This window comes from Gaetbulibacter jejuensis, assembly GCF_039524015.1.
GTDB lineage: Bacteria > Bacteroidota > Bacteroidia > Flavobacteriales > Flavobacteriaceae > Gaetbulibacter_B > Gaetbulibacter_B jejuensis.
Genome location: NZ_BAAAGF010000004.1, coordinates 1 through 452,852 on the forward strand (window position 1 = coordinate 1; position 452,852 = coordinate 452,852).

Below are 452,852 nucleotides of genomic sequence, written 5' to 3' on the forward strand. Positions count from 1 at the left end.
ACCTCTTACCTTTCCGAACAGAGAAGTTAAGCCCGTTAGCGCCGATGGTACTGCAACAGTGGGAGAGTAGGTCATCGCCTTTTTTAGAAAAGCATTCATAATTTTATGAATGCTTTTTTTTTGTTTTATAGAGCTTTCTTAATGGATTAATAGTGGTTCTTTATCTAATTAACAATTAAACTAAATAAAGTTTGAGTGCCTCTTTATAGTTAAAGTTTTATTTATAAAATTGTTTTTATTTAAGCAATTCATCAAACTTTAAATTATTTATAGATTCCCAAACGGATTCTCTATTCATATTATAAGCTTTAATGTTTACACCAAACCGATCATTATATAAAAAGGAAATGTCAGAATATTGTCTGTTCTTATCATAGGCTTCAATACCTTCCATACCTCTTTTATTAAATGATTTTTCAATTTTGTAATCATTTTCGTTATCTACAGACATATTTTTATAAAACGAGTATTGACTTAAAAGCAAAACTCCTTTCTCACCTGAGCAATCATATAATGTGATTTTTATTTTTTCTTTATTATTTCCATCATAATCGGCAATTGCTCCATTAATACCATGTGTTGACATTGGGGCATTACTAGTTGTAGTTTTTTGTAAACTCATTAATTGCTTAGGGAACCAATCTTGTAATGCCTCATTTGTAATTGGTGTTATTTCTAATAAACTTTCAGTTTTACTAATAGTTTTTATGGTGTTTTTTACAGTTTTAATTTTGGTAGAAGTGTTGCCTTGTTTTGAATTTTCACTGCAAGAACTTATAACAGCTATAGTAATATTAACTAGTATTAGTCTTTTTAAAAGTATTGTTTTCATATTTGAATTTTATAAACTTAGTTTTTTTTCATCCTTGCACCTGAAAATAAATCCATAGTTTTGTAATTAGCTTTTTTTATAGATGTCTTTTGTTGGTTTAATGCTTTAGCAATAATGTTTACGTTGTTTTTAGATTTCTTTTTATCAATGATATCCATTTCTAAAATTAAACCATTAGAGAATTGATCTAACACCCTCGAGTCCATATCAGGAAAATCTGATGGTTTTTGAGAACCAAAATTCAAAAAGTTTGTAAGTTTTATTTTTGCATCTAATGTGTGGTACATTTTCATTATATACCTATCATCTTCAAATTGTAGCCCTTCGCAGGTATAACCAATAATGGTTTTAGCTGGTAACTTTTTTATGTTATAATTATCTAAACTCTCTTTAGAGGTTTTAACTTCTGGTATAGGATACATTTGTAAAAAACTAGTGCCTTGAGCATCCATAAACATAACCATTGTGCTTAAGTCCATGTCAAACAGCATAGTTGTAGTTCCTGTATTTTTGTTATTTCCCATAGTCATTTTTGTAGCTTGATACGATGCGCTTTCATTAATTAAAAACACCATCATTATGGTCTCTTTCTTTCTTGTGTTTAAGGTCATTTCTGTTTCAAGTTGCCAATTAAAGTCATAGCTTTCAGGTAAATCATTAACTGTTACTTTATGATTTTTTATTGATCTTCTTGCCGATTTTACACTTCCTTTATTATTACTGCTATCATAATCATCGTCATCTATGTTGGTGTTTTCGGTATTTCCTCCTTTAACAATGTTTTCCATAACGCCTCCCATAAGTCCCTCTCCAACGGTTTTGACTTCTCTAGCTTGAGGCAGTTTGACTTCTACAGGTTTGTAATCATATACCATTAAACTTTCACCGGCTTGTCCTTGTGAACCAAAGCCATCAATAAGTTCAGCTTCTTCTGATGTTTTAGTGTAGATTTCAACTAATCTGTCTTGGTCATCAAAAAGAACGTAACTACCTTCATAACCAGGTTCGTTTAAATACTCAAACTTAGTAAACGTTTTACCTCTTAACGTTTGGGTAGTTTCATTAAAATCATCATACCTAAAATCATCTGGCTTATATATGAATGCAAACTCTACAATTCCATTGAAAGGGTTAGCAGTCACACCTAAATCTTGCTGTTTTTCAAATTGAGCCATAAAGGGCTCAGGTGGTAGTTTATAGGCTTCAATCATCATAGTAGGAGCCATCAAACCTTGACTTTGAAGTGCTACAATTCCTGTTTTTTGGTATTCGCCTTCGCTGTATACATACATATAACCTTCACTATCAATGAAACCAGGTTTAGGTTGTTTTGGATCTTCCATTCTAACAGCTACTTCATTGGCATCAAAAAACTGAGTTTGGTTTAAGTTTCCATTTTCGTGCATTTTTATGATAATATCTTCTTTGAAAAATGCTTTTTTAGCTTCAGTATTTTTAGTTAAAGCTGTGTTTGATGCTTCGAGTTCGCTAGTATCTTCATCTTCTTTTTTATCAGATTTTTCTTTTTTTGAAGTTGCATCATCAATAGTTTTTTCAGTTTTTTTAGATACTACTTCATCTGTTTTATTAAGGATGGTACGTTCTGCTGCTTGTTCAGCTCTTTTTTTTAGTTTTTTTAAAAGCTGTGCTTCGGCATTTATTCCGCAAAGTAAAAATGCGCATGTTATAAAAATGAGTTTTGTTTTCATGATGTTTTTTTATTGATTCTTATAGATTTAACAACTTTATCGTTTAGCATTATATTTATGATATAGTTACCATGTTTTAAATGGTCTATGCTTATATAAATATTCTGGTCGTTATTAGCTTCGTCTAATAGTTTTTCTTTTAGCATTACTACAGTGCTTAGTTAGACGCTATTAATTGAGAGGTCAACAAAATGTATTAAAGGGATACATTGTTTGTTTTGTAAAGTTATGATGAGAATAAAAAGTTTGATGTCAATTATGTAACAAACTATATCAACTATGTAACATATGTCGTAAAGTTGTTGGTATTTATTGATTTGAAGTGAATTCTGAAGGTGTAGACTTATAAACGTCTTTAAAGCATTTTATAAAATAGGAAGGTGTATTGAAACCGACTTGATATGCGATTTCAGAAATGTTTAAGTCAGAGTCTTTTAAAAGGTTAACCGCTAGCTTTAAGCGTTCGTTACGGATGAACTCGGTTGTTGAAAATCCTGTTATAGCTTTTAGTTTTCTGTGTAGTTGCATTCTACTCATAGCCATTTTTTTAGATAAAACATTAGAGTTAAATGACGAGTCGATAATATAATCGTTGAGTATAGTTTTTAGTTTAGTTAAAAATTGCTGATCAACAGGAGTTGTACTTATACTGCTGAGTTCAAAATGAGCGCTATATCTTGACTGTAGTTTTTGTCTTAGCTCTATAAGCTTTTCAACACGTATTTTAAGTTTGTTACTGTTAAAAGGCTTTACAATATAATCGTCTGCTCCAGTTTCTAATCCTTTTATTTCATTTTCGTCACCACTTTTAGCTGTGAGTAGAATTATAGGAATATGACTTGTTTTTTCGTCTTTTTTTAAAGTATTACAAAGTTCAATACCATCAATTTTAGGCATCATTATATCGCTAATGATAATATCAGGAATGTATTTTATGGCCTTTTTAATGCCACTTTCACCATTAGGAGCTTCTTTAATGTCATAGTCATTTTTAAAAATTGAACTTATAAATTCTCTTATATCTTTATCGTCTTCAACTATTAATAAAATTGGTTTGTCCTTAGAATTATTAATAGCTTGTTCTTCAGAAGTTTCTGGAGTTTCTATGACTGTATCAAGCTCATCATTTACAGTTTTAGTGTCTTCGTTTATTTCAGAAATATTATAAAAAGAACGCTCAATAGGTAAAGTCACCGTAAACTGAATATCATCTGTATTCATGGTGTGCGCTACAATGTTTCCATGTGATAAAATAGCTAGTTCTTTCACTAACGAAAGTCCAATGCCTACACCATCAGCATTTTTGTTGTTTTGGTAATACCTTTGAAATAGCTTGCTTAACTCTTTACTAGAAATGGTATTTCCGTTATTAATAATTGTGATAATAATTTGACCGTTTTTTTCGATTGCAGCAAAGTAAATTTGACCGTTTACTGGAGCATATTTTACTGCGTTAGAAAGTAAATTGGTGGTGATTTTTTCGATAACATCTTTATCAAACCAAGCTTCAGGAATTGATTGAATTTTATGTGAAAAATGTATGTTTTTGTCTTTAGCTTTATATTCAAAAGAAGCTGCTATTTGTTTGAGGAATGCTGTAATATTTCCTTTAGAAACAGAGAGTTTTAAGTTTCCTGATTCTAACTTAGATAGGTCTAGTAATTGGTTGACTAGGTTTAACAATCGTTTAGAGTTGTTTTGAACTAAAGAGAGTTCTTTCTTATCATCTTCTGTTAGGTTAGACTTAGATAATTGTTTTTCGATTGGACCAGAAATAAGTGTTAATGGTGTTCGAAACTCATGAGATATATTGGTGTAAATCCTGGTTTTAAATTCATCTAATTTTTTTAAGCGCTCGGTTTCATTATGTTCAAATTGTAATTGCATTTTCATGTGCCAACGCCATTTAAAATACCTGTATAACAAATACATGCTAATTAAAAAGAGTAGTGCATAACAAACAATAGCTAGCTTGCTTAAATACCAAGGTTGTAGTATTGTGAAAGTAAATGTAGCAGGTGTAGTATTCCATACACCATCATAGTTACTTGATATTACTTTAAATGTATAATCGTTAGGAGGTAGGTTGGTGTAATGTGCTGAATTATTGTTTTCTGAGTTAATCCAATTTTCATCATGATTTACGAGTTGATATTTATAAAGGTTACGTTCAGGTTGTGAGAAATGTAAACTAGAAAATGTAAAGGTTACAGTATTTTGATTGAATTTAAAGGTTGAGTTTTGTTTTAAAGGATAACCTTCAGTAAAAATCTCAAACTTAGAAATAATGGTTTTTGGTTTAATTGGGTTAAATGTAAGTTGGTTAGGGTTAAACCAGTTGAGACCTTCAAGACCTCCAAAATATAAGTTTTCGTTTTCGTCTTTATAGTAAGCTCCAGTGTTAAATTCTAAAGCCTGTAAACCATCATAGTTGCTGTAGTTTTCAAAAATAGTATCCTTAATGTTTAATTTACTTATACCATAATTAGTGCTCAACCATAAGTTGTTTTCTTTATCTGGTAGTATACCGTAAATCACATTGTTTGGTAAACCATCAACTTTGTTGTAAACATCTAATGATCCGTTTATAGTATTATACTTTTTTAAACCTTTACCATTTGTGCCAATCCATAAGATTTCATTGTCATAATGCAGTGATTTTATTTTGTCATTTAAGGATTTGATATTGGTTATTTCATTAGTCTTTAAATTTAAATTATACAACCCTTTATCATCAGTACCAATCCAAAGTGTGTGCTCATTGCCTTTTATAGCTGTTTTAATGTCATTTGTTGATAGGGTAGAATTATCAGTATTGAATTGCTTAACAATACCTTTATCTATATCGAATAAAATAATACCATTACGTTCGGTACACAACCAACTTTGATTATCGTTCTCTTTTATAATTCTCCAGATTGTAAGATTTGAAATTTCAGGGAATGAGTGATAGTCTCCAGAATCGGTTCTGATATTTAAACCAAATCCTTGGTGACCTATCCACAATTTATTGTTGTTGTAGAGTAAACTTATTATTCTATCGCTAGCAATTGAAGAGTTGTTAATGGTATATGTTTTATATTCATTATTATTAAAGTTGATATGTGTAAGCCCTTTACCAGATGTACCTATCCATAAATTATTATTTACATCAGTACTTATGCTTCTAACCACATCTACATTTACATTTTTAGGGACTTGATTATTTGTGAGCACATTGAATTTTATGAGGTGAGCATCATAATAGCTCGCTCCAGTTCCGTCAGAACCTAGCCAAATCACTCCTGTAGCGTCTTCGTATAAACATAAGATGTCATTATAATGTATGGCAAAAGGGTTGTTTTTGTCTGCTTTAAAGTTTGTAACAGTATTATTTTCAAGATTAAGAAGGTAAGCACCATTGCCATAAGTGGCAATCCATAATCTGTTTTTACTGTCTATAAGTAAGTCTTCAATGTTAAGGTCATTTGGTAATTGCGAATGTTGGTATTTTATAAAAGACACTTTGTTGTTTTCTTTTAAGTAAAGTCCTTGTCCAAAAGTTCCTAGCCATATATTGTCGTCTTTATCTTTTGTAAGCGCACTAAAGTTTGCGTTAGTGTGCGATTCAACATTAATCTCATTGTATGTGTTGTTGTTAATTTGAAATACAGCTCCTGAAGCTGCAGCTATTATAGCAGTATCAGTTTCTATAAACTCATAAATGGTTTTGAGTTTGTCATGGTCGTTTAAAACTTGTAGCGTGTCTTTAGTTGTAGTATCAATTTTGAAGAGTCCTTTACCGTAGGTTCCTATATAGTTGTGAAGTGCTTTATCCTGAAAGATTGAACTAACATTATTAAAACGTTCTAAATGCTTAAAAGTATCGGTTTTTGGATTGTAAAGTTCTAGATTTCCTGAGTTAGTAATAATCCATAATCGATTTTGCTTATCTATATATATTTTACCAAGCTTGCTAAAATTTGGTCTTGTAATGTCTTCAAATTGCTTGTCGTAGTGTTTAAAGCTTTTACCGTTATATTTATTTAAACCATCTTGTGTAGCTAACCACAAATAACCTATGCTATCTTGGGCAATACTTATAACACTGTTTTGCGATAAACCATCATTAATGGTTAATGTGTTGAAAGAAAATGGTTTTTCGGTTATAGTTTCTTGACCGCTACAAAAAAGTGTGTATAACACTGTTAGAAAAATAACAATGAAATTGTCAACGGTTTTGTATCTCCATAACGTCATAAACTACTGTATAGATTAATTTTTTTAGGGGAGATTTTATGCTATTAACTCTACTAATATAATGAAATTTGCTTGGTTTTAGATATTTATATTATTCTATAAAAGCCCATCAACTTTTGATTGGTTTTTATGGGTTGTAAGTTTTTTATTTTTTTACAATCAATTTCTTTGTTGTGTTTCCTGTTTTTGATTTAATGTTTAACAGATATATCCCTTCAGAAAGGTCTTGAACATAAAACGAATTTTCATTTAACAATTCTATGTTAAACTTTTGTCCTAGGGGGTTGGTTAATTCAATTGAAATAACATCTATAGTTTTAATATTTTTTATTGTAACTAAACTGTTACTTGGGTTTGGAAATATTTGAATAGTTTCAATTGGGTTGCCAGCATTTCCTAGATTCAATACAGCTGAATCTGCAAATGCCCATAATGAAAAAGCATTAATATTTGTTAAAGAATGATATGATTCTCCAGCTGTTCCGCCTTCATTAGTAAATGTATTACCATTGTCTGTGCTTCTAAAAGCCGCTAAATTTGATCTTTCTAGTCCATTAAGGTCTACATCCAATAAATAGAAATAAACATCTAACTCTAAATTAGTATTGACTGTAGGATTAATTTCATAATATCGGTTTACAGCAGTATTGCTATCAATATTTATACTACCATACCTTCTAAAAATTTCAGTGGTTCCCATAGACTCTGTTCCATTAAAAACCTCTAAGCCAATATTCCCAAATGTGTTGGTTTCTCCTGCAGTATGATTTCTTGTTGTTGTAATATAAGTATCGTTTTCGCCAGTAATAGTGTTTGAGTTAGATTCTCCTATTATTTTAGCATTTGAAGAAAGTGTTATATGGCTATCAGTATTAAGATGAAAGTTTGCCATATCATTAAATTTAAGCTCGCTGTTTACAATTAATGTTCCCGAAAGGGAAAAAGTTGACGTACCATATAACTCTAAATTATTAATTGTATTTGGGGTGTTGAACTCTAAACTGTAAGAGTTGCCATCTAAACCTTGCATTAATATTGAACCTCCATTTAAAACTACATTGTTGTCATTAACAAAGCTTCCATTTTTAATAGTAATACTAGTATTATCATTAAAAAGATAAGCTCCTGAGTTAACATAAAGACCTTTCTGCCCTAACGCATTTAGATATATTGATGATAGTAATATGGTTAGTAATATCTTCATTTTTTTGCTTTGAATATTTTTGAAATAATAAGCTATAATGAGTCAACTAAAAAGCCCCTAATTTTTACATTTATTGAAAAGTCTGAAGATGTTTCATTTGATATTCTCAATACTTCTCCACCTCTAACAACCATCAATATACCATAAGGGTCTTGGTAAATTCTGCTTTTAGGTTCTCCATTGAGCCGTATTGCACTATATTGACTTATAAATCCACCAGGAGCTCTTCCTATTGTTGCTTCGAACTTTCCAGAAGCATTCAAACCATTAGGCTCAATTACTATTGAAGTTACTAATAAGAACTTATCATTTGGAATAGAAGTTAAACTTGAAAGATCATCAAACCTTTCAATAGATATAAGTTGGTTAAATGACCCAGGGGAAATAGCAAAACTATATCCATAAACAGCAGTCCCTTGGTTTGGGAAAATATTATTTTCAGATGTTGTTAGGCTTGTCCAGCCATTAGCAGTATAACCTTCAAAGTCACCAGTTGCACTATAACGAACAGTACCTTCGGTAGGAGTTGTACCGTCATTTCCAATCTTTATTTTTCCATTTACATCCAAAGCTTGATTTGGAGTGTCAGTATTAATACCTACTTGAGCTAATGAAAAAAACGAAATAAGCAATGTATAAATAGTTAATTGTGTTTTCATAAATAATTAGTGTTTTGTTTATACGGCATAAAATTATATATGCTTGACACTAAATGATATAACTATTGTAACACAATATGCAATATATGTAACATAAAGTAGTTTTACTTGTATTGTTAAATATTGGAAGCTAAAAAAATAGTAGGTAGCTTACTAAGTTTTTTCTTTGTAAGAAAAAGGAAGAATCGCAGGTGAAATAATAAAAACAAAAAAGACTGTCTTTTCAAACAGCCTTTTCTAAAATATATATTATAAATAATTTATCCTTTTATAACACCTCTCGAAATTACAATTTTTTGAATTTCAGAAGTACCTTCATATATCTGAGTAATTTTAGCATCACGCATTAATCGTTCAACATGGTATTCTTTTACAAAACCATTTCCACCATGAATTTGAACCGCTTCAACAGTTTGTTCCATTGCAACTTTACTAGCATACAATTTTGCCATTGCACTAGACATGTCGTAGTTATTGCCTTGGTCTTTATCCCAAGCAGCTTTCATTACAAGCATTCTAGCAGCTTCAATTTCGGTAGCCATATCTGCTAATTTAAAAGCAATGGCTTGGTGGTTGCAAATTTCAGTGCCAAACGCTTTACGTTCTTTAGAGTATTTAAGTGCTAACTCATAAGCTCCAGAAGCAATACCTAAAGCTTGAGACGCAATACCTATTCTACCACCAGATAATGTTTTCATAGCGAATTTAAAACCAAACCCGTCTTCACCAATTCTATTTTCTTTAGGCACTTTTACATCATTAAACTGTAATGTATGTGTGTCACTTCCTCTAATACCTAATTTATCTTCTTTAGGACCTACATCAAAACCAGGCATACCTTTTTCAACTATAAAAGCATTAATACCTCTATGTCCTTTATCTTTATCAGTTTGTGCAATCACTAAATAAACATCACTACGACCTCCATTTGTTATCCAGTTTTTAGTACCATTCAATAAGTAATGGTCTCCCATGTCTATAGCAGTTGTTCTTTGAGAAGTTGCATCACTACCAGCTTCAGGTTCACTTAAGCAAAATGCACCAATAAATTCTCCAGTGGCAAGTTTAGTAAGGTACTTTTGTTTTTGTTCTTCGCTACCATAAGCTTCAAGTCCATAACACACCAATGAGTTATTTACAGAAACCATAACCGAAGCAGAAGCATCAATTTTTGATAACTCTTCCATTATAAGCACATAAGATATGGCATCCATTCCGCTTCCACCATATTTAGGGTCAACCATAATTCCCATAAAACCAAGATCTCCCATTTTTCTAACAAGTTCTTGTGGAAATTGTTGTTTCTCATCACGTTCAATTACTCCTGGTAATAATTCGGTTTGAGCAAAATCGCGAGCAGCATCGCGAATCATTAGATGTTCTTCTGTAAGATTAAAATCCATATGTAGTGATAAAATTATTGATTTGTTAAAAAATGATGTCAAAGATAAGTTTTTGTTAGCATTTTTTCAATAATGATTGTTATTTTTACCATATATGATAAAAGAAACATTCAAAGTTATAGGTGTAATGTCTGGTACATCATTAGATGGTATCGATTTAATATATGTACAGTTCAATTTTGATGAAAAATGGACTTATACTATTTATACTACCGAAACTGTTTCTTACACTCAGTATTGGGAAAATACTTTGAAACATTTGGTTTCAAACTCTAAGCAAGAATTAAAAGACATCGATGATGGTTACACTGTATATTTAGCAGAGGTCATTAATTCGTTTATTAAAAAACATCATATTGAAACTGTAGATGCTATATGCTCTCATGGTCATACAGCACTGCATCAACCTCAAAGCGGTATGACTTACCAAATTGGGAACTTACCAAAAATTTCAAAACTTTTACAGCATACTGTTGTATGCGATTTTAGAATGCAAGATGTTGAACTTGGAGGCCAAGGAGCGCCTTTGGTACCTATTGGAGATAAGTTGCTGTTTTCTGATTATGACTTTTGCTTAAACCTTGGTGGATTCGCTAATATTTCAACTGAAATTGATGATACAAGAATTGCCTACGATATTTGTCCTGTAAATATTGTGCTTAATCACTATGTTAAGCCATTAGGCTTTAATTATGATAATGAAGGTCAAATTGCTAAATCAGGAAAATTACATACAGAGTTGTTAAACCAACTGAATGATTTAGATTTTTACTCAAAGAGTCACCCAAAGTCTTTGGGGTTAGAATGGGTTAAACAACTTATTTTCCCTATGATTGATGCGTATAATCTTTCAATAGAAACAATTTTAAGAACATTTACTGAGCATGTAGCTATTCAAATTTCGAAAGAAATCAATACCAAGCACAATGCAAAAGTATTAGTAAGTGGTGGAGGTGCATACAATAAATTTCTTCTCGACTTAATTGTATCCAAAACTAAAAACAGTATAGAATTGCCTTCAAAAGAGATTATTGAGTTTAAAGAAGCTTTAATTTTTGGATTGTTAGGAGTTTTAAAACTCAAAGGAGCAGTTAATTGTTTAAAAAGTGTAACAGGAGCCAAAAAAGATCATTCTTCAGGTAGGATTTATTATCCATAAAATTATTATAAAATTAATATTTAAGGATTTTTAGTTTTTTATATTTGTTGAAGAATAACTAACTACATGAAAGATTTACTTCAAAAGTACGAAGACAAAGACCCTGAAATTATTTTTAATTGGAAAGACCCAGAAACCGAAGCTGAAGGCTGGACAGTAATAAACTCCTTAAGAGGAGGTGCTGCTGGTGGAGGAACGCGTATGCGAAAAGGACTCGATATGAACGAAGTGCTGTCGCTTGCAAAAACTATGGAAGTTAAGTTTACTGTTTCTGGACCAGCAATTGGAGGTGCTAAGTCAGGTATTAATTTTGACCCACAAGACCCAAGAAAAAAAGGCGTTTTAGAACGTTGGTATAAAGCCGTTTCACCATTACTAAAAAGTTATTATGGTACAGGAGGAGACCTAAATGTTGATGAAATACATGAGGTTATCCCTATCACTGAAGAAAGTGGTGTATGGCATCCTCAAGAAGGTGTTTTTGAAGGTCATTTTAGACCAACACAAGCCGATAAAATTAATAGAATAGGACAGTTAAGACATGGTGTTATTAAGGTTATTGAAAACCCAAAATACTCACCTAATGTAACAAGAAAATATACTGTGGCTGATATGATTACTGGTTATGGTGTTGCTGAGGCTGTTCGTCATTTTTATGATATCCACCAAGATTCAGTTGTTGGTAAGCGTGCCATTGTTCAAGGTTTTGGTAACGTTGGTGCTGCTGCAGCTTTTTATTTAGCGCAAATGGGAGCAAAAGTAGTAGGGATTATTGACAGAGTAGGTGGATTAATAAAAGAAGAAGGTTTTAGTTTTGATGAAATTACTCAGCTATATTCTAATAAGTCTGGAAATACTTTAGTGAGCGATCATTTAATTCCTTTTGATGAAATGAATGAAAAGATTTGGGCTTTAGAAACCGAGATTTTTGCACCATGTGCTGCCTCTCGATTAATTACTAAAGAGCAAATAGATAATATGATTAATACAGGCCTTGAAGTAATTTCTTGTGGCGCAAATGTACCATTTGCTGATAAGGAGATATTTTTTGGACCAATTATGGAATATACAGATAATAAAGTAAGTCTTATTCCAGATTTTATTTCAAATTGCGGTATGGCAAGAGTTTTTGCTTATTTTATGGAGCGCAAAGTTCAAATGACTGACGAAGCCATTTTTAATGATACCTCAAACCGCATAAAACAAGCATTAGAAAACGTACATAAAAACAACAAATCAAAAACTGGTATAAGCGCAACAGCTTTTGAGATTGCTTTAAGTCAACTTATATAACATAACACTTAATATGGAAACACTAATTGTATTAGTATTTGTAGTAGGTTATTTAGCTATTACACTAGAACACAATTTAAAAATCGATAAACTTATTCCTGCTTTGGTCATGATGGCCATAAGTTGGGCTTTGATAGCTTTAGGTATCGATAATTTCACACAATGGTTCGACTCAGGAAAACACGCTCTTCTAGATAATTTTGGATTATTAGAGCACGAAGACAAAATGCACATGATGGAAGAAACGCTCTTACATCATTTAGGTAAAACAGCCGAAATTCTTGTGTTCTTACTAGGTGCAATGACTATTGTTGAAATCATTGATTATTTTGATGGATTTTCAACTATCAAAGGATTTATAAAAACAAAAAGTAAAAAACGATTGCTTTGGATTTTTGCGTTTTTAGCATTTTTCCTTTCAGCAATTATAGATAACTTAACTGCTACAATTGTATTAATATCTATACTTCAAAAACTTATTCAAGATAAAGATGTTAGGATATGGTATGCTGGTTTAATAATAATCGCCGCAAACGCTGGAGGAGCTTGGTCTCCAATTGGAGATGTAACCACAACAATGTTATGGATTGCTAAGAAAGTGTCTACTGGTCACTTATTTGTATATCTTTTTGTACCATCTCTACTTTGTATGTTGGTACCAACATTTATTGCTTCGTTTTTACCTGCTTTTAAAGGAAATTTAGAAAATGAAGACGAAAAAGAAGACAAGCCTAAAAGCAAATTTAGTTCAACAATGTTGTATTTAGGTTTAGGAGGTATTGTATCAGTGCCAATTTTTAAAACGGTAACACACTTGCCTCCATATGTAGGTATGATGTTAGCTTTAGGTGTTGTTGCTATTTTTGCTGAGATTTATAGTAACTCAAAATTTGCATTATCTCATGCAGATGCTGAAGGAGCAGATTATCAAGGACACCACAGTCCAGTACATCATTCATTATCTAGAATTGAGATGCCAAGTATCTTATTTTTCTTAGGAATATTAATGGCTGTTGCAGCATTAGAATCTTTAGGTATCCTATTTGGTTTTGCAACTACACTACAAGACAAAATGCCTATGATGGGAACTGAGTTACACCATGAAGGCGTTTCCGATTTAGTAGTTTTATTATTAGGAGTTGGATCTGCAATTATTGATAACGTGCCGCTTGTTGCTGCAAGTTTGGGTATGTTCTCTGAGCCTATCGATAACGAATTATGGCACTTTATTGCTTATTCGGCAGGAACAGGAGGAAGTATGTTAATTATTGGTTCGGCTGCTGGTGTAGTAGCAATGGGAATGGAAAAAATTGACTTTTTCTGGTACTTAAAGAAAATATCTTGGTTAGCGCTTGTTGGGTTTTTAGTAGGTGCAATTGCGTTTATGTTTACAAGAACTATATTTTAATTTATACTTTAGGTAGAAAATTAACGTTATAAAAAAAATTAACACTTTATGCTAAATATGTTATTACAAACTACTCCTGAAGAAGCTGAGGTTTTAACTGATGGAGAATCTGTTGAAAAAACGCTTTCTATCATTGAATTGATTTTTAGTGGTGGTACAGCAGGAATGCTAATTATAGGTATATTATTTGTACTCTTAGTTGTTGCTATTTATATTTATTTTGAAAGACTTTTTGCTATCAAAGCAGCTTCAAAAATAGATTCCAATTTTATGAATCAAATTAAAGACCATGTTTCTAATGGTAAAATTGATTCGGCACAAATGCTTTGTGCTCAAGTAAACTCTCCAGTTTCTAGATTAATTAATAAAGGAATTACCAGAATTGGAAAACCATTGGAAGATATTAATACAGCTATTGAAAATGCAGGACGTTTAGAGGTTTATAACCTAGAAAAAAACGTAAGTATTTTGGCTACAATTTCAGGTGCTGCTCCCATGATTGGATTTCTTGGTACAGTAATTGGGATGATATTATCAATATTTGAAATTGCTAATTCAGGAGGTCAAATTGATATTAAACTTCTAGCTGATGGATTATATACAGCAATGACTACAACAGTTGCAGGACTTATTGTAGGTATTGTTGGTTACATCGCTTACAACCATTTAGTGGTAAGAACTGATAAAGTTGTTTACCAAATGGAAGCCAATTCGCTAGAGTTTTTAGACCACTTAAACGAGCCTATTTAATGAATATTAGAGGAAGAAATAAAGTTACACCAGAATTCAACATGTCTTCAATGACAGATATCGTATTTCTGTTATTGATATTCTTTATGTTGGCCTCTACTTTAGTGACTACAAATGCTATTGATATCCTATTGCCTAAGGCTAGTGGAAAAACCGAGAATAAAAAATCGGTTGCTGTTAGTATCACTAAAGACTTAAGATATTATATAGACCAAAAATTAGTTGGAGAAAGTGTATTGGAAAATCAATTACTATCAGCACTTTCAGGACAAGATCAACCTACCATTGTGCTTAGAGCAGAAAAATCTGTTCCTGTAGATAATGTGGTAAAGGTAATGGATATAGCTAATAGAAATAAGTTTAAAGTAATTTTGGCAGTCAAACCTAATTAATGAAATATTTTGAAACCATACACGAACGTAATTCGGCAAAAATCACAACTTTAATTGTAGTGATTTTGATTTTGCTGCTGTTTGTTGTTGGTCATTCATATATGGATCCACCAGAAGAATATGGTGTAGCTGTTAATTTTGGAAATTCAGAAGTTGGTAGCGGAAATATCCAGCCAACTGAACCTGTAAAATCGCAACCAAGAGAAGTTGTTGAACAACCAAAGGTAGAAGAAACGCAACCGCAAGAAACAAATCCGTCTTCTGCTAAAACAGAAGATGTACTTACCCAAGAGTCTCCAGAAGCTATTGCAATAAGAAAGCAAAAAGAAGCTGAAGCAAAAGCTAAGGCAGAAGCCGAACGTGTTGAGCGTGAGAAACGACAAGCTGAAGAAAAAAAGAGACTTGAAGAAGAGAAAAAGAAAAAGGAGCTTGATGCTTTAATAGGTGGTGTAAGTAACTCCGAAGGCACTCAAACAGGTGGCGAAGGACCAGATAATAGCGGAGGAGATAAAGGACAGCTAGATGGTAACCCTTATGCACCTAGCTATTTTGGAGACCCAGGAAGTGGTAATGGAGGAAAAGGATACGGTTTAAATGGTAGAGGTTCGGCGACGTATAATAAAGTGATTCCAGATTGTCAAGAAGAAGGAAGAGTTGTGGTCGAAATTCATGTTGACCGTTCAGGTAAAGTAATTAAAGCTATTCCAGGAAAAAGAGGAACAACAGGCGATGCTTGTTTGTATCAAGCTGCTAAAGAAACTGCATTGTCTCATAGATGGAAAGCAGATTCTAAAGCACCAGCTACACAAATAGGCTGGGTTAAAATTGATTTTAGTTTAGGTCAATAAGAATATGAACTACCAGGATACTATCAACTGGATGTTTTCGCAACTTCCAATGTATCAACGACAAGGTAAGTCGGCTTATAAAGCAGATTTACATAATACTCAGGTTTTAGCAGAACATCTTAATCATCCCGAATTCAAATTTAAAACTGTTCATGTTGGTGGTACCAATGGAAAAGGATCAACAAGTCATATGTTGGCTTCTGTGCTTCAAGAAGCAGGATATAAAGTTGGGTTATATACTTCACCACATTTAAAAGATTTTAGAGAGCGTATTAAGATTAACGGAAAAGAAGTCAGTAAACAGTTTGTTATAAGTTTTATTAAAAAGCACAAACCGTTTTTTGAGCAACATACACTTTCTTTTTTTGAAATGACTGTTGGGATGGCTTTTGACTATTTTTCAAAGAAAAAAGTTGATATAGCTATTATTGAAGTAGGGCTTGGTGGTCGTTTAGATTCAACAAATATAATCTCACCACTCGTTTCTGTGATTACTAATATTGGTTTAGACCACACGCAGTTTTTAGGAGATACATTAAAAAAAATAGCAGTCGAAAAAGCAGGAATCATTAAACCTAATATTCCTGTTGTTATTGGAGAAACACAAATTGAAACCAAAAGTGTTTTTACTGAAACAGCTAAAAACAATAATTCAGAAATTTATTTTGCAGACCAAAATATAACTTCAATTTTAGATAGTGACTTAAAAGGAAGTTATCAGCAAAAAAATATAAAAACCGTTTTACAAACTTTACAGATCCTAAAGCAAAACAATTTTAATATCTCTCAAAAGAATATTGCTTTAGGACTTAATTCAGTTGTTTCTAATACAGGTTTAAAAGGAAGATGGCAGATTTTACAAGAATCTCCAAAAGTAATTTGTGATACAGCTCATAATAAAGAAGGGTTAACATATGTGGTTAATCAATTAAAAACTGAGGTCTATAATAAGCTTCATATCGTTTTTGGGGTTGTAAGTGACAAAGATTTATCAACCATAATTGCAATTTTGCCTAAAAAAGCTACATATTATTTTTGCAGACCAAATATTTCAAGAGGATTAGATGAAAATAATCTTAAACACACATTTAAAGTTCATGGCTTTGCGGGTAAGTCGTATTCTAGTGTAAATGAAGCATTAAGCAACGCGAAAAAAAGTGCAAAACCAGAAGATTTAATTTATGTTGGAGGAAGTACTTTTGTTGTTGCAGAAATAATTTAAATTTTTTTCAAAAAAGCTTTTGGGATATCAAAAACTAATTTATATTTGCAATCCAATTACAGAGGGCGCGTAGCTCAGTTGGTTCAGAGCACTTGGTTTACACCCAAGGGGTCAGGGGTTCGAATCCCTTCGCGCCCACAGAAATTAAACCCTAGAGAATTTACTCTAGGGTTTTTTTATACCTCAAAGTTTAGCCCTATTTACATTATCTTTCTTATTTTTATAATCCAAATAATTAACAATAGCTAATCTTCTTCTTAAAGTTTTATGATATTAGGAAATATTAAAAGCCTCTACAAAGATATTTTTAAGTCTTACGATAGTCCAACTTTAGAAAAGCACATTGAAAAGATTGTTGAACTTGATGTTTACTTACCACATAGTTCTACGTTTTTCTGTATTACAAATACACAGGAATTAGGATTTGAATACATTAGTAAGAATATGTTTTCTTGTTTGCATATTGACCCTTTAAAGCTGAAACAAGAAGCTATGCGTTATTATTGGAGTAGAATACACCCAGAAGACGTTGAATATTGGTTACAAGCTTTAAATGCATTAATGGAGTACACTCTTGATGAAATTTCAGAAGATGAAAGACATAAAATGAGTTACACCTGGAACTATAGGTTTAAAAACGGAAGAGATGAGTATGTAAACATTATTCAAAATACTACACCTTTAGAGTTCGATTCATTTAAGAAGCCTATAATAGGTTTGGCTCATTATACTGTTGTAGATTCAAGAGTAAAGCTTGGTGTGACAGCTACGGCTAAATATTTAAATGAAAATGATGAGTACGAAACCAAGTATTTCAATAACTTTTCTCAGAAACTATTAACTAACGATATTACAAATAGAGAGCGTGATATTATACGTTTATTAGTTTTGAATTACTCTAGCAAGGAAATTGGAATAAAACTAAATATAAGCCCTAATACTGTAGATACACATAGACGGAACATCCTAAAAAAACTAAATATTACGTCAACAGGAGAACTTATTGGGATGTTAAAAATGAATAAAACCCTATTTTAATTAAAAACTACTCAAATTGAGTATTGTATAGCTTTGAAAAAAATAAGAATTTTACATCGCTATTAGTTAATTACAAAGGGAAAAATAGTGTCTATAATATTTATATAATATCAATAGGCACTTTTTTTATTTTATTAAGTCTAATATTCGCTCTAAAGCCATACCTCTAGATCCTTTTATAAGCATGAGCTTATCTTTAAAAGTTAGAGTGTCAAAGTGGATAGCTAAATCATTAAAATTTCTGAACTTTTTTATAAACCCATCAGTGTTTTTTAATTGTGTGCTGTAAAAATTCTCGCCAATTAAATATGTGTTAGCATTGAAATTATCTTCAATGAAGTTTACAATGTTTTGATGTTCATTATGCGCATTTGACCCTAACTCAAACATATCTCCTAAAAACAATACTTTGTTATCCCTCTTGTATTGTAAAAAGTTCTCTAAAGCAGCCATCATACTTGTTGGGTTTGCATTGTAAGCGTCTAAGATAATTTCGTTTGAACCAACATTAATTACTTGAGATCTGTTGTTTTTAGGGAAATAATTTTCAATAGCTTTCTTAATGTTTTTGTTCTCAATTTTGAAGTAAGTTCCAATAGCAATTGCATAGGCAATATTACTGAAGTTATATTTTCCTGTTAAGTTGCTGGCAATTCTTATGTCTTTTAATTTTACTTCAACATTAGGTTGAGCACCTATAAATTCAATTTTTAGAATATCGCTTGTAGTTCCAAACTTTATGGTATTGGTATAACTCTCTATTTGGTTCACTTGTTTTACATCATCTTCATTCACAAAAATTGTTTTGTTATGCTGTTTTAAATGATCGTACAATTCAGATTTTGCTTTAACAACACCTTCAATACTTCCAAAACCTTCAAGATGAGCTTTACCAAAGTTAGTGATAAGCCCATAATCAGGTAATGCTATACTGCTTAAAAAAGCTATTTCTTTAGGATGATTAGCTCCCATTTCAACAATGCCAATTTCAGTTTGATTATTCATTGACAGTAATGTTAGTGGAACACCTATATGGTTATTTAAATTTCCTAATGTGGCTGTAGTGTTATATTGCTGACTTAAAACAGCATTAATAAGTTCTTTTGTGGTTGTTTTTCCGTTGCTGCCAGTTAATGCAATAATTGGGATGCCTAGTTGGGTTCTGTGATATGTTGCGAGTTCTTGCAGTGTTTTTAATACATCATCTACAAGAATGATATTATCATTTATAGCGTATTTTTTTTCGTCTACTATGGCATATTTTGAACCTTGTTCAATAGCCTCAAATGCAAACGTATTGCCATTAAAATTTTCACCTTTTAAGGAGAAAAACATTGAGTTTTTTGTGATTTTTCGAGTATCAGTAGTGACTGATTTACACTCAAGAAAGCAATTGTAAATTTGTGTGATATTCATAAATTAAATGTAATAAAAAAGTCCTAACATTACTGCTAGGACTTTGTATTTTTAAATTAATCTAGAATTAATTTTTAGTCTTGTTTTTTCCTTTAGATTTTGAACCTACTCTAGACATAGCGCATCTAAACCCGATGTAATCTGTTGCCATATCTTGAGGGAAGAATCTACGTTGAGCTGGATCTAACCAGTAGTCTCTATCTTTCCAAGAACCACCTTTGTATACTCTTACTTTATCATTGATTAAAGAGGTTCTGTCGTTTGACTTGTCGTACTCTTTAATTAAGTTACCTGAAGAGTCTCTCTCAATATTATGTTTTGGAGAGTTATACATTTTTCTAGTATTAGCAGTTTCTTCTTCGTCAAAACTTTCGTTATAGTAGCGAGAAGATCTAGCATCACCATCTCTGTAGTTTCTGTTGTCACTAGTATCAAAATTTGTTCTTAAGTAAGTTTCGTTTTCGTCAACTGGAACTTGTAAAATTTCACCAGGTAAGTTTCTTGCAACAAGTTTACCATTACTTAAAGTATCATATACTACTTCTTCAGGAGTTACAATTTTAACTGTACCATCATCATTAATTGCGTTTTTAGTATAAACGTTACCACGATAGTAGTTAAAGTCATTAAATTCATCATCTACAATTGGTCTGTATACGTCGGCAACCCATTCTGCAACGTTACCAGCCATATCATATAAACCATAATCGTTAGCTTCGTAAGACATAACTTGCGCAGTGATATCAGCACCATCGTCAGACCATCCTGCAATTCCACCGTAATCACCTTTTCCTTGCTTGAAGTTAGCTAATTGATCACCTCTAGACTTTCTTTTTCCAGAACGTGTGTATTGACCATTCCAAGGGTATTTTTTTCTACCTCTGTAAGTGTTGTAGTTTCTTAATTCACTCATCCCAAGAGCAGCATATTCCCACTCTGCTTCAGATGGTAAACGGTATTTTGGAGAAATTACTCCAGTTTCTCTACTAGCGTAAACATTTATTTCGTTACCCTCAGCATCTGTTCTAGCTTTTCTTTTACCTCCTTTAAGTACTTCTTCGTTACCTCCAAAAGTTTCAGTTGGAGCAGTAATATAAGTGTCAGTGTTAAAGTTGCTATCAGCAGATGTATCAGTTAAGTGAGAATCTCTTTTTAAATAACCAGCATCTTGTAAGTACATTTCATTTACTCGATCTGTTCTCCAGTTAGCAAATTCAACGGCTTGAATCCAACTAACACCTACAACAGGGTATTCAGCATAACCAGGATGACGTAAATAGTTTTCAGTCATCATTTCAGCATATCCAAGACGGTTTCTCCAAACTAATGTATCAGGAAGAGCTCCATCATAAATAAGTCTAAAGTTAGGATCGTCTGGTGGGTAAACTCTTTTAATCCAATCAAGATACTCTAAGTACATCATGTTGGTTACCTCAGTTTCATCCATGTAAAAAGATTGTACATGTTGTTGGTTTGGGCTATTATTCCAATCATGCATAACATCATCTTGTACTTTACCCATGGTAAATGTACCTCCTTCTATAAAAACTAATCCAGGAGCAGTTTCTTGTTCTTTAAAGTTAGTATTGTACTGAAAACCTCCATTTTTGTCGTTGATGTTCCAGCCTGTGGCTCTAGAACTGTTCTTTGACGAAGAAGATTTCTTACAACTAAACATGGCTAAAGATAGCATTAGGGCTAAAATTATCCGTAGGTTAAATACATTTTTCATATACATACTTTTAAGTAAGCTAGTTTATTTTAGTGACGCAATATAGTAATTAAAGAAAAAATAACAACGTTTTTTTGTAATTTATATCAAAAAAAAAGTGCATTTCATCCTTTTTTTTGTACACGATATCGGATTTTTGCTCTTTTTATCGATGTAAATTGTTACCAATTAACGAACAAATAAATTAAATATTGTTGTAATTTTGAATAAAAAATTGAAAAGCTATAATAACATATCTGTACTAACGTTTATTATACTATGAAAAAACACTTACTCTTACTTTTTGTATTACTGCCTTTTATAGGGTTTTCTCAACAAAAAACATTTCAAATTAATTGGGAAGGAGAAAAAACATTAAGAGCTGATTCTTCAATTGTTACTGTTCCATATTTTAATAAAGACAACTTTAATTTTAGTAATACTGATGGGTTGAAGTTTTTTGCACATTGGAAAACCAACAACTATATCAATGAAAGCTCTGTTCAATTAGCTAATGTTTCATACTCAACTATTAGTTCAACAGATTTAAAAGGAGTTCCAGTTAATACCATTTCTAATTCACCTGAATTAAAACTATCAAATGCAATAGCAAGAGATGATGTGTCTGCTTATTTAGAGTTGAAACCTATTGTTAAACAAAATGGTGTGTATAAAAAAATTACTTCATTTACTGTAAGCTACAGCACAACTAATAGTTCTAGTGCTTTAGGAAGATCTTCTAGCTCTATGTTGCAAACAAATGCAGTTACAAACTCTGTGTTGGCTTCTGGGAGTTGGTATAGGTTTTATGTAGATACTACAGGTGTTTTTAGACTAACTAAAAGTTTTTTAAATCAGTTAGGTGTTAATACAAACTCGGTGGATCCTAGAAATATTAAAGTCTATGGAAATGGAGGCGCAATGTTGCCTAAAGAAAACTCAGTTTTTTATCCAATTGACTTAACCGAGAATGCTATTAAGTTTGTTGGTGAAGAAGATGGTGATTTTGATAATGACGATTATATATTGTTTTATGCAGAAGGGCCAAGAGGCTATAATGAAGAGAGTAATACGAATATAAACGCATATACAGATAAATCTTATTACTATATTAATATTAGTAGTGGAATGGGAAAAAGAATCCCGGAAGCTACTCAGCCAAACGATGATGCAGATTTTGAAGTAAACACATTTCAGGATTATCAATTTCATGAAATAGACCAATATAATTTGGTGAAAGTAGGTAGGCGTTGGTTTGGAGATAGGTTTGATATCGAAAATGAAAAAGAGTTTGCTTTTACATTTCCAAACTTAGTGACTTCTGAACCTGCTAGAGTGAGGGTTTATGCTGCTGCAGTTTCTGAAATTGGAACATCAATGGAAGTAAAGCTTAATGGAAATACAATCTCAAATTTTACTTTTGCAGCAATTGATAGTCCTACCCTAGCTTCTGGAGGTTTTTTTAATAGTGATTTAATGCTTAACTCTCCTGATGTTGTATTTAACTTAAAGTATAATAACAATAATAATCCTGCTTCTTTAGGGTACTTAGATTATATTTCTGTAGAAGCTACCAGAGAGTTGAGTTTTGAAGGAGGTCAGTTTACTTTTAAAAATGCTAATGTGGCAACCTCTGCTGGAATAGCTCAATACAATTTGGCTAATGCAGCTAACGTTTCAGAGGTATGGGATATAACAGATAAGTATAATGTAGTAGGCTATACAAATTTTGATGAAAGTTCAAACTTTAGTTTTAAAACTACAGCAGGTACTTCAAAAATATATTTGGCAGTTTCGCCTTCAGATTATTTTCAGCCACTAAGAGAAAGTGTTACTACAATTGCGAACCAAAATATAAAAGGAACAATATTTAAGAATAGTTCAGGAGAGTTTGAAGATATAGACTATTTAATAATTTCACCAAATGCACTAGCGTCACAAGCTGAAAGACTAGCACAAATCAATAGAGATCAATATGGGTTAACTGTTAAAGTTGTGACCTTAAATGAAATTTATAACGAATTTAGTTCAGGTAATGTTGATGTTACTGCAATAAGAAATCTTGTTAGATATGTGTATCATAATGCAAGTGCTCCAGATAAAAGACTCAAGTATTTATGCTTATTTGGTGATGCATCTTATGACCACAAAGAACGTATAGCGCCTAAAACAGATGTAGTTCCATCATGGCATTCTTATGCCAGCTTTAGTTTGACCGATTCTTTTGTGTCTGATGATTACTATGGGTTGATGGACGAAAATGAAGGTAATATGGCTGCCAATAACTTATTAGATATCGCAGTAGGAAGAATTTTAGCTCAAGATCTACAAAGTGCGACTGAGTTAGTAGATAAAATTGATTCCTATTATAAAACAGCGTCTTTTGGTAGTTGGAGAAATAATTACATCTTTATTTCAGATGATGTCGATGAAGCTTGGGAAAGAACTTTACAAGAAACAACAGATGATATAGCAGATTTAATTACTGAAGAAAAACCATTTATTAACGCTATAAAAATTCATTCAGATTCTTATCAACAAGAATCTACATCAAGTGGTGATAGTAATCCATCTGTTAATAGAGCTATTAGAGACGCAATAGATGTAGGAGCTTTAGTTGTGAATTACTTTGGTCATGGAGGAGAAGATGGTTTGTCAGGAGAAAGGATTTTTGATAAAAATGACTCGCAAGAAGTTAATAATACTTGTAAATATAATTGTTTTGTAACTGTTACATGTGAATATACAAGATTTGATGATCCTTTAAGACCTACAGCAGGAGAGTATACTTACTGGAATAAAGAAGGTGGAGCTATAGCTTTAATAACTACTACTAGGCAAATTTTTGTGAGTGTGGGTGTATCGTTTAATATAAAGTTAACAGAAAAGATGTTTGCGTTTGATTCTAATGAATATACTTCAATTGCAGAAGCATTACGATTAACAAAAACCGATCCTGCAATTTCAGGAATATCACAAAAACGATTGGTGTTTTTTATAGGAGACCCAGCAATGAAATTAGCATTACCAAAATCAGATATTAGATTAACTGCAGTTAATGATGTTTCAATTGATCAAGAAACAGACGTTTTAAAAGCGTTGGGTAAAGTTAAATTATCAGGAGAAGTAGTTGATGAATCAGGTAACCTTATTCCAAATTATAATGGAGTATTAACAGCAACAGTTTTTGATAAAAACATAGAAAGACAAACATTAGGTAATGATGGTACTACTGAAAACGGTCAACTCATTATCATGGATTTTGAAACATTAGGAGAAATTATTTTTAAAGGACAAGCAACTGTAGAAAACGGTCAATTTGACTTTGAGTTTGTGGTGCCTAGAGATATTAGTATTCCTGTAGGTAATGGTAAGGTTAGTTTTTATGCTCAAACTGAAAATCCTGCACAAGACCAAACAGGAGCAAGTTTTGATATTCAAGTTGGAGGTATTAATGAAAATGCTGAAGAAGATAATATTGGACCAGTTATAAACCTTTATATGAATGATGAAAACTTTGTTTCAGGAGGAATAACTAACGAAGCTCCAACACTTTTAGCAAAACTTCAAGATGATAATGGTATTAATACATCTAGTGGAGTAGGACATGATATTGTTGCTATTATTGATGGAGATGAAGCAAACCCTTATATTTTAAACGATTATTATCAAGCTAACGTTGATGATTACCAAAATGGAGAGGTGACTTATCCATTTAGAGATTTAGAACCAGGTTTGCATACATTAACCTTAAAAGCTTGGGATGTTTACAACAATTCATCAACTTCTGAAATACAGTTTGTAGTTCATGATAAAGATGAAAAACTAGTTATTACTAACGTACTTAACTATCCAAATCCGTTTGTAAACTACACTGAATTTTGGTTCAATCACAATAGTTCAGATAATTTAGACGTTTCTATACAGATATTTACGGTTTCAGGGAAACTGGTAAGAACTTTAAACGGTCAAACCAATTCCGAAGGATGCTGTAATAATGGGACATCTTCGTTGTCTAGAAGCATTGTTTGGGATGGAAGAGACGATTTTGGAGATAAAATAGGAAAAGGGGTTTATATTTATAAGCTAAAAGTACGATCAAACCAATTAAACAAACAGGTAGAAAAAATTCAAAAACTTGTAATACTATAATAAAGATTTATATTTGCTAAATATTTTAGTGGTTTATAATCACTAAGTTGAATACTTAATAACACATGAAAAAATACACAATTGCCCTAATTACTTTATTAGTTTTTAATATTTCAAATGCACAGGAAGAAACTGTTGTTTTTGATAATCAATCATCAGTAATTACAACAGGCGTTCCTTTTTTACTTATAGCGTCTGATGCTCGTGCAGCAGGTATGGGAGATATGGGAGTAGCAACATCAGCCGATGCGTATTCACAACAATGGAATCCAGCTAAATATGCATTTTCTGAAACCAAATCAGGTATTGGAGTAAGTTATACTCCATACTTAAGTAAACTTGTAAATGACATCTTTTTAGGGAATATTACGTATTTCAACCGAATTAACGAAGGAAGTGCTTTCGCTGCAAGTTTTAAATACTTTAGCCTTGGTGAAATTGAAATTGTGCAAGATGAATTTTCTGAAGCTTTAATAGAAAAACCAAACGAACTTACTGTAGATGTATCTTATTCTTTACGTTTAGCAGATCAGTTTTCAATGGCAGTGGCTTTAAGATATTTGCGTTCAGATTTAAGAATTCAAGCAGTTGATGCTAATGCAAGTGCTGCAAGCTCAATAGGAGTTGATATTGCAGGATATTATCAAAGTGAAGAAGAAGCCTATAACGATTTTAACGGTCGTTGGAGAGCAGGATTTGCAATTCAAAACCTTGGTCCAAAAATTAAATATGACGATGCTGGAAGAGAAAACTTTATTCCTACCAACCTAAAACTTGGTGGTGGATTCGATTTTATTTTTGACGATTATAATAAACTGTCAGTTACTGCAGAAGTTAACAAGTTATTAGTACCAACACCTCCAGTCTTAGGTTTTGTTGATACTGTTCAAGAAGGAGATACAGAGCCTAATGGGCAGCAAGATGCTAATGAACCAACAATAATTGTTGAAGGTAAAGATAACGACGTAAGTTTTGTAAAAGGTATTTTTCAATCTTTTAGTGATGCACCAGGTGGATTTAGCGAAGAGTTAAAAGAGTTTACTTGGGCTTTAGGAGCTGAGTATAAATACCAAGACTCATTTGCGTTTAGAGCAGGTTACTTTAATGAAAGCGAAGATAAAGGAGCAAGAAAGTTTTTTGCTTTAGGAGCAGGATTTAAATACTCTGCAATAGATATTGACATGTCATATCTGTTTTCAGCATCAAAAGTACAAAGTCCGTTAGAGAACACGTTGCGTTTCTCATTAACGTTTAACTTTGGAGATGGTGAATATGATGAATATTAGACATTCATTTTTAATAAACAAACTAAAAACTATTGTTAAAAGCAATAGTTTTTTTGTCTAAAATAGTTTTATACCTTTATTAAGTAAAATATAAAAGTGAAAGAAGTAAAGATAGAATCCGTTTTGACGGTTTACGATAATATAGAAGAGCTTTCCAAAGATGTGATAAGCTTAATGGAAAAAGCTATGGAAGCACGACAAAATGCTTACGCTCCTTATTCAAAGTTCAATGTTGGTGCTGCTTTACTTCTAGATAATGGAGAAGTTGTTACAGGCAGTAACCAAGAAAACGCATCTTATCCTTCTGGGCTTTGTGCAGAGCGAACAGCTATTTATTATGCAGGCGCAAAATATCCCAAAGCTAAAATTGTTCAAATGGCAATAATAGCAGGTTCTACAATAAAACAAACAATGTCTCCAATTCCGCCTTGTGGAGCGTGTAGACAGGCAATAGCTGAGTATGAAGTAAAACAAGATGCACCTATTGAAATCTATTTTATGGGAGAAACAGGAAAGGTTGTAAAGTCAAATTCATTGGCAAATCTTCTGCCTTTAGTTTTTGATAAATCATTTCTATAACGTTTTCGGTAAAAATTTACGAATTACTGTTTTTTCATTAATATGTAAAGTGTTACTTTTGTTATTCGCTTGTGTCAATTTTATTAGGACACGCATTGTTTTTCTTTTATAAATTAAGTTAAATGCAAAAAGTAACAAAAGAAGTTTACCTTAAATGGTATGAAGACATGTTATTCTGGAGAAAGTTTGAAGATAAACTAGCTGCAGTTTATATCCAACAAAAAGTAAGAGGATTTCTTCACTTGTACAATGGTCAAGAAGCTGTGTTAGCAGGAGCGCTACACGCTATGGATTTGACTAAAGATAAAATGATAACCGCATATCGTAACCACGTACAACCAATTGGTATGGGTGTAGACCCAAAACGTGTTATGGCAGAATTATATGGTAAAGCAACAGGTACCTCTCAAGGTCTTGGTGGTTCAATGCATATTTTTTCTAAAGAACACCGTTTTTATGGTGGTCATGGTATTGTAGGTGGTCAAATTCCTCTAGGTGCTGGTATTGCATTTGGTGATAAATATCATGGTAGCGATGCTGTAACGCTTTGTTGCTTTGGTGATGGTGCAGCAAGACAAGGTTCACTTCACGAAACGTTCAACTTGGCAATGTTATGGAAATTACCAGTAGTTTTTGTTTGTGAAAACAACGGTTATGCTATGGGAACATCTGTAGAACGAACTGCAAACCATACAGATATCTGGAAACTAGGTTTAGGGTACGAAATGCCTTCTGGACCTGTTGATGGAATGAATCCTGTAAAAGTTGCTGAAGCCTTTGATGAAGCAATTCAAAGAGCTAGACGTGGTGATGGACCAACATTTTTAGAATTAAAAACATACCGTTACAGAGGACACTCAATGTCTGATGCACAACACTACAGAACAAAAGAAGAAGTTGAAGAGTACAAGAAAATAGATCCTATTACACAAGTAAAAGATATTATCTTGGAAAACAAATATGCAACTGAAGCTGATATAAAAGTTATTGACAAGCGCGTAAAAGATTTAGTAAGCGAATGCGAAAAATTTGCTGAAGAATCTCCATTCCCAGAAAAGAATGTTATGTACGATGCGGTTTACGAGCAACAAGATTATCCATTTATACAACACAAACTATAATAAGATATGGCAGAAGTAATAAACATGCCTCGTTTGAGCGACACTATGGAAGAAGGTACTGTCGCAACTTGGTTGAAAAAAGTTGGTGATAAAGTAGAAGAAGGAGATATCCTAGCCGAAATAGAAACAGACAAGGCAACTATGGAGTTTGAGTCTTTCTATGAAGGTACACTATTACATATAGGTGTTCAAGAGGGTGAAACTACAAAAGTAGATGAGCTTTTAGCTATTATAGGAGAAGAAGGAGAAGATATTTCTGGTTTATTAAATGGAAGTGCTACTCAAGATTCAAAAGAAGAAGAGGCACCAAAAGAAGAAGAAAAAGAAGAAGCAACTAACGAGCCAGCAACAGAAACTGTAAATATTCCTGAAGGTGTTACAGTGGTAACAATGCCACGTTTAAGTGATACTATGGAAGAAGGAACTGTTGCAACATGGTTGAAAAAAGTTGGCGATGAGGTTGAAGAAGGTGATATTTTAGCCGAAATTGAAACAGACAAAGCGACTATGGAGTTTGAGTCTTTTCAATCAGGTACATTATTACACGTAGGATTGCAAGAAGGAGAATCTGCAAAAGTAGATGCACTTTTAGCTATTTTAGGTCCTAAAGGAACTGATGTTGAAAATATTGCAAAGAATTTCAAAGCATCATCAGGAGAAAAAGCAGAAGCTCCAAAAGAAGAAGCACCAAAAGCAGCCTCTAAACCAGAGCCAAAAGCAGAAGCTCCTAAAAAAGAAACGCCTAAAGTTTCTGCTCCAGCATCAACATCATCTTCAGATAGAGTATTTGTATCACCATTAGCTAAAAAAATGGCTGATGAAAAAGGTATTAATTTAACTCAAGTAACAGGTTCAGGTGAGAATGGTCGTATTATAAAACGCGATATAGAAAACTTCACACCAGGAACATCTGCGGCTGCAGTAGGTAAATTTGTACCAACAGGTCAAGAAGATTTTGAAGAAGTAAACAATTCGCAAATGCGTAAAGTGATCGCAAAGCGTTTAGCAGAATCTAAATTTACAGCACCTCATTATTACTTAAATGTAGAGTTTGATATGGAAAATGCTATAGCTTTCCGTGCACAGTTTAACTCTATTCCAGATACTAAAATATCATACAATGATATGATTGTTAAAGCATGCGCTTTAGCGTTAAAACAACATCCGCAAGTAAATTCACAGTGGTTTGCAGATAAAATGCGTTTAAATCACCATGTGCATATTGGTGTAGCTGTTGCAGTTCCTGACGGATTGGTAGTTCCTGTAGTGCGTTTTGCTAATGAGCAATCATTACCGCAAATAGGTGCTGAAGTTAAAGAACTTGCAGGTAAAGCTAGAAACAAGAAATTAACCCCTCAAGAAATGGAAGGTAGTACGTTTACTGTATCTAATTTAGGAATGTTTGGTATAGATAGTTTTACATCTATCATCAACCAACCTAACTCTGCAATTCTTTCAGTAGGAAATATTGTTGAAAAACCTGTAGTTAAAAATGGTCAAATTGTAGTAGGACATACCATGAAGTTATGTTTAGCTTGTGACCACAGAACTGTAGATGGTGCAACTGGAGCTCAATTCCTTCAAACATTAAAAGGATATATTGAAAACCCAGTTACAATGTTAGTATAGAAACTTCTGCACAAGCAGAACATACATTATAATATAATCCTGATTTGATTTTTTCCAATCAGGATTTTTTTATCTTTAAGCTTTAATACAATCAATCAAAAATTATGAAAAAACTATTAGCACTTATCATTGTTGTTTTAGCGTTTAGCTGTAAAAATGAACCTAAAGTAGAAGTAGGACCTAAAATTACTATTACAAGTGATGAGTTAAAAGAAGCTGTGACTTATTTGTCTTCAGATGAACTATTAGGTCGAGATACTGGTACGCAAGGTATAGATGATGCAGCAACATATATTGAAAAACAATTTGAAAGCTATGGTGTAAAACCTTATTTTGAAACTTTTAGGGATAATTTTAAGCTTGATAGTTTAGATGCTTTTAATGTGGTTGGAGTTATTGAAGGTGTGGATGAAACGTTAAAAAATGAATATATAGTTATAGGTGCTCATTATGACCACATAGGTTATGGAAAACCTGTTGAAAATGACTCAATTGCTAATGGAGCTAATGACAATGCTACTGGAACAGCTGGTGTAATGGCAATGGCTAAATATTTTGCAACTAGAAAAAACAATAAGCGTAGCATTTTATTTGCACTTTTTACTGCTGAAGAAAGAGGGTTGTTAGGTTCAAAGCATCTTGCTGAACGTTTAAAGAGTGATAGCTTAAATGTATATACAATGGTTAATCTTGAAATGATAGGTGTACCTTTTAAGGATAGAGATTATCAAGCGTTTTTAACAGGCTATGAGTTATCTAATATGGCTGAGAAAATGAATGCTTACGCAGGAAGTAAACTGATAGGTTTTTCTGAAGTTTCTAAAAAGTACAGACTTTTTATGCGTTCAGATAATTACCCGTTTTACGATCAGTTTAAGACACCTTGTCAAACATTATCAAGCTGTGATTTAACTAATTTTGATTTTTATCATCATGTTGATGATGAAATTGAACTTATGGACTTTAATTTCATGGCAAACCTTATCAACTCTACAATTCCTGTTATTGAAACTATGAGTAATACGCCAACTAAAGAGATTGTAATGCATGAAGCAGAGTAAAAATATTATTATTACAGGAACCAGTAGAGGTATTGGTTTTGAGCTGGTTCATCTTTTTGCTAATCAAGGACACAATGTGTTGGCACTATCAAGAAATGCACAACCAGTAAATAACCTTCATTTTGATAATATTACATCCTTTTCTTTTGATTTATGTAATGATGATGACTATCAAAAAGTAGAGCAATTCATAAAAAATGAATGGAACCATGTTGATGTTTTAATCAACAACGCTGGATCATTACTTAACAAGCCTTTTTCAGAAACCACAATGGATGATTTTGAGCATGTTTATAAAACTAATGTTTTTGGTGTAGCTGAAATGACTAGAGTGGTTTTACCATTTATGAAAAGCGATGGACACGTTGTAACCATAAGCTCTATGGGAGGGATTCAAGGAAGTATGAAATTTCCAGGACTAGCTGCATATAGTTCTAGCAAAGGAGCAGTTATTACATTAACCGAATTGTTGGCTGAAGAATACAAAAATTCTGGTCCGCAATTCAACGTGTTAGCTTTAGGAGCAGTACAAACCGAAATGCTTGCCGAAGCTTTTCCAGGTTATGAGGCTCCAACTACAGCATTGCAAATGGCTGAGTATATTGCAGACTTTTCGCTTAACGGAAATAAATATTACAACGGAAAAGCATTGCAAGTATCTAATTCTACTCCTTAATAATGTCTAGATACAAGTGTATTATTTTTGACTGTGATGGTGTGTTGGTCGATAGCGAGCCAATTGGTAATCAGGTGTTGGTTGATATGGCTAACAGTTGTGGAGCTGATATAGATTTAGATTATGCGTTTAAGCATTTTAAAGGAGGTTCAATATATACTTGTAGAGATAAAATTCAAGCGTTGGTAAATCAACCACTATCTCAAGATTTTATAGCAGAATATAGAAGACGAAGTTACAATGCGTTTAAGGAACAAATTCAACCTGTAGAAGGTGTAAAAGAGGTGATTGAGTCATTGTCTATTCCTTTTTGTGTGGCTTCAAGTGGACCAACTGAAAAAATACGCCTTAACCTAGAACTTACTGGTTTGCTGCCTTACTTTGAAGACAACATCTTTAGTTGTTACACTATCGAAAAGTGGAAGCCAGAACCTGATGTGTTTATTTGGGCTGCAAAAACTATGGGTTTTAAACCTGAAGACTGCGTAGTGATTGAAGATAGCCTAACAGGAATACAAGCTGCTAAAGCAGGTGGTTTTGATGTTTTTGGATTTACTGCTCATGATTATAATAACGAGTTAGTAGCCGAAGCAACTACTACTTTTAATTCAATGGAAAAACTATTGGAATTAATCTAATAGTTTTTTTCGAACTTTACTTTTGTAGTCATAAGTTCAGCGTTGTCAATAGTTGTTTTTTCTGAACGTATAATTGCAGTTATTGAATCTTTTTGTGAACCTCTATCAGTAATAATATCAAAAGCAAGGTGTAGTTTAGAAACAGAATCAGAAAGTGTTTCGGTATTCACTTTAGTTACGTTTTCAATATGTACTTGTCTTGTAGTGTTGGGTAAGCTAACAGCGTTGTTAGAAAGGTTTTCAATTTGCTTAGTGATGTCCACTTCAAATTCAGGATGATGTTTTAATAGTAAAGACAAATCATAAAGCTCTTGAAGTTTTTGAGAAGCCACAGTTTGATATTCAAAGTCTTCTTGAGTGCTCAAATAATTATCAAGATCATCAATTACTGATTCAGCAGCGACATTGTTCTCATTAAAAGTTTTTGTTTCATTAGCGCATGAAACAAAAAGTAATACCCAAAAGCCTATTAATATCTTTTTCATTTTACAATAAATTTAAGCATTACAATTTTACCATTAACCAGTCGCTTGTCTAGAATTTCAATAGATTTCAAGCTGCTAGTAGGTATGGTTAATGTTCTTATAAACTTGTCTTTGGTATAAAGCTCTACACCAATGTTGTTAGCAAACAATTGGTAAATTTTTGCATTGTCAGCTATTAAATTATTAAGCTGTGTTTTATGTGTAGTCCAATCTTTAATATTACCATTGGTATAGTAGTGGAGCATTAACGCATAATCATCAGGAGCTAATTTGACAGTTTGGTTTTTGTTTGAGTCAATTGACCTTACTATGGTATCAGTTTTATGATAAGGAGATTGTACAACAAAAGTGATGGTTTTTTCTTTAGTGGTAAATTCAAAACACCCAAGACTATCGGTTTTAAAATGTAAAGGAGATTCTCCGTTTTGTAGAACTTTAATATCCAAAGGTATTTTAGTGATGGCTTCATTTTTAATCTCATCAACAAAACAAAAGTGGAATTCATTTTTCAAACTCTTACTATAAAAAATAAGCATAATTATAGGCAGTGCTGTAAGCCAATATAACGGCTTTTTGTTTTTCTTTTTTGTTGAACTTGAAAATAGATGTGCTTCTTTAAAAGCATGCCAATTGTTAAAACCAACATACTGACTTAAGAGATTAAGCATGTCAATTCGAGGTAGTTTTTCAGGTTCGTTTTTAAAATAGGTATAAAACCATTTTTCGCTAACCTTTGCTTTTACCTTGCTAAATAAATCTTCTTGAAAGGTAACAATGTCTTCTCCTTTCCATTCTTCAATAGCATTAGGCGCACTATAATGCTGCAAAAAAGTAGTTGCAACAGTCTGTTTTAAAAGATTAAAATGATATGAATGTTCAGGATTCAAATAGTGTAAACTGCTGTTTTTTAGTGTCTTTTTTAATTGTAAAATAGTTTACAAAAGCTTTTCTACAGCTTTACAATATAAAAATGGTATTGCTTAATAGGTTTGCTATGTAAATTTTAAAAATATAAAATTATGAACGCAAATCCATTAAAATCAGTATTTAAAATTATAACTATAAGTTTATTTGTTATGCTGCTTTCAGCATGTCAAAATGAAAGTTATAAAGAAAATGTATCAGTAGCAGATACTGCTGTGTCTGAAGAGTATGAGGCAGTAACTTCAAAAACCGAACCATCAACAAGTACAATTCCTAACAACCTAAAAATTATTAAGTCGGCAAATGCCAGATATAAGGTAAAGCATGTAAAGGCTGCAACGAAGAAAATAAAGCAAATTGCTTTAAACTTTGACGCTTATATTTCCGACTTAAGATTTCAAAACGATTTATACAGAATCGAAAACAGGTTTACTGTAAAAGTGCCTCAGCAGCATTTTGATGCTATGATGGACTCCATAAGTGCAATTGTTGAATTTGTAGAGTATGAGAATATTACCACACAAGATGTCACCGAAGAGTACATTGATATTGAAACCAGATTAAAAACTAAACTAGAAGTAAAACAGAGGTATGAAACCATATTACGACAAAAAGCCAAAACAGTTGAAGAAATTTTAGCAACCGAAGAAAAACTTCGTGTGATACAAGAAGAGATTGAAAGCGAACAAGGACGACTTAAATACCTAACCAATAAAGTAGCTTACAGTACCATACAAATAGATTTATATGAAACGGTTGATTACAAAGAAGAGCCAACGAGTTATAAAAAATCATTTTGGAGCAAAACTAAAGAAGGCTTAGTTTTTGGTTGGAATTTTATAGAAACCATTGTGTTAGGAATCATTCATATTTGGCCGTTTATTATTTTAGGTAGTTTATTATTCTTTATGATTAAAAAAAGAATAAAAAAATAAAAAGGTAAGTCCTCTAGAAAATACCTAGAGGACTTTTCTATACTTTTAAACAACCACGAAATCCTCTTGCTGCATAATAAGATTGTGCTCCATTGTGATAAACAAAAACAGTATCATAACGAAAATCAGCAAAAAGAGCACCTCCAAGTTTTCTAATGTTTTCAGGAGTTTGTATCCAACTAGATGTTTTGGTGTCAAAATTTCCTAACTCTTGTAAAGCTCTATATTGTGTTTCGGTTAATAATTCAATTCCCATTGCTTTGGCTACATCAATGGCATTGTTTTCTGGTTTAAATTTTTTACGAGATTCTTGAGCTTCAAAGTCGTAACAATAGCTTCTACGTCCATTAGGGCTTTCAGATGAGCAGTCAAAAAACAAATATTCATTCGTTTTAGAGTCAAAATCTACAACATCAGGTTCGCCACCTGTTTGTTCCATTTGCTGTATGGACCATAGTTTTTCAGGGTTTTTTTCAAGTCGTTTTTGTACACTGCCCCATTCAATACTATTGTGTCTGTGCATATTTTTTTCAAAACGTAGTTTGAGAATTTTAAGTAGTTGCTCGCTGTCGTTCGTTGTCAATTGTTTTTTCATGTAAAAGCAGCTTTTAAATCAGAACAAGAAAATTAATGGTTTTATCAGATAATGACGAATTTATGTCTTTATTTTTTTAAAAAACTAAATACAAAACCTTTATTTTTGTTGCGATGCAAAATACACTTCAAAATTATATTCCAGAAAGTGCACTCCCAAAAGTTTTAGAGCTTTTAGACCATGACCATTTAACTGTAAAGGTGAAAAATGAACGTAAAACCAGACATGGAGATTATAAACGTTTACCAAATGGAGCACATCAAATTACTGTAAACTCTAACTTGAATAGGTTTAGGTTTTTAATTACACTTATTCATGAAATAGCACATTTTGAAGCATACAAAGAATTTGGACGCTTTATAAAACCTCATGGAGTAGAGTGGAAGCACACCTTTCAGCAATTGATGTTACCGTTTTTAAATCCTAACGTTTTCCCAAATGAGCTTTTACCTCTATTAGCAAAACACTTTAAAAACCCAAAAGCATCTAGCGATACAGATGCACCATTGGCCTTAGCATTAAAGCAATTTGACGAACCTAATGATAAAACATTTGTTTTTGAAGTACCTTTGGGTAAAACATTTAAGCTTTACAATGGCAGGATGTTTTTAAAAGGAGAAAAGCGCAGAAAGCGTTTTGAGTGTGTTGAGGTAAAATCAGGAAAAGTATATCTTTTTAATCCAAACGCAGAAGTAGAATTACTAAACTAATAACAATGAATAAGAATTATTATGCAATATTAATGGCTGGTGGAGTTGGTTCCAGATTTTGGCCTGTAAGTACTCAAGAGTATCCAAAACAATTTCATGATATGTTAGGTACAGGTGATACGCTTATACAAAAAACATTTAATAGATTGTCTGAGCTTATTCCAAAAGAAAATATTTTTATTCTTACCAATGAGCGTTACAACGATTTGGTATTTCAGCAGTTGCCAGATGTTACAAAACGACAAGTAGTTTTAGAACCTGCAATGCGAAATACAGCACCTTGTATTTTATATGCGTCTTTAAAAATTCAAAAGGAAAATCCTGATGCAGTAATGATTGTTGCACCAAGTGACCATTGGATAGAAGACGAAAACGCATTTACACAAAATGTAAAGCAGACCTTTGAGTTTTGTGAGCAAAACGATGCCCTAATGACCTTAGGTATTCAACCTACTTTTCCAAATACAGGATATGGTTATATAGAGTTTGATAAATTGTCTAATCAAGATATAAAACCAGTAAATCAGTTTAGAGAAAAACCAGACTATGAAACTGCCAAATCATTCATAGCACAAGGAAATTTCCTATGGAATGCAGGTATTTTTATGTGGAGTGCAAAAAGTGTGATTAAAGCCTTTAAAAGCAATCAACCAGAATTGTATAGTTTGTTTGAAACAGGAATTGAGGCTTATAATACCGATTTGGAAGATGGCTTTATTCAAGAAAATTATGCCAAGGCAGAGAATATTTCAGTGGATTATGCCATAATGGAAAAAAGCGAAAATGTTTTTGTGCTACCAGCTACTTTTGATTGGAACGACCTTGGTACTTGGGGAAGTCTTTATGATAAACTAGATAAAGATTCTAATAATAATGCAGTTGTGAATGCTAAAACTTTGACTGAAGATGCTACAGGAAATATGATTAGAAGTAAAAAAGATAAAATTGTAGTTGTTGATGGTTTAAAAGATTATATAATTGTTGATAAAGACGAAGTTTTGCTTATCTTCCCTAAAGCAAAAGAACAAGACATCAAAAAGGTACTTCAAAATGTGAAAGAAAAATTTGGAGAATCTTATGGTTAACTGTTCATAAAGTAATTATTTTAGATCAAATTATTACAAGGTTGGAATTTTAAAGATATGAGCAACGAAAGTAAATTTAACTTCTCTGAAGACGAGCAAATACAAAAAGATAAAGACAAAGCTGTAGAAGAGAAAAAAGAAGCTGTTAGAAAAGATGCAAAAGGACTTTTTGCTAGTATATCTAACTTTTTAAGTGAGCTTCTAGACTTTAGAGATGATACAGATAGAGACGCAACTATTGCTGCTATAAAAGCCGATATTCCTTTTAAAGGCGCAACGGCTTGGATTTTGGTGTGCTCAATAATGGTAGCTTCAGTAGGACTAAATGCTGATTCTCCTGCTGTTGTTATTGGTGCCATGTTAATTTCTCCATTAATGGGTCCTATTTTAGGTATTGGTATGTCTATTGCGCTCAACGATATTGATACACTTAAGAAATCATTGATAAACTTAGCGATAATGATTGTGTTAAGTTTACTCACAGCCTTTTTGTTTTTTAAATTCTTTCCAACAGCTGATATACAAACCAATGAGATTTTTGGACGTACCAAACCAGATATTAGAGATGTGTTAATCGCTTTTTTTGGGGGAGCAGCTTTAATTATAGCTAGGACTAAAAAAGGAACAATAGCATCAGTTATTTTTGGTGTTGCTATTGCAACAGCTTTAATGCCTCCTTTATGTACAGCAGGTTATGGACTAGCACATAACTGGGAGTTTTTCTTAGGAGCAATGAACCTGTTTACCATAAATACTATATTTATTGCTCTTGCCACTTTTATAGTATTAAAAGTGTTGCGTTTTCCTATGCTTAGATATGCAAACTCTAAAAAGAGAAAACGTATTGCTCAGTTAGCGTCGTTAATTGCTATAGTAGTAATGATTTGGCCAACATTAAGTTTTATAGATTTTATTACAGAGACAAGGTTAAAAGGAGATTATGAGAGTTTTATTGAAAATGAGGTAAAATCTAATAACGACCTTTGGTATCAAAAAGGAATACCTCATTATACTGATAAAAAAATAACACTATACTTTAATGGTGAAATTTCTGAAGCTACTGAAACTGACTTAAGAAACGAGTTAAAACAATACAATAACATTAGTGATTTTACACTTGAGTTCTTTGGAAACAAAAACAGAAGCTTTGATAAATTATCTGATGCTTACGATAGAGCTATTAATGAACTAGATAGAAAAGACATGATTATTTCTGGTCTAGAACAAGAGATAAGAGAATTACAACAAACCATTTCTGGGTTAAATGGTCAGTTAGAAACTAATAACACTTCAAATGCGGTTGCATTTTCTAGTTTAGCTAAAGATGCTAAAATTAAGTTTTCTGATTTAGACTATTTTGGATATTCAAAAAGACTAGAGTCTAAAGACTTTATAAAAGTAGATACAGTAACAATTGCTAATATTAAATGGAAAACCAACGTTAGTGATAGTATTGCTTTAGTAAAAGAAGGGGAGTTGCTAGCTTGGTTAAAGCAAACCCTTAAAACTGAAAAAATAAGTGTAAAGAGAGAATAGTTTTTTTAGCTATTCTCTTCTAAGTACATTCTTCGTACTTTTTTAAATAATTCAGAAGAATATACAAAGTTTGTTACTGCTTCGTTGTCAGTTTTAAAAATAGTGTCTTTAGAGCCTTCCCATTCTTTTAGTCCGTTTTTAAGAAACACAATTTTTTCACCTATTTCCATCACTGAGTTCATATCATGGGAGTTTATTACAGTAGTAATGTTATACTCGTCAGTAATTTCTTGTATCAAGTTGTCAATAACAATTGCAGTTTTAGGATCTAAACCAGAGTTAGGTTCGTCGCAAAATAAATATTTAGGATTGTTTACAATAGCACGAGCAATGGCAACACGCTTTTGCATTCCACCACTAGCTTCACTTGGCATTTTATTGTGAGCATCGTCAAGATTAACACGCTTAAGCACAAAATCTACACGATCTTGCATTTCACTTTTACTTTGTTTAGTAAACATACGTAATGGGAACATTACATTTTCGGCAATCGTCATAGAGTCAAAAAGTGCACTCCCTTGAAATACCATGCCTATTTCGGCTCTTAAATTTCGTTTTTCATCAGGACTTAGCTTGCTAAATATTTTTCCTTCGTAAGCAATAGAGCCTTCTTCATAATCAAATAAACCCAACAAACATTTTAAAAAAACTGTTTTACCAGAACCACTTTGCCCAATAATAAGATTGGTTTTGCCTTTTTCAAAAGAGGTTGTAATTCCTTTTAAAATATGAGCTTCTCCAAACGATTTATGTAAATTTTTAACTTCTATCATTAGCCTAATAACAAACTGGTTAGTAAAAAGTTTAAGAGAATAATTACAACACTGGTCCAAACAAATGAGGTTGTACTAGCTTTACCTACTTCAAGAGCTCCACCTTTCATATAATATCCATAAAATGAAGGTATGGTTGCTAAAATAAAAGCAAAAACAATGGTTTTTATAAACGCATATGTAATATGGAAAGGGATAAAATCTGTTTGAATACCTATAACGTAATCTTCCAATGTACCATAACCACCATACACACATGCAGCCATACCACCAAGAACGCCTAAAAACATTGCAATGGAAATCACAAAAGGATAAAGCATAAGCGAAATGAATTTAGGGAAAACAAGATAGTTTAACGAGTTGATTCCCATAACTTCTAGAGCATCAATTTGCTCGGTTACTCGCATAGTTCCTATGCTTGAGGTAATAAAAGAACCCACTTTACCAGCCATAATAATAGAGATAAACGTTGGAGCAAATTCTAGCACTATCGATTGTCGAGTTGCAAAACCAACAAGGTATTTTGGTATTAAAGGGTTGTTGATGTTTAATGACGTTTGTATTGCAACAACGCCTCCAACAAAAAAGGCTATAAATGCAACAATGCCTAAAGAGCCAATAACTAAATCGTCAATGTCTTTTAATATCAACTGCTTCATTACGCTCCACTTCGTAGGCTTGCGGAACATTTCAGCAATCATCAAAAAATATTTACCAATATTATGAAGGTACGTCATAGTATAATTTGTTACTGCTAAAGTAAAAAAAACTTACAGGTATTTAACCTTAATTTTAAATTATGATGTTTTAAAATCTGTATTTTTGGGCTTCGTTTACAAATCACAACAATGAAAAGACATTTAACACTATTAGTATTATTAGTAATTACTCTATCATGTAAAGCCCAACATGAAATTACAGAGATAGAAACTCAGTATGAGCATGATTTAACTTCAAGACCAAAATTGGTTGTAGGTATTGTAGTTGACCAAATGAGATACGATTACTTAACACGTTTTTATAATCGTTTTGGAGAAGGTGGATTTAAACGAATGATTAACGAAGGGTTTAACTGTAAGAACAACCATTTCAATTACATTCCAACAAAAACAGGACCAGGACATGCATCGGTTTATACAGGAACTACACCAAAATATCATGGCATAATTGCTAATGATTGGTATGATAAAGACGCTAAACAAATGGTGTACTGTGCAGGAGATGACACGGTGGAATCAGTAGGGACAACAAGTTCTTCAGGAAAAATGTCACCACAACGCATGTTAACTACCAGTTTTGCTGATGAAAATAGATTGTTTACTCAAATGCGAGGAAAGACTATTGGTATTTCTATGAAAGATAGAGGAGCAATTTTACCTGCAGGACATACTGCTAATGGAGCATATTGGTTTCATGGTAAAAATGAAGGAAAATGGATATCGAGTACTTTTTACATGAATGATCTTCCGCAATGGGTTAAGGATTTTAATAATTCAAATGTTGCGCAATCTTATTTTAAAGTTTGGAATACCTTATACGATATTAATACTTATGTTGAAAGCGGTAGCGATTTAAACAATTTTGAAGGAGGATTTAAAGGTAAGGAAACAGCAACTTTTCCTTATGACTTGGCTGCTTTAAAAGACTCTAATGGAGGTTTTGATATTCTTAAAGCAACTGCTTATGGAAACGACCTTACTACAGATTTTGCTTTAGCTGCAATTGATGGAGAGCAATTGGGTAAAGATAATATCACTGATGTTTTGGTTTTAAGTTACTCAAGTACTGATTATGTTGGGCACAATTTTGGTGTGAATTCTAAAGAAGTTCAAGATACATACCTTAGACTAGATAAAGACTTAGAGCGATTATTTAATCATTTAGATGCAACAGTTGGTAAAGGAGAATATACTGTGTTTTTAACAGCAGATCATGGAGCTGTTGATGTGCCTTCATATTTACAATCGGTTAAAATTCCTGCTGGGTATTTAAATAACTCAAAAACTAAAGCTGATTTTAATGAGTTTATGACTGCTACGTTTGGAGCGTCTGATTTAGTTGAAAATGTAAGCAACGACCAAATATTTTTAAATAGAGAGAAACTAAAAACTCTAGATTTAGACTTAGATGATGTACAAGAAGCTATTGTTGATGAGTTAATTACTTATGAAAATGTATATAAAGTGTATTCATCTAAAACAATGAGTACAATGTCTTTTGACTCAGGAGTAGAGCAATTACTTCAAAAAGGGTATAATCAAAGACGTTCTGGAGATATTTTGGTAGTGCCAAATCCAGCACATATTTCATACAGTAAAACAGGTTCAACTCATGGCAGTGGGTTAAATTATGATACACATGTGCCTTTATTATTCTTCGGAAAAGGAATTAAGCATGGAGAAACATTTCAAAAAACCGTAATACCTGATATTGCACCAACAATTTCGGCATTTTTAGGTATTAGTTTTCCTAATGGTGCAACAGGACAACCTTTAGGGTTTGTTTTAGATTAGTTTTTGTGTGTCTTAACATCTATAAAAAAGCTGATTAGATTGTCTAATCAGCTTTTTTAGTAACTATGCTAAAGGTTGTATTATTTTAATAATATATTTTTATGTTGAGATGTTCCGTTTTCTAGTGTAACCTTCATTATGTAATATCCTCTAGGTAATCGGTTTACATCAATTTGCTGTGAAAGTGAATTTACAGAGTTATGAATTTGAGTTGGTTTTCCATGGATGTTGTAAATTTCAATTGCAGCTATCTTTGAGTTTTCACTTGAAACAGATAGCTTATTGGTAGCTGGATTAGGGAAAACATTTATACTGTCTTGAGCTTTTCTTGATAATGCTGAGCAACTTCCATTAAGAAATTCAAAATGATCATCAACCCATTTAAGGGTACACCATGGTGTTTCAGAGCCACAGTTTGATATGATTTTAAAAGATAGGCATTCTTTATATTTTCCAATCAAATTTTTCAGGTCAAAATAGTTGTAAGAGGTAACATGAGTATTAACACCATTCTCTGAAGGGTCATAATCAATATCACACTTAGGGTTTTCGGTAAAAAGTATGGTGTATTGTTCAGCTTCTTCCTCAGGATCCCATATTAAAAGAAGTCCATCTTCTTCTAGTTTAACTTCTTTTATTTCATTACACTCAATTGGGCATGGTTCAAATGATATGCCTTCAATAGTTTTTAAAACCTCATACATATTGCCATTGAAATCTTGATATGATGTCGTAATTCTAAAGTTATAATTCCCTACAAGACCATTTATAAAATATGAATCTAAGATTTCGAAACAAAAGTTACCATTGATAATAGATGGATTTCCTGGAAGACTATAAATAACTTGATTGTTATTGTCTATATCTATAATGTCAAGTTCCATATTAAACAAGTAAGGACCAGTTACATCATCATAACAATATGTCCCACATATTTCAAAGCTAAAACCATTAATAAGATCTAAATCATCACATTTAGGTATTTCAGAAGAAACCTGTATTGGATTTTCATCACATGGATTTGGTGCTTCGCATGCATCAAAAGAAAGCTTATAAGCAGTATAGCTTAATTCGCAAATTCCATTACTAGTTGTTAAATTAGCATTAATTCGAAAAGCATAATTTCCACTATTGTTGGCGTTAGCCATTATTTGCCAATCAATAACATAGTTAATATAGAGTATTCCGTTTTGAAATAGACCACTGTCAATAGCAGAAGTGGGAAGGGTCGCGAAAATTTGGTTATTATCTAAGTCAATAATATCTAAACTAAAATTGTTACTGTAATAATCTGCATTTGCTTGGTTTAAATCATAGCCTGCAGGTGTAATAATTTTAGTGTTTAAATTAAAATACCAAAATTCCTCTAAACTTTCACAATTAGGGATTTTATTTTCTATAGTAATACTTGTGCCTTCACATGGGTCTGTGTCACAGTTATTCGTATTGTTCTGAATTTGGACCTGTTGAGGTAGTTTTCTAGTAACTCTTCCTAAATCGATTTGGTTTGATTGATAGTTGCAACCAAGTCCAAGGGTGTTTGGAGAATTAATAACATCTAATTTCGTTCCGCTCTTAGGAACATAAATTTTATTGTCAATACCACGTACTAGGGTAGGTGAATTAGATAAACCATTTCCACCTTGAAAAGAATTTAATATAATTCCTGATAAGTAAGGTGAAGATGTTTGTAGGTTCATTTGTCCTATATTATAGGAGTTATTAGTTTCATCAGCAAGTATTGAGTATAGTACTTGACTGTTTTGCGAAAATTCAAAAGCTTGAAAAGGTTCATAAGGACTAGGGTTTGGATTGCTAGGATTAACATAACTAGAATTTCCTTTTTCATAAGTAAATGTTCCTGTTGAGTTGTCAAAAGTAAATACATATGCTCTATTTACTCTTGTAAAGCCATATGGTGGAGGGTCGTTGTCAATCAGTACTTTGGCATAAGCTATACGCTGCATATTAGGTGAAATACTGATTCCAGATGTGCCTTTAAAACCAAAATGGTATTCTGAAAATTGATCTTCTGGTGTTATTACAGGTGTGTTTGAAATACCATTAGAGGTTATTAATATAGAGAGCAATTCATCAAAAGGGTTTAATATCAACCAATATGATTCTCCATCGGCATGAGTTGCTACAGTCATATGATTTTCTCTACGGATTTCATCCTTTTCTGCAATCGGCAATAAATTTAAATTAGTGTTGAGGTTAGTAATTGTATTGTTCTCTATATCTACAATTGAATAAAAATAGTCGTCTCCTATGGTTGGATGATCAATTAATATTGTAAATACATAATATTTATTGCAATCCCCTGGCATTGGTACAATTGAAACAGTTCTTGATCCTCCGTTTAATCCAGAACCAATAACTTGGTGGTTACCGTTCCACACAGTACTGCCATCTGTATAAAATAATAGGTTGCCGTCATCATCACTTACTGTTGCTGACTGATAATGAAGGTTAGTAGTTTGTCCATCAAAAATAGGAGTAGCAGCACCATTAAAATTAAGACCAGCTCCATTTCCAAAATACCAATTAGCATTTTCTTGTTGCCCAAAACTAATCATGTTAAAACACAAAAAGATAAGGAGAGTTAATTTGTAAAAGTTTAGTTTCATAAAATTTGAATTTAATTAAACAATTGATTGTATAATCTTGTTCAATAGTTTCAAATTTGTTACCCGATTTTTTTTGTTTTTTTTCTACGAAACATAAAAACTCCAAAGCAAAGAGTGATAAAAGCACCAATATAATAGTAAATATTAGAAGAGGTACTACTAAGCTTCACAGTGTTAGTATCACCTAAAATATAGAAGCTACCCCAATAATAGGGATGAGAAGTGAAAACATTTGTAGTATTTAAATAGTCAATCTTAGCTTGCTGAAGTGCTTTGCTTTTAGTTATTCCTTTTTTTAAGTTTTTATAAAAAAGCTTCATTATTTCTGGAGTGGTTTCATCTGATATTTTCCATCTACTTAGCATTAGGCTTTTAGCTCCTGCATATTGAAAAGCATTGCCTAAGCTTAAAATACCTTCTCCTTTATTTATTTTGCCTACTCCAGTATTACAAGCGCTTAACACAACTAAGTCAGCAGGAATATTAACAGTGTATAATTCATGACCATAAAGTATGTTATCTTCTTTGTTGTTTTTTAAAGATTCTGAAAAATGTATTTTAATGATTTCGGGATTTAAGCTATCTATTTCAGCATGTAATGCAAGGTGAATTAATTTGTATTTGTTAACGTAGGTTTTAAAATTTGTCTCATTGGCATCGTCATCAAAAAAGTATTTGCCTTTAAACACTTGAGAGAGTTCCGTGATTTCCTTTCTAGAACCTGGTAAATCAATTTCGTTGTTATTTAATATCGAATCATTAATGGTATATGAAAAAGCCATACATTCATTAAGTATATCTTTAGAACTATGTTTTAAGTTACTTTCATAGAGCATGCTTGCTGAATTAGCATAACTAATCGCATAGTCGTAGAGTAAATAGTTTGGCTTATGGTTTGGTCTTGTATAGTCAGAATTAATTAGAAGGTCAAATTGCAAATGCCATAGAGACTCATCTGGGACTATAATTAATTTATTGCCTTTAAAGTTTTCTTTGATAGGTTTTATTAATTGTTGATATAAATCTGATGCGGTTTTTGTAAAAGCATTTTCGTCTTTATTTATGATATTAGTATTAAAAACTTGAATGGTCTCATCTAAGTTTTTAACATCAAGGGTTTTAATGTCAATAGTACTTTTAGTAATTATGTAAACCGTAATGTGTGTTTGTGATTTAAAAAACTCAATAAACGTTGTTTCTTCATCTAAATGGCTTTGAATTTCTGAAATACTTACTATTGGTTTTTCGTATTTCAAACCATAATATTTGGGAAAATCTTTTTCAATTCTCTGTTCTAGAGAGTCTTTGCTTTTGTTGATGTCAAACAATCTACCTTCTAAGGTGTATATTTTTGTAGTATCGATAACTTTATTAGAAATCTCTTTAATAATTTGAGAGGTTAGTTTAGAAATTTCATTGTTTAAGTAGTTTTCTAACGTTATAATTTCAGTATTCACATTTGAAACTTCTTTTACTTTTGAGTTTTTGGCAAGCTCTCTTAATACATTAGCTCTGCTTTTTTCTGAGTAATAGAAAATACTATCTTTTGATACAATATTTTCGTCTAGACTATGCATTAATAGTCCAGTTTCTATGATTTTTCCATAGATAGTTTTTGTTGTGCTCGAAAATTTGATTTTGTCATTGTAGTTTCTTTTAGTGTTGCGTAGCCAATTAATTAAAGACTCTGCCTTTTTATAAAATTTATTGCTCTCTATTAAGTACTCTTTATTATCAGAAACTAGATATAACTCTAGTAATATGTCAGCTTTGGTTTTTGTAGCGTCAAGTTGTAGCTTATTGCTTAAGTAGCTAATTGATTGAAAGAACTCAGGTTTGTTTTGTTGATTAAGACTCCCCAAATAATTAGCTCTAATAGCTTCATTATTATAGTCTAGTGCTTTTTCGTAATCATTGAGTTTTAGATAAACTTTTGCTATGTTGTTTAGAGACTCAATAGTGTTGATGTTATTTTTGCCAAAATATTTTATCCTAATTTTTAGAGATTCTTGAATGTTCTCTAGTGCTTTTGAATAGTCTTCAATATCATAATAAACCGAAGCTAGGTGAGCATATGAAAACGAAGCTATTATTTTACTTCTTTGATTATTAGCTTTGTTGAGGAGTGTTATTGCTTTTTCAATATATGGAATACCGCGTTCATCACCATAAATTCTTCCTAATTGACTGTATGGAAAGTGAAGTGTAAAATGGTCTTTTCCGTACATTTTAGTAGCCATTTCAAGCGCTTTTTTAGTGTGAAATAAGCTCTCTTCTTTAAAACCTCTGTCTAAGTAAGACATACCAAGATTGAAATGAATCCTCAATTGGCTTTGATGTGTGTCTAATCCATAGTGTAAAACACTTAAGCTTAAAGCTTTTTGAAAATACTTTTCACCTTCATTAAACTCTTTATTTTGATTGTAGATAAGCCCTAATTGGTTATATATTTCTATAAAGTATGGATGATTAGTTTCGTCATGGTATGCTTCTTTTGAAAACTCATAAGTGTTTTTAAAATTTACAAAAGCTGCTTCAAAATCTCCTTGATCATAGTTAATTTGTCCAAAGGTTTCACTTATTTTAGCTTTTAAAGCTTTATCCTTAGGGGATTCATTTTGTAAAGAATTTAAAGCTAAGTTTAAATGTTCTATCGCGTCTTTATAATTACCACTTCTGTGATATGTTCTTGCTAAATTATAATAGCAGTATGAGAGGTTGTAGCTGTTGTCTTTTATAAACTCTAGGCTAATGCTTAAAGCCATTTTGAGGTCTTTTTTTGATTGATCAAAATTACCCTTAACGCGCTCAATAGTTCCAATGCTGTTTAGAGCAATTACTTCTTCCAATTTAGCTTTAATGTTATTTTGTCTACTAATGTTTAGAGCCTTTGTGGCAGTAACTAAAGCTTCTTCAGTATTATTTTTTGAGATGTATGCTCGAGAAAGTAAATTATAAGATTCAGCTGTTTTTAAGTGTTTTTTTGAAGCCTTAAAGGCTTTTAGTGCTAGTTTTAAATGAGTAATTGCTTTGTCGTTTTTTGCATAGAATAATGCATTTTTTCCTTTTTCTAAATTTAAAATGGCTAAACTGTCATTTTGTTGTGCAGAAGAGTCAATTATACCAAAGACAAAACATAAAAAAATACATAAAACACGATGATGAAAAGATAAGATCATAGAAGGTTAGTTTAGTTGGTAGATCTTTTACAAATTATATTAAAAAACTTTAATCTCCTAAAGTTATTTAGATGTAGAAGTTTTCAGCTTGACATTACAGTTTAGACTTTAAAAAACTTTTCCGCTCATAGTTTATAAAAGTTTATTTTTGTTACCATAACTTAATAAAGGCGTGATAAGTAATTCCCAGTATTTAGAGGCTCTATTAAAAAACGATACTAAAATTATTTTAGCTATCTATAAAAATAATTTTTATAAAGTAAAATCTTTTGTTTTAAATAACAAAGGGCAAGAGGTTGATGCAGAAGATGTTTTTCAAAAAGCTTTACTTCAATTGGCTGTGAGATACAAAAAAGAAAAGTTTGTCATAAACTCAAGTTTTGATATTTATTTTTTTACAGTTTGTAAAAATTTATGGCGTAGAGAATTAAATAAATCAAAAATTAAGGTAACAAAAGATGGAGTAATGGAACTAAGAGATGAAAATGAAGATATTGCTATGGCAATTTTAGAACAAAAGCGTTGGGAATTGTTTTCTGAAAGCCTAAAACTTTTATCTGAAAACTGTAGACTTGTTTTAAAACTATACTTTTCTAAATCATCTTATAGTGATATTGTGGAAAAGCTAAAGTATAATTCAGAAACAGTTGCGAGACAGCGCGTTTTTAAATGTAAAACTAAATTAAAAGAGATAATTAAAAAAGATAAGCGTTTTAAGGCTTTGCATAAGTTATGAAAGAAGAAGATTTTATTTTAATTGAAAACTACCTTAAAGGTACTTTGTCAAAAGAAGAGGAAGATTCTTTTTTAGAACGGTTAGATTCTGATGCTCAATTTGAAGCTGAATTTAAGTTAGAGCAGCAAGCTTTTAATACATTAAGTGAAGGTCAATGGAGTTATATAGATAATTCTTCTTCAGAGGTGCAAGAGTATAAAGAAGCATTGCAGGATAATGACATACAAGAGTTGAAACTTACTATTGATAGGCTATATTCTAATCAAAAACAAGCACATAAGGGAATCAATAAAAATCTGTATTACTATATAGTAGCGGCTTCGGTAGTGGTTTTTTTAGGGTTTCAATTTTTCTTCAGTCAAAATGTTTCTAATCAAGAATTGTACAATAGCTATATTGGTTATGATAGCTTGCCTTCCTTTGTTACTAGAGGTTCTACAAATGAAACTGAACATCAGCTTGTGCAAGCTCAGCATTTATTTGATAAGGGAGAGTATGAAGCTTCATTAGCTATTTTTAAACCTTTTTTAGAGTCTGAAACCAATAATACATTATTGTATATTTATATTGGGATAGCACAAACAGAATTAGGTTTGTATCAAGAGGCAAAGTTAACTTTTGATCAACTCAAAAATAATGAATCTACTTATGACAGTATAAGCTATTGGTATACTGCTTTACTGTATCTCAAACAAGAGAGAATAGATGAGGTTAAAGAGGTTTTGAATACCATTATTTCTAATTCATATTACAATCACGAAAAAGCACAGGACTTGTTAAACGAAATAGAATGAATAAAAAAATAGTTTCTTCTGTAATTGCAATAATCATCATTTTTGGAGTTTTAGGCTACGAACACTTTTTAAAAGAACAAGAAGTAGCCGAAATAGTATCTGAAGGAGAAACTGTAAAAACAGATACTAACGAATACTTTTTGCCAACAAGCACAACAGGACAAATAGTACATCATGAAGGTTACTCGCTATCTTACAGTGAACCTCACGAGCAAGCTGAATGGGTAGCTTATGAGTTGAAAAAATCGCATTTATCAAATACTAATTTTAAACGACCATATTTTGAAATTGATAAAGCTGTAAAAACTGGAGCAGCACATTGGCGCAATTATAAAAAGTCAGGTTATGATCGAGGGCATTTATGTCCTGCAGGAGATAGAAAATACAGTAAATATGCTCATGATGAAACATTTTTAACCAGTAATATTAGTCCGCAAGAACATGCGTTTAATTCTGGTATTTGGAATACTTTAGAGCAAAAAGTGCGTTATTGGGCTAGTAAGTATGATGGCGTATATGTGGTTTCTGGAGGTTTGCTAAAAGGCAATTTAAAAACTATAGGAGAAGAGCGCGTAGCGGTTCCTAATCAGTTTTACAAAGTACTTATTGATAATAATACTGGTAATACAAAAATGATAGCGTTTTTGATGCCTCATGAAAACTCTAATAAACCATTGTATGAGTTTGTGGTTTCGGTAGATTCTTTAGAAGCGTTAACAGGAATTGATTTTTTTCCAGAACTAGATGATGCTATTGAAAATAGGTTAGAGGCTTCAAGTAGTTACAAAGCGTGGAGTTTTGATTGAAAATTGTCTTTTGTATTGTTGTAATACCTACTTTTTCTAAGTTTATTGTTTGAGTTTGCCTATTATTCCTTTCCAACGAAGTTGTCGTATAAATTTCCCTTCATCTTTAGAAACTAAGAACGCTTTACGTTCTTTTTTGGCTTTAAAATAGCCTACTAAGTAATTTTTAAATAGAGCAAAACTTCTTTTTTTATAAGATAGTTTTAATGCCGAAATTAATGTAATTACAAAACCATAACGCATTTTATACATGGCTTTACCTTGTAAGTGTTTAGAGGCTTTATTGTAACTATTCCCTGTAGGTTTTAAATGCTTTACACAAAGCGACTCGTCTACAACCACTTTCCAATTATGGTATTTAGCGAGTAAAGTATCTACCGTGTCCCAACCAATGGATGGTTTTAAACCACCAATAGCTTTAAAGCAAGCTTTTCGGTAAGCTTTAAATGGACCTCGAACATGCGTTTTGTTGGCAATGTTTTCATAAACCCATTCATGGTCTTTTTTTATATAGGCTAAACCTCCAGCAATTCCAACAGATTTATCACTTTCAAAAACCATTTTTATACGCTCTAAATAATTGGTAGGAAGAATAATATCTGCATCAAACTTACAAATTACATCGTAGTTATCGTCTAGCGTGTTGTAGCCTTGGTAAAAGGCGTTTATTACTTTTGAACCCGGAAGATGAGTGTTAGAAGATTTGTAATTTACAAGGGTTATCCAGGAGTGTTTTGAGCAAAAAGAAGAGACTATAGCTTCAGTCTTGTCTGTAGAGTTATCGTTAACTACAAGCACTTTTTTAGGTAAAACCGATTGATTTACTAACGACTCCAAAGTTTGCGCTATGCAATCTTCTTCATTATGAGCTGGTATGACGATATAAAAGTTCAAAAATTTGAAATATTAAGTATTCAAAGTTAAACTCTTTCAGCATAAACAATGTAATATCTTGGCGTAAACCAACGTAATATGGGTCTAATACCTATCTTTTTTGTTGGATTGGTCCATTTTTTAGAGTCTATAATTTTCCAACCTGTTTTTTCTAATAACCAATCAAACTGCCAATCTTCAAACTCATGGTAATGACGATCTCTCATATCGGTTTTACTTCTGTAAGCAGAAGCAAACCATAATTTTAAAGGAATGCTAGCTACTAATTTATCTGATTTTATAGACTTTAAAACAGTATAAGGTGAAAGCAAATGTTCAAAAATTTCAAAAGCAGTTACCACATCAGTATTGGTGTTTTCAATTTCAGAAGTGTCTTCGTCTAAATCAATACCAGAAGTGTTTTCAACAGAAAACCCATTTGCTTTCATAATTTCTGTAAATGGGTTTTCTACACCTAAATCTAAAACAGAAGCAGGTGTTTTAATATGCTTTTTTAAGAACTCTAAAGTTATTTTATATCTCTTGTGTGGAAATTTTCCTTCGTACATAGCTTCTTTCCACAACAGTGGAAGTATTATTAATATTTGTAAACAATAGCGTTAATGTGCATTCCTGCACCAACACTTGCAAACATAATAATATCTCCTTTTGTAAGACTATGATTTTCTAATTTATTGTTCTTTACCAAGTCAAAAAGTGTAGGTACAGTTGCAACAGAACTATTACCTAATTTTTGAATGTTCATAGGCATAATGCCTTCAGGGATATCGGTTTTGTAGAGTCTGTAAAAGCGTTTTAATATAGCTTCGTCCATTTTTTCATTAGCTTGATGGATGAATATTTTTTTCACCTCTTTAATGTCTATTCCGCTTTTATCTAAGCAGGCTTTCATTGCACTTGGAACATTGCTTAAAGCAAATTCGTAAATTTTACGACCATCCATTTTAATGTAACGTGTGTCTCTACAAAGGTCTTGATTGTTTGAGTTTCCGAAGAATAAATAGTAAGCTTCATCATAAGTAAAACTAGCACTTTCGTGTGCTAAAATTCCGCCTTCATCATTAGTAGCTTCTATAATTGTTGCGCCAGCTCCATCACTATAAATCATAGAGTCTCTATCGTGCTTATCAACCACTCTCGATAAAGTTTCAGCTCCTATAACTAAGCAACGTTTTGCAATACCAGCCTTAATAAATGCATTAGCTTGTATAACACCTTCTACCCAACCAGGACAACCAAAAAGAATGTCGTAGGCAACGCATTTTGGGTTTTTAATACGCAAGCTGTGTTTTATTCGTGCTGCTAAACATGGTAAAATATCACTTTGAATGGTGTTGTGTTTAACATCACCAAAATTGTGTGATACTATGATATAATCTAGAGTTTCTGGGTCTATGTTTGCGTTAGCAATAGCTTTTTCGGCAGCAAAGAACCCAAGGTCAGACGCTGTTAAATGGTGTTTTGCATATCTACGTTCAGCAATACCAGTTATGGCTTTAAATTTATCAACAATAACTTCGTTAGGATGATTAATTTCTGAGCCATCAGTGTTTAAAAACTGGTGTTGGTGAAAGTTTTCATTTTTTTCAATGGTATCAGGGATATAGCTTCCAGTACCTGTAATTTTTATATTCATAAAAGAAAAAAGCCTTTAATTTTTACTAATATAACAAATATACTAGCTGTAAATTAAAGGCGTCTTTATTATCTGATTATTTTACGATGTTCAACATCGTATTATGCATCCATATATTCTTCAATTGGAGCGCAAGTGCATATTAAATTACGGTCTCCATAAGCATCGTCAACACGTCTTACAGAAGGCCAAAATTTATTGTCTTTTACATAGTCCAAAGGAAAAGCAGCTTTCTCTCTAGAGTAAGGTAGTAACCACTCGTCTGAGGTAACTAACTCTAAAGTGTGAGGTGCATTTTTTAAGACATTATTGTCGTCTTCTTTAGAAACTTCGCTAATTTCTTTTCTAATAGAAATCATAGCGTCACAAAAGCGGTCCATTTCAGCTTTACTTTCACTTTCAGTAGGTTCAATCATCATTGTTCCTGCCACAGGAAAAGATACTGTTGGTGCATGGAACCCATAATCCATTAAACGTTTTGCAATGTCAACCACTTCAATTCCGTTGGCTTTAAATGCTCTACAGTCTACAATCATTTCATGAGCTGCTCTACCACGTTCCCCAGAATACAGTGTATCAAAACTTCCTTGTAAACGGTGTTTGATATAATTGGCATTCAAAATGGCAATTTTGGTAGCTTGAGTTAAACCTTCTGCACCAAGCATTTTAATATATCCATAAGAAATTAAGCATGCTAACGCAGAACCAAAAGGTGCAGCCGAAATAGCTGTAATAGCTTTTTTACCACCAGTTTTTACTATTGGATTTCCTGGTAAGAAAGGTACAAGTTGTTTAGCAACACAAATTGGTCCAACTCCAGGACCTCCACCACCATGAGGAATAGCAAACGTTTTATGAAGGTTAAGGTGACATACATCTGCACCAATATTTCCAGGGTTTGTTAACCCTACTTGGGCGTTCATGTTTGCCCCATCCATATAAACTTGTCCGCCATTATCATGGATGATTTTAGTAATTTCTTTTATCGCAGATTCGTAAACACCATGTGTTGAAGGGTAAGTAACCATTAAACAAGACAAATTGTCTTTGTGTAATTCGGCTTTTTCACGTAAATCATCAACATCAATATTACCTTCGTCAGTAGACTTAGTAACTACAACTTTCATTCCTGCCATTACTGCACTTGCAGGATTGGTGCCATGTGCAGACGACGGAATTAAACAAATGTTTCTGTGATGATCTCCACGAGATTCGTGATATGCTTTTATAACCATAAGTCCAGCAAACTCACCTTGAGCACCAGAGTTTGGTTGTAAGGAAGTGGCTGCAAAACCAGTGATTTCTGTAAGTTGATCTTCTAGTTCTTTTAAAACCGTAAGATAACCTTCAGCTTGTTTTTTAGGAACAAAAGGATGAATGTTTGCCCATTTAAAAATACTTAAAGGCAACATTTCAGCAGCTGCATTAAGTTTCATGGTACAAGAACCTAAAGAAATCATCGAGTGGTTTAATGATAAATCTTTACGCTCTAAAGATTTTATATAACGCATCAACTCGGTTTCTGAGTGATAAGTGTTAAAAACATCTAACGTTAAAAAGTCTGACTGTCTTTGTAAATCTTCAGCAATATTAACGTCTTCAGTAATTGAAGAAATTTCGAAAGCCTCTTTTTTAGCCGCTTTTGCAAAAACAGCTATAATATAATTTAAATCTCTTACTGATGTTGTTTCGTTTAACGCAATAGTTACTGTGTTATCATCAGGATAGAAGAAATTTACTTTTTTCTCTTTGGCAATCTTTCTAAGTTTTTTAGCATCAGTTTTTATTTGAAGCGTATCAAAGTAAGAAGTGTTAGCTTGCTTATAACCTAATTTTTTTAATGCCTTTTCTAGTGTTGAAGCTGAATTGTGAACTTTGTTAGCAATAAATTTAAGCCCTTTAGGACCATGATATACTGCATACATTCCTGCCATAACAGCTAATAATACTTGAGCAGTGCAAATGTTTGATGTTGCCTTGTCACGCTTAATGTGTTGCTCACGTGTTTGTAACGCCATACGTAAAGCTCTGTTGCCATTAGTGTCTTTTGTTACACCAATAATACGACCAGGAATATCACGTTTGTAGGCTTCTTTAGTTGCAAAAAAAGCTGCGTGTGGTCCACCATAACCCATTGGGATTCCAAAACGTTGGGTAGTACCTACAACAACATCAGCTCCAAATTGCCCTGGAGCTTCCAGTTTAACTAAACTTAAAATATCAGCAGCTACAGCTACTTTAATTTGGTTTTCGTTAGCTTTCGAAATGAAAGATTTTATGTCAGTAACCTCTCCGTTTTTTCCAGGATATTGAAGGATAGCGCCAAAAAACTCTGAAGAAAAATCAAACTCATCTTCATTGCCTACTACAATTTCTACACCAATAGGAGTGGATCTTGTTTCTAGTAAAGATAGCGTTTGTGGTAATATGTTTTCAGAAACAAAAAACTTGTTAACACCTTGTTTCTTTTGGTCGCGTTCTCTTACTGCAAATAACAAACTCATAGCTTCAGCAGCAGCAGTACTTTCGTCAAGTAAAGATGCATTTGCTATTTCCATACCTGTAAGGTCTGTAACCATAGTTTGGAAATTTAATAAAGCCTCTAGACGACCTTGAGCAATTTCGGCTTGGTAAGGTGTGTAAGCTGTATACCAACCTGGATTTTCTAAAATATTACGCTGAATAACTGCAGGTAAAATAGTTGGATGGTATCCTAAACCTATGTATGTTTTATAAACCTTATTCTTTTTTGATAATTCGTGAATATGAATATTGTATTCATGTTCAGTCATTGGTTCATCTAGATTCAATTCTTTTTTTAAGCGAATATCATCAGGAATGGTTTCGTAAATTAGTTGTTCTAAAGAGTCAACACCAAGGGTTTTTAGCATCTCTTTTTGGTCGTCTTCTCTAGGACCAATATGACGAAGTGCGAAAGCATTTGTATTCATTAAAATTATGTTGTGTTTTGAAGCGCAAAATTACGGAATTATTCATGTTTTTTTGTTAATGAAAATGAAAGTTTTTAACCAAATACAACTGTTATTAACACTTTGACTATTTTTGTTATATGAAGGTTTTGAAGCGTATTTTTGATTTTTATATCAATAGCAGTATTCATGTGGCTTTATCAGTGTTTTCATTAGCGTGGATTACACTTTTAGAGTTTGAATTGCCTTATGATAAAAATGTCCTTTTTTTCATCTTCTTTGCTTCAATTACAGGATATAATTTTGTGAAGTTTTTTGGCTTAGCAAAGTTTCATCATAGAAGTTTGGCAACGTGGTTGAAATATATTCAATTATTCTCGTTGGTTTGTTTTTTATTGATGTGTTATTATGTCTTGCAGCTGGAGCAAACAACATTAGTCTATATTTCTGTTTTTGGAGTTGTTACATTTTTATATGCAATCCCATTTTTACCCAAAAAGATTTTTCTTGATGAGAAACAAAATTTAAGAAGTTTAAGTGGTCTTAAGGTATATGTGATAGCTTTAGTTTGGTGTGGTGTTACTGTGTTTTTACCGCTTGCGAATGCAGATTTTTTAATGAATTGGGATGTGAGTATTACAGCAATTCAGCGTTTTGTATTTGTCCTCGTGTTGATGTTACCATTTGAAATAAGAGATTTACAATATGATAGTGTAAAGCTAGCAACAATTCCGCAGCAAATAGGAGTTAAAAAAACTAAATTGATAGGTGTGTTGTTACTTATGGTGTTCTTCTTTTTGGACTATTTAAAAGATGATATGCAGTTAATGAATCTACTGGTTTTATTGGTAATTACTGCTATTACTTTGCTAAGTGTTGTGTTGGCTAAAAAAGAACAATCAAAATATTACAGTGCCTTTTTTGTAGAAGGCATTCCTGTTTTGTGGTTGCTATTAATTTTGGTTTTTCAACTGCTGACTTAATTGATCTTTAAGTGCTTGACGTTCTTCTTTTTTTAAGCATTCCACATCCGAAAACTTTATGGTTTTTGTAAGCGATTTATTTCGTTTTGTATAAGCTCTTGTTACTCTACACCAAGATAAGCGTATTGTAAGCTTTATTCTTTCCCAAAAAGTAGCATCTCCATATTGTGATTTATCACAAATTTGTTTTGCTTCTTCGCACGATATAAACAGTACACTTTTTTTCATTTGTTGTTATTATAACCAATTTTCTTCTAAACATTCAGCCATAGCATTTCTGGCTCTATGGATAATTACCCAAAGGTTAGACGCAGTAATGTTTAATTCATTACAAATAGTTTCAGTATCTAATCCTTCTATGGTTTTCATTTTAAAAACATTAGCTTGTTTTTCAGGAAGTTTGCCTAAACAGTTGTAAATAGCATCGCCTAACTCCTCGTTTTCAAGTTTGTCTTCCGCTGTTTTATCAAATGGATCCGAAACACGTTCTTCAAGCCAATCGCCTTCAGCTTCATCGGAGTTGTAAGACATACGCACTTCAGCTTGTCCTTTTTTAGAGTTTATCTTGCGGTAATGGTCAATGATTTTTCGCTTTAAAATAGCAATAAGCCATGTGCGTTCGTTGGCATCGCCTTTAAAGTTTTTCATTGATTTTAATGCGGCAAAAAAAGTGTCTTGAACCAAATCCTTAGCCATTTCACGGTCGTTTACACGCGATATGGTATAGTTAAAAAGATAATCGGAATAGTTGTCAATCCAATTATCAGGATTTAGTGTATGGTTAGGCATGTTTCTTTTTCAAGTATTTAGTCAAAAATAGCTAAATAATATTAATTAATATAAATTAGTTAGTCAATAAGTCGTGTATAGCATTCTCGATTTTTAGGTGTTTAAACTTAAAACCATTATCGATTAACCGTTTTGGAATAACATTCCTGCTTTTTAAGACAAGCTCGGTCTCAGTACCAATTAATTTTGCTCCAAATTCCAATATGGGTTTTGGATGTGATAATCCAAAAGGTACTTTTAATATTTTCCTTAAAGATTTCATTAAAATAGAGTTTGTTGTAGGATGAGGTACGCTTAAGTTGAATTTGCCTTGTAGAGTTTCAGTGTTTAATATAAATTCAACTGCACTAGCAAAATCAAATTCATGTATCCAACTTACTTTTTGGTTTCCATTACCTTGTTTACCTCCTAAACCAAATTTTGTTAAACGTTTTAGAGGAACTAAAGCCCCTCCATTTTTTCCTAATACAATTGATGTACGCAATGCTATTTTTCTTGTGTTTGGGTTGATAACTGAAAAGAATGTCTTTTCCCAAGACTTTGCAATGTTCATTGAAAAGTCATTACCAATTTCTCCATTTTCTTCTGTCATTTCTTTATGCAATGAATGCTTGTAGATTGTAGCTGTAGAAGAATTTATCCATACTTTTGGAGGGTTTTTGCATAAGTTTATTGCTAAGCCTAAAACATGAGTTGAGTCTATTCTAGAGTCGTAAATTAGTTTCTTGTTTTTTTCTGTATATCTACAATCAACTGATTTTCCTGTAAGATTGATTAGTGCATCAGCATGTTCTAAAACGTCTACCCATTTTCCAATATCTTTTGCATTCCAGTAAATGTCATTTTCTTTTTTTGGTTTTCGAGTCAGTATTTTAACAGAATACCCTTTTTGGACGAAGTAATCTTCAAGCACTTTGCCTAGAAACCCACTTCCACCTGCTATTATTATTGTTTTCATTTTAACTCGTTTTTTGTTGTGTTGATGGTTTTGTAGGTTGTTTAGAAATCCTTCTTCCTCTAAAAAAAAGAAACAGATTCAAGAATAAAATAATCCCTAAATAAATGGTAAAGCCCCCTATTTTTTTGCTTAAAATCTCTATTAGATTTTGACTAGTGATTGGGCTATTATTGTAATAGTGAATTTCCATAATATATAGAGCAAAACCAATGTTGGTGAGATAAAAACCAATTTCAAAGAGTTTGTTTGTAGCTAATGCGATGTCTTCTTTTCCTTTGAAGATATCTATCATAAAAAGTTTACCATTTTTAAATAACATTTTAGATACATAGATTGTTAGTATTATAACAATAGGTAGGTATACAATGTAACCGATAATAATTTTTGAATTTTCCATAATGATTTATTGTTTTAAAGTTTTTGATTTTACTAAGTATGTTAAACATAAAATATTGTTATAGTGCAATATTGCTAGACCAATAATAATTATACCTAAATGACAACTGATAGAATTGACTGCTTCAGAAAAAGAATTTACCTTTTCCCAATACGAGATTGTTACAATAGCGTAGCCTAGATTTAATAGATAATAACCTGTTAGTAGGAGATTATTAATGTTTTTTACAATTGATTTTTTTTGATGAAATAAGTGTAATAGATAGACTTCACCATAACTGTAAAATAACCAACCAACTCTAATCATAATGAAGAATATAATTGGAATATATATACAGTATGTTATGATGTTATAATTCATTTTAATATTTTTAAACTTTCAATAAATTTTGAAAGTACGTTTTAAATTTTTTTATTTAAAGAGTTTAAGTAACGACTTTGTTAACCAATTTTGTTGCTGGTTTACCACTTTGTTTATCATAGTATCCATTGTGTCGGTTAGCTCATGTAATGCTTTAGTTTGTTTTATAAGTTCTTTAGTTTTTTCAGTGCCATCATCTTTTATAGATGATACATCTTTTAGTATTTTAACGACTGGTTTAATTTCACGTCTGCTTCGTTCTTTGGCGACAATTCGTGCTAATTCTTGTACATTTTTTTCGGTAGTGAAATATTCTTTACGCTCACCAGGAATAATTTCTTTGGTTACAATTCCCCAATCCATTAATTGTCTTAAGTTCATGCTAGTGTTGCCTCTAGAAATCTTAAGTTCTTCCATAATGTCTTCCATAGACAAGGGTTTTGTGGAAATAAAAAGCAGTGCTTGAATTTGCGCCATGGCTTTATTTATTCCCCAAAGCGAACCTAAACTTCCCCAAGTGCTAATAAATTTTTCTTTTGCTTCTTGATATTCCATAGAGCAAATATATAAAATATTTTAAACTTTCAAAAATTATTGAAAGTTATTTTATTTGCAAATGAATATGATCATCATGTCTTACGGCTTGACACCCATGAAATCGGATTTTTGAATAATTCTGCAACTGCAATTGTTGCTTCAAATATGGCTCAATGAAGATTTTTTGAGTATTGGAGTTGTTAACGAATTCTAACACTAGAGTCCTAGTGCTTTTTTCATCTAGAGTTAATTCATTTATTTTTCCAAAGGATAAGTATTTTGGAAAGTCGTATTGCCAATAGCCTTTATATTTGCATTTTTCTGATGTTTGGTTTGTTGAATTGACATAAACTCCATATCCTGAAATAGAAGGTTTTTTATTGGTAGGCATTCCTTTATTATCTAAATATTGAAATGAAATATCAATTTTTTTACCATCATTATGACTTAAATGTGGTAGCAACGGAAAACCATTAAAAAAAGGAAAGTTAGCATCTAGATAAGTAATTGAAATGTTGCTGGGTTTTAAATCTGCAGCTGAAGTTATTAACAGATTACTTAATTCAGGAGTTACATAATTTCTAAAAAGTAAAGGGTATGCTATATTTCTTGGTTTAAGTTCTGAACTGAAAATAGGTAACTTTTCACGACCAAATATTTTAGCAATTGGCGGAACAACTAAAAGGTTAAAGACTAAATATAAAAGTGGAAATGTATAGCGCTTTTTAGTTTTCATCTTTTTTGAAACAAAAACAGATAAAAGCCATACAATTCCACCAACTTGTGTAATTACAGTTAGAGATAGAATAACGCAGATATGTACTAAAAGCTTTAAAAACTTCATAAAACAACAACGTTATTTAATCATAATTATTTCTCAATCAAACCAGCACGTTTTAGTAGTGCTTCTGGTTGAGGTTCTTTTCCTCTAAATCGTTTGTAAAGCGTCATAGGGTCTTCAGTTCCTCCTTGTGAAAGCACATTGTCCTTAAACTTCTGTGCAACATTTTTACTAAAAATGCCTTCTTCTTTAAAAAACTCAAATGCATCAGCATCTAATACTTCAGCCCATTTGTAGCTGTAATAACCAGATGAATATCCACCTTGGAAAATGTGGGAAAACGAGGTGCTCATACAATTTTCAGCAACATCAGGATAAAGTTTCGTGTTCTCAAATGCTTTTTGTTCGTGTGCTTTTACTGAATTTATTGTTTCTGGTGCTTCGTTAGCATGCCAACTCATATCCAGTAACCCAAAACTTAACTGACGCAAAGTTTGCATACCTTCATGAAACGTAGCTGAAGCTTTTATTTTTTCAATTAAATCCATTGGGATTACTTCTCCAGTTTCATAATGTGTTGCAAATAGCTCTAAAGCTTCTTTCTCGTAACACCAGTTTTCCAACACCTGACTTGGTAATTCTACAAAGTCCCAAAACACACTTGTACCAGATATGCTTGGGTAGGTAGTGTTGGCTAACATACCATGTAAAGCGTGACCAAACTCGTGAAAAAGTGTGGTAACTTCATTAAAGGTTAGAAGTGAAGGTTTGGTTTTTGTAGGTTTGGTAAAGTTGCAAACTATAGAAATGTGAGGTCTGCTATTTTCGCCATTTTTCACATATTGTGGTTTGTACACAGTCATCCACGCACCATTACGTTTTCCTGCTCTTGGGAAAAAGTCAGCGTAAAAAACCGAAATATAATTACCGTCACTATCAGCCACTTTGTAAGTAAGCACATCGTCGTGGTATTTATCAATCGTGTTGATTTCTTCAAACTGTAAACCGTATAGTTTTTCGGCAATGGTAAACACGCCATTAATAACGTTTTCAAGTTGAAAATATGGTTTTAGCTTTTCGTCATCTAAATCGAATAGCTTTTGTTTTAATTTTTCAGAATAATAACCACCATCCCATTTTTGTAATTGCTCAATACCATCTAGTTCTTTAGCAAAATCGCTTAATGTTTTAAACTCACGTTCGGCAGCTGGTTTAGCCTTTTCTAATAAATTGTTTAAAAAGGTGTTTACAGTTTCAGGATTTTTTGCCATACGCTCTTCTAAAACAAAATGCGCATGCGTTTTGTATCCTAATAAGTTAGCACGTTGATGACGTAGTTTGGCAATTTTTAAAACAATGTCTTGATTGTCTAATGTATCATTGTTAAACCCTTTTGCTCCAAAAGCTAAAGCTAGTTTTTTACGCAGCTCACGATTTTTAGCATAGGTCATAAACGGTATGTAGCTTGGATATTGTAAGGTAATCATCCAACCGTCTTTACCTTTTTGTTCGGCAGTTTGTTTGGCTTCTTCTTTGGCACTTTCTGGTAAACCATCTAAATCGGCTTCATTAGTAATGTGAAGTTCATATTTGTTGGTTTCGGCCAATACGTTTTCGCCAAATTTTAGTTTTAGTTTACTTAATTCTTTATCAATGTCACGAAGCTGTTGCTTTTTGTCTTCAGGCAAGTTGGCTCCATTTCTAGAAAACCCTTTATATTTTTTATTAAGAAGTGTTAACTGTTCGGTTGTTAAATCTAAACTGTCTTTGGCATCGTAAACGGCTTTAACACGTTTAAATAACGTTTCGTTTAAAGTAATATCATTACTGAATTCAGATAATAAAGGTGAAACCTCTTGAGCAATCTTTTGGATTTCGTCGTTGGTTTCAGCAGAATTTAAATTGAAGAATATACTTGAGATTCTATCTAACTGTTCACCTGAAAAATCTAAAGCTTCAATAGTATTTTGAAATGTTGGTGCTTCCGTATTGTTGGTTATGGCATCAATTTCTGCTTTTGCATCTTCAATTCCTTTTTTAATTGCAGGAAGAAAATCCTCGTTCTTTATTTTTGAAAACGGAGCAGTATGAAATTGAGTGTCAAAGGGTTTGTTTAAAATATTCATTTTAAGTGCTATTAATTGTTAAAGTCAGTGTGATATTTTTCCTACTAAGAAATTGAAATACTGAATATTAACTTTTTTTTTAGGTTTTTATTTAAAATATAATTTTATCTTTGCGGCAGATTTTTCATAAGAGTTTTAAAGAGAGCTCTTTAAAGAAATAATTGATTAATAGCGTTAAAAACCTCGGCTTTCTGTCGAGGTTTTTTTGTTATAAATCTTTAGCAGATTCTATTACCTTGGCTTTCAGACCTTCTTTGTAAACCATTATTTTATCTAGAACACATTGGTCAGAGCTACCAATAATTTGAGCAGCTAAAATTCCTGCATTTTTTGCACCATTTAAAGCCACAGTTGCAACAGGAACACCACCAGGCATTTGAAGAATAGATAAAACAGAATCCCAACCATCAATAGAGTTGCTGCTTTTTACAGGAACACCAATAACAGGTAGTGGAGATAAAGAAGCTACCATACCAGGTAAGTGTGCTGCACCACCAGCTCCAGCAATAATTACTGAGATGCCTCTTGTATGTGCGTTTTTACCGTAATCGAACAGTTTTTCAGGTGTACGATGAGCCGAAACAATATCAACTTCTATATCTATATCAAATCCTTTTAGTATATCAATAGCGTCTTGCATAACAGGCAAATCGCTTTTACTTCCCATAATGATTCCTACTTTGCTCATAGTTTATTTGCTTATAACTTTAATGGTTTTCTTTACTTGTTCAGCTACACGTCTTGCTTCGTTTATATCTTCATTTACAATGGTTACATGTCCCATTTTTCTAAACGGACGTGTTTGTTTTTTTCCGTATATATGAGGTGTAACACCTTCTAGTTTCATTATTTCAGCAATGTTTTCATAAACAACATCTCCTGTATGACCTTCGGCTCCTACCAAATTTACCATAATTCCACCAACTTTACTATCGGTTTGCCCTAATGGTAAATTAAGAATAGCACGTAAGTGTTGTTCAAACTGTGAAGTGTAACTCGCTTCAATAGTTTGATGCCCCGAATTGTGAGGTCTTGGAGCCACTTCATTAACTAAAATCTCATCGTTTTTAGTCTGAAACATTTCAACCGCTAAAAGTCCAACATGGTTAAATGCTTTAGAAACATTTAAAGCCACTTCACGAGCTTTTTGCGCAACAGTGTCATCAATTCGTGCAGGACAAATAACATATTCGACTTGGTTGGCTTCAGGATGAAATTCCATTTCAACTACTGGATACGTTTTTATATCACCATCAACATTTCTAGCCACAATAACTGCGAGTTCATTTTTAAACGGAATCATGTCTTCTGCAATACACTCAACATTTGGCAAACCTTCTAAATCCTCTATAGTTCTTACAACTTTTACACCATTACCATCATAACCAAACTGTGCGCTTTTCCATACAAAAGGGAGTTGTAAGCCTCCATTGTGAATAGCTTCTTTAATTTCAGAAGTGTAAGCGAATCGAGTAAAATCGGCTGTAGGGATGTTATGGTCTTTATAAAACAGTTTTTGTGTTGCTTTATTTTGAATGGTTCTCAAAGTTTTTGAAGAAGGATATACTTTTACGCCTTCTTTTTCTAGAGCTTCAAGTGCATTTGTGTTTACGTTTTCAATCTCAAAGGTTAAAACGTCAACCTGTTTTCCAAAATTGTAAACCGCATCAAAATCCATTAAATCACCAAGTTGAAACTCGTCGCATGCAATTTTACAAGGTGCTTCGTTGCTAGCATCCAGTACTTTAGTGTGGATGTCAAATTTTCTGGTATTGTAAAGCATCATTTTACCAAGTTGTCCACCACCAAGAATACCTAGCTTAAATTCTGAAGAGAAAAAATTCATTGTGTTGATTTTCCACAAAAGTACAAATCAAAACCCTCTGAAAAAACTAAAATCTTAACAATCTAAACGAGAATTCGCAAAACGTTAATCAAATGATTATCTTTGCATTTCTAAAATTAAAAACAAGTGATAAAGCTTCACGATTTACATTTTAAACCGTTTATTTCTGAAGACGAAATTCAAGCGACTGTAGAGCACATGGTTACTGCCATAGCAAACGACTTGCAAGATGAAGTGCCAGTGTTTGTTGGGATCTTAAATGGGTCGTTTATGTTTGTAAGCGATTTTGTAAAGAAATACCCAAAACCTTGTGAAGTTACTTTTATAAAACTAGCGTCTTATGAAGGTTTAAAATCTACTGACGATATTCAGCGTCTAGTAGGTTTAACACAAGATTTAACAGGCAGAACTGTTGTAATTTTAGAAGACATTATCGACTCTGGTAAAACACTGGCTGAAGTTCATAGAATTTTCAAAAACGAAAATGTAAAAGAACTTAAAATAGCGACCTTGTTTTATAAACCAGAAGCCTATAAGAAAGATTTTAAACTACATTATGTTGGTATGGAAATTCCTAATAAATTCATAGTTGGTTACGGACTTGACTATGATGGATTGGGTAGAGATTTGCCAGCTATATATCAATTAAAAACCACACAACACATGACTAATTTTGTCCTATTTGGACCTCCAGGAGCAGGAAAAGGCACACAAGCCGAATTTTTAAAAGAAAAATACAGTTTAGTACACATTTCTACAGGAGATGTGTTTAGATTCAATATTAAAAATGAAACCGCTCTTGGCATGTTAGCAAAATCATACATGGACAAAGGAGAGTTGGTTCCTGACCAAGTAACTATTGATATGCTTAATGCTGAAGTAGAAAAAAATGCTGATGCTAAAGGGTTCATTTTTGATGGTTTTCCACGTACCAATGCACAGGCTGAAGCATTAGATAAATTAATGGATCAAAAGGACTCTCAAATTAATGCTATGATTGCTCTTGAAGTTGATGATGAAGTTTTAGTGCAACGTTTATTAGAGCGTGGTAAAACTAGTGGTAGAGCTGATGATGCTGATGAAAACATTATTAGAAACCGAATTAAAGAATACTACAAAAAAACAGCCATACTTAAAGATTACTATTCTGCACAAGACAAATATTATGGTGTAGATGGTGTTGGTAGTATTGAAGATATTACTGAGCGATTAAGTGCTGTTATAGATTCGTTATAATTTTATTTGGGTTTAAAAATTTATAACTTTTAAACTTTCAACTTTTAAACTCATACAATGACTGAAGGTAATTTTGTCGATTACGTAAAACTACACGTTGCTTCCGGAAATGGAGGCAAAGGTTCTGCGCATTTACATCGTGAAAAATATATAGAAAAAGGAGGTCCAGATGGTGGTGATGGTGGACGAGGAGGTCACGTTATTATTCGTGGTAATGCTAACCTATGGACATTGTATACCTATAAATTTAAAAGGCACTTTAGAGCTGAACATGGTGAGCATGGAGGTAAGAGTAGAAGCACAGGAGCCGATGGAGCAGATGTGTACATGGATGTGCCACTAGGGACTGTAATTAGAGATAAAGAAACTAACGAAATCCTTTTTGAAATTACCGAAAATGGCGAGGAAAAAATCATTGCCAAAGGTGGTATGGGAGGACGTGGAAACTGGCATTTTAAAAGTTCTACTAACCAAACACCACGATATGCGCAACCTGGAATTCCCGGAGAAGATCGTGACATTATTCTTGAGCTTAAAATTTTAGCTGATGTTGGTTTAGTGGGTTTCCCTAATGCAGGAAAATCTACACTACTTTCAGTGGTTACAGCTGCTAAACCTAAAATTGCCGATTACGAGTTTACTACCTTAAAACCTAACCTAGGTATTGTAGAGTATAGAGATCATCAATCATTTGTAATTGCTGACATTCCTGGAATTATCGAAGGTGCTGCAGAAGGAAAAGGACTTGGACATTATTTCCTTCGTCATATTGAGCGTAACTCAGTATTGTTGTTTTTAATTCCTGCGGATGCTGATGATATTAAAAAACAGTATGATATTTTACTAGATGAATTAAAGCGCTACAATCCTGAAATTTTAGATAAAGAACGTTTTATAGCTATCTCTAAAAGTGATATGCTAGATGACGAGTTAAAAGCAGAGCTTAAAGAAGAATTAGATAATGAACTCCCAGTAGATTATATGTTTATGTCTTCAGTAGCGCAACAAGGTCTTCAAGAACTTAAAGATAAACTTTGGCAAATGCTTAACGCAAAACCTGCTGATGAGTAATTAATTTCGTAACTTTAAATAAAAAAGTTATGAGATATTTATCATTAATAGTTGTGCTGTTTTTGGTGTCTTGCGCTCCAATTAGAGTGAATTACGACTACGAAACTGCAACCGACTTTACAACTTATAAAACCTATAATTATTACGCCAATATCCAATCAGGGTTAAACGAACTGGATACTAACCGTTTAATGAACGCTTTAGACGAAGAGCTTCAAAGTAAAGGGCTCACTTTGTCTGAAACACCAGACTTCTTTATAGATATTAAAAGCGATGAGTTTCAAGAAGCAAACCGAAGTTCGGTTGGTGTTGGTCTAGGTGGAGGAGGACGTAATGTAGGAGGAGGCGTTTCTATTGGAATTCCTGTTGGACAATCAAATCTCAATCGTCAAATTATTATCGATTTTGTTGATGAAAACGGTGTTGGTTTGTTTTGGCAAGCCGTAAGTGAAGACAGTTTTAATCCAAATGCTAAACCAGATAAACGCGAAGCTAAGTTCAAAGCTATTGTGGTAAAGATTTTAGAAAATTATCCACCAAAAAAATAATTTATATATGTTACAAAATAAAGTTGCACTCATTACAGGAGGCACAAAAGGTATTGGCTATGGCATTGCTAAATGTTTAATGGATCAAGGTGTTCATGTTGCCATAACTAGTAGAAGTAGTGCAAGGTCACATGAAATTGCAGGTAAATTAAACGCGTCAAGTAAATCAGGCGCAAAAGCTATTGGACTCAAAGCCGATGTTACTGATTTTAAAAGCCAACAAGACGCTGTAAAAGACGTGGTCTCCCAATTTGGACAGTTGGATGTTGTAATTGCTAATGCAGGTGTTGGTCATTTTGCAAGTATTGAAGATATTACGTTACAGCAATGGCAAGATACTATTGATACTAACCTTACAGGAGCATTTTATACTATTAAGGCAAGTGTTGATGCTTTAAAAAATAGTCAAGGCTATTATATTTCTATTTCCAGTCTAGCAGGAACCAATTTCTTTGCGAATGGTTCTGCTTATAATGCCAGTAAGTTTGGTGTTACAGGTTTTACACAAGCGGTTATGTTAGATTTGCGTAAGTATGGTATTAAAGTAAGTACTATTATGCCAGGATCAGTATCTACACATTTTAATGGTAATGAACCAAGTGATAAAGATGCTTGGAAAATTCAAAGTGAAGATATTGGTGAATTGGTTGTTGATTTATTAAAAATGAATCCAAGAACCTTACCTAGTAAAATAGAGGTTAGGCCAACAACGCCACCAAGTAAATAATAAAAAGGCTTCAAATTTTTGAAGCCTTTTTTATTTAATTATTAACTGAAATTCTCACGCCTTCACTATGGCTACTAAACTCTGGTGCATACATACTTTGAATGGTTGTGATGCCATTACTCATATCTCCAGAATTGTTTACACGTAAGTCGTATTCAAACACATAAATTCCTTTTGGTAAGTAATCAAAGAAGAAATTTGTACTTGCATCTTTGGTCGCTTCATAATAGCCTAATCCATCTTGCCATTTGTATTGCGACATTACATTAACAGGTTCTAGTCCTGCTGCTCGCATATCTTTCATGTGGACAAATTCCATAGCGCGATCACTACGTAATTCTATACGTACACGAACCAAATCGCCAACTTCTAAATAAGTTTCAGAAGTAATTTCTGTAAGCTCTTCACCAGTATCAGTATTATTCTTTTTAAATAATTTCTTCTGAAGTTTTAAAGGTGTTTCAGCAGAAGTTATATTATCTAAATCTTCAAAATATTGCCAATATAAACTTCCCCAAGCAATGCCATTTCCTTTTTTGGTGAGTTTTACTTCTGCCATTTCAGGTTTAATTTCGCTAGTATTCCAAGATGTTTTATAATAACCAGTTCCTGCTTCAACTTTTACAGCTTCTAATTTTGAAGGTTCAACAGGTTTATTACCTAAAACAACATCAACCATTTCGGTAACGCTTAACCAATCGCTGCCTTGTAATAGCAATGCGTAAACTGCTTCGGTAGTTGCTTTTGTGGTTTTCCACTGATTGGTTTGCTTGTTTTTAAGTAACCATATTTTTAGGTTGTCTACAGTTTTGGTGTCATTTTCAATTTCTGAAAACGCTTCAATCAGCAACGCTTGCGTTTCAATAGGTGCTTGATACCAATACCAAGAGCTTGTGTTTTCTTTCCAGTACATACCTAATTCTTCTGAAGTAATACTGTTTTCTTTCAATGACTTTAAGATTTTAGAAGCTGTTTTGTCATCTTCCATTCTGTGTGTAATTAAAGCCATTAATCCTTTAGCATACAACGAACGTGATAACCAATATTTTTCTATTTGTGTGTGGTAATATTTGGTAATGTCTTCAACTTCTTTTGATGTTTTAATTTCAGGGAAAAAGCTTCGCATGTACAAATAATGCAATTGTGTATAGCTCAAATGGTCTTTGTCTAAATCTACTTTGCTATTGTATTTTTTAAGGTCTTTATATTCTTTTACAAATTCAGCATCTAGATATTCCATAGCATGTTCTATCATATACTGCTCTTCAAAACCAGAGGTTACATTTAAGTGTTTTAAATGCCCAAAACCAGTAATAATATGTTGTGTAATGTAACGGTTTTCGCGTCCACCTTTAAACCAAGACCAAGCACCATTGCTCATTTGGTTTTGTTGTAACTTACGTAATGCAGATTGTAATTCTTTGTTCATTTTATTCATGTCAAACAACAAAGCGATACGTTTCTTTTGTTCGGTTTCACTTTGTGCATCGCGTAACCATGGCGTTTCTTGAATAAGAATAGATTTTAATTCTTCATTTTTTTCAAGATTATTGATTAATGCATCTTGAGATGCCCATTGATTGAAAACCTCTTGTATTCTAGGATTGCTGTTTGCGATATGACTTGCCAACGCATTTGCATAGTAACGACTAAAGGTTTGCTCATTACAATCATACGGATATTCCATAAGGTAAGGCAATGCTTGAACAGCATACCACGCAGGATTAGAGGTCATCTCTAAAGTAAGCTTATGATGTTTTAAGGTTGTAGATGCGTTGTTTTTAAGCTTGTCTAGAGTAAACGTTCTGGTTTCGTTACTTTTTATCCACATCGGTAATGTTTCGGTGACTAACATTCTGTTAGTTAGCACAGGTAATGCACTTTGTTCACCATCACTAAAATCACCAGATTTTGCTATAATTTTATATTGAATAGCACTCACATTATCAGGAATGTTTAGCGTCCATGACACTTGAGTATTACCTTTTGCATCTACAGAAAAGGTTTCAACTATGTTGGAACTGATAAGATCTTGATTAATATCCTTTCCTGAAATAGCATCTGTTAACTCTAATTTAGCTTGTCCTGAAAGCGCTCCTTCAGTAAGATTAGCAATTTTGGTGCTAATGGTAATAACATCACCTTGACGTAAAAAACGAGGTGTATTTGGTAATACCATTAACTCTTTTTGAGTTACGGTTTCAAAACTGCTTACAGCACTATGAAGCGTTTTGGTATGTGCTAAAAGTTGCAATTTCCATTTGGTTAAGGCTTCTGGTGTTGTGAAATTAAAACTCACGTTTCCGTTTTCATCGGTTTGTAACTGCGGAAAGAAAAATGCGGTTTCTTGAAGGTTTTTTCTAATTACTACATTGTCAAATTTAGTAATCTCACTTAATAACATATTTGTTCCACCTATTTCGACTTTTTTATTAGGAACAACTTTGGCTTTTTTCATTAGAAAATAAGCTTCAGAATTTTCTAGGTCCTCTGAGGAACTGAATTTTCCATCTCTTACAAAATAAACAGTGTCAGCTGATGGAGATGCAACAATTTCATCTAATTCCATCTCTTCAGCAGCAGAAAAAGTTCTCATGGATTCTTCTCGTAACTCTAAACCAGCAACTCGTCCTCGTAACATGTGATAGTTACTTCCAAAAGACAACCCAAACCAATTAAGTTGGTCGTACTGTTGCTGCTCAAAACGTTTAGGGATTAGTGAAGGATTAAACACTCTAAAACCTTGAGCGCCAAAACTGCGAGACCCATTTCGGTTATGGTTGGAGTAATAGGTTGGTTGTTGTATTGGGTTAAACGTCCAGTTGTGAGCTTTAAATTGGTCTAAAGAGGCATCGTACATGCTTGCCAACAACTCAGAACTTACTTTTTCACCTTTAGAACCTTTAATTTTAAAACTCCAAGTTTCATCAGCTCCAGGTTGTAGCTTATCTCTAAAGGTTAGGGTTTCTATCTCTAAATCGGTTTTAGGATATGGTACAGTAATAGGCAATGTTGAACTGACAAAACTGTTGTAAGCCGCAAAACTATAATGAATAGCAAAACCACCAATATCATCACTAGTTACAGGAATAGTAATGGTTTTTTTAGTGTTGCTTAACGGAATAATAAATGTCTTGATGATGTCTTGGTCTTTCTCAACTTCAAGCGTTACAATAATATCTTCAGCAGCTGAACCTAAAGTGACCAATACACTTTGATTGGCACTATAAGTTGACTTGTCTGTTGTAATACTGAATAGTTGATTGTCTGCCAAAGTTTTGTCTTTGTCACTAAATAGTGTAGTTTTAGCTTGGTCTTTTACCAATTGACCAAACTTGTCTTCACTTTCTAAAACAATAATGTATTGACCAGATTCCCATCTTTTAATGGTACCTAGTTTAACCTCTTTTGAGGTTTCGGTATCAAAAGATTTGGTTAATACCAATGCGCCTTTTTCCCAATTGTCTGGATTATGTTCGTTACTATAAGCTTCATGAGGAAACTTGCTTGTAAATTCTTCTTTAGAAATAACTTGATAATCTGGAGCATCCCATGTACGCTGTCTTAAAACTCTGTCAGGAGCATTTAATTTATATACTTTAAGCGTTCCTTTAGCAGCAACAAATTCACCATTAAGGTTTTTGGTATTAATACTAATAGTGTGGTCTTTTTTGTTTTTGTCTAATGTGTTGTTAACCGAAATAGAAGCCATTAATGCATGGTAACCTACATTAACAATAGCTGTGGCACTGCGTGTTTCACCATTTAAGTCGGTAACATCAGCAGTAATTTCATAATTGAAAACAGGCAAACTGCTTTTATCAACACTTTCATCAGGAAGCGCTTTAAAGGTGATTTCAAATTCACCTTTGCTGTTGGTTATGCTTTCACCATGTGTTATTTCTTGAGGTTCGCTATTAAACCAAGGACGATACCAATAGTACCAATCAGGATATTGCACTTTTCGATGTACACGATAAACCACTTTAGCATCAGTAATGTTGCTTCCTGCATAAGCTAAAGCAGTTCCTTTTACAGTTACCGAGTCGTTAACTTTGTAGGTTTCGGTAACAGGATTAAACTTGGTTTCAAACTTAGGACGTTTGTATTCTTCAACCGAAATTGAACTTGAAGCATGAATATCGTTGCTGCTAGCTTTTAAATCAAGTGTGTAATTACCAGTAAGTCCGTTGCTAGGTAGTATAAACTCTCCTGAAATAGAACCAAACTCATTGGTTTTTAGGTGTAATTCCTTTACAACTTCATAGTTGGTGTCATACAGTACAACGCTTAATTTTTCATTTGTTAAAACCTCAGATTTTCCATCTTTGGCTTTCATGGCTATACTCTTAAAATAAACGGTTTGTCCTGGTCTGTAAATGCTTCTATCAGTAAATAAAAATGCTCGATAAGTGGTTATGATATCATCTCTCCAACCATAATTTCTTAAATAGAATCCGTTAAAAAAAGCGATTTCGCCTTTGCGTTCAGCATAAATACTAAGGTCGTAAAAGAAATCATTTTTATGCTTTTTTAGTTTGAATTCACCATTTTGATTTGTGGTTAATTCTTCGGTAATGTAGCTGCGATTATAGTCTTTTTTATAAGAAATTTTTACGTCCAAACCAGCAATTGGTTGTCCATTTTCCCTTTCAATAATTTGGTAAATATGATGGGTTTTGTCTGATTTTTCAACAACTGCCATATCAGTGACCTGAAGGATTTGGGTTGCAAATGTCTTGTCTTCATTATCAACACTTGCCATTATGATATACTGACCATTGTTTAATTTTGGTAAAATCACTTCGGTAGTGTGCAATTGGTAATCATTTTCATTTTTCAATTCTACTTGCCATTGCTCAGTAACTTTTAGTTTGTTGATGTAGTTCAGGCGTTCTTCAGCATCATATAATTTGTTATAAGCTGTAGCTTCTGAACTAGTTACTTTATAAGCTTTAAAATGCAATTGGTTAATGTTTTTATACTTTACCAAAGCTTTGCCATACTGCTGAATTTGTAAAAAGCGTTCAGTAGTAATTTGAAGGTTGCTTTGCAAAATCATGCCTTTAAGAACTTCACATTTTTCAGCACCTCTACTTTCAGGAAATTTTTGTATTACTGCGTTACAAAGTTCTAAGGCTTCTTTAGTTTTCCATCTCACATCAGCATTTGTTCTAGGTACATACTTATTACCTTGTTGATAAAGCGTCCAAGCAATGTGGTAACTATATAAAGCTGAGGTTTCATGTGTGTTCCAAAGCTCTTGTGAAGCTTTTAAGGTATCTAGAAGAAGACTTTCGGTATTATCTAAAATGCTTTTTTGAGATACAAACAGTAAACGGTCAATATCAGCATCAACTAATGCATAAGGTTCTTTATCTTTTACGTGAAATTGTATCAGGTCTTGATAAATTTTGAGCGCATGTAGTTGTAACGAAGTAGAATCTTTTGATGTAATGTTTAGGTTAGCAAATGTTTTGGCATCACTTAAATAGTTTGCATTGTCAATTTCAAATTGATAAGCAGGTTTGGTAATGCTGTTTTCGTCGGTTTTATAAAACGCTAATGCATTGTGATTTAAAAGGTCAAAAAGTGTTGGTCTATAACGTTTAGATTCAGTTGCTTTAAGTAAAATATCATCATAGTTTACCATAGGTGTTTGCTGAAGTATGAGTCCGTTTTTTAAAGAATTTTGATAATGCAAATGAATGTCGTTAAACAAGGTTTGTAAATCCCAAGTTCTAAAATCGGTACTATCCACTTTGGTTTCAGTATGCGTACGGTTGTAGAAAAGGTATCTGTTTTGTTGAAAATATTGCCAATACATTGTGGCAAGCATATTTTCCAATACATTTTTAACAGGTGTTTCGCTAGTGCTAATTTCAGCTTTAAACTCATTAATAATATTGAGTTGCGCATCTTCTTCTAGCGTTAAAGCATATTTACTTTTGTAGATAAGTGTTTTAATGTTTTGTGGAGCATTGTTGTCTTTTTTGGCAAGTGTTCTTATTTGCTCCACAACTTCTAAAGCCGATTTTGGTAAACCGTCAGTTTCAAACTGACTGACCTTTTTCCAGAGATCGTCATAATTATTGGACTGAGCATGTGTGTGGTTTGCAAAAAGAATTATCATCAAAAGTGCTATAAGTTGTTTCATAAATATGCGTTTTCTTCAAAACTAACTTCAAAATGTATTCCAAAAAACGATGAATTAGTAAAGTATAGTATTGGTTGAGTTAAAGTAGCCATTTTTTAAGAGACTAAGAAACAGAATTAGGTTATAAAAACAATAACATTTGAATTTGAAAGTTTAGATTTGTAATAGTAATTAAAGACGTATGAAATTATTTTTTGCTTTTCTTTTATTTCCATTGGTACTGATTGGACAGTCAAAAACTGTAGAGCAGATTCATACGCTTTTAGACAATAATCAACTTGAACAAGCAAAAACCTTAGCGCTTAAATATCATAAAGAAAATCCAAACAATCTCGAAGCTATTGAAGTTTTGGGTGATGTTTATGGTTACCAAAAAGATTGGGACAACGCTATAGAGAACTATGAAAAATTGGTTGAAGCTAAACCCAATGTGGCTAATTACCATTACAAGTATGGAGGAGCTCTTGGTATGAAAGCTAAATCGGTTAGTAAGTTTAGAGCGTTAGGCTTAATTGGAGATGTTGAAGACGCATTTTTAACAGCAGCAAATTTAGACGCTAACCACATTGATACTCGTTGGGCTTTGGTACATTATTATCTTGAGGTTCCAGGAATTATAGGTGGAAGCTCAAAAAAAGCAATGAAGTATGCCAAGGAACTCTTTGCCATTTCTCCAGTTGATGGATATTTGGCAATGGGTCATGTGCATGAAGACGAAAAAGAATATGGACCAGCTGAAAGCAATTATAAAAATGCAGTGAGAGTAGGAGGTTCTATTAAGTGCTACACGCATTTAATCGATTTGTATGAAAAGCGAGAGAATTATGAGTTGGCAATAAAAACTATTGACGAAGCCTATGCGAGTCTTAAAGATGAAAGTTTGTTAACTCGTAAAGCTAAACTTGAAAGCAAGCGACCTTAACCCAAGCTTGAAAAAGATAGAAAAACTTGTGACTTCAAACTTCGGTCTTCCAGCATCAATTAGTATATTTACTTTTTAATTTAATCCTGTGTTAACAGGAATTTCTCGAAGTAACATTTCGAATTATTTTTTACTATGAACGTACATTTTATAGCTATAGGTGGTGCAGCTATGCACAATTTGGCCATTGCATTACATAACAAAGGTTATCAAGTAACAGGAAGCGACGATACTATTTTTGATCCTTCAAAAACTCGCTTAGAAAACAAGGGTTTGTTACCAGAAGCTTTTGGTTGGTTTCCTGAAAAAATTACAGCAGATTTAGATGCAGTCGTTTTAGGTATGCATGCCAAAGCTGATAATCCAGAGTTGCTTAAAGCTCAAGAATTAGGCTTAAAAATTTATAGTTATCCAGAGTTTTTGTACGAACAGTCAAAAGAAAAAACACGTGTTGTTATTGGTGGAAGCCATGGTAAAACCACTATTACGTCTATGATTTTGCACGTGATGCATTATCACGATCGTGATGTCGACTATATGGTTGGTGCGCAACTTGAAGGGTTTGATGTTATGGTAAAACTCACAGATGACAACGATTTTATCGTGTTAGAAGGTGATGAATATTTAAGTTCACCAATAGACAGACGACCAAAGTTTCACTTGTACAAACCTAACATTGCCTTGTTAAGTGGTATTGCTTGGGATCATATTAATGTATTTCCAACCTATGAAAACTATGTAGAGCAATTCAGCATTTTTGTTGATAGTATTGTTCGCGGTGGAAGTGTGACATATAATGCTGAAGATGCTGAAGTTGCTAGAGTAGTAGAAGCTAGTGAAAATACCATACGTAAGCTACCATATTACACACCAGAATATACGGTTGAAGATGGCGAAACCCTATTAGAAACTCCAGAAGGTCCTTTACCTATTGAAGTATTTGGTAAGCATAATTTAAATAATCTTGCAGGAGCTAAATGGATTTGCCAACACATGGGAATTGACGAAGACGATTTTTATGAAGCTATTGCAACCTTTAAAGGCGCTAGTAAACGTTTGGAGAAAATAGCTGAAAGCGCAACCAGTGTTGCTTACAAAGATTTTGCGCACTCACCAAGTAAGGTAGAAGCCACAACAAAAGCGGTTAAAGAGCAGTATAAAAACAGAACGCTAGTTGCGTGTTTAGAACTGCATACCTATTCTAGTTTAAATGCTGAATTTTTAAAAGAATACAAAGGTGCTTTAGATGCTGCTGATGTTGCAGTGGTATTTTATAGTCCGCATGCTGTGGAAATAAAAAAGCTAGATGCAGTAACGCACGAGCAAATTGCCAAAGCGTTTGAGCGTGATGATTTAATTATTTATACCAATCCTGACGATTTTAAAAACTACTTATTCTCTCAAGATTTTAAAGACAAAGCCTTGTTGTTAATGAGTTCTGGGAATTATGGCGGATTGGATTTTGATGCCATTAAAGGATTGATTGGGTAGTTTGTCATTCCGTACTTCGATGCGGAATCTTCTTTGTTTCTTTGGGTTTTACATCAAATAACATAATAATCCCAACCCCTTTTCGTTAAGGAGTATATCAACCAACAATACTTTTTTATAAAATAGAACTACGTTATTAATCGACTAATTTTTTCAAAAATGAAACGTAGTATTTTCTTTCTAGCTTTTTTAACATTGATTTTCTCTTGCAATTCAGGTGATAGTTCACAACCTCAGTCTGAAAGCGAAAACAATTTTTACGCCTTAACTGTAGGTAATTTATGGGAGTATAGATGGTATGGCATCGATAATGAGGGGAATGAAAACCCAATGGATTTACATGAAACAATTTCAATTGTAGGAATGGAGGAAATCAATGACAATTTATATTATAAATTCAGTCGAACAATAACTGGGAATTTTAATGGAAATTATGGTTTTGTGCCAGAAAACGGAGAGCATTTTGAATATTATAGAGATTCCCTAGGGTATTTAGTTAATAGTGAAGGAGGAATTAAATTTTCTAACAATATTAATGACTCTTTTATAATATATCCTTCTTATGAAGAGAATTCGGGAATAGTAAATAGTATTGCAGAAACTCAAGCTGAAATCGTTATGTATGATACCGAAGCAGGTACTTTTGATTGCCTTGAGTTAATAGTATCTTTTGTAAGGGATGATGGCTTTATTTATCCTGCTAAAAATCGCGTTTATTATTCTGATGGAATTGGGTTGGTTAAAGATGATCATGTTTTTCTTTCAGCAGAAACTGCTGGTTACTACAGGAAATTACAAAGTTATTCTTTTCAGTAACTGAGAAATCAAAATATATTATCCAAAAAAGTTTTAATGTTATTCTGGTTTTGTTTAATCAGTTCGTCTTTAGCCAATTCAAAATCTTTTTTATTTCGGTTTTGGGAGAGTTTAAACTTGCCTTCCCAAGCAGTAATTGTAATTTTAAAACCCTTTACATAAGGCAGGTATGCATCCATTTTAGGGTTGTCAGGTTCTAGTACATACGTGTTATCAGGTTCAAGAAACTCGGTCATTGCAATCATGCTTTGCTTTATGGCTTCAGGATTATCAATTTCGGCAACCGTTCCTTTAAGATGTACTTTTACATAATTCCATGTTGGGAGTTGTTCGGTACTGTAAATACTTGGCGATATGTAACATTCAGGTCCAGAAAAAATAACCGTTACAGCTTGGTTGTTGTTAAGTAGTTCGACTTGCGGATTAAACATATCTAAATGGCCAATAAGGGCTTCGTTTTTGTAAATCAAAGGTAAATGCGTTACTAAAGGTTCATTGTTTTTCACCGAAATAAGCGTCGCCAAAGGATACTGTTGCATCACAGCAATCATGTGAGCTTTATTGTCATCCTGATGTATTTTTGGAGGATAGTTCATTACACCCCAAATTGTTTTAAATGATGGTCAAGATGCTTATACTGCATTTGTCCCCATTGTTCTGAATTAAACTTACCAAACATAGGATGTTCAGGCCACTGGGTTTGCGTTTTTTTAGCGTGAAACTTATCAATTTCAGTGAGTAACTTTGATTTTTCAGGATCAAATTCAGTATCAGTCGTAACTACAAATTCTTTAGCTGTTGGTAATCCTTGTTTCCAAGGTTTATCGTTGTATAATGAGGATTTAAACATTGAAAACAACGCACGTTTAAAGGCATTTGGTCTTTCAAGTTTTAACTCGCCTACAGCAACCTGTAACGGAAATTGGCAGTGTGTTAACATTTGAGAGACATTCATTTTTCCCCATTGTGGTTTGTGAGTTGGAGATAGTTGTTCTAAACGAGATTTTATTTCTGTAACTGCGTCTTCTGAAAACAATGATTTCATAATAAGTTTTTAAAAGGTTGAATGGATAAAAAATTGCTTCTGAAAGTTACAATATTTATCTTTATGCTATGCAGGAGAAACCCACTTCATTTTCTATAAAGCATTGGAGTCAAGATGACCAACCTAGAGAAAAGCTTCGCGATAAAGGTAAAGCAACGTTAAGTGATGCCGAATTAGTAGCTATATTGATAGGTTCAGGAAATAAAGAAGAAAGTGCTGTAGAGTTGTCTAAACGTATTTTGGCAAGCGTGGGCAATAACTTAAACGAACTTGGAAAACTATCACTCAAACAGTTGATGGATTTTAAAGGTATTGGCGAAGCTAAAGCCATTACTATTGCAGCTGCTATGGAATTGGGACGACGACGTAGAGGAGAAGAAGCACTGGAAAGAAAGAAAATTACCTCAAGTATTTCGGTATTTGAATTGATGCAACCTGTTATTGGTGAGTTGCCACATGAGGAGTTTTGGATTGTGTATTTAAACAATTCTAATAAAGTGATTCAAAAGCAACAATTAAGTAAAGGAGGCATTACAGGAACTCTAGTAGATGTACGTTTGGTGATGAAAAATGCATTAGAGCTTGGTGCTACAGGACTTATTTTAGCACACAATCATCCTTCAGGAACATTAAAACCTAGTGAAGCCGACAAGCAACTTACCCAAAAACTGAAATATGCAGGAGAGAGTTTGGATATAAAAGTGCTAGACCACTTAATTATTACCGAAAAAGCATACTTTAGCTTTGCAGATGAAAATATCTTATAAGTGCTATTAGTTTTTACCCATAAAATAACACCAAGGTTAAGCTATGCTTTTAAGCATATATGCACAAGAATTTTAGGTGTTCCAGTAAGTTTTACCACAACTATTGAAGAGTTTATAGCTCATGAAAGCTTAAAGATTTCGTATGCTAAACAACCGTTGAGTAATGAGATTTTTATAAGAAGTCATGAGTTGTTGTTTGAACAAGGACTCAACGATGTAGAAATACACGTGCACGATTGGGACACTACTAAAGCATTTTTTAGCACTTCAGAAAAGAGTAGTTTGCCTTATGATATTTTTGCAGCTACTTTTTATCTGTTAAGTCGCTATGAAGAATATTTGCCGCATGTAAAAGATGAGTACGGACGCTTTTTAGCAAAAGAAAGTTTAGCCTTTAAAAACGGATTTTTACACCAACCTGTAATTGATATTTGGGCATATAAATTTAAAAGTGTGTTACAAGCTCAATTTCCAGATTTTGAATTTCCAAAGAAGTCGTATTCCATTCAGCCAGTTATTGATGTTCCAATGGCATACTACTTTAGGCAAAAAGGATTGCTACGTACCATTGGCGGAACTTTAGGCGATTTGTTCAGGTTTAGATTCAGGCAGTTTTACCAACGCTATTTGGTGCTTTTTGGATTTCAAAGAGACCCTTATGATACGTTTAAATGGATTATCACTAAGCAAAAACAAACCAAGTTTAAGTTTGTTGTCTTTTTCTTGATAGGCGATTATTCAACCTATGACAAGAACATTAATGTTAATAGAAAGCAGTTTGTATCGTTGATAAAATCGGTTTCTGATTATTGCAAAGTAGGACTCAAAGCTTCTTATTTTGCATTGGAAGATATTGAAGTGTTGAAAAAGGAAAAGAAAAAAATGGAGTCTATTGTCAATTATGGTTTAGAGGCTTCAAGGCATTCGTTTTCTAAATTGAACTTACCAGAATCTTACAGAAACCTTATAGAGCTTGAGGTAAAACAGGATTTCACAATGGGTTATATTAACGAACTGGGTTTTAGAGCAGGAACTTGTACACCTTTTCAGTTTTACGATTTAGACTACGAGGTGCAAACACCTTTGCAAATCAATGCATTTCATTGTATAGATTATGCGTTGCTAAAAAGGCAGTCTTTTTTAGATAAAAAACAAGAACTAGAACGCTTAATACAACAGGTAAAGCAAGTAAATGGAACCTTTACACCTGTATTTCATAATTATACCTTTGGCGATGATGTACGTTGGAAAGGATTTAGAGATTTATTTGGTGTAATTTTAGATTCAGTAGATGAAGAATAGTATACGACATGTATTTTTTGACCTAGACCATACACTTTGGGATTTTGATAAAAACTCAGCATTGACTTTTGAAAAAATTTTTAAAATACACAATGTTGAGGTTGAAATTGACCGTTTTTTAAAAGTGTATGAGCCTATTAATTTAAGCTATTGGAAGCTTTACCGTGAAGAACGAATAGATAAGGAAAACCTAAGGTATAAAAGACTAAAGGATAGTTTTGATAGTATTGAACATACTATTGAAGACGAAGTTATCAATAAACTATCAGTGGATTATATTGAATACTTAACTTCTTTCAACCACTTGTTTCATGATACTTTAGATATTTTAAACTATTTGAAACCAAGGTATAAATTACATATTATAACTAACGGATTTCAAGAAGCTCAAGAAAAAAAGATGAAAGCATCTAATATTCTTCATTATTTTGAAACCGTTACCAACTCTGAAATGGTAGGTGTAAAAAAACCAAACCCATTAATTTTCAATTTTGCTTTGGATCAAGCTAAGGCAAAACCAAATGAAAGTATTATGATAGGAGATAACTATGAAGCCGATATTCTTGGTGCTTTAGATGTTGGGTTAGAAGCCATTTTATATAACATCCACAAACTAAAACCTGAGGCAAACATTAAAGAAGTTGATACATTATTACAATTAAAAAACTATCTTTAACTATTGTATATAAATATTGAAAACCATTACGTAAGAATGAAATTTTACAAGTCTATACTACTGTTGTTGGCAATAGTGTGTTTGCCATCACAACTTTTTTCGCAAGAGTCTATTAATAGCTATAAGTATATAATTATACCTTCAGAATATAGTTTCTTAAAAGAGAAAGATCAATACCAATTGAACTCGCTTACCAAGTTTTTGTTTAATAAATACGGTTATACAGCATTTTTTTATGAAGACCAATTTCCTGATGATTTACAGTCTAACAGGTGTTTAGCAATGTATGCTGATGTGTCAAATGAAAAAGGACTTTTTAAGACTAAGATTAAGATAGACTTAAAAGACTGTAATGGAAGAATTGTATATGAATCTAAAGTTGGTGAAACTAGAGAAAAAGAGTTTGATAAAGCTTACAATTTAGCATTAAGAGATGCTTTTGAAACGTATCAACACCTTGATTATAAGTATGAACCTAATGCTAAAATTACATCAATTTCAACTCAAACACAATCTGCTGATGTTGTTGCTGTTGAGGAAGTACAACAGTCAAAAGCTGAAATTGCACGTTTGCAAAAAGAAATTGACGATTTAAAAGAAGCCAAAGAAAAGGCGGCAAAAGAACCAAAAGTTAAAGCGCAACCAGTGGTTGAAGCTGTTAAACACACTGAACCTACAATTTCAGAACTTACTGAAGTTGATGCACTATATGCACAACCAATAGCTAATGGGTTTCAGGTTGTTGATATGAAACCTAGTGTTGTTATGGTGCTTTTAGAAACCAAAAAGCTAAATGTATTTATTGTAAAAGACCAAAATGCAATTGTGTATAAAGAAGATGGGTTTTGGTATTATTCAAGCAATGATGGAAAAACAGTTTCAATTAAAACATTAAATATTAAGTTTTAATAATCGTATTTGTCTTTCCAACGCGATTTTAAAAATTCACGTTGCGCATTTTCTCTACTATTATTACCTGGTTGATATAAAGTAGTGTTTTTTATCTCTTCAGGTAAAAACTCATGAGCAGTAAAATTATTTTCGTAGTTATGTGCATATTGGTAATTATCACCATAACCTAACTCTTTCATAAGTTTAGTAGGTGCGTTTCTTATAGATAATGGCACTGATAGATCTCCAGTTTGTTTTACCAATTGTTGCGCATCGTTGATAGCTTGATATGCAGCATTACTTTTAGGAGAAGAGGCTAAATAAGTAGCACATTGGCTTAAGATAATTCGAGATTCAGGATTTCCAATTACTGAAACCGCTTGAAATGTATTGTTGGCGATTACCAAAGCAGTTGGGTTTGCGTTTCCAATATCTTCACTAGCAAGGATAAGTAATCGTCTCGCAATAAATTTTACATCTTCGCCACCTTCAATCATACGTGCCAACCAGTACACAGCAGCATTTGGGTCGCTACCTCTAATAGATTTTATAAAAGCCGAAATAATGTCGTAATGTTGCTCACCAGTTTTGTCATATCTGGCAGTATTGTTTTGTACTTTTTGTTGCACTAAATCATTAGTGATAATTAGCTTTTTATCTGCATCAAAGGCATTTACAATCAGTTCAAAAATATTAAGCAGTTTTCGAGCGTCACCACCAGAAAGGTGTATCAAAGCTTCAGTTTCTTTAAGCTCTATATTGCGTTTTAAGAGTTGTTCGTCTTCAGTAATTGCACGATTTAAAAGTGCTTCTAAATCGTCTTTACTAAACGAGTTTAACACATACACTTGGCAGCGAGATAGGAGAGCAGGTATTACTTCAAAGCTTGGATTTTCAGTAGTTGCTCCTACAAGCGTAACCCAACCTTTTTCAACCGCTTGCAATAATGAATCTTGCTGCGATTTACTAAACCTATGAATCTCATCAATAAACAAAATAGGGTTCTTGGTAGTAAATAATCCACCACTTTGTTTCGCTTTATCAATAACCTCTCTAATGTCTTTAACACCAGAATTTATAGCACTTAGCGTGTAAAACGGTCTGTCAGATTCATTAGCAATAATGTTAGCAAGTGTAGTTTTTCCTATTCCTGGAGGTCCCCAAAATATCATGGAAGGGATTATACCTTGCTTTATTTGCAGTGAAAGTGCTCCGTTTTTTCCAACTAAATGCGTTTGACTAAGGTAGTCTTTTAAGTGTTTTGGTCGTAGACGTTCTGCTAAAGGTTCATTCATAAAGTAAAATTACAAAATTGTAGGTGACAATATTTCATAAAACCTATAAATGGTCAATATTTTGAATATAAAATTTTAAATTTAGTCTATGAGCAATCAGCAACAGTTTAAGTATTCTACAGGAGTGATAGCATATCCTGTCTTTTTTGTTATGTTGCTATGGCTTGTGTTTTGGATGCAAGTGCGTTTTTTTCCTAGTATAAAAAGCTTAGGCGTGTATCCATTAACATTAAAAGGACTAAAAGGAATTGTACTAAGTCCCTTTATTCATTCAGATATTGAACACTTATACAATAATTCCATTCCGTTGTTTTTACTTTCAATGGCTTTGTTTTATTTCTACCGAAAAATTTCTTGGAAAGTGATTTTGTACGGTATTTTACTGTCAGGATTAATCACTTGGTGTATTGGTAGACCAGCAAACCACATTGGAGCCAGTGGTTTAATTTATGTGCTTGTAAGTTTTATATTTTTTAAAGGCGTTTTTGCAAGACATTTTAGGCTTGTAGCATTATCACTACTAATCATATTTTTATACGGAAGTATGATATGGTATGTATTTCCTGTTGAAAAAGGCATTTCTTGGGAAGGTCACTTAGCAGGATTAATTACTGGTTTTGTATTTGCTTTAATCTTTAGAAAAGCTATTGCTAAACCAGAAAAGTATGTTTGGCAGCAACCAGAGTACAACGAAGAAGACGATCCTTTTTTAAGGCATTTTGATGAAAATGGTAATTTTATTGAACATATAGAATCTGAGATTGAACCTGAAACAAATGTGGATTCAGAGCAAAGGTCAATAAAGGTTGTGTATGACTTTAGGAAGAAAGAAGAAGGTGACGATTAAAGACGACGTTGCCTAACAGCTTCATATAAAAAAGCACCACAAGCTACTGAAACGTTTAAAGATTCAATTTCTCCAAGAATAGGAAGTTTTGCTTTTTCATCAGCTACTTTCAATACCGAAGGGTTAATGCCTTTACCTTCTGATCCCATGATGATAGCACAAGGTTCGTTAAACGAAACATCATAAATCGTATTATCAGTTTTTTCTGTGGCTGCAATAACTTTAATTCCTGATGCTTGCATATGAAAAACAGCATCTTTTATATGATCAACTTTACAAATTGGGATTTTAAAAATAGCTCCAGCACTTGTTTTTACAGTGTCTCCATTTACAGGAGCTCCGCCTTTTTTCTGGATAATAATTCCTGAAACACCAGTACATTCAGCAGTTCTAATAATGGCACCAAAATTTCTAACATCACTAAGTTGGTCTAACAATAAGAATAATGGTGTTTTACCAGACTCTATAACATTTAGAACCAAATCTTCAATATCATAAAATGAAATTGGAGCTATTTGAGCTACAGCTCCTTGATGGTTCTTTTTGCTTAATCGGTTTAATTTCTCAAAAGGAACATAAGACGCATTCAATCGTTCTTGTCTTATAAGTTGTTCCAATTCTGTAAATAAATCTCCTTTTAAACCTTTTTGAAGAAATATTTTATCAATATTCTCACCAGATTTAATAGCTTCTATGATAGCTCTTATGCCGAAAATTGTGGTCTCTTTTTCCATTGGGTCAAAGGTATAAAAAACCAACCTTTAAAAGTAAAAGAGTTAATGGTATTTAAAGAATTATTGCTTTATGACTTTTTTTGTGGTTAGTTTACCATTATCTGTAATATTTAAAAAGTATACTCCAGACTTTAAGTTGTTCAAATCAATACCATTGGTGTTTTTGTTTTGAGCTACTCTCATACCCATGACGTCATATACTTCAATACTATCAATAGTTCCTTGGGTTTTAATATTGATTCTGTTTGTTGTTGGGTTAGGATATACGCTAACAGAGTTTTGCTTAACTTCAGATAAACTAAGAGCTTCACATCCTGATAAATTAGGGTTCAATTCTATAGGATCTCCAGGTGTTAAATCTCTTCCAGTAAATGCAGAATAACTTGGAGAGTATCTGGTGGCTCTAAATACTATATTTGGGTTTTCATTTGGATTATCACCTTGTGATAAAATTCCATTAGAGCTTGAAGGGTTTATGTATTCCCAAACAGTATTTTCGTTTGAATCTATCTCAAAAAAGTACCCTGAATCTCCATCGCAAATTAAAATGTTTCCGTTAGGAAGCATTTGAGCTCCAGATAAAATTCTTGAAAAGAATTCCGTTTCATTATTAGGGTCAGTATATGTGTAATCAGTAGAAGTAGGACCAAATGCTACATTTTGAGAATATGAATAAACACCAGGACTAGTAGTTGGTGGAGTAATTATAAATACTTCAGAAAAACTAGGAACTCTACCAAATCCATTATTGAATAATATTAATTTTCCAGCATATGGTAATCCCTCAGGAATCCAATGTGGGTAATGCTGACCAAAAAGTTTTCTATCGCTTTCAGTACCATGGTCGTAAGCCTGTGGGTTTCCCCATCGGTAAAGAAAATCACCACCTTTTCCATAAACTCCTCCTGTACTTGAGGCTGCTTGAGCTGTGGTTGTTGAGTGATCTATGATGTAAATTTCATTCATATGTCTAGACGATAATACAATTTGGTCTAAATTCTTATTATACTGAATAGAGTTTATGTGTAACCAGTTTTCGTTTCCGCTTAAACCACCTAGATAGTTAATGTCAAGTTTATTTGGGTTTTCAGAAATTACTCCGTAATTGTCTTTAGTACTATCAAAATCTTGAACAAGGTGGTCTTTAATATTCCATTCCCAGACAATAGTAGCTGAGTTTGTTCCAGATGGTTCAATTTCAACAACTTGCTCGTTTAATAATCTTCCGTTATCTAATTTACTTGGGTCTCTACCAGCTTCAATAGCTTCTTCGCTAGTCATTTCAGTAGCGGCTAAAACCAGTATATTTCCATTATCCATTGGGAAAATATCATGATGCTGTAACATAGTGGTATTAGAATAATCAAATTCCCAAGTTAGATTTCCATCCCAATCAAATTTTTCAATTCTACCACCAGTACCGCCAAATTGTATATGCGTATTACCTACATTGCAGGCTCTTAATAAAGAACCGTCTTCTAATAGATATACAGAGTTACCAGGAGGGTACTGACTAGTCCATTGGTTTACAACTTCACCACAGTTGTTTATTAAATAAGTTTCAGTTTGAGCTGTAAAAAGTGTATATCCACCAAATGAGTCTTCAGTATTTAATATAGTACCAACTGTATTTTGAGCTTTGGTAATGATGGATAATAGAAGACATATCAATAAAATTGAGTAGTGTTTTTTCAATAGCATTTTTCTTTTTTTAACAATTTTCACAAAAATAAGGGTTGAAAAATGATTAAATCTTAAAAAAGCGTGCTAAAAACGTTAAAATATGTTAAATTAAGGAGGTGGTTGTTGTAATGAAAAAGCCCGAAAAGTTTAAACTTTTCGGGCTTTTTAGTTGTTTAATATAATGGTTTACAATTACATTGTATCCCAAAATACTTTAGTGGTTTGATCATCACCACCTATAGCAGCAGAAGCTGCTTCGTAATTAACTTGGTTAAGGTTTTGTTCGTTTACTGGATAAGTGTATCTAGTAGGTACAGGTAACTCAGAAATTGCAGCAATATTTAATGCAGGAGCATCATATTTTCTCCATGCTGTCCAAGCTTCAAAGCCTCTGTTATACATTGCTAACCACATTTGGGTACCAATTTTTTGTCTCCAGTCTCCAGCAGCAGTTGTATAAGCAACATCAGGATTGGCTAAATAACCAGTGATGTCCGCTCCCCAATAATCAAAAGAAGCAGTAATAGCTTGGTTGTAGTACATCTCAGCGTCTGCAGGAGTTCCTACAATTGAGCGCTCAGCAGCTTCAGCTAAGTAAAAGGAAACTTCAGCATAATCTAATAAGACTCCTGGAGTAGTAGGTTCGTGCATTGCAGCTCCTACATGAGTGTAATTAGGGAAACTATTGTTCTCGCCATAAGGACCACCAACATAAACACCTGCTCCTAAGTTTTGATCAAAGTAAACTTCTCTTCTAGGATCGCTTAAGTCATTCATAATATCTACTAAAGTGTTAGCAGCAATAAAGTCAGAACGTCCTGATTGAACTAAATCAACCCAAAGAGGGTTAGTGTTAGGTGTTGCACCTTCATACTGTAATAGTGCATTATCAGCATTTGAAGTAAATACACCAGCGCTTACCGCAGAAGTAATTGTTGACTGAGCTAATCCTGGGTTAACATCGGTTAAACGAATACCAAGCCTTAACTTTAAAGAGTTAGCGAACTTACTCCAAGCAGCAGCATCTCCACCGTAAATTTTATCAGCATCAGAAAAACCAGAAGCAGAAATATCTGGGATAGCAGCGTTAATTCTTTCAATTAAATTTTCATAAATCATCGTGTCATCATCATATGTTGGTAATGTCACATCGCTTAAAGCATCAGTATAAGGGATGTCTCCAAATGTGTCCACAAGTTGTTGCCAAGTGTATATCATTAAGATTTCAGCTTGAGCAGTTCTTGCTGTTTTTTCAGCATCTGTCAATTCAGTATCACTAGCAACTATTTCTTTAGTAGTTTTTAAATCTAGTAATACATCTCTATACATTTCAGACCAATGATTTTGAGGAATATTTCTCGTTGTAAAATCATAGTTTGCCTCATCAGTATAGGTGGTTTCTGTCCAATGTTGACCTAAAAGTCTAAATATGTTAGTGTTAACATTTGTGCTAGTCATTTGGTCAAACAAACTTTTTACAGCTGCGTTATAAGTAAACTCAGCAGCTACTTGAGTTGGATTTTTTGGGTCTCTATTGTAATCTTCATATTGGTCATCGGTTTTACAAGACACCAATACTACAAGTGATAGAGCTGTTAAAAATATTTTTTTCATAATTCTTCTTTTTTAAAATTGTAATTTAAGACTTGCTCCTATTTCTCTCATAGTTGGGTAAGAACCAGATTGATATCCTTGGATATTACCAGAACTTAAACCAGCTTCAGGGTCAGCATAAGGAACATCTTTATCAATTATCCATAAATTTCTACCAATAATTGAAACCGAAGCGCTTGTAAAAGGAAGTCTGTCTAAAATTTTAGAATCTAAATTATAAGTTAAACTTGCTTCACGTAGTTTAATAAATCCTGCATCATAAACGTGTTGCTTATTAGCAGCTCTTGCATAACCCCAAGGGTTTGCATAAATATTTGCGTTAGCTCTTACTTCGTTAGGAGAACCGTCTGGAGCAACACCAGGTAGTATTATACCACCACTGTCGGCACCATAATTTCCAGGAGTACCAGTAACAGCATCTCTAATAGGGTTTCCTAATTCGTTGTTTCCAGCTGAGAAATCATATAATCCTGTTGCATACCCATACCATGTATCAAGAGAGAAAACGTCTCCACCTTTTTGCATGTCTATTAAGAAGCTTAAATTGAAGTTTTTGTAAGTGAAGCTGTTGAATAAACCAGCAGTCCATTCAGGGTTGATATCACCAATAACTTCGTTGTTTGTGTCAGATACCATGTAAGTACCAATTCTTGAAGCAGAACCAGTTTGGTTAACAATTGGTTGACCGTTTTCATGGTATACTAAATCTGTACCTCTGATAGTACCGTAAGGTTGTCCAGGAGTAGCGTTAATTGATACACCACCTTGGAAAGAACCAAGTACTAAGTTATCAATACCATCAGCTAAACTTTCAACTAAACTAGTGTTTTTCGCCCAGTTTAAGTTTACATCCCATCTAAAGTCTTCAGTCTTTAAAGGAGTACCATTTAATTGTACTTCCCATCCTTTGTTTGATATAGTACCAGCATTAAGTAAGACAGAAGTATACCCAGTTGAGTTAGATACTGGAACAGCTGTAATTTGATCAACGTTTAATGCATCGTAATAGGTTACGTCAAATCCTAAACGTCTGTCTAAGAACTGCATTTCTAAACCTATTTCCCAGTTTTTTTGCTCTTCTGGTCTAAGGTTTGCGTTATTTAGTGAGCCTTGGTTAGATGCTATACCAGTACCTCCAAATGGAGTTCCAATTCCGTAAGTATTAAATACTCTGTAAGGAATAGTTCCGTTTGAAACAATACCATAGTTAGCACGTAACTTACCAAAGTTTAACCAATCTGCTTTTAAGTAGCGAGTAAAAATCATACTACCTGTTATTGACCAATAATCGTATGTGTTATCAGCTTTTGGTAAGCTTGAGTTACGGTCAATTCTATATGTACCTTCAACAAATGCAAAATCGTCATAACCTAAACCTGCACGCGCATAAATACCGTCTACCATTTGTACAGCTTCGTATTCGTCAGGAGCATTAATTGGGCTTACACTGTTAGATAATGAATAAAGGCCAGCTAAGTTTAAACCTCCATTTGTAGAAGCATAAATACTGCTGTTTTCATTTCTTCTTAAGTTAGCACCTAAGTTACCATCTAAGTCTAATTTATCATTTAGGTCTTTGTTAAAACTTAAGATGAAATCATAGTTGTATTCGGCTACATTATTATTGTATCTGCTATATTTAGAAACATTAGCACTTCCTACGTTTGTTCTTTCTTCTTGAATCTCACTGTAGGTGTCAAATGTAAATCGTCCTAAAATACTCAACCAGTCATTAATTTCGTAGTTTAAAGCAACATTACCGAAATATCTGTTACGCTCATCTGTTTGATAGTTTTCGTAGAACGTCCAATAAGGGTTGTCAGAATAAATTGGAGTTAAATCAGTAGCAGAGTTAGTGTTCCAAGTGATATTCTCACGAGTTGCGAAGTAAGCTTGTTGTTGTTCTCTAACATCAACATTTACTTGCCACCATTGTCTAAATTGTTGCATTACGTTGTTAGCGTCATAACCTGTACCATATCTACCTTTACCATTTGTTTTGGTATAGGTCATTGTTGCAGATGCAGTTAATTTATCTGATAACTCATGAGAACCAGAAAAATTAATAGTATTTCTTTTAATATTACTGTTAGGTAAACCACCTTCTTGCAGCATGTTGGTAAACCCTAATCTAAAAGCAGATTTGTCTGTACCTCCATCAATTGATACTGAATTAACAGCTGTTGATGCTGTTTTCCATACATAGTTAGGGTCATTAGCTCCTGCAACCCAAGGAGACGCTTGTTGGTAAGTGTCTAACTGTGGAAAGATTGAATTCCATTGAAAAATCATTAAGTTAGGGTCAAATTCAGCTCCATAAGAAGCATCTTCAGTAAATACTGTAGTAAGGTCATCTATTCCATCTCCATCAATATCTGCTAAACCAAAATAACCAGTAGGGTCATCATAATATGGTCCATAACCAGCTCCATATCTTTTTTGGTATACAGGTAATGTTTCTTTATCAACATTTCCTAAAGTTAAACTTGAGCTTATCGTAATTCCTAAACCTTTCTTTTTAGCGCCTTTTTTGGTTGTAATCATAATCACACCATTTGCAGCTCTAGAACCGTATAGGGCAGATGCAGCAGCACCTTTTAAAACGTTGATAGATTCAATGTCGTCAGGGTTAATGTCTGATGCGGCATTACCATAATCGTAACCACCACGACCTGTTATTTGATCGCTTGAGTTAGTGTTTCCGTTGTCAATAGGAATACCATCAACAACAAACAATGCTTGGTTGTTACCAGCGATAGAACTGTTACCTCTAATAACAACGTTAGTTGATCCACCTAAAGTACCAGAAGATTTAATATCTAAACCAGCAACTTTACCTGATAGTGAATTAACAAAGTTTGAACTTTTAATTTTAGATACAGCATCCCCTTTAACTTCTTGGGTTGCATAACCTAAAGATTTCTTTTCTCTTTCAATACCTAATGCTGTTACTACTACTTCATCAAGTACTGCAGCGTCTTCTAACATAGTTACATTAACTGTGTCAGATGATCCAACTGTAATTTCTTGGGTTTTTAATCCTACATATGTAAAAGTTAACACGTCACCCGCATTGGCATTGATGGAGTATTTACCATCAAAGTCAGTTTGAGTCCCGTTTGTAGTTCCTTTTACAATGATATTAACGCCAGGGAGAGGTAAGCCAGATTCGTCTGACACAGTCCCTGAGACTGTTTTTTCTTGTGCAAAAGTTAATTGCACGACAAACGCTAGTAATAGCGTTAGAATTCCACTAAACTTTGTTTTCATATTTAAATTAATTTGAATTAGCCTAAGCCAAAAGTCTTAATAAAAAGTTAATAAAACAATAATATTGTATTAAAATTTTGAAAATAAATTATGGTTTTCCCTAAAAGTTTGCGGATAAGCTAATGTGAAGTTTTGAGTTAGAAAACTTAAACTTTTGATTTTCGGTTTTACCAACTGAATAGTTTAGTTTGAATAAACCAGAATTTGTAAGTAGTCCGAAGCCAAACCCAAAACCAAAAAGTTTTTCTTTTATTAAGTTGAAATTGTCTTCAAAATATGCAGCGTCAATAACACTGTTTACGTAGAGAGTGTTGTTTAGTTGGTAGCGATATTCTGTATTTAAAACAGTGTATAGGTTTGCTGTAAGACTGTTTTCTTCAAATCCTCTAATTGAATTTATTCCACCAAATCGAAATAATTCGTTTTCTAAGTAGGTGTTAGAGTCTAAATAGGCAAAATTTAACCGTGAATAAAAGCTGTTTTTTTCATTTAAATTGAAAATTTTAAAGGTGTTTAACTCTACTTTGGTTTGCCTTTCATCTTCACCTTCAGAATTTCTATTTCCCAAACCTAATGTAATGTCGAAGAGAGAATTTGTAGGAAATAATATGTTGTAGTTTTGTGGCCTTGTGTGGATGTAGTTGGCAGTGTAATAATCTGATTTAAAATCAGTAATGGTTGTAACGTTTGAGTTAAGTAAGTTTTCAGATTTTATAGAATTAATTCCTAATGATACTTGATTGTTTGGATTTAACTGATAAAAAAGCTTCGCCTTTTGTGATACATTAATAAATGAAGAATCTCGTTTAAATATATTTAGATTTAAATCTACGCCTAAAGGAGTTCTAAACATATAAGGAAACGTGGTGTTAATGTCAAAAGTTTTTTGCTCGTTTTCATCACTTTTGTAAAGTAGTTTTAAAGACTCTCCATAATTTAAGTTGTTTGTAAGATTTAAATTTAAGTAACCGTCAAATTCAATTTTATTGGTTTCAGTGTTTGTGCCAAAGCCCAAAAAACCATCAAAATTGTTACTTTTTACTTTTTCGATGTATACATATAATATGGTAGAGTCTTTTGTGAATAAAACCTCAGGATCTTTAATTTGATTCGCAAACCTCAAATCGTTAATTACTGAAGATTTATTTTTTATGTCTGAAAGATTAAAAGTCTGTCCTTTTTTAATATTAAGGTAGTGTCGTAAATAAGACTTCGGAAACTTTTCGTAACCTTTTACAATAATCTTGTCAATAAATCTTTGACTTTTACTTGATAGTACTAAGTTTGCTGATAGTGTAGAAGTGTCTTTTTTAGAAATCTCATCTAACTGTAAAAAAGAAAACGGATCACCTTGATTAGAAATTTCAGTATTTAGAATGTTTAATGACGCTTCTAAATTGCTGATGTTAACTTCAAAATAATCATCAGTTACAGAGTTAGATATTAAAGATAATAGTTTTTTGTCGATGACATCTTTGTAATATATATGTATGTAATCGTATTTATTGTTTAAAGAAAACTGAGCAGTGTAGGTTGAGTCATTAGACTTGTTAAAACTCTTGAGTTCACTTTCAACATATCCAATAGTGTTTAACCTAGCTTTTAATGTGTCTACTTCCTGTAATAAACTTTGGTAATCATTAAATGTTTTCCTGTATAATAATGAATCGATAACAGCGGTTTCATTTTCATTATCACCAATCGCTGATAAATATAACGACTGCGAAAAAAGGTTGGCTGTAAAAAGCAACCAAATCGCAAATTGTAGCAGCAATTTTTTTTCAGGCATAAATAAAAAGATTACCCAAAGCTAACGGATTTTTATCACTAAAAATATGTTTAGCTAAAAATAAATAGGCAACTAATTTAAAATTAATTGATTTACGTTTGAAAAATTAATATTTATTTCTACCTTTGCAGCCCTTTAAACAAGGGTTTAATAAAAATTATATAGTAATATATGCCAACAATTTCACAATTAGTACGAAAAGGAAGAGCCAAAATAACCAAGAAGAGTAAATCGGCTGCTTTAGATTCGTGTCCACAAAGACGTGGTGTGTGTACTCGTGTTTACACGACAACTCCTAAGAAACCTAACTCAGCAATGCGTAAGGTGGCAAGGGTTCGTTTAACAAACGGAAACGAGGTTAATGCATACATCGGTGGTGAAGGTCACAATTTACAAGAGCACTCGATAGTATTGGTTAGAGGTGGAAGGGTAAAAGATTTACCAGGTGTTAGATATCACATCGTTCGTGGTGCTTTAGACACAGCAGGTGTTTCAGGTAGAACGCAACGTAGATCTAAGTATGGTGCAAAACGCCCTAAGAAGTAATTAAAAAACTTTAAGAAGAAGACATGAGAAAAAGACAAGCGAAAAAAAGACCGCTTTTACCAGATCCACGTTTTAACGATCAGTTAGTAACTCGTTTCGTTAACATGATGATGTGGGACGGTAAAAAGTCAGTAGCTTTTAAAGTATTCTATGATGCAATTGATATTGTAGAATCGAAAAAAACAGATGAAGAAAAAACAGCTTTAGAAACTTGGAAAGATGCATTATCTAACGTTATGCCTCACGTAGAAGTACGTAGTCGTCGTGTTGGTGGAGCTACATTCCAAATTCCAATGCAAATACGTCCAGATCGTAAAGTTTCAACAGCAATGAAATGGCTTATAGGTTATGCTCGTAAGAGAAATGAAAAATCTATGTCACAAAAATTAGCTGCTGAAATTTTAGCTGCTGCTAAAGAAGAAGGAGCTGCTGTTAAGAAAAGAGTTGATACTCATAAAATGGCAGAAGCAAACAAAGCATTCTCACACTTTAGATTTTAATTAAAATGGCAAGAGATTTAAAATATACTAGAAACATAGGAATTGCTGCGCATATTGACGCAGGAAAAACAACAACTACAGAGCGTATCCTTTATTACACTGGTGTATCTCACAAAATTGGTGAAGTACATGATGGTGCTGCTACTATGGACTGGATGGAGCAAGAGCAAGAGAGAGGTATTACAATTACTTCTGCTGCTACAACTTGTACATGGCAGTTTCCATTAGAAAACGCACAACCAACTCCAGAAACTAAAGGTTATCACTTTAATATTATTGACACTCCAGGTCACGTTGATTTTACGGTTGAGGTAAACCGTTCTTTACGTGTACTTGATGGGTTGGTATTCTTATTTAGTGCGGTTGATGGTGTTGAGCCGCAATCTGAAACTAACTGGAGACTTGCTGATAACTATAAAGTGCCTCGTATTGGTTTCGTTAACAAAATGGACCGTCAAGGATCTAACTTTATGGCTGTTTGCCAACAGGTTAAAGATATGTTGAAGTCTAACGCTGTGCCAATTGTATTAAACATTGGTGATGAGGCAGACTTTAAAGGTATTGTTGATTTAGTAAAAAACAGAGCTATTGTTTGGCATGAAGAAACTCAAGGAGCAACATTTGATGTAATTGAAATTCCAGATGATTTAAAAGAAGAAGCTCGTAAATATAGAGCACTTCTTATTGAAGAAGTAGCTACTTACGATGAGAACTTATTAGAAAAATTCATGGAAGATGAAGATTCTATTACAGAAGAAGAAGTGCACGCTGCACTTAGAGCTGCTGTAATGGATATGGCTATCATTCCAATGATTTGTGGTTCTTCATTTAAAAACAAGGGTGTGCAGTTCTTATTAGACGCTGTATGTCGTTACTTGCCATCTCCATTAGATAGAGATAATATTGTAGGAACAAATCCTGATACAGGTGCTGATGAAGTACGTAAACCAGATGCAAAAGAGCCTTTTTCTGCTTTAGCATTTAAAATCGCTACTGATCCTTTCGTAGGTCGTTTAGCATTCTTTAGAGCATATTCAGGTCGTTTAGATGCAGGTTCTTATATCTTGAACAACCGTTCAGGTAAAAAAGAGCGTATCTCTCGTATCTACCAAATGCACTCTAATAAACAAAATGCTATTGAATATATCGAAGCAGGAGATATTGGAGCAGCAGTAGGATTTAAAGATATCAAGACTGGTGATACTATGTCTGATGAAAAACACCCAATTGTATTAGAATCTATGGATTTCCCAGATCCAGTAATTGGTATAGCAGTTGAGCCAAAAACTAAAGCTGATGTTGATAAATTAGGTTTAGCATTAGGTAAACTTGCTGAGGAAGATCCTACGTTTACAGTAAGAACTGACGAAGCTTCAGGACAGACTATTATTTCTGGAATGGGTGAGCTTCACTTAGATATTATTGTTGACCGTCTTAAACGCGAGTTTAAGGTAGAGGTTAGCCAAGGTCAGCCACAAGTAGAGTACAAAGAAGCTATTACTCAACGTGCAGAACACAGAGAAGTTTATAAGAAACAATCTGGTGGACGTGGTAAATTCGCAGATATTGTATTTACTCTTGAGCCAGCTGAAGAAGGTAAGGAAGGTTTAGAATTTATCTCTGAAATTAAAGGTGGTAACGTTCCTAAGGAATTTATCCCTTCAATTGAGAAAGGATTCACAATGGCAATGCAAAACGGTCCTTTAGCAGGATATGAAGTTGATGCTATGAAAGTAACTTTAACTGATGGTTCTTACCACGATGTAGATTCTGATCAGCTATCATTCGAATTAGCTGCTAAATTAGGATTCAAAGCTGCTGCAAAAGCTGCAAAAGCTGTGATTATGGAGCCTATGATGAAATTAGAAGTTATCACTCCAGAAGAAAACATGGGTGATATCGTAGGTGACCTTAACCGTCGTAGAGGACAAGTAAGTGATATGGGAGACAGAGCAGGAGCTAAAACAGTAAAAGCTGTTGTGCCTTTATCAGAAATGTTTGGATATGTAACAACATTAAGAACATTGTCTTCAGGACGTGCGACATCAACAATGGAATTTTCACACTATGCTGAAACTCCTTCAAACATTTCAGAAGAAGTAATCAAAGCAGCTAAAGGCGTAGAAGCTTAAAACTAAAAGAAAATGAGTCAGAAAATTAGAATAAAATTAAAGTCTTACGATCACAATTTAGTTGACAAGTCTGCTGATAAGATTGTAAAAACAGTAAAAAGTACTGGAGCTGTTGTAACAGGACCAATTCCGTTACCAACACATAAAAAGATTTTCACTGTGTTACGTTCACCACACGTAAACAAGAAGTCAAGAGAACAATTCCAATTAAGTTCTTACAAGAGATTATTGGATATTTACTCTTCATCTTCAAAAACAATTGATGCTTTAATGAAGCTTGAATTACCAAGTGGAGTTGAAGTTGAGATAAAAGTGTAAGTGAACACAAACATGTCCTGAGCTGCGAGCGAGGGAAAAACGGTTAAAAATACAATTCAAGGCTGAAACGTATTTTTCAGCCTTGAGTTTTAATAAATAGAATAGTAATAATTAATAATTAATAAATATGTCTGGGTTAATAGGAAAAAAAATCGGTATGACCAGCATCTTTGATGAAAACGGGAAAAACATTCCTTGTACAGTAATTGAAGTAGGTCCATGTATCGTTACCCAAGTCAGAACCGAAGAGGTTGACGGGTACAATGCCCTTCAACTTGGTTTCGATGACAAGACAGATAAAAGTGCTACTAAAGCTGAATTAGGTCATGCTAAGAAAGCTGGTACTTCTGTTAAAACTAAAGTCGTAGAATTCCAAGGATTTGAAGGAGATTACAAATTAGGTGATGCAATTACTGTAGAGCACTTCATTGAAGGTGAGTTTGTAGATATTGCTGGTACATCTAAAGGAAAAGGATTCCAAGGTGTTGTAAAACGTCATGGTTTTGGTGGAGTTGGTCAAGCAACGCATGGTCAGCACAACCGTTTAAGAGCTCCAGGTTCTATTGGTGCAGCTTCTTATCCTGCGAGAGTATTCAAAGGAATGAAGATGGCCGGAAGAATGGGTGGCGAAAAAGTGAAAGTTGAAAATTTAAGAGTGTATAAAGTAGTTCCTGAAAAGAACTTACTAGTTGTAAAAGGATGTGTTCCTGGACACAAAAACTCTTATGTAATCATTGAGAAATAATGAAAGTAGCAGTTTTAGATATAAACGGAAAAGACACAGGTAGAAAAGCAGAGCTTTCTAAAGATGTGTTCGCTATTGAGCCTAACAATCATGCTGTTTACTTAGACGTTAAGCAATATCTTGCTAACCAACGTCAAGGAACGCACAAGGCTAAAGAAAGAGCAGAAATTGCAGGAAGTACACGTAAGATTAAAAAACAAAAAGGTACTGGTACTGCAAGAGCAGGTAGTATCAAGTCTGGTGTATTTAAAGGTGGTGGACGTATGTTCGGACCAAGACCAAGAAACTACAGCTTCAAATTAAATAAAAACTTGAAGCGTTTAGCAAGAAAATCTGCTTTAACAATGAAAGCTAATGATAAAGATATCGTTGTTTTGGAAGACTTCAATTTTGATGCTCCAAAGACGAAAAACTTTACAGCAGTACTGAAAGCATTAGACATACAAGACAAAAAATCGTTGTTTGTGTTGGGTGCTTCAAATAATAATGTATATTTGTCATCACGAAATTTTAAAGGGTCTGAAGTTGTAACTAACTCAGAATTAAACACTTATAAAATTTTAAACGCAAATAAATTAGTTCTTTTAGAGAGTTCTCTAGAAGAAATTGAGTCGAATTTAAGTAAATAAGAAAACCATGAGTATCTTAATTAAACCTATTATCACTGAAAAAGCGACAACTAATAGTGAGTTAAACAACTGCTTTAGTTTCCAAGTGAATACAAAGGCGAACAAGGTAGAAATCAAAAAAGCAGTTGAAGCTGCTTATGGAGTTTCTGTTGAAAAAGTTCGTACTATAAATGTCCGTCCAGATAGAAGAACCCGTTACACAAAAACAGGTATTCAACATGGTAAAACAAATGCAATTAAAAAAGCAATTGTACAACTGGCGGAAGGTGAGACTATTGATTTATACAGTAACATGTAATTAGACGAAAATGTCAGTAAGAAAATTAAAACCGATCACATCAGCTCAGCGTTTTAGAGTAGTAAATGGATTTGACGCCATCACTACTGATAAGCCGGAGAAAAGTTTACTTGCTCCGAACAAAAGATCTGGTGGTAGAAACAGTCAAGGAAAAATGACCATGCGCCATATTGGTGGAGGTCATAAGAAGAAGTATCGTATCATTGATTTTAAACGTAACAAAACTGGAATTCCAGCTGAAGTTAAAACAATTGAATACGATCCAAACAGAACAGCTTTTATCGCGTTATTGAACTACCAAGACGGAGAAAAAAGATACATCATTGCTCAAAACGGTCTACAAGTTGGACAAAACATTGTTTCGGGTAAAGAAGGTATCGCTCCTGAAATTGGTAATGCAATGCCTTTAAGCCAAATTCCACTTGGTACTATTATCTCTTGTATAGAGTTACGTCCAGGTCAAGGAGCAGTTATGGCAAGAAGTGCAGGAGCGTTTGCTCAATTAATGGCAAGAGACGGAAAATTTGCAACTATTAAATTACCATCAGGTGAAACACGTTTAGTACTTGCAGATTGTATGGCAACAATAGGTGTTATATCAAACTCTGACCACCAGTTGTTAGTATCTGGTAAAGCAGGTAGAACACGTTGGTTAGGAAGAAGACCTAGAGTAAGACCAGTAGTAATGAACCCAGTTGATCACCCAATGGGTGGTGGAGAAGGACGTTCGTCTGGTGGACACCCAAGATCTAGAAATGGTATTCCAGCTAAAGGTTATAGAACACGTTCTAAAACCAAAGCGAGTAACAAGTATATTGTAGAACGTAGAAAGAAATAATTGAGATAATATGGCACGTTCATTAAAAAAAGGACCTTACATCCATTATAAATTAGAAAAGAAAGTTGCAGAAAACGTAGCTTCAAATAAAAAGACTGTTATTAAAACTTGGTCTAGAGCATCAATGATTTCACCAGATTTCGTTGGGCAGACTATAGCTGTACACAACGGTCGTCAATTTGTACCAGTTTATGTAACTGAAAATATGGTAGGTCATAAATTAGGAGAATTTTCACCAACACGTTCGTTTAGAGGACATGCAGGTGCAAAAAATAAAGGTAAAAAATAAGTAGAGCTATGGGAAGTCGTAAAAAACAAATGGCAGATGCTATAAAGGAAGACAGAAAACAAGTTGCTTTTGCAAAGTTGAACAACTGTCCAACCTCACCAAGAAAAATGCGTTTAGTTGCAGACTTGGTTAGAGGTCAAAAAGCTGAGAAAGCTCTTCAAATTTTAAGGTTTAGTTCAAAAGAAGCCTCTCGTCGCTTAGAGAAGTTATTGTTATCTGCAATAGCTAATTGGCAAGCAAAAAACGAAGATGCAAGTATTGAGGACGCAAACCTATTTGTAAAAGAGATCAGAGTTGATGGTGGATCTATGTTAAAAAGATTACGTCCAGCACCTCAAGGTCGTGCACACAGAATTAGAAAACGTTCAAATCACGTAACAGTTGTGATTGGAGCATTAAATAACACACAAAGCTAAGATAGAGGTATGGGACAAAAAACAAATCCAATCGGAAATCGCTTAGGAATCATCAGAGGATGGGAATCTAACTGGTATGGTGGAAACGATTATGGAGATAAACTTGCTGAAGACGACAAAATCAGAAAGTACATTCATGCACGTTTATCAAAAGCTAGTGTGTCTAGAGTAATTATTGAGCGTACACTTAAACTTGTAACCGTTACTATCACTACTGCAAGACCTGGTATTATTATCGGGAAAGGTGGTCAAGAGGTAGACAAGTTAAAAGAAGAGCTTAAGAAAATTACAGATAAGGAAGTTCAATTGAACATCTTCGAAATTAAGAGACCTGAATTAGATGCATTCTTAGTAGGATCAAGCATTGCACGTCAAATTGAAAATCGTATTTCTTACCGTCGTGCAATAAAAATGGCTATTGCTGCTGCTATGCGTATGAATGCTGAAGGAATCAAGATTCAAATTAGTGGTCGTTTAAACGGAGCTGAAATGGCACGTAGCGAGCATTACAAAGAAGGTAGAATTCCATTATCAACATTTAGAGCCGATATTGACTATGCTTTAGTTGAAGCTCATACTACTTACGGTAGATTGGGAATTAAAGTATGGATCATGAAAGGTGAAGTATATGGTAAAAGAGAACTTTCTCCACTTGTAGGGTTGTCTAAAAAACAAGGTAAGTCTGGTGGAGGACGTGGTGGGAACAATAAATCTCGTCGCAGAAAGTAATTTTTAAAGTAAAAGAAAATGTTACAACCGAAAAAAACAAAATTTCGTAAAGTCCAAAAAGGACGTATGAAAGGAAATTCCGGAAGAGGACACCAGTTATCTAATGGAATGTTTGGTATAAAATCACTCGATTCGAATTTCTTAACATCACGTCAAATAGAAGCAGCTCGTATTGCCGCAACACGTTACATGAAAAGAGAAGGGCAACTTTGGATTAAAATATTTCCAGACAAGCCTATAACAAAGAAACCTCTTGAAGTACGTATGGGTAAAGGTAAAGGTTCTGTAGAATATTGGGTAGCTGTGGTAAAACCAGGAAGAGTTTTATTTGAAGTTGGAGGTGTGCCTTTAGAAACTGCTAAAGAAGCATTACGTTTAGCAGCTCAAAAGTTACCAGTTAAAACAAAGTTTATAATAGCTCGAGATTACGAGGCTTAATAGTAGTATTATGAAGCAATCAGAAATTAAACAGCTATCAACGGCTGAGTTACAAGAAAAACTTGGTGAGACACAAAAGAGTTATGCTGACCTAAAAATGGCTCACGCAGTATCTCCTTTAGAGAATCCAATCCAGTTACGAAACGTAAGACGTTCAGTAGCTAGAATCGCAACTGAATTAACTAAAAGAGAAATACAATAATTGTATTCCGCTGAAAGATGGAAAAAAGAAACTTAAGAAAAGAACGTATAGGAGTTGTTACAAGTAACAAAATGCAGAAATCAATTGTGGTATCTGAGGTTAAAAAAGTAAAACATCCTATGTATGGAAAATTCGTGTTAAAAACGAAAAAATACGTTGCACACGATGAGACAAACGACTGTAACATTGGAGATACAGTAAAGATCATGGAAACAAGACCTTTAAGTAAATCTAAATGTTGGAGATTAGTAGAAATAATTGAAAGAGCGAAGTAATTATGGTACAACAAGAATCAAGATTAAAAGTAGCTGATAACACTGGAGCAAAAGAAGTATTAACAATACGTGTTCTAGGTGGAACCAAAAGAAGATATGCTTCTATTGGTGACAAAATAGTAGTTTCAGTAAAAGACGCAACTCCTAACGGAAACATTAAAAAAGGAGCAGTATCAACAGCTGTTGTTGTGCGTACAGTAAAAGAAGTAAGACGTCCAGACGGATCTTATATCAGATTTGACGATAACGCTTGTGTACTTTTAAATCCGCAAGGAGAAATGAGAGGAACACGTGTTTTTGGACCTGTTGCTAGAGAACTTCGTGATAAACAATTCATGAAAATTGTATCATTAGCACCAGAAGTGCTTTAATTGATAAACAAGATGACAAAGCTTAAAATAAAATCAGGAGATACAGTACAAGTAATCGCTGGAGATCACAAAGGATCTGAAGGGAAAGTACTTAAAGTATTTATCGATAAAAACAAGGCCATCGTAGAAGGTGTAAACATGGTAAAGAAACACACTAAACCAAGTGCACAAAACCCTCAAGGTGGTATCGTAGAAAAAGAAGCACCAATTCATATCTCTAACTTGTCACTTTTAACAAGTAAAGGTGAACCAACAAGAGTAGGATATAAAATGGAAGGTGATAAGAAAGTAAGATTTTCTACAAAATCTAATGAAGTAATATAATTATGGCTTACATTCCAAGATTAAAACAAGAGTACAAGGACAAAATAGTTTCTGCTCTTACAGAAGAATTCGGTTATAAAAATGTAATGCAAGTTCCAAAACTTAAAAAGATTGTAATCTCTAAAGGTGTTGGAGCAGCAGTAGCAGATAAAAAATTAATTGATCACGCTGTTGAAGAATTAACAAAAATATCTGGTCAAAAAGCTGTTGCAACTTTATCTAAAAAAGACGTTGCATCATTCAAATTACGTAAAGGAATGCCAATAGGTGCTAAAGTTACACTTAGAGGTGAGCAAATGTATGAGTTTTTAGACCGTTTGATTACTTCAGCTTTACCACGAGTTAGAGACTTTGATGGTATTAAAGCTACAGGATTTGATGGTAGAGGTAACTACAACTTAGGAGTTACTGAGCAAATCATTTTCCCTGAGATTGATATTGACAAGATCAACAGAATTTCTGGTATGGATATTACTTTCGTAACATCTGCAGACACAGATAAAGAAGCACAATCGTTATTAACTGAATTAGGATTACCTTTTCAAAAGAACTAAGATATGGCTAAAGAATCAATGAAAGCCCGTGAGGTGAAAAGAGCAAAAACGGTAGCAAAATATGCTGAAAAACGTAAAGCTTTAAAAGAAGCTGGAGACTACGAAGCATTACAAAAGTTACCAAGAAATGCATCACCTGTACGTATGCACAACCGTTGTAAATTAACAGGAAGACCAAAAGGATACGTACGTACATTTGGAATTTCTCGTGTAATGTTACGCGAAATGGCTAACAAAGGCTTAATACCAGGAGTTAAAAAAGCAAGTTGGTAAACAAAGAATTATAAATTGGTTTGAAGTTCGAAAACTAACTTTCGAAAACCAAAACCGCAAATTAATATAAATGTATACAGATCCAATCGCAGATTATCTAACGAGAGTTAGAAATGCAGTAAAAGCTAACCACAGAGTGGTTGAGATACCTGCATCTAATCTAAAAAAAGAAATTACTAAAATATTATTCGATCAAGGATATATTTTAAGTTACAAGTTTGATGACTCTACAGTACAAGGAACTATTAAAATAGCTCTTAAGTACAATAAAGAGACTAAGGAACCTGTAATTAAGAAAATTCAAAGAATAAGTAAACCAGGTTTACGTAAATACGCAAGTGCTAACGAAATGCCAAGAATCCTTAACGGTCTTGGAATTGCAATTGTTTCAACATCTCATGGTGTATTAACAGGAAAACAAGCGCAAAGAGAAAACGTTGGTGGAGAATTATTGTGTTACGTTTACTAATTTAAAACAGAAAGAACATGTCAAGAATAGGTAATAACCCAGTAACTATCCCACAAGGAGTTACAGTAGAAGTTAAAGACAATGTAATTACTGTAAAAGGTAAATTAGGTGAATTAACTCAAGAATTTTCAGACGTAGATATAGCTGTTGAAGAAGGAAGCGTACAAGTAACGCGTTCAACAGATAAAAAAGACCAAAGAGCAAAGCATGGTCTTTACAGAGCTTTAATCAACAACATGATTAAAGGTGTATCTGAAGGATGGACAAAAGAACTAGAATTGGTAGGTGTAGGTTATAGAGCATCTAACCAAGGACAAAAATTGGATTTAGCTTTAGGATTTTCTCACAACATTATTTTGGATTTAGCTCCAGAAGTAAAAGTAGAGACAATCTCTGAAAAAGGAAAAAACCCAATCGTAAAATTAACATCTCACGACAAACAATTGGTAGGACAAGTAGCAGCGAAAATTCGTGCATTTAGAAAACCAGAACCTTACAAAGGAAAAGGAATTAAGTTTGTAGGAGAAGTATTAAGAAGAAAAGCAGGTAAATCAGCTTAATAGTTTAGTTATGGCATTAACAAAGAATCAAAAAAGATTAAGAATAAAAAGCAGAATTCGTAAGGTAGTTTCAGGAACTGAATCTAGACCACGTTTAGCTGTATTTAGAAGTAATAAAGAAATTTATGCTCAAGTTGTGGATGATGTAACAGGTAAAACTATCAGTGCTGCATCTTCAAGAGACAAAGACATTAGTTCTGCAAAAGGTACTAAAACAGAAATTGCAGCCTTAGTTGGTAAAGCAGTAGCTGAAAAAGCATTAAAAGCAGGTGTAGAAACTATCTCTTTTGACAGAGGTGGATATCAATATCACGGAAGAGTAAAATCGTTAGCAGAAGGTGCTAGAGAAGGCGGACTAAAATTTTAAGACATTATGTATCAAAAATATAAAAACGCAGAATTAGTAAAACCAGGTGGATTAGATCTTAAAGATCGTTTAGTTGGTGTACAAAGAGTTACAAAAGTAACTAAAGGTGGTAGAGCATTTGGTTTTTCAGCTATCGTAGTAGTAGGTGATGAAGCAGGTGTAGTAGGACATGGTTTAGGAAAATCTAAAGATGTTGCTACCGCAATTGCAAAAGCAGTTGAAGACGCAAAGAAAAACTTGGTTAGAATACCAATCATCAAAAAAACTTTGCCACACGAGCAAAAAGGTAAATTTGGTGGAGCTAGAGTAAACATCATTCCTGCTGCTCCTGGTACAGGAGTAATTGCTGGTGGAGCTGTAAGAACAGTTCTTGAAGCAGTAGGTGTACATGATGTATTATCTAAATCTCAAGGATCTTCTAACCCTCACAACGTTGTAAAAGCTACTTTTGATGCTTTATTACAATTAAGAAGTGCTGACACAGTTGCTAAGGATAGAGGAATATCATTAGAAAAAGTATTTAACGGTTAATCTTAAGGAAGATGGCAAAGATCAAAGTAACAAAAGTAAAAAGTACAATCAATCGTACTCAAACCCAAAAGAGAACTTTAGAGGCTTTAGGTTTAAAAAGAATCGGTCAGGTTGTAGAACATGATGCCACTCCAAATATCGTTGGTATGGTTAATAAAGTTAAACATTTAGTTTCTGTTGAAGAAACAAAATAATAAGACATAAAAATGGACTTAAGTAATTTAAAACCAGCTGAAGGCTCAGTTAAAAATCAAGGAAAAAGAGTAGGTAGAGGACAAGGTTCTGGAAAAGGTGGTACTGCAACACGTGGTCACAAAGGAGCAAAGTCTCGTTCTGGATATTCTAAAAAACTTGGTTTTGAAGGTGGACAAATGCCACTTCAAAGACGTGTGCCTAAATTCGGATTTACTAACATCAACCGTGTAGAATACCAAGGTGTAAATCTTGATACATTACAACAATTGGTTGACGATAAGAAGATAAAAGATACTATAGATTTTGAAACGCTAGTACAATTACGTTTGGCTGGTAAAAACGATTTAGTAAAAATATTAGGTCGTGGAGAATTAAAATCTAAATTAAAAGTATCTGCTCATAAATTTACTGCTTCAGCAAAAGCTGCTATTGAAGCTGCAGGAGGAGAAGCTGTAACTTTATAAGATTATTATAAGTATGAAATTTATAGACACTATAAAAAATGTTTGGAAAATAACGGAACTAAAAGACCGAATCATGTTAACACTTGGTTTGCTTTTAGTTTACCGTTTTGGTGCACAAATTGTGCTTCCAGGTATTGACTTTACTAAATTATCAGGATTACAAGGAGATGCTGCCGAAGGTGGATTAATTTGGTTAATCAATGCGTTTACTGGTGGAGGTTTTTCTAACGCATCAGTATTTGCCCTAGGTATTATGCCTTATATCTCTGCTTCTATTGTAGTGCAGTTAATGGGAATAGCAATTCCTTATTTACAAAAACTTCAAAAAGAAGGAGCAAGTGGTCAAAAGAAAATCACTCAAATAACCCGTTGGTTAACAATAGGTATATGTTTGGTTCAAGCACCAGGATATTTAGCAAGCTTACCATCATTAACAGGAGTTAACTCAACAAGTGCACTTTTAGTTAATGGTTTTTCTCCAACTACATTTATGATTTCTTCAGTAATAATATTAGTTACTGGATGTATTTTTGCAATGTGGTTAGGTGAAAAAATTACTGATAAAGGTATTGGTAATGGTATTTCATTATTAATTATGGTAGGTATTATAGCTACTTTACCACAATCATTTTTACAAGAGTATGCTGCTAGAGTAACACAATCTAATGGAGGTTTAATTATGATTTTAATTGAGCTTGTTATTTGGTTGTTAATTATACTAGGTTCAGTAATGCTAGTTATGGCAGTACGTAAAATCGCAGTGCAATATGCAAGACGTACAGCTACAGGTGGATACGAAAAAAATGCATTTGGCTCTAGACAGTTTTTACCATTAAAGTTAAACGCTTCAGGAGTTATGCCAATCATCTTTGCCCAAGCTATCATGTTTGTGCCAAGTTTAATTGGTAAATCATTTGGATCAGGAGAAGTAGGTACATGGATGCAAACACAGTTTTCTGATATTTTCGGATTTTGGTACAACCTAGTATTTGCACTCTTAATTATAGTGTTTACATATTTTTATACAGCTATTACAGTACCAACAAACAAAATGGCTGACGACTTAAAACGAAGCGGTGGTTTTATTCCAGGTATTAGACCAGGAACTGAAACTTCTGAGTATTTAGATAAAATAATGTCTCAAATAACTTTACCAGGATCATTATTCTTAGCATTAATAGCTGTGTTCCCAGCAATTATTGTAAAGCTTATGGACGTACAAGCTGGTTGGGCATTGTTTTTTGGAGGAACGTCATTATTGATTATGGTAGGAGTTGCAATTGATACCATGCAACAAGTAAATTCTTACTTGTTGAATAAACACTATGATGGCTTGATGAAAACAGGTAAAAATAGAAAAGCAGTAGCTTAAAACTATATACTATGGCAAAACAAGCAGCAATAGAGCAAGACGGAACAATCATAGAAGCATTATCTAATGCGATGTTTCGTGTTGAATTAGAAAATGGTCATATTGTGACTGCACATATATCTGGTAAAATGCGTATGCATTATATTAAGTTGTTACCAGGAGACAAAGTAAAATTAGAAATGAGTCCTTACGATTTAACAAAGGCTCGTATAACCTATAGATACTAATACGATGAAAGTAAGAGCATCAGTTAAAAAAAGAAGCGCTGATTGTAAATTAGTGCGTAGAAAAGGTAGACTTTACGTAATTAACAAAAAGAATCCTAGATTCAAACAAAGACAAGGATAATTATGGCAAGAATTGCAGGTGTAGACATACCAAAACAGAAAAGAGGAGTAATCTCTTTAACTTATATCTACGGAGTAGGTAAAAGTAGAGCAAAAGAAATTTTGGCAACGGCTAAAGTTGATGAAAGCACAAAAGTACAAGATTGGACAGATGATCAAATTGGAGCAATCCGTGACGCTGTTGGAACTTATACTATCGAAGGTGAATTGCGTTCTGAAACTCAATTAAACATTAAGCGATTAATGGATATTGGATGTTACAGAGGTATTCGTCACAGATCTGGGCTTCCATTAAGAGGTCAACGTACAAAGAACAACTCTAGAACTAGAAAAGGTAGAAGAAAAACCGTTGCTAACAAGAAGAAAGCAACTAAATAATAACAAGACAGTAGTCATTAGTAATTAGACGTTAGATGAATCTGTTCGAAATCGAAAGGTTTAGGATTCTAACAACTAAAAGCTAACAACTAGAAACTAAAAAATATGGCAAAGTCAAGTACTAAAAAACGTAAAGTAATAGTAGATGCAATTGGAGAAGCGCACATTGCAGCATCTTTCAATAACATCATTATCTCTTTAACAAACAAAAAAGGTGACGTAATTTCATGGTCATCTGCAGGTAAAATGGGATTCAGAGGTTCTAAAAAGAACACTCCTTACGCTGCACAATTAGCTGCTGAAGATGCTGCAGGAGTAGCAAAAGAAGCTGGATTAAAGAAAGTGAAAGTGTTTGTTAAAGGTCCTGGAAATGGTAGAGAATCTGCAATTAGATCTATTCACAACTCTGGTATTGAAGTATCAGAAATCGTAGATGTTACTCCATTACCACATAATGGATGTCGTCCACCAAAACGTAGAAGAGTTTAATTTATATTTTGAAGAATTAATATCAACTGTTTTTTATAGTTGATATTAATTTTTTATATGTAAATTTGCAAACTGAAAAATTTTAAACAAGTATCAACGAGAGATTCACGTTTATCGAAGGATAAGATTAAGACCTTAATTCATAAACACTCTCATAATTTAATTTAAAAATGGCAAGATATACTGGTCCTAAAACTAAAATAGCTCGTAAATTTGGTGAAGCTATTTTTGGAGATGATAAAGCTTTTGAAAAAAGAAATTATCCTCCAGGTCAACATGGTGCAAACAAGCGTCGTGGAAAAAAATCTGAATACGCTGTCCAATTAATGGAGAAGCAAAAAGCTAAATACACTTACGGTATTTTAGAAAAGCAATTCAGAAACATGTTCAAAAAAGCAACTGCTGCTCCAGGAATTACTGGTGAGGTGTTGTTACAACTTTGTGAGTCTCGTTTAGACAACGTAGTTTACAGAATGGGAATGTCTCCTTCACGTAGTGGAGCTAGACAATTAGTATCTCACAGACACATTACTGTTAACGGAAATATCGTAAACATTCCTTCTTACCAATTAAAAGCAGGAGATGTTGTAGCAGTAAGAGAAAAATCAAAATCTTTAGAAGCAATCCAAAATTCATTAACAAACTCTAGTCATGTTTATGAGTGGATTACATGGAATAACGATACTAAACAAGGAACATTTGTATCTGTTCCTGCAAGAGTTCAAATTCCTGAGAACATCAACGAGCAATTCATCGTCGAATTATATTCTAAATAATAAATTAAACATATTGGTATTTAGCCAAAGGATTTATTAGACGTCTTCAAGCTTTTAAATCGCGCAACTAAATAACAATTAAAACGAAGAACACTATGGCAATATTAAATTTTCAAAAGCCTGACAAAGTAATCATGATCGATTCTACTGATTTTGAAGGCAAATTCGAATTCAGACCACTAGAACCAGGTTATGGACTAACAGTAGGAAACGCTTTAAGAAGAGTTTTATTATCTTCTTTAGAAGGTTTCGCAATCACATCTGTAAGAATAGAAGGTGTAGATCATGAGTTTTCTACAATTGCAGGTGTAGTTGAAGATGTAACAGAAATGATTTTGAACTTAAAGCAAGTAAACTTTAAGCGTCAAATAGATGAAATCGATAACGAGTCTGTTTCAATCTCAATTTCTGGTCAAGAGCAAATAACAGCTGGAGATTTCCAAAAGTTTATTTCAGGTTTCCAAGTACTAAACAAAGACTTAGTGATTTGTAACTTAGATCCTAAAGTAAGCATCAATATGGAAATCACTATTGAAAAAGGTAGAGGATACGTTCCTGCTGAAGAAAACAAAAAAGCTTCTGCACCTATTGGAACTATCTTTACTGACTCAATCTATACGCCAATAAAAAACGTGAAGTACAGTATAGAAAACTTCCGTGTTGAGCAAAAAACCGATTACGAAAAATTAGTTTTTGAAATTATCACAGACGGTTCTATTCATCCTAAAGATGCTTTAACTGAAGCGGCTAAGATATTAATTCACCACTTCATGTTATTCTCTGATGAGCGTATAACTCTTGAGGCTGACGAAATTGCTCAAACTGAAACTTATGATGAAGAATCACTTCACATGAGACAGTTATTAAAAACTAAATTAGTTGATATGGATCTTTCTGTACGTGCCTTAAACTGTTTAAAAGCAGCAGAGGTTGATACATTAGGAGATTTAGTATCATTCAACAAAAATGATTTAATGAAGTTCCGTAACTTCGGTAAAAAATCTTTAACAGAGCTAGAAGAATTAGTAAATGTTAAAGGTCTTAACTTCGGAATGGACTTAAGCAAATACAAATTAGATAAAGATTAATCATATTTTGCTCTCCAGAGGTTTACTCTTTGGATTTGGTAGCAAGATGATAAAACAAAAGTCATGAGACACGGAAAGAAATTTAATCATTTAGGTAGAAAAACTGCCCACAGAAAAGCGATGTTAGCTAATATGGCATGTTCTTTAATAGAGCACAAGCGTATTAACACTACAGTAGCTAAAGCTAAAGCGTTAAAACAATTTGTTGAGCCTTTAGTAACAAAATCTAAAGAAGATACTACTCACAACAGACGTATTGTATTTTCTAGATTAAGACAAAAAGAGGCTGTGGCAGAATTATTTAGAGATGTTGCTGCTAAGGTAGGTGATCGTCCAGGAGGATATACAAGAATTATTAAGCTTGGTAACCGTCTTGGTGATAACGCTGATATGGCAATGATAGAATTAGTTGACTACAATGAAATCTACAATGCTGATAAGCCTAAGAAAAAATCTACTCGTAGAAGTAGAAGAGGTGGTAGCAAAGCAGCTGCAGCTCCTGTTGCAGAAACTAAGGCAACTAACGAAGAAGAATAAATGTTAATAAGCATTTGAAATATTAAAGGATAAACATTTTAGTTTATCCTTTTTTTTATGCAATTTTGCGAAACTTTTAGAATCTATGAAGTATAATAAAAGAGAAAAAGCACTAATATTACTAGCAGACGGAACCATATTCTATGGAAAATCAATAGGAAAAAAAGGTACTGCATTTGGAGAGGTTTGCTTTAACACTGGTACTACAGGCTACCAAGAAATATTTACCGATCCATCTTATTTCGGACAATTAATGGTGACTACCAATGCGCACATTGGTAATTATGGAACACTTTCTGAAGAAGTGGAGTCTAATTCCATTAAAATATCAGGTCTAATTTGTAAAAATTTCAGTTTTAATTATTCAAGACCAGCAGCAGATGATTCACTCGAAAATTTCTTTGAGAAGAATAATGTATTGGCTATATCTGATGTAGATACAAGAGCTCTTGTAAGCTATATCAGAGATAATGGAGCTATGAATGCTGTAATTTCTACTGAGGTTGATAATATTGAAGACCTTAAAAAACAACTAGCAGATGTGCCAAATATGAATGGTTTAGAGTTGGCTTCTAAAGTATCTACTAAAGAACCATATTATTTTGGTAACGAAAATGCTACGTATAAAATAGCAGCTTTAGATATTGGAATTAAAACTAATATCCTTAGAAATTTAGCTAAAAGAGATGCCTACATTAAGGTGTTTCCTTACAATTCGACTTTTGAAGAGTTAGAAGCATTTAAACCAGATGGCTATTTCTTATCTAATGGACCAGGAGATCCTGAACCTTTGGTTGAAGCACAAAATTTGGCTAAAGAAATCATTAAACGTAACCTTCCGCTATTTGGTATTTGTTTAGGACACCAAGTAATCGCGTTAGCAAACGGAATTTCTACTTATAAAATGCACCATGGACATAGAGGTATTAATCATCCTGTAAAGAACCTTATTACAGGTAAAGGAGAGATTACTTCACAAAATCATGGTTTTGCTATCAATAGAGAAGAAACTGAAAATCATCCAGATATTGAGATTACTCATTTGCATTTAAATGATGATACTGTAGCAGGCATTAAAATGAAGAGTAAGAACTGTTTTTCAGTTCAATATCATCCAGAAGCAAGTCCTGGACCTCACGATTCGTCGTATCTATTTGACCAATTTATAGAAAACATTAAAAATAAATAATGAACAAACCTCAAAGAAAATCGATTTTCATTGAGGTTTTTTATTTACGAAAACATTTTAGTAAAATTAAAATGTAATAATGAATAGGTAAATACCTTTTAGATTAACAATTTTGTAAATTTGACATACAATTAAACAACATTAAATAGAAACATATGAGCATTATAATTAATATTCATGCAAGACAAATTTTAGATTCACGTGGTAATCCAACTGTAGAGGTTGATGTTACTACAGAAAATGGAGTTGTAGGTAGAGCTGCAGTACCATCAGGAGCATCAACAGGAGAACATGAAGCAGTTGAACTTAGAGATGGTGGAAATGCCTATATGGGAAAAGGAGTTACAAAAGCTGTAGAAAATGTCAATACTATAATTGCTCAAGAGTTGTTAGGTGTTTCAGTGTTTGAACAAAATGCTATCGATCAATTAATGATTGAATTAGATGGTACACCAAATAAATCAAAATTAGGAGCTAATGCTATTTTAGGAGTGTCTTTAGCTGCTGCTAAAGCTGCTGCAAACGAATTAGGAATGCCATTATACAGATATGTTGGAGGTGTTTCAGCAAACACGTTACCAGTACCAATGATGAATATCATTAATGGAGGTTCTCATAGTGATGCGCCAATAGCATTTCAAGAGTTTATGGTAATGCCTGTAAAAGCAAAAAACTTTACTCATGCTATGCAAATGGGTACAGAAATTTTCCACAACCTTAAAAAAGTATTACACGATAGAGGTCTTAGTACTGCTGTAGGTGATGAAGGAGGTTTTGCTCCAACATTAGATGGTACAGAGGATGCACTTGATACAATTGCCAAAGCTGTTGAAAAAGCAGGTTATAAATTAGGTGATGAAGTAATGATTGCTTTAGATTGTGCTTCGGCCGAATTTTATGTAGATGGAAAATATGACTATACTAAGTTTGAAGGAGACAAAGGTCAAGTAAGAACTAGTCAAGAGCAAGCAGACTACTTAGCTGAATTAGCAGCTAAATATCCTATTATTTCTATTGAAGATGGAATGGATGAAAACGATTGGGAAGGTTGGAAATACTTAACCGAAAAAGTTGGAGATAAAGTACAACTAGTAGGTGACGATTTATTTGTAACCAATGTAGAGCGTTTATCAAGAGGTATTGAAAACGGTATTGCTAACTCAATTTTAATTAAAGTAAACCAAATTGGTACTTTAACCGAGACTATTGCAGCTGTTAATATGGCTCATAATGCAGGTTATACGTCAGTGATGTCTCATCGTTCTGGTGAAACTGAAGATAATACTATTGCTGATTTAGCAGTAGCATTAAACACTGGTCAAATTAAAACAGGTTCTGCATCTCGTAGTGATAGAATGGCAAAGTACAATCAGTTATTAAGAATCGAAGAAGAATTAAATGATGTTGCTTACTATCCTCAAGAAAAGGCTTTTAAAGTAAAGTAACATTTAAAATATGGTATTAAAAAAGGCTTCTGTTTAATTACAGAAGCCTTTTTTACTTTTAACGACTAATTAATGTGTATTAGTTTTTTAAGTAAATTTATTTTAAGTAATTTATACTTCATTATTAAAACTCAGTACTTAATGTCAAATTTCCTTTTTGTTTCTGCTGAAAACGATGCCATCAAAAAATGTAAAGCTGGTGGTATGGGAGATGTTGTTAGAGACGTTCCTAGGCAAATAGCAGCTTTAGGTGATAGAGTTAGTGTTATAACTCCTGCTTATGGACGATTGCACATAGGGCAAAAAAAGATTAAGGAGGTTGAGTTTTCTTATAGAGGAGAAACTGCCAAAGCAATTATCTATCAAGTAGCTCCAAAGAAAGAAATTGAAAACATTACACATTATGTTATTCATCATCCTGATATAAAGTCAGGTAATATTGCCCATATTTATTTTAATGACCCAGAACAACCATTTTATACTGATGCTTGTATGTTCTCCTTATTCTGTAGTGCAGTAGCAGAGAGTATAACACAAAATAGTTTTGGGAAATTAGATGTTGTACACTTACACGATTGGCATACTAGTTTACTGTTGTTTTTAAAAGAATATCATCCTTCTTATAAAGTATTGCAAAATATAAGGTTTGTATATTCAATTCATAATTTAGCTATTCAAGGTATTAGACCATTTAATGATAATTACTCTTCGTTACATGCTTTTTACCCTGAGTTAGATATAGATTATGAGAATTTAAAAGATCCAAGATATCAAGATTGTATAAACCTTATGGCTGTAGGAATTAAACTAGCCGATGTTGTGCACACAGTGTCTCCTTCCTATAAAGAAGATATAATGAAATCTAGCAATTTTCCAGATTTTATTGGTGGAGAAGGTTTAGAAAACTATTTAAAAGAAGCTAATAAAGAAAACCGCTTAGTAGGAATTTTAAACGGTTGTAATTATCAAAACATAAACTTAGTGCAACATGGAGCATTTTATGTTAATGCTATTCAAGCGATTTTTGAGTGGTTGCAAGAACCCGAAAAAGAATATAAAGCTGATTTTTTAATTCATACAGGAGAAAAAATTGTAAGACTCATAAAAGAACCAGCAAAATTTGTTTGTGCCAGTGTTGCAAGACTAACAGAGCAGAAGTTTTTCTTTTTTAAAAATTCACCTGAATTATTAAAATCAATTTTAGAAAAACTAAAAGCTGTAAATGGTATTTATGTAGTACTTGGAACTGGAGCACCAGAGTATGAGCAGCTATTACAAAACATAAGCTATGAATATGACAACTTTGTGTTTTTTAATGGACAGTCCGAAGAGGTTATTGATTCGATTTATACCGAATCTAATCTATACTTAATGCCCAGTCTTTTTGAGCCATGCGGAATAAGTCAAATGCTAGCAATGCGAAATGCGCAACCATGTCTAGTACACCATACAGGTGGATTGAAAGATACTGTCGAACATTTAAAAACAGGATTTTCATTCAACGGAAAGACAATTGATGAAAAGAATGCTAACTTTTTGGCGGTATTTTCTCAAGCATTAAAAATCTTTTTTGAAGACAAAAGTCAATGGGATACTATTTGCCTCAATGCTAAATCACAAAAGTTTACTTGGCAATCTTCAGTAAGAGAATATTACAAGAAATTGTATAAAATAAATGTCAAATAATGCTGCAGTTTATGTGCGTTTGCATTTTCAATTATGAGTTACATCCAAGCATCAATTTTCGTAATATCACAATAGATAAATCCTTTATGGAGAAGCTTTAAAAATCCTAAGATATTTCGTATTTTCGTACAATCTTTTTAACAATAAAACTTTAAAAAAATATAAACATAAAAATGTCAGATAAAGCTACATTAGAAATTAACGGTCAAAAACATGAATTTCCTTTAATTACAGGAACCGAAAATGAGGTTGCAATAGATATTAAGGCCTTAAGAAGTGTAACAGGAGGCGTTACTACAATTGATCCAGGTTATAAAAATACAGGATCTTGTGTAAGTGCCATTACATTTCTAGATGGAGAAAAAGGAATATTGAGGTATAGAGGATATTCAATTGAAGAACTAGCTGAAAAAGCAGATTTCCTAGAAGTAGCTTATCTTTTGATTTTTGGAGAATTGCCAACACAAGAGCAATTAGATAAATTTCACTCCGACATAAAAAAGCATTCTGTTGTTGACGACGATATAAAGAAAATTTTAGATGCTTTCCCTAAGTCAGCGCATCCAATGGGAGTTTTATCTTCACTTACAAGTGCATTAACAGCGTTTAATCCTTCGTCAGTAAATGTAGATTCTGAAGAAGAAATGTACAATGCTATTGTTAGAATTTTAGGTAAGTTCCCAATCTTAGTAGCATGGACAATGCGTAAGAAAATGGGGTTACCATTAGATTATGGAAGCTCATCATTAGGTTATGTTGAGAACATTTTACAAATGATGTTTAAAAGACCAGATGAAAACTATGAGCAAAACCCAATTTTAGTAAATGCTTTAGACAAGCTTTTAATTTTACATGCTGATCATGAGCAAAACTGTTCAACTTCTACAGTAAGAATAGTAGGTTCTTCGCATGCAGGTTTATTTGCTTCTTTATCTGCAGGTATTTCTGCACTTTGGGGACCTTTACATGGTGGAGCAAACCAAGCAGTTTTAGAAATGCTTGAAGCTATCAAAGAAGATGGAGGAGATACTAAAAAATATATGGGTAAAGCAAAAGACAAAGAAGATCCTTTCCGTTTAATGGGATTCGGACATCGTGTATACAAGAACTTTGACCCAAGAGCTAGAATAATCAAAAAAGCAGCCGATGACGTTTTAGGTGATTTAGGTGTTGAAGATCCTATTTTAGATATTGCTAAAGGATTAGAAAAAGAAGCTTTAGAAGATGATTACTTCGTAAAAAGAAAACTATATCCTAACGTAGATTTCTACTCAGGAATTATTTATAGATCAATGAATATTCCTGTTGAAATGTTTACAGTAATGTTTGCACTAGGGCGTTTACCTGGTTGGATTGCTCAATGGAGAGAAATGCGCTTAAATAAAGAGCCAATAGGTCGTCCAAGACAAGTATATACAGGTGAAACATTAAGATCGTTTAAAGGAATTAACGAGCGTTAAGCTTAGGCTTATTACATCATATAAGCTTCATTATTTATTTTAATGAAGCTTTTTTTATAATTTATATTATGCTGAAATTGAATGTTAAAAATGAAACTTCTCGTCTTAGAGCAGTGGTTTTAGGAACAGCTAAAAGTAATGGTCCAACTCCTAAAATAGAGGATGCATACGACCCAAAATCTCTTGAGCACATAAAAGCAGGAACATATCCGTTAGAAGCCGATATGGTTAATGAAATGGAAGCAGTAGCTAAAGTTTTTGAAAAGTATGATGTAAAAGTGTACAGACCTAATATTATTGAGGACTGTAATCAAATTTTTGCCAGAGATATAGCTTTTGTAATTGACGATGTGTTTGTAAAAGCCAATATATTACCAGATCGAGAAGAAGAGCTTGAAGCCATTCAATATGTTATTGACCAAATTGACCCTAAAAAAGTAATTAGACCTCCTGAAGAAGCTCATATTGAAGGAGGAGATGTGATCGTATGGAATGACCATATCTTTATTGGAACTTACCGAGGAGCTGATTATTCTGATTATATAGTGGCTCGTACAAACCAATTAGGTGTAGATTACATTACTGAAAAATTTCCGCATAAAACCATAAAAAGTTTCGACCTTAGAAAATCTCAAGTAAACCCTAGAGACAACGCTTTACATTTAGATTGCTGCTTTCAGCCAATAGGAACAAATAAAGCAATCTTACATAAAGAAGGGTTTTTAGTTGAAGAAGAGTATGAGTGGTTGCTTAATTTCTTTGGAGAAGAAAATTGTTTTGTCATTACAAAAGACGAAATGTATGATATGAACAGTAATATTTTTTCAATATCTGAAGACGTGATTATCTCAGAAAAAAACTTTACAAGATTAAATACTTGGTTAAGAAAAAATGGATTTACTGTTGAAGAAGTGCCTTATGCAGAAATAGCTAAACAAGAAGGTTTACTACGTTGCTCTACAATGCCTTTGATAAGGGATTAACTTATTTTCGGTATAAAAAATAATTGTTTACCAAATCAATATAAATACGTTTAGCTTCATCTGGCGAAACATCTTTAACCTGAAATAATGCATTTGTTTTAAACGCGTTAATTATAGGCTTTCGGCTACTTGGTCTACCATAGTTGTTTGTAGCCTTTTTGTAGTAAGCATAAAGGCGAAGTAAAAAATCAGCCGGAAAAGGTTCGGTATGATTGTTTATACGCTCTACAGCGTCTCTAAACTCTATGTCTAGTTCTTCAGGTGTCATTTTAAATTTCAGCAATAATACTTTCGCCTCCTTTTACAACTTGGTTCAAGGTTACTTTAACGTCTGCATCTAAAGGTAAAAATAAATCTACTCTCGACCCAAATTTTATAAACCCAGCATCAGCGCCTTGTATTGCTTTGTCATCAACCTTAGCATAGTTAACAATACGTTTTGCTAGTGCTCCAGCAATTTGTCTATATAGTATTTTTCCAAACGAGTTGTTTTCTACAACAATAGTCGTGCGCTCGTTTTCTTCACTGGCTTTTGGATGCCATGCAACTAAATATTTCCCAGGATGGTATTTGCTGTACAATACATTTCCACTTATAGGATAACGTGTTACATGAACATTAATTGGCGACATAAAAACAGATACCTGTATGCGCTTGTCGTTAAAATATTCTTTTTCAAAAACTTCTTCAATAACTACAACCTTGCCATCAACAGGCGAAACGGCTTGTTTTTCATTTAAAATGGTGTTTCGTTTAGGGTTTCTAAAAAATTGAAGAATTAAAACCAAGAACACTACAAAAAGTAGCATTAGTGAAGTTCTTAGCCAAGGTAGTTGTATAAAATAATCAATGATCAAAACAGCTCCAACTACTATAACTAGCGAAATAAATATAATTTTATGGCCTTCTTTATGAAACATAAGTTACTATTCTTAAAAATAAATAAATAAAAGGAGCAGCAAATATTATACTATCTAGTCTGTCTAATAAGCCACCATGACCAGGCATGATTACACCACTATCCTTTACTTTAGCTTGTCGTTTAAATTTAGATTCTATCAAATCTCCAAGTGTACCAAAAACACTAACTATAATTGCTAAAATTAACCAATAAGTAGAATCTAACGTATTTGTAAATTTAGCAATAAAATAACTAGCAACACACGAAAAAAACAAACCACCTAAAAATCCTTCAACTGTTTTTTTAGGCGAAATACTAGGAAACAGCTTTTGTTTTCCAAAGTTTTTTCCAACTAAGTACGCAAATGTGTCATTGATCCATATTAGAATAAAAGTACCTAAAAGCAACAATGGTGTAAACTGATGCTTAAAGTTTGCTATTAAAATTAAAAACACAAACGCACTACTTAAATAAAAAGTAGTGATTAGATATCTTTTAGAGCTGAAAAGCGGTATGGTTTTCTCAGAAAATAAATCTTTAATTAAAAACAACTGAACAAAAATTGTAATTACATGAAGTATTTGAATAGCCTCATCAAAACCATGTGTAGTGGTTATAATAGTAGACCAATATCCAAACACAAAATATAAAATCGTGAAAATTATAAACGGATAAAAATCTTTTAAGTTGATAAGTTTTTTAAACTCAGCTAGACAAATAATACCAAACACAAAAAATAATGCAGCCAATGCATGTTGCCAATACAGTGACAAGATTAGTAATGTGATGTATATTGCTCCGGATAATGCTCTGGTAACGGCTTCTTTCATCTATAGGTCTTCTAGAAGAAGCAAATATAGGTTTTTTGAGCTACTTCCATAAGTTAGAAAATCTTTATCCTCAACAGTTTTAAAATGCTTTATCGTAGTAATATTAGTTGGGATTTTTTCTCTGTTTTTACCTTTAATACCTCTAAGGCCTTCACCTATATTTTCAACAAACTGACTTGTTGTTGCATATATTATAAAATTGGTAGGCAGCTCTTTTAGTTTCTTCTCAGCAATTTGATTTGAAGAAATTAATAGCGAACCATCATCTGAAATAAGGTATTCACAAGTGGATAAAAAATACGTGCTTTCTGAAACTTTTTTAGTTGGATTTAAATGAAAATCTTTAAATAATTCAGAAAGTCTATCATCAAAGAGTAAAGCGTTTTTGTCTTCCCATTCATTTTCACTAAGAATTTGCGATAAATTATCCTTGACTTCGTTTAAATTTTCGCAATACAAAAACTTTCCGCCATTGGCTTTAAAATTTATGGTAAATCTCTCGTCAGCGGGCAATTTAATTTCAGGCATATATTTGCCTCTCTCTTCGCTTTTTATGTTATCTTCTTCACTATCAGATTTTAGACCGAAGATTTTACGAAATAGACTCATGTATGGGTTGCTATTACCTAGGTTTTAATTTGCGTATTATTTCAAATATAAAAAAACTTAAATTAACACGTGATTAATTTAAGCTTTTTATAATAATATTATGTTTTTGGCTTTTATTCTTCCTCGTCTTTTCCAAAAGGACGCTTACCAAAAATCTTCTCTAAATTATCTTTAAAAATAACTTCTTTTTCCAATAAAACTTCTGCAAGTTCAGTAAGTTTATCTTTATTTTCTTCAAGAAGTGCCACAGCTCTTTTGTACTGCGTTTCGATAATATTAGAAATTTCTTTATCAATCAACTCAGCAGTTTCTTCGCTGTAAGGCTTTGTGAACCCATACTCAGACTGACCTGAAGAGTCGTAGTAGGTTAAGTTTCCTACTTTATCACTCAATCCATAGATTGTAACCATGGCACGAGCTTGTTTGGTTACTTTTTCTAAATCACTTAAAGCACCAGTTGATATTTTATTGAAAATAACTTTTTCAGCAGCTCTACCACCTAATGCAGCACACATCTCGTCTAGCATTTGCTCTGGTCTAACAATTAAGCGTTCTTCTGGTAAATACCAAGCAGCTCCTAACGATTGTCCTCGAGGAACAATAGTTACTTTTACTAATGGAGCAGCGTGCTCTAGCATCCAGCTTACAGTTGCGTGTCCAGCTTCGTGGAAAGCAATGGCACGTTTTTCTTCTGGAGTAATGATTTTGTTTTTCTTTTCTAATCCACCAACAATTCTATCAACAGCATCAAGGAAATCTTGTTTTGTTACTGCTTTTTTACCTTGTCTAGCAGCAATAAGTGCAGCTTCATTACATACATTAGCAATATCAGCACCAGAGAAACCAGGTGTTTGTTTTGAAAGAAAATCGATATCTAAATCCTCTGCTTTTTTGATAGGTCTTAGGTGAACTTCAAAAATCTCTTTACGCTCTCTTACATCTGGTAAGTCAACAAAAATTTGACGATCAAAACGTCCAGCACGCATAAGAGCTTTATCTAATACGTCGGCTCTGTTTGTAGCAGCTAATACAATAACATTGGTGTTAGTGCCAAAACCATCCATTTCAGTTAATAATTGGTTTAAGGTATTTTCACGTTCGTCATTAGATCCTGAAAAATTGTTTTTTCCTCTAGCTCTACCAATTGCATCAATTTCGTCAATAAATATAATAGAAGGCGATTTTTCTTTTGCTTGTTTAAATAAATCTCGTACTCTCGATGCTCCAACACCTACAAACATTTCTACAAAGTCAGAACCAGATAGTGAAAAGAAAGGTACTTGTGCTTCACCAGCAACAGCTTTTGCTAATAAGGTTTTTCCTGTTCCAGGTTGTCCTACCAGTAAAGCTCCTTTAGGTATTTTTCCACCAAGTGAAGTGTATTTTTCAGGGTTTTTAAGGAAGTCTACAATTTCTTGAACCTCTTCTTTTGCACCTTCTAAACCTGCTACATCTTTGAATGAAGTTTTAATGTCAGTCTTTTCATCAAAAAGTTTTGCTTTAGATTTTCCGATGTTAAAAATTTGTCCTCCAGCGCCTCCACCAGCACCTGATGACATACGTCTCATTATAAAAATCCAAACACCTATGATTAGGATAAACGGTAATAAGGAGATTAAAAAGTTACCCCAAAGATTTTCTTCGGTTTTATACTTTAGCTCAGTATTTAAGTTGTTATCCTCAAGGGTTTTGTTGATGTCTTTTTCAAAGTTTTGCAAATCACCAAACTCAAACGAATAGTTTGGAGCAGGAGTCATTGCAGGGAAAATACTACTAGGTTTGGTCTTTTTATGTATTTCTTTATTTTGTGCTTCTTCGGTAAGATAAACTTTTGCTTCTCTTCGGTTTATGATTTCAATTTTTGAAACATCACCATTTTTTAAATATTCTAAAAATTGAGAAGGGGTTGTGGTCGCCACATTTTGCGATCCAAATCCACCTGAAAATAACTGAAAAGCGATAATAGCAAAAATTGCTATTCCATAAATCCAATATGGATTCAGTTTTGGTTTCTTATTTGTATTTTTATTTTCGTTTGCCATTAATTCTTTTTTAGTAACTAGTTTCTATAACAGTTGTTTTTGCATCTCCCCAAAGACTTTCAATGTCGTAGTATTGTCTAATGTGTTTTTGAAAAACATGTACAACAATATTAACATAATCTATCAAAACCCATTCGGCATTATCAACACCTTCAACATGCCAAGGGTTGTCTTTAAGTTCTTTGCTAACCTTTTTTTGAATTGAATTTACTATGGCGTTTACTTGCGTATTTGAAGTACCTTCGCAAACAATAAAATAATCACAAACTGTGTTTTCAATTTCTCTTAAATCAAGGATTGTTATTTCTTTCCCTTTTACATCTTCAATACCAGCTAATATGGTAGTTATTAATTGGTCGACATTACTATTTTTTTTCGCCATTAAATTGATTTAGTTTTGTGCAAAGTTATTATTTTTTTAGTTCTTTTGAACTTTAATTCTTCTTAAGAAAATTATAAATTAACATTTGCTGCTTTTATGCATATAATCAAACTTAATGCCATTGACTCAACTAATACTTATTTAAGACAATTAAGTGCTAGTAAGGCTATTGAGGATTTTACGGTTGTTGTTGCTAAACATCAAACAAAAGGCAGAGGACAAATGGGGACCCAATGGAACGTTCAAGATGCTAAAAATCTTACTATGAGCGTGTTTAAAGACATTACAGGTGTTGATGTAGAACGTAATTTTTATATTAGTATAGCTGTGTCTTTAGCGGTTTTTGAAGCTTTAAAAAGCCTTAACGTTGAAAAGCTAAGCATTAAATGGCCTAACGACATTTTGTCAGAAAATAAAAAAATAGCTGGAATTTTAATTGAAAATGTCATAAAGCAAAATAGATTACAGGCTTCAATAATAGGCATTGGTATTAACGTAAATCAAATAGAATTTGAAAATTTACCTAAAGCTTCGTCTTTACAATTAATGTCTGGACGCTTTTTTGAATTGGATGAGGTAATGATTACTGTATTGCAGAAGCTTGAATATTTTTTCGAATTACTACAAAAGAATAGCTTTTCTACACTTAAAGCTCAGTATGAAGAGCATCTTTTTAGAAAAAATAAACCTTCCACATTTAAAGATATGGAAGGTAATATGTTTTCAGGTTATATAAAAGGTGTGTCAAATTCTGGTAATCTTCAAGTGTTGCTTGAAGATGAAATCATTAAAGAATTTGATTTAAAAGAAATAACTCTGTTGTACTAAACAGCAGTAGTCATGTTTGTTGCTAGAGTTTCAATAAACTTGCTGATTGGGCCTTTAATCATCATAGCCATCATAGCATTAAACTCTCCTTCAAAAGTTAATTGGACTTCGCTAGTATTAGCATCTACTTCAGTGATGTTTCCAGTAAGTGAAAAGTCTAGTTTTCCACCAGCAGCACCAAGTACAATTTTATTAGGAGGTGTAGCTTCTTTTTTCTTAAGCACTATTTCAGGCATTCCTTTTAAAGCGAACAAAAATTTGTCGTTTTCTAAAACTTCAAATTTGCTGATGTTTTCAGGCATTAAAGCTTCAAAATTTTTCACATCAGATAAAAAATCAAAAGTCTCTTGAGCTGATTTGTTAAGGGTTACCTTTGGCGATTCTAAATTCATGTATATAAGTTTTTTTCTAAAGGTGTATCAATTAGCGTTCCATTCGCTTGGGTTAGCGTTCCATTGTGCCAAAAGGTCCTGTTGTTTTTTAGTGATATAGTTAGTTTCTAGTGCTTGGTCTAATAAGCTTTCATAGTTACTTAAAGTATGTAAAGTAAGGTCTTCAGCTTCAAAACTGTCTTTAGAAACATTGAAACCGTAAGTAAAAATGGCAATCATTCCTTTTACATTGGCACCAGCTTCTTTAAGAGCAGCTACAGCATTTAAACTACTTTTTCCAGTACTTATTAAGTCTTCAACAACTACCACATTTTGTCCATGTTCTAGATGACCTTCAATTTGGTTTTTGCGACCATGCGATTTTGCTTCAGGTCTTACATAAACAAACGGAAGTCCTAAATACTCAGCAACTAAAATCCCAATACCAATAGCTCCTGTAGCAACACCAGCAATAACATCAGGCTTGCCATATTGTTTTTCAATTTGCTTAGCCATGGTTTCTCTAATGTAGTTGCGAATTTGCGGATAAGATAACACAATTCTGTTATCACAATATATTGGCGATTTCCAGCCAGAAGCCCAAGTAAAAGGCTCTTCAGGGCTAAGTTTTATCGCATTTACTTGCAATAAAACTTCAGCAGTTTTTTTAGCGGTATGTTTGTTAAAAATCATAGCGCAAAACTACACAATTTTGTTAAATTTAAATTTCAAAACTTAAAATAAAATTAATTTTTGAAAATGGTAATATGTGCTTAAAAGTTATATTTTTACCATTGAAAACCTATTTGCCCAAATATTATGTATAAAGTTTTTGTAGGTGACAAACCAATTATATTAACGACTATTGTTAGTGAAGAAACTAACTTTAAAAACTATTTATTAGATACAGTTAATATTGGTAAAGTTATAAAAGAACTTAATTCTACCAGTTTGGAAGAGGTGAGATTAATACACAAAAACCCAGATAAACTCCTTAAAAAATTTTTAAAGAAATTACCAAATGTAGTTGCAGGAGGAGGTAAGGTTATTAATGAAAAAGGAGAAACACTTTTTATCTACCGAAATAAAAAATGGGACTTACCAAAAGGAAAAGCTGAAGCTAAAGAATCGATAGAAGAAACCTCAATTAGAGAAGTGGAAGAGGAGACAGGTGTTAAAGGTCTTGAAATTGTAAAACCGCTTGATACTACCTATCACATTTTTAAGCGAAATGGTAAGCACAAAATAAAAGTAACTTACTGGTTTGAGATGAAAACAACTTACTCAGGTAAACTTGAACCAGAAGAGAAAGAAGGTATTACCAAGGTAGAATGGCTCAACGAAACGCAACGTCAAGAAGCTATGACAAACTCTTATGCTAATATTAAAATTTTGGTTTAGTGCAATCTGTACACAGGATATTGCAAGTGTGCTTTTTCGTAATAGTCACTTTGTTTATGTAACCAGTCTAATTGCGCATACCAGTTATTGTTAAAATTAGTATCTGTTTGTTTTTTCTGTTCAAATTCTGTTTTTAAATCAGGGTTTTTATCTAATAATTCTTTAGCAATATCTTCCCATACATAAGGTGAAAAACCTTCTTTTTGTTGCAGAATTGTATCAAAAAAGTTCCAGTTAAAGAATGAGTCTGGTGCTTCAGGTTCTAATGTTTCCATTAAATACCTGAACGCATTTTGATGTGTATTAATAATATAATCGCCTTTTAAGAATTTTACTTGTTGTTCTGTTTTAGTAACTTTAGTGTTGTAATGCTGATAATGGCCTTCATAAGGCATTTTTCTGCTCTCATAACTTTCAATCTCATAGGATTCTACTGTTATTGTAGTGTCCTTTTTAAACTGGCGCATTTCTACTTGATTGAGCTTTAAAAGCTCTATTACTTTCCACCAACCTTGTGGAATAATGTAAGCACTTGGTATAGTTACTTCAATGCTTGGTTCAAAATAGTTGTTGTAAACCACATCTTTTGTAAATGGTTTTGTGCGATCGTATTTTAAGCGTTGCGCTCCAGTAACCTCGCTTGGTATTCTATTGCCTTCATATCCTTTAAAACTTAATGTAGAGGTTTTGCTAGTATCGATTTTCCAATCTAGGGTATAGGTCTCAGTATAATCACGAATATGTTCTTCTGTGCTTATTTGTTTCCATTGTATTTTTTGATAATCTTCTTCAATAATATCAATCATACTTTTCATAAGTTCATAAGTGCCTTCAACACGTTGTTTGTAGGGTTTTAGCATGTGAGTTTCAACCATCATACCTAAAGTGTTAAATAGTGTTGTGTAACCAGTAGAGTATCTTGGGTAGTCCATAAACTGATTAAAACCAGTTTCTGGAGTTCTGTTAAACACATTGACATAAGGTGTAATATCCCAATTTTTTGCGCCTAGTTTTTCTTCTAGTTTAGGCATCATTTCGGTATGGATATAATTGCCTAAATCGCCTCCTAATTTATTGTGTTGTGTGAATAAATGAGTGAGCGTATATTGGTAGTCTGCACCATTGCTTACATGATTATCAATAAATACATCAGGGTTTATTAAATGGTAAATCTCAGTAAAAGCACGAGCGTTTTTGGTGTCGCATTTTATAAAATCTCTGTTGAGGTCATAGTTTTGAGCATTTCCTCTAAAACCATACGATACAGGTCCATTCTGGTTTGTTCTTGTTGTAGAATTTCTATTTAAGCTACCTCCAATGTTATATATTGGTATGGTTGCTAAAACAGTGTGTTTAGGCATTTCAATAGTGCCTTGAGCAATATCTCTGTAAAGCAGCATTGTGGCATCTATACCATCGCTTTCACCAGGATGAATACCATTGTTGATAAGGAGTATGCGCTTATTGTTGGCTCTTATTTGCGAAAAATCAAAAACTTTGTCAGGGTTTAATGTTACAAGATGAAGTGGTTTGCCAGAATCTGTCTTACCAATTGAGTCTATCGAAATTTCAGGGTAAGCTTGGGCTAAGTTTTTATAATACAGTATGGTTTCTTCATAAGTGGCAGTTTCCTTGCCTTCACTTTTTTCAAAAACAGTAGTGAAATCATAAGTTTTTTTGGGGTTGTTTTGGGAGCAAGAACACAGTATTATAAAAAGTAGCGCAAATTTTTTCATGTGTATGATTTTTGATATTTCAAACTTACTTAAAATAGTAATTGATTTTAAGATTGTTATCGTTTTATGTTAGAATATCCTGGATTTATTTTGTCAAAACCTTAGCAAAATCAAGGATTTTTTTTATTTTTAACTATCCCTTATTAACTAAAATAATATGCAAGAAAGAGAGCTTTCTCACAAATTGTCATTTGGCACTATTATTATTCTCAATGAGCATTTAGCTGAGGTAATTATTGACGAAGGTGTTGAAATGGACAAAAAACTAATGGAAGAATATCATAATTTTTTACTCGAAAATTTAACGCCTCCATTTTCACTTTTAGTAAACAAACTTCATTCTTACTCTTATACTTTTGATGTTCAACGTAAGATTTCAAAATTGAAAGAAGTTTTTGCTGTAGCAGTTGTTGTGAACTCAATTGGTAGTAAAATGGCTACTAAAACAATATTGAGTTTGAATAATGATGAAAACTGGACAATGAAAATGTTTTATCTAAGAGAAGAAGCTTTGATATGGCTTAATGAAGAGAAAAATAAAAGAATTTCAATGTAAATTTTAACACATACTTCATTGATGTCTTTAGAGAAAAATACATTTTAAAGTAGTAATTTTGCAGCAGAATTTTTACCAATAATGCAACAGATTACGAATACTATTTTAATGATTCGTCCTATAAACTTTAGGATGAACGAACAGACAGCTGTCAACAATTATTTTCAAGAAACTATAGATGTTAAAAATGCTGAGATTAATGCCAAAGCTCAAGAAGAGTTTGACGCTTTTGTTGCAAAGTTAAGGCAAGTTGGCATTAATGTAATTGTTGAGCAAGATGATGTGTTAGCAGATACTCCAGACTCAATTTTTCCTAATAACTGGGTGAGTTTTCATGAAAATGGTGATGTTGCAATTTATCCAATGTTTGCCGAAAACAGAAGAAAAGAAAGACGCGAAGAGATATTTATTAGGCTTGAAAACGAAGGCTTCAAAATTGAAAATATTATTGACTATACAAGTGCAGAAGATGAAGGTATTTTTCTTGAAGGAACAGGAAGTTTATTGTTAGATAGAGCTAATGGTAAAGCCTATTGTGCGTTATCACCTAGAGCAGACGAAGAGTTGTTTATTGAGTTTTGTGAAGATTTCGACTATTTTCCTGTAGTATTTACCGCTAACCAAACTGTAGATGGTAAGCGGTTACCAATTTACCATACTAATGTAATGATGTGTTTAGCTGAAAACTTTGCTGTGATTTGCTTGGATACTATTGATGATAAAAAAGAACGCAAAAATGTTATTCAGCATCTAAAATCGGATGGTAAAGAAATTATAGAAATTACTGAGTCTCAAATGCATCAGTTTGCTGGTAACATGCTTCAATTAAAAGGAGCAAACAATACACCTTATTTGATAATGAGTAAAGCTGCTCATGATAGTTTGACAGCATCGCAAATCTCAAAAATTGAAAAGCATTGTGAGATAATTTCTAGCTCTTTAGAAACTATAGAAACTTGTGGAGGCGGAAGTGCTCGTTGTATGATGGCTGAGGTGTTTTTACCAAAAAACTAATCTAGCTTATTAAAGATATAACCGCCTTTTTCGGCTCCCCAAATATGTTCTCCTTTATCGTCAAATCCTCTATCCCATGAGATGATTTTGTCTTGGAAAATTTCAACTTCGCTAGTTGCGTATGAAGCTCCATATAGAGTGCTTTCGCATGTTTTTTCTCCTGTTTCACCTTTAAAATGATTAGAGTCTAAACGTTTAAGGAGTACTTCACATCCTTCTTTTTTAGAAACTTGTTGTATTGATAGCGAGTCAAAAGCTTGAGGTGTTTTCCATTTTCCTATCCATAACGAGTCGTTTTCAATTGTGTAAATAGCAGAACTATAAACACTATCATTTAATTTAGTTACTTCGTATATACGTTGTCTGTAAGGATTGTTTTGTCTTGCGTTTAAAGCTTGCTCTACATAAAGGTAATTACCTTTGTCTTTCCAAATAGGGTACATGTGAAGCGAAATATTAAAATAAGTTGAGTCAACTTTTGCTTGAGCTTCAGAATTGTATGAACCTTGCATTATTGTAAATAACTCTTCAAGGTGATTAGGAGCTTCTGTGCTTTCAGCTGTTTTTTGAGAATCTTTACAACTATAAAATGCTATTAGTGTAGCAAGTGAAAGTATAAATTGTTTCATCTTAGTGTTATGGCTTTTGCGCTAAGATAAACAAAAATGTTATTTAAGAAGAAGACTTTGTTTTTGGGAGTTCAACAAAAAATTTAGTTCCCACATTTTGAACACTTTCAACCCAAATTCTACCATCATTAAGTTCAACTAGTTCTTTGCAAATAGTTAATCCTAATCCTGTACCTTTTTCGTTTTTGGTACCTATTGTAGTAAATGTATTGTTTTTAAATAGCTTGTTTAGATTCTCTGGAGAAATACCAACTCCAGTATCTTCTACGCATATTAAGGATTTACCATTTTGGTCTCTGTTTGAAACAGTTATAGCATCACCAATTCTACTAAACTTAACAGCATTTGTAAGTAGATTTTGAATTACAATTTCTATCATGCTTTTATCGGCATAAACAAAATCTCTTTGCGACTCGTCAATTAAAACAATTCGTTTTTGTTCAACCTTTTGTTCTATTAATCCCATTTTATTGTGGAATACATCTTGGATGTTGAATAACTCAGGGTTAGACTCTAAGTTTTGCATTTGGGATTTAGACCAGTTTAATAGGTTAAAAAGTAATAAAGAAGCATTGTCAGCATTCTCACTTAATTCAGGGATAAGCTCATAAAATTCTTCTTTGGTAAGACTGTCTTCGCGAAGCAAATCAATAAATCCTTTAATGGACGAAATCGAATCTTTTAAATCGTGAGATACTATAGAAAACAAACGATCTTTTACTTTGTTAACCTCTTCTAAATGGTGTGTTTGCTCTAATATAGCTTCGTTTTGTAACTCTATCTGTTTGTTTTTTTCTTCAAGTTCTCTAGCGTATTCTAAGCGTTTTCTATGTTTTAGGTGAGAAATAACTAAAACAAGTAAGGATACTAAAACAGCAAAAGCTAAGACGTAACTTAGCAGTTTTAATCGTTTAATAGATTTTTCATTCTCTTTATTTATTGCTTCATTTTCAATACTCACCTCGTTAGTAAACGCTTCGTCAATATTGGTTTCAGTAACAGGAGTAGTAATTACAGGTATTTTGGGTTGACTCTCTTTATCAAGTTCAGTTTTTAAGTCATAATATTTTCCTTGCCAGAAAAATGCATTTTGATATTGCTTTTGTATGGAGTCTAGCTCTTTGTGGAGTTTGTAGTTTTTTAAAAGCTCATGTTTGTTAACTCCATTTTTTGCAATACTGTAGGCTTCGTCTAATTGTGCTTGGGCAAGTTTTAACTTGTTTTGTTTTAAATTGAGATGACCTATGGAGTTTAATGACCTAAGTAATCCATCTTCATTTTGTGTGTTTCTGTTGTATTTTAATCCTTCAAGTAAATACTCTGCAGCTTTTTCATATTCTCTAAACTGCAAATATTCTTCACCAATTCGAGGTAAAATTTCTCCTCTTAAGTCATTATCATTTTCAGTATCTAAAAGATTTAAAACTTTCTCAAAATACTCAATAGCTTTTCTGTGTTCTTTTCTTTCAGAATAAAGTAAAGCAATGTTTTTGGTTGAGTTTTTAATTCCAGCATTGTCTTGTAGTTGGGTTCTAACGTTTAAAGCTTTATAATTAAACTCAAGCGCTTTATCTATTTGGTTTGTATTGTAGTAAGCTTCGGCTAAACTATTGTAGGCTAAACTAAGTTCTTCTCTTAAGTTCATGCGTTCAAAAACCTGAATAGCTAATAAAGCATTTTCAAGACCTTCAGCATAGTTTCCACGTTTAATTTCAATAAGACCAATACCATTACTAACTCTGGCATAACCTAGTGTGTCGTCAAGTTCTTTAAATAGTCTCTTGGACTTATTGTAACTATCAATTGCGTTGTAGTAATCATTTTTTGTTGAATAAATAAGGGCTTTAAAATATTTGGCTTCGGCAATTGCTCTTTTATATTTTAAAGTTTCAGATAACCTTTCAGTTTGGTCAATAAACAATAACGCTTTTTTGTAGTCTTTTACAGTGTATAGCTTTTCAATTAATAAAAGGGAAGTTTCAACCTTTGCAGAATCCTGAGGTTGGTAAGCTAATTGAATAGTTAGGTGTTCAATCTCTGATTGAATAAAAAGACTATCCTTCTCTATTTTTTGAGCAAAAGTAGAGAGCACAGAAAAAAAAGCAGCTAAAGTTATTAACTGTTTCATCTTCTACAATTAGTGTTATAAATTGCAATGCTGCTTTGACGCCAACTTGCCTTGAGGGATAGGAAAAGTAAAAACACAAAACACAATAACAATCCTGTTAAAGGTTGAAAAATAGGTATCATCAACGATTGGGACTTTGATTAATAGCTTTCCAAAAATCTTTAAAAGGGTTATAAAAAGCTAATTTCTAGGTTTTACTACCAAAAAATTAGATAAAAGGAATATTATTTAATTTTAAAAATTTTCCTACTCGATGAACGGTAAAAAATCATAGAAAAACTACACTTTTATCGACGAAATGCACGTTAATTAAAGTTATTAACAAATTTTTGTTTAAAATATTGATTGTCAGAATTTTAGTATTAAAAATAAATTTTGAAGTAATTTGATAACGCTACGCTATAACTTCACAAAACTTAATTAATTTACCATTCTTAATTTAAGACTGTTATTTTTTTCAAACAAGAGTATATTTTAAAAAGCAGACTTCAATGGCAAATTGTCAATCGCTTTTTTTACATTCCATATAAACTTAGATTTCTGTATTGTGCTTTAAGATTAAGTATTTAAGCGGCATTGGGTCTTAAAATTTTAATAAAAATGCTATCTTTGCACACTTAAAAATTAACTACAAATGAGTCTTCAAGATATATTGACAAAACACGTACAAGAAGCTATAACTTCATTGTATAACGCTAATTTAGAATCGGTTGAATTCCAAGCTACTCGTAAGGAATTTGCTGGAGATATAACAATTGTTGTTTTTCCTATGTTGCGTGTTGTAAAAGGTAATCCTGTGCAAATAGGAGAAGCTGTAGGTCAATATCTTGTTGAAAAGGTTGATGAGGTAAAAGCATTTAATGTAGTTAAAGGTTTTTTGAATGTTGAAATTAATGATGCCTACTACCTTAATTTCTTTAACGAAATTTCTAATCAAGCCACTTATGGGTTGGTAACACCAAAAGAAGGCGACAATGCAATAATGGTAGAGTATTCTTCACCAAATACTAATAAACCATTACACCTTGGTCATATTAGAAATAACTTGTTAGGATATAGCGTTGCTGAAATTTTAAAAGCATCTGGGAAAAAGGTATATAAGACTCAAATTATAAACGATAGAGGTATTCATATTTGTAAAAGTATGTTGGCTTGGAAACGTTACGGTAATGGTGAAACTCCTGAAAGCACAGGCTTAAAAGGCGATAAGCTGGTAGGTAATTATTATGTGAAGTTTGACCAAGAGTATAAAAACGAAATTCAGCAATTAGTAGAAGAAGGAAAGACTGAAGAAGATGCAAAAAAACAAGCTCCTATTTTGGTGGAAGCTCAGCAAATGCTTCAAAAATGGGAATCTGGAGATCCTGAAACAGTTGCACTTTGGGAAAAAATGAACGGTTGGGTTTATGAGGGTTTTGATGTTACATATAAAAACTTAGGTGTTGATTTTGACAAACTGTATTACGAAAGTCAAACCTATTTATTAGGGAAAGAATTTGTTGCCGAAGGATTGAAAACAGGAGTTTTCTTTAAAAAAGAAGATGGCTCTGTTTGGTGCGACCTTACCGATGAAGGGCTTGATGAAAAAATTGTGCTTCGTAGCGATGGTACAGCAGTATATATGACACAAGATATTGGTACAGCTATTCAACGTATTAAAGATTTTCCTGATGTTGGCGGAATGGTTTACACTGTAGGTAACGAGCAAGATTATCATTTTAAAGTACTGTTTTTAATCCTCAAAAAATTAGGTTTTGATTGGGCTAAAAACTTATACCATTTAAGCTATGGTATGGTCGATTTGCCTTCAGGAAAAATGAAAAGTAGAGAAGGTACTGTTGTAGACGCTGACGATTTAGTAGAAGACATGGCCAAAACTGCCGAAGAGATTTCTGAAGAACTCGGTAAGTTAGACGGTTATACCCAAGAAGAAAAACAAGAACTGTACAAAACCATTGGTCTTGGTGCTTTAAAATATTACATCCTTAAAGTAGATCCAAAAAAGCGAATTCTTTTCGACCCTAAAGAATCTATCGATTTTCAAGGAAATACAGGACCATTTATTCAATATACGTATGCAAGAATTCAGTCTATTTTAAGAAAGTCTGATGTGGATACGTCTGCAAAAGTTACAGTTGATTTACATGAAAAGGAAAAAGAATTGCTAAAGCAAATTCAACTGTTTCCTGAAGTGGTTCAAAATGCAGCAGAACAACACAGTCCTGCATTAATTGCTAATTACACTTATGACTTAGTGAAAGAGTTCAATTCATTTTATCAAAATGTATCTATACTTGGTGCTGATAATGACAACGAAAAACAGTTTAGAGTACAGTTATCTAAGGTAGTTGGTAACACCATTAAAAATGCGTTTGGGCTATTAGGAATTAATGTTCCTGAACGTATGTAATAATATTGTATTTTTAATAGCAATTAAAACCCAAAACACTACCTAATAACTATTAAAATTTTGTAAATTTGCCTGCGTTTAAAAGCGCAACATGACAACAAACACAAAATACATCTTTGTAACTGGAGGCGTAAGTTCTTCCTTAGGAAAAGGAATTATAGCTGCTTCATTGGCAAAATTACTACAGGCTCAAGGTTACAGAACCACAATCCAAAAATTAGACCCTTACATTAACGTTGACCCAGGAACTCTTAATCCTTACGAACATGGTGAATGTTATGTTACCGATGATGGTGCAGAAACCGATTTAGATTTGGGTCACTATGAGCGTTTTTTAAACGTGCCTACAAGTCAGTCAAACAACGTTACTACTGGAAGAATTTATCAAAGTGTTATTGAAAAGGAACGTAGAGGTGAGTTTTTAGGTAAAACGGTTCAGGTTATTCCTCATATTACTGACGAAATTAAAGAACGTATTCAAATCTTAGGAAAATCAGGAGATTACGATATTGTTATTACAGAAATTGGAGGAACCGTTGGTGATATTGAATCCTTGCCTTACATTGAAGCTGTGCGTCAATTGCGTTGGGATTTAGGTCAAGACAACGCTATCGTTATTCACTTAACATTAATTCCATTTTTATCTGCAGCTGGTGAGTTAAAGACAAAACCTACTCAGCATAGTGTAAAAACCCTAATGGAAAGTGGAGTTCAAGCAGATATTTTGGTTTGCAGAACAGAACATGAATTACCTGAAGATTTAAGACGAAAACTAGCTTTATTCTGTAATGTTCGTGAAGAAGCTGTTATTCAATCTATAGATGCATCAACAATTTACGATGTGCCTAACTTAATGTTAGAACAAGGTTTGGATAAAGTAGTGCTTAAAAAATTAAATTTAGAAAGTGATACTCCAGATTTAACGCAATGGAATCAGTTTTTAAACCGACATAAAAACCCAAAAGGAGAAGTTACTATTGGGCTTATCGGAAAATATGTTGAACTCCAAGATTCATACAAATCAATACTTGAAGCTTTTATTCATGCAGGAGCAGAAAATGAAGTGAAAGTAAATGTAGAATCTGTTCATTCAGAATTTTTAACACCAAAAAATGCTGCTGGTAAACTTCAACATTTAGATGGAGTATTAGTTGCTCCTGGTTTTGGAGAGCGTGGTATAGAAGGAAAAATTGAAGCGGTTAGATATGTGAGAGAGCATAATATTCCGTTTCTAGGGATTTGCTTAGGTATGCAAATGGCAGTTATTGAATATTCTAGAAATGTACTTGGATTAAAAGATGCCAATTCAACCGAAATGGATGAGCATACGCAATATCCTGTTATTGACCTTATGGAATCTCAAAAAGATATTACTGATAAAGGTGGGACTATGCGTTTAGGTGCTTGGGATTGCGAACTAATAAATGGTAGTATTGTACAACAAGTGTATGGTTCAAATGCTGTAAAAGAGCGTCATAGACATCGTTATGAGTTTAATAACGCATTTAAAACGCAAATTGAAGACGCAGGTATGAAAGCTACAGGGTTTAATCCTGAAACTGGTTTGGTTGAAATTGTTGAAATTCCTTCACATAGCTGGTTTGTTGGTGTGCAGTACCATCCTGAATATAAGAGTACTGTTGCAAATCCGCATCCTTTATTTGTAGCATTTGTAAAAGCTGCTTTAAACTTTAAAAAAGACGAGAAAAGTGTCAGTATGACACAAAAATAATATTGGACAGTTTTTTGATACACCAAAAGACATCCACTCCTAACTTTAATTGGGGAAACTAAATACTTATGGAAGAAAAAAAATTAGACGTTAATTCCGTTATTGGGTTTATACTTATTTTCGGAATATTATTATTCATGCTTTGGCAAAACCAACCAACAGAAGAGGAATTAGCCGAACAAGAAAAAGCAAAACAAGAGCAAATTGAAGCTGAGAAAAAGCAACAAGCACAAGAGGCAACATTAACTACAACTGCTCAAGACTACTCAAACAGTTCAGTAAAAGACTCTACACAATTAGAGGCATTAAAATTAAAATTAGGCGCTTTTGCTTATGCAGCAACGTTGCCTTCAGCAACTGATGGAGAAACTGCTGTTGAGACTGATGTGTTTTCTTTAAAGTTTAGTAATAAAGGTGGATACTTGTCAGAAGTTAAGCTGAAAAACTTTGTCGATTACGATTCTGTTCCTATTCATTTAATAAAAAAGAATAATGTTGATTTTAATATCAATTTTGGAACAACAGATAATAGAACCCTAAATACTAAAGAGCTTTATTTTCAACCATCGGTTACTAAAAATGGTGAAAACACTATAGTTTCTATGAAATTAAAAGTGTCAGAAACTAAGTTTTTAGAATATCGTTATGAGCTAAAACCTGATGATTATATGATTGGGTTTACAGTTAAATCTCAAGGTTTAAATGATGTTATCAATGGTTCTCAAAATATAGATTTAAACTGGCAACTTGATGGATACAGACATGATAGAAGTATTCAATATGAAAACCGTTACACAAGATTAACCTATCAGCATGATGGTAAAAAAATAGACAAGTTGGCGCAAACTGGTGATGACGAAGAAGATGTTGAAGGTGTAAGCTGGTTATCATACAGACAGCACTTTTTCAGTTCTATTTTAGTATCTGATGCACCTTTTAAAACAGTAAAGTTAACGTCTAAGAATTTAGTTGAAGATGAAGATGTAGATACGTTGTTTACAAAATCATTTGCTTCAAAGTTACCGTTACAAGTAAAAGGTGGAGAGCTTAATGAAAACATGAGTTTTTATTATGGACCAACTGATAGTAAAGTATTAAAGACTTACGACCAAAATCTTGAAGAAAGTATTCCTTTTGGATGGGGAATTTTTGGATGGATCAACAAGTCGGTATTTATTCCTCTATTTGGATTTTTAAGTAGCTTTTTACCTTATGGTATTGCTATTATTGTGATGACTATTTTGGTTAAAATTTTATTATCATTTGTACAATACAAGCAGTTTTTGTCACAAGCAAAAATGAAAATTCTTAAGCCAGAATTAGACGCAATAAGAGAAAAGTACAAAGACAATAAATTAAAAGCACAACAAGAAACTATGAGCTTGCAAACAAGAGCAGGAGCAAGCCCATTGAGTGGCTGTTTACCTGGTTTAATGCAAATTCCTGTGTTTTATGCATTGTTTATGTTTTTCCCAACAGCTTTTGATTTGCGTCAGAAAAAATTCCTTTGGGTTGATGATTTATCGTCTTATGATATCATTGCTGAACTTCCTTTTAATATCCCATTATATGGTGATCACGTAAGTTTGTTCCCAATATTGGCAGCTATTGCAATTTTCTTCTACATGCGTATGACTACAGGTCAGCAAGTAGCAGCTCAACCTACTCAAGAAGGTATGCCTGATATGCAAAAGATGATGAAATACATGATTTATTTTTCACCATTATTAATGCTTATATTTTTTAACCAATACGCTTCAGGATTGAGTTTGTATTACTTTATTTCAAACTTAATTAGTATAGGTATTATGTTAGTGATTAAGAACTTTATCATTGATGAAGATAAAGTGTTGGCTAAAATTCAAGAGAAAAAGAAACAACCTAAAAAGGAAAGTCGTTTTCAACGAAAAATGAAAGAAATGATGGAGCAAGCTGAACAACAAAAACGCCAACAACAAGGAAGAAAATAAATTAAGATTATCTAATTAATAACTAAAAAAGCCTTTAAACATTTTTGTTTAAAGGCTTTTTGGCTAACTAAAACTAATCAATTAATACAATCACTATTAATTATAGAGGAGGTAATATTACTTTATCTATGGCATGAATTACTCCATTTGTTGCTTGAACATCTACAGCAATAATGTTGCTAACTCTATCATTCATATCAGTTAATGTCGCTCCACCAGTAACATTTGCTGTAATATCTCCACCTAATGTGCTAACTGTCATGTCGTCCATTAAATCTGTTGATCTTACATTTGCTCCAGCTACTGCATGGTGATCTAATGTTGCTTTTAAAGTTGGTTCATCTATATCTGATAAGCTATTTAATGATAGTTCGGCTAATAAGTCACCAAAGGCGTCGTTTGTTGGTGCAAACACAGTAAAAGGAGCAGGAGCTGTTCCGTTAGCTGTTGATAATGTTGTAACGTAGTCAAATGTTAAATCATCTCTTGTTAAAGCAGTAACTAAAGTTGAAAAATTTGGATCTGCTGTTGCAAAAGTAACTACATCTGGTAGTCCTATAACAGCATCAACAATATGTACTGTTCCGTTTGAAGCGTCAATATCTGGAGTTGTAACTGTAGATATACCATTAAATGTTACACCACTAGAAGTGTTGAAATATAAACTAAGCTTGTTGCCTCCAACACCATCTGCATTTGTTGAAGTGTAACCAGAACCCATAGTAGTTAGGTCTGTAGAAGTCACATTTGCAGAAATAACATGATTCAATAAAATTTGTGATAAAACATCAGTAGGTACTTCGTCTAAGCTTGCAAAACCATTATCTGATAAAAAGGTTGCAAAAGCATCGTTTGTTGGAGCAAGTACTGTATATGGTCCATTACCAGAAAGTACTACATCTAGGTTACCATCAGCAGCTTGTAATGCAGCAACAAGACTACTTAAGTTTGGTGCTGTTAACGCAGTTTCAACAATGTTTAACTCTTCAGGAGTTCCTCCATCATTGTTATCGTCATCACTACTGCAAGATTGAAATGCAAATACTACAGAAAGTATTAGGGCAAATTTTGAAATGTTTGAAATAATTTTCATTTTTTTGAGTTTTAATGTTCAACATATACAAACGTCAGTTTGTTTAACAAATTTACTAAATGTTTAAACAAAATATTATAACAGTTATAATTTTAACATTTTTTTATGCAAATTTATCTGCGCAAAATTCTATAAATCAATACGATAATAACGGGAAACGTCATGGTGTTTGGAAAAAGAACTTTGACAAAACCAATGAGCCTCGTTATGAAGGACAGTTTGAGCATGGAAAGGAAGTAGGTGTTTTTAAATACTATACGCTTAAACAAAAAAAGAGTGTATTGAGTGCTACCAAAACATTTAACCCTAACAACAATATTGCTGAGGTTAAATTTTTTGCTTCAACAGGTAAACTTATTAGTGAAGGCAAAATGAACGGAAAACTCTTTATAGGTAAGTGGGTGTTTTACCATAATAAAAGTGATGCTGTCATGTCTATTGAATATTATAATGATAAAGGCGAGTTACATGGCGAAAAGCAAGTACTATATGATAATGGACAAATAGCAGAAAAAACAAACTACGTCAACGGGAAAATAGAAGGTATTTCAACTTGGTATTCTGAAAAAGGGATTGTAGTAAAAGAATTTAGTTATGAAAATGATGAATTACACGGCTTGTCTAAATACTATAATGCAGATGGACAGTTATTAGCTCAAGGGGAATACAAGCGTGGTAAAAAACATGGTATTTGGAAGTATTATACCAATGGGAAACTGACTGAGGAAAAGAATTTTACAAAAACGAGTAACAACCCTAAACAACAATAGTTATAAACTATAAACAGCATAATTTTTTATAATGGTAACTTTGTGGAGTTGCCATTTTTTATTTTGTAATTTTGCAAAATCAAATTTTAAAGGAAAATCGTGAAACGAGTTATAGTTGGACTTTCAGGTGGTGTTGATTCTAGCGTTGCGGCTTATTTATTAAAGGAGCAAGGTTATGAGGTTATTGGCTTGTTTATGAAAAACTGGCATGATGATTCAGTAACTATTTCTGATGAATGTCCTTGGCTAGATGATAGTAATGACGCTATGTTGGTAGCAGATAAATTAGGTATACCTTTTCAAACAGTAGATTTAAGTGAGCAATATAATGAGCGTATTGTAGACTATATGTTTGATGAATACCAAAAAGGACGCACGCCAAATCCTGACGTACTCTGCAACCGAGAGATAAAATTTGATGTCTTCATGAAAATTGCTCTCGATTTAGGAGCAGATTATGTGGCAACTGGTCATTATTGCAGAAAAGGAACGCTTCAAAAAGATGGTAAAGAAGTTTATCAGTTATTAGCTGGTGTTGATGGTAATAAAGACCAATCTTATTTCTTATGTCAGTTGTCGCAAGAACAGCTGTCAAAAGCATTATTCCCTATAGGTGAATTAACAAAACCACAAGTTAGAGAAATAGCAACAAAACTCGATTTGGTAACAGCTGAGAAAAAAGATTCTCAAGGATTATGTTTTATTGGTAAAGTAAGACTGCCTGAGTTTCTTCAGCAAAAATTAAAACCGAAAGAAGGTGTTATTGTTGAGATACCACAAGCTATTGATGTGTATAAGCAAGAAACTCCTGAGTTTAATTCTGAAGAAGAAAAACTACAATATTTATCACGAAAAATTGAGTATTCTATTACTGATGGAAAAGTTGTAGGGAAGCATCAAGGAGCACATTATTTTACTAAAGGTCAACGAAAAGGATTAGCTGTTGGTGGTACTGCTGAACCATTATTTGTAATTGAGACAGATGTTGATGACAATATCATATACACAGGTCAAGGAAAATCGCATCCTGGTTTATTAAAAAAAGCACTTTTTGTCAATAACGATGAATTGCATTGGATTCGTGAAGATTTAGCTTTAAATGTTGATGAAACAATGAAGGTGAAAGCGCGTATTAGATACCGTCAACCTTTACAGGAAGCAATTTTACATAAAGTTGATGGTGGGCTTTACGTTGAGTTCGAAGCTGCACAATCTGCAATTACCGAAGGTCAATTTGTAGCATGGTATTTAAATGATGAATTAGTTGGTTCAGGAGTAATTTCTTAAATTGCAGTTGCAATACTCCCAAATGCCAACGCATGAAACACAAAATACTTTTACTTCTTTTTACAGTTTTTGCCTTTCAGTTATATGCGCAAGATGAAGATGCTTGGGTGTATTTGGAAGAAAAGGAAAATGTTGAAACTGCAATAAGTAATCCGTTAACGATTCTTGCACAAAGAGCAATAGACCGAAAGAATGCTCATGGTGTTACTATAGATGCCAGAGATGTTCCTGTAAATGAAAACCATATTACTACATTAAAAGCACAACCAGGAATTACGGTCATGGCAAAGTCTAAATGGCTTAATGCTGTTCATGTTAGAGGAACGGTTGAAAACATCAATATGCTTTTAGGTTTAGAGTTTGTAGTTAATATCGATTTTGCTGATAAAAGCTTGAATGCTGAAGCTGGAAGATTTTCAGAAAATGAAGATAAATTTGAAATAGAAGAAACACTAACCGATTTCACCTACGGAAATACCCAAAACCAAGTACAAATGATAAGTGCAGATGATTTGCATTTAGATGATTTTACTGGTGAAGGTATGCTAGTTGCGGTTTTAGATGCAGGCTTTACAAATGTTAATACCATGTCAGCTTTTCAGCGCTTGAGAGATAATGGCGATTTATTGGATGGTTATGATTTTGTGGATAGAACAGAAAATGTATATGCCTATACAGCAAATACTCATGGTACAAGAGTGTTGAGTACAATGGCAGCTTATTTACAAGACGAGTATGTTGGTACTGCTCCAGATGCATCGTATTATTTATTTAGAACTGAAGATGCTGGAAGCGAAAACCCTGTTGAAGAAAGTTATTGGGTTGAAGCTGCTGAACGTGCAGACAGTTTAGGTGTTGATGTGATTAACACTTCTTTAGGATATACAACTTATGATAATCCTAATTACAGCTATACTAACGAAGATATGGATGGTCAAACCGCATTTATTACAAGAGGAGCAACTATTGCTTCAGAAAAAGGAATGTTGGTAATTACATCGGCTGGAAATTCTGGAGGTAATGCTTGGGTAATTGTTGGTGCACCTGCCGATTCTCCAAACGTATTATCCATTGGAGCAGTTGATAGCAACGAAGATTATGCGTTTTTTAGCTCTCAAGGAAGTGCTATCCAACCCACACAAAAACCTGATGTTGCAGCTCAAGGTTTAGGAGCTTATGTGGTTAATGAAAATGATGAAATTATTACTAATAATGGCACGTCATTAAGTTCGCCAATTCTAGCTGGAGGAGCTGTATGTTTGTGGCAAGCATTACCTAATGCTTCAAATATCGAAATTATGCAGTACATAAGGATGTCTGCTTCACAATATACCACACCAGACAATTTTTTAGGCTACGGAATTCCAGATTTAGCCTTAGCTTATAACATAGCATTGTCAATGCAAGAACAGGAAATTGTTGAATTTAAACTTTTTCCAAACCCAGTAAATGACCTTTTAAATATCCATATTCCTAGTCAATTTGAATCTACTAATTTTTTAATGTATGATATGGTTGGGAATATAATTTTGGAACAGACACTAACAAACTCAGTAGAACAAATGGATTGTTCTGAAATTGCTTCAGGTGTGTATGTGTTAGTACTTCAATCTGGAGACTCATCAAAAACGTTTAAACTTATTAAATCATAAATGACAAACAGAATTACCAAACTGTTCAATATTCAATATCCTATTGTTCAGGCAGGAATGATTTGGAATAGTGGTTGGAGGTTAGCTTCAGCTGCTAGTAACTCAGGTATTTTAGGGCTTTTAGGAGCAGGTTCAATGTATCCTGAAGTATTACGTGAGCATATTCAAAAATGTAAAAAAGCAACTGATAAACCATTTGGTGTTAATGTGCCAATGTTGTATCCAAATATTGAAGAGATTATGGATATTATTGTTGAAGAAGGTGTAAAGATTGTATTCACTTCAGCAGGAAATCCAAAAACTTGGACCTCTTGGTTACAAGAAAGAGGGATAACTGTTGTGCATGTGGTGAGTAGTGTAAAATTTGCTTTAAAGGCACAAGATGCAGGAGTAGATGCAATTGTAGCAGAAGGATTTGAGGCTGGAGGCCACAATGGAAGAGATGAAACAACTACACTTACTTTAATACCTATGGTAAAAGAGCAATTGCAAATTCCATTAATAGCAGCAGGTGGTATTGCCACAGGAAAAGCAATGCTTGCGGCTATGGTTTTAGGTGCAGATGGTGTTCAAATAGGAACACGATTTGTGGCTAGTGAAGAATCATCGGCACATGCTGCCTTTAAAAATGTTGTTGTTGATGCTAAAGAAGGTGATACGCAATTAACCTTAAAAGAGTTGGCTCCTGTACGATTAGTGAAAAATAAGTTTTATAACGATGTTCAGGAATTATACAAAAAAGGACCAACTGTTGAAGAGTTGAAAACCTTATTAGGTAGAGCAAGAGCAAAAAAAGGTATGTTTGAAGGTGACCTTATTGAAGGAGAACTTGAAATTGGACAAATTTCAGGCTTAATTCATGATATAAAACCTGTAGCTGAAATTGTATCTGATATTGTTGAAGAATATAGAGAAGCCAAAGAGAGTATAAAAAACGAAATGTTTTAAGTTATTTCTCGATAAGGTTTGTAATAGAGATTTTATACAATCTACTTAAACCATTTTCATAGCTGTAAAAAGTGGTTTTTAAATCTTCAATACTTTGTTTTTCTTTAAAGCTAGTCGTTTTTAATCGTTTGCTTGTAAAGTATAAAATGCCATTTTGAGTGTCAACAAATGGGCAATATTCCATTTTGTTGGAGTTGACTTTTTGTCCCATGTTTTTAGAAATACTCCATTCGCCATTTTCCTGCTTGTAGCTTACATATAAATCACCACTACCATAACCATCATCACGATTATAGCAAGTATAGATTATAAAAGATTCATCAGGAGCTATAAAAGCATTAAACTCATAACCTTCAGAATTAATGGAGTCACTTAAAGGTTTAGGTTGTGTATATGCTCCATTTTTAAATTCGCTAATGTATATATCGTCTTTTCTTTTAAGAGAAGGATTATCTAATGTAAAATATAGGTTGTTTGAATTTGTAACCACAGGATAAAACTCGTCCATTTCAGTATTTACAGGAGCGCCTAAATTAATAGGAGCAGACCAAGAAGCTTCAGTAGAAGAGCGTTCAACATACCAAATATCAAAATCTTTTACAGTTGTAGATGTGTTGTTCATGGGTCTGTTCGATGCAAAAAATAACTTAAGACCATCACTTGAGAAAAAAGGTTCGATGTCAAAATACTGTCCAGAAAATGAAATAACTTCAGGGTTACTCCATTTCGTGTCAGTTTTACTAACAATCATTAATGCAGAAATGTCTCCCATAAAACTTTGTGCAGAAAATACTGCTTCTTTTCCGTTGGGAGAAATGGCTAAATCTCTAACATTAGGAAACTGAGATACGATGTCTTCTAAAAAAGGCTCTATAACATCTTCAGTTGATGATTGAGAAAACGAAAATAAGCTGTAAAGAAAAATGATACTAAGGGTAATTTGTTTCATTGTTTGTGCTTTTAAGCAATTTACAAAACCTTAGCATTGGCAGATTTTAAAAATATGTTAATTTATAACAAGGCTAAAGCCATAAAAAAAGAGGGTAGAAATACCCTCTTTTTATTGAAACGTTTTTTAACGTCATTAATTTTTTAAATCCCTCTAAAATAATAGCTAAAAAAGTTTCTTTATTTTCAATATATACCAAGTAAACACTGAAATTTATATTGAAAATAACTTTGATAAAAATATTGCTTTTAACTGATTTATAGAAATTATACTAAAGTAACTTATTAACAATCTGATTATATAATTGCTTGATATTCAATATTCATAAAGGTTTTTTGAAAAATATTCAGTTGAAAATTCTTATATAGTTTTCTATGGCATACCTTTGAAACCTCAAAAAAGCATAAGTGGTTTTATCAAATTATACTAAAGAATTCAAATACAACTGGAAACTTGCTGCTCCTGTAATGTTGGGCATGTTAGGACATACTTTTGTAAGTTTTATTGATAACATTATGGTTGGCCAATTAGGAACTGCTGAGTTGGCTGCAGTTTCACTTGGTAATAGCTTTATGTTTATTGCTATGTCTTTAGGTATTGGGTTTTCAACAGCCATTACACCTCTTGTGGCTGAAGCTGATGCAGCCAATGATTTTAAAAATGGAAAATCGGCTTTTAAACATGGATTGTTTCTATGTACAATACTAGGTATTTCATTGTTTTTAATGGTGTTTTTCGCAAAACCGCTTTTGTATTTAATGAAGCAACCTATTGAGGTCGTTGAGTTGGCAATTCCATATCTAGATTTGGTTGCTTTTTCTTTAATTCCGTTAGTGGTTTTTCAAGCATTTAAGCAGTTTAGCGATGGTTTGTCAATGACAAGATACCCAATGTATGCTACATTGATAGCTAATATTGTAAATGTTGTTTTTAACTATTTGCTCATTTTTGGGAAATTTGGTTTTCCTGAGTTGGGTATTGTAGGAGCTGCTTATGGAACATTGATTTCGCGATTTGTAATGGTGGCGTTTATTTGGATATTATTGAGTAAAAAAGAAAAATCTAAAGCTTTTGTAACAAATATCAAGTTTTTTGTTTTAGATAAACTAATGCTTAACAAACTGATTAATTTAGGAACACCTAGCGCTATGCAAATGTTTTTTGAAGTAGCCATTTTTACAGCAGCTATATGGTTGAGTGGTTTACTAGGTAAAAACCCACAAGCGGCAAACCAAATTGCACTTAACTTATCGTCAATGACATTTATGGTAGCAATGGGACTTAGTGTTGCTGCAATGGTGAGAGTAGGAAACCAAAAAGGCTTGAATAACTTTTTAGAACTACGTAGAATCGCTATTTCTATATTTTTATTGGCAACAATACTTGCTATTTGCTTTGGTATTTGTTTCTTTTTGTTTCACAACCACCTACCAAAATTGTATGTAGATTATGACGATGCTGTTAACCTTGTTGATAATACCGAAGTGGTTAGTATCGCGTCAACGCTTTTAATTGCAGCAGCAATTTTTCAAATAAGTGATAGTGTTCAAGTTGTTGTTTTAGGTGCTTTAAGAGGTTTGCAAGATGTAAAAATACCAACTATAATTACCTTTATTTCGTATTGGGTTATTGGATTTCCTATAAGCTATTTTTTAGGGAAAGAAGAAGTCTATGGGAGTTTTGGTATTTGGCTAGGTCTTTTAGCAGGTTTAACAACTGCAGCAATTTTATTGTATATTCGATTTAATTATTTAACTAACAAACTCATTAAAACAGCATAATTATGGAACTGCCTAAATTTATACTTGGAGACAATACCCAATTTCCTAATGCTATATATATTATTCATACCGATTTTCCTAGGTTTATTATTAATTTAGAAAATGATGAGGTGGAATGGTTAGAAGAATTTGATGAACACGATCAAAGAGAATTAGAGTCTGAAATTGAAAATTTAATTCAGGCAGCTACCGATTTTTATGATAGCGAAATAGAACAATACAACGATTAGATGATAGACCAATTAATAGAATACGATAAAGAATTATTCCTGTTTTTAAACAATTTAGGCGTTGAGTCTTGGGATGGATTTTGGATGTTTTACACCACAAAATTTTACTGGATTCCACTTTATGCCATTTTACTATACTTAATGTTTAAAAACCACGATCGAAAAACGTTTTTAATAACTGTTTTGGTTGTAGCACTTATGGTGTCTTTTACTGACCAAGTTACCAACTTATTTAAATATGGCTTTGAACGTTTTAGACCTTGCCATGACGAGACCGTAAATTCATTAATGCGATTGGTAAAACCTTCTTGTGGTGGTAGATATGGTTTTTTCTCAGGTCATGCCTCTAACTCAATGGCTGTAGCTGTATTTACAGGTTTAATGTTAAAACATAAATACAAGTATCTTATCTTTTTAATGCTATTTTGGGCAGCAGCAATGGCTTACAGTAGAGTGTATATAGGAGTGCATTTTCCGTTGGATATTTTCTGCGGAATGATTTTTGGCGCGCTATCAGGTTTTGGGTTTTATAAACTCAATAAGTACTTAGCTAAACGCTTTACTTCTTAGTAAGAATATAATAGGTGTTTACCAATCGTCCTCTATAACTTTTACTGTCTTTAGCTGAAGTGTTGAGGTCATAAGTAGCAACTTTTTCAATGTGGTATTTAGAGAGTAAGAGTTCTTGATGTTCAGGGCTTATACCATTAGCAAGCATCCCAAACACTGGTTCGTCAGGAAAATTTATTGTACCATCTTCTTGAGTTATATTTGGAATTTTATCACCAAACTGCCAAATCATTTCAGGTGAGATATAATTAAAACCATACACGTTTATAGCTTCTTTTTTAGTGTCTTCTTTTAAGTTTGAAATAGGTTTGTAATTATTGTTTATTAAAGCTGTTGAAAGCGGTAAACCAGATATTAATAATGCAGCAAAAAAGAAAATAGTAAGATAAAACACCTTTTCCATGTTTTTTAGTTTCAACTGAACAAAAATCAGTACACCCAATAAAACTAAGGTTATGGAAGCTATGGCATAAGGAAACTTATAACCCGAAAGCTTTTCGCCTAAAAATAAATAACCTACAATAGGAAACGCTAAACCAATTAAGGCGATAAGTCCAAAATTAAAATACACAGGTATAGTTTCGCGCTTGTCCTTTAAATCTTTAAAGCATCTTATGAGATATTCAATATAAAAACCAGTGTTAATAGCTAAAGGAATTAAAACAGGCATTAGGTATCTTGATTTTTTCTCAGGAATTAATGAAAGCAAAATAACAGCAGCAATGGTCCAAATAAAACTAAACCTATAGGCTTTAGTATTACTCACTCTTCGCTTTAAATAGGGATATATTAAGCTAATAAAAGCAGGAATAGTCCAAATTCCGCTTTGCGTAAAAAAGCTCCAGTAATAGTAAAAAGGTCTTATATTGTAACTAGACCAATTTCCTGTTTCTCGTTCAGCAATCGCAGTAAAGGTTGCAGGATCGTTAACTCTTACATACAAATACCACCAACCACCAACTATAAGTCCAATAATTAAAAAAGCGAGTAATGGTAATATCTGTTTTTTTATAGCAGTGAATTTAAAAACCACTCCATATGCAATTAAAAAAGGCAGTAATAAGGCATAAAAAGAAACTGGACCTTTACAAAGTATTGAGCATCCTAAAAACAAACCAGCTATAAGAATTGCTTTGAAATTGTTTGGAGTGCCTTGTAAGTATTGAAATAAAAAATAAATAGCCATTAACATAAACCCATGAGTAAAAATATCCCATGGAGCTTCAATACTAATTCCAATAACATAAAAGGAAGTCACTACAATTAAAGCATTAATTAAACTATGGTTTTTATTATTTAAAAGTTTATTAGAAAGTAAGTAGGTAAAAACACCTGTGATTGCTATAAATATAATAGCAGGAAAGCGAATAGCTAGTAGGTTTTTTATTCCAAAAATCATCCCAAAAAACGCAGCTAACCATGTTGGTAAAGGAGGCTTTTCATATCTAGCTTCACCATTCATGGTTGTAAGGAGCCAATTACCATCTGTTAGCATTTCTCTGGCAGTAATAAAATTACGTGCTTCCATAATACTTACTGAAAGGTATTGTACGCCAAAAGTGAGCATTAAAAGCACTAGTACTGTTATGGTAAGTATAGGGTTATGCTGTAGTTTCTTTAGCATTTGATTTTTTTATTAAGAATAAATTTCTGGCATAGATCATTAAACCAAGACCATGACCTATAAATAACACAGGATCTCTTCTGTAAACGGCATAAATAAGAATTAGCAAAGAACCTATTAAGCTCAACATCCAAAATCCAAAAGGAAGAGACGATTGCTTTTTGCGTTCAGAATAAATCCATTGGTAAATAAACCTAAACGTGAAAATAATTTGAGATACAATACCTAAGGTTAACAACCAGGTTGGAATAGCTTCATTTTTGAATAAAACATCTCTATCAATAACATTGTTGTTAAAGTAATATATGGCAATTAGAGTAGGAGCACCTAGTAAAATGTATTGCATTATTCTTGGGAATTTCTCCCATTCGCCTTGTAATTGCAAATTGCGTATATAAATAAAATAGGTTAACCCTTGTCCAAGCATAATGGCAAAATCATCTCTAAGGTAGCCATATATAAATAGTAAGAAAGAGGCAATTAAGCTTAAGGTCCAAAATAAGGTTGGAGTTATTACTTTTTGGTGTTTCTCAGAAGTTATCCATTGTATTATTAAGCGCGAAGAGAATAAAATCTGAGCGATAAAACCTATGCAATATATCAACCAATCGTTCATTAACCTTGTTTAGAAACTGTATAGTTGATGTACTTTTTTTTCATCCATAAGTAAGCAAAACAATCCATAAGTGGTCCAAGTAATCGGTTCCATAAACCAAATTTTGCAGTACCAGCAATTCTTGGAAAATGACGTACAGGAATTTGGGTAACTTTACCATTTTGCAATAATATCATTGCTGGTAAAAAACGATGTAAACCCTTAAACATAGGAATACGCTTAGCATATTCGGTTTTAATAACTTTTAAAGGACAACCAGTATCGTCCATTCCGTCTTTGGTAAAAGCTCTTCTAATACCATTAGCAATTTTAGACGACATGTTTTTTACAAAACTATCTTTTCGGTCTGCTCTTACACCAGTTACTAAATCGTAAGTGTCAATATGTTTTAAAAGTAAATTAAAATCTTCAGGAGCAGTTTGTAAATCAGAATCTATATAACCTACAAGTTCAGTGTCAGCATAATCAAACCCAGCTTTTATAGCAGCACTTAAACCTCTATTAGCTTCAAACAAAATGTAGTTGAAAGCAGTGTTTCTATTGCAAATATCTTCAATAAGTTGCTGACTGCTATCTTTTGAGCCATCATTTACAAATAAAATTTTTGTAGGTAAGGAAGCGATTTTCGTGTAAGCTAGTAGTTCCTTTTCAACTCTTTCTAAATTATCTTCTTCATTATAAACAGGAACTATGATAGTGAATTTGTAATTCATCTGTTAAAAGTTAGTTGCTACAAAAGTATTGTTTTTTAACTAAACTGAAATTATTCTTTTTAATGGAATAATTGTTAATTTGCAATCTCTAAACTAATAAAATGAAAATACTTGTTACAGGAGCTGTCGGTTTTATTGGCTCTCACACAGCTGAAAGACTTAAAGCTTTAGGGCATGATGTTTTAGGAATTGATAATTTTAATGATTATTACAGTCTGGAATTAAAGCAATTAAATGCTGATGCTTTAACCCAAAAAGGCATTTCAATCTTGAAAAAAGATTTAAGAGATTCTGACCTTGCTGAAGTGTTACCTAAAGACATCGACTATATTTTTCACTATGCTGCTCAACCAGGTATTTCATCAACTTCTACGTTTGAAGACTATTTTAGCAATAATATAATAGCAACTAAAAATTTAATGGATTACGCTTTACAGTGTAGCAATCTTAAATTATTTGTAAATATTGGAACCTCTTCAATTTATGGTTTAGAAGCGACTTTCCCTGAAAGTATTGCGCCAAAACCAGCATCTCACTATGGTGTTACTAAATTAGCTGCTGAGCAGTTAGTGCTTCAAAAAAGTAGAGAAAAGCAATTAAAATCATGCTCATTAAGGTTGTATTCTGTTATTGGCCCAAGAGAGCGTCCTGAAAAAATGTACACAAAACTCATAGATTTAGGGTTGAAGGACGAAGCGTTTCCGTTGTATGAAGGCAGCGATAAACACCTTAGAAGTTTTACTTACGTAGGCGACATTGTAGATGGTGTAGTGAGTGTAATTGGTAATGAAGATAAGGTCAATGGTGAAATCATTAATCTAGGAACTGAGGTAGAACACACCACTCAAGAAGGTATTGAAGCTGTTGAAGCTGTTTTAGGAAAGTCTATAAAAATTAATGTTATTCCAAAGCGTCCTGGAGACCAATTGCGTACTAAAGCAAATATCGATAAAGCAAGAAAGTTGTTAAACTACAATCCGCAAACTACATTGTTAGAAGCTGTGAAAGCTCAAGTAGAATGGTTTAAAGCCAATTTTTCATAAACTCAATATATATTCTGCAGCAGCAAATGGAGTGGTTTTACCATTTTCTATAAGTTCAAGCTGAGATTTGAGTGCTTCTTTTATTTTTGAATCTCCAAAGAAATCAGATTTTAAACGGTCTTCAATTGTTTGTAGTAGCCAAAATTTATTTTGTTCGTTTCTATGATGTTCAAAATAATTGTTCTTTTGGGTTGCTTCAACATAGTCATTTATAATATCCCAAATAGCGTCAATACCTTCTTGTTGTAAAGCACTACATAGTGTAACTTTAGGTTGCCAACCAGAAGCTTTAGCAGGATATAAATGCAATGCTCTATTAAATTCTACTTTGGCAAGTTTAGCAGCTTTTAGGTTGTCTCCATCTGCTTTATTAATAACAATGGTATCTGCCATTTCAATAATACCACGTTTAATACCTTGAAGTTCATCACCAGCTCCTGCAAGTTTTAAAAGTAGAAAAAAGTCTACCATACTATGAACAGCAGTTTCACTTTGACCAACACCAACCGTTTCAATAATAATGGTGTCAAAACCTGCTGCTTCACATAAAATAATAGTTTCTCTAGTTTTTCTGGCAACACCACCTAACGAGGAGCCAGAAGGAGAAGGTCGTATAAAAGCATTTGGGTCTTTTACCAAATCTTCCATTCGAGTTTTGTCTCCCAAAATGCTGCCTTTGGTTAAGCTACTACTTGGGTCAACTGCCAAAACAGCTACTTTTTTACCATTTGTTGTGAGTTGCGAACCAAAAGCTTCAATAAATGTGCTTTTGCCAACTCCAGGAACTCCTGTTATACCTATTCTTACCGATTTGTTAGCATAAGGCAAACAGTGTTTTATAATGGTATTGGCTTTTTCTAAATGTAAAGGGTTAGAACTCTCTACCAAAGTTATGGCTCTGCTTAAATATGTAATGTCACCTTTTATAATACCTTGAGCCAATACTTCGGCAGAAGGTTTATGACGTCTTCGGTTTTTTATGGTTTCAATAGAATCCTTGTTTGTAATTTCAGACTCTGAAACTCCTTTCTTTTCGTGTAAAGCAGACGATGATTTAGTGTTTTTAGCCAAGTTATAATGTCTTACCTTTATTCAATTGAATCTTTGATTACAGTTAAAGGTACGGCAATTTTTGTTTTATCCCAAGCCATTGTAAGGTGAAGGTCACCTGTAGTATTATCAAAACCAATGGTAAATTGTTCAACAGTAGTATTGAGTTCTTCAGTAGGAACTTCAATTTCAAGTATATCGTGTTGAGGTTCTCTCATTGGCTTCATTTGCTCATCAACTCCCCAAGGATATAGTTTTTTATTAAAAATGACTTGCCAAGAGCTGTCTTTTGGTACTGTCCAAAGCGTGTAGATGCCTTTAGGTATAGCAATTCCTTTTACATAAAGCGATTTGTTGGTTTCAAAAGTTGTCGCTTCATTGGCTCCTGTTCGCCATACTTGATTGTAAGGAACAAGTCCGCCAAAAATTTCCCTTCCTTTTTTTGAAGGTCTATTGTAAAACACTTCAACTTGTAAATCGTTGAGTTTGTATTCTACATTATCTTTTGGGCTCAAGCGTTTAGAAAAAATATTTTCAACAAAATAAGAGTATAAAAATAGTCCTACAGCGACTAAAGTTAAAACAATAAGGATTCGTTTTAAAAACGTGTTCATACCTAAAAATTCGAATTTTAAAATTAAGTGCTAAAGATATATCAAAAACACCTAAAGACTATCTATTTAACGTTCATTTATAATAATTTGGTATCATTTTAAAAAAAAGAGGTAAATTTTGCAACACTGTATGTTTTGTATCGTCTTTATAGAGAACTAAACCAATAACCAAAAGATCAACTAACGCATGTTTCAAGTTGAAATTATTGAAAAATGCAAGCAAAATAATCGTGCTGCACAACTACAAATTTACAACCAGTATTGTGATGGTATGTATGCTGTGGCAATGCGATTTGTAAAGGATTCTATGGAAGCTGAAGATATCGTTCAGGAAGCCTTTATAAAAGCTTTTGCTAAACTACACCAATACAAAGCAGAGGTTACTTTTGGAGCTTGGTTAAAACGTATTGTTATCAATAAAAGTATCGATTTACTTAAATCCAAAAAGCAACATTTGTTGCAGTTGGAAGAGGTGCACCTAAAAGTAGTTGATGATAATGATGACAACTGGTTTGTTGAAGATACAATAACACTAGACGAAGTCAAAGAAGCTATAAAAAAGTTGCCAGAAAAGTATAAATACGTAGTTATGCTGTATTTGGTTGAAGGGTATGACCACCAGGAAATATCTGAAATTTTAAGTATTAGCGAAGTCGCTTCTCGAACGCAACTGTCTAGGGGAAAAGTAAAATTAAAAGAACTGTTAACACTTACAAGTAATGGCACAACAAGATATTAGAGAACTCTTTAAAGACGAACCAAAGGTTTCCAATCAAAAAATGCCTAAAGGACATGAAGCCCGTTTTTTAAAGAAGCTAGATAACGCACAACCGCAAAGAACAATCAAAAAACGTTTCAGTATAATGCAAATAGCGGCAAGTGTTGTTATTCTTATTGGGATGGGTTTTGGAGCATATAAATTTTACAATGTGCCTCCAATTGAGCCTTCAAACGGTAAGGAAGAAGTGGTATCCAATTTAAAGTCGCTTGGTGATATTTCACCCGATTTAAAAAAGGTTGAAGACTACTATCTGGCTAATATTAACTTAGAATTATCCAACGTAAAGCTCACTTCAGAAAATAAAGAATTGTTTGATAGTTACGTGCTACGTCTTGAAGAACTCAATAAAGAGTACGATAGACTTTCGGTTGAACTAACCGAAAATGGACCAAACGAGCTTACTGTAAGTGCCTTAATAGATAACTTAAAATTAAGACTTAATTTATTGTATCGCTTAAAAGAACAATTAAAAGATTTAAACGACTCAGAAATGAGTCAGGATAATGCTTAAAGCAATAAAAACGAACAAATGAAAACAATACAATTAATGTTGTTTATGTTGTGTGCTACCATTAGTGTTACTGCACAGCAACGGTTAAATAAAATATCTCAATCTATAAAAGTAGATAAAGACGTTACCATAGATTTAAACACAAGCTATGTGCAAATTGAAATCGATACATGGAATAAAGATCTTGTTGAGGTTGAAGCATATATAGAAAGCGATAAACTTTCAAAGGAAGAGCTTAAAAAAGCACTTGAAAACTGGAATATAAGCGTTGAAGGTTCAGGAAAAAATGTAAGTATAAGCTCTAAAGGAAGCCGAAATGTATGGGGAAACTTTAACATGGAAGGGTTTGAATTTGAGTTTGACAACAATTTCGAATTTGATGCCTTACGAGAGCTTGAATTTGAATTGGCTGAATTACCTGAAATGCCAGAGTTACCCGAAATGCCTGAGCTACCTGAAATGCCAGAAATGGAATTGCCAAAACTTCCTAAGCTTCCAAAATTACCTGAATTACCAAAAGGGATTCATTCAGTACATTTTGATACCGAAGCCTACAAAAAAGATGGTGAAAAATACCTTGAAAAATGGAGCAAAGAGTATGAAGAAAAGTATGGAAAAGAGTACAAGGATAAAATGAAAGCTTGGGCAAAAGAATTTTCTAAAGTTGATTTTGATAACTACGAAAAGGAAATGCAAAAATGGGGAGAAGAGTATGGTAAGCAGTTTGGTGAAGATTATGAAGTAAAGCTAAAAGAGTGGAGCAAGAAGTTTGATAAGCAATGGGGAAAAGAGTATGCTAAACGTATGGAAGAATGGGAAGCAAAACACGGTAAGCAAATGGAAGAACGCGCTAAACAAATGGAAGAGCGTAGTGCAGAAATTGCAAAACGTTTTGAAGAGCGCCAAAAAGCTCACGCTGAAAGACAAGCTCATTTAGCTGAACGTCTTGAAGAGCGTATAGAACGCAACGAAAAGCGTCGTGCTGAACTGTCTAGAACACTTGAGGCTAGAAGTGGTAAAGTAAAAAAGACCATTAAAATAAAAATGCCTAAAGATGCTAAACTAAACCTAAATGTAAGACATGGTGAGTTGAAGTTTACTTCGGTTATTAAAAACTTAAGAGCAGATATTTCACACTCTACATTAGTAGCAAATCACATTGATGGAAGCGAGACTTCCATCAATGTATCTTATTCACCTGTGTTAATTGACACTTGGAGTCAAGGTGAGTTAAAACTAAATTATGTGGATAAAGCACATGTAAAGCAAGTAAACAGAATTGTATTAAATTCTAACTCATCAAACATTAGTCTCGACAATTTAAATGGCAATGCAATTATTGATGGTAGTTTTGGAGATTTAACCATTTCAAAAATCAACGATTCGTTTAATAATATCAATTTGGTGTTAGAAAATAGCGATGCACTTATAAGTTTGCCAAAAACAGCATTCAACTTGCAATATAAAGGAGATAGAACGCGTTTTACCCATCCAGAAAAACAAGATGCTAAAAACACATCGTCGTTTTCTACTAATAGCCCAAATAGTAATAAAACAATTGTGGTTAATGCTAAATTTAGCCATGTTATAATGCAATAATCAAGCTTCTTGTATGAACAGAAATCTTACAGTTGTATAAAGGCTATACGTTTCAAAAAAGTGTATTTTTATAGAAATATTTTTTTGAAATGCCCTCAAACACATTCCACGATTTTTTAGAACGCATTAGTACAAAACCACTTCGAGTACTAGATGCTTCAATTTCAAATTCACAGTACATTTCTTTAGATCTTTCTAAGCACAATACCTTACTGCAATCGGTTGATGTATCTTCATCTTCAAAGCTTGAAGCATTTGTAAATGCGCATATAAACAAGCATAATGGGTTGGTTGCCTTTGGTGGTTATAACGAAGTGCGAAACATTTACCAACGTAGTACACATTTTAACGAACAAAATCCACTAACCGAACGTAACATTCATTTAGGAATTGACCTTTGGGTTGCTGCTGATACAGAAATTCTTTCGCCTTTAGATGGAGTAGTGCATAGTTTTAAAAACAATACCAATTTTGGAGACTATGGACCAACTATAATTTTAAAGCACACCATAAAAGAGGTGAGTTTTTACACCTTATATGGACATTTAAGTACTGCGTCTATTGAGCATTTAAGCGTAGGACAACAGTTTAAACAAGGAGAAGAATTAGCAACACTTGGTGATCCTACTGTAAACGGCGATTATCCTCCACACTTGCATTTTCAAATTATAAAAGATATTGGTGAGTATGTAGGTGATTATCCAGGAGTAAGCTCAAAACAAGATTTAGACTATTATTTAAGCAATTGTCCAAACCCAAATGTGTTGTTGAAACTGGAGTAATTTTTTGAAGGGTTCGTTTAAGGGTCTCGGCTATGAGTAGTTGCGAGGGTTAACACTTAACTTCGTAAGTAGGCGAGAACAAGCAATAGATTATATACGGTGTTACCCAACGTTTTTTTCTTCAAGTTTTTTACTAATAAATCTAAAAATCAATAATGATGGAATTAAAATTCCATATAAAATTAGTGCACCATTCCAATCAATATCTTTTTTCATTCCGATATATGAAATCAGCATAAGAGTTGCTACAAAAGAAGCAAGCAAAGTAACGCCATAGAAATATTTAAAGCCTTTAGAAAGAAGTGATTTTAATTCAGGATTCATTTTTTATCCTGTATTTTCTTTTTCGGTCATATTTTATTTTCCAAGTATGGTATTTTAATTTGCCTATAAATTTATTCCATTCGTGTCTAATTCCACCTAACTCCCAATTAACGTCAAATTTTCGTTCTGGTTTGTTTGAGTTTAGTGATTCTGTCACATAGAAAGGTCTTGAAACTTTGCAATGTAACATTGGTTCGTTATCCTTTATTGTTGGATAAAATTCTTCTATATGTGAAGTTTTAAGAAAATACCGAATTTCAATTATGGTTTTATTCCGCAACGATTTATAAATGTATAGGTTTATGTCATAAAGATTTTCATAAATCGTAGATAGTTCCGCTACAATTCTGTTCAACGTTTTTGGTGCTTTTTTGTCATTAATCCTTTTTCTAATTTTCGCATGTTCAAAAAAGTTTTTTCCGATACTTTCATCAATTTCCGACATAATATATAAGCAATTTCTTGATATTTTATTCCAACAAATATCGGTTGCTATATCAATCAAACTTGATGTTGCTTCTTGGATTTTATTTTCGAGCTCTACTTTTTTCAAATGTTTGGTAACTTTATAAAGATATAAATTCTTTCAATAACGAATATCAATAACAAAAAAGCTCAACTGTTTTTATAAAAAAGTCAAGCTTTTGATAGTTTATATGTTTAATGAATAGCCTTTAAGCTTTACATCTCATCAATAATTTTTTCAATAAGTTCAGTAGTTATTTGATAGTTTTCTCCACTTGATTTAGCAATGTCAATAGATTCCTTTGCCATTTTTAAAGCTTTGGTGTAATTTCCAGTTTTGTATAACAACGCAGCGTATGTATCAGTATTATGGGAATTTCGGTCTAGTTCAATTGAACGCTCTACAGCTTTAATAGCTTTTAATAGAATTTTGATGTCACTATAATTTTCGTAGGCATTCCAAGCTAAACTGTTTAAGCTGTTAGAGGAGTTCCAATATTTGTCAATATTGGATTGACTAAAGTCGTCAAGATCAATAGTGTTTGATGAACTAGAAGCAACAGCGCCACCCATATGTTTTAGAATCAAGTCTTCCATTTCAGCTTTACTCATTGCGCCTTCAACAACTTCTAAATTAGAGCTGTTTTTAAGGAAAAAATACGTAGGCATTGCTGTAACATTTAACGCATCATCTACTTTGTTTTTATCAACATCAACTTTATAAAAGTCAACTTTATCTTTATATTTTGCTTCTAACTCTTTAATGATAGGTTCCATACGCTTACATGGTCCACACCAAGTAGCATAAAAGTCTAGTACAATTAATCTGTCGTTATTAACAAGAAGCTTTGCTTCAGCGTCATCATCAGTAAGTTCTGTTTGAGCAAATGACATCGTGATGCTTAATAGCATCATTAAAATAGAGGCAGTTTTTTTCATGGTTTTGATTTGGTTAGAGTTATTGTCTTTAAAAAAAAATGATTATTTAGCGGAACGAATATCGTTTATTTTTTTTAAAAAACAAATTATCAAAGAGTTACTCTTTGTAAAAATGTCCTTTTACACCTTTTACTCCAGGAACAGCCTTAAATATTGAACCAGCTAATGGAAACTGTTTTAGTTGTTCAGTACCCATATCTTTGGTTGCTGTGGTAATGTAAAGCGTGTCTAGGTTTTTACCACCAAAGGCACAAGATGTTACATTAAGCGCAGGAACTTCAATTTTTGTAATCAAATTACCAGTTTTAGGGTTAAAGCACCCAACAGCGCTTCCATTCCATAAACCAACCCAAAGGTTATCGTGTTCATCAATGGTCATTCCGTCAGGATAACCAAGCGTATCACTCACTTTTACTGCAACACGTTCGTTTGATATAGCTCCTGTAGGATCATTATAATCGTAAGCCTTTATTTCGCTTGTTGGCGTATCGATATAATACATAGTGGTTTTGTCTCTGGTCCAAACAATTCCGTTGGATATAGTAACACTATCTTTTTTTAAAATGGCATTTTGGTTGTTGTCCAACATATACAGTTTTGCAGCGTGTGGAGTTTCATCAAAGGCAATAGAGCCTACCCAAAAACGACCACTTGGGTCACACTTTCCATCATTAAAACGATTGGTAGTTATAGCTTGTTCTACAGCTGAAAGTAGTTGTAAATCTCCTGTGTTCGTGTCAATACTGTAAATCCCATCTTGTAAAGCTATAATGGCTTTGTTGCTTTGAGTTGAAGGAACTACAGTGCCAATCATAGAAGGCACAACTAAACTTTTATTGCTTTTGGTTTTAGGGTTGTAAATATGTAATGTTTTTCCTTGAATATCTACCCAATAGAGTTCTTGGGTGTTGTAGTTCCAAAACGAGCCTTCTCCTAATTTTGATTGTATTTGGTATTCTAAAACAGCTTTGTGTTTTAATGTGTTACTAGTGTTTAAAGCTGTTGTTGTAGCTTCTTTACAACTGATTATTGATAAGGCGATACAAAAGAGTAGGTAAGTTGTTATGGTTTTAATCTGCATTTTCAAGTTTTATTTGGTGGTAAAAATACTCAAAAACCGTGGTTTTGATTACTAGTAAATGCGCAATCCCTTGTACTATATTTATACAAATAAAAAGTCCTGACACAAGAATGCATCAGGACTATGATAAACTATTTATAAGGTTTTACTCTTCAATCAAAACCCATTCACCTTTAGCAATTAAGGGTTCTGCTTGTTTGTATTTTACAGTTTTGTTTTCACCACTCATAACGTGTTTTATGGTGACTTTATCGTTTCGACCAATTTTTGGTTTATCACGAACAATAGTTTCTATAACTTCTGGTTGACGTTGTGTGTTACCTGCAGCTCTGTTTTGCGCAGAACGTTCATCCATATTTGGAATTTCTTCTTTAGAAGTTTCAAGATTTTCTTTTCTTCTAGCTCTAGCTTCCTGAATGGTGTTTTGCGTTTCTGTAGGTAATTCACCTTTAAACAAGAATGAAATCACATCCTTATTAACTTGGTCTAGCATTTGCTTAAACAATTCAAAAGCTTCAAACTTATAGATTAATAAAGGATCTTTTTGCTCATGAACAGCTAATTGTACAGACTGTTTAAGCTCATCCATTTTACGTAAGTGCGTTTTCCAAGAATCATCAACAATAGCTAGAGTAATATTCTTTTCAAAATCGTTGATAAGTTGCTTACCGTTGGTTTCGTAAGCTTTTTCTAAATCGGTAACTACTTGTAAGTTCTTTACACCATCAGTAAAAGGAACAACGATACGCTTAAATTTATCACGTTGGTTTTCGTATACATTTTTAATTACAGGGAATGCAATTTCTGCATTACGCTCCATTTTTTCACGATAATGTTCAAAAGCAGCTTTATAGATTTTTCCTGCAATGTCTTGAGTTGAAAGTTTAGAAAACTCTGCTTCAGTAATTGGCGAACTCATTGAGAAGTATCTAATAAGCTCAAACTCGAAGTTTTTAAAGTCGTTGGCGTCTTTGTTGGTTTGTGCAATACCTTCAGAAGTATCGTAAATCATGTTTGCCAAATCCACTCTTAAGCGCTCACCAAATAATGCGTGGTGACGACGTTTGTAAACCACTTCACGTTGTGCATTCATAACGTCATCATATTCTAATAAACGTTTACGAACACCAAAGTTGTTTTCTTCTACTTTTTTCTGAGCACGCTCAATAGATTTTGAAATCATAGAATGCTGAATTACTTCACCTTCTTGTAATCCCATTCTATCCATCATTTTTGCAATACGCTCACTACCAAATAAGCGCATTAAGTTGTCTTCAAGAGACACGTAAAATTGCGAACTTCCTGGATCTCCTTGTCGACCTGCACGACCACGTAACTGTCTGTCTACACGACGCGAGTCATGACGCTCAGTACCAACAATAGCTAATCCTCCAGCAGCTTTTACGTCTTCGCTTAACTTAATGTCAGTTCCACGACCAGCCATATTGGTGGCAATGGTTACTTGTCCTGCTTTACCAGCTTCAGCAACAATATCAGCTTCCTTTTTATGCAACTTTGCATTCAGGACATTGTGAGGTACTTTTCTAATGGATAACATTTTTCCTAAAAGCTCACTAATTTCTACTGATGTGGTACCAATTAGAACTGGACGACCAGCTTGCGATAAGGCAGTAACTTCATCAATTACAGCATTGTATTTTTCACGTTTGGTTTTGTAAACCAAATCTTCTCTATCATCTCTTGCAATAGGTTTGTTGGTTGGGATTTCAACCACATCCAATTTATAGATTTCCCAAAACTCACCAGCTTCGGTAACAGCAGTACCTGTCATACCAGAAAGTTTGCGATACATTCTAAAGTAATTTTGAAGCGTAATCGTTGCAAAAGTTTGAGTAGCATCTTCAATTTTTACATTTTCTTTGGCTTCAATAGCTTGGTGAAGTCCGTCGCTATAACGACGACCATCCATAATACGACCTGTTTGCTCATCAACAATCATTACTTTGTTGTCCATAACAACATATTGAATGTCTTTTTCAAACAAAGCGTACGCTTTAAGTAATTGGTTAAGGGTGTGGATACGTTCAGATTTTACACCAAAATCTCTAAATAGATCTTCTTTAGCTTCAGCTTCTTCTTCTTTTGAAAGACCTTGGGCTTCAATTTTAGCAATTTCAACACCTATTTCAGGCATCACGAAAAAGTTTGGATCATCTTCACCTGAGAGGAATTCAACACCTTTATCAGTTAATTCAACCTGATTGTTTTTTTCATCGATAACATAGTAAAGCTCAGCATCAATTTTTGGCATTTCTCTATTGTTATCTTGCATGTAGTAGTTTTCAGTTTTTTGAAGGAGTTGTTTAATACCTTCTTCACTTAAAAACTTAATTAATGCTTTGTTTTTTGGCATACCTCTGTACACTCTCAACAATAAAAAGCCACCTTCTTTAGTGTCGCCTTCAGCAATTAATTTTTTTGCTTCGGCAAGCACACCAGTTAACATTTTACGTTGTACACCAGCAATATTATCAACTTTTGGTTTTAACTCAGTAAACTCATGTCTGTCTCCTTGCGGAATTGGACCCGAAATAATTAAAGGTGTACGCGCATCATCAACTAATACCGAATCCACCTCATCCACAATAGCGTAGTGATGCGGACGTTGTACCAAGTCGTCAGGTGAGTGTGCCATATTATCTCTTAGGTAATCAAAACCAAACTCGTTGTTTGTACCATAAGTAATGTCTGCCATGTAAGCTTTTTTACGAGCAGCTGAGTTAGGTTGGTGATAGTCTATACAGTCAACACTTAAACCATGGAACTCAAAAATTGGAGCCATCCACGCGCTATCACGTTTTGCTAGATAGTCGTTTACAGTAACTAAATGAACACCTTTTCCTGCTAATGCGTTAAGGTAAACAGGTAGGGTTGCAACAAGAGTTTTACCTTCACCAGTTTGCATTTCTGCAATTTTACCTTGGTGCATTGCTACACCACCAATAAGCTGTACATCGTAATGTACCATATCCCAAGTGATCGCTTTACCAGCAGCATCCCAAGAGTTTGACCAAACCGCTTTATCGTCTTCTAAAGTGATGTAATCTTTACTTCCTGAAAGTTCTCTGTCAAACGTACTTGCAGTTACTGTAATTTCAGTATTACTTACAAAACGCTTAGCGGTTTCCTTAACTACAGCAAAGGCTTCAGGTAGTATGTCGTTAAGTACATCTTCAGTAACTTGGTAGATGTCGTCTTCTATTTTATCGGCTTCAACGTAGATGTCTTCTCTCTCGTCAATATCTTCAGTGGTTTCGGCTTGTTTAAGGAGTTGTTCCTTTTTTTCTAGAAGTGGTTGTCTCGCTTCTGCTATTTTAGCTTTAAAAGCATCGGTTTTGGCTCTTAATTCATCGTGTGATAATTGTTCAAGAGCACTTGCAAAGGTTTTAATCTTATCAACAATAGGTGTAATGGATTTTACATCTTGTTTAGATTTATCACCTACAAATACTTTTAAAACTGAATCTAAAAAACTCATATGTAGTCTATTTTTTATGAGACCGAAGTAATACGGTCTTAAGTTGTTATTGTAATCTTTGGTTTGCTTTAGTAAGGCTTACAAAGATAGGGTTTGTGTTATGTTTTTTAAAAGGATAGTCCACAAAAAAAGTCTCATTATGAGACTTTTTAACTATTCTTTTTGATTTTGTTTAATATTCGTCCTCGTTCCAGAGGTAGTCCTCATCCGTAGGATAGTCTGACCAGATTTCTTCAATAGAATCATAAGAATCACCTTCATCCTCAATAGCCTGCAAGTTTTCAACTACTTCCAGAGGCGCTCCTGTACGGATGGCGTAATCTATTAATTCGTCTTTAGTTGCTGGCCAAGGTGCATCACTTAAATAAGATGCTAGTTCTAGTGTCCAATACATTTCTTATGCGTTTTAATTTTTTGCAAAAATAAATTTTTAGTTCAAAAAGTCAAGAAAAAAATGAATTATTTAATGTTTTGTTTAAACTGAGTACGTTACAAAGTGTTTTGTAGTGCTTTTTTTACAGTTTAAATAGCACATTGTCATTAATCAAAGAGCGTATAACTATTTGCTAATTCTTGAACTTGATAGTATCAATAAAGCAAAGTTTTTTAAATACCCAAAAAATGTTACGATTCTTTTTTCGGAATCCATTTTACTTCTTCGGCTTGCAAGTCATAAGTCAACTTTCGTGCCAACACAAAAAGGTAGTCAGATAAGCGGTTTAAATACATTAAAGTTTCCGATTGAAAAGGTTCTAAGTCATTAAGTGCAGACGCTAAACGTTCGGCTCTACGGCACACACAGCGTGCAATGTGACAGAATGACACGGTTTGATGACCTCCTGGTAATACAAAGTGTGTCATTTGTGGTAACGCAGCATCCATGGTGTCCATTTCTTGCTCTAGAGTAGTAATATCTTCTTCAGAAATTTTAGGAATATTTAATCGAGACTTTCCGTTTTTTAAAATGGCCTTCTCAGGGTCGGTAGCCAAAATAGCGCCAACAGTAAATAAGCGGTCTTGTATTTGTATTAATACGTTTTTGTAGTGGGTATTGATGTCTTGGTCTCTAAGCAGGCCAATATAGGAGTTTAATTCATCAACAGTGCCATAGCTTTCAATTCTTATATGGTGTTTTGGTACTCGTGTACCACCAAACAAAGCTGTTGTGCCTTTGTCTCCGGTTTTTGTGTATACTTTCATATTTTAAACTTTCAGGGTTTACTGAATTACAAGAGGTAGGTGTGCTAAACCGAATCTTGGAATTTGCAAATGCAAGGTAAGATTTAAAAGTTCTATTGGAAAATTGTAAAGGATGTTTTAACGTCTAAATCGACGTTTATTAAACATAGTGTCTTTATTACGACGTTCCCTTAAGCGTTGATTGTTTGTGAAAATAGTTTTAACAAGAATAAAAGCACCAACTAAAATTAAAAGTATCCAAAGCATGACAATTAGTTTCTAGTATCACTTTCAATGATACCATCACGTAAACGAATAACGCGTTTTGCATGAGCAGCAATATCTTCTTCGTGAGTAACCATTATAACGGTGTTTCCTGCTTTGTGTATCTCATCAAAAAGATTCATGATTTCGTATCCGGTTTTAGAATCTAGATTACCTGTTGGCTCATCGGCAAGTATAATAGAAGGCTTGTTAACCAAAGCTCTACCTACAGCAACACGTTGACGTTGACCACCAGAAAGCTGATTAGGTCTGTGGTCCATTCGGTCAGCAAGACCTACGTCGTTTAGTACCTCTTCAGCTCTTGCAACACGTTCTTTTTTAGAAGCACCAGCATACACCATAGGTAATGCTACATTGTCTAATGCTGTGGTACGTGGTAAGAGGTTAAAAGTTTGAAAGACAAAACCAATTTCTTTGTTTCTAATATCAGCAAGTTCGTCATCACTCATTTTGCTTACATCTTTTCCGTTAAGGTTGTAAGAACCTGATGTTGGTGTGTCTAAACAGCCTAATAAGTTCATAAGCGTGGATTTTCCTGATCCAGAAGGTCCCATTATAGCGACATAATCTCCGCGTTCAATGTCTAGGTCAATGCCTTTAAGAACATGTACGGTTTCTTGGCCTAATTGAAAATCTCTAACAATATCACGTATTTCTATAACGTTACCCATTATCACTTTTTTAGTTGAACTATAGTTGCTATGCAAGATACATATTTGCGATTAATATGACGCTAAAACAACAATCTTGTTACAATCTTATGGTAAAATGTTCTTTGGCTTGCTCTTTTCTAAAAAACACAAAGCCCCAAAAAAAGGTGTCAATAGTTACTGTGACTTTAGGATGTTGCTTTATAGTTTCCCAAGCTTCAGTCATGCCTTTAGACCAATAGATATCATCAAAAATAAAGACAGTATCGTTTGTGGCTTTAGGTAGTAAGGCTTCAAAATAGTGCAATGTTGCATCTTTAGTATGGTTGCCGTCAAAGAAAATACAATCGTAGTTTGAAGTTTTTAAAAGCGGAATCTGCTCGTCAAATGCTCCAGTAATGATAGTAATATTTGGTTGGTTGGTAAATCTTGTTTTTGAAAGTAGTGCTAGATTAGGGCAGCCTTCAATACTTGTAAGTATTGTATTAGGATTTCCAAGATGTAATGCATGAGTTGCTATGCCAACCGAAGTTCCAAGTTCGAGTATAGACTTAAATTTAAAATAATGTGATAATCTATAAAGTAGTTTAGCACGTTTGTAAGTAGTGCCAGATGTTCTTGCAATGGCACATATTTGTCGAGTATTAGATGTTGTGCGTTTAGATCCAGAACCTAAATCGGTTACAGAAACTAAACTGTCATTTCTCAGTAGACTTTGTCTGTAGGATTTAAGCTTGTCGTAGTCAGGGTAGTTAGTAGTGTCGTAAAAACATTTAGTAACCAAATCAAATACAAAAGGCGAGTGTACACCATGTTGGTTGGTGGATTTAAATAAGAATCTTATATATTGAATCACTTGATGCATACGTGTCTTGCGTCTTAGGATTCTAGTTTTTCTGAGAGTTCAAACCACCTGCTTTCTTTGGTTGCGATCTCATCAATAATGTCTTGAAGTGATTGCGATAACGCGTTGATTTTATCTTGAGATAAGCTTGTGTCGTTAAACTTAGCTTCAAGTGCTTTTTTGTCAAGTTCTAAAGAACGAATCTTACTTTCAAGGTTTTTGAGTTCTTTTTGCTCGTTGTATGAGAGTTTTTGTGCTTCGTTTTGCTTTTGGCTTTCTGTAACTTTAGTAGTTTCCTTAGGCGAAGTTTCAGGAGGAGTAGAGCTTTCATAAACCCTATAATCGGTATAATTTCCTGGAAAATCAGTAATGGTGCCATCGCCATTAAACACAAAAAGGTGGTCTACAATTTTATCCATAAAGTAACGGTCGTGAGAAACCACAATTAAACATCCTGGAAAGTCAAGCAAAAAGTCTTCCAGCACATTTAAAGTCACAATATCCAAGTCGTTAGTTGGCTCATCTAGAATTAAAAAATTAGGGTTTTGAATAAGTACAGTACATAAGTACAGACGCTTTTGTTCGCCACCACTAAGTTTTTCAACAAAGTCGTATTGCTTCTTTCTATCAAATAGAAAACGCTCCAAGAGTTGCTGTGCACTAATTTGACGCCCTTTTTTTAATGGGATGTACTCACCAAATTCCCTAATAACATCAATGACTTTTTGTTCAGGTTTTATTTTAATTCCTGATTGCGTGTAATACCCAAACTTTACGGTGTCACCAATAACAACTTTACCTGAGTCGGGAGCTATGGTTTTGGTTAGCATGTTAAGGAATGTGGATTTTCCGGTACCATTTTTTCCAATAATACCTACACGTTCGCCTTTTTTAAAGACATAGTCAAAGCCGTTTAGAATAGTTTTGTTTTCATAGGCTTTTGAGACTTTGTGTAGTTCCACAATCTTACTTCCAAGACGTTCCATGTTGAGTTCCAACTGTACTTGGTGGTCTTTTCGGCGTTGGTGTGCTTTAGACTTTATATCGAAGAAGTCGTCAATTCTAGATTTTGATTTCGTCGTACGCGCTTTAGGTTGTCTGCGCATCCATTCCAATTCCTTTTTGTACTGTTGTTTGGCTTTTCCTGTTTCAACGTCTTCAGAAGCAATTCGAGCTTCTTTTTGTTCTAAATAGTAGGAGTAGTTGCCTTTGTAGGTGTAGAGTTTGCCATGATCTAGTTCAATAATTTCATTACAAACGCGCTCCAAAAAGTAGCGGTCGTGTGTGACCATAAATAGTGTCATTTGCGCTTTTGCAAAATACTGCTCTAGCCACTCAATCATTTCAAGGTCTAAGTGGTTGGTTGGCTCATCTAGAATAAGTAAATCAGGTGTGTTGATAAGTACTTTTGCTAGTGCTAAACGCTTTTTTTGACCACCAGATAGTGTACTGATGCTTTGATGGATATCTTCTAGCTTTAACTGAAACAGAATTTGCTTGTACTGCACATCAAACTCCCAAGCATTATGGATGTCCATTTGTTCAAAGGCTTTTTGGTAGGCTTCAGTGTCCTCAGGGTTTTGTAAGGCCTTTTCATAATTGGATATGATGTTGAGTATGGGTAGGTCTGCATTAAAAATGGCCTCTTCAATAGTTTTGCTGTCCCCAAAGTTTGGGGTTTGCGACAAGAAGGAAACCCGTAACCCATTACGCATAATCACCTGACCCGAATCAGGACTGTCTGCCCCTGAGATGATATTAAGGATAGAGGTTTTTCCGCTACCATTTTTAGCGACGAAAGCTATTTTTTGATCTTTATGGATGCTAAAAGAAATGTCACTGAAGAGCTCCAGTACACCATAAGATTTTGAGATATGTTCAACGGTTAAGTAATTCAAAAGTCATTTTTTTGCAAATAACGGGATAATCCTTAAAAAAAGAAGGAATAGTTTTGATATTCCTGTTGATGGATTATATTTGTGAGGCAACAAGTTACGCAACTATGAATAGATGTTTACTGCTAGTGTTACTCATGGCAATTGGTTTTACCTCTTGTATTCCACATAAAGACACACTGTATTTACAAAATAAAGAGCAAGCTGTAGATTCTTTACAGCTTATGACTGAGCAGCATAAGCCTTATAGGGTACAAATCAATGATATATTAAGTATTCGGGTTAAGGCCTTAGACCAAGAGTCGGTTTCTATATTAAATCCTGCTGGAGATGAGAATCTAAACGCGAGTAGTTCTGAACGCGCTTATTTTGATGGGTTTACTGTTGATGACCATGGTAATATTAATATACCATCGCTTGGAGAAATTAATGTTTTAGGCTATACCACAAAAGAGATACAAGATATTGTAGAAACCAAACTCCTTGAAGAGCAATTTAAGGAAACTGCAAACTTGTTTGTTACCGTAAAACTAGCGGGTTTACGATACACCACTATGGGGGAAATAGGTGGTCCAGGAACTAAAACGTTATTTCAAGAGCGAGTGAATATTTTTGAAGCCATTGCCAATAGTGGGGAAATTCCTGTGACTGGAAATAAAAAAGACGTCTTGGTTATTAGGCAATATCCACAAGGCCAACAAATTCATCATGTAGATCTTACTGATATTAATGTGATGCAGTCCCCTTATTATTATGTTCAACCCAATGATATAATTTATATTAAGCCATTGAAGCAAAAATCATGGGGAACAGGAACGACCTTAAGAGAAAACTTAACATCTGTGGTAACAGTTTTATCAATTGTTACAACTACTCTTTTATTAATTAATCGTATTTAAAGGTATGAACCAAGACCAATTTGATATTGATTCATCTGAACCAAGAGGGAGTACCTTTGATTTTAAAGGCTTTTTGTTTAAAGCCTTAAACTTGTGGAAGCTAGTATTGTTGAGTATTGGTGTGGCTTTAGTAGTGGCTTATTTAATTAATGTTAGAAAGGAAAATGTCTATCAACTAGGATCTTTGATTTCAGTTGAGAGTGATCAGAACCCTTTTTTTACTGCCAATACTAGTATTTCCTTTAACTGGGGAGGTGTTTCTGGGAAGGTTGGTAAAATTATGACGTCAATTAATACCCGACGCCATAATGAATTGGTTGTAGATTCACTTCAATACTACATGCGGTATTTGGTAGAGGGTAAGTATCGTAAGGTAGATGTCTACACTGCTGCGCCTTTTAAATTTTCTATTGATAAAACCCAAGGGCAAATATTAAGTCAACCCATAGGTATTCGTTTTTTAGATAACGAACAGTTTGAAGTATTTGCTGATTTTACTTCTGAACGAAAATCCGTTCAGCGATATGCCGATAAAACCAAGTACAATGTCACAGTGCCTTTAGGTGCTTTTTCTCAAACGTTTAGATTGGGCGATTCTATAAAACTGCCTTTTTTAAATGGAGTTATTACTCCTAGGGCAGGGAAACGTATTATTCCTAATACCGAGTTTTTTGTTCAATTCCTTAATTTTGATGCTGTTGTATATAGTTACCAACGTGCTGTAAAAATCAATCCGTATTCTAGGTCTTCTTCGGTGTTAAGCTTAACAATGGCAGGAACCAATAAAGCTAAGATTGTTGATTACTTAAATGCCACTACAGCCATACTAAGCAAGACAGAATTGGAGCGCAAAAACCTTTACGCCACTAATACCATTAAGTTTATTGACAGTAGTTTGAATGCTGTTAATGATAATCTTAAGGATGTTACTGATGAGATGAATGCGTTCAGAAAACAAAACAAGGTGTTTGACGTCAATGAGGAAATGACTGAAATATCAGGAAAATTGCGTCAGCTTGATGTTCAAAAAGAGACTGAGCAGTCTAAGTTAGATTACCTTAATTCTTTAGAAACTTATTTACGAACCAAAACAGACTATACCAATATTGCAGCACCTACTTCAGTAGGGATACAAGAAGGTAATATATTAAGCAGTGTTGGTAAGATTACAGCATTGGCTATAGAGCGTCAGAGCTTAGAGTACACTACTAAAGAAGGTAATATTCTATTTAAGGATTTAGATCGTCAAATCAATGCAGAGAAGAATGTGTTACTTGAAACTATTGACGCCACCCGAACCACTATAGGTATTTATTTATCTTCAATAAATAACAAGATTGCTAAGTTTGAAGCTGAACTCAGTGAATTGCCAGAAGAGCAACAGGAGTACCTTAAGATAGAGCGTAAGATGAATATAAGTCAGGAAGCCTACGACGTCTATCTTGATAAACGCAGTGAAGCGGCTATTGTAAAAGCTGCCAATGTTTCGGATATTTCTGTTATTGATGAGGCTAAGGATATTGGTAACCCTCCAATAGGACCTAATAAGTCCCTTAATTATATGATGGCGCTGATGATTGGTTTTTTTACGCCAATGTTTTTAATCTTCATCATTTACTTATTAGATCATACCATACACGGTTCGGATGAGGTAGAACAATTGTCTAATATTCCTATACTTGGATTGGTTGGGAAGTATAATTACAAAAACAATTTAGTAGTTTATGAAAAGCCTAAGTCGGCAGTAGCGGAGTCCTTTAGAGCTATACGGTCTAGTTTGCAATTTATCTATAAAAAACAAGGTGTTTCAGATAAAGGTCGCACCTTAATGATCACGTCTTCTGTTAGTGGTGAAGGAAAAACCTTTTGTTCTATTAACATGGCAACGGTTTATGCATTATCTGGTAAGAAAACGATTCTTCTTGGACTAGACTTACGTAAACCAAAGATATTTGGAGACTTTAATATCACTAATGATAAAGGTGTTGTCAATTATTTAATAGAGGAAAGCACTTTGGAGGAGGTGAAATTCACTACACATATAGAAAACCTTGATATTATACCTTCTGGTCCAGTGCCACCAAACCCTTCTGAATTGTTGATGAGTGATTCTATGCGTTCATTAATTTCGCAGTTACGAGAAACTTATGATATTATCGTACTAGATACTCCGCCTTTGGGATTGGTTACTGATGCTTTGGAGTTGGCGCAGTTTGCTGACGCGTCTATTTTTATGGTGCGTTTAGATTATACTAAAAAAGGAATGCTTTCTTTAATAAATGCCAAGTACAAAGCTGGTGAAGTAAAGAATATTAGTTTTGTGCTTAACTTCTACAAGCATAAAACCAATCATAATTATGGTTATGGCTACGGTTATGGCTATGGTTATGGCTACGGTTATGGTGTTTATGGTAATGCATACCATGAAAACGATAAACAATCTATGTGGAAGCGTTTCAGACAATTCCTAAAACGTATTTAGCCTTTTGCTTAGCACTCAACAACTAGCTGTAAAACGAAGTTTTGATTTGGCGCTTAGCCTTTTATTGCTCCCTGTATTGTTGTTGCCTATTCTGTTGCTGATAATTTTAGCGACTATTGATACCAAACAATGGGGATTGTTTTCTCAAGAGCGTGTTGGTCAACACGGACGGTTGTTTAAAATTTATAAACTACGTACACTAAAACAAGGAGCGCACCAGTTGGGTCAGTTTGATGTATATGCTTCTTCTCTTGGTAAACTATTACGGCGAACAAAAGTAGATGAATTGCCACAGCTATTTAATGTTATTTTAGGGCAAATGAGTTTTGTGGGTCCGCGACCAGATGTTGTTGGATATGCTGATTGTCTTGAAGGTGATGATCGTATTGTTTTAAGTGTAAAACCTGGAATTACTGGTCCAGCAACCTTAAAATATAAAGCCGAAGATGTTTTGTTGAGTCAACAAGCAGACCCTCAATATTATAATGATAGTGTCATTTGGCCTGATAAAGTGAAAATCAACAAAAAATATGTGGAGAATTGGAGTTTTTGTTTAGATTTGACAATGATATTAAAATCGATAGCCAACTGATAATGAATACACAAGACAAGATTGCCGTTATAGGGTTAGGGTATGTAGGATTACCACTAGCAGTAGAATTTGCAAAACGATATCCAGTAATAGGATTCGATATTAATCCAAAACGAGTAAAAGAATTACAAGGGGCTGTTGACCGTACTTTAGAGGTTGAAGGTGATGAGTTGAAAGCGGTATTATCAGATGATTTAACTAAAGGTGTTGGACTTTGTGTAACTGACGATACCTCAATTCTTGAGACTGCTAATGTATATATTGTGACTGTGCCAACGCCTACAGATGAGCTCAATAAACCTATTTTTACACCGCTTGTTAAAGCCAGTGAGACCGTAGGGAAAGTATTAAAACCTAAGGATGTTGTTATTTATGAGTCTACTGTGTATCCTGGTGTTACTGAGGATATTTGTGTGCCTATATTAGAACGAGAGTCTGGACTAACCTTTAATAAAGATTTCTTTGCGGGCTATTCTCCTGAACGAATTAATCCTGGTGATAAACTACATACTGTTACTAAAATACTTAAAGTGACTTCGGGTTCTACAGCAGAGACTGCTAAATATGTGGATGACCTTTATAAGAGTATTATTACTGCAGGGACTCATATGGCGCCTTCTATTAAAGTGGCAGAAGCAGCTAAGGTTATTGAGAATTCTCAACGTGACATTAATATTGCTTTTGTAAATGAGCTGTCTAAGATTTTTAGACTATTAGATATTGACACGAAAGCGGTACTAGAGGCTGCTGGAACAAAATGGAACTTTATTAATTTCACGCCTGGTTTAGTTGGAGGTCATTGTATAGGTGTTGATCCATATTACTTAGCACAAAAAGCTATTGAGACTGGATATAACCCAGAAATTATATTAGCAGGACGAAAGATGAATGACAGTATGGGTAGCTATGTAGCCCAAGAAACTGTAAAGATGATGATTAAAAAGGGAGCGCGTATTAAAGATGCTAACGTATTAGTGCTGGGTATTACCTTTAAAGAAAATTGCCCAGATATTAGAAACTCTCGAGTTATTGATATTATAAGAGAATTTGAAACTTATGATGTAGCCGTAGATGTGTATGACCCTTGGGCTTCTGCTGAGGAAGTGCATGAAGAGTACGGACTCAATTTGCTTTGTGATGCTTCGTTACTCAAACAGCAGTATGATGGTATTGTGCTTGCTGTATCTCACAAAGACTTTTTAGGGCTGGATGTTAAGTCTATGAAATCTGATCACTGTGTGGTGTTTGATGTAAAATCTTTACTGCCAAGAGACTTGGTTGATGCAAGGTTGTAAGGGAGAGGAGAGTAGTGAGGAGTGAGGAGAGAGACGCTTGAAGGATCTTCGACAGGCTCAGACTGACAATAAGCATAGAACATAACAATTCAGTAAACAATAAAACAACATGTACGAAAACGCATATCATACCCAAGATTTATCGCAACTCTCTTTTTTAGTTACAGGAGGTGCAGGCTTTATAGGCTCTAATCTTGTGGAATATTTATTAAAATACAATGCTAAAACCGTTAGGGTACTAGATAATTTTTCTAATGGGTATAGGGAGAACTTAAGTGCTTTTCAGTCGCATCCTAATTTTGAACTTATAGAGGGAGATATTAGGGACTTGCAAACTTGTAAGGACGCGATGAAAGACATTGACTATGTTAGTCATCAGGCGGCTTTAGGTTCGGTGCCACGATCAATTAATGATCCTGCTACTACCAATGCGGTTAATATTAGCGGTTTTTTAAACATGATGATTGCGTTAAAAGAAAGTACTACTGTTAAGCGCATGGTGTACGCTGCTTCGAGTTCAACTTATGGCGATAGTAAGAACTTGCCAAAGGTAGAAGCTGTTATTGGCAATCCGCTATCGCCTTATGCGGTTACTAAGTATGTGAACGAGTTATATGCTACTGTGTTTGGAGCTACTTATGGTACTGATGTTATTGGGTTACGCTATTTTAATGTGTTTGGGCCTAAGCAGAGTCCTAATGGTGCTTATGCAGCAGTAATTCCATTGTTTATGCAGGCTTTAAAGGATGGTGTACCGCCTAAGATTAATGGTGATGGGGAGCAAACGCGTGATTTTACGTATGTAGACAATGCTGTTCAAGCTAATGTTAAAGGCTTTTTTGCTTCAGAAGCGGCAAAGAATGAGGTGTTTAATGTGGCTTGTGGCGAACGTATTAGTGTTAATTATCTTTGGACTACTTTAAAGGAAGCTGCTCATTCTACAGTTGAAGCGGTTTATGGTCCTGAGCGCCAAGGGGATGTTAGGGATTCTTTAGCTGATATTTCTAAGGCTGAGCAATTGTTGGGTTACCGTCCTCATTATACGGTTAGGGAAGGGTTGAAACTTACTTGGGATTGGTTTAAAGGATGATTTTCTCAATTAGAGTTTGTGTGTATATGCCCTTTCTAAATTTAATTGGATTCTAGCTTTAAGTCCTTGAGTTTCTGAAATGAATTGTTATCTTAGCCTTTAAACTTAAAGGATTAAGATTTTTGATTGCATTAACTGAACCTCTTTGGTTAACTACTAGCTATCTTTATCAACTGCTATCTTCTAATTTAAATGTTATGGCATGTTGGATAACTTCATTGTTTTTTAATTTTTCTTCAGAACAACACTTAGTAAGAGATTTTTGTTGCGTTCCTAGTTTTACTTTTTTAAGCTCAATGAATTTTAAGAATGATTTTTATAATTCGTTTTTTAAAAGCTGTAGTGTCTTATGAAACGGTTGCAATTAATACAAGAGTTATTTAAATTAACAGCATTTGATACCTATTTGGAAATTGGTTGTTATAGAGGCAGGACTTTTTTCCCAGTAGAGGCCAAAAGAAAAATAGCAGTAGACCCTTTTTTTCATCTTTTATTTAAAAAGGATGCTGTGATATGGGTTTTTAAATCTTTTAAGAATATAAGAAACCGATATTTTGAATTGGAGAGTGATCGTTTTTTTAAAGAAAAGCAGTCGTTTTTAAATTCGATTAGTCCAATTGACGTAGCTTTAATAGATGGGTTGCATACTTTTGAGACATCATTAAATGATGTATTAAATACTTTAAGTTATTTGAATAGAAAAGGTGTTATTGTTATGCATGACTGTTATCCTCCTAATAAAGCTGCTGCTTTAGCAACAAAGCACTTTCCAACAAAAGCAGAACAAGAAGCTGTTGGAGGTTGGACTGGAGCTTGGTGTGGGGATGTATGGAAAACTATAGTGTATTTAAGGCGTGCACATTCTGATTTACTGAGTACGTGTGTTATTGATACAGATAATGGTTTGGGAATTGTAAGGTTTAAAACTAATATAACAGGTAACACGTTACTATTAAACACCGATCTGTATGCTGAGATTGATAGTATGACTTATGATGATTTGATATCAGATTTAAAAGGATTACTTGATTTACAGCCTAAGTCCTATGCATTTGATTTAATTAAAGAGGTTATAAGTGGAGTTAATGCAAATGAGTAAGTGTAATTAAAGGGGTGTTGATAAAATGAATTTAGAAGAAGCACGTGTTTACATAGACTCATCGAGTGATTTATTATACTCCTCATACTACATACAGGGGCTCTATTCTGTTTTTGGAAGGCAGCGTGTACATTATAGTTCTCGTTACTTTAAAGGCTTTAGGCATAGTAATCACTTTTTTGCTTTTGTAGTTGTTAATAAAGGTGAGGAAAGAAAGGTGGTTGTAGATTTTACCGATTCTAAACTTATAGATGACAAAGCGTTAGGGTGGTGCGATGTTTATGGGAAAATTAATTTAGTTTTTAATTCAGTTTCAAGTGATAAGATTGTAGCTATAGGACCCAGTTTTGGGGTTAAGATTTATAATTTGTTTGAAACTTTGTGGTATTGCGGTTTAAACTTGATAAAAGCATACAATCGTATACCAAATAAACGAAAGTTTATGTCGGATTATAAGGCTCAGTTTAAACGCCCTAAGCTAGAATCATATTCTCCTGAGCCATCACATGAGCGAGACGTTTTTTTTATGGCCTCTATATGGAAGCAAGAGCAAGCGACAAATAGGTATCGTGCTAATTTTATAAAAAGCTGCCGTTCTTATCCTTTAATTGATTTTGAAGGTGGTTTTGCACCACGACGTCATAACGACGTTTCAGGTTTTGAAGCTTTAACTACTGCTAGTCGTGTAGACATGTCTGTTTATTTAGAACGCATAAAACAATCGGCAGTTGTTTTTAATACACCTGCGGTAAAGGATTGTCATGGATGGAAGCTTGCTGAGTATTTATGTTTGGGTAAAGCTATAATAAGCACTCCTTTATTACGTGTAATGCCCAAACCCTTAATAGATGGAGTTCATTTTTTAATTACAGATGGAAGTGTTAGTGGTATTGAGAACGCTTTGAATACGCTATTTGGTTCTAAAGCTTTAAGACGTTCATTGGAAGCTTCGTCTTTAGAGTATTTTAATAAGGAGCTAGCTCCAGAACGTGTAATCAAACGCTTATTAAACTTTAATTAAATATAATGTGTTTGAGACGATTAAATATTTTATGAATTATTATATTCGCAGTATATCCTAATTTATGGCTTTAGAGACAAGAGTTTATCAAAAAGAACGTACTATAAAAATAGGAGCGCTTTTAAAAGCGAGTTTAAAAGATATTTATTCGTCTCGATTTTTAGCACGACAATTGGCAGAACGTGATATTAAAGCGCAATACCGACAGTCTTATTTAGGCATTATTTGGGCGTTTGTAACACCATTGGCTACTGCTTTTGTTTGGATTATTTTAAACAGTAGTGGTACGGTGCGATTATCGGATACCGGTATTCCTTATCCAGTCTATGCATTTTCGGGTACTTTGATATGGTCTATAATTGTTGCATCTATTAACTCGCCAATGCAAAGTACTAATGCTGCACGTGGTATTTTAACTAAAATCAATTTTCCTAAAGAAGCTTTATTGGTTTCAGGTATTTATAAGCTATTGTTTGATAGTTTTATAAAGCTGATTTTACTAGTAGTGTTTATTTTTTTGTATGGTGTGGGGTTTCACTGGAGTTTGTTGTTGTTCCCTTTAGCTGTACTTGGTGCTATTCTTTTTGGAACAACGTTAGGTTTGTTTATAACGCCTATGGGGTTGCTTTATAGGGATATAAGTAAAATTATTTCTTTTGGGATGCAGTTTTTAATGTATGCTACTCCTGTAGTGTATGCTATACCTAAAGAAGGGTTTATGAAAACGATTATGTTACTTAACCCTATTACTCCTATTGTGTTGACAGCAAGGGATTTGGTTGTGGGGCTTATGCCGCATTATCTAACCTATTTTTTAATTGTTTTAGCATGCTGTTTTCCGTTATTGTTTTTAGGTTTGGTGATGTATCGTATTGCTATTCCTATTGTGGTGGAGCGGTTGAGTGCGTAGTTTGACGTGAGAAGTGAGTAGTGAGAAGTGAGACGTGAGAAGTGAGAAGTGAGAAGTGAGAAGTGAGAAGTGAGTAGTGAAACGACTATCCGATTCACGATAAAATATTAAAGAAAATAAAGATATGAATCATAAGGATTTAGATGTATGGAAGAAGAGCATGGACCTAGTGGTTGAGGTTTATGACTGGACGACATTATTTCCTGATGAAGAAAAATATGGTTTGATTTCGCAAATGCGTAGAGCTGCTGTTTCTATTCCTTCCAATATTGCTGAAGGGAGTGCTAGAAAAGGAGATAAGGAGTTGTTGCAATTTATAAATATTGCTTTAGGTTCTGTTGCTGAATTGGAAACACAGTATTTAATTGTATTGCGTTTGAAGTTTTCAGAGCCTAATACTATTTTAAATAATTTGTTGATTGAAGTGAAACAACTATTGTTGGGATATAGGAATTATGTGAGACGTAAGACGTAAGACGTAAGAAGTGAGTAGTGAGTAGTGAGGAGTGAAAAGTGAGTAGTGAAACGACTATCCGATTCACGATTCACGACTATCCGATTCACGATTCACGAGAAAACGATTCACGACTAAACGATTTTAAATTAAATAACTAATGAGTAACATACAACATAATAACGAGGTTCTTGTTAAGGTTGAGGGTTTGAGCAAAAAGTTTTGCAAAGACCTTAAAACCAGTTTGTGGTATGGTGTTAAGGATTTGGTTACTGGTATTCGCGGTGGTAGTAAAGACCAAAGTTTACGTGCTAAAGAGTTTTGGGCGGTTAAGGATATTAATTTTGAACTACGACGTGGCGAGTGTTTGGGCTTAATTGGGCATAATGGTGCTGGTAAAAGTACCTTGCTAAAAATATTAAACGGACTCATAAACCCAGATGAAGGAAAAGTCACTATTAAAGGACGTGTAGGGGCTTTGATAGAGTTGGGTGCTGGGTTTAACCCAATATTGAGTGGACGCGAAAACATCTATAACAATGGTGCTATCTTAGGCTTTAGCCGAAAGGAGATTGATAGTAAACTTGAAACCATTATTGCCTTTGCAGAACTTGAGGAGTTTATAGATATGCCAGTACAACATTACAGTAGTGGTATGAAAGTGCGTTTGGGCTTTGCTGTGGCTGCACAGATGGAACCCGATGTATTGATTATAGATGAGGTGTTGGCGGTGGGTGATTTGGGCTTTGTGCTTAAATGCTTTAAGACTATTGATAACATACTGCCTCATACCGCAATTATTTTTGTGTCGCATAGTATGCCTATGGTGTCTCGAATGTGTAATCAAATTGTCTTAATGGATAAAGGAAAAGCTAAATTTCAAGGACAAGATGTAAGTAAAGCTATAGACTTGTATTATAATGAGTTTACATCCAATAATAGTTCGGATGTTGTTTTTACAGATAATACAGTTGAGTTGGTTGAGGCCTCAATAGAAGGTAAATCAAAAACTAACAATGTATATAAAGTTAAATGGGGTGAAAGCATTATTTTAAAGTTTAAAATTAAAGTAGCTAACTTATCTAGCATACCTTTCGTGACTCTAGCTGTATATGATAAAGAGCAAAGAGGAGTAGCAGAAATGTTTCCATCAGGTCAAAATTCTGATTTAAGTATTGTTTCAAATGAAATTACTTATGCTATTGAATTAAAAAACTTATACTTGTCCAAAGGTTTTTATAACATAACATTTACCGCTTCTGAGCAATTTGGTTCAAATGCATATTTTAAAATTCATAAAGCATTAACGATCCAAATTGACCATGAAAAACAAATATGGACAGCATTTTTATTAGATTCAAAGGTAATTGGATTAAACAATTAAAAATGAAAAAAAGAATAAAACATATAATAAAAAAAATAGGTTATACATTAGTGAAAAATGAAAGTTTCGACAAGCTAACCAATCATAAAAGCATTAATGCTAAAGGTGAGCTGTTGGATAGTTTTTTTTCCTTATTGAAAAGCCTGAATTTTTATCCTGAAGCTATCTATGATATTGGGGCAAACAAGGGTAATTGGACTTTTGAATGCTTAAAATATTTTCCTAATGCTACATATTACTTATTTGAACCTCAGCAGAGTCTTGAAAGTGATATAAAAAATCTTGTCGGACATTATAAAAATGTCCATTTGTATTCTGTAGGTGTAGGTGATGTTAATGATGATTTGAATTTTACAATACATAAAAGGGATGATAGTTGTTCGTATAATTATACCGAGGATGAAGCCAAAGTAAAAGGCTTTAAACAAATTAAATTGCCAATCGTAAGGTTGGATTCTTTTGTTGTTGATAATAATTTAAAGCCACCTAATCTTTTAAAGATTGATGCTGAGGGTCTTGATCTTAAGGTTTTAGAAGGTGGTTTAGCTTTACTATCGAGTGTAGAGGTTATTATGGTAGAAGTGGCAATTGTCAATCCTAGAATGGAAAATACCGTATTAAATGTTTTAAATTATTTAGACGATAAAGGGTTTAAATTATTTGATATTACAGATATTAATAGACCTTTTTCTAATAATGTTTTATGGTTGAGTGAATTTGTTTTTATAAAAAAGGAAGGTATGTTGGATCAAGACTATAATAAAATTTAAGGATGATCAACGTCACTAAAACGTTTTTACCTCCGCAAGATGAGTATCAAGCTCTATTAAAACAAGCTTGGGATACGGGTTGGATGACTAACCGAGGGGTTTTGGTAAAGGCTTTAGAAGCTCGATTGCAATCTTATTTGGATGTGCCTAGAGTTTTGACTATGACCAATGGTACTTTGCCTTTACAGATTGCTATTAAAGGCTTAGGACTAAGCGGCGAAATTATTACCACACCTTTTAGTTATGTGGCTACGACGAGTAGTATTGTGTGGGAAGGTTGCACGCCTGTATTTGTAGATATTCATCCAGACTATTTGACTATTGACGAGACCCAAATTGAAGCTGCTATAACCGAGCGTACTACTGCTATTTTAGCGACCCATGTTTTTGGTAACCCTTGTGATGTGGAAGCTATTGAAACTATTGCAAAAAAGCACCACTTAAAAGTGATTTATGATGCGGCCCATTCTTTTGGGGTGCGGTACAAAGGGCAGTCTGTTTTTAATTATGGTGATGTGAGTACCTGTAGTTTTCATGCTACCAAGTTATTCCATACCGGAGAAGGTGGTGCGTTGTTTTGTCAACCTGAGTATTATGATGTGTTGTTTTACCATCATAATTTTGGACATCAAGGCAATGAAGCTTTTCAAGGGTTGGGGATTAATGCTAAGATGAGTGAGCCACAAGCTGCTATGGGATTAGCAGTATTGCCTTATATGACGGAGATTTTAAACGAACGACAGCTTATATGTGAGCAGTATAGTGCTGCATTTGAATTGACACCGTTGGAAGAGTTGCCTATAAGACCTGATACCGATTGGAATTATAGTTATTACCCTGTGCTGTTTGAGAGTGAAGCTCAATTGCTAAAGGTTAAAGCTGCTTTAGAATTGCATTCGATTTTTCCGAGGCGTTATTTTTACCCTAGCTTGAATACATTACCTTATTTAGAGATTACACCTATGCCTATTTCGGAATCTATTTCTAAGCGCGTGATGTGTTTGCCACTTTATGTAGGTTTGAAAGCGAACGATTTTGAAACTGTAAACCAAATAATTAGAATTATTAAAACTAATATATGAAGATTTTAGTGATTGGGCAGTGTACTTTACACTGGGGAAGAATGGAGTTTGGAAATATTGGAAACTATTATATTATAGAGCCTTTTTTTAGACAGTTGCACCGTGTTTTTCCTGATGCTCAAATTAGTACTACGTTTCAAATGTCGGAAGCGTTTTGTTTAAAAGAGTCTGTGGAAGTATTACCAATGCATTTATATTACTCTTGGGATAATGACTTAGTACAGGCAAAAGACGAATTAGTCATAGCAAACCGTTATATAGAGAATGGAATGTTAGAACGTACTACACCTTATATTGATGTAGTAAAGGATATGGACTTGGTAATTGACTTTAGTGGCGATATATGGGGCGATAATGCAGATTTTTTAGGAGAGGATCGTTTTATGGTTGGACTCTTAAAAGATAGGGTAGCACAATTATTAGCAAAGAAAACCGTAATGCTTGCAGGGTCTCCAGGTCCGTTTAATTCCAAAAAGAATATTGATTTTGCGAAAGAAGTGTATGCCAATTTTGACCTTGTAACAAATAGAGAATCTATTAGTATACAATTGCTAGAAGAGAATGGGTTTGATACTAGTAAAACCAAAAGCCTTACTTGTCCTGCTTTTTTGTTTGAACCTACAGACCTAAAAAACCTCTTAAAATTTGATGCTTTGGAGGCTATTGTTGCTAAAGACCGTAAAAGTGTTGGCTTTTTAATATGTGGTTGGAATTTTACTACAGGCCCATTTGATAAATGGCCAAGGCATGATAGTGAATATTTGGTTTTTGCTGAGGCTATTGAAGCATTCACCGATAACTATGACGTTGATGTTTATTTAATGTCGCACTCAAATGGATTTCCTGTTCCACCAAAACAGTTTGAATTACAACATGGAAGAGACTATCCAATTATAAAGCAATTACAAAAGGTGTTATTGGAGCGTGCTAATTGTAGAAATGTTTATGCTCTTGATGGTGTTTATTCTGCATGGGAAACCAAAAGAATACTAGGTGCTTTTGATATGGTGGTAAGTGGGCGAGTTCATGCTGCTGTTGCTGCAATGAGTCAATGTGTGCCTACTGTTGTTATAGATTATGGGCATGAACCTAAAGCCCATAAGTTAAGAGGTTTTGCTCAAGTAGCTGGACAAGACGCTTATGTTGCCCATCCTGATGAAAAAGATAGTTTACAGACTAAAATGAATACCGTTTGGGATAATAGGGAAAGTATACATAACGATTTGGTAGAAAAAATTCCTAAAGTAAAAGCCTTAGGTAAAACACATTTTGACCTACTAAAACAAATTTGTTTATGATGCCTAAGAAAGTAGCTATTATGCAACCTTATTTTTTGCCTTATTTAGGTTACTTTCAATTACTGAAATTAGTGGATGAGTTTGTTATTTATGACAATATACAATTTTCTAAAAGTGGCTGGTTTCATAGAAATAGGATTTTAGAGCATAATAGTATTAAATACATCACTTTACCACTTCAAAAGGATTCGGATTTTTTGAATGTGAATGAAAGGTGTCTAGCTACTAACTTTGATATTCAAAGAGTTAAATTGTTAAGTAGGGTGAAGAATGCCTATCATAAAGCACCTTATTTTGATACTGTTTATCCTTTAATTGAAGCTATACTATTTTTTGATAGCCATAACCTTTTTGATTTTACGCTTAACTCCATACAAAAACTGTGTGACTATTTGGCTATAGATTATACTATTACTGTTTCGTCTCAGGTAGCGGTTAATCATGATTTAAGAGGGCAAGACAAAGTTTTAGCGATTTGTAAAGCAGTTAATGGTACTGTATATGTCAATCCTGAAGGTGGTATTGATTTATATAGTCAATCAGAGTTTGCCTCAAATGGTATAAGTTTACAGTTTTTAACCTTTAAACCTCAAAAGTATTCTCAGTTTTCAAGCTCATTTCAATCTCATTTGTCTATTTTAGATGTGATGATGCATAATTCAGTTCAGACCATACAAACTTTTTTAAGTGAGGATTATGAGCTTAAGTAAAGTTGAAATTAATACTAGTTCTTTTAAGGACATTGTAGCGCATTTGGTAAGATGTAATAGTTCTTTTAAGCCTGAACTATCAACTTATGTAGATATACCAGAGTACTCTAAAAAGCTCACAGAATATTCAGAAAGGTATGAAGTATGGGATAATGATAAACTAATCGCTTTATTGGCTTTTTATCATAAAGAGTCTACAATTTATATTAGTAATTTGAGTGTTGAAAAAGATTATCAAGGCGCAGGTATAGCGAGTACTTTATTGAATACGCTTAAAAATACTCTTTTGAATGATGAGATGGACTCCATTGAGTTAGAGGTTTATAAGGAGAATATTATAGCTAAAGCATTTTATGAAAGACATGGGTTTGAGGTAGTGTCTTCATTAAATAATAAATTAACTTTAATACTTAAAACAAATGTCTAAACCTAAAGTTACAGTTTGCTGTATTACCTATAACCATGAAAAGTATATAGCTGAATGTCTTGATGGTTTTTTACTACAACAAACGAACTTTGATGTTGAGTTTTTAATACATGACGATGCCTCAACAGATGGGACGCAAAATGTTATTCTTTCCAAGGTGGGTAATGATAGTAGGTTTCAGCTCATCTTACGAAAAGAGAATATTAAGTCTACAGGTGTGCCAGTGTTTCCTATTTTATATAAGCAAGCAAAAGGAGACTATATAGCACTTTGCGAAGGCGATGATTATTGGACAGACCCTTTGAAACTGCAGAAGCAGGTTGATTTTTTGGAAGCGAATGACGACTATGTGATTTGTTTTCATAAAGTGAAAATTTTAAAATCTAATGGTCAAATCGTTGATGACTTCATAACAAAAATTCCGGAGCACTATGAGACCATTGAAACTCTGGCTAAATATGGAAACTATATACATACGCCTTCAGTAGTTTTCAAGAATATAATTAAAGAATACCCTGTGGAGTTTAATGAGGTGCCATTTGGTGACTATTTTTTATATATGTTATTAGCACAGCATGGTTATATTAAGTATTTAAATGAGGCTATGAGTGTATATAGGGTAGGGGTTGGAGTTATTTCTAAAATGACAGGGTTGGATATAGCGAATAATAATGTGAAATTATATTCATGTATGGTCTCAGTTTTGGATGATCATAAACTAAAAAAGATAATCTATAAAAAGCAATTAGATGTTGTAACAAGCCATTATTTAGAGATAGAAGAAAAATTGAAGTTAATGGAAGAAAAATATAATTCTTTAAAATTAGTTCAATCCAATTATTTTGTGTCTAATCATACTTTTTTTAGACTTCTTAAAAAAATGATAACTAAATGTAAAACTTTTAAAAGAAAGTTACGTCAGTTAATTAAACTTAGGTAGTTAAATGATTTCGATACTAGTATCCACATATCGAGAAAAATTATTTAAGGCGCTGTGTTTGAATATAAAGCAAACTATAGGAGCTGTAGATTATGAGATTTTAAAAATTCATAACGAAGGAACTTATAGTATCACTAAAGTATATAATGACTTAGCCAAAACCGCACAATATGATTTGTTGCTTTTTTTGCATGAAGATGTTAGCTTTATTACAAATGAATGGGGTGTTTTGTTATTGAAAGCTTACAAAAATACAGCATTAGGTGTTGTAGGTTTAGCAGGTTGTTCAAAGCGATTTAAATTGCCTACAGGTGTTGATTTAGGCATAAAAGCTTACAGGAGCATTACTGTATTACATGATAATGATGAAGAAAGTAAGCGTGTTGAAGCTCCTTTCGCTGTTAAAAGTGTTGATGGTGTTTTTATGGCTGTACCAAAAGACGTTTGGGAGCATGTAAAGTTTGACGAAACAATTAAAGGTTTTCATGGATATGATTTAGATTTCTCATTAAGAGTTTCAAAAACCTATCAAAATATAGTTTTACCGAGTATACAGCTTTTACATTTTTCAAAAGGTAATTTTGGAACTGAATGGGTTAACTCTATTTTAAAATTATATACTAATCCTAGTTATTGTTTTGATATACCAACAAAAGATGAGCTTAATTTTGTGAGGCGATATTGGTATTCAAGATTGAGTGATGAAGCTATTAGTTTTAGTACTAAGCTTAGGTATTTGTTTGCTATGGGAGTAAGTGTTGGCTCTTTTAAGAAAGCTATTGTATTTTTATTTAAAACTAAAGGTCGTTAAATTGAAGAATCAACCACTAGTATCTATCTGTATACCCACTTATAATGGTGCCGATTATATTGTGCAAGCGATGGACTCTGCATTAGCGCAAACCTACCCAAATTTAGAGATTGTGGTGTCTGATGATGCCTCCATAGATGCTACTCTAGAGCTTATAGCCTCTTATAAGACCAAGACTTCAATCCCTATTTACATACATCATCATACACCCAATGGTATTGGAGCTAACTGGAATCATTGTGTAAGAAAGGCTAACGGGGAATATATTAAGTTTTTATTTCAGGATGATGTGCTGCTGCCTGAATGTGTTGCTCTTATGGTGGCTGTTTTAGAGCAGCACCAAACTATTGCTTTAGTAGCTTCAAAAAGAGAGTTTATTGTAGAAAGTTCTTATTTGAATGATACGTCAAAGGCTTGGATTGACACTTACAATGATTTACAGTGTACTTTAGACTATCCGGTTAAAAATGCTATTCAAGTATTGAATAGAAGTTTGTTTAAGCATCAATCTTATTTTGATTCTCCTAGAAATAAAGTAGGAGAGCCATCGACGCTATTGTTTAGAACCTCGTTACTAGATACTGTTGGTTATTTTAGAGAAGATTTAAAGCAAATTTTGGATTATGAGTTTTATAATAGGGTGTTGAAGCGTTACTCTATTGCTATTATGCAAGAACCACTTGTGAAGTTTAGGTTACATGGTCAACAAGCCACAGTTTTAAACAAGAACAATGACCAAACTGATTATGTTATATATGATAGGCTTATGTATGATGATTATTTATGGAGTTTAAATAAGGATATGAGGCTTTATTTTTTGAAAAAGTACAATCCATTTGTACGTTTAGTTTTTAAAGGTTTAAAAAGGTTAAAACGATTACAATGGAAGTAGCTGTAGTTATAGTATCGTATAATGGAGCACGTTGGTTATTTGACTGCTTAACGCATGTGTTTGGTAGTACAATAGCGTTGAAAGTTATAGTAGTAGATAATCATAGTACAGATGCGAGCTGTGAAATTATAAAAGGATTTACTGATGTAGAACTTATATTATTAGATGAGAATTATGGTTTTGGAAAAGCTAATAATATTGGTATATCATATGCACTAAGTAAAAATGCAGACTATGTGTTTTTGTTAAATCAAGATGCTTACTTGGAAACTCAGACTATAGAACAGTTAATAGAAGTGCATCAAAAGACTTTAGGCTATGGTGTATTGAGTCCTATTCATTTAAATGGGAAAGGTTTGGGTCTTGATATTAATTTTTCTAATTATATTCAAAAGAATACATCTCTTGTTTATGATGCTTTAAAAGGGCATTACACAGCGTTAGTTTATGATGTTCCTTTTGTTAATGCTGCTGGTTGGTTAGTACCTAAGGAAACATTTAAAAGTATAGGAGGTTTTGATCCTATTTTTTACCATTATGGAGAAGATGTTAATTATTGTCAACGATTATTGTTTCATGGGTACAAGATAGGTGTTGTGCCTAACGTGTTTTTGTTACATGATAGAGAACAACGCATTACAAAAGAGCCTCAAACAGATGCAGAAAAGCTTCAATTAGTAGAGCGAAAGTTAAAGACTCACTGGGCTGATATAAATATAGAGGTTGAAACCTTAATAACTCGGTATAAACATTCTATTAAGAAAACCATTGTAAAACAAATTTTGCAATTAAAGTTTAAGAGGGTTTTTTACTATAAGAAAGAGTTAAAGTTGATAGATTCGTTGTTGCTAGAGGTGCAGAAGAGTAGGCGGTTGAACCGAGAAGAGCATCCACATTATTTAAATAGTCACACTACAAAAAGGGTATGAGTTGTTTGGTAACTATAATTATTCCTGTGTTTAATCGCGCGCATATGATAGGTACAGCTATAGCTTCCTTACAAGCTCAAAGTTATACGCATTGGGAGTGTGTAGTGGTTGATGATGGTTCGAGTGATGGTACTGTAAAGGTGTTGGCTGATTATGTGGCAGAAGATGCACGGATACGGTATTACACACGAGAGCGGTTACCTAAAGGTGCACCAACGTGTAGAAATATAGGGTTACAGCATGCTAAGGGTAATTATGTTATTTACTTAGATTCTGACGATTATTTGTTGCCTTTTTGTTTGGAGCAGCGTGTTGCTGCTTTTAAAAAGAATCCTACCGCTCATTTTTTAGTTTTTCCGATGGGTGTACAAAAGGAAGATGTTGTTGTAAAGCAAGAAATACCTGAACATACTGATTATTTGATTCGTTTTTTGTCAGCTGATTTACCTTGGCAAACTATGTGCCCTATTTGGGACAGGAATTTTTTAAAGGCTTTAAATGGGTTTGCTGAAGGGTATCCACGTTTTAATGACCCTGAGTTAATGATACGTGCCTTATTGCAAGACCATCTAGACTATAAGGTGTTTGCTGATTATGACTACGATAGCGTTTTTATACCTAGTGTTAAAGCCCAAGCGGTGTTTACTACTAAGGTTTATAAAAGTTTACAGTTGTTTGTGCCTGATATTGCTAAACTGCTAGATGTTAAAGAGAAAACACATTTAAAACCCTATTTGTTGTTATATTTACATTTATGGTTTAAGTATTTTTACGTGCCATTAGCAAAGAGAGGTTTAAAACCCTCAATGCGCTTATTACAATTGTATAGGCAACATGATATTTTAGGGTTTAAGCAGTATATGAGCTTGCTTGCTCGATTGCTAGTGTATGCTGTAAGTGTAAAGGTATTGCCTAAGGCTATTGATAAACTCACTGAACAACGACTTTATAGACCCAATGACAAAGATTTATAAACGTATACAGCAGTCATTAAAGACCCGATGGTTACTGTTTAAAGATGAGCTAGAGGTTAGGTTAGGCAAGCGACACCCTTTGTTGCCCCCTAGGCGGTATAACTACATAAACTCTGGTGTTAATTCTGAAATAAACCAAGAGTTTTTTAACTATTTTAAAGATTTGTGTGGCTTACAGCCAACGGATTCGGTTTTAGAAGTTGGTAGTGGATTTGGGCGAATGGCTATTCCATTAACAGAATACCTTAGTACAGAAGGGCGTTATGAAGGTCTTGAGATAATACAAGATGGTGTTAATTGGTGTACTTCAAAATTTACAACTAGATATCCAAATTTCAAGTTTCAGTATATAGATGTTTATAATGAGCGTTATAACCCTAAAGGTAGGCAAGAAGCTTCAAACTTTTTATTTCCTTATAACAATGAAACTTTTGATTTTGTTTATCTCACTTCTGTTTTTACACATATGTTTTATGATGATGTTGCGCATTATTTATCAGAGATTAATAGAGTGTTAACACCAGGAGGAGTATGTTTAATAACTTATTTTATACTAGATGATATTTCACTAATGCAAATAAGGCATAAGCGAGGTGTGTTTAGTTTTAGGCATGATAAAGATGGAGCATTTATAGAAGATATGCAGCAGCCTGAATATGCAGTAGCTTATACCTTAGACACTATAAGGTCGCTTTATAAAACACATAAACTAGAGATACAGTCCCCAATACGCTATGGTAACTGGAGTGGTAGAGAGCCTTATTTAAGTTTTCAGGATATTGTTATTGCTAGAAAATTATAAAGGTTAAAAAGAAAATCTAATTAATCTATTAATAAATTGAGCTAATAATGAAAAAACTATTTAAGTGTGTTATACATTATTTTCAAAGCCCTCATCTAGCTCAAGTTTATGATGGTTTTGAAAAATTAAAAAAACAAGGTTTGGTGGATTTATCCTATATAAAGGTTGATGGTGATGAAGCAAAACCAATCTTAAAAGTTGTTTTGGATGATAAATATACCGTAATATATGATTTAATAGATGGGCTTCACTGGTATGGAAGTACTAAAGAAGAAAAACTTAATCATTTTAAAACTACTACAGAAGCTGACTATTATTTTAAAAGAAGTTATACTGACCAACTTAAACAGTTTTCCCCAGAACATTGTAGTGTTTACCCTTTAGGTTTAAATTATCCTTTAAACACAGAAGGTAAGTATAAATTCTTAAAGGGACTAGTAGTGAATTCCTATTTATTCAAGTACTTAAAACCTAATTACAGAAGGTACCCAAGTGAGTTGTTTGAATCAGCTCCTAAGTTACATAAGAATAACTATATTGTTTTTTTTGCTCAACTTTGGAATCCTGATGATGTAGAAAATGAAATATCAAAAAAAGAAAGGGAACAGATTAACCAAGTAAGGATAGCTATCATAAGAGCATGTAAAAGTGAGTTTGGAGATTTATTTAGAGGAGGCATAATGACAACAAGTTTTTCTAAAACACAATGCCCTGATATTTTGGCTTCAAAGGAAGAAACAGATAAACTAAATTATTTAAGGGTAGTAAAAGAATCAAATATTTGTATTAGTACAACAGGTTTACACGGTTCTATTGGATGGCAGATGGGAGAATATGTAGCTGCTTCAAAAGTAATTGTAAGTATGCCTTTAAATTATGATTTGCCTGGAGATTTTATTAAAGGAAAGAATTATTTAGAATTTAGAGATATAGAAGAACTTATTAGTCAAATAAAATTATTGCTAAATAATAAGGAATTACAATTTAATATGATGAATGAAAACTTTAAGTATTATAATACTTATTTGAAGCCAGATGTCTTGGTGTTGAATACGCTTATGAAAGTTTATAATGGAAAAAAATAAAATAAAATACATACATACTGAAGAAATACACAATTTATCAGCTCCAATGGAAATTGTGCCTAAAATAATTGAGATAATTAAACCAAATAATGTCGTCGATGTTGGATGTGGTGTAGGTACTTTTTTATATTGTTTTAAGCAAGAAGGAGTTAAAGAAGTACTTGGAATAGATGGTGAATGGGTAGATAGAGAACTTTTGAAAAAGTATCTCGATGAGAACGAATTTTTAATTAGAAATCTTGAAGAGGAGTTTGAGCTGGAAAAGAAATATGACTTGGTAGTGAGTTTAGAAGTGGCTGAGCATATATCTGAAAAGGCTGCAGATAACTTTATTAAAAATCTAATTAACGCAGGAGAAATCATACTTTTTAGTGCCGCAATACCTTATCAAGGAGGACAAAATCATATTAATGAACAATGGCTTAGTTATTGGGAAAATAAATTTATTGAACATGACTACGTGATTCATGATATACTTAGACCATTATTTTGGAATAATGCTGAAATACCTGTATGGTATAAGCAAAATATGGTTGTGGCAACTCCAAAAAAATTTCAATTTGATAGTGAAACAGTTTATAATCCATTAAGAGATGTAGTACATTACTCTTTATTTAGTTATAGGAATATTAGGTTGAATAAAATTATTGAAGAAAAAAATAAAAAGCTAAATGAGATTTATGGAGGAGAGTTAAAAAAGAGTGTGTATTTAAAATTTTTTTTAAAATCTATAATAGGTAAAAGGTGTGTTGAAAGTATAAAGTCTTTATTAAATTTAAAACGAAAAGTATAGAGTTTTTATGATGGCTATTAAAATCTGTTTTGTCACTAGAGAGTATGCCCATGATGCTATGGGTAAAACAGGTGGTATTGGTGTGTTTGTAAAACAGTTTACAAGCGTTTTAAAAGCCCATGATTTTACTATTACTGTGTTTTCGTTTGGTGCTACTGCCAAACGCTTTAATGATGAAGGCGTACGTGTGGTAAGAATTAAAGACCTTACCACCATTAATGAGACTATAAAATCTCCTATGCGACGCTATAGGTTGCCTGGGTATCTTACCGTAAAGCGTGTGCTGGAATTTTTTAACAGGTTATATGTGTCGCTGTATTTAACTGTATTTGTAAAGCGTAACGGATTTGACCTAGTAGAGTTTCATGATTACGGTGGAGATGCTCCATTTTTTATAAGCCGAATTCCTAAGGTTGTACGTTGTCATGGGTCGGCAATGACCTTGCACCAGTTTATGGGTTATTTTAAGCGTCAACCCGATGCTTATTATGAAGGGTTGTTTTTTAAGCGTTTTCAAAAGCATGTATTGGCAGTGTCGCAGTATTCGGCAAACACTACTGCGAGTGCTTTTAAGCTAAAGAACGTACCCAAGGTAATCTACAATGGTGTTACTTTGCCTAAAGTAGCGCGTTGTGATGATTACTTGAGTGCGCCAACAGTGCCTTTTTCAATATTTTATTTTGGGTCTATTAGAGAGCGAAAAGGGATTGCAATAGCATGTAGCGTGTTTGATGCGGTTGCTAAGGTATATCCTGAAGCTAGTTTTCATGTTATGGGAAATAATAATAATGACTACTGGAATACTCATGCAGTTAAGCTTTTATCGAAGTCTGCTCTTGAGCGTACCCATTATTATGGTGCAATTCCGCATAAAGCCGTTGCTTCTTATCTGCAAACAGCTCATATTGTGCTTTTTCCTTCGTATGGTGAAAATTTTTCGATAGGTTTGTTGGAAGTAATGGCTTTGGAAAAAATTGTAGTGGTGTCAGCAATAGATTCGTTTAGGGAGGTGATAGTGGATAAAGACAATGGGTTTATGTGTGATACTATACCTGATTATATAGATACTGTTCAGTCTATTTTTGAAGGACATTATGATGTGTTGCAAATTGCAAAAAATGCTAGACGTACTGTTGCGCAAAATTTTGATCAAGAAAAAGTGATACAAGAAACCATCACTTATTACAAAATGTTATTAGAAAAGGAAACCTAACAAATGAAAGATAAACCATTAGTATCCGTAATATTGCCTACCTATAATGGGGCTGAGTGTATTGCAGAAGCGATACAAAGTGTACTAGACCAAACCTATCCTAATATTGAGTTGATAGTTGTTGATGATGGTAGTACTGATGGTACTAAAGCTATTGTTGAGTCTTTTAGTGATAAAGGTGTGCAGTTTGTGGCTAAGCCTAAAAACTCAGGGATAGCCGATAGCTTAAATGTTGGTATATTACAGGCTAAAGGACAGTACTTTGCGAGAATGGATGATGATGATGTGTGTATGCCAGAACGACTGATGGCTCAGGTGGAATTTTTGGAGCAGCATCCTGACGTAGTAGTTTGTGCTACAAATGACCAAAATAAAGGAGGAGATCGACCTTATTTAACCGATACTGAACTAAAAATAGGGCTTTTGTTTAGGAATGTTATTATTCATGCAAGTGTAATGATGCCAATGGAGGTGATTAAAAAGTATATGTATACTGTGGATATGGTACCGTCTGAAGATTATGATTTGTGGTCCAGACTTTTAAATGAGGGTAAGTTTTATAAGCTTGAAGCACCATTAATGTTTATTAGGTATTCTGCTGATGGGCAAACCGCTACAAGACGCCATGAACAATTACATTTAAATGTTGGTATTTTTAAGCGTATTGCACGATGCTACGGTTTTAATTGGGATGAAGCCTATGAGTCGGCTGTTTTTAAGTATATTGGTCATGACTATAGTATGCCTGCATATACGTTATTAAAGCTTATAGAATGGTTTGAACAACTGTTAACACAAAATAATATTAAAGGAATGTTTCCTAAATCAACTTTTGAAAATGAATTGCGGTATCAAGAAAACACCTTTGTAACTAAGTATTTTTATAACCGAACATTAAAGGATAAAATAATGCCTTTTATTAAGTTGCCACTTAGACTTAAGCTACAAGTTGTAAAATTCTATTTAAATAAGCATAATGCTTAAGTATTGTAAATATCTCAAGAGTTGTTGTTATGAATTATACCAGTAAATTATCAGAAACTATAGATATTGTAATTGTTAGTCCTGTATATAACGATTGGGAGAGTTTTAGGTGTTTGTTAAAGGCTTTAAAAGAAATGGCATTGACAGCACCTTATACGATTAAGCATATTGTGGCGGTAAATGATGGTTCGGTTGATGTGATAGACTATAATTTTGATTCAAACTTTAATATTACTGTAGTTGAATTAAACTGTAATATGGGACATCAACGTGCTATATCGGTTGGATTGTCTTATGTTAATGATCATTTAAAAGATTTTGATAATGTAGTTGTAATGGATTGTGATGGAGAGGACAGACCAGAGGATATTGCTAAGTTAGTTGTGAGGCAGGACAGTATTGTGTTTGCTAAACGCGAAAAGCGCAATGAAGGTTTTGTGTTTAGGTTTTTTTATAAGATTTACAAACGTATATTTTCAATGCTTACCACCAAGCATATCGATTTTGGGAACTTTAGTTCCATACCTCATGCTTTACTTGGTAAGGTGGTGGCTATTCCTGAGTTGTGGAACCATTATTCGGGAGCAATCATTAAGTCTAAAGTGCCTTATGTTTCAATCTCTACAGATAGAGGTAGTCGTTATCAAGGAGAGTCGAAAATGAATTTTCAAAGTTTAGTATTGCACGGTTTGAGCTCAATATCTATATATTTAGATGTGGTGTCTGTACGATTGCTTTTTCTTTCTTTTTTTTGTTCAGCAATTGTTGGTTTAGGTTTAATAGGTCTGTTGCTTTTAAGCGTGTTTACAAAAGTGTCTTTTTTAGATTGGCCTTCAATAATAGGTTTGGTTTTAATTAACATACTAGCAATTGTGATACTTATTACTTTTTTAATATTGTTATTTCAGCTTAACCAGAAGAGCATTGTTAAATATCCTCCTAAGTCGTTTTACACTTCTTTTATATTATCAACGCATCATTTAAACTAATACTCATTTCTTAACTACATGAATAACTTTATTTTGAAAATAAGTGATTATCTATTGGCTTTTAACATGGTTAAGCGCTTAGAACGCATTAACAAGATGTTGTTTGTTTTTGTGCTATTAGGGTTAAGTTTTTTGACTTTCAAATTAACTGAAAACGAAGAGCAGTATATGCTCTATGCTAAACAGTTTATGAATAGGGATTGGATTATTGCTGATTCATTAAATGAGTTTGCAGGAACACGAATACTATACCAGATCATTATTGGTTGGTTGCTTAGTTTTATAAGTTTTGAATGGGTGTTGTTTTTTTCGAGATTAGTTCTATGTGTATTTTTTTCACATGTATTATCAAAAATTTATAAAGAATTAAAAATAAGTAATGTACAGGTGTTGCTTCATTTGCCTATATTGTTTTTGACCAAACAATCGTTATTTGCAGGTTCGTGGATGCTTATTTCTGTTGAACCAAAAGGCTTTGCTTGGCTTTTAGTGTTATACGCACTCTATTATTTTATAAAGAAGAATTATAAATATATGGTAGTGTTTTTAGTATTTGGAACCTATATACATATTCTAGTAGGAGGGTATTCTTTTTTATGTTTTATGATGGTTTTATTTTTATTTGATAAGTCAAAGCCAACATTTTACTATATCAAATTGGCTATAGCTTATTGTTTTTTGATTATACCATTTATTATTTATCTAAAAACAGCTGTAGACTCAACAGTTGAATATACTCCAAGTGTTGACTGGATTTATTCGTATTATAGACACCCACATCACATTGGGTTGTTTAAAGATTTAAGTTATTTTTATTCTAAGCATTTTATAGGTGTTATATTAAGCGGCATTGCTTTAATTTTTTCAATACTGTTTTTTAGAATTCAAACAACAGAACGCTTAGAAAGACTTAATCAATTTGTTTTAGTATCCTTGTTTGGAGTGTTGATTGCTGTATTAATAGCGTTTTTTGATAAAGAAGGTGCTATTATAAAATACTATCCATTTCGTATAAATACATTAACAGTGTTTGTTTTAACATTAATACTGTCTTCGCTAGTATTTATAAGCGTAAAAAAAGAGTATAAAAGTGCTTATAGCATACTTATTGTATTTTTATCAACCATTTTTTTATTGCAATTAGCGCAACCTAATTTTAAAAATATTTATAGTTTTTTAACGAAAACCGATACACGAATGGAGCGGTTAAGTGTTTATATAAAAACGGAAACAGAAAGGGATGCAGTTGTATTGAATGCTACAGGCGAACTCTCGCTTACTAGGCATATTGAAAGAGATCCATTTGTAGAGTATAAATTTATTCCAGCAATTATGAGTGAAATACCGGGTTGGTATGAGCGTGTGTTGTTTAAAAACTCTTTACTGCAAGATATACAAGTGCTAAAGCATAAAGAACACTCCTATACAATAGATTTTATACTAACTAAACGCTCTATTGATGTTGAGTTTTTAGAGCTGGTTTACGCCGATGTTGGTTATTATTTATATAAAGTGGACCTTGAGAAAAATAATGAATACAGGTAATTTTTTTATTGTATCTCAGTATTGTATTTGAGTTTAAAGTTGAAAAGGCAAAAGGTATAAGTTGCTTCTCGATACTATTTGTTATCTCTATCGAGATACCAAATCACTCGAAGTGACATTGGGTTTTTGCTTTGGTTTTTAGTTGGTGCTTGGTGTGTAGTGTTTGGGTGTTGCTGACAGCAAGTGTGTTATTTTAGTATTAAGTGCTGTGTGAATGGTGATTAGTAATTCAATTTATTTATATTAGTCCTGTTGTTATATGACCATCAAAACCGCTATTATACCCACAGAACAGACTTTTGCCAAAGTGCATGCTGATAGGCAATTGCATTTAGAGGCCTTATGTGTTTTTGCTGCTATAGGTTTCTTTTTGGATACTGATACGTATTGGAAGGATGAGGTTGTTTTAAAGCCTGCGCATACGCATCGCTTAGACGATGATGGGTATTTGCTAGACTCTAAGCCATGGTTTGAGTGGTTTTATGACCCTAAGCCCATGACTTTTGATGCTGCTGTAGATGGGTATGCCAGTTTGTTTGAGGAGGTCCTTAAGGAGCAGACCCATGGACAGCGTGTTATTTTACCGCTTTCGGGTGGTTTGGACAGTAGAACCCAAGCCGCAGGATTGTATCGCATAGGCGCTGAGGTGTCTTCTTATAGTTATTCCTTTGCACAGGGTTATCCTGAGAGTGCTATTGCTAGTGCTATTGCTAAAGTTTGTGAGTTTGATTTTGAGGCCTTTACTATTAACTCAGGCTATTTGTGGAGGGTTATTGATGATTTGGCCAAATTGAATGGTTGTTACAGCGAGTTTACGAGTCCGCGTCAAATGGCGGTCATTGACCAATTAGGCGCTAAAGGCGATGTGTTTTCGTTAGGACATTGGGGTGATGTGTTGTTTGATTCTATGGGATTGCCACAGTTGTCAGACGCTGAGCTTGTGGATTTACTTAGTAAGAAGTTGTTGAAGCGTGGTGGTTTAGCACTTGCTAGTAAACTATGGACAACTTGGGGGCTTGATGGTGATTTTTTATCGTACTTTAAAGGACGATTAGCCACTTTGTTGGATGGTATTGCTATACCTGATTCCAATGCTAAGTTGCGTGCCTTTAAGAGTTTGTATTGGGCGCCTCGGTGGACCTCGGTTAACCATTCGGTATTTGCTTCGGTACAACCTATTACATTGCCTTATTACGATGAGCGACTGTGCAGATTTATCTGTACTGTGCCGGAAACCTATTTAAACGGTAGGCAGTTACAGATTGCCTATATACAACGTTATGCTCCTGAGTTAGCTTCAATTACTTGGCAAGACCAACGTCCGTTTCATTTAAACAATTATCATAAGAACCGGTTTCCGTATGCTACTCCATATCGAGTAGCTAATAAAGTAAAACGCACATTTAATAGTATTTTAGGTAAGCCTTATGTACAACGCAACTGGGAGTTGCAGTTTTTAGGCGCTAGCAATCAAGCCCATCTTAGTGCACATTTGTTTGAAAGCGGATTAGAGGACTGGATTCCTGAAGCTCTAGTGCGTGATTATGTTGCGGACTTTTATAACCAAGACGCTTTAAAGAATGCGCATGCTATCAATATGTTGTTAGTTTTTGCTAAGTTTAACCAATTAAATGCTTTGACCTTTTAGTTAGATACTTCGACAAGCTCAGTATGACAAAACGCATCAAAATTTTATTTACCATTCCTAATTTTGACACTGCAGGTAGTGGTCGTGTGGTGTATGATTTGATAGCAGGTTTAGACCGTACTCGATTTGCACCTGAGATTTGTTGTTTTCATGGTAAAGGCGCCTATTTTGAAACTATTAAGAGCTTGGGAGTGCCTATTCATTTTTTTGAGTTTACTGCGCCTTATCGTCCGTTTTTAAGTTTGCCCTTTAGGGTTTGGCGTATTGCACGGTTTTTTAAACAACATCAGTTTGATGTGATCCACTCGTGGCATTGGAGTAGTGATTTTACTGAACCTTTGGCTGCTCGATTAGCTGGAGTGCCTTTTGTGTACACGAAGAAGGCTATGGGTTGGGGTAATCGTGCCTGGAGATGGCGTAGCCAATTGAGCCGAAAGATTATTGCTATTAATACTGATATGCAGCCACAGTTTTTTAGTGCTATGGCTGAAAAGGTGTGTTATATTCCTTTAGGTGTTGCTGTTGATTATTTTAAACCATTGCCTAAGCGCTATACCACTCCTGAGGGGTTAGTATTTAGCGATACAGATTTTGTAGTGGTGACAGTTGCCAATTTGGTACCCGTAAAAGGGATAGAAGTTTTGCTAGAGGCTGTGGGTATGCTTGATGATGCTCGTGTAAAGGTATTGGTGGTAGGTAGTACTGAAAGTGCTTATGCAAGAGCGTTGCAAGACCAGTATGCTTCTGAACAGGTGCATTTTGTAGGTAAACAGCTTGATGTACGCCCTTATCTTGCGGTAGCTGATGTGTTTGTATTGCCTACCTTATCAATTGGAGAAGGTTTACCTGTTGCTTTACTTGAGGCTATGTCGTCAAAACGGATTGCTATTGGTTCTAAAGTTTCAGGAATAAAGGACGTTTTGAGACTAAGAACGGATTTGTTATTTGAAGCAGGTCAAGTTTCTGATCTGTCTTCTAAAATAAAAAGGATACTAGAAATGAGTCATAAAGAAAGAGGAGTTTTGCAAAAACAGATGAGGTTAATAACTTTAGAAGACTTCAAAATAGAGTCATTTGTGGAGAATCATGAAAAATTATATACATTGATTAGTAAATGAAATTATTTATTAAACGATTTTTATTATTTGTAATTGTAATTTTGCCAATTTGTGTTGCTTTAGATTTTTTAATCTCTAATGGATTAAAATCTTCAGATTATTACGCTCAAGGTGAAACTTTTATATGGAATGAGATTGTAGAAGGTCGTATTTCTGAAGATATATACATTTATGGCTCATCAAGAGCATGGGTGCATTTTGATCCTGAAATTATAAAAGATAGCTTAAGTATGAGTGCTTATAATTTTGGTATTGATGGACACAATTTCTGGTTTCAACACCTTAGGCATAAATTACTGATAGAAAATAATCCAAAGCCAAAACTTATAGTGCTTTCAGTAGATATGTTTGGATTTACAAAGTACAAAGGTTTTTATAATTCACGTCAATTCTTGCCTTTTATTTATAATAAAGATATTCGTAAATATACTTCTGAATATCCTGGGTTTAATTGTTTGGATTATTATTTACCTTTATTTAGATACTATGGTCGAACAAAAGATATAGGAGAGGCTTTTAGAAGTAAGGATAATACCTATAAAGATTCTGTTTTTAGGCGTAAAGGGTATAGGGCAGAACATAGAACATGGACAGCAGATTTTAATAAAGCAAAGTCTAAAATGGCTTACTATGAAGTAAATACATATGAGCCTTATAAGGATTTAATGCATCAGTTTTTAGAAGAGTGTAAAAAGCTAGATATTAAGGTAGTTATGGTTTATGCTCCAGAGTATATTGAAGGTCAGGAGTTTGTTAGAAATAGAAGTGAGTTGATTAGTACTTATGAAAGTATAGCTGAAATACATCAAATCACTTTTTTAGATTATTCAAATGATGAGTTATGTTATAACAAAAGCTTATTTTATAATAGTCAACATTTGAATGCTAAAGGATCTCGATTATTTAGTGAAGAATTTGCAAGTAATTTAAAGAAAATGAAACTATTTGAAACCAACTAAAAACCATTAACCTTATGCTTTTTAATTCTTTAGACTTTGCTGTTTTTTTGCCCATTGTGTTTGTGCTGTATTGGTGTGTTGCCCAGCGCCATTTGCGTGTTCAAAATGCCTTGGTAGTTGTTGCCAGTTATGTGTTTTACGGTTGGTGGGATTATCGATTTTTGACCTTAATAGCTTTTAGTACCTTAGTGGATTATACCATAGGGCTACAATTGGAACAGCAGCATCACCCTAAACATCGGTTGGCACTCTTATGGGTTAGTGTTTTTGTAAATATAGGGTTGTTAGGCTTTTTTAAGTACTATAATTTTTTTGTAGATGCCTTTGTAGATGCCTTTTCTCTTTTTGGGCTGTCTATACAGCCAAATACGCTGAACATTATATTACCTGTAGGGATTAGTTTTTATACTTTTCAAACCATGAGCTATACCATAGATGTGTATCGCGGTAAACTAAAACCTACACGTGATTTTATTTCGTTTGCAGCTTTTGTGAGCTTTTTTCCGCAGTTGGTTGCAGGCCCAATAGAGCGTGCTACCCATTTATTGCCACAGTTTTACAAAAAACGTTCTTTTGAGTATTCTAAAGCAGTGGATGGTTTACGACAAATCTTGTGGGGCTTGTTTAAAAAGATTGTTATAGCCGATAATTGTGCTGAGTTTGTGACCATTATCTTTGATGGTTACGGTTCGTACTCCGGAAGCACTTTGCTGTTAGGTGCTGTGTTGTTTGCGTTTCAAATTTACGGTGACTTTTCAGGGTATAGTGATATTGCTATAGGTACCGCACGCTTGTTTGGTTTTGATTTGCGACAGAATTTTGCCTTTCCTTATTTTTCAAGAGATATTGCTGAGTTTTGGCGACGTTGGCATATATCGTTATCCACTTGGTTTCGAGATTATGTGTATATCCCACTAGGTGGTTCGCGAGTTAGTCAATGGAAGGTGCTACGCAACGTGTTTGTGATTTTTATTGTAAGTGGCTTTTGGCATGGTGCCAACTGGACCTTTATGGTTTGGGGTGCTTTAAACGCGCTTTATTTTGTGCCTTTATTAGTGCTAAAACGGAATAGAGTGCATACTGGTGTGGTGGCTGAAACTAGGTTGCTTCCTAATTTTAGGGAGTTTGTGGGTATTGGGAGTACATTCTTTTTAACAGTTATTGCTTGGGTGTTTTTTAGGGCTGCTAGTATGCAAGAGGCCTTTAGTTATTTGCAGGGTGTTTTTAGTAGGTCGCTATTTTCGATGCCAGAGGTTAGACCTAGATTTTTGTTTGTATTATTGTTGCTGTTTATTGTGGTAGAATGGTTTGGTCGTCGTGAGCAATATGCCATTGAGCGGTTATGGTTAGGTTATCCTAGAGCTGTGCGTTGGGGGATTTATTATGTGATTGCTATGCTGATTTTTTTGTATGGCGGTAAAGAACAAGAGTTTATTTATTTTCAGTTTTGATGAAGAGATTTTTAATACATACTCTAGCGTTTTTGACTATAGTTTTACTTAGTTGTCTTTATGTATTTATGCAAGCTGATGGACATACAGATGCTTTTTACGTAAAGTTTACCACTCCAAAACAGCAATCACTTATTGTTGGATCATCTAGAGCAGCTCAAGGGTTGCAACCACAATATATTGATAGTTTACTAGGAGACAGTAGTCTTTATAATTATGCATTTTCAAGAGTGCATACGCCTTATGGGGCGCCTTACCTAGAAAGCATAAAAAAGAAACTGGATACCACAACCGCTAATGGAGTGTTTATTTTAGAGGTTAATCCTTGGACAGTTTGTAATAAAATTGAAAACAAAACTACTACTACAGAGTTTTGGGAAGAATCTTCTTTTTTAGGAACCGTAGAACAGGTAACGATACATCCAAATTTTTATTATTTGTTGAATTTTTATGATGGGCGGAATGTTGAGATTTTTACAAAGAAAGGGGGGAATTTTTATGGAGAAGATTTATATGTTCATGATAATGGTTGGTATCAGGTACGTTTAGTTGATAATGAAAGTAGAAAGCAAAAGCGTATAAAGAGTTCTCTGAATAGCTATAAAAGGATTAAAGAAGAGTATGTAGGACTGTCTAAAGCACGAATGGAGTATTTACGAAAAACTATAGAATATTTACAAAATTTTGGAACAGTCTATTTGGTTAGGTTGCCAATACAAGAAGAGATGCTAATGATTGAAGACGATTTATTACCTAACTTTGATGTTGTTATTGAAACATTGTCAAACGAAATGGATGTTCTTTACATTAATGGTACAAAGCAGAATTTAGATTATGATTACATTGATGGGCATCATCTAGACATAGCATCAGGAAAAGCGTATTCAATTGTTCTAGCTAATGAAATTAAAAAGCATAATAAAAGATAATACTTTTGAGAATAGGTATCGTACTTTCACAAATTCCACAATATTCCGAGACTTTTTTTAGACTTAAAATAAAGGTGTTGCAAGAGTTAGGATATGAGGTTATTCTGTTTACTCAGAATAGAGATCCTTATTTCAAAGCTTGTGAAGTAAAATCTGTATTAAGTTTAAGTCAATATCCTCTTTGGGTTAGATTTTTTAAGGTGAGTACAACATTATTTTTATTGAGTCTGTTTCATCCAATACGTTTTTTTAAGTTTATTGCTTTGGAGAGACAATCAAAAAGAAGTTGGACACAAATAATAAAAAACCTTTATAATAATTCTCACATACTTCGCTTCAAGACACTTAATTGGGTACACTTTGGTTTTGCAACGATAGCGCTACAAAGCGAAAGTGTAGCAGAGGCTATAGGCGCAAAAATGGCTGTAAGTTTTAGAGGATATGATATAGATGTTTATGCTGAATTACATCCTAATTGTTATGATTTGTTATGGGCTAAAGTTGATAAAATACATTCAATATCAAACTATCTTTTACAAAAAGCTTATACCTTAGGTTTAGATAAGAGTACACCTTCAATGGTTATTACACCTGCTGTAGATATAAAACTGTTTTCTAATGAGTGGCATAAATTTAGAACAAGTAATGAAAAAACCACTATTACAACTGTAGGACGCTTACACCCTATCAAAGGACTTAAATTCTCGATTGAAGCTGCGGTATTTTTAAAACAGGCAGGGTTAAATTTTGAATATTTAATTATAGGAGATGGACCTGAATATTCTCTTTTACAGAAGCAGATAGACTTTTTAAAATTAAAAGATTATGTTTTTTTAAAAGGAAGAATGTCTCAGGAAGCATTGAAACAAATATTGCAAGTTACAGATGTATATGTTCAATATAGTATTTCAGAAGGGTTTTGCAATTCAGTGTTAGAGTCACAGGCCATGGGATTATTAACAATAGTATCAGATGGAGGGGCTTTGCCTGAAAATGTTATTGATGAGCAAACAGGATGGGTTGTGCCTAAAAAAAATGCTAAACTGTTAGCAGAAGCTATACTTAATATTATACATTTACCCGAATCGACTAAAGCAGAAGTTAGAGCAGCCTCGAGACAGCGAGTACTTGATCTGTTTTCAATAGACAAACACCAAAAGTTATTTATGGCTTTTTATGAAAATGATTAATGTAAGTTCAGATGAATTTTAAAAAATTAATACTTAATCCTGAGCTTTATGCTAATATAGCTTATAAGCGGATTAGAAATAGGGTAAGAGTTCTATGTTATAGAGGGGATATAGTTGTTTGTGAAATTTGTAATTGGCGAGGAAAAAAGTTTTTTAAAGGGTGTTGTCCTAAATGTAACTCATTACCAAGGACACGACTAATTCCTTTTTCATTAGCATATTTTAAGCTCTTAAATGACACTCCTAAACTATTGCATGTAGCTCCTAATGTAAATGAATTCAATTATATTAAGGATAAAGTTACTCCTTTAGATAGTTATGACCGCTTAAACATTAGACCAGTAAAGCACATAAACATAGTTCAAGACCTTACAAATACTAGTTTAAAAGAGTTTAGTTATGATTTGGCTATTGCGTGGCATGTGCTTGAGCATATACCAAAAGATCAACAAGCTATAGCTGAGGTGTATAGACTATTGAAAAAAGGAGGTCATTTTTTAGTGAGTGTACCAATATATCCTTTAGAAAATATGACGACTTTTGAAGATGTTAATTTACCCTATGAGGATTATGAGAGAATTCATGGGCATTATGACCACTGTAGAAGTTGTGGCTTAGATTACTATAAACGTTTTGAAGCTATTGGCTTTAAAGTTAGTCAGTTGTTGGTTAAAGATTTAGAAACTGAGTTTGTAGATCGTTTTGGGTTAAGGACAGATCATGTTGTATGGTGTTTTACTAAATAATAGATATGCTTTTTGAGTTTTTAAAGTATTTGCAGCCTACACATTATTTTTCATTACTTAAACGTAATGGTGAAAGTGTGTTTCCTGTTTTTAAAGCGTTACCAGAAGCACTACAAACACAGTTGGAACCTGATGGGCATTACACTAGTGCTTTGGCTCGAGACTACGATTTGTCGTGGCAAGCTTTACATAAAGGCTATATAGGAGACACAGCCACTATAGTACAGATTGCATCTTTACCTGTTGTGGATAATTATGTTTTTATGAGAAAATATTTTAGTCCATTTTGGGTGTTGTATGTGTTGCTGTATCGCTTACTTAGTTTTAAGTCTCCGCTACGGGAACTCAGCGCTTATTTTAAGACTAGAGGGGTTCAACGAAGTGCTTATTGGAATACGCCTTTTAAGTATCCGGAATGGGATACTTTTGAATCTACACTTGTGGCCAGTGCACCTAAAGTGAGTGTTATAATTCCTACGTTAAACCGCTATGCCTACCTAAAAGATGTGTTGCGTGACTTGGAACAGCAAGATTATACCCATTTTGAAGTGTTGGTGGTTGATCAATCCACACCGTTTCAAGCAGCGTTTTATGAGGGCTATGACTTAGAATTAGATGTTGTATACCAAGAAGAACAGGCCTTATGGTTGGCAAGAAATACAGCCATACGTAGAAGTACAGGAGACTATTTACTGTTATTTGATGACGATAGTCGTGTTTCGAGTGACTGGATTCGAAATCACTTGAAGTGTATTGATTTTTTTAAGGCCTCTTTGTCTTCTGGGGTGTCCATTTCTAAAGTTGGCGCGAAAGTACCAGAGCATTATGCTTTTTTTAGAGTGAGTGACCAATTAGATACAGGAAACGTACTTATTAAAAGGTCTGTTTTTAAAACACTAGGTTTATTTGATAGACAGTTTGAACAACAACGTATGGGTGATGGGGAGTATGGATTGCGTGCGTATTTACACGGGTTTTTAAATGTGTCTAACCCTTATGCAAAGCGTTTGCATTTAAAAGTTAACTCTGGAGGTCTAAGAACTATGGGGAGTTGGGATGCTTTTAGAACCAAACATTGGCTGTCACCACGACCCATCCCTAGTGTGTTGTATCTGTTTAGAGGCTATTATGGTAATGCTGCCGCTAAACGCGCTTTATGGCGTACCATACCACTATCCATAATGCCTTATCAATTTAAAACCCATAAAGGCTTGCAGATTATAGGGGTTTTTGTTTCTTTGTTTTTTATTCCTTTGGTGTTGTATCAGGTAGTTAAGTCTTGGCGATTGGCTAGTGAGAAATTGAAAATAGGCGCTAGGATTGAGAATTTGAGTGACTGAAGATGGAAGTGCGAAGTATAATTGTTTGGTATGTAGTGCTTGGTTGAAAGTTTAAAAAGGCATGAGACATAAGTGAGAAGATAGAAGGTGAAAGTAAGGCGTTTGATGGTGTGTCTTTGTAGGATTGTTTGAATAAAGTATAACTTAAGGTATTATAAATAAACCATTTATTGCAGCGTAAACGTGTACTGATATTGACTTCAGAGTTTCCTCCACAACCGGGAGGTATTGGTACTCATGCCTATCAATTAGCACACCATTTACAAGAGGCGTCGCATACTGTTACGGTTATTGCCGATGAGCGTTCTGATTCTGGAGTTGAAGAAGCTAAATTTGATAACACTTTGATTTTTAAGGTTCAGCGAATTGTAAAGCGTCGGTTAAGAGTACTGATGTACTTTAAGCGTTTATGTTTACTTTTTAAGTATTTGCCTTCCAATGAGATTGTTATTGCTTCAGGTAAGTTTCCGTTGTGGGTGGTCGCTTTTGCGAGTTTGTTTTATAAGCGTCAGTATATGGCAGTGCTGCATGGTAGTGAAGTGAATTTTACCCAGTCGTTGTTAAACCGTTCTATAAGGGTTTCGCTTCAGCGCTTTACAACCCTTGTTGCAGTCTCCCATTTTACCAAATCCCTTGTGCAAGATCATCATGATGCCGTAGTTGTCATACCCAATGGGATACCTGTTCGTCAATTTGAGGCTCAAGCTATTTTACCAAAGGATTTAAAAGGCTATCCAAAACTGATTACCGTAGGGAATGTTACCGAACGTAAAGGACAGTTGAATGTTATACGACAATTACCAGAGCTTATAAAAGCTTATCCAGAATTGCATTATCACTGTGTGGGATTGCCTACTCAACGTGATGCGTTTGAGGCAGAAGCGTCTTTGTTAGGCGTACTGGAGCATGTTAGTTTTCATGGACGGGTTTCAGATATGGAGCTACGTTCTTTTTTAAATGAAAGTGATATTTTTGTGATGTTAAGTAGTCCGACTTCAACAGGTGATGTAGAAGGTTTTGGAATTGCGATATTAGAAGCTAATGCCATGGGATTGCCAGCAATAGGGGCTTTAGGTTGTGGGATTGAAGATGCTATTGAAGACTTTAAATCTGGGCGATTGATTGCCTATGATGATTTAGTTGCTTTTAAAACAAGTATTGAGGAGTTGATTACCCAAAATGCACGTTACAAAGAAAATGCACGATCTTGGGCTTTGAAGCATGATTGGGCTGTAATTGTAAACCGTTATATAGCAGTATTTGAGAAGTGACTTTAGTAATAATATCCCATACCGAACATTATAAGACTGACGATGGTACCCTTGTGGGTTGGGGACCTACCATTAGTGAGATTAACCACCTGGTAGTCCATTTTGATAAGATTATTCATGTGGCGATGTTGCATGACGGTAAAGCGCCTCCTAGTGCCTTACCTTATACCTCTGAACGCATTACATTTGTTTCCATACCAGCATTAGGAGGTCGTGGGATAGGTAGTAAGCTAAAAAGTATGGTATACGCTCCAAAAGTAATACGTAGTGTTGCTAAAGTATTACGAGAGGCTACTGTATTTCAATTGCGAACACCCACAGGAATAGGCGTGTATTTAATTCCATATCTTACATTTTTTAACAAGACTAAAGGTTGGTACAAGTATGCAGGCAATTGGAATCAAACACATCCACCTTTAGGCTATCGTTTACAACGCTGGATGCTTAAGCACCAATCGCGAAGCGTTACTATTAATGGACGTTGGGAAGGACAGCCTAAGCATTGTTTGACTTTTGAAAATCCTTGTTTAACAGAAGCAGAGGTTGCGCTAGGTGCTACCTATAGTACCTCTCGTGAATGGCCAACCGTATGGAATTTTTGTTATGTAGGACGTTTAGAGTCAGAAAAAGGCGTTGGTCGTATTTTGGAGGCGTTTAAGGCACTTTCAGTTGATGAAAAGGCTAAAATAGGAACTTTGCATTTGGTAGGCGATGGCCCTGAACGGTCACAGTTTGAAGCTATTTCTAAGGAGGTAGGTGTTACGGTAGTGTTTCATGGTTTTTTGCCAAGAACCGAGGTGTTTGCTATTTATAAGCAGTGTCACGGGTTTATTATGCCAACCACGGCTTCGGAAGGATTTCCCAAAGTTATTGCTGAGGCTATGAACTTTGGTTGTATTCCTTTAGTGTCTAATATTTCAGCCATAGGGCATTATATTCATGCTAAAAATGGATTTCTAATTTCACCTATAAATACTAACACCATAGTTAAAACTATACTAGCGTTAGTCGAAATTGATGAAAGTGAATATGACTCATTAATTAAAAACTCAAGTAGCATAGTGGAAATGTTTACTTTTGAATATTATAATAAAAGAATACTTAAAGTAATTAAAAGTTAATTGACGTTATCTTGAAAGAGGAAAAAAAGTATATATCGTTAATTCTAATCCATATTGTATTAGGTTTTGCTTTGTTTGTTATAGAACCAATTGCAAAACTATATTTTATAATAGCTTTAGTGTATTTTACGCTTCAAATTATTTTAGTACCCAAGAAAGAGAAAGTGCAGGCTGTGTTATATGCTTCGGCTTATTTTGTAGGTGCTGAGGTATTATTTAGGATGACTAAAGGAGGGTTGGCTTATGAGGCGTCTAAGTATTTAGTGATTGTTTTTGTGATTATGGGTATGTTTTATAAGGGCTTGTCCGGAAAAGGATATCCTTATTTTATATACCTGATACTTCTGGTGCCTGCAATAGTTGTTGCGTCTGTTACTTTGACGCTAGATGCCAATTTTAGAACCAATATTGCTTTTGTATTAAGTGGACCAGTGTGTTTAGGAGCAGCAGCCTTGTTTTGTTACGATAGGAAGGTAAGCTATCAACAAATTCATAACGTATTAATTTATATGATGTTGCCATTGATTAGCACTACCGTTTATTTGTTTTTGTATAACCCAAGCATTAAAGATACCTTATCAGGGACTGCATCGAATGCAGCCACTTCAGGAGGTTTTGGTCCTAATCAGGTTTCGACTATTTTAGGGCTTGGGATGTTTATTATGGTAGTGCGCTTGTTTTTAAAGTCTCCAAATTTGGCTTTAAAGTTACTTAACCTTACTATTTTAGGTGCAATGACCTTTAGAGCTATTGTAACTTTTAGCCGAGGAGGTATTTTTGCAGCTGTTATTGTGGTGGCTGCGTTTTTATGGAGTTTGTTTTTTAAGTCTTCTTTGCGGCAAAAAAATCAAATTATAGGCTCTTTATTTTTATTAATTATTGCGATATCGGTAACCTGGGTGATCAGTTCTAATCAAACTATGGGGTTAATTGATAAACGTTATGCCAATGAAGATGCTTTAGGTAGAGAAAAAGGTGATATTACAACAGGTCGCGTTACACTTTTTGTAGAAGAAATAGAAGGGTTTTTGAATAGTCCGTTTTTAGGTATTGGAGCCAGTAGAGTTAAAAATGCTAGGGTGGAAAAAGGTGTTGGTCATTTACCCTCACATAATGAAGTAGGCCGTTTATTGTCTGAACATGGTTTTTTTGGGGTGATTATTTTACTCATCCTAATTATTGCTCCCTTGGCTTATAGGGGTAGAAATAAAAAGAATATATTTTTTTATGCCTTTTTATGTTTTTGGTTTGCGACCATTAACCATTCAGGGTTGCGTATTGCTGCCCCTTCATTTATTTATGGATTAAGTTTATTACACGTTACTAATGAAACACGTTCTGTACATAGGCAACAACTTACAAAATAACCGTAGTAATGTGTCTTCCATTCAAAACCTAGGCGCCTTACTACAGCGCGAAGGGTATAGCATGTATTATGCATCGAGCAAGAGCAATAAGGTGTTAAGGTTATTAGATATGGTGTTTGCTTTTTTTAGGCTTCAACATCGTGTGAATACTGTAGTTATTGATACCTATAGTACCCATAATTTTTATTTTGCACTTGTTATTAGCCAATTGTGTCGCGTTTTTAGGGTGGAGTATATTCCTAGCTTAAATGGTGGAAATTTGCCTGCGCGTTTGCATAAGCACCCTATTATGTGCCGTATGATTTTTAAATACTCCAAAGTAAACGTTTCTCCTTCATTATACTTAAAGCAGGCTTTTGCGTCTTATGGCTATGACAACGTATCCTATATTCCAAATACAATAGAAATTGAGAAGTATCCATTTCAAACCAAAGACTATACTACAATACGGCTGTTATGGGTACGTTCATTTTCGGTGCTTTATAACCCAGAACTAGCGGTTAAGGTCTTAAAAACACTATTGGATAAAGGTTATAAAGCATCCCTTTGTATGGTGGGACCCGATAGTGATGGTACTTTAGCCAATGTAAAAGCCTTGGCTTCTACCTTAGGGGTTGAAGTGACCTTTACTGGAAAGTTGAGTAAAGCGGCATGGACTCAACTTTCTCAAGACTACAATTGTTTTATTAACACCACTAATTTTGACAACACTCCAGTAAGTGTGATTGAGGCTATGGCTTTAGGTTTGCCTATAGTGTCTACCAATGTGGGTGGAATGCCTTATTTAATACAACATCAACAAGAAGGATTGCTTGTAGCTCCTGAATCGGTAGAGGCTATGGTAGAGGCTATCCTTTATCTGTTTGAACACGCTACTGAACGCGAACACATGATAGCTAATGCTAGAGCAGTTGCCGAGTCTTTTGACTGGAATTGTGTTAAACAACTATGGAAAGATGTATTGTAACCAAAAAACTTGCTTCATTATTTGATATGTTAAACTTCTTGTTATATTTATACCCAAATCAGAGGCTTAGATGAGTAAACTCAAGACTGACATCCATTTTGAGATTTCCGAACGAAAGGTGTTGCTGCGTATACTGGATATTGTAATGGTGTTTTTGGGACTGTATCTTCTTGAGCAGTTTTTTGATTTTAATTACCTTACACTTCATCAAGAACATGGAGTCGCTTTAGTGGTTTTAGTCTTTTATCTTACTATTTTAGGGACCGTTTTTGAAATTTATGATTTACAAAAGTCCAGTACCCTAGATGTTACGTTTAGGAATGTAGTGCTTACTGCCTCAACAGTTGTATTGATATACATGTTAACTCCTTTCTTTACGCCTTTTTTACCTGATAAACGTATTGAAATAGTATACTTCTATTCGTCAATTATTGTTATGGTGTTTTTGTGGCGTGTGGTATATGTGACGTTTATTACTAAGCCTAGGTTTTATAAAAAAGTACTGCTGGTAGGCGAGATTTCAAATATTGAAAGCATTATTAAACCTTTAAAACAAGCCGATCCTAATTACAAAATAGTTGGATTTATTAACTGTGAACAAGAGCACGAAGCACCTATTAAGTTTAGAGGGCTTAAAGAGTTTCAGCCTCACGAGTTATTGTCAGTTATTAATGAGCAGAATATTTCGGAGATTCTAGTGGCAGCTTATAACTCTGAGACTATTACTAATGAGATATATGGAAGCCTTATGATGCTTTTAGAAAGTGGTTTTACCATTCGTGAATACACTCAAGTTTATGAAGAGATTACCCATAGAGTGCCAATTCAATTTGTAGGTAAGGATTTTTATAAATACTTCCCGTTTAGTAGAAGTCACCAAAATAAACTCTATCAACTTTTTCATCGTTCATTTGATCTTATTTTTTCTACTGTAGGATTGCTTTTTGGAGTAGCTATGCTGCCTATCATTCTTATAGGGAATTTTATTGCAAACAGAGGGCCTTTGTTTTATGTTCAAGAACGTGTTGGGAAAAATGGTGCTGTTTTTAACATTGTGAAGCTTAGAAGTATGATTGTTAATGCAGAATCGTCAGGAGAGGCCAAATGGGCTCAAAAAAATGACAGTAGAGTGACTCCGTTTGGACGTTTTTTAAGACGTTCGAGAATTGATGAAATTCCGCAGTTTGTTAATGTGCTTAAAGGCGAAATGAGTGTGATAGGACCTCGACCAGAGCGTCCTTATTTTGTTAACGAGCTGTCTCAGATTATTCCTTTTTATGAAATGCGTCACGTGATAAAGCCTGGACTAACAGGTTGGGCACAAATAAAGTCGAGGTATGGGAGTTCGGTTGATGATAGTTTAACGAAGTTGCAATACGACCTTTACTACATTAAGCATTGTAGCTTTTTTATGGACGTTAATATCCTAGTGAAAACCTTGAGTGCTGTGTTGTATTATAGAGGGCAGTAAGTAGTGGGTTTAGTTTGTTGTGCTGTTTTTAAAGTAACGTAACAAGAATATATACCTTATCGCTAAGGCGATTAGTAAAGGTGTTAAGGTGATGGCGAATACTTGTACTCCTGTTAGCCAATGAAATACCAATAGGCAGAGCATAATTATTAAAAAAGAGAGGTATCTTAAAAACCATTTAGAAGGTGTTTGTTTTAGTACTTGTTGTATTACAAATACGTTAAGGGCAAATGCCCATAACAGATTATAGTTGTTTGCTGTGGCACTATGGTCGGTAGCAAACCAAAGGAGTAAAAGTACTATTCCAATACAGCCTGTAACAGAAAAGATAATACCGTCTAGCAACTTGGTGCGTTTCTTTTTCTTATAATCTTTGTAAGTGATTAGTATAATAAGTAATGCTAAAATACTAAGTATAAACAAAGGACTTAACAGAAAGCTAGAAGATTCTAGTTGTTCTTTTTTTGTATAGAGTACTTGAGATTGTTTGACTAGAGGTTGTCCGTTTTGTAATGTAGCAGTACTAAAAAACCTATAGATATTTTCAGGAAGAAAAAGTTGTTCGTTAGGTGTTGCTGTTTTATCTATAACAGATCCTAAGGCAATATCAATTCCTAAACTTCCCCAACTGTTTTTGTTGAGGTTGTTTTGAATGAGCGTTCTAAAGGTTTGCTCTTGGTAATCTTCAGGTGTGTTGTAAGTAATATTTTGGTTTAAAGCAGTGTTGGCTACATCTCTTATTCTAGTCGCGCAATTGTCATAAAAGAAATCGTAAAGGTAGGCTCTGTTTTCTGGTTTGTAATTGTTCTGTAAATAATTGAAAAGTGCTTGTTGTTCTTCTGTAGTGATATTTAAAACCTGTTCTTTTACGGTTCTGTTGTAATACACATAGGCTCTGTAAAAGTCTTCAAAATTATGTTTGCTAATAAGGTAGTTGAGTTTTCCTTGTGCGAATTTTAAATAGAAATTAGGCGCATCAAAATCGTATTGTCCGTAGCCATAGACTACATCTAAGCCTTGTGTTCTATCTTTGATTCTAAATCCGCTATGTCCAAAAGCATCGTTTAAAGACGCTCCTGGTCCTATTGTAAGAACACTTATTTCGGCATTAGGTGATAGTACCTGTTGTGCGCTTGCTGTGTTTATTGCTAATAATAAAACAATAAGGCTAAAAAGACATCTCATAAGTAGCTATTATTTATCTAAAGATACTAAAATCGAGTTTTAGGGAAAACACGTTAGAGTATAAGGCAGCACTTTGGTCTCCTATGTCGGTAAACGCATAGTCAAGCTGAATGCCTTTGTATTTGAAGCCTACGCCAAAATTAGGCTGAAAGGTTAAATCTTCAGAATCATCAAACTGTAATTCGTTTTGGAAATTCCCAGCGCCTAAACGTAAAAACACCAAGTCGGTATACCCAAACTCAAAACCAAGTGCAGGATTGACACTGGCAAAAGAGGTAGAGATGATGTCGTTGTTTTGTTCAAAACGCACATTAAGGTCTAAAGCAGCTAAGAGTGAATAGTCATAGTGAAATATCCATTGCTTAGACATCCCTATTTGTAGCTTAGGGATCGTGATTTCTGAACTCTCAGGAAGTTCCTGGTTTTGTCCTTCAACCGCACCACTTATTTGTTCAAACTTTTCTTCGTCTATAGACCACGCATTAAACGTTGTGGTAATATCTCTTGCCATAATCCCAAATTTCCAGTCGTTTTCCGATTGAAATTGTACACCTAGGTCTAAACCAAATCCCCAAGAAGAGGCAAAATCACCAATAATCCTTCTAATAACTTTAGCATTAACACCATAACTTAGTCCAGGAACAGGTAGGTCTCTAGCATAGGAAAAGGTAAGGCCATAATCGGCAGTTGAAAAGAGTTTAATTCTGTCGTAATTAATGTTTCCTTGGTCGTCAATAAGCTGAGTGGTGTCTAAAATATCATCGACTCCAAAACGTATTAACGAGATACCTACTGCACTTCTGTCGTCTAAAGGCATTGCAAAAGCAGCATAGTTGTAGTTGGCAATATTAGCAAAATAGCTAGAGTGCATTAGTGCCAATTGGTTGTCTTCGAGTGCTATTAAACCAGCAGGATTCCAGTAACCCGAATTGACATCGCTTGTGTGCGACACTACTGCGTTGCTCATCCCTAATGCAGCAGCATCCACACCAATATTCATAAATTCGTTAGAGTACTTTCGGGTGGTTTGCGCGTTACTTAACAATGAAACTAAGGTAAGCGTAAGGAGTATGTACTTTTTCAATAGCAAAAATTTTTACAAATATGCACAATATTTTTCATCTATTAAACTAGAAATTAGAGGAGATATTGTATAGGAAGTGCAAGTTGCCTCACTATTTTCAAAATAGTTTTCTATTTTTACACAAAACTAATTGACAACTTTTGAAACGACACATTCCTAACCTTGTTACGCTTCTGAATTTATTTTGTGGCGCTGTTGCTGTGATTTTTGCAGTGCATAACAATTTTGTAACTGCTGCAGTATTTGTTTTCTTAGGAATTTTCTTTGACTTTTTTGATGGGCTTTTAGCCCGAAAACTCAATGTGCAAAGTGAAATAGGACTTCAGCTAGACTCTTTGGCTGATATGGTAACTAGCGGATTGGTACCTGGAATTATCATGTTTAAACTATTGGCTTTAAGTATGAGCGGTTCTGGTTTTTATGAGCCTACAAGAGATTGGACTTCTGCAATGCATTGGTATGGCTTAAACGTGTCGCCTTTTGCGTTTTTTGGGTTGTTGATTACTTTGGCTTCAGGGTATCGCTTGGCGAAATTTAATGTAGATGAAGACCAACAAACCTATTTTAAAGGTTTACCAACGCCTGCCAATGCCTTATTGATTATTTCACTGCCATTAATAATGGAGTTTCAAAATCATTCGTTTTTAAACGCTGTGATTCTTAATTCTTGGTTTTTATTGGTGCTGACAGTTGTAAGTAGCTACTTGCTTGTGTGTAATCTAAAACTTTTTGCGCTAAAATTTAAGGATTGGAGTTTTAAAAATAATAGTGTACGCTATGTCTTTATTATTTTAAGCGCTGTGTTGTTAATTGTTTTGCAGTTTGCAGCAATACCACTGATTATAGCTTTATATATTTTAGTTTCTCTATTCACTAAATAACCTCATTTACTATGCTTGAAAATATTTTTACCCTTTTAATGCTTGTGATGTTGCAAGCTGTACTTGGATTTGATAATCTTTTATACATTTCGTTAGAGTCTAAAAAAGCACCAGAACAAGATAGAAAGCGCGTAAGAAAAGTAGGGATTTTAATAGCTATAGGGTTACGTATTGTGCTGTTGTTTTTGTTGGTGTCGCTTATTGATTATTTTCAAGAACCATTTTCGTTTTTAACAGGAGACTTTAAAGATGTTGCAGAGTTTGCATTTAATGGTCATAGTTTAATTGTCTTAATAGGAGGTGGGTTTATTATTTATACTGCTATTAAAGAAATATGGCATATGATTTCTAAACACGATTTAACACAAGATGTTGAAGCTGCTAATTCTAAGCGTAGTAAATCTGCTAATGCTGCCATAGTGAGTATTGTGTTAATGAACTTAGTGTTTTCTTTTGATTCTATTTTAGCTGCTATTGGTTTAACCAGTGATATTGAAAATCCTACCACAGCCTTTATTATTATGGCTATTGCTATAGTGATAAGCGGATTGCTAATGCTTATTTTAGCGGATAAGATTTCGGCGTTTTTGGCAAAAAACAGAATGTACGAAGTACTTGGATTGTTCATACTATTTATAGTTGGTATCATGCTAGTTACCGAAGGCGGTCATTTGGCACACATTAAATTGTTTGGAAACGAAATAGTGCCAATGAGTAAAACAACTTTCTATTTTGTATTGGCTGTTTTGGTTATTGTAGATGTGGTTCAAGGTCGTTATCAAAAGAAGTTATTAGCAGAAAGCCAACATGCTAAAATGAAACAAGGTGAAGGATCGCATTAACATTAAGTACTTTGTTAAGCTATTTTTAATTGTAGTTTTAGCAGTGGTTGTTATACAAGTCCTTCACTTATTAACATCTAATAGTAGTACTCTAGCAGAAAGTTTTATAAATACTCTCTTGGGTTATCTTGTTGCACTAACGAGTTTGCCATTGAGCTTGATGGATAGAAGCTACCCGTTTTATGCAATGGGAAGTATATGGAAGGTTTTATTGCTAGTGTTTATCAACCTACTATTGCAAACTGCGCTTTTGTATGTGTTATTAAAGACAGTGTTTAAGAAAGGGAAATAATTAAAACTCCAATCGTTTTTTACGAAGCTCAAAGTTTTGCCCTAGATACACTTTACGTACCATTTCGTCTGCAGCTAAATCTTCAGGGATACCAGCTTTAAGAATACTACCTTCAAACATTAAATAGGTTCTATCAGTAATCGCTAAAGTTTCTTGTACGTTATGGTCGGTAATAAGGATACCAATATTTTTTTTGGTTAATTGAGCTACAATACGTTGTATGTCCTCAACCGCAACAGGGTCAACACCTGCAAAAGGTTCATCTAATAAAATGAAATTTGGGTCGGTTGCCAAGGCTCTTGCAATTTCGGTTCTACGACGCTCACCACCAGACAGTAAGTCGCCTCGGTTTTTTCTAATATGTCCTAAACCAAACTCTTCAATTAAGGATTCCATTTTAAGATGCTGCTCTTTTTTGCTAAGCTTTGTGAGTTGTAACACGCTTAAAATATTATCTTCAATACTCAATTTTCTAAATACTGAAGCTTCTTGTGCTAGATATCCAATTCCGTTTTGAGCCCTTTTGTACATTGGGTATTTGGTGATGTCAGTGTTTTCTAAATAAATAGTTCCACCATTAGGTTTTATCAACCCAACAATCATATAAAAGGATGTGGTTTTACCAGCTCCATTAGGTCCTAAAAGACCTACGATTTCACCTTGATTAACTTCAAGGGACACATCTTTTACCACGCGACGTCCATTATAGGACTTCATTAAATTTTCAGCTCTTAATTTCACAGGCTTAACATTTTGAACACTGTTTACTATGACGGCAAACTTACGATTTTTAATTTGATTAGTACACGTTGTACTAAACTCCAAAAGTTACCAAAACGTATTTGACGGTTTGATTTTAACTCAATTTTAGGGTCTATTGCAAAATCAGAAGGTGTAAATGTATTGGTTTCAGGATGCTGTAGTTTTTCAGCATTTGAAATGTTTTCTTGATGCACCAGTTGAATCCAAAGGCGCTTAGTATTGATTTGAATAGATGGTACCTCACTCCACAAATTATGACGCCTGCTTAATACCGTTTTAAAATTAGCTTTAGTTTCAATTAGACTTATAAAAGCATTACCTACATAATGCATCTTTCGAAGGGTAGGTTTTTTATTTTGCTTTAAGATAAGTTGATAACCCTCAGTGCAGTCGATAGTTAACTGTTTTTTAGGTTTAAAATGTGATTGAATAGTATCTACAAAGGTGTTATGGATCGCATCATCATTATCTAAACGTGTTGTGATAAGGTGTGTGTCCGTTTCAAGTAACGACTGATTTATAGTGTTAGAGATAGTTTCAGAAAATTGTTCTTGACCATCAATGTAGAGCAGCTGAATATTACTATATGTATTAGCAATAGCCTCAATCTTTTGCTTATAAACTTCAGGTGTTTTTGTATCAAAACACAGTAACCAAACAAAGTTTTGATTGGTTTGCTGTTGTACAGAAGGTAAGCAATAGGTTTCAAAAAGCTGAAATCGATTAGCTAACCAAGTTTCAGAAAGCACATCATCACCATGTTTTGTTACAGACCATTCTTTAAGTCTTAAATTAAAACGTGTGATGATAAAGTGCTTAAACATTGGTCGCTAATTAGTTTTGTGCTTCTAAAGCATCCCAAAATTCATATGCTCTTCGCAAATGAGGAATAACAATAGTGCCACCAACCAGCGTAGAAATGCTTAAAGCTTCAACTACTTCAGCTTTGCTTAAACCAGCTTCGTGACAGGATTGTAAATGGTATTTGATGCAATCGTCACAACGTAATACAGTAGAGGCTACCAAGCCCAAAAGCTCTTTGGTTTTTACATCCAAAGCACCTTCAGAAAAGGCATTGGTATCTAGGTTAAAAATACGTTTTATGATTTTGTTGTTGTCAGCAAGTATGGCATCGTTCATTCTAGAACGATAGTCATTAAATTCTTTAATTATATTAGACATGTTTTGCTTTTTTATTTTGTTTTCTTACCACAAATTTTGAAATGTATATACTTACTTGGTACAGTATTAATATAGGAATAGCCACAATTACCTGACTTGTAATATCAGGAGGTGTTATGATTGCCGAAAGGATTAATACAATAACTAAGGCAAACTTGCGGTATTTTTTAAGGAACTCAGGTGTAACCAACCCTATTTTTGTTAGGAAATAAATAAGAATAGGTAATTCAAAAATAAAACCAGACGCCAAAGAGGATGAGCGTACCAAAGAGATGTAAGAACTAATATCTATCTCGTTTGAAATTTGCTGGCTTACTGTATAGGTTCCTAAAAAGTTAATAGATAAAGGCGTTACAATATAATATCCAAAAAGGACACCAATAAAGAATAGTAAGGATGCAATAATTATAAACCCTCTAGAATGTTTGCGTTCGTTTTCATGAAGTCCAGGACTTATAAATTTCCAGAATTGATAGATTACAAACGGAAATGCAATAACCAAACCAGCATAAATAGATGTCCAAATGTGAGCAGAGAATTGTCCGCCCATGGTTCTGTTTTGAATAATAAACGGAAACTCATCAGCACAAAACGTGGTGTCAACACCTACAAAGGTTGAAATGTCACAAAGTATTCTATAGGTAGGAAAGCTCATTTGTTTAGGACCAAAAATGATGGTTTCAAAAATGAATCCTTTAAAAATAAAAGCCACCACACCAGCAATTAATATTGCTACTATAGCTCTAATTATATGCCATCTTAAATCTTCAAGATGATCAAGAAATGACATTTCATTGATGTTCTTTTTTGCCATTAGATAATTCCTTCTTTGATGAGGTCGTGTAGATGTACAACTCCAGCATATTTACCTTTATGTTCTACTAAAAGTTGAGAAATACCGTGTTCTTCCATAACTTCCATAGCATCAACAGCCATTGCGTTTTCATCAATACGTTTTGGATTGCTGCTCATAATATCTTTTGCGGTTAACCCAGAAAACGAATCGGTTTTGGTAAGCATACGTCTTAAGTCACCATCAGTAATAATACCTACAATTTTGTGGTCTTCTACCACAGCAGTTACACCAAGCATTTTTTCAGAAATTTCAACAATAACTTCTTTTACATTAGTATTGAGTGTTACTTGAGGTTTTTGATTAACCGAAGATAAATCGCTTACTCTTAAGTACAGTCGTTTACCAAGAGCTCCTCCAGGATGGTATTTTGCAAAATCTTTACTCGAGAAGCCTCGTAATTCCAGTAGACAAATCGCTAAGGCATCACCAATAACTAATTGCGCAGTGGTACTGGTTGTAGGTGCTAGGTTATTTGGGCAAGCTTCTTGCTCTACATAAGCATTTAAAATGTAATCGGCTTGTTGTGCTAAAAATGAGGTGTTATTACCAGTAATGGCAATCATTTTATTTTTTGCATTCTTAATAAGTGGTACCAACACCTTAATTTCTGGTGTGTTTCCACTTTTAGAAATACAAATTACTACATCGTCTTCAAGAATTAAACCTAAATCACCATGAATAGCATCGGCAGCATGCATAAAAACTGCAGGAGTTCCTGTAGAGTTTAAAGTGGCTACAATTTTATTAGCGATAATGGCACTTTTACCAATACCTGTAATAATTACACGTCCTTTGGAGTTATATATAAGTTCAACTGCATTTGCAAAGTCATCGTCAAGTAAATTACTTAAATTAGCGATAGCATTTTGCTCAATAGCGATTGTTTTTTTTGCAGTATTAAGGATAGAATCTTTAATGTTCAAAATTTATTAATTTTTGGGTTTGATGCGTCTAAAGAAATTGTTATCTTTATTGTTATGCAAATGTATATAAAATACTAATAGGGATTAATGAGTATAAAAGAAATTGACTTACATTCAGCACTCAAACAATACTTTGGTTTTTCAAAATTTAAAGGGCTTCAAGAGCCTGTAATAAAAAGTATAGTTCAAGACAACGATACTTTTGTGATTATGCCTACAGGTGGCGGAAAATCACTGTGTTATCAGTTGCCAGCACTTATTAAAGACGGAACAGCAATTATTGTTTCGCCTTTAATTGCCTTAATGAAAAACCAAGTAGATGCCATAAGAGGTGTGTCGAACGAAGAAGGAATTGCACATGTTTTAAATTCTTCTCTCAATAAAACAGAAGTTAGAAAAGTAAAAGAAGATATTGTAAATGGAGTTACAAAATTGCTTTATGTAGCGCCAGAATCTTTAACTAAAGAAGAACATGTTGAGTTTTTAAGGTCTGTACAAATATCATTTATGGCTGTTGATGAAGCCCATTGTATTAGTGAATGGGGACACGATTTTAGACCAGAATACCGAAATTTAAGACACATTATAAAACGAATTGGTGATAACATACCTATTATTGGATTAACAGCAACTGCTACACCTAAGGTACAAGAAGACATCTTAAAGAGTTTAGATATCACCAAAGCCAATACCTTTAAAGCATCCTTTAATAGACCGAATCTTTTTTACGAAGTACGTCCTAAAACTAAAAGCGTCGATGCTGATATTATTCGATTTATAAAGCAAAACGAAGGAAAATCGGGTATTGTATATTGTTTAAGTAGAAAGCGAGTTGAAGAATTAGCACAAGTGCTTCAGGTTAATGGCATAAACGCTGTACCTTATCATGCAGGATTAGACCCAAAAACCAGAGTTAAACATCAAGATATGTTTTTGATGGAAGATGCAGATGTGGTTGTAGCTACTATTGCTTTTGGTATGGGAATTGACAAACCTGATGTACGTTTTGTTATTCACCATGATATGCCAAAAAGTATTGAGAGTTATTATCAAGAAACTGGTAGAGCTGGTCGTGATGGTGGTGAAGGACATTGTTTGGCATTTTATGCTTACAAGGATATTGAGAAACTCGAAAAATTCATGTCAGGTAAACCTGTTGCTGAACAAGAAATTGGGCAAGCCTTATTACAAGAAGTTGTTGCTTTTGCAGAAAGTTCGGTATCCCGACGAAAATTTATACTGCATTATTTTGGTGAAGAGTTTGACAACGAAACTGGAGAAGGAGGCGATATGGATGATAATGTGCGTAATCCTAAAAAGCAGCACGAAGCCAAAGAAGATGTTGCAGTGCTTTTAGAGACTGTTGCAAAAACTAACGAGAAGTACAAGTCTAAGGATTTGGTACATGTACTTACAGGAAAATCCAACGCATTAATTGCTTCGCATAAAACTGATGCACAAGACTTTTTTGGTGTTGGAAGTCATCATGATAAACGCTATTGGATGGCATTGATACGCCAAGTTTTGGTGGCTGGTTACCTTAAAAAAGATATTGAAACCTATGGTGTTTTAAGATTGTCAAATGAAGGTAAGGACTTTATAAATTCTCCTGAGTCTTTTATGATGACTGAAGACCATGTGTTTGATGAAACTACCGATGATAGTATTATTACAGCCTCAAAAGGAGGAGGAGCAGTAGCCGATGAACAGCTAATGGGTTTACTTAAGGATTTAAGAAAACGCAATGCTAAAAAACTTGGAGTACCACCTTTTGTGATTTTTCAAGACCCTTCTTTAGAAGACATGGCTTTAAAATATCCTATTACCTTAGACGAATTGAGTAATGTGCATGGTGTTGGAGATGGTAAAGCTAAAAAATACGGAAAGGATTTTATAGAATTAATCTCAAACTATGTTGAAGAACACGATATCATAAGACCAGATGATATGGTGGTTAAAAGTACTGGTACTAACTCTGCTATAAAACTTTACATCATTCAAAACGTGGACAGAAAATTACCTTTAGATGATATTGCTTCAGCAAAAGGTATGGATATGCCAGATTTTATAAAGGAAATGGAAGCGATTGTGTATTCAGGGACAAAATTGAATATCAATTATTGGATTGATGAAATTTTAGATGAAGACCAGCAAGAAGAAATCCATGAGTACTTTATGGAGTCTGAAACCGATAAAATTTCTGATGCTATAGAAGAGTTTGATGGTGATTATGATGATGAAGAATTACGCCTTTATCGAATTAAATTTATTAGTGAAGTTGCTAATTAGTTTATAGTTTATAGTTTTTTGTTTGTAGCAATTAATTCTTTGTTTTAGAATAGATTAACATTTGCTTTAATCTTCTCACTTCTTGCTTCGTACTTCGCACATACTTTTTTATCTTTGCACCTCATTTAAAATAAAATAGCATGCAAGACGGTTTATACGCAAAATTTAATACCTCAAAAGGCGAGATAGTAGTCGCATTAGAATATCAAAAAACACCAGGAACAGTTGGTAATTTTGTAGCATTAGCTGAAGGAAACTTAGAAAACTCAGTAAAACCACAAGGTACACCTTATTATAACGGATTAAAATTTCATAGAGTGATTCCAGATTTTATGATTCAAGGTGGTTGCCCACAAGGTACAGGTTCAGGAAATCCTGGATACCAGTTTGACGACGAGTTTCACCCAGATTTAAAGCACGATGGACCAGGAGTATTGTCTATGGCAAACGCAGGACCAGGAACAAACGGAAGTCAGTTTTTTATCACTCATGTTGAAACACCTTGGTTAGATAACAACCACACTGTGTTTGGTAAAGTGGTAGAAGGACAAGATGTAGTAGATGCTATTGCACAAGGTGACGAAATTAATACTTTAGAGATTGTAAGAGTTGGAGCTGATGCTGAAAACTTTAATGCTGTTGAAGCGTTTAGAACATTTGAAGGTGCAAGAGAAAAACGTTTAGCTGCTGAACGTGAAGCTGCAAAAGCTGAGCTAGATAAATTAGCTGCTGGTTTTGATGAAACTAAAAGCGGTTTAAGATATCAAATCATTCAAAAAGGAAACGGAAAAGCTGCTGAAGCTGGTAAAATGGTATCAGTACATTATAAAGGTCAGTTAGCCGATGGTACTGTGTTTGATTCTTCATACAAGCGTAACCAACCGTTAGATTTTCAGGTAGGAGTAGGACAAGTTATTCCTGGTTGGGATGAAGGTATTTGCTTATTAAACGTTGGTGATAAAGCACGTTTAGTAATACCTAGCGATCTTGGTTATGGTAGTAGAGGAGCAGGTGGAGTTATACCTCCAAACGCTACTTTAGTGTTTGATGTAGAATTGATGGATGTAAAGTAGATTGCCACTTTTTACAGTAAACACGTAACAATACATTAAAAAAATCGTCTCATTTATAAATGAGACTTTTTTTTGCTCTGGTCTCAACTAATAACCAATCCAACCAACTATTATGAAACGTAATACACTATTTCTTTTACTTACAGTAATTCTTCTAAGTGCGTGTTCTAAAAACGTCAAATTTTCTCCAGAATTTAAAGCGCAAACTACAGGACGTTATTTGTATCATGATAATGATGTAATTGACGTCTTCTATAAAGATAATACCATATATTTTAATTGGCGTGAAGGTGTTATAAAGCCTGTCGTAATGGATAGCAATGAGTTTTTTGTAAGTGATTTGTATGCTAAGTTGAGGTTTGTAAAACACCCAGAAACCGAGGTGTTTTACCTATCTGAAATTTCAAAGGACAATGAAGATTTAATTACTTATGATTTTATAAAGGTTGCAGATGACTACAAAACACCACGTATGCACTTAAAAGATAAAGAGTACAAGCAAGCGGTTGAAGGTTTTCTTGCAATAAAGAAAAAAGATTCCACTATAGATGTGGTTAACGAAGGTGAAATTAATCAACTTGGTTATCGCTTAATTAACGATAAAAAATACGACGATGCTATAGAAGTTTTAAAAATGAATGTGGCTATGTTTCCTGAAAGCTCAAATGTGTATGATAGTTTGGGTGAAGCATATTTAAGTGCAGGTGATAGTGCGCAAGCCTATAAAAACTACAAAATTGCGTTTGAAATGAATCCTCGCAACACGAGAGCACAAAACATTGCCGAAACACTTATTAAGTATCAAGATTCTTTACAAACTAAGGACTAAAACTACTTTTTATCAAGGTTTTGTAAAACTTTGTTTTGGTCTTATCTATTTAAAATACAATAGATTAACTTGTTTTTGATTCATTACGTCGAAAAACTATTATATGCTTTTTATAGTATTCGTTTTATTACTAATTTCAATCTATGATAAGTGTAAAACATACGCCTTTATACGAACAAGTATTGAAAGAATTCAATTATGAATTTGGAGATGTTTTTGTGTTTAAAGGGTATTTGATTTCTGAAATTTCTGAAGGTATTAATTTTACTTGGGAAGATCATGGTAATCGAATTGTAGAAGACGTTTCAAAATTCATTGGAGGCAATGGTGCAGATATTGTATATCTATCACACCGAATACATTCTTATTCTGTAAAACCTAATGGTTGGGTGAAATTCTTTAAAGGAAATTATGCGCTAAAAGGTTATGGAGTAGTTGGCTATTCTAGTAAAAGCTTTCTTAATACCTTAATTGAAAGCTTATTCTTCACACAAAAAATAAGACGTTTTAACGATTTAGATGCTGCAGTACAATGGGCTACTCATGATATATTGACTAACGCAGACTCATAAAAAAAAGCACTTTGGTAAAAGTGCTTTTAATACTCTATAATTAAGAAGTTACTTTCGTTTTGCCACAAAGGTTCCGTTAGGTTGTATTGCTTTCAGTTCAATTATTTTACCATCTTCAGCTTCAACAAATTCTACTTTAAAACCTTCAAGGGTTTTAAAAGAGAACTTATGTCTATCAGTAGCCATGAGTTCATATTCTGGTTGACCAGGAACAAAAAGATACAGTGTTTCTTCTTTAACATACACCTTTAAAGTGGTGCCAGCTAATTCATATTCACCAGAATATTGCTCAAGCGTTTTTAAGTCTATGTCAATAGTACTTGGAGTACGTTTAAATTCAATAGCATTAACCATTGGATCTAACTTTAGTTTTGCTCCTGAAATGTCTCCAGCATCATTAGTTTGAAAGTTTATCTTAAGCGCTTTACCATACTGCGTGGTGTCAACTTTATTGTCAGTAACATCAATCATTTCAAAAACATCATAATGAAAATGATTAAAATAAATTTTTTCTCCATTAGCTTCAGAAAATAACGAGTCGTTTTCTACATAAATTTTAAAATCGCCATAACCTTTGTTGGAGTAAGTTCCTGTATAGTCAAGAGTAATATGTGAAGGTTTTGTGTTTTTTACGTTTGAAATTGAAGACTCTTCTTTTGCTTCGGCTTGTGCTTGTTTACTTTTTTCAAGATTTTCTTTATGGCGTTCTGCCCAATCAGTTTGTTCTGCACCAATCATTCTATCAGCAATTGTATTTCTAACCAATGATGGAACCGCTGAACCATTTTGGTTGGCAAGTACAACAATTCCAATTTTATCGGTAGGGAAAAACGCTACGTTAGCCGAAAATCCATCAATATTGCCTCCATGTTCCACTCTATAATGTCCTTTATAAGATTGTAAGAACCAGCCGTAACCATAGTTGTTTAAATAAATATCAGGAAATTCTTTGTCAGGAATATTACTGCTAATAACCATTTGAGACCCTATAGCTTCAGTGATGTAGCTTTCAGGTATAATCTCTTTATCATTAAATTTTCCATTGTTTATCCATGTAATCAGCCATTTAGTCATATCATACACACTGCTGTTTATTGCTCCTGCAGGAGACATACCAGCAATATCATAGTATTTCATTTTACTAATGGTGTTGTCTTCTTTTAACAAATAGCCATAAGCAGCATTTGAGGCTGATTTCATTTCAGAAATAGATGCATTGGAACGATTCATACCAAGAGGTTCAAAAAACAACTCTTTAATATTGTCTTCCCAAGTTTTACCAGTAATTTTTTCAGCGATTACACCTTGAGCTAAAAAGCCAAAATTATTGTAATACCATTGTTGTCTTATACCTGTAAAAGGTTCTTGATATTTTACTCTTGCCAATAAGCTGTCTTTGTCATGCGTTGGGAAAAAATACCATGAACCATCGTGCCTTGGAAGACCTGTGCTGTGTCTCATAAGATCTTTAATAATGATATTGTTGTTCATATCATTATTATAAAACTCTAATTCAGGTATGTGAAGTCTAGGGTTATCATCAAAAGAGAGTTTTTCGTCAGCTCTTAATATTCCTAAAATGGCAGAAGTAAATGCTTTTGAGGAAGACCCAATTGCAAAAAGGGTGTTGATATCTACAGGTGTTTTGTTCTCGTAGTCTCTGTATCCAAATCCTTTGGCATAAACTACTTTGTCGCCTTCAACAACAGCAACTGCAAAACCAGGTGCATTAGTTACTTCGAGTATTTTATTGAGTTCCTTTTCTATGCCTCTAAGCCGTTTGTCTTGGGCATTAAAGGTTATTGAAAACAAGATACTGAACAGGAATAAAACTGACTTTTTCATTGTGTTGGTTTTTAGATAAGTAATAGCTACTTCATTAGTAGTAAATGTAGGCTTTTAGTTACTCATTTTCTCAATTTTTTACAATTCGTCATAAAAAACATACAATTCGGTGACATTGAATTTCAGTATTAATAGGTCTGTTGCAGTTTTGTGGCATCAATCAAAAAACGAACAGTTTAAATCAACTATTACAATGAAACAAATTATTACGTATTTAGTATTGCTTTTTACAACACTTACTATAGCTCAAACAACAGTTAGTGGTAAGGTAACCAATACTTCTGGTGAGCCAGTTTTTGGAGCAAATGTGTATCTAGATGGTACTTACGATGGTGCTACGACTGATGAACAAGGTAATTTTAGCTTTACTACAGAAGAAACAGGACAACAAACTTTAATAGTGTCCTTCTTATCTTATGAAACAAAATCAATTACCAATGAGGTAACAACATTTACTGATGTTCAAATTAAGTTAAGAGAAGACGTTAGTGTATTGGATGCTGTAGTTATTTCAGCAGGAACTTTTGAAGCTAATGACAACAGTAAAGTTTCGGTACTTAAACCTTTAGATGTGGTAACTACTGCAAGTGCTTTAGGTGACTTTGTTGGTGCTTTACAAACATTACCAGGAACATCAACAGTTGCTGAGGATGGTAGACTTTTTGTAAGAGGTGGTGATGCTGCTGAAACTCAAATTTTTATTGATGGTATTAGAGTATTTACACCTTATAGTCCAACACCTAACAATATGCCAACAAGAGGCCGATACTCTCCATTTTTATTTGACGGAATTACATTTTCTACAGGTGGATATTCAGCAGAATACGGACAAGCGCTTTCTAGTGTGTTGCTGTTGAACACTATTGACGAACCAGACCAAGAAAAAACAGATATTAGTATAATGACTGTTGGTGGAGGATTGGGTCACACCGAAAAATGGAACAATTCCTCATTGAGTGTTAATGCGTCTTATATAAATTTAGCACCTTATATTGCTTTGTTTCCTGATAGAAATGATTGGGAAAAGCCATATAGAGGTGCTCAAGGAGAAGCTGTTTTTAGACAAAAATTCGACTCAGGTTTATTAAAGTTTTATGCTGCTTTTGATACTTCTAATTTAGAATTGAATCAAGAAGATATTAATTATGAAGAGGGAATTGATTTTAAATTAAAAAACAACAATTTCTACACAAACGCGAGCTACAGTGGTGTGTTAAACAATAACTGGTCTATAAAATCAGGTTTAAGTTATACAGTTGCCAATACTGATGTAGGTATTATTGATAGTGATATTGATAATAAAGAACATTCTGCTCATTTTAAATTAAAACTTAAAAAACGATTCAGTAGTCGTTTTAAACTAAGCTTTGGTGCAGAACAATTTTTAACCGATTTTAATGAAACGTATACTGACGAGAGCATTAGTGCTAGCTATGGCTTTAATAACAATATATCTGCAGTTTTTGCTGAAACTGATATTATATTCAGTAAAAAACTAGCGTTAAAAGCTGGTTTACGAGGTGATTATTACAGCACTACTAAGCGTTTTGATGTTGCACCTAGAGCATCTTTAGCTTACAAGACTTCAAAAAACGGTCAGGTATCATTAGCTTATGGTAACTTTTTTCAAACTGTTTCAGGAGATTATTTAAAGTTTGACAACGATCTAAAAACACAAAACACACAGCATTATATTTTAAACTATCAGCATGTAAGTGATGGCAGATTGTTTAGAGCTGAAGCTTATAGAAAAGCGTATGACAACTTGGTATTGTTTGATACTGATATGGCGAGTTTTGATAGCGACTATACTAATGAAGGCTCTGGATATGCTCAAGGATTAGATGTTTTTTGGAGAGATAATAAGAGTTTAAAAAATATAGATTACTGGTTAAGTTATTCTTATTTAGATACCGAAAGACAATACCTTAATTACCCAGAAAAAGCGCAGCCAAGTTTTGCGAATACACATAATTTTTCAGCAGTAGTAAAGTATTGGGTAGATGATTGGAAAAGTCAACTTGGGTTAAGTTACAGCTACGCTTCAGGACGACCATATACTAACCCAAACAGAAACGGTTTTTTAAATGAAACCACTAAAAGCTATAACAGTTTAAGTTTTAACTGGGCCTATTTATTAAGCCAACAAAAGATACTTTACTTTTCAGTAAATAACGTCTTAGGGTTTAATAATATTAATGGGTATCAATATTCTAATACGGCAAATGCTAACGGTAATTTTAACAGACAAGCCATTTTACCAGCAGCAGATCAATTCTTCTTTGTTGGATTTTTCTGGACTATTAGCGACGATGGAAAGGATAATCAGTTAGATAATTTATAAAAATCACAATTCAGTAACCAAAATTTACAGTTCAGTACTATAGATTTTCAAACGGTTACCATACTTAAGATATTTGAATCAAATTAAAAACACAAACACTAAATCAATACAAAAATGAAACATTTAATTATCATCGCAACACTAATGGTTTCAGGAACTATACATTCGCAAACCAATTTTGAAAAAGGAATGCAAAAAGCATTTAGCCTTTGGGAAGCTAACAAATGGGACGAAGCCGAAAATATGTTTGAACGCATTGCAAACGCTGAGTCAGACCAATGGTTACCACATTATTACATTGCTCAAATGAATAGCTTAAAAAGCTGGAGCGAAAAAGATGCTAACGTTCTTAAAGCACAGTTAGACAAAGCTCAGGAACACTTAAACACTGCTATGTCAATTAGTAAAGACAATCCTGAATTATTGGTAATGCAAGCACATGTATTAACAAACTGGGTTGCTTTTGATGGGATGACCTACGGAATGAAATACTCAGGGAAAATTAGTGAATTGTACAGTAAAGCCTTAAAAATTGCTCCAGATAATCCAAGAGTAGTATCAGGAAAAGCCGAATGGGATATGGGAAGTGCTAAATACTTTGGACAAGATACAGCACCATTTTGTAAAGATCTAGAAAGAGCATTAGAACTTTTTGCTAACTTTAAACCAGAATCACCATTTCACCCTAATTGGGGAAAAGAGCGAGTAGAACAAACAGTTGCTGCTTGTAAAGAATAATTATAATAAACAAAAAACTAAAGTATCATGATCAAATCCTTCAAAAATGCAGCGCTTACGTTCTTTATTGGCTGTGCAGTTTTTATAGTAGGTAATTTATTTTATGATGGGTTTGATTTTGATAACTTCAACGACTTTTTGATAAGCTTTTGCTTTTATCAAATGTATAGTTTCTTGCTTGGGTATTCTAACTACTACTATTTTGCGTTCCTTGAAAAATTCAACTGGACCAAAAAGCAGCGTTTTCAAAGAATACTTATAGGTCTTGTTGGTTCGGTTGCTATTACCATGTTAGGCTTGTTTATTATGAATGCCTTTCAGTACATCGTTTATCGTGGTGTGTCATGGGAAGATTTTATAGCCTTACAAAGCTGGAACCAATATAGTTTTGGATTGTGGATTACAATGACCATTGTTGTTATTTTTCATCTAGTCTATTTCTATAATCGCTATCAACAGAATAAAGTAAAGGAGCAAAAAGTAATTGCAGGAACAGCAACAGCAAGGTTTGACGCGTTAAAAAATCAATTAGACCCACATTTTTTGTTCAATAGTTTAAATGTATTAACCAGTTTAATTGAAGAAAACCCAGACAGTGCACAACGGTTTACAACATCTCTTTCAAAAGTATATAGATATGTACTTGAGCAAAAAAATAAGGATTTAGTAACCGTTGACGAAGAATTGGATTTTGCTCGAACCTATATGCTGCTTTTAAAGATGAGGTTTGAAGATAGCTTAACGTTTGATATTCCTGAAAAGGCATCAAACCCTGAAAGTAAAGTGGTACCATTATCGTTACAGTTACTGTTAGAAAATGCTGTAAAGCATAATATGGTAACATCTACCAAGCCTTTGCATATTAAAATATATGAAGATGCAAATGAAAACCTGGTTGTTGAAAATAATCTGCAACCCAAACAAATAGTAAAAAAGAGTAGTGGAGTAGGTCTCGAAAACATTAAACAACGTTATCAGCTCCTTACCACTAAAAAAGTATACATCAATCAACAAGCAAACCGTTTTGCAGTTGCAATACCAATGCTTACAAAACAAATATCAATCATGAGAAAGTCTGAATTACCATCGCAATTTGACGACAGTTACATACGTGCAAGAAAGCATGTAGATAACCTAAAAGAGTTTTACTACGGTTTAATTTCGTACTGTTTAGTCATTCCTTTTTTAATTTTCATCAATTACAAAACGTATTGGGGATTTCAATGGTTTTGGTTTCCAATGTTAGGTTGGGGAATGGGAATAGGTTTCCATGCTTACAAAGTATTTGTTAACGATGGCGTTTTAGGTAGAACCTGGGAAAAGCGTAAGATTGAGCAATTTATGAAAGAAGAAGAACAGAAAAAATGGAACTAAAAGCTATGGAACAGTTTAATTACAATCCCGAGAATAATCAACTCGAAGATAAAATACGTCATGAAGAAGCGTATTTAAGAGCTAAGAAAAAAGTAGAAAAAATAGTAGGCTTCTACTGGCATTTGGCATCATACATTATTATAAATATTGTTGTTATTTTTATTATAGTGTATAGTGGTGGCAGTTTAAAAAGCTTTGCTACCTATTCAACAGCCTTTTTTTGGGGAATAGGACTGCTTTTTCACGGATTAGGCGTTTTTGGACCAGACTTTTTATTTGGAAAGCAGTGGGAAGCCAAAAAAATAAAAGAATTTATGGATAAAGATAAACAAGATTGGCAATGAGAATTATCATTATTGAAGACGAAAAACCATCAGCACGTAGGTTACATAGAATGATTGAAAGGTTAGACCTTACTGTAGAAACCATGTTACACTCGGTTGAAGAAGCCTTGGATTGGTTTCAAAATAACCAACATCCTGATTTAATTTTTTTAGACATACAATTAAGCGATGGTTTATCGTTTGAAATTTTTGAACACATTGATATAAAGTCTGCTGTTATCTTTACAACAGCTTACGATGAGTATGCGTTACAAGCCTTTAAATTAAATAGTATTGACTATTTATTAAAGCCTATTGACGAAGACGATCTTGCTAAAGCAGTAAGCAAATACAAAGAGCGTTTACCACAGCAACAAGCCGTAACGTTAGATTTTAACGATATTAAAAAACTGTTGGTAAACCCAATAGAGCGAGAGTATAAAAAACGATTTTCGGTAAAAGTTGGTCAACACCTTAAGCTTATTAATATTGATGAGATTGAATGTTTTTACAGCGAAAACAAAGGCACTTATGCCTATACTGTCGAAGGTAGAAACTACTTGTTAGATTTAACCTTAGAGCAGTTGGAAGACGAACTAGAACCACAAACCTTTTTTAGAATAAGCCGAAAGTTCTTTGTCAACATTAACGCTATAAAAGACATGATTAGCTATACCAACTCCAGACTTCAGGTAAAGTTAAATAACTATAATGAACAAGAGGTTATTGTAGCTAGAGAGCGCGTAAAGGATTTTAAATTGTGGTTGGAGTAGTGTCAATTAATATATTGTTAGCTACTAGCTTTTATTCTATATGATACCATTTATATTCTTTTCCATTCCAAAATATAATTCCGCCACCATGAGATTCCTCAATACTTAAATAGATTCCGTTTCCAATTAGTTTAAAATTCTGTTTTTTGTCTTGTTCTATTATATCTCCTGTTTCTTCATCTACTATAGTTGGTGAAATGACTTGTCCTTTTGGTATAGTTTTGATACCTTCAATCCAATCAAGGTTTTTCATCCCATTTATTTCCTTTCCTGCTCCAAAAATTGAATAATCGGTTTTTTTGTTATTGTGAATAACTAATACCCCAAAATAACCGTTTTCCAAGTTTATTAATGTTGAAGCAAAATCTTCTTTTTCATCTCCATTAAAATCTCCAAATATTATTTCATCATAGACTATTTTTAAACTATCAGGAATTTTAGCATTATTAACAAATTTTGGTAAATTCTTTTGAATTTCTAATTCTGTAGGCACATAATTTGCTACTTCAGAATTTGAACTATTTTCATTCATAATACTATCAACTTTTTCTGCTTTCTGAAATTCTAATTTTTCAACTTCAGTTTTTTCTGTTTTTAATTCAAAATTTGATTTGTTTTTACACGAAATAAAAGTTAAAATCAGAAGTAAAATGTTCAATGTGTGTTTCATAAATTATTGACAGATATACAATTACAACATTTTTTAATCCTCTTCAATACGGTTGTCATCAAAAGCCGATGGTAACAATTTAGGAATAAATTTTATAAAAATAGGTAGTAAAAGCATACCACCTGGTAACATAAAAATGGCTAAGCTAGGTATGGATTTAAAAATATCTAGTAATTGGTCTTGTACTTTTTTTTGTTCGTCGTCACTAAGTGGTCTTGTGGTTGATTTGGTAAGCAATATCATGAGCTCTTTACTTTCTTTAAGCTCTTTGAGTAAGCGTTTGCTATTGCGTTTTATGAGTTTTCGTACCATTTTACTGGAGTTGTCATAAAAACTCTGAACCATGTTTTTAGAGTTCAGCAATGCAATTTTATCTTTATTGGTTTCATAAAACACATTAATGTGCTCAATGGAAGCCTCAATAATATCTTGTTTTACATCAAGGTCTTTACCTAGTTTTTTTAAAAACTGTTTCTCTTCAAGGTCAATGGTTTTATCACTCCAAAACGCCATACATACAATATCAGTAATGTAGTATTTGCTGAGCCGTCCGTTTATAAAAGTGATCACTTCGTTATAGCTATGCGTTCTATTGTCTTGGTATCTCAATGATGCTTCAATGAGTTTAATAAGGCTTTTGTCGTATTTGGTTTTTTCCGATTTGTTTTCAAAAACATCAATAATAATGGTTTCAATAGCTGCTTCAAGATTTTTTAAGTAGGTCTCAGAAACTACATCTGTTCTAAGGTACTTTTGATACGCAATAACATCAACAAAAAGCAGTGCATTGGTGATAAAGTAATTAAAGTTTTTTGTGAGGATATTGTCATCAATATGCACACGTTTATTCACCATAGCTTCCAAAAGCTCAGAGGATTTTTTTTCACCTAAAAGCTCTTCAAAAAAAGAAGATTTGTAAACATCGATAGTGTTGTAAAAGTTAATAACGCTTTCAACAAAATCTGCTTTGCCACCTTCCTTGTTGTGGATGTAATAAAAAGAGGCCAAAAGGTTTACTTTGGTCAACTCTTCATGAAGAAACTCCCTGTTTTCAATGCAATTATCTACAATAGAAATATTACTTCCGTAGATAAATCCACTTTGCTTTAAGGCTACATAAAAGTCGTCCAATTTTAGTTGACAAAAAGAGGTGTTGGCACTGAGCTCCTTGAGTAATTTTTTTATCCAGCCATTGGCAGAAGGATTCATGGGCTTAAGATTATAGAGTAAAGATAGTTTTAAATTTTAAAAGCGCTATAATTTTTTTGTTAACAAAAATTTAACAAAACCGCACTTTAGATTTTTCCGTAGGTAGAGCAGAGACAAAACAATTAATTAACAAAAATCTCATTATTATGAAAAAATCAAAAATCTTTTTAGGGATCGCAATTGTTGCAGTTGCAGGTTTCATTGCTATTGCAGCAGACCACATTGATGCGCCAGCGGTTCAAGGTGGTACGAACGATATTACTGACTTTTATGCTTTTCAGGGAGAAGACACAAACAATCTGGTATTTGTAGCAAATACACAAGGTCTTTTGAGTCCTTCAGCCACTGGAAGTGCTTCGTTTGATGAAAATACTCTTATAGAGTTTAACATTGACACTACAGGAGATAATGTTGAAGACTTGGTAATTCAAGCTACTGCAAGAGATGGTAAAATGTACTTTTTTGGACCAGCAGCACCTAGCTCAACAGGGTTAAGCAGTTCTATTTTAACAGCTTCCCAACAAGGAGTTGTAGACATTACAAGCTATGGTTCTCCTGCTACTATTTCAACAAATGGCGGAATGCGCTTTTTTGCAGGACCACGAGACGACCCTTTCTTTATGGACTTTGCTCAGTATAGCGCAATTGTTGGCGGAACAGCTACAGCGTTTAACAATCCAGGTGACGACACATTTGCTGGAACCAATGTAATGTCTGTTGTTGTTGAAGTTCCAAAATCAATGATTGGCGGAACAGGAACAATAATTACTTGGGTTGAAACTAAAAGAAAACAATAAACTTTAAACACATTAATATTATGAAACTAAATACTATAAAACTTTATGCTATTGCAGCACTTATTGCTTTAACAGCATATAACTGTAATAATGACGATGATAGTAATACCGAACCAATTGGACCTGATTTTTCGGGTACATATATACAAGAAGACCAAATGGGTAGACCAGCTGTAAACACAGTGTTTGTGTCTTCATCTAGTAAAGACGATTTTAATACTACAATACCTTCAAATCAAGGAGCAGCGTTTCAAACTATGTTTCAAACTAACTTGGAAGCCTTAAGTCCTGCTTATGCAAATCCTGGAGATACTAATGCACTAGGCTTAGACTCTGCAACATTTACAGGTCTTTTAGCTACTGATGTGTTGAATGTATCATTAGATGGAACAACTACATTTTATGATGGTACCAATGTGCTTACTGGTAGAGCACTAGCTGATGATGTTATTACAGTAGAACTGCTATTGATTTTTGGAGGAGAAGATTTTTCTGAAAACCCAACTTTAAGCAATGATAACGTTGACGCAAATGATAAGGAATTCCTTACCTCATTTCCATACTTGGCTTCGCCATGGTAATACAATTTTAAATAACCTTGAAATATTTAGTTAGTCGTATTTCAAGGTTATTTAACAACTAACAAATAACTCTCAATACTCATGAACTCTCTATATAAAATAGTGTTGTGCTGTGCAATTATTGTATCTAGTTGCACAACACCACCAAAAAAAATTACTGATACTAATGATTATAATATTTACCTTGAATTAGCCCAGAATAAGGCGTTGCAAGCTGCTAAGAACGATAATGAATTTTGGAAACAAAAGTTAGAAACTACACCTAATCAGTTTCCATATTTAGGAAAACTTGCAACGTCATATTCTAATTTATTTGAAATTACAGGCAAAATTTCATACCTAAAACAAGCTGAAAACTACTTGATACAAGTCAATAAGGCAACCGAACAACAAGATGCTGGTTACTTAAGAGCATTAGCTTCAAACTATATTTCTCAACACAGATTTAAAGAAGCTTTACAACAGCTTACCAAGGCTGAGTTAATAGGAGAAAATCTTGAGGCAACCCAAAAAATGCTTTTTGATGCACATTTAGAATTGGGTAACTATAAGTTAGCACAAGGCTATCTGGAGATGTTTAAAGATTTTAGTGATTTTGATTATCTCATTCGTTTATCAAAATGGAGCGATCATAAAGGAAATCTGGATGCTGCTATTAAATACATGGAAAAAGCAAAATCTATTGCTGAATCTTCTAATCTTGACGGAATTAAACAATGGTCTTACACCAATCTTGCCGATTTTTATGGTCATGCAGGAAAAATCGAAGCTTCGTATACTCATTATTTAAAAGCATTAGAATTAAATCCAAACGATGCTTATGCTAAAAAAGGAATAGCTTGGATCGTTTATTCTTATGAGAACAATCCTGATGAAGCTTTACGAATTTTAAAAACAGTTACGACCACTTTTTTTGCTCCAGATTATTACCTGCTTAAAGCTGAAATTGCCGAATATAAACAAGACATAGCTTTAAAAAACGAGCAACTAAAACTGTATAAAGAAGCTGTAAAAGATACTTCGTATGGTGATATGTATAACAAATTCAATGTGTTGCTTTATGCTTGTGAAAAAGAAAATAGGGATGAAGCTATAATGATTGCTAAAACTGAAGTAGATAACAGACCAACACCACAATCTTATGATTTGTTGGCTTGGGCTGAATTTAAAAACGGAAATCTAAATGGAGCCTTAAATATTGTTGAAAACCATATAGCTGATAAAACTTTTGAACCTGAAACACTATACCATATAGCTGAAATTTACAAGGCTTTTGGTAAGTATGAAAAAGTGAAACCTTTAAAAGAAGAACTCTTAGGAAGTCTGTATGAACTGGGACCAACCATGAAAGAAAAGATAGAGCAACTTTAATCACTCAACATTATGAAAACAAAACATACAATATTGGTATTACTAATGTTAATAGTGAGTTCTACTGCTTTTTCACAGCATTTAAAAGGTAAGGTTTTAAATACTTTTAGTCAACCTTTGGAATCTGCTTATGTATTTAACGTTACTACAAAAAGTCATGCACATTCATCTGAAAATGGTCTGTTCACTATTGATAATACAAGTGTAGGAGACAGTCTAAAAATAGGATTATTGGGTTATGAAACAAAGTTTGTTGTTGTAAGCTCTTCAAGTTTTGAAGCAACACTACCTATTACGCTTCAGGAAAAGGCGTTTCAATTAGATGAAATGATAATTACTGAAGAATTAAATACAGCAAGTACTATAACTAGGTTGGATATGAATACCAATCCGTTGAATTCATCGCAAGAAGCACTGCGTAAAGTACCTGGGTTAATTATTGGACAGCATGCTGGAGGAGGAAAAGCAGAACAAATTTTTCTTAGAGGTTTTGATATAGATCATGGTACTGATGTATCAATAAATGTAGATGGTATGCCAGTAAACATGGTGTCTCATGCGCATGGACAAGGTTATAGCGATTTACATTTTTTAATACCAGAAACGGTTAATAAAATAGATTTTGGTAAAGGTCCTTATTATGGCGATAAAGGCGATTTTACTACAGCAGGTTTTGTAGATTTTTCTACAAAAGATTATCTAAAAGAAAGTGCGATAACATTTTCAATGGGAGATTTTAATACCTTAAGAACTCTTGGGATGTTTAATCTTCTAGAAAAGTCAAAACATCAAAATGCATATATAGCTACTGAATATTTAGCAACCGATGGACCTTTTGAGTCGCCTCAAAATTTTAATCGAATTAATGTATTTGGAAAGTATGTTGCTTTTTCATCAGATAATTCAAAATTGTCATTAACTGCTTCTCACTTTACAAGCAGATGGGATGCTTCTGGTCAAATTCCGCAACGCGAAGTTGATAATGGAAATATTACACGTTTTGGAGCTATTGATGATACAGAAGGAGGAGAAACCCAACGCACAAATTTTAACGTTGAATTCAATAAGTATATCACAGATAACACACGCTTAAAAACCAATGCGTTTTATTCGCATTATGCTTTTGAATTGTATTCTAACTTCACATTTTTTTTAGAAGATCCAGTTAATGGAGATCAAATCAAACAGCAAGAGGATAGACATATTTTTGGTGTTAATGCAAGTGTTGTTAAAGAAACTAGTTTAGGGTCAACTCCTGTAACTATTAGTTCTGGTTTAGGTCTTAGACACGATATTGTAAATGATATTGAACTGTCGCATACACTTAACAGAAAAACCACTTTAGAGCAAATACAATTGGGTGATTTAAATCAAACAAATGTAGATGCTTTTGTAAATGCAGAATTTGAGTTTGGAAAGCTTAAAGTAGCTCCTGCATTGCGCTTAGACTATTTTAAGTTTTTATACAACGATAAGTTACAAGTTAATTACACTACGCAGTCTGAAACTAAAACAATTTTAAGTCCGAAACTTAATTTTTATTACGATGCGGCTAGTAACCTTCAACTGTTTTTAAAATCAGGAATTGGTTTTCACTCTAATGATACAAGAGTTGTTGTAAGCAATCAAGGAGAAGATATTTTACCAAGAGCTTATGGATTGGATTTTGGTAAAGTATGGAAGCCATTTCCAAAACTAGTGCTTAATTCGGCATTGTGGTATTTGTTTTTAGAACAAGAGTTTGTGTATGTAGGAGATGCTGGAATTGTAGAACCTAGCGGAAAAACTGAACGTTATGGTTTTGATTTAGGCTTAAGGTATCAATTTAATGATTGGTTGTTTTTTGATACTGATGCAACAATTACGCATGCTAGAAGTACAGAAGATCCTGATGGACAAAACTATATTCCGTTAGCTCCTGATTTTACATTGGCTGGAGGATTATCGGTTAATGATTTGAATGGATTTTCTGGAGGAATTAGGTATAGATATATTGATGATAGACCAGCAAATGAAGACAATAGTATTGTAGCAGAAGGCTATTTTGTAACCGATTTTAATGCTAACTATAGTTTTGATAATATCACTTTAGGGTTTGTAATAGAAAACCTTTTTGATACCGAATGGAATGAAACACAGTTTGCTACAGAGTCTCGTTTGCAAAACGAAGCACAGTCTGTTGAAGAAATACATTTTACACCTGGAACACCTTTTTTTATTAAAGGAACTATTGCATACAGGTTTTAAATAGAAGATGTAATTTGACTATTAATTTGAGGGAAATAATGGTTGACAACAACTAGCAAAAAATAAATTGATATAGGTTGAATTAGTGGTAAACCATACTAGTTATGGTTGTTTTTAGAGTTTTTTTGTTAGTGGAAAGTGTCTGTTTATCTTGTGTAAGCAGGCATTTTCTTTTTTTAAATTAAAAAAGCATTAAACAACAGTTTAATGCTTTTTGTTATTTTCTAAAAGAGATTTTTTAAGGGGTAGATGGCGTAACAACACCAAGTGTATAAAGTTGTTCCATTGTTGGAGATTCGCTTCCGCCTTCAGGTTCTAATGTAATACCAAACGCTTGACTTTCAAAAGTGTTGGCTATAGCAAATATCTTGTTGTCATCAGTATTAAAATCATCAATAGTACCTAAACTAGTTGGTGTTAATGGGTTTAGGGTTAACGACCATACTTGCCAAACTTTACCTTCAGGTGCATTAGGTAATCCTTGAGCATCTAAGTAAATGCTGTTGTCTGCTTTATTCCAGTATACTTTAGCATAAGCATTTTCAAACTCACCTTGTCCACCAAGAGGTACAGCAATGATGTCTTTATCACGTAATACATTTAAAAGGTTTTTTGTTGCTGCAAGATCATTTTTAGCAGCTTCAATTTGCTCTTCTAAATAGGCATTTTCAATATCAGCTGTAGTAATATCGGCTTCTAATTGCTTGTTTTGGTTTAGTGTCCACAGTAAACCAGCTCCTACAATAAGAGCAGCTGCCCAACCAGTATAAGTAAACCAATTATACTTAGGTTTATTTATTGAAACAACCTTAACCTCGTTATCACCAAGTTTTAGTTTTTCTTTTATTATGTTGAAAATATGAGAGCTAGATTTTGGCGATACAGCACTTGTAAGCTTTATAACAGAAGCTTCAATTTCTAATACTTCCTGTAAAATTTCAGGATGCTTTAGCATAAGTTCATACACTTCTTTACTTTCTTTTTCAGAAAGTGATCCTGCAACGTAAAGTTCCAAAATTCCAGATTCTATGTATGCTTTAATATCCATTTACTTTATTAACATTTCTCTTAATTCCTTAATGCAATTTCTGTTTCTTGTTTTTATGGTACCTATAGGCATTTCAAGTGTTTCAGAAGCTTCTTTTTGAGTGTAACCTTTAAAATAAAGTAGCTCAATAACTTTAATACACTTTTTGGCAAGTTTCTTTACATATTTTGAAATACCAATGGCATCAGTTTTGTCATTAAGGTTTTCATTGTTTTCCAAGATATCTACGAAAAATTCCGCATCAAGGTTTTTCTTTGAGTTCTTAAATGCTTTTGACCTTGTTTTATCTATGGCTGCGTTTCTTGCAATGTTTAAAATCCAAGTAAAAAAGCGACCTTTTTCAGGTGAGTAGCTGCTAGAATTATGCCATACTTTTATAAAAACATCTTGCATAATTTCTCCAGCTATATCGTTGTCTCTAACAATGTTGTAGATAACTCCATGCATGCTTTCGCTATACATATTGTATAACGATTCAAATGCTTTTTCGTCTTTTTGTTGAAACTGAGATATAAGAGTTTCTAGTTGCATTGTTTGGTTTTAAGAATACCGAAAATAGTGAATTTAAACCAAAGAAAAAAGCTACACGAGGTAGCTTTAAATCTTTATTGAGTATTTAATTTTGTTATTCAATAATTCCTCCACAGCTTACTCTACTGCCTGCAGCTCCAGATGGTTGAGAGGTAAAGTCGTCTGTCCCTTGGTGAACAATGACAGCTTTTCCTAAAATGTCTTTAGTGTCATCGCCACAGCCAATACACCATTGGTCAGTACTAAAAGTAACGGTTCCTTTTCCGTTTGCGTTAGCACTAAAGTTTCCAATGTCTCCTTTGTGGTATCCTTTGTCGTCTCCCCATTTTCCATGAGGTTGAGCAGTTGGGTTCCAGTGACCACCTGTTGAGGTTCCATCTGATGATGAACAATCGGCTTTTTCATGAAGGTGAATAGCGTGAGAACCTTCAGTTAAACCATCAAAAACAGCAATCATAGTAACAACACCTTTTTCTTCTTTAAAAAGAGCATTACCAGTAACATTACTTTCGCTTTTAGCTTCAAGTTTTACAGTTACTTTTTTTACTACATCAGTTGGAACGTAAGGCTCTGAGGTTGTTTTTTTTGTTTCGGTAGCTGTAGGAGTTTCGGTTTCTACATTGTCTGTTGCTGTTTCAGTTTCTTTTTTATCGCTTTTACAAGAAATATTGAAACTTAATACTAATGCAACTATAATAAGAAGTGTTTTTTTCATTTTGTATTTAGGTTTTTAAATGAATAGTGAAGGTAAGCATTATTTCAAATAAATTAAAACAATAGCTAACTTTTATATGATAAATGTCATAGTATAACTGTTGTTGTGCGTCTACCTTTGAAGTATAAAATTACACAAATGAATCATAACGAATTAATACGCAAGTACAACATACCAGGACCAAGATATACAAGCTATCCAACAGTGCCATTTTGGGATATGGATACATTTTCTCTTAAGCAATGGAAAGCCTCAACACAGCAATCGTTTGTTGAGAGTAATAACAACGAAGGGATTAGTCTTTATATTCATTTGCCTTTTTGTGAAAGTTTATGCACATTTTGTGGTTGCAATAAACGAATCACCAAACGTCATGAAGTAGAATCTCCTTATATAACTGCACTTTTAAAAGAATGGCAATTGTACTGCAATTTGTTTGAGAGTAAACCTGTAATTAAAGAATTGCATTTAGGTGGAGGCACACCAACTTTTTTTTCGTCTCAAAACTTAAAGCGTTTAATTGAAGGAATTACCCGAAAAGCAGTTTTGGCAGACCATTATGAGTTTAGTTTTGAAGGACATCCAAACAATACTACAAGAGAGCATTTACAAACACTTTTTAACCTAGGATTTAGACGAGTGAGTTTTGGAGTTCAGGATTATAATGAAACAGTTCAAAAAGCAATACATAGAATTCAGCCATTCGAAAATGTAAAATATGTGACTGAAACCGCAAGAGAAATAGGATATACAAGCATAGGACACGATATTATTTTTGGGCTTCCGTTTCAAACAGTTGAGCATATTAAAGAAACCATTGAAAAAACAAAACAGCTAATGCCAGATCGAATAGCATTTTATAGCTATGCGCATACGCCATGGATAAAAGGTAATGGTCAAAGAGGATTTAAAGATACCGACTTACCAAAAGCCGAAGACAAGCGATTACAATATGAAATAGGTAAAGATATGCTTAATGTGGCAGGATATTCTGAAATAGGAATGGATCACTTTGCATTACCAACAGACACCTTATATGAAGCTATGACAACACAAGAACTACATAGAAATTTTATGGGTTATACAGCTTCAAAAACTCAAATGATGATAGGACTAGGTGTGTCGTCAATTAGCGACAGTTGGTATGGTTTTGCTCAAAATGTAAAAGGTATTGAAGAGTATTATCATTTAATTGAAGAAGGAATTATTCCTGTATTTAAAGGACATATATTAAATGAAGAAGATTTAGTTATTAGACAACATATTCTTAATTTAATGTGTCACTATAAAACCTCATGGAAATGTGAGTCGTTAAAGCTTAATGATTTAGAATCAATTAAAGCTAAATTATCTGAAATGATAAAAGATGAGTTACTAATACTAGAAAATGAAGGTTTAAAGGTTACTAAAAAGGGAAAGCCTTTTGTTCGCAATATTTGTATGGCATTTGATGTATTATTACAAAGAAAACAACCTGAAAAACAATTGTTTTCTATGACAATTTAATAACCTTAAAAACTTGTGAAACACATAAAAAAGTTGTAAATTAATACTTACAAAAAACACAAAATTTAACCTTTAAAAACACCCTAAAAATGAAAAAAATAATAGTTCCAATAGACTTTTCTGAACACTCTGAATATGCTTTAGAAGCTGCTGCTGTAATGGCAAAACAAAATCATGGAGAGGTTTTGGCGTTACACATGTTGGAGCTTTCTGATGCAGTTTTAACCAAAGGAAGTCTAGAACAAGGAGAAGAAGCTATTTTTTATTTAAAACTAGCTGAAAAACGATTTGAAGAATTTTTAGATAAAGACTATCTAAAAGGTGTGACTGTAACTCCAATTGTTAAACACTTTAAGGTGTTTAGTGAAGTGAGTCAAGTAGCACAAGACCATAGTGCAGATTTAATAGTAATGGGATCGCATGGTACTAGTGGCTTATCCGAAATATTTGTAGGTTCAAATACAGAGAAGGTGGTAAGACATTCTGAAATTCCTGTTTTGGTTTTAAAAAACAAGTTAGAGTCTACTGCTTTTAAAAATGTATTGTTTGCAACAGATTTCTCTAAAGAATCTATAGATGTTTATAAAACAGCAATTAATAAATTTGAAGGTATGGGAGCAAAAGTACACTTGGTTTATGTAAATACTCCTGGTAAGTTTTTGAATTCTACCGAAATGAGACAAAAGGTGTCTGGTTTTTTAACAGCTGCAGCAGGCAATACAGATGCAATGTCGCAAACAACTTTTGTATCAGATTATACAGTTGAATCTGGTATTTTAAATCATGCTAATGCTATTAATGCCGATTTAATTGCTGTAGCAACACATGGTAGAAAAGGGATTACACATTTCTTTGAAGGAAGTATTTCTGAAGATATTGCAAACCACGCAATACTGCCAGTAATGACATTTAAAATCTAATATAGTTATATATTACTTTGGTATTAATTATGAACAATCAGTAAGGGCAAGTTTAAGCTCTTACTGATTTTTGTTGTTGAAGACTCAGAAATTAAACGCTTTAAGAAGCTTTCCTTTTCAATTATTAGTCCAACTAAATCAATTTCATTTAACTGCTGGTATGTCATTACAGCATCAGGTAGAGCAACATTTTTAATAATATTATAAGTGTAGTTTACTGCCTTTTCTTCAAGATGAAGTTTATCACTTTCGGCTAAAGTATCATCATTGTCAATTCTTAGCACTTGAATATTTGTGTGTTTTAAATCTATAAACTTTAGTAATCTGTCAAACTCGCTAGTATTTAACTTATCAGACTCATCTAATGGAATTAAAACATTTTTAATATTTTGATAGTGAAACTCCTCAGGAACAATTAAAGTAGGGTGTTCAATATTTCTGATAATTTTAAGCGTATTAGAACCAAAAACAGTTTCCATTAAGCTTGTAGCTCCATCATAACCAGCAACTATTAAATCAATAGTATTTAATTCGATAGATTGAGATATGGCACTCAATAAATCGTCATAATCTATAATGGTTGAAAATTGATGCTGCTTGTATTCATCTGTAAGTTTAGATTTATAATGTTCTAACTCTTGTTTTTCGTCTTTTATAATAGCATCAAAAACAGTATCGTTACTGCTAGTCATTAAATCGTCCATTATAAAGTTTCCAGACTTATACACATACATCAAGAAAAAGTGACAAGGACTGGAGTTAAAGTGAGACAACGCATAGCTAATAGCATTATCTGCACTTTTAGAAAAATCGGTAAGAAGAAGAATGTTTTTCATAGTATACTACCTCGTTTAACAAAGATACAGTTTTATAGTTCAATGTGTTTGTTATGAGGGTTTTAATTGTTTTAGTGACAGTTGATGTTCCCTGAAACCATTTCCACAACAGGAGTAGGAGATATGTAAGGAATTCCTAATCCTAAACCTCTTAAAATAAATAACATACCAATAATAACTACAAAAACAGGAATCGCTTTTTGGATTCGTTGTTTAATAGTTGTGTTTAAAAATTTTCCTAAATAAATAGCACTTGTCATTAAAGGAACTGTCCCTAGACCAAAAAGAGCCATATACATAGCACCTTGTGTAATGGTGCTGCTTACTAAACTCCCAAAAACAGCCATATAAACTAATCCACAAGGTAAAAACCCATTTAAAAATCCAATAGTTAAAAAAGTGTCTGCAGTTTTCTTTTTTAAGGCACTACCTAGTTCACTTTTTACTTTTGAAATTATTTTGTGTAACGGTTTTGATAAGTTGTATTTGCTAAACGTTTTGTAGGGTAATAAAACCACAACAATCATTAATACACCAATGCATATTGAAAGTTGTTGCTGTAAACCAAAGATGTAAAGGTTTTTACCAATAAGCCCAAAAATTAGCCCTATTGTACTGTATGCTAACAGTCTTCCAATGTGGTAGGTTGTAATTTGACTTATTTTTTTTACGGAATTACTTCTGTCAACAGGTAACATAAAGGCAATAGGACCACACATACCAACACAGTGAAAGCTACCTAATAGACCTAATATGAATGCAGACCAAAGCATTTAGTAAACAATTTCTTTTTTAAAACGATAAGGAATTTCGTTATATTCCCAATCAATAGTAATGTTCCAACGACCACCTAACAAACGGTTGTCAGGTACGAGCAAATTGTGGTTTGATAAAGAAATTGGTGTTTCAAAATCAAATTGCTTGTTAGATGGTCTATATAGGAACACTTTTCCGGTTATTTTTGATGCATCAAGATCTTCCGGAAAGCTTATTAATAAACCTGTATCAGTTTTTTTGCAGGTAATATTATGTTTTAGCTGAGCTGCGTTTTTTTCTTTGTTTATGTTTTTCTGAAGTTCTAATTCTTGTTTATAATAATCTTCAGTAACTAAATCATGATCGTACTTATCATTTGTACTCATGGTAACAACAAAGTACATGATAAAACCAATGAAGCCAATAAATGCAAGTACAATTCCAGTTCCCCAATTAAATTTCATAACACTATTTTTTAATGATAACTTCTTGGTCCCAAAAAGTTAACTGTTGTAGTTTCTATAAATTTGTCGTGACTATACACATCTATTATAAGCTTGTTTTTATCACCTTTTAAATGGCTTTTATTTATTTCAATAAATAATGTGCCTTCTGCTAAACCTTGTTCAGGAACCATAAAATCTTTAGTTGTTGAAACAAGCTTTATCTCACCCTCAAAATTTCTAAGTTTAAAACTTACATTATCAATTTCTTGAGTGGTTTTGTTTATAATTTTATAAGTAAACACATTGCTTATAATGTTGTTGTCTTTTTTCTCGTAAAGTTGTCCTGGTAGTCTAAGAATTCTAGCTTCAACATCATTTCTTAATAATAGCATACCTATTAAAACTCCTGTTAAAATAGTTAGGACAGCTATGTAGCCTTTCATTCGGCTAGTAAGCTTAAAGGTTTCTTTTTTCTCAATTTCATCTTCACTTGCATAACGAATTAAGCCTTTTGGTAAATTAATGCTTTCCATGATATGGTCGCATTCGTCAATACAAGCAGTACAGTTTACACATTCTAGTTGTGTGCCATTTCTAATATCAATTCCTGTAGGGCAAACATGTACACATTGTAGGCAATCAATACAGTCTCCATGTCCTAAAGCAGTCCTATCTTCATTTTTTCTGAATTTTTTACGACCATTTTCACCTTCACCTCGCTTATGGTCGTAAGCAACAACTACCGATTTATTGTCTAATAATACACCTTGTAGTCTTCCGTAAGGGCAAGCAATAATACACACTTGCTCTCTAAACCATGCAAAAACAAAGTAGAATACAGCCGTAAAAATGAGTAATGGAAATAATGTTCCTAAATGCTCTTGAGGACCATCGATAATGTATCTTAAAAGTTTATCGCTACCAATAAGGTACGCAAGAAAGATATTAGCTATTAAAAACGAGATGATCAAAAAGACAAACCACTTTAAAAGACGTTTTCTTATTTTTTCGGCATCCCACTTTTGTTTGTCTAGTTTACGTTGTTTGTTTCTGTCGCCATCAATCCAATACTCAATACGTCTAAAAACCATTTCCATAAAAATGGTTTGAGGGCAAATCCATCCACAAAATATACGTCCAAAACCAACTGTGAAAAGTGTAACGAAAACGACACCAATAATCATTGAAATAACAAATAGGTGAAAGTCTTGAGGCCAAAACGGAAACCCAAAAATGTTAAAGCGTCTTTCTAACACATTAAACATTAAAAACTGATTGCCATTTACTTTAATAAATGGAGCAGAGAACAAAAAGGCAAGCAAAAAGTAGCTAACTATTTTACGTCTTTCATAAAATTTACCGCTTGGTTTTTTTGGATAAATCCAAGCGCGCTTGCCTTCATCGGTAATAGTACCAATAGAGTCTCTAAAGTTTTCGTTATTTTGTGTTTGTTGGCTCATTAAGCAACGTTTAATTCACAGTTGTTGAATCAGTTTCAGTAGAAATTTCTTCTGTTAAGCTGGTTTCTGCATTTTCAGTTTTAGAACCTTCAGGTATCCAAAGTTCGCCTTCAGGGTCTTTTGGTTCAGCAGGTGTTGTACCTTGAAATGTGAGTACGTAACTTGCTACTTGGGCAATTTCTGATGGACGAAGCCCTTTTTTGGACCATGGTTCCATTCCCTTTCCAGTTCTTCCACCTTCTGATACTGTTTTAAATACATTTTTAATACCACCACCTAAAATCCAATATTCATCGGTTAGGTTGGGACCAATACCACCACCACCATCAATTTTGTGGCATGCAACGCAGTTGGTGTCAAAAATTTTCTTACCGTTGCTTAAGTCTGAAGCTTCAGTAAGTAATTCAACAGTATTAAAATCAACCAAGTCTTTAGCCGTTTTTTTGTATTCTTCGATAGCTATTTTTGCTTCGGCATATTCTTGTGCTAATTCATCATATTGACTGTCACCATTAAATACATGGTATTTTAATAAGTACACAGCAGCAAAAGCAATTGAGATGTAAAAACTATAAATCCACCAAGGCGGAAGAGAGTTGTCTAACTCTTTAATACCATCATAATTATGGTCTAAAATAATTTCGTGCTCTTCTTCGATAGGTTTTGCGCCTAATAGTTTTTTATAGGTGTTTTGAATCCACTTAATGAATTTTGGTGTTCTTGTACGTTGTGCGTCGTATCTCGCTTTTGCTTCGTCATCTAAACTTTGATAAAGTACATTATCCATAGAACTTACTATACCTTCAGTAGCAATAAGAATAAGTAGTACTAATACCAAAAACAGTGATAGCAATGGGTACTCAATAAATGCTGGTTTATCACCTGAGTCAATCATATATTCAGCAAAAAAAGCAATAGCGAAAAATACGATTGGAACTCTAAGCCATGATGGAATAAATTGTCTCATAATTTTAATTGTTTTTTTTGTCTAATGGCAAATTGCTCACAGTAGTTATGTACTCTTTTTTAGCTGTTATAACCCACCAAAATAGTGCAACAAAAAAGAGGAAGAATATCATTAAGGATATTAAAGGATATATCTCTATACCAGTAATACTTTCCATGTGGTTTTTTACAAATTTCAACATGACTTATTGGTTTTGTGTTGTTAATTGTGCTTCTAATTCTTGAACTTTTATGTCAGTTCCAAGACGTTGTAAATAAGCGATTAAAGCTGTAATTTCTCTATTTCTCATTTCAATAAATTCGCTTCCAGCTGCTTTTTTATCAGCTTCGTAGCTTTCAGCAAAATCAGGATCTGTATAAAGGTTTTTCTCAATTTGAGTACCTTGTTCTGTCATGCTTTGTTGTGCATTGGCAATATCCTCTTCGGTATAAGGAACTCCTAATTTTACCATAGCTTTCATTTTAGCTTCAGTCATAGACTTATCAAGTTCATCACGAATCAACCATTGATAAGCAGGCATAATAGAACCTGATGAGGTACTTTGTGGGTCGTACATATGGTTAAGGTGCCAGTTGTCAGAATATTTTCCGCCTACACGATGCAAATCTGGTCCTGTACGTTTACTTCCCCAAAGGAAAGGATGGTCGTATACATATTCTCCGGCTTTACTGTATTCTCCATAGCGTTCTACTTCACTTCTAAAAGGACGTACCATTTGTGAGTGACAGCTTACACAACCTTCACGTATATAAATGTCTCTACCTTCAAGTTCTAAAGGTGTGTATGGTTTAACACTTGAAATAGTTGGGATATTAGACTCTACCATTATTGTTGGTATAATTTGAATAATACCACCAATTAAAATAGTAATAGTAGCTAGTATAGTTAGTTGCACTGGTTTACGCTCTAACCAAGTATGGAAGGTTTCTCCAGCAATTCGTCTTTTTGAAACACGTTGTAGAGCAGGAGCCTCAGCAAGTTCATCGCTTACCTTGCTACCTTTTTTAATAGTAACAATTATGTTGTAAGCTAAGACAAACATTCCAATAATGTATAACGATCCTCCAATAGCACGCATCCAGTACATTGGGATGATTTCAGAAACAGTTTCTAAAAAGTTACCGTAAACTAATGTTCCGTCAGGATTGAATTGTTTCCACATACTTGCTTGAGTAAATCCAGCAACATACATAGGTAATGCATATATAATAATTCCTAAAGTTCCAATCCAAAAGTGGAAGTTTGCCAATTTTGTTGAGTGTAGCTTGGTGTTGAATAATCTTGGAATCAACCAATAAATCATACCAAAAGCTAAGAAGCCATTCCAAGCTAAAGCACCAACATGTACGTGAGCAATAACCCAATCGGTAAAGTGTGCAATAGCATTTACGTTTTTAAGTGAAAGCATTGGGCCTTCAAAGGTTGCCATACCATAACCAGTAATTGCAACAACCATAAACTTTAACACAGGGTCAACACGTACTTTATCCCAAGCGCCTCTTAATGTTAATAGACCATTTATCATTCCTCCCCAAGAAGGCATTAATAACATTACCGAAAATGCTACACCTAAATTTTGAGCCCACTCTGGTAAAGCAGTATATAATAAGTGATGTGGTCCTGCCCAGATATAAATAAATATTAATGACCAAAAGTGTACTATTGACAATCTATAAGAGTAAATAGGTCTATCTGCCGCTTTTGGAACAAAATAGTACATTAATCCTAAGAATGGAGTTGTTAAGAAGAATGCTACTGCATTGTGTCCATACCACCATTGTACTAAGGCATCTTGAACACCTGCATAAACTGAATAACTTTTTAATCCGCTGATAGGTAATTCTAAACTGTTAAAAATATGAAGAACAGCAACTGTAACAAATGTGCCTAAATAAAACCAAATGGCAACATACATGTGACGTTGACGACGTTTTAAAATTGTTCCTATTAAGTTCCAACCAAATACGACCCATACAATAGTAATAGCTATATCAAAAGGCCATTCTAATTCGGCATATTCTTTACTAGTTGTATAACCTAAGGGAAGTGTAATTGCTGCTCCAACAATTATAAGTTGCCAACCCCAAAAGTTGATATTACTCAAAGCATCACTAAACATTCTCGCTTTCAGTAAACGTTGAGAAGAGTAATACACACCTGCAAAAATGGCGTTACCTACAAAGGCAAAAATAACAGCATTTGTGTGCAAAGGTCTCAATCGACCAAAGCTTAACCACGAAATACCGTCGGTTAGGTTAGGGAACAAGAACATAAAGGCTAGTAGTAAACCTACAAGCATACCCACAACACCCCAAAGCATGGTAGCGAGTAAGAATTTTTTAACAATCTTGTTGTCGTAATAAAATTGTTGTACTTCCATAATAATTAGTTAGACTTTTGATTTTTAATGGATTTATTGGTTTTGTTTTTAACCAGTTCGTCTTCAAACAGCATGCGTACAGATGGTGTATAGTCATCATCGTACTGTCCTGATTTTACGGCTTTTATAAATCCAATAAAAAAGACAATAGCAATGATAATGCTGATAGCTAGTAATACATAAATAACACTCATACCTACTTGAAGTTATAGTTCAAAATTACGTTGGCATCTCTTTTTAAAAGATGATATTTGTCATGTTTCATTAATTTTTTCATTTTAATTTTCGACCTAAAAGGTTTGTTGCAATTGTGGTAAATACAACAATACTTATGGAGCTTAAAGGCATTAAAATAGCTGCAATCACAGGCATAAGTTGACCCGTAATGGCAAAGTATAAACCAATAGCATTGTAGAAAAAGGAGAACACAAAACTCCATTTTATAATTTTAATAGCTCCTTTTGAAGCTTTTATATAGTTGTATAATTGATTGAATTTTGAAGCATCTAAAATGGCATCGCAAGCAGGCGAGAACACATTGATATTTTCTGAAATAGCAATGCCAACATTACTCTGTGCTAAAGCACCAGCATCGTTTAAACCATCACCAACCATGAGTACTTGAGCGCCATTGTTTTGATGATGCTTAATGTATTCTAGCTTATCGTTTGGTTTTTGATTGAAAATAAGTTTGGTTTTGCTTGGGAGTAATTTTTTTAGGTTATTTAATTCACTTGCATTGTCACCCGAAAGTATCGCTAAATCGTAGTCTTTTTTTAGTTTGTTAAACAGTTTTGAAATGCCTTTTCGGTATGCATTGTAAAAGGTAAACTTTCCTTTGTATGTGTTATTGGTGCTAATATGAACAGCTGTACTTAATTCGGTTTCTGGTTGAAGTTGTCCAACATATTTTGCAGAACCTATTTTAACCGATTGATTATTGCTTTCGCCATAAATACCTTCACCTAAATGTTCTTCAAAATGGCTTAAGGTTATAATGTTGTTTTGCTTAAGCAAGTTGTATAACGATCGACTCAATGGATGGTTAGAATGTCTAAGTGTACTACTTAAAATAACTGTTTCCTCTTCTGTAAGCGTTTCACCTTTATAGGCTGTTTTACTTTTTTGGTTGGAAGTTATGGTACCTGTTTTGTCAAAAATAAAGGTGTCTATTTTTGCCAACTGCTCAATTACCGAAGCATTTTTTAAATAGAATTTTAACTTCCCAAAAATGCGTAACAAATTCCCTAAAGTAAAAGGAGCAGAAAGCGCAATAGCACAAGGGCAAGCAATAATTAACACAGCAGTAAATACGTTAAGTGCTTTACTTGAGTCGGCAAACAGCCAGTATGTTGTAGCTAAAAAAGCAATGCTCAACACAGCAATAGTAAAGCGTTTGCTTATAGTATTGGTTAGTGTTGTAAAGCTATCTTCTTTGTTTTTATTAAACACATCGTTGCTCCAAAGTTGAGTAAGGTAACTTTGTTCAACTGCATTTAAAGCTTCCATTTCAATACTGCCAGAGGTTTGTTTGCCACCTGCAAAAAGTTTATCACCAGACGATTTTTTTACGGCTTCAGATTCTCCTGTAACAAAACTGTAATCTATATTAGCGTTTCCGTTAATTAAAATGCCATCAACAGGAATTAATTCTTCGTTTCTAATTAATAATCGGTCGCCTTTTTTTATGTCATAAACCTGAATTGGTGTTTCAATGCCGTTTAAAATTTTAGTCACAGCAATAGGGAAGTACGATTTGTAGTCGCGCTCAAACGATAAGAAATTGTAGGTGCGTTGCTGAAAATATTTCCCAAGTAATAAGAAGAACACCAAACCTGTTAAGCTATCGAAAAAGCCTGTGCCTAGGTCTAGAATAATTTCGGCTGTACTTCGTATAAACAACACTAAAATACCAAGCGCAATAGGAATATCGATATTTAAAAGTTTTGATTTTAAACCTTTGTAAGCCGAAACAAAATAATCTTGAGCCGCATAAAAAACTACTGGTAGCGAAAATGTAAACATGAGCCAACGAAACACAGGTTTGTACTGCTCTAGCCAGAACTCATTGACTTCAAAATACTCTGGAAACGATAAAAACATCACATTACCAAAAGCAAAACCAGCAACACCAAGTTTGTAAATTAAACTACGGTTCACTTTGTTTTTTCCTGTATTGAAATCTTCAAGAGAAATGTAAGGTTCGTAACCAATTTTACTTAATAGAAGTACCGCTTCTTTTAATGAAAAGGCTTCGGTTTTATAAGTTATTCTTACGGTCTTTTTTCCAAAATTTACCTGTGAAGCAGTAATATTTGCATTGAGTTTGTTGAGGTTTTCTAAAATCCAGATGCAAGAACTACAATGAATATGCGGAATGGTTAAGGTTGCAATTTGGTGTTTATCATCATTAAATTCGGTAAGCTTTTCAATTATAGCGTCATCCGACAGGAAATCATATTTACCTTGAATTTCTTTTGGTGTAGCTCCAGGAGCTTGTTGTAAATCGTAATAACAGGTTAAATCGTTTTCAGAAAAAATCTCGTAAACGGTTTTGCAACCATTACAACAAAAGTCTTTTTCGTTGTAAACAATATGGTCAACTGTACAATTATCACCACAATGAAAACATGTAGCTTGTTTCATAATATTTGCTCATTTATACCTATTGCAAAGGTTGAAAGCAAAGGCTAAAAAAAATATGATATTTATCAGGTTTTAGTTATTTTTACAGAACACTTCAAAATAAGGTATGAGCAAGTGCGAACAATGTATTATCAGGCAGTTTAATGCTTTAAGAGCGTTACAAAAGGACGACCTTATTCGACTTTCTGGATGTAAAACAACACACACTATTAAAAAAGGGGAAGTTATCTTTGAAGAAGGTGATAATGTTAATGGTGTTTACTGTATAAAGGATGGTGTTTGTAAGTTGTCTAAATTAAGTGCAAACGGAAAAGACCAAATTGTAAAATTAGTTGTTAGAGGAGATTTGTTAGGGCAACGTTCTTTAATTTCTGATGAGGCTGCTAACCTAAGTGCTGTAGCTGTAAATGATATGCAAGTGTGTTTTATTCCAAAGCACGAAATAATACACGACTTAACCCATAACATCAATTTTTCGGTGGATATGCTAAAAGATATGGCTGAGGAACTAAAACTTGCTGATAACGTTATTGTTGATATGGCCCAAAAATCGGTGAAGCAACGTTTAGCTGAAACGCTTTTGTATTTGCAAACCAATTTTGGAGAAGATGATAATGGATTTTTAAATATAGTACTTACTAGAGATGACTATGCTAATATTGTTGGTACTGCTACAGAATCTGCAATACGAATATTGTCTCAATTTAAAAAAGAAGGATTAATTTCTACAGAAGGCAAACAAATAAAGATAGAAGATAGTAAAGCATTAAAGCTTATAGATTAAAAAACGGCTAAACTAAGTTTAGCCGTTTTTGTTTTGTTTATTCGGTTTTTGGATCTATTTCCGTTTTGGGAGTTTCACCATCTAAAGGTGCATTTTCTTTTTTAAGATGTTCATCTAAGAATTTTAAAATTCTGCTGTAAGCTTCAATTTGGTTTTCCTTTTTTATAAATCCATGACCTTCGTCCTCAAATAAAACATATTCAACAGGAACGCCATTTTTTCTTACTCCAGCAACAATTTCATCAGATTCAACCTGTAATACTCTAGGGTCTTTAGCTCCTTGTAAAACAATTAAAGGTTTGGTTACCTTATCAGTATGGAAAAGAGGAGAAATTTGTTTTAAACGTGTTGAATCAGCAGAATAAGGGTCGCCCAACTCTAAGTATAATGATTCTCTAAACGATTCCCAATAAGGCGGAATGCTTTTTAATGTACGCATCCAGTTGGTAACACCATATATATTAACACCAACATCAAACTCTTCTGGAGTGTAAGTTAATGCTGCCATAGTCATATATCCACCATAAGAGCCACCAATGATTCCTATTTTTTCAGAATTAATTTCAGCTTGCTCAGCTAACCAATTTTTTCCTTCAACACAGTCTTGTAAATCTTTTTCGCCATGGTTTTTATCATCCATTTTAAAAAACGTTTTACCATAACCACTGCTTCCACGATTATTCACAGCTAAAACAGCATATCCATGATTAACCATATACTGAATTAAAGAGCTGAAATTTTGACGTGTTTGACCTCCAGGACCACCATGAACCCAAACCATTGCAGGCACTTTATTATCTGCAGATGCTTGATGTGGTAAATAATATATGGCAGGAATTGTTGTACCATCAAAAGACTTAAAACGAACAACTTTAGCAGTAACTAAATCGTCAGGATTAATCTCTTTGTTTAAAACATTGGTGAGTTTGTGCTGTTCTTTGGTTTCCAAGTTGTAAGTGTATAAATCAGAAGGCGAATTGGAACCACCAACATACAGGCGCATCCATGTTTCATCCTTTGAAAAACTTACACTGGTAATGCTTTTATTATCAAAATTAGGTAGTGTTATTGGTTGTAATGTGTTGCTATCTAAAACTTCAATAGCATTTTTACCATCTTCATTTACATAAACTACTAAGTAAGTCCCTTTATCAGTAAAACCAGCTCCACTAACATCCCAAGATTTTTGAACAATTTTAGTTTTTGTTTTAGACGCTAAATCATATTTCATTAAGTATGAAAACTCTTCGCCATCATCAGTAGTGTAATAAAATGCACTACTATCAACTGCAAAATCTTCAGATGCATTTGCACTTAGGTTGTCATTGATTTTTGTTTTTTCGTTAGAACTTCTGTCGAATAAATACAAGTTGCTATCATTAGTGTTGACAGATTCAACTAAAGCAATATAATTTTCGTCATTAGAAATTCCACTGAAATTTAAACCATCATTATTTTTGTAAATTAATTCAGAAGAAAAATCAGCGATACTCATTTTGTACACATCAAAATAGCGAGCGTCTCTTTTGTTTGACCCAAAATAAAAACTGTTTTTATCAGCAGACCAACCGTAAAATGAAGATTTTGCTCCTTGTTCAGGGGTTAAATCTTTAATCTCACCATTTGTGTCTCTCATATAAATATGGTCTATTTCGTCACCATTCCCATCGGCAGAAAGTAGCATACGCTCATCATTAGGGAAGTAAGAAACAGCAAAGTATGAAATGCTATCTGATGCTGTAATTTGTGTGTATTCACCACCTGTTGTAGGTACTGTGTACGCATTGAAAATACCAGAGCGATTACTTGAGATTAAAAGCTTGGAGTTGTCAGGAGAAAAACTTCCTCCACTTACAGCTTCGTTGTTCATGAACTGTTCAATGCTGTACTGTTCAATACTTTTAGCTTGGGCTTCATTCTTGCTCTCAGTGTCTTTTTTACAAGACAGCATAGTAGCAAAAAACACTAATATTAAAATGTTTTTCATAATTAATTGAGTTTAAAGGTTGATATGTCTTTAAACGGATTAGTTTGTAACTGTTCCATTTTTGTTTGATACGATTTCCAGTCTTCATTAAAGAAGGTGTTGGTTTTTTCAAGCGCACTATTTAAAGCGTCTTTAAAGTTTTTAATTAACGTAGTTTCGGTAGTTGTGATACCGTTTTGACTATCTTGAACATAACCTCTTGCAAGACTAAGTCTTGTGTTGATGGTAACTTCTGGGTTTCTGGTAATACCTTGTCTTTCGTCAACTTTTCCTAAATAAATATCAATAATTTCATCTATTTTTTTGACGATGTCTTTAGATGATTTTATATCGTCTTTATATTTTTCTTTATCTAGTTTTTTAAGTTCAGACTGAAATTTCTCAGCTATTTCTTTGCTTTCAACAAGTTGTTTTACAGCATTAGCCATAGTTTCTTGAGCGCTTTCTAAATCTTTTAAAGTATTGTAAACTTCATTGATATTTGCTGTAGAAATATTTAATCTTGGGTCATACATTACTGTAATTTGTTTTTCTGAAGACTGGTCTCCAAAACTTAAAACAGCTTTGTAAGTGCCTGGTTTAACACTAACACCTCCAGGTTCACTGTTTCTGGTTCTATTTCGTCTAGAAGCTCTTTCAACACCAGCTTCATCCATATACCAAGTCCATTTATGAATACCTGTTTCTTTAGGCGCTTTTTGTTTTAATGTTCTTATTAAACGCTCTCCATCATAAATTTTTAATGTTAATGAATCCCATTTTGCGTCATTAGTTTTTTCAGAAGAAGTTTCTTCGTCTTCATTTGAAGCTTCCTCTTTTGCGTCTTCTTTTTGAGTATCAATATTTACATAATATGACAATTGAGCACCATAGCTTCTGTTTTCTCCATTGTATAAAGCATCAGCTCCAAAGCGACTTCCTGTTGGTTGTTGGTATGCAGCTTGAATAGCTGTAGGAGGTTGAAATAACTCTACTTTTTGTTGTAATACTTGTTTGTTTTTAGCCAGAGCGCGTAAAGGTCTTATGTCATCTAAAACCCAAGCAGCTCTACCAAAAGTACCTATTACTAAATCGTGCTCTCTTGGATGAATTACTAAATCTTTTACAGATGTAGTAGGGAAGCCTTCTGTCCATTTAGTCCAACTTTCTCCTGCGTTTAAGGAAATGTATAAACCGTCGTCAGTTCCTAAAAATAATAGGTTTGGTTCTTCAATATCTTCAACAATTGAGAGTGTATAGCTTTTTACATCATTTTCATCTACAATACGTGTCCATGTTTTACCATAGTCTTTGGTTCTGTATGCATAAGGTGTGTAATTAAAACGTCTGTAATCATTAGCTATGAGCAATGCTTCTCCTTTGTTTTTGTTTGATGCTTTTATTTGAGGAATCCAACTGCCTTTAGGTAATCCTTTTATGTTTTTGGTCACATCAGTATAGGTTTGTCCACCATTTTGAGTAACGTGAACACGACCATCATCAGTTCCTATCCACAACATGTTTTTTTCAACAGGAGAAGGTTCAATAACCAAAATAGTACAGTGGTTTTCAGCACCTGTAGCATCCATTGTTAATCCGCCACTTTCTGATTGTTTTAGTTTTTCTGGGTCGTTAGTGGTTAAATCCTCTGAAATGACTGTCCAAGTTTCACCTTTATCAGTTGATTTATGAACAAACTGACTTCCAAAATACAGTGTGCTATTATTAAAAGGATCAATATTAATTGCAGAATTCCAGTTAAAACGTAATTCTACATTTGGGTCAGGATGTGTTGGTCTTACTAAAAGGTTATTACCTGTTTCCCAATCGTATCTGCTTACATAACCTTGTTGACTCATTGACCAGCCATAACGAGAGTCGTCTTTATCAGGAACGACATCAAAACCATCACCAAAACTTATTTCTTGCCAGTAGCTATTACGAATACCTTGTGTTTTCCAAACGTAAGCAGGACCTCTCCAAGAACCATTGTCTTGCATGCCTCCATATACATTGTAAGGGTAGTCGTTATCGACATTGATGTGATAAAATTGAGCTACAGGTATATTGCCAATAAATCGCCATGTTTTTCCACCATCTTTAGTGATATTTAATCCACCATCGTTACCATCTATCATAAAATTACCATTGTTAGGATGAATCCACCATGCGTGATGGTCTGGATGCACACCATTATCTACACCATAAGCAGGCATAAGTTGGTCAAAGCTTTTTCCGCCATCTTCAGATACATTTACGTAGGTGAAAATGGTATACACACGATTTTCATTATCAGGAGCTACATATATTTCGGCATAGTAAAAGGGTCTGTTTCCTATTTCGTTTAAGTTGTCATTTACTTTTTTCCAAGTAAAACCTCCATCTTCACTTTTGTAAAACCCATTTTTCTTAGCTTCTATTAATGCATATACAATATTAGGTTTGTTTGGTGCTATTGCAAGACCAATTCTTCCTAATTCTCCTTTTGGCAATCCGTCTTCATCAGTTATTTTTTTCCATGTTTTTCCGCCATCATGTGTAATGTGTAAGCCAGAACCTTCACCACCAGATTTGAAAAACCAAGGGTCGCGTTTGTGTTCCCATAGAGCAGCAATTAATTTGTTTGGGTTTGTTGGATCCATGATTAATTCTGCAGCACCAGTTTTATTATTGGCAAACAAGATTTTTTCCCATGTTTCTCCTCCGTTTGTGGTTTTAAAAATACCTCTTTCAGGATGTTCTCCCCAAGGAGAGCCAATTGCAGCAACATAAACTACGTTAGGATTAGTTGGGTCAATAATTACTCTATGAATGTGTCTTGTGTTTTCAAGTCCCATGAGCATCCACGATTTACCTCCATCAAGCGATTTGTATATGCCATAACCACCATTAAGACTATTTCTCGGGTTTCCTTCTCCTGTACCAACCCATATTACACTTGGGTTTGATTGTTGTATAGCAACAGCTCCTATTGAAGCAGTAGCTTCGTTGTCAAAAATAGGTTCCCATTTTATACCTCCAGAGGTTGACTTCCATAAACCACCAGATGCTGTACCAACGTACATAATATCAGGATTGTTTGTAACTACATCAATGGCTGTAACACGACCAGACATTCCACCAGGACCTATATTTCGTGGTTTCATGTTTTTTACTAAATCCATTGAAAACTCTTGGGCAAAAAGTAATGAGGCACTTAAGAAGAGAATGATTGAGAAGACGTTTTTCATGTGTTTATTATTATTGAGTTTTAAATTTACGTAAAAAAACAATCAAGCGTTTATATTCTAGTCTTTTAAACGTTTGATTTGTTTGGGTTTAAGCCATAACCAAAATCCGCTAAACGATAACAACATCAACCCTAAGGATGTGATAGTTGAATAGAAAAGTTTAAATGGTGTGGATTGGTTTTTAAATAGAAAGTCCATTATTGAACCATCATGAATCATTTCAATAATATCAGCAGTTCTTTGTTTTACTGATAGGACTTCACCTGTGTAACAGTCTATTTGAATTTCGGTAAAGTGATTTTCAAACCTCACTTTAGTGACACCTTTATTTGGTCTGTAATCTATTCGGTTGATTTCAGGTGAAAGGTTTAAAGACTCTATATGTTTTATTGCATTGTCTCTAATTATATCTAATGATATTAGAGATAATGTGTTTGAGGACGAAGCATGCGTTTTGGGTTTAAATTGAAATTGTTCTTTCCAAGTTAGAAGTAAGCCTGTAGCTCCTAAAAGAAACATAAAAAACACTAAAGGAATTGCAACATAACGATGAAGTTTTCTGTATGTTCTAGAGGTTTTAGCGAGTTGTTTTCGTTTTTGTTTCAAGCTTAAGATTTACAAAAAAGTTAAGAAACACTAAAAATATATAATATTCCTTAAAAATATCTTAAACTCTTGTTAATGCGAGTTTACTCTTTTAAGATTAAAGTTGGAACACTTGCTTTGTTTTTATCTTCTTCATTATTGTTTATAATCCACTGCGTTCCATATACATCTTCATAGGTGATTTCGTAAGAAATATTTTTTGTTTCTAAAACCTTTAAAAATGTTTCAATGTTATATTTTCCATTAATTTCAATTAAGCTAATATGTTCATTTGCTGGAAGTACAAAACCACTCACCAATGCACTAGTTACTTTTGGTATTGTGTCAATCTCTTTAGAGGAATTGAAGATTTCATTAAATAAATCGTCAGAGTTATTAAATGTTTTAGAGTTGTTTAAAGTTAGTTTTACTTTTTTAATAAAAGCAGGACCAACACCTTTATTACCAAGTATAAGCTGGAAGTGATTATTGTAATTACTCTGCCATTGGTTTAGATACGGTAAGACACTTGCACTTTGCTGTTTTTGAGTAAGTTTATTGTCTTCTCTCGCTAAATAAGATTGATAAATTAATGCAATTAAAGAAATGACACTGATAAAAAGAGCAGAGGTGCTCATTACTTTTTCAGAGGTCCAGTTAACCTTCCATTTCCTTTTTTTGGGTTGGGTAGTTTCTTCAGACATGGTTAATTGATAAATAGCTAGAGTTAAAGTTACTAAAATATTACCTACTACTTCTTGATTTTATGTTTTTACTACACAATTCAATAATTTCAGAGATTCGTTTTATTCTTGTAGCTTCTCGTTTAGCTTGATTGAGCCAATACAAATATCCTTTTTTGTATGATGGAGCAAAGTTTTGGTAGTTGGTAAATGCTGTTTTGTTTGCATTGAAAGCAATTTGTAAATCTTCAGGGATAATACCATTTTCAACATCATCGAGTACAGACCAACTTCCGTTTTCTTTTGCTATTTCAATAGTTTTATGACCTGCATCATGCATTAAATTTTCAGTAATTAGATCAACTATATAACGCTTGTTTAAAGCGCTCCAAACACTTTTAGGGTTACGAGGTGAAAAATATTGTCTGCGTTTTCCGTTACCAAGACTTTTAACTGTAGAATCTATCCAACCATAACAAAGGGCTACTTTTACAGCTTCTTCCCATCGCATACTTTCATTTTCGTGTTCTACTTTGTAGAAAATAAGATAAATGCCTTTGGATAGTGAATGGTTTTTATGAAGCCATGTTCTCCATTCTTTGTCGGTCTTGAAATAATGTTCTTCTATTTCTTTAATTGGTTTTTAGATTTAAGTGTTGTTATTATTTTGTGAATTTACGCAACAAAGTTCTTACTTCATCAGTATCTTTAACATAATATCTGGCTTTGGTTTTTTTGAAACCTACTTTTACAGTATATGCTGATTCTGGAAGTTCTTCAAACATGTATTCGTCTGTCCAGTCATCACCTATTGAAAATATAAAATCATAAGACTTCTCGTTAAGCAATCTTAGTGCTGCTCTGCCTTTGTTAACGTTACTGCTTTTTATTTCAATAACCTTGTTGCCTTTGAGAACTGTTAAGTTATCGTTGGAAATTAAACTGGTTAATACAGTATTTAGTTCTATAGTTCTTATTTGAGCTAATTCAGGATCTGCTTTACGATAATGCCATGCAAGAGAATATTTTTTCTTTTCAATAAATGTACCTGGAGTTCTATCGACAAAAGTTTCTAATATAGGTTGAATATTTGCCATCCAATCATTCTTTAAATGCTCGAGCGCTTCCCAATTGGTATGTTGTTTTTTTAACCAAACACCATGATCGGTAATTAATGTATAACTTTTTTTACTGAACCATTCGTTAAATGTATCTTGGTCTCTACCACTAATAATTACTACATCAGTGTTTTCTTGTTGATCGATGGTATCTAGGAGTTCAAAAAGCTCAGCATCAGGTTTAGCATCTTTTGGGTCGTTTTTAAAACCAGCTAATGTACCATCGTAATCTAAGAGTAGTAGTTTGCTAGAAGCGGAATTGTAATCAGATAACATTTTCTTTTGAAGCGCATCGTCCAGTCGTGTAGAAACCATTACTGTATCCTTGATTTTTGTAGCGTTTAATGATTTCATAAACTCATCTGCCCATTTTTCAACTGTATAACGTTTTAATCGCTTTTGTAGAATTTTCATACGCTTACTTTGTTCTTCGGTAGGCATTTCAATAGCTTGCTTTAAAGTGTCGGCTATTTCTTCAAAATTATTAGGATTGATAAGTAAAGCCTCATTCATTTCTTTTGAAGCTCCAGCCATTTCACTTAAAATAAGCACACCATCTTCATTTGTTCTTGTAGCAACATACTCTTTAGCTACTAAATTCATCCCATCTCTTACAGGTGTAATTAATGCAATATCTGAAGAGGTGTAAAGATCTATAAGGTTTTCAAAAGGCATTGAGCGGTAAAAATACCAAATAGGAGTCCAGCTTACTGTGGCAAACTCACCATTAATTCTACCAACAAGTTCATCAGTATCACGTTTTAGTTTTTGATATTGAGGAACATTGGAACGCGAAGGAACTGCAAGCATTATGAGGCGTACTTTTTCTTTAAATTGAGGGTATTTGTTTAAAAAGTACTCAAAAGCTCTTAGCCTGTTTGGGATACCTTTGGTGTAATCCAACCTATCAATTGAGAGTACCATTTTAGCATTAGAAGTAGACTGAATGTGGTTGTCTAGTCTTCGTTGTAATTCCGATTTTTCTTTGGGATTTTGATTGGTATGCGTTAATGCAGCATCATGAAATTTGTTGTAATCAATTCCCATAGGAAACGAATCTACTGTTACAACTCTGTCATGATAATTTATTTTATTGAACTTTACATCTAGCCTTAATATTCGTTTTACCGAACTTAAAAAATGACGTTCATAGTCATAAGTATGGAATCCAAGCAAATCCGCACCTAACATACCTTCAAGCAATTGTTCTCTCCATGGGAAAGTTCTAAAAATTTCATACGATGGGTAAGGTATGTGTAAAAAGAAACCTATAGTCGTATTAGGCTTTTTGTCTTTAATAAGTTTTGGTAATAGTAAAAGTTGATAATCATGCACCCAAACATTGTCACCATCTTCAATATGCTCTAAAACTACGTCAGCAAATTTTTGATTCACCTCTTGGTAAGATTCCCATTGGTCTTTTTCAAATTCGGTGTATTCCATAAAATAATGAAACAAAGGCCAAAGTGTTTTGTTACTAAACCCAAAATAGAAGTTTTCTACATCTTGTTCGTTTAATGAAACGGCGACGCATTTTTCTTTTTTTACAGCTTCGTCAACCTTTTTTTTAGTGGAGCTATCTATCTCTTCTTCAGTGAGTCCAGACCAGCCAACCCAAATTCCATTGCCTTCAGCATGTACCGATTTCATTCCTGTGGCTAATCCGCCAACACTAGGTGTGATTTTTAAAGAATTGTCGTTTTCAAGTTTAATTTGAAGTGGTAATCTATTGGAAACAATTATTGTTTTACTCATAATTATGGTTAAGATAATAGGTTTTAAAGTGTATTTTGTTAATTTAATGAAAAATTAAGTGTTAACCATACCTAAAGCAGTATTTAATGGATAATTTAGATTACGGTATTATTGGAAATTGTAGAAGTGCAGCATTAATTTCAAAAAAAGGAGCTATAGAATGGTGTTGTTTGCCAGAGTTTGATTCGTCTTCGGTTTTTGCAAAAATTCTGGATGAAAAAATAGGAGGAAGCTTTGATATTTTAGTAGATGAGAGTTTTTCTATAACTCAGGATTATATTGAAAACACTACTATTTTAGTTACTAAATTCAGTAACGGAATTGACACTTTTGAGGTGCACGATTTTATGCCTCGATACTACAAGCCTAATGGTGATTACCAATCTCCACCAGAAATTATTAGGTATTTTAAGCATATTTCAGGGAAACCAACATTTAAGGTTAATTACAACCCTAAACTAGAGTATGCTAAAGGAAAGACTGAAATGTATGTGAAAGACCATTTTATAGTAAGCCTAACCTATGGTGAAAAGTTTGATACTTTATTTTTATATACCAATTTTGATAAACAAAAAGTGGTTAATGGTGGTGAAATTGAATTAACTGCTGATGGATATTTTCTCTTAGGTTATAACGAAAAAGTGTTTGAGACTACTGTGGATAGTATCTTTTTGGAACACCAACGTACTAAAGTGTATTGGTTAAACTGGATGGATAGAACACCAACCTACAAGCTATACCAAAAGCAAATAGCTAGAAGCGCTATGACTTTAAAGTTGCTCACATATGATAAAACTGGAGCAGTTTTAGCTGCAGCTACAACCTCATTGCCTGAAACTATTGGAGAAGTTAGAAATTGGGATTACCGTTTTTGCTGGATTCGAGATGCATCAATGGTAATTAAAGTGGTTTCAAAATTAGGACATAAAAATATAGCTAAACGCTACTTAAAATTCATAATCGATTTAATACCTGATAAAGATGAAAAACTTCAGATTATGTATGGTATTAATAAAGAGAAAAAACTTACCGAATTTTCATTAGACCATTTAAGCGGTTATAAAAACTCAAGTCCTGTAAGGGTAGGTAATGCAGCTTACAAACAAAAGCAGAATGACATTTATGGTATTTTGATGGATGTAATTCACCAACAGTTTGTAAACTTTTCAATGGATATTGAAAATACCGAAGAGTTATGGACAATTACTAAAGGTATTGTTTGGGTTGTTAACAAGCACTGGCGAGAAGCTGATAAAGGTATTTGGGAATTTAGAGCAGAAGATAGACATTTCACATTTTCAAAAGTACTGTGTTGGGTAGCAGTTGATAAAGCAATTAAAGTTGCTAAGTTACTTAACAAGACTAATAAAATTATGAAGTGGAAGCTTATAGAATCTGAAATACGAGAAGATATAATGCAAAACGCTTGGAATAACGATGTAAAAGCCTTTACGCAATCTTATGGTTCGTCAGATTTGGATGCATCTGTATTGCTAATGGAACCTTATGGATTTATTGATGCTAGAGATCCTAAATATGTAAGTACAGTAAATGCTATTGAAAGAGAGTTGAGTAATGATGGTTTATTATATCGATATAAAAACAAAGACGATTTTGGGTTGCCATCGTCGTCATTTACAATATGTACGTTTTGGTTTATAAATAGTTTATACAAAATAGGAGAGGTGCAAAAAGCCAAAAAACTATTTGATAAACTATTGTCTTATAGTAATCATCTAGGGTTGTTTAGCGAAGATATAGACTTTAAAACCAAACGACTTTTAGGTAATTTTCCACAAGCGTATTCGCATTTAGCGTTAATTGAAACAGCAATTAACCTATCTAACATCACAGAGCAGGAACGTGTTATGGATACAATACTTAAATAAAATTACTTTTTATAGTTGAATTTTACGACTTCTATTGAACCATCTTTTTGGTGAATGTCAACATAAACATTCATTTCATTGTCAGAGATGCGTTCAAAGGTCATGCCTTCAAAAATCACTTTGTTTGGTGTGATCTCTTTTAGAGGGAAATCTACAGTTTCATCCTTGGTTTCCCAACCTCGTAATTGGCTATCAAAATGTTTAAGCTGAAGGATTAAGCTGTTTTCAACCTCTCTAATAATTTCAATTTCGTAAAACGAAACTTTGTTGTCGTTAATTAATTTAAACGTCGCCATCATTGAGCCACCTGATGGTTTGCTCCAGTTTTCTTCTGTAATTCCACCAAACGCTTCCCCTTTCCAATTGCCAGCTATCCAAGCACAATTTTCTAATTTTGGCTCGAGCTTTGTTTCAGTGTTTACAGGAATTTCTGCTTGAGTAGTTTCAGCAGCAATTAATAATTTGGTAGCTTCAGGATTGGTTGTTAGTCTTGTAATAGTTGTAATTCCGTAGGAAGATAAATCAGTTACGGTCTTCCAATTGTTGTCTTTGTTTAATGTGAATTTTTGTAAACTACTTCCTTTACCTGAAAGAATAGTTATATGATTAAGCCAACAAATGTCCTCAACACCCTCAATGGTGTTTGCAATGGTTTTTATAGCTCCTGTTTTTGGGTTTAAAGATTTAATTTTCCATTGGGTTTCATCCTCTTTTGAAATAAAGCTTACTAAGTTTGAATCTGGAATTTTATGAAACGAACGACCAACATTTGTTGCGTATTTTTTTGAAATACCTTTATTAACGTCAGTAACATAAAGGTTTAATTCGGTGTCTTCAATAACAGCAGATACAATTGTGTTTTCATCATACCATGTGTAATAAGCAACTACAAGGTCTTTGATTATTTCAGTAGATTCTGAAGTTTTTAAGCTGTACGCATATAAACGCTGTTTGCCATCAGGATCTAATCTTACTGCTGAAACTGCATCTTTATTCGGAATTTTTAAAGGTGTGTACTCTCCACCTTCTGTAAAGTTTAACCACGTTTTGGAACCATAGTTTGTATGATATTTTATAATGTCTGTTTGACCATTTCTGTTTGAAGAAAATAAAATATAGTCATTGTTCATAAAAGAAGGTTGGTTGTCATAACCTTCATTATTAGAAATGTTTTTTCCTGATGTTACACTAATATTAGAACTTGGAGATTCAATGTTGAATAAAAATATTTCGGTGTCTTGTTGAGGAAAAGCAAAAGCAGATAGCAAAAAAGTAACACTTAATAAGACAATTTTTTTCATGGATTCAGTAATTGATTTTTAAAGGTAATAAAAAAGTCGGCTATAATTAGCCGACTTTTCAACATTTGAACTAGCCTATTGTTTTAAAAACAATATTTATTTTCTGCTTTTACTTTTTCAGCAATTGTATTTCTTAGCTCAACTACATTAGGGTAGTTTGCGTATTTTGTAAAACGTTTTAAGCCCATAAGCATTGCTTTTTGCTCGTCACCGTCAGCAAAGGATACAATACCTTCTAAACCATTTTTCTTAACAAGTTCAACAGCATTGAACAAATACAATTTAGCCATTGCTATTTGTTCTTTTTGCTTGTCTTCACCAAAACGTTTAACGTTTTTCTCAGTTCTTAAAATTGTTGACTCTGCCATATATATTTCAATTAAAATATTAGAAGCAGCCATCATTAATTGTTGATGCTTTTCTAAGTCTGGTCCATATTTTTGAACTGCAGCACCAGCAACCATTAAGAATACTTTTTTAAGTTTAGCAATCATTTCTTTTTCTTCTGAAAATAACACAGAATAATCTGGCATATCAAAAGAAGGAATACCCATTAATTCATCTTTTACAGCCATTGCAGGACCTAATAAGTCGACATGACCTTTCATAGCTTTTTTAACTAACATTCCTACTGAAAGCATACGGTTAATTTCGTTTGTACCTTCGTAAATACGAGCAATACGAGCATCTCTCCAAGCAGCTTCCATAGGTGTTTCTTCAGAGAATCCCATACCACCAAAAATTTGGATACCTTCATCTGCACAACTTTGTACGTCTTCAGAAACAGCAACTTTTAAGATAGAACACTCAATAGCATATTCCTCAACACCTTTAAGTTCTGCTTCTTGATGACTATTGCCTTGAGACATTCTTATAGCTATACGGTCTTCAATATTTTTTGCAGCTCTGTAACACGCAGATTCACCAGTATAGGCATTAGTAGCCATTTCAGCTAATTTAGATTTTATGGCTCCAAATTCAGCTATAGGTGTTTTAAATTGCTTACGTTCAGTTGCATATTGCACACCACTTGTGGTTATACGTCGTTGTGAATCTAAACAAGCAGCAGCTAATTTAATACGACCTACGTTTAAGGCATTCATAGCAATTTTAAAACCGTTACCACGCTCTGACAACATGTTTTCTACTGGTACTTTTGTGTCGTTAAAAAATACTTGACGAGTAGAACTTGCACGAATACCAAGCTTGTGCTCTTCTTCACCTAAAGTAATACCATTTTCAGGGTTGTTTTCAACAATAAATCCTGTAATGTATTTATCGTCCTCAATACGAGCAAACACAATGAAAAGGTCACAGAATCCAGCATTTGAAATCCACATTTTTTGACCATTGATGATATAATGTTTACCATCATCGGACAATTTAGCGGTAGTTTTACCAGAGTTAGCATCACTTCCGGCACCTGGTTCGGTTAAGCAGTATGCTCCGAACCATTCACCAGAAGCCAACTTTGGCACATATTTTTGTTTTTGTTCTTCAGTTCCATAAAGAGTAATAGGCATGGTTCCAATTCCAGTATGCGCACCAAAAGCAGTACTAAAAGATCCTGTGCCACTAGAAATGTAATCGCATACTAGCATAGTAGAAACAAATCCCATTCCCATTCCGCCATATTCTTCAGGAACAGCAACGCTTAAAAATCCCATTTCACCAGCTTTTCTCATACATTCTTCAGTTAAAGCATAGTCTTTAGCTTCAAATCGAGCTTTGTTAGGGATAATTTCTCGGTCGTTAAATTCAATTACCGATTCCTTCATCATTTGTTGTTCTTCTGAAAAATCTTCAGGAGTAAAAATGTCTTCACAGCTAGTTTCTTTAACTAAGAATTGACCACCTCGTAAAATATCTTTTTCTGTTGCTTCCATTACAGTATATTGTTTAAATAAGTTTAGTTTAAAAATTCAAAAATTCCGCAAGCACCTTGTCCTGTACCAACACACATGGTTACAGCTCCATATTTACCTGCCATATTGCGTTTGCGCATTTCATCAAACAGTTGAACTGAAAGTTTAGTTCCAGTACAACCTAATGGATGACCGAGTGCAATAGCACCACCATTAACATTAACAAGGTCTGGGTTTAACCCAAGTTCGCGAATAACAGCAATAGATTGCGATGCGAAAGCTTCGTTAAGCTCAATAAGTTCTAAATCGTTTTGTTTCAAATTTGCTTGAGCTAATGCCTTTGGAATAGCTTTTACTGGACCAATTCCCATAATACGAGGTTCAACACCAGCAGCAGCATAACTTACTAATCGTGCAATAGGCTTTAAACCTAATTCGTTAACCATGTCTTCGCTCATTACCATTACAAAAGCAGCACCATCACTCATTTGCGATGAGTTTCCAGCGGTTACGCTTCCGCCTTGAGCGAAAACAGGACGAAGTTTAGCTAAAGCCTCTAGGTTTGTACCTTTTCTTGGGCCTTCATCTTTATTTACTGTATAAGTTTTGGTTGCTTTTTTACCGTTTTCGTCAATGTATGTTTGCTCTACATTAATAGGAACAATTTGATCTTGAAAACGGTCTTCAGCTTGCGCTTTTAAGGCTTTCATGTGAGAATTGTATGCAAACTCATCTTGATCTTCACGAGAGACTTTAAACTGGTTTGCAACAGCCTCTGCAGTATTTCCCATTCCCCAATAATAATCTTCATGACCAGCTTTTACGGTGTCGTAATTTAATTCTGGTTTGAAACCTGTCATAGGTACTGCACTCATACTTTCAGCTCCACCTGCAATAATACAATCGGCCATTCCTGCTTGTATTTTGGCAGTAGCCATACCAATGGTTTCTATTCCTGAAGAACAAAAACGGTTTACGGTAACACCAGGAACATCTACAATATCTAATCCCATTAATGAAATTAAACGTGCCATGTTTAGTCCTTGTGCACCTTCAGGCATAGCGTTACCAACGATAACATCGTCAATACGTTTTGGGTCAAGGTTGGGCAGTTCTTTCATCATGTATTTGATGGTTTCTGCTGCCAGTTCATCGGTTCTTTTAAAGCGGAACAGTCCTTTTGGTGCCTTGCCAACGGCTGTTCTATATGCTTTTACTATATATGCTGTTTTCATGTTTTCTTAGTTTCTTAAAGGTTTCCCTGTTTTTAGCATGTGCTGAATACGCTCAAGTGTTTTACGTTCGGTACAAAGACTTAAAAATGCTTCACGTTCTAGGTCTAATAAATACTGCTCGCTTACAGCTGTAGGTTCACTTAAATCACCACCAGCCATTACGTAAGCTAACTTATTAGCGATTTTTTGGTCGTGTTCACTTATGTAGTTACTTGCCTCCATAGAGTCAGTACCTACTAAGAACATACCTAGCGCTTGTTTACCTAACACCTTAACGTCTTTACGTTTTATAGGTTGTGTGTAACCTTGTTCTGCCATTAATTTAGCATAGGCTTTTGCAGTTGCTATTTGTCGATCTTTATTCACAACAACAACATCTTTTCCTTTTTGAAGTATGCCTAAATCAAAAGCTTCGTAAGCTGAAGTTGATACTTTAGCCATACCAATTGTTAAGAAATATTCTTGAAGTACGTTAAGTTTTACATCGCCTTTGTGGAATAAATCAGATGCTCTTAAAGCCATTTCTTTAGAGCCTCCACCACCAGGAATTACACCTACACCAAACTCTACAAGTCCAATGTAAGTTTCAGCTGCAGCCACAACTTTATCAGCGTGAAGCGATAATTCGCAACCACCACCAAGTGTCATACCATGAGGTGCAGCAACGGTTGGAATAGCCGAGTAGCGCATACGCATCATGGTGTCTTGGAAGTATTTGATAGCCATGTTCAACTCGTCATATTCTTGTTCTACAGCCATCATGAAAATCATACCAATATTGGCACCAACTGAAAAATTTGCAGCTTGATTACCAATAACTAATCCTTGGAAATCTTTTTCAGCTAAATCAACTGCTTTGTTCAATCCTGCAAGTACGTCACCACCAATGGTGTTCATCTTACTTTGGAATTCGCAGTTTAATATACCATCTCCTAAATCTTCAATAACAACACCAGTATTTTTGAATACTTCTTTAGATTTTCTGATGTTATCTAAAATGATAAATGCATCTTGACCAGGTATTTTGGTTTGTGTTTTTGAAGGAATATCATAGAAATACGAAGCTCCATCTTTTACTGTATAGAACGATTTACTACCAGAAGCCAACATGTCGTTTACCCATGAAGCTGGTTCTAAACCTTCAGCCTTCATAATTTCCAAACCTTTTTCTACACCAATAGCATCCCAAATTTGAAATGGACCATGTTCCCAACCAAAACCAGCTTTCATAGCATCATCAATCTTGTAGAGTTCATCGGTAATTTCAGGAATTCTATTAGAAACGTAGGCAAACATAGCAGCGAAATTTTTACGATAAAAATCACCTGCTTTATCTTTTCCGTCAACTAGAATTGGAAAGCGGTCTATAACTTTATCTACTGTTTTGGTAAGTTCTAAAGTGGCAAATTTTGCTGATTTTTTCGATCTGTATTCAAGTGTATCAAGATCTAATGATAAAATTTCGCTTTTACCATTATCGTCTTTTACTTTTTTATAAAACCCTTGACCTGTTTTGCTTCCTAACCATTTGTTTTCCATCATGGTGCTGATGAAATCTGGTAATTTAAACAGTTCATGAGCTTCATCGTTAGGACAATTGTCATAAATACCGTTTGCAACATGTACCAAAGTATCTAATCCAACCACATCAACAGTACGGAAAGTAGCCGATTTTGGTCTTCCAATAACAGGACCAGTTAATTTATCAACTTCTTCAATAGTTAAACCCAAATCTTTTACTTGATGGAATAACGATTGTATACCAAAAATACCAATACGGTTTCCAATAAAAGCAGGTGTATCTTTCGCTACCACTGAAGTTTTACCTAAGTATTGTTCGCCATAACCATTTAAGAAATCAAGAACATCTTGCGATGTTTTTGGTCCTGGAATAATTTCGAATAATTTTAAGTAACGTGCTGGATTAAAAAAGTGCGTTCCGCAGAAATGTGCTTGAAAATCATCGCTTCTGCCTTCACTCATAAACTTAATAGGAATACCAGACGTGTTGGAAGTAATCAAAGTTCCTGGTTTACGATGTTTGTCAAGCGTTTCAAACACTTTCTTTTTAATATCTAAGCGCTCTACAACCACCTCAATAATCCAATCTACATCAGCAACTTTTGCAATATCATCTTCTAAATTACCAGTAGTAATTCTGCTTGCAAAATTTTGATGATAAATAGGAGAGGGTTTTGATTTTAAAGCGGTTTGTAACGAGGTGTTTACCAAACGGTTTCTAACCACTTTGTCTTCTAGTGTTAAACCTTTAGCTTTTTCGGCATCGGTAAGTTCTCTAGGAACGATGTCTAACAGTAGTACTTCCACACCAATATTGGCAAAGTGGCAAGCAATACCACTACCCATTATTCCGGATCCGATAACTGCTACTTTATTAATAATTCGTTTACTCATTATTATATATTGTTATTTGTCTTGTTTGTATATTTTTTTGTTTGAAATCATATCGTTAATCAACTCAGCAACTTCATAAAAGTGATTGATTTTTTCTTGTGTGATATTTTCTCTAATAGCTTCGTTAAAGGTTAGTACCTTTTCGCGAGAGTAGGCTCTTTTTTCTCTACCAAACTCTGTGAGATGAATTAATACACCACGACCATCTTCTGGGTTTGGTTTGCGCTCAATTAAACCACGAGTTTCCATAGTTTTTAATATTCTGGATAATGAAGTAGCTTCCATTCCCATTTTTGGGCCTAATGAGGTTGAAGGCGTTCCTTTTTCAGGGTCAATGCTTAATAGGGTAAAACCTGTAGCCATTGTGCTTTCAAACTTAGAGGCTTCTTCGTTATACATTTTGTTTACTGCTAACCATGTGGTTCGCAATACGTAATCGATGGTTTTGTCTTTCATTCAAAAATTTTAAACTTTTCAAATATAATAAAATTTATTATGCATGCATAATAAATAATGATAATTTAACATAAAAAAACACCTTGTATTAAGGTGTTTGTAATTTTAAGGCTTATTAATTGTAGATTTTATCGTAAAGATCCTTATGAATGTTTTTGATGACATCTCGTTTCATTTTCATAGTAGGAGTGAGATGACCACTATCAATTGACCAAATAACTGGTGTTAATTCAAAACGTTTTATCTGTTCCCATTTACCAAAATGCTTGTTGCAATTGTCAACTTCTTTTTGAATTCTATTTATAACTTCTTCTGAAGCACAAATAGCTTCGGGAGAATTTTCTATATTTTTCTTTTTACGTTCTATCCATTCAGAAACAAACTCAAAGTTAGGTTGAATAAATGCAGCTGGCATTTTTTCGCCTTCACCTATAACCATTGCTTGTTCAATAAAACGGGATTGTTTTAAGTACCCTTCTAAAAGAGGTGGAATAATATATTTACCACCTGAGGTTTTAAACATTTCTTTTTTGCGACCAGTAATTTTAAGGAAGCCTTCAGGGTCTATTTCACCTTTGTCTCCTGTATGAAAATAGTCGTCAGTCATTACACTAGCTGTTTTTTCTGGATCTTTATAGTAACCCATCATAACGTTGGGTCCTTTTATTAAAACTTCTCCATCATCAGCAATTTTAACTTCAACGTTATCTATTGGTATGCCTACACTACCAACTTTAAACATATTATCTGCGTATTTACCAACCGACACAACTGGCGAAGTTTCAGTAAGTCCGTAACCTTCCATGACTTGCATTCCTGCGGCACAAAAAATTCTTGTTAACCTAGGTTGAAGTGGAGCACTACCAGACACCATTGTGCTTAAAGTTCCGCCAAGAGCTTCTTGCCATTTGCTGAAAATTAATTTGCGAGCAATACTTAATTTAAATTCATACCAAAAGCCATTTTGTTTATAAGGTTTCCATTGCTCGCCAAGTTCAACAGCCCAATAAAATAGTTTTTGCTTGATGCCTGAAAGATCTTCGGCTTTAGCCATAATTTTATCGTATACTTTTTCAAGTAAACGCGGAACAACACTCATAAGGTGAGGTTTTATTTCTTTAGCATTATCACCAATTTTATCTAAACCTTCGGCAAAGTAAATGGAGGTTCCAGCATATTGATAAATGTATATGAGTACGCGCTCAAAAATATGGCAAATAGGTAGGAAACTTAAAATTCTAGTTTCTCCTTTTATGATGGGTAATCTTTTAGAGGAGTCTAATGCATTACTAGTAATATTCCAATGAGACAGCATAACTCCTTTAGGTCTTCCTGTAGTACCAGAGGTGTATATAATAGTTGCTAAGTCTTCAGGTTTTACTGAGTTTTTTCTGGCTTCAACTTCTTCTTGATTACTTGTGTCTTTACCTAGCTCTAATAATTCAGAATAATGCTTGCAACCTTTAATGTGATTAAAAGAATATACGTCTTTTAGCTTAGTGTTTCCTATTACTTTATTTACTTTTTCTAAAACTTCTTCGTCTGATACAAAGCAATAAATAGACTCACTATGGTTTAATACATATTCATAATCCTCAGCAGAAATTGTTGGGTAAATAGGAATATTTTGCGCACCTAATTGTAGTACTCCAATATCAACAATGTTCCATTCCGTTCGGTTGGTTGAAGATATTACAGCTATTTTATCGTTTTTTTGTATACCAAGTTTTAAAAGTGCTCTACTTAGTGCATTGGCTTTGTCAATATATTCTTGAGTAGATGTTGCAATCCATTCACCATCATATTTTGTCACCAAAGCTTTTTCAAGGCTATTGTTTTCCAATTGATAGTATGGAAAGTCGAAGAGTCTAGTAATTTCTGTCATTGGGTTTCAGTACTATTGAAGACTCGCAAATTATGAAATTACAAATGATTTTCAAATATGTTGTTAAAAAAAAGGGTGTTATTTTAAGATTTTGATGTTTTATAGTCTTATAAATTAAGGATATATTAAGAGTGCTAGTTTAGAAAAAGAAAAAAGGCCAAGTTTAAAAACTTGACCTAATGCATGATTAATAGCTATATTATTCCCTAAATAATTAACTTTAAACTTCAAAATTACTTGTTTAGAGCTAAGGTTTTATGTAAAAAATCGTCAAAATGAAAGTTTAATATCTTATCTTCTTGTAGAGCATGTCCCTGAGTATTGGGTGTTTAGTGCCAAAAAGTTGTTTAGGTGTTTTGCCGCTAAACTGCTTTACATCTCTTGAGAAATGGGAGTAATCATAATATTTAAATTCTTCAATAGCGCTAAGCATATCTATATTATTTGCTTCTAAATGTCTAACAATGTAATTGAACCTAATTAGTCTTAAAAATTTATTGACAGTCACGCCTGTTGCGGTTTTAAAATAACGATTTAACGATGAGTGTGAAATATGAAATTCATCAATTATATTAGTTACATTAAGCAAACCATTATTGATGAAGATGTAATCGATAATATCTGAAATCTTACTTTTTTTAATCCACTCAGCATAAAAAGGTTTTAAATGCTTGTCAATTATTAAAATGTAATCGTTGTGCGCTGCTGTTTCAATTTCACGATGTAAGTCATCAACTACTTTTTGAGAAACGATATGACTTATTTTAGAAATAGCACCTTGAGTATTTACGTTGGTTTTAGAGATTTGATAGAATCGATCAGTATTCATCCTAATAACAACAAACCAGCTGTTTTTTTTCGCAACAATATTGAAATTAGGCATTATTGAATTTATAAAAGCCTTAGGAAGAGTATAGTTTTCTTTTTTGTTGTTAATTGAAATATCACCATAAACCAATACTAAATAACTATAGCCTGTTGAGGTAATGATGGTTTCAAAGTCTTGCTCGTATTCAAGTTTAACCATATTTGAAAACAAAGGATGGTTTTTAATTTCTTTGGATAGAGATAATTTAGGCAAAGTTGATGCAGTTTTTAATGTATGTAATTAATACACTGGTGCTTGATGATATAGTAAATGTATTAAAATTAAAAGATTTAAAAAAGGCCAAAACAATTTATAGTCTTGACCTTTTTTAAGTTGATTAATAGCATCGTTTAATTTTTACTGCTTAATAATTTTAAAGCTTTCAGTTTTATTATTGCTTGCTAGCTTTAGTATATATATTCCTGTTGGTAATGATGTTACATCTATAATTGATGTTTTAACGCTATTTGATTTTAGAACTTCTTGGCCTTGTACATTGTATATACTGTAGTCAAACTGCTGACTCTCTGTTTTTATGTTTAGTATATTACTTACTGGGTTAGGGTAGATTTTAAAATCTGTAGTTGAAACATCACTAATATTTAAAGTCGATTGAAGTTCATAAGCGCCAATATCTATAGTGCCGTCAAATAGCCTTGGATTACCTGCTAAATCTAGATTAATATCTGGTATAGTGGCATTTGTTCCTGCGTTGACTAGAGGAGAAGATGTTGTTAATGCGTAATCACCGTTTAAATTAGGAGCTGTGTTGGCTAGTATAGGATTAACAAATGCTGGATTTGTAGTCATCATCAAGTTTCCAACTCCAGTATTGTTAAAGTCTCCGTTTAATGAGTAACTTATATCGCAGCTTGTACATTGTCCCATATTAGGAAAAGCAAACCCAGCATCATTTCCACTTACTACTGAATTTGTCATAGTAAAGGACTCTCCTATATTTCCACTAGTAGGCACGTAAGCAAATACTCCACCATTGTAATTGTCTGCATAATTTCCTGAAACAGTAATGTTTGTAACAGTAGTAGTTGATGTAAATAAATACATGCCACCACCTTGACTTATTGCTTTGTTACCAGAGAATAGAGCGTTTTCTATGGTTGTGTTTGCAAAGCGAGTTTCAAGAGCACCACCTGTTGCAGCAGAATTGTTTTGAAATGTTGTGTTAAAAATTACTAATTCACTCATTGTGATATCTGCTAGTACTTCGCCTGATTGAGGTTGTACTCCGTGGAATGCAATAGCTCCTCCAATACTAGCTGTGTTACTAGTAAATTTACAATTAGAAATAATCATGTTTGCTTCAGAAGCATATATTGCACCACCAGATGTTTGTTCAAGACCACCAGTTGTTGGAACATTTCCGTTTTGAAAATGAATGCCATCTATAATAGTACCTAAACTTTGAATATTGAAGATTCTAGAATTATTATTGCTACTAATTATTGTGTTTTCTATACCGTTTCCAAAGAATGTAAGTGGTTTGTCTATAAATATTTCACCTGAAGTTAAAATAATGCTACTTCCATTAAGTGCTGGATCAAAAGAGATTGTTGTGCCATCGCAAGCATTTTCAATAACATGACGTAAAGACCCTGGACCACTATCTGCAGTAGATGTAACCATAACAGAATTTTCGCAAGCTATGAAAAATTCATAAGCTCCTAAATCTACAGTTGAATTGTATATTCTTGGGTTTCCATCTAAATCTTCAGTTAAGTCTATAAAATTGTTGTCGCCAGCATCTATGGCAGGAGAGCTATCGGTTAATTTGTAACCATCAACATATATAGGGTCTGTGTTTTCTATGTTATTTCCTCCATCATTTACATTTGGAGGAATGCTACCATTGTTTCCAGAAGTAATATTAAAGAATAAACAATGTGATACAATAGGTGAGTTTGCTCCTCCATTATTTATATTTCCGTTGCTACCACTGTTATTAGTGAATATACTATTTGTGGCCGTAACGTTGCCAGCAAATATATGAATACCTCCACCGTGAGAGGCAATATTGTTTGCTATAGTACAATTTATTGTTGCAAGACTTCCACTTTCGGCTGAAATTGCGCCACCACCAGCAGTTGCAATGTTGTCAAAGAACAAGCTATTGGAAATAGTAGTTGTAGTTGAACTGTTACCGAAGTTTATTATAGCACCACCAACACCATTATTAATTCCGTTTCCGTAGGCGGTATTGTTTTTAAAGATGCAGTTGTTTATGTTTATGTTTTCAGCATTTCTAATATAAATACCAGCTCCAGCACGACCAATGGCTACTTGCGAGTTATCAGAATCATCATCGGCATAACCATTTTCAATAATAAATCCATCTAATGTAACATTGTTTTCGTTTAAGGTTATAATAGTATGTGAATCTCCAGAATTTGACGTGTTGTCATTGTTTAAATCTCCTGAAAGAATAGTTAGATTTTCTGACCAGTTACGTTCACTTGCTGTAGTTTCGGTGCCATTAAAGCCTCCAAGAACGGTTATATTGTTAGGAATGATAAAACTGTCGGTTTCAAGTAAACCTGGTTTGTATGTGCCAGATGCTACCCATATTTCATTAGCGCATATGGCATTGTTGATAGCATCTTGTAGGCTCGTGAATGCGTTGTTCCAATTGCTTCCATCATTTGCGCCAGTTGCACTAGCATTTACATAAAGAACATTAGGTGAGCCAATACAAGAATCAAATTCATAAGCTCCTCTGTCAATATTAGAGCCAATGATACGCTCATTACCATCTAAATCAAATGTTGAATTGTTATGTGTTGAAAGGCCCGAATCTATTGCACTTGAGGTTTCCGAAACTCTAAAGTTTTTATTTAAAGCATCAACAAACAAAGGGTCGTTTGATGAATTTGAGTTGGTATTGTAAATGTTGTTTATAATACAATGGGTTATGTTTGAATTAGGAGCGTAAATTTGAGTGTTAATTTGTGTGTTGTTTGGGTCATTTGCTCTTGTGTTGTCCCAAAGAATTGAATTGTGAATGTTTACAGTTGCTGTAGTTCCGTTCCAAACTCTAATGCCAGCTCCAGCTTCAGAATCGCCATCATTTTCTGTTAATGTGCAGTTAACAATATTATAGGTTGTTACACCATTATCTAATATGCTTATTCCGCCACCTGTTCCTACATTACCATAAAATAAACTATTTGTGATGTTTACAACACCATCGTCATTAGCGTTTTGTCTTGACCAAATAGCACCTCCATTTAGATTTGCTGAGTTGTCATTAAAGATGCAGTTTTCAATATTTACATTTAAAGTGGCTTCACCAGAGAATGTATTTATAGTTATCGCTCCGCCACTACCATTATTGCCACTAGAAGTGCCTGTTGAGATGTTGTCTTTAAATGTGCAGTATTCAAGGTTTATACCTACAGTGCTTCCTGTAACACCATCTAAAAACAATGCTCCAGCAGAGGTTAATGATTGGTTGTTTTTAAATATACAGTTTTTTACAGTTGGAGTAGAGGTATCACTACCTGATGTGGTTCTGTTTAACCAAGCACCACCTCTTTGGCCATATGTTTCTATTTTTACAGCATTTCCTTTTTCAATGGTAAACCCATCTAATAGCATATTGTTGCCTACGTTTGTTGTTTTAATGATATTATAACTGTTGTCATTAATTTGATTTGGAGCGTTAATGTCTCCACTTAAAACAGTTATATTATTTTCCCAATCTCTTTGATTAGAGTTGGTTTCAGTACCGCTAAAGCCGCCAAGTATTATTATGTCTTCAGGAAGATGAAATGATTCATCACGATTACCTGCTATTTGGTTGTTACCATCATCTGGATAATAGGTTCCTTGAGCTACCCAAACTTCTTGTAATGTAATTCCACAACTTGAGTTGTACATATCCAAAGCGTTTTGTAATGACGAAAATGCATAAGCCCAAGAGCTGCCATCTTGATAAGTGCTTGTATTGTTTGCGTTGACATATATTACATTATTGTTGAATGTTGGACATTCAGACGAGCCATTTTCGTATGGTCCTAAATCTATGTTACTACCATTTAATCTTAAATTATTGTCTAAATCCCTTAAACTGTTATTGTAAGAGTTATTTCCTGCTCCAATTGCGGGAGATGTATTTTGTAATCTGTAATCTTGATTAGGAGCATCCTCAAAAAGCGGATTAGAATCTAAAATATTTGTTCCGTTACTATAACCACCTTGTATAATATTTGTGTCTGCAATACCATTAAAGCTTTGAATATTGGTTGTGTTATTCCAGATAATAGAATTGTATAAAGTATTTCCATTGGTAGCATTTAAGCGTAAGGCAGTGCTATTGTTTGAAAATGAAGAATTGGAAATATTAATTATTCCATTTCCATTACTTAAAGCAATAGAAGCATTGTCGTTAAAAAGCGTGTTTGTTATTGTTAGTGTTTTATTATCGTTTAAATTTATAATATAAGGTATGCTATTGTTAGAGAATTGACACTTGTCAATAAGGATGTTACCATATGGATTAATTACAGAACCTAAACTGTGTACAGATGAATTACCAGAAAAAGTACTTTTTGATATTGTTGCGTCTGTACCATTGAAATAAATAGCAGAACCACTTATACCATTATTTGCTGTATGTGAATTGTTAGTAAAAGAGCAATTTTCTATAACAGGTGGTAAACTACTGCTTCCACTAGTATAAATAGCTCCACCACCCGAGCCTGAAGAGTTACCATCAAAAATTGAATTTTTAATAACTGTGCCTTCTGTTGTCCCCATATAAAAAGCGCCTCCTCTACTTGCTGTATTTGATGAAAACGTACAATTATCAATAATAGGACCTCCATAGTCCCAGTTTAAGGTGTTGTTATAAATAGCACCACCTTCGTTTGCCATGTTTGTTTCAAAAGTACAGTCTCTTATTATTAAGCTTCCTGGTTCAATTTCTACAATATATATAGCACCACCTTTGGCGTTGTAAGAAGTAGTATTTATTGCTTTATTGTTTATGAACTTGCAATTTGAAATAACGGTAGCGTTTGCTCCTCGTGCAAACATGCCTCCGCCCTCATTACTTCCATAACCACCTGAATTATCAGCGTTGCTATTTGTAATTGTAAAACCGTCTATAACATTGTAGTCGCCAGATGTTCTAAAAATGGTATAGACAAAGTTTTGGTCATTATTGTTTTGTTGTATATCACCATTTAGAATTGTTGGGTAGAGTTCTGGGTTTCTAGAGTTATTACTTGCGTTATAACCACCTAAAAGAGTAATGTAGTTTTTGTTCAACAAAAAATAACTAGAACGATCGTTGTCGGTTTGTGAAGCACCTAAATCAGGATAGTAATTTCCTTGGGCAACATGTATTTCATCATAACTACTGGCTGCATTTAAAGCGTCTGTTAAGTGTTGATATGCATTTGCCCAAGATGTGCCATCGTTGTTTCCACCAGAAACATTAACATTAACATAAATAGTGTTTTGAGCTATAGGTGTTAATGAAAAGAATAGAAATAGTAATTGTAGTAGTTTTTTCATAACTATATAGGTTGTTGATTCGATATGCTAAATTATACGAGTGTAGAACTTTATTCAATACGTAGGTCTACGTAGTGTAATTTGAATTAAAAAGAAAGAGGCCAAACGTTTTAAATTTTGACCTCTCAAAGAATTGATTAATAGCTTCGTTTAATTTTGTTCTGCAGGCTTATAAGTACCACAAAGGCAAGGGTAGTTTAGCCCATTTATAACTTCTTGTTCTACATTAAAGAATCGAGGTATTGTTAAACCTCCACCGTTTCCTATACTTGTGTAGTTAAAAGTAATGGTACCTCTAACTCCTCTAGATTCATCTGCAGCGTTTTCTGAAAAGTTTTGTGAATTATTAAAACCAGAATCATTAAAAGAATCTCCTTTAGTAACAGAAGAGGTGATAACCCAAAAAGGAACGTTGTCATAATTTGAATTAGATGAATAATTACCAATAACAATAGCTTGTGTTATTTGTTCGGCAGTAAATGCTCTTGCATACGGTTCTTCAGGATAGCTATCCTTGCACATTTCATTTGCTGCTTGCCAACCAGTTTTACCATTATAACTAAACTTTCCGTCATCAGATGGGTAGCTTCTACCTAAAATATAAGGTTCCATTAGGACAGGATTGGTTACTGTAGATGCTGTCTTAGCATGTAGCGCATATGGAACACTTAATAACTGACTTGTAGCAATAATAGTATAGTTTGTGCCTCCATCGGGATCTGTTTCGGTTTTGATAAAATAAGTGTTAGATGACCAATCAATAGTACTTAAGTCTCCAGATATTACTGATCCACTACCTATTTCTATGCTTATCAATCCGTTTTGGTTTGTTACTGGTGCATGTGTTTCTGTATAAACCGCTGTACCTGTAGAGTTTCCTTGTAAAATGCTTATTTGCATACCAACGCTAGCATTGCTAACAAGTTCGTTAGATGCATTTCTTATAACTGCTTGATAGCTCATTTTTTCAGGGCTTTGCGCATGTGACAAAAAATAGCAAAACACACATGCGATAAGGTATAGTTTTCTCATAATATTAGTTTTTAATGATTTTGAATGCTTTTATAAGATTAGATTGATGATATATGTTTAAAAAGTAGGTGGCCGAAGGTTTCTGTTTCATATTAATAATTGTGCTATTAGAGACTATTTTCTCTATGCTTATTGTTTCACCTAAGAGGTTGACAAGTCTATAAGATAAATCTGGATTATCGTTTTCTAACTTAAGTTGTAATGTATTGGTTGTAGGATTTGGAAAAGCAACTATTTTTAATGATATAGCACTTTCTTGTGTTCCTAATGTTTCTGAAATTGAATACGACTGTTGTACACCTTGCTCAATACTTCCACTTGAAGACGTGTTACTGGTGTAGGCAATCTGTCCTATAGTATAACTTACGCTACCTTGAGAGCTATTTGCTGTGTTACCACTGCTTATTGTAACAGTTTGTGCAACTATTTTTGTATTAAAAAGCAAGACTATAACTATTAAAATAAGTTTTTTCATAACTATATAGGTTGTTGATTTTATATGCTAAATTATATTAGTGTAGAGCTCTATTCAATACGTAGGTCTACGTAGTGTAATTAGGATATTTTGATACTGAATAAAAGAAAGTCCAACGCTACGTTTAAACAGGTTTTCAATGTTTTTGGTATCGCATTGATAGCGTTTAGAAAGTTGTTTTAGTGATGTGTTTTCGTTTAAAAAGTGTAGGTGAAAAATAATACTATCTAATATTGAAGGTGTAAGATCTTTAAGTTTAGGTGTATTTAGTTGTGCTAAAAATTCATCAGAATTGGTAGCCTCTATAGTTATATTATTCTGAGTAAGATGATCTATATATGTTGGTCTGCATTTGACTATAAATTGAGAATGTTTTAATTGTAAAGGGGTTACAAGTGGCTTGTGATAGGTAGTGTTGTTTTCTTTAGAATATAAAATATAACTATATCCATCGGGTTGTAATAGATGATAGTCTTTATTGCTTATACTCACATAAAAGATATCTACAACCCAATAATTAATAGGTAAATAATATTTGTGCTTAGTGATAATAGTATGTTACAATTTTATAAGTTTCAAAATTATAACATGTTGTTTGGTAGTAAAATACGTAGGCTTACGTATTAAAAAGGTCTGGGTTTTGTTTTAACCAGACAAAAAGTGCATTTTGGTTGGTGGTATCTATCTCTAGCTTTTTTATAATGTTACTTCGGTGTTTTTCAACAGTACGTTTAGAGATAAATAGCTCTTCGGCAATCTGTGTACTGTTGAGGTTTTTTTCTAAGTATTTTAATATCTTTAATTCGGTAGCAGTTAAAGTTTCAATAGATGCATTAGTGCTGCTATCAAAATGAACTGTGCTTTTCAGTTTCTTTCCTATGTACGTGTTGTTATTGTTAATACTATCCAAGCATAGCTCTAACTCTTCTAAAGCACTATCTTTTGTAATGTATCCATGTATAGTTTTTCCCACTTCGTTTAGTAACGATTCTTGCTTATGAAGTGTTAAAATAATAACCTTAGTATTTACCTGATTGCGTTGAATTTCTTGTGCGACTTCGAGCCCATTTAGTTTAGGCATGTCAAAATCCAGTATAGCAATATCAGGAACTTGTTTTGAAATTTTGTTATACGCAGTATTACCGTCGGTTGCAGTATCAATAACTTTAAACCATTTTTTTTCTAAAAATTCTTTTGTTCCATTAAGTAGTAATGGATGGTCATCTGCAAGAATGATAGTTGTAGGCATTGTTTAATGTTTAGGAACTTTTATTTGTATCGTTGTGCCTTTTCCTTTAATAGAATCAATACTCAACTGAGCACCGATTATTTGGGCACGCTCTTTTAGAGTTTTTAATCCAAGGCTATCTATAATTTGACTGTTTTCAGACACATCAAACCCAATACCATTATCTTTTATTTGAAATAATACAGAATCGTTGAGGTTTTCAACCATGATGTTACAAGCTTTAGCTTTAGAGTGTTTTTCAACATTGTTTAAGCATTCTTGTAGCATTCTAAAAACAAAAATTTCTTTGTCTTTAGAAATTTCTAACGGTTCGATTTCAATAACTTCTGAATAGAAGATGTCAGAGTTTTTCTGAAAATTCTCAACCGTATTTTTAATTGAAGCTAATAAACCTAATTTTTCAAACTGAAAAGGATGAAGACTTTGAGATATATGTCTCACTTCATCAATAGTGTCGTCTATAATTTTGGTGTCTTGGTTTTGCGTATCGTTGAGCAAAACTTTATTTTTAATAAGTAACAGACTTTGGCCCACACTATCGTGAAGTTCGCTAGAAATGCGTTTGCGTTCGGTTTCTACATTTCTAATTAAATCTTGAGCAAAGGTTTTTTGTAGTTGTGCTTTTTTTTGTGAAAATCTTCGAGAACGCCATAAAACGATAATACTAAACAGTGCTATTAATGATAAAATGCTAAACCATAAGGTTTGTTTTTTGCGTTTGTTTTGTTCATCCAGAAGTGCAATTTCACTATTTTGTTCTTCTATCTTTTTGTCTCGTTTTGCAGTTTCATAAAGCGTTTGGTAATAGGCTAGAGCTTTGGTTTTTTGTACCGACTGTATCGAGTCTTCAATTTTTTTTGAAGCTTTATAAAACGAAAGTGCTTCATTAGGTCTGTTTAATTTTTCGTAGACTTCAGATAAGAATTTCTGAGCCTTTCTTTTTCCTTTAATGTCGTTACTTGTAGAGACAATGTTTAAGTGCTCTATACCAAGTGTCTTTGCCTTTTCGTAGTCTTTTTCAGCAAAAGCTAGTTTTTTTATGGCTTTATAATATCTGGCTTTATGGATGCCTTCTGTGTTTTGTTGGTCTTTTTCAACTTCTTTTAAATAGAATTTTGCCATTTCTAAACTATCATTTTCGGCATAAGCAATAGTGAGCGCATTCAATAAAATAGGGTTGAAGTAATTGAAATGATTCGATTTTTTACAAACCACCATAGCTTTGTGAAGATTCTCAATGCGTTGGGTTTCTAAACCTAGTTTTTTTAAATCGTTTGCTTCGTTAACATACAGTGAAATAAGCTGTCCGTAACTTTTAGTTTCGGTGGCTAATTTTATAGTTTCTTTGCGTTCTTTTTGAGCTTCTTCTATAAAACCATTAGCACTATACAATATGGCTAAGGAGTTTTTAGCAGCTATAATATTGAAAGTGTCTTCTTCTTGGGTGAAAATTTCTGAAGCTTGTTTTAGAGTTTGCGAAGCCAGCGCAAATTTTCCTTCATCAGAATAGGCATAACCTTTATACAGAATAGCAAATCCTTTAACCCGATTATCATTAGCTTTTTCGGCATAAGTAATGGCTTTGTCGTAGTGAGACATTGCAGAGTCTACTTGCTTGGTAAAGTAATAACTATCGCCAGAGTCTATATATAAACCTGCTAAATTTCTAGCACTAATATTATTTTTTAAGGCTTTAAAATAAGTATTGAAAATAGCAATACCTGTTTTAGGTTTTCCTAAAAAATTATTGTGAAAATTAATAAGGTTTGTAGTATTGTAAGCCGCAATATTAAAAGAGTCTAGCTTTATAGCGAGATCTATAGTAGAACGTGCAATAGAGTCGTAAGGAAAATTGGATTTATCTCTAACGACAGACGTTAAGCTATCTAAAAGAAATAACTTTTTGGCATCGTCCTTTTCAGATTGTATTTCAGTTTTTAGTTGATCTACGAGTGGTTTTAAATCTGAATCTTGAGCATTTACAGATAAAAAAAATAGTAGAGAAAATACGAGTGAAAGTTGTTTCATTTGGGGTAATTTCTCTACTAAATTAATTAAAAAAATAATTAGTTGTTCTCAATCCACTTTTTAGCATTTACAAAAGCTTCTAACCAAGGCGAAACTTCATCTTGTCGTCCGTCAGGATAGTTTGCCCAGTTCCATTGAAATGTAGAACGCTCAATGTGTGGCATAGTCACCAAATGCCTTCCAGTTTTATCAGTCATCATAGCTGTATTAAAATCTGAACCATTTGGGTTATGAGGATATTCAGCATAACCATACTTTGCTACAATATTGTATTGATCTTCAGCATAAGGAAGGTTGAATTTTCCTTCACCATGAGAAATCCAAACACCTAGTGTGCTACCTGCTAACGTTGAAAGCATGATAGAGTTATTCTCTTGAATTTTTACAGACGTAAATGAGCTCTCGTGTTTATGAGAATCATTATGCACCATTTTACCATGCTGCTCATGCTCTGGATTAATAAGGTCTAGTTCCATCATTAATTGGCAACCGTTACAAATACCAACAGAAAGCGTGTCTTCTCTTTCAAAGAAATTTTTAATCACTTCGTTGGCTTTGTCATTGTATTTAATAGCACCAGCCCAACCTTTAGCAGAGCCTAAAACATCAGAGTTTGAGAAACCACCAACAGCACCAAGGAACTGAATGTCTTCTAATGTCTCACGACCAGAAATTAAATCGGTCATGTGTACATCTTTAACATCAAAACCTGCTAAGTACATAGCATTTGCCATTTCACGCTCAGAGTTACTTCCTTTTTCACGTAAGATAGCAGCTTTCGGTCTCGGTTTGCTACTGTCAATACTAGGCAGTTTACCTGTAAAATGACTTGGGAATGTATATTGAAGTGGTTGTTGTTTGTAGTTGTTGTAACGTGCTTCAGCCAAACCACTAGCAGTTTGTTTCTGGTCGAGTAGGAAAGAGGTTTTGTACCACATATCTCGTAATCTCGAAACCGTCATGGTAAATACTTCGCTTCCGTTGATGATACTTAATACATCAGCATCAGTTACTTTTCCAATGTTATGGAAGGTAATCTCAGCTTCAGACAATGTGTTTTCTATGCTATTATCTGTAGATTGAATAACGATACCTGCGTTTTCAGCAAATAAAACTTTGAATGAATCTTTTTCAGTCAATTTAGTAATGTCTAATTCTGCACCAAGATTGTTATCTGCAAAACATAATTCTAGTAAAGTTGTAATCAATCCGCCTGAAGCCACATCATGACCAGCAACAATTTTATTGTCTTTTATTAATTGCTGAATCGTGTTAAATACAGTTTTAGTATAAGCTGCACTTTTTACACTTGGTGTGCTGTTTCCTACTTTATTATTGATTTGTGCAAACGAGCTACCACCAAGTTTAAAGTCGTCTTGAGATATATTGATATAATAAATATCGCCTTTATCCTTTTTGAAAACAGGTTCTACAACCTTAGAAATATCGTTACAATTTGCTGCAGCAGAAATGATAACTGTACCAGGAGAAATAACATCACCATCAGGATATTTTTGTTTCATGGATAAAGAATCCTTTCCTGTTGGAACATTGATACCTAAATCTATTGCAAATTCTGAAACCGCTTTTACAGCTTCATACAAGCGTGCATCTTCACCTTCATTTTTACAAGGCCACATCCAGTTTGCAGAAAGCGAAACACTTTGCAAACCATCTTTTAATGGTGCCCAAATAATATTTGTTAAGGCTTCGGTAATAGAATTGCGACTACCAGCCACAGGATTTATTAATCCTGAAATAGGTGAGTGGCCAATACTTGTTGCAATACCTTCTTTTCCTTTATAATCTAAAGCCATTACACCTACATTATTTAATGGAAGTTGTAATGGACCAGCACACTGCTGTTTGGCTACTTTACCACCAACACAACGGTCTACTTTGTTAGTTAACCAATCTTTACAAGCTACAGCTTCGAGTTGTAATAGTTGGTCTAAGTAATCGTAAAAATTATCTGAATTATAGGATAGATCACTGTAGTTTTTGTCAACCGTATGATCTGTCATTATAGTTTTTGGAGAGCTACCAAACATGTCTTCTAAAGCTAAATCCATTGGTTTGTCACCATTGGTTTTAGATTCAAAAGTAAAACGATGCTTTCCTGTAACTTCACCAACATCGTAAATTGGTGAACGTTCTCTGTCTGCAATTTTATGTAATGTGTCTAAGTGTTTTTCTGAAATGACTAATCCCATACGCTCTTGAGACTCGTTACCAATAATTTCTTTGGCAGAAAGGGTAGGATCACCCACTGGTAATTTATCTAAATCAATGTGTCCACCTGTGTCTTCAACCAATTCTGATAAACAGTTAAGATGTCCACCAGCACCATGATCGTGAATAGAAACAATTGAATTTTCATCACTCTCTACCATACCACGAACCGCATTGGCAGCACGTTTTTGCATTTCTGGGTTAGAACGCTGTACGGCATTTAACTCAATACCACTGTCAAATTCACCTGTGTCAGCAGACGATACAGCAGCACCTCCCATACCAATTCGGTAATTATCACCACCTAAAATTACGATTTTATCACCTTCTTTTGGTGTGTCTTTTATGGCTTGATCTGCTTTTCCGTAACCAATACCACCAGCTTGCATAATCACTTTGTCATAACCGATTTTATCGCTGCCTTCTTGGTGCTCAAAAGTTAAAACAGAACCACAAATAAGAGGTTGCCCAAATTTGTTTCCAAAATCAGACGCTCCATTACTAGCTTTAATTAAGATATCCATTGGAGTTTGGTACAACCATTTGCGCTCAGGAAACGCCTTTTCCCAAGGACGCTCTTCTTCTAAACGCGAATACGATGTCATATAAACTGCTGTTCCGGCTAAAGGAATAGAACCTTTACCACCAGCAAGTCTATCTCTAATCTCTCCTCCAGAACCTGTTGCAGCACCATTAAAAGGCTCTACAGTTGTTGGGAAATTGTGTGTTTCTGCTTTTAATGAAATTACAGATTCAAAATCTTTAGTTTGGTAATATTCAGGAACATCAGCACGTTTTGGAGCAAATTGTTCTACAACAGGTCCTTTTATAAACGCTACGTTATCTTTGTATGCAGAAACAATATCGTTTGGATTTTGTTTCGAAGTTTCCTTAATCATCTTGAATAACGATGTTGGTTTCTCTTCACCATCAATAACAAAAGTTCCGTTGAAAATTTTATGACGACAGTGTTCTGAGTTCACTTGTGAGAATCCAAATACTTCAGAGTCTGTTAATGGGCGACCAATCTTTTTTGAAACACCTTCAAGATATTCAATTTCTTCGTCGCTAAGTGCTAAACCTTCTTGTTGGTTATATGCTGAAATATCTTCAATATTCTGAATCGCTTCAGGTTGAATGTTTATGGTGAAGATGTCTTGATTTAAGCTTGAAAACTTTTCAGAAATCATTGGGTCGTACCCTTTAAAATCTTCAGATGTAGAAATGAATTCTTCAATTCTAATGATGCCAGAAATTCCCATGTTTTGAGTAATTTCTACAGCATTTGTACTCCAAGGTGTTATCATTGCTGCTCTTGGACCAACAAAAAAAGCATCGAGAGATGCTTGTTCTATTTTTGGCTGGTCGCCAAATAACCATACTAATTTAGATATGGTTTCTGTTGATAATTCTTTTGTGGCTTGAACAGCAAATACTTTGCTGTTTTGGTTTCCGAAGAAATGAATCATTATGCGTATGTTATAGTTGTGTTTTGAAAGTGCAAAAATACACTTTTTTTCGTGTAATGATGATTATTTCAATTATTGATTGTAGGATTTATTCACGAGGTTTTGAACAAAAAAAAGCGACTCTTACAAGTCGCTTTTTTAAGTTTAGTTTTTTATGAGCTTTTTGCTTAAGGTAGAATTACCTTGTTTAATTCTTAAAATATAAACTCCTGTTGAAAGTTGTTCTGTGTTTATTGTACTAGAATTGGTAATTACTTTTGATAAAACATGCTTACCTAAAACATTAAATATGTCGATTTGAGTTTCGATTTGACTGTTAAGTTTAATGTTTAAGCTGTTTTTTACTGGGTTTGGATAAATTGAAATAGCTTCTATACTATTTTCAGGTAAACTTAAACTTGAATAGCATGTCCAAGATAAATTATCTATTCCTACTCTGGCATCACCTGAGTTATTATCTTCAATTACCACAGTTACATTTCCATCAACATTAATATCAGTAATAGTTGTAGTTTGTATAGTGTCGCTATAAGGGATTGTACCTGCAAGATTTCCATTTACCATTACATTTAAGGTTCCATCTGAACCAGAAAAGATACGTTGAGTAGTAATCGTAAAACTTCCAATACCACCACCAAGAGTAGGTGAGGTTAAAGATGCGCCATCAGTAGTGCCTCTATAATCGATTAATATAGCTCTACTGCCTTCTATGGTTTGGTCTGTTCTAGCTTCGGTAGCGTTCCAAGTACCACTATCTCCTGTCCAGGTTCTATCAGTATATTGCGAACTGTTTGCTGGTATGTCTTCAAAATCTTCTGAGGCACACTCATCACCATTAGCTCCAGCTTCAGTTGTGGTGCCATTTACTGAATTACTTTGAGAAGATTCGTTTCCTGCAGCATCTTTTGCAATTACATAAAACGAATATGTAGTTTCTGGAGTTAAATTAACTACAGTTGCTGAATTTGTAGTAACCGTCATATTATATACACTATCTACATAAACATCATAAGCAGTAACACCTATGTTGTCAGTTGAAGCAGTCCAATCTAAAGAAATTGTAGTTGAACCTTCGTTAGTAACCATAAGATTGGTTGGAGTAGAAGGTGCTTCGGTGTCAGGAGTTACGTTCCAAATCATTTCAACGTACTCAGGATGGTCAACAAATGGGTTTCTGTTACTCTGATGGTTATAATAGATATTGTTATTTCTATCTATTTCTTTTTGAGAAACAGGGTCCATTTGGTGCCATGTTAGAAGTATGCTTAAAAAAGGATCGTCTAATACTTTGTCTGAACTTCCGTCAAACATAGCATAGCTTCCCCAACTACTAATTTGATCTTCGTATCGCGTTGCAAAATAAAAGTAGATACGAGCAATGTCGCCTTTAAATTCATCAATAGGTTCAAAAACTGTATTGGTATAACCAGCAGAGTAACCACTATTGAGGTTGCCTCCAAGTTTAGAGCCATTTTGAGTTGGATTAGAAATATTACTTTGACTAACTAATTGACTGTTATCAACAACTCCGAAAGGGTAACTACTTCTAAAACCATTAACTCTACCATCTGTAGGTAGGAGATGGTGCGCATCGCTTCTCATTGGAGTATTTTGGCTGAAAACAGATTGAGGGATAACATGCTCTTTGTTATAGCAATCGCCTTCTACACTGTAATTTCCGCATTCGTCACTAACCGGAGAGAAGGTGTAAGGGTCTGATCCTGATGGATTTTCTGAATAAGGGTCTAAAATCGTATTACTTCCTGTTTCATAGTAGTTGTCTAAATCATAAGAAGCAATAAAACCATCCATAGCATCATAACCTTGATCGTTATGGTTGTCTATAATGTTGTGTAGTTGCGTTTTTAAAGTGTAGCCAGTTCCTGTTGCGCTATCATAATAACCTGCAGGTATTTGTGCAAAAGCTGCAGTTGAAAAAATTAAAGTAGCTATTAATGTGTAGAATTGTTTCATCTATTTAGGTTTATTTTTTCTTTTCAAGTAATGCCATGTAAAACCCATCAAAACCTGATTTATGGGCTAAAATCTTTTTGTCTTTTACAAAGGTAAAGTCTTTTCCAGATTCCGATGTTAAAAATTTGTCAACTTGTTTTTGGTTTTCAGAAGGTAAAACCGAACATGTAGCATACACTAGTTTGCCACCAGGTTTTACCATTTTAGAGTATTGTTGTAATACCTCTTGTTGTGTTACTCTTATGCTGTCTAGAAATTCAGGTTCTAATTTCCATTTTGCATCAGGATTTCTACGTAAAACACCTAATCCAGAACAAGGAGCGTCAATTAAAACTCTATCGGCTTTGTCATAAAGTTTTTTGATAGGTTTTGTAGAGTCAATAACACGCATGTCAAAATTATGAACACCATTACGCTTGGCTCTGGTTTTTAGCTTTTTTAACTTACTTTCATAAATATCCATTGCAATCACCTGACCTTTGTTTTGCATCAAAGCAGCGATGTGTAATGTTTTACCACCAGCTCCAGCACAAGTGTCTACAACTTTCATTCCTGGTTGCACATCTAAAAAGTCGGCTACTAATTGAGACGATGCATCTTGTACTTCGAACCAACCATCTTTAAAAGCTTCGGTTTTAAATACATTAGCGCGTTCTTTTAATTTTAGAGCGTAAGGATAGTTGTTTAAAAACTCGGTTTCAATATCTTCAGACTGAAGTTTTAACTGTAAGTCTTTTTTGTTGGTTTTTAAAGTGTTTACACGTAAGATAACTTCGGCTTGCTCATTTTGCATAGCAATTTCTTTAGTCCATGTATCTTCACCTAATTCTGCAATTCCAACTTCATCAATCCAATCAGGAATAGATTCGCGGAATTTTCTAATTTTTGATAATTCATCAAAACGACCTTTAATTTTACGTGTTGGCGTATTTACAAAATACTTCCAATCAGGTAAACGAATACCTTTTAAAGTTGCCCAAACAGCAAACATTCTCCAAAGGTTGTCTCTGTCGTAAGGTGCTTTAACTTCAGCTATTTCAGCATATAAACGTTTCCAACGTACAATATCGTAAGTGGTTTCGGCAACAAACGATCTGTCTCTACTTCCCCAACGTTTATCACGCTTTAAAAGAGATTGAATTACCTTGTCGGCATATTCACCTTCGTTAAATATCTTGTGTAAGCCGTCAATAACGGCAAAACATAAATTTCTATGTAATCGCATTGTAAAAAATTCAGCATGCAAATTTACGGTTAATTCCTAAGATTTTTCCTTAATTTACTACCGAAAATATAATATTTGGAAGAAAAGGAGTTTATACAAGCATTAAAGAGTAGAGATTCTTTAGCTTATAGTAAGTTAATTGATGATTTTCAAGACAAGGTTTTTGGGACCTGTATGTCATTTGTGCCAAATAAAGAAGATGCTGAAGATATTGCTCAAGAGGTGTTTTTAGAGGTGTTCAATTCAATAGATAAGTTTAAAGGTAAATCAAAACTTACTACATGGATTTATAGAATAACCACTAATAAATGTTTAGAATTTATTAGAAAAAGAAATACTAAAAAACGATTTGCTTTTTTGCAGTCAATAACTGGAAATGTTTTACCTCTGGACAAAACAACTTATTTTACTGAAATAAACCATCCAGGAATACAACTAGAAAATAAAGAATTAAATGAAACTTTGTTTAAAGCTATAAATTCACTTCCAGAAAGTCAAAGTGTTGTGTTTACATTACACAAAATTGACGGAAAGAGTTATGATGAAATAGCTGAAATAACTAATAAGAGTTTATCTTCAGTTGAATCAACAATGTTTAGAGCGAAGAAGAATTTAAAGAGTATACTAGAAAATTACTATAAGAATGAATACTAGTACAAGTTTTTTTGAGTATTTGCATCTAAATATAAAAGAGACTAAAAATATTAATATGAATAAAAAAGTGCAAGAGGTATTAGATTCTGCTGAATCAATTGGAAGCGTAAAAGCATCTCCTTTTTTTAAAGAAGGTGTCATGCGTCAAATTCACAATGTATCAAATGAAAAGGAATTGGTGTTGTGGTCTTGGTTTACGCCTAAATTGCAACTAGTAACCTTGACTTGTGTTATTGTTTTGAATATTGTAGCATATACTAAACTTAAAGAGATTACTTACAATGAAAATGTAAATAGCTTTGCAGAATCATATGGTTTATTAGAAAATAATGAATCTTCAATATTAAATTAAGCATGAAAAAAAACACAATTATATATTCGTTACTTGTTTTTTTAGTAATCATGAACATGTTTTTCTTGTATAATTATATGTTTAAACCTACTAATATAAATGAGCGACGTCAGCAGAATAATAAAGATTTTATAGTTAGTGAGCTAGGGTTTAGCGAAGAACAAAAAGCCGAATTTAGAAAAAAAAGTATCAGTCATCACGAAGCTATGAGACGTCTAAATGATGAAATAAAAATCCTTAAGGATGAATTGTTTGGTAAATTATCTGACGATATAGTTAATGATGGTGTTATTGACTCTATTACTTCATTGATAGGTGAAAAAGAAAAATCTAAGGAACAAGAGGTTTTTCGTCATTTTAAAATGATTCAAGAATTATCCAACGATAAGCAGAAAGAAAAATTTAAAATGATAATTATGGATGCTTTAAGACGAAACGATAGAGGTGCTAATAGAATTCCACCTCCTCCAAGGGAAGAGAATAATCGTATTAGGCCACCAAGAAATTAAAAATCACAAAAAAAAGACTCCAATAAAGGAGTCTTTTTTTTGTGATTTTTTTAACACCATTAAGCACAAGTATAAAATGAAAACCACATCTAAAAATATGTAACAACAATAAGAAATATGAAAACAAAAACATTAATTACTGCCATTTTTATCTTAACAAGTATAAATCTTTTTGCTCAAGGACCAGGAGGTAGAGGAGGAAGAGGTAATGGAAATCAACAAAGAGGTGAGAAACCTAGTGCATCTAAAATTTTAGAAATGTTAGATGTTAATAATGATAAAGTTATAGATAAAGACGAGGCCTCTAATGATAGACGAGGCAAGATATCTGAAGATTTTGCTGAAATAGATACCAATGAAGATGGAGTGATAGATTTAGATGAGCTAGAAGCATCATTAGAATCTATGGATAAACCTAGAGAAGTTTCTGCAGAAGAGGTTTTAAAAGAGGTAGACGATAATGAAGATGGATTGTTAAATGAACTAGAAGTAGCCGCAAAAGATAGAAGAGAGCTCATCAATAATTTTAAAATTATTGATACCGATGAGGATGGTCAACTTAATCTTGAAGAATTAAAAACATTTTACTCAAGTATGAAAAAGAAGAAGAGATAGAAAGTAAATTAAGTATGATGATGCTAAAAGAGTTTGGTTTTAAATTGTTGTTTTGGTTATAGCCTAAGCTAATAAAGGTATAAAAAACACAAGTTTTAATTAAAAGTAGCATCTAAATAAATATAACCAAAAAACAAATTATAAATGAAAAGACAATTTTATCATGTAGTAGCTGTAATAGGAGTTTTATGTTTTATGAGTTGCAAATCTTCTGAAAACACAGCAGAAACAAAGAGTAATGAGCAAAGAGAATCAGGTGGAGTACCAAATGTTACCGAGTTGATTAAAGAAATGGATGCTAATGGAGATGGGAAGTTATCTAAAGAAGAAGTAAAAGGACCATTAGCTGAAGATTTTTCTAAAATAGATACTAATGAAGATGGATTTTTAAGTCTAGAAGAGTTAAAGAATGCTCCTAAACCTAGTAGAGATGAACGAGGAGGTAGACCTCAAAGAGGAAGAAACTAAATAATAAATAAATCAAGATTTAAATTATGAAAATAACATATTATAACATATTAATTGTTTTAGGATTAGTCGTTGTATCTTTTATTGCTTGTTCTAGTGGAGACGATTCAACAGCATCAAATGAAGAAGAAGTTGTATCTGAACTTCACCCAGCTTTTTCAGAATTTAATAGTGATGCAGTAACAATTTTTTTAGAGGGTTCTAATGTGGTTATTGAAACTACAGGTTTGCCAAACCATGAAACAGTATATTGGGGAGTTGGTCACGAGCTTTATATGGAAGAACCAGATGTTGCATTAACACCAAGCATTATGAATAGCAATAATAATGCAACAACAATTGTAGTAGATGCAACACCTAATTTAACAGGAAATACTGTTGCCACAACTTTTGATACTATAGGTATAGCAGTTAGTGGAGCATCAATATTTAATGATCAAGAAGGAGGAGGACCTCTTGATGCTGCAGCAGCTAGTTTAGACTGGACAGGAGCTCATATTGGTCCAGGAGTATACCACTATCATTTAGAACCAAAGGCTTTCAGTAATGATGATGATAATTTAGTAGGTATTTTATTAGATGGCGTTTTTCTTTATGGACGTAGAGATTACCCTTCAAATGAATACCCAACAGATTTAGATGAATCAGGAGGCCATTTTGGACCTACACCACATAATCCAGATGGTGAATATCATTACCACATTATAAATGAAGTGTATTCAACAACAGGCTCGTATTTAGCATTTGCAGGACCATATCAAGGATATTAATTAATCGTTTTTATTATGAAACCCACATTGTTAATGATTGTTATGGTAGTTCTTTTAGGTTGTGGTAATTCTCCTGATAAAACTGCAAACGTAAATGTATTATTGTCTGCTGATACTGATGCTATAGCCATTGCTAATGTTGAAGTCTTAAAATCAGAGTTGGTTTTAAATCAAATAGAAGGAGTTTGGTATTATAATAATCAACCTTATAATGGTTACAGTTTAAAGTTTCATAAAAATGATTTGCTTAAGGAAAAACTAGGTTTTTTTAAAGGTAAACGACAAGGGCAAGCAAAAACTTGGTCAGAACGTGGAGTATTACGTACAGTCTCATTTTATAACCAAAATAAATTAACAGGAGTTTATAAAAGTTACTGGGAAAACGGAAATTTAGCTTTGCAAGTTCATTACAAAGACGGGAAGAAACAAGGTGAAGAAAAGCAATGGTACCCAAATGGAACGTTGGCTAAACAACGATGGTTAGAAGATGGTAAAGAAAAAGGAATGCAAAAAGCATGGTTGTCTAACGGAAAGCTATATGTTAATTATGAAGTGAAAAACGGAAGAGTTTTTGGGCTAATGCGCTCCAATTCATGTTATAAATTAGAGAATGAAAAAGTTACTAAAAAGATATAATATAGACGTCGTTTCGGTTTGTATTGCATTAATAGTATTAAGCTGTAATAACGCTGTAAAGCCTAAAACGCCTAAAGCTTTAGAGACTAGTAGAGTTAATTATTTGCCTTACTATAATGAAGCTTCTTTTACACCTAATTGGATAACTCCAGGAACAGAGGAAGAAGCGCAATTTCATAAAATACCAGACTTTAAACTCGTTAACCAATTAGGAGACACACTAACTCAAAAGACTTTTGATAATAAAATATATATTACCGATTTCTTTTTTGCAAGTTGTCCAGGAATTTGCCCTCAAATGACTAGTAATATGTTTAAAGTACAAGAAGCGTTTTTAAATGATGATGAAGTATTGTTTTTATCGCATTCTGTTACACCAAATAGAGATTCTGTTCCTGTTTTAAAAAAATATGCAGAAAAACATGGTGTAATTGAAAATAAATGGCATTTAGTAACAGGAAACAAATTAGATATATACAACTTAGGTAGAGAGCATTATTTTGTTGAAAATGATTTAGGCGAACCAAAAAACATTGAAGATTTTTTACATACTGAAAATTTCTTATTAATAGATAAAAATAAACACATAAGAGGAATCTATAATGGGTTAAATAGAGCTTCAATACAACAATTAATAATAGATATTAAAGCACTTAAAGACGAAAGCTAGATTGGTAACCTAGTTTTTTTTTGATTGATTGATGAGTGAAAAGCTTTGTGGTATATCGCAAAGCTTTTCTATTTTTAAGAAAAATATATTTGAAATGAGAATATTAGTTTTTGCTGTATTGCTAGTTATATTAAGTTCATGTAATGATAAGGAAGCTAAAAGAAGCAATAGTTTTACAAGTGTTGATATTGAAACTATTATTACAGAAGATTCATTATTAGATGTTAGAGCAATTAAAATTGCGAATGGCAAAGTTTGGTTTGCTGGTTCTAATGGTAATTTTGGTTTTGAATCAATTGATGAAATGAATAAAGAGAATTCAAATGTATTTGGTTCTTCAGATTTTGGTGAAAGATTGTCCTATTGGTCAAGACTTTTTAAATCAGATACTTCAGCGCTAGCCATTAGATCAATAGATAAGATTGAAGATGCATTATTTGTGTTGTCAATAGCTTCACCAGCCATGTTATATAAATTTGAAGACAATGAAATTAAACTTGTTTACCAAGAAAACCATCCAAAAGCATTTTACGATTCTATGGATTTTTGGAACGACCAAGAAGGTATTGCTATTGGTGATCCAACTGATGATTGTATGAGTGTAATAATTACAAGAGATGGTGGAGAAACATGGACTAAATTGTCTTGTAAAGATTTACCTAAAACTATAAATGGCGAAGCAGCTTTTGCAGCAAGCGATACTAATATCGCTATAGTTGACAACCATACTTGGGTTGCTACAGGAGGAAAAACGAGCAGAATTTTATATTCACCAGATAAAGGGGCAACTTGGGAAGTTTATGATACTCCAATTATTCAAGGAAAAGAAACTACAGGAATGTACTCTTTGGATTTTTATGATGCACAACATGGTTTTGCAATAGGAGGAGATTATACCCAACCTAATGATACTTTAAACAATAAAATGCGAACAGAAGATGGAGGAAAAACATGGAGTGTGGTTGCTAACGGAAAAGGACCAGGTTATAGAAGTTGTGTGCAATATGTACCAAATAGTAATGCCAAAGAATTAGTTGCTGTAGGCTTTAAAGGAATTGACTACACTAATGATGCAGGAGATTCATGGAAACATCTTAGTGATGAAGGGTTTTATACCATAAGGTTTTTAAACGATTCAGTAGCTTATGCAGCAGGAAAAGGACGAATTTCTAAGCTTACTTTTAAGAACTAAAAAAAGAGCCTGAATAGGCTCTTTAATTATTTAGGGATTGTTTTTTCGTTCTTGTCGACGTTTTTTAAACTCTTCAAACATTTTTCGTTTAAAGTTTTCTTCGGCAGTTTTAAGCTGCAGGATTTTTTTTGAACTAATCACTTTTCTTAAACTGTCAAAAAAGTCAGTTCTTAAATTGTGTTTTTCGTTTTCTAGTTTTATAAGATCATCTAAAATAGCTTTAGCTTCAGCTTCAGAGATATCATTATTTATTTTTCGCTTCTTTTCTCTAGATAGTTCGCGTAGCATGTCTTCTTCCAGCTCATAAGCATTATATATAGGCCAAAACTTTTGTGCTTCACTTTCGGTAAGGTTTAAATGTTCTGTTATAAATGCTATTTTTAGTGCGTTAATGCGTTCTTTTTTTTCTTCATGAGATTGAGAAAAAGCAGTTGCAAAAAGGCAAATAAAACAAAGGGATACTATTAATTTTTTCATTATTAATCAGTAATTAAATCTTCAACAGTTGTGTTTTCAATAATATAATTTTCAAGGGTGTTCTCGGTTATTGATAGTTCCGAAAAGTCGTAAATGCTAATGTCGTCATTGGTAACTAAAGAAGCAAAGTCCTCATTGGTAAAATCTTCTTCACTAATGTAGCTTTCAATAGATGTTAGCTCTAGGTCATCAAAACTTATTTGGTCTTCAGAACCAAAAAACAAATTAAAAGCTAAAACCATACATGCTGCTATTGCTGCAACTGATGCTGCTTTTTTCCAATTAAACAACTTTATAACTTTGGTTTCTGGTTGCGTTTTCACAGCATCCAATACCTTTGTGTCTAAATTTTCAAAATAAGACTCAGGCACTTTAAATCCATTAGTGTCTATTTTTGAAGATAGCTTAGCTTGATTTAGTATAGAATCGTCTAAACCTTCAAAATAGTTTTTTGGAGTTTTAAAGCCAGTTGTTTTAATATGTTCTAATTTTTTGTTTTTCATTTGTTTATTTGACTAAAATATACTCAAAAGGTTTAATTTGAGGTTAGGTAGTCTTCTATTTTTTTTACTGCAATATGGTAGGATGCTTTTAATGCTCCTTCGCTTGTATCTAGTATTTCAGCCATGTCTTTGTATTTTATATCATCAAAATATTTCATGTTGAATACAATTTGTTGCTTTTGAGGCAACGTTGCAATGGCTTGCTGTAATTTTAATTGTATATCGTCTCCTTCAAAGTATACATCAGCTTTTAAATTGGAAATTGAGTTTTGCTGAAGCTCTTCATTACTAATTTGAAGGTGTTTCGCATTTTTGTTTAAATGAGTTATAGATTCGTTGGTAGCGATACGATACATCCATGAAAACAATTTACTATCTCCTTTAAAATTATGAATGTTCTTATACACTTTTATAAATGTATTTTGAAGTACATCATCAGCATCATCGTGTGAAATCACAATTTTTCGAATATGCCAATATAAGCGTTCCTTGTAAAGCGATAGTAATTCTTTAAAGGCTTGTTCTTTGGTGTTTTCGGTTCTTAATCTAAGTAATAGCTCTTTTTCGTCAGTCACTTATAAGTTTATTATTTAGACTTTTGAAAATATGAAAAGTTTAATTAAAAAGAGTGGTTTTTTATTTTAAAATTTAAAATACTGATTTGCAATATGTTAATATAATTTTTATCGATTAAGTGTAATTTTATTACGACGAAATGCATTTTTTTCTTGCTTTGTAAGAATTTTTGTTTTATGTTTACATCACCTAACCTACTAGCTTATTGCCAGTGTCCCCAAATCTGGTAATATAAAGAAAGGGATACATCCTAAATAGATGTATCCCTTTTATATTTACTTATTTATTTTAAGTGAAATAGTAGCTTATTCAAAACTTTGCATGTCTACAAGTTTTTTGTAAACACCATTTAAAGCAATAAGTTCGTTGTGTTTGCCTTGTTCGGCAATTTCACCTTTTTGCATAACTATAATTTCATCGGCATTTTGAATGGTAGACAGCCTATGCGCTATAACAATTGATGTTCTGTTTTTCATCATGTTTTCTAGTGCAACTTGTACTAAGCGTTCGCTTTCTGTGTCAAGGGCAGAAGTTGCTTCGTCTAAAATCATGATAGGAGGATTTTTTAAGACTGCTCTTGCAATGCTTAAACGTTGTTTTTGACCACCAGATAATTTTCCTCCAGAGTCGCCAATGTTGGTGTCTATTCCGTTAGGTAAATCTTTAACAAACTCCCAAGCATTAGCTACCTTTAAGGCTTCAATAATTTCTTCATCAGTAGCGTCTTTTTTACCAAGAAGAATATTGTTTTTTACAGACTCGTTGAATAATATTGAATCTTGAGTAACCAATCCCATAAGGTTTCTCAACGATTTTTTAGTAAGGTCTTTAATGTTATCACCATCAATTTCAATACTGCCTTTAGTAACATCATAAAAACGAGTTACAAGATTAGCAATTGTAGATTTTCCGCTACCTGATTGCCCAACTAAAGCAATAGTTTTACCTTTAGGTACTTTAATGGAAAAGTTTTTAAGTACTAGATCGTCTTCATATTTAAAAGACACATCGTTTATCGCTATTTCAGAATTAAAATCCGATTTGTTTTTGGCGTTAGGTTTATCTTCAAGTGGAGAAGGTGTGTTTAGAATTTCCAGTACTCGTTCGGCAGCAGCATTTCCTTTTTTTACACTATAGCTTGCTTTGCTTATAGCTTTTGCAGGTGTTAAAATATTGTATGCTAATCCCATATAAACAATAAATAAACCAGCCTCTAAGCTGCCATCAATTAAAACCATTTGACCTCCATACCATAGTAGAATGGAAATAACCAAAATACCTAAAAACTCACTAGTTGGCGATGCTAAATTTTGACGGTTAAGTAGGTTGTTTGAAAACTTGTTGAATCGTGTTGTAGATTCTTTAAACTTTTCGCCAAATACCTTTTGAGAGTTAAAACCTTTAATCACTTTAAGTCCACCAAGAGTTTCTTCAATGATAGATAGTAGTTGACCTTGCTCACTTTGAACTCTGTCAGAGCGCTTTTTTAAACTTTTTCCAATTCTGGAAATAATAAAACCAGAAACAGGAATAAAAATAAAAACAAACAACGTGAGTTTAGCACTAATGAGAAACATGGTAATGATTGTAAACAGTATCATTAACGGTTCTCTAACAATAAGTTCTAGTATCGACAAGAATGAAGTTTGTATTTCTTGAACATCAGTTGTTATTCTTGCAATAGTATCTCCTTTTCGTTTTTCAGAAAAGTAAGCGATAGGTAAATCTACCACTTTGTCATACAATTCATTTCTAATGTCTTTTAAAACACCGTTTCTTAAAAAGGTGATAAAGTACATTGCTAAATAGCTAAATAGGTTTTTTAGTAAAAACATACTTACTACCAAAACTACCATAAAAATAAGGACATCGTCATGTCCTTCATTAGCTTTTTGAGTAACAAAGTAATTTAAATAGCTTTCTAAATAATCTTTAATTTTAGAAATGCCTTCCCAAGTTGGCTTAGTGTTTATTTGTTTGGTTTTATCAAATAACACATTAAGCATTGGAAATAGTGAAACCATAGCTAAAGTACCAAACAATGCATAAAAAACATTGCTTATTATATTAAGTACAGCATAACTTTTATAAGGTTTCGCAAAGCGAAGTATTTGCTTAAAGTAATTCATTAATTTATTTTCATGTCGTCAACAATGGCGTCAATTTTCGATTCCAATTTTTGTTCCACTGTTTTAAAGTCTGACACATTGTCTAATGTAGTGTTTACGCTGATGTAAAACTTAATTTTTGGTTCGGTACCACTTGGTCTAAGTGCTATTTTACTACCATCTTCGGTATAGTAAATCAATACGTTAGATTTTGGAATATCAATGGCTTCTTCAGTATTGTTTTTTACATCTTTTGCAATAGATAATTGGTAGTCTTCAATTCTAACTACTTTTGAGTCATTAACTTCTTTTAACGGATTTTCTCTAGCATCAATCATCATTTGCTTAATTTCTTGAGCGCCTTCAATTCCTTTTTTGGTTAATGATATTAAACGCTCTTTATACAATCCGTGTTCAGCGTATAAATCAATTAATGCTTCATATAGTGTTTTTCCTTCAGCTTTAGCTTGAGCAGCAATTTCACAAGCTAAAAGGGTAGAGGTTACAGCATCTTTGTCTCTTACGAAATCACCAACCATAAATCCAAAACTTTCTTCACCACCACCAATAAAATCCATATTAGGGAAGTCTTTAATCATTTTAGCAATCCATTTAAAACCAGTTAAACCAATTTTGCATTCTACATCATAAGCATTTGCTAAAACCGACATCATAGGTGTAGATACAATTGTAGAGCCTACAAATTGATTACCATTGATTTTACCAGAGTTTTTCCATTGTTTTAATAAGAAATCAGTCATTAAAATCATGGTTTGGTTACCATTTAAAATCACCAATTCATTATCTAGGTTTCTTACAGCAACACCCAAGCGGTCACAATCAGGATCAGTGCCAATTACAATATCTCCATTTACTTTTTCAGCAAGTTCCATAGCCATTTTTAAAGCTTCAGGTTCTTCAGGATTTGGTGATGCCACAGTAGGGAAATCGCCATTAGGTTGACGCTGTTCTTCTACTATGTTTACATTGGTATAGCCAGCTCTTTCTAGAGTTTCAGGAATAGCAGTAATTGAGGTTCCGTGTAAAGAGGTAAATACAATATTTAAGTTTTCTTTGGCTTCTGCTGAGGTGTTAAAACTTCCGTTTTTTACTGAGTTATCAATAAACACATTATCAATAGCTTCACCTATGTATTCGATTAAATCTGTATTTGCTTCAAACTTAATTTCAGAATAATCCAACTTGTTTATTTCAGCAATAATTTCGGCATCTTGTGGTGGTACTAATTGTCCGCCATCTTGCCAATATACTTTGTATCCATTGTATTCTGGTGGATTGTGTGAAGCAGTAAGTACAATTCCGCAGTGACAACCTAAATGTTTTAGCGTAAATGAAAGTTCAGGAGTAGCTCTTAAATCTTCAAATAAATACACTTGAATTCCGTTTGCCGAAAATACATCTGCTACAACTTTACCAAAAGTGTTACTGTTGTGTCTACAATCATAAGCAATGGCAACTTTTATAGTTTCTCCAGAAAATACTTGTTTTAAGTAATTGCTTAGTCCTTGTGTGTTTTTTCCCAGCGTGTATTTGTTAATTCGGTTAGTGCCAAGTCCCATAATACCTCTCATTCCTCCAGTACCAAACTCAAGGTCTTTGTAAAAGCATTCTTTAAGCTCTTTTGGGTTGGTTGCAATTAAATGTTTTATCTGTTGTTGAGTGTTATCGTCAAAAGTTGGTGTTAACCAAGTGTTCACTCTCTCTAATAATTCTGGTTCAATATAAATCATAAGTTATCTGAAATTGTATATAACAAAAATACACAATTAGGTAAATGTTAAAGTTTAATTAGGCGTTAATTTATAAGAAAAGGATTATAAATTTAGTTCATCCTTAACCAAATAGCGTTTTTTATCCTGCTTACTTCTTAAAATAATCTCACCTAAAAACCCAGCAACAAAAAACTGTGTTCCAATAATCATTGTGGCTAGTGAGATGTAAAATTGTGGTCGTTGGGTTATGAGTCGACCTGTTGGGTTTAAAAAGAGTTTATCTATTCCTAAGTATAACGCAAACCCAAAACCAATGGCAAACATAATCACTCCAAGAGCGCCAAAAAGATGCATAGGACGTTTACCAAAACGCGATAAAAACCAAATGGTGATAAGGTCTAGAAAACCATTAATAAAACGTTCCATTCCAAATTTGGTTTCGCCATATTTTCTGGCTTGATGTTGCACCACTTTTTCACCAATTTTAGTAAAACCAGCATTTTTGGCAAGCACAGGAATGTATCTGTGCATTTCGCCATTAACATCAATATTTTTTACAACTTTATTATTGTATGATTTTAAACCGCAATTAAAATCGTGCAGTTTTACGCCTGATGTTTTTCGTGCAGCCCAATTAAAAAGTTTGGAAGGTAGATTTTTAGAAATAACCGAATCGAAGCGTTTCTTTTTCCAGCCAGAAACCAAATCGTAACCCTCTTTAACAATCATATTGTAAAGCTCAGGGATTTCGTCAGGATTGTCTTGCAAATCGGCATCCATAGTAATTACTACGTCGCCTTTTGCTTTTTCAAAACCAGCGTGTAGTGCTTGCGATTTCCCAAAGTTTTTAAGAAACCTAATGCCTTTTACGTTTGGATTTTTATTAGATAACGATGTAATGGTCTCCCAAGAGCCATCAGTACTACCATCGTCAATAAATAGAATTTCATAAGAAAAATGATTGGATTGCATAACATTTGCAATCCAATCATGTAATTCTGTTAAAGAGTCGCTCTCGTTAAGTAGTGGTATGACTACTGATATGTTCATGTAAATGATTTCTATATTCTATCGTTCAAAAATAAAGAAATTATTTAAGCTACGTTAGGATCTTTCTTTTTCATTGACAATGCAACAATTAATCCAATTACTGCGTAGAAAATTAATTGAAAAGCAACCGATTTTAGCTGATTTCCTATAGCAAATTGATTTTGGTCAGCCATTTCTGCAATAGCTTTGTCAATCTCAGATTGAGGAGCTCCAAAATTTTCCATCATTTGTCGAGAAGCTTCAATGACATTTTCTTTTAAAATTTCAGCAGCTTCAGGATCAATAACATTAAATAATAAAACACTCACTGCTGTACTTAAAATAAAGCCTATTGCTATTGTAATGAAATACGAGGAAAATGCTTGTTTAAAAGAAATAAATCCTCCTAAAAGGCTTTTAGATTTTGCTGTAGATACAATTCCAAAAATTAAGATGACCAAGAATAATATGATACCTAACCACCATTTAGTCAACATTTCTAGGTTAACAGCATAAAATAAAACTGTTATTGTAGAAAGAAATAAACCAAGGTATAAGCCATAGTTTATTGATGAAGATTTAATCGATTTTTCCATAAGTTTTAGTTGATTTATTAGTTTATATATCTAATATGTATTCAAAGATAACAAAACGTTACATGAATTTTAAGAAATAAAAAACAATAAAAAGATTGTACAATAATAAAATTTGCTTAAATTTGCACCTCGAAAAAAACGAAACGATAATAAAGCATTAGAGATGAAAAAAGGTATACATCCAGAAAATTATAGACTTGTAGCATTCAAAGATATGTCTAATGATGATGTATTTTTAACGAAGTCAACTGCAGATACTACAGAAACTTTAGAAGTAGATGGTGTAGAGTATCCGTTAGTAAAATTAGAGATTTCTAGAACATCTCACCCATACTACACTGGTAAATCTAAATTAGTTGATACAGCAGGACGTATTGACAAGTTTAAAAACAAATACGCGAAATTCAAGAAATAAATTTCTCGAAAATATATTTATTAAAGCCTTTCAACTACTGAAAGGCTTTTTTATTTTAGGCAATTAAGTTACTTTTGGATAAATGAAAGTTTAGGTTTTAAAAAGACAACTCTAAACTTTAAACTTTAAACTTTTATTATGAATTATATTCTTTTTGATGGTCCTTGTCGTAACAGTCTGTTGCCATTTACCTATACAAGACCAGTAGCCGATATACGTGTAGGGATTTTAACCATTAGAGAAAAATGGGAAATGTACCTTGGTTATACTACCACAACTTTAACCGAAGATTACTTATCCAATAAATATCCAATGGTTGAAATGGATGAGAATGTAATGATTAATGCATCGTACGTGCCAAATTTTGAGCTTGCAGAAATGGTTAAAAGCCTTGAGGAAAATCAGGCGATTTTTAAGGATGAAGACGTTATCGCATTTTTTACTAAAGACACGCAAGATGATGTGGATTTTGAAGCCTATGAAGCGATTGAATTTAATGCTGAAGTTATAAAGATTGAACACACTTGGGATATTTTCTCTAAAAATGGTAATGCTATAGCTGAAGATTTTGAGCTTTTAACCAAAGGTCGAAAATCGCAACCAATACCTGCAAGTAACAATACCATTGAAGCAAGCAACATTTTTATAGAAGAAGGTGCAAAACTAGAGTTTGTAACTTTAAATGCTACCAATGGTCCAATTTACATAGGTAAAGATGCCGAAATAATGGAAGGTAGTATTATAAGAGGCCCTTTTGCGTTATGTGATTATGCTACTGTAAAATTAGGAGCCAAAATTTATGGTCCTACAACGGTTGGTCCACATAGTAAGGTTGGAGGAGAGGTAAATAACTCGGTGATTTTTGGATATTCAAACAAAGGACACGATGGGTTTTTAGGGAATTCAGTTTTAGGAGAATGGTGTAATCTTGGTGCAGACACCAATAATTCCAACCTTAAAAATAATTATGCTGAAGTAAGACTGTGGAGTTATGAAACCGAAGGTTTTGCAAGAACAGGCTTGCAGTTTTGTGGCTTAATGATGGGAGATCATAGCAAATGTGGTATTAACACTATGTTTAATACAGGAACAGTAGTTGGTGTGAGTTCAAATATTTTTGGTAGTGGATTTCCAAGAAATTTTGTGCCAAGTTTTAGCTGGGGAGGAAATAGCGGATTTACAACATATCTAACTAAAAAAGCATTTGAGGTTGCAAAGGTAGTTATGCAACGTAGGTCAATTGAATTTACTCAACAAGATGCTGATATTTTAGAGCATGTGTTTGAAATCACCCAAAAATATAGAACTAAATAAATTAAATATATATGTTAGGAATAGTACTCATCTACTTTATAGGTCGTTACTTTTATAGGTTAGCAGAAGAATACAATAAAAACAAATGGTTGTTTGCCATTATTGGTGTGTTAAGTTATTATGTTGGAACCTTTGTTGGTGGAATAATTTTAGGTGTTTTAGATGGGATTTTCAACATTGGAATGGATTGGGACAATAGTTTAATACTTGGTCTTTTGGCTTTACCATTTGGAGTGGCAATGGTGTATTTATTTCACTTTTTGTTAAAACGACACTGGGAAAAAACTACCATCAAGCCAGTTGATGAGATTGAAACTATAGGAAAATCTATTGAAGAGTAGTTTTTCTCACCTTTTTTAATTCCAATAAATTAATAGGGTTAATCCCTAGTCCGTTTACATTTTTCCTTGTAAAACGAACGACTTCATCGTAAAACATAACCACGACAGGAGCGTCTTGCATGATTAAACTATCCATTTTGGTGTAAAGTGCTTCACGTGTTTTAGTATTGGTTTCAGTAAAAGCTTGTTCGTACCAAGTGTCAAATAATTCATTTTTAAAATGTGTGTAGTTTGGACCATTAGGTGCAAAATTTTTACTGTAGTAAAGGGATAGGTAGTTTTCAGCATCAGGATAATCGGCAACCCAACTTGCACGAAACATATCTAATTTACCATTTGCTTTAGCGTCTTTTAAAGTAGCAGCAGGAATAACATCAACATTCACTTGAAGACCAACTTTTTGAAGCTCACGTTGTATATATTCGCAAAAACTCAAATAATTACTAGTTGTTGTAATGGTAATGCTTGGTTGAGTAATTCCTGTTTCAGCTTTAAAATCATCAATAAGTTGTTTGGCTTTTTCAGGTTGATAACTGTAACCTGTCTGTTCGTTGTAACCAGGTAATCCCTTTGGGATAAATCCACCATTGGCAGGAATACCAATACCATTTCGCAAGTAAGTCATCATTTTATGTCTGTCGAATCCATAATTTACTGCTTGTCGTAATAGTTTGGATTGAATTTCGCTAACTTCAGAATCTAAATAAAACGCTAAATATTCAGTATTTAGATAAGGACCTCTAATGATGTCAACGTCTGTTTTGTATTGATCTCTAAGTTCTCCTTTTGAGGTTAAAATTTCATCTTTATAAGAAGCATCTAAACCAGATACATAATCGATATTTCCTTGTGCAAATTGTAAAAATTCACTTTGTTTGTCTGGTAAAAACGTAATAGCAACTGCTTCTAAGTATGGAAGTTGATTTCCGTTTGTATCCTTTTCAAAATACAAATTATTTTTCCTGAATACGAGTTTAATGTTTTCTTCCCAACGTTTAAATTTAAAAGGACCAGTTCCAATAGGATTACTTCTAAAATCAGAACCATAATGCGCTACAATTTCTTTAGGTACTACCGAACAATATTTCATAGTCAGTAACCCTAAAAAAGCAGGAAAAGGTTGTTTTAGCTGTATTTGAAAAACAGTATCGTTAACCGCTTTAAAATTGACAACTTTGTTTAATACCCAACTTCCTGGAGAGGCAACTTGTTTGTCTTGTAGTCGGTTTAAGCTGTACTCAAAATCTTGAGCAGTAACAGTTCTTGTAGAGTCTTTTCCAAACAACTCGTGCTTGTGAAAATAAACGTCATTTCGTAAGTTAAATGTGTAGGTTGTTGCGCTGTCTGTAACAGTCCAGTTTTTAGCAATACATGGTATTACGTTAAGGCTGTCATCCATTTGTACCAAACCGTTAAACAATTGGTTGGTTGCCCAAATATCGGCATTGTCTTTTGAAAACGCAGGGTCTAAAGAACCAATGTTTTTATGTTCATTGTATCTAAAAACTAAATTTGAATCACTTTGATTGTTGCAATCACATGAGATTAGAATAAAAATTGCACAACATATTGATATGTAGTGTGGTAGTTTTGAGCTACTAAGAAAAAAGCGTTTTACCATTTTATTTATTAGTTGTAAATTTGCAACTTGGTAAAAGTACAAGAATGAACGGAAGAAAAAAAGTAGCATTTTACACTTTGGGTTGTAAGCTTAATTTTTCTGAAACTTCTACTATAGCAAGAGGTTTTAAGGATGAAGGCTTTGATCGTGTTGATTTTTTTGAAACAGCAGATATATATGTTATCAATACATGTTCTGTTACCGAAAATGCTGATAAACGATTTAAAACTATAGTTAAACAAGCTCAAAAATCTAATCCAGAAGCTTTTGTTGCAGCAGTAGGTTGTTATGCGCAATTAAAGCCTCAGGAGCTGGCAGATGTTGATGGTGTTGATCTTGTGCTAGGTGCTACCGAAAAATTCAAAATTACCGACTACATTAACGACCTGAGCAAAAATGACTTTGGAGAAGTGCATTCTTGTGATATCGACGATGCCGATTTTTATGTTGGTTCCTATTCTATAGGTGATAGAACAAGAGCATTTTTAAAAGTACAAGATGGCTGCGACTATAAATGTACTTACTGTACAATACCATTAGCTAGAGGTATTTCGCGGAGCGATACCATGGATAATGTTATTAAAAATGCCAAAGAAATCTCTGAAAAAGACATTAAAGAAATTGTACTTACTGGTGTTAACATTGGCGATTATGGTAAGGGAGAATTTGGTAACAAGCGTCATGAACATACGTTTTTAGATTTAGTAACCGAACTTGATAAGGTAGAAGGTATTGAGCGTTTACGTATTTCTTCAATAGAACCTAACCTTTTAAAGAATGAAACTATTGAGTTGGTTTCGCAGTCTAGAGCCTTCGTACCTCATTTTCATATTCCATTACAAAGTGGAAGTAACGATATTCTAAAAAAAATGAAGCGTCGTTATATGCGAGAACTTTATGTGGATAGAGTTGCCAAAATACGAGAAATAATGCCCAATGCTTGTATAGGTGTTGATGTTATTGTTGGTTTTCCTGGTGAAACTGATGAGCGTTTTTTAGAAACGTATAATTTTCTGTCCGATTTAGATATCTCTTATCTTCATGTATTTACCTATTCTGAAAGAGATAATACCGAAGCTGCAAAAATGGATGGTGTTGTTCCTAAAAACGTAAGGTCAAAGCGTAGTAAAATGTTACGTGGTTTATCGGTTAAAAAACGTAGAGCATTTTATGAAAGCCAAATTGGAACACAACGACAAGTACTATTTGAAAGCGAAAATAAAGAAGGTTACATTCACGGATTTACCGAAAACTATGTAAAAGTAAAATCACCTTGGAATCCACATTTGGTAAATACGATTCACGATGTGGAGCTTACCAAGATTGATGACGATGGTATTGTGCGATTTGATTTGATAAATCAGGAAGCGGTTTAAATACTGTTAATCTTATATTTTTAGCGTTTCATCTAAATTATAACTACTAACTTCTTAGAGGTTATATATTTACTGCAAATTAATTGGTCCCAAATGAAAAACCTACTCTCACTTGCAGTACTTTGCATTTCGTTTACTACACTATTTTCTTGTTCTAAAGACAGCAATAACGATTCAAATCTTGTTGGTATATGGAAATTAACTAACTATGATATTGGTATTTCTACTGATGTGGATAAAGATGGAGTAGAACACAAAAACATTTTAAATGAAATAGTTTGTAGTGTCAATGAAACATTAGAGTTTGAAACTAATAAGTCCATGACTTCTAGCGATTCTTTTCATCATGAAGTAAAAGTATCTAAGGTTGATAATTCCTATTTAGTAAATGTTGAATGTAGAGATGGTTATATAAGCTCTATAAATGTACTTACTGAAGAAGAGTTTACCGAGTACGAATCGTATATTGAAGGTAACCAGCTAACCTTAGTCTATGCAAATGCAGTTAAAGTTTATAACGAAGACTTCACAGAAGTGGTTGAAACCAAAGATTTAATAAAAGTTTACACTAAGTAACAACTTGAGAAATATAAAAAAAACCGAAGTAAAAGCTTCGGTTTTTTTATAGTATTAATATTAAAAGTGTGTTAATCAAATTGTTTTGCTGATTTTCGTGTTCTATATTTCAAGTGAAATTAAAAACTATAGATTATGAAAAAAATTATTTTATGTATTTTGACTTTAGGAGTACTGACCTTAACATCATGCTCAAGTGATGATGATGGAAGTATTAACATTGAAAATGCTAGTATATCAATTGATAATACCTTAATGGATTTTGATGTTGCAGTACAAAACATACAATCTTTTCGTGTAATGTCATTTTCAAATTCATCTGATGATTCTAAATATTTTATTATAACATTAGAGAGAGATGAAGTAGGAAATGAAGCTGTTGCAAGTGTTAGCTATCTTACTGTTGATGGTACTTATCGTTATGATAAATATACAGTCGATAATCCTGCGACAATTTCAAGTGATATTGAAATTAATACTTCAAATGCATTCAAAGGAACATTATCTGGTGTTTTGTCAAAGTATATAGAAGGAGTTGGTTACGAAACGATTACTATAGAGAGTGGTAATTTTGATGTGACTTTTTAGATGCTTAAAATCATATAATAAAAAAACCGAAGTGAAAGCTTCGGTTTTTTTGTGAGTTATATTCTAATGCCAACTGGTAGCATTTTTTTGTAGCGTCTATTTCTTCTGATAAATTTTGCAATTTCAGGACTTGTAGGAACTACACTTATATTTCTTTCTTGTATGTTTTCAAAAACAAGTTTTAAAAAATCCTCTTCAAACCCTTCAGAGTTAATACATTCTGGAATTATTAGTTTTGTTAAAAAAATCTTTCGATCTTGGAGTGAATATTCAATTTTTGCTAATTGGTCATCAATTTTTAGCTCAAATTGACGTAAAAAGTCATTGTCTATTAGTTCAGCTGCATCAATCATAATAAATTAATTTTAATCTAAGGTCGGTAAGGATAAAAACTACAATTTGTATAGTTTTGCAATGCAAATTTATAAAAAATATCGCACATATTAAAGTATAGTGATGGTTAAATGCTTATGGAATAATCTATTAAGATTTTTAAAACTACAATAGCTCTAAAATGAAACAAGATATCATACATGTTTACTTTATGCCTGGTATGGCAGCTAACCCATCAATTTTTGAGTATATTAAGCTCCCTGAAGACCAATTTGAAATGCACTGGTTAGAGTGGGTGTTACCTTTAGATAATGAAACTTTGGAAGGCTATGCGAAACGTATGGTAAAAAAGATTGAGCATAAAAATATTGTGCTTCTTGGAGTGTCTTTTGGAGGTATTTTGGTTCAAGAAATGAGCAAATTTATAGACTGTAAAAAAGTAATAGTAGTTTCAAGTGTAAAGTCTAAACACGAGTTGCCTAAGCGAATGAAAGTAGCAAAGTTTACTAAGGCTTATAAACTGTTGCCTACACAACTAATGAGTAATGTAGAGCTGTTAGCAAAATACGCTCTTGGTAATACAGTAAAGAAAAGAGTGGAACTGTATAAAAAATACCTTTCAGTAAATGATAAAAAGTACTTGGATTGGGCAATTGAGCAAGTGATTACCTGGAAACAAGAAAAACCACATCCAAACGCTATTTATATTCATGGAAATAAAGACATGGTTTTTAACCATTCGTGCTCTGGAGACTGTATAGTTATTGAAGGAGGAACGCATATCATGATTATAAATAAGTATAAATGGTTTAACGAAAATTTACCAAATCTTATATTAAACTAATTTTGAAAGCATTGTAGATTTCTCTACATTTATAAAAACAAATTTGTGAAATATTCATTGTGTCAAAGCGTTGTAAATGCTGAAAAAAATGAACTTTTCACCATAAAAACGTCAAACAAATAAGTGTTACTTATGAAAACTTTAAAAAATATATTAGCTGCTGTAGGTTTAATAGCGTTGTCTGGGCTTTTTATTTTTGCAGCCCAAAAATCACCTTCTGATAATACAATACAAGAAGAACAGAAAAAATTAATCAACGATTATAATGTGTATGCTTTAGCAGTTCCAGATCATCTAGAGTTTGCAGGTGAAGCTGTTCCGTTAGAAGATCCAGATGTTTTAGAGCGTATGGATAGAGAGCTTTTAGTAAATACGTATTGGCAATCTAACGGATTGTTAATGTTTAAGAGAGCTGAAAAATACTTTCCTGTAATTGAGCCTATTTTGGAAAAACATGGTGTTCCTGACGATTTTAAGTATTTAGCAGTTATTGAAAGCGGATTAACTAACGCTGTGTCTCCAGCTGGAGCAAGAGGTGTTTGGCAAATTATGAAAGCAACAGGAAGAGAAAATGGACTTGAGGTAAATGATAATGTTGATGAACGTTATAATTTGGAAAAGGCTACTGAGGTTGCTTGTAAATACCTTTTAGACTCTAAAGAACGACTAGGGTCTTGGACATTGGCTGCTGCTGCTTACAATGCAGGAAACGCTGGTGTTTCTAGAAGATTAAAAGAGCAAGGTGTAACGGATTACTACGATTTACTTTTAGGTGAAGAAACAGGACGTTACCTATTTAGAATTGTGGCACTTAAAGAAATCTTAAGCAACCCTAAAAAATACGGATTCAATTTTAAAGAAAATGATTTGTATAAAAATATACCAACCTATAAAGTGTCAGTAGATACTGTGGTGACTGATTTTTCAAGATTTGCAAAACAGTTTGGTATCAATTACAAAATATTGAAAATCCATAATCCTTGGTTGCGCGAAGATCATCTTAACAATGCTTCTAGAAAGCAGTATTTTATTGAAATACCTAAAGAAGGATACTATCCTACAACGCCTTAATGATTGATTTTGTTAAGCACAATTTTTGGAACATTTTAATTGTTCTTAATTATGTTGTGGCAATTTCTGCTGCAATAACAATTCTTCTAAAAAACATTAACCCAACCAAAACCATTTCTTATATAATGGTTTTGGTTTTTTTTCCTTTTTTAGGGTTGTTAGTTTACTATTTCTTTGGACAAGAATATCGAAAGAACAAAATATTCAACCGAAAACATATTTTAAATAAAAGAGTTGTAAAAAACATCAATAAAGAGTTACAACTTAATAACAAAGAAAAGAGAGAAATTAAGCAAACTCTTGACGAAAAAGTAAAGCTTGTAAAGTTGCTTTACAATAGCGAACAGTCGCCTTTAACACTCAATAACAAAGTTAAACTGATTAAAAACGGAGAAGAAAAATTTAAACTATTACTTAAAGACTTAGAGCAAGCCCAATCTCACATCCACATGGAATACTATATCCTAAAGGATGATAAAATAGGTACTCAAGTTTTGGATGTATTATGTGAGAAAGCTATAGAAGGAGTGAATGTAAGATTAACTTTTGACGATGTAGGAAGCAAACTTTCAAAAGCAATAAAAAAGAAACTTAAAGAAAGTGGAGTAGAGTTTGCGCCTTTTATGCCTGTGTTGTTTCCAAAATTCACGGGAAAGATGAACTACAGAAACCATAGAAAAATTGTGGTTATTGATGGACGTATTGGTTATTTAGGAGGTATAAACATTTCTGATACTTATGTAAACTACGAAACTGATAACTCATATTGGAGAGATACACACCTTAGAATTGAAGGTGAAGCAGTAAAGCCATTGCAGATAAACTTTTTAACCACTTGGAATTTTGTATCTAATACTGATTTGCCAATTTCTAAAACCTTTTTTCCTGAAATAGAAGTTACTGAAGAAGTGCCAGTGCAAATCGCAGCCAGTGGTCCAGATACTGATTGGGCGAATATTATGGAGACTATTTTTACAGCTATAGTTACTGCCCAAAAATATGTGTACATAACCACGCCTTATTTTATTCCTAATGATGAAGTTATTACTGCAATGCAAGTAGCTGCAAAAAGTGGTGTAGAGGTGAAATTATTAATTCCAAAACATTCTGACTCTTGGACTGCTGAACACGCTACAAACTCTTATTTGGAGTCATTATTAGAAGCAGGAGTGGAAATTTATCGATACAAAAAAGGATTTGTTCATGCTAAAACATTAGTTGTTGATGACATTTTTTGTACTGTAGGAACTTCTAATATGGATTATAGAAGCTTTAATATTAATTTTGAAATAAATGCTTTAATCTATGAAGAAACACAAAGTAAGGCGCTTAAAAAGTTTTTTAATGATGATCTTAAAGATAGCGAGCAATTAACTTTACAAAGCTGGCAAAAAAGACCTAGATTAAGTAGGCTTAAAGAATCTTTTTGTAGGCTTTGGGCTCCTTTATTGTAAAAGTTATCTTCTGCTACGTCTGTTTTGTCTAGCCGAAGTAGGTTGACCATACTGCTGTTTAGGAATAGCAGTTTTTTTCATTTGTTGCTTAAACATTTTAATTTGGTCGGTCAACATTCCTCTTTTATCAAGAGTTTCAGCCTCTTTTAATAAGATTTGAGCCTCTTGTTTTCTACGTTTAGAAAAAGCAATTCCTGCTAAGTTTAATTTAGCCATTGCCAAATCATGATCCATAGATAAACCTAGGCTAATCGCTTTTTTAAAGTATTTTTCAGCTTCGTTCATATTAGTTTGAGAAACCATGATACCATGTAAGTAGTTATAGTAGCCTTCTTGTTTTTTTACTAAAGCAGCTGAAGGGTTTTTAATTTTATCAAGCCATTTTTTTGCACCATCAAAATCTTGCTTACGAAGCTTTAAAAAGGCTAGAAGAATAAATTCGTTTTTAAAATAAAGGAATACAAAAATAAGTGAAAGTAAAATCAACATAATACCATTACCAATGTAGCCTTCGGTAAATTGATAAACGGCATAACCAATAATTAAAACAGCAATTACTAACTTTATATTTTTATTGTACATATTTTCTATTAAATTTTTGAGTGTGCAAAGTTAGTAAAAACAATTGGAAATATTTTTAACTTTTGATTTGTCAAAGTAAAAAGTCTTTGTATATTTGCAGCCAATTTTGAAACAAACTTCAAAAGTAATTAACGGAAACTAAGATTATTTTTTTAAAGATATAAGACAATGAGTAAAAGAACGTTTCAACCGTCAAAAAGAAAGAGAAGAAACAAACACGGTTTTAGAGAAAGAATGGCTACTGCTAACGGTAGAAAAGTACTTGCTCGTAGAAGAGCTAAGGGAAGAAAGAAATTGTCTGTGTCTTCAGAATCAAGACATAAGAAATAATGATTAACAATTGTTAATATTTTGAGGTGTTACTTAGGTGTAGCACCTTTTTTTGTACCCAATAGATACCTATTTTTGTAAACCAAAAAACACAACACAATGCCAAAGAATAAAAACATAAGCTCTGTATTAATTATTGGATCAGGACCTATCATTATTGGTCAAGCATGCGAGTTTGACTACTCAGGATCTCAAGCACTACGATCGTTAAGAGAAGAAGGAATCGAAACCATTTTAATTAATTCTAATCCTGCAACAATCATGACTGACCCAAAAATGGCAGATCATGTGTATTTGTTGCCACTTAATACAAAATCTATTGTTAAAATATTAAAAGAGCATCCGCAAATTGATGCTGTTTTACCAACAATGGGAGGACAAACTGCTTTAAACCTTTGTATTGAAGCAGATGAAAAAGGGATTTGGGAAGACTTTGGTGTAAAAATTATTGGTGTAAATATTGATGCAATTAACATTACCGAAGACAGAGAGAAGTTTAGAGAGTTAATGTTAAAAATTGGAGTTGGAATGGCACCACAAGCTACAGCAACTTCGTTTTTAAAAGGTAAAGAAATAGCTCAAGAGTTTGGTTTTCCATTATGTATTAGAGCGTCGTTTACCTTGGGTGGAGCTGGAGCTTCAATTGTTTACAATGAAGAAGAGTTTGATGAAGCCTTGACTAGAGGTTTAGAAATCTCACCAATTCATGAGGTGATGATTGATAAAGCGATGATGGGTTGGAAAGAGTATGAGTTAGAGTTATTACGTGATAAGAATGATAACGTAGTTATTATTTGTACTATTGAAAATATGGATCCAATGGGAATTCATACTGGAGACTCTATTACTGTGGCGCCTGCAATGACACTTTCTGATAGTACATTCCAGAAAATGCGTGATATGGCTATACTTATGATGCGTAGTATAGGTGATTTTGCAGGAGGATGTAACGTACAGTTTGCGGTAAGTCCAGATGAAGAAGAAGAAATTATCGCTATTGAAATTAACCCTCGTGTATCGCGTTCTTCAGCATTAGCGAGTAAAGCAACAGGTTATCCTATTGCAAAAATTGCTGCTAAGTTGGCTATTGGGTATCATTTAGATGAATTAGAAAATCAAATTACCAAGTCTACTTCGGCATTGTTTGAGCCAACTTTAGACTACGTAATCGTAAAAATACCTCGTTGGAACTTTGATAAGTTTGAAGGTTCTGATAGAACATTAGGACTTCAAATGAAAGCTGTTGGAGAAGTGATGGCAATTGGTCGTTCATTCCAAGAAGCACTTCATAAAGCAACACAATCATTGGAAATAAAACGAAATGGTCTTGGTGCAGATGGTAAAGGGTATAAAGATTATGACCAAATAATCGAGAAACTTACTTATGCAAGTTGGGATCGTGTATTTGTGATTTATGATGCTATTCAAATGGGAATTCCATTAAGCAGAATTCATGAAATCACAAAAATAGATATGTGGTTCTTAAAGCAATACGAAGAATTGTATATGTTGGAAAAAGAAATTTCAACATTCACTATAGATACTATAGACAGAGACTTATTGCTAGAAGCTAAACAAAAAGGGTATGGAGATCGTCAAATTGCGCACATGCTAAACTGTTTAGAAAGTGAAGTCTATAACAAACGTGATGAGTTAAAAATTAATCGTGTTTATAAACTTGTAGATACATGTGCTGCTGAGTTTAAAGCACAAACACCATATTACTATTCTACATTTGAAAACGAATTAGAAACAGCTGATGGTAAACTATATTCAGCTAATGAAAGTGTAGTTTCAGATAAGAAAAAAATAATTGTTTTAGGTTCTGGACCAAACAGAATTGGACAAGGAATTGAATTTGATTATTGCTGTGTTCATGGTGTGTTGGCGAGTTCAGAATGTGGTTACGAAACAATTATGATTAATTGTAATCCTGAAACCGTTTCAACCGATTTTGACATCGCTGATAAACTGTACTTTGAACCAGTATTCTGGGAACATATTTACGACATCATTCGTCATGAAAAACCAGAAGGTGTCATCGTTCAACTTGGCGGTCAAACAGCACTTAAACTTGCTGAAAAATTAGACCGTTACGGAATAAAAATTATCGGAACTACATACCAATCTTTAGATTTAGCTGAAGATAGAGGAAGCTTCTCTACCTTACTTAAAGAGAATAACATTCCTTATCCAGAGTTTGATACTGCCGAAACTGCTGATGAAGCCTTAGCTGTAGCTGATAAGTTAGATTTCCCAATCTTGGTAAGACCATCTTATGTATTAGGAGGTCAAGGCATGAAAATTGTAATTAACAAGAAGGAACTAGAAGAGCATGTTGTTGACTTACTTCGTAAAATACCAAATAACAAACTCTTATTAGACCATTATTTAGATGGTGCTATTGAAGCAGAAGCAGATGCTATTTGTGATGGTGAAAACGTTTACATTATTGGTATAATGGAGCATATTGAACCTTGCGGAATCCACTCAGGTGATAGTAATGCAACATTACCTCCTTTTAACCTTGGAGATTTAGTATTAGAACAAATAAAAGATCACACCAAAAAGATTGCATTAGCTTTAAATACAGTTGGATTAATCAATATTCAGTTTGCTATTAAAGATGATAAAGTTTACATAATAGAAGCTAACCCTAGAGCGTCTCGTACTGTACCTTTCATAGCAAAAGCGTATGGCGAACCTTATGTAAACTATGCTACTAAAATCATGTTAGGCGATAAAAAAGTAACCGATTTTGACTTTAAGCCTAAGCTTGAAGGTTATGCAATAAAGCAACCAGTATTCTCATTTAATAAGTTTCCAAACGTAAATAAAAAGTTAGGACCAGAAATGAAGAGTACAGGAGAAAGTATCTTGTTTATTGATAGCCTAAAAGACGATGAATTTTACAACTTGTACTCAAGACGTAAAATGTATTTGAGCAAATAGCAGTAAAAATCGATAAACGGTTAATACAATCTCCTAAAAATTACTACTTTAGCCTTGTGTAACTCAAGTAGTATAGAATGAAGCTAAAAGGCTTTTTGTTAATAGTGAGTGTATTAGTATCAGGTTTTGCTTTTTCCCAGCAAAATATTTTTGATGCAGCACGTTTTGGTACAATTGATGATGTAAAAGAATTAATTGCTAAAAACCCAGACACTATTAATGTGGTTGATGCTTCAGGATATTCTCCATTAACATTGGCATGCTACAGAGGAAATGATGAGGTCGCTATATTTTTAGCATCAAAAGTTGAGGATATTGATGGCGAAAGTAAATACGGAACACCATTAATGGCTGCAGTTTATAAAAACAGAGAAGCAGTTGTTAAAGTACTTTTAGAGCATGGTGCAGACCCAAATTTAGCCGATGCTAATGGAACCTCTCCTTTACATTATGCTATTATTATGCGAAACAAAACCATAATTAAACAATTGGTTGAGGCGAATGCAGACACGAGTACTAAAGATAATAGAGGAAATACAGCAATAGATTACGCGAATATGACTCAAGATGAGGAAATTATTAATCTTATTGTAAAATAATATAAATATGAAAAAAACTACTTTGGCTTTAATAGCTTTTTTAAGTTTAACAACATATACGTTTAGTCAAAGCTATTCTACAGGTATGATGGAATTGTCTACAACACCTGGATTAGAATACTCAGCGCAGATTGATGTCACATCAGATGAAGTAACATTAACGCTAATTGGACCAAGTGACAGATGGCTTGGTTTAGGTTTTGACGCAACAAGCATGACCTCAGGAAGGGATGTTGTTATTTTTGATGGTACTGACCTTACTGATAGACATTTTGGGTATCCTGGTCAGCCTAATGATCAACCTGCTACAGGTTTTACGCCAACTTTAGATGAAAGACAAGATTGGACAATTATGTCTAATAATGTTACTTCAGGAGTAAGAACATTAGTTGCAACAAGAGATAGAGATACCGGAAATGTTAATGATTATGTGTTTACAACGTCTGCGTCATCTATAAATTTGGTTTGGGCAAGAGGGTTTGAATCAAGTTTTGTTTTAGACTATCATGGATTTTCTAATAGAGGAATCACAATGCAATCTTTTACATTAAGTAATGAAGAGGTTGTTGCAACAGAGTTTTCAATAATTCCAAATCCAGCTAAATCAAGATTTAATATATCTGTACCTAGAATAGATGGTGTTGTAAAAATGGAAGTGTTTGATGTATTAGGTAAAAAAATATACACTAAAGAGCTTAATCAATTATCGACTACTATTGATATTTCAAAATGGAATAGTGGTGTGTATTTAGTGAGGTTAGCTACACAAAATAATATCTCTACTAAGCGCTTTGTGAAGCAGTAGGCTGATAGTCAGTTAAATAAATTTAAGCCATTGATTTTTGTCAATGGCTTTTTTGATTAAATAAAAACTTATCAATCAATCACATAATTTATTATATTAGCTGTAAATAAACCTATTTATGAATAAAATTACGCTTTTTTTAGTTGCATTTTTAATGACATCATTAGCTTTCTGTCAAACCTATTCTACTGGAGAGATTGTGTTATTAGATGATGGTGAGTTGTATTATTCTGCACAAATTGATGTTACCTCAACGTTAGTGACTTTAACTTTAGACGGACCAGATAATCGTTTTTTAGGTTTAGGATTTGGAACATCAAGTATGATTGCTGGTGATGATGTTGTTATATATGACGGAACTTCTATTTCTGATAGATATTTTGGTTTTCCTGGGCAACCAGATGGTTCTGATGCTAGTGGAATTGAACCTTCTGTCGATGCGAACCAAAACTGGACAATAACATCTAACACATTAGATGGAGAACAAAGAACAATAGTAGCTACTAGAGCTTTAGATACGGGAGAAACAAATGATTATGTGTTTTCTACATCTGATACTTCTATTGAGTTAGTTTGGTCTTTTGGGTTTAGCTATACTATAGGTTATCATGGAGAAAATAAAGGAATTACTATGCAATCGTTCACATTAGGGGATGAAGAGGTTTCTCAAGCAAGTCAAGAATTCACAATCTCACCTAATCCAGCTACGACTAAGTTAAATATTCGTTTGCCACAAGGACAACAAAATGCTGTTGTAAATGTGTATGATGTACTAGGAAAAAGGGTGTATTCTAAGGAACTTAACTCACTAACAGCTTCAATTGATGTTTCTAAATGGAATACAGGTGTTTATTTAGTAAAAGTATCTGCTAATAACTTCACACAAACCAGACGATTTGTAAAGCAGTAATACTATTAGCTTTCAGGTAATTCTATCTTAATCTTGTAGCCTTTTAAGTCTTCAATGTAATTATCAAGAGCAAAGGAATCACTACTAAACTCTTGTTGACGATGTATTTTAGTGTCTTTACGTTTTATGGCTTTTAAAAACCGTTTTACTTCGGTTTTATCGTTTAAAATTAAACCAGGAACATCAACAGTTTTTCCATTATCGTCTTTAGCAACCATAGTAAAGTAAGACGAATTACAATGCTTTACAGTTCCGGTTTGAATGTTTTCAGATTCCACACGAATACCAACAACCATGGATGTACGACCAACATAATTTACCGAGGCTTTCATGGTAACCAACTCACCAATTTCAATAGGGTTTAAAAAATCAACCGTATCAACCGATGCTGTTACACAATAAGCTTCAGAATGTTTTGAGGCGCAAGCAAAAGCAATCTGATCCATTAAACTTAAAATATAACCACCATGAATTTTTCCACCAAAATTGGAGTGCGAAGGTTGCATAAGTTGAGAGATAGAAACTCTAGAAGAATCAACGGGTTTAAAATTGTGTTTACTCATCGTCATCGTTTATAGCGCGTTTTAAAATTGGTTCTGGTAGTGATTTTTTTGCTTTGGCACCCATTTTTTTAAGTTTTTCTACACGACCAATAATGTTTCCTTTGCCTTCAACTAGTTTATTCATCGCTGCTGAATAGTCACTTTTGGCAGCATCTATTTTTTTGCCAACACCTGTTAAATCAGAAACTAAACCTTCAAATTTATCATAAAGTGCACCAGCTTGTTTTGCGATTTCCAAGGCATTACGCTGTTGCTTTTCGTTGCTCCACATTGTGTCAACAGTGCGCAATGTAGCTAAAAGAGTAGAAGGCGTAACGATTACTATATTCTTCTCAAAAGCTTTGTTATAAAGCGTATTGTCTTCGTTTATAGCAATGGCAAAAGCAGGTTCAATAGGAATAAACATCAATACAAAATCTGGAGATTCCATATCGTATAAATCCTCGTATTTCTTTTCTGAAAGCTGATTAACGTGTTTGTTTATAGAGTTAACGTGCGCTTTTAAATGCATTGCTTTTTCGTCATCTTCAGCATTTGCAAAACGTTCGTAATCGGTAAGTGATACTTTACTATCTATAATCATGCGTTTACCGTCTGGTAAATGTAGTACAACATCAGGCATAACACGCGAACCATCTTCACGATTAAAGTTTTGTTGAACAAAATATTCGCGGTCTTTTTCCAATCCAGATTTTTCTAATACACGCTCCAAAACCAATTCGCCCCAATTACCTTGCATTTTGCTGTCGCCTTTTAAAGCTTTGGTTAGGTTATTGGCTTCTATGGTCATTTTTTGATTAAGATCTTTAAGTCCTAAAAGTTGCTCTTTTAAAGCCGAATGCATGCTGATACTTTCCTTTTGAGAATCTTCAACTTTCTTTTCAAACGTCTGGATTTTTTCTTGAAGCGGATTCAGAATTTGTTTAATGTTTTCTTTATTCTGAATGGTGAATTTTTCACTTTTTTCATCAAGAATTTTACTTGCCATTAACTCAAAATCTTTACGCAGTTGCTCTTGTTGTTTAGCAAGCTCTTCGTCACGTTTAAGGTTTTGTTCTTGAAGGTTTTCAAGCTCTGTATTTCTTCTGGAAAGTTCGGTATTTAAAAGGTCTTTTTCTTTTCTAATGGTTTCGCGTTCTGTTTCAATTTTAGAAATAGTGTCTTTTAAATCTTGTAATTGCTGATTAAAAAGTGCGTTTTGTTTTTGGTTTTCAGATTCGGTATTTAATTTTAAATCTTCAAGCTGTTTGCTTAAGTTGGTATTGCGTTCTTCAAGCGTGCTCGTATTTCCTTTGCTTTTTAATTGAGCAAATTTTAAGCCCAAAAAAGCACCAATTCCAGCAGAAAAAATAATAGCGATAAATAAAATGAGTGTTTCGGTCATACAGTGAAATGAATTTTATCAAAGATAAATGATTTAGTCTGAAATTGAAATCGAATTTGAAACAGAAACCTAAATTACGGTTTTAAATTTGTTTCATTTTCAAAGCATTACTTTTTCACTCTAAAACTTCCAGTTTTCTCATCAAAAGCGATCATGTCTTCTGGAAACAATTCATTAAAAACACCTTTTGAAATTAAGTTACAAGGCGTGTCTGAAATTACTTGTGAATGTGTCATCACTATCATTTTATCACACAGTTGAATGGCTAAATCAATTTCGTGAGAAGAAAACAAAATGGTTTTGTTGGTGTCTTTTGCCAAGGTTTTTAAAAGCTTTAAAATATAGGCTTTATGGTACATGTCTAGATGGGTTGTAGGTTCATCTAGAATAATTAAATGCGTGTCTTGAGCCAACGCTCGTGCAATCATGACTTTTTGTAGTTGACCATCGCTTAATTCAAAGCACTTTTTGTCTTTTAATTGTTGAATATTGGTTTGTAATAACGCGTTTTCAATAATAGACATATCGTTTTCTGAAAGATTACCAACCCAATTGGTGTAAGGTTGTCTGCCTAAAGCAACGAGTTCAAAAACGGTCAAATTTTTTGATGCAGGTTGTTCGGTAAGTACTACGCTCAAGCTCTTGGAAAGCTCTAAATGCGAGGAGTTTTCAAGTAATTTATCGTTAATAAAAACAGAGCCATTAAGTGGTGGTTGTACTTTAGTAAGTGTTCGTAACAAGGTGGATTTTCCAATGCCATTAGCACCAACCAAACCGACCAATTCACCTTGTTGTAGCGCAATGTTTACATCATCAGCAACAACGGTTTGATGCTTTTTTTGTGTGTAACCTATGGTTAGACTTTTAGTTTTTAGAATAGTATGTGGTTGCGTTTTTGTCACAAATATTTTGTTTTGTCATTCTGCGCTACGACGCAGAATCTATTTTTTTGGATTCCGCATCAAGTGTGGAATGACAGTCTTGGTTCATTTATCTTGATTCTTATTTCTCATTCAAAACAACATTTTACGTTTACGTACCAATAACCAAATCACAACAGGCGCACCAATTAATGAGGTTATGGCGTTAATAGGTAAAGTGTAATCGCTTGTTGGTAATTGCGCAATGCTATCACAAATAAGCATGACTATGGCACCAAACAAAAACACAGCAGGTAATAACACTTTGTGGTTGGCTGTTGTAAAAACTTGACGTACCATATGCGGAATTGCTAATCCTATGAAAGCAATTGGTCCAGCAAAAGCTGTAATAGTTCCTGCTAATAAACTTGTTGCAATTATAATGATAAACCGACTTTGATTAATGTTCAACCCAAGACTTTTAGCGTAATTTTCACCCAATAAAAGTGTATTCAAGGCTTTGATTGAGATGATACTCATAAATAATCCTAGGAGATAAATGCAGAAGAAAATAAACAACTCGTTCCAAGATAGGTTTCCTAAACTACCAAATCCCCAAAAAATGTATTGTTGTAGTTGTTCGGCTGAACTAAAGTAGGAGAGTACGCTGACAACCGCAGAAGTAATGCTACCAAACATTAACCCAATGATTAAAATAGCCATGGTATCTCTTACTTTTAAAGACACAGCTAAAACAGATAATAACACTAAAAAACTACCTAAACTAGCCGCAATAACCACGCTCCATTTTGAAAGTAAAAGTGTAGCAAGACTGCCACCAAAAATTCCTGCACCAAGAATTATAATAGCGACTCCTAAACTAGCTCCAGAGCTAATACCTAACACAAACGGACCAGCCAATGGGTTTCTAAACAAGGTTTGCATTAATAATCCGGAAATGCCCAATCCAGAACCTACTAAAACTGCTGTAAATGCTTTTGGTAATCTATAGTTGTGAATAATGTAATGCCAAGAATCGTTGTCAATGGATGTTAATAAACTTTTAAATACGGATGTTACAGGAATAGATACCGAACCTAGGCTGATATTACCTAAAAAACATACAATAAGTGTTATTGTAAGTATTACAAAAGGATATTTGACTTTGGTTTTCAATAAAGTGAATTTATTATTTATTCATCAGAATATATAGTATGCAAAAGGCAAAGTTCTAAAATTTAGCCGAAAATAAGGACTTTAGTTTCAATATAAATTTTTCATAAAATTTCAAATAAACGTAACCAGTTACAATAAATTTAATACATTTGCGTAACTGGTTACGTAAAAACATATGATTAATGGATTTTTTAATAGAAATAGGATTAGCAGGAATTAATAGTAGGATTAAACGTTTAAGTGATGATCTTTTATACAGTACAAGAGATTATTACAAATCGGTAAACCTAGACATAGAACCTAATTGGCATCTTATTTTTTTAATATTAGAAAAACATGAATCATTAACTATCACAGAGATTTCTCAAGAGTTAAGAATGTCGCATCCTGCATGTATTAAGATTGTGAATAAGATGAAAAAGAAGGATTATATAAATACAAAAGTTGATAAAACAGACTCAAGAAAACAGCTTTTAGAATTATCTGAAAAAGCAAAAGAGAAACTTCCTGATTTTCATAAACATTGGGATGCTTGTATAAAAACCACTAAAGAACTATTAGAAGAAAGTCCAAATTTTATAAAGGATTTAACCGCTTTTGAGAATTTAGTAACTGAAAAAAACTACATGGAAAGAACGTTAACACATTTAAAAAATAATGAATTGGATAGCTGAAATTTTAGGGTATTTGGCCATTGCAACAGGTTTTTTTGCAATTACCAAAAAAGATATGGGAACATTTCGTTTATGGCATCTCATCTCTAGTTTTTTCTATATTATTTATGGTTTGTTTTTAAAATCAAGTCCGTTAGTAATAGCAGGAGTTATATTTTGCATCATACACATTTATCATTTAAGAAAACTAAAAAAGAATCGTAATAATAAAACACAAGCATTATGATAAAAGTATTTATAGCAGGCGGAACAGGTTGGGCTGGATCTGCATTAAGTAAGGGAGTTTTTAACAATGCCAATATGCAACTTATGGGTGCATTATCAAGACGACATAAAGGAGAGAATTTAGCCGAAGTATTAAATATAGATTCAGAAGCAATTCCAATTTACGATAATATTGAAACAGCATTAAAAGAAACCGATTTTGATGTTTTAGTTGAATATACAAAGCCAGATGTAGCAAAAACAAATATTATTTCAGCATTAAAACATGGTAAAAAAGTGGTAATAGGAACTTCAGGATTAACAGAAGCAGATTATGAAACAATAGCACATGAAGCAAGTAAAAATGACACTTCTGTTTTAGCTGTTGGAAATTTTGCCATAACAGTGGTTTTGCTTCAAAAGTTTTCAGAAATGGCAGCAAAATACATTCCCAATTTTGAAATTATAGATTATACACACGAGGATAAAATTGATGCACCAAGCGGAACAGCCAGAGAACTAGCATATCGACTTTCAAAAGTTCAAAAGCCAAATAAGTTTGTAACAGAAGATGAACTTATTGGAGAAAAATCAAGTCGAGGTGCTTCATTAAACGAAGTCCAAGTGCATTCGGTTAGGTTACCAGGCCATGTTATTGCTATAGAATCTATTTTTGGTTTAAAAGATGAAAAACTCTCTATCAGACACGATTCTGGAGCAAGCGCAGAACCTTATGTAAAAGGTGGACTTTTAGCTATTGAAAAAGTAGGAACTTTTAAAGGACTTAAACGTGGACTCGATAGTGTTATGGATTTTTAAAATTAAACTTATTTCAAAGGTTTAAAAAAATGAGTTTCGTATTCTGGTAATAATTCTGAGTGACACACTTTTATAATGTCTTTTAAAACTAAATCAGGTCTTGCAGTGCCTTCTTCATAATAGGTAACGCCACCAGTTGCTCCTGTAACATTTACAAATGAATATACTGTTTTGTTTTTAAAAGCATCAAATTCGGTGTAGTGTTCGTTAGCGTTTTTTAAAGCTTCTAATGAATTATAATACGACGGACTTAACCAAATATCAGCCGATTTTCCTTTGGTAAAAACAGCTTCAAAACTTAATGCTAAACTGCCTTCACCAGCCACATCTTGCCAAAGGTAATTTACGTTGGCGTCTTTTAAAAGTTGTGCTTCAGGGCTTGTGCCACTTGGTAAATACCAAACATCTTTATGAAGCGCACCACTTAAAATAGTTGGTGTTTTTCTAACTTTTGAGGCTAGTAGTTTTGCATCGTTGTACTCTTTTTCAATACTGTTGAAAATAGAATCAGCTTCAGCAGTTTTGTTGTAAAGAGCTCCAAAAAATTTAATCCATTCGGCTTTTGCAAGTGGTGATTTTTCAACCCAATCGCCATTGTACATGACTGGAATACCAGATTTTTTAATGGTTTCAAAGGTTTTATTATTGCCATCAATACCAAAACCTACAACAACTTCAGGTTGTAACTCTAGCAAAACTTCGGTATTGATACCTTCATTCTTTCCTAATTCTCTAATGCTTTCAGCGTTTATTAAAGCTCTGGTTTTTTCAGATGAAATATAGTCAGTACCAGGAAAACCTACTAAAGTATGCTCGACACCTAATAATTCTAAAGCAGGAATATGTGTTGTAGATGTCACGACTGTTTTTTCAACAGGTATTTCAAATATATCATCAAAACGAACTTTTTCTGTTGACCAAAAATTTGCGTCATAACCATCTTTAAGTAAAGCAAACTTATATCCTTTTTCAGCTTTAGGCCAAGGATTATTAATGGTTAATATTAAGTAGGTTTCGTAGTCCTTAATATTAAACCCTTTGGCATATTTCAAGTGTACTTCTTTACCTTGTATTTTTTCTAGTAATAACTTTTCTTTTTCTGTCTTACACGCAAAACAGATAATTAAAAGTAGAATTGGAAATAGTTTTCTCACTGTGTATTTATTTTCATTCAAAAGTAATATTATTTAACCTTATAGGTAAAACATTAAACAAAATGTTTAATTTTGCGGCGAATTTTGGTTCGAGATTGTTGTTTTAATCTCGATTAAAAGGGAATCTGGTGAGAGTATTATTTTCAAGTCCAGAACTGTTCCCGCAACTGTAAGCTAACAAGCTTCGTGTTATACTTCTAAAGTCACTGAAGTAAGATTGCCACATCTCGCCAATTGCGCGATTCGCAATGACAACTTTGGGAAGACCAGCACGGAGACGCAAGTCAGGAGACCTGCCAATTTCAAAAAAATAATAAGTCGAACTTTCGGGATAAAGGTTTGAGTATGCATTACCATACTTTCTCGAACAATTAATTTTAAAATGAACAAAAAAACATTGTTTTTTGGTGTGTTTTGTGCTACTTCAATTTTTGGATTTGCACAACAGCAAACTGATTCTACGCAAGTAGAACAACTAGATGAGGTCGTTATTACCGACTCAAAATTCAACTTAAAACGTGAAAATTCTGGTAAAGTAATTACCAAAATCACCCAAGAAGAACTTCAGCATTTACAAGGAAAAACCATAGCTGAAATTATCAATGCTACAGCAGGAATTGAAATTAACGGAACAAAAAGTAACGCTGGACAAAATTTAGCATATTACGTTCGAGGTGGGAGAAACCGTCAGGTTTTGGTATTGATAGATGGTATTGCATTAACCGATCCTTCGCAAATAGCTAACGATTACGATTTACGTTTGTTAAATCCAGATCAAGTAGAGAGTATTGAGATTTTAAAAGGTGCGTCTAGTACATTATATGGTACTGGAGCTGCAACCGCAGTAATCAATATTAAACTTAAAAAAGCTTCAAAAGATGCTGTTTCAGCTAACTTTAGAAGTGTTTTTGGTACTAACCAATCACATGATGATAGTAATTATGCTATCGAAGATTTTAGAAATAGCGTGTCAGTAAATGGAACCATTGGTGAGTTTAATTACTTAGCTAGTTTTGGTAATCAGTTTACTGATGGTTTATCTGCAATGGAGGCTGGAACCGAATCTGATGCTTACAATGCTATAAATGGTAATGTGAAATTAGGATACACATTTTCCAAGCAATTTAAACTGAATGCTTATGCAAGTTTTGATAAGTTTAAAGCCGATTTTGATGACGCTTCAACGTTTTCAGATGCAAACAACCATTCTACAAGTAAGCAGTATCGTATTGGGATTGCGCCAGAGTTTAGTTATAACAAAGGAAGCATTACTTTAAACGCTGCGTATAATGATGTTGAACGTATTGTGGAGTCGAGTTATCCTGCTGAATACTATGCTACAAGTTTGGTGGCAGACCTTTTTAATAGATATAATTTTAATGATAAATTCTATACTATTTTAGGTGTGAATTTTCAGGAGAATGATATGGAAAGTTTTGCAATTCCATTTGGATCAACCAATTTAGAACAAAGCATTGATCCAGAAACAGCAACATTCAACATTGTTGATCCTTATGCTAATGTGGTGTATGTTTCTGATTTTGGTTTAAATGTAAATGCTGGAGCACGTTTAAACAACCATAGCGAATATGGAAGTCATTTGGTTTACAGTTTAAATCCTTCCTATAGAAAAAGCTTCAATTTTGGATATTTAAAAGGAATGGCTAGTTACAGTACAGCATATATTACACCTTCATTGTATCAATTATTTGAACCTGCTTATGGAAATGCCGATTTAAAACCTGAAGAAAATGAAACTATAGAAGTTGGTATTGAAGCAGGAATTAAAGATAAAGCTACGTTCAGTTTAGTGTATTTTACTAGAAACGAAACTAATTTTATCGATTTTGTGGACATGGGTAATTTTGTGTACCAATACGATAATGTAGATGAGGATTTTACAGCAAGTGGTTTAGAATTTACAGCTGATTATAGTATTACAAACGCGCTAAAATTAAACGCTAATGTTACCTATACAAAGGTAGAAGATGATTTGAATTTAAGAATTCCTGAATTGAAAGGAAATGCACGATTGGATTATAAACTATCTGATGCTACATTTTTAAGTTTAGCGTACCAATATAATGATGATAGAAATGATGCCTATTTTAACAATACTACTTTTACAACAGAAGACGTTACTTTAAAAAGTTATAGCTTATTAGACTTTTACGTAAGCCATACTATTTTGGAGAACAAGTTAAAGTTGTTTGCTAACGTTAACAATATCCTTAATGAAGATTACCAAGAATTATTTGGGTATTCAACACGAGGAAGAAACGTTAATATAGGTTTTAACCTAAGTTTATAAAACAAAAAATCCGCTCATTTCGAGCGGATTTTTTTATTGATTAAATTCTTTTTTAATAATGGATATAAACTCATTATCTATATACATTTCATCTTCAAAAGGTTTTAGATTTATATCTTTTTTTACAGGAGTTAATTGAGGTGTATTTCTTATACTTTGGTCAATGCTATATCTTCCTAAGCTACTTTCAATATCAGCTAAAGCAGCAGCAAGTAAAGGCTCGTTTTCATCACCTAAAATCCCGAAATTTAATACGCTTTCGTTGATTTCAAAACCAACATCAGGAACTAAACCACTAGAAGGAACCACACCATCATTAGCATTTACCGAAATAGCGACTAAAAATCAAGTAAGAATTAGTTTTTATTTTTTCTAATTAATCACAATCCATAAAAATCCATTCATTTTCTACATTAAAAATTTTATCAATAGCGATATAATCTTCTGGAAAAAATCCATTAGTATTCCAACTTGTATTTGCATATTGATACATTACAGAGTAAGCATTTTGAGTTGTACCTTGTATATTAGAAGGACTATTATCTGAATGTCTAAAACCTAAAGAGTGTCCAATTTCATGAACCATATTTGTTGTTGCAACTTGTAAGCTTCTATTTGAATATGAAGCATTAATTCTAATATACGAACCAACAGAATGTACATATAGGTTTGATTGAGTGCCACCAATATCCCAATATTTTCCCATATTAGCCGCGGCTATTGGTGCTGGATTAGATGCGAATTCAGATGGAGGGTCTATTCTTATGGTTATATTGCCATAATCGTTAATGTTTTCTTGACTAGCAATTCTGAAATATATGTTAGGTGTATCCGAGTTAAATATAGAATTTTGAGAGTTATTAGGATTTAAATTAATTGCATTATTCCATGCCTGTATAGCATTTTGTGTTGCATTAATCCAGTTAGTATTTACTGAGGAGTCAAAAATGACATTAATATATTTATTTGGGTGATAGGCTTCCAAACAATGTACATCACCTATAAGGTTAACTACTTTTATAGCATCAGGATCATTTTCACCACTAATATATTGATCTCCTATATGGGTTATAAAACTTCTTTGTTCAAATATAGTATCTTGATTGTACTCGTTATTAAAATTTAAAAGAACTTTTTCTTCTTTGTTGTCTGAGTTCGGGGGATAGCATAGAATCTCACTTCTTAAAACAGGTTTTTGTGAGCTATTAATAACAAGCTTTTTGATATCGTCAAAAGATAAAGAATCAGTTAATCTTTGGATAGATTTATCATTTCCAAAAAGAGTTAAAACTTTTGGTTCTATTGTTATTTGATCATCATTATTTGAACAATTAAGAATCAATAGAAAAAAAGGGATGAATAAAAGAATAGTGTTAGTTTTCATAATAGTAAAAGTTTAAAGGTTTATTTATGTACATATTTTTTGAAAAAGGTATAAAGTCATTACTGTCTTTAAAAAAGTTTATGGCATTTTGAGTTGAATTTCCAATCCTACCAATACCTTGTATGTCTAAAATAGCAGCAGCTAAAAGAGGCTCGTTTATGTCTCCTAGAACACCTAAATTACCTAAATTTTCATTTAATTGAATTTGAGGTACGAATCCAGCATCATAATCTGTAAAGCCTTCAGAGTTAATTGATTTAAATATCAAAGGTTGTAGAGCATATGTGTGGTTAGGATTAGCATTTTGTCGTCCTAAATCTGGAGAGTCGTAAATAGTTGTCGATGCTTGGTATTTACCAGTTGTTGTGGCCCCAATTTGTACCACATCAATATATGGGTTTAATCCATTAATAATAAGTTCACTTGCTGAAGCAGTGCTTCTTGTTGTTAGAATATAAACTTTATTTAAATTTAAATGATTTATGTTTTCTTGAAAAACAATGTCTCCATTACTATTATACTTGATCATTTCATCTACAAAGGGATTTAATAAACTCTCAGGATTACTAGAATTAATTTGAGCTTGAATTTCATTATTCCATTCTTCTCTTATGAAGAGATCGCCAGTAAACTGTCCAGTAATCATTGAAGATAACCAAATTGCTGTATTAACGGAGCCTCCACCATTATATCTTAAATCTAAAACCAAATCAGTAATGTTAGCAGATTGAAATTCCCCAAAAACTGAGTTTAATTCAGAATCAAATTGATTGGTACTCGTAAATGAGTTGTACATTAAATACCCAACATTATTTCCGTCAACGTTTAGAATATTATGTGTTAGTATTGGGTTTTCAGTATAAGGTGTTTTTATTAATTCTATTGTTTCAGTTGTTTGGTCAACTGAATCATCATTTACTTCAGGTGTTCCATTGTCATTATATACTCCAATATTTATTGAATAACTATTTGTAGATGAACCTAATAAGTTATTTGCATTCTCAATTGTTAGTTGTGTTCCATCAACACCATAGAAAATATCACCCCGTTTTATACCTTGTGATTCTGCTGAGGTATTTGGCATTACATATCTAACATAGCCATAAATCTCACTACTAGTTTCAGTAAAACGAAAAAGTCCAAACTCCATACCGTTACTAACAGTTGTTCCACTTAATGCTTGCTCAAAAGCAATATAATCATCAACTATAATACTAAACCTGTCAACTGTTTGTCTTTGATAAATTAAACTTTCAAAGAGTTCTTCGGGTGAAGAAAAGCTATTTAAGTAATTACCATATTCTTCATTACTTGTAAATCTGTCATTCGCCAAATCGGGTATTTCAGCTTTATACAAATACACAGCATTCATACCTTTCCATACAAAATCATGTATACTGCTTGATAAAATAACATTGTCATCTCTATCTTCAAAGCAACTTGTGGTTAGACTACCAAAGATGATGGCAATTAGTAGGGTTCTCATAATTTTCATAATAATTCTTTTTTCAAAACATACATACTATATATGTCTATTAAACTCTAAATTTACTTACAATATTGTAAATTAAAAATTAATTGTAACAAAATTGAAAGTGTATCGTCGTAATGATAGAACGGGATAAAAACCGTCTAACTAACCAAACAAAATGACACAAACTGATTTTATAAAATTAGTAATGCCTTTTAAGGATAAGGTTTACAGGCTAGCAAAACGCTTGTTGGTATCTAGTGAGGAAGCTGAAGACGCTACTCAAGAGATCTTACTAAAGTTATGGAAAAACAAAGTAAAAATTTCTGAGTATAAAAATGTAGAAGCTTTTTCCATGACCATGACAAAGAATTTTTGCCTTGACCGATTAAAATCCAAACAGGCACAAAATTTAAAGATAGTACACAGTAACTATCAAGATAATAATGTGTCGTTGCAAAAACAGGTAGAGCTTAATGATAGTGTAGACTGGGTGTCTAAAATAATGGAAGAGCTACCAGAACAACAAAAAATAATTTTGCAACTGAGAGATATAGAAGAGTATGAGTTTGAAGACATAGCAAAAGTGTTGGATATGAATGAAACTGCCATACGAGTAGCACTCTCAAGAGCAAGAAAAACAATAAGAGAAAAATTAACTAATACACATAGTTATGGTATTAAATAACATAGAAAAATTACTTGAAAAGTACGAAAACGGAGAAACTACTTTAAAAGAAGAGCAACACTTAAAACACTATTTTGCACAAGAGGAAGTCGCTCCACATTTAGAGTCTTACAAAGCCATGTTTAATTACTTTCAGGTAACAAAACAAGAGCAGTTTACCAAAGACGTTCCATTAAAATCTAGAAACAAAAATTTGTATAAATGGATTTCTGTCGCAGCAGTAGCAGTTCTTATGGTGTCGGTTTTTACCTTCACCAATAAAGAGGAAGGATTGGGAAGCCTTAATGAAGAACAATTGTTGGCCTACAATCAAACCAAAGAAGCGCTAAGTCTTTTATCATCTAAGTTTAATGATGGAGCAAGTAGCTTAAATGCTTTAACACTTGCGTCTCAAAATTTAGAAAAAGGCGTAGACCACATGAGCTTAATTAATGAGTTCAACACATCGACAAACAAAATTTTTAAAACAAACTAGAAAAACAGAAAAAAATGAAAAAATTAGTTGTAATTGCAGTTTTGGCTTTGATGCCAATAGTATCTTTCGGACAAAGCATTTTTGATAAATACGAAGATCAAGAAGGAGTAACTTCGGTTATAGTAAACCAAAAAATGTTTAGCATGCTTGCTGGTATTAACATAGACTTAGATGACCCAGAAGCACAACAATTTTTAGAAATGGCTAAAAAGATAACAGGATTAAAAGTATTTACTACAGGAGATGAAGCCGTTTCAAAAGATATGAATGCAACAGTAACATCTTACCTAAAAGGTTCTAGCTTACAAGAATTAATGAGAATAAAAGATGGAGACCAAACAGTAAAATTCTATGTAAAAGAAGGTAAAGATGAAAACCATGTTAAGGAGCTATTAATGTTCATTAATGGGTTAAAAGAAGTAACAAAAGGTGCTGACATTGAAATAAACGGAAAGAAAAGAGAAATTGAAACCGTTTTATTATCGTTAACAGGTGATATAGATTTACGTCAAATATCTAAGTTAACAAGCAATATGAATGTACCTGGTGGAGAGCACTTAAAGAAAGCTAACAAAAACTAATCAACCAATGATAACATCAATCAAAAAATCAATTATGTTGATGGCTTTGGTTACAACTATAGTAAGTTGTAACCAAGGTCCAACATTACAAACCTATTTTGTAGACAATGAGTTAAATCCAGGATTTATCTCGGGAGATGTGCCTGCAAGTATTATTAATATTGAAGAAATTGAGAATCTTACTGACGATCAAAAAGAAGCTTACGAATCTATTGATAAGCTTAATATTTTAGCATACCAAATTAATGAGACTAATAAAGAGGATTATGAGGTGGAGCTTAAAAAAGTAAAAGAGATTCTTAAAAATGAGAAGTATGAAGAATTGATGAGAGGCGGAAATACTTCAGACGGAAAGTTTGTAATAAAATTTATTGGTGAATCTGAAACAAGTATTGATGAGCTTATTTTATTTGGTGATGCTAAAGATAAAGGATTTGTTGTTGCCAGAGTTTTAGGTGATGATATGAATGCTGGAAAACTAATGAAACTATCTGGTGTTTTGGAACAAGCAGATTTAGACAATGACCAATTAGAAAGTTTTAAAAACTTTTTTAAATAAACTGATAGTTATTTAAAATGTTAATAGAAAATCACCTTGTATTATTCAGGGTGATTTTTGTTTTCTATATCTTTTAAAAAGTGAATCACCAAATACACCGTAAAAAGTGCAAACCCTATAAATAATAAGGTTTTAATCATAAAATTATCTAGTACATTAAAAATGCCAGCCACAAAAAAACATAAAGTTAATACTGAGGCATATATTAAAGCTAGTGTATCTTTACTCATACGATAAGTTCAGTAACTTACTTGCTAAATTAAATTCCAGTATAGTTACTTGGTGTAATTTGTTTTAGTTCTTCTTTTATAGAATTAGGAACCTCTAAGGTATCAATAAAATTTGAAATAGAGTCTTGAGTTATTTTTTCGTTAGTTCTTGTTAATCCTTTTAAAGCTTCATAAGGATTAGGATAAGCTTCTCTTCTTAAAATAGTTTGAATTGCCTCAGCTACAACAGCCCAATTGTTTTCTAGGTCTTCAGCAAATTTGGCTTCATTCAATAACAATTTGTTTAACCCTTTCAACGTACTTTTAAGACCAATTATTGTATGCGAAAAAGGAACACCAACATTACGTAAAACAGTACTATCAGTTAAATCTCTTTGTAGCCTAGATAAAGGCAGTTTTGCAGCTAAATGCTCAAAAACTGCATTAGCAATACCAAGGTTACCTTCACTGTTTTCAAAATCTATTGGGTTTACCTTATGAGGCATTGCACTACTTCCAACTTCACCCTTTTTGATTTTTTGTTTAAAATAGTCCATCGAAACGTAGGTCCAAATATCTCTGTCTAAATCAATGATAATCGTGTTTATACGCTTTAAACAATCAAACAAAGCAGCCATGTGGTCATAATGTTCAATTTGAGTAGTAGGGAAAGAGTGTTGTAACCCTAACTTTTCTTGCACAAACTTACTTCCAAAAGCTTTCCAGTCAATAGTAGGATAAGCTACTTTATGAGCGTTGAAATTTCCTGTTGCTCCACCAAACTTTGCAGCACTTGGTATATCGTTCAATAAATTAAATTGCTCTTCTAATCTTACAACAAACACTTCAATTTCTTTGCCTAAACGCGTAGGTGAAGCAGGTTGACCATGAGTTCTTGCTAGCATTGATACCGCTTTCCACTCATTAGAAAGTGATTTTAATTCATTAAGTACTTTAAAGTATTCAGGCACATAAACATCATTCATCGCTTCTTTAATACTCAACGGAATTGCAGTGTTGTTTATGTCTTGAGAGGTTAATCCAAAGTGGATAAACTCTTTGTATTCCGAAATATTTAAAGCATCAAATTGTTCTTTAATGAAATATTCAACCGCTTTTACATCATGGTTTGTAACACTTTCAATAGTTTTTATTTTAAGTGCATCATCAGCAGTAAAGTTTTTGTAAATAGCTCTTAAATCATCAAATAAATTAGCGTCAAAACGTTCTAATTGTGGTAAAGGAATTTCGCATAAAGCGATAAAATATTCAATCTCAACTAGTACGCGATACTTTATTAAAGCTTCTTCTGAAAAATAGTTTGATAAGGCTTCAACTTTACTTCTGTAACGACCATCAATTGGAGAGATGGCATTTAATGATGATAACTGCATGAGTGTGTTGTTTTTTGAAGTTGCAAAGATACTTTTTTTCGTTGGAAGACCGAAGCTTGAAGCTTTAGTTTTTCTACCTAGTTTTTTATCTTTTTTAAAATATGTCTAGCTCTTGCTTTAAAACCAGAACTCTGCATTTGAAAATCACGTTCTAAAATAAGCGCCAACTCAGGATGTATCCAATTATAATCAGTTCCTAATAAAAATAAGGTATTCATAGCATAGGCTTTTGGTGCAATTTTTTCGTCATTTATCATATAATCAAAACACACTTCAATAATTCGTTCTTTATATTCGGGAGTTAAAGCTGCTTTAATTTTAGTTTCATGCTTAGAGTAGTAAGCTTTTGTTAAGTATTCACAAATTTTAGCTACAGGTCTTACTGCTGGGTCAAGATGTACTTTGTGCATATTTTTGGTAAACGCATCAAGATGAGGTATTATGGCTTCTAGTTGCTCGCCACACATAAATTCTAAAACCCAAGCTGCACGACAGGAAACTTTATCGTCTACCATAAATAAAATATCTAATAACTTAGGAATCAAATTAGGGTTGTCAATCACCAAATTAGCATACTTCAAACGCTTTTCGCGAGAGTGATTAACATAATTTAACTCGTTGTATAGGTGTTCTGTAGTCAAGTTTTTGTTATTTTTAAGTTTCTAAATTAAACTAAAAATGAAAATACTTAAAAAACTTCTGTTAGTTTTATTGCTGATTTTTGTTGTAGCACAATTTTTTGGTCCAGAAAAAAATGAAGGCGATTTAGTATCCTTAAATGCTTTTTATGAAGAAACCAACCCTTCTGATAATGTGAAGTTGATATTAAAAGAAGCGTGTTTGGATTGCCACAGTAATGTAACTCGTTATCCTTGGTATAGTAAAATTACACCTGTTAATTATTGGATGGCAGAGCATGTTAACAATGGTAAAAGACACTTTAATGTTTCAAATTGGGATACCCTTTCCGTTAAACGAAAAGACCATAAATTTGAAGAGCTTATTGAAATGGTTGAGGACAAAGAAATGCCTTTAGAATCTTATACTTGGGGACATCCTGAAGCTAAATTAACTGACACGCAAATTAAAGATTTAATAGGTTGGGCTAAACAAGTAAGACAAAGTTATGCCGTTGAATCTCATTAAAAATGATTTGAGATAGTATGAAAGTATTAATAATTGGGTTTGTATGGCCTGAACCCAAAAGTTCTGCAGCTGGAAGCAGAATGATGCAACTTATTCAAATTTTTTTAGCTGAAAATTATACAGTCACTTTTGCGACATCAACATCAAAAACTGAAAACGCATTTAATTTAAAAAGCTTAGGAATAGACGAGCGCACTATTGAATTGAATAGCTCAACGTTTGATGATTTTATTTCTCAGTTACAGCCTGATATAGTGTTGTTTGATAGGTTTTTAACCGAAGAACAGTTTGGTTGGCGAGTTGCACAACAATGCCCAAAGGCAATACGAATTTTAGATACCGAAGATGTACACGGTTTGCGTAAAGGACGTGAATTAGCTTTAAAAGACAATACACCATTTAATGTTGAATATTTACATAACGATACCTCAAAACGTGAAATAGCTAGTATTTATCGTTGTGATGTAAGTTTGATAATTTCTGAAGCTGAAATGGAACTCTTAACCCAAGAGTTTGGTGTTCCTACTGAGTTGTTACATTACATGCCTTTTTTGATAGAGCCTATTGCTGAGGAAAGCAAACAAAAATTACCAGCGTTTGAAGACCGAAATCACTTTATAACCATTGGTAATTTTTTACATCCACCAAATTTAGATTCGGTAAAGTTTTTATACCAATCTATTTGGTCGAAAATTAAAACTAAACTTCCAAAAGCTGAAATGCACATTTATGGAGCCTATCAAAATAACAAAGCGCAACAGTTTAAAACCAATGATAAGGGATTTGTAATTAAAGGCTTTGCCGAAGATGTAAATGATGTTATGCAACAAGCAAAAGTGTGTTTGTCACCTTTGCGGTTTGGAGCAGGATTGAAAGGCAAGTTTTTTGATGCTATGCTTAACGGTACACCTTTTGTAACCACATCAATAGGAGCTGAAGGTATTTTAGAATCTAGTTATATGAATACCCTTAATTCAGAAGATGTAGATGCTATAGTAGAGTATGCAATTAGGATGTATAGTGATAAAGCAATTTGGCAAGAGCAGCAAAATTTAGGTTTTAATGTACTCAAAAAGCGGTTCGATAAGCAATATCATATTGAAACATTTAAGAAGAAACTTCAGTATGTAATTGAACACTTAAAAGAGTGTCGTCAAAATAATTTCACTGGTCAAATGCTCATGCACCATACTTTACAAAGCACAAAGTATATGAGTAAATGGATTGAAGAAAAAAACAAAAAAGACTAAAACTAATTGAATTTAGAGGAGTTTTTCAGATTATTATACTAAAATATCACTAAAAGAGATATGTTTTCCTACATTTACAAATCACAAACTTTCCATTGCTAACTAATGTCTAAAAAAATTTCAGTTCTAATCATTTTTTGTGTTCAAGCTATTTTAACATATGGTCAAGCCAATGTTCCACCAACAATTGTAGCTGATGGTAACCAAATGTATTGTCCGTTGAGCCAAATAAATGTGGTCACAAATTTTGACATTATCGATCCTGATGATACAGAAATTGAAGCTGTTTACATACAAATATCTACAGGTTATGATGTAGGTAATGACCTATTATCTTTAACAGGAACACATCCAAACATTGTAACCAATTGGGATGCTAATCAAGGTAAATTGACATTAAGTGGAGTAGGAGGAGTAAATGTAAGTTATACTGATCTTATTGCGGCTGTATTAGATGTGGTTTATGAAAGTGTATCTGATACTGTGTCAGGTGAAAAGTACTTTTCGTTCACCATTGGTGATGCCAATTATTTACCCTCTACAGGTCACTATTATCAATATGTAGCCGATTTAGGAATTACCTGGACTGATGCAAGACAAGCTGCTGAAAATAGCACCTATTTTGGTTTGCAAGGGTATTTGGCTACAATCACATCTACAGAAGAAGCTCAATTAACTGGTGAACAGGCTGCTGGAGCAGGATGGATAGGAGGAACAGATTTTGAAACCGAAGGTGTTTGGAAATGGGCAACAGGACCAGAAGAAGGAACTGTATTTTGGAATGGAGGGATAAATGGTTCAACACCAAATTTTGCTTTTTGGAATACGAACGAACCAAATAATCAAGGAAATGAAGATTATGCGCATGTAACAGCGCCTAATGTGGGTATTGCAGGTTCGTGGAATGATTTACCAAATGGAGGTAGTGATGGTGATTATGAGCCTAAAGGTTATATCGTAGAATATGGTGGAATGCCTGGAGACCCAATGCTTGATATTTCAGCAAGTACAATGATTACTATTCCAGAAATTGTAAGCACTACTGATGATTCTAATTGTGGTTCAGGAACAGTTACGTTAGAAGCTACAGCATCATCAGGGGCAGTAATTTGGTTTGATGCTGATACAGGAGCTCAGTTATCAGTTGGAGATACTTTTGAGACTCCAGTTTTAAATGAAACAACAACTTATTTAGCAATGGCTTCTGTAGATGGATGTTTAGAAGGGAATAAAGTACCTGTTGTAGCAACTATTTATAGTTTGCCTACTGTACAAAGTCCAGTAACATTAAAAAATTGTGATGAAGATGGTGTTATTGATGGGTTTACAGATTTTAACTTAAACGAACTTGATGACTTAGTGACCAACAATAATAGTTCAGGTTTTGATATTACCTATCACTTGACGCAAAACGATGCTGAGTTTAACATCAATCAACAAGCTGCTTTTCCGTTTAATAATGCACAATCTGCAACAGTCTACGTTCGTATTGAAGGAGGTAATGGTTGTTATGAAGTAGCAGCTGCCAATTTAGAAGTGTCTACAACGTCTTTTCAAGATGGGTTTTTGCATACAATTGAGCAATGTGATGATGATGTAGCAGATGGGTTTATTTCATTTAATTTATCTGAAGCATCTCAAGTTTTTCTAGATCAGTTTCCTTCAGGACAAAATTTAAGTGTGCATTACTACAGTAGTTTAAATGACGCTCAACTAGAGCAAAATGAAATACTTCCACAAACTAATTATACAAATCAAACAGCATTTTCAGAAACCATATATGTAAGAGTTGAAAGCGATGATAATGGAGATTGTTTTGGTATTGGACCACATTTAAGATTGATTGTACATCCTATTCCTGAGTTTGAAATTGAAGGAGAAACAGTGTATTGTTCTAATGGAGATCCAGTAGTATTAGAAATTGTGAATCCAAATGGGAATTATCAATATGAATGGACTGACCAAAGCGGAACAGTAATAAGCAACTTAACTTCAGTTGAGGTGACTTCAGGAGGAGTGTATTCAGCAACAGCTAGTTCAGGATTTAACTGTAGCTCACCTCCTGTTACATTTTTGGTTTTAGAATCTTCAGTGGCTGATTTAGATATGGATGATATTACAATTACTGATTTTACAAGTAACAATACAATTACTATCGATCCTTCAGGATTAGGTGTTGGAGATTATGAATATGGGTTAAACACTAGTGTATATTATCAAGATGAACCTTATTTCGACCAAGTTGCTCCAGGTGAACATATTTTATTTGTTAGAGATAAAAATGGCTGTGGAGTAGCCGCTTTAGAAATTTATGTTTTAGGGTTTCCTAAGTTTTTTAGTCCTAACGACGATTTATATAACCAAACCTGGAATATAAAAGGGTTTAGTGAAAGTTACAGCTCACGTTCTTTAGTACATATTTTTGACCGCTATGGAAAGCATATTACAAGTATAAAACCAAGTGGAATAGGTTGGGACGGAACTTTTAAAGGTAAACAATTACCAAAAACCGATTATTGGTTTATCGCAGAAATGATAAAACTTAATGGTGAGGTTAGAACCTTGAAGGGACATTTTAGCTTACTTCGATAATAATTCAATCCATTTTTTAATACCTGTTGTAGCTGGTTCTGAAATGACAGTAACTTGTTTTGAAGAATCTAAATTTGGTTTTGGATCAATATAGTATGTAGGTGTATTAGGTGTTACGTAATGCATTAAGCTTGCTGCAGGATATACTTGCATTGAAGTACCGATAATTAATAAAATATCAGCAGTTTCACAAATAGCAATTGCTTTTTCAATCATCGGAACTGCTTCACCAAACCACACAATGTGAGGTCGCATTTGGTGTCCTTTGTTGCACAAATCTCCAAGGATAAGGTCTGTTTTCCACTCAACCACATCATTTTCATCAAAAGTGCTACGAGCTTTTAATAATTCACCATGTAAATGAACTACGGTTGAACTGCCTGCACGTTCGTGTAAATCGTCCACATTTTGTGTTATTATAGTCACTTTGTATTCAGATTCTAAATCTGCCAAAGCTTTATGAGCAGCATTGGGTTTTACTTCAAACAATTGTCTGCGTCTTTGGTTGTAGAACTCTAAAACCAGTTCCGGATTTGCCTCAAAGCCTTGTGGTGACGCAACTTCCATTACATCGTGTCCTTCCCATAAACCGTCGGCATCTCTAAAGGTTTTAATACCACTTTCGGCACTCATTCCTGCTCCTGTAAGTACAACTATATGCTTCATAGCTGCAAATTACTATTTTAAAATTATATTTGAACTTATGATTGATATTAAACTTTTAGACTATTTAGAGTCCTACTTAACCGAAAACCGAAGAACACGTTTTAATAAAGTACTGTCACAGCGAACTAAACATTTTACGGTTGCAACTGAAGATGTGTATCAACTTCACAACACAAGTGCAGTTATACGAAGTTGCGATGTGTTTGGGATACAAGAAGTAAACATTGTTGAGGAAATTAACTCTAAACGAATAGATAGAGAAATTGCTATGGGAGCGCAAAAATGGGTAGATTTAAACCGATTCCATACAGTGAAAGATTGTATTAAAGATTTGAAATCTAAAGGCTATCAAATTGTGGCGACCACACCACATACTAACGATTGCTTACTGCATGAGTTTGATGTTACTAAAAAATCATGCTTTTTCTTCGGAAGGGAAACCGAAGGGTTATCGCAAGAAGTAATAGACAATGCAGACTGCTACTTAAAAATTCCAATGAGTGGTTTTACTGAAAGTTTAAACATTTCAGTGTCAGCAGCAATTATCCTTCAGCATGTTACTACAAAGTTAAAACAGACAGAAATTAATTGGCAATTAACAGAAACTGAAAGGCTCGAAAAACGTTTGGACTGGATTAAGAAAACTATAAAAAGCTACGATAAGATTGTAGAAAGGTATTACTCAAAGCAATAATTTTTGTAACTTTAAAAGAACTAACTAAACTAAAAAAGATGATAATAGCACTTTACGTTATTCTAGGTATAATTGCCTTGATAATTATTTTAGCATTAATTGCACCAAAAGCTTATGATGTTAACCGAAGCATTCTTATAAATGCGCCAAAAGACGAAGTTTTTAAGTATTTGACCTTTATAAAAAACCAAAACGATTGGTCGCCTTGGAAAAAGAAGGACCCAAACATGAAACAAGAATTTATAGGAACTGATGGTGAGGTTGGTTTTATTTCTAAATGGGAAGGTAATAAAGATGTTGGAACAGGTGAGCAGGAGCTTATCAGTATTCAAAAGGAAAATGACAAAATAGAAGTTCAGTTGCGTTTTTTTAAACCATGGAAATCACAATCTGTAGGCTATTACACAGTTGAAGAACTTAATCCTAATGAAACTAAAGTAGTTTGGGGATTTCAAGGGAAAAACCCAATTCCGTTTAATGTGTTTATGCTGTTTTTCAATTTTGAAAAGGCAGTAGGAAAGGATTTTGATGAAGGCTTAATAAGTCTAAAACACATATTAGAAAGTAAATAGTTTTGGTATGAAACATAATATGGTAGGTTGGTTCGAAATTCCAGTAAATGATATGGATAGAGCCAAAGCGTTTTATGAAGCTGTTTTCAAGGTTGATATTCAAATTGTTGATTTTGGAGGTATGTTGATGGGGTGGTTTCCTTATGAAGAAGGAAAAGAAGGAGCAGCAGGTACTTTAATAAAACAAGATACATACATTCCTAGTCAAGAGGGAACGTTGGTTTATTTTATTTGTGAGGATGTACAAAACGAACTCGACAGAATTGAAGCAGCTGGTGGAAAACTATATCAACCAAAAACCCAAATTTCTCCTGAACATGGTTTTATGGCAGCGTTTATTGATACTGAAGGCAACAGAGTTGCGCTACATTCAAGAAGATAAAAGTGGAATTAAAACCTGCTAGGTCTGTTTCTGTTTAAGACCTTGTATTCTTCATAGCATTCGCTAATAGCATCCAAGATTTGAAGGTCGTTTGCTGTTTCAATAAAATCTTTGGAATAATTACAATGGCTGACAATTTCGTCAAGATCGTGTTTGTCAACCTGTAGCAATACGGTTAGCATTTCTCTATCAAAACGACTAGCTAAGTTATTTCTAATTTCGTCATCTTCTTTCATTTGCCTTAACTTTCTAAGTTCTTTAGGCTTTTTTCCGAAGATATTGTATAAGAAATCAGCAGGATTAAAAATAGCACCTAACACCTTGTTTACAGCGTTAGGTGAATTATTTCCTGCTTCATAACCTTTATTTGGTAAACCTGAAATGCTATATCTATAATTGGTTTTTATAGGCATTTGTTTAATGTCAACTTCTAGATATCCAGTAAGTTGTAATTGATTAACTACAACCTCTTCAAGCGCTAATGCCAATTCGGTTAACTCAATTTGAGTGTCTCCAAATTTTATCCAGTCGTTAGTAACACGTACTTTAATAGACTTGTAACCTAAGTATGACAAGTGTAGTGTGTCATTGGCTTCGGCTTTAATTTCAAAACGACCTTTGTCATCGGTTGAGGTACCAACAACTTGGTTGAGGTTAACAATATTTACACTTTCTAAAATACCACCAGTACTAGAACTTACAACAGTTCCTTTAACTGTAGTAGGGTCTTGCGAAAATCCTAGAGTTGTAAATAAAAAGAGTAAAATAGTGATATAATAATACCTCATAGCAATCATTTATGATATAAAAGTACTAAACAAAAAACATTTATAAGATTATACTTAAAAATTTTGACTAAAAATTAACAAGAAGGTTTAAAACCATTAACGTCTTGATCGTCTTGGACGTGATGACATTTTGCCGCTTCCTGAACTCTCTGAACGTCTTGATTTCCCTTCAGATTTTCTTCTGCTACTTCTGTTTCCTGAATCGTTATTAAAACCTGAGCGTCTTTCTGATCTTGGTTTGTCGCTACGTCTGCTTTTTCCACCACCATCACGACGTCTTTTGCGTCTGCTAGTGCCTCGTCCTTTGTCTTCAGATACTTCAACATTTACAAAACGTCCGTTGTATTTAAAGTCGGTAAAAAATGATAATACTTTCTCTTGTAATGCTTTTTCAGTATTAAAAAATGAAAAACTGTCTTTTACATCTACTTTAAAGACATCGTCTCTACCAAGTTCTAAAACTTCTTTTAAGAAATCTTTTAAACTCATCCAGTCATAGCCATCTTTTTTACCTACGTTTATAAAGTAACGTGTAGAGTTGCCATCATTACTACTATCGCGTTCGCTACTATGTTGAGCAGAAACATTAAGGTCGCTGGCTTTTTGATAGTAATTAAAGAAACGTGTAAACTCTACTGAAAAGAATTTTTTAATCAGTTCGTCTTTGGTAGTGTCTTCAAACAATTGATTGATGTTTTCAAGGTATTCATCAATTTCATGATTGATTTCAGTATTGTGGACTTTATTGGCTAGCGACATTAATTGTACTTCGCAAATTTCCATTCCGCTAGGAATTTCTTTTTGCTCAAAGTTCTTTTTAATGATGCGTTCAATGCTTTTTATTTTTCTTAATTCACTTTTAGAAACAATTACCATTGATACTCCAGTTTTTCCTGCACGACCTGTACGACCACTTCTGTGTGTGTAGGTCTCAATTTCGTCAGGTAACTGGTAGTTGATAACGTGTGTAATGTCGTCAACGTCAATACCACGAGCAGCTACATCAGTAGCGACAAGCATTTGTATTTGATTGTTTCTAAACGATTTCATAACCAAGTCACGTTGGTTTTGGCTTAAATCACCATGAAGTGCTCCAGCATTATAACCATCTTCAATAAGTTTTTCAGCAACTTTTTGAGTGTCGCGCTTTGTTCTACAAAATACTACCGAGAAAATGTCAGGATTAGCATCAGCTAGTCTTTTTAAGGCAGCGTATCTATCTCTTGAATTCACTAAATAGTATTCGTGAGATACTTGGTCACTACCAACGTTTTTGCTTCCTACGGTAATTTCTATAGGACTATGCATAAACTTTTTAGCAATAGTAGCTACTTCTTTTGGCATTGTAGCCGAAAACAACCAAGTGCTTTTATCTTTTGGTGTGTGCGATAAAATGTCAGTGATATCTTCATAGAATCCCATATTTAACATCTCATCAGCTTCATCTAAAACTGAATATTCAATTTTAGAAATATCAACCATATTTCGGCTAATCATGTCTTTCATACGACCAGGAGTTGCTACAATAATTTGTGCTCCTTTTTTTACCGATTTAGCTTGGTCAGTAATGCTTGCTCCTCCATAAATGGCAACAACATTTAATCCTTTACAGTATTTACCATATAGGTTTAATTCGTTTGCAATTTGTAAACAAAGTTCGCGAGTAGGAGAAAGTATTAACCCTTGAGTGGTTCTACTTTCAATATCAATTTTTTGTAACATAGGAAAACCAAATGCTGCGGTTTTACCTGTTCCTGTTTGTGCTAGTGCTACTAAATCACGTTCTTCTTGTAATAAAATAGGGATTGCTTGTGCTTGTACATCACTAGGGGTTTTAAAACCCATATCAGTAATAGCTTGTAATAGGTCGTCATTAAGACCTAAATCTTGGAATGTGCTCATTCGTTTTTTGTAAGTATTCGATTATGTTATGTAGTGTTACAACAGAAGCGAATCGACATACTTAACCTGAAACTTCTTGGTAACACATCCTCACCTTGAGGAATTTACAACGCATCTTTTTGCGTTTCAAGCGGCAAAGATACACTAATATTCCAATAAACAATATAACCTAAGTTAATGTGTTGTTGAACATTAAGTTTAAAAAATAAATCATTAACGTCTTTTATGACTATTGGTTTTGTTATATTCGGTTCTTTAAACTATAACTATGAAGAAATTATGTATTGTATTTGCCATGTTATTTATGGCATTTAATGTTCAAGCTCAAGAAACAACGATGTCTGATACAGACCAAGAGAAGATGACTCGAATGATGGAGTTAATGAGCCAAACTATTGAAATGGATGTGAATACCGAATTATTTAGTAAGGTAAGCACAAACGCCTATGTCTCTGAAGATCCAAAAGCTGTTATCATGGCTATGCTAACACCTGAAGATTATGAGACTTCAAAAGAAAAAATGAAAAATGATGTAGGTGACAAAATGGATATTAAAGATAAAGGTGAAACTGAAATTAATGGTGTAAAGGTTTTATACATGAAAGGAACTACTGAAGCAGAAGGCTCTGATCTTAATGTTGAAATGTACTGCATGGGAATTGATGATGAAACCTCTTTAATGTTTATTGGAATGGTTGATAAAACTGCAGATGCAAAATATGCTGAAGCTATAGAGAAAGCAAAAAACTCAGTAATTAAATAATCAAACCGAATTATAGGTAAAAAAAAATCCAGCGTTGGCTGGATTTTTTTAGTATATAGACGTTTAAAACGGTTGTCTTTTATTGGTGATAAGCACTGTTGTGAGCTAAAGCATTACCACAGTTACTACAGCTTCCAGCTGCACCAGCTCCTCCAGCACAACCATTATTACAAGTGTAATGCCATACACCATTTGCATTTTGACTTGGTTCGGTTTTTTGTGTTGTTGTAGGTGTGGTTATAGGTAAAGTTGTAGCAGGAGTATTGGTGTTAGGAGTGTTATGTGTTGTTGAATTATTCGTGTTATTGTGATAAGCTTGATTATGCTCTAACACGCTTCCGCAGTTACTGCAATTTCCAGCAACAGCAGCTCCATTAATACAACCACTACTACAGATGTAGTGGAAAAAATTAGCAGCAGTAATTTTCTTTTTTTCAGGTGCTTCTGATGTTTTTGTGGTTGCTTCAGTGTCTTGAGAAGTGGTAGGTTTAGCTTTGTCTTTACAAGAACTCAAAGTAATCATTGAGATACATAATATTGAAGCGATAATTTTAAAATAGTTCATAATCTTATTTTTTGGCTTGGACTAGTATACGCAATTTTTCTATTCTTTTCTAAAGAAGTCTAAATTTTATGATTTTTTAAAACTAGCACTAGATAGCGTTTTAGTGGTTGTTTAAAAAAGAAATCAATTGGGAAACAGCTTTTCCTCTATGTCCAATACTGTTTTTTTCTTCCAGAGTTATTTCGGCAAAGGTCTTGTCATAACCGTTAGCTTTAAAAATAGGATCGTAACCAAAACCAGAATCACCATATTTGGTTTCGGTAATGCAACCTTCACAAATACCAGTAAAGGTGTTTAGAGTCCCATTTAATACTAAAGCAATAACGGTTTTAAAATGAGCGTTTTTGTTAGGCTTGTCTTTTAAGTTCAGTAGTAACTTATCCATATTGTCGTTTGCATCACGTTGTGGCCCTGCATAACGTGCCGAAAATACTCCAGGAGCACCTTGTAAAGCTTCAACTTCTAAACCAGTATCGTCAGCAAAACAATCATAACCATAATGTTGCTTAACGTATTCGGCTTTTTGTATCGCATTGCCTTCAATGGTGTCTTGAGTTTCAGGAATGTCTTCAAAACAACCTATATCTTTTAAACTTAATAATTGTATAGTATCAGGAATAAGCTTTTGTACTTCGTTGAGTTTGTTAAGGTTGTTGGTGGCAAATACAAGTTGCATTTCTTAGTGTTTAATTTCAACCAAAAGTACAATTATATACGTTGAAACAAAAACAGAATACCTGTATGGATTTTTAACAGTAAATAATAGTTTTTGAATGTTATCTTTGTTGAAACAATAACACATTTTTTATGAAAAAACTAGTTTACTCATTTTCACTAATATTACTTATGAGTTGTTCCGATAAAGAAGAAAAACCACAAAAAGAACTATCAGCCGATAATCCATTTAATGTAGAATTAAATCAACCGTTTGATTTTGCAAATGTAACAGGAGCTGCTATTGAAGAGTATGTAGATGTTACTATTGACAACTCTGTACAAGTTATTGAAGAGATTAAAAAAGGAAGCACTCCTACATTAGCTAATACATTTGAAGCTTACGATGGTGTTAGCAATGAATTGTCCAAAGCGTATAGTAATGCGTTTTTGATGTACTGGACTTCAACCGATTCAATAACAAGAGCAAAAGGTTTAGCATCTTCACAAAAGATAGACTCATTAATGACTGTGTTAGGAGCAGACAAAGCGTTGTTTGCACAGTTAAAGAAGTTTAAGGATTCTGATGCCTACACACAATTAGAAAAGCGTAAAAAGCGATTTGTTGATGGTGTGATTGAAAATTTTGAGCAATCTGGTGTTAATCTTGACGAAGCAAAACTTGAAAGATATAAAGCTTTACGATCTGAAATTACTGATTTGACATCTCAGTATTCTACAAACATGAATACTGCAGATTTGGTATTAAAGCTAGATGAAAAAGGAGCTAAAGGTTTACCTGAAAGTTTTAAAGCAACGTATAAAACCGAAGCAGGTTACGAAATTCCAGTAATGTCTTCAACTAGAGGTCCTGTTATGGATAATGCAGTTGAAGAATCTACTAGAAAAGAATTTGATAAACTTTATGCAAATAGAGGAGCAGATAAAAACCTTGATGTGTTAGAGCAGTTGGTTAAAAAGCGTTATGAATTAGGACAGCTAATGGGTTATAACTCATTTGCCGAATATAACTTAGTAAATAAAATGGCTAAAAACCCTGAAAATGTTTGGGAGTTTGTTAACGGTTTAGTAGCGGAATCTAAAGAGAAAGCAATTAACGATATAGAGGTTTTAAAAGCACAACGAGCTAAAGCTTTTGGAATTGATGAGAGCTTGCCTATTAATTCTTGGGATTTAAGTTTTTATAAAAACGAAATATTAAAAAACAACTATAAAGTAGACAACGAAAAAATACGCGAATATTTACCAATGGATGCGTGTTTAGGTGGATTGTTTGATATTTATCAAGAGCTATTAGGTCTTGAGTTTAAAAAAGATGAAACTGCTACAGTATGGCATGAAGACGTTGAAGCTTATAAAGTGTATGAAGGAGATAAATTGAAAGGACGCTTTTATTTAGATTTATATCCAAGACCAAATAAAGAGTCGTGGTTTTACTGTGTACCTCTTTCATCAGGAAAACAAACAGCTGAAGGTTATGAAGTTCCTGTAGCGATGTTATTAGGAAACTTTACAAAACCAACCGAAACAATGCCTTCATTGTTAAGTCATAATGAATTAAATACTTTGTTTCACGAGTTTGGACATATAATGGATTCTATGTCTTACGAAGGTGAATATAGCTTACAAGAAGGTACAAAGTCTGATTTTGTTGAAGCTATGTCTCAAATTTTTGAAAACTGGACTTGGGATTACGACATCTTAAGTTCGTTTGCAAAACATTATAAAACTGGAGAGGTTTTTCCTAAAGAGTTGTTTGATAATATGGTAAACGCAAAAAATGTATCTTCAGGTCTTTCAGCACAAGGATCATTAAGACGTTGTATTTATGATATGAATTTATACGATAAATATGATCCAAATCAACCATTAGATACAGACCAGTTATGGAAAGATATTGATGCTGAAATGAATGTAATGGATTGGTATGTTGAAGGAACACATCCTCAAGCAAGCTGGATTCACATTAATACACACCCAACTTACTATTATGGTTACTTGTGGTCTGAAGTGTATGCGCAAGATATGTTTACAGTTTTTGAGGAAAACGGATTGAGAGATCAAGAAACTGGAGTTAAATACAGAAAATTAATACTTAGCAACGGAAGTCAAAGACCTGTTAATGAGGTTGTAGAAGAGTTTTTAGGTCGACCATCAAACAATAAAGCATACATTAAAAGTTTGGGCTTAGAGTAGTCTTTGTAACATTTTGTTGTTTTTGACGTCCTATAAGTATGAGAAAAATAATACTTATAAACGCAATTGTTTGGGCAGCTTTAATACTTGTTAATTCATTTTTGTTTAAAGATCATGATAATTGGAAATATATGTTTTTGTTCCTTATATCAGGTTTTACAATAGTAAACTCTCTATTATTAACTAAGCATAAAAGAAAAACAACTTGTAAATAAAGCAAGAACAGATAAAAAAAGATGCCATTTGGCATCTTTTTTTATCTATGGTGGTAAGGTTCGTTTCTTAAAATAGTAAAACCTCTATAGAGTTGTTCAACTATAAATAATCGCACCATTTGATGCGAAAAAGTCATTTTAGATAAAGACAGTTTGCCTGCTGCTTTGCTGTAAACTTCTTCTGAAAATCCATAAGGTCCACCAATTACAAATACAAGCTGCTTAATGCCTGAGTTCATGTGTTTTTGTAAGTAATTGGCAAAAGCAACAGAATCTAGTTGTTTTCCTTTTTCGTCAAGTAAAATTAATACATCTGTTGGGTTAAGTTTGTTTAAAATAAGTTCGCCTTCTTTTTGCTTTTGCTGTGTTTCGCTTAGGTTTTTTGAGTTTTTGATATCTGGTATAATTTCAAGCTCAAACTTAATATAGAACCCAAGGCGCTTTGTGTACTCGTCAATTAATGATTGAAGCGCTTTACTATCTGTTTTGCCTATGGCTAATAGTTTTATGGTCATTAGAAACAGTGGTCTTTGTGGTAATAAACGTTATGTTTTTCAAATATTCCAAACCCATTAATAATATACTTATCTATGGTTGTTTGCAAATCGTTTTTGTAAATACTCCAATCATCATTAGTAATTAACTCCTTTATACTTTTATCACTAAGATGACCACCACTTAAAAGATATTCTCCATTTGGTTTTAATATTAGTAAGTTAAACTGTGAGACGTTAGTGAGGAATTTAAGTTTTAAGATGCCTTTGTTTTGTATTAAATCTATATCCTTATACTTTTCAGCAAGATTTTGGTCAAGATTATACATGTAATTGATGTTTACTGGGTGTTTCTTTTCAAATTTCTTTTTACATTTTTTAGACTTTTTTATACTTTTTTTTATAGTCTTATTATGAGATGTTTCAGTAAGCTTGAATTGGCTTGTTCGATAACGATTTTTCAATAAATCTTGCACAGAGTCGGGTAGTCTTACGTGACTGTCATGCAATTTTTTTTGGGTTTCAAAACTATAAAGTTTATCAATGTATTTTACAATGATAATTTGGTTACTTTTTGTAGTGTCTTTTATTAATAGTTTATAAACTTGTTCATACTCTTCAGGTTCTATTTTACCAAAGTCATATTTAAGGGTAACTTTATATATATCTAGAGTATCTGTTGATTGTCTTAGGCATTTATAGGCTAGTCTATTGCATTTTTTGTAAAACTCTAAGGATTCAATTTCTTTAGAATTTTCATCATAGAATTTACTCTCTTGCGAGAAACATAAGCTAATGTTAAGTGTAAAGAATAGACAAATAAATAAATTGAACTTCATTTGAGATTTATTGATTAAATATTACCATAAAAATAGCATTTATATTTGTTGTTTTTTTTAGAACTGTTCAATGAGTTTATTCTTAAATTTTTTAAAAACCCTTTAGGTGTTTTTGTGTTTTTAGTTTTAGCATTTTCAAGTGCTTCAATATAGGGAGTCCAATCATTAGTGTCAAGAAGTTCTAAAATAAATTTCTGATTGATTTCAGTAAAATAAAAATAATGACCATTTGGTTTTAATATAAGCATACTGTCTTGATTGTTGTAGAAGAAAAGCTTGTTAAGTAGCTGAGATATTTGCTTCCAATTAAAAGTTTCAGTGTCGTAAAAATAACCAGCAAAGCTTCTGTAAAAATAGAGTCGAACTCTGTTGTTTGACGTAGCTTTTTCTATACATTTTTTTTGATCAGAAATATATTCTTTTGCCTTTATGTGATAATTGTCTTTTGTGATTTGATGGTTTGGGTGCATTTGTCTATAGTGTAAATGATTCAGAAGGTTATCTCTGTAAGTGATAATTAGTGTTTTGTCATCTAATTCTAAAATTTCAGAATCACGTTTTAGTACTCCTAAAACTTGTTGGTAATCTTTGGTATTAAGTTTTCCAAATTTATAATTTTCAAAAACTAAATATCCTGTCATGGAATCATTCTTAATGGTTTGGCAATTAAATAAGAATGAATCGCATTTTTTGTTGTAGGTTGCTTTATCAATTAACCCTAAATTTTCATCTAAATAAATTTTGGTTTGAGAAAATGAAGAAGGCAGACTAAAAAACGCAGCAAAAATTAAAACTATTTTTTTTAAAGACATTAGAATATTTCTATTAAAAATACTATATTTTCGTATAGTTCAAAATAACAAAAAAATGATAAGCGAAGCTCAATTCCATAAAGAAATAGAAATAATTATTACCAATGCCATAAGAGAAGATGTTGGTGATGGTGACCATAGCTCACTAGCATGTATTCCACTTACAGCTAAAGGAAAAGCTAAACTACTGGTTAAAGATAATGGGATAATAGCTGGTGTAGAGTTTGCGAAACTTATATTTAAGCATGTAGATAAAAACTTAAAAGTGCAAACATTTATCAACGATGGACGTAATGTAAAAAAGGGAGACATTGTGTTTTATGTTGAAGGGTCTTCGCAATCTATTTTAAAGGCAGAACGACTTGTGCTTAACTCTATGCAACGTATGAGTGCTATTGCAACCAAAACAAAACAGTTTGTAGACTTACTTGAAGGTACAGGAACCAAAATTTTAGATACTCGAAAAACAACACCAGGAATTAGAGCTCTTGAAAAATGGGCTGTAAAAATTGGTGGAGGTGAAAACCATAGGTTTGCTCTTTATGACATGATTATGCTTAAGGATAACCATATTGATTTTGCAGGAGGAATTACTAAAGCTATAGAAAAAACCAAGCAATATTTAGAAGACACAGGAAGAGATTTAAAAATAATTGTTGAAGCTAGAAATCTTGATGAAATTAAAGAAATCTTGCAAAGTGATGGTGTTTACCGAATTTTGATTGACAACTTTAATTTTGAAGACACTAAAAAAGCTGTAAAGCTAATAGGAGATAAATGTTTAACAGAATCTTCTGGTGGTATCAACGAAAAAACTGTTAGGCAATATGCACTTTGTGGTGTTAATTATATTTCATCAGGCGCATTGACGCACTCAGTTTATAACATGGATTTAAGTTTAAAAGCAGTAGAGTAAGATAATAATCTTAAATAGCAAAACGTGACCAAACCCATTGAAGATAAACTTGAAAAGTTACCAGTAATCAACCTGCTTGTTAGGTTTTTAAAACAGATAAAATTGCCAGGTCTTGAAGGCTTATCTGTTTATGATTTGATGGAGCTTTACTTTATGGGAATTGTTAAAGGCGCTCTAACAACAAGAGCAAGTGCAATTGCTTTTAGTTTTTTTACTGCTATTTTCCCGTTTTTACTGTTTGTCATTATTGTAATTCCATACATTCCTATTGACGATTTTCAAATTAAGTTTGAGCAGTTTCTAAATTCGTTTTTACCTCCTCAAACATCAGATTTTTTCTTCTCAAATATTTTTGAAAACATTAGCGGAAGTGGAGGAGCAGGTTTGTTATCATCGGTTTTTTTATTGTCTATGTTACTAATGGCAAATGGCGTAAATGCAGTGTTTTCTGGTTTTGAAAATTCTTATCATGAACAACTCACAAGAAATGTGTTTCAGCAATACCTCTACGCACTAGGGATTGCTTTAATCTTAGCATTTTTAGTACTGCTAACCGTTGCGGTGTTTGGATACTTTCAAATTTATGTGATACAACCCATATACCAAGGCATTACAGGTAAAGATGTCTTAGAGAGTGACTCAGGTTTGGGATGGATTGTGTTTGCAAAATACATGTTTTTTGTTTTAATGGTGTATTTAGCAACAGCTACTTTGTACTATTTTGGAACTAAAGAAGGTAGAAAATCTCGTTTCTTCTCGATAGGCGCATTATTAACCACTTTATTAATAATATCAACGTCTTACCTTTTTGGTATTTACATAAATAACTTTTCGCAATACAATGAACTCTATGGTTCTATTGGAGCTTTGTTAATACTGTTATTGTATTTATGGTTAAATTCTAATATTTTATTATTGGGTTATGAACTTAATGCTTCCCTACATGTGTTGAGAAAGTACAACATTAAAAATGATTAACTAAAGTGTTTTAAAAATAAGTGTTTATTTTCAGTAAACAGTTTACCTTTGGCTTATGCCAAATTTTATAGACGTCATACTTCCAATTCCTTTAGAAAAACTATTTACGTATAGTATTACTGAAGCCGAAGCCAATTTTTTAAAGCCTGGTATGCGTGTGTCTGTGCCTTTTGGTAAATCTAAAATTTACACAGCTATAGTGCATAGTGTTCACAATATTGCTCCAGTGGTTTATGAGGCTAAAGACATTCATCAAATACTCGATGAAACACCTGTAGTTATGCAAACTCAATTACAACATTGGCATTGGATTTCTAGATATTATATGTGTTCGGTAGGTGAAGTTATGCGTGCAGCATTACCAAGTGCATTTTTGTTGGAAAGTGAAACTATAATCACAAAAAATAAAGATAGGGTTGTTAATGATGAAGACTTAAAAGACGATGAGTTTTTGGTTTATGAGGCTTTACATCATCAGTCATCATTAAAGATTCAGGATTTGATGTCTATTTTAGATAAAAAAAATGTACTTCCTGTTATAAAGCGTTTACTCGAAAAAAATGCAATTACTGTTGAAGAAGAAATTTATGAAAAGTACAAGCCTAAACTAGTTCGTTATGTAAAATTACATTCTAGTTTTTCTTCAGAAAAAGCACTTCAAAATTTGCTAGAAGAATTAGGAAGAGCGCGCAAACAAAAAGAAGTTGTGTTAGCCTTGTTTTCAATTTCTGCACAAACCAAAAAGCCAGTTAAAGTTTCAGATTTAACCAATCAAAGTGGCGCGTCTTCAACTATTGTAAAAGCTTTAATAGATAAAGATATTCTCGAAGAGTATTTTATTCAAACCGATAGAGTACAATATGAAGGTGAAGAAAATGAAAGCTCAAAACAATTAAACGAACACCAGGAAAAAGCGTTAGAACAAATAGAACAGTCTTTTCAAAGCCAAAATATAACACTGTTGCATGGTGTAACTTCTTCAGGTAAAACTGAAATTTATGTCAAGCTCATTGAAGAGGTTTTAAAACAAAACAAACAAGTATTGTATTTGTTGCCAGAAATTGCTTTAACAACCCAACTGGTAAATAGGCTGCAAAACTATTTTGGCGAACAAGTATCGGTATTTCACTCCAAGTATTCGGTTAACGAGCGTGTTGAGGTGTGGAATAATATGTTAGACAATTCACCAAAAGCACAAGTAATTTTAGGAGCTCGGTCTTCGGTATTGCTACCATTTCATAATCTAGGATTAATTATCGTAGATGAAGAACACGAGCAATCCTATAAACAATTTGATCCTGCGCCAAGGTATCATGCAAGAGATACAGCTATTGTTTTGGCAAACATGTTTAAAGCAAAAACACTTCTAGGTTCAGCAACACCAAGTCTGGAGAGCTATTACAATGCAATGCAAAATAAGTATGGTTTTGTAGAGCTGAATCAGCGTTACAATAATGTGATGATGCCAGATGTTGAGCTAATCGATATTAAAGATAAGCACAAAAGAAAGCGTATGAATGGTCATTTTAGTGATAGAATGATTGAAGAAATGACCGAAACGCTTGAAGAAGGTCATCAAATTATATTGTTTCAAAACCGAAGAGGGTTTTCTCCAATTGTTGAGTGTAATACCTGTGGGCATTCACCACAATGTCCAAACTGTGACGTGAGTTTAACCTTTCACCAATATAAAAATGAATTACGTTGTCATTACTGTGGCTATCACATGGCAATGCAGCAGCAATGTCAAGCTTGTGGAAGTGTAGAAATTGATAGTAAAGGATTTGGCACTGAGCAAGTAGAAGAAGAGGTGAAAGCGTTGTTTCCTAACCATAAAGTAGCTCGTATGGATTTGGATACAACCAGAGGAAAATATGGTTATGAAAAAATAATTACAGCTTTAGAGCAACAGGAAATAGATATTTTGGTAGGAACACAAATGCTTACCAAAGGATTGGATTTTAGAAATGTAAAGCTTGTAGGAATCATGAATGCTGATAATATGCTTAATTTTCCTGATTTTAGAGCGCATGAGCGCAGTTTTCAATTAATGTTACAAGTTGCAGGTAGAGCAGGAAGAACCGATAAGCGAGGAAAAGTACTCATTCAAACTTATAATCCTTATCATCGTATTTTACAGCAAGTCTCTACCAATAATTATGTGGAGATGTTTAATGAGCAAATGAATGATAGACATAATTATAAATATCCACCATTGTATAGGCTTATTAAAATTACACTGAAGCATAGAGATTTTAATAAAGTCAATTTTGCAGCCGACTGGTATACAAAATCATTACGACAAGTTTTTAGGGATAATGTGTTAGGGCCTGAGTTTCCTCCTGTGTCTAGGATTAGAAATTTATATCATAAAAACATTTTGGTGAAAATACCACCAAAACAGTCACTATCAAAAACTAAAGAAGCTATTATTAAAATTAATAATAGCTTCCAAAGTGTTAAAGATTTTAGACCTGTAAGAGTAGTTTTAAATGTCGATAATTATTAAAGTTTAAATGTTGTTTAACGCATCAACAAGTTGTGTCTTTTTATTTCTACTTAAAGGAATTTCATAAGCTCCAACTTCAACATTCTTACTGTTAAATCGGTCTACTTTGTCAAGATTTACGATATACGATTTATGAATTCTTAAAAACTTACCTTCAGGTAGTTCTTTTTCAAAAGCTTTCATTGTAGATAATACTACTAAGCTATTTTCTTCGGTTACTAATTTTACATAGTCACCAAGAGCTTCAATCCATTTTATATCTTTAATGTATACCTTACGTTTTTTAAGGTTACTTTTAACAAAGATGTGCTCGCCATCAGTTTCATTAAAATCTAGCTTTAATTTATGCTGTTCTAATGCTTTTTCAACAGAAGTGTTAAAACGTTCTCTAGTGATTGGTTTTTGCAGATAATCAGTAGCATCATAATTGAAAGCCTTAAATGCGTATTCTGTTTTTCCTGTAACGAAAATAATTTGGGGTTTGTTGTTAAGTACGTCTAAAAGTTCAAAACCATTTAAAACAGGCATTTCAATATCTAAAAAGATAAGGTCTACCTTATGAGTATTTAATCCGTTTTTTGTTTCTAAAGCACTACTATATTCTGCAATAAGGTTAAGTGAGGAGTGGTTCTCAATTAACTTTACAATAGATAATCGTTGGATTGCAGAATCATCAACTACTACACAATTTAAAGTCATAACATTATTATATTTTAGGTTAAGATATCGACAATAGTACGAAAAATTCGGATAAAAACCAAAAAACATCGGTAAAGTGTTTCTTTTAACAAAATTTTAACACTATTACGATAACTGCATTTTTCCTTTCAAAAATGTTGCCAGAATTAGAAATAATAGTTATTTTTGCACCCATTTTTAATTATAAAATTATATTTATATGAACCATTATGAAACTGTTTTCATCTTAAATCCCGTTTTATCTGAGACTCAGATAAAGGAAACAGTACAGAAATACGAAGATTTTCTTGTTTCTAAAGGAGCGAAGATGATAGCCAAAGAAGATTGGGGCTTAAAAAAATTAGCTTACCCAATTCAAAACAAAAAAAGTGGATTTTACCACTTATTTGAGTACACTGTAGATGGCGAAGTAATTTCTCCGTTAGAATTAGAATTTAGACGTGATGAGCGTTTTATGCGTTATTTAACAGTGAAATTAGACAAGCATGCTATTGCTTGGGCTGAAAAGAGAAGAACTAGAAACAAACAAAAAGCGTAAATTATGTCTTCAATTGAACAACAAGCAAAAGGAAAAAAAGATGGAGAAATTAGATATTTAACTCCATTAAATATAGATACCTCTAAAACGAAAAAATATTGTCGTTTTAAAAAGTCTGGAATCAAATACATCGATTATAAAGACCCAGATTTCTTATTAAGTTTTGTAAACGAGCAAGGTAAGTTATTACCAAGACGTTTAACAGGAACTTCTTTAAAATACCAAAGAAAAGTATCTGTAGCAGTAAAAAGAGCGCGTCACCTTGCGTTGATGCCTTATGTAGCAGATTTATTAAAATAAAATAACATAACTATGGAACTTATATTAAAACAAGACGTTGAAAATTTAGGATTTAAAGACGATATTGTAACAGTTAAGAACGGTTATGGTAGAAACTTTTTGATTCCTCAAGGACATGCTGTTATGGCAACAGCTTCAGCTAAAAAAGTATTAGCTGAAACTTTAAAGCAAAGAGCTTTCAAAGAAAAGTCAATTATTGAAGAAGCTAACAAAACTGCAGAGTTACTTAAAGGATTAGAAATTAAAATCGCTGCTAAAGCTGGTGCTGGTGCAACTGCTGGTGATAAATTATTTGGTTCTATTACTAATATAGACCTTGCTAATGCTTTAAATAACCAAGGACATGCTATTGAAAAGAAATACATTTCTATCAATGGTGGTAACATCAAGCGTTTAGGTCAATACGAAGCTGTAATCAGACTTCACAGAGACGTAACTGTAGATTTACCGTTTGAAGTTGTAGCAGAAGCTTAATATTCAAAAATAATATCTTTAAAAGCCTCAACTATGTTGGGGCTTTTTAATTACAAAAAACATTAGCAATGAAATACGCTAGACTTACTAAAGAACAATTTGAAGAACTCCATAAAGAGTTTATAAACTTTTTAGCAACCCAATCTATCACTGCAGATGAATGGGCAGACATAAAGGTTAATAAACCTGAAGTAGCCGAACAAGAGTTAGATGTGTTTAGTGATTTGGTTTGGGAAGGTGTGTTGACTAAAGTTAATTACCTAGAGCATATATCGCCTCAGCAAATGCATTTGTTTCATCTTAAAGAGAACGAAATGGAACTAATTGCTATTAAAATTAAAAATGAGACTACTGACTTAACAACAAGCGAAGGTTTTGACTGGTTTAGAAACAACCTCTTGTCTGATGATGTTGAGTTACTCACTGCAAAAAAGACTTATACTGAAGACAAAGCCTTAGATAAATTTAAATTAATACAACAAGGAGGCGTAATTACTAAAGGTGATTTATATAGGTATTTCGAGAACCTAATAAAGAAGTAAATAGATTTCTTTATTTTTCAGCTAACAGCTAACAGCTAACAGCTAACAGCTAACAGCTAACAGCTAACAGTTAAAAATTATTCATACCTCAAAGACTCTACAGGATCCAGTTTTGCTGCTTTAACAGCTGGTAGTAATCCTGAAACTATAGCTACAACAAATGCAATAGTGAATGCACTAAACATCGCTAACCAAGGTATAGCAAATTGAAATTTAGCTACTGTTGCTACTATCAACCCAATACACGTACCTAGAATAATACCTAAAATACCACCTAGTTGTCCAATGATAATGGCTTCCATAAAAAATTGAAACGCTATTGTTTTTCGTTTAGCACCTAAAGCTTTTCTAACTCCAATTTCACGAGTACGCTCAGAAACCGAAACAAATAAAATATTCATTAGTGCTATTGATGACCCAAAAATGGTAACAATACTTATTATCCAAGCAGCCAAGTAAAGGTATTTGGTCATTTCACCAATACGATTAATAAGGTCATCGCTACGTTCTATTCCAAAGTTATTCTCTTCAATAGGATTAAGACCTCTAATGTTTCTAAACAATAAGATGGCTTCGTCTTGTGCACCTTGTAAGAAATCTTTTTTGTCAACTTTAACGCTTAAACCGTAATTAATATTAGGGCTAGTAAATATACTTCTTGCTTTTTGTAACGGAATGAGCATTCGTAAGTCTTGGTTGTTTCCAAATGTAGACCCTTTAGATTTTAGCACACCTATCACTTTAAATTTTGCACCTCTAACACTTATGGTTTTGTTAATAGGGTTAACATCGCTTAATAGTGCTTTTTCTAAATCGCTACCAATAACACATACGTTGTTATTGTTGTGTACATCAAAATAATTTAAAGCTCTTCCTTTTTCTATTTCAAGACCCGAATTTTGGATGTAATGCTCATTAACACCTAAAACCGCTACTTCAGGATCTGTTTTTAAGTTTTCGTGTTTTGCTTCTGCAGTTGAAGTGCCAAAAAATGAAATAGACGTTCTGGTGTAAGGAAAATCATAAGCGTCTTCAAACGCCTTTACATCTCTATAACTAATAATAGGGTTTATTTTTTGACGTTCGCCACCACTTTGTCGTTGTGCGTTAAACTCGTAACGCTGCAAGTTAAATGTGTTGGCTCCCATTGAAGAAAAATCACTAGAAATAGTATTCTCTAAAGCCGATACACTACTTAAAATACCTACCAAAGCCATAATACCAATACCAATAATAAGTATAGTTAAAATAGTACGTAGTAACTGGGTTCTTATAGAGTCAAAAGCAATTTTTATATTCTCTTTAGCGAGTGAAAACATAAATTAAGATATCATGTAAAGGGTTATGTTATAGTATAAGACTACAAAAGCACAATAAAGTTACTATAAATTTGAAATAACTTGGCATTGCCTATAAAAATATAATATTTTTGTGCTGAATGAAATGAATTTACATGGATTTCATCTGTCACACTGAGCCTGTCGAAGAGTTTGTTTACGCAAGCAGACACTAAATTATAAGGTAGAATTAGATGATTGTGCTCTAAATGACAATAATAATTATAAAGTTTCACTAAAAAAGATTTCTGCTTTCGCAGAAAGTTAACATGGCACAAAAACCTAGTATACCAAAAGGCACAAGAGATTTTAACCCAATAGAGGTAGCAAAACGCAATTATATTTTTGACACTATAAAAGCACAGTTTCAGCACTTCGGGTTTCAACCTATTGAAACACCAAGTTTTGAAAACTCTGACACCTTAATGGGTAAATATGGTGATGAAGGCGACCGATTGATTTTTAAGATTTTGAATTCTGGGGATTATTTGTCAAAGGTTGATAATAAATATTATTTAGATAAAGATTCTAATAAACTTACACCTTATATCTCCGAAAAAGCCCTTCGTTATGACCTTACAGTGCCATTTGCGCGTTATGTAGTGCAACACCAAAACGAAATTGACTTTCCGTTTAAGCGCTACCAAATGCAACCAGTTTGGAGGGCAGATAGACCGCAAAAAGGACGTTTTAGAGAGTTTTACCAATGCGATGCTGATGTTGTTGGATCGCAATCTCTTTGGCAAGAAGTGGAGTTTGTACAATTATATGATGCAGTATTTTCGGCTTTAAAGCTAGAAGGAGTGACTATAAAAATCAATAACCGTAAAATACTTTCAGGTATCGCAGAGGTTATTGGAGCGCAAGATAAACTCATTGATTTTACGGTAGCTCTAGATAAACTTGATAAAATAGGAGAGGAGAAGGTAAAAGAGGAAATGCTTAGTAAAGGTATTTCTAAAGAAGGTATTGAAAAACTACAACCGCTTTTTGAATTGCAAGGCGATTTCTCAGAACAAATTGAAGCACTAAAAGCTATTCTTTCGGTTTCTGAAGAAGGTAAAAGAGGTATTGAAGAACTGGAGTTTATCAATACAGCAGTTTCAGAATTAAAATTACAAACTGCCAACTTGCAATTAGACGTTACTTTAGCAAGAGGACTTAACTATTACACAGGAGCTATTTTTGAAGTGTCAGCTCCAGAAGGTGTAAAGATGGGTTCTATTGGTGGAGGAGGAAGATACGACGACCTTACCGGAATATTTGGACTTAAAGATGTGAGTGGAGTAGGGATTAGTTTTGGTTTAGATAGAATTTATCTGGTACTTGAAGAACTTAATTTATTTCCTGAAACCATATCAGAAAGTATAAAAGTGCTTTGTATTAATTTTGGAGAAGCTGAAGCGTTAACCTGTTTAAAAGCAATAAAAGTATTAAGAGCTCATGGTATTAATGCAGAGTTGTATCCTGATGCTGCTAAAATGAAAAAGCAAATGAATTATGCCAACAAAAGAGCAGTACCTTACGTTGTGCTTGTTGGTGAGTCTGAAATGAGTAGCAATACTTTTACGCTTAAAAATATGGCTAATGGCGAACAGCAGCAGCTATCGCTTGAAGATTTAATTACTACTTTACAATAAAAAAAGCCCTGATTTCTCAGGGCTTTTTATTTAGTTAAGATTTTAAAGATTTGGGAGAAATTATTTAACTAAAACTTTCTTTGATACTGAACCGCTCACAGTATGAATTTTAATAATATAAGTTCCTGTACTTAAGTTCTTAACTTCATACTCAGAATTGTTGCTCTGAGATATATTGTCAATTGTTGTAATAGATTGCCCTAAAATGTTTAGCATTTCCATATGTTTAACTTCTAGTAATCCAGGGTTTAGTAAAACAATGGTTTTGGAAGTGTTATCATAATAAACATCTACTAGATTCAATTCATTATCTTCAATACCCAATGCAGAGTCTTCTGCGCTAAAGGTTATTTCATAAGTGTCTAGATGTTCTCCAGCATCCAAATAAAAATTAAAATCGCCTTCGCTTAAGTTATGATAAGCGTCTGTTATCTTGTTGTGAATGTAAACTGTTAAGTCTTCTGGAGCGTTTTGTAACGCATCAATAGTAATGGTGTTCATACCATCAGTTTCAACCTTTATACCTAATGGATATACTGTATCTTCGTTAGCTTCATTACTACCTTGTATAAGATATTTTTCGCCTTCAATCATCCAGAACATATCATCAATTTGGTTTTCATTTATCTTTCCATCGTAACCCCAATCAATATCTAAAGTTGCGTTTTCATCAATTGTAAGTAACAGCTGTCTTCTAATGGTATTAACAGAGTTAAGCCCAAGTCTTAGTTTTAATCTGTCGTCAGAGCTGTCAACAGAATTAGTTGTTACATCATAGTCGCTATCCGATGAACTTGATTGTCTCACAAATACTGATTGTGACCCACTTTCTCCATCGTAAGTTCCGTCTTCAATTCGGTAAATACGTTGACCGTTATTGAAATTGATTTTTCCACCAGCATCAGCTGATACGAAGAATCCTTGACTTACAGGAATATATCGTCCTGGACGTTTTACAGGCGTACCACCAGTACCAACATCAGGATCGTTTGTTCCGTAAGAAGAAGCTGGTAAGCCACCTGAAAGGTTTAAAGTAGCATAACCACCTTGGTATTCAGATAGTACGTGAGAGCCTCCTCCCCAATGTTCCCAGAAGTATAATGTTCCTGTAATTGTTGAGCCATTATCGTTAATAAACTGAACTGCGTCAATGGCAGAAGGGTAAGGGTTACCAACTAAGTAGTCGTTGTTAACCGCTAGGTCTAGGTCGTTTGTGCCACTAAACCCAATATCTCCATTGTTAGGTTTTCCTAAGAACGTATAGTTTTGGTCGGTTAATATTGAACCAGAACCAGGTCCTTTCATAGTAAACCCTTCACCTGCTAATAAGTTACCAGATTGACGTACATGCTGCCACGATGAATAATCTCCTGAAGCTTGACTAGCAAATTTCCAAATCCAATAATCAGCAATTGTTACTGCAGGTGAGGTGTTAGATCCATCATATCCTGAAGAAGTAAAGACTATTGGGTTTGCGCCATTATCGTTATACATAACATCTGATACAGTATAGCTATTATTGTTTGTAACTGAACTTCCAGTTCCAACAGGAGATGACCAGTAGTTGTATGTAAAGGTATCAGCAGTTCCTTGTTGGTCGCGTTCTAAAGTACCTTCACTTTGTACATCAAGGTCACTATCTATAGTTTGTATTAATTGCGACTCACCTTCAAGGTCAATTTTAGCATTTGGTTGACCATTTCCTATAGATAAATAATGCGTTACTGTTACACCATTTCCTGTATGTGTCGTGTTGTTCCCTGTTACAGTCAGTTCATTGTTATCAACAAAAAGACCTAATAATAATCTGTTGTTGCTTTTTCCTGAAGGAAGAGAGCTGTTATCCATAGTTATATTGTGAGAAGTTTCTACAATATTCCAATCGATAGTTTGGGTATTATCCATTGCTGAAACTGAACCAGGAGCATATTGTAATGATCCATTTAACCATGTGTTATTAGTGTCCCAGCTTCCATTGTTATTAGATATATAAGGAAGTGGAGCTGTTTGTCTATCTACAGTTCTTAGATGTCTTAATGCACCTTGATTACCATTACCAGATTCATCCTTAGTGTTTGTGTACGTATATCTAGTCATTGGGTAGTAGGCAGCTAAGCTAGACCATGGCACTGTACCAATGTCGTTTTTGGTAGGAGTAATTCCTCGACTAATAAAGTAAGACCCACCAACAAAACTAGAGTTGTTTTCTATTTCTTGATTCATTACAAATCGTAATTGGTCTTCGGTAAGTGCTACATCCCATATTCTAACTTCATCAATATTACCTCTAAAGAAAGCTGTAGGAGTATTTTTGTTTGCAGCTCCAATATAGAATGATTGTGTTGTAGGTATTGGAGCAGTTCTACTAAAGGATGAATCCCTTACTCCATCAATATATAGTGTTGCAGTACCAGATCCATAAATAATGGCAACATGATGCCATTCATCTTCTGGAATTGGTTGGGTGGATGAAAGTTGCTGTGTTGATCCTCCATTTTCCCATATAACATTTAACCTTCCTGAACTTGATATTTTAAAATCATAACCTTCAGTAAATGGTTCATTTCTTTTAGAAAGAATTGATGTGTTGTTTGATCCAGATTCTCTGTTTATCCATGCAGATATTGTAAATTCAGAAGAATTAAGGTCTACAGCGTCTTCCATATCTATGTAGTCTGTACTTCCGTTAAAGTAAACTGATCTGGTGTAAACTCTTTCTGGAGCCCAACCAAAAGTAATGTATTTAGTGCCATCAAAATCATAATTAGCTTTTACAATTGGCTCGCCAATTTCGTTAACGTCTTCAGTCATTACTCTGTAATCTGCTGTTGGGTCAAAATTAGGTGTGTCAGAAATAAACATTAAATAACGACCGTCTGGAGGAGTAGCTGTTCTAACAGCACTTCTTAGAATTGCGACTTCAACAGAAGGAATGTCTCCACCTCTTTCAACAACTTTCCAAGTTCTTGCTATTCCGTTAAATTGTACCCAAGTTGATAAACCTGGAGTTATGCTAGAGCTCATGTTAACATCAACAATTACAGCTGGATCATCTAAATCAACACCATCATTTCCCCAAATCAAGAATTGTTTGTCTTGTAATTGAGTGTCAGGGTTTAAGTTATTTGTGTCATATATGCTAGATATACCCATTGTAACAACACCTTGACCTCTGGTTCCTCCATCTAAATCATTGTTAACACTTCTAGATTGTTTTTGTAATAAATCTGAAGCATCGTCACGCCCAATTCCTGCTATGTCATAATTAAACACGTCTTCACTAGGTGTTCCTGTATTGACATCCCAAATTACAGTTCCGTCACTGTCTACATAATCATGAGATGTACCATTAACTCCTAAAGTAATTCCATACTTAATCGCTAAATAAGATTGAATACGGTTACGCTCTTGTGTTAAGTTTGCATCGTCTTTTCTAGATGAGAAAGTGATGATTTCACAAACTCTTGCATTTAATGTAGCTTCCCAACCTTCACTACGCCCAATCCAATATTTTGAGTCACTTACATTTAAAAATTCAACAACATCATTTTGTGCATATTCTATGTTGTTGGCATTGTAATAAAGCTCTTGTTGTGTTACAGCTGTATTGTTTCTTGCATTAATAATACCTACATTATCATAAGATGTGTTTTGATCATATACTGCATATCCATCTCTATTAGGGCAACTTCCACCTGTGCTATACGTTCCAATAGCAAAAGCAATACTTTCATTACAAACACGACCAGTATAATCACCCATACCTATACCAGTTGCATCAGTTTCATTTGTGCCAGTATCAGCATCTCCACAAAAAGTATCCATAAACCCAAAGGAGTCATTTATAGCTGTATCATCAGGTATTAATACCACAAACATATCTTGGGTGTATAGACCACCATCACCTTCTAAAAATTGAGTGTTGGTATTGTCGTATGAAAAGTCAGAATCTAAATTAAAAGATGAAAATGTATTGTCAAACTCTACTACTGGGTTGAAATTTACATTTCTGTAAGGATTGTCATAATATGTTGGTTCTTGACCTGGCGTGTTTACTGTAGCATCGTTATCTTTACTTTGGTCAATCCATAAACTAACGCTTTGTCCATCTGTATAGCCTAGTCCGTCATTTCCTTTAAGCCATAACTCTAAATCGCTAGTAACACCTCCTGGAGCTGTAGAACCAGATCCTTCAATGTTGAAGGTGTAAGGGTTTTCGTCACTATCATTGTTAGCTATGGTAACTGTAGCTGTACGTGTACCTACTGCACTTGGGTCAAAAGTAATATCAAAAGTGGTACTGCTACTAGAACCAATTGTATTAGAAGGTATAGAAGTTACTGTAAAATCACTAGCATTGGTACCTCCAATTAATACATATGGAGAACTACCAGTAAGATTTAAGTCTAGTAAATTTCCATTGTTTTGTATCGTAAATGTTTTTACAATAGTTCCTCCTGTAACATTAGTATTACCAAAATTAGTATTATCAGAAGGAGATGGAGTAGTGTCTCCACTCACTATTGTTGTTCCGTTTCCTTGTATGTTTATTTCTGGAGCAGTAGTGTACCCATTACCTTGAATATTAAAAGTATATGGGTTTTCGTCGCTATCGTTATTTGCTATAGATACTATTGCTGTTCTTAAGCCTGCAGCACTAGGAGTAAATGTTATGGTAAAAGTGGTGCTGCCTCCTGCAGAAATTGAACCTGAAGGATTTGCGGTGAGTACAAAGTCTCCAGGATGTAATCCGGAAATTGAAATATAGGGAGAAGGGTCTGTTAAATTTAAAGTTGCTGATCCTGTGTTTTGAATGGTAAATGTATTTGCATTAGATCCTACAGATACAAATTCAGAGCCAAAATCAGTGTCATCAGTAGCCGATGGTGTTGTGTCATTGTTGTTTATGGTGTTACCATTTCCAACTAAGTTAATTTCAGGTTGTGGTGTACCTGAAGTAATATTTATGGTGTAGTCTTCTACTTCACCATCAAAATTAGTTTCGCATGATGTAGGATCTGAATTATATTTAGCAGAAACACGCATTCTTGTGTTTCCTATTGTTGCTCCAATAGGAACAGTTACACTCAATGGAGAATTATTTGTAGCTCCATTTGTAACATTGTATGCGCTACCCATATCATATTCTTCACCAGAATCACCAAAGCTTCCGTTTTGGTTCCAATCTATCCAAACTTTTGCATGTGCAGAGTAGCTTCCATCGGTATTAACATTGATCGTTAAGTTATATGAATTGCCTTGAGAAACTGAAGTTGAAATATGAGTGAAATCTTCGTAGCCTATATCTTTATTAGGGCCGTCACTGTTGTCTATAGTGTTAAATACAACTCTAGTAACTCCAGTTTCATATGAGGTGTTACCAGATGATGCACAATAAGTAATTGAAGGGCTGAAATTCACTACCTGAATCTCATGAGCCATAGTATTACCACTTCTATGAGCCCAATGTGCTGCTTGCGTGGTTGAGTTAAAGTAATAATTACGCCAGCCTCTACCATAGGCTGTACCACCGCCACTAGAGGTAGAGGTACCAATGATTAATGCTTCATTAGTACTGCCTAAACCAGCAGATGAAATATTAATGCTTGTTTCTCCAGAAGAATTACTCGTGTCAGTATATCTTGTAACTTGAATATTTGGGTTGTTTACTACGTGAACAAATTGGCGATTGCCATTGGTTTGAGCATCATGATCACCATGAAAAGCCCAAGAAACAGTTTGGTTATTTCCTCCAGGACTCATAACTGGCCAGTTGTCTGCGATAGCATTGTCAGTACCATTATCACTCATATTTCCTCTATGGTGCGTAAAAATCATAGCTTCGCTCCAATCAGAAACACTAGCAGTTCCTCCAGAACTTCCATTAGCATTAGTTCGTAAAGTGATATTACCAGTATCTGTATTTACACTTCCAGAATCACCATGAAGTATAGTCCAATTGCTACCAGTAAATTCTACCAAAGTGATATAAACAGTAACATTATCAGCATTTGAACCTTTTTGTACACGCATTGTAGATGCGTTTTCAAGATACGCAATTGCTGAACCAGAATCTGAACCAGCCGATGATGCGCTGTTTACAATACCAGTAATAAAAGGAATACAGTCGTTAGCGTTACTAATACCAGTTAAAGATTGAGTAACATTGTTAGTGCCTCCATTTAGTGTAATTGTATATCGACCTCTAACTATAAATTCATTAGCACCTCCTGGAGACCCTGTGTACTCCCAAACAGATGCGTTAAATTTAGTGTTATTGTTAGTTGAATTACCTTCTCTGTAATAAGTGACTGTATTGGTTGCTGTTAATCTAATAGCTCCAGATACATCTCTTCCAGGAGCAGTTGACGAATTTTCGTCAGATCTGCCAGCTTGAGCTAATCTGTTGTTGTTATTTAATACAAAGGCATTATTTAGAGAAGAAACAGCTGTTATTGATGATGTAGCTCCTGTTCTTGGCACGTTTCTATCAAGATGTTGCACATTGAAATCTTGAGAAAAAGTAATAGTCGAAACTAAAAGTACACATAATATTATAAGGTACTTACATACTGTGAAAGTATAATTTTTCATAAGCGGTTAAATTTTAGTTTGGGACTAACTAATTAATTAAAAGCGATACAAATATATAAAAACACTCCATGAAATGCAAAAAAAACCGATAAAGTGTATTTGTTATTTGTAATTTATTGATATATAGTTTTTTAAAAAGACTGCAAGCATAATTGTTTGCAGTCTTTATTTGAGGGTTTTAATATATTATTGCTTTACTAATCGCTTAACAAACGACGTATTTGTTTCACTGTCAGTTATTTTTAAAAAGTACGTTCCGCTAGATAATGAATTTAAATTGGTTAAATTTATTTCATTATTTGTAGGAGTTAAGTCTCTTAAATCTAATACTGAGCGTCCGCTAACATCATAAACATTAAGATTTATATTTGTGTTTATGTTATTCAATTTTATTGAAATATTGCTGTTGAATGGGTTTGGGTAAATCAACACATTGTTTTCATTAAATGTATTTGTGTTTAAAGTTGAATCTATAATATCAATAGTATAATCCTCAACTTCTCCGTAGTTAAATGTTTCACATGGGTCGTCAGCTGTATTTCCTGCACTATTATAATACTTCATTATAACACGCATTCTTGTTGTACCTAATTTGGCATCAGGTGCATTAGGTACTGAAAAGGTTGTGCTTACTGGTGTTGTAGTGGAAGATGCACTTTCCATTATTTTTTCAGACGATTCAAAGGTGCCATTATGGTTAAAATCAATCCATACTGATACAGCTTCTCTGTATTGAGTACCTGTCCAATATTTGGTAACACTAATATTGTTTCCAGAAGAATTTAAATCTAATGTAAAAACTGTGCTTGTTAAATCTGAATACCCTGAAGATGTAGTTGATTGAGTGTTATTACTGCTACTATTTAGGGTGACATTACTAATGTATTCATCTCCAATATCTCCACCTTCTGCATCACAATAGTTAACACCTGTTGTAGAGAATTGTTGAGAAGTAGAATAACTTGTATTATTAGATCCACAATAAGAGCGAACTTGAAACTCATAAGTTGTTTCAGGGTCTAAACCACTTATTTGATATGGGTTTGTAACACTTGTAACTTCAATCCATGAAGAGGCACCAACTACTCTGTATCTAATGTCAAAATCATCAGCAGTTGAAGCTGTCCAAGATGCATTAGTTGAGCTTGAGTCTGTTCCTGTAGTTGTTAAACCAGTAGGAGCTGATGCTGTTAACGGAGTTAAAAGAATATCAGACAGTACTAAAGTTTGATAATCAGAAATTGTTTGATTTGTTAGTGTAAAAGATTGGTAACATGGAGCTTCAAACAAGATGTCGTAAGTTCCAGATTTCACAGGTCTATAATAATCTCCAAAAGGAGCGCTACTTACTGTGTGCGAGCCTACAGCATCGTGACCAACTAGTGTAACTGTTGCTTCTACTGGGTTATTAGACACAGCGTCTTTTACAAATCCTTGAAAACCGTAAGTTCCTTGTATTAAATATTCAATTAAAGCTTCACGGTTATAATCCCAGTGATCATCTAATTGTGATGCAGGTATCACTTTAGTATTTGAAAGCTCAATAGTCACTTCTTTACACTGTTTGTAAAAGTTCATGTAATCTTGACGACCACCATATACTTGATACCAATCAGCACCTTCTGTAACTCCTGGCCACTGATAGTTGCTATATGTAGCGTCCATATATCCAGAAGGACTATTGTTTTGACAGTTTACAGCGTACTCTTTACTTACTAAGAAAAACCAATCGCTATCGGCATGATCTGTATGCGTATTATCAAAAGGATAGTTAACAACTTCGGTTCCACCATGAAAATTAGCTGAAAGCACAAAATGATTATCTTCTGCTAAAGCTAAGAAATGTTGGGTTTCAATTTGATATTCTTCTCCATCAGGATGAGCTCCTGCAACATTATCTGGATAGTTTCTATTTAAGTCTACATTATTAGCGTTTGCTCGACGTGAGTTTGCTACAGATGTGTTAGAAGCACTATTGTAATAAGTTCCATCTGGATTTGCCATTGGGTTTATCCATATTTCAGAGTTATTGATAAGACTTGTAATTCTAGCATTATCTGGGTGTGATGGTGTTTTATAAGCAGTTATAAAATAATCAATTAAATCTAACATTAAAGGATAACCAGTAATTTCGTCACCATGCATTGAGGAGGTGTACATTAATTTTGGCTCAGCTTCTTCAGTAGCGATGTTGTCAGATAGTTTAATAAATAGTAAGCGCTTGTCTCCACCGCCTACACCTTCAGTGGTTCCTCCAATATCAACTAATTCACAAATATCAGGATGCATTGTAGCAAACGCATACATTTGAGCTTCATAGTCTGCGTAAGTTGGGTAATAAGTTAAAGGAAAAGTTAATGGGTATGAACCTTCAGTCGAGTTTACAGTATTTACCTGATTACTCATAACTATACCATAGGCTTCATTGTCTACTGCGTTTACATTGAAACTAAGGTTTCTTTCTAAAAATAAGTTGAATTGTTGTGTATTAGCCCAGGCATAAACTGTTTTAGTAGAAGGGTCATAATTAAGTATAGATAATTTATCTGTGAACTCTTGAAGTTCGGAAACATCTTCTATTTTAAAATCAAAATAAACTTCTTTTTTCGAATCTAAATATTGTTCGGCTTTTTCTAAGCTAGTTTGCGCTTTGGCATTTATGCCTGCTAAACAAAGTAGCGTTACAAGTAGAAGGGTAGTTTTTTTCATCAGTTTTACGTGTTTAATGAATTATTATGGCGCTAATATATAATTAATTTTTAAAAAACATCCATAAAATGCAAAAAAATCCGATAAAGTGTAATTTTTTAATTAATTCGTAGTATTTCGATTACGTTTTAATGCACCAATAATAGTTTACTAAGAGATGCTTTATTGTTGTTTTCAATCTGTACAATTACTGTACTAGATTGTATATTGTTAATTGTAGTTTTAAAGCTAGAAGAGAAAATGTTTTGCTTTTCAAAAAGTAGTTGACCATTAATACTATAAACTTTTAATGAGTTAATTGTGGTTGAGTTTTGTGTATCAACATTAATTTGAGAAGTGTTTTTTATGTATCTAATACTAGCAGATTCTAACCCAAACTCATCAATAGATAATTGTGCTGAGCTATTGGCAAAGTTTATTAAAGAGAGGTCGTTGGTAAAAGTTATATGATACCTGTTTAAGTATTCTCCACTGTAAAGTGAGTTTATATAGTTGCTATCATTAATTGAGGTAAAGGTATTTAAATAGGAATCATATACGTACACGTCTATTTCGGTTTCAAAATTTTCTAGAGAATTCAATGCAATTTGAATTTCGCCTGAGTTGCTCAAAAACATTCCTAAAGGATATTGTTTTGAAATATCAAACTCGCCTACACCTTGAATGATATAGTTTTGATCATTAATTCTCCAACTTAAATCATCGGGAAGGTTTTCAATGTTTAAGGCATCATAACCGTAATCAACATCATCAGTAGCTGAATTATCAGAAGTAAAACCTAATAAAAGGTGTCTGGTATAACCTAATGGAGTGACAAAGTCTACTCTAACACGTTGTATAGTGCTAGATTGAGTTTCTTGGTTGCTAGTGTTTTGGCTATTGGTATTAGCAAATACAGCAATGCTTAGTAATAACACAAGCAGTGTTAAGTAGGTAGTTTTATTCATTTGATTTGGGGTTAAATGAACATAATATGTTTAGTTGCAGGCTAATATATAAGAAATAATCAGTTTTATCTATTAAACGCACAAAAAATCGATGAAATACATAAAAACAAAAAAAGAGCAAGATATCTTGCTCTTTTTGAATAACTTAAAAATTTGGTGCTTTAACTAGTACTTAACAATAACTTTTTTACTGTATGAACTAGTATTTGTTTCAATTTTTACTATATAGTTTCCTTCAGAAATGTTCTTTACAGGAATTCTTAGTTCATCAGAAAGAGGAAGGTTGGTCATGTTCCATGATTTTACAACCTGTCCAGCAATATTTATCATATAAATTTGCTTAGCATTGATTGATGAAGGTGTTTTAATGTATAACTCATTAGAGTTATGTAAATATTTTACAGTAATATCTTTAAGTTGAGTATCAATTACTGATAGTGAATTGTCTTCGACAAATACAATATTAAACCTACCATTATAATCACCTGCTTCAAGATTAATGTTAAAGTTACTGTAGTTGATTTGAGTATAACTGTCTTCAGTACTGTCATATACAAAAACATCAATGTCCTCATCAAAATTTTCTAAATCAGTTAATGAGATGCTTACATTTCCTTGATCGCTTAGATGGATATTAAGAGGATATGTGTTTAGTTCATCAAACTCGCCAACACCTTGAATAATATAATTGTTATCTTCTATACTCCAAGAAGCATCATTGGTTAGTTGATCTCTATTTTGCGCATCATATCCATAGTCAACACCATCAGTAGCTTCATTATTAGGAGTAAAACCTAACAATAAATGTCTACCAGCATTTTCAGAGGTTGTTACTTTTAATCTTAAGCGTTTAATACCATCATTGTATGCTTCACTTTCACTGTTTTCAGAGTTTAAATTAAGTCCGTTTGACCTCATAAATACAGAAGCTCCACTTGTTTCTTTAACAAAAGTACGTTGTGAGTTATTAAAAGTAATAGTACCACCATCAGCATCAGCTAGTACAAAGAAACCTTGACCAACTGGTACATATCTTTGTGGTATTTTTCCTGTATTACCTGAACCATTAATTTCAGGAGGTGTTACAGATGGTACACCACCTAATTTAGTGTAGTAAGCGTAAACTCCTTCATATTCAGATAAGTAATGCGAGTTGTTAGATGGAGCTTGCTCCCAAAATATAAGTGCGCCATCTAATAATGTACTGCTTCCAAGAGGTCCATTATCATCAATAAAAGTATTTGCATCTATTGCTGAAGGGTAAGGGTTACCAACTAAAGCAAGATTTAATCCGCTTATTGAATGAGTAATAGTACCATTATTTGGTTGTCCTCTAAAGGTGTAAGTTTGATTTGGTGATGCAGCTCCACTACCTTTTAAGGTAAATCCAAGTCCTACATTTACATTTGATGTAGGGTTAATAGATATCCAAGAGCTGTAATCATTGATAGCACCATTTAGGAAATTATATAACCAATTGCTACTTAATGTAACAGGGTTGGTTGCTCCATTAGCATCATAGCCTGTAGTCCAACTCACAGGATTGTTGCCATCGTAAAGAATACTTCCAATAGCAAACGTTCTAGAGTTACTAGAGCCTAATGTACTTACAGGGCTTCCCCAATAATTATAATTGTATAGGTTACTTGTTCCTTCTTGATCACGTTCTAATCGTCCTGACCCTGTGTAATCAACAATACTATTATTCGGTTGTAATAACTGAGACTCACCGACTAAGTCCAGAACACCATCAATTTTTAAGTATTTACTAACGTTTAGCTGTTGGTCATTGGTAATGCTATATCTGTTAGCGTCAATAAGTAAACCTAAAACAGTAGTTGCTCTATTTCCTGATGTTACATCATGCTGAGTTCTTACAATGTTCCAGTTAACCGAAGTTCCATTAATACCATTGGTGTTAGGAACTTGTTGTACAGTACCATTTAACCATGTGTTTTGATTATTCCAAGTCCCGTTTTGATTACTTACATAAGGAAGAGGAGAAGTTTCTTGCTGCGTTGAGTTTATGTTTAATAGATTACCATTAATTCCGCCAAGGTTTGCATTTAATAGTCCTCCAGTAACATCAAAAGCTTGATTCATTTGATAATAAGCATCAAGATTTGCCCAGGTTAATCCATCAATATCTAAACCTAAAACAGAACCTCTAACATTTGCACCATTTTGCTCAATTTCTTGATTCATCATTTCACGAATTTGGGTAGCTGTAAGTGCTGTATTCCAAATACGTAATTCATCTAACCAACCATTAAAATGGTTAGTTGGTATGTTAGTGCTTCTGTCCATAGCACCTAATAAAAATCTTCTGTTGTTTGCGTTAGGAGCACCACCTGTGTTACTGTTTATTTCAACACCATCTACATAAAGCCTATATGTTGAACCATCAAATGTAACAGCTGTATGATACCACCTGTTAGTGGTTAATCCAGTTGCAGAAACTTGTCCGCCACCATTCCATCTAAACGATAGTGTACTATTTACTAATCTTAAATCAAAACCAGTACTTAAGTTAAGCGCATTCCTTTTAGAATAAATAGTCTTGATGGTTCCAAGTGCATTTGGTTTTACCCAAATTTCTATACTGAAAGGACCGTTAAGATCAAAATTATCATTGAATGAAACTGTATCATCAATACCATCAAAATCAATATTATTACCACAGTTAGGGAAACTAATATTAGACAAAGTGGCTTGCGAGTTACCACAAGGAGAAGGGTTTGTAATAGTCCATATAATACTGTATGTGCCGCCACTTTCACCTATAAATGTAGCATTAGGGTCATTTACGTTAGAAAAACTAAAACTATGTCCAGTACTTGAAGTTGCTGACCATTGACCAGAACCATTTCCTGATAAAGTAATTTGAGCAGTACATCCAGTAGCAGGAACAGCAATAGATGCTGATGCTGTTGTAAATGGAACTATGGTATAGGTAACAGAGTCAGATGTGTTACTACAAGGAGCCATGGCTGAATTTGTTGTATAAGTCAATGTTACACTGCCATTAGTAATATCATTAGCTCCTAACGTATAAATAGCATTAGGATTGTTGTTATTGAAAGTTCCATCACCAGACGAAGACCAAGTGGCAGTTGTGCTTCCTCCTAAGGTTGCGTTAAGGTTAATGCTACCACTTGTTTCACAAATGGCTTGGTTAGTACCTGCATCAACTACAGGTAATGGGTTGATAGTAACAACTTTTGAATCTACTGCTACACCACATGGTCCTGCAGGATTGTTTGTCGTATAAGTTAAAGTAACTGAGCCATTAGTTATATCAGCAGCACTTGGAGTGTAGATTCCAGATGAGAAGTTACCAGTTCCTGATGAGCTCCAAGTAGCTGAAGTAGCACTTCCACTATAGTTAGCAGAAGATAAGTTCACAACATCTCCTTCACAAATGGTTACATCGTTTCCAGCATTAACAGTAGCCGCTTGATTAATCGTTATAGTTATAGTGTCGCTTGCTGAACCACAAGGTCCACTAGGGTTATTTGTGGTATAGGTAAGCACTACACTTCCGTTTGTTATGTCAGAAGTTCCAGGAGTATATATGTTGCCAACAAAGCCACCATCACCTGCTGTACTCCATGAAGCAGAAGTAGCACTTCCTCCATAAGAAGCTGAAGATAGCGTTACAGACTCTCCTTCACATATCGTTTGATCAACACCAGCATACACTGTAGCTAAAGGATTTATTGTAACTACCATAGTATCGCTATCGCTAGGACATATTCCATCACTAGGTGTGTTTATTGCTGTAAGTGTTACCGAACCATTAAAGATATCACCAGCACTTGGTGTATATGTGTTACCAGAAAAGTTACCTGATCCAGAAGTTGTCCACGTTACTACAGCATTTGTTCCTGAATAAGTGATTGAAGAAAGGTTAACGGTTTCTCCTTCACAAATAGTGATGTCGTTAGGAGCTGTAATAGTAGCAGGTTCATTAATATTTACAGTAACTGTTTCATTTAATGCTAAAGCACAATTATTTCCTCCTCCTGGATAAGTTGCAGGATTGTATCGTACTCTGTTTAAGCTATATGTTGTGGTAGTGGTAGGTGAAACAGTAATAGTTGTAGACCCACTTGGACCTAAAGGTAGCCATGTGTTTCCTGAACCATCATTATATCTAATTTCAGAATTAGGAGTACCTGTAAAAGTAATAGTAGTTGAATCTCCTTGACAAAGTGTAACATCTGAAGAAGATATTGTAGCATCAGGGTTTTCTATTATATGAATTTGCATTGTACTTTCTAATGGGTCACACCAAAAAGTACTTTCAGCTAGTAAAGATATTGTAATAATGTCACCTGGTTGAGCTGATGAAGGAATGGTGTAAGTACTTGTTTCCGTGTAATCATAAATATCACTACAGTCATAATACCCATCAACACACCACCATAAGAAATAGTCGGTACATACCCAAACGCAATCATTTCCAACTAATTCTGTTGAGAAACTTCCGCCTGCACCATTATCATCCCAAGTCCATTCGTCATAGTTTAACCCTCCAGCATTACCATTCATAGTGACTTGAGTTGTACCTTCACAAACATAAATGTCTGGTCCAGCATCAATGTCAGTTCCAGAGAAGTTTAAGAATATTAGTTCACTAGCTGTTGAAGATGTTCCACAAGCATTTGTAGCCGAAACAGATACAGTTTCAAAAAAAGCAAAAGTGCCATTTACAGTAATTGTAACTTCATTAGTGCCTTGTCCTGACTCAATAGTAAGTCCTCCTGATACAGTCCAATTGTAAGTCTCAACATTAGGATCGTAAGGAACAGAGTATACTAATTCGGCAACAGGACAAAATAAAGAAAAAGGACCATTTATATTATTAGGTGTGCTAGGAACACCATTATATACAGTAATGATTCCTGATATAGAGTCTCCAGCTCCACAACCAATGGTTGAAACCGTGTAATTATAAATACCTGCTTGTGTAGTAGTTCCGCTTATTGTGTATATCCCTGTAGCAGCATTATAAGACCCAGTAATTCCAGCAGGTAAAGCAGGTGTACTTGTTAAAGTTGCTCCTGTAGCTCCAGAATTTAATTGAAATTGAAGATTTACAGAGTCACTATTGTCATTGCAAATACCTTGATTTTCTGAACTAGATAATAAAGTTATAGTAGCATCAGGACCAACAGTAATTGTTCCTGTAGCAGTATTTCCACCACAACCAGTTGGAGTTACAGTATAGTTAAATGTTCCTATTTGACTGGGAGTACCACTAATTGTAAAAACACCACTATTGTAAGATCCACTGATACCTGTAGGGATTCCTGTGATTGTTGCTCCAGTAGCATTAGCAATATTATATGTAATATTTACTAAACTATCTCCATTACAAATTGTTTGATTGTTATTAGCTGAAGTTAATGAAATTGTAGCATCAGGTGTTACAGTCATTGTTAAACTTTCAGTAGCAGGTATAGGAGTAGCACATGTAGCGTTTGATGTCACAGAAACTGAGATGATATCTCCATTATTAATGGCTGAGGAACTGTAAGAGTTGGTGTTTGCTCCAACTGGGTTACTATTAACATACCATTGATAAGAAGGGTTAGAGCCTCCATTTGTTAAACCTGTTACAAAAAAGGTTAAATTATCTCCATTACAAGCAGGATTAGCCGATGCGTTTAAGTTGAAGGTTACAGGTAAAAGTGGGTTAACAGTCATGGTAATTGTGTTGCTACTAACTGCTGTAGCACATACCGAAACACTTGAAGTCATTTCAACTGATACTTGATCATTGTTGGTGAGTGTACTTGTAGTAAAAGTATTGCTATTGTTTCCAACAGAACCACCATTAACAAACCATTCATACGATGGTGTTGCTCCACCATTAACAGGTGTAGCAGTAAAAGTTACTGCTTCACCAGCACAAACAGGGTTGTTGTTTGCGCTTATAGAAACTGAGGCACCTTGAGCAGCATCAGTTATGGTTACCGTTGCAGTACAAGAATCTGAGTTTCCTGAACCATCAGTTACAGTTAGAGTTACTGTGTTTGTTCCAATGTCATTACAATCAAAAGTAGTTTGCGACAATGTCATGTTTGAAATAGAGCAATTGTCTGTTGAACCGTTGTCTATATCATTAGCAGTAATTGTTGCTAAACCTGTTGTTGGGTTTAACTGTAAACTTAAACTTTGACATATTACATTTGGAGCTTCATTGTCAACTACAGTTACAGTTTGAGTGCATGTTGTTGAATTGCTGTATCCGTCAGTAGCTGTCCAAGTTACTATCATTTGACCTAGAGGGAAAATAGCAGGCGCATCATTACTGAAACCAACACCACAGTTATCATCTACTGTTGGAGTGCCTAAGTTTACACCGCTAGCAGTACAAAGCCCAGTGTCAGCATTTACAGTAATATCTCCAGGACAAGTAATCGTAGGAGGTGTTACATCATTTACAGTTACAATTTGAGTGCATTGACTACTATTTCCTGCTAAATCGGTTACAGTCCAAGTAACTGTTGTATTTCCTAGAGGAAAAGTAGCTGGTGCATTATTTGTTATGGTGTCAATGCTACAGTTATCATTAACGGTTGGGTTGATTAATGTTACACTAGTTGCTTCACAATTACCATCTGCATTTACTGTGATATCAGAAGGACAGGTTATTGTTGGGTTTTCATTATCATTAACTGTTACTGTAAACGAACAAGACGTTGTATTACCAGCTGTATCTTCAATTTCAAATGTGTTTGTAGTAGTTCCTACAGGAAATGCGCTTCCTGAAGGTAAACCAGCAGTTTGAGTAATAGTAACTGAACCACAATTATCAGAACCAGAAGGAGCTGAGTAAGTTATGATAGCTGAACATAGTCCAGCATCATTAGTAGTTGTAATGTTGCTAGGGCAATTTATAGTTGGGTTAGTGATATCATCAATAACTACGTTTTGAGTTTGAGTAGACGTATTTCCGTTGCCATCATCATAAGTCCAAGTTACTACTGTTGTACCTTGAACAGTAATCGGTAAAGAGGCATTATGTGTTACCGTTACAGAGCCACCACAGTTATCAGTAGCTGAAGGAGGCGTTAAAGCAGTCACTTCACATTCAGTAGTTACATCAGAAAGCGTCGCTACATCAGGAACAGGAGCAGTAACATCATCAATAACCACGTTTTGAGTTTGGGTAGACGTATTTCCGTTCCCATCATCATAAGTCCAAGTTACTACTGTTGTACCTTGAACAGTAATCGGTAAAGAGGCATTATGTGTTACCGTTACAGTGCCACTACAGTTATCAGTAGCTGAAGGAGGCGTTAAAGCAGTCACTTCACATTCATCCGTTACATTGGCAAGCGTCGCCACATCAGGAACAGGAGCAGTAACATCATCAATAACCACGTTTTGAGTTTGAGTAGACGTATTTCCGTTTCCATCATCATAAGTCCAAGTCACTACAGTTGTACCTTGAGTAGCGATTGGTAAAGTGGCATTATGTGTTACTGTTACAGTGCCACCACAGTTATCAGTAGCTGAAGGAGGTGTTAAAGCAGTCACTTCGCATTCATCCGTCACATCAGCAAGTGTCGCCACATCAGGAACAGGAGCAGTAATATCATTTATAACTACATTTTGAGTTTGAGTAGACGTATTTCCGTTTCCATCGTCATAAGTCCAAGTTACCACAGTTGTACCTTGAGTAGCAATTGGTAAAGAGGCATCATGCGTTACCGAAACAGAGCCACCACAGTTATCAGTAGCTGAAGGAGGCGTTAAAGCTATCACTTCACATTCAGCAGTTACATCAGCAAGTGTCGCTACATCAGGAACAGGAGCGTTAACATCATCGATAATCACGTTTTGGGTTTGAGTTGATGTATTTCCGTTTCCATCGTCATAAGTCCAAGTTACCACAGTTGTACCTTGAGTAGCGATTGGTAAAGTGGCATTATGTGTTACTGTTACAGTGCCACCACAGTTATCAGTAGCTGAAGGAGGTGTTAAAGCAGTCACTTCGCATTCATCCGTCACATCAGCAAGTGTCGCCACATCAGGAACAGGAGCAGTAACATCATCAATAACCACGTTTTGAGTTTGAGTAGACGTATTTCCGTTTCCATCATCATAAGTCCAAGTCACTACAGTTGTACCTTGAGTAGCGATTGGTAAAGTGGCATTATGTGTTACTGTTACAGTGCCACCACAGTTATCAGTAGCTGAAGGAGGTGTTAAAGCAGTCACTTCGCATTCATCCGTCACATCAGCAAGTGTCGCCACATCAGGAACAGGAGCAGTAATATCATTTATAACTACATTTTGAGTTTGAGTAGACGTATTTCCGTTTCCATCATCATAAGTCCAAGTCACTACAGTTGTACCTTGAACAGTAATTGGTAAAGTCGCATTATGTGTTACTGTTACAGTGCCACCACAGTTATCAGTAGCTGAAGGAGGTGTTAAAGCAGTCACTTCACATTGATCCGTTACATCGGCAAGCGTCGCTACATCAGGAACAGGAGCAGTAACATCATCGATTTCTATGTTTTGTATAACATCTATATCATTTCCATTACCATCATCAAAATTCCAAGTTATAGTATACGTTCCTTGAGTATTGAATGTTGTTGCGTCAGAAGTTGTTCCTGTTATGGTAGCACCACAGTTATCGGTTGTAGTTGGAGCTGTAACAGTAGCATTACACTCAGCAGTTATATCTGTTAATGCAGGTGTGTCAGGATTGATAGTGTCCACAACTGTTACTGTTGTAGTGCAAGTGTCAGTCTGACCTAAAGAATCTTCAGCGGTCAAGGTAACAATTACAGGGCTTCCAATATTGGAACAGTCAAATGAGTTGACATCAATTGATAAAGTAGGCGTGTCAAAGTCATCAGTAGAACCATTATTAATATCAGTAGTGTTTATTGATGCGTTACCTGTAGCGTCTAAATAAACTGTTAGTGTAGCAATACAGTTAGCAGTTGGCGGATTATCTGCTCTAAAAGTAGCTCTGTAGTTAGCGCCTCCATTGCTAGCGTAGTGAGTTCCATCAGGAATATTGTCACTATTTGTATCGTATTCTGACCTAGTATAAACTTCAAGGTAATAGTCACCTGAAGGTAATCCGTTTAAAATATTAATATTAGCACCTGAAGATTCCCAAGTTTGATCTATACTGTTTCCGCCACAATGATTAGAAGTTCCGTCATCAGTGTTAAATAAAATTTCGTGAGGAATAAAAGCTGAAGGAGCATCACTTATCAAATAAACCCTGTAGTCCAACCAGCTATTTAAAATATTATCGCTAAAGCATTTATAAGTTTGATTTTGAGCACCATTAAGTATTAAACTATTTGATGAGGTAAAAGTTCCAAGATTTAAACCATCAAAATCTTGGTTTCCTGTATTTGCTTGTAAATCATAATAGGTGTTTCCAGAACTGTTGATATCTAGTATTAAATAACTCTCGTATATGTTGGATTGACCAATGCTTAAATTAGAAATCAAAGCAATTACAATTGCAATGATGCGAAGTAAATATTTTTTCATTTTAGCTATAATTTGTACAAACTATGTGTCTTTGTTTTAAAAAATGGGGCTAATTGTTTAGTTGTTAAATAGCTATTAATTGTATAAATAAAAGGGAATGGCCAAATTTATTGTCAATATAACCTTACACGAAAAATACTCGTTGAAATGCTTATTTATACTTTGACGGTTGTTAAAAAAAATAGAGAAAAACTATTCTTCGATAAAATGCAATTTTACCCGATGATTATCAAGAGGGTAATTATTTGTCAATCAGTAGTGTAGAGTAGGTTTGTTAAACTGTATTAAAGTGCGAAATTGAGTTAAAATACTAACGTGATTTGATAATTTAATACTTAATTAATCTGCAAAACTAGGAGCTTAAAAAGATTTTTGTAAATTTATAATCCCTTCCCTATATACTAATAGTCATTTTAAATGATGAGTTAATAGCATGGAGTTTAGTTAACTTCATTTTTTAACTCTAAAATATTAATTATGGCTCAATTAGATACTTCAAAGTATAATGTAAAAAATAACTCCAATTATTCTTTTGCAGCGTTTCCGGATGCGAAAATTTATCCTGATGAAAATGAGGATGGAAAATGGACACAGCACCTTCTTTTTGGTGATTATATAAGTATAGTCGATTTAGAAGTTATTAATAATCATGTTAAAGTGAAATCAAGAAATAAATTAGGTTGGATACACATTAACGATCTTCAAAAAGAGCGTGTTCTAGAAGTCAATTTTGTAGATATAGGTCAAGGCGATGGGTGTCATTTAATCACTCCTAATGACGAACATTATCTTATCGATGCTGGTAAAGGCGATAATATGTATCGCTATTTGTATTGGCGATTTAACTTAGATAAAAACGCAGCGTTGCCCTTTAAATTTAAAGCATTGTTGAGCCATCCTGATAATGATCATTTTTTAGGGTTTTCACAAATTTTTGAAGCTCCAGCGGTTGAGTTTGATAAAATTTATCACAGTGGCATAGTTCAAAGACCAAAGCGTACTGATAAAGGCTGGAACACTCAATTAGGCAAAAAAGAAGAACTTTCTGATGGTAAAGATTACATAACAACGTTGCTGTTTTCAGATAATGAAGTAAAAAGTGTATTGAGTGATGACGAAAACTTAAGCGGTAGCGGTTCACAATATTGTAAAACTATTTTTAAGACATTAAATCAACTACAAGACCCAGAGTTTATAGGGTTAAATAGTAGTGACGGATTTATAGTAGGTGATGGTTCTGATACAAGTTTTTCATTAGAAGTGTTAAGTCCAATTCTTACAAATATTGACGGAAAAAAAGCATTGCCATACTTTGGTAGTCAAGGAAAAACCAAAAACGGACATTCAGTATTATTAAAGCTAAAGTACAAAAAGCTCAAAGTACTATTAGGTGGCGATATAAATGAAGAAGCTGGCGAGTATATTAATGCATGTTTGGGTGATGAAGCGTCTGATAAACTTCAAGTTGATATTGCAAAAGCGTGCCATCATGGAAGTCATTTGTTCAATTATGAATTTTTAGAGCATGTTAATGCATTAGGAACTGTAATCTCTAGTGGTGACGATGAAAACTATAGTCACCCAAGACCTGATACTTTAGGTGCAATAGGAAAAACAGGATATAGTAAAAAACCTTTGATTTTTAGTACTGAGTTGGCTAGATCCAATAAAGAGTTCTCAACAGCTACAATACCAGAACTGGTTTTAAAATACCAAACATGGGAGCGAGCTCAAAAAGATTATGAAAACTTACTCAATAATTTTGTAGATACACCCGAAAATGAACAAGCTATAAAGGCGCTTAAAGAGGATGCTACAAAAAAATATAAAGAGATTAATTCTTACTTAACAAGACATGGTATGATTAACCTAAGAAGCGATGGACATAAAATGATTATGGCTCAAAAGCTTGAAAAAGATTCTAATCATGGTAAGTATGATATTTATGAATTTGAATATAGCGATACCGAAAAACGTTTTGTGAGAATTTAAAAATTAAACCTATAGTCAAAGTGTTGAATTGACTTAAAATTAATATACAACAAATGTTAATTTAATAAGAATTTAACTACATTTATTTTTTCTAAGCCATTTAATATCATTTGCTTATGAACAAAAATACATTCCGTTTACTTGCAATAGCGCTTTGTATAGTGTGTTGTTTATTTAGCGTCTTTAATATGAACAAAGATGTTTTTATGCAGTCATTGTACAATCAAGATTTAATTAGTTTAAACAATGCAATGATGCCAAACGCTACTATTGATGGAGATGCTGAAGTGTGTCTTAACGATAGTCCTAATCCGCAAGTTACATTTACAGGTTCTAATGGAGCTACACCTTATACCTTTACATATGCTATAAATGGCGGAACGCCTTTAACTGTTTCTACAACTGGTAGTAATAATTCGGTAGCTCTTAATGCAAGTACAGCAACAGCAGGAACGTTTGTTTATGAGTTAATTTCAGTGACTGATGCTAATGGAGATACAACTAACGAAAATGGTACAGTAACAATAGTTGTTGGGACACCTCCTACAGTAGATTTCACATTTAGTAACAATGGAGCTTGCTCAGGAACACCAGTTGTATTTACGCCTAATGTAACAGGAAATGGACCTTATACTTACGATTGGGCTTTTGGAGATGGAGATTCTTCAACTGCTCAAAATCCATCTCACGAATATGTAGCTGAAGGCTGTGGGTTTTCTACTTTTTCAGCAACTCTTACTGTAACCGATAATAATGGATGTACAGCGTCTATTTCTAAAACCATTAGTGTTGAACAAAAGCCTAATATGAGTTTTGAAGATTTAGATGCACAATTTAGTCCACCTTTTGATAATTGTGGAAATAACACATCAGATCCAGAGTATACTGTAAACGTTGGGAATACCTCACCTTCAGATAGCTGTATCGTATCTTATGACATTGATTGGGGAGATGGCACAACAGAAACTAACGTGACGTTTCCGCTTTCGCATACTTATTTGGAGTTAGGGTCTTTTAATATGGTTGTTACTGGTTATAGCGATACAGGATGTGTAAATACCGAAACGATTTTAATTAAAAACTCAAGTAATCCAGTAGGAGCGATTGAAATTCCTGGAAATACAGTAAACCTTTGTTTGCCTGTGTCTCCAATAGATTTTGCTATTGGGTCTTGGGGAATTAACCCACCAGACACTGTGTACTATGTTAATTATGGAGATGGCACTCAAGTTACTTACACGCAAACACAGCTAGAAGCATCTACATTTTATAATGCCTCAAATCCTGCGGCATCACAAAATTATCCAATACCACATACCTATACTGAATCTAATTGTCCAAGTCCAAACTATACAGTCTTTTTAAGTATTGTGACTTCTTGCGGACAAACCGATTTAACAGCAGGACCAATTATTATATTAAGTAAACCTGATGTAGATTTTGAATTTGAATCGCCTGCTTGTGTAGATGTGCCTGTTCAATTTACTAATTTAACAACAGGAGGCTATAATCAAAACTGTACGACAAACTCCTTATATTATTGGGATTTTGGAGATGGTAATACGTCTACCGACGAAAATCCGTCGCATACTTACACTGCAGCAGGAACTTATGACATTACCTTATATGCCGAAAATTTTTGTGGTGAAACCGATGAAATAATTAAAACCATCTGTGTAGAACCAGAACTGATAGCCGACTTTACTTTAGATGATAATAATGGTTGTGCTCCATTTATAGTAGCTGCTACCAATACTACAGATACATCTATGACTTGTAGTACTGAAACGTATTTATGGGAAATAGCTTATACACCTGAGTTCTGTGGTACTACTGAATCTTGGAGTTTTACTAATGGTACAGATGAAAATTCTGAAAGCCCATCGTTCCAATTTGATAATGCAGGAATATATACAATAACGCTAACTGCAACTAATGCTTGTGGGAGTAGCACAATATCTGAAATAGTTGAAGTTAAACAACCTCCAACAGCAACCTTAAATCCAGTTACTGATAGTTGTGGGACAGCTTCTGTAAATCCTGTAGCAACAGTTGTGTCTTGTGCTCCAGCATCTGAAACGGTCACTTACAGTTGGAGTTTTCCTGGAGGTGTTCCTGCAACGTCCAATACACTTAACCCAGGAACCATTGCTTATAATACAATAGGTAACTACACAATAACATTCAGTGTTACTAATAGTTGTGGTACAACAACAGTAACTCAAGATTTTTCGGTTAATGAAACACCTACAATTACAAATACCAATTTAACGCAATCCATTTGTTCTGGAGTCGAAACCGCAGCTATTAACTTAACGTCTGATAATAGTGCTACAACATACAGTTGGGTATCAAATAATCCTGCAGGTTTAACAGGATATGTGCCATCAGGAACCTCTGATGTAATTCCTGCTCAAACACTTGTAAATAACACAGCTAATCCAATTACTCTTATTTATACGGTAACACCAGATATTAATGGTTGTAATGGAGCTCCAGTAAATTTTGAAATCACAGTAGAACCTGCACCATTAATCACAGATCAACCCATACCAAATTCGGTATGTTTAAATGGAACACCTGATGATTTGTCGGTAACCATTCAAGGAACAGGAACACCAAACTATCAATGGTATCAAAATACGGTTAACGATACTACAACAGGAACACCTATTGCAGGTGCTACTTCAGCAACGTATACACCACCAACAGATACTGTTGGAGAGGTGTATTATTATGTCGTAATTACGTTTTCAACGGGTGGTTGTAATGAAATAACGTCTAATGCAGCTTTAGTTGAAGTGGTTAATACTTCTCAAATTGATGTTGAGCCTATTGCTACGCAATCTGTTTGTGTTGGTGGTCTAGCAGATGAGTTGTCTGTAGTCACTTCAGGAGGAACAGGAACAATTTCATACCAATGGTTTAGTAACACTACTAGTAGTACAACAGGAGGAACACCAATTGCAGGTGCGACAATGGCAAATTATACACCTCCAGCATATACAACAGCTGGAAATTATTACTATTATGTTGAGGTTGCTTTTACAGCAAGTGGATGTGCTGGTTTGGTAAGTGATGTAGCAGAAGTGGTAGTGGTTGATGACCCTGTAGTAACAACGCAACCTATTGCATCTCAAAGTCTATGTCAAAATACTAGTGTGCAAGATTTAGAAGTTGTTGCTAATGGAGGTTTAGGGACAGTGAGTTATCAATGGTATGTAAATACTGTAAATAGTAATACTGGAGGAACCTTAATTCTAGGAGCAACAAGCAGTACTTACACACCACCAGTTGATACTGTAGGCACATTTTACTATTACTGCGTGGTGCAGCAAGATGTGTCTGGTTGTGAGGTAGTAAGTGATACTGCTGAAGTTGAAATTAGTGCTGGCGCGCAATTTACAACTCAACCAATGTCTGATGTATTATGCTTAGGAGAAACAGCAGCAACGCTTCAAGTAGCTTACATAGACGGAACAGGAACTCCAACATACCAATGGTACGAAAATACAGTTAATGACACTACAACAGGAACAGCTATTGCAGGAGCAACAACAGCAAGCTATTTACCTGATGTGTCTTCTGTGGGAACCACATTTTATTACTGTATTATAACGTTTAATTCAGGTGGTTGTTCAGAGTTGATTTCTGCAGTTGCTGAAATTACTGTTAACGAAACACCAGATATTAGCGATGCAGCAGTGTTAATTTGTAGTGGTAACGCATTTGTACATAATCCAGATGCTACCAATGGCGATACAGTACCAGCAAATACAATGTATACTTGGTCTACGCCAACGGTTACTCCTTCAGGAAGTAGTGTTGGTGCTTCTGAGCAGTTAACGCCTGTAGCTTCAATAACACAATTTTTAGAAAACACAACGGTTAATCCTTCTACTGTAACTTATACAGTTACACCTATTTCAGGAAATTGTGTAGGAGCAGATTTTGAAGTGGTAGTTACTGTAAATCCTTCAATTTCTGTAACTACAACAGTTATTAATAATACCTGCTTTGAGTCTAATAATGCGTCAATAGAAATCGATATTGTTGGAGGTGTGCCTTTTTCAACAGGAAATCCTTATAATATCGATTGGTCAGGACCTAACGGATTTACAAGCAATAACGAAGATATTTTTAATCTAGAAGCAGGAACTTATGTGCTTAATATAGAAGATGATGGAGGTTGTCCTTATACCGAAACTTTTGAAATTATTGAACCAGATGAGCTTGTATTTAGCACTATCAATTTTGATCCTGATACAATATCATGTTTTGGTGCAAATGATGGGTCAATAGGTATTGATGTTTCAGGAGGAACAATGCCTTACACCTATAACTGGACGCTTAATGGAGGTCCTTTTTCAACGGATGAAGATGTAACAAATTTAGGTCCTGGAGTGTACGAAGTTACAGTAACCGATGGTAATAGCTGTGGACCAATAACTCAAGAGTTTGTTATTGATGAACCTCCTTTGTTAACGGTAAGTTTACTAGACCAAACCAATGTGTTGTGTTTTGGAGATAATACAGGTGCTATTACAATTGAAGCTTCAGGTGGTCGACCAGACTATATTTTTTCTTGGGTTGGACCAAACGGTTATGTGAGTACTAACCAAGATATTGATACTTTATTTGCTGGTTTATATACAGTAACGGTTACAGATAGTTCTAACTGTATTGCTGTTTTAGAAGTTACTATTATTCAAAATGATGAAATAAATATTGATGTAACAACTACCGAAATAGAGTGCTATGGAGATAATAATGCATCAATTACTATTAATAACATTTCAGGAGGTGTTCCGCCTTACGATATCGCTTGGAGTAATTTTGGTACAGGTAATAGTCAAACAAACCTTTCTGCAGGAATTTATACTATTACAATTACTGATGCTGAAAACTGTCAAAGAAATTTTCCGATAGAAATTGAAGAAGCTCCAGTTTTTCTAATAGACCCTGTTGTTACTCAAATGTCTTGTGCAGGAGAAAACGATGCAAGTATAGCTTTAAACTTAGTTGGAGGAATAGATCCTGTTACGGTCGATTGGAATGACGACCCAACAGCAGGAGTGGAGCGTAATAATTTAGCACCTGGGACGTATACAGTTACTATTACTGACGGAACACCATGCGTCATTCAAGAAAGTTTTACAATTTTTGATATCAATCCTTTGGTACTATCTGCTAACATTACTAATGCGCTTGATTGTGATGATACCAACAGTGGTGCAATAAATTTACTCATTCAAGGAGGTACACCTCCATTTGATGTGTTGTGGTCTAATGGTGCAACTACCGAAGATTTAGATAGCATACCTCCAAATACCTACACAGTTGTAGTTACTGACGTTAATGGTTGCGAAATTCAAGGAAGCTGGGACGTAACAAGGTTTGAACCTCTAGAGTTGCAAGTCGAAACACAGTCTGATGTAGATTGTGAAGCACAAACTGTTAACCAAACATTTGTAGCTATGGCAAGCGGAGGAGTACCACCATTTCAATACAATTGGTCAAGCGGTACAGTAAGTGGAGCAAACAATGAATTAATGACTACTGATATTAACGGACTAGTGCTTTTAGAAGTTGTAGATAGTCAAGGCTGTACGACTAATTATAGTTTTGATGTAGACATCCCAGTTTTAGGAAACCCAGGATTCGAGACTACGTCTTTTGGGTTTGAAAACTATGGAGTGTATGCTATTAGCGATCCTATACAGTTTACAAATACTGCAACTGGGGATTTTGAAAGCATTCTGTGGGATTTTGGAGATGGCAATTTTTCAGCTGAAGAAAATCCAACACATACCTATTTAGAAGTAGGAAACTATGTGGTTACGCAAACAGTAACCTATCCGTTTGGATGTGTATACACCCATACAATAACGCTTATTGTTGAACCTGGTTATAAACTTATAATGCCTAATGCATTTACACCTAATGAAGATACTTTAAACGATTATTTTGGACCTGTTTATGTAGGCTTAAATACCTTAGAAATTAACATATATGATACTTGGGGAAGCCTTATCTACTCAGAGTCTGGAGACGATATTAGAGGTTGGGACGGAAAAGTAAAAGAAGAAGAAGCCGAAAACGGAAACTATTACTACACCTTTTCTGCCAAAACATTTTATGGCGATACGGTTACAAAACAAGGTGCATTTGTATTTATTAAATAGAGCGTTATAATGAGGATAAAAAAATCACTACTAACTATTTTATTGTTTTTATTTGGATATGTTGCACGTGCACAAGATCCTATTTTTACACAATCATTTTTTGTGCAAGAAACCTTAAACCCTGCGTTTTCAGGGTTTGAAGATAACGGTCGAACCCATTTAGGGCTGTTACACAGAACGCAATGGCCTAATTTGGACTTAAAAATCAACACGCAGTACTTTTTTTGGAATAAATCTATAGAGTACGGTTCAGGACAAGGGTTTGGTTTTGGACTCAGTGGATTAAGACACCACGAGTCGTTTACCAATTATTCACACCATCAAATCAATGCCAATTATGCGCATAGAGTTAACCTTAATGGAGGTTGGTATTTTAGACCTGCAGTTGAGGTAGGAGCAGGTTTTAAAGACTTTAGGTTTAGTTCCCTAACTCTTGCTGACCAAATCAATATTAATACAGGAACAGTAAGCTCAACATCAGTAGACCCTTTAGCATTAAATAATGACAACGTCTTCTTTTTAGATATCTCTTCAGGAATTGTTTTTGAAAAAGAAGAGCATAACGGAATCGCCTATTGGTTTGGAGCTTCCGTAAAGCATCTTAATAGACCTAATATTTCTTTTGTACAAGGTGAAAATCTTCCCTTAGATATTTTTTATTCACTTCATGCGACCTATCGTTTTCCCTTTTTAAACGATTATAGTATAATGATGACAACCAATTACATGCAACAAGGCGAGTACAATCGTTTAGATTTAGGTGCGATGTTTCAGGTCAATCAGTTTTTAGCTGCAATTACTGCGGTTTCAAACCTAAATGGAAGTAGCTCTAATAGTCATTTGTTAACTTCAGTAAACGCGTTTTTTGGTTTGGAGTACACTGATTTTAGATTTGGAGTGTCGTACGATTTTAATACATCTCAAATAGGAAGAACAAATGGCGTGTATGAGTTGTCAGTCACCTATTTATCAAGATGTCGTAGTTGTACTACCCAAAGAGGTAGAAAAAGATAATGCTTAAAGGAAGTTTAAAAAAGGTTTAGCTATTTACCAGTTTTTTAGTTGTAACTAACTAATCTGTAAAACACTCTAATTGCCTGTTGCTAAGTTTAATCTTCTTTTAGTAATAGAGAATGACTACAATTATAAAATACTAAACTTTTCTTTTTCAAAATATACGGCTTTTATTATCTTTAGACTCCCCTACAATTTAATTTTAACTGACAGAGAGTATTGTGGTTATTTAACCGCAACATATCTAATGCTTATTTATGACCAAAAAACAAACCAAAGCCGATATCAATTTCGAGCAGGAATTATGGAAAGCGGCAAACGAATTACGCGGTGCAGTAGCCGAAAACCAATATAAAGATTACATCTTACCGCTCATATTTTTAAAACATGTATCAGAACGGTATCAAGGCCGCAAGGACGAGCTTGTTGAGGCATTCAAAGACGAGTCTTCCGATTACTATACAACAGATAGCGAAGAACAAAACTACATCTTAGAAGACCCAGACGAGTACCTTTCTAAAAACACCTACATCATACCTAAAGAAGCCACATGGCAATTCCTACAGGATAATGCAGAGCAAGATAATATTAAGGTATTAGTAGATGATGCCTTTGATGTGTTAGACGATACCTTAGCACAATACAGACCCGACCTTAAAGGTATCTTACCACGTATTTTTGTAAAAAGTCAACTCACGCCAAAGCAAGTGGCAGGTTTAATCAACCTATTAGCAAATCCTAAGCTGTCCGAAAAAGAAAATCCTGGTAGCGATATTCTAGGGCGTGTGTACGAATACTACATTGGTAAGTTTGCCATTGCCGAAGGCTCTGGTGCAGGACAATTCTTTACACCTAGTAGTATCGTTCGTCTTATGGTAGAAATGATAGAGCCTTACCAAGGGAAGATTTTCGATAATGCTTGTGGCTCTGGTGGTATGTTCGTGCAGTCTTTAAAGTTTTTACAAGCCCATGGTGGTGATAAAAAGAACATTTCCATTTATGGGCAAGAGCGCTACGACGGTACGCTACGCCTATGTAAAATGAACCTCGCTTTACGCGATTTATCTTTTGACGTTAAGTTGGGTGATTCATTATTACAAGATAAGTTCCCAGACCTCAAGGCAGATTACATATTAGTAAATCCACCCTTTAATGTCAGCCAATGGCATCCAGAAGATTTACCAGAAAACGACCCAAGACTCTTTGGGCCAAAAGAAGAGTTTACCACAGATGGTAACGCTAACTTTATGTGGATGCAAACCTTTTGGAACCATTTAAGTGATAGAGGTACAGCAGCAGTAGTGATGGCAAATGGCGCGATGACTTCAAATAACAAAGGCGAAAAAAACGTGCGACAGTTTATGGTAGATAACGGTATGGTAGATTGTATTGTACGGTTACCAGACAAACTCTTTTTAACCACTGGCATTCCAGCATGTATCTTTATTCTTAGTAAAAACCGCGATGGTAAAGATGGCGAACATAGAGAGCGTTTAAACGAAGTCCTGTTTATAGACATGTCCAAGCTAGGACGTATGGAAAGCCGTAAACTACGTGTCTTTGATGAAGCAGACTTACAAAAAGCAACAGACACCTACCACGCTTGGCGTAATGTCAATACTAATCAAGATGTCACCCTTAGCACGTCATCTCGAGCGCAGTCGAGAGACGCAGGGTCTCAATACAACAACAAACCTCTTCCTAAAAACGTCACTTCGAGTGATTCGCGAGGAACGAGTGAATTGTATCGAGAAGCAAATGAGACCACAGCGTCCCAACCATACAAAAACATAGACGGCTTCTGCTACAGCGCCACTATAGACGACATAGCCAAACAAGACTATAAACTCACACCAGGCATCTACGTAGGCACAGAAGCTGTAGAAGACGATGGCATCCCGTTTGAAGACAAAATGGAAAACCTAAAAGCGCAACTACAGGAGCAATTTGCTAAAGGCAATGAGTTACAACAACAGATTTTAGAGAATTTTGAAAAGTTATGAAGCAAGATTTTACAAAAAATTATGAAAGGTGGATTGATGGATTAACTAAAGACCAATTTGATTCATTAATGAAAGTTTTTATCAAAGAGTATTGGGATGTTGAGACAGTTGTAATCACCGATGGAAAAGGCGATGGAGGTATTGATGTGAAAATATTCGAAGATAAAAGGAACAAGAAAATTCCACTACAAATAACAATTGATAAAAACGTTTATACTAAACTGGAAAAGGATTTAGTGAAAATTGAAAAGTTAATTCTAGACAATGATTATTCAGACAATTTTTACTTTTTTTATTCTCATGGAGCTGCTGAAGCAAAAGTAATAGAGTTAAAAGATACGGCTCGAATTAGGCATTCAATTAACCTAGAGTTATTTGATAATAAAAGAATAGCAGCTCATATTGAAAAGCCAAGCTTTGTATTTACAAGAGAAATGTTGAGACATTTGTTAGGTGAATTTGTGAGAGATGAAGACGAATATTTTGATGAAAGCCAAAAACTTTACTATGATTATTTATCCTATGCTGATGGCTCCAACCAATTGAAAGAGTCTTTTATAAAATCTTTTGTACTTAACTACCTATATGAAAGTGAGGAATATAGAAGCAAATTAAACGGTATAACTGATCAAATAAATCGCGAATTCAATATTAATGTTACACAAGATTATTGTTCTCGATTACTTAAAGAGCTTTTTGAAAAAGGAAAAATCACAAAATGTGATGATGGTTTGGTGCATCTCTCAAAAGATGAGATAACAAATATTAAGAGTATTAAGGAAGATTCAAGTTTGTTGGAAGGTGAATTTCTTAGTTTACTTCAAGAGAAAATAAACAAGTTTGATTCAAATTTAGAAATAAGAGACGTAGTAAATCATTTGAAAAAGATTTATGAAAGTAGTAATAAAATTGACTTTTTAGAAATAAGTGATAGCATAGAAGAATCTAATATTAGTGAAACAGTCTCACAATTTCATAATTATGTGAAAAATTGTTTCAATTCAGGTAATGCTTACAAAGAATTTATTAATGAGGTATTTCAATTGTGTTCTGAAAATACTTATATAATCAATTTATCAGCTGGTAATCTCTATAAGAATTTAATGGACAATCCAGAGTTTTCCGTATACACTAGAAGAAGCAATAAAGAAGTATTTATAGACACACCTGTTTTAATATACCTCTTTTTACAAATGAGTGAAAATAATTTTCGATATGATAATTATAGATTCAAAGTGACAACAGAATTAAATAGTATAATTCAAAAGAATGATAATTATATTAATTTTAATACTACACAATTATATATAACTGAACTTGCTGATCATATAGCAAGGGCTATAAAACTTATAGAACTTGATAATTTAGGAATTTTTGATATTCTTGGTGGTTCCAACAATGAAATAGTTAATCTATATGAAGCGGCTAAAAAGGAAGCTCAATTTGAGGAAGGACTTAAAGAATTTATTGAATCATATGGAATATCTATAGATAGAGTTGATGCTGAAGATGATAATGAATATTTAAATCAATATTTAACTAAATTATTTAAGGACAATTATGTTAAAATTGACGATGTTCCACCTTATAACAAAAATTATCAAACGAAAAAAGACTATGATAGAATAGAAAAAACATTGGCTGATGTGTATTCTCGTTATGATATTGATAGAAAACCACGTTCGCTTCTATTTGATGCATTACTTGTTGAACATATTAATGAATTTCAAGATGAACTGATTGATCCGACTATTATAACATGGGATAAGTCTTTTCAATTTTTCAGAAAGGAGTTTCATCCAAAAAATCCAAATTTCAAATATTGGCATCTATTCACACCAGGAAAATTTATTGACCATTTATCACTTTTGCAATTTAAAATAAACGGTTCAGTAATTTCTAAAGAAATTTTGGCCCTTATAGAAACTGAATACGACGTTGTTGAAGGGATTAGGAAGTTGAGTGATGTTCTTTCATCTATAGTCGATTTGAAATCTGCGTCTGGGGTAAAACTTTCAAAAGGATTAGCTGATATGAGAGAAACTTACATTTATCAAATAAATAAAGAACAGAACATTAAAATAGATAATAAAGAGACTCAACCAATTGACAACGTATTTTTAAATGTTGTTGATTATTATTATGACAAGGAAGGTGTATATGGCTTTAATGATTTACATAAAGTTTTAAGTATTGATAATGTTGTCCAAGAGTTTCTAAAATTAATTCAGACCGAAGCTGATTATTTCATCAAGTATAATAAATACTCAAGTAATTATAAAAGTAAGTTTGATGAAGTTATTTCTAAAAATATAGACCAAGCCTAATGCCCAATAACTGGAAAACATATAAACTCGGAGACATTGCAGAAAATGTTTCAAGAAGATTTGATTTTGACAAATATGAAAAAGCCGTTTTCATAAATACTGGAGATGTTTTAGAAGGTAAGTTTTTACATAATGAAATAAAAGATGGAGATGGATTACCTGGACAAGCAAAAAAAGCAATTCAAAAAGGCGATATTTTATTTAGTGAGATAAGACCTAAAAACAAAAGATATGCCTTAGTTGATTTTGAAGCTAATAATTATGTTGTTTCTACTAAGTTTATGGTTATAGTATCGGATAATTTAAAAGTTGATGAGAAATACTTTTTACAATTGCTAACATCAAATCAAAAGCTTGCTGAATTGCAGATGATTGCAGAAGGACGCTCAGGAACTTTTCCTCAAATTACGTTTGATGCAATTTCTCATATAGAATTCAACCTACCACCACTACCTGAACAAAAAGCCATAGCCAACATCCTATCAGCAATAGACGACAAAATAGAAAACAATCTAGCCATAAACAAAACCTTAGAAGACATGGCAATGGCACTTTACAAACATTGGTTTGTAGATTTCGGACCATTCCAAGATGGTGAGTTTATCGATAGCGAACTCGGACCCATTCCTAAAGGTTGGGAAGTGAGAAAAATTAAAGATTTTGTAAATCATCAAAAAGGTTTTGCATTTAAATCAAAATGGTATCAAGAAAAAGGTAAATTAGTGGTTAGAGTTAGTGATACAACTCATAATTCTATAAATGTTGAATCTTGTAATAAAATCTCATACGAATTAGCTTCAAAACATGATGATTATTCTTTAGATGTTGATGATGTTATTATTGCTACAGTTGGTTCTTGGCCACCAAATTATTCTTCGGTTGTTGGCAAAGTTGTTCGTGTACCTATTACAGCTGAAGGAGGTTTGCTAAATCAAAATGCTGTTAGATTAAAAATGAATATTGCTAATGAAAAGTATCAAAGCTTATTATATTGTATTTTAAAGGATAATAGGTTTTTAAATTATATAGTAAATAGTGCTCAAGGTAGCGCTAGTCAAGCTAGTATTAAATTAGTAGATATTTTTAATTATTCAATTCCATTTGGAGGAAGGAAAATTATAAAAGAATTTTCGAGTTTAATTGCTTCAAAATTTGCCCAACAAAATGCAATTGCATTGGAAAACCAATCCCTAACCCAACTTCGCGATACACTATTACCAAAACTCATTAGTGGTGAGGTACGGTTAAAGGAGTTTAAAGAACAAATTGAGTCCGTCATTGTGAGTAAGGAACGAACGACACAAAAAAAGACGTCATTGCGAACGTAGTGAAGCAATCTCATAAAGTAAAGAACAAACAATAAATACTATGGAATATAAAATATTAAGTTTTATCTCAGAATTCGATTTAGTAGAGGCAGTCAATTCAGATATTAAAAAGGGATGGCTACCTCAAGGTGGTGTGTCTCATGCCAGAACACACGGTATTAGCAATTACTATATGCAAGCTATGATTAAAGAATAACTTAATAAGATTCCTGCTTTCGCAGGAAATTGATATGACCACAGAAGCAACTATAGAACAAGCCACCAAACTTCCTGCGAAGGCAGGAATCTCTATAAATACAATGCTATGGCATAAAAACATTTTGGTATGACAACTGAGGCTACAATTGAACAAGCAACCATAGACTGGTTAGAAGACCTAGGCTATACGCACAAAGACGGTACAGCCATAGCGCACCATCCTAAAGACGTCGTGCTAAAGGACGAGCTGTTGGCATTTATTCAAAAAACATATCCGCAATTACCAGCAGATATACAAGCCTTAGCGGTGGCGGAGTTTACCAACAACGTAGGTGTAGATCTAGACCATCGTAACCGTAGCTTCCATTTAAAGTGTACTAAAGGCATAGATCTTAATTACGAGTATGCACAGGGCAATGAAAAAGCAGTACACGTCTATCCTATGGATTTTAACAACCCAGAAAACAATAGTTTTTGGGCAGTCAATCAGTTCAGTATTACAGGCAAAAACAAACGCAGACCAGATATTATCATCTATATTAACGGTTTACCATTAGTATTGTTTGAACTTAAAAATTGGTACAACGAAAACACCAACCTCAAAGAAGCACACAACCAAATAGAACATTACAAAAAAGACATTCCGCAGTTGTTTGAGTACAACGCACTCACAGTAATTAGTGACGGTAACGAGGCACAACACGGTATGTTTAGTAGTGGTATGGAGTGGTTCGCCCCTTGGAAAAGCATTACAGGTAAAGACACCGTTGGAGAAGACGATTTTCAAATGCATACCTTATTATTTGGTTTGTTTCCCAAAGAGCGTTTACTCAACTACATTAAAAACTTCATCTTTCATGAAGATCATAACGGGTTGCTTATTAAAAAAGGTGCTAAATACCACCAGTTTTTTGGGGTGAATTTTGCGGTAGAAGCCGCAAAAAAATCGGTACTTCCGTTTGGTGATGGTCGTATAGGTGTTATTTGGCACACACAAGGATCAGGTAAAAGTATCTCTATGGCAATCTACACAGGTATTTTGCGCAGTTTACCAGAGTTGAAAAATCCAACTATTGTGGTTCAGGTAGACCGTAGCGATTTAGATATGCAACTCTACGAGAACTTTGTTTTGGCTAAAGATTTGGTAGGCGATGTATACCATGCCGAAAGTACAGACGATTTACGCAAATTGCTGTCCGCTGGTGCTGGTGGCGTCATTTTTACAACTATTGAGAAATTCCGTCTAAAGCAAACTACAGATGAGGCTTTAGGTGAACTAGAACATCCTATTCTATCAGAGCGCGAAAATATTATCGTTATGGCAGACGAGGCACACCGTACACAATACGGTTTGCTAGATGGATTTGCTTCTAACTTACGTAAAGCTTTACCAAATGCGTCCTTTATTGGATTTACAGGAACACCTGTAGATTCTAAAGATGCCGATACAGAAGAGGTGTTTGGTAATGTCATTCACACCTACGACATTAAACAAGCGGTTGAAGATAAAGCCACCGTAAATATTTATTACGAACCACGTTTAGCAAAATTACATTTATGGAATGAAGCTATAGACGATGATGTAGATGCCATAACTAATGATGAAGAAGATACAGGCAATTTAAAATGGGCAGCTATTGAAGATGCAGCAGGTAGCGAAGACCGTGTGAATAAAATAGCTAAAGACATTTTGCACCACTTTACCAAACGTATAGAAACCTTAGACGGAAAAGCGATGGTGGTGTGCATGAGTCGTCGTAACTGTGTGAAAATGTATAATGCCTTAACCGCTTTAGAGGATTGTCCTGAAGTGGCTGTGGTAATGACAGGGAATATCTCAAAAGACCCAATCGACTGGAACGAACATATAAGAACAAAAGACGCACAAGAAGCCTTAAAGAAACGCTTTAGAAAAGTAGACGACCCATTGAAAATCGTCATCGTGCGCGATATGTGGCTCACAGGTTTTGATGCCCCTTGTGTGCATACCATGTATGTAGATAAGATTATGAAAGGGCATAACTTAATGCAAGCCATTACAAGAACCAACCGTGTATTTAAAGACAAAGAAAACGGTGTTATTGTAGATTATATAGGTATTGGCGATAACTTAAAAACAGCAACCGATAAATATACAGATGGTGGTGGTAAAGGAAAGCCAACCATTGATATGGAACAGGCTTTGGAATTGTTTTTTAATCAAGTTGAAGTGTGTAAGTCAATGTTACCTGAAACCGTTGACTATAGCAATTGGAAAGCCTTACGTGAAGCAGATAAAGTGTTGTTGGTTAAAAGTGGAGTCAATCATTTAGTAAAGTATGACGAAGATGCCAACAATTTTATGAAAGCCGAAAAGAAGTTGTCTGGGTTACTATCTATTGTAAAAAGCCAATCATTTATTCAAGAATTTGCAGTTGATGTCTTGTATATGCAACACGTTTCTAAAGCAATAAGAAATGCTAAATCTGTAAAATCGAATAGGAGCGAGCAAAAACAACAAATTAAGGAATTAATCAGTCAAAGTATCGATTCCGAAGATATTGTAGATGTGTTTGCGATGGCAGGAATTGAAAAACCAGACATTTCCATTTTAGATGAAACCTTTCTATTAGGTGCTAAAAAAGAAAAAGATGGTAATGCTTTAAAAATTGAAATCATCAAAAACATTCTTAAAGATGAAATCAAACTAAGGCTGCACAAAAACATAAAGAAATACACTTCACTAAAAGAAGAGTTAGAAAAGGTAATTGATAAATACCATAACAATGCTTTAGACAGTTACGCTACGATTGCTGAGTTGGTAGAGCGCGCACAAGAGCTACAACAAGACGATAAACGTACAGATGAGTTAGGTTTATCTGAAGAAGAATTGGCTTTTTACGATATTCTAGCAGCAAAGCAAGATATTATCAAAGAAAAAGGACCGATGCAAGATATTGTGCATGCTGTAGTAAAGGCTGTAAAATCCAATTTGCAACTCGATTGGACAAAAAAAGAAAACGCTAAAGCTGCCATTCGCTTAGCGGTAAAAAAAGAATTAAGAGGAAAAGTATCAATTTCAAAACTAAACGACATACTCGCTGAAATCATGCAACAAGCCGAAGGGCAGTTTAGTGATTGGAGTGCTTAAAAGGGCTATATAATTTATGAATCAATTTAAACTTGAAACCTTACTTCAAGCATCTGGAAATATAGTAGCTACGCACCGTAAGGAAATAAAAGAAAAAGGGGAAGATTTTAATATATTTTCAATTCTAAATATGGAATCCAATGAGACAAAGACCCACTCAAATATGTTGGTGGCTTTGTTGAACCCCAGAGGCAATCACTACCATGAAGCTATTTTTTTAGAATTGTTTTTAGAAGAAATAGGGTATTCAGATTACACCAAAGAGGAATTACCGCAAGTAAAGGTACAATCAGAATTTCATCTAGGTAAAATATCAAAAGAGTATAATGAAGGTGGTTTTATTGATGTTTTAGTATCATTCCCTTCTGGTAATACCATAGCGATAGAGAATAAAATCTATGCAGGAGATCAACCAAAACAAATGTATAGGTATAGCTTGTTTAATAATGGTAAATCAACATTATATTATTTAAATTTATTTGGTGACAAACCTAGTAAAGATAGTTTATACAAATTAGGTGATGACGACTACCAAATTATAGCATACAAAAATGAAATTATAAACTGGCTAGAAAATTGTCTTAAAGTCGTAAGGCATGGTTCTATAATAGAAGCTTCATTAAAACAGTACCAAATCATTATAAAAAGACTAACACATACCATGGATAATACCTTGCAAGAAAAAATGAATGCTTTAATATTAGAAAATCTAGAAGAAGCAAAATATATAAAAGCGCATTACCAAGAAGCTGTTAATTTAATCCGTGAAAATTTTAGAACATCCTTATGCAATAGTATTAATAATTCTAATATGTCTGTAAAAGCCAGGGTAGATAAGGATATAGACCATAACTTTTCGAAAATTTGGTTAAACTCTGAGGCTTTAAACGCAAAAGGTGTACAATTGGGTATTGAATCTTTTTCTGGAAAAGGAAATACTGGAGGAAGAATGTTTATCGGAATTCTCGATAAAAAAAGAGAATATGAAACTATAGTGGATGGCGATCAAAGATTAAATTCCTATTGGCCAGTAGTACGGTTTTTGAAAGCGGAAGAAGACAATCCATTATCTCTTGCGAGTACTGAAATTTTAGAAAAATTACATAACAATCCTGATTATTTTAACGAGATGCTGGATGCAAGTTTAGATCAGATTAAATCTTTTGTAGAGACGTATCACAAAGGTTATTTTAGTAATATTAAAAATGAAACTCAATTAGGGAGCAATTTTAAAGAGTCTAGTTAAACATATTAAAACAAAAAAACGGTTTGAAATTAACTTTAAACCGCTTTTTTATTTACTGGGTTAAATTAATTCTGATCAATCCTAAAATTACCAGGAGTAAATCCAAAGGTTTTCATGAGCCTTGTCCAAGTATTTATTTGTGATATTGCCAATGTAAGTTGTGCAATTTCTGCTTTAGTAAAATGCTCTAGTAAAGGGTTAAAAACACTATCAGATATAGGTTGTCTCTCTAGTCTGGTGAGTGCATCAGTAAACTTTAAAACAGCACGTTCTTTTTCACTAAAGTAATTGGTTTCTTCCCACACGCAAAGCGATGAAAGTCTTAAATCGGTTTCATTGTGTTTTTTAAGAATTTTATGATGCATATCTACACAATACGCACAACCATTTTTTTGAGCCACTCTCAATCTTATGAGTTCTAATAAATGTAAATCTAATGTTGAATTATCTAAATAATTCTCAATGGCCATTAGGTTTGTAAAGATCTCTTGAGGCACATCTGTATAACTTATTCGTTCCATAAATATTTAAATTTTAATTATGGTGTAAAGTTATTTTGAAGCTTTATCAATCTACTTAAGACATCTTAAGAAATAACTATTTATGCTTTTCTTAGTTCGCTGAGGTACTCAGGGGTAATTTCTAAATAAGAGGCAATCATATATTGCGGAACGCGTTGCGAAAACTCAGGTAGCTTATTTATAAAGTTGAGGTATCGTTCTTTGCTTTTTAGTTGTAAAAACACTTCGTACCTACGCTGTATAGCAATTAGCATATTCTCTGTGATAATCCTAAAATAACGCTCAAGCTTTGGGAATTTAATATATAAAGACTCTATAGTATTCTTATCTATGCTAAGTACTAAGGTAGGCTCAATAGCTTCAATCGATGATGATGAAGGGGTTTCAGTTACAAAACTCTCAACATTCGTTATCCACCAGTTTTCAATGGCAAATTGATTTATCTTTTCATTTCCTTTGGAATCCAGATGATAAGAACGCACTAAGCCTTCTATAATGAAGAACTTTTGTGTACAAACGTGTCCTTCTTGCAATAAAAAGTCTTTTTTAGCATATGTTACGAGTCTAAAATGAGATAAAATGTCTTCAAGTTCAGAATCGCTAAAGTTAACGTACTTTCTAAAGTGATTTTTAAGGTGTTGACTCATGTTTTATGAGAAGGTTAAAGCTTTAGTTTGTCAATTAGTTATAAAAAGAAACTATCTACCATTTCCTCAAAAACAGCAACAGGGATTCTATGTTCTAAAAGCGGAAGAATCTTAATAGAAATAGGCTGTTCTGCATTAAGATGCTCGCCAATGTAATGGAGTGTGCCTTTGGGGTCTATAACAGTATCTTTTGCTCCTAGTACCATAAAAATAGTACTTCCATTATTAGAAGGCGTATTTGGTAGTTGTTGCGCAACTGATCTAGAGGCTAGGGCAGGATTAAAAAGTAGTGCTGGTATTTGCATCAGTTTACTAAGGTGAAACCCAGCAAATCCACCCATGCTACTACCTATAACAACATCAATACTTTTGTTTGCATATGAGTCGTAAAGCCATGAAATAGCATTAGAGTTATTCTGATAATCAATAGAAGGCGCAATAACAGTTCCATAAGCCTCAAGTATGTTGCGCTTTTCTGGTTTTAAACTACCATTTAATCCGTGTAGATATAAGATATTCATTGTGTTTTAACTTAAAATCAAATATACTATAAGAAAACCGAGGAATATAGTGTATTTAAAAAAAACAGACTCAAACAAAAGTCTACACAGTTATATAACTATACCCTAACATCCAATAATCCAACACCAATTTGACTATTCAAAGTATAAACCTCATTGTCAATGACTTCATAATAGCGTATACCAAGAACCACAAGACCAATATATGTTGAAGCAACAACAACCTCAGGAATCAATTCAAAAGAGATGGAGTCAGAGTCAATAGCAAAAAATTGTGTGGGCGAAACCTCTAATGAAGAGGTCAAACCTTCAAAGTCAAAATCCATAACGCCAAGACTAATTCCAATGTGAGTAGCAGGTTTAGGAGACTTAAAACTGCTAATCTTTAAATCAGAAAGGGATAACTTTTGTGAGGCCCAATCAAAATGAGAATATTTTGTAACAGCTTCAAGCAACTTGTGATGAGGAGTAAATGCAAACTGTCGCAAAAGGGTTCTTCCTTTTGCAGTTTGTAGCCCAATACCAACACGTCGAAACCCACGTTCCGAAACCAAATCAAGAGCTTTTAGTGTGGTCAGTAAAGACATCATTCTACCATGCAAAGTACTATCCTTATGCCCATGTAAAAAATGCATTAAAGCTAATCTCAAACACTTTTTCACTTGACTACAATGCCCAAACTCACTAGCGTTTTCACGTACGCGCTGCATGTTGGGTTGTGTACGTATAGCTTTGCTATTAAAACCACCACCTGCCTTTCTAGCATAGCCAACACCTTTAATGAAGTAATAATTAATACCGTCTAGTGTACCACTAATTTTCAATATGCCTTTTTGTCGCGCCATAATGTGTCTAAGGTAATGAAAATTAGCGAGTTAATCAATAGGTATAGCGTATATATAGCGTATTAACTCTAGGTGATATTCAGGTTTTATTCGGGTTTACCGTGCATTAACCGTATTACAAACCCAGGTCACCACCAATACCAAACCATCTTTTATGTCTAATTTACTACAACTTCCAGTGATTTAGTATAAAATAAGCAGTGAAGTAAAGCACGTTAAAACATTAGAAATAGAAGAGACACTATTGCAACAAAATCTATTAACACATCTGTCTTAGGATAGTATAGGAACTTTCTATTAATAGGAAAAAATAAAATTAAAATGAGCTCAAAGAAGCTTGAATCGTAATTTTTTGAGCGGGTAATACTGAGGACATTTGTAGAGCTTACTTCTTAAAAACAACTATAAAAACAAAAGCCACAACGTGTAGTTGTGGCTTTCGACTTTAAAAGACAAAAGAAGTCTTATTTTTTTATAAACTGAAGCGCTGTCCCATTCTCAAATGTTATAAAATACAATCCATTTACGAATCCTCGAACATCAATTTGATCTTCACTGGTAATACTACCTTTTTCCATTTCTGCACCTAATGCATTATAAATAGTATAAGAAAGCTTCGATTCTATATTCATAATTTGAATAAAATCACTTGACGGATTTGGGTAAAGAGAGAGTGTCTCATTAAAAACTTCAGAGTCATTTAAAGATAATGTAGAATCAACTTTAAAAATAACAATATCTTTAGGGAAACTACCAGGATAACTCTGTATTGTAGTTTTATTAGAACCATCTAAATTATAACGATCCAGTAAATCTCCATTTGTTGAAAGTAGATACATATGGTTGTTTTCAACATCTAACTCAATATCAACATATAAAAGCGAAGCACCTGCAGTAAAGGTCGTTAATACAGTTTTTGAGTTCCCTAATAGATCTGTTGTAAAAATTTCTCCAGCGGTAAAATCTCTACTAATGTGGTAAATTAAATTATTAGCGAGGTCTGTAGTAAAGTCACTAGGGTATTGTGTACCACCTGTATAGCTATATATAAGAGTACTATTACTACCATCTAAATTGTATCGTGTTAAATGATCTCCATTAACATCTAAAAGATACATATGATTATTATTGACATCCAACTCTAGTTCGTCCAATAAATTAGTAGCTGATGGTGTATATGTTATAAGAGAGTTTTTGTTGTTGCCCACTAAATTTGTTGAGAATACTTCACCATTTACAGTATGATAAATTATACCATTTGTGGTATCTAATTCCATATCTCTTGGTATTGTTGAGTAGGAGTAAATAAGTGTAGAGTTGTTACCATCTAAATCATATCGCATTAAGTTTCTGCCATTAAAGTCAAGCACATATATATGGCTGTTGGCAACATCTAATTCAACATCATGCGCTAAAGAAGAAGAGCTAGCTGTGTAAGAAACTAATGAGTTTTTTGAAGTACCATCTAAGTGAGTAGTAAATATACCTTCTCCAGAATCAACATGGTATATTAAATCGGTTTGGGCATTAACAGTGTTGGCATAGAATAAATAAAAAAATAGGGCAAGAGATAAGTAGGTTTGTTTCATTTGATTTGATAATTTGGTTTAATGTTAACTAAAACGTGTTAAGTTTAAGCGGTATCGTTTTGAGTCGCAATGTAGTAAAAATCTTATTTTTAAGCTATACAGTATTTATAGTTTTTGATTAAATACTTTAGTATTAAAATCGTGCCCTTTTCATATAAAAAATAAAGTGCATTAAAGTTTAAGCAGATTAATTCATAAATAATACACATAAAAAAACGGTTTAGCGCGAACTAAACCGTTTATTTACAAATAATTAAAATTCTGTAGCGAGATCGAGATTTGAACTCGAGACCTCCGGGTTATGAATCCGACGCTCTAACCAACTGAGCTACCTCGCCATTTGCTCTAATGCGGCTGCAAATATAAAAACAAAATTAATGTCAACAAACATAATACACTTAAAATATTTTTTAAAAATTAGTTTTTAAACTAAACAATTAATGTATATATTGAGCACTATAATTAAATTTACCTATGGACGAAAAGATTAAGTTTGAAATGGAATTCCCTATTCACGCGTCTCCACAGTTGTTATATCAATATATTTCAACGCCTTCAGGACTATCTGAATGGTTTGCTGATAATGTAAATTCTAGAGGAGAAATATATACCTTTATTTGGGATGGTAGTGAGGAGAAAGCAAAAATGTTAAGTAAAAAAAGTGGCGAGCGTATAAAATTTAGATGGATGAGTGACGATGAAGATGGAGCATCATATTTTTTTGAAATTAAAATTCAAGTAGATGAAATAACTAAAGACGTGTCTTTGATTGTGACAGATTTTACTGAAGAAGATGAAATTGACGAAGCCAAAATGCTTTGGGATAATCAAATTTCAGATTTAAAACAAGTTTTAGGTTCTGCTTAGACAAACACTTTTATAATTGATATATTTGTCCCGATTTTTAATCGGGATTTTTTTATGGTTAATTTAAACGGAACTATTTTAGACCAAAACGAAGTAAATATAACACTAGAAAATAGAGGTTATAAGTATGGAGACGCACTTTTTGAAACATTAAAAGTGGTGCACTCCAAAATATTTTTTTGGGAAGATCACTATTTTAGACTTATGGCTTCTATGCGTATTCTGCGTATGGAAATTCCTATGGAGTTTACAATGGAATTTTTAGAGCAGGAAATTATCAAAACAATTTCAGTGAATGGTTTAGCAAAATCTGCTGCTCGCGTTAGATTAAACATTGATAGAGGAGAAGGAGGTAAGTATACACCAATTACTAAAAACATAAATTATAGCATTGTAGTTGATGAACTAGAAAACGAGTTTTACACTATAGATACAAAACCATATACTGTCGATTTGTTTAAAGACTACTATATGTCTCCTGGTTTACTAAGTACTATAAAAACAAACAATAAAATTATTAATGTTTTAGGAAGCATTTATGCTCAAGAGAACAGTTTTGAAAACTGCTTACTGCTTAATACCAATAAAAATGTAGTTGAAGTACTTAATGGAAACCTATTTTTAGTAAAAGGTAAAACCATTAAAACACCACCACTAGAAGATGGTTGCTTAAAAGGAGTAATGCGAAAACAACTTATTGAGATAATTACAAAACTAGAAGATTACGAGCTTTTAGAAGCATCAATTTCTCCTTTTGAGCTTCAAAAAGCAGATGAGCTGTTTACAACAAACGTAATTACAGGAATACAACCTATAACCAATTATAGAAAGAAAAGTTTCACAACTCATGTAGCTACTTTACTAGTTGAAAAATTAAATGTTAAGGTAAGACTATCTTAGTTGTAACTAGGGTTTTCAGGCGCATTGGACCAAATAGAATAGTCACCACCTAATTCTAGCATTTTCTCTTTCCAAAAGAAATTATCGTAGCTTTTTTCAATGATACCATTTTTATACATGTTCATTGAAACTACCCAAGAGTTAGATTGTAACTCCATATCTAGTTGGTTAGGTTCCCAACCAGAGTAACCTAAAAAGAATTTAATATCAGAGGGTTTAAGCTTATTATTATTAATAAGGTCTAGAACAACTTCAAAATCTCCTCCCCAATATATTCCTAAAGAAATCTCAATACTGTCAGGTATTAAATCAGGAACTTTATGGATAAAGTATAAGTTGTCTTGTTCTACTGGTCCACCATTGTAAATCTTAAAATCGGCGTCAGTATCTGTTATTAAGTCTTTTAGTTTATATTGTAAAGGTTTATTTAAAATAAAACCAATAGAGCCTTCTGTACCATGATCAGCAAGTAAAATTATTGATCTGTTAAACGACATGTCACCAATAATAGAAGGTTCGGCAATGAGTAAGTATCCTTTTTCGGGCTTTAAAGTAATCATAGGCAAATGATTTTGTATTAAAACTAAAACATATTTTAATAAAAACCAACATTTTGACTAGGAAACCCTATAAAACAAAAAAGCCCACTTTTAGGGAGTGGGCTTTTTTAAAAGAAATTAAAATACTAGTTGATAGCATTATTTAAATCTGAACCAGCTTTAAATTTTACTACGTTTTTAGCTTTTATTTTTATTGTTTGTCCTGTTTGAGGGTTTCTTCCTTCTCTAGCAGATCTTTTAGAAACTGACCAAGAACCAAATCCTACTAAAGAAACTCTGTTACCTTTTTGTAAAGATCCTTCGATATCAATTAATAATGAATCTAATGCTTTTTTTGCAGCAGCTTTAGTAATTCCAGCGTTTTCTGCCATTCCATTGATTAAATCTGTTTTGTTCATAAATTTAAATTTTTAATTATTAAAATAATAGTTGGGTTAAACGTTATTGTTAATCCTCGTACAAATTTATACGGAATATCCATTCACGCAAGTAATAGCAAGGGAAATGCAAATTTTTGTTAATAACTTTGAGAATTTGTTAATAAAGAAGGTGCTTTTTATCGATGTTTTTAATATATCAGTAAATATAAGGGTTTACAGCACTTTAGCGTCGTCATTAAATGAATATCCATTTATTAATGATTTTACATCCATTTTTCGCTTTCCTGGAAGCTGAATTTCTTTAATAATAATGTAACCGTCTTTGACTGAAACTTTTAAGCTGTTATGGTCAATTTTTAATGAACCAACAGTATTTGAATGGGCTGTATGTTCCTTTTCAACTTCAAAAATTTTAACACTAACAGTTTCTCCGTTGTTTTCTAAAAAGCTCCAAGCAGAAGGAAACGGATTAAGACCTCGTATTTTGTTATAGATAGCATCTAAAGGCATGGTCCAGTCAATCTTACAATTGTCTTTATTAAGCTTGTAGGCTGTTTTTAGGTTATCATTTTTAGGTTGAATAGTTGTAGTAACTTCATTATTTTCAATTTGCTTAACAGTATCAATAACCAATTCACTGCCAATACTCATTAGCTTGTCATGTAATTGACCTACAGTTTCGTTTGGAGAAATAGTTGTTTCTTTTTGAAGAATCATAGCTCCTGTGTCAATTTTTTCATCAATAAAAAAGGTGGTAACACCAGTTTTTGTTTCACCATTAATAATAGCCCAATGTATTGGAGCTGCACCTCTGTAATTAGGAAGTAATGATGCGTGTAGATTAAACGTTCCATATTTAGGCATGCTCCAAACCACTTCTGGTAGCATTCTAAAAGCAACTACAATTTGAAGGTTAGCATCTAGTGCTTTTAACTCATTTAGAAAAGCTTCAGATTTTAAATTTGTAGGTTGCATCACATTAAGGTTTTGTGATTGTGCATATACCTTTACTGCCGATTCGTTTAGTTTTCGTCCTCTGCCAGCAGGTTTGTCTGGTGCAGTAATTACACCTACAATATTGTAATTGTGTTCAACCAAAGTTTTTAAAGTGGCAACTGCAAAATCTGGAGTTCCCATAAATACTATTCGTAACTTTTCAGTCATAGATTAATTTAATTTATATGTGTTTGTTGGAGTAATGCTTATAATGTTGTGCTCCAACAATAATTTTAAAGTGTGTAATATTTCGGTGTCGTCAAACGGAAGCAATTCTATCAATGCTCTTGAGGACAAGTCTTGTTCTTTTAAAGCAACAATAATACTATTTTTAACGGATTTAGTATCTGTTGAATGTTTAGATTTTTCTTTGGATTTGCATACTGAACAAATTCCGCAATTAGTTGAGGTTTTCTCGCCAAAATAATTCAGCAATACAATGTTTTTACAGACAGAATTAGTATTTGTATAGTGTAAAACAGCTTCAATTTGATTGTGCTTTAGCTGATGTTGTTTTTCAATATTTGCAGCAATCCTATTTATGGTTTTATCGTCTTCTCTGGGTTGTAGAAAAGTAAGTTCAGAATCAGTGTTTGAATATTGAAAGTCTACAATCTCATCGGTTTTAAGTTGGCTTAATACTTTAAGAACGTGTTCTTTTGTAGTTGATGCTTTTTTAGCAACTATGGAAACATTAATATTAAGTAAATGTTCAAAAATTCCGCCATAAGTTCTAAGTATAGATTTTATAATTACAGCTTGCTTTTCATGAGTTTCAAGATAATTGAACAATGCAGCATTACTTACAATAAATTGTAGCTTGGTTTTATAATTGAATTGTTGCGATAAGCTAATTACACTATTTCTGTCTAATATTTGTAAAGCGTTAAAGGTTAATGAAGGTTTAAAGTCATAAGCTTTACAGAAATTGACAAAACTAAACTGATACTGGGTTTGTTCACCTTCGCCATAAGAGATTTGAAAGTAATTGCATAGTTTTCTATATACCAGTTTTACAAAGTCTATTGATGGTAATGTTTTTAAAAACTGATTTCTTAAATGTTGCTCATCGGCATTTGTTTTTAATAAAATTGCATAAGCATCATCACCATTTCTTCCTGCTCGACCTGCCTCTTGATAATAACTTTCAAGACTCTCTGGTAAATTAAAGTGGATGACATTTTTTACATCGGCTTTGTCTATTCCCATTCCAAAAGCTGTTGTAGCAACCATTATTTCAACCGCATTGTTGGTCCATTGGTACAAACGGTCTTGTTTTTCTTTAGTATTTATACCACCATGAAAAAAGGTGCAACTAAACCTCTTTTTTGCTAAAAACTCACTTACTTCAACGGTCGCTTTTCTATTTCTTACATAAACAATCGATGATCCTTTATTGGCTTGTAAAGCTTGCTCAAGTTTATAATACTTGTCTTCGGTTTCAATAATTTGATACGAAATGTTTGGACGACTAAAAGAGGCTTTAAATACTTTTGGTGAAATAAAATCCAGTTCGGTTATAATTTCATCAACAACGTTTGCTTTTGCAGTAGCTGTAAGTGCAATAATATTAACAGAAGGATGTAATTGCCTTAAAATACTTATGTTTTTATAAGCAGGCCTAAAGTCGTTTCCCCATTGCGAAATACAATGCGCTTCATCAACAGCAATTAGGTTCACATTCATTTGCTGTATGCGTTCTTTTACAATTTGTTGCTGCAAACGTTCAGGAGATAAGTATAAAAACTTATAGTTACCATAAATGCAATTGTCTAAAAGCGTATCTAGTCTGTCATAAGAAATACCACTTGTCAAAGCCATTGCTTTTATTCCTTTTTGGTTGAGTGCGTTAACCTGGTCCTTCATTAAGGCAATTAATGGAGAAATAACAATGCAAATACCGTCTTTAATAAGCGCAGGAATTTGAAAACAAATAGATTTTCCTCCACCAGTAGGAAGTAATACAAAAGTATCCTCATTATCTAGTACTGCATTAATGATGTCTTCTTGCAGTGGTCTAAAACTAGTGTGGTTAAAATAATGTTCAAGTATGGTTATAGGATGTTGCATCACTATAAATTTAACAACTCTAGTATAAAGTTAGCCCTTTCTTCAATAGGACCAAAAGGAACATCAATTAAATTGTAGTTGAATCTTTTGTAAGTGTTTAGTAAATGTTTGTGTATTTCTACTGCTTGCTCAAAGTTTTCGTAGCGTTCAGCATCGCTAATAAAAATCTCTTGCCAAGGTGCTAAAACAAAAACATGATTGTAGACAAGGTTTTGAGAAGCCTCAATAAAAGGTTCAGGATACGTGTCGCCAATATAATCCATATATGCTAATATGTCAGGTATGCCTCTATCAAGAAAAATAGTATTGGAGCTGTGAGCGTTTGCGTCTTCAAACTGCTTAATTCTACCTTTTAAAAGAAGCTCACTAAATAGTAAAGGTGCAGTTAAAAATAGTTGCTCTACACCATTTTTTCTAGCTTCAAGTGTTACTTGACGCGAAATTTCATCAAAGCAAGTATATCCTCTTTCTTTTAGTTCGTTAATTATAGAAGATTTTCCTGTACCAGGTCCTCCAGTAATAACAATTGTTTTCGTACTCAAATTGGCAAGATTTTAGCTATATAAAGCGTATAATGTGTTTTGGTCGAAAATAATTATTTTTTAACAAAACAAAGGTTTAATTGCATAATATTTTTGAAGCAGCAATTACCTAAAAAATATAACAGAATAAAGTAAAGCAAAATGTATTTTTGCATTTTTAAATAAAAACTATGGCAGAAGATAAAAGAACAGAGGAATTTTATGACAAATTAAGAGCACAATTATACGATACAGCTAGTTGGCCTTCAGAGTATTTATATAAATTTATAGTAAAATCAGAACTAGATAAAATAGCTGAAATAGAAGCGCTTTTTGATAATATGGGAGCAGTTATAAATACTATTGAATCTAAAAACGGTAAATATACTAGTGTTTCGATTAATTTATTGATGAGAGATCCTGATGCTGTTATTGCAAAATATAAGGAAGTTACCGAGAAAGTAGAAGGCGTAATTTCATTATAATTTAAGATAGAACTAATTATTTTTTTGTATTTTGCGCTAGTGCATAAACAACTACATGCACAGTAATAAAATACCTATATCTTATTTTGATAAACGATTTAGAATACAATACAGAGCGTGAGCATTTAATCATTCCGGAATATGGAAGGCACTTGCAGAAAATGATTAATTACGCTAAAGAACTTCCAACAAAAGAAGAGCGCAATAAAGTCTCAAAAGCCATTATATCTGTAATGGGAAATTTGCAACCTCATTTAAGAGACGTACCAGATTTTCAACATAAACTTTGGGATCAATTATTTATTATGGCCGATTTTGAGCTAGATGCAGATTCGCCATATCCACAACCATCAAAAGATGAGTTGCAAGCAAGACCAGAGCCTTTAACATACCCGCAAAATCATCCTAAATATCGTTTTTATGGAAACAATATAAAGACGATGATTGACGTTGCTAATACATGGGAAGAAGGAGAGCTAAAAGACGCTTTAATCTATACCATTGCAAACCACATGAAAAAATGCTTCTTAAACTGGAACAAAGATACAGTTGAAGACGATGTGATTTTTGATCATTTATTTGAACTTTCAGGTGGTAAAATAAACCTTAAGAATAGTGATGAAGACCTTTCGGACTCAACAAGTTTAATGAGAGGTAAAAAGAAGTATTCTAAAAAACAAGGACACAAAAAAAGTAATTCTAATCGTAACAGAAAACGCTACTAACATTTCATGGGTACATTTGTAATTGAAGGAGGTCACCAATTAAAAGGAAAAATACAACCTCAAGGCGCAAAAAACGAAGCACTTCAAATTTTATGCGCAGTTTTACTAACTCCAGAGCAAGTAACTATTAATAACATACCAGATATAGTTGATGTCAATAAACTTATCGCATTATTAAAAAAGCTAGGTGTAAAAATCAACAAAATAGGTTCTGGGTCTTACACGTTTAAAGCAGATGAGGTTAACTTAAAATATCTTGAATCTGCCGAGTTTAAAGAAGACGGAAGAGGTTTAAGAGGGTCAATTATGATTGTTGGTCCACTTTTAGCACGTTTTGGAAAAGGATATATTCCTAAACCTGGAGGTGATAAAATTGGTAGACGTAGACTAGATACCCATTTTGAGGGTTTTATAAACTTAGGTGCAAAATTTAGATACAATCGCGAAGACTATTTCTATGGTGTTGAAGCAGAAAAACTAAAAGGTACTTATATGCTTTTAGATGAAGCTTCAGTAACAGGAACAGCAAATATTGTTATGGCTGCAGTTTTAGCCGAAGGGACTACTACAATTTATAATGCAGCATGTGAGCCTTATTTACAACAGCTTTGTAAAATGCTCAATAGAATGGGAGCGAAGATAACTGGAGTAGGTTCTAATATGTTAACTATTGAAGGTGTTGATAGCTTAGGAGGAACTGAACATAGAATGCTTCCTGATATGATTGAAATAGGAAGCTGGATTGGACTTGCTGCAATGACAAAAAGTGAGTTGACCATTACTAATGTAAGTTGGGATGACCTTGGACAAATACCTAATGTGTTTAGAAAACTAGGTATTACTGTTGAAAAACAAGGTGATGATATTCATATACCAGCGCATACTGATGGTTACGAAATACAAAGTTATATTGATGGCTCAATACTTACTGTAGCTGATGCGCCATGGCCTGGGTTTACACCAGATTTATTAAGTATTGTTTTGGTAGTGGCTACACAAGCTAGAGGTAGTGTATTAGTACACCAAAAAATGTTTGAAAGCCGACTGTTTTTTGTGGATAAATTGATTGATATGGGAGCAAAAATTATACTATGTGATCCACATAGAGCAACTGTTATTGGTCATGATTTTAAATCTACATTAAAAGCAACGACTATGACATCGCCAGATATTAGAGCAGGAGTGTCGTTATTAATCGCAGCTTTATCAGCTAAAGGAACATCTACAATTCATAATATTGAACAAATTGATAGAGGTTATGAAAATATTGACGAACGCTTAAGAGCAATTGGTGCAAAAATTACTAGAGTAGAAGGTAACTAAACCTAAAATATAAGTATAAAAAAGGCTTCGAAATTTCGAAGCCTTTTTTTGTATGTATCTATACAAGGTTATTCTTTTACAACCTTGTAAACAAGTTTTTTACTATCAGTTTTAAGATGTACAAAGTATACACCACTATCATAACTAGATAAATTTATAGTAGCTTCATTGTTAAAAAACATGCTATTGTTTTTTACCATTTTCCCTGAAATATCAAAGATTGAATAAGAGGCATTAGTAATATCTTTTAAGCCTTCTATAGTTACATTGTTTTTTGTTGGATTAGGATAAATTTTAATATCAGTATTAGTAAATTGATTGTCTCCAAGTGTTGCACCTTCAATAATTAATATAGATTCATTAATGTTAGGGTTAAATAACTCATCAACGATACCAGAAGGCCACTTAACAACTATCTTAGTGATTGCAGTTTGTGTTCCTAAACCAAAATGTGTCATTAGTGAGTTCATGGTTCCGTAGCTTTCACCCGAACGTACTTCTCTAATTTGAATACCAGTAGCAGTATGTAATTCTATTCTTGCTCCAATACCATTAATATTACTTGGACCTCCTTGTAAACGTATTTCACTCCAATTATTAGAGTTTCCATTGTTGTAGAACAAAATGTCTGGGTCGTTTGTTGGGCTGTTATAGCCTATAGCAAAACCAGCTACAACATCAATAAAACCATCATTATTGAGGTCTCCAACAGCAGCACTTTGTATATTGTCACTGCCTAAACCAAAAGGTGATGGCATTTTTGAAAAAGTAAGGTCGCCATTGTTTTTAAATAGTGCATGAGAAGCATATCTACTAGTGATAAAAAGATCAATAAAAGTGTCATTGTCAAAATCTTCCATAATAACCTGAATTCCTCCACTACCTAAATCGTTTAACTCTGTAGCAATCCCAGAAGTTGCAGTTATATCTGTAAACGTACCGTTACCATTATTTACGTATATAATACTGCTAACATCATGGTTTATTAACACGCAGTCTAAATCGCCATCGTTGTCTATGTCTTCAAAATTAGCTGACCATGATTGCGCATAAGGCACTAAACCAGCTGCGACACCAACTTCGGTAAAGTTACCGCTGCCATCATTTTGAAATAATAGGTTGACACGTCTACCATCGTTTGGGTTACTTACTCCAAGTCTACACTTTGAGATGTAAAGGTCTTGGTCGCCATCATTATCATAGTCAACCCAAATAGAACCATAATTACCTGAATTATCAGAAGGAATCGTAGAAACAGCATTTATTAAACCAGCATTGTCTTGTGTCATATTTCCATTGCCATCATTATTGTACGCAGATGAAACACCTTCATCATGACAAGCAAAAATATCAATTGTACCATTGTTGTCAATATCAATAAAATTAAGGTTTTGAATGAAAATATTTGAACCACTTAATGAATTTGAAGTGTAATTTGTTCCAGTTGAATTTGCAATTAATAGCTTTTTGCCATTGTAAGCTCCTCCTGTAAAAATATCGTTATAGCCATTTTCATCAACATCGGCAATACATAGTCCCCATTCATTACCAGTGCCAGCTAAATTTCCATAATTTAATCTTGTGAAAACGCCATTCGTATTTTGATATTCTATTTGAAGATATCTTGCATCATCCAGTCTAATGATGTCATCTAAACCGTCTCCATTCATATCGCAAACACCTATGGCCACTCCACTAGTTAAATTAGGGTTTACCAAATTTGAAGTTGCATTAGTAAATGTTACCTGTGCGAAATAAATAGAAGGAAAAAGTAGTATACTACTTAAAAGTAATTTTTTTATCATGATGAGATTTTTTTGTGATTAAATATAGTGTTTTTATTATATAATTGTCTAATTGTTAGTTAATTTGTTCTTTAAAAGTTTGTAGAATGTTTAGTCTTTTTTTGTGGTCAAGATGGTTGATTTATGCTTTAATTTAAGGTTTTATTAACATCTAGAGGACTTTCTAATTTGTAATTTTAATTTTTTAAAAGCGATACATTAATTCTAATTAAAATCTAATCAAAAATGAAAAACTATTACTACTCACTTTGGCAATTGCGTTTACATTTAGCGTGAATGCTCAAATTGAAACACCACAATCTAGTCCTGCTAGTAAGCTTGAACAAAGGGTTGGTTTAACTGATGTTACTCTAGAGTATTCTCGTCCAGGAGTAAAAGGAAGAGCTATTTTTGGAGATTTAGTACCTTATGATAAACTTTGGAGAGCAGGAGCTAATAAAAATACAATGGTGACATTTAGTGATGATGTTACTATTGATGGACAAACACTTAAGGCTGGTTCTTATGCGATTTTTGTTAAGCCTATGAAAGGTTCTTGGGAAGTATTTTTCTACACTGATACAAATAACTGGGGAAATCCTCAAAATTGGGATGATGCTAAAGTAGCAGCTAAAACTACTGTTAAAACTTACGAAGTACCATTTAATGTTGAAACGTATACAATTGATGTTAATCAAATATCAAATGATGGTGCTGCATCTACACCAGAACCAGCAACCCATTGCCAATTACCAACATTACTCGCCATCTCATAATCATGTAGTTTTTCAGCAAAATATGCTTCGCCCCAACGCCAATCTATAAGTAAGTGTTTACACAAAAAACTACCAACCAACATTCTAACACGATTGTGCATAAAACCTGTTTTGTTAAGTTGTCGCATACCAGCATCTACCAGTGGATAACCTGTTGTTCCTTCGCACCATTTTTTAAATTCTGCCTCGTTGTTTCGCCATTCTATTCTGTCGTATTTTGATTTAAACGATTCATCTTTTGTTTTTGGAAAATGCCATAAAATTTGCATAAAAAATTCTCTCCATATCAGTTCTTGCCAAAAAGTTTCGTTTTTTTCAGCAATAGCATTTTTTATCATTTTACGAATGCTTACCGTTCCAAATCGAAGATGAGGTCCTAATCGTGATCTGGTATCTTTAGCTGGAAAATTACGTTTGTTTTTATATTCCTGTATCAATGTAGGTGTAACTTCGTAATCCTCAACATCTTGTGAAGAGGTTTCAAAACTCATATCAGATAAACTCAAATTTGGTAATCTCATATGTTCTATTAGGTTGTCTAGATAATCATTGGTATAATAAATTTTAAGCTTATGATTTTTAAAATTCTCTTTCCATGTTTTCATGTAAGGTGTGTAAACCACATAAGGATCGCCATCTTTTTTAACCACTTCATCCTTTTCAAAAATGACTTGGTCTTTGAAAGTTCTGAATTCGATATTGTTTTGCTCTAAAAACGTTTTGATGTTTTTGTCACGTTCACGAGCATATGGTTCATAATCGTGATTGATGTAAGCGGTTTGTATGTCATAATCTTTAACCAATTGCTTATAGATGTCTTTAGGTTCTCCATAAAACATAGCTAAACTGCTGTTATGCTCTTTCTGCATTGTGTTTCGCATGTTTTGGAGTGTATTGAAGATGAAAGTGACACGAGCATCATCTTTAGGGAGTTTGTTTAATATTTCTGTATCAAAAATAAATAACGGAAGTACTGGGTAATCACCTTTTAAGGCTTCAAAAAATCCGACGTTATCATCTAATCTTAAATCTCTTCGGAACCAAAATATGTTAATTTTTTTTTCATTTTTATCTTTTTGTTTCTGTCATTATGAGCGTTCTTGATAACAGATTGTTTTAGTCATTCTTTTATTCGCAATGACAATTATTTACCGTATTTACCAAACAATTCTTCTAACTTTGTTTGTCTATAATCAAAAATTTCTTTCAACTTAGGTTTTACAAGTATAGGGTGTACGAGTTGTCCTAAAATTCCAAATGGTAATTTATAATCAATAATATCTTCCATTTCAACACCTCCATCAATTGCTTTTATAAAATGTTTGTGATGCCATAATGCATAAGGCCCAAATCGTTGTTCGTCAACAAAATATTTTTTATCAATACTATGTGTGATTTCGGTTACCCATTTGGTTTTTATTCCTAGAACAGGAGTCACTATATATTGTATAATTTGTCCTGCATACATTGGTCTGTCTGCACCAGACAATATATGAAATCCCATATAGTCTGGAGTTATGGTTTTTAAATTTTTTGGATCAGAGAGAAATTCCCAAGCTTGGTCTATGGTTATAGGAAGATTTTGTTTTTTATGAAGCGTATATATTTTCATTTTAGTTATAGATAGAAATGTATAAATTGAGTGATGTGGCAATGCATAACCAAATAACATAAGGTAAAATAAGTAATGATTTTAGTTTTAATTCTTTGAGATAGGTAATAAAAAAAGCGGTGACAACAATGGTAAGCAGAGTGATATTTATGAGTGCAATATCAGTAAGTTTTTGGTTAAAGAATATATAGTTCCAACTTATATTGAGTAAAAATTGTATAACGAATAGTGTTATTACTTTGTTTGATAGTCGTTTTATACAAAGAAAAGTCATGTATAACGAAAAACAAATCATTATTGTTGTCCATGCTACGCCAAAAACCCAACCATCAGGTGTCCAAGGTGCTTTGTTTAGTTGTGCATACCATTCTCCTTGTGGACCACTTGCCATAAACAAAGTGCCAAGTCCTAACGCTCCAAAATTAACGATTAAAAAGACAACTAAAATTTTTAAAAATTTCATTTTTGGGCTTGTTGAAGTTGCTCTATTTGTTTTTGAATCTCCTGAGCCTCAGCATATTTTTTGTCACTTTCAGCTCTGTTGGATGTAGATAGTGCATGCCAATCTTTCATAAGCTTTTCATATTTTTTCTGGAGCTTTTCAATTGGTGATGCTTTTTTAAATAAATTAAACATAACAATCTATTTTAAATGTTTGGTAATTTTTGAACTTGTGGGCGAAGTCAAAGAGAAATAATAATCAATGAACTCTCCATTTGGATTTACGAGATATTTTTGGAAATTCCATTTAACCGTGGAATTCTTAGTTCCGTTTCGTGTTTTTTGTGTGAGCCATTGGTATAAAGTATGTTGATTTTTGCCTTTAACGTCTATTTTTTTGGTAAGTGGAAAAGTGACACCATAGTTAACTTCGCAAAATGATTCAATCTCATTGGCGTTTCCAGGTTCTTGATTTCCAAATTGGTTGCAAGGCACACCAATAACAATAAGTTTGTCTTGATACATTTCATAAAGTTCTTGAAGTGCTTTGTATTGCGATGTAAATCCACATTTTGAAGCGACATTAACAAATAGCATATATTTACCTTTATACTCAGAGAGTTGAATAGGTTTTCCGTTTAGTCCTAAAATGGGAATATCGTATATGGATGTCAAATGGATTTCATTTGAAGCACTAGAGGTTGAAAATAAGGTTGCCATGAAAATTTTTAGAGGATTCATACTATATTTTAGAGCTCACTATACCATAATCCATTTCAAAAACTTGTCCTGAAAAGGCACTTGATTTTTCAGACAATAAAAATTTTGCCATATCAGCCACCTCTTGAGGTTCCAAGATTTTTTTCATGGGATGACGTTCGGTAATGTTTTCAATCATTTTATCATTTCGCAAGAGTTTTGAAGCCAAATCTGTATTGGTAACCGTTGGTGCAATGGCATTGATTCTCAAAGAAGTTGCCAATTCTGCTCCCAAAGATTTGACCAAGCCTTCAACTCCAGATTTTGCTGCTGCGACGCTTGCGTGAAAAGGCATTCCTAGTTTTGCAGCTACCGTACTAAAAAGTACAATAGATGGATGTTTTCCGTTTTTAAGGATTTTCAAGTATGCTTGAATGGATTTTACAGCACCAATGACGTTGATTTCGTAATCATCTCTAAATTCGTCCAAACTAAAACGTCCAATAGGTTTGAGATTGATGCTTCCTGGACAATAGACCAGTCCATCTGCAGCTTCAATTTCTGGAAGTTCGTCTTTTAGCACATCACAATTATGATGTATGAGATTTTTATCTGAGACTTTTGGTTGGCTTCTGCTGATGTTTATGACTTTGTGATTTTTAAGTAAAATTTTAACTAAAGCATTACCAATACCTCTACTACCACCAATAACGATGTATGTTTTCATTATATTAATTTTAAAAGGCGTAATTGATGTATTTTAAATACATACTCAATATGTCTATATTAAATTTTAAATTAAGCAGTTAAAGGTTTTCCTTTTAACCGTTTCTCTACTTTTTGCTTGATTTTTGTAAGACGTTTCATCAGATCCATAATCGATTCGTCTTTCTTTTCTTTATAAATTTGATTTAATGCTAAAATTAAACGTTTGGCTTCACGTGAAATTTTGACACGATCACTCGTAGAGAGTGATTTCATTTTGGTTTTCTCGAATTCTAAGGCTTGAGATATAAGTTCCATAATTTCAATTATTTATATAGTTGTGTAATTCTGTAATTTTTTCGGCAGTATTAAATTGTCCACCGTAATATGTTGTTACTGTTGCAGAAGTATCATCCTTAATACCTCTTGATGATACACAAAGATGTTTAGCATCTATGATAACTGCTACGTCTTCTGTATTTAAAATTTGTTTTAAATCTTCGCCAATTTGATTAGTTAAACGTTCTTGTACTTGAGGTCTTTTTGCATAATATTGTACAATTCTGTTAAGTTTAGAAAGACCAATTACTTTTCCTGAAGATATGTAAGCTACGTGGGCTTTACCTATAATTGGGACAAAGTGATGCTCGCAATTAGAATAAAAGGTTATATCTTTTTCTACTAGCATTTGGTTGTACTGATATTTATTATCAAACAAAGCTATTTTTGGCTTATTGGCAGGATTAAGTCCAGAAAAGATTTCTTCAACATACATTTTTGCTACACGTTTTGGTGTACCTTTTAATGAATCGTCGGTTAGGTCTAAACCAAGAACATCCATAATTTCTTCAAAAAGAATAGAGATACGTTCTTTTTTTTCTTCATCAGAAATTTTAAATGCATCTTTTTTCATTGGTGTTTCTAGACTGGTAAATAAATGATCATCACCGATATCTTCAATAGAAAATCCATTTAATTTGTGTCCGTTGGTTTGAGTTACTAATTTTTCTTTATTCATAGCATCTTTTTTAATTGCTGTTTTCAATAATTGAAACAAAGCAGGTTGGTTGTTTTTATCTAACGTTTAGATATTTTATTGTGTGTAATTTGTTTTTGTCTACTGCATTTAAATCTTCCATTTTCAAAAGATCTAAGTTTTTGATGTTTAGTAGCTCTTCCTTGTACACGTTTGCGCCAAAGTCTAAAACTACTAGGTTTCATCTCTCTGCGCATAAGGTTTATGACTTCTTGTTCTTTTAATCCAAACTGAAAAGCAATAGCATCAAAGGTAGTTCTATCTTCCCAAGCCATTTCAATAATTCTATCAATTTCTCTTATCGTAAAATTCTTATTCATTATATGGTATTGTTGAAAACTGACTATCAAAATTTATTTTTTGATCTAATAGCTTTTTAAAAAATTGCTTATTTTCTTTAAAGGTTTTATTTTTTCTAAAATGAATAAATTTTCCATCTGCATGTATACTTGCGCCATTTGTTTTATAAATAACTAGTTTATAATATGGAATAACCCAAGCAAAGCGTTGTAATCCTTTACCAATATGAATCAAAATTCCTTTTGGTCTTAACTCAATACTACCGTAATTTATATCGTTAACTAAATTAACTATGGTATGTAGGTTAGGACTAACCTCGTCAATTATCATACGTTTAGAACCGATACCTTTTAATTTTATAGCTTTAATAAAGGAAAAAGGCTTACCCACCAAATTATTAATTTGTTTAGTAATTTCTTTATCGGTATAAGAAGTGTTAAAAAGCAATAGTTAAACTTTAAGATTCTAATCAAATTTACAAAATGTTTAATCTTTTAAAAAATAAGTTAAACAATATTTAACATATTATTTTTTGATGCATAATAATTAAAATCTATCGGTTATTAATCATCCTATTACGGTTGCTTAATGTATGTCGTTTTAAAATGCGATAGCTTTCTTGTTTCACTATAAAATCATCTTTAAGTCCCCATAATATATCACTAGCTTTTTTTCGTGTTTCTTTTTCATTTACAATAGGGTAAGGATAGTGTTTGCCTAAAATGAAGCCTGTAAGTTGCTGATCAAAATAAGTTATTTCACTGGGATTATGTATAAACGGAGTTTCTAAATTTGCCAATTCAGGAACCCATTGTTTTATAAATTTACCTTCAGGGTCGTGCTCCAGACTATTTTTTAACGGATTATAAATACGTAGCATATTAATTCCCGTTTCGCCAGCTTGCATTTGTATTTGCGGATAATGTATACCTGGTTCAAAATCTAAAAATAAACTCGCTAAGTGTTCGCTTAAATCTTGCCAAGGTTGCCAAAGATTATGTGTGAAAAATGAAACCACTAAAGCACGCATTCTAAAATTTAAATAGCCAGTAGTATTTAAGCAGCGCATGCAAGCATCTACTAACGGAAAACCTGTTTTGCCTACTTTCCAAGCATTTTGAAATTCAACGTTTACTGGTTTTTCAAGTTGATGAAAGCCTTTATTTACACTTTTAAATTCCATCGAATGTTCCATTTCAAACTTTTGGATAAAGTGTGCTTGCCAACGTAAACGTGATACAAACGCATTTAAATGTCGCTTGTTTTTACCTTTTTCTCTTTCAATTCCAGCTGCATTAATAACTTGTTTTATTGATAAATTTCCCCAAGCTATGTAAGGCGATAATCGGCTACAACCTGTTCTAGCTTCCAACGGTTTCGAGATATGGAACATGTAGTTTTTATAGCGATTTTTGAAGAACGATTGCATGTATTTTATTCCTGTTGTTGTTCCACCTTTTTGAAAATTTTTATTGTGAATAGTTTCTGTTGAAACGGTTTTAAACTGAAGTTCTAAAGCTTCAATTGAAGTAATACTTAATAACTGATTTTGTTTTGGCAGAAACTGAAACTCTGGTTGTATCATAAAATCGTCCCAATCTTCAAACCAAGTATTGCGGTTTCTAAGTCCGCGTTGCACACCATTATTAATATTTTCTAACCAAGTTATTTGTTGAGTTCGGCAAAATTCCGAGAAAGCTATATCTCTTTTAAACGTTGAAAGTATACCTGTTTCCATATGAGAAAACACGTGTGTAATATTGAATTGCTTTTGAAGTTGCTCAACTGTATTTTCAATAGAATTATTAACTATTAATATTTTGGAATTATAAGTTTTTAGCTGATGGTTTAAATCCTCTAAAGACTGCTTTACAAAATCCCAATGACGTTGGCTGTAATGTTTATCTTGAAGTAAAAAATCCTCGAAAGTGTAGAGGAGAAGCACGCTTTGGTTGGTGTTTATGGCATTGGTAATGGCTTCGTTATCCTGTAAACGAAGGTCGCGTTTTAACCAAACTATGCTAAGATTGTTGTTCATTAAAAATTATCAGGGTTTTCAATGATACTTTGTGCACGTTTTTTGATGTTTACTAGTTGGTCTTTTTCCATTTTGTCTAGTAAGCTGTACATCATTCCCATACGACGGTTATTGACCAAAATGCTGCGTTTGTCATCTAAAAAGTTCCAGTATAAACTGTTAAACGGACATGCTTTTTCGCCTAATTTTTCCTTTTTATCGTAATGGCAATTGTCACAATAATTACTCATTTTATTGATGTAACTTCCGCTAGAAACGTAGGGTTTTGTGGCTATTTTTCCGCCATCTGCAAATTGGCTCATGCCACGCGTGTTTGGTAATTGTACCCATTCTAAAGCATCAACATAAATACCCAAATACCAAGCATCAACATCGTCTGGATTAATTTGCGCTAGTAACGCAAAATTACCAGTCACCATTAAACGCTGTATGTGATGCGCGTAACCATTGTCAAGACTGTTGGTTATGGCATTTTTTAGGCAGTTCATTTTAGTATTTCCAGTCCAATAAAATTCAGGAATTTTATTGGTGTTTTCTAAGTGATTTTCGGTTTTGTAATCTGGCATTAAAGCCCAATACATACCGCGCATATACTCTCGCCAACCAATGATTTGACGAATAAAACCTTCAACTTGAGAAATATCAATATTGTCACCATGTTTTCGCCAATAATTTAAAACAGTATCTACAATATTTTTTGCTGAAATAAGCTTGATATTCATCGCAAACGATAGTCGCGAATGGAATAAATAGACTTCGTCCGTATGCATGGCATCTTGATAATCGCCAAAATGAATGAGCAATTCCTCACAGAAATATTTAAGTTGATCAAGCGCTTGCGCTCTGGTAATTGGGTAACTAAACGTTTTAGTGTCAAATTTGCCAATGGTTTTGATGTCACTTTTTTTGATTAACTCGACAATATTTGAAACATCATTTTTAAAATATTTGTAAGTCGGAATTTGGTGTTCGCCTTTCCATTTATTGCGATTGCTTTTGTCGTAGTTCCATTTACCACCTTCAGGTTGTTTTCCAGCCATTAAAATGTCGTGCTTTTTACGCATATCACGGTAAAAATTCTCCATTAAATATTGCTTTTTTCCTTTAAAAAAGGCTTTTAAATCCTCGCGTTCTGTATAAAAATGTTCCGTTGAAAACGCTTCAGATTCAATATCTAAAGACTTGCAAAACTCTGATAATTGTTGATCTATTCGATACTCATCTGGTAGTTGGTATTCAAACTTTTTAATGTCGTGTTTTTTGATGAGTTGTTTTAGGTTTTTGACTAAATCCTGCGTATTGTCTTTATCGTCTAGTTTGTAATAGACAACTTTAAAATTGTTTGTTTTAAGGTGATTTGAAAACGCACGCATTGCAGCAAAAAAGCCAATTATTTTTTGAATATGATGTGTAACGTAATCGGTTTCTTGGCGCATTTCAAATAGACAATAAACTACATTTTTATCATTGGTTTTGTACCAACTGTGTTTGCTGTTTAATTGATCGCCAAGTATAAGTCTAAGTGTTTTCATGAAATCTTTTTTAGTCTTCGACTGCGCTCAGACTGACATAAATGTGTTTTAAAATAAAGTGTCTTGCAACCACAAACGTTGGTATTTACCGTTACTATCGTAGCGCTCTGCTTGAAGTTTGACGTTAAATTTTCGGTCTCTTGGATCGTTACCAACACCGGCAACATACATCCAGTTACCGTAATTGCTGTGCACATCGTAATCGAGCAGTAAGCTCTCAAAATACGCTGCACCAATGCGCCAATCTAATTCCATGGATTTTGCAAAATAACTCGCTACATTTTGTCTACCACGATTACTCATCCAACCTGTTTTTTTAAGCTCAATCATGTTAGCGTTCACAAAAGGTTCAGATGTTTTAGCGTTTATCCAGTCGTTTATTTTTTGCTGATTTTTAGACCAGTCGTAATCCTTGTTTAAAATTCCACCGATTTTAAAGATTTGATTACCAAATTTTAAAGACACATATTTAAAATAGTCACGCCAAATAAGCTCGAAAATGAGCCAATAGGTAGAATCGTTTTTAAAATGTGCTTTCTCAAACTGCTTGACTTGATAGTAAATATGCTTAGCTGAAAGACTTCCATTGGCTAACCAAGGAGAAAATTTGGAACTAAAATCTTTACCAATCAATCCGTTACGAGTTTTTTTATAAACGCCTAATTTTTTAGCATTGAAAAAATAATCTTCTAAACGTTCTAATGCTTGAGTTTCTCCACCTTTAAACGGAAATGCTGAATTTGGGTGCACTTCAAAATCTTCAAAACCTAAATCAGAAAGTGATGGAATTGAAGTTGGATTTTCTAAAGTGTTTTCATTAACTTTTTCATTTGGAAAAGAAGTTTCTGGTCGTATTATACTTTGTTTTTCGCAAGCTTTTCTAAATGCTGTGAAGACTTTTGGTAATTGTTCTATACTGAAAGGAATATCCTCTGGATGATATAAAAACTGATTATAACCTGTTGAAATTTCGATGTGTTCAGGCAACTTTTCTTTCACCTTATTAAATACATCAATTTCTTCTTGCGTCCATTCTTCTTGTAAAAAAATATGATTAATTTGATAGTTTTCTACCAAATCTGGAATACAATTTTCAGGTTTTATAGTATATACAAATAACGGAATGTTGAGTTGAGCTAGATTGTTTTTTAAATCGGTTACGGTTTCTATTAAAAATTTAGCTCTGTATTTTTCTGTTTTTTTAAAGCCAAATGGATCATCTTCAAATTGTCTTGGATCAAAACAATATAGAGCGATAACACGATTATTACTACCAATAGCATTTGTTAATGACGCGTTATCGTGAATTCTTAAATCGTTTTTAAACCAAACTAGGCTTGTGTCTTGTTTCTTCTGCATTTTTCGCTACAATATTTTACGTTATCCCAATTTTTTTCCCATTTTTTTCGCCATGTAAATGGTAGTTGGCAAACGGGACAAATTTTTGTTGGCAAGTGTTTTTTAGCTATTCTTCTAGGCATTGGCTAGTTTATTTATCATTCCGTTAAAAATAAATCCATGAAACGGTAAAACACTATACCAATAGAGTCTTCCCCATAGACCGCGTGGTCTGAAGGTAGCGCGTTGGTAAACTTTACCTTTTGCGACTTGAAACTCTAACCAAGCTTCGCCAGGTAATTTCATTTCGGCAAAAAGGATAAGGCGTTTTTGTTCTTTATCGGCTAATAATACACGCCAAAAATCTAAGGCATCACCAGTTTTGATGTCGGTTTGGTTGGTACGACCACGACGTAAACCAATACCACCTACTAGTTTGTCTAAATAACCTCTAATTTTCCAAAGTGTAGTGCCGTAATACCAACCATTTTCACCACCAATAGCCCAAATTTTTTCAAGTGTTCGGTTTTCATCTTTTACTTGTCGTTCTTTGATGTCTTTGAAACATCCAAATTTTGGAACTTTAAGGTATTTTGTAGAAACTCTTTTTTTGTTTCGGCTACTTATAAAAGCGTCTTTCCAACTAGAGACAATTTCATTTCCTTCAATTTTAGCAAAAGCTACTTTTACAGCCTCTTTATATGTTATAGGTTTAATGTCCAAAAATTGATTGATGTTGCTTTTTTCTCCTATAATTTCGATACCCATACTATTTACTAAAGAAGAGGCTAATTTGTAAGATGTTGATGTTACAAAATATAACCAGTAGCTTGACAGTTTTGGCGTCATTACCGGAACAGTAATGATGTGTCTTTTTAATTTTCTTATGTCTGCAAATTGTAATAACATTTGCTTGTAGGTCATAATTTCTGGACCAAAAATATCATGAGATGTGTTGTACAATTCTTCTTTACCAAGTCCTTTGGTTAAAAACGCTAACACGTCTCTAATGCCAATTGGTTGTGTTTTGGTGTTTAACCATTTTGGCGCAATCATTACAGGAAGTTTTTCGACTAAATCTCTAATAATTTCGAAACTAGCGCTACCAGAACCAACAATAATTCCTGCTTTAAAAACGGTTAATGCGTAAACATTAGATTTTAAAGTATCTTCTACGTTTTTTCTGGATAATAAATGTTTTGAGAGTTTGGTATCGTTGGTAATTCCGCTAAGGTAAATAACTTGTTTGACGTTAGTCGTTTCGATATAATTTTTGAAGTTTAACGCACATTCTTCTTCTAACTTATGAAACTTGTCTACAGAATTTGACATAGAATGTATTAAATAATAAGCAGCATCTATGTCTTTAGGAATGTTTTGTAATGTGTCCGGTTTTAAAAAATCGGCTTCTACAACATGAAGATTTTCTTCATCTGAATATGCTTTTTCCGTACGTAATTTTCCGCGTACAGCGCAAACTACCGTATGACCTTGATCTAAAAGTAACGGAATAATACGCTTACCAATGTAACCTGTTGCTCCTGTTACTAATATTCTCATAGGTTTTGATTTTTTTGTCTACAGATAATTACATTTATTGATTGTTAGCTAAAGATGTTTTAGGTCTTTGGTATTCTAAACGTTTTTCTAGAGTAGGAATAGCGTAAGTGTCTAATCCGTTAATAGTTGCTATTTCTGCTTTAGATAGATTTACAAAGCCATCATTTTCTAATAAATTATCATTGATGAAAAGATTTTCAATTTCACCTAAAACAAGAATAGTATCGTTTTCTTTAATGAAATACTCTTGAACAAATTTCATTTGAAGCTGAACTGGCGCATCTTTTACAAATGGTGCAAAACACTCATTTTTATATTCTGAATTGAGATTAGTCACTTCAAATTCTGAAATATTAGCATCGTATTTAGCCGATGTGTGATGCGCATCTTCAATTATTGATTTATGAATGTGATTAATCGTGTAAACACCAGTTGATTTGATGTTTTCGTAAGTGTTGCGTAAAACTGTTGTTGGTCTACAAAAAAAACCTAAAAGCGGCGGATTGCTACCAACATGCGTTACCGAACTAAACACTGCAACATTCTCGATATTATCCTTAGATTTTGTGCCAATTAAATTAGCGCTTTTAAATCCTGAAACACTGTTTATAAGATTAATGCGGTATAAATGATGCATTTCTTCGATATGTTTTTTACTGAAATGCTTCATTATTTTAAATTTTGAAAGTTATTGATTTTGATGCCTTTAGCTTTTAAATCGAACATTAAATTGTACAATCCAAAAAACGTACGGTTAATGTAAATAAAATGCTTAGATCCGCGATTACCGTTCATTTTTCTTAGTTCTGTACTTTTACTGTAACGTTGTCCCATTTCTGAAATAGCATTGAAAAATTCAGGATCAGAAAAATCAAAAGTATCCACATGAAAAGGTTTGGTGAATAAGCTTAACAATTCATGAAACATTGCAGAGAAGAAGTCTAATTCTTCTTTGCTATCATCTTCTCTTAATATTTCTAATTCGAACATTTTTTTAGTGAAAATATCTTTGTTTTCAAGACTTTCTTTTTTTGCCAATTCAAAATATGGTGTGTAAAAATCTTCAGGTACTATTTTCATACAACCAAAGTCTAACGCGATAAGTTCGCCATTTTTGGACACTAAAAAGTTTCCGGGATGTGGATCTGCGTGTACTTTTTTAAGCACATGCATTTGGTACATATAAAAATCCCATAGTGCTTGACCAATTTGATTTGCTACTTCTTGATTGGTATTGTGTGCAGTAAATTCAGAAAGGTGTTCGCCTTCCATCCAATCCATAGTAATGATACGTTCTGAAGATAAATCTTCGTAATAGTCAGGAAATTTAAGGTTAGGAATGTGTTTACATGCTTTTACAATCTCTTTACTTTGCTTAACTTCTAGTATGTAGTTAGTTTCTTCAACTAATTTATTTTCGACTTCTTTAAAGTATTTATCACTATCTTTTCCTTTAATATTGAACATTTTGATAGCGATAGGTTTTACCAAAGCCAAATCGCTAGAAATGCTTTCTGCAACACCAGGATATTGAATTTTCACAGCAAGTTTTTTCCCATCCTTTTCTGCTAAATGCACTTGTCCAATACTAGCTGCATTAACCGAATTAAGATTGAAGGTGTCAAAGATTTGACTTGGTAATTGACCGAAATATTTTTTAAAAGTCTTCTTCACTAAAGGTGCCGATAGTGGCGGTACAGAAAATTGTGCTAACGAGAATTTTTCTACATAGGCTTGTGGTAAAATGCTTTTTTCCATACTAAGCATTTGAGCCACTTTTAAAGCACTTCCTTTAAGTTGTTTTAAACTGTCGTAAATATCGTCTGCGTTGTTTTTATTTAAACGTTCTTTAGCTTCAACTTCAGATTTTGTAATCTTATCACCATAATATTTTAGGTAATTAACACCAACTTTAGCACCTGTAGATACTAATTTGGTTGCACGAGATATTTTTGAAACAGGTATTTTGTCTATAGTTTTCAATAGAATGAGAATTAAGAGTTCATTTGAAATTTTTCTTTATAAATAAACTTTCCAAAATCTATTAGGCTTTTTATTGGAGCAATGTCTAATACATCAAAACTTGTATTGACAGATTTTTCTATGAAAATGTCTGTTTTTTCAAAAGATGGAGACGTGTCATCCATCCAAAATTTGATGGTTAATAATAATTGCATCCAAGCAGATTCTTTGAGTCCACGACGTTGAATTTTATTTATTTGTTCTTGCTTAGCTTCTAGAAGCTCAATCTGTAAACTTTCTATATAACTTGTAAATGCTTTTTTTAATTCTGCAAGCAATTTTAAACCTTTTAAACTTTGCTTATGTTGCTCTAAAGCATACCTTACATAACTTCTATTAGCTGTTAGGTTTTCAAAGAAAGTATAGTAAAAACTTAACAGTTTGTTTCTAGAATTAAATGCGGTGTAATCTTCGTTTGCACTCAAAGCCTTTAGCGTATTGTCAAAAAAAGCTTTAAATATATGTTGTTCAAGTGCTTCAAATGAACCAAAAAAAGCATAAAATTTTTGCTCTTCAAATTTGTGTTTCTTAGCAAAAGCATATACTGTTTTTGGACGTTTGTTATGCTCTAAAACATAATCCATATAGAAGGTTATGATATTGTTACTTGTAATTGTTTTTTGTTTTGCCATGTCTTTTAAATATTTTATAAAGATACTAAATGTTTAATTTTTAATTATAAACATTAAACAAAACTTAACATGTGAAATGATAATTATTGTTTGACAAGCACAAAAAAGAGCATTATATGTAAACCCAGCTTTGTATTTTTTGATTTGGTAAAAAGATGTATGAAATGTTAATTTATAGTTTTGTTAACATCTAGAGGGCTTTCTAATTTGTAATTTTAATTTTTTAAAAGCGATACATTAATTCTAATCAAAATCTAATCAAAAATGAAAAAACTATTACTACTCACTTTGGCAATTGCGTTTACATTTAGCGTGAATGCTCAAATTGAAACACCACAATCTAGTCCTGCTAGTAAGCTTGAACAAAGGGTTGGTTTAACTGATGTTACTCTAGAGTATTCTCGTCCAGGAGTAAAAGGAAGAGCTATTTTTGGAGATTTAGTACCTTATGATAAACTTTGGAGAGCAGGAGCTAATAAAAATACAATGGTGACATTTAGTGATGATGTTACTATTGATGGACAAACACTTAAGGCTGGTTCTTATGCGATTTTTGTTAAGCCTATGAAAGGTTCTTGGGAAGTATTTTTCTACACTGATACAAATAACTGGGGAAATCCTCAAAATTGGGATGATGCTAAAGTAGCAGTTAAAACTACTGTTAAAACTTACGAAGTACCATTTAATGTTGAAACGTATACAATTGATGTTAATCAAATATCAAATAGTGGTGCTGCATTAGAGTTTATTTGGGAAAAAACTTATGCTGCTGTACCGTTTACTGTACCAACAGATACAAAAGTAACCTCTTCTATTGACAGAGTAATGAATGGACCGAGTGCTAATGATTATTATGCAGCTGCTGTTTATTATTTAGAAGAAGGTAAAGATATTAATAAAGCTAAAGAGTGGATAGACAAATCAATGTCTTTGACAGAAACTCCTAGATTTTGGCAATTAAGAAAAAAGTCGTTAATCTATGCTGCTGCAGGCGATAAAAAAGGGGCTATTGAAGCAGCAAAAAAATCTTTAGCTGCAGCCAAAGAAGCAGGAAATGATGATTATGTGAAAATGAATACAGATTCATTAAAAGAATGGGGAGCAATGTAATTGTAAACCAATAATAATACTAAAAAAGCGCAACAATTGTTGCGCTTTTTTTATTCATAATGTAAACCTATTTTTTGTCTTACAGTATCTAACATTGTAATTAGAGTTTTACTAAATTGAAACGACATAACATCACTTTCTGTTTTTCCATCTCTAAGTAATTGGTTAAAGTGTATGGTTTCAAAATTATAACCGTTGGTAGTATATCCAAAATCGAAATGTTCTTCTTTGCCTTCATTAGGAATTAAACTCACTGTCGAAGGCTCTTGAAAACGACTGTTTATTTTTACAATTCCGTTTTCGCAATAAAATATAGCTTCAGTAGGTGTTTTTTCTAAAAGGGTACTTTTTAAATGCGCTTTTATAGAATTGTTATAGTCAAAAGTTATTGTACAAGACGAATCTACACCATTTTCAAAAAAAGTAGCATTGGTTTCTAAGGTATTTGGTTGACCTAGAGTAGACAATGCTGCAAAAATAGGATAGATACCAATATCTAAAAGACTTCCGCCACCTAACGACTTTTTAAACACGCGAGAATTCATGTCAACTGTTGGTTTAAAGCCAAAGTCAGCTTCTAATTTTGTGATGTTTCCAAAGGTTTTGTCTTCAAGGTGTTGAAGCGCAAATTTGTAATGTGGTAAAAAATACGTCCATAAGGCTTCCATGAGCAGTACTTTGTTTTCTTTTGCTACTGTAATCATCTCTTCAACCTCATTTTTATCCATAGCAAAAGGTTTTTCGCATAACACCGCTTTTTTATTTTTTAGACATAATATGGCATTTTCTTTATGGAGTGCATGTGGAGTCGCAATATAAACTGCGTCAATATTTGGGTCTTTAGCTAAATCTTCATAACTGTTGTACGCTTTTTCGGCATTATAAGTTTTAGCAAATTCGTTAGCTTTTTCTTGGCTTCGGGACGCCACAGCATATAATTGACAATTGTCAATAGTTAAAATATCTTGGGCAAATTTATTGGCTATTTTTCCAAGACCAATAATTCCCCAGCGTATGGTTTTAGTTTGTTGTGACATGTGTTTTTTGATTCAATTGAATGCCTAATGCTAATACAATAACAATAAGACAACCTACAAAATTTAACCATAAATACGGTAGGTTGATAAGACTAAAATGGTTTAAGAAAAATAGTGCAATAACAATAACTTGAGTTAATAATGCAGCAATAAAAACCGCATTTCCTTTAACGTGTTTAAAGAAAAAAGCAAGTAAGAAAATACCAAGCACATTTCCGTAGAAAATAGAACCAATGATATTTACCAACTGAATGAGGTTTTCGGCTAAATTAGCAACACAGGCTACACCTATTGCCATTAATCCCCAAGCTAGAGTAAACCATTTTGAGGCTTTTACCATTTCAGCTTCAGATTTTTCACTTACATTTCGTTTGTATAAATCTATAGTTGTTGTAGATGCTAATGCGTTGAGCTCACTAGAAGTACTAGACATTGCAGCACTTAAAATAACAGCAAGCAACAACCCAATAAGACCACGAGGAAGGTTCTTCAAGATAAAAGAAATAAACATGTAGTCTTTATCATTACTTTCAATCTTTAGGTTTTTGGCTTCAGCAGCTTTATCAATTAAAACTCTTGCTTCGGCTCTTAGTTTATCATTTTCGGTATTGAAGTTTGCAATTGTAGATTTTGAAATGGACTTTCCTGTAGTGTTAAACGAATTAATAGCTTCCTTTTTAACGTGAAAAAGTTCTTGTTGCTGTGTTTGAAGTTGCTTGTAGTCTTCAGCGTATTCTGAATTTAAAACGGTTTCAGTAGCTAAAGGGTTAAAATTTAAAGGAGCTTCATTAAACTGATAAAACACAAACACCATAACGCCAACCAATAGAATAAAGAACTGCATAGGGACTTTTAACAAGCCGTTAAAAATGAGTCCTAATTGCATTTCTTTAACCGATTTTCCTGAAAGATAACGCTGTACTTGACTTTGATCTGTTCCAAAATAGGAGAGCATCAAAAACGTACCACCAATAATTCCACTCCAAAAGGTATAACGGTTATTAAGATCGAATGAAAAATCTAAAACATCCATTTTGCCACTAGCTCCTGCAATTTCTATGGCATTGCTAAAGGTGATGTCTTCTGGTAGCTTATTGATGATTAAAATAAAAGCGACAATCATTCCTGAGAAAATAACTAGCATTTGGTGTTTTTGAGTCACGTTTACAGCTTTTGTACCACCTGTAACTGTGTAGATGATTACCAACACACCAATAATAATGTTTAGTAAAAGCAGATTCCAACCTAATACAACCGATAAGATTATAGCAGGTGCAAAAATGGTTATTCCTGCAGCTAAACCTCTTTGTATTAAAAAGAGTATTGCTGTTAGAGTTCTTGTTTTTAAATCAAATCTGTTTTCTAAAAACTCGTAAGCTGTATATACTTTAAGTCGATGGTATAATGGAATAAACACCATGCATATAATAACCATAGCAATAGGAAGTCCAAAATAAAATTGAACAAAGCCCATACCATCATTAAACGCTTGACCAGGAGTTGATAAAAACGTAATAGCACTTGCTTGTGTTGCCATTACAGAGAGTCCAATAGTCCACCAATGTGCAGTATTGCCACCTTTTATGTAATCTTCAACATTTTTACTACCACGAGTTTGCCAAGTACCATATAAAACAATAGTAAAAAGGGTTAATGAAAGTACAATCCAGTCTATTGTTTGCATAATTAGTAAGCTTGTGTAATTAAGTAGAAAAACAAAATGTACAAGGCATTAGCTACCAAAATTAAGGTGTACATTTTTTGCCATTTGTAGTTGTCCTGTTCCATTAGTTTTTTAAACTTTCTTCGGTTGAAATATCTTCTTTTCCAATAGAAAGCATATTGGCAAATAAACGGTACGCACCAGAAACTCCAGCAGGAAACTCTCTAAAAAAGCTTAATCCTGTATAAATGTAATACCCTTTACCATGCTTTGCTACGAGTAAGCTGCCTTCTTTAGTAGTTTCTCCTTTGTCGTGCATTGAAAGCAAAGGCGTAAACTCATTAGCCCATTCATTAGGAAAATAAAGCCCACGCTCTTGAGTCCAACCTTCAAAATCTTTTGTAGTGATTTTATTAGGGTAATTAAGAAGTGGATGTTCAGGGTTTAAGAACGTAACTTCAGCAAACTCATCAGTAACACGATCTCTAGATAATTGTAATTTGTAAGGTGCTAAATTATTAGTTTTTAGTCCTCTGCTAGTGTTGTATTGAACAATCATGTTTCCGCCATTGGCTACATAATCAAACAGTTCTTGTTGTTTATATTTTAAGTCTTCAACTGTGTTGTAAGCTCTAATACCAACTACAACAGCATCAAACTTGCTTAAAGTTTCTGTGTTAATGTCTTCAGGTTTTAGTATCACTACATTATAACCTATTTGTTGTAAGCTTTCAGGAACTACATCACCTGCACCTTCAATGTAAGCGATGTTTTCACCTCTCTTTTTAATGTCTAATCTTACAATTTTACTTTCGCTAGGAAGTAATACAGTTTGATACGGAATATGGTCGTAATCAATCTCAATAAGCTCTCTGGTAAACACTTGGTCACCAACATGAACCATTGGTGTAATTAGTCCTTCGCTTTGATTTTTAGGAGGTACAACAGTAAATACTAATGTTTGCTCCTGACCACTATTTGCAATTGATACTTTTTGTTTTTCAGGATAAATGTTCCAATCTTGTGGATGCGCAATTTGCACATAACCTTCAAGATTATCTTTTCCTGATTTTATCACAACCTGAATGTCTTTTTGCTGACCGTTTTCAAAAATGATAACCTTTTCAGATACTTTAGCAGAGGCTTCAGGGATAATTTCAAAGGGTTTATAAACTTCACCTTTTACAGGATCGTTGGTTTTGTAAACTATAGGTCTTGTAAATTCTATAGGTGTTTGGTTGATTTCTAATTTAAAAGTTGCTGTATATTCTCTAGGTGTTTCAGGATGTCCAATTAACGCTTTGTCTTCAACTTTGTACATGCCCAAAGTACCTTTTTTTGTTAGCCAATATGGTGTAGTTGGAAGCTGACGCGAAGAAATGAGAATAGTATCTTTAAGGTTTTCTTCAATATTATCTTTTAAAGCAAAGCGTTTATAAAGGCGTTTTTTTCTTCCGCTATCTTTTAGTTGTAAGCCAGTAAACATAATGTTTGCGTCACTTCTGTTAATCATTTCAATAGAAAGTGGCACTTTAGAATTTGCTGTTGCGTGGTTAGAATTAGCAACAACTTCAAGAAACAAACCAGCACAATTAGCAATAATATTTTTGATTTCTTCAGATTTTATGGTTTTCCAATGCTCATTTTCTAAATCTTGAATTAAGGTATAGGCTTCAGCAAGCTTTGGAATGGATGCCGAAGGGTTTGAAAAATCGTAGTCTTTTTCAACTTGATAAAGAATGTCTCCAATGGCTTTCCCGCCTTTAATACGATTCCATGAAGTGTCAATACCATCAAAAATATTGGTTTTGTCAGTTGGTAACGAACCATTAATTAGTTCGATATATTCCATTTGTTCGCCTCTACTACCAGAACTCCCAAAACCTTGTGATTTATGCTGACTTCTACTAAGCGCTGCAATCTCAGGATTACTCAATCCGTTTAACGGAAAATACACTCCAGTATCAATGGATAATAAATTGGTTTTATCGGCTTTTTCAAAAGCGTCTTGACTACCATAAAACCACCAACTAGTATTAAAAAATTGACGTTTTGGTTGCCATGGACTTACTGTTTTTAATTGTTCTGGATAAACTGATGCGTTGTTTGCTAAATCAAAAGCTTCAACACTTAGCATTGCAGAACTAGTGTGGTGACCATGTGTGCTACCAGGACTTCTATGGTCAAAACGGTTAATGATAACGTCTGGTTGAAATTGGCGTATAGCAAGTACAACATCGCTTAACACTTCGTTTTTGTTCCAAATTTCAAGAGTTTCATCAGGATGTTTGGAGTAACCAAAATCGTTAGCTCTGGTGAAACGTTGTTCACCACCATCAATGCGACGAGCAGTTAAAAGTTCTTGTGTTCTAATAACTCCAAGAAGTTCACGTATTTCGGGTCCAATTAAGTTTTGACCACCATCGCCACGTGTTAAAGATAAGTAAGCAGTACGTGCTTTTAAGTGGTTGGACATATAAGAAATTAACCGTGTGTTTTCATCGTCAGGATGCGCAGCAACGTAGAGTACCGAACCTAAAAAATTAAGTTTTTGTATGGATTCGTATATTTCTGAACTATTAGGTTTTTTAGGTTGTTGAGCAAACGTTGAGTAAGAAGAAATTGCAATTGCTAAAAAAGAAAACAGTAGTTTTTTATGCATGGTTTTTTGGTTTGTGGGCAATAAATATAAAAAGAAAACCAGCGCATCTGCTGGTTTTAATGTTTCTTTAACGTGTGAGTTTTAGTATTTATAGGTTTTCATCCGTTATTCATGTTTATTCTTTTTAAATATCATTTTTAAATCCGCTATTAAATAAAATCCAACAAACCCAAATATTCCAATTGCTAATAGGTAACCTCCATTAGGAATTATTAGAAAGACATTGAGTCCAATTAAAAATAAACAAAATGGATAAGTAAATAAACGAATTAGAGTGTTTTTAGTAGACCATTCTTTCTCAATTTTCCTTTCTTCAATTTCCATATCCAATAGTTCGTAAATTTCGTCAAGTTGATTTTGCTTTTCAAACCTGTAAATCATTCGTGCAAAGAATGTAAAGAGTGAAACGAATACAGCTAAAAATATTATTATTGGCCAATTCCCTATAAAGTTAAATTCAGTTAGATTTTCTGGAAATACAAAGTATAGAAAACCAAATATTAAAAGTCCAATTAAAGTTTTGCCAATTGGATTTAATTTGTCTGAAATTTTAATTAGGTGATTTTTTGAGTTAAACTGAAATTTAAAAACAGGATAGAAAGTTGTATTCCAACTATTTTGTTTCCAAATTTTTATTTCATCTTTGCTAATTTCACCTATTGTTCTAATATCTCGCGTCAGCACATTCCACAAGTGATTCAAGAAGGTATCATTCTTTCTCAATTCAATTAACTTTTCAACTTCTTTTTTATAGATTTCCATAGTTTGATTTGGAAGAGTTGGTAATCTTTATTTAAGGTTTTATTTATTCAGTTTATAATTTTGTCCAGTCTTAAATCCGCAATAGCCTATAAAAATTAATAATAGTATTTGGATGCCAAAAAGTATGTTTGATATTAAGAGTAAACCATTTTCTTTAGGTTTTACTTCTGGTTCAATTTCTTGGTCGCTTAAAGGAGGGTACACTGTCCAACTTGATGATTGTTGGTTTAATAGCTCTAGTATAGAAATTAGTTCCATTAGAACTAAAACTAAAAGTATAGTAGAGATTATCAAGATTAGATTTGCAACTAAATTATTGAATTTCCTACGTAGTACCCTTACTAAATATGCTCCAAAGAATATTATATAGCTGCAAAACAAAATGAATTGAGTGTTTTCAATTACTAAGTAAGTATCGTGAATGTTTAAATTTAGAGTAGAATTATTTGTCAACCCTTCAAACCCAAAAATGAGTAGGTTTATAATAAGAACAAATAGTGTTGTTCCTATCAACCAAAAAACCTCTTTTTTATTTAGTTTGAACTGTTTCAAGTTTATAACGCATCTGATCCATCATCAAGAAAATCGTCAATGGCATCTTTTTTAACCAATGTTACAGGTTTTTGCAAGATAAGGTTGTTTGGGTAAGTCACTAAGTCGCCATTATCTAACCTTAAATGTAACTGAAACGCAGCAATGTCTTCAATAATCGCTTCCAGAGGAAAATCTTTATCATGGATTTGTATTTTATCTCCAACTTTATAAGGGAAGTTGAAAAACATAATAATACCTGAAGTAATATTGCTTAAAATAGACCATATTGCAAATAAACCAATACCAATTACAGCAAACACAGAAGAAAATACTAAAGCCATATCTTTAAACTCTGCACCAAAAATAAAGGCCTCAATAAGTACTGCAATCATCAATAAAGTTGCAGTTACGTAACGGTTAATGAGATGAATTCGAGCATCGTTAATACCACTTTTCTTTCCTATTTTTCGTACTGCTACTGCAGAAATAAATCGTATAAATAATAGTATAGCGATTAAAATAGCAGATTGGATTAATTCGTTTTTATAAGTTTCTAAAAGCATTGGAATAGGGTTTCTTTAAACAAAGGTAAAACAGAAAACTAATAAAATCACTAGTTTTCAACTAAACTATATAGTGTTTTATAAAGTAGGTGAGTAGGTAACCCAACCACATTAAAATAAGAGCCTTCTATTTTAGTAATACCAACTTGTCCTATCCATTCCTGAATGCCATAAGCTCCAGCTTTGTCAAAGGGTTTACAGGTATTAATATAGTAGTTAATTTCGTCGTTGGTTAAACTTTTAAAAGTCACTTTGGTAATTGCATTTACCGTTTTTTGAAGTGTAGGAGTCGTAAAGCAGATTGAAGTGATGACTTCGTGTGTTGCATTGCTCATAGATTGAATCATGCTAAACGCTTCAGCATCACTATTAGGTTTTCCTAAAGCTGTGTTGTTATGCCAAACTATGGTGTCGCTGGTTATTAAAATGTCGTTATCCTTAAGTTCTTCTTTAAAAGGTAAAGCCTTAAGTTGTGATAGGTAATCACTGATTTCAAAATGCTGTAAACGCTTTGGATATTCTTCTTTAACAGGTTTTAAACGTACTTCAAAATCCAAACCCAATTCTTTGAAAAATTGTTGTCTTCTAGGAGAGCCAGAAGCTAAAATGATGTTATGGTTTTTGAGTAAGTCGTTAAGCATTAATTTATTAAAATGAATTTATATAGTAATAATGATAGCATGCCGAAAAGCATTACTAATTTAAGAATATTACTGATAGCGTGATAGTCTTTTTTTGTTTCTGCAGTAAATATTTTTATGCTCACATAAATTAGTGGAGCAATTATGAACAGTAAAAAGTAACCAACTACAAGTTGTTGCTTAAATAAGTAAGTAACAACATAATATACTGTTGCAGCAATGGGAACAAAGGATAAAGCAAACACAATTTTTTTGGCACGTTCACGACCAAGTGCTATTGGTAATGTGTTCATTCCTGCTTTATGGTCGCCATCAATATCTTCGATGTCTTTAACCATTTCACGCAGTAGGTTTATAATAAACGCAAACAACGCATAATCCCAAAGGATTTTAAAAAACGTGACTTGAGTTGCTTGATTTTCTGGAGTAATAGCAGGCAAAAGCTCAAAAAGACCAACAATAATAATACTTAAAGCAACCAATATAGAAACCAATAGATTGCCAACTAAAATAAGTTGTTTAAAATAACTAGCATAGAGGTATAGTAGTCCTGAAATACCAACAAACAGTACAAAAAATCCGCTTCTTCCTACTAAATGAGATAAATAGAACCCAACACCTACACCAATAACGTTAAATGCGATAAAGAGGTTGTGGGCTGTTTTTTCAGATACTGTTTTACCAACAATTACCTTATCAGGTTTGTTGATTGCGTCAGTTTCTTTATCGTAAATATCGTTGATGATATTTCCGCCAGCAGCTAAACAAAGCGTTGCAATAACTAATAAAGAAAACCCAAATCTATTAAGAGTTATCGCTACTCCAAAAGGCTCAAAAAGTGCATATTTTATTAATAGCTGCACTATGGCAATCATTAAAAGGTTTTTATAGCGGATGAGGTTGAGTATATTCAATGTATGTTTTTGTTAGTTGTTAGATTTTTTATTGATGGCTGCATACTGCCAACTAAAAATTAGTCGTATTTAGCACTAAAATCGGTATTCCATTTTCCTTGTACTTTAAGGACTTGTTCTATAACGTCTCTTACAGCACCTTTACCACCATTTTTATGAGATACATATTTTGAAATTCCTTTTATTTCAGGAACTGCATCTTGTGGGCAACAAGGTAAACCTACTAATTTCATAACAGGATAATCAGGAATATCGTCACCCATGTATAGTACATTTTCGGTTTTAATAGAGTTATTGTTAAGGAACTCGTTAAGTTGTTCAATTTTGTTGTGAGCTCCAAGATAAACATCTTTAACACCCAAACCTTCTAAACGCACACGAACGCCTTCGTTGGAACCTCCTGAAATGATGCAAATATTAAATCCAGCATCAATGGCAGTTTTCATTGCAAAACCATCTTTGGTATGCATGGTTCTTAGCATTTCACCAGAAGTTGTTAAGGTTATGGTGCCATCAGTTAATACACCATCTACATCAAAAATAAATGTGGTAATATGTTCTAGGTATTCTTTATAGCTTTTGTCTTCCATGTGTTTTTTGTATTGAAGCTGTTAAGAGTTTATAAATAGCTTTATGATGCTCGTTATTCAGTAATTTTAAATGTTTTTTTATTGTTTTTTTATCATTGCGTTTTGCAGGACCAGTTTGAGCCATGTAAGGCGAAATATCTTGCACTTTTTTAGCTGTTTCGGTAATTAAAGGTTTTAAAATTTCAAATTCTACACCTTCAGATTCGGTGATTTCATGAGCAACTCTATACAGCTGATTGGTAAAATTATTTACAAATACAGCTGCTAGGTGTAATGCTTTACGTTGGTCACCATTAACTTTATAGGTTTTACAACCTATAGCTTCACCAAGTGTTTTTAAAGTTTGATAATCAGCTTTGTTAATAGTTTCTATGCATAAAGGAATTGTTGAAAAGTCAACATCAGCATCTTTTGTGAAAGTTTGTAACGGATAAAACACACCTCTTTTAAGCTTTTTGTCTAGGTCATGAACACCTATACTTCCAGAGGTATGCACAACCAATCTATCTTCAAAAGGCAATTGAGAAGATAAATGTGAAATTGCATCGTCTTTTACAGCAATGAGGTAAACATCAGCAGGTTTTAACGCTTTAATGTCGTCGGTAATTTCAACTTCATTTTGATAGGTTTCAATTGCATTTAAACGTCTGTTGTACCATTGTGTTACCGAAACGGTTTCAGCTGTTTTAAATGTTTTGTAAAAATGTGAAGCAACATTGCCTGCACCAATAATTATAACAGAAATCATGTTGTAAAAATAGGTAAGTATTACATCAAATAAAAGTGTTATAAGCTATCTTTGTAATAATGGAAAAAAAAGATATAAATACCAGAGAAGATGTTTACTTACTTGTATCATCATTTTACACAAAGGTTAGAAAAGATGATCTTTTAGGGCCAATTTTTAATACTGCTATAAAAGATTGGGACGAACACTTAGATAGGTTGACTACGTTTTGGGAAACAAGTTTATTTATGACCCGAAAGCTAGAGCAGAAATACATTGGTAACCCAATGGAAGCTCATGTAAAGGTTGATAGAGACAATAACAATAGTATTACAGAACTTCATTTTGGAGTTTGGTTGAATTTGTGGTATCAAACTATCGATGAATTATTTGTAGGTGAGTATGCAGATGTTGCCAAAAGAAGAGCGCGAAAAATGGGAACATTTTTACATCTTAAAATTTTTGAAGAACGACAAAAGCATAAAAAAGATTAGTACGTTTTAACATATGTAAATAAACTAAAAGCCTTAAATTTGCACGACTTATTAAAAGAGTCCTTATATCATGCAAAATATACTCTCCAAAATCCTTTTTTCTACTAGACTTACTGCTGTTTTATTTATTGTTTTTGCTGTAGCAATGGCTACTGGTACTTTTTTAGATGCTAGCCAAGACACATCACCAACGCCATATACCAGAAACCTGATTTATAATGCGTGGTGGTTTGAAGCCATTATGGTAATTTTTGTTATCAATTTTATAGGTAACATTTTCAGGTATAAGTTACTACAAAAGAAAAAATGGGCAACCTTTATTCTGCATGCAGCATTTATTTTAATATTAATTGGAGCATTTGTTACTCGATATATTAGTTATGAAGGCATGATGGCTATTCGCGAAGGCGATACCGAAAATGTCTTTTTATCTCAAAAAACGTATATCACAACATACATTGATGGAGATTTAGTAATTAATGGACAAAACCAACGTAGGGTTTTAGAAAGCGAAGTAGATTTTTCTCCAAGAATGAAAAATAGTTTTTATGCTTCAACTACTTATGATGAAATGCCAGTAAGCATTGAGCTTGAAAAATTTATTGCTGGTGCTGAAAAAGATATCGTACCTGACGAGAGTGGAGAAGAATATCTTAAAATAGTAGAATCTGGTGGTGGGCAACCACACAATCACTTTTTAAAGGTAGGACAAGTACAAAGTATTCATAATGTATTATTTTCTTTAAACAAGCCTCAAGAAGGAGCAGTTAATATTACATATAAAGATGGTTCGTTAACTGTTGAGTCTCCTTTTGAAGGTGAATATTTAACAATGGCTACAGGGCAAACAGGAACTTTGGTGAAAGACTCTATTCAACCACTTATGTTACGTTCAAGATATATAATTGGTAATATGCAAATGGTATTCCCAAAACCTGTTGTAAAAGGAGTTTTTGATTTGGTTAAAAAACCTGAAATCTTAAAAAGTGATGAAGACGGTTTAGTGCTAAAAGTAACTGCAAATGGCGAAACTGAACGAGTAAGAGTGCTAGGAGGTAAAGGTAGTGATAATGCTTTTGAACAAATAAAAGTAGGCGGATTGGATATTGCTGTAAAATACGGTTCTAAGCGTATTGAACTACCGTTTAGTATTAAGCTTAACGATTTTATTGCTGAACGTTATCCAGGAACTGAAAACAACTATTCATCATACGCTAGTGAAGTAACTGTTATTGATGAAGCTAAGGAAAATTTTAATTATAGAATTTACATGAACCACATCCTTAATTATGGTGGTTATCGTTTTTTTCAATCGAGTTTTGACCCAGATGAAAAAGGAACCATCCTTTCAGTAAACCACGATTTTTGGGGAACTTGGATAACTTATATTGGTTACTTTTTATTGTATTTAGGTTTGTTGGGTATTATTGTAAGCAAGTATTCTCGTTTTGGAGATTTACGTCGTATGCTTAATAAAGTAAAAGAGAAAAAAGCAAAAGTACTAACGGTTCTTTTACTGTGCATTGGAATGTTAGGTTATGGACAAGAACATTCTGAAAACGATGGTCATAATCATTCAAAACCTACAAAAGCGCAAATTGATTCTATTCTTCATGCTAATGTAGCTCCAAAAGAGCATGCCGATTTGTTTGGGCACATGGTTGTACAGGACTATAGTGGACGTATGAAACCTATGAATACCTATGCGTCTGAGATGCTTCGTAAATTAAGTAAACATGATACTTACGAAGATTTGGATGCCAACCAAGTAATGTTGTCAATTCAAGAAAGTCCGTTGCTTTGGTACAACGTTCCTGTAATTTATTTAAAACCAAGAAAGGCAGATACTATCAGAAGTGTAATAGGTGTTTCAAAGGAAGAAGATTATGCGGCATTAGCCGATTTTTTCACAGAAACAGGAGCTTTTAAACTGCAACCTTATCTTGATAGAATTACTAATGTAAATGATTTAAACGCTTACCAAAAAGAGTTTAAAGAAGCTGAACAACGAGTGTACTTATTATACAATGCAATTGAAGGACGCTCGTTAAAGATTTTTCCTGTACCAGATGACGAAAACAATAAATGGATTTCTCCAATAGAGTTTAGAGAAGAAGGCTATAGAGAAACTATAAAAGATTCGTTGTATGCTAATTTTATTAACAATGGACTTAATGCTTATTTGGTGAATGTTTACAACGCTAAAACCTCTGGAGACTATACTATTGCAGAACAAGTACTGGATGGTATTAAGAAAACTCAGCAGAAGTTTGGTAGTGAAGTCATGCTTTCAGATGATAAGATACATACCGAAATACAATATAATAAATACGATATCTTCAAAAAGTTGTTTAGTTGGTACATGTATGCTTCAACTGTATTATTTGTGCTATTGATCGTTCAGATTTTTAAAGACAAAAACAAGACGATTGATTATATCGTAAAAGGTCTTATAGGAGTAATTATATTACTGTTTTTGCTTCACACAGCAGGACTTATTGCACGTTGGTACATTTCTGGTCATGCACCTTGGAGTGATGCTTATGAATCTATGATTTATGTAGCTTGGGCTACCATGTTGTTTGGTTTAATTTTTGGTAGAAAGAGTAATTTAACCATTGCTGCCACAGCTTTTGTAACAGCTATGTTGTTAATGATTGCACACTGGCAATGGATGGATCCTTCAATCGCTAACCTTCAACCTGTATTGAACAGTTATTGGTTAATGATACACGTTGCTATTATTGTGGCGAGTTATGGACCTTTTACTTTAGGTATGGTTTTAGGAGTTGTAAGTTTATTGTTAATGGTATTTACAACTAAAGAGAATAAACTTAAAATGGACCTTAATATTAAAGAACTAACCATCATTAATGAAATGGCATTAACAGTTGGTTTAGTAATGCTTACTATAGGAAACTTTTTAGGAGGTATGTGGGCGAACGAAAGTTGGGGTAGATATTGGGGTTGGGACCCAAAGGAAACTTGGGCTTTAATTAGTATTATGATTTATGCTTTTGTAATTCACATGCGATTGGTTCCAGGTCTTAGAAGTAGATACATTTATAACTTGTCTTCGGTGATTGCAATAGCAAGTATTATATTCACTTATTTTGGGGTAAATTTCTATTTATCAGGATTACACTCGTATCAATCGGGTCAACAAATAGCTAGTTTTAAAATTATTGCAATAGCTGTTGGTGTTGTTGCTGTTTTAGGTGTTTTAGCATATAGAAAATGGGTGAAGTTTTATAAGAAATAATACCTTTTAATTTTTTTGTGATTTAAAAAAACGATAGATGTTATTAGTACTGTAAAAACCCAGAACCTTTTCGTACTTGTTCTTATCGTTGGTAAAAGTGAGTGACATATTAATTTTAGGTCCAATACGAGTGTATGGTTCTATTGTAAAATAATATACCTCATGTAGATATGTATTTGTATTTGTATTGTAATTAGATAAAATTTCAATATGATTTTTGTCTTTTAAACGATAAATAAATTTATCGTCACCATTAATTTTAAATAGGTCGTTATCTGGGTGTCCACTCATAGTGCCATTTTCAAGGATTTCAAACATTAAATGCTCTTCTTTCTTTACAGTTCCTTTTCTTATATCAGATGTATATATTGTTTTTTTCCAAGTTCCTAAAAGGCTTTTGTCGGTTTTTTCGTTAGCTAAAATATGATTCTTAATAATTTCATATTCTTTTTCTTTTAGTTCATTGCCTTTCAGGTTGTTATGATAATTATTCTTTATTTCTCTTAGTTGATTACGTATTTCTTTGAGTACCTTTAAAAAATTATCCTTATCTGAAATTTGTGATTCAACATAATTTTTCATGTTTATATTAAAACCTGATTCTACAGGCAAACTATCTTTTAGTTGTTCAATTTGAGCTATTAAAGCTGCTTTTTCATTTGGGTTGTATAGTTCAGTAGTAGTAGTGTTTTTAAAAATCGTTGTTGTCTTTTCAGTTTTTATCATTCCGAGTCCTTTTGCATAATAGATTTTGGCATCCAATATTTTTTGATTACCATTTATACCACTTTCAGACCACGTTTCTTGCGATACTACATAAACGTGCTCAAAAGTTCTACCTTGTACTTCTACGGTTATGTCTTTCTCAAGTATACTATTTTTATTGGTTACTATTTGTCCATGCATAGCGCTTTTTTCAGTCCATACTTCACCAATGGAGTTGTTAGGTTTTATAACGGTTGGCAAGTAGAATTGACCTGTTGGTACCATGCTGACTTCATAAATAGGTGTTGCATAGATGTCTATTATTTTAGTGATATCTTGCTCATAACCAATTAACTCTTTGTTGAAGACATAAATTTCATTGCCCATAATTAAGCTATTGTTAGCACAACTTACATAAAGTACTTGGTTTACTTCAGGAACCATTCCGTTTACATATTTGTTATAGGCTTTATATGTTTTACCGTTTATGGTTTTGTTGCCTTGAAACTCATAAGTTACTTCATTGTTTGTGATGCCAAAAGCACTAGGTTCAGTATAGGTGTAAGTTACCGTTTCTTGATCTGGAAAGAAATCACAACCAGAAATGGTTTGAGATAAAGTAAAATAAGGAATTATTAGACTAAGTAGGGTAAGTGAGGCTTTTAATACATTAGTTCTCATAATATTAATTATAAGTAGTTGTTGCCCAGTATAATAAATGTAAGTCTAAGTTACTTAAAAAAAATGATATTATATGGTTTTTGTTTTAGGTTTATCTTGTTGAATTTATGATGGTAACTAAAAAAGTAATTATTTAAGAGGTTGTTTTAGTGTGCTTTATGCTGCTGTTATCAATGTCATCACATACTTATAAGCCATACCAAACGCAATAGCAAGCCCAAAACTAAGAAGCGTTCCAATAAGGATATATTCGGTAAGTTTTCGGTCTTTAGCTTTTGAAAGATCTCCAAACCTGAAAACAGATTTGGCAGCAATTAAAAACCCAATGCCTTCCCAATAATTCATTACTATAAAGGCAAAAACAAACAAGCGCTCGAGCATGCCTATGTATGCTCCTGCATTTTCTAAAGACTCACCTTTAAGGTCTTCTTCTAGTTGCCATTTAGAAATTAGTGTTTTCATAATTACCGATGAAACCACAGTAACACCTAACAAACCTGTAACAAACAATAAAAATTGACTAGTGAAAAAGCTGTCTGTGTTTATGCTGTAAGGTTCATAAATGTTTACAACCAATGCAATTACTATAAGGTGTGCCAATTGATCTAACCCAAACAGTAAGCGCGTATTCAGTTTATTTTTTAGGTTTAGTTTTATCACATCTATACCATAATGGCTTATTAATACTATCAATAGTCCTAGCCAATATTTAAAATTGAATTGAAATACAATAACCAACGCAATTAAGTGTACTAGGATATGCCAATACAAGTATTTGGATTTGTGTTTAAATTCTTCTTTGTGCTTTACCCATTTTTCTGGTTGTAGCAAAAAGTCTCCAACAATATGAGCAAGTACTAGTTTTATAAATAAAGATATCATAGTGTTTTAACTTGGGTTTTATAATAGGTTAGCATTTTTGAAATTTCATCAAATCCACCACGTTTAAGCCCTTCGCTAATATTACTTTGCGACTTACCTAGCAATTTAGCAATCTGCTTTTGGTTCAGTTCTGGATTGTTGAGTGATGCTTTAATAATTTTAGAAGACGTAGGGCTCCAACTATTCATGGTTAATTGAGCAAGCTCTAACATAAGGTTTAGGGTAGTATCAAAATCTTCATGTTCAGATTTTAACGCAAGCGTACTATTTTTCATAGTTTCAAAACATTCACCTGAATTAATAAATGCACTACCATTAGATTCTGTTATTTTATCCGAAGTATATGTTTTTTCGCCTAAACCAATAGCAATTCTAACATCAATAGCTTTAAAAGTTTTTATAGTGGCTTTTATTAAAGTTGCAGCTTCAAGAGCTTGTTCAGGAGCAACTTCTAGTTGAAAACTATCACCTCTGTATATTTCCCAAGCTACTGGCTGTTTTCCGTAAGTGCTCAAAGTCTCTTTAAGTGCAGTTAACCATTCATTTGGTGCGCTCTCTCTAGAATTTATAATATCACCTGTTAAAATACTTGTCATTTTTTTCAATGTCTATAATCAAATCTATGATTTTTTAATCAGAAAAACAAAATTATCTGCTAAATATAGGATAATTTAAAATATCTGCTAATTATCAGATAATATAAATTATCTGTTTTTGAAAAGATATAGATAAAAGTAAAACCATATCTAATTATCTTAGCGGTCAGTATTTAAAATTTAAGATAAATGAAGATTATAAAAGAGTTTAAAGAGTTTGCTGTAAAAGGCAATATGATGGATATGGCTATAGGAATCATTATAGGAGCATCGTTTAATAAAGTTATAGATGTTTTGGTGAAGAAAGTATTTATGCCACCATTATCATTGCTTTCTGGCGGAATTAATTTTCAGAATAAAAGCATCATATTAAAAGAAGCAGTTAAGGATACTTCAGGAACTATAATAACCGATGAGGTTGCTATTGGCTATGGTGCTTTTGGTGAAGCATTTTTAGATTTTCTTATTATAGGTTTTACGGTGTTTGTGGTAGTTAAGTTCTTAAACCGATTAAGAAACAAATCGCATGACACTAATGATAAAACAGTTGCAACTCCTAAGGATATTGAACTGTTAACAAACTTGACTGCTTTAATGGAAGAACAAAACAAGCTGTTAAAATCTAGGTTAAAAGACTAGGTGTTGATTCTTGAAACTAGAAAAAACTTTACCTTTATAGAAAAAAAGAGAGTTAACTTAAACGGTCAACATTAATTACTAAAAATTTGAACTTTTGAAAAAGATAGCATTACTAATTTTTGCGGTTATAGTTTGTAATTGTAAAGAAAAAAAAGAAACAACAAACGAAGTAGCATCAACTAGTTTAGAAACATCAGAAACTAAAATGGAAAAAGAAAACATCTATCAATTTACAGTAAAAGATCTTTATGGAGACGATTTTGATTTTTCAACTTTAAAAGGAAAAAAAATTATGGTTGTTAATACAGCAAGTGAGTGTGGTTTAACGCCACAATACGAGCAGCTACAAGAGTTGTATGAAACATTTAAAGATAAAAACTTTACAATTGTAGGGTTTCCTGCAAACAATTTTGGAGGACAGGAACCAGGAACCAATACTGAAATTGCATCGTTTTGTAAACAAAATTATGGCGTAACATTTCCTATGATGGGTAAGATTTCAGTAAAAGGAGATGACATGCACGAAGTGTATACGTTTTTAACTGAAAAGTCTAAAAATGGGTTGGAAGATTCTGAAGTTGCTTGGAACTTTCAAAAATATCTTATCGACGAAAACGGACATTTAGCAAAGGTTATTTCCCCTAGAACATTACCAACAGACGAGTCTGTAATTAGCTGGATTGAGTCAAAATAGGGTTGTAGTTTCAAAAATTTTGTGCATATTTGCTGTATTATGATTGCATAAATTTAAAAACAGGATAACGCTGAAGTTCTTTTTCGGCTTTTAATTTGTCTAAACTTAAATGGCTTAGACTAGTTTTTACATTTAAAAGTATTAAAAATGCAATCAAACAAAATTACCCTTAAACAATTCCTTAAATATTTTAAAATAGCTGTAACAGGTAAAGAACAAGAATTTACCTCAGGCAGTATTCGAAGAGCAGTTTTCATGTTATCAATTCCAATGATTCTTGAAATGCTCATGGAGTCTATTTTTGCTTTGGTAGATATTTTGTATGTCTCTAAAGTAAGTGTCAATGCAGTAGCTACTATTGGTTTAACTGAATCGGTTATTACCTTAGTGTATGCAGTAGCTATAGGATTAAGTATGGCAGCCACAGCAGTTGTAGCAAGACGTGTTGGTGAAAAAGATATAAAAGGCGCTTCGCAAGCTGCGGTTCAAGTCATTATTCTTGGTATAGCAGTATCAATACTTATTAGTGGTATTGGAATTCTGTATCCTAAAGAAATTTTACAACTTATGGGAGCAGAACCAGATCTCATTGCTGAAGGTTATGGTTATACTCAAGTTTTGTTAGGAGGTAACATAACCATTATGTTATTGTTTCTTATTAATGCCATTTTTAGAGGAGCAGGAAACGCCTCTGTAGCCATGTGGACATTAATTCTCTCTAACGGATTAAACATTATCCTAGACCCTATGTTTATTTTTGGTTTTGGGCCAATTCCTGCTTTTGGAGTAGAAGGAGCAGCAATAGCAACCACAATAGGAAGAGGGACAGCAGTATTATTTCAACTAGTAATCTTATTTTATGGTTATAGCAAAATTAAGATTGGTATTAAGGATTTAGTCGTACGAATAGGTGTCATGTTCAACCTTATAAAAGTCTCTCTTGGTGGAATTGGTCAATTCTTAATAGGTACATCTAGTTGGGTGTTTTTAATGCGAATTATGAGCGAATTTGGTAGCGAAGTTTTAGCAGGCTATACCATTGCTATTCGTGTAATGATGTTTACACTAATGCCTGCTTGGGGAATGAGTAATGCTGCTGCTACATTGGTAGGTCAAAACCTTGGAGCTCAAAAACCTGATAGAGCAGAACAATCCGTTTGGAAAACAGGACGCTATACAGCTTATTTTATGGGCTTAGTGTCTCTTGTTTATTTAGTATTTGCTACTCATATCATTGAATTATTCAATACGCAGCCTGATGTTGTAAAATATGGTAGTCTATGTTTACGTGTTTTGGCAGCTGGTTATATATTTTACGCATATGGTATGGTGGTAATCCAATCATTTAATGGAGCAGGAGATACCAAAACACCAACTTATATCAATTTTGTTTGTTTTTGGTTGTTTCAATTACCATTTGCTTACCTCACGGCAATTACTTTAGATTTTGGACCAATAGGCGTTTTTGCATCCATTACAGCTGCCGAAGTTTTAATAGCAATTATAGGAATTATCTGGTTTAAAAAAGGCAAGTGGAAACTTGTTAAAGTATAGCTGTGAAGCTAATTTTAATTATTGATAATTGCTTGAAAACCAACGTTGGAAGTTGTTTTTTGCGTTTTATCGATTAAATTCTTAAAAACCAGGGAGTAAAGATATTTTTACTGCCTACCATTAAATTTAATTTGGTAGTATTTAAACTATTAGCATCATTTCTTCCCTCTGATAGTGCTGCTTGTTATTTTTTCTAATTAACAACAGATTTATGAGAAAAAGATACTTAAAATTAGCTTTACTTTTCTTCTTTACCTTCATATGTCAAAACGTGAAGTCCCAGTCAGGTATTTATGAAAGTTATGTTATCATAGATAGTGGATCGGGTAATAATTATTATGATTTAAACCCGCACACCCAAACTGCAAATTTTGATTTCAATGGAACAAATTTAGGAACTTTTCAAAGTACTGATTCGTTTGTTTTAAGTGGAGGACAAAACAATATTTATAAATGTGGTACAGATGATGTTACATCTGGGTATTTGAATTATAGAATATATCCAACAGGTAGTCCTTCAGGTGCTTTTGTTTCTATAGATTTAAGTTCAAATGTACAGAACTTTTTTGGAGCTGCTTGCTCAGGGTCTGGAGATAATCAATATTGGACTACAAACAATGCTAATATTAATATTTTAGCAGGTTTAACATCTGGTATTGATTACACAATTGAAGTTTATACAACAGCAGATTTTACCGTTGGCGGTGTGCCAAATCCATTTCCGCATACTATTAATGATGGAGGAGCCAATTTTAGCGCTAGCTTTAGAGTAGATGATCCTCCTAGTGCTATTTGTGCAAATTATATTGCTCAACTTGATAGCTCTGGTAATGTTTCTATTTCAGCTGCTAATGTAGATGGAGGCAGTACAGATGATTTTGGAATAGCAAGTATGTCATTAGACCAAACGAGTTTTGACTGTTCCGATGTAGGAGCCAACACAGTAACGTTAACAGTAACAGACAATAACGGAAACGTATCGACCTGTAGTGCAACAGTAACTGTTCAGGATAACACAGCACCAACAGCAGTTTGTCAGAATGCAACAGTTGTATTAGACGCCTCAGGAAACGGAAGCATCACGACTTCAGATATAGACAATGGATCAAACGATGCTTGCGGAATAGCAAGTATGTCATTAGACCAAACGAGTTTTGACTGTTCTAATATAGGTGCTAACACAGTAACGTTAACAGTAACAGACAATAACGGAAACGTATCGACTTGTAGTGCAACAGTAACAGTAGAGGACAACACAGCACCAACAGCAGTTTGTCAAGACACCACAATACAACTAGATGCTTCAGGAAACGGAAGCATCACGACTTCAGATATAGATAATGGATCAAACGATGCTTGCGGAATAGCAAGTATGTCATTAGACCAAACGAGTTTTGACTGTTCCAATATAGGAGCCAACACAGTAATGTTAACAGTAACAGACAATAACGGAAACGTATCGACCTGTAGTGCAACAGTAACAGTAGAGGATAACACAGCACCAATAGCAATTTGTCAGAATGCAACAGTTGTATTAGACGCCTCAGGAAACGGAAGCATCACGACTTCAGATATAGACAATGGATCAAACGATGCTTGCGGAATAGCAAGTATGTCATTAGACCAAACGAGTTTTGACTGTTCTAATGTAGGAGCCAACACAGTAACGTTAACAGTAACAGACAATAACGGAAACGTATCGACTTGTAGTGCAACAGTAACAGTAGAGGACAACACAGCACCAACAGCAGTTTGTCAAGACACCACAATACAACTAGATGCTTCAGGAA

Annotated in this window: 406 protein-coding genes, 2 tRNA genes, 1 rRNA gene, 2 pseudogenes and 1 riboswitch; of the genes and pseudogenes, 223 read left to right on the forward strand and 188 right to left on the reverse strand. The window is 33.5% G+C overall.

The features are described 5' to 3' along the window. Positions 1-83: ribosomal RNA gene (gene rrf, locus ABD011_RS15775) — 5S ribosomal RNA — on the forward strand; the annotation flags it as partial. Between the two features lie 152 nt (positions 84-235). On the opposite strand, the gene ABD011_RS12005 is transcribed toward rrf, so the two are convergent. From ABD011_RS12005 to ABD011_RS12035, 7 genes are all read right to left on the reverse strand, one after another. Continuing rightward, positions 236-832: a hypothetical protein gene (locus tag ABD011_RS12005; protein ID WP_343798567.1), complete on the reverse strand. Its 597-nt coding sequence runs from the start codon at positions 830-832 to the stop codon at positions 236-238. Positions 833-849: 17 nt separating this feature from the next. Further along, positions 850-2,541, reverse strand: a complete 1,692-nt coding sequence (locus ABD011_RS12010; protein WP_343798569.1) for a DUF4412 domain-containing protein — start codon at positions 2,539-2,541, stop codon at positions 850-852. Then, complete coding sequence (locus ABD011_RS12015; protein WP_343798571.1) at positions 2,538-2,687, reverse strand: hypothetical protein; 150 nt, start codon at positions 2,685-2,687, stop codon at positions 2,538-2,540. Before ABD011_RS12015 ends, ABD011_RS12010 begins: the two co-directional genes overlap by 4 nt. 163 nt (positions 2,688-2,850) lie before the next feature. Then, positions 2,851-6,780, reverse strand: coding sequence for a two-component regulator propeller domain-containing protein (locus tag ABD011_RS12020; protein ID WP_343798573.1), 3,930 nt, complete (start codon positions 6,778-6,780; stop codon positions 2,851-2,853). A 145-nt stretch (positions 6,781-6,925) separates the two neighbouring features. Then, on the reverse strand, positions 6,926-7,984 hold the full coding sequence (locus ABD011_RS12025) for a T9SS type A sorting domain-containing protein (protein WP_343798575.1): 1,059 nt from the start codon (positions 7,982-7,984) through the stop codon (positions 6,926-6,928). A 32-nt stretch (positions 7,985-8,016) separates the two neighbouring features. Continuing rightward, complete coding sequence (locus ABD011_RS12030; RefSeq protein ID WP_343798577.1) at positions 8,017-8,643, reverse strand: hypothetical protein; 627 nt, start codon at positions 8,641-8,643, stop codon at positions 8,017-8,019. A gap of 260 nt (positions 8,644-8,903) precedes the next feature. Continuing rightward, positions 8,904-10,046, reverse strand: coding sequence for an acyl-CoA dehydrogenase (locus tag ABD011_RS12035; protein ID WP_131508600.1), 1,143 nt, complete (start codon positions 10,044-10,046; stop codon positions 8,904-8,906). A 94-nt stretch (positions 10,047-10,140) separates the two neighbouring features. Between ABD011_RS12035 and ABD011_RS12040 the strand changes: the two genes are divergently transcribed. The 9 genes from ABD011_RS12040 (at position 10,141) to ABD011_RS12080 (ending at position 18,156) form a co-directional block, all read left to right on the forward strand. Next, entirely contained in the window at positions 10,141-11,205 is a 1,065-nt protein-coding gene (locus ABD011_RS12040) for an anhydro-N-acetylmuramic acid kinase (protein WP_343798579.1), read from the forward strand. Between the two features lie 66 nt (positions 11,206-11,271). Then, on the forward strand, positions 11,272-12,498 hold the full coding sequence (locus tag ABD011_RS12045; RefSeq protein ID WP_343798582.1) for a Glu/Leu/Phe/Val dehydrogenase dimerization domain-containing protein: 1,227 nt from the start codon (positions 11,272-11,274) through the stop codon (positions 12,496-12,498). 13 nt (positions 12,499-12,511) lie between these two features. After that, positions 12,512-13,906 (forward strand): sodium:proton antiporter NhaD, encoded by a 1,395-nt coding sequence (gene nhaD, locus ABD011_RS12050; RefSeq protein WP_129761500.1) that lies wholly within the window; start codon positions 12,512-12,514, stop codon positions 13,904-13,906. 57 nt (positions 13,907-13,963) lie between these two features. Next, on the forward strand, positions 13,964-14,656 hold the full coding sequence (locus ABD011_RS12055) for a MotA/TolQ/ExbB proton channel family protein (protein WP_131508040.1): 693 nt from the start codon (positions 13,964-13,966) through the stop codon (positions 14,654-14,656). Beyond that, on the forward strand, positions 14,656-15,048 hold the full coding sequence (locus tag ABD011_RS12060; protein WP_129761499.1) for an ExbD/TolR family protein: 393 nt from the start codon (positions 14,656-14,658) through the stop codon (positions 15,046-15,048). Before ABD011_RS12055 ends, ABD011_RS12060 begins: the two co-directional genes overlap by 1 nt. Then, positions 15,048-15,896 carry an energy transducer TonB family protein gene (locus tag ABD011_RS12065; RefSeq protein ID WP_343798586.1) on the forward strand — a complete coding sequence of 283 codons (849 nt, stop codon included), beginning with the start codon at positions 15,048-15,050 and terminating at the stop codon, positions 15,894-15,896. The genes ABD011_RS12060 and ABD011_RS12065 overlap by 1 nt, the downstream gene beginning before the upstream one ends. Positions 15,897-15,900: 4 nt before the next feature. After that, on the forward strand, positions 15,901-17,118 hold the full coding sequence (locus ABD011_RS12070; protein WP_343798588.1) for a bifunctional folylpolyglutamate synthase/dihydrofolate synthase: 1,218 nt from the start codon (positions 15,901-15,903) through the stop codon (positions 17,116-17,118). Between the two features lie 63 nt (positions 17,119-17,181). Further along, positions 17,182-17,256: transfer RNA gene (locus ABD011_RS12075), tRNA-Val, on the forward strand. 129 nt (positions 17,257-17,385) lie between these two features. Then, complete coding sequence (locus ABD011_RS12080) at positions 17,386-18,156, forward strand: response regulator transcription factor (protein ID WP_343798590.1); 771 nt, start codon at positions 17,386-17,388, stop codon at positions 18,154-18,156. Between the two features lie 126 nt (positions 18,157-18,282). On the opposite strand, the gene ABD011_RS12085 is transcribed toward ABD011_RS12080, so the two are convergent. Both ABD011_RS12085 and gldJ read right to left on the reverse strand, forming a co-directional pair. Further along, positions 18,283-19,572 carry a UDP-N-acetylmuramoyl-tripeptide--D-alanyl-D-alanine ligase gene (locus ABD011_RS12085; RefSeq protein ID WP_343798592.1) on the reverse strand — a complete coding sequence of 430 codons (1,290 nt, stop codon included), beginning with the start codon at positions 19,570-19,572 and terminating at the stop codon, positions 18,283-18,285. Between the two features lie 67 nt (positions 19,573-19,639). Beyond that, the gene (gene gldJ, locus ABD011_RS12090; RefSeq protein WP_129761494.1) at positions 19,640-21,310 is read right to left on the reverse strand and encodes a gliding motility lipoprotein GldJ; all 1,671 of its coding nucleotides are present in this window, start codon (positions 21,308-21,310) and stop codon (positions 19,640-19,642) included. A gap of 252 nt (positions 21,311-21,562) precedes the next feature. Here gldJ and porU point away from each other — a divergent pair, with 252 nt between their 5' ends. The 8 genes from porU to ABD011_RS12130 all read left to right on the forward strand — a co-directional run bounded on the left by porU (position 21,563) and on the right by ABD011_RS12130 (position 32,425). Then, positions 21,563-25,435 (forward strand): type IX secretion system sortase PorU, encoded by a 3,873-nt coding sequence (gene porU, locus ABD011_RS12095; RefSeq protein ID WP_343798596.1) that lies wholly within the window; start codon positions 21,563-21,565, stop codon positions 25,433-25,435. 65 nt (positions 25,436-25,500) lie between these two features. After that, a complete protein-coding gene (gene porV / locus ABD011_RS12100; RefSeq protein WP_129761492.1) occupies positions 25,501-26,721 on the forward strand; it encodes a type IX secretion system outer membrane channel protein PorV in 1,221 nt (406 codons plus the stop codon). Between the two features lie 96 nt (positions 26,722-26,817). Next, positions 26,818-27,300 (forward strand): cytidine deaminase, encoded by a 483-nt coding sequence (gene cdd, locus ABD011_RS12105; RefSeq protein WP_129761491.1) that lies wholly within the window; start codon positions 26,818-26,820, stop codon positions 27,298-27,300. A 122-nt stretch (positions 27,301-27,422) separates the two neighbouring features. Next, complete coding sequence (pdhA, locus tag ABD011_RS12110) at positions 27,423-28,421, forward strand: pyruvate dehydrogenase (acetyl-transferring) E1 component subunit alpha (RefSeq protein WP_129761490.1); 999 nt, start codon at positions 27,423-27,425, stop codon at positions 28,419-28,421. Positions 28,422-28,427: 6 nt separating this feature from the next. Next, positions 28,428-30,050, forward strand: a complete 1,623-nt coding sequence (locus tag ABD011_RS12115; RefSeq protein WP_343798599.1) for a pyruvate dehydrogenase complex dihydrolipoamide acetyltransferase — start codon at positions 28,428-28,430, stop codon at positions 30,048-30,050. A gap of 104 nt (positions 30,051-30,154) precedes the next feature. Next, positions 30,155-31,111 carry a M28 family metallopeptidase gene (locus ABD011_RS12120; protein ID WP_343798600.1) on the forward strand — a complete coding sequence of 319 codons (957 nt, stop codon included), beginning with the start codon at positions 30,155-30,157 and terminating at the stop codon, positions 31,109-31,111. Then, complete coding sequence (locus tag ABD011_RS12125; protein WP_343798602.1) at positions 31,098-31,787, forward strand: SDR family NAD(P)-dependent oxidoreductase; 690 nt, start codon at positions 31,098-31,100, stop codon at positions 31,785-31,787. The genes ABD011_RS12120 and ABD011_RS12125 overlap by 14 nt, the downstream gene beginning before the upstream one ends. Positions 31,788-31,789: 2 nt before the next feature. Further along, positions 31,790-32,425, forward strand: a complete 636-nt coding sequence (locus ABD011_RS12130) for an HAD family hydrolase (RefSeq protein ID WP_343798604.1) — start codon at positions 31,790-31,792, stop codon at positions 32,423-32,425. Here ABD011_RS12130 and ABD011_RS12135 read toward each other — a convergent pair. Both ABD011_RS12135 and ABD011_RS12140 read right to left on the reverse strand, forming a co-directional pair. Beyond that, on the reverse strand, positions 32,422-32,910 hold the full coding sequence (locus ABD011_RS12135; protein WP_343798606.1) for a hypothetical protein: 489 nt from the start codon (positions 32,908-32,910) through the stop codon (positions 32,422-32,424). The genes ABD011_RS12130 and ABD011_RS12135 overlap by 4 nt on opposite strands. Further along, positions 32,907-33,797, reverse strand: a complete 891-nt coding sequence (locus ABD011_RS12140; protein ID WP_343798608.1) for a hypothetical protein — start codon at positions 33,795-33,797, stop codon at positions 32,907-32,909. Before ABD011_RS12140 ends, ABD011_RS12135 begins: the two co-directional genes overlap by 4 nt. Before the next feature lie 132 nt (positions 33,798-33,929). On the opposite strand from ABD011_RS12140, the gene ABD011_RS12145 reads away from it, so the two are divergent. Beyond that, positions 33,930-34,769: a DUF4349 domain-containing protein gene (locus tag ABD011_RS12145; protein ID WP_343798610.1), complete on the forward strand. Its 840-nt coding sequence runs from the start codon at positions 33,930-33,932 to the stop codon at positions 34,767-34,769. A 37-nt stretch (positions 34,770-34,806) separates the two neighbouring features. On the opposite strand, the gene ABD011_RS12150 is transcribed toward ABD011_RS12145, so the two are convergent. Then, positions 34,807-35,364 (reverse strand): DUF4256 domain-containing protein, encoded by a 558-nt coding sequence (locus ABD011_RS12150; protein ID WP_343798612.1) that lies wholly within the window; start codon positions 35,362-35,364, stop codon positions 34,807-34,809. Positions 35,365-35,477: 113 nt separating this feature from the next. Between ABD011_RS12150 and ABD011_RS12155 the strand changes: the two genes are divergently transcribed. From ABD011_RS12155 to ABD011_RS12165, 3 genes are read left to right on the forward strand one after another with little or no spacing between them, the layout of a single operon-like run. Continuing rightward, a complete protein-coding gene (locus tag ABD011_RS12155; RefSeq protein WP_343798614.1) occupies positions 35,478-36,074 on the forward strand; it encodes a SprT-like domain-containing protein in 597 nt (198 codons plus the stop codon). Positions 36,075-36,079: 5 nt separating this feature from the next. After that, a complete protein-coding gene (locus ABD011_RS12160) occupies positions 36,080-37,159 on the forward strand; it encodes a mannose-1-phosphate guanylyltransferase (RefSeq protein ID WP_343798616.1) in 1,080 nt (359 codons plus the stop codon). 57 nt (positions 37,160-37,216) lie between these two features. Then, positions 37,217-38,695 (forward strand): DUF389 domain-containing protein, encoded by a 1,479-nt coding sequence (locus ABD011_RS12165; protein ID WP_131508067.1) that lies wholly within the window; start codon positions 37,217-37,219, stop codon positions 38,693-38,695. Between the two features lie 5 nt (positions 38,696-38,700). Here the strand turns inward: ABD011_RS12165 and ABD011_RS12170 are convergent, their stop codons facing one another. Both ABD011_RS12170 and ABD011_RS12175 read right to left on the reverse strand, forming a co-directional pair. Beyond that, the gene (locus tag ABD011_RS12170) at positions 38,701-39,468 is read right to left on the reverse strand and encodes an ABC transporter ATP-binding protein (protein WP_131508069.1); all 768 of its coding nucleotides are present in this window, start codon (positions 39,466-39,468) and stop codon (positions 38,701-38,703) included. Next, positions 39,468-40,205 (reverse strand): MlaE family ABC transporter permease, encoded by a 738-nt coding sequence (locus ABD011_RS12175; protein ID WP_129761479.1) that lies wholly within the window; start codon positions 40,203-40,205, stop codon positions 39,468-39,470. The genes ABD011_RS12170 and ABD011_RS12175 overlap by 1 nt, the downstream gene beginning before the upstream one ends. Before the next feature lie 111 nt (positions 40,206-40,316). Here ABD011_RS12175 and pafA point away from each other — a divergent pair, with 111 nt between their 5' ends. Beyond that, entirely contained in the window at positions 40,317-41,981 is a 1,665-nt protein-coding gene (gene pafA, locus ABD011_RS12180) for an alkaline phosphatase PafA (protein ID WP_343798620.1), read from the forward strand. A gap of 80 nt (positions 41,982-42,061) precedes the next feature. Here pafA and ABD011_RS12185 read toward each other — a convergent pair whose 3' ends face one another. Further along, on the reverse strand, positions 42,062-44,611 hold the full coding sequence (locus ABD011_RS12185) for a T9SS type A sorting domain-containing protein (protein WP_343798622.1): 2,550 nt from the start codon (positions 44,609-44,611) through the stop codon (positions 42,062-42,064). Positions 44,612-44,670: 59 nt separating this feature from the next. Beyond that, the gene (locus tag ABD011_RS12190) at positions 44,671-47,790 is read right to left on the reverse strand and encodes a CHAT domain-containing protein (RefSeq protein ID WP_343798624.1); all 3,120 of its coding nucleotides are present in this window, start codon (positions 47,788-47,790) and stop codon (positions 44,671-44,673) included. A gap of 172 nt (positions 47,791-47,962) precedes the next feature. Between ABD011_RS12190 and ABD011_RS12195 the strand changes: the two genes are divergently transcribed. The 3 genes from ABD011_RS12195 to ABD011_RS12205 are packed head-to-tail and all read left to right on the forward strand — an operon-like array spanning position 47,963 to position 50,126. Then, the gene (locus ABD011_RS12195; RefSeq protein ID WP_343798626.1) at positions 47,963-48,526 is read left to right on the forward strand and encodes an RNA polymerase sigma factor; all 564 of its coding nucleotides are present in this window, start codon (positions 47,963-47,965) and stop codon (positions 48,524-48,526) included. Then, positions 48,523-49,320 (forward strand): tetratricopeptide repeat protein, encoded by a 798-nt coding sequence (locus ABD011_RS12200; RefSeq protein ID WP_343798628.1) that lies wholly within the window; start codon positions 48,523-48,525, stop codon positions 49,318-49,320. The genes ABD011_RS12195 and ABD011_RS12200 overlap by 4 nt, the downstream gene beginning before the upstream one ends. Beyond that, a complete protein-coding gene (locus ABD011_RS12205) occupies positions 49,317-50,126 on the forward strand; it encodes a DNA/RNA non-specific endonuclease (protein WP_343798631.1) in 810 nt (269 codons plus the stop codon). Before ABD011_RS12200 ends, ABD011_RS12205 begins: the two co-directional genes overlap by 4 nt. Positions 50,127-50,168: 42 nt before the next feature. Here ABD011_RS12205 and ABD011_RS12210 read toward each other — a convergent pair whose 3' ends face one another. From ABD011_RS12210 to gcvP, 4 genes are all read right to left on the reverse strand, one after another. Further along, positions 50,169-51,020 (reverse strand): glycosyltransferase family 2 protein, encoded by an 852-nt coding sequence (locus ABD011_RS12210; protein WP_343798633.1) that lies wholly within the window; start codon positions 51,018-51,020, stop codon positions 50,169-50,171. 26 nt (positions 51,021-51,046) lie between these two features. Beyond that, the gene (locus ABD011_RS12215) at positions 51,047-51,568 is read right to left on the reverse strand and encodes a methyltransferase domain-containing protein (RefSeq protein WP_129761475.1); all 522 of its coding nucleotides are present in this window, start codon (positions 51,566-51,568) and stop codon (positions 51,047-51,049) included. A gap of 29 nt (positions 51,569-51,597) precedes the next feature. Continuing rightward, positions 51,598-52,656 (reverse strand): 3-oxoacyl-ACP synthase III family protein, encoded by a 1,059-nt coding sequence (locus ABD011_RS12220; protein WP_129761474.1) that lies wholly within the window; start codon positions 52,654-52,656, stop codon positions 51,598-51,600. Positions 52,657-52,757: 101 nt separating this feature from the next. Further along, on the reverse strand, positions 52,758-55,607 hold the full coding sequence (gene gcvP / locus ABD011_RS12225) for an aminomethyl-transferring glycine dehydrogenase (RefSeq protein WP_343798634.1): 2,850 nt from the start codon (positions 55,605-55,607) through the stop codon (positions 52,758-52,760). A gap of 119 nt (positions 55,608-55,726) precedes the next feature. Here gcvP and ABD011_RS12230 point away from each other — a divergent pair, with 119 nt between their 5' ends. Then, positions 55,727-56,569 (forward strand): UbiA prenyltransferase family protein, encoded by an 843-nt coding sequence (locus ABD011_RS12230; protein WP_343798636.1) that lies wholly within the window; start codon positions 55,727-55,729, stop codon positions 56,567-56,569. On the opposite strand, the gene ABD011_RS12235 is transcribed toward ABD011_RS12230, so the two are convergent. The 9 genes from ABD011_RS12235 to ABD011_RS12275 all read right to left on the reverse strand — a co-directional run bounded on the left by ABD011_RS12235 (position 56,540) and on the right by ABD011_RS12275 (position 64,363). Continuing rightward, on the reverse strand, positions 56,540-56,797 hold the full coding sequence (locus ABD011_RS12235; protein WP_129761471.1) for a hypothetical protein: 258 nt from the start codon (positions 56,795-56,797) through the stop codon (positions 56,540-56,542). The genes ABD011_RS12230 and ABD011_RS12235 overlap by 30 nt on opposite strands. Before the next feature lie 9 nt (positions 56,798-56,806). Next, positions 56,807-57,358, reverse strand: coding sequence for a sigma-70 family RNA polymerase sigma factor (locus tag ABD011_RS12240; protein WP_131508085.1), 552 nt, complete (start codon positions 57,356-57,358; stop codon positions 56,807-56,809). A 55-nt stretch (positions 57,359-57,413) separates the two neighbouring features. Beyond that, entirely contained in the window at positions 57,414-58,316 is a 903-nt protein-coding gene (locus ABD011_RS12245) for a TIGR01777 family oxidoreductase (protein ID WP_343798639.1), read from the reverse strand. Position 58,317: 1 nt separating this feature from the next. Then, positions 58,318-58,713, reverse strand: a complete 396-nt coding sequence (locus ABD011_RS12250; RefSeq protein WP_343798640.1) for a hypothetical protein — start codon at positions 58,711-58,713, stop codon at positions 58,318-58,320. Positions 58,714-59,124: 411 nt separating this feature from the next. Next, positions 59,125-59,628, reverse strand: a complete 504-nt coding sequence (locus tag ABD011_RS12255) for a GbsR/MarR family transcriptional regulator (RefSeq protein WP_343798643.1) — start codon at positions 59,626-59,628, stop codon at positions 59,125-59,127. 46 nt (positions 59,629-59,674) lie between these two features. Then, positions 59,675-60,454: a hypothetical protein gene (locus ABD011_RS12260; protein WP_343798645.1), complete on the reverse strand. Its 780-nt coding sequence runs from the start codon at positions 60,452-60,454 to the stop codon at positions 59,675-59,677. A 26-nt stretch (positions 60,455-60,480) separates the two neighbouring features. Then, positions 60,481-62,517, reverse strand: a complete 2,037-nt coding sequence (locus ABD011_RS12265) for a M3 family metallopeptidase (RefSeq protein WP_343798647.1) — start codon at positions 62,515-62,517, stop codon at positions 60,481-60,483. Positions 62,518-62,725: 208 nt separating this feature from the next. Then, positions 62,726-63,205: a 5-(carboxyamino)imidazole ribonucleotide mutase gene (gene purE, locus ABD011_RS12270; protein ID WP_129761468.1), complete on the reverse strand. Its 480-nt coding sequence runs from the start codon at positions 63,203-63,205 to the stop codon at positions 62,726-62,728. Between the two features lie 3 nt (positions 63,206-63,208). Then, a complete protein-coding gene (locus ABD011_RS12275) occupies positions 63,209-64,363 on the reverse strand; it encodes a 5-(carboxyamino)imidazole ribonucleotide synthase (RefSeq protein ID WP_343798649.1) in 1,155 nt (384 codons plus the stop codon). Between the two features lie 126 nt (positions 64,364-64,489). Between ABD011_RS12275 and ABD011_RS12280 the strand changes: the two genes are divergently transcribed. The 4 genes from ABD011_RS12280 to ABD011_RS12295 are packed head-to-tail and all read left to right on the forward strand — an operon-like array spanning position 64,490 to position 67,945. Continuing rightward, positions 64,490-65,599 (forward strand): adenylate kinase, encoded by a 1,110-nt coding sequence (locus ABD011_RS12280; RefSeq protein WP_262733194.1) that lies wholly within the window; start codon positions 64,490-64,492, stop codon positions 65,597-65,599. Between the two features lie 57 nt (positions 65,600-65,656). Next, on the forward strand, positions 65,657-66,670 hold the full coding sequence (gene obgE / locus ABD011_RS12285) for a GTPase ObgE (RefSeq protein ID WP_131508102.1): 1,014 nt from the start codon (positions 65,657-65,659) through the stop codon (positions 66,668-66,670). A 29-nt stretch (positions 66,671-66,699) separates the two neighbouring features. Next, complete coding sequence (locus ABD011_RS12290; protein WP_343798653.1) at positions 66,700-67,218, forward strand: DUF4136 domain-containing protein; 519 nt, start codon at positions 66,700-66,702, stop codon at positions 67,216-67,218. A gap of 7 nt (positions 67,219-67,225) precedes the next feature. Beyond that, entirely contained in the window at positions 67,226-67,945 is a 720-nt protein-coding gene (locus ABD011_RS12295; RefSeq protein ID WP_343798655.1) for an SDR family oxidoreductase, read from the forward strand. A gap of 34 nt (positions 67,946-67,979) precedes the next feature. On the opposite strand, the gene ABD011_RS12300 is transcribed toward ABD011_RS12295, so the two are convergent. Next, complete coding sequence (locus ABD011_RS12300; protein WP_343798657.1) at positions 67,980-74,102, reverse strand: alpha-2-macroglobulin family protein; 6,123 nt, start codon at positions 74,100-74,102, stop codon at positions 67,980-67,982. A gap of 181 nt (positions 74,103-74,283) precedes the next feature. Here ABD011_RS12300 and ABD011_RS12305 point away from each other — a divergent pair, with 181 nt between their 5' ends. The 3 genes from ABD011_RS12305 (at position 74,284) to ABD011_RS12315 (ending at position 77,331) form a co-directional block, all read left to right on the forward strand. Beyond that, entirely contained in the window at positions 74,284-75,024 is a 741-nt protein-coding gene (locus tag ABD011_RS12305; protein ID WP_343798659.1) for a tetratricopeptide repeat protein, read from the forward strand. A 135-nt stretch (positions 75,025-75,159) separates the two neighbouring features. Further along, the gene (locus ABD011_RS12310; protein ID WP_343798661.1) at positions 75,160-76,515 is read left to right on the forward strand and encodes a UDP-N-acetylmuramate--L-alanine ligase; all 1,356 of its coding nucleotides are present in this window, start codon (positions 75,160-75,162) and stop codon (positions 76,513-76,515) included. Between the two features lie 159 nt (positions 76,516-76,674). Then, positions 76,675-77,331 (forward strand): hypothetical protein, encoded by a 657-nt coding sequence (locus tag ABD011_RS12315; RefSeq protein WP_131508114.1) that lies wholly within the window; start codon positions 76,675-76,677, stop codon positions 77,329-77,331. 8 nt (positions 77,332-77,339) lie between these two features. Here ABD011_RS12315 and ABD011_RS12320 read toward each other — a convergent pair whose 3' ends face one another. Both ABD011_RS12320 and ABD011_RS12325 read right to left on the reverse strand, forming a co-directional pair. Next, positions 77,340-77,927, reverse strand: a complete 588-nt coding sequence (locus ABD011_RS12320) for an FMN-binding negative transcriptional regulator (protein ID WP_343798664.1) — start codon at positions 77,925-77,927, stop codon at positions 77,340-77,342. After that, the gene (locus ABD011_RS12325) at positions 77,927-78,376 is read right to left on the reverse strand and encodes a DUF1569 domain-containing protein (RefSeq protein WP_134199488.1); all 450 of its coding nucleotides are present in this window, start codon (positions 78,374-78,376) and stop codon (positions 77,927-77,929) included. Before ABD011_RS12325 ends, ABD011_RS12320 begins: the two co-directional genes overlap by 1 nt. Positions 78,377-78,444: 68 nt before the next feature. On the opposite strand from ABD011_RS12325, the gene radC reads away from it, so the two are divergent. Genes radC through ABD011_RS12345 form a run of 4 tightly spaced genes read left to right on the forward strand, consistent with a single transcriptional unit; the run spans position 78,445 to position 82,030 of the window. Beyond that, on the forward strand, positions 78,445-79,143 hold the full coding sequence (gene radC, locus ABD011_RS12330) for a RadC family protein (protein ID WP_129761455.1): 699 nt from the start codon (positions 78,445-78,447) through the stop codon (positions 79,141-79,143). Next, entirely contained in the window at positions 79,144-80,445 is a 1,302-nt protein-coding gene (locus tag ABD011_RS12335) for a polysaccharide deacetylase family protein (protein ID WP_343798668.1), read from the forward strand. It abuts the gene before it with no gap. Continuing rightward, complete coding sequence (locus ABD011_RS12340; RefSeq protein WP_343798670.1) at positions 80,435-81,121, forward strand: YjjG family noncanonical pyrimidine nucleotidase; 687 nt, start codon at positions 80,435-80,437, stop codon at positions 81,119-81,121. The genes ABD011_RS12335 and ABD011_RS12340 overlap by 11 nt, the downstream gene beginning before the upstream one ends. Before the next feature lie 36 nt (positions 81,122-81,157). After that, entirely contained in the window at positions 81,158-82,030 is an 873-nt protein-coding gene (locus ABD011_RS12345) for an LSm family protein (RefSeq protein ID WP_343798672.1), read from the forward strand. On the opposite strand, the gene ABD011_RS12350 is transcribed toward ABD011_RS12345, so the two are convergent. Then, positions 82,027-83,307, reverse strand: a complete 1,281-nt coding sequence (locus ABD011_RS12350) for a replication-associated recombination protein A (RefSeq protein WP_343798674.1) — start codon at positions 83,305-83,307, stop codon at positions 82,027-82,029. The genes ABD011_RS12345 and ABD011_RS12350 overlap by 4 nt on opposite strands. A gap of 88 nt (positions 83,308-83,395) precedes the next feature. Here ABD011_RS12350 and ABD011_RS12355 point away from each other — a divergent pair, with 88 nt between their 5' ends. After that, on the forward strand, positions 83,396-84,154 hold the full coding sequence (locus ABD011_RS12355) for a rhomboid family intramembrane serine protease (protein ID WP_343798676.1): 759 nt from the start codon (positions 83,396-83,398) through the stop codon (positions 84,152-84,154). On the opposite strand, the gene rlmB is transcribed toward ABD011_RS12355, so the two are convergent. The 5 genes from rlmB to ABD011_RS12380 form a co-directional block, all read right to left on the reverse strand. Continuing rightward, complete coding sequence (rlmB, locus tag ABD011_RS12360) at positions 84,151-84,888, reverse strand: 23S rRNA (guanosine(2251)-2'-O)-methyltransferase RlmB (RefSeq protein WP_343798678.1); 738 nt, start codon at positions 84,886-84,888, stop codon at positions 84,151-84,153. The genes ABD011_RS12355 and rlmB overlap by 4 nt on opposite strands. Before the next feature lie 60 nt (positions 84,889-84,948). Further along, positions 84,949-86,589: an aryl-sulfate sulfotransferase gene (locus ABD011_RS12365; RefSeq protein ID WP_343798679.1), complete on the reverse strand. Its 1,641-nt coding sequence runs from the start codon at positions 86,587-86,589 to the stop codon at positions 84,949-84,951. A 174-nt stretch (positions 86,590-86,763) separates the two neighbouring features. Continuing rightward, positions 86,764-88,185, reverse strand: coding sequence for a SusD/RagB family nutrient-binding outer membrane lipoprotein (locus ABD011_RS12370; RefSeq protein ID WP_129761447.1), 1,422 nt, complete (start codon positions 88,183-88,185; stop codon positions 86,764-86,766). A 12-nt stretch (positions 88,186-88,197) separates the two neighbouring features. Next, on the reverse strand, positions 88,198-91,455 hold the full coding sequence (locus ABD011_RS12375) for a SusC/RagA family TonB-linked outer membrane protein (protein WP_134199504.1): 3,258 nt from the start codon (positions 91,453-91,455) through the stop codon (positions 88,198-88,200). 100 nt (positions 91,456-91,555) lie between these two features. Further along, the gene (locus ABD011_RS12380) at positions 91,556-93,244 is read right to left on the reverse strand and encodes a POTRA domain-containing protein (protein ID WP_343798682.1); all 1,689 of its coding nucleotides are present in this window, start codon (positions 93,242-93,244) and stop codon (positions 91,556-91,558) included. 171 nt (positions 93,245-93,415) lie between these two features. Here ABD011_RS12380 and rpsL point away from each other — a divergent pair, with 171 nt between their 5' ends. From rpsL to ABD011_RS12565, 37 genes are all read left to right on the forward strand, one after another. Further along, complete coding sequence (gene rpsL, locus ABD011_RS12385; RefSeq protein WP_019386263.1) at positions 93,416-93,790, forward strand: 30S ribosomal protein S12; 375 nt, start codon at positions 93,416-93,418, stop codon at positions 93,788-93,790. A gap of 23 nt (positions 93,791-93,813) precedes the next feature. After that, positions 93,814-94,290 (forward strand): 30S ribosomal protein S7, encoded by a 477-nt coding sequence (gene rpsG / locus ABD011_RS12390; RefSeq protein ID WP_131508143.1) that lies wholly within the window; start codon positions 93,814-93,816, stop codon positions 94,288-94,290. Between the two features lie 5 nt (positions 94,291-94,295). Then, positions 94,296-96,422 carry an elongation factor G gene (gene fusA, locus ABD011_RS12395; protein ID WP_131508145.1) on the forward strand — a complete coding sequence of 709 codons (2,127 nt, stop codon included), beginning with the start codon at positions 94,296-94,298 and terminating at the stop codon, positions 96,420-96,422. Positions 96,423-96,434: 12 nt separating this feature from the next. Further along, positions 96,435-96,740 carry a 30S ribosomal protein S10 gene (gene rpsJ, locus ABD011_RS12400; RefSeq protein WP_007650482.1) on the forward strand — a complete coding sequence of 102 codons (306 nt, stop codon included), beginning with the start codon at positions 96,435-96,437 and terminating at the stop codon, positions 96,738-96,740. A 127-nt stretch (positions 96,741-96,867) separates the two neighbouring features. Beyond that, positions 96,868-97,485: a 50S ribosomal protein L3 gene (rplC, locus tag ABD011_RS12405; protein WP_343798725.1), complete on the forward strand. Its 618-nt coding sequence runs from the start codon at positions 96,868-96,870 to the stop codon at positions 97,483-97,485. After that, complete coding sequence (gene rplD / locus ABD011_RS12410) at positions 97,485-98,114, forward strand: 50S ribosomal protein L4 (protein WP_131508147.1); 630 nt, start codon at positions 97,485-97,487, stop codon at positions 98,112-98,114. Before rplC ends, rplD begins: the two co-directional genes overlap by 1 nt. Before the next feature lie 7 nt (positions 98,115-98,121). Next, positions 98,122-98,412 (forward strand): 50S ribosomal protein L23, encoded by a 291-nt coding sequence (gene rplW / locus ABD011_RS12415; RefSeq protein ID WP_129761440.1) that lies wholly within the window; start codon positions 98,122-98,124, stop codon positions 98,410-98,412. 10 nt (positions 98,413-98,422) lie between these two features. After that, positions 98,423-99,250 (forward strand): 50S ribosomal protein L2, encoded by an 828-nt coding sequence (gene rplB, locus ABD011_RS12420; protein WP_129761439.1) that lies wholly within the window; start codon positions 98,423-98,425, stop codon positions 99,248-99,250. A gap of 10 nt (positions 99,251-99,260) precedes the next feature. Further along, a complete protein-coding gene (rpsS, locus tag ABD011_RS12425; RefSeq protein ID WP_008269180.1) occupies positions 99,261-99,539 on the forward strand; it encodes a 30S ribosomal protein S19 in 279 nt (92 codons plus the stop codon). A gap of 8 nt (positions 99,540-99,547) precedes the next feature. After that, positions 99,548-99,955, forward strand: coding sequence for a 50S ribosomal protein L22 (rplV, locus tag ABD011_RS12430; protein ID WP_129761438.1), 408 nt, complete (start codon positions 99,548-99,550; stop codon positions 99,953-99,955). A gap of 9 nt (positions 99,956-99,964) precedes the next feature. After that, complete coding sequence (gene rpsC, locus ABD011_RS12435) at positions 99,965-100,684, forward strand: 30S ribosomal protein S3 (protein WP_129761437.1); 720 nt, start codon at positions 99,965-99,967, stop codon at positions 100,682-100,684. An 18-nt stretch (positions 100,685-100,702) separates the two neighbouring features. Next, positions 100,703-101,122 carry a 50S ribosomal protein L16 gene (rplP, locus tag ABD011_RS12440; protein ID WP_129761436.1) on the forward strand — a complete coding sequence of 140 codons (420 nt, stop codon included), beginning with the start codon at positions 100,703-100,705 and terminating at the stop codon, positions 101,120-101,122. Positions 101,123-101,132: 10 nt separating this feature from the next. Beyond that, positions 101,133-101,324, forward strand: coding sequence for a 50S ribosomal protein L29 (gene rpmC, locus ABD011_RS12445; RefSeq protein ID WP_129761435.1), 192 nt, complete (start codon positions 101,133-101,135; stop codon positions 101,322-101,324). A 17-nt stretch (positions 101,325-101,341) separates the two neighbouring features. Beyond that, positions 101,342-101,599 carry a 30S ribosomal protein S17 gene (rpsQ, locus tag ABD011_RS12450; RefSeq protein WP_073085362.1) on the forward strand — a complete coding sequence of 86 codons (258 nt, stop codon included), beginning with the start codon at positions 101,342-101,344 and terminating at the stop codon, positions 101,597-101,599. Positions 101,600-101,601: 2 nt separating this feature from the next. Further along, the gene (gene rplN / locus ABD011_RS12455; RefSeq protein WP_129761434.1) at positions 101,602-101,970 is read left to right on the forward strand and encodes a 50S ribosomal protein L14; all 369 of its coding nucleotides are present in this window, start codon (positions 101,602-101,604) and stop codon (positions 101,968-101,970) included. A gap of 12 nt (positions 101,971-101,982) precedes the next feature. Then, on the forward strand, positions 101,983-102,294 hold the full coding sequence (gene rplX, locus ABD011_RS12460; RefSeq protein ID WP_129761433.1) for a 50S ribosomal protein L24: 312 nt from the start codon (positions 101,983-101,985) through the stop codon (positions 102,292-102,294). Positions 102,295-102,296: 2 nt separating this feature from the next. Continuing rightward, complete coding sequence (rplE, locus tag ABD011_RS12465) at positions 102,297-102,848, forward strand: 50S ribosomal protein L5 (protein WP_129761432.1); 552 nt, start codon at positions 102,297-102,299, stop codon at positions 102,846-102,848. A 3-nt stretch (positions 102,849-102,851) separates the two neighbouring features. Further along, positions 102,852-103,121 carry a 30S ribosomal protein S14 gene (rpsN, locus tag ABD011_RS12470; RefSeq protein ID WP_129761431.1) on the forward strand — a complete coding sequence of 90 codons (270 nt, stop codon included), beginning with the start codon at positions 102,852-102,854 and terminating at the stop codon, positions 103,119-103,121. A gap of 70 nt (positions 103,122-103,191) precedes the next feature. Then, complete coding sequence (rpsH, locus tag ABD011_RS12475) at positions 103,192-103,590, forward strand: 30S ribosomal protein S8 (protein ID WP_129761430.1); 399 nt, start codon at positions 103,192-103,194, stop codon at positions 103,588-103,590. A gap of 17 nt (positions 103,591-103,607) precedes the next feature. After that, positions 103,608-104,150, forward strand: a complete 543-nt coding sequence (gene rplF, locus ABD011_RS12480; protein WP_131508151.1) for a 50S ribosomal protein L6 — start codon at positions 103,608-103,610, stop codon at positions 104,148-104,150. A gap of 10 nt (positions 104,151-104,160) precedes the next feature. Further along, complete coding sequence (gene rplR, locus ABD011_RS12485) at positions 104,161-104,517, forward strand: 50S ribosomal protein L18 (protein ID WP_129761428.1); 357 nt, start codon at positions 104,161-104,163, stop codon at positions 104,515-104,517. A 6-nt stretch (positions 104,518-104,523) separates the two neighbouring features. Further along, on the forward strand, positions 104,524-105,048 hold the full coding sequence (rpsE, locus tag ABD011_RS12490; protein WP_129761427.1) for a 30S ribosomal protein S5: 525 nt from the start codon (positions 104,524-104,526) through the stop codon (positions 105,046-105,048). An 11-nt stretch (positions 105,049-105,059) separates the two neighbouring features. Then, a complete protein-coding gene (gene rpmD, locus ABD011_RS12495; RefSeq protein WP_129761426.1) occupies positions 105,060-105,242 on the forward strand; it encodes a 50S ribosomal protein L30 in 183 nt (60 codons plus the stop codon). 12 nt (positions 105,243-105,254) lie between these two features. Continuing rightward, complete coding sequence (gene rplO / locus ABD011_RS12500) at positions 105,255-105,707, forward strand: 50S ribosomal protein L15 (RefSeq protein WP_129761425.1); 453 nt, start codon at positions 105,255-105,257, stop codon at positions 105,705-105,707. A 13-nt stretch (positions 105,708-105,720) separates the two neighbouring features. Then, positions 105,721-107,079, forward strand: a complete 1,359-nt coding sequence (gene secY, locus ABD011_RS12505) for a preprotein translocase subunit SecY (protein WP_131508153.1) — start codon at positions 105,721-105,723, stop codon at positions 107,077-107,079. An 11-nt stretch (positions 107,080-107,090) separates the two neighbouring features. Then, positions 107,091-107,306, forward strand: a complete 216-nt coding sequence (gene infA / locus ABD011_RS12510) for a translation initiation factor IF-1 (RefSeq protein ID WP_007094967.1) — start codon at positions 107,091-107,093, stop codon at positions 107,304-107,306. 4 nt (positions 107,307-107,310) lie between these two features. After that, complete coding sequence (ykgO, locus tag ABD011_RS12515) at positions 107,311-107,427, forward strand: type B 50S ribosomal protein L36 (protein WP_008269159.1); 117 nt, start codon at positions 107,311-107,313, stop codon at positions 107,425-107,427. Between the two features lie 2 nt (positions 107,428-107,429). Beyond that, on the forward strand, positions 107,430-107,804 hold the full coding sequence (gene rpsM / locus ABD011_RS12520) for a 30S ribosomal protein S13 (RefSeq protein WP_129761423.1): 375 nt from the start codon (positions 107,430-107,432) through the stop codon (positions 107,802-107,804). A gap of 105 nt (positions 107,805-107,909) precedes the next feature. Next, on the forward strand, positions 107,910-108,293 hold the full coding sequence (gene rpsK / locus ABD011_RS12525; protein WP_129761422.1) for a 30S ribosomal protein S11: 384 nt from the start codon (positions 107,910-107,912) through the stop codon (positions 108,291-108,293). A gap of 170 nt (positions 108,294-108,463) precedes the next feature. Next, a complete protein-coding gene (rpsD, locus tag ABD011_RS12530; protein ID WP_129761421.1) occupies positions 108,464-109,069 on the forward strand; it encodes a 30S ribosomal protein S4 in 606 nt (201 codons plus the stop codon). Positions 109,070-109,164: 95 nt separating this feature from the next. Further along, positions 109,165-110,157 carry a DNA-directed RNA polymerase subunit alpha gene (locus tag ABD011_RS12535; protein ID WP_129761420.1) on the forward strand — a complete coding sequence of 331 codons (993 nt, stop codon included), beginning with the start codon at positions 109,165-109,167 and terminating at the stop codon, positions 110,155-110,157. Positions 110,158-110,220: 63 nt separating this feature from the next. Continuing rightward, the gene (gene rplQ / locus ABD011_RS12540; protein ID WP_129761419.1) at positions 110,221-110,694 is read left to right on the forward strand and encodes a 50S ribosomal protein L17; all 474 of its coding nucleotides are present in this window, start codon (positions 110,221-110,223) and stop codon (positions 110,692-110,694) included. Positions 110,695-110,779: 85 nt separating this feature from the next. Next, positions 110,780-111,883, forward strand: coding sequence for a glutamine-hydrolyzing carbamoyl-phosphate synthase small subunit (gene carA, locus ABD011_RS12545; protein WP_131508155.1), 1,104 nt, complete (start codon positions 110,780-110,782; stop codon positions 111,881-111,883). A gap of 155 nt (positions 111,884-112,038) precedes the next feature. Further along, complete coding sequence (eno, locus tag ABD011_RS12550; RefSeq protein WP_343798748.1) at positions 112,039-113,328, forward strand: phosphopyruvate hydratase; 1,290 nt, start codon at positions 112,039-112,041, stop codon at positions 113,326-113,328. A gap of 141 nt (positions 113,329-113,469) precedes the next feature. Next, on the forward strand, positions 113,470-115,014 hold the full coding sequence (locus ABD011_RS12555; protein ID WP_343798752.1) for a glycogen synthase: 1,545 nt from the start codon (positions 113,470-113,472) through the stop codon (positions 115,012-115,014). A gap of 173 nt (positions 115,015-115,187) precedes the next feature. Continuing rightward, positions 115,188-116,474 carry a citrate synthase gene (locus ABD011_RS12560; protein WP_129761415.1) on the forward strand — a complete coding sequence of 429 codons (1,287 nt, stop codon included), beginning with the start codon at positions 115,188-115,190 and terminating at the stop codon, positions 116,472-116,474. A gap of 68 nt (positions 116,475-116,542) precedes the next feature. After that, positions 116,543-117,457, forward strand: a complete 915-nt coding sequence (locus tag ABD011_RS12565) for a dimethylarginine dimethylaminohydrolase family protein (protein WP_343798754.1) — start codon at positions 116,543-116,545, stop codon at positions 117,455-117,457. Between the two features lies 1 nt (position 117,458). On the opposite strand, the gene ABD011_RS12570 is transcribed toward ABD011_RS12565, so the two are convergent. The 6 genes from ABD011_RS12570 to rsfS form a co-directional block, all read right to left on the reverse strand. Further along, complete coding sequence (locus ABD011_RS12570) at positions 117,459-117,725, reverse strand: acyl-CoA-binding protein (protein WP_129761413.1); 267 nt, start codon at positions 117,723-117,725, stop codon at positions 117,459-117,461. A gap of 1 nt (position 117,726) precedes the next feature. Then, on the reverse strand, positions 117,727-118,377 hold the full coding sequence (locus tag ABD011_RS12575; protein ID WP_343798757.1) for a phosphatidylserine decarboxylase family protein: 651 nt from the start codon (positions 118,375-118,377) through the stop codon (positions 117,727-117,729). Beyond that, the gene (locus ABD011_RS12580; RefSeq protein WP_343798759.1) at positions 118,367-119,188 is read right to left on the reverse strand and encodes a phosphatidate cytidylyltransferase; all 822 of its coding nucleotides are present in this window, start codon (positions 119,186-119,188) and stop codon (positions 118,367-118,369) included. The genes ABD011_RS12575 and ABD011_RS12580 overlap by 11 nt, the downstream gene beginning before the upstream one ends. After that, the gene (locus tag ABD011_RS12585; RefSeq protein ID WP_129761410.1) at positions 119,189-119,797 is read right to left on the reverse strand and encodes an LUD domain-containing protein; all 609 of its coding nucleotides are present in this window, start codon (positions 119,795-119,797) and stop codon (positions 119,189-119,191) included. A gap of 113 nt (positions 119,798-119,910) precedes the next feature. Continuing rightward, positions 119,911-121,839 (reverse strand): ATP-dependent zinc metalloprotease FtsH, encoded by a 1,929-nt coding sequence (gene ftsH, locus ABD011_RS12590; RefSeq protein WP_343798762.1) that lies wholly within the window; start codon positions 121,837-121,839, stop codon positions 119,911-119,913. A gap of 10 nt (positions 121,840-121,849) precedes the next feature. Next, positions 121,850-122,221, reverse strand: a complete 372-nt coding sequence (gene rsfS, locus ABD011_RS12595; RefSeq protein WP_129761408.1) for a ribosome silencing factor — start codon at positions 122,219-122,221, stop codon at positions 121,850-121,852. A 96-nt stretch (positions 122,222-122,317) separates the two neighbouring features. Between rsfS and ABD011_RS12600 the strand changes: the two genes are divergently transcribed. Continuing rightward, positions 122,318-123,049 (forward strand): biotin--[acetyl-CoA-carboxylase] ligase, encoded by a 732-nt coding sequence (locus ABD011_RS12600; protein WP_343798765.1) that lies wholly within the window; start codon positions 122,318-122,320, stop codon positions 123,047-123,049. Here the strand turns inward: ABD011_RS12600 and ABD011_RS12605 are convergent. Together ABD011_RS12605 and pyrE are read right to left on the reverse strand one after the other, a co-directional pair. Further along, entirely contained in the window at positions 123,046-123,441 is a 396-nt protein-coding gene (locus ABD011_RS12605; RefSeq protein WP_129761406.1) for an SRPBCC family protein, read from the reverse strand. The genes ABD011_RS12600 and ABD011_RS12605 overlap by 4 nt on opposite strands. Positions 123,442-123,468: 27 nt before the next feature. Beyond that, on the reverse strand, positions 123,469-124,113 hold the full coding sequence (pyrE, locus tag ABD011_RS12610; RefSeq protein WP_131508172.1) for an orotate phosphoribosyltransferase: 645 nt from the start codon (positions 124,111-124,113) through the stop codon (positions 123,469-123,471). Between the two features lie 126 nt (positions 124,114-124,239). On the opposite strand from pyrE, the gene ABD011_RS12615 reads away from it, so the two are divergent. Then, positions 124,240-124,821: an NUDIX hydrolase gene (locus tag ABD011_RS12615; protein ID WP_129761404.1), complete on the forward strand. Its 582-nt coding sequence runs from the start codon at positions 124,240-124,242 to the stop codon at positions 124,819-124,821. Here the strand turns inward: ABD011_RS12615 and ABD011_RS12620 are convergent. Continuing rightward, positions 124,818-126,557: a M14 family metallopeptidase gene (locus tag ABD011_RS12620; RefSeq protein WP_343798767.1), complete on the reverse strand. Its 1,740-nt coding sequence runs from the start codon at positions 126,555-126,557 to the stop codon at positions 124,818-124,820. The two genes, ABD011_RS12615 and ABD011_RS12620, sit on opposite strands and share 4 nt — an antisense overlap. Before the next feature lie 157 nt (positions 126,558-126,714). Between ABD011_RS12620 and ABD011_RS12625 the strand changes: the two genes are divergently transcribed. Both ABD011_RS12625 and ctlX read left to right on the forward strand, forming a co-directional pair. Next, positions 126,715-127,113 carry a hypothetical protein gene (locus ABD011_RS12625; protein WP_129761402.1) on the forward strand — a complete coding sequence of 133 codons (399 nt, stop codon included), beginning with the start codon at positions 126,715-126,717 and terminating at the stop codon, positions 127,111-127,113. Positions 127,114-127,194: 81 nt separating this feature from the next. Next, positions 127,195-128,127: a citrulline utilization hydrolase CtlX gene (gene ctlX / locus ABD011_RS12630; RefSeq protein ID WP_343798768.1), complete on the forward strand. Its 933-nt coding sequence runs from the start codon at positions 127,195-127,197 to the stop codon at positions 128,125-128,127. On the opposite strand, the gene ABD011_RS12635 is transcribed toward ctlX, so the two are convergent. Beyond that, a complete protein-coding gene (locus tag ABD011_RS12635) occupies positions 128,124-128,756 on the reverse strand; it encodes a chromophore lyase CpcT/CpeT (RefSeq protein ID WP_343798769.1) in 633 nt (210 codons plus the stop codon). The genes ctlX and ABD011_RS12635 overlap by 4 nt on opposite strands. Positions 128,757-128,799: 43 nt before the next feature. Continuing rightward, positions 128,800-130,884: an ATP-binding protein gene (locus tag ABD011_RS12640; protein WP_343798770.1), complete on the reverse strand. Its 2,085-nt coding sequence runs from the start codon at positions 130,882-130,884 to the stop codon at positions 128,800-128,802. Positions 130,885-131,518: 634 nt separating this feature from the next. Here ABD011_RS12640 and argS point away from each other — a divergent pair. The 3 genes from argS (at position 131,519) to yidC (ending at position 136,996) form a co-directional block, all read left to right on the forward strand. After that, positions 131,519-133,294, forward strand: a complete 1,776-nt coding sequence (argS, locus tag ABD011_RS12645; RefSeq protein WP_343798771.1) for an arginine--tRNA ligase — start codon at positions 131,519-131,521, stop codon at positions 133,292-133,294. A gap of 91 nt (positions 133,295-133,385) precedes the next feature. Then, positions 133,386-135,026, forward strand: a complete 1,641-nt coding sequence (pyrG, locus tag ABD011_RS12650) for a CTP synthase (protein WP_129761398.1) — start codon at positions 133,386-133,388, stop codon at positions 135,024-135,026. Between the two features lie 68 nt (positions 135,027-135,094). Further along, complete coding sequence (gene yidC, locus ABD011_RS12655) at positions 135,095-136,996, forward strand: membrane protein insertase YidC (protein WP_343798772.1); 1,902 nt, start codon at positions 135,095-135,097, stop codon at positions 136,994-136,996. A 100-nt stretch (positions 136,997-137,096) separates the two neighbouring features. Here the strand turns inward: yidC and ABD011_RS12660 are convergent, their stop codons facing one another. Next, positions 137,097-138,089: a fasciclin domain-containing protein gene (locus ABD011_RS12660; protein ID WP_343798773.1), complete on the reverse strand. Its 993-nt coding sequence runs from the start codon at positions 138,087-138,089 to the stop codon at positions 137,097-137,099. A 59-nt stretch (positions 138,090-138,148) separates the two neighbouring features. Here ABD011_RS12660 and ABD011_RS12665 point away from each other — a divergent pair, with 59 nt between their 5' ends. From ABD011_RS12665 to ABD011_RS12680, 4 genes are all read left to right on the forward strand, one after another. After that, positions 138,149-138,859: a toxin-antitoxin system YwqK family antitoxin gene (locus ABD011_RS12665; protein ID WP_343798774.1), complete on the forward strand. Its 711-nt coding sequence runs from the start codon at positions 138,149-138,151 to the stop codon at positions 138,857-138,859. Positions 138,860-138,958: 99 nt separating this feature from the next. After that, the gene (mnmA, locus tag ABD011_RS12670) at positions 138,959-140,146 is read left to right on the forward strand and encodes a tRNA 2-thiouridine(34) synthase MnmA (protein ID WP_343798776.1); all 1,188 of its coding nucleotides are present in this window, start codon (positions 138,959-138,961) and stop codon (positions 140,144-140,146) included. A 32-nt stretch (positions 140,147-140,178) separates the two neighbouring features. Next, positions 140,179-141,798 carry a S8 family serine peptidase gene (locus ABD011_RS12675; RefSeq protein WP_343798778.1) on the forward strand — a complete coding sequence of 540 codons (1,620 nt, stop codon included), beginning with the start codon at positions 140,179-140,181 and terminating at the stop codon, positions 141,796-141,798. After that, positions 141,799-142,746: an NAD(P)H-dependent flavin oxidoreductase gene (locus tag ABD011_RS12680; protein WP_343798780.1), complete on the forward strand. Its 948-nt coding sequence runs from the start codon at positions 141,799-141,801 to the stop codon at positions 142,744-142,746. A 1-nt stretch (position 142,747) separates the two neighbouring features. Here ABD011_RS12680 and ABD011_RS12685 read toward each other — a convergent pair whose 3' ends face one another. After that, on the reverse strand, positions 142,748-143,695 hold the full coding sequence (locus tag ABD011_RS12685) for a TolB-like translocation protein (RefSeq protein WP_343798783.1): 948 nt from the start codon (positions 143,693-143,695) through the stop codon (positions 142,748-142,750). A gap of 407 nt (positions 143,696-144,102) precedes the next feature. Here ABD011_RS12685 and ABD011_RS12690 point away from each other — a divergent pair, with 407 nt between their 5' ends. Genes ABD011_RS12690 through ABD011_RS12700 form a run of 3 tightly spaced genes read left to right on the forward strand, consistent with a single transcriptional unit; the run spans position 144,103 to position 146,276 of the window. Then, positions 144,103-145,476, forward strand: coding sequence for an MATE family efflux transporter (locus ABD011_RS12690; protein ID WP_343798786.1), 1,374 nt, complete (start codon positions 144,103-144,105; stop codon positions 145,474-145,476). Positions 145,477-145,478: 2 nt separating this feature from the next. Further along, a complete protein-coding gene (locus ABD011_RS12695; RefSeq protein ID WP_129761389.1) occupies positions 145,479-145,706 on the forward strand; it encodes a hypothetical protein in 228 nt (75 codons plus the stop codon). Further along, complete coding sequence (locus ABD011_RS12700; RefSeq protein WP_131508198.1) at positions 145,707-146,276, forward strand: phosphatase PAP2 family protein; 570 nt, start codon at positions 145,707-145,709, stop codon at positions 146,274-146,276. Here ABD011_RS12700 and ABD011_RS12705 read toward each other — a convergent pair. From ABD011_RS12705 to ABD011_RS12715, 3 genes are read right to left on the reverse strand one after another with little or no spacing between them, the layout of a single operon-like run. After that, entirely contained in the window at positions 146,266-147,900 is a 1,635-nt protein-coding gene (locus ABD011_RS12705) for an ArnT family glycosyltransferase (protein ID WP_343798788.1), read from the reverse strand. The two genes, ABD011_RS12700 and ABD011_RS12705, sit on opposite strands and share 11 nt — an antisense overlap. After that, positions 147,878-148,516 carry a lipid-A-disaccharide synthase N-terminal domain-containing protein gene (locus ABD011_RS12710; protein ID WP_343798791.1) on the reverse strand — a complete coding sequence of 213 codons (639 nt, stop codon included), beginning with the start codon at positions 148,514-148,516 and terminating at the stop codon, positions 147,878-147,880. Before ABD011_RS12710 ends, ABD011_RS12705 begins: the two co-directional genes overlap by 23 nt. Continuing rightward, on the reverse strand, positions 148,516-149,229 hold the full coding sequence (locus ABD011_RS12715) for a glycosyltransferase family 2 protein (RefSeq protein ID WP_343798793.1): 714 nt from the start codon (positions 149,227-149,229) through the stop codon (positions 148,516-148,518). The genes ABD011_RS12710 and ABD011_RS12715 overlap by 1 nt, the downstream gene beginning before the upstream one ends. A gap of 101 nt (positions 149,230-149,330) precedes the next feature. Between ABD011_RS12715 and ABD011_RS12720 the strand changes: the two genes are divergently transcribed. Then, positions 149,331-150,272, forward strand: coding sequence for an NAD-dependent epimerase/dehydratase family protein (locus ABD011_RS12720; RefSeq protein ID WP_262733149.1), 942 nt, complete (start codon positions 149,331-149,333; stop codon positions 150,270-150,272). On the opposite strand, the gene meaB is transcribed toward ABD011_RS12720, so the two are convergent. Then, positions 150,267-151,343 carry a methylmalonyl Co-A mutase-associated GTPase MeaB gene (meaB, locus tag ABD011_RS12725; RefSeq protein WP_343798797.1) on the reverse strand — a complete coding sequence of 359 codons (1,077 nt, stop codon included), beginning with the start codon at positions 151,341-151,343 and terminating at the stop codon, positions 150,267-150,269. The two genes, ABD011_RS12720 and meaB, sit on opposite strands and share 6 nt — an antisense overlap. Before the next feature lie 17 nt (positions 151,344-151,360). Next, on the reverse strand, positions 151,361-151,936 hold the full coding sequence (locus ABD011_RS12730; RefSeq protein ID WP_129761382.1) for a DUF2911 domain-containing protein: 576 nt from the start codon (positions 151,934-151,936) through the stop codon (positions 151,361-151,363). 187 nt (positions 151,937-152,123) lie between these two features. Between ABD011_RS12730 and ABD011_RS12735 the strand changes: the two genes are divergently transcribed. The 4 genes from ABD011_RS12735 (at position 152,124) to ABD011_RS12750 (ending at position 155,609) form a co-directional block, all read left to right on the forward strand. Continuing rightward, positions 152,124-152,675: an RNA polymerase sigma factor gene (locus ABD011_RS12735; RefSeq protein WP_129761381.1), complete on the forward strand. Its 552-nt coding sequence runs from the start codon at positions 152,124-152,126 to the stop codon at positions 152,673-152,675. Then, the gene (locus ABD011_RS12740; RefSeq protein ID WP_343798800.1) at positions 152,656-153,228 is read left to right on the forward strand and encodes a hypothetical protein; all 573 of its coding nucleotides are present in this window, start codon (positions 152,656-152,658) and stop codon (positions 153,226-153,228) included. The genes ABD011_RS12735 and ABD011_RS12740 overlap by 20 nt, the downstream gene beginning before the upstream one ends. Positions 153,229-153,246: 18 nt before the next feature. After that, positions 153,247-154,827: a hypothetical protein gene (locus ABD011_RS12745; protein ID WP_343798801.1), complete on the forward strand. Its 1,581-nt coding sequence runs from the start codon at positions 153,247-153,249 to the stop codon at positions 154,825-154,827. An 89-nt stretch (positions 154,828-154,916) separates the two neighbouring features. Beyond that, positions 154,917-155,609, forward strand: coding sequence for a peptidoglycan DD-metalloendopeptidase family protein (locus ABD011_RS12750; RefSeq protein WP_343798803.1), 693 nt, complete (start codon positions 154,917-154,919; stop codon positions 155,607-155,609). A 102-nt stretch (positions 155,610-155,711) separates the two neighbouring features. Here ABD011_RS12750 and ABD011_RS12755 read toward each other — a convergent pair whose 3' ends face one another. From ABD011_RS12755 to ABD011_RS12800, 10 genes are all read right to left on the reverse strand, one after another. Continuing rightward, positions 155,712-155,933: a hypothetical protein gene (locus tag ABD011_RS12755; RefSeq protein WP_343798805.1), complete on the reverse strand. Its 222-nt coding sequence runs from the start codon at positions 155,931-155,933 to the stop codon at positions 155,712-155,714. Continuing rightward, complete coding sequence (locus tag ABD011_RS12760; protein ID WP_343798808.1) at positions 155,923-156,486, reverse strand: hypothetical protein; 564 nt, start codon at positions 156,484-156,486, stop codon at positions 155,923-155,925. The genes ABD011_RS12755 and ABD011_RS12760 overlap by 11 nt, the downstream gene beginning before the upstream one ends. Before the next feature lie 128 nt (positions 156,487-156,614). After that, positions 156,615-157,337 (reverse strand): thioredoxin family protein, encoded by a 723-nt coding sequence (locus ABD011_RS12765; RefSeq protein ID WP_243832960.1) that lies wholly within the window; start codon positions 157,335-157,337, stop codon positions 156,615-156,617. 97 nt (positions 157,338-157,434) lie between these two features. Then, positions 157,435-158,418, reverse strand: a complete 984-nt coding sequence (locus ABD011_RS12770) for an SMP-30/gluconolactonase/LRE family protein (protein WP_343798811.1) — start codon at positions 158,416-158,418, stop codon at positions 157,435-157,437. Positions 158,419-158,563: 145 nt separating this feature from the next. Further along, positions 158,564-161,917: a preprotein translocase subunit SecA gene (gene secA, locus ABD011_RS12775; protein ID WP_343798813.1), complete on the reverse strand. Its 3,354-nt coding sequence runs from the start codon at positions 161,915-161,917 to the stop codon at positions 158,564-158,566. A 172-nt stretch (positions 161,918-162,089) separates the two neighbouring features. Then, positions 162,090-162,311, reverse strand: a complete 222-nt coding sequence (locus ABD011_RS12780) for a DUF2795 domain-containing protein (protein ID WP_010177336.1) — start codon at positions 162,309-162,311, stop codon at positions 162,090-162,092. Positions 162,312-162,541: 230 nt separating this feature from the next. Continuing rightward, positions 162,542-163,117 (reverse strand): cob(I)yrinic acid a,c-diamide adenosyltransferase, encoded by a 576-nt coding sequence (locus ABD011_RS12785; protein WP_129761374.1) that lies wholly within the window; start codon positions 163,115-163,117, stop codon positions 162,542-162,544. A 251-nt stretch (positions 163,118-163,368) separates the two neighbouring features. Further along, entirely contained in the window at positions 163,369-164,052 is a 684-nt protein-coding gene (locus tag ABD011_RS12790; protein WP_129761373.1) for an ABC transporter ATP-binding protein, read from the reverse strand. 79 nt (positions 164,053-164,131) lie between these two features. Next, on the reverse strand, positions 164,132-164,896 hold the full coding sequence (locus tag ABD011_RS12795) for an O-methyltransferase (RefSeq protein ID WP_343798831.1): 765 nt from the start codon (positions 164,894-164,896) through the stop codon (positions 164,132-164,134). 14 nt (positions 164,897-164,910) lie between these two features. Then, on the reverse strand, positions 164,911-166,773 hold the full coding sequence (locus tag ABD011_RS12800; RefSeq protein ID WP_343798833.1) for an ABC-F family ATP-binding cassette domain-containing protein: 1,863 nt from the start codon (positions 166,771-166,773) through the stop codon (positions 164,911-164,913). A gap of 134 nt (positions 166,774-166,907) precedes the next feature. On the opposite strand from ABD011_RS12800, the gene ABD011_RS12805 reads away from it, so the two are divergent. The 40 genes from ABD011_RS12805 (at position 166,908) to ABD011_RS13000 (ending at position 209,818) form a co-directional block, all read left to right on the forward strand. Further along, positions 166,908-167,669 carry a polysaccharide biosynthesis/export family protein gene (locus ABD011_RS12805; RefSeq protein ID WP_343798835.1) on the forward strand — a complete coding sequence of 254 codons (762 nt, stop codon included), beginning with the start codon at positions 166,908-166,910 and terminating at the stop codon, positions 167,667-167,669. 4 nt (positions 167,670-167,673) lie between these two features. Beyond that, positions 167,674-170,151 carry a polysaccharide biosynthesis tyrosine autokinase gene (locus tag ABD011_RS12810; RefSeq protein ID WP_343798837.1) on the forward strand — a complete coding sequence of 826 codons (2,478 nt, stop codon included), beginning with the start codon at positions 167,674-167,676 and terminating at the stop codon, positions 170,149-170,151. A gap of 4 nt (positions 170,152-170,155) precedes the next feature. Continuing rightward, positions 170,156-170,743 carry a sugar transferase gene (locus ABD011_RS12815; RefSeq protein WP_343798839.1) on the forward strand — a complete coding sequence of 196 codons (588 nt, stop codon included), beginning with the start codon at positions 170,156-170,158 and terminating at the stop codon, positions 170,741-170,743. Between the two features lie 2 nt (positions 170,744-170,745). Then, entirely contained in the window at positions 170,746-172,038 is a 1,293-nt protein-coding gene (locus tag ABD011_RS12820) for a nucleotide sugar dehydrogenase (RefSeq protein ID WP_343798841.1), read from the forward strand. 109 nt (positions 172,039-172,147) lie between these two features. Then, on the forward strand, positions 172,148-173,128 hold the full coding sequence (locus ABD011_RS12825; RefSeq protein ID WP_343798843.1) for an SDR family oxidoreductase: 981 nt from the start codon (positions 172,148-172,150) through the stop codon (positions 173,126-173,128). A gap of 349 nt (positions 173,129-173,477) precedes the next feature. Next, a complete protein-coding gene (locus ABD011_RS12830) occupies positions 173,478-174,227 on the forward strand; it encodes a class I SAM-dependent methyltransferase (RefSeq protein WP_343798845.1) in 750 nt (249 codons plus the stop codon). Positions 174,228-174,252: 25 nt separating this feature from the next. Beyond that, positions 174,253-175,248: a glycosyltransferase gene (locus tag ABD011_RS12835; RefSeq protein WP_343798847.1), complete on the forward strand. Its 996-nt coding sequence runs from the start codon at positions 174,253-174,255 to the stop codon at positions 175,246-175,248. A gap of 64 nt (positions 175,249-175,312) precedes the next feature. After that, on the forward strand, positions 175,313-176,158 hold the full coding sequence (locus ABD011_RS12840; protein WP_343798849.1) for an ABC transporter permease: 846 nt from the start codon (positions 175,313-175,315) through the stop codon (positions 176,156-176,158). Between the two features lie 124 nt (positions 176,159-176,282). Further along, complete coding sequence (locus tag ABD011_RS12845; RefSeq protein WP_343798851.1) at positions 176,283-176,633, forward strand: four helix bundle protein; 351 nt, start codon at positions 176,283-176,285, stop codon at positions 176,631-176,633. 139 nt (positions 176,634-176,772) lie between these two features. Then, entirely contained in the window at positions 176,773-177,996 is a 1,224-nt protein-coding gene (locus ABD011_RS12850; protein WP_343798853.1) for an ABC transporter ATP-binding protein, read from the forward strand. A gap of 2 nt (positions 177,997-177,998) precedes the next feature. Further along, positions 177,999-178,766, forward strand: a complete 768-nt coding sequence (locus ABD011_RS12855; protein ID WP_343798855.1) for an FkbM family methyltransferase — start codon at positions 177,999-178,001, stop codon at positions 178,764-178,766. Between the two features lie 2 nt (positions 178,767-178,768). Next, positions 178,769-179,848, forward strand: coding sequence for a DegT/DnrJ/EryC1/StrS family aminotransferase (locus tag ABD011_RS12860; protein ID WP_343798857.1), 1,080 nt, complete (start codon positions 178,769-178,771; stop codon positions 179,846-179,848). After that, positions 179,845-181,146: a polysaccharide pyruvyl transferase family protein gene (locus ABD011_RS12865; RefSeq protein ID WP_343798859.1), complete on the forward strand. Its 1,302-nt coding sequence runs from the start codon at positions 179,845-179,847 to the stop codon at positions 181,144-181,146. The genes ABD011_RS12860 and ABD011_RS12865 overlap by 4 nt, the downstream gene beginning before the upstream one ends. After that, positions 181,143-181,856: a WbqC family protein gene (locus ABD011_RS12870; protein WP_343798861.1), complete on the forward strand. Its 714-nt coding sequence runs from the start codon at positions 181,143-181,145 to the stop codon at positions 181,854-181,856. The genes ABD011_RS12865 and ABD011_RS12870 overlap by 4 nt, the downstream gene beginning before the upstream one ends. After that, the gene (locus ABD011_RS12875) at positions 181,843-182,283 is read left to right on the forward strand and encodes a GNAT family N-acetyltransferase (protein WP_343798863.1); all 441 of its coding nucleotides are present in this window, start codon (positions 181,843-181,845) and stop codon (positions 182,281-182,283) included. The genes ABD011_RS12870 and ABD011_RS12875 overlap by 14 nt, the downstream gene beginning before the upstream one ends. Then, entirely contained in the window at positions 182,276-183,223 is a 948-nt protein-coding gene (locus ABD011_RS12880) for a glycosyltransferase family 2 protein (RefSeq protein WP_343798865.1), read from the forward strand. The genes ABD011_RS12875 and ABD011_RS12880 overlap by 8 nt, the downstream gene beginning before the upstream one ends. 4 nt (positions 183,224-183,227) lie before the next feature. Beyond that, entirely contained in the window at positions 183,228-184,034 is an 807-nt protein-coding gene (locus tag ABD011_RS12885; protein WP_343798867.1) for a glycosyltransferase, read from the forward strand. A 1-nt stretch (position 184,035) separates the two neighbouring features. Continuing rightward, positions 184,036-184,926, forward strand: a complete 891-nt coding sequence (locus tag ABD011_RS12890; protein WP_343798869.1) for a glycosyltransferase family 2 protein — start codon at positions 184,036-184,038, stop codon at positions 184,924-184,926. Further along, positions 184,917-185,855 carry a glycosyltransferase family 2 protein gene (locus tag ABD011_RS12895; protein WP_343798871.1) on the forward strand — a complete coding sequence of 313 codons (939 nt, stop codon included), beginning with the start codon at positions 184,917-184,919 and terminating at the stop codon, positions 185,853-185,855. Before ABD011_RS12890 ends, ABD011_RS12895 begins: the two co-directional genes overlap by 10 nt. Further along, positions 185,852-186,829 carry a glycosyltransferase family 2 protein gene (locus tag ABD011_RS12900; RefSeq protein WP_343798873.1) on the forward strand — a complete coding sequence of 326 codons (978 nt, stop codon included), beginning with the start codon at positions 185,852-185,854 and terminating at the stop codon, positions 186,827-186,829. Before ABD011_RS12895 ends, ABD011_RS12900 begins: the two co-directional genes overlap by 4 nt. Continuing rightward, positions 186,813-187,631 carry a class I SAM-dependent methyltransferase gene (locus ABD011_RS12905; protein WP_343798875.1) on the forward strand — a complete coding sequence of 273 codons (819 nt, stop codon included), beginning with the start codon at positions 186,813-186,815 and terminating at the stop codon, positions 187,629-187,631. Before ABD011_RS12900 ends, ABD011_RS12905 begins: the two co-directional genes overlap by 17 nt. A gap of 47 nt (positions 187,632-187,678) precedes the next feature. Beyond that, positions 187,679-188,716 (forward strand): hypothetical protein, encoded by a 1,038-nt coding sequence (locus tag ABD011_RS12910; RefSeq protein WP_343798877.1) that lies wholly within the window; start codon positions 187,679-187,681, stop codon positions 188,714-188,716. Further along, complete coding sequence (locus ABD011_RS12915) at positions 188,703-189,509, forward strand: class I SAM-dependent methyltransferase (RefSeq protein WP_343798879.1); 807 nt, start codon at positions 188,703-188,705, stop codon at positions 189,507-189,509. The genes ABD011_RS12910 and ABD011_RS12915 overlap by 14 nt, the downstream gene beginning before the upstream one ends. Positions 189,510-189,516: 7 nt before the next feature. Next, entirely contained in the window at positions 189,517-190,722 is a 1,206-nt protein-coding gene (locus ABD011_RS12920) for a glycosyltransferase family 4 protein (RefSeq protein WP_343798881.1), read from the forward strand. 3 nt (positions 190,723-190,725) lie between these two features. Further along, positions 190,726-191,706 carry a glycosyltransferase family 2 protein gene (locus tag ABD011_RS12925; protein ID WP_343798883.1) on the forward strand — a complete coding sequence of 327 codons (981 nt, stop codon included), beginning with the start codon at positions 190,726-190,728 and terminating at the stop codon, positions 191,704-191,706. Positions 191,707-191,735: 29 nt separating this feature from the next. Further along, positions 191,736-192,695 (forward strand): glycosyltransferase, encoded by a 960-nt coding sequence (locus tag ABD011_RS12930; RefSeq protein ID WP_343798885.1) that lies wholly within the window; start codon positions 191,736-191,738, stop codon positions 192,693-192,695. Between the two features lie 18 nt (positions 192,696-192,713). After that, entirely contained in the window at positions 192,714-194,240 is a 1,527-nt protein-coding gene (locus ABD011_RS12935) for a hypothetical protein (RefSeq protein WP_343798887.1), read from the forward strand. Between the two features lie 259 nt (positions 194,241-194,499). Beyond that, on the forward strand, positions 194,500-195,888 hold the full coding sequence (locus ABD011_RS12940; protein ID WP_343798889.1) for an asparagine synthase-related protein: 1,389 nt from the start codon (positions 194,500-194,502) through the stop codon (positions 195,886-195,888). Positions 195,889-195,911: 23 nt separating this feature from the next. Continuing rightward, complete coding sequence (locus tag ABD011_RS12945; protein WP_343798891.1) at positions 195,912-197,006, forward strand: glycosyltransferase; 1,095 nt, start codon at positions 195,912-195,914, stop codon at positions 197,004-197,006. Beyond that, complete coding sequence (locus ABD011_RS12950) at positions 197,003-197,965, forward strand: hypothetical protein (RefSeq protein WP_343798893.1); 963 nt, start codon at positions 197,003-197,005, stop codon at positions 197,963-197,965. Before ABD011_RS12945 ends, ABD011_RS12950 begins: the two co-directional genes overlap by 4 nt. A 14-nt stretch (positions 197,966-197,979) precedes the next feature. Beyond that, entirely contained in the window at positions 197,980-199,416 is a 1,437-nt protein-coding gene (locus ABD011_RS12955; protein ID WP_343798895.1) for an MBOAT family O-acyltransferase, read from the forward strand. Between the two features lie 32 nt (positions 199,417-199,448). After that, positions 199,449-200,345, forward strand: a complete 897-nt coding sequence (locus tag ABD011_RS12960; protein WP_343798897.1) for a hypothetical protein — start codon at positions 199,449-199,451, stop codon at positions 200,343-200,345. Positions 200,346-200,350: 5 nt separating this feature from the next. After that, positions 200,351-201,535: a glycosyltransferase family 4 protein gene (locus ABD011_RS12965; protein ID WP_343798899.1), complete on the forward strand. Its 1,185-nt coding sequence runs from the start codon at positions 200,351-200,353 to the stop codon at positions 201,533-201,535. Between the two features lie 11 nt (positions 201,536-201,546). Then, positions 201,547-202,281, forward strand: a complete 735-nt coding sequence (locus tag ABD011_RS12970) for a methyltransferase domain-containing protein (protein ID WP_343798901.1) — start codon at positions 201,547-201,549, stop codon at positions 202,279-202,281. Positions 202,282-202,286: 5 nt separating this feature from the next. Next, positions 202,287-203,621, forward strand: a complete 1,335-nt coding sequence (locus tag ABD011_RS12975; protein WP_343798903.1) for a glycosyltransferase family 2 protein — start codon at positions 202,287-202,289, stop codon at positions 203,619-203,621. A 170-nt stretch (positions 203,622-203,791) separates the two neighbouring features. Next, on the forward strand, positions 203,792-204,892 hold the full coding sequence (locus ABD011_RS12980; RefSeq protein WP_343798905.1) for a glycosyltransferase family 4 protein: 1,101 nt from the start codon (positions 203,792-203,794) through the stop codon (positions 204,890-204,892). Continuing rightward, positions 204,889-206,013 (forward strand): glycosyltransferase, encoded by a 1,125-nt coding sequence (locus ABD011_RS12985; protein ID WP_343798907.1) that lies wholly within the window; start codon positions 204,889-204,891, stop codon positions 206,011-206,013. Before ABD011_RS12980 ends, ABD011_RS12985 begins: the two co-directional genes overlap by 4 nt. Before the next feature lie 11 nt (positions 206,014-206,024). Continuing rightward, on the forward strand, positions 206,025-207,380 hold the full coding sequence (locus ABD011_RS12990) for an O-antigen ligase family protein (protein WP_343798909.1): 1,356 nt from the start codon (positions 206,025-206,027) through the stop codon (positions 207,378-207,380). Further along, on the forward strand, positions 207,340-208,347 hold the full coding sequence (locus tag ABD011_RS12995) for a glycosyltransferase family 4 protein (protein ID WP_343798911.1): 1,008 nt from the start codon (positions 207,340-207,342) through the stop codon (positions 208,345-208,347). The genes ABD011_RS12990 and ABD011_RS12995 overlap by 41 nt, the downstream gene beginning before the upstream one ends. Before the next feature lie 70 nt (positions 208,348-208,417). Further along, positions 208,418-209,818, forward strand: coding sequence for a sugar transferase (locus ABD011_RS13000; RefSeq protein WP_343798913.1), 1,401 nt, complete (start codon positions 208,418-208,420; stop codon positions 209,816-209,818). A 9-nt stretch (positions 209,819-209,827) separates the two neighbouring features. Here ABD011_RS13000 and ABD011_RS13005 read toward each other — a convergent pair whose 3' ends face one another. Both ABD011_RS13005 and ABD011_RS13010 read right to left on the reverse strand, forming a co-directional pair. Continuing rightward, the gene (locus tag ABD011_RS13005; protein WP_343798915.1) at positions 209,828-211,003 is read right to left on the reverse strand and encodes a lipoprotein N-acyltransferase Lnb domain-containing protein; all 1,176 of its coding nucleotides are present in this window, start codon (positions 211,001-211,003) and stop codon (positions 209,828-209,830) included. A gap of 13 nt (positions 211,004-211,016) precedes the next feature. Next, complete coding sequence (locus ABD011_RS13010) at positions 211,017-212,087, reverse strand: putative type IX sorting system protein PorV2 (RefSeq protein WP_343798917.1); 1,071 nt, start codon at positions 212,085-212,087, stop codon at positions 211,017-211,019. Between the two features lie 140 nt (positions 212,088-212,227). On the opposite strand from ABD011_RS13010, the gene ABD011_RS13015 reads away from it, so the two are divergent. Next, positions 212,228-212,968, forward strand: coding sequence for a CDP-alcohol phosphatidyltransferase family protein (locus ABD011_RS13015; RefSeq protein ID WP_343798919.1), 741 nt, complete (start codon positions 212,228-212,230; stop codon positions 212,966-212,968). 11 nt (positions 212,969-212,979) lie between these two features. After that, positions 212,980-213,810 (forward strand): TerC family protein, encoded by an 831-nt coding sequence (locus ABD011_RS13020; RefSeq protein ID WP_343798921.1) that lies wholly within the window; start codon positions 212,980-212,982, stop codon positions 213,808-213,810. A 292-nt stretch (positions 213,811-214,102) separates the two neighbouring features. Here ABD011_RS13020 and lptB read toward each other — a convergent pair whose 3' ends face one another. From lptB to ABD011_RS13045, 5 genes are read right to left on the reverse strand one after another with little or no spacing between them, the layout of a single operon-like run. Further along, positions 214,103-214,843, reverse strand: coding sequence for an LPS export ABC transporter ATP-binding protein (lptB, locus tag ABD011_RS13025; RefSeq protein ID WP_129761238.1), 741 nt, complete (start codon positions 214,841-214,843; stop codon positions 214,103-214,105). Positions 214,844-214,869: 26 nt separating this feature from the next. After that, positions 214,870-215,688 (reverse strand): glycosyltransferase, encoded by an 819-nt coding sequence (locus ABD011_RS13030; protein ID WP_343798923.1) that lies wholly within the window; start codon positions 215,686-215,688, stop codon positions 214,870-214,872. Between the two features lie 10 nt (positions 215,689-215,698). Next, a complete protein-coding gene (locus tag ABD011_RS13035; RefSeq protein WP_343798925.1) occupies positions 215,699-216,046 on the reverse strand; it encodes a carboxymuconolactone decarboxylase family protein in 348 nt (115 codons plus the stop codon). Then, a complete protein-coding gene (gene tatC, locus ABD011_RS13040; protein ID WP_129761241.1) occupies positions 216,039-216,860 on the reverse strand; it encodes a twin-arginine translocase subunit TatC in 822 nt (273 codons plus the stop codon). The genes ABD011_RS13035 and tatC overlap by 8 nt, the downstream gene beginning before the upstream one ends. Beyond that, positions 216,860-217,825, reverse strand: a complete 966-nt coding sequence (locus ABD011_RS13045; protein ID WP_129761242.1) for a KpsF/GutQ family sugar-phosphate isomerase — start codon at positions 217,823-217,825, stop codon at positions 216,860-216,862. The genes tatC and ABD011_RS13045 overlap by 1 nt, the downstream gene beginning before the upstream one ends. 87 nt (positions 217,826-217,912) lie before the next feature. Between ABD011_RS13045 and ABD011_RS13050 the strand changes: the two genes are divergently transcribed. From ABD011_RS13050 to ABD011_RS13065, 4 genes are all read left to right on the forward strand, one after another. Beyond that, positions 217,913-220,114, forward strand: a complete 2,202-nt coding sequence (locus tag ABD011_RS13050) for a RecQ family ATP-dependent DNA helicase (RefSeq protein WP_343798929.1) — start codon at positions 217,913-217,915, stop codon at positions 220,112-220,114. Between the two features lie 140 nt (positions 220,115-220,254). Further along, positions 220,255-221,187, forward strand: a complete 933-nt coding sequence (locus tag ABD011_RS13055; RefSeq protein WP_129761244.1) for a peptidylprolyl isomerase — start codon at positions 220,255-220,257, stop codon at positions 221,185-221,187. A 112-nt stretch (positions 221,188-221,299) separates the two neighbouring features. Continuing rightward, entirely contained in the window at positions 221,300-222,016 is a 717-nt protein-coding gene (locus tag ABD011_RS13060; protein WP_343798932.1) for a tetratricopeptide repeat protein, read from the forward strand. Between the two features lie 143 nt (positions 222,017-222,159). Continuing rightward, positions 222,160-222,588, forward strand: a complete 429-nt coding sequence (locus ABD011_RS13065; RefSeq protein ID WP_131508316.1) for a hypothetical protein — start codon at positions 222,160-222,162, stop codon at positions 222,586-222,588. A gap of 48 nt (positions 222,589-222,636) precedes the next feature. Here ABD011_RS13065 and ABD011_RS13070 read toward each other — a convergent pair whose 3' ends face one another. Next, positions 222,637-224,433 (reverse strand): serine hydrolase, encoded by a 1,797-nt coding sequence (locus ABD011_RS13070; RefSeq protein WP_343798935.1) that lies wholly within the window; start codon positions 224,431-224,433, stop codon positions 222,637-222,639. Between the two features lie 193 nt (positions 224,434-224,626). Here ABD011_RS13070 and ABD011_RS13075 point away from each other — a divergent pair, with 193 nt between their 5' ends. The 5 genes from ABD011_RS13075 to ABD011_RS13095 all read left to right on the forward strand — a co-directional run bounded on the left by ABD011_RS13075 (position 224,627) and on the right by ABD011_RS13095 (position 229,985). Next, positions 224,627-226,777 (forward strand): TonB-dependent receptor, encoded by a 2,151-nt coding sequence (locus ABD011_RS13075; RefSeq protein WP_343798937.1) that lies wholly within the window; start codon positions 224,627-224,629, stop codon positions 226,775-226,777. 114 nt (positions 226,778-226,891) lie between these two features. Next, entirely contained in the window at positions 226,892-227,515 is a 624-nt protein-coding gene (locus ABD011_RS13080; protein ID WP_343798939.1) for a tetratricopeptide repeat protein, read from the forward strand. 27 nt (positions 227,516-227,542) lie between these two features. Further along, positions 227,543-228,889 (forward strand): 2TM domain-containing protein, encoded by a 1,347-nt coding sequence (locus ABD011_RS13085; protein WP_335976678.1) that lies wholly within the window; start codon positions 227,543-227,545, stop codon positions 228,887-228,889. Further along, entirely contained in the window at positions 228,880-229,233 is a 354-nt protein-coding gene (locus tag ABD011_RS13090) for a 2TM domain-containing protein (RefSeq protein ID WP_238155816.1), read from the forward strand. The genes ABD011_RS13085 and ABD011_RS13090 overlap by 10 nt, the downstream gene beginning before the upstream one ends. Beyond that, on the forward strand, positions 229,230-229,985 hold the full coding sequence (locus ABD011_RS13095) for a LytR/AlgR family response regulator transcription factor (RefSeq protein ID WP_262733086.1): 756 nt from the start codon (positions 229,230-229,232) through the stop codon (positions 229,983-229,985). Before ABD011_RS13090 ends, ABD011_RS13095 begins: the two co-directional genes overlap by 4 nt. Positions 229,986-230,016: 31 nt before the next feature. Here the strand turns inward: ABD011_RS13095 and ABD011_RS13100 are convergent, their stop codons facing one another. Continuing rightward, the gene (locus ABD011_RS13100) at positions 230,017-230,655 is read right to left on the reverse strand and encodes a hypothetical protein (protein WP_343798947.1); all 639 of its coding nucleotides are present in this window, start codon (positions 230,653-230,655) and stop codon (positions 230,017-230,019) included. A gap of 33 nt (positions 230,656-230,688) precedes the next feature. Next, positions 230,689-231,864 (reverse strand): LETM1-related biofilm-associated protein, encoded by a 1,176-nt coding sequence (locus tag ABD011_RS13105; RefSeq protein ID WP_343798949.1) that lies wholly within the window; start codon positions 231,862-231,864, stop codon positions 230,689-230,691. Positions 231,865-232,010: 146 nt separating this feature from the next. Between ABD011_RS13105 and ABD011_RS13110 the strand changes: the two genes are divergently transcribed. From ABD011_RS13110 to ABD011_RS13125, 4 genes are all read left to right on the forward strand, one after another. Further along, the gene (locus ABD011_RS13110; protein ID WP_343798951.1) at positions 232,011-232,661 is read left to right on the forward strand and encodes a DUF4331 family protein; all 651 of its coding nucleotides are present in this window, start codon (positions 232,011-232,013) and stop codon (positions 232,659-232,661) included. Positions 232,662-232,681: 20 nt separating this feature from the next. Beyond that, on the forward strand, positions 232,682-233,242 hold the full coding sequence (locus tag ABD011_RS13115) for a DUF4331 domain-containing protein (RefSeq protein ID WP_262733080.1): 561 nt from the start codon (positions 232,682-232,684) through the stop codon (positions 233,240-233,242). An 81-nt stretch (positions 233,243-233,323) separates the two neighbouring features. Then, a complete protein-coding gene (locus tag ABD011_RS13120) occupies positions 233,324-234,613 on the forward strand; it encodes a tetratricopeptide repeat protein (protein WP_343798954.1) in 1,290 nt (429 codons plus the stop codon). Positions 234,614-234,625: 12 nt separating this feature from the next. Next, on the forward strand, positions 234,626-236,860 hold the full coding sequence (locus ABD011_RS13125) for a TonB-dependent receptor (RefSeq protein WP_343798956.1): 2,235 nt from the start codon (positions 234,626-234,628) through the stop codon (positions 236,858-236,860). Positions 236,861-237,098: 238 nt separating this feature from the next. Here ABD011_RS13125 and ABD011_RS13130 read toward each other — a convergent pair whose 3' ends face one another. From ABD011_RS13130 to ABD011_RS13140, 3 genes are all read right to left on the reverse strand, one after another. After that, a complete protein-coding gene (locus ABD011_RS13130) occupies positions 237,099-237,908 on the reverse strand; it encodes an anti-sigma factor (protein WP_343798958.1) in 810 nt (269 codons plus the stop codon). Continuing rightward, on the reverse strand, positions 237,909-238,439 hold the full coding sequence (locus tag ABD011_RS13135; protein WP_343798960.1) for an RNA polymerase sigma factor: 531 nt from the start codon (positions 238,437-238,439) through the stop codon (positions 237,909-237,911). A gap of 94 nt (positions 238,440-238,533) precedes the next feature. Further along, on the reverse strand, positions 238,534-239,154 hold the full coding sequence (locus ABD011_RS13140; protein WP_343798962.1) for a superoxide dismutase family protein: 621 nt from the start codon (positions 239,152-239,154) through the stop codon (positions 238,534-238,536). A gap of 138 nt (positions 239,155-239,292) precedes the next feature. Between ABD011_RS13140 and hemN the strand changes: the two genes are divergently transcribed. Both hemN and ABD011_RS13150 read left to right on the forward strand, forming a co-directional pair. Then, on the forward strand, positions 239,293-240,660 hold the full coding sequence (hemN, locus tag ABD011_RS13145; protein ID WP_343798964.1) for an oxygen-independent coproporphyrinogen III oxidase: 1,368 nt from the start codon (positions 239,293-239,295) through the stop codon (positions 240,658-240,660). Between the two features lie 89 nt (positions 240,661-240,749). Then, on the forward strand, positions 240,750-241,580 hold the full coding sequence (locus ABD011_RS13150) for a universal stress protein (RefSeq protein WP_129761261.1): 831 nt from the start codon (positions 240,750-240,752) through the stop codon (positions 241,578-241,580). 23 nt (positions 241,581-241,603) lie between these two features. On the opposite strand, the gene ABD011_RS13155 is transcribed toward ABD011_RS13150, so the two are convergent. From ABD011_RS13155 to ABD011_RS13195, 9 genes are all read right to left on the reverse strand, one after another. After that, the gene (locus ABD011_RS13155; protein WP_343798966.1) at positions 241,604-242,416 is read right to left on the reverse strand and encodes a universal stress protein; all 813 of its coding nucleotides are present in this window, start codon (positions 242,414-242,416) and stop codon (positions 241,604-241,606) included. 71 nt (positions 242,417-242,487) lie between these two features. Then, entirely contained in the window at positions 242,488-243,189 is a 702-nt protein-coding gene (locus ABD011_RS13160; RefSeq protein WP_343798968.1) for a sulfite exporter TauE/SafE family protein, read from the reverse strand. Next, positions 243,190-243,636, reverse strand: a complete 447-nt coding sequence (locus ABD011_RS13165; RefSeq protein ID WP_129761264.1) for a FixH family protein — start codon at positions 243,634-243,636, stop codon at positions 243,190-243,192. It lies immediately after the preceding gene. A gap of 11 nt (positions 243,637-243,647) precedes the next feature. Beyond that, complete coding sequence (gene ccoG, locus ABD011_RS13170; RefSeq protein WP_129761265.1) at positions 243,648-245,078, reverse strand: cytochrome c oxidase accessory protein CcoG; 1,431 nt, start codon at positions 245,076-245,078, stop codon at positions 243,648-243,650. A gap of 10 nt (positions 245,079-245,088) precedes the next feature. After that, positions 245,089-246,045 (reverse strand): cbb3-type cytochrome c oxidase N-terminal domain-containing protein, encoded by a 957-nt coding sequence (locus tag ABD011_RS13175; protein WP_343798971.1) that lies wholly within the window; start codon positions 246,043-246,045, stop codon positions 245,089-245,091. Positions 246,046-246,049: 4 nt separating this feature from the next. After that, the gene (locus ABD011_RS13180; protein WP_129761267.1) at positions 246,050-246,226 is read right to left on the reverse strand and encodes a CcoQ/FixQ family Cbb3-type cytochrome c oxidase assembly chaperone; all 177 of its coding nucleotides are present in this window, start codon (positions 246,224-246,226) and stop codon (positions 246,050-246,052) included. Between the two features lie 3 nt (positions 246,227-246,229). Beyond that, complete coding sequence (ccoN, locus tag ABD011_RS13185) at positions 246,230-248,425, reverse strand: cytochrome-c oxidase, cbb3-type subunit I (protein ID WP_343798973.1); 2,196 nt, start codon at positions 248,423-248,425, stop codon at positions 246,230-246,232. 5 nt (positions 248,426-248,430) lie between these two features. After that, on the reverse strand, positions 248,431-248,619 hold the full coding sequence (gene ccoS / locus ABD011_RS13190; protein ID WP_129761269.1) for a cbb3-type cytochrome oxidase assembly protein CcoS: 189 nt from the start codon (positions 248,617-248,619) through the stop codon (positions 248,431-248,433). A gap of 79 nt (positions 248,620-248,698) precedes the next feature. After that, on the reverse strand, positions 248,699-251,071 hold the full coding sequence (locus ABD011_RS13195; protein ID WP_343798975.1) for a heavy metal translocating P-type ATPase: 2,373 nt from the start codon (positions 251,069-251,071) through the stop codon (positions 248,699-248,701). Between the two features lie 106 nt (positions 251,072-251,177). On the opposite strand from ABD011_RS13195, the gene ABD011_RS13200 reads away from it, so the two are divergent. Continuing rightward, complete coding sequence (locus tag ABD011_RS13200; protein ID WP_343798977.1) at positions 251,178-251,855, forward strand: Crp/Fnr family transcriptional regulator; 678 nt, start codon at positions 251,178-251,180, stop codon at positions 251,853-251,855. Between the two features lie 37 nt (positions 251,856-251,892). On the opposite strand, the gene ABD011_RS13205 is transcribed toward ABD011_RS13200, so the two are convergent. The 6 genes from ABD011_RS13205 to ABD011_RS13230 all read right to left on the reverse strand — a co-directional run bounded on the left by ABD011_RS13205 (position 251,893) and on the right by ABD011_RS13230 (position 261,192). After that, complete coding sequence (locus ABD011_RS13205; RefSeq protein WP_343798979.1) at positions 251,893-253,842, reverse strand: S9 family peptidase; 1,950 nt, start codon at positions 253,840-253,842, stop codon at positions 251,893-251,895. Between the two features lie 2 nt (positions 253,843-253,844). Continuing rightward, positions 253,845-257,051 (reverse strand): WD40/YVTN/BNR-like repeat-containing protein, encoded by a 3,207-nt coding sequence (locus ABD011_RS13210; protein WP_343798981.1) that lies wholly within the window; start codon positions 257,049-257,051, stop codon positions 253,845-253,847. Between the two features lie 57 nt (positions 257,052-257,108). Beyond that, complete coding sequence (locus ABD011_RS13215; RefSeq protein WP_343798984.1) at positions 257,109-257,657, reverse strand: PepSY domain-containing protein; 549 nt, start codon at positions 257,655-257,657, stop codon at positions 257,109-257,111. Between the two features lie 83 nt (positions 257,658-257,740). After that, on the reverse strand, positions 257,741-258,340 hold the full coding sequence (locus tag ABD011_RS13220; RefSeq protein ID WP_343798986.1) for a hypothetical protein: 600 nt from the start codon (positions 258,338-258,340) through the stop codon (positions 257,741-257,743). Between the two features lie 40 nt (positions 258,341-258,380). Then, a complete protein-coding gene (locus ABD011_RS13225; RefSeq protein ID WP_343799247.1) occupies positions 258,381-258,956 on the reverse strand; it encodes a YdeI/OmpD-associated family protein in 576 nt (191 codons plus the stop codon). 25 nt (positions 258,957-258,981) lie between these two features. Beyond that, a complete protein-coding gene (locus tag ABD011_RS13230; protein WP_343798988.1) occupies positions 258,982-261,192 on the reverse strand; it encodes a bifunctional alpha,alpha-trehalose-phosphate synthase (UDP-forming)/trehalose-phosphatase in 2,211 nt (736 codons plus the stop codon). 86 nt (positions 261,193-261,278) lie between these two features. Between ABD011_RS13230 and ABD011_RS13235 the strand changes: the two genes are divergently transcribed. After that, positions 261,279-263,081 carry a glycoside hydrolase family 15 protein gene (locus ABD011_RS13235; RefSeq protein WP_343798990.1) on the forward strand — a complete coding sequence of 601 codons (1,803 nt, stop codon included), beginning with the start codon at positions 261,279-261,281 and terminating at the stop codon, positions 263,079-263,081. A gap of 2 nt (positions 263,082-263,083) precedes the next feature. On the opposite strand, the gene ABD011_RS13240 is transcribed toward ABD011_RS13235, so the two are convergent. From ABD011_RS13240 to ABD011_RS13315, 16 genes are all read right to left on the reverse strand, one after another. Further along, positions 263,084-264,382, reverse strand: a complete 1,299-nt coding sequence (locus ABD011_RS13240) for a DUF6265 family protein (protein WP_343798992.1) — start codon at positions 264,380-264,382, stop codon at positions 263,084-263,086. Between the two features lie 83 nt (positions 264,383-264,465). Beyond that, positions 264,466-266,268, reverse strand: a complete 1,803-nt coding sequence (locus ABD011_RS13245) for an acyl-CoA dehydrogenase family protein (RefSeq protein ID WP_343798994.1) — start codon at positions 266,266-266,268, stop codon at positions 264,466-264,468. A 23-nt stretch (positions 266,269-266,291) separates the two neighbouring features. Then, the gene (locus ABD011_RS13250) at positions 266,292-267,482 is read right to left on the reverse strand and encodes an acetyl-CoA C-acyltransferase (RefSeq protein WP_129761281.1); all 1,191 of its coding nucleotides are present in this window, start codon (positions 267,480-267,482) and stop codon (positions 266,292-266,294) included. Positions 267,483-267,488: 6 nt separating this feature from the next. Next, positions 267,489-269,897 (reverse strand): 3-hydroxyacyl-CoA dehydrogenase/enoyl-CoA hydratase family protein, encoded by a 2,409-nt coding sequence (locus ABD011_RS13255; protein ID WP_343798996.1) that lies wholly within the window; start codon positions 269,895-269,897, stop codon positions 267,489-267,491. A gap of 12 nt (positions 269,898-269,909) precedes the next feature. Beyond that, complete coding sequence (locus ABD011_RS13260) at positions 269,910-270,353, reverse strand: MarR family winged helix-turn-helix transcriptional regulator (protein WP_129761284.1); 444 nt, start codon at positions 270,351-270,353, stop codon at positions 269,910-269,912. 115 nt (positions 270,354-270,468) lie between these two features. Further along, entirely contained in the window at positions 270,469-272,238 is a 1,770-nt protein-coding gene (locus tag ABD011_RS13265) for an AMP-dependent synthetase/ligase (RefSeq protein ID WP_262733058.1), read from the reverse strand. A 283-nt stretch (positions 272,239-272,521) separates the two neighbouring features. Further along, positions 272,522-273,319, reverse strand: coding sequence for a helix-turn-helix domain-containing protein (locus tag ABD011_RS13270; RefSeq protein WP_343798999.1), 798 nt, complete (start codon positions 273,317-273,319; stop codon positions 272,522-272,524). Between the two features lie 144 nt (positions 273,320-273,463). Continuing rightward, complete coding sequence (locus ABD011_RS13275; protein WP_343799001.1) at positions 273,464-278,641, reverse strand: choice-of-anchor Q domain-containing protein; 5,178 nt, start codon at positions 278,639-278,641, stop codon at positions 273,464-273,466. Between the two features lie 150 nt (positions 278,642-278,791). Next, complete coding sequence (locus ABD011_RS13280) at positions 278,792-279,673, reverse strand: hypothetical protein (RefSeq protein WP_343799003.1); 882 nt, start codon at positions 279,671-279,673, stop codon at positions 278,792-278,794. Positions 279,674-279,677: 4 nt separating this feature from the next. Beyond that, a complete protein-coding gene (locus tag ABD011_RS13285; protein ID WP_343799005.1) occupies positions 279,678-280,148 on the reverse strand; it encodes a T9SS type A sorting domain-containing protein in 471 nt (156 codons plus the stop codon). A 54-nt stretch (positions 280,149-280,202) separates the two neighbouring features. Beyond that, positions 280,203-280,640, reverse strand: a complete 438-nt coding sequence (locus ABD011_RS13290) for a hypothetical protein (RefSeq protein ID WP_343799007.1) — start codon at positions 280,638-280,640, stop codon at positions 280,203-280,205. A gap of 124 nt (positions 280,641-280,764) precedes the next feature. Beyond that, positions 280,765-281,397, reverse strand: a complete 633-nt coding sequence (locus ABD011_RS13295; protein ID WP_343799009.1) for a response regulator — start codon at positions 281,395-281,397, stop codon at positions 280,765-280,767. Between the two features lie 3 nt (positions 281,398-281,400). After that, positions 281,401-283,425, reverse strand: a complete 2,025-nt coding sequence (locus tag ABD011_RS13300) for a tetratricopeptide repeat-containing sensor histidine kinase (RefSeq protein WP_343799011.1) — start codon at positions 283,423-283,425, stop codon at positions 281,401-281,403. A gap of 38 nt (positions 283,426-283,463) precedes the next feature. Then, positions 283,464-287,126: a phosphoribosylformylglycinamidine synthase gene (purL, locus tag ABD011_RS13305; RefSeq protein WP_343799014.1), complete on the reverse strand. Its 3,663-nt coding sequence runs from the start codon at positions 287,124-287,126 to the stop codon at positions 283,464-283,466. A 144-nt stretch (positions 287,127-287,270) separates the two neighbouring features. Beyond that, a complete protein-coding gene (locus ABD011_RS13310) occupies positions 287,271-289,100 on the reverse strand; it encodes an endonuclease (RefSeq protein WP_343799016.1) in 1,830 nt (609 codons plus the stop codon). A 10-nt stretch (positions 289,101-289,110) separates the two neighbouring features. Further along, positions 289,111-290,325, reverse strand: coding sequence for an RsmB/NOP family class I SAM-dependent RNA methyltransferase (locus tag ABD011_RS13315; protein WP_129761291.1), 1,215 nt, complete (start codon positions 290,323-290,325; stop codon positions 289,111-289,113). Between the two features lie 75 nt (positions 290,326-290,400). Between ABD011_RS13315 and ABD011_RS13320 the strand changes: the two genes are divergently transcribed. The 9 genes from ABD011_RS13320 (at position 290,401) to ABD011_RS13360 (ending at position 296,191) form a co-directional block, all read left to right on the forward strand. Further along, on the forward strand, positions 290,401-290,979 hold the full coding sequence (locus tag ABD011_RS13320; protein ID WP_131508398.1) for an RNA polymerase sigma factor: 579 nt from the start codon (positions 290,401-290,403) through the stop codon (positions 290,977-290,979). Between the two features lie 55 nt (positions 290,980-291,034). Further along, positions 291,035-291,331 (forward strand): hypothetical protein, encoded by a 297-nt coding sequence (locus ABD011_RS13325; protein WP_131508400.1) that lies wholly within the window; start codon positions 291,035-291,037, stop codon positions 291,329-291,331. Between the two features lie 50 nt (positions 291,332-291,381). After that, positions 291,382-291,840: a hypothetical protein gene (locus tag ABD011_RS13330; RefSeq protein ID WP_343799020.1), complete on the forward strand. Its 459-nt coding sequence runs from the start codon at positions 291,382-291,384 to the stop codon at positions 291,838-291,840. A 117-nt stretch (positions 291,841-291,957) separates the two neighbouring features. Then, positions 291,958-292,455 (forward strand): EF-hand domain-containing protein, encoded by a 498-nt coding sequence (locus ABD011_RS13335; protein ID WP_343799022.1) that lies wholly within the window; start codon positions 291,958-291,960, stop codon positions 292,453-292,455. 144 nt (positions 292,456-292,599) lie between these two features. Further along, positions 292,600-292,923: an EF-hand domain-containing protein gene (locus ABD011_RS13340; protein ID WP_343799024.1), complete on the forward strand. Its 324-nt coding sequence runs from the start codon at positions 292,600-292,602 to the stop codon at positions 292,921-292,923. Between the two features lie 26 nt (positions 292,924-292,949). Next, complete coding sequence (locus ABD011_RS13345) at positions 292,950-293,693, forward strand: YHYH protein (RefSeq protein WP_343799026.1); 744 nt, start codon at positions 292,950-292,952, stop codon at positions 293,691-293,693. Between the two features lie 15 nt (positions 293,694-293,708). Further along, positions 293,709-294,329: a toxin-antitoxin system YwqK family antitoxin gene (locus ABD011_RS13350; protein ID WP_134199759.1), complete on the forward strand. Its 621-nt coding sequence runs from the start codon at positions 293,709-293,711 to the stop codon at positions 294,327-294,329. Then, the gene (locus ABD011_RS13355) at positions 294,304-294,999 is read left to right on the forward strand and encodes an SCO family protein (protein WP_343799029.1); all 696 of its coding nucleotides are present in this window, start codon (positions 294,304-294,306) and stop codon (positions 294,997-294,999) included. The genes ABD011_RS13350 and ABD011_RS13355 overlap by 26 nt, the downstream gene beginning before the upstream one ends. Positions 295,000-295,093: 94 nt before the next feature. Beyond that, positions 295,094-296,191: a WD40/YVTN/BNR-like repeat-containing protein gene (locus tag ABD011_RS13360; RefSeq protein WP_343799030.1), complete on the forward strand. Its 1,098-nt coding sequence runs from the start codon at positions 295,094-295,096 to the stop codon at positions 296,189-296,191. 30 nt (positions 296,192-296,221) lie between these two features. Here the strand turns inward: ABD011_RS13360 and ABD011_RS13365 are convergent, their stop codons facing one another. From ABD011_RS13365 to ABD011_RS13395, 7 genes are all read right to left on the reverse strand, one after another. After that, positions 296,222-296,668 (reverse strand): Spy/CpxP family protein refolding chaperone, encoded by a 447-nt coding sequence (locus tag ABD011_RS13365; RefSeq protein ID WP_131508416.1) that lies wholly within the window; start codon positions 296,666-296,668, stop codon positions 296,222-296,224. Positions 296,669-296,670: 2 nt separating this feature from the next. Further along, positions 296,671-297,171, reverse strand: coding sequence for a hypothetical protein (locus ABD011_RS13370; protein WP_343799032.1), 501 nt, complete (start codon positions 297,169-297,171; stop codon positions 296,671-296,673). Positions 297,172-297,203: 32 nt separating this feature from the next. Continuing rightward, on the reverse strand, positions 297,204-297,746 hold the full coding sequence (locus ABD011_RS13375; protein WP_131508420.1) for an RNA polymerase sigma factor: 543 nt from the start codon (positions 297,744-297,746) through the stop codon (positions 297,204-297,206). 306 nt (positions 297,747-298,052) lie between these two features. Then, the gene (locus ABD011_RS13380; protein WP_343799034.1) at positions 298,053-299,876 is read right to left on the reverse strand and encodes an ABC transporter ATP-binding protein; all 1,824 of its coding nucleotides are present in this window, start codon (positions 299,874-299,876) and stop codon (positions 298,053-298,055) included. Further along, positions 299,876-301,606, reverse strand: coding sequence for a phospho-sugar mutase (locus ABD011_RS13385; RefSeq protein ID WP_343799036.1), 1,731 nt, complete (start codon positions 301,604-301,606; stop codon positions 299,876-299,878). The genes ABD011_RS13380 and ABD011_RS13385 overlap by 1 nt, the downstream gene beginning before the upstream one ends. 84 nt (positions 301,607-301,690) lie before the next feature. After that, positions 301,691-302,638, reverse strand: coding sequence for a glycosyltransferase family 2 protein (locus ABD011_RS13390; RefSeq protein WP_131508424.1), 948 nt, complete (start codon positions 302,636-302,638; stop codon positions 301,691-301,693). 44 nt (positions 302,639-302,682) lie between these two features. Further along, entirely contained in the window at positions 302,683-303,213 is a 531-nt protein-coding gene (locus tag ABD011_RS13395; protein ID WP_262733046.1) for a DUF4199 domain-containing protein, read from the reverse strand. Between the two features lie 163 nt (positions 303,214-303,376). On the opposite strand from ABD011_RS13395, the gene ABD011_RS13400 reads away from it, so the two are divergent. The 3 genes from ABD011_RS13400 (at position 303,377) to ABD011_RS13410 (ending at position 305,283) form a co-directional block, all read left to right on the forward strand. After that, positions 303,377-303,628 carry a type B 50S ribosomal protein L31 gene (locus ABD011_RS13400; RefSeq protein ID WP_129761299.1) on the forward strand — a complete coding sequence of 84 codons (252 nt, stop codon included), beginning with the start codon at positions 303,377-303,379 and terminating at the stop codon, positions 303,626-303,628. A 138-nt stretch (positions 303,629-303,766) separates the two neighbouring features. Continuing rightward, positions 303,767-304,942, forward strand: a complete 1,176-nt coding sequence (locus ABD011_RS13405; RefSeq protein ID WP_343799040.1) for a GlmU family protein — start codon at positions 303,767-303,769, stop codon at positions 304,940-304,942. A gap of 11 nt (positions 304,943-304,953) precedes the next feature. Then, positions 304,954-305,283 (forward strand): hypothetical protein, encoded by a 330-nt coding sequence (locus ABD011_RS13410; RefSeq protein ID WP_343799043.1) that lies wholly within the window; start codon positions 304,954-304,956, stop codon positions 305,281-305,283. On the opposite strand, the gene ABD011_RS13415 is transcribed toward ABD011_RS13410, so the two are convergent. Next, positions 305,270-306,904 carry an ABC transporter substrate-binding protein gene (locus ABD011_RS13415; protein WP_343799045.1) on the reverse strand — a complete coding sequence of 545 codons (1,635 nt, stop codon included), beginning with the start codon at positions 306,902-306,904 and terminating at the stop codon, positions 305,270-305,272. The genes ABD011_RS13410 and ABD011_RS13415 overlap by 14 nt on opposite strands. Before the next feature lie 44 nt (positions 306,905-306,948). Here ABD011_RS13415 and mtaB point away from each other — a divergent pair, with 44 nt between their 5' ends. The 3 genes from mtaB (at position 306,949) to ABD011_RS13430 (ending at position 309,444) form a co-directional block, all read left to right on the forward strand. Then, positions 306,949-308,280 (forward strand): tRNA (N(6)-L-threonylcarbamoyladenosine(37)-C(2))-methylthiotransferase MtaB, encoded by a 1,332-nt coding sequence (mtaB, locus tag ABD011_RS13420; protein WP_343799047.1) that lies wholly within the window; start codon positions 306,949-306,951, stop codon positions 308,278-308,280. A 93-nt stretch (positions 308,281-308,373) separates the two neighbouring features. Beyond that, positions 308,374-308,856 (forward strand): hypothetical protein, encoded by a 483-nt coding sequence (locus ABD011_RS13425; RefSeq protein ID WP_343799049.1) that lies wholly within the window; start codon positions 308,374-308,376, stop codon positions 308,854-308,856. A 159-nt stretch (positions 308,857-309,015) separates the two neighbouring features. Then, on the forward strand, positions 309,016-309,444 hold the full coding sequence (locus ABD011_RS13430; protein ID WP_343799051.1) for a hypothetical protein: 429 nt from the start codon (positions 309,016-309,018) through the stop codon (positions 309,442-309,444). Between the two features lie 56 nt (positions 309,445-309,500). Here ABD011_RS13430 and ABD011_RS13435 read toward each other — a convergent pair whose 3' ends face one another. Further along, positions 309,501-309,797, reverse strand: a complete 297-nt coding sequence (locus ABD011_RS13435; protein WP_187347861.1) for an N-acetyltransferase — start codon at positions 309,795-309,797, stop codon at positions 309,501-309,503. Positions 309,798-309,958: 161 nt separating this feature from the next. On the opposite strand from ABD011_RS13435, the gene ABD011_RS13440 reads away from it, so the two are divergent. The 3 genes from ABD011_RS13440 to cls all read left to right on the forward strand — a co-directional run bounded on the left by ABD011_RS13440 (position 309,959) and on the right by cls (position 313,146). Continuing rightward, positions 309,959-310,621 (forward strand): alpha/beta hydrolase, encoded by a 663-nt coding sequence (locus ABD011_RS13440; protein ID WP_129761305.1) that lies wholly within the window; start codon positions 309,959-309,961, stop codon positions 310,619-310,621. Between the two features lie 132 nt (positions 310,622-310,753). Beyond that, positions 310,754-311,692 (forward strand): lytic transglycosylase domain-containing protein, encoded by a 939-nt coding sequence (locus ABD011_RS13445; RefSeq protein ID WP_131508436.1) that lies wholly within the window; start codon positions 310,754-310,756, stop codon positions 311,690-311,692. Continuing rightward, positions 311,692-313,146: a cardiolipin synthase gene (gene cls, locus ABD011_RS13450; RefSeq protein WP_343799054.1), complete on the forward strand. Its 1,455-nt coding sequence runs from the start codon at positions 311,692-311,694 to the stop codon at positions 313,144-313,146. The genes ABD011_RS13445 and cls overlap by 1 nt, the downstream gene beginning before the upstream one ends. Positions 313,147-313,149: 3 nt before the next feature. Here cls and ABD011_RS13455 read toward each other — a convergent pair whose 3' ends face one another. After that, positions 313,150-313,728, reverse strand: coding sequence for a tetratricopeptide repeat protein (locus ABD011_RS13455; RefSeq protein ID WP_343799056.1), 579 nt, complete (start codon positions 313,726-313,728; stop codon positions 313,150-313,152). 168 nt (positions 313,729-313,896) lie between these two features. Between ABD011_RS13455 and rpmH the strand changes: the two genes are divergently transcribed. The 5 genes from rpmH (at position 313,897) to ABD011_RS13480 (ending at position 319,324) form a co-directional block, all read left to right on the forward strand. Continuing rightward, the gene (gene rpmH / locus ABD011_RS13460; protein WP_129761309.1) at positions 313,897-314,058 is read left to right on the forward strand and encodes a 50S ribosomal protein L34; all 162 of its coding nucleotides are present in this window, start codon (positions 313,897-313,899) and stop codon (positions 314,056-314,058) included. Positions 314,059-314,157: 99 nt separating this feature from the next. Next, positions 314,158-317,010 (forward strand): carbamoyl-phosphate synthase large subunit, encoded by a 2,853-nt coding sequence (gene carB, locus ABD011_RS13465; RefSeq protein WP_343799059.1) that lies wholly within the window; start codon positions 314,158-314,160, stop codon positions 317,008-317,010. 77 nt (positions 317,011-317,087) lie between these two features. Continuing rightward, positions 317,088-317,609, forward strand: coding sequence for an ankyrin repeat domain-containing protein (locus ABD011_RS13470; protein WP_129761311.1), 522 nt, complete (start codon positions 317,088-317,090; stop codon positions 317,607-317,609). A gap of 7 nt (positions 317,610-317,616) precedes the next feature. Then, the gene (locus ABD011_RS13475; protein WP_343799061.1) at positions 317,617-318,414 is read left to right on the forward strand and encodes a T9SS type A sorting domain-containing protein; all 798 of its coding nucleotides are present in this window, start codon (positions 317,617-317,619) and stop codon (positions 318,412-318,414) included. A 118-nt stretch (positions 318,415-318,532) separates the two neighbouring features. After that, on the forward strand, positions 318,533-319,324 hold the full coding sequence (locus ABD011_RS13480; RefSeq protein WP_343799063.1) for a T9SS type A sorting domain-containing protein: 792 nt from the start codon (positions 318,533-318,535) through the stop codon (positions 319,322-319,324). A gap of 5 nt (positions 319,325-319,329) precedes the next feature. On the opposite strand, the gene ABD011_RS13485 is transcribed toward ABD011_RS13480, so the two are convergent. From ABD011_RS13485 to ABD011_RS13500, 4 genes are all read right to left on the reverse strand, one after another. Next, positions 319,330-319,893: an acyl-CoA thioesterase gene (locus tag ABD011_RS13485; RefSeq protein ID WP_370450275.1), complete on the reverse strand. Its 564-nt coding sequence runs from the start codon at positions 319,891-319,893 to the stop codon at positions 319,330-319,332. After that, a complete protein-coding gene (locus ABD011_RS13490; protein WP_335976512.1) occupies positions 319,880-321,271 on the reverse strand; it encodes a DNA recombination protein RmuC in 1,392 nt (463 codons plus the stop codon). Before ABD011_RS13490 ends, ABD011_RS13485 begins: the two co-directional genes overlap by 14 nt. Before the next feature lie 107 nt (positions 321,272-321,378). Continuing rightward, the gene (locus ABD011_RS13495) at positions 321,379-322,173 is read right to left on the reverse strand and encodes an ABC transporter ATP-binding protein (protein ID WP_343799066.1); all 795 of its coding nucleotides are present in this window, start codon (positions 322,171-322,173) and stop codon (positions 321,379-321,381) included. Between the two features lie 111 nt (positions 322,174-322,284). Continuing rightward, entirely contained in the window at positions 322,285-323,307 is a 1,023-nt protein-coding gene (locus ABD011_RS13500) for a FecCD family ABC transporter permease (RefSeq protein ID WP_343799068.1), read from the reverse strand. A 182-nt stretch (positions 323,308-323,489) separates the two neighbouring features. Between ABD011_RS13500 and ABD011_RS13505 the strand changes: the two genes are divergently transcribed. Genes ABD011_RS13505 through dapB form a run of 3 tightly spaced genes read left to right on the forward strand, consistent with a single transcriptional unit; the run spans position 323,490 to position 325,004 of the window. After that, the gene (locus ABD011_RS13505) at positions 323,490-323,981 is read left to right on the forward strand and encodes a MarR family winged helix-turn-helix transcriptional regulator (protein ID WP_131508458.1); all 492 of its coding nucleotides are present in this window, start codon (positions 323,490-323,492) and stop codon (positions 323,979-323,981) included. Beyond that, the gene (locus ABD011_RS13510) at positions 323,965-324,207 is read left to right on the forward strand and encodes a YgjV family protein (RefSeq protein ID WP_343799071.1); all 243 of its coding nucleotides are present in this window, start codon (positions 323,965-323,967) and stop codon (positions 324,205-324,207) included. Before ABD011_RS13505 ends, ABD011_RS13510 begins: the two co-directional genes overlap by 17 nt. Beyond that, the gene (gene dapB / locus ABD011_RS13515; protein ID WP_343799073.1) at positions 324,204-325,004 is read left to right on the forward strand and encodes a 4-hydroxy-tetrahydrodipicolinate reductase; all 801 of its coding nucleotides are present in this window, start codon (positions 324,204-324,206) and stop codon (positions 325,002-325,004) included. The genes ABD011_RS13510 and dapB overlap by 4 nt, the downstream gene beginning before the upstream one ends. 8 nt (positions 325,005-325,012) lie before the next feature. Here dapB and ABD011_RS13520 read toward each other — a convergent pair whose 3' ends face one another. Further along, complete coding sequence (locus ABD011_RS13520; protein ID WP_343799075.1) at positions 325,013-326,158, reverse strand: ABC transporter substrate-binding protein; 1,146 nt, start codon at positions 326,156-326,158, stop codon at positions 325,013-325,015. A gap of 68 nt (positions 326,159-326,226) precedes the next feature. Continuing rightward, positions 326,227-326,473, forward strand: a riboswitch (cobalamin riboswitch). Positions 326,474-326,540: 67 nt separating this feature from the next. On the opposite strand from ABD011_RS13520, the gene ABD011_RS13525 reads away from it, so the two are divergent. Then, a complete protein-coding gene (locus ABD011_RS13525) occupies positions 326,541-328,469 on the forward strand; it encodes a TonB-dependent receptor plug domain-containing protein (protein WP_343799077.1) in 1,929 nt (642 codons plus the stop codon). A gap of 33 nt (positions 328,470-328,502) precedes the next feature. On the opposite strand, the gene ABD011_RS13530 is transcribed toward ABD011_RS13525, so the two are convergent. The 3 genes from ABD011_RS13530 to ABD011_RS13540 all read right to left on the reverse strand — a co-directional run bounded on the left by ABD011_RS13530 (position 328,503) and on the right by ABD011_RS13540 (position 331,339). Continuing rightward, positions 328,503-328,778, reverse strand: a complete 276-nt coding sequence (locus ABD011_RS13530) for a hypothetical protein (RefSeq protein WP_343799079.1) — start codon at positions 328,776-328,778, stop codon at positions 328,503-328,505. A 67-nt stretch (positions 328,779-328,845) separates the two neighbouring features. Beyond that, positions 328,846-329,853 carry a M57 family metalloprotease gene (locus tag ABD011_RS13535; protein ID WP_343799081.1) on the reverse strand — a complete coding sequence of 336 codons (1,008 nt, stop codon included), beginning with the start codon at positions 329,851-329,853 and terminating at the stop codon, positions 328,846-328,848. After that, positions 329,843-331,339, reverse strand: coding sequence for a S41 family peptidase (locus ABD011_RS13540; RefSeq protein ID WP_343799083.1), 1,497 nt, complete (start codon positions 331,337-331,339; stop codon positions 329,843-329,845). The genes ABD011_RS13535 and ABD011_RS13540 overlap by 11 nt, the downstream gene beginning before the upstream one ends. Before the next feature lie 163 nt (positions 331,340-331,502). On the opposite strand from ABD011_RS13540, the gene ABD011_RS13545 reads away from it, so the two are divergent. Genes ABD011_RS13545 through ABD011_RS13560 form a run of 4 tightly spaced genes read left to right on the forward strand, consistent with a single transcriptional unit; the run spans position 331,503 to position 333,627 of the window. Then, the gene (locus ABD011_RS13545; RefSeq protein ID WP_343799085.1) at positions 331,503-332,012 is read left to right on the forward strand and encodes an RNA polymerase sigma factor; all 510 of its coding nucleotides are present in this window, start codon (positions 331,503-331,505) and stop codon (positions 332,010-332,012) included. Continuing rightward, positions 331,999-332,487 carry a hypothetical protein gene (locus ABD011_RS13550; protein ID WP_129761322.1) on the forward strand — a complete coding sequence of 163 codons (489 nt, stop codon included), beginning with the start codon at positions 331,999-332,001 and terminating at the stop codon, positions 332,485-332,487. The genes ABD011_RS13545 and ABD011_RS13550 overlap by 14 nt, the downstream gene beginning before the upstream one ends. A 14-nt stretch (positions 332,488-332,501) precedes the next feature. Beyond that, entirely contained in the window at positions 332,502-333,068 is a 567-nt protein-coding gene (locus ABD011_RS13555; protein WP_129761323.1) for a DUF4252 domain-containing protein, read from the forward strand. A gap of 7 nt (positions 333,069-333,075) precedes the next feature. Then, positions 333,076-333,627 (forward strand): DUF4252 domain-containing protein, encoded by a 552-nt coding sequence (locus ABD011_RS13560; RefSeq protein WP_343799087.1) that lies wholly within the window; start codon positions 333,076-333,078, stop codon positions 333,625-333,627. A 41-nt stretch (positions 333,628-333,668) separates the two neighbouring features. Here the strand turns inward: ABD011_RS13560 and ABD011_RS13565 are convergent, their stop codons facing one another. The 3 genes from ABD011_RS13565 to ABD011_RS13575 all read right to left on the reverse strand — a co-directional run bounded on the left by ABD011_RS13565 (position 333,669) and on the right by ABD011_RS13575 (position 335,871). Beyond that, positions 333,669-333,857, reverse strand: a complete 189-nt coding sequence (locus ABD011_RS13565) for a hypothetical protein (protein ID WP_343799089.1) — start codon at positions 333,855-333,857, stop codon at positions 333,669-333,671. Positions 333,858-333,886: 29 nt separating this feature from the next. After that, complete coding sequence (purB, locus tag ABD011_RS13570; protein ID WP_343799091.1) at positions 333,887-335,230, reverse strand: adenylosuccinate lyase; 1,344 nt, start codon at positions 335,228-335,230, stop codon at positions 333,887-333,889. Positions 335,231-335,307: 77 nt separating this feature from the next. Next, entirely contained in the window at positions 335,308-335,871 is a 564-nt protein-coding gene (locus ABD011_RS13575) for an adenylosuccinate lyase (RefSeq protein ID WP_343799093.1), read from the reverse strand. Positions 335,872-335,908: 37 nt separating this feature from the next. Between ABD011_RS13575 and ABD011_RS13580 the strand changes: the two genes are divergently transcribed. The 3 genes from ABD011_RS13580 (at position 335,909) to ABD011_RS13590 (ending at position 340,218) form a co-directional block, all read left to right on the forward strand. Continuing rightward, on the forward strand, positions 335,909-336,376 hold the full coding sequence (locus tag ABD011_RS13580) for a heme-binding domain-containing protein (RefSeq protein ID WP_343799095.1): 468 nt from the start codon (positions 335,909-335,911) through the stop codon (positions 336,374-336,376). A 17-nt stretch (positions 336,377-336,393) separates the two neighbouring features. Further along, entirely contained in the window at positions 336,394-337,626 is a 1,233-nt protein-coding gene (locus tag ABD011_RS13585; RefSeq protein WP_343799097.1) for a glycosyltransferase family 4 protein, read from the forward strand. Between the two features lie 105 nt (positions 337,627-337,731). After that, positions 337,732-340,218, forward strand: coding sequence for a T9SS type B sorting domain-containing protein (locus tag ABD011_RS13590; RefSeq protein ID WP_343799099.1), 2,487 nt, complete (start codon positions 337,732-337,734; stop codon positions 340,216-340,218). Here the strand turns inward: ABD011_RS13590 and ABD011_RS13595 are convergent. Then, positions 340,207-340,884: an SIR2 family NAD-dependent protein deacylase gene (locus tag ABD011_RS13595; RefSeq protein WP_343799101.1), complete on the reverse strand. Its 678-nt coding sequence runs from the start codon at positions 340,882-340,884 to the stop codon at positions 340,207-340,209. The two genes, ABD011_RS13590 and ABD011_RS13595, sit on opposite strands and share 12 nt — an antisense overlap. A 37-nt stretch (positions 340,885-340,921) precedes the next feature. Here ABD011_RS13595 and ABD011_RS13600 point away from each other — a divergent pair, with 37 nt between their 5' ends. From ABD011_RS13600 to ABD011_RS13610, 3 genes are read left to right on the forward strand one after another with little or no spacing between them, the layout of a single operon-like run. Continuing rightward, the gene (locus ABD011_RS13600; protein WP_343799103.1) at positions 340,922-341,578 is read left to right on the forward strand and encodes a TrmH family RNA methyltransferase; all 657 of its coding nucleotides are present in this window, start codon (positions 340,922-340,924) and stop codon (positions 341,576-341,578) included. Positions 341,579-341,616: 38 nt separating this feature from the next. Beyond that, positions 341,617-342,150, forward strand: a complete 534-nt coding sequence (locus tag ABD011_RS13605; protein ID WP_343799105.1) for an SRPBCC family protein — start codon at positions 341,617-341,619, stop codon at positions 342,148-342,150. A 7-nt stretch (positions 342,151-342,157) separates the two neighbouring features. Further along, the gene (locus ABD011_RS13610; RefSeq protein ID WP_343799107.1) at positions 342,158-342,532 is read left to right on the forward strand and encodes a VOC family protein; all 375 of its coding nucleotides are present in this window, start codon (positions 342,158-342,160) and stop codon (positions 342,530-342,532) included. A gap of 8 nt (positions 342,533-342,540) precedes the next feature. Here ABD011_RS13610 and ABD011_RS13615 read toward each other — a convergent pair whose 3' ends face one another. Both ABD011_RS13615 and ABD011_RS13620 read right to left on the reverse strand, forming a co-directional pair. After that, positions 342,541-343,320 carry a carboxypeptidase-like regulatory domain-containing protein gene (locus tag ABD011_RS13615; RefSeq protein WP_129761335.1) on the reverse strand — a complete coding sequence of 260 codons (780 nt, stop codon included), beginning with the start codon at positions 343,318-343,320 and terminating at the stop codon, positions 342,541-342,543. A 96-nt stretch (positions 343,321-343,416) separates the two neighbouring features. Further along, positions 343,417-345,222 carry a DEAD/DEAH box helicase gene (locus ABD011_RS13620; protein WP_343799109.1) on the reverse strand — a complete coding sequence of 602 codons (1,806 nt, stop codon included), beginning with the start codon at positions 345,220-345,222 and terminating at the stop codon, positions 343,417-343,419. Between the two features lie 268 nt (positions 345,223-345,490). Between ABD011_RS13620 and ABD011_RS13625 the strand changes: the two genes are divergently transcribed. Beyond that, complete coding sequence (locus ABD011_RS13625) at positions 345,491-345,985, forward strand: hypothetical protein (protein ID WP_343799111.1); 495 nt, start codon at positions 345,491-345,493, stop codon at positions 345,983-345,985. A gap of 79 nt (positions 345,986-346,064) precedes the next feature. On the opposite strand, the gene ABD011_RS13630 is transcribed toward ABD011_RS13625, so the two are convergent. After that, positions 346,065-346,550 carry a hypothetical protein gene (locus tag ABD011_RS13630; RefSeq protein ID WP_343799113.1) on the reverse strand — a complete coding sequence of 162 codons (486 nt, stop codon included), beginning with the start codon at positions 346,548-346,550 and terminating at the stop codon, positions 346,065-346,067. A 100-nt stretch (positions 346,551-346,650) separates the two neighbouring features. Continuing rightward, positions 346,651-347,226 (reverse strand): non-canonical purine NTP diphosphatase, encoded by a 576-nt coding sequence (locus ABD011_RS13635; RefSeq protein WP_343799115.1) that lies wholly within the window; start codon positions 347,224-347,226, stop codon positions 346,651-346,653. A 131-nt stretch (positions 347,227-347,357) separates the two neighbouring features. On the opposite strand from ABD011_RS13635, the gene ABD011_RS13640 reads away from it, so the two are divergent. After that, positions 347,358-349,421 carry a M3 family metallopeptidase gene (locus ABD011_RS13640; RefSeq protein ID WP_343799117.1) on the forward strand — a complete coding sequence of 688 codons (2,064 nt, stop codon included), beginning with the start codon at positions 347,358-347,360 and terminating at the stop codon, positions 349,419-349,421. Between the two features lie 256 nt (positions 349,422-349,677). Here ABD011_RS13640 and rlmH read toward each other — a convergent pair whose 3' ends face one another. Genes rlmH through ABD011_RS13655 form a run of 3 tightly spaced genes read right to left on the reverse strand, consistent with a single transcriptional unit; the run spans position 349,678 to position 351,781 of the window. Continuing rightward, positions 349,678-350,151 carry a 23S rRNA (pseudouridine(1915)-N(3))-methyltransferase RlmH gene (rlmH, locus tag ABD011_RS13645; RefSeq protein WP_343799119.1) on the reverse strand — a complete coding sequence of 158 codons (474 nt, stop codon included), beginning with the start codon at positions 350,149-350,151 and terminating at the stop codon, positions 349,678-349,680. After that, a complete protein-coding gene (locus tag ABD011_RS13650) occupies positions 350,151-350,969 on the reverse strand; it encodes a hypothetical protein (RefSeq protein ID WP_343799121.1) in 819 nt (272 codons plus the stop codon). Before ABD011_RS13650 ends, rlmH begins: the two co-directional genes overlap by 1 nt. Before the next feature lie 14 nt (positions 350,970-350,983). Continuing rightward, positions 350,984-351,781 carry a hypothetical protein gene (locus ABD011_RS13655; RefSeq protein ID WP_343799123.1) on the reverse strand — a complete coding sequence of 266 codons (798 nt, stop codon included), beginning with the start codon at positions 351,779-351,781 and terminating at the stop codon, positions 350,984-350,986. Positions 351,782-351,836: 55 nt separating this feature from the next. Here ABD011_RS13655 and nadC point away from each other — a divergent pair, with 55 nt between their 5' ends. The 3 genes from nadC to priA are packed head-to-tail and all read left to right on the forward strand — an operon-like array spanning position 351,837 to position 356,184. Further along, positions 351,837-352,697, forward strand: coding sequence for a carboxylating nicotinate-nucleotide diphosphorylase (gene nadC, locus ABD011_RS13660; protein ID WP_343799125.1), 861 nt, complete (start codon positions 351,837-351,839; stop codon positions 352,695-352,697). Between the two features lie 24 nt (positions 352,698-352,721). After that, positions 352,722-353,675: a YihY/virulence factor BrkB family protein gene (locus ABD011_RS13665; RefSeq protein WP_129761346.1), complete on the forward strand. Its 954-nt coding sequence runs from the start codon at positions 352,722-352,724 to the stop codon at positions 353,673-353,675. A gap of 55 nt (positions 353,676-353,730) precedes the next feature. Further along, complete coding sequence (gene priA, locus ABD011_RS13670) at positions 353,731-356,184, forward strand: replication restart helicase PriA (protein WP_343799127.1); 2,454 nt, start codon at positions 353,731-353,733, stop codon at positions 356,182-356,184. 3 nt (positions 356,185-356,187) lie between these two features. Here priA and ABD011_RS13675 read toward each other — a convergent pair whose 3' ends face one another. After that, a complete protein-coding gene (locus ABD011_RS13675) occupies positions 356,188-356,883 on the reverse strand; it encodes a LytR/AlgR family response regulator transcription factor (protein WP_129761353.1) in 696 nt (231 codons plus the stop codon). 199 nt (positions 356,884-357,082) lie between these two features. Here ABD011_RS13675 and rpsF point away from each other — a divergent pair, with 199 nt between their 5' ends. The 4 genes from rpsF (at position 357,083) to ABD011_RS13695 (ending at position 358,737) form a co-directional block, all read left to right on the forward strand. Continuing rightward, positions 357,083-357,421 carry a 30S ribosomal protein S6 gene (gene rpsF, locus ABD011_RS13680; RefSeq protein WP_129761354.1) on the forward strand — a complete coding sequence of 113 codons (339 nt, stop codon included), beginning with the start codon at positions 357,083-357,085 and terminating at the stop codon, positions 357,419-357,421. After that, positions 357,422-357,721 (forward strand): 30S ribosomal protein S18, encoded by a 300-nt coding sequence (gene rpsR, locus ABD011_RS13685; RefSeq protein ID WP_187347862.1) that lies wholly within the window; start codon positions 357,422-357,424, stop codon positions 357,719-357,721. It begins immediately after the preceding gene. Positions 357,722-357,733: 12 nt separating this feature from the next. Continuing rightward, positions 357,734-358,195, forward strand: a complete 462-nt coding sequence (rplI, locus tag ABD011_RS13690) for a 50S ribosomal protein L9 (protein WP_129761356.1) — start codon at positions 357,734-357,736, stop codon at positions 358,193-358,195. Between the two features lie 68 nt (positions 358,196-358,263). Continuing rightward, on the forward strand, positions 358,264-358,737 hold the full coding sequence (locus ABD011_RS13695) for a DUF6495 family protein (protein WP_131508509.1): 474 nt from the start codon (positions 358,264-358,266) through the stop codon (positions 358,735-358,737). 77 nt (positions 358,738-358,814) lie between these two features. Here the strand turns inward: ABD011_RS13695 and ABD011_RS13700 are convergent, their stop codons facing one another. Further along, entirely contained in the window at positions 358,815-360,056 is a 1,242-nt protein-coding gene (locus ABD011_RS13700; RefSeq protein WP_129761358.1) for an ABC transporter permease, read from the reverse strand. 287 nt (positions 360,057-360,343) lie between these two features. Here ABD011_RS13700 and hisS point away from each other — a divergent pair, with 287 nt between their 5' ends. Then, on the forward strand, positions 360,344-361,714 hold the full coding sequence (hisS, locus tag ABD011_RS13705) for a histidine--tRNA ligase (RefSeq protein ID WP_343799133.1): 1,371 nt from the start codon (positions 360,344-360,346) through the stop codon (positions 361,712-361,714). A 60-nt stretch (positions 361,715-361,774) separates the two neighbouring features. Here hisS and ABD011_RS13710 read toward each other — a convergent pair whose 3' ends face one another. The 4 genes from ABD011_RS13710 to ABD011_RS13725 all read right to left on the reverse strand — a co-directional run bounded on the left by ABD011_RS13710 (position 361,775) and on the right by ABD011_RS13725 (position 381,504). Then, positions 361,775-368,308, reverse strand: coding sequence for a DUF8202 domain-containing protein (locus ABD011_RS13710; protein ID WP_343799135.1), 6,534 nt, complete (start codon positions 368,306-368,308; stop codon positions 361,775-361,777). 186 nt (positions 368,309-368,494) lie between these two features. Further along, a complete protein-coding gene (locus tag ABD011_RS13715; protein ID WP_343799137.1) occupies positions 368,495-371,017 on the reverse strand; it encodes a M14 family zinc carboxypeptidase in 2,523 nt (840 codons plus the stop codon). Positions 371,018-371,145: 128 nt separating this feature from the next. Further along, positions 371,146-371,964, reverse strand: a complete 819-nt coding sequence (locus ABD011_RS13720; protein WP_343799139.1) for a hypothetical protein — start codon at positions 371,962-371,964, stop codon at positions 371,146-371,148. A gap of 165 nt (positions 371,965-372,129) precedes the next feature. Beyond that, on the reverse strand, positions 372,130-381,504 hold the full coding sequence (locus tag ABD011_RS13725; RefSeq protein WP_343799141.1) for an HYR-like domain-containing protein: 9,375 nt from the start codon (positions 381,502-381,504) through the stop codon (positions 372,130-372,132). Positions 381,505-381,981: 477 nt separating this feature from the next. Here ABD011_RS13725 and ABD011_RS13730 point away from each other — a divergent pair, with 477 nt between their 5' ends. The 9 genes from ABD011_RS13730 to ABD011_RS13770 all read left to right on the forward strand — a co-directional run bounded on the left by ABD011_RS13730 (position 381,982) and on the right by ABD011_RS13770 (position 400,927). Then, positions 381,982-383,496 carry a ComEC/Rec2 family competence protein gene (locus ABD011_RS13730; protein ID WP_343799143.1) on the forward strand — a complete coding sequence of 505 codons (1,515 nt, stop codon included), beginning with the start codon at positions 381,982-381,984 and terminating at the stop codon, positions 383,494-383,496. 206 nt (positions 383,497-383,702) lie between these two features. Further along, a complete protein-coding gene (locus tag ABD011_RS13735) occupies positions 383,703-389,681 on the forward strand; it encodes a PKD domain-containing protein (RefSeq protein WP_343799145.1) in 5,979 nt (1,992 codons plus the stop codon). Between the two features lie 9 nt (positions 389,682-389,690). After that, entirely contained in the window at positions 389,691-390,695 is a 1,005-nt protein-coding gene (locus ABD011_RS13740; RefSeq protein ID WP_343799147.1) for a PorP/SprF family type IX secretion system membrane protein, read from the forward strand. 257 nt (positions 390,696-390,952) lie between these two features. Next, positions 390,953-392,698, forward strand: a complete 1,746-nt coding sequence (locus tag ABD011_RS13745) for a type I restriction-modification system subunit M (RefSeq protein WP_343799149.1) — start codon at positions 390,953-390,955, stop codon at positions 392,696-392,698. Next, entirely contained in the window at positions 392,695-395,025 is a 2,331-nt protein-coding gene (locus ABD011_RS13750; RefSeq protein WP_343799151.1) for a hypothetical protein, read from the forward strand. The genes ABD011_RS13745 and ABD011_RS13750 overlap by 4 nt, the downstream gene beginning before the upstream one ends. Then, entirely contained in the window at positions 395,025-396,353 is a 1,329-nt protein-coding gene (locus tag ABD011_RS13755) for a restriction endonuclease subunit S (RefSeq protein WP_343799153.1), read from the forward strand. Before ABD011_RS13750 ends, ABD011_RS13755 begins: the two co-directional genes overlap by 1 nt. Positions 396,354-396,393: 40 nt before the next feature. Beyond that, the gene (locus tag ABD011_RS13760; RefSeq protein ID WP_335976404.1) at positions 396,394-396,549 is read left to right on the forward strand and encodes a hypothetical protein; all 156 of its coding nucleotides are present in this window, start codon (positions 396,394-396,396) and stop codon (positions 396,547-396,549) included. Positions 396,550-396,678: 129 nt separating this feature from the next. Continuing rightward, positions 396,679-399,681, forward strand: coding sequence for a type I restriction endonuclease subunit R (locus ABD011_RS13765; RefSeq protein WP_343799158.1), 3,003 nt, complete (start codon positions 396,679-396,681; stop codon positions 399,679-399,681). A 16-nt stretch (positions 399,682-399,697) separates the two neighbouring features. Continuing rightward, the gene (locus ABD011_RS13770; protein ID WP_343799160.1) at positions 399,698-400,927 is read left to right on the forward strand and encodes a PDDEXK-like family protein; all 1,230 of its coding nucleotides are present in this window, start codon (positions 399,698-399,700) and stop codon (positions 400,925-400,927) included. Positions 400,928-400,992: 65 nt separating this feature from the next. On the opposite strand, the gene ABD011_RS13775 is transcribed toward ABD011_RS13770, so the two are convergent. The 6 genes from ABD011_RS13775 to ABD011_RS13800 all read right to left on the reverse strand — a co-directional run bounded on the left by ABD011_RS13775 (position 400,993) and on the right by ABD011_RS13800 (position 405,388). Then, positions 400,993-401,448: a carboxymuconolactone decarboxylase family protein gene (locus ABD011_RS13775; RefSeq protein ID WP_343799162.1), complete on the reverse strand. Its 456-nt coding sequence runs from the start codon at positions 401,446-401,448 to the stop codon at positions 400,993-400,995. 80 nt (positions 401,449-401,528) lie between these two features. Then, positions 401,529-402,095: a Crp/Fnr family transcriptional regulator gene (locus ABD011_RS13780; RefSeq protein ID WP_343799164.1), complete on the reverse strand. Its 567-nt coding sequence runs from the start codon at positions 402,093-402,095 to the stop codon at positions 401,529-401,531. Positions 402,096-402,133: 38 nt separating this feature from the next. Next, entirely contained in the window at positions 402,134-402,616 is a 483-nt protein-coding gene (locus ABD011_RS13785; protein ID WP_343799166.1) for a YqiA/YcfP family alpha/beta fold hydrolase, read from the reverse strand. A gap of 98 nt (positions 402,617-402,714) precedes the next feature. Then, positions 402,715-403,461 carry a hypothetical protein gene (locus ABD011_RS13790; RefSeq protein ID WP_343799168.1) on the reverse strand — a complete coding sequence of 249 codons (747 nt, stop codon included), beginning with the start codon at positions 403,459-403,461 and terminating at the stop codon, positions 402,715-402,717. A 464-nt stretch (positions 403,462-403,925) separates the two neighbouring features. Further along, positions 403,926-405,050 carry a T9SS type A sorting domain-containing protein gene (locus ABD011_RS13795; RefSeq protein WP_343799170.1) on the reverse strand — a complete coding sequence of 375 codons (1,125 nt, stop codon included), beginning with the start codon at positions 405,048-405,050 and terminating at the stop codon, positions 403,926-403,928. 264 nt (positions 405,051-405,314) lie between these two features. Beyond that, a tRNA-Met gene (locus tag ABD011_RS13800) sits at positions 405,315-405,388 on the reverse strand. 136 nt (positions 405,389-405,524) lie between these two features. On the opposite strand from ABD011_RS13800, the gene ABD011_RS13805 reads away from it, so the two are divergent. Then, positions 405,525-405,917: an START-like domain-containing protein gene (locus ABD011_RS13805; protein ID WP_129761682.1), complete on the forward strand. Its 393-nt coding sequence runs from the start codon at positions 405,525-405,527 to the stop codon at positions 405,915-405,917. Positions 405,918-405,971: 54 nt separating this feature from the next. Then, positions 405,972-406,817 carry an aminotransferase class IV gene (locus ABD011_RS13810; protein WP_343799172.1) on the forward strand — a complete coding sequence of 282 codons (846 nt, stop codon included), beginning with the start codon at positions 405,972-405,974 and terminating at the stop codon, positions 406,815-406,817. Here the strand turns inward: ABD011_RS13810 and ABD011_RS13815 are convergent. The 5 genes from ABD011_RS13815 to ABD011_RS13835 all read right to left on the reverse strand — a co-directional run bounded on the left by ABD011_RS13815 (position 406,814) and on the right by ABD011_RS13835 (position 411,365). Further along, on the reverse strand, positions 406,814-407,377 hold the full coding sequence (locus ABD011_RS13815) for a YqgE/AlgH family protein (RefSeq protein ID WP_131508586.1): 564 nt from the start codon (positions 407,375-407,377) through the stop codon (positions 406,814-406,816). The two genes, ABD011_RS13810 and ABD011_RS13815, sit on opposite strands and share 4 nt — an antisense overlap. Positions 407,378-407,502: 125 nt before the next feature. Beyond that, positions 407,503-407,775 carry an HU family DNA-binding protein gene (locus ABD011_RS13820; RefSeq protein WP_129761679.1) on the reverse strand — a complete coding sequence of 91 codons (273 nt, stop codon included), beginning with the start codon at positions 407,773-407,775 and terminating at the stop codon, positions 407,503-407,505. A gap of 195 nt (positions 407,776-407,970) precedes the next feature. Next, complete coding sequence (gene fmt / locus ABD011_RS13825) at positions 407,971-408,921, reverse strand: methionyl-tRNA formyltransferase (RefSeq protein ID WP_343799176.1); 951 nt, start codon at positions 408,919-408,921, stop codon at positions 407,971-407,973. 3 nt (positions 408,922-408,924) lie between these two features. Further along, positions 408,925-410,823 (reverse strand): RecQ family ATP-dependent DNA helicase, encoded by a 1,899-nt coding sequence (locus tag ABD011_RS13830; protein WP_343799178.1) that lies wholly within the window; start codon positions 410,821-410,823, stop codon positions 408,925-408,927. A 2-nt stretch (positions 410,824-410,825) separates the two neighbouring features. Beyond that, the gene (locus tag ABD011_RS13835; protein ID WP_343799180.1) at positions 410,826-411,365 is read right to left on the reverse strand and encodes an AAA family ATPase; all 540 of its coding nucleotides are present in this window, start codon (positions 411,363-411,365) and stop codon (positions 410,826-410,828) included. A gap of 170 nt (positions 411,366-411,535) precedes the next feature. Between ABD011_RS13835 and ABD011_RS13840 the strand changes: the two genes are divergently transcribed. The 3 genes from ABD011_RS13840 to murA all read left to right on the forward strand — a co-directional run bounded on the left by ABD011_RS13840 (position 411,536) and on the right by murA (position 413,877). Next, entirely contained in the window at positions 411,536-411,829 is a 294-nt protein-coding gene (locus ABD011_RS13840; RefSeq protein ID WP_131508594.1) for a DUF493 family protein, read from the forward strand. A gap of 86 nt (positions 411,830-411,915) precedes the next feature. After that, positions 411,916-412,554: a DUF4290 domain-containing protein gene (locus ABD011_RS13845; protein ID WP_131508596.1), complete on the forward strand. Its 639-nt coding sequence runs from the start codon at positions 411,916-411,918 to the stop codon at positions 412,552-412,554. Positions 412,555-412,560: 6 nt separating this feature from the next. Beyond that, positions 412,561-413,877, forward strand: a complete 1,317-nt coding sequence (gene murA / locus ABD011_RS13850; RefSeq protein ID WP_129761673.1) for a UDP-N-acetylglucosamine 1-carboxyvinyltransferase — start codon at positions 412,561-412,563, stop codon at positions 413,875-413,877. A gap of 68 nt (positions 413,878-413,945) precedes the next feature. On the opposite strand, the gene ABD011_RS13855 is transcribed toward murA, so the two are convergent. Further along, entirely contained in the window at positions 413,946-415,682 is a 1,737-nt protein-coding gene (locus tag ABD011_RS13855; RefSeq protein ID WP_343799184.1) for an FG-GAP-like repeat-containing protein, read from the reverse strand. A 272-nt stretch (positions 415,683-415,954) separates the two neighbouring features. On the opposite strand from ABD011_RS13855, the gene ABD011_RS13860 reads away from it, so the two are divergent. Then, complete coding sequence (locus tag ABD011_RS13860; protein WP_343799252.1) at positions 415,955-416,437, forward strand: DUF2911 domain-containing protein; 483 nt, start codon at positions 415,955-415,957, stop codon at positions 416,435-416,437. On the opposite strand, the pseudogene ABD011_RS13865 reads toward ABD011_RS13860, so the two are convergent. From ABD011_RS13865 to ABD011_RS13950, 18 genes and pseudogenes are all read right to left on the reverse strand, one after another. After that, a pseudogene (locus tag ABD011_RS13865) lies at positions 416,359-417,492 on the reverse strand (cryptochrome/photolyase family protein); the annotation flags it as partial. The gene ABD011_RS13860 and the pseudogene ABD011_RS13865 sit on opposite strands and share 79 nt — an antisense overlap. Before the next feature lie 89 nt (positions 417,493-417,581). Further along, positions 417,582-418,049 (reverse strand): SRPBCC family protein, encoded by a 468-nt coding sequence (locus ABD011_RS13870; protein WP_131509071.1) that lies wholly within the window; start codon positions 418,047-418,049, stop codon positions 417,582-417,584. Position 418,050: 1 nt separating this feature from the next. Further along, complete coding sequence (locus ABD011_RS13875) at positions 418,051-418,512, reverse strand: TspO/MBR family protein (protein WP_131509072.1); 462 nt, start codon at positions 418,510-418,512, stop codon at positions 418,051-418,053. Continuing rightward, positions 418,509-418,685, reverse strand: coding sequence for a Lacal_2735 family protein (locus tag ABD011_RS13880; RefSeq protein WP_134201408.1), 177 nt, complete (start codon positions 418,683-418,685; stop codon positions 418,509-418,511). The genes ABD011_RS13875 and ABD011_RS13880 overlap by 4 nt, the downstream gene beginning before the upstream one ends. A 6-nt stretch (positions 418,686-418,691) precedes the next feature. Further along, on the reverse strand, positions 418,692-419,231 hold the full coding sequence (locus ABD011_RS13885) for a glutathione peroxidase (RefSeq protein ID WP_343799190.1): 540 nt from the start codon (positions 419,229-419,231) through the stop codon (positions 418,692-418,694). A 1-nt stretch (position 419,232) separates the two neighbouring features. Then, positions 419,233-419,916, reverse strand: coding sequence for an SDR family NAD(P)-dependent oxidoreductase (locus ABD011_RS13890; protein WP_131509075.1), 684 nt, complete (start codon positions 419,914-419,916; stop codon positions 419,233-419,235). Positions 419,917-419,987: 71 nt separating this feature from the next. Continuing rightward, a complete protein-coding gene (locus tag ABD011_RS13895) occupies positions 419,988-420,212 on the reverse strand; it encodes a hypothetical protein (RefSeq protein ID WP_131509076.1) in 225 nt (74 codons plus the stop codon). A 4-nt stretch (positions 420,213-420,216) separates the two neighbouring features. Next, positions 420,217-420,912: a GTP cyclohydrolase I FolE gene (gene folE / locus ABD011_RS13900; protein ID WP_343799194.1), complete on the reverse strand. Its 696-nt coding sequence runs from the start codon at positions 420,910-420,912 to the stop codon at positions 420,217-420,219. A gap of 59 nt (positions 420,913-420,971) precedes the next feature. After that, positions 420,972-421,250, reverse strand: coding sequence for a TIGR03643 family protein (locus tag ABD011_RS13905; RefSeq protein ID WP_106678269.1), 279 nt, complete (start codon positions 421,248-421,250; stop codon positions 420,972-420,974). After that, a complete protein-coding gene (locus ABD011_RS13910; protein ID WP_027878713.1) occupies positions 421,243-421,677 on the reverse strand; it encodes a hypothetical protein in 435 nt (144 codons plus the stop codon). Before ABD011_RS13910 ends, ABD011_RS13905 begins: the two co-directional genes overlap by 8 nt. A gap of 106 nt (positions 421,678-421,783) precedes the next feature. Then, a complete protein-coding gene (locus tag ABD011_RS13915) occupies positions 421,784-423,268 on the reverse strand; it encodes a cryptochrome/deoxyribodipyrimidine photo-lyase family protein (protein ID WP_343799200.1) in 1,485 nt (494 codons plus the stop codon). Beyond that, entirely contained in the window at positions 423,268-424,800 is a 1,533-nt protein-coding gene (locus ABD011_RS13920; RefSeq protein WP_343799202.1) for a cryptochrome/photolyase family protein, read from the reverse strand. The genes ABD011_RS13915 and ABD011_RS13920 overlap by 1 nt, the downstream gene beginning before the upstream one ends. 48 nt (positions 424,801-424,848) lie before the next feature. Further along, a complete protein-coding gene (locus tag ABD011_RS13925) occupies positions 424,849-426,159 on the reverse strand; it encodes a DASH family cryptochrome (protein ID WP_343799204.1) in 1,311 nt (436 codons plus the stop codon). Next, a complete protein-coding gene (locus ABD011_RS13930) occupies positions 426,132-426,269 on the reverse strand; it encodes a DUF2256 domain-containing protein (protein WP_343799254.1) in 138 nt (45 codons plus the stop codon). Before ABD011_RS13930 ends, ABD011_RS13925 begins: the two co-directional genes overlap by 28 nt. Positions 426,270-426,273: 4 nt before the next feature. After that, positions 426,274-427,698, reverse strand: coding sequence for an SDR family oxidoreductase (locus ABD011_RS13935; protein WP_343799206.1), 1,425 nt, complete (start codon positions 427,696-427,698; stop codon positions 426,274-426,276). A 34-nt stretch (positions 427,699-427,732) separates the two neighbouring features. Beyond that, complete coding sequence (locus ABD011_RS13940) at positions 427,733-428,368, reverse strand: flavin reductase family protein (RefSeq protein ID WP_343799208.1); 636 nt, start codon at positions 428,366-428,368, stop codon at positions 427,733-427,735. Next, on the reverse strand, positions 428,368-429,681 hold the full coding sequence (locus ABD011_RS13945) for an ABC1 kinase family protein (RefSeq protein WP_343799210.1): 1,314 nt from the start codon (positions 429,679-429,681) through the stop codon (positions 428,368-428,370). Before ABD011_RS13945 ends, ABD011_RS13940 begins: the two co-directional genes overlap by 1 nt. An 11-nt stretch (positions 429,682-429,692) precedes the next feature. Further along, positions 429,693-430,352, reverse strand: a complete 660-nt coding sequence (locus ABD011_RS13950; protein WP_343799212.1) for a TetR family transcriptional regulator C-terminal domain-containing protein — start codon at positions 430,350-430,352, stop codon at positions 429,693-429,695. Positions 430,353-430,616: 264 nt separating this feature from the next. Here ABD011_RS13950 and ABD011_RS13955 point away from each other — a divergent pair, with 264 nt between their 5' ends. After that, positions 430,617-431,462 carry a DUF2911 domain-containing protein gene (locus ABD011_RS13955; RefSeq protein ID WP_343799214.1) on the forward strand — a complete coding sequence of 282 codons (846 nt, stop codon included), beginning with the start codon at positions 430,617-430,619 and terminating at the stop codon, positions 431,460-431,462. A 50-nt stretch (positions 431,463-431,512) separates the two neighbouring features. Here the strand turns inward: ABD011_RS13955 and ABD011_RS13960 are convergent, their stop codons facing one another. From ABD011_RS13960 to ABD011_RS14005, 10 genes are all read right to left on the reverse strand, one after another. Then, entirely contained in the window at positions 431,513-432,499 is a 987-nt protein-coding gene (locus tag ABD011_RS13960; RefSeq protein ID WP_343799216.1) for a Gfo/Idh/MocA family protein, read from the reverse strand. Continuing rightward, on the reverse strand, positions 432,483-434,183 hold the full coding sequence (locus ABD011_RS13965) for a sodium:solute symporter family protein (protein WP_262733832.1): 1,701 nt from the start codon (positions 434,181-434,183) through the stop codon (positions 432,483-432,485). The genes ABD011_RS13960 and ABD011_RS13965 overlap by 17 nt, the downstream gene beginning before the upstream one ends. A gap of 103 nt (positions 434,184-434,286) precedes the next feature. Next, a complete protein-coding gene (locus ABD011_RS13970; RefSeq protein WP_343799219.1) occupies positions 434,287-436,824 on the reverse strand; it encodes a PIG-L family deacetylase in 2,538 nt (845 codons plus the stop codon). Positions 436,825-436,929: 105 nt separating this feature from the next. Further along, positions 436,930-437,586, reverse strand: coding sequence for a hypothetical protein (locus ABD011_RS13975; protein ID WP_343799221.1), 657 nt, complete (start codon positions 437,584-437,586; stop codon positions 436,930-436,932). A gap of 39 nt (positions 437,587-437,625) precedes the next feature. Next, entirely contained in the window at positions 437,626-437,844 is a 219-nt protein-coding gene (locus ABD011_RS13980; protein ID WP_343799223.1) for a hypothetical protein, read from the reverse strand. Between the two features lie 296 nt (positions 437,845-438,140). Continuing rightward, positions 438,141-438,683: a mechanosensitive ion channel domain-containing protein gene (locus ABD011_RS13985; protein ID WP_131509063.1), complete on the reverse strand. Its 543-nt coding sequence runs from the start codon at positions 438,681-438,683 to the stop codon at positions 438,141-438,143. Between the two features lie 50 nt (positions 438,684-438,733). Then, the gene (locus tag ABD011_RS13990) at positions 438,734-439,324 is read right to left on the reverse strand and encodes a Maf-like protein (RefSeq protein ID WP_343799226.1); all 591 of its coding nucleotides are present in this window, start codon (positions 439,322-439,324) and stop codon (positions 438,734-438,736) included. After that, complete coding sequence (locus ABD011_RS13995; RefSeq protein WP_343799228.1) at positions 439,324-440,238, reverse strand: geranylgeranylglycerol-phosphate geranylgeranyltransferase; 915 nt, start codon at positions 440,236-440,238, stop codon at positions 439,324-439,326. The genes ABD011_RS13990 and ABD011_RS13995 overlap by 1 nt, the downstream gene beginning before the upstream one ends. A 59-nt stretch (positions 440,239-440,297) precedes the next feature. After that, the gene (locus tag ABD011_RS14000; RefSeq protein WP_129761648.1) at positions 440,298-440,828 is read right to left on the reverse strand and encodes a KdsC family phosphatase; all 531 of its coding nucleotides are present in this window, start codon (positions 440,826-440,828) and stop codon (positions 440,298-440,300) included. After that, complete coding sequence (locus ABD011_RS14005) at positions 440,809-441,576, reverse strand: Rossmann-like and DUF2520 domain-containing protein (RefSeq protein ID WP_343799231.1); 768 nt, start codon at positions 441,574-441,576, stop codon at positions 440,809-440,811. The genes ABD011_RS14000 and ABD011_RS14005 overlap by 20 nt, the downstream gene beginning before the upstream one ends. Positions 441,577-441,635: 59 nt before the next feature. Between ABD011_RS14005 and ABD011_RS14010 the strand changes: the two genes are divergently transcribed. Beyond that, on the forward strand, positions 441,636-442,049 hold the full coding sequence (locus ABD011_RS14010) for a group III truncated hemoglobin (protein ID WP_343799233.1): 414 nt from the start codon (positions 441,636-441,638) through the stop codon (positions 442,047-442,049). Between the two features lie 70 nt (positions 442,050-442,119). Beyond that, entirely contained in the window at positions 442,120-445,311 is a 3,192-nt protein-coding gene (ccsA, locus tag ABD011_RS14015) for a cytochrome c biogenesis protein CcsA (protein ID WP_343799235.1), read from the forward strand. A 6-nt stretch (positions 445,312-445,317) separates the two neighbouring features. Here the strand turns inward: ccsA and ABD011_RS14020 are convergent, their stop codons facing one another. From ABD011_RS14020 to ABD011_RS14030, 3 genes are all read right to left on the reverse strand, one after another. Continuing rightward, the gene (locus ABD011_RS14020) at positions 445,318-446,697 is read right to left on the reverse strand and encodes a hypothetical protein (protein WP_343799237.1); all 1,380 of its coding nucleotides are present in this window, start codon (positions 446,695-446,697) and stop codon (positions 445,318-445,320) included. 156 nt (positions 446,698-446,853) lie between these two features. Then, positions 446,854-447,579, reverse strand: coding sequence for a DUF3307 domain-containing protein (locus tag ABD011_RS14025; protein WP_343799239.1), 726 nt, complete (start codon positions 447,577-447,579; stop codon positions 446,854-446,856). Beyond that, positions 447,576-448,175: a SatD family protein gene (locus ABD011_RS14030; protein ID WP_343799241.1), complete on the reverse strand. Its 600-nt coding sequence runs from the start codon at positions 448,173-448,175 to the stop codon at positions 447,576-447,578. Before ABD011_RS14030 ends, ABD011_RS14025 begins: the two co-directional genes overlap by 4 nt. A gap of 189 nt (positions 448,176-448,364) precedes the next feature. Here ABD011_RS14030 and mscL point away from each other — a divergent pair, with 189 nt between their 5' ends. The 4 genes and pseudogenes from mscL to ABD011_RS14050 form a co-directional block, all read left to right on the forward strand. Continuing rightward, a complete protein-coding gene (mscL, locus tag ABD011_RS14035; RefSeq protein WP_129761642.1) occupies positions 448,365-448,814 on the forward strand; it encodes a large conductance mechanosensitive channel protein MscL in 450 nt (149 codons plus the stop codon). A 94-nt stretch (positions 448,815-448,908) separates the two neighbouring features. Then, positions 448,909-449,508, forward strand: coding sequence for a glutathione peroxidase (locus ABD011_RS14040; RefSeq protein WP_343799243.1), 600 nt, complete (start codon positions 448,909-448,911; stop codon positions 449,506-449,508). Between the two features lie 147 nt (positions 449,509-449,655). Further along, the gene (locus ABD011_RS14045) at positions 449,656-451,062 is read left to right on the forward strand and encodes an MATE family efflux transporter (protein WP_343799245.1); all 1,407 of its coding nucleotides are present in this window, start codon (positions 449,656-449,658) and stop codon (positions 451,060-451,062) included. Positions 451,063-451,333: 271 nt separating this feature from the next. Continuing rightward, positions 451,334-452,852, forward strand: a pseudogene (locus tag ABD011_RS14050) (hypothetical protein); the annotation flags it as partial.

What these genes read in the sequence shown, in the direction of transcription:
- ABD011_RS12005 (WP_343798567.1), bottom strand. Translation starts at nt 832, where the DNA reads ATGAAAACAATACTTTTAAAAAGACTAATACTAGTTAATATTACTATA.
- ABD011_RS12010 (WP_343798569.1), bottom strand. Translation starts at nt 2,541, where the DNA reads ATGAAAACAAAACTCATTTTTATAACATGCGCATTTTTACTTTGCGGA.
- ABD011_RS12015 (WP_343798571.1), bottom strand. Translation starts at nt 2,687, where the DNA reads ATGCTAAAAGAAAAACTATTAGACGAAGCTAATAACGACCAGAATATT.
- ABD011_RS12020 (WP_343798573.1), bottom strand. Translation starts at nt 6,780, where the DNA reads ATGACGTTATGGAGATACAAAACCGTTGACAATTTCATTGTTATTTTT.
- ABD011_RS12025 (WP_343798575.1), bottom strand. Translation starts at nt 7,984, where the DNA reads ATGAAGATATTACTAACCATATTACTATCATCAATATATCTAAATGCG.
- ABD011_RS12030 (WP_343798577.1), bottom strand. Translation starts at nt 8,643, where the DNA reads ATGAAAACACAATTAACTATTTATACATTGCTTATTTCGTTTTTTTCA.
- ABD011_RS12035 (WP_131508600.1), bottom strand. Translation starts at nt 10,046, where the DNA reads ATGGATTTTAATCTTACAGAAGAACATCTAATGATTCGCGATGCTGCT.
- ABD011_RS12040 (WP_343798579.1), top strand. Translation starts at nt 10,141, where the DNA reads ATGATAAAAGAAACATTCAAAGTTATAGGTGTAATGTCTGGTACATCA.
- ABD011_RS12045 (WP_343798582.1), top strand. Translation starts at nt 11,272, where the DNA reads ATGAAAGATTTACTTCAAAAGTACGAAGACAAAGACCCTGAAATTATT.
- nhaD (WP_129761500.1), top strand. Translation starts at nt 12,512, where the DNA reads ATGGAAACACTAATTGTATTAGTATTTGTAGTAGGTTATTTAGCTATT.
- ABD011_RS12055 (WP_131508040.1), top strand. Translation starts at nt 13,964, where the DNA reads ATGTTATTACAAACTACTCCTGAAGAAGCTGAGGTTTTAACTGATGGA.
- ABD011_RS12060 (WP_129761499.1), top strand. Translation starts at nt 14,656, where the DNA reads ATGAATATTAGAGGAAGAAATAAAGTTACACCAGAATTCAACATGTCT.
- ABD011_RS12065 (WP_343798586.1), top strand. Translation starts at nt 15,048, where the DNA reads ATGAAATATTTTGAAACCATACACGAACGTAATTCGGCAAAAATCACA.
- ABD011_RS12070 (WP_343798588.1), top strand. Translation starts at nt 15,901, where the DNA reads ATGAACTACCAGGATACTATCAACTGGATGTTTTCGCAACTTCCAATG.
- ABD011_RS12080 (WP_343798590.1), top strand. Translation starts at nt 17,386, where the DNA reads ATGATATTAGGAAATATTAAAAGCCTCTACAAAGATATTTTTAAGTCT.
- ABD011_RS12085 (WP_343798592.1), bottom strand. Translation starts at nt 19,572, where the DNA reads ATGAATATCACACAAATTTACAATTGCTTTCTTGAGTGTAAATCAGTC.
- gldJ (WP_129761494.1), bottom strand. Translation starts at nt 21,310, where the DNA reads ATGTATATGAAAAATGTATTTAACCTACGGATAATTTTAGCCCTAATG.
- porU (WP_343798596.1), top strand. Translation starts at nt 21,563, where the DNA reads ATGAAAAAACACTTACTCTTACTTTTTGTATTACTGCCTTTTATAGGG.
- porV (WP_129761492.1), top strand. Translation starts at nt 25,501, where the DNA reads ATGAAAAAATACACAATTGCCCTAATTACTTTATTAGTTTTTAATATT.
- pdhA (WP_129761490.1), top strand. Translation starts at nt 27,423, where the DNA reads ATGCAAAAAGTAACAAAAGAAGTTTACCTTAAATGGTATGAAGACATG.
- ABD011_RS12115 (WP_343798599.1), top strand. Translation starts at nt 28,428, where the DNA reads ATGGCAGAAGTAATAAACATGCCTCGTTTGAGCGACACTATGGAAGAA.
- ABD011_RS12120 (WP_343798600.1), top strand. Translation starts at nt 30,155, where the DNA reads ATGAAAAAACTATTAGCACTTATCATTGTTGTTTTAGCGTTTAGCTGT.
- ABD011_RS12125 (WP_343798602.1), top strand. Translation starts at nt 31,098, where the DNA reads ATGAAGCAGAGTAAAAATATTATTATTACAGGAACCAGTAGAGGTATT.
- ABD011_RS12130 (WP_343798604.1), top strand. Translation starts at nt 31,790, where the DNA reads ATGTCTAGATACAAGTGTATTATTTTTGACTGTGATGGTGTGTTGGTC.
- ABD011_RS12135 (WP_343798606.1), bottom strand. Translation starts at nt 32,910, where the DNA reads ATGAAAAAGATATTAATAGGCTTTTGGGTATTACTTTTTGTTTCATGC.
- ABD011_RS12145 (WP_343798610.1), top strand. Translation starts at nt 33,930, where the DNA reads ATGAACGCAAATCCATTAAAATCAGTATTTAAAATTATAACTATAAGT.
- ABD011_RS12150 (WP_343798612.1), bottom strand. Translation starts at nt 35,364, where the DNA reads ATGAAAAAACAATTGACAACGAACGACAGCGAGCAACTACTTAAAATT.
- ABD011_RS12155 (WP_343798614.1), top strand. Translation starts at nt 35,478, where the DNA reads ATGCAAAATACACTTCAAAATTATATTCCAGAAAGTGCACTCCCAAAA.
- ABD011_RS12160 (WP_343798616.1), top strand. Translation starts at nt 36,080, where the DNA reads ATGAATAAGAATTATTATGCAATATTAATGGCTGGTGGAGTTGGTTCC.
- ABD011_RS12165 (WP_131508067.1), top strand. Translation starts at nt 37,217, where the DNA reads ATGAGCAACGAAAGTAAATTTAACTTCTCTGAAGACGAGCAAATACAA.
- ABD011_RS12170 (WP_131508069.1), bottom strand. Translation starts at nt 39,468, where the DNA reads ATGATAGAAGTTAAAAATTTACATAAATCGTTTGGAGAAGCTCATATT.
- ABD011_RS12175 (WP_129761479.1), bottom strand. Translation starts at nt 40,205, where the DNA reads ATGACGTACCTTCATAATATTGGTAAATATTTTTTGATGATTGCTGAA.
- pafA (WP_343798620.1), top strand. Translation starts at nt 40,317, where the DNA reads ATGAAAAGACATTTAACACTATTAGTATTATTAGTAATTACTCTATCA.
- ABD011_RS12185 (WP_343798622.1), bottom strand. Translation starts at nt 44,611, where the DNA reads ATGAAACTAAACTTTTACAAATTAACTCTCCTTATCTTTTTGTGTTTT.
- ABD011_RS12190 (WP_343798624.1), bottom strand. Translation starts at nt 47,790, where the DNA reads ATGATCTTATCTTTTCATCATCGTGTTTTATGTATTTTTTTATGTTTT.
- ABD011_RS12200 (WP_343798628.1), top strand. Translation starts at nt 48,523, where the DNA reads ATGAAAGAAGAAGATTTTATTTTAATTGAAAACTACCTTAAAGGTACT.
- ABD011_RS12205 (WP_343798631.1), top strand. Translation starts at nt 49,317, where the DNA reads ATGAATAAAAAAATAGTTTCTTCTGTAATTGCAATAATCATCATTTTT.
- ABD011_RS12215 (WP_129761475.1), bottom strand. Translation starts at nt 51,568, where the DNA reads ATGTACGAAGGAAAATTTCCACACAAGAGATATAAAATAACTTTAGAG.
- ABD011_RS12220 (WP_129761474.1), bottom strand. Translation starts at nt 52,656, where the DNA reads ATGAATATAAAAATTACAGGTACTGGAAGCTATATCCCTGATACCATT.
- gcvP (WP_343798634.1), bottom strand. Translation starts at nt 55,607, where the DNA reads ATGAATACAAATGCTTTCGCACTTCGTCATATTGGTCCTAGAGAAGAC.
- ABD011_RS12230 (WP_343798636.1), top strand. Translation starts at nt 55,727, where the DNA reads ATGAAGGTTTTGAAGCGTATTTTTGATTTTTATATCAATAGCAGTATT.
- ABD011_RS12235 (WP_129761471.1), bottom strand. Translation starts at nt 56,797, where the DNA reads ATGAAAAAAAGTGTACTGTTTATATCGTGCGAAGAAGCAAAACAAATT.
- ABD011_RS12240 (WP_131508085.1), bottom strand. Translation starts at nt 57,358, where the DNA reads ATGCCTAACCATACACTAAATCCTGATAATTGGATTGACAACTATTCC.
- ABD011_RS12245 (WP_343798639.1), bottom strand. Translation starts at nt 58,316, where the DNA reads ATGAAAACAATAATAATAGCAGGTGGAAGTGGGTTTCTAGGCAAAGTG.
- ABD011_RS12250 (WP_343798640.1), bottom strand. Translation starts at nt 58,713, where the DNA reads ATGGAAAATTCAAAAATTATTATCGGTTACATTGTATACCTACCTATT.
- ABD011_RS12255 (WP_343798643.1), bottom strand. Translation starts at nt 59,628, where the DNA reads ATGGAATATCAAGAAGCAAAAGAAAAATTTATTAGCACTTGGGGAAGT.
- ABD011_RS12260 (WP_343798645.1), bottom strand. Translation starts at nt 60,454, where the DNA reads ATGAAGTTTTTAAAGCTTTTAGTACATATCTGCGTTATTCTATCTCTA.
- ABD011_RS12265 (WP_343798647.1), bottom strand. Translation starts at nt 62,517, where the DNA reads ATGAATATTTTAAACAAACCCTTTGACACTCAATTTCATACTGCTCCG.
- purE (WP_129761468.1), bottom strand. Translation starts at nt 63,205, where the DNA reads ATGAGCAAAGTAGGAATCATTATGGGAAGTAAAAGCGATTTGCCTGTT.
- ABD011_RS12275 (WP_343798649.1), bottom strand. Translation starts at nt 64,363, where the DNA reads ATGAATTTTTTCTCTTCAGAATTTAAGCTAGGTATTCTTGGTGGTGGA.
- obgE (WP_131508102.1), top strand. Translation starts at nt 65,657, where the DNA reads ATGACTGAAGGTAATTTTGTCGATTACGTAAAACTACACGTTGCTTCC.
- ABD011_RS12290 (WP_343798653.1), top strand. Translation starts at nt 66,700, where the DNA reads ATGAGATATTTATCATTAATAGTTGTGCTGTTTTTGGTGTCTTGCGCT.
- ABD011_RS12295 (WP_343798655.1), top strand. Translation starts at nt 67,226, where the DNA reads ATGTTACAAAATAAAGTTGCACTCATTACAGGAGGCACAAAAGGTATT.
- ABD011_RS12300 (WP_343798657.1), bottom strand. Translation starts at nt 74,102, where the DNA reads ATGAAACAACTTATAGCACTTTTGATGATAATTCTTTTTGCAAACCAC.
- ABD011_RS12305 (WP_343798659.1), top strand. Translation starts at nt 74,284, where the DNA reads ATGAAATTATTTTTTGCTTTTCTTTTATTTCCATTGGTACTGATTGGA.
- ABD011_RS12310 (WP_343798661.1), top strand. Translation starts at nt 75,160, where the DNA reads ATGAACGTACATTTTATAGCTATAGGTGGTGCAGCTATGCACAATTTG.
- ABD011_RS12315 (WP_131508114.1), top strand. Translation starts at nt 76,675, where the DNA reads ATGAAACGTAGTATTTTCTTTCTAGCTTTTTTAACATTGATTTTCTCT.
- ABD011_RS12320 (WP_343798664.1), bottom strand. Translation starts at nt 77,927, where the DNA reads ATGAACTATCCTCCAAAAATACATCAGGATGACAATAAAGCTCACATG.
- ABD011_RS12325 (WP_134199488.1), bottom strand. Translation starts at nt 78,376, where the DNA reads ATGAAATCATTGTTTTCAGAAGACGCAGTTACAGAAATAAAATCTCGT.
- radC (WP_129761455.1), top strand. Translation starts at nt 78,445, where the DNA reads ATGCAGGAGAAACCCACTTCATTTTCTATAAAGCATTGGAGTCAAGAT.
- ABD011_RS12340 (WP_343798670.1), top strand. Translation starts at nt 80,435, where the DNA reads ATGAAGAATAGTATACGACATGTATTTTTTGACCTAGACCATACACTT.
- ABD011_RS12345 (WP_343798672.1), top strand. Translation starts at nt 81,158, where the DNA reads ATGAAATTTTACAAGTCTATACTACTGTTGTTGGCAATAGTGTGTTTG.
- ABD011_RS12350 (WP_343798674.1), bottom strand. Translation starts at nt 83,307, where the DNA reads ATGAATGAACCTTTAGCAGAACGTCTACGACCAAAACACTTAAAAGAC.
- ABD011_RS12355 (WP_343798676.1), top strand. Translation starts at nt 83,396, where the DNA reads ATGAGCAATCAGCAACAGTTTAAGTATTCTACAGGAGTGATAGCATAT.
- rlmB (WP_343798678.1), bottom strand. Translation starts at nt 84,888, where the DNA reads ATGGAAAAAGAGACCACAATTTTCGGCATAAGAGCTATCATAGAAGCT.
- ABD011_RS12365 (WP_343798679.1), bottom strand. Translation starts at nt 86,589, where the DNA reads ATGCTATTGAAAAAACACTACTCAATTTTATTGATATGTCTTCTATTA.
- ABD011_RS12370 (WP_129761447.1), bottom strand. Translation starts at nt 88,185, where the DNA reads ATGAAAAAAATATTTTTAACAGCTCTATCACTTGTAGTATTGGTGTCT.
- ABD011_RS12375 (WP_134199504.1), bottom strand. Translation starts at nt 91,455, where the DNA reads ATGAAAACAAAGTTTAGTGGAATTCTAACGCTATTACTAGCGTTTGTC.
- ABD011_RS12380 (WP_343798682.1), bottom strand. Translation starts at nt 93,244, where the DNA reads ATGCCTGAAAAAAAATTGCTGCTACAATTTGCGATTTGGTTGCTTTTT.
- rpsL (WP_019386263.1), top strand. Translation starts at nt 93,416, where the DNA reads ATGCCAACAATTTCACAATTAGTACGAAAAGGAAGAGCCAAAATAACC.
- rpsG (WP_131508143.1), top strand. Translation starts at nt 93,814, where the DNA reads ATGAGAAAAAGACAAGCGAAAAAAAGACCGCTTTTACCAGATCCACGT.
- fusA (WP_131508145.1), top strand. Translation starts at nt 94,296, where the DNA reads ATGGCAAGAGATTTAAAATATACTAGAAACATAGGAATTGCTGCGCAT.
- rpsJ (WP_007650482.1), top strand. Translation starts at nt 96,435, where the DNA reads ATGAGTCAGAAAATTAGAATAAAATTAAAGTCTTACGATCACAATTTA.
- rplC (WP_343798725.1), top strand. Translation starts at nt 96,868, where the DNA reads ATGTCTGGGTTAATAGGAAAAAAAATCGGTATGACCAGCATCTTTGAT.
- rplD (WP_131508147.1), top strand. Translation starts at nt 97,485, where the DNA reads ATGAAAGTAGCAGTTTTAGATATAAACGGAAAAGACACAGGTAGAAAA.
- rplW (WP_129761440.1), top strand. Translation starts at nt 98,122, where the DNA reads ATGAGTATCTTAATTAAACCTATTATCACTGAAAAAGCGACAACTAAT.
- rplB (WP_129761439.1), top strand. Translation starts at nt 98,423, where the DNA reads ATGTCAGTAAGAAAATTAAAACCGATCACATCAGCTCAGCGTTTTAGA.
- rpsS (WP_008269180.1), top strand. Translation starts at nt 99,261, where the DNA reads ATGGCACGTTCATTAAAAAAAGGACCTTACATCCATTATAAATTAGAA.
- rplV (WP_129761438.1), top strand. Translation starts at nt 99,548, where the DNA reads ATGGGAAGTCGTAAAAAACAAATGGCAGATGCTATAAAGGAAGACAGA.
- rpsC (WP_129761437.1), top strand. Translation starts at nt 99,965, where the DNA reads ATGGGACAAAAAACAAATCCAATCGGAAATCGCTTAGGAATCATCAGA.
- rplP (WP_129761436.1), top strand. Translation starts at nt 100,703, where the DNA reads ATGTTACAACCGAAAAAAACAAAATTTCGTAAAGTCCAAAAAGGACGT.
- rpmC (WP_129761435.1), top strand. Translation starts at nt 101,133, where the DNA reads ATGAAGCAATCAGAAATTAAACAGCTATCAACGGCTGAGTTACAAGAA.
- rpsQ (WP_073085362.1), top strand. Translation starts at nt 101,342, where the DNA reads ATGGAAAAAAGAAACTTAAGAAAAGAACGTATAGGAGTTGTTACAAGT.
- rplN (WP_129761434.1), top strand. Translation starts at nt 101,602, where the DNA reads ATGGTACAACAAGAATCAAGATTAAAAGTAGCTGATAACACTGGAGCA.
- rplX (WP_129761433.1), top strand. Translation starts at nt 101,983, where the DNA reads ATGACAAAGCTTAAAATAAAATCAGGAGATACAGTACAAGTAATCGCT.
- rplE (WP_129761432.1), top strand. Translation starts at nt 102,297, where the DNA reads ATGGCTTACATTCCAAGATTAAAACAAGAGTACAAGGACAAAATAGTT.
- rpsN (WP_129761431.1), top strand. Translation starts at nt 102,852, where the DNA reads ATGGCTAAAGAATCAATGAAAGCCCGTGAGGTGAAAAGAGCAAAAACG.
- rpsH (WP_129761430.1), top strand. Translation starts at nt 103,192, where the DNA reads ATGTATACAGATCCAATCGCAGATTATCTAACGAGAGTTAGAAATGCA.
- rplF (WP_131508151.1), top strand. Translation starts at nt 103,608, where the DNA reads ATGTCAAGAATAGGTAATAACCCAGTAACTATCCCACAAGGAGTTACA.
- rplR (WP_129761428.1), top strand. Translation starts at nt 104,161, where the DNA reads ATGGCATTAACAAAGAATCAAAAAAGATTAAGAATAAAAAGCAGAATT.
- rpsE (WP_129761427.1), top strand. Translation starts at nt 104,524, where the DNA reads ATGTATCAAAAATATAAAAACGCAGAATTAGTAAAACCAGGTGGATTA.
- rpmD (WP_129761426.1), top strand. Translation starts at nt 105,060, where the DNA reads ATGGCAAAGATCAAAGTAACAAAAGTAAAAAGTACAATCAATCGTACT.
- rplO (WP_129761425.1), top strand. Translation starts at nt 105,255, where the DNA reads ATGGACTTAAGTAATTTAAAACCAGCTGAAGGCTCAGTTAAAAATCAA.
- secY (WP_131508153.1), top strand. Translation starts at nt 105,721, where the DNA reads ATGAAATTTATAGACACTATAAAAAATGTTTGGAAAATAACGGAACTA.
- infA (WP_007094967.1), top strand. Translation starts at nt 107,091, where the DNA reads ATGGCAAAACAAGCAGCAATAGAGCAAGACGGAACAATCATAGAAGCA.
- ykgO (WP_008269159.1), top strand. Translation starts at nt 107,311, where the DNA reads ATGAAAGTAAGAGCATCAGTTAAAAAAAGAAGCGCTGATTGTAAATTA.
- rpsM (WP_129761423.1), top strand. Translation starts at nt 107,430, where the DNA reads ATGGCAAGAATTGCAGGTGTAGACATACCAAAACAGAAAAGAGGAGTA.
- rpsK (WP_129761422.1), top strand. Translation starts at nt 107,910, where the DNA reads ATGGCAAAGTCAAGTACTAAAAAACGTAAAGTAATAGTAGATGCAATT.
- rpsD (WP_129761421.1), top strand. Translation starts at nt 108,464, where the DNA reads ATGGCAAGATATACTGGTCCTAAAACTAAAATAGCTCGTAAATTTGGT.
- ABD011_RS12535 (WP_129761420.1), top strand. Translation starts at nt 109,165, where the DNA reads ATGGCAATATTAAATTTTCAAAAGCCTGACAAAGTAATCATGATCGAT.
- rplQ (WP_129761419.1), top strand. Translation starts at nt 110,221, where the DNA reads ATGAGACACGGAAAGAAATTTAATCATTTAGGTAGAAAAACTGCCCAC.
- carA (WP_131508155.1), top strand. Translation starts at nt 110,780, where the DNA reads ATGAAGTATAATAAAAGAGAAAAAGCACTAATATTACTAGCAGACGGA.
- eno (WP_343798748.1), top strand. Translation starts at nt 112,039, where the DNA reads ATGAGCATTATAATTAATATTCATGCAAGACAAATTTTAGATTCACGT.
- ABD011_RS12555 (WP_343798752.1), top strand. Translation starts at nt 113,470, where the DNA reads ATGTCAAATTTCCTTTTTGTTTCTGCTGAAAACGATGCCATCAAAAAA.
- ABD011_RS12560 (WP_129761415.1), top strand. Translation starts at nt 115,188, where the DNA reads ATGTCAGATAAAGCTACATTAGAAATTAACGGTCAAAAACATGAATTT.
- ABD011_RS12565 (WP_343798754.1), top strand. Translation starts at nt 116,543, where the DNA reads ATGCTGAAATTGAATGTTAAAAATGAAACTTCTCGTCTTAGAGCAGTG.
- ABD011_RS12570 (WP_129761413.1), bottom strand. Translation starts at nt 117,725, where the DNA reads ATGACACCTGAAGAACTAGACATAGAGTTTAGAGACGCTGTAGAGCGT.
- ABD011_RS12575 (WP_343798757.1), bottom strand. Translation starts at nt 118,377, where the DNA reads ATGTTTCATAAAGAAGGCCATAAAATTATATTTATTTCGCTAGTTATA.
- ABD011_RS12580 (WP_343798759.1), bottom strand. Translation starts at nt 119,188, where the DNA reads ATGAAAGAAGCCGTTACCAGAGCATTATCCGGAGCAATATACATCACA.
- ABD011_RS12585 (WP_129761410.1), bottom strand. Translation starts at nt 119,797, where the DNA reads ATGAGTCTATTTCGTAAAATCTTCGGTCTAAAATCTGATAGTGAAGAA.
- ftsH (WP_343798762.1), bottom strand. Translation starts at nt 121,839, where the DNA reads ATGGCAAACGAAAATAAAAATACAAATAAGAAACCAAAACTGAATCCA.
- rsfS (WP_129761408.1), bottom strand. Translation starts at nt 122,221, where the DNA reads ATGGCGAAAAAAAATAGTAATGTCGACCAATTAATAACTACCATATTA.
- ABD011_RS12600 (WP_343798765.1), top strand. Translation starts at nt 122,318, where the DNA reads ATGCATATAATCAAACTTAATGCCATTGACTCAACTAATACTTATTTA.
- ABD011_RS12605 (WP_129761406.1), bottom strand. Translation starts at nt 123,441, where the DNA reads ATGAATTTAGAATCGCCAAAGGTAACCCTTAACAAATCAGCTCAAGAG.
- pyrE (WP_131508172.1), bottom strand. Translation starts at nt 124,113, where the DNA reads ATGATTTTTAACAAACATACCGCTAAAAAAACTGCTGAAGTTTTATTG.
- ABD011_RS12615 (WP_129761404.1), top strand. Translation starts at nt 124,240, where the DNA reads ATGTATAAAGTTTTTGTAGGTGACAAACCAATTATATTAACGACTATT.
- ABD011_RS12620 (WP_343798767.1), bottom strand. Translation starts at nt 126,557, where the DNA reads ATGAAAAAATTTGCGCTACTTTTTATAATACTGTGTTCTTGCTCCCAA.
- ABD011_RS12625 (WP_129761402.1), top strand. Translation starts at nt 126,715, where the DNA reads ATGCAAGAAAGAGAGCTTTCTCACAAATTGTCATTTGGCACTATTATT.
- ctlX (WP_343798768.1), top strand. Translation starts at nt 127,195, where the DNA reads ATGCAACAGATTACGAATACTATTTTAATGATTCGTCCTATAAACTTT.
- ABD011_RS12635 (WP_343798769.1), bottom strand. Translation starts at nt 128,756, where the DNA reads ATGAAACAATTTATACTTTCACTTGCTACACTAATAGCATTTTATAGT.
- ABD011_RS12640 (WP_343798770.1), bottom strand. Translation starts at nt 130,884, where the DNA reads ATGAAACAGTTAATAACTTTAGCTGCTTTTTTTTCTGTGCTCTCTACT.
- argS (WP_343798771.1), top strand. Translation starts at nt 131,519, where the DNA reads ATGAGTCTTCAAGATATATTGACAAAACACGTACAAGAAGCTATAACT.
- pyrG (WP_129761398.1), top strand. Translation starts at nt 133,386, where the DNA reads ATGACAACAAACACAAAATACATCTTTGTAACTGGAGGCGTAAGTTCT.
- yidC (WP_343798772.1), top strand. Translation starts at nt 135,095, where the DNA reads ATGGAAGAAAAAAAATTAGACGTTAATTCCGTTATTGGGTTTATACTT.
- ABD011_RS12660 (WP_343798773.1), bottom strand. Translation starts at nt 138,089, where the DNA reads ATGAAAATTATTTCAAACATTTCAAAATTTGCCCTAATACTTTCTGTA.
- ABD011_RS12665 (WP_343798774.1), top strand. Translation starts at nt 138,149, where the DNA reads ATGTTTAAACAAAATATTATAACAGTTATAATTTTAACATTTTTTTAT.
- ABD011_RS12675 (WP_343798778.1), top strand. Translation starts at nt 140,179, where the DNA reads ATGAAACACAAAATACTTTTACTTCTTTTTACAGTTTTTGCCTTTCAG.
- ABD011_RS12680 (WP_343798780.1), top strand. Translation starts at nt 141,799, where the DNA reads ATGACAAACAGAATTACCAAACTGTTCAATATTCAATATCCTATTGTT.
- ABD011_RS12685 (WP_343798783.1), bottom strand. Translation starts at nt 143,695, where the DNA reads ATGAAACAAATTACCCTTAGTATCATTTTTCTTTACAGCTTATTTTCG.
- ABD011_RS12695 (WP_129761389.1), top strand. Translation starts at nt 145,479, where the DNA reads ATGGAACTGCCTAAATTTATACTTGGAGACAATACCCAATTTCCTAAT.
- ABD011_RS12700 (WP_131508198.1), top strand. Translation starts at nt 145,707, where the DNA reads ATGATAGACCAATTAATAGAATACGATAAAGAATTATTCCTGTTTTTA.
- ABD011_RS12705 (WP_343798788.1), bottom strand. Translation starts at nt 147,900, where the DNA reads ATGCTAAAGAAACTACAGCATAACCCTATACTTACCATAACAGTACTA.
- ABD011_RS12710 (WP_343798791.1), bottom strand. Translation starts at nt 148,516, where the DNA reads ATGAACGATTGGTTGATATATTGCATAGGTTTTATCGCTCAGATTTTA.
- ABD011_RS12715 (WP_343798793.1), bottom strand. Translation starts at nt 149,229, where the DNA reads ATGAATTACAAATTCACTATCATAGTTCCTGTTTATAATGAAGAAGAT.
- ABD011_RS12720 (WP_262733149.1), top strand. Translation starts at nt 149,331, where the DNA reads ATGAAAATACTTGTTACAGGAGCTGTCGGTTTTATTGGCTCTCACACA.
- ABD011_RS12730 (WP_129761382.1), bottom strand. Translation starts at nt 151,936, where the DNA reads ATGAACACGTTTTTAAAACGAATCCTTATTGTTTTAACTTTAGTCGCT.
- ABD011_RS12735 (WP_129761381.1), top strand. Translation starts at nt 152,124, where the DNA reads ATGTTTCAAGTTGAAATTATTGAAAAATGCAAGCAAAATAATCGTGCT.
- ABD011_RS12740 (WP_343798800.1), top strand. Translation starts at nt 152,656, where the DNA reads ATGGCACAACAAGATATTAGAGAACTCTTTAAAGACGAACCAAAGGTT.
- ABD011_RS12745 (WP_343798801.1), top strand. Translation starts at nt 153,247, where the DNA reads ATGAAAACAATACAATTAATGTTGTTTATGTTGTGTGCTACCATTAGT.
- ABD011_RS12750 (WP_343798803.1), top strand. Translation starts at nt 154,917, where the DNA reads ATGCCCTCAAACACATTCCACGATTTTTTAGAACGCATTAGTACAAAA.
- ABD011_RS12755 (WP_343798805.1), bottom strand. Translation starts at nt 155,933, where the DNA reads ATGAATCCTGAATTAAAATCACTTCTTTCTAAAGGCTTTAAATATTTC.
- ABD011_RS12765 (WP_243832960.1), bottom strand. Translation starts at nt 157,337, where the DNA reads ATGAAAAAAACTGCCTCTATTTTAATGATGCTATTAAGCATCACGATG.
- ABD011_RS12770 (WP_343798811.1), bottom strand. Translation starts at nt 158,418, where the DNA reads ATGCAGATTAAAACCATAACAACTTACCTACTCTTTTGTATCGCCTTA.
- secA (WP_343798813.1), bottom strand. Translation starts at nt 161,917, where the DNA reads ATGAGTTTTTTAGATTCAGTTTTAAAAGTATTTGTAGGTGATAAATCT.
- ABD011_RS12780 (WP_010177336.1), bottom strand. Translation starts at nt 162,311, where the DNA reads ATGTATTGGACACTAGAACTAGCATCTTATTTAAGTGATGCACCTTGG.
- ABD011_RS12785 (WP_129761374.1), bottom strand. Translation starts at nt 163,117, where the DNA reads ATGAAAGTATACACAAAAACCGGAGACAAAGGCACAACAGCTTTGTTT.
- ABD011_RS12790 (WP_129761373.1), bottom strand. Translation starts at nt 164,052, where the DNA reads ATGGGTAACGTTATAGAAATACGTGATATTGTTAGAGATTTTCAATTA.
- ABD011_RS12795 (WP_343798831.1), bottom strand. Translation starts at nt 164,896, where the DNA reads ATGCATCAAGTGATTCAATATATAAGATTCTTATTTAAATCCACCAAC.
- ABD011_RS12805 (WP_343798835.1), top strand. Translation starts at nt 166,908, where the DNA reads ATGGCAATTGGTTTTACCTCTTGTATTCCACATAAAGACACACTGTAT.
- ABD011_RS12810 (WP_343798837.1), top strand. Translation starts at nt 167,674, where the DNA reads ATGAACCAAGACCAATTTGATATTGATTCATCTGAACCAAGAGGGAGT.
- ABD011_RS12820 (WP_343798841.1), top strand. Translation starts at nt 170,746, where the DNA reads ATGAATACACAAGACAAGATTGCCGTTATAGGGTTAGGGTATGTAGGA.
- ABD011_RS12825 (WP_343798843.1), top strand. Translation starts at nt 172,148, where the DNA reads ATGTACGAAAACGCATATCATACCCAAGATTTATCGCAACTCTCTTTT.
- ABD011_RS12830 (WP_343798845.1), top strand. Translation starts at nt 173,478, where the DNA reads ATGAAACGGTTGCAATTAATACAAGAGTTATTTAAATTAACAGCATTT.
- ABD011_RS12835 (WP_343798847.1), top strand. Translation starts at nt 174,253, where the DNA reads ATGAATTTAGAAGAAGCACGTGTTTACATAGACTCATCGAGTGATTTA.
- ABD011_RS12840 (WP_343798849.1), top strand. Translation starts at nt 175,313, where the DNA reads ATGGCTTTAGAGACAAGAGTTTATCAAAAAGAACGTACTATAAAAATA.
- ABD011_RS12845 (WP_343798851.1), top strand. Translation starts at nt 176,283, where the DNA reads ATGAATCATAAGGATTTAGATGTATGGAAGAAGAGCATGGACCTAGTG.
- ABD011_RS12850 (WP_343798853.1), top strand. Translation starts at nt 176,773, where the DNA reads ATGAGTAACATACAACATAATAACGAGGTTCTTGTTAAGGTTGAGGGT.
- ABD011_RS12855 (WP_343798855.1), top strand. Translation starts at nt 177,999, where the DNA reads ATGAAAAAAAGAATAAAACATATAATAAAAAAAATAGGTTATACATTA.
- ABD011_RS12860 (WP_343798857.1), top strand. Translation starts at nt 178,769, where the DNA reads ATGATCAACGTCACTAAAACGTTTTTACCTCCGCAAGATGAGTATCAA.
- ABD011_RS12865 (WP_343798859.1), top strand. Translation starts at nt 179,845, where the DNA reads ATGAAGATTTTAGTGATTGGGCAGTGTACTTTACACTGGGGAAGAATG.
- ABD011_RS12870 (WP_343798861.1), top strand. Translation starts at nt 181,143, where the DNA reads ATGATGCCTAAGAAAGTAGCTATTATGCAACCTTATTTTTTGCCTTAT.
- ABD011_RS12875 (WP_343798863.1), top strand. Translation starts at nt 181,843, where the DNA reads ATGAGCTTAAGTAAAGTTGAAATTAATACTAGTTCTTTTAAGGACATT.
- ABD011_RS12880 (WP_343798865.1), top strand. Translation starts at nt 182,276, where the DNA reads ATGTCTAAACCTAAAGTTACAGTTTGCTGTATTACCTATAACCATGAA.
- ABD011_RS12885 (WP_343798867.1), top strand. Translation starts at nt 183,228, where the DNA reads ATGATTTCGATACTAGTATCCACATATCGAGAAAAATTATTTAAGGCG.
- ABD011_RS12895 (WP_343798871.1), top strand. Translation starts at nt 184,917, where the DNA reads ATGGAAGTAGCTGTAGTTATAGTATCGTATAATGGAGCACGTTGGTTA.
- ABD011_RS12900 (WP_343798873.1), top strand. Translation starts at nt 185,852, where the DNA reads ATGAGTTGTTTGGTAACTATAATTATTCCTGTGTTTAATCGCGCGCAT.
- ABD011_RS12905 (WP_343798875.1), top strand. Translation starts at nt 186,813, where the DNA reads ATGACAAAGATTTATAAACGTATACAGCAGTCATTAAAGACCCGATGG.
- ABD011_RS12910 (WP_343798877.1), top strand. Translation starts at nt 187,679, where the DNA reads ATGAAAAAACTATTTAAGTGTGTTATACATTATTTTCAAAGCCCTCAT.
- ABD011_RS12915 (WP_343798879.1), top strand. Translation starts at nt 188,703, where the DNA reads ATGGAAAAAAATAAAATAAAATACATACATACTGAAGAAATACACAAT.
- ABD011_RS12920 (WP_343798881.1), top strand. Translation starts at nt 189,517, where the DNA reads ATGATGGCTATTAAAATCTGTTTTGTCACTAGAGAGTATGCCCATGAT.
- ABD011_RS12925 (WP_343798883.1), top strand. Translation starts at nt 190,726, where the DNA reads ATGAAAGATAAACCATTAGTATCCGTAATATTGCCTACCTATAATGGG.
- ABD011_RS12930 (WP_343798885.1), top strand. Translation starts at nt 191,736, where the DNA reads ATGAATTATACCAGTAAATTATCAGAAACTATAGATATTGTAATTGTT.
- ABD011_RS12935 (WP_343798887.1), top strand. Translation starts at nt 192,714, where the DNA reads ATGAATAACTTTATTTTGAAAATAAGTGATTATCTATTGGCTTTTAAC.
- ABD011_RS12940 (WP_343798889.1), top strand. Translation starts at nt 194,500, where the DNA reads ATGACCATCAAAACCGCTATTATACCCACAGAACAGACTTTTGCCAAA.
- ABD011_RS12945 (WP_343798891.1), top strand. Translation starts at nt 195,912, where the DNA reads ATGACAAAACGCATCAAAATTTTATTTACCATTCCTAATTTTGACACT.
- ABD011_RS12950 (WP_343798893.1), top strand. Translation starts at nt 197,003, where the DNA reads ATGAAATTATTTATTAAACGATTTTTATTATTTGTAATTGTAATTTTG.
- ABD011_RS12955 (WP_343798895.1), top strand. Translation starts at nt 197,980, where the DNA reads ATGCTTTTTAATTCTTTAGACTTTGCTGTTTTTTTGCCCATTGTGTTT.
- ABD011_RS12970 (WP_343798901.1), top strand. Translation starts at nt 201,547, where the DNA reads ATGAATTTTAAAAAATTAATACTTAATCCTGAGCTTTATGCTAATATA.
- ABD011_RS12975 (WP_343798903.1), top strand. Translation starts at nt 202,287, where the DNA reads ATGCTTTTTGAGTTTTTAAAGTATTTGCAGCCTACACATTATTTTTCA.
- ABD011_RS12995 (WP_343798911.1), top strand. Translation starts at nt 207,340, where the DNA reads ATGAAACACGTTCTGTACATAGGCAACAACTTACAAAATAACCGTAGT.
- ABD011_RS13000 (WP_343798913.1), top strand. Translation starts at nt 208,418, where the DNA reads ATGAGTAAACTCAAGACTGACATCCATTTTGAGATTTCCGAACGAAAG.
- ABD011_RS13005 (WP_343798915.1), bottom strand. Translation starts at nt 211,003, where the DNA reads ATGAGATGTCTTTTTAGCCTTATTGTTTTATTATTAGCAATAAACACA.
- ABD011_RS13020 (WP_343798921.1), top strand. Translation starts at nt 212,980, where the DNA reads ATGCTTGAAAATATTTTTACCCTTTTAATGCTTGTGATGTTGCAAGCT.
- ABD011_RS13030 (WP_343798923.1), bottom strand. Translation starts at nt 215,688, where the DNA reads ATGTTTAAGCACTTTATCATCACACGTTTTAATTTAAGACTTAAAGAA.
- ABD011_RS13035 (WP_343798925.1), bottom strand. Translation starts at nt 216,046, where the DNA reads ATGTCTAATATAATTAAAGAATTTAATGACTATCGTTCTAGAATGAAC.
- tatC (WP_129761241.1), bottom strand. Translation starts at nt 216,860, where the DNA reads ATGGCAAAAAAGAACATCAATGAAATGTCATTTCTTGATCATCTTGAA.
- ABD011_RS13050 (WP_343798929.1), top strand. Translation starts at nt 217,913, where the DNA reads ATGAGTATAAAAGAAATTGACTTACATTCAGCACTCAAACAATACTTT.
- ABD011_RS13055 (WP_129761244.1), top strand. Translation starts at nt 220,255, where the DNA reads ATGCAAGACGGTTTATACGCAAAATTTAATACCTCAAAAGGCGAGATA.
- ABD011_RS13060 (WP_343798932.1), top strand. Translation starts at nt 221,300, where the DNA reads ATGAAACGTAATACACTATTTCTTTTACTTACAGTAATTCTTCTAAGT.
- ABD011_RS13065 (WP_131508316.1), top strand. Translation starts at nt 222,160, where the DNA reads ATGATAAGTGTAAAACATACGCCTTTATACGAACAAGTATTGAAAGAA.
- ABD011_RS13070 (WP_343798935.1), bottom strand. Translation starts at nt 224,433, where the DNA reads ATGAAAAAGTCAGTTTTATTCCTGTTCAGTATCTTGTTTTCAATAACC.
- ABD011_RS13075 (WP_343798937.1), top strand. Translation starts at nt 224,627, where the DNA reads ATGAAACAAATTATTACGTATTTAGTATTGCTTTTTACAACACTTACT.
- ABD011_RS13080 (WP_343798939.1), top strand. Translation starts at nt 226,892, where the DNA reads ATGAAACATTTAATTATCATCGCAACACTAATGGTTTCAGGAACTATA.
- ABD011_RS13085 (WP_335976678.1), top strand. Translation starts at nt 227,543, where the DNA reads ATGATCAAATCCTTCAAAAATGCAGCGCTTACGTTCTTTATTGGCTGT.
- ABD011_RS13090 (WP_238155816.1), top strand. Translation starts at nt 228,880, where the DNA reads ATGGAACTAAAAGCTATGGAACAGTTTAATTACAATCCCGAGAATAAT.
- ABD011_RS13095 (WP_262733086.1), top strand. Translation starts at nt 229,230, where the DNA reads ATGAGAATTATCATTATTGAAGACGAAAAACCATCAGCACGTAGGTTA.
- ABD011_RS13100 (WP_343798947.1), bottom strand. Translation starts at nt 230,655, where the DNA reads ATGAAACACACATTGAACATTTTACTTCTGATTTTAACTTTTATTTCG.
- ABD011_RS13105 (WP_343798949.1), bottom strand. Translation starts at nt 231,864, where the DNA reads ATGAATCCTTCTGCCAATGGCTGGATAAAAAAATTACTCAAGGAGCTC.
- ABD011_RS13110 (WP_343798951.1), top strand. Translation starts at nt 232,011, where the DNA reads ATGAAAAAATCAAAAATCTTTTTAGGGATCGCAATTGTTGCAGTTGCA.
- ABD011_RS13115 (WP_262733080.1), top strand. Translation starts at nt 232,682, where the DNA reads ATGAAACTAAATACTATAAAACTTTATGCTATTGCAGCACTTATTGCT.
- ABD011_RS13120 (WP_343798954.1), top strand. Translation starts at nt 233,324, where the DNA reads ATGAACTCTCTATATAAAATAGTGTTGTGCTGTGCAATTATTGTATCT.
- ABD011_RS13125 (WP_343798956.1), top strand. Translation starts at nt 234,626, where the DNA reads ATGAAAACAAAACATACAATATTGGTATTACTAATGTTAATAGTGAGT.
- ABD011_RS13130 (WP_343798958.1), bottom strand. Translation starts at nt 237,908, where the DNA reads ATGGATATTAAAGCATACATAGAATCTGGAATTTTGGAACTTTACGTT.
- ABD011_RS13135 (WP_343798960.1), bottom strand. Translation starts at nt 238,439, where the DNA reads ATGCAACTAGAAACTCTTATATCTCAGTTTCAACAAAAAGACGAAAAA.
- ABD011_RS13140 (WP_343798962.1), bottom strand. Translation starts at nt 239,154, where the DNA reads ATGAAAAAAACACTTCTTATTATAGTTGCATTAGTATTAAGTTTCAAT.
- hemN (WP_343798964.1), top strand. Translation starts at nt 239,293, where the DNA reads ATGAATCATAACGAATTAATACGCAAGTACAACATACCAGGACCAAGA.
- ABD011_RS13150 (WP_129761261.1), top strand. Translation starts at nt 240,750, where the DNA reads ATGAAAAAAATAATAGTTCCAATAGACTTTTCTGAACACTCTGAATAT.
- ABD011_RS13155 (WP_343798966.1), bottom strand. Translation starts at nt 242,416, where the DNA reads ATGAAAAACATTCTTCTTCTTACCGATTTTTCTAAAAGTGCAGATAAT.
- ABD011_RS13160 (WP_343798968.1), bottom strand. Translation starts at nt 243,189, where the DNA reads ATGCTTTGGTCTGCATTCATATTAGGTCTATTAGGTAGCTTTCACTGT.
- ABD011_RS13165 (WP_129761264.1), bottom strand. Translation starts at nt 243,636, where the DNA reads ATGAAATTTAATTGGGGAACTGGAATTGTACTTGCATTTATTGGCTTC.
- ccoG (WP_129761265.1), bottom strand. Translation starts at nt 245,078, where the DNA reads ATGAGCCAACAAACACAAAATAACGAAAACTTTAGAGACTCTATTGGT.
- ABD011_RS13175 (WP_343798971.1), bottom strand. Translation starts at nt 246,045, where the DNA reads ATGAGACAATTTATTCCATCATGGCTTAGAGTTCCAATCGTATTTTTC.
- ABD011_RS13180 (WP_129761267.1), bottom strand. Translation starts at nt 246,226, where the DNA reads ATGTTGAAATTTGTAAAAAACCACATGGAAAGTATTACTGGTATAGAG.
- ccoN (WP_343798973.1), bottom strand. Translation starts at nt 248,425, where the DNA reads ATGGAAGTACAACAATTTTATTACGACAACAAGATTGTTAAAAAATTC.
- ccoS (WP_129761269.1), bottom strand. Translation starts at nt 248,619, where the DNA reads ATGAGTGTTATTTATGTATTACTAGCTATCAGCATTATCATTGCTATT.
- ABD011_RS13195 (WP_343798975.1), bottom strand. Translation starts at nt 251,071, where the DNA reads ATGAAACAAGCTACATGTTTTCATTGTGGTGATAATTGTACAGTTGAC.
- ABD011_RS13200 (WP_343798977.1), top strand. Translation starts at nt 251,178, where the DNA reads ATGAGCAAGTGCGAACAATGTATTATCAGGCAGTTTAATGCTTTAAGA.
- ABD011_RS13205 (WP_343798979.1), bottom strand. Translation starts at nt 253,842, where the DNA reads ATGAAAAACATTTTAATATTAGTGTTTTTTGCTACTATGCTGTCTTGT.
- ABD011_RS13210 (WP_343798981.1), bottom strand. Translation starts at nt 257,051, where the DNA reads ATGAAAAACGTCTTCTCAATCATTCTCTTCTTAAGTGCCTCATTACTT.
- ABD011_RS13220 (WP_343798986.1), bottom strand. Translation starts at nt 258,340, where the DNA reads ATGTCTGAAGAAACTACCCAACCCAAAAAAAGGAAATGGAAGGTTAAC.
- ABD011_RS13230 (WP_343798988.1), bottom strand. Translation starts at nt 261,192, where the DNA reads ATGAGTAAAACAATAATTGTTTCCAATAGATTACCACTTCAAATTAAA.
- ABD011_RS13235 (WP_343798990.1), top strand. Translation starts at nt 261,279, where the DNA reads ATGGATAATTTAGATTACGGTATTATTGGAAATTGTAGAAGTGCAGCA.
- ABD011_RS13240 (WP_343798992.1), bottom strand. Translation starts at nt 264,382, where the DNA reads ATGAAAAAAATTGTCTTATTAAGTGTTACTTTTTTGCTATCTGCTTTT.
- ABD011_RS13245 (WP_343798994.1), bottom strand. Translation starts at nt 266,268, where the DNA reads ATGGAAGCAACAGAAAAAGATATTTTACGAGGTGGTCAATTCTTAGTT.
- ABD011_RS13250 (WP_129761281.1), bottom strand. Translation starts at nt 267,482, where the DNA reads ATGAAAACAGCATATATAGTAAAAGCATATAGAACAGCCGTTGGCAAG.
- ABD011_RS13255 (WP_343798996.1), bottom strand. Translation starts at nt 269,897, where the DNA reads ATGAGTAAACGAATTATTAATAAAGTAGCAGTTATCGGATCCGGAATA.
- ABD011_RS13260 (WP_129761284.1), bottom strand. Translation starts at nt 270,353, where the DNA reads ATGAAAGACAAAACCATCGATTACGTATTGCGAACCACATGGTTAGCA.
- ABD011_RS13265 (WP_262733058.1), bottom strand. Translation starts at nt 272,238, where the DNA reads ATGACAGAAATTACTAGACTCTTCGACTTTCCATACTATCAATTGGAA.
- ABD011_RS13275 (WP_343799001.1), bottom strand. Translation starts at nt 278,641, where the DNA reads ATGAAAAAACTACTACAATTACTATTTCTATTCTTTTCATTAACACCT.
- ABD011_RS13280 (WP_343799003.1), bottom strand. Translation starts at nt 279,673, where the DNA reads ATGAGAAAACTATACCTTATCGCATGTGTGTTTTGCTATTTTTTGTCA.
- ABD011_RS13285 (WP_343799005.1), bottom strand. Translation starts at nt 280,148, where the DNA reads ATGAAAAAACTTATTTTAATAGTTATAGTCTTGCTTTTTAATACAAAA.
- ABD011_RS13295 (WP_343799009.1), bottom strand. Translation starts at nt 281,397, where the DNA reads ATGCCTACAACTATCATTCTTGCAGATGACCATCCATTACTACTTAAT.
- ABD011_RS13300 (WP_343799011.1), bottom strand. Translation starts at nt 283,425, where the DNA reads ATGAAACAACTTTCACTCGTATTTTCTCTACTATTTTTTTTATCTGTA.
- purL (WP_343799014.1), bottom strand. Translation starts at nt 287,126, where the DNA reads ATGATTCATTTCTTCGGAAACCAAAACAGCAAAGTATTTGCTGTTCAA.
- ABD011_RS13310 (WP_343799016.1), bottom strand. Translation starts at nt 289,100, where the DNA reads ATGAAACAATTCTACACATTAATAGCTACTTTAATTTTTTCAACTGCA.
- ABD011_RS13315 (WP_129761291.1), bottom strand. Translation starts at nt 290,325, where the DNA reads ATGCGATTACATAGAAATTTATGTTTTGCCGTTATTGACGGCTTACAC.
- ABD011_RS13325 (WP_131508400.1), top strand. Translation starts at nt 291,035, where the DNA reads ATGAATAAAAAAGTGCAAGAGGTATTAGATTCTGCTGAATCAATTGGA.
- ABD011_RS13330 (WP_343799020.1), top strand. Translation starts at nt 291,382, where the DNA reads ATGAACATGTTTTTCTTGTATAATTATATGTTTAAACCTACTAATATA.
- ABD011_RS13335 (WP_343799022.1), top strand. Translation starts at nt 291,958, where the DNA reads ATGAAAACAAAAACATTAATTACTGCCATTTTTATCTTAACAAGTATA.
- ABD011_RS13340 (WP_343799024.1), top strand. Translation starts at nt 292,600, where the DNA reads ATGAAAAGACAATTTTATCATGTAGTAGCTGTAATAGGAGTTTTATGT.
- ABD011_RS13345 (WP_343799026.1), top strand. Translation starts at nt 292,950, where the DNA reads ATGAAAATAACATATTATAACATATTAATTGTTTTAGGATTAGTCGTT.
- ABD011_RS13350 (WP_134199759.1), top strand. Translation starts at nt 293,709, where the DNA reads ATGAAACCCACATTGTTAATGATTGTTATGGTAGTTCTTTTAGGTTGT.
- ABD011_RS13355 (WP_343799029.1), top strand. Translation starts at nt 294,304, where the DNA reads ATGAAAAAGTTACTAAAAAGATATAATATAGACGTCGTTTCGGTTTGT.
- ABD011_RS13360 (WP_343799030.1), top strand. Translation starts at nt 295,094, where the DNA reads ATGAGAATATTAGTTTTTGCTGTATTGCTAGTTATATTAAGTTCATGT.
- ABD011_RS13365 (WP_131508416.1), bottom strand. Translation starts at nt 296,668, where the DNA reads ATGAAAAAATTAATAGTATCCCTTTGTTTTATTTGCCTTTTTGCAACT.
- ABD011_RS13370 (WP_343799032.1), bottom strand. Translation starts at nt 297,171, where the DNA reads ATGAAAAACAAAAAATTAGAACATATTAAAACAACTGGCTTTAAAACT.
- ABD011_RS13380 (WP_343799034.1), bottom strand. Translation starts at nt 299,876, where the DNA reads ATGAATTACTTTAAGCAAATACTTCGCTTTGCGAAACCTTATAAAAGT.
- ABD011_RS13385 (WP_343799036.1), bottom strand. Translation starts at nt 301,606, where the DNA reads ATGATTTATATTGAACCAGAATTATTAGAGAGAGTGAACACTTGGTTA.
- ABD011_RS13390 (WP_131508424.1), bottom strand. Translation starts at nt 302,638, where the DNA reads ATGAACATATCAGTAGTCATACCACTACTTAACGAGAGCGACTCTTTA.
- ABD011_RS13395 (WP_262733046.1), bottom strand. Translation starts at nt 303,213, where the DNA reads ATGGAAAAATCGATTAAATCTTCATCAATAAACTATGGCTTATACCTT.
- ABD011_RS13400 (WP_129761299.1), top strand. Translation starts at nt 303,377, where the DNA reads ATGAAAAAAGGTATACATCCAGAAAATTATAGACTTGTAGCATTCAAA.
- ABD011_RS13405 (WP_343799040.1), top strand. Translation starts at nt 303,767, where the DNA reads ATGAATTATATTCTTTTTGATGGTCCTTGTCGTAACAGTCTGTTGCCA.
- ABD011_RS13410 (WP_343799043.1), top strand. Translation starts at nt 304,954, where the DNA reads ATGTTAGGAATAGTACTCATCTACTTTATAGGTCGTTACTTTTATAGG.
- ABD011_RS13415 (WP_343799045.1), bottom strand. Translation starts at nt 306,904, where the DNA reads ATGGTAAAACGCTTTTTTCTTAGTAGCTCAAAACTACCACACTACATA.
- mtaB (WP_343799047.1), top strand. Translation starts at nt 306,949, where the DNA reads ATGAACGGAAGAAAAAAAGTAGCATTTTACACTTTGGGTTGTAAGCTT.
- ABD011_RS13425 (WP_343799049.1), top strand. Translation starts at nt 308,374, where the DNA reads ATGAAAAACCTACTCTCACTTGCAGTACTTTGCATTTCGTTTACTACA.
- ABD011_RS13435 (WP_187347861.1), bottom strand. Translation starts at nt 309,797, where the DNA reads ATGATTGATGCAGCTGAACTAATAGACAATGACTTTTTACGTCAATTT.
- ABD011_RS13440 (WP_129761305.1), top strand. Translation starts at nt 309,959, where the DNA reads ATGAAACAAGATATCATACATGTTTACTTTATGCCTGGTATGGCAGCT.
- ABD011_RS13445 (WP_131508436.1), top strand. Translation starts at nt 310,754, where the DNA reads ATGAAAACTTTAAAAAATATATTAGCTGCTGTAGGTTTAATAGCGTTG.
- cls (WP_343799054.1), top strand. Translation starts at nt 311,692, where the DNA reads ATGATTGATTTTGTTAAGCACAATTTTTGGAACATTTTAATTGTTCTT.
- ABD011_RS13455 (WP_343799056.1), bottom strand. Translation starts at nt 313,728, where the DNA reads ATGTACAATAAAAATATAAAGTTAGTAATTGCTGTTTTAATTATTGGT.
- rpmH (WP_129761309.1), top strand. Translation starts at nt 313,897, where the DNA reads ATGAGTAAAAGAACGTTTCAACCGTCAAAAAGAAAGAGAAGAAACAAA.
- carB (WP_343799059.1), top strand. Translation starts at nt 314,158, where the DNA reads ATGCCAAAGAATAAAAACATAAGCTCTGTATTAATTATTGGATCAGGA.
- ABD011_RS13470 (WP_129761311.1), top strand. Translation starts at nt 317,088, where the DNA reads ATGAAGCTAAAAGGCTTTTTGTTAATAGTGAGTGTATTAGTATCAGGT.
- ABD011_RS13475 (WP_343799061.1), top strand. Translation starts at nt 317,617, where the DNA reads ATGAAAAAAACTACTTTGGCTTTAATAGCTTTTTTAAGTTTAACAACA.
- ABD011_RS13480 (WP_343799063.1), top strand. Translation starts at nt 318,533, where the DNA reads ATGAATAAAATTACGCTTTTTTTAGTTGCATTTTTAATGACATCATTA.
- ABD011_RS13485 (WP_370450275.1), bottom strand. Translation starts at nt 319,893, where the DNA reads ATGACGATGAGTAAACACAATTTTAAACCCGTTGATTCTTCTAGAGTT.
- ABD011_RS13490 (WP_335976512.1), bottom strand. Translation starts at nt 321,271, where the DNA reads ATGACCGAAACACTCATTTTATTTATCGCTATTATTTTTTCTGCTGGA.
- ABD011_RS13505 (WP_131508458.1), top strand. Translation starts at nt 323,490, where the DNA reads ATGGATTTTTTAATAGAAATAGGATTAGCAGGAATTAATAGTAGGATT.
- ABD011_RS13510 (WP_343799071.1), top strand. Translation starts at nt 323,965, where the DNA reads ATGAATTGGATAGCTGAAATTTTAGGGTATTTGGCCATTGCAACAGGT.
- dapB (WP_343799073.1), top strand. Translation starts at nt 324,204, where the DNA reads ATGATAAAAGTATTTATAGCAGGCGGAACAGGTTGGGCTGGATCTGCA.
- ABD011_RS13525 (WP_343799077.1), top strand. Translation starts at nt 326,541, where the DNA reads ATGAACAAAAAAACATTGTTTTTTGGTGTGTTTTGTGCTACTTCAATT.
- ABD011_RS13535 (WP_343799081.1), bottom strand. Translation starts at nt 329,853, where the DNA reads ATGAAAACTAACACTATTCTTTTATTCATCCCTTTTTTTCTATTGATT.
- ABD011_RS13540 (WP_343799083.1), bottom strand. Translation starts at nt 331,339, where the DNA reads ATGAGAACCCTACTAATTGCCATCATCTTTGGTAGTCTAACCACAAGT.
- ABD011_RS13545 (WP_343799085.1), top strand. Translation starts at nt 331,503, where the DNA reads ATGACACAAACTGATTTTATAAAATTAGTAATGCCTTTTAAGGATAAG.
- ABD011_RS13550 (WP_129761322.1), top strand. Translation starts at nt 331,999, where the DNA reads ATGGTATTAAATAACATAGAAAAATTACTTGAAAAGTACGAAAACGGA.
- ABD011_RS13555 (WP_129761323.1), top strand. Translation starts at nt 332,502, where the DNA reads ATGAAAAAATTAGTTGTAATTGCAGTTTTGGCTTTGATGCCAATAGTA.
- ABD011_RS13560 (WP_343799087.1), top strand. Translation starts at nt 333,076, where the DNA reads ATGATAACATCAATCAAAAAATCAATTATGTTGATGGCTTTGGTTACA.
- ABD011_RS13565 (WP_343799089.1), bottom strand. Translation starts at nt 333,857, where the DNA reads ATGAGTAAAGATACACTAGCTTTAATATATGCCTCAGTATTAACTTTA.
- purB (WP_343799091.1), bottom strand. Translation starts at nt 335,230, where the DNA reads ATGCAGTTATCATCATTAAATGCCATCTCTCCAATTGATGGTCGTTAC.
- ABD011_RS13580 (WP_343799095.1), top strand. Translation starts at nt 335,909, where the DNA reads ATGAAAATACTTAAAAAACTTCTGTTAGTTTTATTGCTGATTTTTGTT.
- ABD011_RS13585 (WP_343799097.1), top strand. Translation starts at nt 336,394, where the DNA reads ATGAAAGTATTAATAATTGGGTTTGTATGGCCTGAACCCAAAAGTTCT.
- ABD011_RS13590 (WP_343799099.1), top strand. Translation starts at nt 337,732, where the DNA reads ATGTCTAAAAAAATTTCAGTTCTAATCATTTTTTGTGTTCAAGCTATT.
- ABD011_RS13595 (WP_343799101.1), bottom strand. Translation starts at nt 340,884, where the DNA reads ATGAAGCATATAGTTGTACTTACAGGAGCAGGAATGAGTGCCGAAAGT.
- ABD011_RS13600 (WP_343799103.1), top strand. Translation starts at nt 340,922, where the DNA reads ATGATTGATATTAAACTTTTAGACTATTTAGAGTCCTACTTAACCGAA.
- ABD011_RS13605 (WP_343799105.1), top strand. Translation starts at nt 341,617, where the DNA reads ATGATAATAGCACTTTACGTTATTCTAGGTATAATTGCCTTGATAATT.
- ABD011_RS13610 (WP_343799107.1), top strand. Translation starts at nt 342,158, where the DNA reads ATGAAACATAATATGGTAGGTTGGTTCGAAATTCCAGTAAATGATATG.
- ABD011_RS13615 (WP_129761335.1), bottom strand. Translation starts at nt 343,320, where the DNA reads ATGAGGTATTATTATATCACTATTTTACTCTTTTTATTTACAACTCTA.
- ABD011_RS13620 (WP_343799109.1), bottom strand. Translation starts at nt 345,222, where the DNA reads ATGAGCACATTCCAAGATTTAGGTCTTAATGACGACCTATTACAAGCT.
- ABD011_RS13625 (WP_343799111.1), top strand. Translation starts at nt 345,491, where the DNA reads ATGAAGAAATTATGTATTGTATTTGCCATGTTATTTATGGCATTTAAT.
- ABD011_RS13630 (WP_343799113.1), bottom strand. Translation starts at nt 346,550, where the DNA reads ATGAACTATTTTAAAATTATCGCTTCAATATTATGTATCTCAATGATT.
- ABD011_RS13635 (WP_343799115.1), bottom strand. Translation starts at nt 347,226, where the DNA reads ATGCAACTTGTATTTGCCACCAACAACCTTAACAAACTCAACGAAGTA.
- ABD011_RS13640 (WP_343799117.1), top strand. Translation starts at nt 347,358, where the DNA reads ATGAAAAAACTAGTTTACTCATTTTCACTAATATTACTTATGAGTTGT.
- rlmH (WP_343799119.1), bottom strand. Translation starts at nt 350,151, where the DNA reads ATGACCATAAAACTATTAGCCATAGGCAAAACAGATAGTAAAGCGCTT.
- ABD011_RS13650 (WP_343799121.1), bottom strand. Translation starts at nt 350,969, where the DNA reads ATGAAGTTCAATTTATTTATTTGTCTATTCTTTACACTTAACATTAGC.
- ABD011_RS13655 (WP_343799123.1), bottom strand. Translation starts at nt 351,781, where the DNA reads ATGTCTTTAAAAAAAATAGTTTTAATTTTTGCTGCGTTTTTTAGTCTG.
- nadC (WP_343799125.1), top strand. Translation starts at nt 351,837, where the DNA reads ATGATAAGCGAAGCTCAATTCCATAAAGAAATAGAAATAATTATTACC.
- priA (WP_343799127.1), top strand. Translation starts at nt 353,731, where the DNA reads ATGCCAAATTTTATAGACGTCATACTTCCAATTCCTTTAGAAAAACTA.
- ABD011_RS13675 (WP_129761353.1), bottom strand. Translation starts at nt 356,883, where the DNA reads ATGACTTTAAATTGTGTAGTAGTTGATGATTCTGCAATCCAACGATTA.
- rpsF (WP_129761354.1), top strand. Translation starts at nt 357,083, where the DNA reads ATGAACCATTATGAAACTGTTTTCATCTTAAATCCCGTTTTATCTGAG.
- rplI (WP_129761356.1), top strand. Translation starts at nt 357,734, where the DNA reads ATGGAACTTATATTAAAACAAGACGTTGAAAATTTAGGATTTAAAGAC.
- ABD011_RS13695 (WP_131508509.1), top strand. Translation starts at nt 358,264, where the DNA reads ATGAAATACGCTAGACTTACTAAAGAACAATTTGAAGAACTCCATAAA.
- ABD011_RS13700 (WP_129761358.1), bottom strand. Translation starts at nt 360,056, where the DNA reads ATGTTTTCACTCGCTAAAGAGAATATAAAAATTGCTTTTGACTCTATA.
- hisS (WP_343799133.1), top strand. Translation starts at nt 360,344, where the DNA reads ATGGCACAAAAACCTAGTATACCAAAAGGCACAAGAGATTTTAACCCA.
- ABD011_RS13710 (WP_343799135.1), bottom strand. Translation starts at nt 368,308, where the DNA reads ATGAAAAATTATACTTTCACAGTATGTAAGTACCTTATAATATTATGT.
- ABD011_RS13715 (WP_343799137.1), bottom strand. Translation starts at nt 371,017, where the DNA reads ATGAAAAAAACTACCCTTCTACTTGTAACGCTACTTTGTTTAGCAGGC.
- ABD011_RS13720 (WP_343799139.1), bottom strand. Translation starts at nt 371,964, where the DNA reads ATGAATAAAACTACCTACTTAACACTGCTTGTGTTATTACTAAGCATT.
- ABD011_RS13725 (WP_343799141.1), bottom strand. Translation starts at nt 381,504, where the DNA reads ATGAAAAAATATTTACTTCGCATCATTGCAATTGTAATTGCTTTGATT.
- ABD011_RS13730 (WP_343799143.1), top strand. Translation starts at nt 381,982, where the DNA reads ATGGCTCAATTAGATACTTCAAAGTATAATGTAAAAAATAACTCCAAT.
- ABD011_RS13735 (WP_343799145.1), top strand. Translation starts at nt 383,703, where the DNA reads ATGCAGTCATTGTACAATCAAGATTTAATTAGTTTAAACAATGCAATG.
- ABD011_RS13740 (WP_343799147.1), top strand. Translation starts at nt 389,691, where the DNA reads ATGAGGATAAAAAAATCACTACTAACTATTTTATTGTTTTTATTTGGA.
- ABD011_RS13745 (WP_343799149.1), top strand. Translation starts at nt 390,953, where the DNA reads ATGACCAAAAAACAAACCAAAGCCGATATCAATTTCGAGCAGGAATTA.
- ABD011_RS13750 (WP_343799151.1), top strand. Translation starts at nt 392,695, where the DNA reads ATGAAGCAAGATTTTACAAAAAATTATGAAAGGTGGATTGATGGATTA.
- ABD011_RS13755 (WP_343799153.1), top strand. Translation starts at nt 395,025, where the DNA reads ATGCCCAATAACTGGAAAACATATAAACTCGGAGACATTGCAGAAAAT.
- ABD011_RS13760 (WP_335976404.1), top strand. Translation starts at nt 396,394, where the DNA reads ATGGAATATAAAATATTAAGTTTTATCTCAGAATTCGATTTAGTAGAG.
- ABD011_RS13765 (WP_343799158.1), top strand. Translation starts at nt 396,679, where the DNA reads ATGACAACTGAGGCTACAATTGAACAAGCAACCATAGACTGGTTAGAA.
- ABD011_RS13770 (WP_343799160.1), top strand. Translation starts at nt 399,698, where the DNA reads ATGAATCAATTTAAACTTGAAACCTTACTTCAAGCATCTGGAAATATA.
- ABD011_RS13775 (WP_343799162.1), bottom strand. Translation starts at nt 401,448, where the DNA reads ATGGAACGAATAAGTTATACAGATGTGCCTCAAGAGATCTTTACAAAC.
- ABD011_RS13780 (WP_343799164.1), bottom strand. Translation starts at nt 402,095, where the DNA reads ATGAGTCAACACCTTAAAAATCACTTTAGAAAGTACGTTAACTTTAGC.
- ABD011_RS13785 (WP_343799166.1), bottom strand. Translation starts at nt 402,616, where the DNA reads ATGAATATCTTATATCTACACGGATTAAATGGTAGTTTAAAACCAGAA.
- ABD011_RS13790 (WP_343799168.1), bottom strand. Translation starts at nt 403,461, where the DNA reads ATGGCGCGACAAAAAGGCATATTGAAAATTAGTGGTACACTAGACGGT.
- ABD011_RS13795 (WP_343799170.1), bottom strand. Translation starts at nt 405,050, where the DNA reads ATGAAACAAACCTACTTATCTCTTGCCCTATTTTTTTATTTATTCTAT.
- ABD011_RS13805 (WP_129761682.1), top strand. Translation starts at nt 405,525, where the DNA reads ATGGACGAAAAGATTAAGTTTGAAATGGAATTCCCTATTCACGCGTCT.
- ABD011_RS13810 (WP_343799172.1), top strand. Translation starts at nt 405,972, where the DNA reads ATGGTTAATTTAAACGGAACTATTTTAGACCAAAACGAAGTAAATATA.
- ABD011_RS13815 (WP_131508586.1), bottom strand. Translation starts at nt 407,377, where the DNA reads ATGATTACTTTAAAGCCCGAAAAAGGATACTTACTCATTGCCGAACCT.
- ABD011_RS13820 (WP_129761679.1), bottom strand. Translation starts at nt 407,775, where the DNA reads ATGAACAAAACAGATTTAATCAATGGAATGGCAGAAAACGCTGGAATT.
- fmt (WP_343799176.1), bottom strand. Translation starts at nt 408,921, where the DNA reads ATGACTGAAAAGTTACGAATAGTATTTATGGGAACTCCAGATTTTGCA.
- ABD011_RS13830 (WP_343799178.1), bottom strand. Translation starts at nt 410,823, where the DNA reads ATGCAACATCCTATAACCATACTTGAACATTATTTTAACCACACTAGT.
- ABD011_RS13840 (WP_131508594.1), top strand. Translation starts at nt 411,536, where the DNA reads ATGGCAGAAGATAAAAGAACAGAGGAATTTTATGACAAATTAAGAGCA.
- murA (WP_129761673.1), top strand. Translation starts at nt 412,561, where the DNA reads ATGGGTACATTTGTAATTGAAGGAGGTCACCAATTAAAAGGAAAAATA.
- ABD011_RS13855 (WP_343799184.1), bottom strand. Translation starts at nt 415,682, where the DNA reads ATGATAAAAAAATTACTTTTAAGTAGTATACTACTTTTTCCTTCTATT.
- ABD011_RS13870 (WP_131509071.1), bottom strand. Translation starts at nt 418,049, where the DNA reads ATGAAAATATATACGCTTCATAAAAAACAAAATCTTCCTATAACCATA.
- ABD011_RS13875 (WP_131509072.1), bottom strand. Translation starts at nt 418,512, where the DNA reads ATGAAATTTTTAAAAATTTTAGTTGTCTTTTTAATCGTTAATTTTGGA.
- ABD011_RS13880 (WP_134201408.1), bottom strand. Translation starts at nt 418,685, where the DNA reads ATGTTTAATTTATTTAAAAAAGCATCACCAATTGAAAAGCTCCAGAAA.
- ABD011_RS13885 (WP_343799190.1), bottom strand. Translation starts at nt 419,231, where the DNA reads ATGAATCCTCTAAAAATTTTCATGGCAACCTTATTTTCAACCTCTAGT.
- ABD011_RS13890 (WP_131509075.1), bottom strand. Translation starts at nt 419,916, where the DNA reads ATGAAAACATACATCGTTATTGGTGGTAGTAGAGGTATTGGTAATGCT.
- ABD011_RS13895 (WP_131509076.1), bottom strand. Translation starts at nt 420,212, where the DNA reads ATGGAACTTATATCTCAAGCCTTAGAATTCGAGAAAACCAAAATGAAA.
- folE (WP_343799194.1), bottom strand. Translation starts at nt 420,912, where the DNA reads ATGAATAAAGAAAAATTAGTAACTCAAACCAACGGACACAAATTAAAT.
- ABD011_RS13905 (WP_106678269.1), bottom strand. Translation starts at nt 421,250, where the DNA reads ATGAATAAGAATTTTACGATAAGAGAAATTGATAGAATTATTGAAATG.
- ABD011_RS13915 (WP_343799200.1), bottom strand. Translation starts at nt 423,268, where the DNA reads ATGAACAACAATCTTAGCATAGTTTGGTTAAAACGCGACCTTCGTTTA.
- ABD011_RS13920 (WP_343799202.1), bottom strand. Translation starts at nt 424,800, where the DNA reads ATGAAAACACTTAGACTTATACTTGGCGATCAATTAAACAGCAAACAC.
- ABD011_RS13925 (WP_343799204.1), bottom strand. Translation starts at nt 426,159, where the DNA reads ATGCAGAAGAAACAAGACACAAGCCTAGTTTGGTTTAAAAACGATTTA.
- ABD011_RS13935 (WP_343799206.1), bottom strand. Translation starts at nt 427,698, where the DNA reads ATGAGAATATTAGTAACAGGAGCAACAGGTTACATTGGTAAGCGTATT.
- ABD011_RS13940 (WP_343799208.1), bottom strand. Translation starts at nt 428,368, where the DNA reads ATGAAGCATTTCAGTAAAAAACATATCGAAGAAATGCATCATTTATAC.
- ABD011_RS13950 (WP_343799212.1), bottom strand. Translation starts at nt 430,352, where the DNA reads ATGGCAAAACAAAAAACAATTACAAGTAACAATATCATAACCTTCTAT.
- ABD011_RS13955 (WP_343799214.1), top strand. Translation starts at nt 430,617, where the DNA reads ATGAAAAAACTATTACTACTCACTTTGGCAATTGCGTTTACATTTAGC.
- ABD011_RS13960 (WP_343799216.1), bottom strand. Translation starts at nt 432,499, where the DNA reads ATGTCACAACAAACTAAAACCATACGCTGGGGAATTATTGGTCTTGGA.
- ABD011_RS13965 (WP_262733832.1), bottom strand. Translation starts at nt 434,183, where the DNA reads ATGCAAACAATAGACTGGATTGTACTTTCATTAACCCTTTTTACTATT.
- ABD011_RS13970 (WP_343799219.1), bottom strand. Translation starts at nt 436,824, where the DNA reads ATGCATAAAAAACTACTGTTTTCTTTTTTAGCAATTGCAATTTCTTCT.
- ABD011_RS13975 (WP_343799221.1), bottom strand. Translation starts at nt 437,586, where the DNA reads ATGGAAATCTATAAAAAAGAAGTTGAAAAGTTAATTGAATTGAGAAAG.
- ABD011_RS13980 (WP_343799223.1), bottom strand. Translation starts at nt 437,844, where the DNA reads ATGGAACTAATTTCTATACTAGAGCTATTAAACCAACAATCATCAAGT.
- ABD011_RS13985 (WP_131509063.1), bottom strand. Translation starts at nt 438,683, where the DNA reads ATGCTTTTAGAAACTTATAAAAACGAATTAATCCAATCTGCTATTTTA.
- ABD011_RS13990 (WP_343799226.1), bottom strand. Translation starts at nt 439,324, where the DNA reads ATGCTTAACGACTTACTCAAAAACCATAACATCATTTTAGCTTCTGGC.
- ABD011_RS14000 (WP_129761648.1), bottom strand. Translation starts at nt 440,828, where the DNA reads ATGGAAGACAAAAGCTATAAAGAATACCTAGAACATATTACCACATTT.
- ABD011_RS14005 (WP_343799231.1), bottom strand. Translation starts at nt 441,576, where the DNA reads ATGATTTCTGTTATAATTATTGGTGCAGGCAATGTTGCTTCACATTTT.
- ABD011_RS14010 (WP_343799233.1), top strand. Translation starts at nt 441,636, where the DNA reads ATGGAAAAAAAAGATATAAATACCAGAGAAGATGTTTACTTACTTGTA.
- ccsA (WP_343799235.1), top strand. Translation starts at nt 442,120, where the DNA reads ATGCAAAATATACTCTCCAAAATCCTTTTTTCTACTAGACTTACTGCT.
- ABD011_RS14020 (WP_343799237.1), bottom strand. Translation starts at nt 446,697, where the DNA reads ATGAGAACTAATGTATTAAAAGCCTCACTTACCCTACTTAGTCTAATA.
- ABD011_RS14025 (WP_343799239.1), bottom strand. Translation starts at nt 447,579, where the DNA reads ATGATATCTTTATTTATAAAACTAGTACTTGCTCATATTGTTGGAGAC.
- ABD011_RS14030 (WP_343799241.1), bottom strand. Translation starts at nt 448,175, where the DNA reads ATGACAAGTATTTTAACAGGTGATATTATAAATTCTAGAGAGAGCGCA.
- mscL (WP_129761642.1), top strand. Translation starts at nt 448,365, where the DNA reads ATGAAGATTATAAAAGAGTTTAAAGAGTTTGCTGTAAAAGGCAATATG.
- ABD011_RS14045 (WP_343799245.1), top strand. Translation starts at nt 449,656, where the DNA reads ATGCAATCAAACAAAATTACCCTTAAACAATTCCTTAAATATTTTAAA.